The 333585-nt window shown below is 59.2% G+C and carries 335 protein-coding genes, 3 tRNA genes, 5 pseudogenes and 3 riboswitches; of the genes and pseudogenes, 161 read left to right on the forward strand and 182 right to left on the reverse strand.

The genetic code is table 11. From position 1 onward, the window contains the following. A partial coding sequence (locus tag ACR0KW_RS11285) for a LysR family transcriptional regulator (protein WP_480805072.1) occupies positions 1–520 on the reverse strand: 520 nt, incomplete at its 3' end. Positions 521–642: 122 nt separating this feature from the next. On the opposite strand from ACR0KW_RS11285, the gene ACR0KW_RS11290 reads away from it, so the two are divergent. Together ACR0KW_RS11290 and ACR0KW_RS11295 are read left to right on the forward strand one after the other, a co-directional pair. Further along, positions 643–1536, forward strand: a complete 894-nt coding sequence (locus tag ACR0KW_RS11290) for a sulfotransferase domain-containing protein (RefSeq protein ID WP_480805073.1) — start codon at positions 643–645, stop codon at positions 1534–1536. 174 nt (positions 1537–1710) lie between these two features. Continuing rightward, on the forward strand, positions 1711–2145 hold the full coding sequence (locus tag ACR0KW_RS11295) for an NUDIX domain-containing protein (RefSeq protein ID WP_480805074.1): 435 nt from the start codon (positions 1711–1713) through the stop codon (positions 2143–2145). Between the two features lie 124 nt (positions 2146–2269). On the opposite strand, the gene ACR0KW_RS11300 is transcribed toward ACR0KW_RS11295, so the two are convergent. Then, positions 2270–3871, reverse strand: a complete 1602-nt coding sequence (locus ACR0KW_RS11300; protein ID WP_480805075.1) for a BCCT family transporter — start codon at positions 3869–3871, stop codon at positions 2270–2272. A 442-nt stretch (positions 3872–4313) separates the two neighbouring features. Here ACR0KW_RS11300 and pnp point away from each other — a divergent pair, with 442 nt between their 5' ends. The 6 genes from pnp (at position 4314) to ACR0KW_RS11330 (ending at position 9521) form a co-directional block, all read left to right on the forward strand. Further along, positions 4314–6464: a polyribonucleotide nucleotidyltransferase gene (pnp, locus tag ACR0KW_RS11305; protein WP_480805076.1), complete on the forward strand. Its 2151-nt coding sequence runs from the start codon at positions 4314–4316 to the stop codon at positions 6462–6464. Positions 6465–6555: 91 nt separating this feature from the next. Then, positions 6556–6945 (forward strand): nuclear transport factor 2 family protein, encoded by a 390-nt coding sequence (locus tag ACR0KW_RS11310; RefSeq protein ID WP_480805077.1) that lies wholly within the window; start codon positions 6556–6558, stop codon positions 6943–6945. A 114-nt stretch (positions 6946–7059) separates the two neighbouring features. Further along, positions 7060–7332 carry a PepSY domain-containing protein gene (locus ACR0KW_RS11315; RefSeq protein ID WP_480805078.1) on the forward strand — a complete coding sequence of 91 codons (273 nt, stop codon included), beginning with the start codon at positions 7060–7062 and terminating at the stop codon, positions 7330–7332. Between the two features lie 23 nt (positions 7333–7355). Further along, positions 7356–7877 carry a helix-turn-helix transcriptional regulator gene (locus ACR0KW_RS11320; protein ID WP_480805079.1) on the forward strand — a complete coding sequence of 174 codons (522 nt, stop codon included), beginning with the start codon at positions 7356–7358 and terminating at the stop codon, positions 7875–7877. Between the two features lie 151 nt (positions 7878–8028). Continuing rightward, entirely contained in the window at positions 8029–8718 is a 690-nt protein-coding gene (locus ACR0KW_RS11325; protein WP_480805080.1) for an outer membrane protein, read from the forward strand. 71 nt (positions 8719–8789) lie between these two features. Further along, the gene (locus ACR0KW_RS11330) at positions 8790–9521 is read left to right on the forward strand and encodes a glycosyltransferase family 25 protein (RefSeq protein WP_480805081.1); all 732 of its coding nucleotides are present in this window, start codon (positions 8790–8792) and stop codon (positions 9519–9521) included. Between the two features lie 70 nt (positions 9522–9591). Here ACR0KW_RS11330 and ACR0KW_RS11335 read toward each other — a convergent pair whose 3' ends face one another. After that, complete coding sequence (locus ACR0KW_RS11335) at positions 9592–10242, reverse strand: peroxiredoxin (protein ID WP_170326371.1); 651 nt, start codon at positions 10240–10242, stop codon at positions 9592–9594. Between the two features lie 183 nt (positions 10243–10425). Here ACR0KW_RS11335 and ACR0KW_RS11340 point away from each other — a divergent pair, with 183 nt between their 5' ends. After that, a complete protein-coding gene (locus ACR0KW_RS11340; protein ID WP_480805082.1) occupies positions 10426–11865 on the forward strand; it encodes an aldehyde dehydrogenase family protein in 1440 nt (479 codons plus the stop codon). Between the two features lie 43 nt (positions 11866–11908). Here the strand turns inward: ACR0KW_RS11340 and ACR0KW_RS11345 are convergent, their stop codons facing one another. Further along, positions 11909–12760, reverse strand: coding sequence for a methylated-DNA--[protein]-cysteine S-methyltransferase (locus ACR0KW_RS11345; protein ID WP_480805083.1), 852 nt, complete (start codon positions 12758–12760; stop codon positions 11909–11911). 118 nt (positions 12761–12878) lie between these two features. Between ACR0KW_RS11345 and nth the strand changes: the two genes are divergently transcribed. Continuing rightward, positions 12879–13523 (forward strand): endonuclease III, encoded by a 645-nt coding sequence (nth, locus tag ACR0KW_RS11350; protein WP_480805084.1) that lies wholly within the window; start codon positions 12879–12881, stop codon positions 13521–13523. Then, the gene (locus ACR0KW_RS11355; RefSeq protein ID WP_480805085.1) at positions 13520–14509 is read left to right on the forward strand and encodes an adenosine kinase; all 990 of its coding nucleotides are present in this window, start codon (positions 13520–13522) and stop codon (positions 14507–14509) included. Before nth ends, ACR0KW_RS11355 begins: the two co-directional genes overlap by 4 nt. Before the next feature lie 4 nt (positions 14510–14513). Here the strand turns inward: ACR0KW_RS11355 and ACR0KW_RS11360 are convergent, their stop codons facing one another. From ACR0KW_RS11360 to ACR0KW_RS11380, 5 genes are all read right to left on the reverse strand, one after another. Next, the gene (locus ACR0KW_RS11360; RefSeq protein WP_480805086.1) at positions 14514–15353 is read right to left on the reverse strand and encodes a DUF547 domain-containing protein; all 840 of its coding nucleotides are present in this window, start codon (positions 15351–15353) and stop codon (positions 14514–14516) included. Continuing rightward, positions 15350–16723, reverse strand: coding sequence for a radical SAM protein (locus ACR0KW_RS11365; protein WP_480805087.1), 1374 nt, complete (start codon positions 16721–16723; stop codon positions 15350–15352). Before ACR0KW_RS11365 ends, ACR0KW_RS11360 begins: the two co-directional genes overlap by 4 nt. Before the next feature lie 71 nt (positions 16724–16794). Beyond that, the gene (locus ACR0KW_RS11370; protein ID WP_480805088.1) at positions 16795–17505 is read right to left on the reverse strand and encodes a glutathione S-transferase family protein; all 711 of its coding nucleotides are present in this window, start codon (positions 17503–17505) and stop codon (positions 16795–16797) included. A gap of 64 nt (positions 17506–17569) precedes the next feature. Then, on the reverse strand, positions 17570–18109 hold the full coding sequence (gene sigZ / locus ACR0KW_RS11375) for an RNA polymerase sigma factor SigZ (protein WP_480805089.1): 540 nt from the start codon (positions 18107–18109) through the stop codon (positions 17570–17572). A 6-nt stretch (positions 18110–18115) separates the two neighbouring features. Beyond that, positions 18116–18601, reverse strand: coding sequence for an RNA pyrophosphohydrolase (locus tag ACR0KW_RS11380; RefSeq protein ID WP_480805090.1), 486 nt, complete (start codon positions 18599–18601; stop codon positions 18116–18118). Positions 18602–18740: 139 nt separating this feature from the next. Between ACR0KW_RS11380 and ACR0KW_RS11385 the strand changes: the two genes are divergently transcribed. Further along, complete coding sequence (locus tag ACR0KW_RS11385; protein WP_480805091.1) at positions 18741–20768, forward strand: FAD-dependent oxidoreductase; 2028 nt, start codon at positions 18741–18743, stop codon at positions 20766–20768. Between the two features lie 86 nt (positions 20769–20854). Further along, positions 20855–22138, forward strand: a complete 1284-nt coding sequence (locus ACR0KW_RS11390) for an MFS transporter (protein WP_480805092.1) — start codon at positions 20855–20857, stop codon at positions 22136–22138. Between the two features lie 7 nt (positions 22139–22145). On the opposite strand, the gene ACR0KW_RS11395 is transcribed toward ACR0KW_RS11390, so the two are convergent. Further along, positions 22146–22586 carry a DUF4399 domain-containing protein gene (locus tag ACR0KW_RS11395; protein ID WP_480805093.1) on the reverse strand — a complete coding sequence of 147 codons (441 nt, stop codon included), beginning with the start codon at positions 22584–22586 and terminating at the stop codon, positions 22146–22148. A gap of 228 nt (positions 22587–22814) precedes the next feature. On the opposite strand from ACR0KW_RS11395, the gene ACR0KW_RS11400 reads away from it, so the two are divergent. Together ACR0KW_RS11400 and ACR0KW_RS11405 are read left to right on the forward strand one after the other, a co-directional pair. Then, positions 22815–23726, forward strand: coding sequence for a LysR family transcriptional regulator (locus ACR0KW_RS11400; protein WP_480805094.1), 912 nt, complete (start codon positions 22815–22817; stop codon positions 23724–23726). Positions 23727–23775: 49 nt separating this feature from the next. Beyond that, the gene (locus tag ACR0KW_RS11405; RefSeq protein ID WP_480805095.1) at positions 23776–25089 is read left to right on the forward strand and encodes a methyltransferase family protein; all 1314 of its coding nucleotides are present in this window, start codon (positions 23776–23778) and stop codon (positions 25087–25089) included. A 159-nt stretch (positions 25090–25248) separates the two neighbouring features. On the opposite strand, the gene ACR0KW_RS11410 is transcribed toward ACR0KW_RS11405, so the two are convergent. Genes ACR0KW_RS11410 through ACR0KW_RS11430 form a run of 5 tightly spaced genes read right to left on the reverse strand, consistent with a single transcriptional unit; the run spans position 25249 to position 28927 of the window. After that, a complete protein-coding gene (locus ACR0KW_RS11410) occupies positions 25249–25959 on the reverse strand; it encodes an SDR family NAD(P)-dependent oxidoreductase (RefSeq protein WP_480805096.1) in 711 nt (236 codons plus the stop codon). Positions 25960–26011: 52 nt separating this feature from the next. Beyond that, positions 26012–26914: an OmpA family protein gene (locus ACR0KW_RS11415; RefSeq protein ID WP_480805097.1), complete on the reverse strand. Its 903-nt coding sequence runs from the start codon at positions 26912–26914 to the stop codon at positions 26012–26014. Continuing rightward, on the reverse strand, positions 26911–27483 hold the full coding sequence (locus ACR0KW_RS11420) for a peroxidase-related enzyme (RefSeq protein WP_480805098.1): 573 nt from the start codon (positions 27481–27483) through the stop codon (positions 26911–26913). The genes ACR0KW_RS11415 and ACR0KW_RS11420 overlap by 4 nt, the downstream gene beginning before the upstream one ends. 14 nt (positions 27484–27497) lie before the next feature. Next, positions 27498–28208 carry a GNAT family N-acetyltransferase gene (locus ACR0KW_RS11425; protein WP_480805099.1) on the reverse strand — a complete coding sequence of 237 codons (711 nt, stop codon included), beginning with the start codon at positions 28206–28208 and terminating at the stop codon, positions 27498–27500. Continuing rightward, entirely contained in the window at positions 28205–28927 is a 723-nt protein-coding gene (locus tag ACR0KW_RS11430; RefSeq protein WP_480805100.1) for a competence/damage-inducible protein A, read from the reverse strand. The genes ACR0KW_RS11425 and ACR0KW_RS11430 overlap by 4 nt, the downstream gene beginning before the upstream one ends. 49 nt (positions 28928–28976) lie before the next feature. Between ACR0KW_RS11430 and sfsA the strand changes: the two genes are divergently transcribed. Then, positions 28977–29690, forward strand: a complete 714-nt coding sequence (gene sfsA, locus ACR0KW_RS11435) for a DNA/RNA nuclease SfsA (RefSeq protein ID WP_480805101.1) — start codon at positions 28977–28979, stop codon at positions 29688–29690. Positions 29691–29809: 119 nt separating this feature from the next. Next, positions 29810–30646: a hypothetical protein gene (locus tag ACR0KW_RS11440; RefSeq protein WP_480805102.1), complete on the forward strand. Its 837-nt coding sequence runs from the start codon at positions 29810–29812 to the stop codon at positions 30644–30646. An 11-nt stretch (positions 30647–30657) separates the two neighbouring features. On the opposite strand, the gene ACR0KW_RS11445 is transcribed toward ACR0KW_RS11440, so the two are convergent. Next, entirely contained in the window at positions 30658–32340 is a 1683-nt protein-coding gene (locus ACR0KW_RS11445) for a tetratricopeptide repeat-containing sulfotransferase family protein (RefSeq protein ID WP_480805103.1), read from the reverse strand. Between the two features lie 190 nt (positions 32341–32530). Here ACR0KW_RS11445 and map point away from each other — a divergent pair, with 190 nt between their 5' ends. Then, positions 32531–33343, forward strand: coding sequence for a type I methionyl aminopeptidase (gene map / locus ACR0KW_RS11450; RefSeq protein WP_480805104.1), 813 nt, complete (start codon positions 32531–32533; stop codon positions 33341–33343). On the opposite strand, the gene ACR0KW_RS11455 is transcribed toward map, so the two are convergent. From ACR0KW_RS11455 to ACR0KW_RS11470, 4 genes are read right to left on the reverse strand one after another with little or no spacing between them, the layout of a single operon-like run. Further along, positions 33331–33510, reverse strand: a complete 180-nt coding sequence (locus tag ACR0KW_RS11455; protein WP_480805105.1) for a hypothetical protein — start codon at positions 33508–33510, stop codon at positions 33331–33333. The two genes, map and ACR0KW_RS11455, sit on opposite strands and share 13 nt — an antisense overlap. 23 nt (positions 33511–33533) lie before the next feature. Beyond that, the gene (locus tag ACR0KW_RS11460; RefSeq protein ID WP_480805106.1) at positions 33534–34169 is read right to left on the reverse strand and encodes an HAD family hydrolase; all 636 of its coding nucleotides are present in this window, start codon (positions 34167–34169) and stop codon (positions 33534–33536) included. Then, positions 34162–34722 carry a 16S rRNA (guanine(966)-N(2))-methyltransferase RsmD gene (gene rsmD, locus ACR0KW_RS11465; protein ID WP_480805107.1) on the reverse strand — a complete coding sequence of 187 codons (561 nt, stop codon included), beginning with the start codon at positions 34720–34722 and terminating at the stop codon, positions 34162–34164. The genes ACR0KW_RS11460 and rsmD overlap by 8 nt, the downstream gene beginning before the upstream one ends. Then, positions 34719–35930 (reverse strand): NAD(P)/FAD-dependent oxidoreductase, encoded by a 1212-nt coding sequence (locus ACR0KW_RS11470; protein WP_480805108.1) that lies wholly within the window; start codon positions 35928–35930, stop codon positions 34719–34721. Before ACR0KW_RS11470 ends, rsmD begins: the two co-directional genes overlap by 4 nt. Positions 35931–36028: 98 nt before the next feature. On the opposite strand from ACR0KW_RS11470, the gene ACR0KW_RS11475 reads away from it, so the two are divergent. The 4 genes from ACR0KW_RS11475 to ACR0KW_RS11490 all read left to right on the forward strand — a co-directional run bounded on the left by ACR0KW_RS11475 (position 36029) and on the right by ACR0KW_RS11490 (position 37575). After that, a complete protein-coding gene (locus ACR0KW_RS11475) occupies positions 36029–36514 on the forward strand; it encodes a redoxin family protein (protein ID WP_480805109.1) in 486 nt (161 codons plus the stop codon). 102 nt (positions 36515–36616) lie between these two features. Then, a complete protein-coding gene (locus tag ACR0KW_RS11480; protein WP_480805110.1) occupies positions 36617–36862 on the forward strand; it encodes a glycine zipper 2TM domain-containing protein in 246 nt (81 codons plus the stop codon). An 11-nt stretch (positions 36863–36873) separates the two neighbouring features. Then, complete coding sequence (locus ACR0KW_RS11485) at positions 36874–37221, forward strand: EF-hand domain-containing protein (RefSeq protein ID WP_480805111.1); 348 nt, start codon at positions 36874–36876, stop codon at positions 37219–37221. Between the two features lie 48 nt (positions 37222–37269). Then, positions 37270–37575 (forward strand): hypothetical protein, encoded by a 306-nt coding sequence (locus ACR0KW_RS11490; RefSeq protein ID WP_480805112.1) that lies wholly within the window; start codon positions 37270–37272, stop codon positions 37573–37575. Here ACR0KW_RS11490 and ACR0KW_RS11495 read toward each other — a convergent pair. Genes ACR0KW_RS11495 through ACR0KW_RS11510 form a run of 4 tightly spaced genes read right to left on the reverse strand, consistent with a single transcriptional unit; the run spans position 37572 to position 40314 of the window. Further along, positions 37572–37865: a 4a-hydroxytetrahydrobiopterin dehydratase gene (locus tag ACR0KW_RS11495; protein ID WP_170401200.1), complete on the reverse strand. Its 294-nt coding sequence runs from the start codon at positions 37863–37865 to the stop codon at positions 37572–37574. The genes ACR0KW_RS11490 and ACR0KW_RS11495 overlap by 4 nt on opposite strands. Next, entirely contained in the window at positions 37862–39049 is a 1188-nt protein-coding gene (locus ACR0KW_RS11500; RefSeq protein ID WP_480805113.1) for a GNAT family N-acetyltransferase, read from the reverse strand. The genes ACR0KW_RS11495 and ACR0KW_RS11500 overlap by 4 nt, the downstream gene beginning before the upstream one ends. Before the next feature lie 45 nt (positions 39050–39094). Beyond that, the gene (locus ACR0KW_RS11505; protein WP_480805114.1) at positions 39095–39862 is read right to left on the reverse strand and encodes a glycerophosphodiester phosphodiesterase family protein; all 768 of its coding nucleotides are present in this window, start codon (positions 39860–39862) and stop codon (positions 39095–39097) included. Further along, positions 39859–40314, reverse strand: a complete 456-nt coding sequence (locus ACR0KW_RS11510; RefSeq protein ID WP_170672873.1) for a RidA family protein — start codon at positions 40312–40314, stop codon at positions 39859–39861. Before ACR0KW_RS11510 ends, ACR0KW_RS11505 begins: the two co-directional genes overlap by 4 nt. Before the next feature lie 335 nt (positions 40315–40649). On the opposite strand from ACR0KW_RS11510, the gene ACR0KW_RS11515 reads away from it, so the two are divergent. Together ACR0KW_RS11515 and ACR0KW_RS11520 are read left to right on the forward strand one after the other, a co-directional pair. Continuing rightward, positions 40650–41420, forward strand: a complete 771-nt coding sequence (locus ACR0KW_RS11515) for an MlaA family lipoprotein (protein ID WP_480805359.1) — start codon at positions 40650–40652, stop codon at positions 41418–41420. Next, complete coding sequence (locus ACR0KW_RS11520; protein ID WP_480805115.1) at positions 41410–42018, forward strand: MlaC/ttg2D family ABC transporter substrate-binding protein; 609 nt, start codon at positions 41410–41412, stop codon at positions 42016–42018. Before ACR0KW_RS11515 ends, ACR0KW_RS11520 begins: the two co-directional genes overlap by 11 nt. Before the next feature lie 58 nt (positions 42019–42076). Here ACR0KW_RS11520 and ACR0KW_RS11525 read toward each other — a convergent pair whose 3' ends face one another. From ACR0KW_RS11525 to ACR0KW_RS11540, 4 genes are read right to left on the reverse strand one after another with little or no spacing between them, the layout of a single operon-like run. Next, on the reverse strand, positions 42077–43174 hold the full coding sequence (locus ACR0KW_RS11525; RefSeq protein ID WP_480805116.1) for an ABC transporter ATP-binding protein: 1098 nt from the start codon (positions 43172–43174) through the stop codon (positions 42077–42079). Positions 43175–43179: 5 nt separating this feature from the next. After that, positions 43180–44079, reverse strand: coding sequence for a carbohydrate ABC transporter permease (locus tag ACR0KW_RS11530; RefSeq protein WP_170401212.1), 900 nt, complete (start codon positions 44077–44079; stop codon positions 43180–43182). Next, complete coding sequence (locus ACR0KW_RS11535) at positions 44072–44944, reverse strand: carbohydrate ABC transporter permease (protein WP_170545878.1); 873 nt, start codon at positions 44942–44944, stop codon at positions 44072–44074. Before ACR0KW_RS11535 ends, ACR0KW_RS11530 begins: the two co-directional genes overlap by 8 nt. 60 nt (positions 44945–45004) lie before the next feature. Then, entirely contained in the window at positions 45005–46249 is a 1245-nt protein-coding gene (locus tag ACR0KW_RS11540; RefSeq protein WP_480805117.1) for an ABC transporter substrate-binding protein, read from the reverse strand. A 218-nt stretch (positions 46250–46467) separates the two neighbouring features. On the opposite strand from ACR0KW_RS11540, the gene ACR0KW_RS11545 reads away from it, so the two are divergent. Together ACR0KW_RS11545 and ACR0KW_RS11550 are read left to right on the forward strand one after the other, a co-directional pair. Next, a complete protein-coding gene (locus tag ACR0KW_RS11545; RefSeq protein WP_480805118.1) occupies positions 46468–47205 on the forward strand; it encodes a response regulator transcription factor in 738 nt (245 codons plus the stop codon). Continuing rightward, positions 47202–48653, forward strand: a complete 1452-nt coding sequence (locus ACR0KW_RS11550) for a sensor histidine kinase (RefSeq protein WP_480805119.1) — start codon at positions 47202–47204, stop codon at positions 48651–48653. The genes ACR0KW_RS11545 and ACR0KW_RS11550 overlap by 4 nt, the downstream gene beginning before the upstream one ends. Before the next feature lie 5 nt (positions 48654–48658). Here ACR0KW_RS11550 and fliP read toward each other — a convergent pair whose 3' ends face one another. Genes fliP through fliF form a run of 4 tightly spaced genes read right to left on the reverse strand, consistent with a single transcriptional unit; the run spans position 48659 to position 51855 of the window. Further along, complete coding sequence (gene fliP / locus ACR0KW_RS11555) at positions 48659–49390, reverse strand: flagellar type III secretion system pore protein FliP (RefSeq protein ID WP_170326330.1); 732 nt, start codon at positions 49388–49390, stop codon at positions 48659–48661. Then, the gene (locus ACR0KW_RS11560; protein WP_480805120.1) at positions 49390–49677 is read right to left on the reverse strand and encodes a FliM/FliN family flagellar motor switch protein; all 288 of its coding nucleotides are present in this window, start codon (positions 49675–49677) and stop codon (positions 49390–49392) included. The genes fliP and ACR0KW_RS11560 overlap by 1 nt, the downstream gene beginning before the upstream one ends. Next, positions 49670–50266, reverse strand: coding sequence for a FliH/SctL family protein (locus ACR0KW_RS11565; RefSeq protein WP_480805121.1), 597 nt, complete (start codon positions 50264–50266; stop codon positions 49670–49672). The genes ACR0KW_RS11560 and ACR0KW_RS11565 overlap by 8 nt, the downstream gene beginning before the upstream one ends. Then, positions 50266–51855: a flagellar basal-body MS-ring/collar protein FliF gene (fliF, locus tag ACR0KW_RS11570; protein WP_480805122.1), complete on the reverse strand. Its 1590-nt coding sequence runs from the start codon at positions 51853–51855 to the stop codon at positions 50266–50268. The genes ACR0KW_RS11565 and fliF overlap by 1 nt, the downstream gene beginning before the upstream one ends. Positions 51856–51974: 119 nt before the next feature. On the opposite strand from fliF, the gene ACR0KW_RS11575 reads away from it, so the two are divergent. The 5 genes from ACR0KW_RS11575 to ACR0KW_RS11595 are packed head-to-tail and all read left to right on the forward strand — an operon-like array spanning position 51975 to position 56699. After that, complete coding sequence (locus tag ACR0KW_RS11575) at positions 51975–52472, forward strand: flagellar basal body-associated FliL family protein (RefSeq protein ID WP_480805123.1); 498 nt, start codon at positions 51975–51977, stop codon at positions 52470–52472. A gap of 9 nt (positions 52473–52481) precedes the next feature. Beyond that, positions 52482–53081 carry a hypothetical protein gene (locus tag ACR0KW_RS11580; RefSeq protein WP_480805124.1) on the forward strand — a complete coding sequence of 200 codons (600 nt, stop codon included), beginning with the start codon at positions 52482–52484 and terminating at the stop codon, positions 53079–53081. Further along, positions 53078–53653: a MotE family protein gene (locus ACR0KW_RS11585; RefSeq protein WP_480805125.1), complete on the forward strand. Its 576-nt coding sequence runs from the start codon at positions 53078–53080 to the stop codon at positions 53651–53653. Before ACR0KW_RS11580 ends, ACR0KW_RS11585 begins: the two co-directional genes overlap by 4 nt. A 35-nt stretch (positions 53654–53688) precedes the next feature. Beyond that, the gene (gene motA / locus ACR0KW_RS11590) at positions 53689–54558 is read left to right on the forward strand and encodes a flagellar motor stator protein MotA (RefSeq protein WP_480805126.1); all 870 of its coding nucleotides are present in this window, start codon (positions 53689–53691) and stop codon (positions 54556–54558) included. After that, positions 54555–56699, forward strand: a complete 2145-nt coding sequence (locus tag ACR0KW_RS11595; RefSeq protein WP_480805127.1) for a hypothetical protein — start codon at positions 54555–54557, stop codon at positions 56697–56699. The genes motA and ACR0KW_RS11595 overlap by 4 nt, the downstream gene beginning before the upstream one ends. Positions 56700–56768: 69 nt before the next feature. On the opposite strand, the gene ACR0KW_RS11600 is transcribed toward ACR0KW_RS11595, so the two are convergent. The 3 genes from ACR0KW_RS11600 to betB form a co-directional block, all read right to left on the reverse strand. After that, positions 56769–58112: an MmgE/PrpD family protein gene (locus ACR0KW_RS11600; protein WP_480805128.1), complete on the reverse strand. Its 1344-nt coding sequence runs from the start codon at positions 58110–58112 to the stop codon at positions 56769–56771. Further along, entirely contained in the window at positions 58109–60550 is a 2442-nt protein-coding gene (locus ACR0KW_RS11605) for a GcvT family protein (RefSeq protein ID WP_480805129.1), read from the reverse strand. Before ACR0KW_RS11605 ends, ACR0KW_RS11600 begins: the two co-directional genes overlap by 4 nt. A 120-nt stretch (positions 60551–60670) precedes the next feature. Beyond that, positions 60671–62125, reverse strand: coding sequence for a betaine-aldehyde dehydrogenase (gene betB, locus ACR0KW_RS11610; RefSeq protein WP_480805130.1), 1455 nt, complete (start codon positions 62123–62125; stop codon positions 60671–60673). Between the two features lie 192 nt (positions 62126–62317). Between betB and ACR0KW_RS11615 the strand changes: the two genes are divergently transcribed. Beyond that, positions 62318–62647: a hypothetical protein gene (locus ACR0KW_RS11615; RefSeq protein WP_480805131.1), complete on the forward strand. Its 330-nt coding sequence runs from the start codon at positions 62318–62320 to the stop codon at positions 62645–62647. 4 nt (positions 62648–62651) lie between these two features. On the opposite strand, the gene ACR0KW_RS11620 is transcribed toward ACR0KW_RS11615, so the two are convergent. Together ACR0KW_RS11620 and trhO are read right to left on the reverse strand one after the other, a co-directional pair. Continuing rightward, a complete protein-coding gene (locus ACR0KW_RS11620; protein ID WP_480805132.1) occupies positions 62652–63155 on the reverse strand; it encodes a potassium channel family protein in 504 nt (167 codons plus the stop codon). 75 nt (positions 63156–63230) lie between these two features. Continuing rightward, entirely contained in the window at positions 63231–64136 is a 906-nt protein-coding gene (gene trhO, locus ACR0KW_RS11625) for an oxygen-dependent tRNA uridine(34) hydroxylase TrhO (protein ID WP_480805133.1), read from the reverse strand. 116 nt (positions 64137–64252) lie between these two features. Here trhO and pncA point away from each other — a divergent pair, with 116 nt between their 5' ends. Then, the gene (gene pncA / locus ACR0KW_RS11630; RefSeq protein WP_480805134.1) at positions 64253–64846 is read left to right on the forward strand and encodes a bifunctional nicotinamidase/pyrazinamidase; all 594 of its coding nucleotides are present in this window, start codon (positions 64253–64255) and stop codon (positions 64844–64846) included. Here the strand turns inward: pncA and ACR0KW_RS11635 are convergent. Next, complete coding sequence (locus ACR0KW_RS11635; protein WP_480805135.1) at positions 64843–65283, reverse strand: hypothetical protein; 441 nt, start codon at positions 65281–65283, stop codon at positions 64843–64845. The two genes, pncA and ACR0KW_RS11635, sit on opposite strands and share 4 nt — an antisense overlap. A 250-nt stretch (positions 65284–65533) precedes the next feature. Here ACR0KW_RS11635 and pncB point away from each other — a divergent pair, with 250 nt between their 5' ends. Continuing rightward, the gene (gene pncB / locus ACR0KW_RS11640; protein ID WP_480805136.1) at positions 65534–66826 is read left to right on the forward strand and encodes a nicotinate phosphoribosyltransferase; all 1293 of its coding nucleotides are present in this window, start codon (positions 65534–65536) and stop codon (positions 66824–66826) included. 3 nt (positions 66827–66829) lie between these two features. On the opposite strand, the gene ACR0KW_RS11645 is transcribed toward pncB, so the two are convergent. The 6 genes from ACR0KW_RS11645 to ACR0KW_RS11670 are packed head-to-tail and all read right to left on the reverse strand — an operon-like array spanning position 66830 to position 74315. After that, a complete protein-coding gene (locus tag ACR0KW_RS11645; protein WP_480805137.1) occupies positions 66830–68281 on the reverse strand; it encodes an aldehyde dehydrogenase family protein in 1452 nt (483 codons plus the stop codon). 32 nt (positions 68282–68313) lie between these two features. Next, positions 68314–69912, reverse strand: a complete 1599-nt coding sequence (locus ACR0KW_RS11650) for an ABC transporter ATP-binding protein (RefSeq protein WP_480805138.1) — start codon at positions 69910–69912, stop codon at positions 68314–68316. Next, positions 69909–70724 carry an ABC transporter permease gene (locus tag ACR0KW_RS11655; protein WP_480805139.1) on the reverse strand — a complete coding sequence of 272 codons (816 nt, stop codon included), beginning with the start codon at positions 70722–70724 and terminating at the stop codon, positions 69909–69911. The genes ACR0KW_RS11650 and ACR0KW_RS11655 overlap by 4 nt, the downstream gene beginning before the upstream one ends. Beyond that, the gene (locus ACR0KW_RS11660) at positions 70721–71668 is read right to left on the reverse strand and encodes an ABC transporter permease (RefSeq protein ID WP_480805140.1); all 948 of its coding nucleotides are present in this window, start codon (positions 71666–71668) and stop codon (positions 70721–70723) included. Before ACR0KW_RS11660 ends, ACR0KW_RS11655 begins: the two co-directional genes overlap by 4 nt. 40 nt (positions 71669–71708) lie before the next feature. Beyond that, a complete protein-coding gene (locus tag ACR0KW_RS11665) occupies positions 71709–72773 on the reverse strand; it encodes a ligand-gated ion channel (protein ID WP_480805141.1) in 1065 nt (354 codons plus the stop codon). A gap of 54 nt (positions 72774–72827) precedes the next feature. Beyond that, complete coding sequence (locus ACR0KW_RS11670) at positions 72828–74315, reverse strand: ABC transporter substrate-binding protein (RefSeq protein WP_480805142.1); 1488 nt, start codon at positions 74313–74315, stop codon at positions 72828–72830. A gap of 170 nt (positions 74316–74485) precedes the next feature. Here ACR0KW_RS11670 and panB point away from each other — a divergent pair, with 170 nt between their 5' ends. From panB to glpK, 3 genes are all read left to right on the forward strand, one after another. Continuing rightward, the gene (gene panB / locus ACR0KW_RS11675) at positions 74486–75325 is read left to right on the forward strand and encodes a 3-methyl-2-oxobutanoate hydroxymethyltransferase (protein WP_480805143.1); all 840 of its coding nucleotides are present in this window, start codon (positions 74486–74488) and stop codon (positions 75323–75325) included. Next, positions 75322–76164 (forward strand): pantoate--beta-alanine ligase, encoded by an 843-nt coding sequence (panC, locus tag ACR0KW_RS11680; protein ID WP_480805144.1) that lies wholly within the window; start codon positions 75322–75324, stop codon positions 76162–76164. Before panB ends, panC begins: the two co-directional genes overlap by 4 nt. 67 nt (positions 76165–76231) lie before the next feature. Continuing rightward, positions 76232–77710, forward strand: coding sequence for a glycerol kinase GlpK (gene glpK / locus ACR0KW_RS11685; RefSeq protein ID WP_480805145.1), 1479 nt, complete (start codon positions 76232–76234; stop codon positions 77708–77710). A 13-nt stretch (positions 77711–77723) separates the two neighbouring features. On the opposite strand, the gene smpB is transcribed toward glpK, so the two are convergent. The 10 genes from smpB to ACR0KW_RS11735 form a co-directional block, all read right to left on the reverse strand. Further along, complete coding sequence (gene smpB, locus ACR0KW_RS11690; protein WP_170326303.1) at positions 77724–78206, reverse strand: SsrA-binding protein SmpB; 483 nt, start codon at positions 78204–78206, stop codon at positions 77724–77726. 47 nt (positions 78207–78253) lie between these two features. Continuing rightward, entirely contained in the window at positions 78254–78796 is a 543-nt protein-coding gene (idi, locus tag ACR0KW_RS11695; protein ID WP_170326302.1) for an isopentenyl-diphosphate Delta-isomerase, read from the reverse strand. A 208-nt stretch (positions 78797–79004) separates the two neighbouring features. Next, entirely contained in the window at positions 79005–79418 is a 414-nt protein-coding gene (locus tag ACR0KW_RS11700; RefSeq protein WP_170326301.1) for a c-type cytochrome, read from the reverse strand. A 113-nt stretch (positions 79419–79531) separates the two neighbouring features. After that, complete coding sequence (locus tag ACR0KW_RS11705) at positions 79532–80548, reverse strand: P1 family peptidase (RefSeq protein ID WP_480805146.1); 1017 nt, start codon at positions 80546–80548, stop codon at positions 79532–79534. 9 nt (positions 80549–80557) lie between these two features. After that, positions 80558–81304: an SDR family oxidoreductase gene (locus ACR0KW_RS11710; RefSeq protein ID WP_170326299.1), complete on the reverse strand. Its 747-nt coding sequence runs from the start codon at positions 81302–81304 to the stop codon at positions 80558–80560. A gap of 54 nt (positions 81305–81358) precedes the next feature. Then, positions 81359–81778 (reverse strand): alternative ribosome rescue aminoacyl-tRNA hydrolase ArfB, encoded by a 420-nt coding sequence (gene arfB, locus ACR0KW_RS11715; RefSeq protein ID WP_480805147.1) that lies wholly within the window; start codon positions 81776–81778, stop codon positions 81359–81361. Between the two features lie 264 nt (positions 81779–82042). Next, on the reverse strand, positions 82043–82687 hold the full coding sequence (locus tag ACR0KW_RS11720; protein WP_480805148.1) for a queuosine precursor transporter: 645 nt from the start codon (positions 82685–82687) through the stop codon (positions 82043–82045). 91 nt (positions 82688–82778) lie between these two features. Further along, positions 82779–83660: an esterase-like activity of phytase family protein gene (locus tag ACR0KW_RS11725; RefSeq protein WP_480805149.1), complete on the reverse strand. Its 882-nt coding sequence runs from the start codon at positions 83658–83660 to the stop codon at positions 82779–82781. Then, positions 83633–84496: a penicillin-insensitive murein endopeptidase gene (gene mepA, locus ACR0KW_RS11730; RefSeq protein ID WP_480805150.1), complete on the reverse strand. Its 864-nt coding sequence runs from the start codon at positions 84494–84496 to the stop codon at positions 83633–83635. Before mepA ends, ACR0KW_RS11725 begins: the two co-directional genes overlap by 28 nt. Continuing rightward, on the reverse strand, positions 84493–85860 hold the full coding sequence (locus ACR0KW_RS11735; RefSeq protein ID WP_480805151.1) for an MFS transporter: 1368 nt from the start codon (positions 85858–85860) through the stop codon (positions 84493–84495). Before ACR0KW_RS11735 ends, mepA begins: the two co-directional genes overlap by 4 nt. Before the next feature lie 130 nt (positions 85861–85990). On the opposite strand from ACR0KW_RS11735, the gene ACR0KW_RS11740 reads away from it, so the two are divergent. From ACR0KW_RS11740 to yaaA, 3 genes are all read left to right on the forward strand, one after another. Then, positions 85991–86278 (forward strand): YggT family protein, encoded by a 288-nt coding sequence (locus tag ACR0KW_RS11740; RefSeq protein WP_170329719.1) that lies wholly within the window; start codon positions 85991–85993, stop codon positions 86276–86278. A 78-nt stretch (positions 86279–86356) separates the two neighbouring features. Next, on the forward strand, positions 86357–88396 hold the full coding sequence (recQ, locus tag ACR0KW_RS11745; RefSeq protein ID WP_480805152.1) for a DNA helicase RecQ: 2040 nt from the start codon (positions 86357–86359) through the stop codon (positions 88394–88396). 33 nt (positions 88397–88429) lie between these two features. Then, on the forward strand, positions 88430–89200 hold the full coding sequence (yaaA, locus tag ACR0KW_RS11750; protein WP_480805153.1) for a peroxide stress protein YaaA: 771 nt from the start codon (positions 88430–88432) through the stop codon (positions 89198–89200). On the opposite strand, the gene ACR0KW_RS11755 is transcribed toward yaaA, so the two are convergent. Together ACR0KW_RS11755 and ACR0KW_RS11760 are read right to left on the reverse strand one after the other, a co-directional pair. Beyond that, complete coding sequence (locus tag ACR0KW_RS11755; protein WP_480805154.1) at positions 89191–89649, reverse strand: VOC family protein; 459 nt, start codon at positions 89647–89649, stop codon at positions 89191–89193. The genes yaaA and ACR0KW_RS11755 overlap by 10 nt on opposite strands. A gap of 9 nt (positions 89650–89658) precedes the next feature. Then, complete coding sequence (locus ACR0KW_RS11760) at positions 89659–91860, reverse strand: response regulator (RefSeq protein ID WP_480805155.1); 2202 nt, start codon at positions 91858–91860, stop codon at positions 89659–89661. 116 nt (positions 91861–91976) lie between these two features. On the opposite strand from ACR0KW_RS11760, the gene ACR0KW_RS11765 reads away from it, so the two are divergent. Then, positions 91977–92822 carry a 2-keto-4-pentenoate hydratase gene (locus ACR0KW_RS11765; protein ID WP_480805156.1) on the forward strand — a complete coding sequence of 282 codons (846 nt, stop codon included), beginning with the start codon at positions 91977–91979 and terminating at the stop codon, positions 92820–92822. Here ACR0KW_RS11765 and ACR0KW_RS11770 read toward each other — a convergent pair whose 3' ends face one another. Genes ACR0KW_RS11770 through ACR0KW_RS11785 form a run of 4 tightly spaced genes read right to left on the reverse strand, consistent with a single transcriptional unit; the run spans position 92823 to position 99500 of the window. Beyond that, positions 92823–94865 (reverse strand): hypothetical protein, encoded by a 2043-nt coding sequence (locus ACR0KW_RS11770; RefSeq protein ID WP_480805157.1) that lies wholly within the window; start codon positions 94863–94865, stop codon positions 92823–92825. It abuts the gene before it with no gap. Then, on the reverse strand, positions 94862–97624 hold the full coding sequence (locus ACR0KW_RS11775; RefSeq protein ID WP_480805158.1) for a DUF4159 domain-containing protein: 2763 nt from the start codon (positions 97622–97624) through the stop codon (positions 94862–94864). Before ACR0KW_RS11775 ends, ACR0KW_RS11770 begins: the two co-directional genes overlap by 4 nt. Beyond that, positions 97621–98496 (reverse strand): DUF58 domain-containing protein, encoded by an 876-nt coding sequence (locus tag ACR0KW_RS11780; protein ID WP_170326285.1) that lies wholly within the window; start codon positions 98494–98496, stop codon positions 97621–97623. The genes ACR0KW_RS11775 and ACR0KW_RS11780 overlap by 4 nt, the downstream gene beginning before the upstream one ends. Beyond that, positions 98493–99500 carry an AAA family ATPase gene (locus ACR0KW_RS11785; protein ID WP_480805159.1) on the reverse strand — a complete coding sequence of 336 codons (1008 nt, stop codon included), beginning with the start codon at positions 99498–99500 and terminating at the stop codon, positions 98493–98495. Before ACR0KW_RS11785 ends, ACR0KW_RS11780 begins: the two co-directional genes overlap by 4 nt. 64 nt (positions 99501–99564) lie before the next feature. Here ACR0KW_RS11785 and ACR0KW_RS11790 point away from each other — a divergent pair, with 64 nt between their 5' ends. Next, positions 99565–100143, forward strand: coding sequence for a DUF1285 domain-containing protein (locus ACR0KW_RS11790; RefSeq protein WP_480805160.1), 579 nt, complete (start codon positions 99565–99567; stop codon positions 100141–100143). Here the strand turns inward: ACR0KW_RS11790 and ACR0KW_RS11795 are convergent. Continuing rightward, complete coding sequence (locus ACR0KW_RS11795) at positions 100140–101075, reverse strand: DMT family transporter (RefSeq protein WP_480805161.1); 936 nt, start codon at positions 101073–101075, stop codon at positions 100140–100142. The genes ACR0KW_RS11790 and ACR0KW_RS11795 overlap by 4 nt on opposite strands. Positions 101076–101257: 182 nt before the next feature. Between ACR0KW_RS11795 and ACR0KW_RS11800 the strand changes: the two genes are divergently transcribed. Together ACR0KW_RS11800 and ACR0KW_RS11805 are read left to right on the forward strand one after the other, a co-directional pair. After that, entirely contained in the window at positions 101258–102013 is a 756-nt protein-coding gene (locus tag ACR0KW_RS11800) for a hydroxypyruvate isomerase family protein (protein WP_480805162.1), read from the forward strand. A 62-nt stretch (positions 102014–102075) separates the two neighbouring features. Continuing rightward, complete coding sequence (locus tag ACR0KW_RS11805; protein WP_480805163.1) at positions 102076–102306, forward strand: DUF2798 domain-containing protein; 231 nt, start codon at positions 102076–102078, stop codon at positions 102304–102306. Between the two features lie 43 nt (positions 102307–102349). On the opposite strand, the gene polA is transcribed toward ACR0KW_RS11805, so the two are convergent. From polA to ACR0KW_RS11820, 3 genes are all read right to left on the reverse strand, one after another. Continuing rightward, the gene (gene polA, locus ACR0KW_RS11810) at positions 102350–105154 is read right to left on the reverse strand and encodes a DNA polymerase I (protein WP_480805164.1); all 2805 of its coding nucleotides are present in this window, start codon (positions 105152–105154) and stop codon (positions 102350–102352) included. 115 nt (positions 105155–105269) lie between these two features. Continuing rightward, entirely contained in the window at positions 105270–105953 is a 684-nt protein-coding gene (locus ACR0KW_RS11815; RefSeq protein ID WP_480805165.1) for a YrbL family protein, read from the reverse strand. Positions 105954–105998: 45 nt separating this feature from the next. After that, a complete protein-coding gene (locus ACR0KW_RS11820; protein ID WP_480805166.1) occupies positions 105999–106178 on the reverse strand; it encodes a zinc-finger domain-containing protein in 180 nt (59 codons plus the stop codon). An 87-nt stretch (positions 106179–106265) separates the two neighbouring features. On the opposite strand from ACR0KW_RS11820, the gene ACR0KW_RS11825 reads away from it, so the two are divergent. After that, entirely contained in the window at positions 106266–107255 is a 990-nt protein-coding gene (locus ACR0KW_RS11825) for an ABC transporter ATP-binding protein (protein ID WP_480805360.1), read from the forward strand. On the opposite strand, the gene ACR0KW_RS11830 is transcribed toward ACR0KW_RS11825, so the two are convergent. Continuing rightward, on the reverse strand, positions 107252–107716 hold the full coding sequence (locus ACR0KW_RS11830; RefSeq protein WP_480805167.1) for a DUF1203 domain-containing protein: 465 nt from the start codon (positions 107714–107716) through the stop codon (positions 107252–107254). The genes ACR0KW_RS11825 and ACR0KW_RS11830 overlap by 4 nt on opposite strands. Positions 107717–107827: 111 nt before the next feature. Here ACR0KW_RS11830 and ACR0KW_RS11835 point away from each other — a divergent pair, with 111 nt between their 5' ends. The 3 genes from ACR0KW_RS11835 to ACR0KW_RS11845 all read left to right on the forward strand — a co-directional run bounded on the left by ACR0KW_RS11835 (position 107828) and on the right by ACR0KW_RS11845 (position 112291). Further along, positions 107828–110746, forward strand: a complete 2919-nt coding sequence (locus ACR0KW_RS11835) for an error-prone DNA polymerase (protein WP_480805168.1) — start codon at positions 107828–107830, stop codon at positions 110744–110746. Positions 110747–110795: 49 nt separating this feature from the next. Next, positions 110796–111209, forward strand: coding sequence for a group III truncated hemoglobin (locus ACR0KW_RS11840; protein ID WP_480805169.1), 414 nt, complete (start codon positions 110796–110798; stop codon positions 111207–111209). 143 nt (positions 111210–111352) lie between these two features. Then, positions 111353–112291, forward strand: coding sequence for a DMT family transporter (locus tag ACR0KW_RS11845; RefSeq protein ID WP_480805170.1), 939 nt, complete (start codon positions 111353–111355; stop codon positions 112289–112291). 51 nt (positions 112292–112342) lie between these two features. Here ACR0KW_RS11845 and ACR0KW_RS11850 read toward each other — a convergent pair whose 3' ends face one another. After that, complete coding sequence (locus ACR0KW_RS11850; protein ID WP_170326272.1) at positions 112343–113455, reverse strand: S-(hydroxymethyl)glutathione dehydrogenase/class III alcohol dehydrogenase; 1113 nt, start codon at positions 113453–113455, stop codon at positions 112343–112345. A gap of 130 nt (positions 113456–113585) precedes the next feature. Here ACR0KW_RS11850 and ACR0KW_RS11855 point away from each other — a divergent pair, with 130 nt between their 5' ends. Together ACR0KW_RS11855 and ACR0KW_RS11860 are read left to right on the forward strand one after the other, a co-directional pair. Further along, positions 113586–113876 carry an I78 family peptidase inhibitor gene (locus tag ACR0KW_RS11855; RefSeq protein WP_480805171.1) on the forward strand — a complete coding sequence of 97 codons (291 nt, stop codon included), beginning with the start codon at positions 113586–113588 and terminating at the stop codon, positions 113874–113876. Positions 113877–113937: 61 nt separating this feature from the next. Beyond that, a complete protein-coding gene (locus ACR0KW_RS11860) occupies positions 113938–115590 on the forward strand; it encodes a DUF6504 family protein (RefSeq protein ID WP_480805172.1) in 1653 nt (550 codons plus the stop codon). Between the two features lie 16 nt (positions 115591–115606). Here the strand turns inward: ACR0KW_RS11860 and ACR0KW_RS11865 are convergent, their stop codons facing one another. Continuing rightward, positions 115607–116332, reverse strand: a complete 726-nt coding sequence (locus ACR0KW_RS11865) for an SDR family NAD(P)-dependent oxidoreductase (RefSeq protein ID WP_480805173.1) — start codon at positions 116330–116332, stop codon at positions 115607–115609. Between the two features lie 164 nt (positions 116333–116496). Here ACR0KW_RS11865 and ACR0KW_RS11870 point away from each other — a divergent pair, with 164 nt between their 5' ends. The 5 genes from ACR0KW_RS11870 to ACR0KW_RS11890 are packed head-to-tail and all read left to right on the forward strand — an operon-like array spanning position 116497 to position 120703. Continuing rightward, the gene (locus ACR0KW_RS11870; RefSeq protein WP_480805174.1) at positions 116497–117831 is read left to right on the forward strand and encodes an NAD(P)/FAD-dependent oxidoreductase; all 1335 of its coding nucleotides are present in this window, start codon (positions 116497–116499) and stop codon (positions 117829–117831) included. Then, positions 117782–118327: a hypothetical protein gene (locus ACR0KW_RS11875; RefSeq protein WP_480805175.1), complete on the forward strand. Its 546-nt coding sequence runs from the start codon at positions 117782–117784 to the stop codon at positions 118325–118327. Before ACR0KW_RS11870 ends, ACR0KW_RS11875 begins: the two co-directional genes overlap by 50 nt. Continuing rightward, positions 118327–119550 (forward strand): MFS transporter, encoded by a 1224-nt coding sequence (locus ACR0KW_RS11880; protein ID WP_480805176.1) that lies wholly within the window; start codon positions 118327–118329, stop codon positions 119548–119550. Before ACR0KW_RS11875 ends, ACR0KW_RS11880 begins: the two co-directional genes overlap by 1 nt. Next, positions 119547–120164, forward strand: a complete 618-nt coding sequence (locus ACR0KW_RS11885) for a DUF3833 domain-containing protein (RefSeq protein WP_480805177.1) — start codon at positions 119547–119549, stop codon at positions 120162–120164. The genes ACR0KW_RS11880 and ACR0KW_RS11885 overlap by 4 nt, the downstream gene beginning before the upstream one ends. Continuing rightward, positions 120161–120703: a DUF3833 domain-containing protein gene (locus ACR0KW_RS11890; protein ID WP_480805178.1), complete on the forward strand. Its 543-nt coding sequence runs from the start codon at positions 120161–120163 to the stop codon at positions 120701–120703. The genes ACR0KW_RS11885 and ACR0KW_RS11890 overlap by 4 nt, the downstream gene beginning before the upstream one ends. 12 nt (positions 120704–120715) lie before the next feature. Here ACR0KW_RS11890 and ACR0KW_RS11895 read toward each other — a convergent pair whose 3' ends face one another. From ACR0KW_RS11895 to ACR0KW_RS11925, 7 genes and pseudogenes are all read right to left on the reverse strand, one after another. After that, positions 120716–121873 (reverse strand): TonB family protein, encoded by a 1158-nt coding sequence (locus tag ACR0KW_RS11895; protein ID WP_480805179.1) that lies wholly within the window; start codon positions 121871–121873, stop codon positions 120716–120718. Continuing rightward, positions 121870–122247 (reverse strand): ExbD/TolR family protein, encoded by a 378-nt coding sequence (locus tag ACR0KW_RS11900; protein WP_480805180.1) that lies wholly within the window; start codon positions 122245–122247, stop codon positions 121870–121872. Before ACR0KW_RS11900 ends, ACR0KW_RS11895 begins: the two co-directional genes overlap by 4 nt. Continuing rightward, entirely contained in the window at positions 122244–122570 is a 327-nt protein-coding gene (locus tag ACR0KW_RS11905; RefSeq protein ID WP_480805181.1) for an ExbD/TolR family protein, read from the reverse strand. Before ACR0KW_RS11905 ends, ACR0KW_RS11900 begins: the two co-directional genes overlap by 4 nt. A gap of 31 nt (positions 122571–122601) precedes the next feature. Further along, positions 122602–123267 (reverse strand): MotA/TolQ/ExbB proton channel family protein, encoded by a 666-nt coding sequence (locus ACR0KW_RS11910; protein ID WP_480805182.1) that lies wholly within the window; start codon positions 123265–123267, stop codon positions 122602–122604. Continuing rightward, a complete protein-coding gene (locus ACR0KW_RS11915) occupies positions 123264–123692 on the reverse strand; it encodes a hypothetical protein (RefSeq protein WP_480805183.1) in 429 nt (142 codons plus the stop codon). Before ACR0KW_RS11915 ends, ACR0KW_RS11910 begins: the two co-directional genes overlap by 4 nt. Before the next feature lie 212 nt (positions 123693–123904). Further along, positions 123905–124841 (reverse strand): annotated as a pseudogene (locus tag ACR0KW_RS11920) (IS5 family transposase). 226 nt (positions 124842–125067) lie between these two features. Further along, positions 125068–125832 carry a DUF3299 domain-containing protein gene (locus tag ACR0KW_RS11925; protein ID WP_480805184.1) on the reverse strand — a complete coding sequence of 255 codons (765 nt, stop codon included), beginning with the start codon at positions 125830–125832 and terminating at the stop codon, positions 125068–125070. A gap of 143 nt (positions 125833–125975) precedes the next feature. Continuing rightward, positions 125976–126176, forward strand: a riboswitch (cobalamin riboswitch). A 102-nt stretch (positions 126177–126278) separates the two neighbouring features. Between ACR0KW_RS11925 and ACR0KW_RS11930 the strand changes: the two genes are divergently transcribed. Genes ACR0KW_RS11930 through ACR0KW_RS11945 form a run of 4 tightly spaced genes read left to right on the forward strand, consistent with a single transcriptional unit; the run spans position 126279 to position 129399 of the window. Next, the gene (locus ACR0KW_RS11930) at positions 126279–126635 is read left to right on the forward strand and encodes a DUF1636 family protein (protein ID WP_480805185.1); all 357 of its coding nucleotides are present in this window, start codon (positions 126279–126281) and stop codon (positions 126633–126635) included. Then, positions 126632–127417, forward strand: coding sequence for an ABC transporter ATP-binding protein (locus ACR0KW_RS11935; RefSeq protein ID WP_480805186.1), 786 nt, complete (start codon positions 126632–126634; stop codon positions 127415–127417). Before ACR0KW_RS11930 ends, ACR0KW_RS11935 begins: the two co-directional genes overlap by 4 nt. A 19-nt stretch (positions 127418–127436) precedes the next feature. Then, positions 127437–128384, forward strand: a complete 948-nt coding sequence (locus ACR0KW_RS11940) for an ABC transporter substrate-binding protein (protein WP_480805187.1) — start codon at positions 127437–127439, stop codon at positions 128382–128384. A gap of 1 nt (position 128385) precedes the next feature. After that, positions 128386–129399 (forward strand): FecCD family ABC transporter permease, encoded by a 1014-nt coding sequence (locus ACR0KW_RS11945; protein WP_480805188.1) that lies wholly within the window; start codon positions 128386–128388, stop codon positions 129397–129399. Here ACR0KW_RS11945 and ACR0KW_RS11950 read toward each other — a convergent pair. Both ACR0KW_RS11950 and ACR0KW_RS11955 read right to left on the reverse strand, forming a co-directional pair. Further along, positions 129374–129982: a UbiX family flavin prenyltransferase gene (locus ACR0KW_RS11950; protein ID WP_480805189.1), complete on the reverse strand. Its 609-nt coding sequence runs from the start codon at positions 129980–129982 to the stop codon at positions 129374–129376. The two genes, ACR0KW_RS11945 and ACR0KW_RS11950, sit on opposite strands and share 26 nt — an antisense overlap. Beyond that, a complete protein-coding gene (locus ACR0KW_RS11955; RefSeq protein ID WP_480805190.1) occupies positions 129979–131487 on the reverse strand; it encodes a UbiD family decarboxylase in 1509 nt (502 codons plus the stop codon). Before ACR0KW_RS11955 ends, ACR0KW_RS11950 begins: the two co-directional genes overlap by 4 nt. A 140-nt stretch (positions 131488–131627) precedes the next feature. Here ACR0KW_RS11955 and ubiT point away from each other — a divergent pair, with 140 nt between their 5' ends. The 10 genes from ubiT (at position 131628) to ACR0KW_RS12005 (ending at position 140845) form a co-directional block, all read left to right on the forward strand. After that, entirely contained in the window at positions 131628–132170 is a 543-nt protein-coding gene (gene ubiT, locus ACR0KW_RS11960) for a ubiquinone anaerobic biosynthesis accessory factor UbiT (RefSeq protein ID WP_480805191.1), read from the forward strand. Then, entirely contained in the window at positions 132170–133147 is a 978-nt protein-coding gene (gene ubiU, locus ACR0KW_RS11965) for a ubiquinone anaerobic biosynthesis protein UbiU (protein ID WP_480805361.1), read from the forward strand. The genes ubiT and ubiU overlap by 1 nt, the downstream gene beginning before the upstream one ends. A 3-nt stretch (positions 133148–133150) precedes the next feature. Beyond that, complete coding sequence (gene ubiV, locus ACR0KW_RS11970) at positions 133151–134062, forward strand: ubiquinone anaerobic biosynthesis protein UbiV (protein ID WP_480805192.1); 912 nt, start codon at positions 133151–133153, stop codon at positions 134060–134062. Beyond that, entirely contained in the window at positions 134059–135285 is a 1227-nt protein-coding gene (locus ACR0KW_RS11975; protein ID WP_480805193.1) for an NnrS family protein, read from the forward strand. The genes ubiV and ACR0KW_RS11975 overlap by 4 nt, the downstream gene beginning before the upstream one ends. Before the next feature lie 261 nt (positions 135286–135546). Further along, positions 135547–136731: an integrase arm-type DNA-binding domain-containing protein gene (locus ACR0KW_RS11980; protein WP_480805194.1), complete on the forward strand. Its 1185-nt coding sequence runs from the start codon at positions 135547–135549 to the stop codon at positions 136729–136731. Between the two features lie 890 nt (positions 136732–137621). Then, the gene (locus ACR0KW_RS11985) at positions 137622–138239 is read left to right on the forward strand and encodes a hypothetical protein (protein WP_480805195.1); all 618 of its coding nucleotides are present in this window, start codon (positions 137622–137624) and stop codon (positions 138237–138239) included. Between the two features lie 104 nt (positions 138240–138343). Then, positions 138344–138571: a helix-turn-helix transcriptional regulator gene (locus tag ACR0KW_RS11990; RefSeq protein ID WP_480805196.1), complete on the forward strand. Its 228-nt coding sequence runs from the start codon at positions 138344–138346 to the stop codon at positions 138569–138571. Between the two features lie 142 nt (positions 138572–138713). Next, entirely contained in the window at positions 138714–138935 is a 222-nt protein-coding gene (locus ACR0KW_RS11995; protein ID WP_480805197.1) for a PB1 domain-containing protein, read from the forward strand. A 181-nt stretch (positions 138936–139116) separates the two neighbouring features. Further along, complete coding sequence (locus ACR0KW_RS12000) at positions 139117–140268, forward strand: hypothetical protein (protein ID WP_480805198.1); 1152 nt, start codon at positions 139117–139119, stop codon at positions 140266–140268. A 334-nt stretch (positions 140269–140602) separates the two neighbouring features. Further along, on the forward strand, positions 140603–140845 hold the full coding sequence (locus ACR0KW_RS12005; protein WP_480805199.1) for a glycine zipper 2TM domain-containing protein: 243 nt from the start codon (positions 140603–140605) through the stop codon (positions 140843–140845). A 317-nt stretch (positions 140846–141162) separates the two neighbouring features. On the opposite strand, the gene ACR0KW_RS12010 is transcribed toward ACR0KW_RS12005, so the two are convergent. Then, complete coding sequence (locus ACR0KW_RS12010; RefSeq protein ID WP_480805200.1) at positions 141163–142017, reverse strand: DUF4396 domain-containing protein; 855 nt, start codon at positions 142015–142017, stop codon at positions 141163–141165. 81 nt (positions 142018–142098) lie between these two features. Next, the gene (locus tag ACR0KW_RS12015) at positions 142099–143817 is read right to left on the reverse strand and encodes a thiamine pyrophosphate-binding protein (protein WP_480805201.1); all 1719 of its coding nucleotides are present in this window, start codon (positions 143815–143817) and stop codon (positions 142099–142101) included. 709 nt (positions 143818–144526) lie between these two features. On the opposite strand from ACR0KW_RS12015, the gene ACR0KW_RS12020 reads away from it, so the two are divergent. From ACR0KW_RS12020 to ACR0KW_RS12035, 4 genes are all read left to right on the forward strand, one after another. Next, on the forward strand, positions 144527–145729 hold the full coding sequence (locus ACR0KW_RS12020; protein ID WP_480805202.1) for a tyrosine-type recombinase/integrase: 1203 nt from the start codon (positions 144527–144529) through the stop codon (positions 145727–145729). Between the two features lie 198 nt (positions 145730–145927). Continuing rightward, positions 145928–147082, forward strand: a complete 1155-nt coding sequence (locus ACR0KW_RS12025) for an ABC-three component system protein (RefSeq protein WP_480805203.1) — start codon at positions 145928–145930, stop codon at positions 147080–147082. Positions 147083–147146: 64 nt separating this feature from the next. After that, positions 147147–147578 (forward strand): three component ABC system middle component, encoded by a 432-nt coding sequence (locus tag ACR0KW_RS12030; RefSeq protein WP_480805362.1) that lies wholly within the window; start codon positions 147147–147149, stop codon positions 147576–147578. Continuing rightward, the gene (locus ACR0KW_RS12035; RefSeq protein WP_480805204.1) at positions 147575–149512 is read left to right on the forward strand and encodes a DUF3732 domain-containing protein; all 1938 of its coding nucleotides are present in this window, start codon (positions 147575–147577) and stop codon (positions 149510–149512) included. Before ACR0KW_RS12030 ends, ACR0KW_RS12035 begins: the two co-directional genes overlap by 4 nt. A gap of 145 nt (positions 149513–149657) precedes the next feature. Here ACR0KW_RS12035 and ACR0KW_RS12040 read toward each other — a convergent pair whose 3' ends face one another. After that, the gene (locus ACR0KW_RS12040; RefSeq protein WP_480805205.1) at positions 149658–151391 is read right to left on the reverse strand and encodes a reverse transcriptase domain-containing protein; all 1734 of its coding nucleotides are present in this window, start codon (positions 151389–151391) and stop codon (positions 149658–149660) included. A 146-nt stretch (positions 151392–151537) separates the two neighbouring features. Continuing rightward, entirely contained in the window at positions 151538–151735 is a 198-nt protein-coding gene (locus ACR0KW_RS12045) for a hypothetical protein (protein ID WP_480805206.1), read from the reverse strand. A 73-nt stretch (positions 151736–151808) separates the two neighbouring features. Here ACR0KW_RS12045 and ACR0KW_RS12050 point away from each other — a divergent pair, with 73 nt between their 5' ends. Continuing rightward, positions 151809–152972 (forward strand): hypothetical protein, encoded by a 1164-nt coding sequence (locus ACR0KW_RS12050; RefSeq protein ID WP_480805207.1) that lies wholly within the window; start codon positions 151809–151811, stop codon positions 152970–152972. Between the two features lie 367 nt (positions 152973–153339). On the opposite strand, the gene ACR0KW_RS12055 is transcribed toward ACR0KW_RS12050, so the two are convergent. Both ACR0KW_RS12055 and ACR0KW_RS12060 read right to left on the reverse strand, forming a co-directional pair. Next, positions 153340–153843 (reverse strand): hypothetical protein, encoded by a 504-nt coding sequence (locus ACR0KW_RS12055; RefSeq protein WP_170655038.1) that lies wholly within the window; start codon positions 153841–153843, stop codon positions 153340–153342. Between the two features lie 392 nt (positions 153844–154235). Further along, positions 154236–154886 (reverse strand): hypothetical protein, encoded by a 651-nt coding sequence (locus tag ACR0KW_RS12060; protein WP_480805208.1) that lies wholly within the window; start codon positions 154884–154886, stop codon positions 154236–154238. Between the two features lie 116 nt (positions 154887–155002). Here ACR0KW_RS12060 and ACR0KW_RS12065 point away from each other — a divergent pair, with 116 nt between their 5' ends. Then, positions 155003–155215, forward strand: coding sequence for a helix-turn-helix domain-containing protein (locus ACR0KW_RS12065; RefSeq protein ID WP_480805363.1), 213 nt, complete (start codon positions 155003–155005; stop codon positions 155213–155215). Between the two features lie 79 nt (positions 155216–155294). Then, positions 155295–155570 (forward strand): hypothetical protein, encoded by a 276-nt coding sequence (locus ACR0KW_RS12070; RefSeq protein ID WP_480805209.1) that lies wholly within the window; start codon positions 155295–155297, stop codon positions 155568–155570. A 300-nt stretch (positions 155571–155870) separates the two neighbouring features. On the opposite strand, the gene ACR0KW_RS12075 is transcribed toward ACR0KW_RS12070, so the two are convergent. The 3 genes and pseudogenes from ACR0KW_RS12075 to ACR0KW_RS12085 all read right to left on the reverse strand — a co-directional run. Continuing rightward, entirely contained in the window at positions 155871–157295 is a 1425-nt protein-coding gene (locus ACR0KW_RS12075; RefSeq protein ID WP_480805210.1) for a UvrD-helicase domain-containing protein, read from the reverse strand. A gap of 6 nt (positions 157296–157301) precedes the next feature. Then, the gene (locus ACR0KW_RS12080; RefSeq protein ID WP_480805364.1) at positions 157302–158570 is read right to left on the reverse strand and encodes an ATP-dependent nuclease; all 1269 of its coding nucleotides are present in this window, start codon (positions 158568–158570) and stop codon (positions 157302–157304) included. A gap of 378 nt (positions 158571–158948) precedes the next feature. After that, positions 158949–159086, reverse strand: a pseudogene (locus ACR0KW_RS12085) (AAA family ATPase); the annotation flags it as partial. Between the two features lie 650 nt (positions 159087–159736). On the opposite strand from ACR0KW_RS12085, the gene ACR0KW_RS12090 reads away from it, so the two are divergent. After that, positions 159737–161125, forward strand: coding sequence for a hypothetical protein (locus ACR0KW_RS12090; protein ID WP_480805211.1), 1389 nt, complete (start codon positions 159737–159739; stop codon positions 161123–161125). Between the two features lie 231 nt (positions 161126–161356). On the opposite strand, the gene ACR0KW_RS12095 is transcribed toward ACR0KW_RS12090, so the two are convergent. After that, positions 161357–162538 carry a hypothetical protein gene (locus tag ACR0KW_RS12095; RefSeq protein ID WP_480805212.1) on the reverse strand — a complete coding sequence of 394 codons (1182 nt, stop codon included), beginning with the start codon at positions 162536–162538 and terminating at the stop codon, positions 161357–161359. A gap of 196 nt (positions 162539–162734) precedes the next feature. Next, positions 162735–163058, reverse strand: coding sequence for a helix-turn-helix domain-containing protein (locus tag ACR0KW_RS12100; RefSeq protein ID WP_480805213.1), 324 nt, complete (start codon positions 163056–163058; stop codon positions 162735–162737). A gap of 293 nt (positions 163059–163351) precedes the next feature. Between ACR0KW_RS12100 and ACR0KW_RS12105 the strand changes: the two genes are divergently transcribed. Beyond that, positions 163352–164047 (forward strand): hypothetical protein, encoded by a 696-nt coding sequence (locus ACR0KW_RS12105; RefSeq protein WP_480805214.1) that lies wholly within the window; start codon positions 163352–163354, stop codon positions 164045–164047. Between the two features lie 42 nt (positions 164048–164089). On the opposite strand, the gene ACR0KW_RS12110 is transcribed toward ACR0KW_RS12105, so the two are convergent. Further along, a complete protein-coding gene (locus ACR0KW_RS12110) occupies positions 164090–164458 on the reverse strand; it encodes a DUF3768 domain-containing protein (RefSeq protein WP_480805215.1) in 369 nt (122 codons plus the stop codon). Between the two features lie 344 nt (positions 164459–164802). Further along, positions 164803–164878 (reverse strand) — tRNA-Lys (locus tag ACR0KW_RS12115). A 212-nt stretch (positions 164879–165090) separates the two neighbouring features. Here ACR0KW_RS12115 and dapF point away from each other — a divergent pair. Further along, positions 165091–165933 (forward strand): diaminopimelate epimerase, encoded by an 843-nt coding sequence (gene dapF, locus ACR0KW_RS12120; protein WP_480805216.1) that lies wholly within the window; start codon positions 165091–165093, stop codon positions 165931–165933. After that, a complete protein-coding gene (gene mtaB, locus ACR0KW_RS12125; protein ID WP_480805217.1) occupies positions 165930–167186 on the forward strand; it encodes a tRNA (N(6)-L-threonylcarbamoyladenosine(37)-C(2))-methylthiotransferase MtaB in 1257 nt (418 codons plus the stop codon). Before dapF ends, mtaB begins: the two co-directional genes overlap by 4 nt. Before the next feature lie 11 nt (positions 167187–167197). Here mtaB and ACR0KW_RS12130 read toward each other — a convergent pair whose 3' ends face one another. Next, a complete protein-coding gene (locus ACR0KW_RS12130) occupies positions 167198–167611 on the reverse strand; it encodes a nuclear transport factor 2 family protein (RefSeq protein ID WP_480805218.1) in 414 nt (137 codons plus the stop codon). Between the two features lie 304 nt (positions 167612–167915). Between ACR0KW_RS12130 and ACR0KW_RS12135 the strand changes: the two genes are divergently transcribed. Genes ACR0KW_RS12135 through ACR0KW_RS12145 form a run of 3 tightly spaced genes read left to right on the forward strand, consistent with a single transcriptional unit; the run spans position 167916 to position 169399 of the window. Next, complete coding sequence (locus tag ACR0KW_RS12135; RefSeq protein WP_480805219.1) at positions 167916–168314, forward strand: hypothetical protein; 399 nt, start codon at positions 167916–167918, stop codon at positions 168312–168314. A 44-nt stretch (positions 168315–168358) separates the two neighbouring features. Continuing rightward, positions 168359–168586, forward strand: a complete 228-nt coding sequence (locus ACR0KW_RS12140; protein ID WP_480805220.1) for a hypothetical protein — start codon at positions 168359–168361, stop codon at positions 168584–168586. A gap of 45 nt (positions 168587–168631) precedes the next feature. Continuing rightward, on the forward strand, positions 168632–169399 hold the full coding sequence (locus tag ACR0KW_RS12145) for a hypothetical protein (RefSeq protein WP_480805221.1): 768 nt from the start codon (positions 168632–168634) through the stop codon (positions 169397–169399). A gap of 204 nt (positions 169400–169603) precedes the next feature. Here ACR0KW_RS12145 and ACR0KW_RS12150 read toward each other — a convergent pair whose 3' ends face one another. From ACR0KW_RS12150 to petA, 3 genes are read right to left on the reverse strand one after another with little or no spacing between them, the layout of a single operon-like run. After that, a complete protein-coding gene (locus ACR0KW_RS12150; protein WP_480805222.1) occupies positions 169604–170389 on the reverse strand; it encodes a cytochrome c1 in 786 nt (261 codons plus the stop codon). A gap of 17 nt (positions 170390–170406) precedes the next feature. Beyond that, positions 170407–171738, reverse strand: coding sequence for a cytochrome b (petB, locus tag ACR0KW_RS12155; protein WP_480805223.1), 1332 nt, complete (start codon positions 171736–171738; stop codon positions 170407–170409). A gap of 14 nt (positions 171739–171752) precedes the next feature. Then, entirely contained in the window at positions 171753–172337 is a 585-nt protein-coding gene (petA, locus tag ACR0KW_RS12160; protein ID WP_480805224.1) for a ubiquinol-cytochrome c reductase iron-sulfur subunit, read from the reverse strand. Between the two features lie 476 nt (positions 172338–172813). Here petA and ACR0KW_RS12165 point away from each other — a divergent pair, with 476 nt between their 5' ends. Then, positions 172814–173260 carry a c-type cytochrome gene (locus tag ACR0KW_RS12165; RefSeq protein ID WP_480805225.1) on the forward strand — a complete coding sequence of 149 codons (447 nt, stop codon included), beginning with the start codon at positions 172814–172816 and terminating at the stop codon, positions 173258–173260. 54 nt (positions 173261–173314) lie between these two features. On the opposite strand, the gene ACR0KW_RS12170 is transcribed toward ACR0KW_RS12165, so the two are convergent. Continuing rightward, complete coding sequence (locus ACR0KW_RS12170; RefSeq protein WP_480805226.1) at positions 173315–173923, reverse strand: glutathione S-transferase; 609 nt, start codon at positions 173921–173923, stop codon at positions 173315–173317. 112 nt (positions 173924–174035) lie between these two features. Further along, a riboswitch (FMN riboswitch) is annotated at positions 174036–174180 on the forward strand. A 72-nt stretch (positions 174181–174252) separates the two neighbouring features. Between ACR0KW_RS12170 and ACR0KW_RS12175 the strand changes: the two genes are divergently transcribed. The 5 genes from ACR0KW_RS12175 (at position 174253) to cobO (ending at position 178171) form a co-directional block, all read left to right on the forward strand. Beyond that, on the forward strand, positions 174253–174693 hold the full coding sequence (locus ACR0KW_RS12175) for a 6,7-dimethyl-8-ribityllumazine synthase (RefSeq protein ID WP_480805227.1): 441 nt from the start codon (positions 174253–174255) through the stop codon (positions 174691–174693). A gap of 94 nt (positions 174694–174787) precedes the next feature. Beyond that, a complete protein-coding gene (aroC, locus tag ACR0KW_RS12180; protein WP_480805228.1) occupies positions 174788–175888 on the forward strand; it encodes a chorismate synthase in 1101 nt (366 codons plus the stop codon). Next, positions 175872–176546, forward strand: a complete 675-nt coding sequence (locus tag ACR0KW_RS12185) for an HD domain-containing protein (RefSeq protein WP_480805229.1) — start codon at positions 175872–175874, stop codon at positions 176544–176546. The genes aroC and ACR0KW_RS12185 overlap by 17 nt, the downstream gene beginning before the upstream one ends. Positions 176547–176578: 32 nt before the next feature. Continuing rightward, positions 176579–177514: a DMT family transporter gene (locus tag ACR0KW_RS12190; RefSeq protein ID WP_480805230.1), complete on the forward strand. Its 936-nt coding sequence runs from the start codon at positions 176579–176581 to the stop codon at positions 177512–177514. Positions 177515–177571: 57 nt separating this feature from the next. Beyond that, positions 177572–178171, forward strand: coding sequence for a cob(I)yrinic acid a,c-diamide adenosyltransferase (gene cobO / locus ACR0KW_RS12195; protein WP_170326228.1), 600 nt, complete (start codon positions 177572–177574; stop codon positions 178169–178171). 34 nt (positions 178172–178205) lie between these two features. On the opposite strand, the gene ACR0KW_RS12200 is transcribed toward cobO, so the two are convergent. The 5 genes from ACR0KW_RS12200 to ACR0KW_RS12220 all read right to left on the reverse strand — a co-directional run bounded on the left by ACR0KW_RS12200 (position 178206) and on the right by ACR0KW_RS12220 (position 182715). Further along, positions 178206–178400 (reverse strand): hypothetical protein, encoded by a 195-nt coding sequence (locus ACR0KW_RS12200; protein WP_170326227.1) that lies wholly within the window; start codon positions 178398–178400, stop codon positions 178206–178208. 194 nt (positions 178401–178594) lie between these two features. Further along, positions 178595–180163: an alkaline phosphatase D family protein gene (locus tag ACR0KW_RS12205; protein ID WP_480805231.1), complete on the reverse strand. Its 1569-nt coding sequence runs from the start codon at positions 180161–180163 to the stop codon at positions 178595–178597. A 133-nt stretch (positions 180164–180296) separates the two neighbouring features. Next, a complete protein-coding gene (locus ACR0KW_RS12210; RefSeq protein ID WP_480805232.1) occupies positions 180297–180662 on the reverse strand; it encodes an SPW repeat domain-containing protein in 366 nt (121 codons plus the stop codon). Between the two features lie 109 nt (positions 180663–180771). Then, positions 180772–181722: an AraC family transcriptional regulator gene (locus tag ACR0KW_RS12215; protein ID WP_480805233.1), complete on the reverse strand. Its 951-nt coding sequence runs from the start codon at positions 181720–181722 to the stop codon at positions 180772–180774. Positions 181723–181848: 126 nt separating this feature from the next. Continuing rightward, positions 181849–182715 (reverse strand): branched-chain amino acid aminotransferase, encoded by an 867-nt coding sequence (locus ACR0KW_RS12220; protein WP_480805234.1) that lies wholly within the window; start codon positions 182713–182715, stop codon positions 181849–181851. A 159-nt stretch (positions 182716–182874) separates the two neighbouring features. Between ACR0KW_RS12220 and ACR0KW_RS12225 the strand changes: the two genes are divergently transcribed. From ACR0KW_RS12225 to dxs, 6 genes are all read left to right on the forward strand, one after another. Further along, positions 182875–183387, forward strand: coding sequence for a MarR family winged helix-turn-helix transcriptional regulator (locus ACR0KW_RS12225; RefSeq protein ID WP_480805235.1), 513 nt, complete (start codon positions 182875–182877; stop codon positions 183385–183387). Beyond that, positions 183384–184085: a response regulator gene (locus ACR0KW_RS12230; RefSeq protein WP_480805236.1), complete on the forward strand. Its 702-nt coding sequence runs from the start codon at positions 183384–183386 to the stop codon at positions 184083–184085. Before ACR0KW_RS12225 ends, ACR0KW_RS12230 begins: the two co-directional genes overlap by 4 nt. A 68-nt stretch (positions 184086–184153) precedes the next feature. After that, on the forward strand, positions 184154–185080 hold the full coding sequence (locus ACR0KW_RS12235; protein ID WP_480805237.1) for a histone deacetylase family protein: 927 nt from the start codon (positions 184154–184156) through the stop codon (positions 185078–185080). Next, complete coding sequence (locus ACR0KW_RS12240) at positions 185077–185319, forward strand: exodeoxyribonuclease VII small subunit (RefSeq protein WP_058272726.1); 243 nt, start codon at positions 185077–185079, stop codon at positions 185317–185319. Before ACR0KW_RS12235 ends, ACR0KW_RS12240 begins: the two co-directional genes overlap by 4 nt. Further along, positions 185320–186186 carry a polyprenyl synthetase family protein gene (locus ACR0KW_RS12245; RefSeq protein WP_480805238.1) on the forward strand — a complete coding sequence of 289 codons (867 nt, stop codon included), beginning with the start codon at positions 185320–185322 and terminating at the stop codon, positions 186184–186186. A gap of 16 nt (positions 186187–186202) precedes the next feature. Further along, a complete protein-coding gene (gene dxs / locus ACR0KW_RS12250; RefSeq protein WP_480805239.1) occupies positions 186203–188131 on the forward strand; it encodes a 1-deoxy-D-xylulose-5-phosphate synthase in 1929 nt (642 codons plus the stop codon). Between the two features lie 350 nt (positions 188132–188481). Here dxs and ACR0KW_RS12255 read toward each other — a convergent pair whose 3' ends face one another. Continuing rightward, positions 188482–188751, reverse strand: coding sequence for a hypothetical protein (locus tag ACR0KW_RS12255; protein ID WP_480805240.1), 270 nt, complete (start codon positions 188749–188751; stop codon positions 188482–188484). Positions 188752–189021: 270 nt separating this feature from the next. On the opposite strand from ACR0KW_RS12255, the gene ACR0KW_RS12260 reads away from it, so the two are divergent. Beyond that, entirely contained in the window at positions 189022–189543 is a 522-nt protein-coding gene (locus ACR0KW_RS12260; protein WP_480805241.1) for a hypothetical protein, read from the forward strand. A 35-nt stretch (positions 189544–189578) separates the two neighbouring features. On the opposite strand, the gene ACR0KW_RS12265 is transcribed toward ACR0KW_RS12260, so the two are convergent. Beyond that, positions 189579–189791 (reverse strand): hypothetical protein, encoded by a 213-nt coding sequence (locus ACR0KW_RS12265; RefSeq protein ID WP_480805242.1) that lies wholly within the window; start codon positions 189789–189791, stop codon positions 189579–189581. Between the two features lie 88 nt (positions 189792–189879). Here ACR0KW_RS12265 and ACR0KW_RS12270 point away from each other — a divergent pair, with 88 nt between their 5' ends. Then, entirely contained in the window at positions 189880–190068 is a 189-nt protein-coding gene (locus tag ACR0KW_RS12270; protein WP_480805365.1) for a GNAT family N-acetyltransferase, read from the forward strand. A 512-nt stretch (positions 190069–190580) separates the two neighbouring features. Here the strand turns inward: ACR0KW_RS12270 and ACR0KW_RS12275 are convergent. Next, on the reverse strand, positions 190581–191117 hold the full coding sequence (locus ACR0KW_RS12275) for an SMI1/KNR4 family protein (protein WP_480805243.1): 537 nt from the start codon (positions 191115–191117) through the stop codon (positions 190581–190583). 346 nt (positions 191118–191463) lie between these two features. Here ACR0KW_RS12275 and ACR0KW_RS12280 point away from each other — a divergent pair. Next, positions 191464–192080: pseudogene (locus ACR0KW_RS12280) on the forward strand (imm11 family protein). Positions 192081–192201: 121 nt separating this feature from the next. On the opposite strand, the gene ACR0KW_RS12285 reads toward ACR0KW_RS12280, so the two are convergent. Beyond that, positions 192202–192277, reverse strand: a tRNA-Thr gene (locus tag ACR0KW_RS12285). A 213-nt stretch (positions 192278–192490) separates the two neighbouring features. On the opposite strand from ACR0KW_RS12285, the gene ACR0KW_RS12290 reads away from it, so the two are divergent. The 4 genes from ACR0KW_RS12290 to arsB are packed head-to-tail and all read left to right on the forward strand — an operon-like array spanning position 192491 to position 196630. Then, positions 192491–193324, forward strand: a complete 834-nt coding sequence (locus ACR0KW_RS12290) for an arsenate reductase/protein-tyrosine-phosphatase family protein (RefSeq protein WP_480805244.1) — start codon at positions 192491–192493, stop codon at positions 193322–193324. Then, on the forward strand, positions 193321–194319 hold the full coding sequence (locus ACR0KW_RS12295; protein WP_480805245.1) for an ArsJ-associated glyceraldehyde-3-phosphate dehydrogenase: 999 nt from the start codon (positions 193321–193323) through the stop codon (positions 194317–194319). Before ACR0KW_RS12290 ends, ACR0KW_RS12295 begins: the two co-directional genes overlap by 4 nt. Beyond that, complete coding sequence (arsJ, locus tag ACR0KW_RS12300) at positions 194316–195581, forward strand: organoarsenical effux MFS transporter ArsJ (RefSeq protein ID WP_480805246.1); 1266 nt, start codon at positions 194316–194318, stop codon at positions 195579–195581. The genes ACR0KW_RS12295 and arsJ overlap by 4 nt, the downstream gene beginning before the upstream one ends. Then, a complete protein-coding gene (arsB, locus tag ACR0KW_RS12305; protein WP_480805247.1) occupies positions 195578–196630 on the forward strand; it encodes an ACR3 family arsenite efflux transporter in 1053 nt (350 codons plus the stop codon). Before arsJ ends, arsB begins: the two co-directional genes overlap by 4 nt. Positions 196631–196648: 18 nt before the next feature. Here the strand turns inward: arsB and ACR0KW_RS12310 are convergent, their stop codons facing one another. After that, positions 196649–197662, reverse strand: coding sequence for a LacI family DNA-binding transcriptional regulator (locus ACR0KW_RS12310; protein ID WP_480805248.1), 1014 nt, complete (start codon positions 197660–197662; stop codon positions 196649–196651). Positions 197663–197896: 234 nt separating this feature from the next. Here ACR0KW_RS12310 and ACR0KW_RS12315 point away from each other — a divergent pair, with 234 nt between their 5' ends. From ACR0KW_RS12315 to ACR0KW_RS12335, 5 genes are all read left to right on the forward strand, one after another. Continuing rightward, positions 197897–199201, forward strand: a complete 1305-nt coding sequence (locus ACR0KW_RS12315; protein WP_170326212.1) for an extracellular solute-binding protein — start codon at positions 197897–197899, stop codon at positions 199199–199201. A 72-nt stretch (positions 199202–199273) separates the two neighbouring features. Beyond that, positions 199274–200155: an ABC transporter permease subunit gene (locus ACR0KW_RS12320; RefSeq protein WP_170326211.1), complete on the forward strand. Its 882-nt coding sequence runs from the start codon at positions 199274–199276 to the stop codon at positions 200153–200155. 11 nt (positions 200156–200166) lie between these two features. After that, entirely contained in the window at positions 200167–201060 is an 894-nt protein-coding gene (gene ugpE / locus ACR0KW_RS12325) for a sn-glycerol-3-phosphate ABC transporter permease UgpE (RefSeq protein ID WP_480805249.1), read from the forward strand. Between the two features lie 11 nt (positions 201061–201071). Further along, positions 201072–202118 (forward strand): ABC transporter ATP-binding protein, encoded by a 1047-nt coding sequence (locus ACR0KW_RS12330; protein WP_480805250.1) that lies wholly within the window; start codon positions 201072–201074, stop codon positions 202116–202118. Continuing rightward, on the forward strand, positions 202115–203131 hold the full coding sequence (locus tag ACR0KW_RS12335) for an endonuclease/exonuclease/phosphatase family protein (protein ID WP_480805251.1): 1017 nt from the start codon (positions 202115–202117) through the stop codon (positions 203129–203131). Before ACR0KW_RS12330 ends, ACR0KW_RS12335 begins: the two co-directional genes overlap by 4 nt. A 3-nt stretch (positions 203132–203134) precedes the next feature. Here the strand turns inward: ACR0KW_RS12335 and ACR0KW_RS12340 are convergent. Then, a tRNA-Arg gene (locus ACR0KW_RS12340) sits at positions 203135–203211 on the reverse strand. A 115-nt stretch (positions 203212–203326) separates the two neighbouring features. Between ACR0KW_RS12340 and ACR0KW_RS12345 the strand changes: the two genes are divergently transcribed. Both ACR0KW_RS12345 and ACR0KW_RS12350 read left to right on the forward strand, forming a co-directional pair. Then, positions 203327–204352 carry a LacI family DNA-binding transcriptional regulator gene (locus tag ACR0KW_RS12345; protein ID WP_480805252.1) on the forward strand — a complete coding sequence of 342 codons (1026 nt, stop codon included), beginning with the start codon at positions 203327–203329 and terminating at the stop codon, positions 204350–204352. A gap of 4 nt (positions 204353–204356) precedes the next feature. Next, positions 204357–205565 carry a winged helix-turn-helix domain-containing protein gene (locus ACR0KW_RS12350; protein ID WP_480805253.1) on the forward strand — a complete coding sequence of 403 codons (1209 nt, stop codon included), beginning with the start codon at positions 204357–204359 and terminating at the stop codon, positions 205563–205565. A gap of 3 nt (positions 205566–205568) precedes the next feature. Here the strand turns inward: ACR0KW_RS12350 and ACR0KW_RS12355 are convergent, their stop codons facing one another. Both ACR0KW_RS12355 and hpaR read right to left on the reverse strand, forming a co-directional pair. After that, on the reverse strand, positions 205569–206267 hold the full coding sequence (locus tag ACR0KW_RS12355) for a fumarylacetoacetate hydrolase family protein (protein WP_480805254.1): 699 nt from the start codon (positions 206265–206267) through the stop codon (positions 205569–205571). A gap of 522 nt (positions 206268–206789) precedes the next feature. Next, positions 206790–207224 carry a homoprotocatechuate degradation operon regulator HpaR gene (gene hpaR, locus ACR0KW_RS12360; RefSeq protein WP_480805255.1) on the reverse strand — a complete coding sequence of 145 codons (435 nt, stop codon included), beginning with the start codon at positions 207222–207224 and terminating at the stop codon, positions 206790–206792. Positions 207225–207459: 235 nt separating this feature from the next. On the opposite strand from hpaR, the gene ACR0KW_RS12365 reads away from it, so the two are divergent. Together ACR0KW_RS12365 and ACR0KW_RS12370 are read left to right on the forward strand one after the other, a co-directional pair. Continuing rightward, on the forward strand, positions 207460–208872 hold the full coding sequence (locus ACR0KW_RS12365; RefSeq protein WP_480805256.1) for a pyridoxal phosphate-dependent decarboxylase family protein: 1413 nt from the start codon (positions 207460–207462) through the stop codon (positions 208870–208872). 10 nt (positions 208873–208882) lie between these two features. Continuing rightward, positions 208883–209653 (forward strand): aldolase/citrate lyase family protein, encoded by a 771-nt coding sequence (locus ACR0KW_RS12370; protein WP_480805257.1) that lies wholly within the window; start codon positions 208883–208885, stop codon positions 209651–209653. 4 nt (positions 209654–209657) lie between these two features. On the opposite strand, the gene ACR0KW_RS12375 is transcribed toward ACR0KW_RS12370, so the two are convergent. Further along, a complete protein-coding gene (locus ACR0KW_RS12375; RefSeq protein WP_480805258.1) occupies positions 209658–210800 on the reverse strand; it encodes a DUF3095 domain-containing protein in 1143 nt (380 codons plus the stop codon). Between the two features lie 142 nt (positions 210801–210942). Here ACR0KW_RS12375 and ACR0KW_RS12380 point away from each other — a divergent pair, with 142 nt between their 5' ends. The 4 genes from ACR0KW_RS12380 to ACR0KW_RS12395 all read left to right on the forward strand — a co-directional run bounded on the left by ACR0KW_RS12380 (position 210943) and on the right by ACR0KW_RS12395 (position 214911). Then, the gene (locus ACR0KW_RS12380; protein ID WP_480805259.1) at positions 210943–212115 is read left to right on the forward strand and encodes an MFS transporter; all 1173 of its coding nucleotides are present in this window, start codon (positions 210943–210945) and stop codon (positions 212113–212115) included. 23 nt (positions 212116–212138) lie between these two features. Then, positions 212139–213173 (forward strand): glycosyltransferase family 4 protein, encoded by a 1035-nt coding sequence (locus ACR0KW_RS12385; protein WP_480805260.1) that lies wholly within the window; start codon positions 212139–212141, stop codon positions 213171–213173. A 111-nt stretch (positions 213174–213284) separates the two neighbouring features. Next, complete coding sequence (locus ACR0KW_RS12390; RefSeq protein WP_480805261.1) at positions 213285–214307, forward strand: aspartate-semialdehyde dehydrogenase; 1023 nt, start codon at positions 213285–213287, stop codon at positions 214305–214307. Between the two features lie 181 nt (positions 214308–214488). Further along, complete coding sequence (locus tag ACR0KW_RS12395) at positions 214489–214911, forward strand: hypothetical protein (RefSeq protein ID WP_480805262.1); 423 nt, start codon at positions 214489–214491, stop codon at positions 214909–214911. A 225-nt stretch (positions 214912–215136) separates the two neighbouring features. Here the strand turns inward: ACR0KW_RS12395 and ACR0KW_RS12400 are convergent, their stop codons facing one another. Continuing rightward, on the reverse strand, positions 215137–215787 hold the full coding sequence (locus tag ACR0KW_RS12400; protein ID WP_170326190.1) for a carbonic anhydrase: 651 nt from the start codon (positions 215785–215787) through the stop codon (positions 215137–215139). A gap of 144 nt (positions 215788–215931) precedes the next feature. Between ACR0KW_RS12400 and ACR0KW_RS12405 the strand changes: the two genes are divergently transcribed. The 3 genes from ACR0KW_RS12405 (at position 215932) to ACR0KW_RS12415 (ending at position 218501) form a co-directional block, all read left to right on the forward strand. Beyond that, positions 215932–216321 carry a hypothetical protein gene (locus ACR0KW_RS12405; RefSeq protein ID WP_170326189.1) on the forward strand — a complete coding sequence of 130 codons (390 nt, stop codon included), beginning with the start codon at positions 215932–215934 and terminating at the stop codon, positions 216319–216321. A 63-nt stretch (positions 216322–216384) separates the two neighbouring features. Next, the gene (locus tag ACR0KW_RS12410; RefSeq protein WP_480805263.1) at positions 216385–217767 is read left to right on the forward strand and encodes a leucyl aminopeptidase family protein; all 1383 of its coding nucleotides are present in this window, start codon (positions 216385–216387) and stop codon (positions 217765–217767) included. After that, positions 217764–218501 (forward strand): C40 family peptidase, encoded by a 738-nt coding sequence (locus ACR0KW_RS12415; protein WP_480805264.1) that lies wholly within the window; start codon positions 217764–217766, stop codon positions 218499–218501. The genes ACR0KW_RS12410 and ACR0KW_RS12415 overlap by 4 nt, the downstream gene beginning before the upstream one ends. Here the strand turns inward: ACR0KW_RS12415 and ACR0KW_RS12420 are convergent. The 10 genes from ACR0KW_RS12420 to ACR0KW_RS12465 form a co-directional block, all read right to left on the reverse strand. Further along, entirely contained in the window at positions 218498–218848 is a 351-nt protein-coding gene (locus ACR0KW_RS12420; RefSeq protein ID WP_480805265.1) for a DUF2794 domain-containing protein, read from the reverse strand. The two genes, ACR0KW_RS12415 and ACR0KW_RS12420, sit on opposite strands and share 4 nt — an antisense overlap. 76 nt (positions 218849–218924) lie before the next feature. After that, positions 218925–220589, reverse strand: a complete 1665-nt coding sequence (locus ACR0KW_RS12425; protein WP_170326185.1) for an ABC transporter permease — start codon at positions 220587–220589, stop codon at positions 218925–218927. A gap of 121 nt (positions 220590–220710) precedes the next feature. Then, a complete protein-coding gene (locus ACR0KW_RS12430) occupies positions 220711–221931 on the reverse strand; it encodes a phenylacetate--CoA ligase family protein (protein ID WP_480805266.1) in 1221 nt (406 codons plus the stop codon). A gap of 19 nt (positions 221932–221950) precedes the next feature. Then, entirely contained in the window at positions 221951–222784 is an 834-nt protein-coding gene (locus ACR0KW_RS12435; RefSeq protein WP_480805267.1) for an ABC transporter ATP-binding protein, read from the reverse strand. Positions 222785–222856: 72 nt separating this feature from the next. Continuing rightward, positions 222857–224140, reverse strand: a complete 1284-nt coding sequence (locus ACR0KW_RS12440; RefSeq protein ID WP_480805268.1) for an ABC transporter substrate-binding protein — start codon at positions 224138–224140, stop codon at positions 222857–222859. A 72-nt stretch (positions 224141–224212) separates the two neighbouring features. Beyond that, a complete protein-coding gene (locus ACR0KW_RS12445; protein WP_480805269.1) occupies positions 224213–225289 on the reverse strand; it encodes a branched-chain amino acid ABC transporter permease in 1077 nt (358 codons plus the stop codon). Between the two features lie 3 nt (positions 225290–225292). Continuing rightward, positions 225293–225550: a hypothetical protein gene (locus ACR0KW_RS12450; RefSeq protein WP_480805270.1), complete on the reverse strand. Its 258-nt coding sequence runs from the start codon at positions 225548–225550 to the stop codon at positions 225293–225295. Positions 225551–225553: 3 nt separating this feature from the next. Further along, positions 225554–226540 carry a branched-chain amino acid ABC transporter permease gene (locus ACR0KW_RS12455; RefSeq protein ID WP_480805271.1) on the reverse strand — a complete coding sequence of 329 codons (987 nt, stop codon included), beginning with the start codon at positions 226538–226540 and terminating at the stop codon, positions 225554–225556. Between the two features lie 29 nt (positions 226541–226569). After that, the gene (locus ACR0KW_RS12460) at positions 226570–227388 is read right to left on the reverse strand and encodes an ABC transporter ATP-binding protein (protein WP_170326177.1); all 819 of its coding nucleotides are present in this window, start codon (positions 227386–227388) and stop codon (positions 226570–226572) included. Between the two features lie 78 nt (positions 227389–227466). Further along, positions 227467–229410, reverse strand: coding sequence for an AMP-binding protein (locus ACR0KW_RS12465; RefSeq protein WP_480805366.1), 1944 nt, complete (start codon positions 229408–229410; stop codon positions 227467–227469). A 385-nt stretch (positions 229411–229795) separates the two neighbouring features. Here ACR0KW_RS12465 and ACR0KW_RS12470 point away from each other — a divergent pair, with 385 nt between their 5' ends. Beyond that, positions 229796–230089, forward strand: a complete 294-nt coding sequence (locus ACR0KW_RS12470; protein ID WP_480805367.1) for a c-type cytochrome — start codon at positions 229796–229798, stop codon at positions 230087–230089. A gap of 6 nt (positions 230090–230095) precedes the next feature. On the opposite strand, the gene mutT is transcribed toward ACR0KW_RS12470, so the two are convergent. The 3 genes from mutT to ACR0KW_RS12485 are packed head-to-tail and all read right to left on the reverse strand — an operon-like array spanning position 230096 to position 232572. Continuing rightward, on the reverse strand, positions 230096–230494 hold the full coding sequence (gene mutT / locus ACR0KW_RS12475) for an 8-oxo-dGTP diphosphatase MutT (RefSeq protein WP_170404924.1): 399 nt from the start codon (positions 230492–230494) through the stop codon (positions 230096–230098). Beyond that, the gene (gene argJ, locus ACR0KW_RS12480; protein ID WP_480805272.1) at positions 230491–231717 is read right to left on the reverse strand and encodes a bifunctional glutamate N-acetyltransferase/amino-acid acetyltransferase ArgJ; all 1227 of its coding nucleotides are present in this window, start codon (positions 231715–231717) and stop codon (positions 230491–230493) included. The genes mutT and argJ overlap by 4 nt, the downstream gene beginning before the upstream one ends. Positions 231718–231723: 6 nt before the next feature. Then, positions 231724–232572 carry a peptidylprolyl isomerase gene (locus ACR0KW_RS12485; RefSeq protein WP_480805273.1) on the reverse strand — a complete coding sequence of 283 codons (849 nt, stop codon included), beginning with the start codon at positions 232570–232572 and terminating at the stop codon, positions 231724–231726. A gap of 176 nt (positions 232573–232748) precedes the next feature. Here ACR0KW_RS12485 and secA point away from each other — a divergent pair, with 176 nt between their 5' ends. From secA to ACR0KW_RS12500, 3 genes are all read left to right on the forward strand, one after another. Then, on the forward strand, positions 232749–235466 hold the full coding sequence (gene secA, locus ACR0KW_RS12490) for a preprotein translocase subunit SecA (protein WP_480805274.1): 2718 nt from the start codon (positions 232749–232751) through the stop codon (positions 235464–235466). A 100-nt stretch (positions 235467–235566) separates the two neighbouring features. After that, entirely contained in the window at positions 235567–236490 is a 924-nt protein-coding gene (locus tag ACR0KW_RS12495; protein ID WP_480805275.1) for a hypothetical protein, read from the forward strand. Between the two features lie 25 nt (positions 236491–236515). Next, entirely contained in the window at positions 236516–238072 is a 1557-nt protein-coding gene (locus tag ACR0KW_RS12500; RefSeq protein ID WP_480805276.1) for a phosphate ABC transporter substrate-binding/OmpA family protein, read from the forward strand. A 4-nt stretch (positions 238073–238076) separates the two neighbouring features. Here the strand turns inward: ACR0KW_RS12500 and radC are convergent, their stop codons facing one another. From radC to dnaK, 13 genes are all read right to left on the reverse strand, one after another. Next, positions 238077–238832 (reverse strand): RadC family protein, encoded by a 756-nt coding sequence (radC, locus tag ACR0KW_RS12505; protein WP_480805277.1) that lies wholly within the window; start codon positions 238830–238832, stop codon positions 238077–238079. Between the two features lie 35 nt (positions 238833–238867). Beyond that, positions 238868–239602 carry an ABC transporter permease gene (locus ACR0KW_RS12510; RefSeq protein WP_480805278.1) on the reverse strand — a complete coding sequence of 245 codons (735 nt, stop codon included), beginning with the start codon at positions 239600–239602 and terminating at the stop codon, positions 238868–238870. Beyond that, positions 239599–240327 carry an ABC transporter ATP-binding protein gene (locus ACR0KW_RS12515; RefSeq protein ID WP_480805279.1) on the reverse strand — a complete coding sequence of 243 codons (729 nt, stop codon included), beginning with the start codon at positions 240325–240327 and terminating at the stop codon, positions 239599–239601. The genes ACR0KW_RS12510 and ACR0KW_RS12515 overlap by 4 nt, the downstream gene beginning before the upstream one ends. Next, positions 240324–240998 (reverse strand): thiaminase II, encoded by a 675-nt coding sequence (tenA, locus tag ACR0KW_RS12520; RefSeq protein ID WP_480805280.1) that lies wholly within the window; start codon positions 240996–240998, stop codon positions 240324–240326. The genes ACR0KW_RS12515 and tenA overlap by 4 nt, the downstream gene beginning before the upstream one ends. Beyond that, positions 240995–241930 carry an ABC transporter substrate-binding protein gene (locus ACR0KW_RS12525; RefSeq protein ID WP_480805281.1) on the reverse strand — a complete coding sequence of 312 codons (936 nt, stop codon included), beginning with the start codon at positions 241928–241930 and terminating at the stop codon, positions 240995–240997. Before ACR0KW_RS12525 ends, tenA begins: the two co-directional genes overlap by 4 nt. A 20-nt stretch (positions 241931–241950) precedes the next feature. Continuing rightward, positions 241951–242913: a ThiF family adenylyltransferase gene (locus ACR0KW_RS12530; protein WP_480805282.1), complete on the reverse strand. Its 963-nt coding sequence runs from the start codon at positions 242911–242913 to the stop codon at positions 241951–241953. Then, on the reverse strand, positions 242910–243506 hold the full coding sequence (locus ACR0KW_RS12535; RefSeq protein ID WP_480805283.1) for a thiamine phosphate synthase: 597 nt from the start codon (positions 243504–243506) through the stop codon (positions 242910–242912). Before ACR0KW_RS12535 ends, ACR0KW_RS12530 begins: the two co-directional genes overlap by 4 nt. Further along, positions 243503–244267, reverse strand: a complete 765-nt coding sequence (locus ACR0KW_RS12540) for a thiazole synthase (protein WP_480805284.1) — start codon at positions 244265–244267, stop codon at positions 243503–243505. Before ACR0KW_RS12540 ends, ACR0KW_RS12535 begins: the two co-directional genes overlap by 4 nt. Positions 244268–244269: 2 nt before the next feature. Beyond that, entirely contained in the window at positions 244270–244464 is a 195-nt protein-coding gene (thiS, locus tag ACR0KW_RS12545) for a sulfur carrier protein ThiS (RefSeq protein ID WP_480805285.1), read from the reverse strand. Next, positions 244448–245425: an FAD-dependent oxidoreductase gene (locus ACR0KW_RS12550; RefSeq protein ID WP_480805286.1), complete on the reverse strand. Its 978-nt coding sequence runs from the start codon at positions 245423–245425 to the stop codon at positions 244448–244450. Before ACR0KW_RS12550 ends, thiS begins: the two co-directional genes overlap by 17 nt. Further along, positions 245422–246225 carry a bifunctional hydroxymethylpyrimidine kinase/phosphomethylpyrimidine kinase gene (gene thiD, locus ACR0KW_RS12555; RefSeq protein WP_480805287.1) on the reverse strand — a complete coding sequence of 268 codons (804 nt, stop codon included), beginning with the start codon at positions 246223–246225 and terminating at the stop codon, positions 245422–245424. Before thiD ends, ACR0KW_RS12550 begins: the two co-directional genes overlap by 4 nt. A 45-nt stretch (positions 246226–246270) precedes the next feature. After that, positions 246271–246377: riboswitch (TPP riboswitch) on the reverse strand. 132 nt (positions 246378–246509) lie between these two features. Continuing rightward, the gene (gene dnaJ, locus ACR0KW_RS12560; RefSeq protein ID WP_480805288.1) at positions 246510–247661 is read right to left on the reverse strand and encodes a molecular chaperone DnaJ; all 1152 of its coding nucleotides are present in this window, start codon (positions 247659–247661) and stop codon (positions 246510–246512) included. 74 nt (positions 247662–247735) lie between these two features. Further along, a complete protein-coding gene (dnaK, locus tag ACR0KW_RS12565) occupies positions 247736–249646 on the reverse strand; it encodes a molecular chaperone DnaK (protein WP_480805289.1) in 1911 nt (636 codons plus the stop codon). Positions 249647–249858: 212 nt separating this feature from the next. On the opposite strand from dnaK, the gene ACR0KW_RS12570 reads away from it, so the two are divergent. Beyond that, positions 249859–250461 (forward strand): alpha-ketoglutarate-dependent dioxygenase AlkB family protein, encoded by a 603-nt coding sequence (locus ACR0KW_RS12570; protein ID WP_480805290.1) that lies wholly within the window; start codon positions 249859–249861, stop codon positions 250459–250461. Here the strand turns inward: ACR0KW_RS12570 and ACR0KW_RS12575 are convergent. Then, complete coding sequence (locus ACR0KW_RS12575; protein WP_480805291.1) at positions 250458–251279, reverse strand: ABC transporter permease; 822 nt, start codon at positions 251277–251279, stop codon at positions 250458–250460. The two genes, ACR0KW_RS12570 and ACR0KW_RS12575, sit on opposite strands and share 4 nt — an antisense overlap. 122 nt (positions 251280–251401) lie before the next feature. Between ACR0KW_RS12575 and cysQ the strand changes: the two genes are divergently transcribed. From cysQ to ACR0KW_RS12610, 7 genes are all read left to right on the forward strand, one after another. Continuing rightward, positions 251402–252199, forward strand: a complete 798-nt coding sequence (gene cysQ / locus ACR0KW_RS12580; RefSeq protein ID WP_480805292.1) for a 3'(2'),5'-bisphosphate nucleotidase CysQ — start codon at positions 251402–251404, stop codon at positions 252197–252199. Beyond that, positions 252199–252999, forward strand: a complete 801-nt coding sequence (locus tag ACR0KW_RS12585; RefSeq protein ID WP_480805293.1) for a 3-deoxy-manno-octulosonate cytidylyltransferase — start codon at positions 252199–252201, stop codon at positions 252997–252999. Before cysQ ends, ACR0KW_RS12585 begins: the two co-directional genes overlap by 1 nt. Positions 253000–253068: 69 nt before the next feature. Continuing rightward, a complete protein-coding gene (galE, locus tag ACR0KW_RS12590; protein WP_480805294.1) occupies positions 253069–254052 on the forward strand; it encodes a UDP-glucose 4-epimerase GalE in 984 nt (327 codons plus the stop codon). 7 nt (positions 254053–254059) lie between these two features. After that, on the forward strand, positions 254060–255097 hold the full coding sequence (locus ACR0KW_RS12595; RefSeq protein WP_480805295.1) for a glycosyltransferase family 2 protein: 1038 nt from the start codon (positions 254060–254062) through the stop codon (positions 255095–255097). A gap of 166 nt (positions 255098–255263) precedes the next feature. Further along, the gene (locus ACR0KW_RS12600; protein WP_480805368.1) at positions 255264–256250 is read left to right on the forward strand and encodes a glycosyltransferase family 2 protein; all 987 of its coding nucleotides are present in this window, start codon (positions 255264–255266) and stop codon (positions 256248–256250) included. Then, positions 256247–257947, forward strand: a complete 1701-nt coding sequence (locus tag ACR0KW_RS12605) for a DUF5927 domain-containing protein (protein WP_480805296.1) — start codon at positions 256247–256249, stop codon at positions 257945–257947. Before ACR0KW_RS12600 ends, ACR0KW_RS12605 begins: the two co-directional genes overlap by 4 nt. A gap of 6 nt (positions 257948–257953) precedes the next feature. Then, positions 257954–259399: a nodulation protein NodH gene (locus tag ACR0KW_RS12610; RefSeq protein ID WP_480805297.1), complete on the forward strand. Its 1446-nt coding sequence runs from the start codon at positions 257954–257956 to the stop codon at positions 259397–259399. Here the strand turns inward: ACR0KW_RS12610 and ACR0KW_RS12615 are convergent. The 8 genes from ACR0KW_RS12615 to hslO form a co-directional block, all read right to left on the reverse strand. After that, a complete protein-coding gene (locus ACR0KW_RS12615; protein ID WP_170326150.1) occupies positions 259383–259901 on the reverse strand; it encodes a L,D-transpeptidase family protein in 519 nt (172 codons plus the stop codon). The genes ACR0KW_RS12610 and ACR0KW_RS12615 overlap by 17 nt on opposite strands. 57 nt (positions 259902–259958) lie before the next feature. Then, positions 259959–260744: an ion transporter gene (locus ACR0KW_RS12620; RefSeq protein WP_170326149.1), complete on the reverse strand. Its 786-nt coding sequence runs from the start codon at positions 260742–260744 to the stop codon at positions 259959–259961. 20 nt (positions 260745–260764) lie between these two features. Then, on the reverse strand, positions 260765–261994 hold the full coding sequence (locus ACR0KW_RS12625) for a class I SAM-dependent RNA methyltransferase (RefSeq protein ID WP_480805298.1): 1230 nt from the start codon (positions 261992–261994) through the stop codon (positions 260765–260767). 48 nt (positions 261995–262042) lie between these two features. Further along, a complete protein-coding gene (locus ACR0KW_RS12630; RefSeq protein ID WP_480805299.1) occupies positions 262043–263875 on the reverse strand; it encodes an ABC transporter ATP-binding protein in 1833 nt (610 codons plus the stop codon). Then, entirely contained in the window at positions 263872–265710 is a 1839-nt protein-coding gene (locus tag ACR0KW_RS12635) for an ABC transporter ATP-binding protein (RefSeq protein WP_480805300.1), read from the reverse strand. The genes ACR0KW_RS12630 and ACR0KW_RS12635 overlap by 4 nt, the downstream gene beginning before the upstream one ends. A gap of 198 nt (positions 265711–265908) precedes the next feature. After that, positions 265909–267063: a CCA tRNA nucleotidyltransferase gene (locus ACR0KW_RS12640; RefSeq protein WP_480805301.1), complete on the reverse strand. Its 1155-nt coding sequence runs from the start codon at positions 267061–267063 to the stop codon at positions 265909–265911. Continuing rightward, on the reverse strand, positions 267060–267665 hold the full coding sequence (locus ACR0KW_RS12645) for a CoA pyrophosphatase (RefSeq protein WP_480805302.1): 606 nt from the start codon (positions 267663–267665) through the stop codon (positions 267060–267062). Before ACR0KW_RS12645 ends, ACR0KW_RS12640 begins: the two co-directional genes overlap by 4 nt. Beyond that, a complete protein-coding gene (gene hslO / locus ACR0KW_RS12650; protein ID WP_480805303.1) occupies positions 267649–268626 on the reverse strand; it encodes an Hsp33 family molecular chaperone HslO in 978 nt (325 codons plus the stop codon). Before hslO ends, ACR0KW_RS12645 begins: the two co-directional genes overlap by 17 nt. A 76-nt stretch (positions 268627–268702) precedes the next feature. On the opposite strand from hslO, the gene ACR0KW_RS12655 reads away from it, so the two are divergent. Beyond that, positions 268703–269146, forward strand: a complete 444-nt coding sequence (locus ACR0KW_RS12655; protein ID WP_170404820.1) for an NUDIX hydrolase — start codon at positions 268703–268705, stop codon at positions 269144–269146. Here the strand turns inward: ACR0KW_RS12655 and ACR0KW_RS12660 are convergent. Next, complete coding sequence (locus ACR0KW_RS12660; protein ID WP_480805304.1) at positions 269143–270438, reverse strand: PP2C family protein-serine/threonine phosphatase; 1296 nt, start codon at positions 270436–270438, stop codon at positions 269143–269145. The genes ACR0KW_RS12655 and ACR0KW_RS12660 overlap by 4 nt on opposite strands. A gap of 132 nt (positions 270439–270570) precedes the next feature. Between ACR0KW_RS12660 and ACR0KW_RS12665 the strand changes: the two genes are divergently transcribed. Next, positions 270571–270900 carry an Hpt domain-containing protein gene (locus tag ACR0KW_RS12665; protein WP_480805305.1) on the forward strand — a complete coding sequence of 110 codons (330 nt, stop codon included), beginning with the start codon at positions 270571–270573 and terminating at the stop codon, positions 270898–270900. Here ACR0KW_RS12665 and ilvA read toward each other — a convergent pair. Together ilvA and ACR0KW_RS12675 are read right to left on the reverse strand one after the other, a co-directional pair. Then, the gene (gene ilvA, locus ACR0KW_RS12670) at positions 270897–272123 is read right to left on the reverse strand and encodes a threonine ammonia-lyase IlvA (RefSeq protein ID WP_480805306.1); all 1227 of its coding nucleotides are present in this window, start codon (positions 272121–272123) and stop codon (positions 270897–270899) included. The two genes, ACR0KW_RS12665 and ilvA, sit on opposite strands and share 4 nt — an antisense overlap. Positions 272124–272181: 58 nt before the next feature. Beyond that, on the reverse strand, positions 272182–272949 hold the full coding sequence (locus ACR0KW_RS12675; RefSeq protein WP_480805307.1) for a hypothetical protein: 768 nt from the start codon (positions 272947–272949) through the stop codon (positions 272182–272184). A 141-nt stretch (positions 272950–273090) separates the two neighbouring features. On the opposite strand from ACR0KW_RS12675, the gene ACR0KW_RS12680 reads away from it, so the two are divergent. The 5 genes from ACR0KW_RS12680 to msrA all read left to right on the forward strand — a co-directional run bounded on the left by ACR0KW_RS12680 (position 273091) and on the right by msrA (position 277686). Next, positions 273091–274314 (forward strand): argininosuccinate synthase, encoded by a 1224-nt coding sequence (locus ACR0KW_RS12680; RefSeq protein ID WP_480805308.1) that lies wholly within the window; start codon positions 273091–273093, stop codon positions 274312–274314. A 140-nt stretch (positions 274315–274454) separates the two neighbouring features. Next, positions 274455–275522, forward strand: coding sequence for a YjgN family protein (locus ACR0KW_RS12685; protein ID WP_480805309.1), 1068 nt, complete (start codon positions 274455–274457; stop codon positions 275520–275522). Between the two features lie 3 nt (positions 275523–275525). Further along, positions 275526–276569 carry a M48 family metallopeptidase gene (locus tag ACR0KW_RS12690; protein WP_480805310.1) on the forward strand — a complete coding sequence of 348 codons (1044 nt, stop codon included), beginning with the start codon at positions 275526–275528 and terminating at the stop codon, positions 276567–276569. Positions 276570–276633: 64 nt separating this feature from the next. Continuing rightward, positions 276634–276918: an SCP2 sterol-binding domain-containing protein gene (locus tag ACR0KW_RS12695; RefSeq protein ID WP_170326135.1), complete on the forward strand. Its 285-nt coding sequence runs from the start codon at positions 276634–276636 to the stop codon at positions 276916–276918. Between the two features lie 96 nt (positions 276919–277014). Beyond that, positions 277015–277686 carry a peptide-methionine (S)-S-oxide reductase MsrA gene (gene msrA / locus ACR0KW_RS12700; RefSeq protein WP_480805311.1) on the forward strand — a complete coding sequence of 224 codons (672 nt, stop codon included), beginning with the start codon at positions 277015–277017 and terminating at the stop codon, positions 277684–277686. Here the strand turns inward: msrA and ACR0KW_RS12705 are convergent. After that, on the reverse strand, positions 277683–278552 hold the full coding sequence (locus ACR0KW_RS12705) for a ribokinase (RefSeq protein WP_480805312.1): 870 nt from the start codon (positions 278550–278552) through the stop codon (positions 277683–277685). The genes msrA and ACR0KW_RS12705 overlap by 4 nt on opposite strands. Before the next feature lie 3 nt (positions 278553–278555). Beyond that, the gene (locus tag ACR0KW_RS12710; protein ID WP_480805313.1) at positions 278556–280811 is read right to left on the reverse strand and encodes an NADP-dependent malic enzyme; all 2256 of its coding nucleotides are present in this window, start codon (positions 280809–280811) and stop codon (positions 278556–278558) included. A gap of 160 nt (positions 280812–280971) precedes the next feature. On the opposite strand from ACR0KW_RS12710, the gene mutS reads away from it, so the two are divergent. Further along, positions 280972–283587, forward strand: coding sequence for a DNA mismatch repair protein MutS (gene mutS, locus ACR0KW_RS12715; protein WP_480805369.1), 2616 nt, complete (start codon positions 280972–280974; stop codon positions 283585–283587). A gap of 31 nt (positions 283588–283618) precedes the next feature. On the opposite strand, the gene ACR0KW_RS12720 is transcribed toward mutS, so the two are convergent. Then, the gene (locus ACR0KW_RS12720) at positions 283619–284182 is read right to left on the reverse strand and encodes a nucleotide exchange factor GrpE (protein WP_170326131.1); all 564 of its coding nucleotides are present in this window, start codon (positions 284180–284182) and stop codon (positions 283619–283621) included. A 10-nt stretch (positions 284183–284192) separates the two neighbouring features. Next, a complete protein-coding gene (hrcA, locus tag ACR0KW_RS12725; RefSeq protein ID WP_480805314.1) occupies positions 284193–285257 on the reverse strand; it encodes a heat-inducible transcriptional repressor HrcA in 1065 nt (354 codons plus the stop codon). A 112-nt stretch (positions 285258–285369) separates the two neighbouring features. Between hrcA and rph the strand changes: the two genes are divergently transcribed. The 4 genes from rph to ACR0KW_RS12745 are packed head-to-tail and all read left to right on the forward strand — an operon-like array spanning position 285370 to position 288195. Further along, positions 285370–286083: a ribonuclease PH gene (gene rph / locus ACR0KW_RS12730; RefSeq protein ID WP_480805315.1), complete on the forward strand. Its 714-nt coding sequence runs from the start codon at positions 285370–285372 to the stop codon at positions 286081–286083. Next, on the forward strand, positions 286080–286694 hold the full coding sequence (gene rdgB, locus ACR0KW_RS12735) for an RdgB/HAM1 family non-canonical purine NTP pyrophosphatase (protein WP_170326128.1): 615 nt from the start codon (positions 286080–286082) through the stop codon (positions 286692–286694). The genes rph and rdgB overlap by 4 nt, the downstream gene beginning before the upstream one ends. Further along, positions 286684–287838, forward strand: coding sequence for a radical SAM family heme chaperone HemW (gene hemW, locus ACR0KW_RS12740; protein ID WP_480805316.1), 1155 nt, complete (start codon positions 286684–286686; stop codon positions 287836–287838). The genes rdgB and hemW overlap by 11 nt, the downstream gene beginning before the upstream one ends. 3 nt (positions 287839–287841) lie before the next feature. After that, positions 287842–288195 (forward strand): YbaN family protein, encoded by a 354-nt coding sequence (locus ACR0KW_RS12745; RefSeq protein WP_170430733.1) that lies wholly within the window; start codon positions 287842–287844, stop codon positions 288193–288195. On the opposite strand, the gene ACR0KW_RS12750 is transcribed toward ACR0KW_RS12745, so the two are convergent. From ACR0KW_RS12750 to ACR0KW_RS12780, 7 genes are all read right to left on the reverse strand, one after another. Beyond that, positions 288185–289078: a ParB/RepB/Spo0J family partition protein gene (locus ACR0KW_RS12750; protein WP_480805317.1), complete on the reverse strand. Its 894-nt coding sequence runs from the start codon at positions 289076–289078 to the stop codon at positions 288185–288187. The genes ACR0KW_RS12745 and ACR0KW_RS12750 overlap by 11 nt on opposite strands. 20 nt (positions 289079–289098) lie before the next feature. Continuing rightward, the gene (locus tag ACR0KW_RS12755; RefSeq protein ID WP_480805318.1) at positions 289099–289902 is read right to left on the reverse strand and encodes a ParA family protein; all 804 of its coding nucleotides are present in this window, start codon (positions 289900–289902) and stop codon (positions 289099–289101) included. Further along, positions 289895–290509, reverse strand: a complete 615-nt coding sequence (gene rsmG / locus ACR0KW_RS12760) for a 16S rRNA (guanine(527)-N(7))-methyltransferase RsmG (RefSeq protein ID WP_480805319.1) — start codon at positions 290507–290509, stop codon at positions 289895–289897. Before rsmG ends, ACR0KW_RS12755 begins: the two co-directional genes overlap by 8 nt. Continuing rightward, on the reverse strand, positions 290506–292374 hold the full coding sequence (gene mnmG, locus ACR0KW_RS12765) for a tRNA uridine-5-carboxymethylaminomethyl(34) synthesis enzyme MnmG (protein ID WP_480805320.1): 1869 nt from the start codon (positions 292372–292374) through the stop codon (positions 290506–290508). The genes rsmG and mnmG overlap by 4 nt, the downstream gene beginning before the upstream one ends. Before the next feature lie 12 nt (positions 292375–292386). Then, positions 292387–293673, reverse strand: coding sequence for a tRNA uridine-5-carboxymethylaminomethyl(34) synthesis GTPase MnmE (gene mnmE / locus ACR0KW_RS12770; RefSeq protein WP_480805321.1), 1287 nt, complete (start codon positions 293671–293673; stop codon positions 292387–292389). Between the two features lie 30 nt (positions 293674–293703). Then, positions 293704–294975, reverse strand: a complete 1272-nt coding sequence (gene rho, locus ACR0KW_RS12775; protein ID WP_480805322.1) for a transcription termination factor Rho — start codon at positions 294973–294975, stop codon at positions 293704–293706. 122 nt (positions 294976–295097) lie between these two features. Further along, a complete protein-coding gene (locus ACR0KW_RS12780; protein WP_480805323.1) occupies positions 295098–295547 on the reverse strand; it encodes a CopD family protein in 450 nt (149 codons plus the stop codon). Between the two features lie 404 nt (positions 295548–295951). Here ACR0KW_RS12780 and ACR0KW_RS12785 point away from each other — a divergent pair, with 404 nt between their 5' ends. Genes ACR0KW_RS12785 through dnaQ form a run of 4 tightly spaced genes read left to right on the forward strand, consistent with a single transcriptional unit; the run spans position 295952 to position 298686 of the window. Further along, the gene (locus tag ACR0KW_RS12785; RefSeq protein ID WP_480805324.1) at positions 295952–296551 is read left to right on the forward strand and encodes a Maf family protein; all 600 of its coding nucleotides are present in this window, start codon (positions 295952–295954) and stop codon (positions 296549–296551) included. Then, a complete protein-coding gene (locus tag ACR0KW_RS12790) occupies positions 296548–297381 on the forward strand; it encodes a shikimate dehydrogenase (protein WP_480805325.1) in 834 nt (277 codons plus the stop codon). The genes ACR0KW_RS12785 and ACR0KW_RS12790 overlap by 4 nt, the downstream gene beginning before the upstream one ends. Continuing rightward, the gene (gene coaE, locus ACR0KW_RS12795; protein WP_480805326.1) at positions 297378–297971 is read left to right on the forward strand and encodes a dephospho-CoA kinase; all 594 of its coding nucleotides are present in this window, start codon (positions 297378–297380) and stop codon (positions 297969–297971) included. The genes ACR0KW_RS12790 and coaE overlap by 4 nt, the downstream gene beginning before the upstream one ends. After that, positions 297964–298686 carry a DNA polymerase III subunit epsilon gene (dnaQ, locus tag ACR0KW_RS12800; RefSeq protein ID WP_480805327.1) on the forward strand — a complete coding sequence of 241 codons (723 nt, stop codon included), beginning with the start codon at positions 297964–297966 and terminating at the stop codon, positions 298684–298686. The genes coaE and dnaQ overlap by 8 nt, the downstream gene beginning before the upstream one ends. A 27-nt stretch (positions 298687–298713) precedes the next feature. Here dnaQ and secB read toward each other — a convergent pair whose 3' ends face one another. Together secB and ACR0KW_RS12810 are read right to left on the reverse strand one after the other, a co-directional pair. Further along, positions 298714–299211, reverse strand: coding sequence for a protein-export chaperone SecB (gene secB, locus ACR0KW_RS12805; protein ID WP_170444774.1), 498 nt, complete (start codon positions 299209–299211; stop codon positions 298714–298716). Positions 299212–299275: 64 nt separating this feature from the next. Next, positions 299276–299764, reverse strand: a complete 489-nt coding sequence (locus ACR0KW_RS12810) for an FxsA family protein (RefSeq protein WP_480805328.1) — start codon at positions 299762–299764, stop codon at positions 299276–299278. A gap of 107 nt (positions 299765–299871) precedes the next feature. On the opposite strand from ACR0KW_RS12810, the gene ACR0KW_RS12815 reads away from it, so the two are divergent. From ACR0KW_RS12815 to ACR0KW_RS12825, 3 genes are read left to right on the forward strand one after another with little or no spacing between them, the layout of a single operon-like run. Next, positions 299872–300531 (forward strand): Tim44/TimA family putative adaptor protein, encoded by a 660-nt coding sequence (locus ACR0KW_RS12815; RefSeq protein ID WP_480805329.1) that lies wholly within the window; start codon positions 299872–299874, stop codon positions 300529–300531. Continuing rightward, positions 300528–301568, forward strand: a complete 1041-nt coding sequence (gene mltA, locus ACR0KW_RS12820) for a murein transglycosylase A (RefSeq protein ID WP_480805330.1) — start codon at positions 300528–300530, stop codon at positions 301566–301568. The genes ACR0KW_RS12815 and mltA overlap by 4 nt, the downstream gene beginning before the upstream one ends. Next, positions 301568–302155 carry a Smr/MutS family protein gene (locus tag ACR0KW_RS12825; RefSeq protein ID WP_480805331.1) on the forward strand — a complete coding sequence of 196 codons (588 nt, stop codon included), beginning with the start codon at positions 301568–301570 and terminating at the stop codon, positions 302153–302155. Before mltA ends, ACR0KW_RS12825 begins: the two co-directional genes overlap by 1 nt. On the opposite strand, the gene ACR0KW_RS12830 is transcribed toward ACR0KW_RS12825, so the two are convergent. From ACR0KW_RS12830 to hslU, 3 genes are all read right to left on the reverse strand, one after another. Further along, positions 302152–303372 (reverse strand): MFS transporter, encoded by a 1221-nt coding sequence (locus ACR0KW_RS12830; RefSeq protein WP_480805332.1) that lies wholly within the window; start codon positions 303370–303372, stop codon positions 302152–302154. The genes ACR0KW_RS12825 and ACR0KW_RS12830 overlap by 4 nt on opposite strands. Further along, positions 303369–304469, reverse strand: a complete 1101-nt coding sequence (locus ACR0KW_RS12835; protein WP_480805333.1) for an alpha/beta hydrolase — start codon at positions 304467–304469, stop codon at positions 303369–303371. Before ACR0KW_RS12835 ends, ACR0KW_RS12830 begins: the two co-directional genes overlap by 4 nt. 96 nt (positions 304470–304565) lie before the next feature. After that, complete coding sequence (gene hslU, locus ACR0KW_RS12840) at positions 304566–305873, reverse strand: ATP-dependent protease ATPase subunit HslU (RefSeq protein ID WP_480805334.1); 1308 nt, start codon at positions 305871–305873, stop codon at positions 304566–304568. 198 nt (positions 305874–306071) lie between these two features. Between hslU and ACR0KW_RS12845 the strand changes: the two genes are divergently transcribed. Both ACR0KW_RS12845 and ACR0KW_RS12850 read left to right on the forward strand, forming a co-directional pair. After that, positions 306072–306473: a DM13 domain-containing protein gene (locus ACR0KW_RS12845; protein WP_480805335.1), complete on the forward strand. Its 402-nt coding sequence runs from the start codon at positions 306072–306074 to the stop codon at positions 306471–306473. Between the two features lie 105 nt (positions 306474–306578). Then, positions 306579–307820 (forward strand): MFS transporter, encoded by a 1242-nt coding sequence (locus tag ACR0KW_RS12850; protein ID WP_480805336.1) that lies wholly within the window; start codon positions 306579–306581, stop codon positions 307818–307820. Between the two features lie 23 nt (positions 307821–307843). Here the strand turns inward: ACR0KW_RS12850 and ACR0KW_RS12855 are convergent, their stop codons facing one another. Together ACR0KW_RS12855 and hslV are read right to left on the reverse strand one after the other, a co-directional pair. Continuing rightward, positions 307844–308194: a hypothetical protein gene (locus ACR0KW_RS12855; protein ID WP_480805337.1), complete on the reverse strand. Its 351-nt coding sequence runs from the start codon at positions 308192–308194 to the stop codon at positions 307844–307846. Beyond that, entirely contained in the window at positions 308191–308748 is a 558-nt protein-coding gene (hslV, locus tag ACR0KW_RS12860; protein WP_480805338.1) for an ATP-dependent protease subunit HslV, read from the reverse strand. The genes ACR0KW_RS12855 and hslV overlap by 4 nt, the downstream gene beginning before the upstream one ends. A gap of 196 nt (positions 308749–308944) precedes the next feature. Between hslV and ACR0KW_RS12865 the strand changes: the two genes are divergently transcribed. After that, the gene (locus tag ACR0KW_RS12865) at positions 308945–309139 is read left to right on the forward strand and encodes a DUF1127 domain-containing protein (RefSeq protein WP_480805339.1); all 195 of its coding nucleotides are present in this window, start codon (positions 308945–308947) and stop codon (positions 309137–309139) included. 57 nt (positions 309140–309196) lie between these two features. Here ACR0KW_RS12865 and ACR0KW_RS12870 read toward each other — a convergent pair whose 3' ends face one another. Beyond that, positions 309197–309559, reverse strand: a complete 363-nt coding sequence (locus ACR0KW_RS12870) for a Lin0512 family protein (protein ID WP_170326101.1) — start codon at positions 309557–309559, stop codon at positions 309197–309199. Beyond that, positions 309556–309906 carry a Lin0512 family protein gene (locus tag ACR0KW_RS12875; protein ID WP_480805340.1) on the reverse strand — a complete coding sequence of 117 codons (351 nt, stop codon included), beginning with the start codon at positions 309904–309906 and terminating at the stop codon, positions 309556–309558. The genes ACR0KW_RS12870 and ACR0KW_RS12875 overlap by 4 nt, the downstream gene beginning before the upstream one ends. A gap of 212 nt (positions 309907–310118) precedes the next feature. Here ACR0KW_RS12875 and ACR0KW_RS12880 point away from each other — a divergent pair, with 212 nt between their 5' ends. Then, positions 310119–310892 carry a class I SAM-dependent methyltransferase gene (locus tag ACR0KW_RS12880; RefSeq protein ID WP_480805341.1) on the forward strand — a complete coding sequence of 258 codons (774 nt, stop codon included), beginning with the start codon at positions 310119–310121 and terminating at the stop codon, positions 310890–310892. Between the two features lie 55 nt (positions 310893–310947). Here ACR0KW_RS12880 and trxA read toward each other — a convergent pair. The 8 genes and pseudogenes from trxA to regB all read right to left on the reverse strand — a co-directional run. Further along, positions 310948–311289: pseudogene (trxA, locus tag ACR0KW_RS12885) on the reverse strand (thioredoxin); the annotation flags it as partial. Between the two features lie 39 nt (positions 311290–311328). Beyond that, positions 311329–314688 carry a double-strand break repair helicase AddA gene (gene addA / locus ACR0KW_RS12890; RefSeq protein ID WP_480805342.1) on the reverse strand — a complete coding sequence of 1120 codons (3360 nt, stop codon included), beginning with the start codon at positions 314686–314688 and terminating at the stop codon, positions 311329–311331. Next, the gene (gene addB, locus ACR0KW_RS12895) at positions 314685–317612 is read right to left on the reverse strand and encodes a double-strand break repair protein AddB (RefSeq protein WP_480805343.1); all 2928 of its coding nucleotides are present in this window, start codon (positions 317610–317612) and stop codon (positions 314685–314687) included. The genes addA and addB overlap by 4 nt, the downstream gene beginning before the upstream one ends. Next, positions 317605–318291, reverse strand: a complete 687-nt coding sequence (locus ACR0KW_RS12900) for a nucleotidyltransferase family protein (protein ID WP_480805344.1) — start codon at positions 318289–318291, stop codon at positions 317605–317607. Before ACR0KW_RS12900 ends, addB begins: the two co-directional genes overlap by 8 nt. Further along, the gene (locus ACR0KW_RS12905) at positions 318288–319292 is read right to left on the reverse strand and encodes an aminoglycoside phosphotransferase family protein (RefSeq protein WP_480805345.1); all 1005 of its coding nucleotides are present in this window, start codon (positions 319290–319292) and stop codon (positions 318288–318290) included. Before ACR0KW_RS12905 ends, ACR0KW_RS12900 begins: the two co-directional genes overlap by 4 nt. Next, positions 319289–319762, reverse strand: coding sequence for a tRNA (adenosine(37)-N6)-threonylcarbamoyltransferase complex ATPase subunit type 1 TsaE (gene tsaE, locus ACR0KW_RS12910; protein WP_480805346.1), 474 nt, complete (start codon positions 319760–319762; stop codon positions 319289–319291). The genes ACR0KW_RS12905 and tsaE overlap by 4 nt, the downstream gene beginning before the upstream one ends. A gap of 41 nt (positions 319763–319803) precedes the next feature. Continuing rightward, the gene (locus ACR0KW_RS12915) at positions 319804–321309 is read right to left on the reverse strand and encodes a PAS-domain containing protein (protein WP_480805347.1); all 1506 of its coding nucleotides are present in this window, start codon (positions 321307–321309) and stop codon (positions 319804–319806) included. Between the two features lie 60 nt (positions 321310–321369). Further along, on the reverse strand, positions 321370–322767 hold the full coding sequence (regB, locus tag ACR0KW_RS12920) for a sensor histidine kinase RegB (protein ID WP_170326091.1): 1398 nt from the start codon (positions 322765–322767) through the stop codon (positions 321370–321372). A 90-nt stretch (positions 322768–322857) separates the two neighbouring features. Between regB and ACR0KW_RS12925 the strand changes: the two genes are divergently transcribed. Beyond that, entirely contained in the window at positions 322858–323478 is a 621-nt protein-coding gene (locus tag ACR0KW_RS12925) for an SCO family protein (RefSeq protein ID WP_480805348.1), read from the forward strand. 76 nt (positions 323479–323554) lie between these two features. Further along, complete coding sequence (locus ACR0KW_RS12930; protein ID WP_058283361.1) at positions 323555–324109, forward strand: ActR/PrrA/RegA family redox response regulator transcription factor; 555 nt, start codon at positions 323555–323557, stop codon at positions 324107–324109. A gap of 23 nt (positions 324110–324132) precedes the next feature. Here the strand turns inward: ACR0KW_RS12930 and ACR0KW_RS12935 are convergent, their stop codons facing one another. Continuing rightward, positions 324133–324561 (reverse strand): hypothetical protein, encoded by a 429-nt coding sequence (locus ACR0KW_RS12935; RefSeq protein WP_480805349.1) that lies wholly within the window; start codon positions 324559–324561, stop codon positions 324133–324135. Between the two features lie 43 nt (positions 324562–324604). Next, a complete protein-coding gene (locus ACR0KW_RS12940) occupies positions 324605–325198 on the reverse strand; it encodes an HD domain-containing protein (RefSeq protein WP_480805350.1) in 594 nt (197 codons plus the stop codon). Positions 325199–325403: 205 nt separating this feature from the next. Between ACR0KW_RS12940 and ACR0KW_RS12945 the strand changes: the two genes are divergently transcribed. Further along, a complete protein-coding gene (locus ACR0KW_RS12945) occupies positions 325404–325718 on the forward strand; it encodes a hypothetical protein (protein ID WP_480805351.1) in 315 nt (104 codons plus the stop codon). 102 nt (positions 325719–325820) lie between these two features. Then, entirely contained in the window at positions 325821–327209 is a 1389-nt protein-coding gene (ahcY, locus tag ACR0KW_RS12950) for an adenosylhomocysteinase (RefSeq protein ID WP_480805352.1), read from the forward strand. Between the two features lie 57 nt (positions 327210–327266). Here ahcY and ACR0KW_RS12955 read toward each other — a convergent pair whose 3' ends face one another. Continuing rightward, entirely contained in the window at positions 327267–327914 is a 648-nt protein-coding gene (locus tag ACR0KW_RS12955; RefSeq protein ID WP_480805353.1) for a DUF899 family protein, read from the reverse strand. A 198-nt stretch (positions 327915–328112) separates the two neighbouring features. On the opposite strand from ACR0KW_RS12955, the gene ACR0KW_RS12960 reads away from it, so the two are divergent. After that, entirely contained in the window at positions 328113–328454 is a 342-nt protein-coding gene (locus tag ACR0KW_RS12960; RefSeq protein WP_170326084.1) for a DUF2853 family protein, read from the forward strand. A gap of 293 nt (positions 328455–328747) precedes the next feature. After that, positions 328748–329737, forward strand: coding sequence for an alpha/beta hydrolase (locus tag ACR0KW_RS12965; RefSeq protein WP_480805354.1), 990 nt, complete (start codon positions 328748–328750; stop codon positions 329735–329737). Positions 329738–329746: 9 nt separating this feature from the next. Here the strand turns inward: ACR0KW_RS12965 and ACR0KW_RS12970 are convergent, their stop codons facing one another. The 4 genes from ACR0KW_RS12970 to tsaD are packed head-to-tail and all read right to left on the reverse strand — an operon-like array spanning position 329747 to position 332496. Then, positions 329747–330169, reverse strand: a complete 423-nt coding sequence (locus tag ACR0KW_RS12970) for an EVE domain-containing protein (protein WP_480805355.1) — start codon at positions 330167–330169, stop codon at positions 329747–329749. After that, positions 330169–330438 carry a YciI family protein gene (locus ACR0KW_RS12975; protein ID WP_170326081.1) on the reverse strand — a complete coding sequence of 90 codons (270 nt, stop codon included), beginning with the start codon at positions 330436–330438 and terminating at the stop codon, positions 330169–330171. Before ACR0KW_RS12975 ends, ACR0KW_RS12970 begins: the two co-directional genes overlap by 1 nt. A gap of 1 nt (position 330439) precedes the next feature. Next, the gene (locus ACR0KW_RS12980; RefSeq protein WP_480805356.1) at positions 330440–331402 is read right to left on the reverse strand and encodes an NAD(P)H-dependent glycerol-3-phosphate dehydrogenase; all 963 of its coding nucleotides are present in this window, start codon (positions 331400–331402) and stop codon (positions 330440–330442) included. Beyond that, positions 331399–332496: a tRNA (adenosine(37)-N6)-threonylcarbamoyltransferase complex transferase subunit TsaD gene (tsaD, locus tag ACR0KW_RS12985; RefSeq protein ID WP_480805357.1), complete on the reverse strand. Its 1098-nt coding sequence runs from the start codon at positions 332494–332496 to the stop codon at positions 331399–331401. Before tsaD ends, ACR0KW_RS12980 begins: the two co-directional genes overlap by 4 nt. A 97-nt stretch (positions 332497–332593) precedes the next feature. Here tsaD and ACR0KW_RS12990 point away from each other — a divergent pair, with 97 nt between their 5' ends. Together ACR0KW_RS12990 and ACR0KW_RS12995 are read left to right on the forward strand one after the other, a co-directional pair. Continuing rightward, a complete protein-coding gene (locus ACR0KW_RS12990; RefSeq protein ID WP_480805358.1) occupies positions 332594–333307 on the forward strand; it encodes a uroporphyrinogen-III synthase in 714 nt (237 codons plus the stop codon). A gap of 54 nt (positions 333308–333361) precedes the next feature. Then, positions 333362–333585 (forward strand): annotated as a pseudogene (locus ACR0KW_RS12995) (hypothetical protein); the annotation flags it as partial.

Raw genomic sequence — 333585 nt, forward strand, 5'->3', positions numbered from 1 at the left:
GATTGCAGTATACACCGAGCGGGAACTGGGCAATTTTTTTGGCAATAAGTGTGTCCCCTGATATCTCGTCGAGAGGTCGGAGGGCTACGTCAGATTTTCCTGTCTCAAGTGGCGGCTGATCCTTATCCCAGGCAATGTCGATCTGAAGTTCGAAGCTGATACCTGGATTTTTCTCTCGAAAGGCGGATACAAGCCCGGCACCGAACCGCTGCATGGCCTCTGCGTTTCCTGAAAAACGGATAACACCATGTTCGTCTCTGGCGAGTTGCTCAGCCGAGACAGATACTTTTGACGCCGCGCGGCGCATGCCTTTCATGTCGTCCAGCAGAGCCATACCTTGAGCGGTGAGCTTGTAGCCGCGGTTGTCTCGTTCAAATAATTGAATTTTGAGAGCGTGTTCAAGAGCTTCGATCCTGCGTGCAACTGTGGTCTGGTTCATGCCGATGACGCTGGCTGCCGCTAGGGTCGAGCCCTCTTCAGCGACGGCAAGAAAAACGCGAATGTCGTTCCAGTTGAACACGAACGTACCCCCGGTAAGCATTCTGCAAATTTGCAGTGTCATACCCTACTATTCGCTATTTTTGCAGATCGGACCAGCCGGTAGCTTAAGTTTGAATACAACGGGAACGGAGGGCTGGAACTATGAACGCCATGCCAGAGAAAACCAGAGACATTCAAAACCATCACATCGACAGCACAATCTGGGACAAATTCAGCTTTCGCGACGACGACATCGTCATTGCGACCTACGCAAAATCCGGCACCACTTGGATGCAGCAGATCATCAGCCAGCTGATTTTTCGTGGCAAAGAGGGCCTGCCTGTCGCCGAGATGAGCCCGTGGGTTGATCTGCGGGTGCCGCCGCCGGAAGTGAAACTCCCGATGATCGATGCACAAACTCACCGCAGATTCCTGAAAACGCATCTGCCAGTCGATGCGCTCGTGTTCTCGGAAAAGGCCAAATATATTTACATTGGCCGCGACGGCCGGGATATTGTCTGGTCACTCTACAATCATCACGTCAATGGTAACGCAGCGTGGTACGATGCTCTGAACAATACACCCGGACGCGTCGGGCCGCCTCTGGCGCCACCCATTGGAGAACCTCCGACATATTTCGAGAATTGGTTAGAGAACGACGGCGCACCATTTTGGTCATTTTGGGAAAACGTAAGATCGTGGTGGGCGGTGCGTGACCTGCCGAATGTCAAGTTGGTGCATTTCGCGAACTTAAAAGCCGACATGGAAGGTCAAATTCGTGAGATCGCTGAATTTATCGGCGTCGGCATAGGTAACGAAATGATGGTGGATGTGTTGAAACACTGTTCGTTCGACTACATGAAATCCAATGCAGAACAATCGGTTCCACTTGGGGGCGCGTTCTGGGAAGGCGGTGCGAAGACTTTCATCCACAAAGGGGCCAATGGTCGTTGGAAAAGTGATTTACCTCAAGAATTAAGTCAGCGGTACGAGCAGATAGCCCGCGAGCAACTGGGCGATACATGTGCCAACTGGATTGAAACAGGCACACGTTAGGGTTCTGTCGCAGGTGGGAACACCCGACCGGCGATACCACCACGGCAAACATAATTCTAAAACATTGCTCTGTAACGCGATTGCATCAGCTGAAGCAGACCTTCGCCGCATCACAGAAAGCTGGTAACAATGGGCTCAAAACAGACCTTCGAAGTTCAACAATAGGGAGCAATAGTGAGCGTTGCCCAATCAAAAAAACTTCAAGGAGCCAAGATAGCCATCATCTGTGATGACACGGTTTTGGCATATCTGAGAGATGATTTCGAACACATTCCCAACCCAAATCAATGGGACCTGCCAGGTGGCGTGCGCGAGTCTGACGAAACCGCCCTTGAATGTGCATTACGTGAAACACAGGAGGAGTTTGGCATCTGTTTGTCAAAAAGCCCGTTTGTTTACGAAGCGACATACTTCGCTGAAGCTGCAGGCTTTCTACCCAAACGCGAAGTTGCTCTTTTTACGTGCATTGTGTCGGAAGACATTATTTCGATGATTAGGTTTGGTGAAGAGGGACAGTGTTGGCGGATGATCCCAATCCGAGAATTCATCAACCGCACCGACATTGTATCTGAATTGCAATCCGCGTTTCAGGTATTCTGGGAGAGTTGACGGATGAATGCGCACCGTATCTGTGGGATGAAAAATGACCGCTCAGGGCTCAAAACCGACAATCACTTCCCCAAAAAATGCCCGCCAGACGGCGGGCATTTCGCATTTTTTTCAGCTTTCGGTATTACATCTTCGACTTTTCCGATTTCAGCGCCAGCCATAGGCAGTAGCACATCATCAGAACCACCAGCGTAAATGGAATGCCGGTCGATACCGCCGCACCTTGCAGGGCCGACAGACCACCACCCAGCAGCAACGCGATAGCGACAAGGCCCTCCAGCGTGCACCAGAACACACGCTGGATCACCGGGGCGTCCATCTTGCCGCCTGCGGTGATGGTGTCGATCACCAGTGAGCCTGAATCCGACGAGGTGACAAAGAACACCACGATCAGGATCAGCGCGATGGGGGCGACGATGCCGTAGAGCGGCAGCTCTTTCAGGAAGCCGAACAGCGCGCCTTCCGGGGCGTAGCTGTCGATCACCGTGGCACGGACACCTTCGGCTCCGCCTGCGTTCAGCATGTCGATGGCGGCACCGCCGAAGGTCGACATCCACAGGGCACAGACTGCCGTGGGTGCCAGCAGAGCGCAGATGACGAACTCTCGCACCGTGCGGCCCTTTGAAATGCGGGCGATGAACATGCCAACAAACGGCGACCATGCGATCCACCAAGCCCAGTAGAAGGTTGTCCAGCCGTGGAAATAGCTGGTGTCTTCTCGTCCGAATGGGTTTGACAACGAGGGGAGGTGGAACACGTAATCCACCATCACGTTGAAATACCGCGCAATGGCGGTGCCGACACCCGTCACCACGATCACAAAAATAAACAGGCCCACGGCCATGATCATGTTGATCTCACTCAGCCGTTTCACACCTGCGTCCATACCCATAAGGACCGAGCCCAACGCGATCATCGTGATGCCGATGATCAGCAGAACGACGACGGTCGGACTGGGTTCGATGCCGAACACTTCGTTCAGCCCGGCAGCAACCTGTTGCGCGCCAAGACCAAGGGATGTGGTCAGACCAAACAGCGTGGCAAACACCGCCAGCGTATCGATGATATGGCCCCACCAACCCCAAACACGCTCGCCCAAAATAGGGTAAAAGGCCGACCGCAAGGTCAATGGCAAACCAAGGTTATAGCTGAAGATTGCGAGGCTCAGGCCAACGGCGGCATACACCGCCCAGCCTTCAAGGCCCCAATGGTGAATGGTACCGACGATGCCGATATACTCATTGCCCGGAACCGCGATATCGATGCCCAAGGGGCGCGCGTTCCCGTCTTCGGCAAAGTTGTAGTAAACCGGCTCCATCACGCCAAAGAACAGCAGACCGATGCCGATACCGGCCGCGAACATCATCGCGATCCAACCGGCATAGGAATAGTCGGGCTTGGCATCCTTGCCACCAATCCGGACCTTGCCCACCGGCAGGATAATCAGCACCAGACAGAACAGCGTGATTGCGTCAACCGACAGGACCAGGAACCAGTCAAACGTGCTGGTCAGCCAGGGCCGGAGCCAGCCAAAAAACGATGCCGCAGCTTCCTGATTGGCCAATGCGATCAGAACGAACGCAAAGATCAGGATACTGGATATCAGGAAGACCGGATTGTGGATGTCCAGACCGAACGGGCGGACGTTGTCCTGCCCCAGTTCGTACTCTGTTTCGAAATCATAGATCCGTGGATCTGGATCCAGCATTTTCTTGCCTTGAGCCATTCGATGCCCCTCCGTTCGCCAATTGCAAACGCCAAGGTATTCGGGCGGCCGACGGGTATGAGTGTTCTACTCCCTGGCGCGTTTCCGTCCTTTCGACCGCGGGTTCAATGGTAACAGCCTACACTCCAACCACTTTTTCACAAAACGCATTCAATTTGCATAATGTGTATGCAGCGCCTAGGTCAATTTTGACGCGACATGGGCCGGCTAAGCGGTCGGTTCGGTCTGACGCGCCGTGCAGTGGCTTAATCCCATCGAAGACCGCCCCTTCGTCCGGTTTCGCTTTCCTTCCAACCCATTCTCATGTATGCGCGCGGGTATCTGAGACGTTGTGCCCTGACCCCGGCACTCAGACCGATACAAATTGGGGTCGGCGGCAATGGGGCCGCCATGCAAACGGGAGACCCGGAGGGCCGGGAGTGCTCCCATCTAGGATACGCATATGTTTGATGTAACGAAGAAATCGATGCAGTGGGGCGAAGAGACGCTCACACTGGAAACCGGCAAGGTTGCCCGTCAGGCCGACGGCACCGTGATTGCCACGCTGGGCGAAACCAGCGTCATGGCCAACGTGACTTTTGCCAAGCAGCAAAAACCCGGTCAGGACTTTTTCCCGCTGACCGTGCACTATCAAGAGAAATACTATGCCGCCGGTAAGGTTCCGGGTGGCTTCTTCAAGCGCGAGGCGCGCCCGACCGAAAAAGAGACGCTGACCGCGCGTCTGATCGACCGTCCGATCCGCCCGCTGTTCGTTGACGGCTTCAAGAACGAAGTTCTGGTGATGTGCACCGTGCTGAGCCACGATCTGGTCAACGACCCCGACATCGTTGCGATGATTGCTGCGTCGGCTGCCCTGACCATCTCGGGCGCGCCGTTCCGTGGCCCGATCGCCGGTGCCCGCGTTGGTTTCGTGGATGGCGAATACGTCCTGAACCCGACCGTGGACGACATGCAGGACCTGCGCCTGAACCCCGAACAGCGTCTGGATCTGGTTGTCGCCGGTACCAAGAACGCCGTGATGATGGTGGAATCCGAAGCTTACGAGCTGTCCGAGGCGGAAATGCTGGGCGCGGTGAACTTCGCACATGAGCAAATCCAGCCGGTTCTGGACCTGATCATCGACCTGGCCGAAGAAACTGCAAAAGAGCCGTTTGAATTCGAAGCGCCCGATTACTCGGAACTGTACGCTGCTGTTGCAGCCGCCGGTGAAGAGCAGATGCGCGCCGCCTTCGCGATCACCGACAAGCAAGAGCGCACCGCCGCTGTTGCCGCTGCGCGCGAGGCGATCAAGGAAGCGCTGACCGAGGAACAGCTGGAAGACGGCAACCTGGGTTCGGCGATGAAAAAGCTGGAAGCCGGCATTCTGCGCGGTGACGTCGTCAAAGGCGGCAAGCGCATCGACGGTCGTTCGACCACCGATGTTCGTGCCATCGAAGCCGAAACCTCGCTGCTGCCGCGTACGCACGGTTCCGCCCTGTTCACCCGTGGTGAAACGCAGGCTCTGGCCGTGACCACGCTGGGCACCGGCGACGACGAGCAATTCATCGACGCGCTGCATGGCAACTTCAAATCGAACTTCCTGCTGCACTACAACTTCCCTCCGTATTCGGTGGGTGAAGTGGGCCGAGTTGGTTCGCCCGGCCGTCGTGAGATCGGCCACGGCAAGCTGGCATGGCGTGCGCTGCAAGCGGTTCTGCCCGCACCGACCGACTTCCCCTACACCGTTCGCGTGGTGTCGGAGATCACGGAATCGAACGGTTCGTCCTCGATGGCTTCTGTCTGCGGCGGTTCGCTGTCGATGATGGACGCAGGTGTTCCGCTGAAAGCACCGGTTGCCGGTGTGGCCATGGGCCTAATCCTGGAAGATGACGGTGACTACGCTGTTCTGACCGACATTCTGGGTGACGAAGACCACCTGGGTGACATGGACTTCAAAGTGGCGGGTACCGAGAACGGCATCACCTCGCTGCAGATGGACATCAAGGTCGCAGGCATCACGCCCGAGATCATGGAAACCGCTCTGGCACAGGCCAAAGAAGGCCGGATGCACATTCTGGGCGAGATGGGCAAAGCCCTGTCCGAGACCAACGAATTCTCGGTTCACGCTCCGCGCATCGAGACCATGAACATCCCGACCGACAAGATCCGCGAAGTGATCGGCTCGGGCGGTAAGGTCATCCGCGAGATCGTCGAGGTTTCGGGTGCCAAGGTCGACATCAACGATGACGGCGTCATCAAGATCGCCTCGCCGGATGGTGAATCGATCCAGAAGGCCTACGAAATGATCTATTCGATCGTGGCCGAGCCGGAAGAAGGTCAGATCTACACCGGTAAAGTGGTCAAGATCGTCGACTTTGGTGCTTTCGTGAACTTCTTTGGCAAGCGCGACGGTCTGGTCCACGTGTCCCAGATCGAAAACCGCCGCCTGAACCATCCGTCAGATGTTCTGAAGGAAGGTCAGGAAGTGAAGGTCAAGCTGCTGGGCTTCGACGATCGCGGAAAGGTGCGCCTTTCGATGAAAATCGTCGATCAGGAAACCGGCGAAGAGATCGTTCCCGAGAAGAAAGAAAAGAAAGAGGAAAGCGCAGAGTAATCTGCCCTCTTTTGAACTAACGAAGGCCTCGGTGGAAACGCCGGGGCCTTTTTTGTGCTAGAATGTCTTTGAATGGACTGAAAGGACGACGATGACCGGCAAAGACCGAATGGATGATCTGGCACGGCAATACCTGCAGGCCATCGAAAGCGGCGATTTGCCCGCGATGCTGGACCTGTTTGCCGAGGATGCAACGGCAACTTCGCCGATTTCAGGAAAGCAACCGGCCAGGGATTTTTACACCAACGTGATGCAGATCACGCGCGACCGCTCGATCATTCACAAGAACACCTTTGCCGACACCTCCGGCGCGCCGCAGATGGCCGTGCATTTCGACTACACCCGCACCATAAGGGACGGGCACCCCGAAACGATCGAGTGTGTGGACCTGTTCGAATTGACCGAGGATCAGAGCCGGTTCAAATCCGTTCGGATCATCTATGATACCGCTCCGGTTCTAGTGGACTTCGGCGAGGCCTGATTTCCCGCATAAACTTTGGTTCAATCCCCGCCAATTCAACCAAAAGCCAATCGCAACACCCTCGCCCTGCCCCCAGCTCAATCGCATCGCCACAACGCAAAAAGGAGATGCGATATGGAAACCTTGAAACTGCTGACCCTGACCGGATTGATTGCAACTGCGCCCGTTCTTGCCCTGGCCAATGTCGGGCTGGGTGACAAACTGGGCACCACAGAGGCCGTCATCCGCACGGCCCTGGAAGCGCAAGGATACCAGATCGAAGAAATCGAGTTCGAAGACGGCGAGATCGAGGTTGAACTCATCAAGGATGGCGTGGAGACTGAACTGGTCCTGTCCGAGAGCGACGGCGTGATCACCGCCATAGAACTTGAAAAGGACGACGACTGATCGAATGATTTCACAGGGGCCGTATGAAGCTTTCTCAAACGTCGCTGCTTTGGCTCCTTCTGGTGGTGCAGGCCGTCTGCGCCGCCTTTTTCATGACCGACGCAGTGCTGGACTGGACCGGCGGGGAAAGCGCTGGCTTTCGCCACCTGCACAGTTTTGAACTGGCTCTGGCGCTGGCCCTGATCGCTGGCCTTGCTGCGACCATCGCGTTGATCCGGTCGCAGAACCGGCGTGTATTCGAAATGCAGCGGCAGCTGAGCGTGGCGCAGGGCGCGTTTGCGCAGCTCATTGATGCGCAATTCAGCGACTGGAACCTCAGCGAAGCCGAACGCGACGTTGCCCTGTTGTCGATCAAAGGGCTGTCGATCGCGGAAATCGCCCAACTGCGGCAGACCAAAGAGGGTACGATCAAAGCCCAAAGCGCCGCAGTCTATCGCAAGGCGGGCGTCGCGGGACGGCTACAGTTGCTCAGCTTTTTCATAGACGAGCTGCTTTCCGAACCGTTGGTCAAACAGGGGGCCGACGGGTCCAATTCAGCACAATGACCCAACTGGCTGCAACTCCGTACCAGTAGCGAATTTATTCTCTCACACAGCCCCAAAAACCTGTGAAACGAAGTGAAGGCCCCGCGCCTTTCCTTCCTGCCTGGCTCGCCCACATTTGCGCCATACCAACTACGGAACAAAGGACATGGTTATGGTTACGCGTCTCATTTTGGCCTCGGCAGCCCTGACGGTCAGCGCATCGGCACTGGCCGCGCAAAGCCTGTCGGACGGCCTGTATATTCAGGGCTTCGCCGGGTATAGCCAGCTGCAGGACAGCGATTTCAGCGGCACGGTCAACGGGTCGTCGCAGTCGGTGGATACGGATTTCGACGCCGGATACGGGCTGGGTATCGCGGTCGGGACCGAGATTCCGCGATGGTCCAACGACCGGATCGGCACACGGGTCGAATTGGAACTGTCCTACCGCGACAGCGACGTGGATGGCGTGAGCTTCTCGGGCAATGGTTCGGGGGCCGAGGGCAACATCTCGGGCGACGTCACGCAGACCTCGCTGTTTGCCAACGTGCTGGTCGATTTCAAACAAGCGGGTGCGTTCACCCCCTATGTCGGGTTGGGTCTGGGTGCCACCTATTCCGATGTGGATTTCGCCTACGGGCCGGGCGTGGCACTGGATGACAGCGATACAAACTTCACCGCACAGGTCATCGCCGGTGTCGCCTACGAGATCGACGCGAACGTCGCACTGACTCTGGACACCCGCTATTCCCGCGCCTTCGACGTCTCGTCCGAGCGGCTGGCCCCCAACGGAGGCCTGACCGGCACGGTCGAAGACGACATCGACGCGTTCAGTGTCAATGTCGGCCTACGCTACGGCTTCTAAGTGCAAAGGGGCAACGAGTTTCTCTCCAGTTTCTCTTCCCCCCCATGGTCCCGTGTTCTATGCACGGGATCATGCGTTCCTTCGTTATCCATATGTCATCCAGCACGGCCCGGCGGCCCAACGCTGACCGGCTATGCGCCGACCTGCCCAATGCCGAGCTGTTCGAAGCGGTGAACGGCCGCGACCCGGACCAGATCGCTGGTGTTCAGCTGCATCCGGGCAACCTGCACCGCCCCCATTACCCCTTTACCCTGCGCCCGGCCGAGATCGGCGTCTTTGAAAGCCACCGCCGCATCTGGCGCAAACTGGTCGAAGAAAAGATCGATCTGGCCATCATTACCGAGGATGACCTGCGCACCGAGCCCGCCCGCATGGCCGAGGCGCTGGAGTTGCTGGCCCCGATCGCCACCCCCGATCATTACATCCGCATCCCGGTGAAACAGCGCGAAGTGCCCGCCCAAACCCTGGCCGAACAGAACGGGTTGCGTCTGATCCTGCCCAAGGTGATCGGCCTGCAATGCGTGTGTCAGGTGGTGGGACGCCGCGCCGCCGAACGCCTGCTGGCTGCGACCGACAAGATCGACCGCCCGGTGGACACATTCCTGCAGATGCACTGGCTGACCGGTCAGCCCATCCATGCCCTGCAAGGCAGCGGCAACCAAGAGGTTGCGGGCGAAATCGGCGGCTCGACCATCCAGACCAAACCGCCACTGTCAGAGAAGCTGACCCGCGAATTCAAACGCGCAATCTACCGGGCGCAGCTCCACCTGCACCCACAACGCCCGCCTGCTTCATCTGGCTGAAAATACTCTCGGGGGGGAAACGCGCCCGGTCGCGATGGGGGGCAGACAGCCCCCCTGACCCGGCCCTGTCTTACGACGGCGCCTTGGTCTTGCGCAGATAGGGGAAGATCGTCTCGAACTCGCCGAACTTCTCTTTTGCTTCGTCATTCGACACCGCAGGCGGAATGATCACATCTTCACCCGGCACCCAGTTGGCAGGTGTTGCCACACCCTTGGCCGACATCTGCAACCCGTCCAGCGCCCGCAGGATCTCGGCAAAGTTCCGGCCGACGGTCATCGGATAGGTCATCGACAGTTTCAGCTGCTTATCCGGCCCGATGATAAAGACCGACCGCACCGTGGCACTGTCTGCAGGCGTACGGCCATCGGGCAGATAAGCTTCGGCGGGCAGCATATCGAAGGCCTTGGACACGGCCAGCCCGTCATCAGCGATGATCGGGAAACCGGGATTGGCATTGCCGTATTCTTCGATGTCCTTTTTCCACTTCTTGTGGTCCTCGACATTGTCCACGGACACACCGATCACCTTGGTGCCACGGGCCGCCCATTCGTCATTCAGCTGCGCCACGGCCGAAAACTCGGTGGTGCAGACAGGGGTGAAATCCTTTGGATGCGAGAACAGGATGGCCCAGCTGTCGCCGATCCAGTCGTGGAACTGAATTGTGCCCTGATCTGTTTCTGCGGTGAAATTCGGAACCGTATCGTTGATGCGCAAACCCATGGTGAATCTCCTCTCTTGTGAAAAACCCGAGTCGGTTGCCGTAAACCTAAACACTTTGCGCAATTGTTAAACCATTTTGGGCCGTTAAATAATTTGATCAAATTATTACTTGCCGCGCCCCCGCACTGGTGCCAGAGTGCCCCAACACATCGGTTTCAGCCTGCGGGCACAGGAGGATGCACCATGATCGAAAAACGCGATTTCTACATCAACGGCCAGTGGGTCGCCCCGTCGACGGCCAATGAATTTCACGTGATCAACCCCTCGACCGAGGAACCCTGCGCGGTGATCTCATTGGGCGCGCAGGCGGACACCGACGCTGCCGTCGCTGCCGCCAAGGCCGCCCTACCCGGCTGGATGGCCACACCGGTCGCGGACCGCATCGCATTGGTCGAGAAACTGGTCGAAATCTACCAGACCCGTTCCGAGGATCTGGCGCAAGCCATGTCGCTGGAAATGGGCGCGCCGCTGGACTTGTCGCGCAGCGCGCAGTCGGGTGCCGGGATGTATCACCTGACCAATTTCATTCGTGCGGCCAAAGCGTTTCAGTTCGAACGCCCGCTGGGTGATCACGCCCCAAACGATCGCATCATCTTTGAGGCCGTCGGCGTCGCCGCCCTGATCACGCCGTGGAACTGGCCGATGAATCAGATCACGCTCAAGGTCGGCGCGGCGGCGATTGCGGGGTGCACGATGGTGCTGAAACCCTCGGAACAGAGCCCGCTGAACGCGATGATCTTTGCCGAAATGATGGATGAGGCCGGCTTTCCACCCGGTGTCTTCAATCTTGTAAACGGCGACGGTATCGGCGTGGGCTCGCGCCTGTCGGCGCATCCGGATGTGGACATGGTCAGCTTTACCGGCTCAACCCGCGCAGGTACGGCGATTTCCAAAGCGGCTGCGGATACGCTCAAGAAGGTGCATCTGGAACTGGGCGGCAAGGGCGCGAACGTGATCTTCGCCGATGCGGATGAAAAGGCGGTCAAACGCGGCGTACTGCACATGATGCAGAACACCGGCCAAAGCTGTAATGCCCCCAGCCGCATGTTGGTTCAGCGCCCGGTCTATGATCAGGCGGTCGAAACGGCAGCTGAGGTCGCGAACATGGTCAAAGTCGGACCCGCGCTTGAGGAAGGCCGCCATATCGGCCCGGTGGTGAATGAGATCCAGTGGACCAAGATTCAGGACCTGATCCAGAAGGGAATCGACGAAGGCGCCCGTCTGGTCGCGGGCGGTACCGGTCGGCCCGAGGGTTTGAACAAGGGCTATTACGTGCGCCCCACGGTTTTTGCCGATGCCAATAATCAGATGACGATCGCGCGTGAGGAAATCTTTGGCCCGGTCCTGACCATGATCCCCTTCGACACCGAGGAAGAAGCGGTCGAGATCGCCAATGACACGCCCTATGGCCTGACCAACTATGTCCAGACGCAGGACGGTGCCCGCGCGAACCGCATGGCCCGCGTGCTGCGCTCTGGCATGGTGGAAATGAATGGCCAATCGCGCAGCGCGGGCTCTCCATTCGGGGGGATGAAACAGTCGGGAAATGGGCGCGAAGGTGGCGTTTGGGGATTGGAAGATTTTCTGGAAGTCAAAGCTGTCGGCGGATGGGCCGCAGAATAACTGATCCAGTTGTGAGGCACCCAAGGGTGCCTCGCTCTATGACTCAGGCATCTGCCTGAGCGGCTTCATAGGCCAGCATGGCGCGTTTGACCGGCAAACCCCAGTGATACCCGCCCAAGCCGCCGGATTTGCGCAGCGCCCGGTGGCACGGGATCAGCCAGCTGACCGGGTTGCGCCCAACCGCCGTACCCACGGCCCGCACCGCCTGCGGCGAGCCCACCCGTTCTGCGATCTCGGAATAGGTTGTGACCTGACCGGAGGGGATATGCATCAGCGCCTCCCACACTTTGATCTGCAGGGATGAGCCGATCAGGTACAGCGGTGTCGGTTCCAGCCGGTCGCTGACCGAACCAAAGGCGCTCAGCACCCAGGGACGCAGGCGCATCGGGTCCTCAACGAACTCTGCCTGCGGCCAGCGCGAGAGCATGTCCTCCATCGCCTCTTCCTCACCGGTCTCGGCGCCGAAAGCCATGCCGCAGATGCCTTTGTCGGTGCCCATGACAAGTGCCGGGCCAAAGGGGCTTTCGAACCAGCCCCAAAAGATCGTCAGGCCTGCGCCTTTGCGGGCGTATTCGCCGGGGCTCATGGATTCCCATTTCAGGAACAGGTCGTGCAGGCGGCCACTGCCGGAGAGGCCGACGTTATGCGCAGTTTCCAGCGTCGTAAACCGTTCACGCAGCAGCGCCTTGGCATGGCCCAATGTCAGGTATTGCTGATACCGTTTCGGCGACACGCCGGTCCAGCGTGAGAACAGGCGCTGGAAATGGGCCGGGCTCATGTCCATCTGGCGGGCCAGCTCCTCAAGGCTGAGGCTTTCGCCGCCCTGATCAATCAGTTCGATCGCGCGCCGCATGACGTTGTAGTGATAACCGCTTTCGGGGGTCTGGACGTTCATGTCTTTCACCTCTTTGTCTGGGTTTAAACATAGCGTGTCGGTCACGCCCCCGCGACCCGGAACATGCGCATTGGCTTTGGGCTTGTGTCACGGTCTCACGGGCGGCATTAAGGCCCGGATGGTAAAACAACTTGGATATCACAAGATCCGCGAGATCTTTACCCGCTTTCACGAGGCCGACCCCGAACCCAAGGGCGAGCTGGACCATGTGAACGTCTACACTCTGGTCGTGGCGGTGGCGCTGTCGGCGCAGGCCACGGATGCGGGCGTTAACAAGGCCACCAAAGAGCTGTTCAAGATCGCCGACACGCCGCAAAAGATGCTGGACCTGGGCGAAGAAGGCCTGATCGAGCATATCAAGACCATCGGTTTGTTCCGCCAGAAGGCCAAGAACGTCATCAAGCTCAGCCGTATCCTGGTCGACGAGTATGAAGGCGAGGTGCCCAATTCCCGCGCCGCGCTGCAATCGCTGCCGGGGGTCGGGCGCAAGACGGCCAATGTGGTTCTGAACATGTGGTGGCGCTATCCGGCGCAGGCTGTGGACACTCATATCTTTCGCGTCGGCAACCGCTCTGGCATTTGCCCCGGCAAGAATGTGGATGCGGTCGAACGCGCCATCGAAGACAACATCCCGACCGATTTCCAGCTGCATGCGCATCACTGGTTAATCCTGCATGGCCGCTATCACTGCAAAGCGCGCAAACCGCAATGCGGCACCTGTATCATCCGCGATCTCTGCGAATTTGAGGACAAGAACCTATGAAAACTTACCAACTTGTTGGCATCGGCAATGCCGTTGTGGACGTGATTTCCCAGGCCGATGACAGTTTCCTGGAACTGATGGGCATCGAAAAAGGCATTATGCAGTTGATCGAGCAGGAACGCGGTGAAGTTCTGTATGCATCGATGGAAGGCCGGGTGCAGACGCCGGGCGGGTCCGTGGCCAACACCATCGCAGGCGCCGGTGCACTGGGGCTGGATGCGGCCTTTATCGGCCGGGTGCATGATGACGCTCTGGGCCGGTTCTACGCGGATGCGATGAACGAGGATGGTGTGGATTTCGTGAACCCTCCGGTCCCGGGCGGAGAGCTGCCGACCTCGCGCTCGATGATCTTTGTCTCGCCCGACGGAGAGCGGTCGATGAACACCTATCTGGGGATTTCGTCCGAGCTGTCCTCGGCGGACGTCTCTGCCGACGTGGCGGGCAACAGCCAGCTCATGTTCCTTGAGGGCTATCTGTTCGACAAGGAAAAGGGCAAGGCGGCATTTCTTGAGGCCGCCCGGACCTGCCACAAAGGCGGCGGCAAGGCCGGCATCGCCATTTCCGATCCGTTCTGCGTCGAACGCCACCGCGTCGATTTCCTGCTACTGATCGAGAATGAGCTGGACTTCGTGATCGGCAACGAGGCCGAGATCAAATCGCTGTTCGAAACCGACGATTTGGAAGAGGCGCTGGCGAAAACCGCCGAGATTTGCCCGCTGGTTGTCTGCACCCGCTCGGGCGACGGCGTGACCGTCCTGCATGACGGTCAGCGCATCGATGTGCCGGTGGAAAAAGTGGTTCCGGTGGACGCGACCGGCGCGGGCGATCAGTTCGCCGCCGGGTTCCTGTTCGGCATGGCGACAGGCCGCGACTATGAGACCTGCGCCAAGATCGGCAATGTCTGCGCCCGCGAGGTCATCAGCCATATCGGCCCGCGCCCCGAGGCAAACATGCAGGAATTGCTGCGCGCCGAAGGGTTCCTGTGACCCCTCAGAACCCCGCAGCTGCGTCGTTCAAGGCCCAGTTGTATTCATAGGCTTTGACGCGCGCGGTATTTTGTAACCGCGCGCGCAATTCGGGATCGGCCCCGGTCTGGAGATAGTCCAGAACCGCCTGCTCGTTCCGACCGAAATCCTCTTGGAACCAGATGTAGATTTTCGACAGGATCAGCCCGCCGCGGTCATCGAACCGAACCCCGCGCGGGTCGTTGACATAGGCGCGTTCGGCGGCGGCAAAGTCACGTTCCAGCGTCTCGGCTTGCCAAGCGCGGTCCATCAGATTTGGGCAGCCTACAGCGGCGCAGTTCAATGCATAATGGATGCGCGGCTCGTTGAATGTCGGCCGGATGATACGATGTTCGATATCGTTCAAGGTCAGCGTTTCTCCTGCAACCTGCACCAGCTGGCGGTTCCAGGGGCCGATGGAGAGGGGGCCATCCTTGATGGCGCGGATAGAGGTGACCGGGTAGTTCTCAAGGATCACATCCACCGTCACCGCGTTATACAGGTTGATCCAATAGGCCAGTTGCTGATCACGGGTCAGCTGTGTCGGGTCAACGGTTTGCAGATCGGCCAGATACCCGTCCAGCCGCGCCCGATCCGCCGGGGTCACCTGCCCGTAAGCCACTCGGTTCACGCCTTGGGCATCCGGCACGACATAGCGGGACAGGAATGCCGCCCAGTCCCGGTGATCGACTTGCTGGCCCGGCGCAGAGGCAAACCGGGTCAGGGATTGCCCCGGCAACACCTCGGGCGCGGGCAAAGCCAGACGTTCGACGCTGGCGCAGGCGGCCAGCAGGGGCAGCAGCAACAGGATCAACAGCCTTTTCATGAGGCACCCTTCCGGGTCTGGCGCGCGGCCCGCATCTGCCCCTTCAACCGTTTAAGCGGCGCCGGTGCAGGGTCGTTCAGGTCAGGCAAGTCCGAACATGCGGACAAACGGGGCACCGCCGCATTCCACCAGCTTGGGCCAGTGGGCCCGTCGATCCGATCCGGACTGGCCAGATGCTGATCGCGCTGCGCGTTGTGCACGCACATCGACAGGGGCCCCTTCGCCGTCGCCACCATGAACACGCACGAGGCGCAGCGGTCGTCCTCCAACGCGTCGGCGGCCATGAAGTTGTGGATGAACACCGCCTGCCGTCGCACCGGCCCGCGCAGCAAGCCCGTCCCCAGACGCGCCATGCTAACGGCCAGATGCCCCAGGGCACGCAGCGCCAATAAAGGATGACGCGGGATCGCCCGCCTCAGTTTGGGGCGGATACGGATATGGGCATCCTTCCCGTCATCCGCCCCTTCCAAAGCCGCAATCACCCGATGCACCAGACGCCGGTTCGACAACAGCGACACCGCGCGGCCTCCGGCAGTGACGACACTGGCATAGCGGTTGCATTTGGAGTGTCCCACCGCCGCCGTGCCGAAATGCAACGGCGTCTCGTAGCCCACCTCGATCGCACGCGCGACGCTGTCCTGCGTGATCGTGTCGGGCCGCGCACGTAGGATACCACGCCCGGTATCGGCCTGCATCTGGAACGAGACAAAGGCGACCTCAGGGCGATCCCGCAGAAACCGCGCCAGCGTCGGAAGTTCATCGAAATTACCCTCGAAGACGGTGGTGTTGAACAAGATACGCAGACCCAGCCCGCGAGCCCGGCGGATGTAGTTGCGACGGACAGTGTTCAATTCGACTTCGCTGGCAAAACCGTTCCGTTCCTGTGTCATGTCGACGTGGAAGGCAACGTCATCCAACCCAGCCGCTGCCAGCCGTGCCAGCATCGCCCGGCTGGCGCGAATGCCATTGGTCATCAGACAGGACCGCATCCCCAAACGCCGGATCTCGCGGCACAACGCCTCTAGGTCCGCGACCTTGCGAAGGGTCGGGTCACCCCCGGTCAGTTGCACCGAAACCCCGGTGCCATAGTGGCTGCGGATCGTCGCCAAACGCGCGAACAAAACCGAGAGCGGTGGATCATAGGTCATCTCGGCCCGGTCCGAGAGGTAACACAGCGTGCAATCCAGATTGCAGCGCTGCGTGACCTCCAGCGCAACACAGGCGATGGGATAGAACCGCCCAGCCGTCTGGCCTGCACCGTATTCACCGCAGGCCTTCAGCCCCTCGCGCAGGGGTGCGCGGCGATCAGAGCCGGTGAATGTCCGCCCGGCAGGGCCGATGGCAACGGGAGTATGCGCTGTATCCTTCATACCCCCAAGCTAGACAGGCCGAATTCATGCGGCCACGCCCCCTCACGTCAACGTGCAGGCTGGTGAACGAATTAGCCGCAACACCCGCCCGATTGCTTCACATGGGCCGCTGCGGGTGCTTCGTTCAGGTTTGCGCCTCGACCCAGCCACGTCCTGTCCGCCAGATAAAAGTCCACAAAGCGGCGGACGAAGTCACCGGAAACGGATTTTTGCGGGATACCTGTGGCCAGAAGGGCCTGTTGCCATGCTTTTACTTTGGGAAAGGCTGCCAGCATATCATGGCCGCTGTGATCGCCCACAAGCGCAGCCCGGTGCAACAGGGGCAGCCATGCCATATCGACATTGCCCAGCGTTTCCCCCGCAAAGAACCGACCATCGCCCAGATGCTGTTCGACCCTCGCGAATGCAGCGTTCAGCTTTGCCACACGATCGGAATACGCCGCACCGTCGGCGCTTTGCATGGTGCTGCACTGAACCAGATAGTGCTTGGTGGCCTGATAGATCCAGGCGCGGTTCAGGGCGTGTTGCTCGGGCGTCAGGCCGGGCTGCAACGGGGCGGTGACATCATCAAGGTACTCCGCAATCGCGTCGGATTCGAACAGCGGAGTGCCCCCTTCGGTCACCAGAACCGGCACCTGACCGGTGGGAGACAGGGCCAGAAACCAGTCGGGCTTGTCGCGCAGGCAGATGTAATCGATCTGATAGGCCACTTGCTTGGCCTCAAGCAACGCAGTGATGCGCTGCACAAAGGGGCAGATGTCAAAGCTGATGATGCGGATCATTGGTCATTCCTTTTGCTTGCTTCACCTGTCAGACGAAGCTCGCGCCAAAAAGACGACGATCAGCTCAACATTTTTTACAAAAGTCGGATTTTTCCTGCACGTCCCGGATCGTCCCCCGCACGTCCATCGAAAATTTGCAGCAGTCTTCAAACGCCTTGCGCAGCTGGGCCCGGCCCTTTTGAACGCGGGATTTTAGCGTTGAATAGGACAAGCCATGCGCCTGCGCATACTCGCGCTGAGACATCCCATTGATGTCTATGGCCATCAGTATCTCGGACATTTCCGTAGGCAGACCGCGGATAAAGGGTTCGACGCAGTCCTCAAGCTCTTGGCGGATTGCAGGTTCATTGCGGTGGTACCACAGATCATCGGGGTGCGGCTGCGCACGACCTGACTTGCGGTAATGGTCAATGATGGCGCGGTCTGCCGTTTGAAACAGCCATGGCTGTAGCTTGGCCGGATCTTTCAAACCGGGCAGGCCAGTGAAAACCTTGACCGAGATCTCTTGCAGCAGGTCATCCACATCCGCCGGGTTCGCGACCCGCCCGTGCAAAAAGGCCTTCAGGCGTGCGCGGTATTGCGGCCAGATGTCCTCGATACGCATACTGTATTATGACAGATGGTCGGCAAACGCGTCTACAACCTGCTGGTAGACCTCGCGCTTGAACGGCACGATCTCATCGATCAGCTTGCCCGGTTCCTGCCATTTCCAGCGGGTGAATTCCGGGTGGTCGGTTTCGATATTGATCTGATCGTCGCGGCCGGTGAAGCGCAGCAGGAACCATTTCTGCTCCTGCCCGCGATAGCGGCCTTTCCAGATGTTTGGCACGATGTCATGCGGCAGATCATAGGGCAGCCAACCTTCGGTCTCGGCCACGATCTCGACCAGATCAGCCGTCACGCCGGTTTCTTCCCTCAACTCGCGCAGAGCCGCGTCGCGGGGGGCTTCGCCCTTGTCCACTCCGCCCTGAGGCATCTGCCAGGCGTCCGCGTGACGGTCATTGCGCTGGCCGACGAAGATCTTGCCCTCGACATTCATCAGCATCAGACCGACGCAGGGGCGATAGGGCAGTTTGGCGATTTCTTCGGGGGTCATGCGCGGCCTCGTACATTGCTCTGGCAACTCTGTATCAAGCGGTTCAGGAACAGCAAAGGGTGTGACGTTAGGTTCTGCGTGACAAAGGTGACGTGAACGTCAATCTAATTCTTAAGAATATCGGGAGGGAGAGTTCGCCATGACTGCGTACCCAAACATGCTGGCCCCGCTGGATCTGGGCTTTACCACGTTGAAAAACCGCGTCCTGATGGGCTCGATGCATACCGGGTTGGAAGAGACCGGCGACTGGAACCGGGTGGCTGAGTTTTATGCCGACCGGGCCCGTGGCGGTGTGGGGCTGATGGTGACGGGTGGGATTGGCCCGAACCTTGAAGGCTCGGTTCTGCCCGGCGCGTCGATGATGACCAACGACAAAGAGGTGGCGAACCACGCGATCGTCACCCAGCGGGTGCATGAAGCGGGCGGCAAGATCGCCATGCAGATCCTGCACGCGGGACGCTATGCCTATGGTCCCAAATGCGTGGCACCCAGCCCGGTGAAGTCCCCGATCTCGCCCTTCCCGCCCAATGAGCTGGATGAAGAAGGCATCGAGAAACAGATCAGCGATATCGTGAACGCCGCCGTTCTGGCCCAGAAGGCAGGCTATGACGGGGTCGAGATCATGGGCTCCGAAGGGTATTTCCTGAACCAGTTCCTTGTCACCCATACCAACAAGCGTGAGGATCGCTGGGGCGGGTCCTATGAAAACCGGATGCGCCTGCCCATCGAGGTGGTGCGCCGCACGCGTGAGGCCGTAGGCACCGATTTCATCATTATCTATCGCCTGTCGATGATTGACCTGATCCCCAATGGCTCAACCCATGAAGAGGTTGTGGAACTGGCCCAGCGGATCGAACAGGCCGGGGCCACGATCATCAACACCGGCATTGGCTGGCACGAGGCGCGGATCCCGACAATTGCCACCAGTGTTCCCCGTGCGGCCTTTGCCTGGGTGACGAAAAAGCTGATGGGCAAGGTCGGCATCCCGGTGATCACCTCGAACCGGATCAACACGCCTGAAGTCGCCGAAGAGGTTCTGTCCACCGGCTGCGCCGACATGGTGTCGCTGGCGCGTCCGATGCTGGCGGATGCGGATTTCGTGAATAAGGCGATGGCCGGTCAGTCGGCGCAGATCGCGCCCTGTATCGCCTGCAACCAGGCTTGCCTGGACCACACCTTCAGCGGCAAGCTGACCTCGTGTCTGGTCAACCCGCGTGCCTGTCACGAAACCGAGCTGGAAATCGGCAAGGCCGAGACACCGAAAACCGTTGCCATCGTAGGTGCCGGTCCGGCGGGCCTGTCCACCGCCATGACCGCCGCCCAGCGCGGCCATGACGTGACCCTGTTCGACCGCGCCGCCGAGATCGGTGGTCAGCTGAACATGGCCAAACAGGTGCCGGGCAAGGAAGAATTCTGGGGTCTGGTCGATTGGTATCGCACCATGATGGCCGATCTGGGCGTGAAGCTGGAACTGAACCGCGAGGTCAGCGCAGACGACCTGAGCGGCTTTGACGAGGTGGTTATCGCCACCGGCGTCACGCCGCGCGACCCGCAGATACCGGGGCAGGATCGCGACAACGTCGTTAACTATATCGACGTGCTGCGTGACAAGGCCGAGGTTGGCAAATCCGTCGCCGTCATCGGCGCAGGCGGTATCGGTTTCGACGTGTCCGAGTTCCTGCTGGAGAACGGCCACAGCATCACCACCGACCTGCCTGCCTGGATGAAGGAATGGGGCGTGACCGACCCGGAGCAGCACCGCTCGGGTCTGGCGCCCGAGGGCCCGCAACCCGAAACGCCCGCGCGCGACGTTACTCTGTTGCAGCGCAAGAAACAGGCACATGGCAAGGGGCTGGGCAAGACGACCGGCTGGATTCACCGTGCAACGCTGAAGATGAAGGACGTCAACTTCGTGGGCGGCGTGAATTACGAGCGCATCGACGACGACGGCCTTCATATCAGCTTTGGCGAAGAACGTGCCGACCCGACGGTTGTCGCGGCCGATACGATTGTCCTGTGCTCGGGCCAGGTGTCCGAGCGCAGCCTTGCGGATACGCTAATCGACCGCGGCATCACCCCGCATGTGATCGGCGGCGCTGATTTGGCCGCCGAACTGGACGCCAAACGCGCGATCAATCAGGGCACGCGGCTGGCTGCAACATTCTAGGCGCACCGCCCTGCGCCTTGCGTTGCCCGCCGACATATCGTGAACTCGCGCGGTAGCCTTCCGTTCCGGAGAAACCGCGCCAGAGAATGACCCACGAGACGCTCCAGACCCCGTCCCGAAATGTTCCGCTTTTGGCGGGACAGGGGGCTTTTTCTGTGATGGCGTGGTCGATGGCCAGCCCCTCGGTCGTGCTGACGTTTCTGGCAGTGTCGATGGATTTACCAATCTTTTTGGCCGCTGCGCTGGTGGCGATCCGCCATACAGCCGGAACCTTGGCCGATATCTGCGCCGCCGGACCAATCGGGCGTCTGGCGCAGAAGAAAGCCGCCATTGCCCGGATCGATATCGTGGTCGGGCTGTGTTTCGCTGCCGTTGTACTGGCCGTGACCCATAGCGACCGGACCGTCGTGATCGGGGCGCTCGTCGTTGGGATTTTCCTGATCGGGTTTTTGGAAGAGGTCAAAAGCCTGCTGATCATCGAGTTTGTGGGTGACAATCTTCCGTCCCGCGACCGGATGCGTGTGAGCTATTCGCAAAAGGCAATCGGCGGTGCGGCCACGATAGCGGCTGTTCTGGTGCTGCATCAGATCTTTCAGGACGCTCCGGCCCTGACGCGCCACAGTATGGTGGTCGGGTTCGGTGCGCTGTGCTTTGCCGTGTCGGCGGCACTGGTGATGGCGTTGCAAGAGCACCCGGGTAAAGCGCAGCAGGCAACCAAAGAGACGCGCATTGAGTCGATGCGCGCCTTCTGGCGAGATGCGGCGCGTTTATTGGTCGAGCCATGGTTTCAAAAGTACATGTTCGTCCGGCTTACTTTTGTCTTGGCAGGATTATCGGTGCCATTCTTCGCCCTGATTGCGGCGGAGGCACATCACAATTCCGAGCAGGGGCTCACGGCGCTGGTCGTGTCATCAGCGGCCGCCCTGATGGTGGCTGCGCCGCTTTGGCGTGCTCTGTCAGGCTATTCCAACCGTTCGGTCATGATCGCCGGAGCGGCGATGATCGCCGTTTCCGGCATTTGTCTGATCGCACTGCACAGCCAAGGGCTGGATCATACGGTACACCTGCACGCGGTATCCCTGTTCGTGGCGACCGTCGCGGTCACGGGGCTGGGCAGCGCGCGGACGCTGTATTTCATGGACATCGCCCCGAAAGAGCAAAGGATTGCCGCGCAAGCGATTTCAAAAACACTCGGGCGGCTGGCGATTATCGCGGTATCGATGCTGCTGGCCGCCATTGCGCATCATGGTGCGGTCTTGTGGGCGATTGTAGCGATCTCAATCGGCAGTCTGCTGGCAATCGTTGCGATTCTGTCCTTTGTGGGTGCGCCGCCTAGTGGTGAAGCAGGGCAGAACACAACATCGGCCTGAGGGCACCTTATTCCACCGTAATCGTGATCACCTCGGACACAATCGGGGTGGAATGCGGCACATGACCCGCATCACCCAGCACCAGTTGCAGCGTGTGATCACCTGGGGCAAGGTCCAGCGTCACTTCGGTCTGGCCGCCACCGAAATGCAGGTGGTTGTCGTCCGCGGGCAGGCCATAGGCCAGCTCATCCGCGCCGTCCTCGCCCTCACCCAGCGGTGGGCGGTCGATCAACAGGTGATGGTGGCCAGTGTTTTCCTTTTCAGTCCCGGCAGGGGCTACGCCCATGCCGCTGAGGCCAAAGACCACGGTAACCGGGGATTGCACGGTGTCCCCGTCGGCCAGGTTCACGAAATAGACTTTCGCGTCGGGGTTGGATGCAGTTTCCCCTCCGGCCAGCGCAAGGGTTGCGGACAGGCACAGGGCAGCTAGGGCAAGCAAGGCTTTCATGATCTCCTCCGTGGTCACAAATTTGCCATGCTCACCTTAACACAGTCGGGCACAAACGCCGAAATCCCCTGCCTTTCAAGCTCTGTGGTGACCCTGGAAACCATTGTTTCCGCGTTTCCCAACTGCAAACGATCTGATTTAAATCCCTGATATTATCCCATGTCTGCCCTGTTTCCGCCCAGATTGACGGCGAAAGTCGGGCAAAGACTATGCACCCGGGGAACGAGAATGGATCGACTTACCGAAATGGAAGCCTTTGCCAATGTGGTGGACCAGGGTGGATTCACCGATGCGGCCAAGAAGATGGGCATCTCCAAATCGGCCGTGTCAAAGCACGTGTCTAGCCTTGAGGCCCGCTTGGGCGCACGGCTGCTGAACCGCACGACACGCCGCGTTTCCCCCACCGAGATCGGGCTGGCCTATTACGACCGCGCCCGCCGCGTGCTGAACGACGCGGGCGAGGCAGACGCGCTGGTGACCTCGATGCAGTCCGCACCCTCAGGTCTACTGCGGATCAGCGTGGCAACGGATTTCGGCGTGAATCATTTGTCGCCGGTTCTGTCCAAGTTTCTGGCCGCCTATCCCGACATCACCGTCAACATGGTGCTGAACAATCGCTATGTTGAGCTGATCTCGGAAGGCTTCGACGTCGCTGTGCGCATTGGCGAGCTGGAAGACAGCACCCTGCGCGCCCGCAAGCTGACCGAAACCGTGAAACGCATGGTCGCCGCGCCCAGCTATATCGAAAAATTCGGACGGCCGCAGAAAATCGACGACCTGAACGAACACAAGCTGCTGCATTATTCCAGCCAATCCTCGGGCAACGTGTGGAAACTGACGGCCCCTTCGGGTGAAAAGCGGCAGGTCCGCACCGCTGGCTGGCTGAGCGTCAATGACGGTCAGTCGCTGTTGAACGCGGCCATCTCGGGGCTGGGGATCGCATATTTGCCCAGCTACCTTTATGCGGACGCGCTGAAATCCGGAGCGGTTCTGGATGCGATGCCGTCGCTGCCCGACGAGGTGCAGGGCATCTATGCCGTCTATCCGCCCGGCCGCTTTACTCAGCCAAAGGTGCGGGCATTCATCGATTTTCTGGTAGAGGCTTTCGCTGAAAAAGGCCAGATGGACTGGACGAGTTAAAAGGACGTTCAACAGTTTGGCAGAACCTTGAACGGGTGCGGTTTAACGAATGAGTACAGCTATTCAGACCGAAGAAACTACTAATCCGACTGCAGGCGACCCAGTTCTGGAGTCGTCGCCACATCCCGCATCTGCCGTAAGCGAAACCACTGGTTTGGTTGGTCTGGTTTCACTTATAACCGCAACGCTCGCTGCAAACTATTTCGACATTTCGCTGGGGCATTCCATCCTGCTTTTGCTGGCCGGGGCCGCACTGCCGATGATTGCAACGTCGATTCTGCTGGACAAAGCCCATTTGCGCGCATCTACAGGGCTGGATTACAGGCTGAGAAGACAGTCTTCAGAAGTTATTTCGTTGACTGTTACGAAGACTCTGGGTCTCGGATCAACCTTGTTTATCATCGCGATGGCTTACCAGATCATCCCGACCTATGACGAGTCAAAATATGATCTCGTCCGAGCGTTGACCCTCGAATGGCTGCCGGTGTTCTGGATAGTGTCACCGGTGTACATCGCCTTTACCTCCCGGCACATGGTTGAGCCGCGCGACGAACTTTGGCACTTCGGAAAACTGGTTGCCTTGCACTTCTCGGTTGTGGACTCCCAAAAGATCAAAGACCATTGCAGGGCGTGGCTGGTCAAAGGGTTTTTTCTGGCCTTTATGATCTCAATCTTGCCTGAAATTGTTGATTTTGCGATCAATGCCGACATTGGCACGTTTTTTGCCAAACCCGTTTGGGCCATTATATTGCTGATGCAAATCTCATTTCTTGTGGATGTCTGCATCGGGACTATCGGGTACATTTGCACATTCAAAATTCTGGATTCGCACATCAGAACTGCAAACCCGTACTTATCCGCCTGGGTGGCAGCTTTGTCGGTTTACCCACCTTTCGTCCTGACGGCCGCCGGAGGTCCGCTTGACTATCGCACAGGCACGCAGGAGTGGAGCTTTTGGTTGGCCGATCAGCCTACAGCTTTGATCCTGTGGGGGGGCACAATCCTGGTCCTTGCGATAATTTACGCTTGGGCAACTGTCGCATTCGGAATTCGGTTCTCAAACCTGACTCATCGCGGGATCATCACATCAGGGCCATATCGTTACGTTAAGCATCCAGCCTATCTGTCCAAGAACATCATGTGGTGGCTGCTCTATATGCCGTTTCTTTCGGATCTGGGTCTGGCGGCTGCACTTCAAAGTTGCATATTGTTGCTTGGGGTAAACGCGATCTATTACGCACGCGCCAAAACGGAAGAAAAACACCTTATGGCAGATGCGGACTACAGAAAATACTCGGATTGGATAGCGACCAACGGTCTGTTTTCGCGCTTGGCAATACGCAGTCGCGATCAGAGTTCCTAAAAACCACCACTCGTATTCGGCCGCAAATCCGTAAAGCCACCAATCGTCTTCATTTCGTCAACATATCGACGTTTTTACCCGCATATATGAAGAGAACATCAACTATCTCCCCGGTGAACCTCGACGGCCCGCGCATCTGTGCGGGTCTTTTTTGTCCGTTCAGAACCGTTCGACCCAGGGGCGAAGGGTCAGTTCGTCACTCCAGGCCGAGCGGTCCTGATGGATCAGATGCATGTATTCCCGCGCGATGGCATCCGGGTCCAGCATTGCATCGGGCGTGTCGTCAGCGGCAACCCGGTCGGGGTTGCGGATACCGCCGTCGATATTGACCCATGCCACGTGGATACCCCGGGGGTGCAACTCGCGCGCCATGGATTGCGCCAGCCCCCGCTGCGCGAATTTACCCATGGCAAAAGGCGCCGACAGAGGAAATCCTTTGACCCCGGCCGAGGCACCGGTGAACAGGATCGTGCCACGCCGGTTGTCACGCATTGGCTGATCCAACATGCGCCGGGCGGCGGCCTGGCCCAGCAGGAACGCCCCGTGCGCGGTCACCTCAACTGCCTTGCGGACTGTTTCCGGATCAAGCTCGGTGATCTGGCCGCGTTGCCGGGCCGAGGGGTTATAGCACGCAACCCGCAGCTCACCCGGCAGGCCCTCAACCAGCGCTGCCACGCCTTGGGCATCCGTGCCATCCAGCTGATGCAGCGTCGCTCCTGTCTCGGCGGCCAAGGGCCCCAGATCCGATACGTCGCGGGCCGTCAGGTGCACTGCAAAGCCCGCCTGCGACAGTGCCCGCGCAAACGAGGCCGACAGACCGGCCCCCGCGCCAATGATCACTGCTTGCGGCGTTGGTGTCTGGTCGGGCATGTGGACTCCTTTCGCTTTGATCAGCTCGCCTGTCTGACCTATGTCACCGAGCTTAATTGACCAGCAAAACCGCCTCGACCCGGCGGTTCAGATCGCGGCCTTCGGGCGTGGCGTTCGAGGTCAGCGGCGCCAAATACCCAATACCGCGCGCCTCGATCCGGTCGGCGGCAACACCGTGCGCTTCGATCAGACGAGCGCGGACCGCCTGCGCCCGGCCGGTGCTGACCGAAATATTGGCATCCAACGCGCCGGTGTCGTCCGTGTGACCCACCAGTGCAAGCCGTGTATCGGGGTTGTCTGTCAAAAAGGTCGCGATCTGGTCCAGCGAGGCAAAAGGACCTTCGCCCAGCGTAATCTCTCCGGTGCGGAAATGCAGATCGTCCAGAATCACATGCCCGTTCTGTTCCAGCGCCACCAACATCCCGTCGGACGTATCGGCCGTTTCCTCGATCACCAGTGGCGGCGGGGCCTCTGCGTCAACCGGGGTGACACGGATCAACTGAATGTACCCACTGGGCGGGTTGCGACTGACCAGCAGGCTCAGCACATCGTCGCCTCGCGTGGCAGACAGAAATCGGTAATCCTGGATCGCCACGTACATGTCAGGAGTCGGGACCACTTCGGTTCCGAACCGGAAATCGAACCCGCCACAGGCGCGAGCCTCGCATTCGAACAGCACGTCATAGCCCTGCGCCACGATCTGCTCACGCAGCGGCGCCAGCAGTTGCAGCGTCGTGCTGGAGCCCGATTGCAGGTGCCATGTTATCCGTTCGACCCGCCCCTCGACCCGCTGTGTGGGCAGGGTGCCGTCGGCAAACGGGCCGGTAGGCAGATCATAGCTGTCCAGAGGGCTGATCCGGTCGCTGATCTGGCGTGCGCCCGAGGGCATCGTCAGGTCCTGCGCAACACCCGGCCCGGCCAGCAGCAACAGGATCAATGAGGCAAAGCGGATCATCGGGCATGCGCGTGGTATTGGTCGTTCGGAACCATCGCCGTGGCGCTGGCGACCCGGTTCGACATGTTGAAAAAGCCGGTCACGTTGGCAATGTCCCAGATATCGCGATCCGTGAAACCCGCATCCCGCAAGCGCTGACGGTCGGACTCCTCGATCTCGGTGCTGGCGGTGGTCATCTTGGCGGCAAAGTCCAGCATCGCCCGCTGGCGTGTGTCCAAAGGCGCGACGCGGTAATTCATCACCAGCATCTCGCCCAGCTGCGGATCACCGGACAATTGCCGCACCGCTGCGCCATGAGCCACGAGGCAGTAGAAGCATTTGTTGATCGCCGATACGACCACCGCGATCATCTCACGCTCCAGCTTGCTGAGGGCGCTGTCGCCCAGCATCAGGTCATTATACATCGCAGTGAAGGCGTTCAGCTTGTCGATGTCAAAGGCATAGGCCCGCAGCACATTCGGCACAAAGCCCAGTTTCTCCACGCAGATATCGAAGTATTTCTGCGTCTCGGGCGGCAGCGGGTTCACCATCGGCAGGTCCAGCGCGGTGGGGGCGGTTTGGTCGGTCACGTCGGGCTTTCTCCTTAAACAAGCTGACGGTAGTGGTATTCGCCGACAATCTCCATCCCGAGCGCGCGATAAAGCCCGTTGGCCCCCGCGTTTGCCTTGGTACAGATCACGCTGAGCGTTTCTGCCCCGTTGTCCCGCGCCCAGAAGGCGGCGGCGCGCATGGCCCAACCACCCAGGCCCTGACGGCGATGATCGGGCAGGATTTCCAGCGCGTGCACCATCGCGACCCCGTCGTGAATCGCCACGAAACCGGTCCCGGCAGGCTGATCGCTGTGACGCAGCAGCAGGCCGGTTTTCGGACCCTGCGCGCGCTCCATCACCGCCACCCGCTCGGGGCCGATGCCGCCCTTCGCCCAGATCTCACGCATGATCGCCAGCGGCTCGGGCGTGAGGAACACCGTGACGCGGGGGATCGGCAGTTCCGTCAGATGATCGGTCGGACAGGCATAGATGTTGACCGGGTCCAGAACCTGATACCCACGCGCGGCCAGTTGTGCATCCAGCGCCTCGTCCCCCGGACGCAGGCAGAAGATACGCTTTTGCCCCATCGCCTGCATCGCGGCTTCAGCGGCGTCGATATCGGCCTCGCTTGCCGGGGCCAGCGCATTGGCCGCGGATACACGAGATCCACCACCCTGCCCTTGCCGCAGTTGAAACGGCCCCAGCCGCTCATACCCGGCAGCAGGCCATGTGCCGTCAACAATGTCGGCCCAGTTGACGCTCACAGATCAAGCTCTTTCGCAAGCCGGGTGGTGGCGGCATCGATACGCGCACCATCGGTGCCGCGCACCACGACATTGGCGCCAAAGACACCGTTGATCTGGAACGGATAGCACCCGATCGACAAATCCGTGAAATCATCGGCCAGTGCCGAAAGCGTGGCGGCGATATCGCCTTCGCCCCGGTCCACCCGCAGGGTTTGCGACAATAGCGGGCTGCCCCCGGTCAGGCCTTGCAGGACACTGGCAACCATTGCCTGAAACACCGATGGCACCCCTGCCATCACATGCACGTTTTCAATGGTGAACCCCGGCGCGGCCGAGACCGGGTTGTCGATCAGCACTGCCCCGTCCGGAATGCGCGCCATGCGCAGGCGGGCCTTGTTCAACTCCAGCCCCGACTTGTCGTAATGCGCCTGCAGCAGCGCCCGGGCATCGTCGCGAATGTCGATATGCGCCCCGAAGGCGCGCGCAATGCAATCAGCGGTGATGTCGTCATGGGTGGGGCCGATCCCGCCGCTGGTAAACACATGGTCGTGGCCGTCGGACAGCGCCTTTACAGCCGCGTCGATCGCCGGGGCATCGTCGCTGACGATCCGCACCTCTTTCAGATCGATGCCATGTTTGGCCAGTTCCCCGGCGAGATAGTGCATATTCGCATCGCGGGTCCGGCCCGAGAGGATCTCATCCCCGATCACCAGCATTGCTGCGGTTGGATTTGCCATGGTGCGCCCCCTCTTGATCGACCGTTAGGGCAGGTATAGGCCCTGAGACATGCGATTTGAAACCCCCCTTGTCCCCGCCCGCCTGATCCGCCGCTACAAACGCTTTCTGGCGGATTGCACGCTGGAGGACGGGCGCGAGGTCACCGCCCACTGCGCCAATCCGGGTTCGATGATGGGGCTGGCCGAGCCGGATGAGAAAATCTGGCTGGAGCCCAATGACGATCCGAAGAAAAAGCTGAAATACGGCTGGCGGCTGGTCGATCATGAAAACGGCCATTTCACCGGGGTCGATACCTCGGTTCCGAACAAAGCCCTGCGCGCGGCGCTGGAGGCGCGCGAAATCCCCGAACTGGCCGCCTATGAAACCGTCCGCCCCGAGGTGAAATACGGCGAAAACAGCCGCATCGACTTTCTACTGACCCAGCCCGGCCTGCCGGATGCCTATGTCGAGGTCAAAAGCGTAACCCTGTCCCGCCAGCCCGGTCTGGCCGAGTTCCCCGACAGCGTCACCGCACGCGGCACCAAACATCTAGGTGAGCTGGCAGCGATGGCTTCGCAAGGGCACCGGGCGATCATGCTGTATCTGGTACAGCGCACCGATTGCGACCGGTTTACGCTGGCCTCCGATATAGACCCGGCTTATGCGGCAGCTTTCGATGCCGCGCAGGCGCAGGGGGTGGAGCGGTTGGTGTATAGGACGAACATTACACCCGAGGCGGTCTCAGTGTGCCTCTTTTCCAGGGTTACACAATCATGTGGGTAGCGATTTTGCATCATTCACTCGCATAAGTTGCCAATTGTAGACAAAATTCTTTCTTAGAACTGCCCGAGTTGTGTAGGAATTATATCGCAAAGTTGGACTTTAGGACATTTGACCTTTCGATGAGAAAACTTGCTCAGGTTATCTTCTTTTCTGGCTTTTTGTTGATGCTCGCAGCGGCGTTTATGGCGTTCGAGAAGCACATGACCGACGACCGCAGAACAGCATCGCGTAATAGCATAAACGCGTGGCTGGACAAAAATAGCGAGCAATATGAACAAAACCGAAAGGATGGGTGTCGCCGCAGATGTGGCGGGTTCGGGTCGTTGTCGCACGCAATTGTCAACCTGCGCGACGGAATCTTCCTGTCCTTACCGTTTTCCCCGAGAGACGTTTTGCCGGACGCCCCGACAGGTTGGGTGAAATCCGAGTATAGCCTCGAAAGGCTGCAAGAACACCTGGGCAATGAGTTTCGAAAACCCAAGTTTATCTACGTCACAACTGAAGACAAGATTGCTCGATCGCTCGAGAGAATCCACGACAATCCCAAAACGGGTGCGATCGCAATTTACAGTAAAGATGACAACGTCATCGTTGTGGCGATCAAAGTATCACGCAAAGGTATCCGCGCAGCGATGGAAGGCAAAAATCACCGCTACGAGACGGGCTTGAACCGCTATGCAAGCCTTGATGGTGTAAAGCTCCGCCAGTACTCGCAATATTCGTACAACTCGGACACCAACAAATACAGACCAGTGCTCTACCGACGTTTTCTGATGGAGCTACATGGTCAGGTCGAAATGACGGTTCTCGCCAAAGCATCTGACGCGGAAATCCAGACGATGTTGTCGCATCTGGATATGGCAACAATCGTCAAAGATCTTCCGATCATCCCCAAAGGCTATGCCCCCGGAACGGGCGTAACTCTGGCAACGCCGGTGGTAAGCGCCCTCGAGTGATACATGCGGCGCTACCTTGCCGCAGTTTTCGCCTCGTCCTGCACTTCCGGCCACAGTCTGGCGTCCAAACCCTTCACAAACGGTTCCAAGTGATCCGCCACCGCTTGCCAGCCTCCGACCGAGGCTGTGTTCACCGGCTGCCGGGCCTGCAGGTTACTGGCCGTTATGATCGCATTTGCGGATTGGTCCGGCGTCAACATGGTGTCTTCGAAGGGCAGGTCACAAATCCGCGCCAGTTCCTGCGCAGTGTCCTGAAGGTTGCTCACCAGTGTCTCATACCGGATGTCGTGAATGCGGCCCGGCAGAACCTCATGCCAATGGCGCATGTAACGCTGATACCGGTTGGCCTCGGCCGCCATCCAGTTCAGATCATGGGTGTAATACAGCCCACCCCCGCCAAAATTCGCTCGCCACATCGACAGAGCGACATCGCGCGGGTCGCGCAGGACGTTGAAGATCACGGCGCTTGGAAACGCCTGCGCGATCTCACCCAGAAAGGCATAGTTTCCGGGGGCCTTGTCGACAAATGCAACAGCATCCTCCGGCACGGCAGGCAGTTTGTCCAAATAGAAGTCGGCCAGTTTATGGGCCGTGAGCCATTCCGGCGGTTGCGCTTCGGCCTGACGGGCCCATTGGTGGACCGAGGCCAGCTCACCCAGCCCCTGAACAGCGGAATGGCGGGCCAGAATACGCTCGACCAGCGTGGTGCCGGACCGGGGCAGGCCGACCACGAAAATCGGCCGGGCGGCGCTTGCGGACGGCTCGGTATCCGCGGCGGGCAGAGGGGCGGCCAACCGTTTGGCGCAGTCTTTCACGCTGCTCTCTTCCCAGGTTTCGAACCCGTTGCGCTGCAATTTGTGGGCCTCGGCCAGATGCTGCATTTCCTGCGCGGTGTTCTTTTGCCGACGCGCCAGACTGGCCGCAGCAAAACGCAGTTTCACCTCATCCTCCGGGTTGTCCGCGGGGCCGCGTTCAAGTGACTTGGAAATGCGGCCCTGCAGCATGGCGATGTCGTCAAAGGTGAGGTTCGGCAGCCCGGCCATTATTTCCAGCGCTTCCGGATGCTCTGGCGCCTGCGCCAGAACCGCGCGGACGTTTTTCAGAACGTCACCCAGTTGACCCAGACCAAGCTGCGATCTGGCCAGCCGCAGCAGACCGGGAAGGTATTTCGGTTGCTTCTTGATCAGCGCGGTCAGCACATCGACGGCATCCTGCCATTGGTGCATCGAATCCAGAATGTCCGCCTTAAGAATCTGTGCATTCGGATTGGCAGGTTCGCGACTCAAAACCTGCTCGACATCGGCCAGTGCCTGATCCGGTTCCTGCTCTTGCAGCAGAGCCAGCGCGCGAATGAACTGCTGGGCGGGGCTCAGCGGACCGCGCGCGGCGATCTTGGCCAGGAACTTCAGGGCATCGGCGGGATCGCCCCCCTGAACCAGGCTGAGCGCATAGTTCTGGATCAACTCGGCGTTTCCAGGGTCCAGCCGCCAGGCCTGTTCGAAATGGGTCTGGGCAAGTTTGGGTCTTTGTTGCTGCACTGCGCTAATACCCGCAAGTCTTGGCAGGGCCGCAACTTTTGGCCATTTCTTAGCAGCCTTTGTGGCCCGTTTGAACGCACGATCCGGCCGTCCGGCCTTGAGCAGTTCGCTGATGCTGGCAATCTCGGCCCTCAACTGGTCAGCTTTTCTCTGCATCTGCCTGCCCTTCTCTGTTTCGTGTGCCCGCCCGGACTTGCCTTGTGCTAGTTCATTATTACCTGTGGGTCTACATGCGATCGGGCGTCGATCCGGCGCGGTTCTGCCATTGCGACCCGACGCCCTCTGGTACTTTCTGCACAAGCAGCGTAAAAGGAATGCTGCGCGAAACATTTGGAGCCTCGCATCCATGAAAGAACATCGTGGCCGCCTGACCAAGGACGGTATCCGCATCTATGAACAGGGTGACTTTGCCGGTATGCACGCGGCAGGGGCCTTGGCGGCGCGGATTCTGGATGACATCGCCGAGCACGTCTTTCCCGGCCAGACCACTGGCGCGATTGACGGGCTGATCACCCAGATGGTCGAGGACGCGGGTGCAACCTCGGCAACCATCGGCTACAAGGGCTATCAGCACGCCAGCTGTATCAGTGTGAATCACGTGGTCTGCCACGGCATTCCCGGCGACAAGCGGCTGAAGGATGGCGATATCCTGAATATCGACGTCACGGTCATCGTTGACGGCTGGTTCGGCGATACGTCGCGCATGTATGTGGCGGGTAAACTGCCGCGCAAGGCCGAGCGTCTGATCCAGGTGACCCATGATGCCCTCTTCAAAGGGATCGAGATGGTCAAGCCGGGCAACACGTTCGGGGATATCGGCCACGCGATCCAGGCCTATGTCGAGGCGCATCGGATGAGCGTTGTGCGCGATTTCTGCGGCCATGGGCTGGGCCGCGTGTTCCACGCACCGCCCAACGTGCTGCATTATGGCCGCCCGGGCACCGGCGCGGTTCTGGAAGAGGGCATGTTCTTCACTATCGAACCGATGGTCAATCTGGGCCGCCCCGAGACCAAAACGCTGGCCGATGACTGGACTGCCGTAACCCGCGACAAGTCGCTGTCGGCGCAGTTCGAACATTCGGTGGGTGTGACGGCGGATGGGGTCGAGATCTTTACCCTGTCACCGGGCGACAAGTTTCACCCGACCTATTCCTCCTGATCGGCGGCCCGATCGCGTAATAGTTTCAGCAACAGGGTTTCCTGACCCCATGGCGTAACCGCGTCATGGATGAACACCGGCGCGCGCGTGGGTTTCCGCTCGGGTCCGGTGGTTGCGTCGGTTTCCTGCGGAACTGTCCAGATCGGATGTGTCAGGGCGCGGTCCATGTGCCGATACTAGCACGCCCCGGTCAAATCCCCAAAAGCGCCGTAACCTCACCCATGTCAGTGATGACTTCGGCCCCGAGCTTGGCCAGTTTTTCACCGTCCCCATGCGGCGCATAAGCCAGACAGCGCATTTCGGCACGTATTGCGGCGGTGACACCGCTGGCGCTGTCCTCGATAACCACGGGCCGTAAGGCACCGAACTGTTTCGCTGCCGTCAGGAACATTGTCGGGTCGGGCTTGGCCGTGCCCAGCACATGTGCCGAGAACATCACGCCCTGAAAACGATCCCAAAGGCCGTTCTGGCCCAGCGTGATCTTCATCTTGTCCGGGCTGCCATTGGAGGCAACGCAGAAAGGGATGCCCTCGGCGTCCAGCATGGTCAGTAATTCCGAAACACCCGGCATCAGGCCCACACCCTGCCGCAGGCGACCGTAGGTTTCAGCATAGACCTCATCGACCCAGTCATCCGGCAGGTCTGCACCCAGTTCCCGAGCCTTGTCCCGAACACCGGTCATGGTGCCGCCCACGAAAAACCCCACGCTGTCCTCAAGGGTCAAGTCCAGACCATAGCGCCCGAGATTGTCGACCAGAACCTGATTGGACAGCGGCTCACTATCGACCAGAACGCCGTCGCAATCGAAAATGACCAGATCATGCATTCGGGGTATCGCTCCACATCAGGGTGACATGCGTGTCACCGTATTTGCGGCTATCCTGCAAGGTGAACCCCGCAGGGGGTTGCATCGGGGCGTTTTCTTCCCACACGATCAGGGCATCGTCAGCGATCCAGCCCTGCGAGAGGGCGGCGATGGCTTTCTGGCCCATGGACTTGCCATAAGGCGGGTCCAGAAAGATCAGATCATAGGGCGCGTCCGCGTTTTCCCCCAACCGCGTGGCATCGCGGCGGATCAGATCGGTGCAGTCGGCGCTGCGGGTCAGGTCGATATTCTTGCGGATCAGACCCTGCGCCACGCGCCCGTCATCGACAAACGTCACGTGCGCGGCCCCACGCGACAGCGCCTCAAGCCCCAACGCACCGGTGCCTGCGAACAGGTCCAGCACGCGCAGCCCGTCAAAGTCGATCTGATGGCTGAGCACATTGAACAGGCTTTCGCGCACGCGGTCGGTGGTGGGGCGCAAATGTGCGCCCGCATCCCCTTTACCGACCGAGGCCAAGGCGCGGCCCCGGAACTCTCCGGCGATGATCCTCACGCCTTGAGCAGCGGTTTCAGGTCCGCATCAGGGTTGGCCACGATGGCAGGATCGGCGGTCTTGCCCGATTCAATCAGGCGTTTGCCGACCATATAAGCGCGCGGATCGTTCATCGCGTCCACTGCAATCAGTTGATCACCCTTGTAGTACCAGAAGGACACGGTCTGCCCTTCGCCCTTCCGGGTCACTACGCGGTCGTACCCGGTATTCAGGCCCGCAATCTGCAGCTTGACGTCATACTGATCCGACCAGAACCACGGCGTTGCCACGTAGTCTTTGGCTGCGCCCAACATGTTCTGGGCCACGATCTCGGCCTGATCGATCGCGTTCGGGACACTTTCCAGACGGATACGTCCTTCGCCATGCGGGAAAGAGGCGCAATCGCCTGCCGCCCAGATCGACGGATCAGAGGTACGGCCATGGGCATCGGTCTTGATGCCGTTGTCCAGTTCCAGACCCGCCATTTCCGCCAATTGGGTCGAGGGGGCAATGCCCACGCCGACAACGACGAAATCGACCTGCAACTCAGTGCCGTCAGTCAGAACGGCCCCAATCACCTTGCCGTTTTCTCCGACCAGGCGCTCCAACCCGACACCTTCTCGGATATCGGCGCCATACTCAGCATGCAGCGCGCGGAAATAGTCACTGGTCTCGGGCGCGGCGACCCGTTGCAGGATTCGGTCGGCCATCTCGACCAAGGTCACCTTGACCCCGCGCTTGGCGCAGACCGCCGCGGCCTCAAGCCCGATATAGCCACCGCCCACGATCAGCGCGCGTGCGCCGTCTGTCACGCGGGGCTCCATCTCGTCGATATGGGCCAGATCGCGCACCACATGCACGCCGTCCAGATCACCACCAATCGCGGCAGGCAGGCGGCGCGGGTCCGACCCGGTGGTCAGCGCCAGTTCGTCATACGAGATCACCTCATCACCGACGGTCACGGTCTTGGCCTGCGGGTCAATCGCCGTCACGCGTTGGCCAAGTCGCAGGGTGATGTTGTTCTCTGCATAGAAACTCTCGGGCCGCAGGAACAGGCGCTCCAGCTCCATCTCGCCCAGCAAATAGGCCTTGGACAGCGGCGGGCGCTGATAGGGCAAATACGGCTCGGCCCCGATCAGGGTGATGTCCCCGTCAAACCCGTCCTTGCGCAGTCTGGCGACAAGCGATGACCCCGCCTGCCCCGCACCGATCACGACAATATGGCTCATGTTCCTCCCGCCCTGTCGAATTCACGTGGTCTCATCCACACGACCACCTATATTGCGGCTAAGCCCGACTCTGCAAATCCAAACGACAGGAGCTTAAAATGATTTCAACAGGTGATATGCTGCCCGACGCCACACTGATGCAACTGGGCGCAGACGGCCCCGAAGAGGTGCGGATTTCAGACAAGACCAAAGGGCGCAAAGTGGTGATCTTTGCCGTACCCGGCGCCTTTACGCCGACCTGCCATTCCGCCCATGTACCCAGTTTCATGCGCACCAAAGATCAGTTCGACGCCAAGGGCGTGGACGAGATCATCTGCGTCTCGGTCAACGACCCCTTCGTGATGAAAGCCTGGGGCGAGGCCACCGGCGCGACCGAGGCCGGCCTGACCATGCTGGGCGACGCTGCCTCCGAGTTCACCAAGGCCATCGGCATGGATTTCGACGCTCCGCCCGCCGGTCTGATCGCGCGGTCCAAACGCTATGCCATGCTGGTCGAAGACGGCAAGGTCACCGCCCTAAATCTGGAAGAAAACCCCGGTGCCTGCGAGATTTCGGCCGGTGAGGGCCTGCTGGACGTGATTTGACACGGCGTGGCCCCGGGTGACCTTGGGGCCATGACCACCATTTAACTTGATGCGTCGTCCTGATCTGCCAATATTCGAATAATGCAATCAGGAGTTTGTTTGATGAAACTGAAAATCCTTACCCTAGTGCTGGGCACTGCGGGGGCGCTGGCTGCCTGCGGCCCCGCCCCGACACCGCAACAACAGGCGGCGCGCCAACACGAAATCGCTTGCCTCAGCGGATCGCTGGGCGGTGCGCTTATCGGTGGTGCCATCGGCAACCAGTTCGGTGGCGGGTCAGGCAAGTCCATCCTGACAGGGGCAGGCGCGGCCGCCGGCGCTGTTCAGGGTAACAGATACGCATGCTGAGGAGAGCCGGAATGACACGTGGATTTATTATCGCTGCGGCCGTTTTGCTGGCCGGTGCCGCCTCGGCCGAAAACGTTGCCGAGCTGCACGAAAACGAGCTGAGAGCCATCGACAAGAACAATGACGGTTTCCTGTCGCGGGAAGAATACGACGCTTTTGCCGACTACGCCTTCGAGGCGATGGATGTGAACAAAGACAGTTCGGTGGGACTGCAGGAAGCCAAGCCGCATCTGGACGAAGACCAGTTTCGGGACGTTGACCGCGATAACGATGGTTTCATCTCAAGGTCGGAATTCGACACACAGATGAACGACGATTTCCTGTCGGCCGACAAGGACCAGGACGGCCAGTTGGATTAAACCGGACGGCCTCGCGCCTAGCGGGGCCATCCACACGTGGGGCGTGCCATGCAAAAATGGGGACTTCTCTGCATTCTGAGCCTGCTGGCGGCCTGCGATGCTCCGCAGGCGCCGGTGGTGACCGGGCCGGACGGGCAGGCGCGCATTCAGATCAATACGTCCGGGCTGACCTGTTACAACAACCGCTGTCTGGACATTAACCCGGCCGCACGCAGCGTGCGCCAGATCGGCAATCGGACGACACGAATTCCTGCGGGCATAGATGTCAGCAATGGCACCGTAACTCCTGCAGAGTTTGCGCAGATGGGCACCGCCGCATCACTGGCGGGCGGTGTCGGTTCAGGCAATCGTTAACAGAGGCTGTCCATTTTTCGGGCAAGCTTGGCGTCCAGCGCCGACAGCCCGCCTACGTCATGGGTGGCCAGCGTCACCTCAACCGTGCGATAGACGTTGGTCCACTCGGGGTGGTGGTTCCATTTCTCGGCGAAAATCGCCACCTGTGTCATCCAGCCGAAGGCGTGTACGAAATCCTCAAAGATGAACGTCTTGGTCATCGCATCCCGGCCTTCGACCATGGTCCAGCCATTCTTGAACAGCGGGTCCAGCAGCGGCCCGCGGGTCTCGGTCGACAATAGTTCGGTCATTGCTGTTCCTCCGGGTTCAATTTCCTGAACGGGCCGTATTCCGTCAGGATCTCGATCTCTTCTCCCACTGCGGCGGCCTCGGCGTCCAGATATTTTCGGATCGCATCGGCAAAACCGGGGTCACCGACCCAATGCAAGCTATGCGTGCGCGTAGGCAAATAGCCTCGCGCCAGCTTGTGTTCGCCCTGCGCCCCGGCCTCAACCCGGGCCAGACCATGGGCAATGGCAAAATCAATCGCCCTATAGTAGCACAATTCGAAATGCAGGCAGGGGTGATGTTCGACGCAGCCCCAATAGCGGCCAAAAAGGGTTTCGCGCCCGATGAAATTCAGCGCCCCGGCAATCGGGTAACCGTCGCGTTCCGCCAGCACCAAGGCCATGTCATCCGCCATGGTTTCCTGAGCGATATCAAAGAATTGACGCGCCAGATACGGCATACCCCACTTGCGCGACCCGGTGTCCTGATAGAACCGCCAGAAGGCATCCCAATGCTCCGGGCGCAGCTCGTCGCCGGTCAATGTGCGAATCTCACCGCCGAACCCGCAGGCCTGGGCCCGCTCCTTGCGGATATTCTTGCGTTTTCGCGAGGACAGCGCATCCAGAAAGCCGTCGAAATCCGCGTATGCGTCATTGAGCCAGTGAAATTGCTGCGACGTACGCAGCATAAGGCCCATCTGTTCGCCGGCGATGGCCTCATCTTCGGTGCAGAAGGTGGCGTGCAGCGATGACACCCGATTGTCGGCGGCCAGTTGCACCGCGCCTTGTACCAGCGCAGATATCCCCACTGCCTCGTATCCCGGCCGTACCAGAAAGCGCCGACCAGTGGCGGGGGTGAAGGGCACGGCGATCTGCAGCTTGGGGTAATATCGCCCACCCGCGTTTTCATAAGCATGGGCCCAGTTGTGGTCGAAAATGTACTCGCCCTGACTGTGCGACTTGGCATACATCGGCGCCGCCGCGATCAGCATCCCATCCAGATAGGCGGTCAGATATTGCGGCTGCCAGCCGGTGCCCCGCCCGACCGAGCCACTGTTTTCCAGCGCCGACAGGAACCGATGGGTGGTGAACGGGTCCAGCGGCCGCCCGCCATCAGCGGCCTCCGGGCAGGCGCAACTGTCCCAATCCTCAGAGGAAATCTGCGACAGCGATCCCAGAATCTGAACTTCGATTTGCGCCTGATCCATGTGCCCTCCGCGTCTGACCTTTATCTGTGACGGAGGGGGATGGGTTCAACCCGGGTGTGGGGCCAAATAGCCTTCGAAGGTCACATTGTCGGCAACCTCGCGGGCCAGTGCCTCTTGTTCAGGCGACCGCACCGTCCAGCACAGAATCGGCACGCCCTGCGATTTCAGCTCGGCCACGCGGGGGCGGGACAGGTCTGCGGCCTCATGACTGATGAAACTGGCACCGACCCGGTCGAAATCGGGAATGTCGCGCAGATGATCGCAGACGGTCTGCGGCAACAGCTCGACCTTGGGCTGATAGGAACAGGTCACGATGCCACGCGGCAGATGCGGTGCAAGGCGCGCCAGTTCAGCCACCGAGTTGGGGTTGAACGACATCAGCGCCACCGGCCCGTCATAGCCCTGCAACGCGCGCACCGCGTCGGCCTCAAGCGGCCCGACATCGGGGCCCATCGCGCCGTCCTGATCCTTGAACTCGATCAGCAGCGGTACCTTGCCACCCACCATCTCAAGCACCTCGTCCAGTGTCGGGATGCCATCTTCAGCGTGCAGCAGCTGGGTGGCCTGCGCCTGCGCCGCCGAGATCTGCTGAATCGGGCCGGACTGCCCGGTCAGGCGCGTCATGTCATAGTCATGAAACACCATCGCTTGGTTGTCCGAGGTCAGTTGCAGATCAATCTCGATGCCGTAACCGGCCTCGATCGCAGCTTGAATGGCCGCCCGGCTATTTTCCGGGCGGTTGTCCGATTTGTCATGCAGCGCCCGATGCGCGATCGGGGTCTGCAGGAACACGGAAGGCAGGCGCGGTGTCATTGGACCTCGAAAATGCCTTCGATTTCAACAGCCACACCCAGCGGCAGCGCGGCGGCACTGACGGCCGAACGGGAATGGCGACCGGCATCGCCCAGCGCTTCGACCAGGAAATCGGACGCGCCGTTGATGACCTGCGGCTGGGCGGTGAAATCTGCGGTCGAGTTCACGAAACCGGTCAGCTTGATCACCCGCACCAGCTTTTCAATATCACCACCACAGGCCGCCTTGACCTGCGCCAGCAGGTTGATGGCGCAGACCTTTGCCGCCGCCGCACCGGCCTCAACCTCCATGTCATCGCCCAGCTTGCCGGTGATCAGATCATCATCCTTGGAGATCTGACCCGACACATAGACGATGTTGCCGACCCGCACGAAGGGGACGTAATTCGCTGCCGGTGCGGGCGCGTCCGGCAGGCTAACGCCGAGGCTTTCCAGTTTTGCTGCGATGCTCATGAGGTTTCCTCCAAATCTTGAGTCGCGGCGAAGCTAACCGGGACGGGCAAATTCGGAAAGTCAGAAAACGGGGATGGACGTGCCTGAAAGGTGGGCGTAACTCTTCTTATTCCGAACAGTTGAAGCGGTGTCGCTTTACCTCAGCCCATCGGGCGGGTTAAACGCTATCTGTTTCATATTGGTTGTGAAACGTATATGTGACGTCGGATTAGGCCGCGCTATGTGGCCATAGGCAGTATTGATTGATAGTTCGGGTCAACGACCCCGAATGGTTTGGAGTTGCAAAGACCGTGTTGAGCAGACCACGCCTGAAACACCTGATCGTTCTGTCCCTGATGGCAGTCCTGAGCGCCTGCGCCACGCGGCCTCCGGAAGGAACACCGGCAAATGAGGTGTTCGACCCCTATGAACGAAACAACCGGGGCATTCACAAATTCAACCTCGGCGTTGATCGGTTTCTGTTCCGACCGGCTTCAAAAGGGTACGTCAAAATCGTGCCCGACCCGATGGTGACCAGTTTCAGCAATTTCGCCGAGAACCTGACGCTGCCTGGGCAGGCGGTGGATTACCTGCTGCAGGGCAACCCCAAGCAATCCGGCAACGCGCTGCTGCGCTTTGTCATCAATATGACGGTGGGCGGAGTGGGTCTGTCTTCACCGGCAGACGAGTTGGACCTGCCCCCAGTGGACACCGATTTCGGGGAAACCCTGCACGTTTGGGGTGTGGGTGAAGGCGCCTATGTCGAACTGCCCTTCTATGGCCCGTCAACTCAGCGGGACGCGATTGGCGTTGTGGTCAACCTGTTCTCGAACCCGATCAATTTCAGCCCCACCCGACCGGTCGACAATATCGGTGTCTATGCTGAGGTGGTGCGTCGAATGGGTGATCGGGGCCGGTTCTCGGACACTGTCGATTCGATTTTGTATGAAAGTGCCGATAGTTATGCGCAGGCACGGACAATTTTCATCCAGAACCGCCGCTTCGAACTGGCACGCGATGATGAGGAAGCCTATCTGGGCCTGTATGACGACCCCTATGCAGAAACCGGGACCGACCCTGTCAGGGACCCCTACCTAGACCCCTACGAGGACCCCTATGCCGAATAACACTTTGAACCGTCGCGGTTTTATTGCCACCGGCCTAGCCGGTGTGATGCTGACCGCCCTTCCTGCCTTTGCCCAGACCGAAGCCAGCGCCAAGGCTCTGGTTGTCAGCGTCGTGGACGATATCAACCGTGTGATCGCTTCGGGCAAATCCGAAAAAGCCATGATCCGCGATTTCGAGAAGATATTCGTGCAATATGCCGATGTGCCGATCATGGCGCGCTATGTGCTGGGGGCCGATGGCCGCTCGGCCAGCCCGTCGCAGATCAAACAGTTCACCAAGGCGTTTCAGGGCTATATCTCGACCAAATACGGCCGTCGTTTCCGTGAATTCATCGGCGGTCAGGTGACCGTGCGCAATGCCCGCAAGATCAAGGCAGGTTACGAGGTGCGCACTTCGGTCAAGCTGCAGGGTTCGTCGCCGTTCGAGGTGACCTTCCTTGTTTCGGACAAATCGGGCCGCGACAGGTTCTTCAACATGTTCATCGAAGGGGTGAATATGTTGCTGACCGAACGGACCGAGATCGGCGCGATGCTGGATGCGCGCGGCGGTGATCTGAATCGTCTGATCAAGGACATGAACCGCAATAAAGTCGGCTGATCCGGTTCGCAGTTCAAAAAAAGCGCCGCGCGATTGGCTTCGCGCGGCGCTTTTGCGTTCAGTTCAGGCGTTCGCCGGATTCCTTGGCAAAGTAGGACACTTTGCTCATGTCAAAGGCGAGGTTCAGCATCTTGCCCGCCTGCGCGCTGGTTTCCGCATGCAGACGCGCGGTGACTTGCTTGCCGCCCAGTTCTGACACCACATAAGTGTCGGCGCCTGCGGGTTCGACCATATCGACAAGGCACTCCGCCTCCTGCACGCCTGCACCGGCGCGGAAGCCTGCCTCGGCGATATCCTCGGGGCGAAGACCCAGGATCACGTCCTTGGGCAGTGACAGATCGCGGCTATCTTTCAACACCAGCGTGTCACCTGTTTCGCGCGCGATGGCGATCTCGGTGCCCGAGCCGTTCTTGGTCGCCTGCGCCGGGATCAGGTTCATTGCGGGCGAGCCCATGAAATCGGCCACGAACAGGTTCGCCGGGTTGTTGTAGATCTCGGCCGGGGTGCCGATCTGCTGCACGACACCACCTTTCAGAACCACGATCTTGGTCGCCAGCGTCATCGCTTCGATCTGATCATGGGTCACGTAGACGATGGACGCATCCAGCGTCTGGTGCAGCTTCTTGATCTCGGTCCGCATCTCGACCCGCAGCTTGGCGTCGAGGTTGGACAGCGGTTCGTCAAACAGGAACAGCTTGGGGTCGCGCACCAGCGCCCGGCCCATCGCCACCCGCTGACGCTGACCACCCGACAATTGGCTGGGGCGGCGGTTCAGCAGCGGCTCGATCTGCAGCAGTTGGGCGACCTCTTTCAGCTTGGCGTCCTGCGTAGCCTGATCGACCCCGCGGACCTTCATGCCGAAGGTGATGTTCTTTGCCACGGTCATGGTCGGGTACAGCGCGTAGGACTGGAACACCATCGCGATGTCGCGGTCCTTGGGGCTGACATGAGTCATGTCGTGGCCGCCAATTGAAAGCGTGCCGCCGGTGATCTCCTCCAGCCCTGCAATACAGTTCAGCAGGGTGGATTTACCGCAACCCGAGGGGCCGACCAGCACCAGAAAATCGCCCGGTTCGATCGAGATGTTGATGTCCTTCAGAATCTCGGTCGCACCGTAATTCTTGTAGAGTTTGTTGATATCAAGAATGGGAGCCATGGGTCTTATCCCTTCACTGAGCCTGCGGTCAGACCGCGGATGAAATACTTGCCGGCGACGACATAGACGAGCAGCGTCGGCAGACCCGCGATGATCGCGGCAGCCATGTCGACGTTGTACTCTTTGACGCCGGTGGTGGAGTTTACGATGTTGTTGAGCGCCACGGTCACGGGCTGCGTGCCCGCCTGGCTGAACGACACGCCGAACAGGAAGTCGTTCCAGATCTGCGTGAACTGCCAGATCACGGTCACCACGATGATGGGCAGCGACAGCGGCAGGAAGATCGACCAGAAGATCCGCAGGAAGCCTGCGCCATCAACCCGGGCGGCCTTGGTCAGCTCGGCCGGAATGGTGACATAGTAGTTGCGGAAGAACAGCGTGGTGAAGCCCAGCCCGTAGATTACGTGGACAAAGATCAGGCCCGGAATGGTCCCAGCGATCCCCATCATGCCCAGCAGACGTGCCATCGGCAGCAGAACCACCTGGAACGGGATGAAGCAGCCAAACAGCATCAGCGAGAAGATGATGTTGGCTCCTTTGAACCGCCACTGCGCCACGACATAGCCATTCAGTGCGCCCAACAGGGTCGAGATGGCAACCGCGGGCACCGCGATCAGGACCGAGTTCCAGAAGTAAGGCCGCAGACCTTCACACTGGATACCGGTACAGGCGCCGGACCATGCGGTTTTCCAAGCGTCAAAGCTGACCTCGCGGGGCAGTGAGATTAGGGACCCGGTGCGGATTTCCTCAAGGCTCTTCAGCGATGTGGTCAACATCACGAACAGCGGCATCAGGTAATACAGCGCGAACAGGCCCAGCAGGACATATAGCAGCCAACGCAGGGCAATCTTGCCAGTGGCGCTTTGGGTGCGGGTTTCGGTATGGGGCATCGACAGATCAGTCATTTTTAGCCCTCAGCTCTGAGTAAAGGTAAGGAACCACGATGGCAAAGACGACCAGCATCATGATCATCGCGGAGGAAGCCGCCTGACCAATGTCGCCGCGCGAAAAGGCCATTGCGTACATGTAGGTTGCTGGCAGATCGGTCGCGTAACCCGGACCGCCACCCGTAAGGGCGATGACAAGGTCAAAGCTCTTGATCGCAAGGTGGGCCAGCACGATGAAGGCGGACAGGAAGATCGGGGCCATCGAGGGGATGATAATGGCGGTATAGATGCGCCATGTGGGGATACCATCGACCTGCGCGGCCTTGATGATCTCACCATCCACCGAGCGCAGCCCGGCGAGGAACAGCGCCATGACGAAGCCCGAGCTTTGCCAGATGGCGGCCATGACGATGGTGTAGATGGCGTAATCCGGGTTCACCAGCCAATCGAACTTGAAGTTTGTGAACCCCCAGCCCTGCACCATGGACTCAATGCCCAGACCCGGGTTCAGGATCCACTTCCACGCGGTCCCAGTCACGATCATCGACAGCGCCATCGGGTACAGATAGATCGTCCGGATGGCCCCTTCGACGCGGATTTTCTGATCCAGTAGGATGGCCAGCAACAGGCCCAGCACCATTGCGATCACGATGAACAGCGCGCCAAAGATATACAGGTTGTTGATTGCCGTATCCCAGCGGGGCGAGTCGAACAGGCGTTCATACTGGATGAATCCCTTGATCTCGTATTTCGGCAACAGTTTCGATCGGGTCAGTGACACCCAGGCCGTCCATCCGATAAAGCCGTAGACAAAAATCAATACGGCAATGAACGACGGTGCCAGCACCACCTTGGGCAGGTGGTTTTCCAGCCATTCGGACATTTTTTCCTCCGGGAGAAAAGAGGTTCTGCCCCGTCAGTATAGGGGCAGAACCGGTTCGGATCAGTAGCTGTTGGCCACTGCGTCCGCCAGTTGCTGAACCGCGTCAGCCGAGGACATATCCGAGTTGAAGTGAGCGGTCACAACGTCAGTGATAGCGCCGGACTGCGAGCCGCGCAGCGCCATACCGTGCGCGTAAGACGGCAGCAGCGAACCAGCCGTCGAGGTCGAACCCATGTCTTCGGCCGACAGGTTGGCGCAAATGTCAAAGTCATCCAGCGCAACGTCGGTGCGTGCAGGGATCGAGCCTTTGTTCAGGTTGAACACTTTCTGGAAGTTCGGCGCCACGATCAGCTTGGCCAGCAGGTCCTGACCGGCTTTCTTGTCGTCACCGTCCACGTCGAACATGGCAAAGCTGTCGACGTTGTACAGATAGCCGTCGCCGGGGGTCGAGGCGCACAGGAAATCTTCGCCGGGCTTTTTACCCGCCGCCAGGAATTCACCCTTGGCCCAATCGCCCATGATCTGGAACGCCGCTTCGCCGTTCATGACCATCGCGGTGGCCAGGTTCCAGTCGCGACCCGAGAAGTTCTCGTCCACATAGCCACGCAGGGTCCGCATCTGATCGAACACCTGAACCATGGTGTCCGAGGTCAGCGCCTCGGGGTCCAGATCGACCAGGGCCTTCTGGAAGAACTCGGGCCCGCCTATGCCCAGAACCACTGTTTCGAACACGGTCGCGTCCTGCCATGCCTGACCACCATGGGCCAGCGGGATCACTCCAGCGGCCTGCAGTTTGTCAGCGGCGGCGTTGAACTCATCCCAAGTGGTCGGCATCTCGATGCCGTTTGCGGCCAGCACGTCGGCGTTGGCCCAGATCCAGTCGACACGGTGCACGTTGACAGGTGCGGCACACCATGTGCCTTCACACATCATGTGACCCGCGATCGAGGCGGGCAGCACGTCGGCCCAACCTTCGGCCTCTGCAACGCTCGAGATATCGGCCAGAACGCCTTCTTCGTACCATTCCTGAATGGCGGGGCCTTTCAGCTGAACCGCGGTCGGCGCGTTACCGGCCAGAACGCGGGCACGCAGCGCGGTCATCGCCGCGTCACCACCACCACCGGCAACCGGCATGTCGGTCCAGGTACCACCGTTCGAGGCGAACTCTTCCTGAAGAACGGCCACCGATTTGGCCTCACCACCCGAAGTCCACCAATGCAGAACTTCAGCCTGCGGCTCGGCCAGAACCGACGTCCCGGCCACCACGGCCAGGGTCGATGCAGTGGCAAATACAAAACGCTTCATTACGTGTCTCCTCCCTGAGAACTTTGTGACTGCAAACGCAGCGATGCCCGACATACTGCGCCCAGAATGCTGTCTGGCAACGCGGAATCCGCGTCCAAGTCCGGCCACCGTCCAAATTTTCACCGCTTTTGTTACAGCGTGTTACGTTGACATTGAATCTGTTTCCGTTCGTTACAATGGACGGTACCAGAGGAGAAGAAATTGGGAGGACAAGCCGCGTGAGCATTCCGCGACTACTGGTGGTGGATGACGACCCCGAGATGCGGTCGATGATGACCCAGTTCTTGCAGCAGAACAGTTTCATCGCCCTGCCTGCCAGCTCGGAAAACGAAATCCGATCGCACCTGACGGCAGGTCGGATCGACCTGATCCTGCTGGACGTGATGCTGGGCGATGAGAACGGCGTCGAGATCTGCGCCCGCCTGCGAGCCGAGCAGGATGTGCCGATCATCCTGGTCTCGGCCTTGTCTGCCGACCATCAGCGCATGGCGGGATATGAGGTCGGCGCCGATGACTATATCGCCAAACCGTTCAACCCGCAGCTGTTGCTGGCCCGCGTCCGCGCGGTGATGCAGCGCGCCCGCCGCACGCCGTCGCTGGCCTATCGTCGCCGCACGCGCAGCTTTCGGTTCAATGACTGGGTATATGATGGCAAACGGGATGAGGTCCACTCGCCCGAGGGATATCTGGTCTCGCTGTCGCAACGGGAAACCGCGCTGCTCAAAGTTCTGCTGGCCAATCCACATATCCCGCTGACCCGGGATGAAATTGCCGCCGCGCTGGATGTCACCGGCAGCACCGACAAACCCGAGGCGCAGGGCCGCGCCATCGACATGCTGGTCGGGCGGCTGCGGTCGAAGATCGAGGCAAACCCGAAAGACCCGCAGATGTTACGGACCGAGCGCGGTGTCGGCTATGTCTTTGCCACCGAAGTGTCCGTGGACGAGGGCGCATGACACCGCGCGCCCCGCGCCTGCGCAGCCTGGGCTGGATTTGGACTGGGGCGGCTTTTGCCACCGGCCTATTGTCCGCAGGGTTGTGGTTTTCTTCGGCCCGCGCCTGGGATGACTTTCTGACCCGCGCCTATGTTGCGGGCTTCGCCGTCTACGAAGAGTTGCGGGTCGGGATGACCCCTCCGCCCGGTGTTACGGTCACGGTTTTATCGCCCGAGGCGGTGCAACTGGCCGATGCAGGGCGGTTCGAACAACTGCCGGGCTTGTCGGACCGCAGCTTCGTCACCAACCTGTCGATCCTGACCGACAACACCGCCCCGCTGACCGGGCGCGAACTGACGCTGGCGGTGATGTCCGACCGGCTGGTCTATCCGGTCTCCGATATCCTGTCGCGTATTGATCAAACGGGGGCTGAAAAGATGGGCAACCTGACCCGCCTGCTGGCCACCTATTGCAGCGAACCGATCCTGATCGCCCGGTTCGGGCGCAACGACTGGCGGCAGGTGGATGGCACCGATGTCTGGGGCTGTAAGGCCGCCCCCGCCGACCTGCGCCTGCCTTCCATTCTGGCCGCGATTGTGGCGCTGGCGGTCATCCTGACCTCGGTCGGCAATGTCTCGGATACCTTCACCCGGTTTGCAGGCGCGCTGCGCGACCGCAAGCGCCGGGGCGGGCCGAACAGCTATGACACTGATGGTCCGGCGGAACTGCGCGAGATCGTCTCGGCCGTCAATGACCATCTGGATGCCGAGCGCGCGCAGCTGGAAAAGCGCGCCACTGTTCTGTCAGGCGTCAGTCACGATCTGGGCACACCCGCCACCCGCGTTCGCCTGCGGGCGGCGTTGATCCCGGATGACGAGCTACGCGAAAAGCTTGAGGCCGACGTGGACCAGATGACCGGCATGATCGAAAGCGTGCTGACATACACGCGGTCCGAGCTGAGCGTAGAAGAACCCCGTCAGATTTCGCTGACCGCGCTGGTCGAGGCTCTGGTCGCCGATTATCAGGATATGGGCTTGCCGGTGACGCTGAAGAAAATCGCCCCGGTCGCGATCGAGGGCGCGCCCTCAGTCTTCATGTCCCGGCGCGGGCATGGGTCACTGCCGGAAACGCGTCGGATGCTGGTGATGGGGCGGCCGATCTCGTTGAAACGCGCGCTGACCAACCTGATCGACAACGCCCTGAAATACGGTCGCCATGCCGAAGTTCAACTGGAAACCGATGCGCGCACGGCCACTATTACCATCGAGGATAAAGGGGCCGATCTGTCCGTGTCGGATATCGAAGCGCTGATGGCCCCGTTCCGCCGCGGCTCGAATATCGGGTCCTCGGACGGGTTCGGCCTTGGCCTGACCATTGTGGCCACGATTGCCGAACAGCATGGCGGTTCCCTCAGTTTCGAGGCCGGGGATCAGGGTCTGCGGGCGCGGCTGCAGATCACCCGGCAATGACCGCTTTAGGTCATGTAACTGCGCACCAAGGCCCCGGCGATCAGCGACCAGCCGTCGGCTATGACGAAAAACGCCAGTTTGAACGGTAGCGATACGGTTGCAGGCGGCACCATCATCATCCCCATCGACATCAGCACCGCCGCCACTACCAGATCGATGATCAGAAACGGCAGAAAGATCAAAAAGCCGATCTGAAAGGCGCGGGCAATCTCGGACAGCATGAAGGACGGCATGAGGATCGAAAGCGGCGCCTCGGGTGAAAGCGCGATGGTATCGCCGCCGGGTCGCAGGGCGGCCATGGAATGAAACGTATCAGGGTCCAGCCGTGCGGCCATGAAGGCGCGGAACGGTTGGACGGCGATTTCCAGCGCTGGCTCAACCTCCATCGTTTCTTCGACCATCGGTTTGATGCCGGTGGTCCAGGCCTCTGTAAAGACCGGTTCCATGATGAAATAGGTCAGGAACATCGCCAGGCTGACGATCAGCATGTTGGGCGGCGATTGCTGCAGCCCAATGCCTTGTCGCAGGATAGCCAAAACGGTGATCAGAAACGGAAAACAGGTAATCATGATCGCCAGCCCCGGCGCGAGGCTGAGCACCGTGATCAACAGGATCAATTGGATGGTCCGCGCCGAGATCGAGCCACCTTCGCCCAGAGACAGCGACAGCTCCTGCGCCGCAGCCAGCGATGGGGACAGGGTCGCAAGCGCGACAACCAGCCAAAGCAGAACCCGCATCAACCGATCCCGTTCTGCAGATCCGAAATCTCGGTCAGGCGCACAGCAAGCTGACCCGCCTGATCGCCTTCCATCTCTTCCAGCAGACCACGGGCGACCAACTGATCACCTACATAGAGGTCGACCGGGTCCTCGATCCGCTTGTCCAGCGTCAGTACGGCATTCTCTCCCATGTTCAGCAGATCGCGGATCAAGGGTCGCGCGCGCCCGACCGAGACTGTGACCTCGATCGGGACGGCTTCGAACGGGTTGGCTTTTTCCGGTTTCGGGGTCTGTGTTTCACTCATGGCTCACTGCCTCTTTTGCCTGAAATACATATGCGTCGAAGGCCCCGGCGACCGAGGCGAGCAGACCGCTGCAATCCACCTCGCGCTGCGAAGTGCCGACCTGCAGCCTTGCCTGTCCGGGCTGCAGCGACGGGTCTTCGTTCACGCGGGTGGGTGAGGACAGATCCTGCGGCAACAGGGCTTCGACCTCGTCCGTGCGGCCTGCGGGCACGAATATCTGCATTGGCTGGCCAACCTGTTCACGTGCCATATCGGTCAGTTGTTCCACCAGCCGCGCTGCAAAGCCGCGATCCAGCGTCTCAGGCAGGACAACCTGCACCAGACTTTGAAACATCGGCTCCAACGACAGGGTCATCCGGGTGACGGCCTCGTGATAGGTAAAGGACATATCCTCAAGCGATTTGGCCAGTTCAGCCGAGACCTGGCCCCGGCTTTGCTCCTGCGCCTGAACCGCGTCTTCCCAACCGGCGCTGTAGCCTTGTTCAAAGGCGGCCAGACGTTGCTCTTCCAGCGCATCCTCGTCCAGAAGGTGCAGCTTGCCACCCCCGGCCTGCAGGGTGAAATCCTCAAGAAGATGGGCAATCGACATCAGACACGCTCCTCCCCTTCTTCGAGCCAGCTGCGCAGAATCTCGACCGTCTCTTCCTGCTTGTCGCCGATCATCGCGCGCAGCCGATCCACCGGATCAGCGCCCTGCTGAGCGGCCAGTGCCGGAACGTCGCCAGCGGGTGCCTGACCCGGCAGCGAGGTGAATTGTCCGTTCTCGTCGGTTGCAATTTCGCCGGTCAGATAGGCCTCAGGCTCCGGAGCAGTCCCGGCAGGCAGCAACGCGGGCGCCATTGCCGGTTTCGTCAGGATTGGGCGGATTACGAACAGGCCGAGCACCAGCGAGACAATCGCCAGAACTGCCATCTGTATCAGCGACATCGCGTCGAAATGCATCTTTTGCCAGATCGAAGCTGAGGCCATCGTGCCCTGCGGTTCAACCACCGGCAGGTTTAATGATTTCAGGGTAATGACGTCCCCGCGCGCCTCGTCGAACCCGACGGCCGAGGCGACCAACTCTTTCAGCGCATCCATCTCGGCCTCTGGCATCGGCTCAAAGCTTTCCACCCCGGCCGCGTCCACCGTGCGGGTTCCGTTGACCAGAACCGCAACGGTCAGGCGTTTGATCGCGCCGGGGGCGTTGTGAACCTCAAGCTCAGTCTCGGACACCTCATAGTTCACCCGTTCCCGCGTCTGCGTCGCGTTGGAATTCGATTCGTCGCCGCCAGCGCCATCCCCATCCGGCAGGTTCGACGCTACGGTAACATCGGCGGACTGGTTGCGGGCACTATCCGAGCGTTCTTCGACATCGGTACTGATGGCGACGCGGCCATTGGGATCAAAACGGCGTTCGCGGATCGATTCGGTTTTGGTCACCGTATCGACACTGACCTCAACCACTGCGTTCCCGGTGCCAACGCGTGCTTCGACCAGACGCATCACCCGTTCACGCAGCTGGCGCGCCTTGTCATCGGCGGTATCAGCGGCCACGGCTGTTTCCTGCGCCCCGATCACCGCTCCGTTCGAATCGACGACGGTGACATTCTCGGGCGCCAGGCCACTGACGGCCGAAGCCACGAGAAATCGGATCGCCTTGGCCTGATCGGATGTGACCTGCGCCCCCGACGGCACCAGATAGACCGAGGCCGTCGGCGCCACGCTGCGCTGGAATGGATTGGTCGACCCGTTGGCGATATGCACCCGTGCCTGGCTGACATGAGGGCTGCCGACGATGGTGCGGGCCAGCTCACCCTCTTTCGCGCGCCAATAGGCGGCATCGAACATCTGCGACGTGGTGCCAAAGCCGCTGAGCGAGTCCAGCAGCTCGTACCCCTGATTGCCGTTGGCGGGCAGGCCTTCGCTGGCAAGAGTCATGCGCAGCTCATCCCGCTGCGACCCGGGCACATAGATCGAGCCACCGCGAATCTCGTACAGAACACCGCGCTGTTCCAGCGAGCGGACGATATCCCCAGCGGCACTGCTTTCCAGCCCCGCATAGAGCAGGGTCATCGACGGTGCCGTCACCAGACGTGACATCGCAAGAACCCCAAGAAACACCAGCACAACTGCACCGGCAACGATGATTTGTTTACGCCTGTCCAAACTTGCCCAGACAGTTCCGATCTGCTGCACGCTCACCTCCGACTCGCCGACATTCTGCCCGGCACGTTCCCTGTTTGGACCATTGCCCTTAACAATCGGTTAGTCCCTGCCGGGTTATGACGATTGCAGAACGCACAAATGAGGACGTCATGACTGACGCGACTGCAGAACGGGCAGAAGTCCCGGAAAAGTCTGGGAAAAAAGGGCTGATCATAGGGGTGATTCTGGCCGTGTCCGGGGCGGCAGGCGGTTTTTTCCTGACTACGGCCGGAATGCTGCCTTTCGGCGGCAAAGCCGCTGTGGAAGGCGCCAAGGACATGGATAAAGGCAAGCCGGTCAAGGCGTTGCCGCAGGTGGGTTTCATCGATCTGCCTCCGGTGATCGTGTCGGTGAACGCGGGCGATTCTCGGCATCTGAAATTTCACGCTCAGCTTGAGGTGAACAGCGAATACGCCGCCGATGTCGAGAAGATGAAACCGAGAATTATGGACATCCTGAACGGCTATCTGCGCGCGGTCGAAGTGTCGGATCTTGAGGATTCGCTGGCCCTGATGCGCATCCGCGGCCACCTGCTGCGGCGCATTGAAATTGTCGTCGGCGAGGGGCGCGTGCGCGATGTCCTCGTGATGGAATTCGTATTGAACTAGGAGGCGAAATTGGAGCTGATTGCAGATATTTTGCTGGTCGCCGGCGCGCTGGGTGCGGGTCTTTATTGTTTTGTGCTGTCCCGACGGCTCAAGCGGTTCACCGATCTGGAAAAGGGCGTTGGCGGCGCGGTTGCCGTGCTGTCGACCCAGGCTGATGAGCTGAAAAAGTCGCTGGGCGCGGCGCGTGAGGCATCAGATCAGTCCGGAGAGGTTCTGAAAGAGCTGACGCAGCGGGCGGAATCGGTCGCCCAGCGCCTGGAACTGATGATGGCCTCGATGCATGACGTCGTTCCGCCCGAAGAAAAGGCTGCGAAACCGGCCGAGTCGGAACCTGCCAAACCCGCAAAAGAGACAAGCGCAAAGCCTGAGGCGGATGAGGAAACAACCGCAGCAGAATCGGAAGCCACGCCTGAGTCGAGCGAAAAGCCTGCAGAGCCGGAAGACAGTGTTGAAGCGGCCAACAAACCCGCAGCGCCAGAAGACACCCCTGAAACAACCGAAAAGCCCGCAGAGCCGGACAGCGAAACACCTGCCACAACTCCGGCTAAGCGACCCGACGGTCTGATGTTCTTCCGGCACAATCGGTCGCGGGGCGAGGCCGCGACATGACCGGCAGACCATCCGAAAGGCGTCCAAGGGGCGGCGTGCTCGCTGTCATCTCGTTGTTGATGATCGGGTCTGCCGCGATTCGCATTGGGCTGGAAGCCGGTCCCGCGCTGGCGAAAGGTGCCGAGCCATCTATGCCCGAAGCCAAGCAGACACGGGCCGAATTGCCCGGGGCTCAGGTTTTGCTGACCGAGTTGCTGCGTCGGGAAGAGGCGTTGAAACAGCGTGAGGCGGCCGTTCTGGACAAGGAAAAGGCGCTGGCCATTGCCGACCAGGCGATCGAGACCCGCCTGGTTGCGCTGCAAGAGGCCGAAGAAGCACTGCGCGAGACGCTGGCCATCGCCGAAAAGGCCGCCGAGACCGACCTGACACGCCTGACGGACGTTTACCAAAGCATGAAACCCAAAGACGCGGCCGCGCTGTTTGAAACGATGGACCCGAGCTTTGCCGCCGGCTTCCTGTCACGAATGCCGCCGGACGCGGCTGCAGGCGTTCTGGCCGGGCTGAGCCCCGAGGCCGCTTACACGATCAGCGTCATCATGGCTGGCCGCAACGCCACGGCGCCGCAGGAATAAAATCAACCCGCACAGGACTTTGCTGGAGACCACCCATGATCGGATTAATCGGAATTGTCGTCATCTTCGCCATGGTGTTCGGCGGCTATCTGGCTGCGGGCGGAAAAATGGCCATTATCCTGAAATCGCTGCCTTTTGAGATGATGATGATCGGCGGCGCCGCTGTGGGGGCCTTTCTGATCAGCAACGACATGAGCGCTGTCAAACATACCGTCAAGGACATGGGCAAAGTGTTCAAAGGCCCAAAATGGAAGCCCGAGGATTACTGCGACCTGCTGTGCCTGCTGTTTTCGCTGATCCGTATCGCAAAGGCCAATCCGGTCGAGGTCGAACAACATATCGAAGACCCGGAAAACTCGGCTCTGTTCTCGGCGTACCCGAAGATTCAGGCCGACAAGGAAGCGGTTGACTTGATCTGCGACACGATGCGCTCCGCATCGATGAACTACGACGATCCGCATCAGGTGGAAGAGGTGCTGGAAAAGCGGATGGAGGCGAATTTCCATCACGCCATGCATTCCAGCCATGCCCTGCAGACGGTTGCGGATGGCCTGCCCGCCTTGGGCATCGTGGCCGCGGTTCTGGGGGTGATCAAGACGATGGGCTCGATCGATCAACCGCCCGAGGTTCTGGGCAAACTGATCGGCGGTGCGCTGGTGGGGACCTTTCTGGGCGTTTTTCTGGCCTATGGTCTGGTCGGCCCCTTTGCCGGCAAGCTGAAGGCGGTGGTGGAAGAGGACAACCATTTCTACCAACTGATCAAAGAGGTTCTGGTCGCCAACCTGCACAACCACAACGCCGCCATGTGTATCGAGGTCGGGCGTCAGAACACGCCGACCCACAACCGCCCGGATTTCACCGAACTGGAAGAGGCGCTGAAAGAACTTAAGCAGGCGGCGGCATGACCCGGTTTGCGCTGATTGTTTCGGCCCTGATTGCGGCGGCCACCAGTGCCACCGCGCGGGATGTGACCGTACGCTCGGGCGAGCATAACGGCTACACCAGACTGGTTGTTCAGGTGCCGCCAAACACCGGCTGGGTTTTGAAACAGACGAAGAACGGCGCGCGCCTGAATGTCGCGTTGGAGGATGTGGCGTTTCGGACAGGGGCGGTGTTTCAGCGCCTGTCTCAGAACCGCCTCGCGGCCCTTTCGCAAACTGAACCCGGCGCCCCTCTTGAACTGGAGTTTGGCTGCGACTGTGTCGCCTCGGCTTTTTTGTTCAAAAACAGTATGATTGTGGTGGATATTGCGCCCGGCACCTACCTGCCGCCGCTCACAAGCGACATTCCGGCCCCGGTCCTGCCCAAAGCCCCCAAGGACGACAAGGCACCCGGGCCGGATCAGAGTATCGCTGCACTGGAACTGCCCTTGTTAAACCTGAACGCAGGCGGATTCGAAGACCAGCTTGCAACCCGTCTTTTGCAAGGTGCTGATCGGGGCATCGTCGATCTGAAGGTTGCGCCCGTGGGGCCACGAGCCTCCATCGGCAATCAGAGCCTGCTCATGCCGCCTGACGTAGAACTGAATGTTCAGGTGACCTCGATCCTGGACGACCTGAACGGCCTTTTGGGTCCGGATGTACCGCAGCTGGAACGGCGCCCACCCTGCGTATCCAGCGCCGAGTTGGCGTTTGACGGCTGGTCCGACGAACGCCCGTTTGCCGAACAGGCCGCGCAGCTGAGGGCGGGTCTGTTTCAGGAATTCGACGCACTCGACAAAGCCCGCGCGCTGCAACTGGCCAAGCTTTATGCTTATTCCGGGTTTGGGGCCGAAGCCATCAGAACACTGGATTTACTGGGTGAGCGGTCATTGGAAACCAAACGTATCGCCGCCATTGCCCGCGTTCTGGATAATGGGCCATTGCATGGATCGAATCCTTTTGCCGGACTACAGCGTTGTGAAAGTGATGCCGCCATGTGGGCGGCCCTCGCCGAAGGCAGCTTGCACGAGGACGCAAATCTGGTGGCAATCGAGCAGAGTTTTGCGCACCTGCCGGATCATCTGCGCCGCCATGTCGGGCCGATGCTGTCGGACATTCTGGTGGACGGGCAGGAATTGGAGGCCGCCCGGCGCGTCCTGCGCTCGGTGGACCGTGTCGAGACTCAGGGCAGCGCAGACACCACGCAGGCCTTGGCAAAGGTCGCAACGGCCGAACATGATGCGCCCCGGACCGAAGCCTTGCTGATCGAAGTGCTTGAAGCCCCGGACGCCACGCTCGAGGCCCCGCTGGCGCTGGCCCGGCTGATTGACAAACGCTGGCAGGAGCGCGGCGCGGTCTCACCGCAAGAGCTGGATCTGGCGGAATCCTACACGGTCGAGCTGCGCCGGTCAGAAATCGGCCCGATGATGCGCCAAACTCACGCGGTTGCCCTGAGCCTTGGGCAGGAGTTCGATGCGGCGCTGGACGTGGTGGCAGAGTTGTCAGAGGGTGACGGAACCACCGAGACACTCAACCGCGTGATATTCGTTCTGACCGAACGGGCCGATGATGCCACCTTTTTGCGCCGCGCCCTGAGCCTGTCGCACACTCAGGCACAGGGTCTGACAATAGATGCGGCAATTGCGGTTGCTGACCGACTGGCCGAACTGGGGTTTGCAAGAAAGGCGCAGGCTTTGGCGAAACGCCCTCAGGACAGGCTCAAACGTGGGGAACGAGCCCGGTTACGGGCCAAGGCGGCACTGCTGGCCCAGCGCCCGCATCAGGCGATACTGGAACTGGCCGATGATCCGTCAGAAGAAGCTGTGCCACTGCGGGCCACGGCCCTGCAGGCCGCAGGTGATTTCGCAGCCGCGGGCGATCAGATGCGCGCCTCGGGCCAAGTGGAGGAAGCGAACCGGTTGTTCTGGCTGGCCAACCTGTCCGAGAAGGCAGAGCCCGACAGCGGGACGAAGTTCAGCCGTGTTGCGAAATCAACCCTGGGTCTGGCGGCCTCTCCCGCACGCGTGCCCGAAAAACCATTGGCCGACGCGGAAGCCCTGTTACAGGACAGTGTGGAAACCCGGCAGAGGATTGCTGATCTCTTCGCGACATTGAAGACAGACTGAAACAGGCTCTAACAAGGGATTATCAGTGCGGGAAACAGCCATCCCGCTCTATGGCCCGGTGCGCACCCCCTATGGACCAAAAACAAGTGATGACAGGTCGGAGTATCGGGAGTTCGGCGCGACCCAGCCCAATATGACGTTGCAGATCGCTTCGGCACGCGTCGCCCCGATGACCGGGGCCGCGAATTCCATGTATTTGTCAATCACCTCATCCCGACTGAATGGAACCTCGGGGCCGCCGCGGGCGTGGACGTCTCCGGACTTCAAAACCCGCCCGTCGGTGGTTGTGATGCTGACATCAGCCCAGCGGCCTTCGGGGAATCGGTCGTTGTGGCGCTCAGCCTCCGCCACCTGGATGCGCGCCATCAATTCCGCCACAGCCGGATCAGACAGCCCGGGGCCGGAAATGTGCTCGACCCCGATTCGGCCGTAAATGGCCTGCACGGCTACGGCAAAGGGCAGAGAATACTGGGCCTGAGACGTCGTACCCGGCATCCCTGCATACAGGCAGGCCGCCTGATGGAAACTGTTGATCTGAATAGATTGAATCTGGTCATGGGACAGAGTGTTGTCCCGCATCACCGCCCGGACACCATCAATCGCTGCGTGAGCCCAACGGCAAATTGGGTATGGTTTTACATATTGATGCTCGACCTGCCAGAATTGTCCCAGATCGTCCCAATGGCGGGCGGCGGTCTCCGCTTCGATCGTGATGGCAGGTGCCCCGGTAAAGCCACGCTCGGCCAGAATTGCGGAAGAGATACCAACCAGCGCACCCCAACCCGAGCCGTCATGCAACATCGTCGGATTGGCAATCTCGCGCATCATCTGGCTGCGGGGGCCGTGATATTCGGCAATTCCCATCCCCTGCCGCATCTGATCGTGTGTAAATCCCCGCAGCCGCGCCGCCATCGCCACCACGCCCAACGCGTTCCACGCGCCCGAGGTGTGGTAATCGCTGACTGACGCGTGCAGCGACTGCCCGGCACGTCCGGAGATTTCATAACCGGTGATCACCACGGCCAGCGCTTCGGGTCCGGTCAGATCAGGGCGATGTTCCGCAAGCGCGATCAGCGCAGGCAGAACCACAACCCCGATATGCCCTTTGGTCGGGTTATATCCATCGTGGCCGTCCAGATTGTCGGTCTGAGTTGCGGCGGCATAGGCCGCACCTGCCATGCTGACCGGGCGACCGTCGAACATCATCCGCGTGCTGTAGGCCGGATCGGAACTTGCATAGAGCAGCGCCGCCGCGTCGCGCGCGATCACCCCGGCCTCCATCGGGCCCGAGGCGATCAGGATGCCCATCGTGTCCAGCATCATCAGCGCCGCCGCGTCTTTGGCGCTGTCCGGCATCTGTTCAGCCGGACGGTTCAGGGTGAAATCGGCAACGTGTGTGAAGGCGTCGGTCATGAGGCGCCCTCCATCACCGATTGGACATCACGCAACCTGTATCCTTCTGGATCAAATGGCGGTTCAGCAAGGATTCTGGCCCTGTGCGCCTTGCCGAGGATAAAGACTTCGACCCTGTCTCCCGGGCCTGCCACCTTGGGGTCGGCATATCCTATGGCCAGAGACTTGCCGACCGAATACCCATACGCGCCCGAGGTCACGCGGCCTACGGGTGTGCCATCGGGGGTAAAAATCGGCTCACCGCCTGAGGCATCGGCAACATCAGCGTCGACCTCAAAGATCGACAGAACCTCACGCGCCGGATTGTCCTTGATGGTCAGATAGGCCTCTTTGTGCAGGAACTCCTTGTCCAGCTTGATCAGGCCCGCCAGCCCGACCTCTTGCGGCCAATATTCCTGAGAATACTCGCGGCCCCAGGACCCATAGCCCTTTTCGATGCGCAGCGACCCCAGCGCGCGGCCACCGACCGGACCACCGTTCAGATCCTTTGCAGCCTCCAAAAGCGCAGAATAGAGCCTGATTTGGTCCTCTTCGGCACAATGCAATTCCCATCCAAGGTCACCGGTAAAGCTGACACGGATGGCAAGGCAGGTAACCCCGGCGACCTCGATCATGAGGGAGCGCATGAAGCGGAAGCCCTCGTTGGTCAGGTCCGCATTGGTCAGTCGCTGCAACAGGTCACGCGATTTCGGCCCGGCCACGTTGAAGCCCGCGATGCGGTTGGTAGCGACCTCGAAAGTGGTGCCCTCGGGCAGATCGACCATGTTGAAGAAACGCTGGTGATAGCGCTCGGCCATGCCCGAGCCGATCATCATATACTCGTCGTCAGCAACCTTGGTGATGGTGAAATCACCGGCCACACCCCCGCGGACCGAAATGAGCGGGGTCAGGCAAGACCGCCCAACCTCGGTCGGCACCCGGTTGGCGACAAGACGGTCGAGCCACTCGTAGGCCCCTTGCCCCTTGATCACGTAATTGGCGAAGTTCGAGATATCGATGACGCCCACATGATCGCGCAGCATCTGCACTTCGCGCCCCACCGGCTCCCACCAGTTCTGACGGGTGAAGCCGTTGGTTTCCACCGCGCCAGGTTGATCGGCGAACCACAGTGGATGCTCCCAGCCGCAGTTCAGGCCAAAGACACAGCCCATGTCCTTTTGCATCTGATAGGCCGGGCGCACGCGGGCCGGACGGCCGGCACTGCGTTCTTCGTTCGGGAAGTGGATGGCGAAGCGGTGGGTATAGACGTCCTCGACCCGCGCCTTGGTGAAAGCCTTGTCCGCCCAGTCGCCGAACCGCGCCAGATCCCAGGCGAACATGTCGTATTGCGGCTCTCCCTCGATCATCCATTGCGCCGACAAAAGACCAAGGCCGCCGGATTGCGAGAATCCGGGGATGATCCCGGTGCAACAGAAGTAGTTTTTCAATTCCGGCACCGGACCCCAGATTGCGTTCGAATCCGGGGACCAGATCATCGGCCCGTTGATCACCCGTTTCACACCCGCCGTGGCAGCCACCGGCACGCGTTCGGTGGCGCGAATGACGTTTTCCATGATGCGGTCCAGATCGTCGGGGAACAGGTCATGGGCGAAGTCCAGCGGGGTGCCGTTTTCTGCCCAGAACCGCATGTCTTTTTCATAGGCACCGATCAGCAGGCCATTGCCCTCCTGCCGGAAGTAGTACTCGCCATCGCGGTCGGCGATTGACGGCAGGCGGCGGCCAAGATTGGCGACTTCGTCGATGGCTTCGGTGACGAAATACTGATGCTCGGTCGGTTGCAACGGCAGTTCGATCCCCGCCAGTGCGGCCACCTCACGCCCCCAGAGCCCGCCTGCGTTCACTACCCATTGCGTGTGAATTTCACCCTTTTCGGTGCGCACGATCCACGAGCCATCGGACTGCTGATCAGTCCCTATTACAGGGCAAAACCGCTCAATCGTGGCCCCCAGAGCACGCGCACCGGCGGCATAGGCCATGGTCACGCCGGACGGGTCCACGTTGCCGCCGTCGGGTTCGTACATGATACAGCGAATGTCGTCGAACTGCGCCAGCGGGTGTAATTCCTTGGCCTGTTCCCGGCTGATCTCATAGAAGTTCAAACCGTAGAACTTCGCCTTGGCCTCTTGCAGGCGCAGCTGGTGCTCGCGATCTTCGGTCTGTGCCAGATACAGCGAGCCGGGCTGGAACACGCCGCACCCCTGCCCGGTTTCTTTTTCCAGCTCTTTATACAGGTTCATCGTATAATGCTGGATACGGGTGATGTTGTTGTTGTCGTGCAGCCCGTGGATATTGGCCGCCGCGTGCCAGGTTGAGCCCGAGGTCAGCTCATCCCGTTCCAGCAAGACGACATCGGTCCAGCCAAGCTTGGCCAGATGGTAAAGGATCGAACAGCCGACAAGGCCGCCTCCGATCACAACGGCCTGAGCGTGGGTTTTCATGGGCGGACCTCCTGCTTGCGAACTATGCGCTTGCAGGAAAGTCAGCCACAGGTCAGGGGCGGCTTATGCTCTGTTCCCGACGCGAAATGTCGGGAACAGAGTTTGGATAGCCGGTTTCGATCAGTAAGGTGCCTCGACATCGTTCATCGAAACGTAAACCGTCTTCATCTCGCTGAAGTGGTTGATCGCCAGTTTCGAGTTCTCACGCCCGACACCCGACATCTTGGAACCGCCGAACGGGGCCTCAACCGGGGCGAGGTTGTAGGTGTTGATATAGCAGGTGCCCGCCTCAAAACCCGCCACGATGCGGTGGGCACGGGTCAGGTCGTTGGTAAAGACGCCTGCGGCCAGACCGAATTCGGTGTCATTGGCGCGGACCAAGACTTCTTCCTCGGTGTCGAAATCCAGCACCGACATGACGGGGCCAAAGATTTCCTCGCGCGCGATGGTCATGTCGTCGGTGACGTCGGCAAAGACGGTGGGCTGCATGTAGAAACCGTCGCCGTCGATCCGCTCGCCGCCATAGATCAAACGGGCGCCTTCGGCCTTGCCTTTCTCAATATAACCCAGTGCGATGTTCATCTGGTTTTCGCTGACCATGGGCCCAAAGTTGACCTCTTCATCCAGCGGATCACCGATCTTTGCAGTGGCGAGACGTTCGGACAGGCGGGCAAGGAACTGTTCCTTGATACCCTTTTGCACGAACACGCGAGTACCATTGGAACACACCTGACCGGAGGAATAGAAGTTGCCCAGAATCGCGCCCGACACGGCGTTTTCGACATCGGCGTCGTCGAACACGATCATCGGGGACTTGCCGCCCAGCTCCATCGTCACGTGTTTCATGCCGTCTGCGGCAGCCGCATAGACCTTGCGGCCCGTCGGCACCGACCCGGTCAGCGAGACCTTTGCCACACGCGGGTCAGTCACCAGCGACGCGCCGACGTCCCCATAACCCTGAACCACGTTGTAGACGCCCTTGGGCGCCCCGGCCTCGATCAGGATTTCGGCCACTTGCAGCGCGGACAGGGGCGTGGTTTCCGACGGCTTGAACACCATCGTGTTGCCACAAGCCAGCGCGGGCGCGCCCTTCCAGCAGGCGATCTGGGTTGGATAGTTCCATGCACCGATACCAACGCAGACGCCCAGTGCCTCGCGGATCGTGTACACGAAGTCGCCACCGCCCAGCGGGATGTGCTCGCCGGTCAGCGAAGCCGCCAGACCACCGAAATACTCCAGCGCGTCCGCGCCGCTGGTCGCATCGGCCACCAGCGTTTCCTGCAGGGGTTTGCCGGTGTCGTGGGTTTCCAGGATCGACAGGTCATAATTGCGTTCGCGCATGATGTCGGCAGCACGGCGCAGAACGCGGCCACGCTCAGTTCCCGACATTGCAGCCCACTCGGCCTGAGCGGCTTTTGCACTGTTTAGAGCCTGATTTACAATCTCGGGCGTTGCGGAATGCAGCCGCGCGATGACTTCACCGGTGGCCGGATAGATGACGTCAATCGGGGCGCCATTGGTGTCTTCGACATATTCGCCATTGATGAAATGGCTGGCCTTGGGCTGAAACTTCATGCCGCGTCCTTTTCTGTTCGGATGTCCCTTTGGGGGTAGGGAATTGAGTGCGTTTCGCACGGACTTATCTTTTATTGACTTACCAGTCAATAAAAGTGAAGGCCGGCGGGTTCTTGCCGAGTCAAAAGGGCCTGCTCTTGAATTAAAGAGTTAATGTTCCATTTATGTTCTACACAGTCAGAGGATCACCCGATGACCCGGAACATGCGAAATTCCGCCCTGAGCGGCCCGTCGAACGACTATCACCTGTTGCCTGTTACCGACCGGCAGATGCGTTATGCCCGCGCCATTGCGGAACAGTCGGCGCTGGAGATTCCGGTCGAGGCGCAGCGCGACCGCCGATCGATGTCAGATTGGATTTCGGCCCACAAGCCACACGATCCGTCCCCCTTTGCCTACTATCCCACGGGCAAACAGGTCGCCTTTGCGGAACGCATCTCGCGCAGCAAACGCAGGCCGATCCCATCCGAGTGTTTCCGGGACAAGCAAATGATGTCGCACTGGATCGACCAGAACAAGTGACCGCTCAGGGCTTGCCGTGCTGGCGCGCATAGATACCTACAGCCGCAGCCACGAACAGGCCCAGCAGGATGTAGCCGGTTATCGCCTCGGCCACTGCCAGAGCACGGCACAAGCCCGCGGGGTGCAGGTCGCCAAACCCCACCGTGGTGAACGTGACGTATGAGAAATACAGGACGTCCGACGGCCCTTTGGCACCAACCACGCACAGATCGTAATACCCGAACGAGCCATAGACGGCCGCAAAAAGGAAGGGCACGACCTGAATGAAGGATATGCCCATCAACAACAGCTGACGCTTTGGGGACTTCACCTGAGTCATATAGTACCAAGTCTGAGACACCAGCCAGATCATCAGCAGCACGGTTGTCACAGTACCAATCTTGTCGCCGGCGGTGGTCTCGCTCAGCCGCGACAGGCCGTACCAGGCGACAAAACTGACAATGACCAGACCCGAAGCAGCGACCAGAGTCGACTTCCACTCTTCCAGAGTTCTCGGGTCGCGGCGCATGTAACCTCCGATATCGCAGTACGGACTTAATGATCCGCTTTCCGAAGCGCGCCCGCAACCTTGTTTATCAGAGAGTTAGTCGGAGCCCAGATGCTCTTGACCACGCTGGCGCGCCAGCAGGATCTGTTTCTGGCGCTCGCGGAACCGCGTCTTGTCGGCCTCAGAGGTCTCGTCAATGCACTGATGGCAGGACACGCCGTGTTCATATTCCGGGCGTTTCATGTCCTCGGGCAGCATCGGGCGGCGGCAGCCGTGGCACAGGTTGTGCGGCCCCACGACCAGCCCGTGACCAACGGACACGCGGTTGTCGAAGACAAAACACTCACCCTGCCAAGTGCTGCCCTCGGCGGGCATCTCTTCGAGGTAGCGCAGGATACCGCCCTTCAGGTGATACACATCCTCGACCCCCTGCCCCAGCAGGAAATTGGTGGATTTCTCACAACGGATACCGCCCGTACAGAACATGGCCACGCGCTTATTGTGGAAGCGGTCCTTGTTCTTGTCCCACCAGGCCGGAAAGTCGCGGAAACTGGCTGTTTCAGGGTCTATCGCGCCCTCGAACGTGCCAATTGCCACCTCGTAATCGTTGCGGGTGTCGATCACCACCACGTCGTCCGAGCGGATCAGATCATTCCAATCTTCGGGCTCGACATAGTTGCCGACGCGGGCGCGCGGATCGATATCCGGCTGGCCCATGGTCACGATCTCTTTTTTCAGGCGGACCTTCATCTTGCCAAAAGGCGGGTTGTCGGCGGTGGCCTCTTTCCAGTCCAGATCGGCGCAATCCGGCAACGCGCGGATATGTGCCAGAACCACATCAATCCCAGCACGGGGGCCTGCAATGGTGCCATTTATCCCCTCATGCGCCAGCAAAAGTGTGCCTTTGACCGACTGCGCGCGGCACAGCTCCAGCAAAGGGTCACGCAGCGCGTTGGGGTCGGCAAAACGGGTAAAGTGATAAAGGGCAGCGATCGTGTACATGCGCGTGATCTAAACATGCGGGTTCAGTGTCGCAAGACGTTGGGTTGAGACCCGGCACAAGATTGACGCGCCCGCCCTTGCGCCGTACCGATAGGCAACCCCGAGGAGAACCCGCGATGACCCACGCCCTTCTTGTAATCGACGTCCAGAATGATTTCTGTCCCGGTGGCACGCTGGCCGTCCCCGGAGGGGATGAGATCGTCGCCCCCATCAATGCAATGATGGAAGATTTCGACGCCGTGATCCTGACGCAGGACTGGCACCCTGCGGATCATTCCTCGTTCGCCAGCAGGCATGACGACAAGAACCCCTTTGACCTGAAAGACATGCATTACGGCCCACAGGTTCTTTGGCCGGATCACTGCGTTCAGGGCACCAAGGGGGCCAATTTCCACCCGGACCTGAACACGCATGCCGATCTGGTCATCCGCAAGGGTTTTCGCAAAGGTATCGACAGCTACTCGGCGTTTTTCGAGAACGACCAGACTACTCCGACCGGGCTGGAAGGGTACCTGAGGACTCGCGGTATCACAAAACTGACCCTTGTCGGTCTGGCTACGGATTTCTGCGTCCATTTCTCGGCCGTGGACGCCGCAAGGCTCGGGTTTGAGGTGACCGTCCGGATGGATGCTTGCCGGGCCATCGATCTGGACGGGTCTCTGGCTGCGGCAGAAACTGCAATGCGGGACGCCGGCGTAATACTGGCCTAGGGCGCGGTTCCTTCTGACGCCAGATACCTGAGCACCGCGATCACAACCACCGCCAGCGCAAGCGCAAACCCGATACGCCCTTGAATCGAGCGTCTTTTGGGTTTGGGTGCTGCGGGCTGTTGCCGTTTCGGCACCTTGTCCAAGGCCTCCGAGCGGAATTCGCCCCGTGGCCGTGCCGTTTTTACATCGTCCAAAAACTGCCAGAGGTCGAACGCGCCACAATATTCGCCCTTTACACCCACCGCCCTGATATTGGCGAACAACGCGCGCAGGATACGTTCCCGCTCGGCCGTGTCCTGCGCACGGAAATACCCATGTGCAAGATTGCTTTTGGCCGTTTCCAGACCAAACCCGGCTTCTTCGAATATCAGGCGTATTTTGGGAGAGGCCGCGCGCAAAGCCTCGGCGGCATTGGCATCACGAAACAATGCACGCACCGTCCTGTCCCCGGACGTTGCGGAGCCTGACTTCGTTTTGTCAGCATCAATCGTTACTATATCAAAGTCGTACTCGAAACCCATTCACCGACTTAACCTTGTACTTCCTTCCCCTTCATCTCACTAAACAATGAAAGTATCACACAATATGCTCTCATTGTGTCGTGACCTTGTCATTGTCTTCGATCCAGCGACTCTTGCCAATCCACGCACCTATTGATCTAACAACGGAAATCGCAGGAGTTCTGCCATGGTCGATATTGCGACACGCGTGTACAATCATAAATGGAAGATTGACCCGATTGTGCGGTCTTTGATCGACACAGACTTCTACAAACTGCTGATGTGCCAGTCAGTGTTTCGAAATAAGCCCCAAACGGATGTTGTGTTTTCGCTGATCAACCGGTCGAATCACATTCCTTTGGCTGAATTGATCGACGAAGGCGAGTTGCGCGAACAGCTGGATCATATCCGGTCGCTCAGCCTCAGCCGGGGCGAAAGCACCTGGCTGCGGGGCAACACATTCTACGGCAAACGGCAGATGTTCCGCTCGGACTTCATGGAGTGGTTCGAAAACATGCGCCTGCCGTCCTATCATCTGGAGCGCAAGGGCGATCAGTACGAACTGACCTTCGAAGGCAAATGGCACGAGGTCATGCTGTGGGAAATCCCGGCTTTGGCGGTGCTGATGGAGCTGCGATCCCGTGCGGTTCTGAACGACATGCGCCGGTTCGAGCTGCAGGTGCTTTACGCCCGCGCCATGACCCGTGTTTGGGAAAAGATCGAACAACTGCGGGAAGTCGACGGCTTGGGCATCGCCGATTTCGGCACCCGACGGCGGCATTCCTTCTTGTGGCAGGACTGGTGCGTACAGGCGATGATCGAAGGGCTGGGGTCGGCGTTTTCCGGCACCTCGAACTGTCTGATCGCTATGCGGCGCGAGGTTGAGGCGATCGGCACCAACGCCCACGAGCTGCCCATGGTCTATTCCGCGCTGGCCGAAACCGATGAGGCATTGGCGCAGGCCCCTTATGACGTTCTCAGCGACTGGCACGATGAACATGACGGCAACCTGCGCATCATCCTGCCCGACACCTATGGCACGCAGGGGTTCCTGGACCGCGCCCCCGATTGGCTGGCGGGCTGGACCGGCATCCGCGTCGACAGTGGCGATCCGGCGGCAGGTGCGGAACGTGCAATCAAATGGTGGAAATCGCGCGGCGAAGATCCAATGCAAAAGCGGGTGATCTTTTCGGACGGATTGGACGTGGAAAAAATCCGCGAGCTTCACAGCCAATTTGCAGGGCGCACCAAAGTGTCCTTTGGCTGGGGAACCCTGCTGACCAACGATTTCCGCGGGCTGGTGCCGGATGATGCGCTGGCACCGTTCTCTCTGGTCTGCAAGGCCGTATCCGCCAACGGTCGCCCAACAGTCAAACTGTCGGACAACCCGGAAAAGGCGATGGGACCGCAGGACGAGATCGAACGCTATAAACGGGTGTTCGGGGTCGGTGCCCAGGAATCGATCGAGGTGATCGTTTAGACCCTAACCATGATGTGCCGCCACGGTTTTCAATTGTGAGAACCCGTAAAGGGCCTCGAACCCCTTTTCGCGGCCATGGCCGGATTTTCCGACCCCGCCAAAAGGCAGTTCCACCCCACCGCCCGCGCCGTAATTGTTGATGAACACCTGACCCGAGCGCAGCCGTTTCGCCAGCCGCATCTGCCGCGCGCCATCGCAGGTCCATATGCTGGCGACCAGCCCGTAATCGGTGCTGTTGGCGATCTGGATGCCCTCTTCTTCGCTGTCGAAGGGGATCAGAACCTGAACCGGGCCGAAAATCTCGTCGCGCGCCAGGACGTGATCCGGGGGAACATCGGCAAACAAAGTGGGCCGGACATAGGCACCCTGCTCCGGGGCATGGTCTATGATCCGCCCCTGCCCCGCGATATTCAGATCAGAGCCCTTGGCAAGAAACCCGGTCACGATCTCTTTTTGCCGGGCCGAGATCAGTGGGCCGACCCGCAGATCATCCTGCGCCGGGCCGACGGTCAGATCAGCATACGCCGCCGCCATGCGGGTTTTGACCTGCTCATACACCCCGCGCTGCACCAGAATGCGGGACGAGGCCGAACAGGTCTGACCGGCGTTCTGAATGCCTGCGTTCACAAGAAATGGCAGCGCGGCCTCCAGATCGGCATCGTCAAATACCAGTTGCGGGGACTTCCCGCCCAGTTCCAGCGTCACCGGCACCACATTGCGCCCCGCCGCCTGCTGTACCAGCGCCCCCGTCGCGATCGACCCGGTGAACGAGATATGGTTGACGCCCGGATGGCCCGACAGCGCAGCCCCGGCCTCAGCTCCCAGACCTGGCACCACATTCAACGCACCCGCAGGCAGACCGGCCTCTTGCGCAAGGTGGGCAAAGGCCAATGCCGTCAGACAGGCCTCTTCCGCCGGTTTCAAAACACAGGCGTTGCCCATCGCCAGCGCCGCCCCGACCGAGCGGCCGATGATCTGCATCGGGTAATTCCACGGCACGATATGGCCGGTCACCCCATGCGGCTCGCGCAAGGTATAGACGGTGTAGCCCCCCAGATAAGGGATGGTCTCTCCCATCACCTTGTCCGCAGCCCCACCATAGAACTCGCAATACCGCGCCAAAGCCACCGCATCCGCACGTGCCTGGGTCAGCGGTTTGCCCACATCCATCGCCTCGATCCGCGCCAGATCATCCACCCTTTCCAGTACCAACTGGCCTAGCCGCGTCAGGATACGGCCGCGTTCCAGCGCGGACTTGCGCCCCCAGTCGCCCTGCAGCGCGGCCTGCGCAGCCTGCACGGCAGCATCGATATCTACCGCACCCCCGCGCGCAATCCGACAAATCTCGGACCCGTCGGACGGGTCGATCAATGGAATATCCGTCTGAGAGGCGGGGGCGACCCAATTGCCACCGATCAGACATAAGCCGGGATTGAACCAGAGGGGGTTGGACATTTGGGCCTCCTTTCAGGCTCTAACAAAGGGCTTTAAGCGACATTCATACCGATGTCCGGCAAGACAGGCGCGGCTTCGATCAGGGTTTGGGTATAGGGGTGTTGCGGGTTGGCAAAGACCTGTTCGGTTTCGCCCTGTTCAACGATCCGGCCCGCCTGCATCACCATCACCCGATCGGTAATCGTTCGCACCACGCTTAGGTCATGGCTGATGAACAGATAGGTCAGGTCGTATGTGGCGCAAAGCTCGGCCAGTAGGTCCAGTATCTGCGCGCGGACCGAGACGTCCAGCGCCGAGACCGCCTCATCAAACAGGATCAGCGCTGGGTGGATGATCAACGCGCGGGCAATAGCGATGCGCTGCCGCTGTCCGCCCGAGAACTCATGGATGTATTTGCCCGCATCATCGGGGCTGAGGCCTACGGCTGTCAGCATCTCGGCGATGCGGTCCTGACGCTCGGATCCGGTGGGCGGTGTCTCCAGCAGGTGAAACGGTTCGGTGATCAGACGGGCAACTCGGTGACGCGGATTGAAACTGCCATAAGGGTCCTGAAACACCACCTGCATCTTGCGACGCACCGCCGGATTCGGCCTGTGGCCTGCGAATACCGGTTGTCCGTCCAGGCGGATATCACCGCTTTGGACTTCCTCTAACCCCAAAATGACCCGTGTTAGGGTCGATTTTCCGCATCCGGACTCGCCCACCAGCCCCAGACGTTCCCCTTTGTTGAGGGCAAAGCTGACCCCATCCACCGCGCGGTGATGCCCCGGCGTGCCGAACAGGCCCTTGCGGGGCAGACGGTAATCGCGGGTGACCTGTGTCACCTCAAGCAGGGGCCGAGGATCAGCGGCCCGGGGCAGCGACACCCGATGGCCCGAGGCTTCGAACAGCATCCGTGTATAGGGGTGCTGCATGTTGCGCAGCAGGTGGGCCGTTGCCCCGCTTTCAACCACCTCTCCGCGGCGCATCACCACGATCTGATCGGCCATATCCGCGACAACGGCCAGATCATGCGTGATCATCAGCAAACCCATACTGTATTCGCGCACCAGTCCTTTGAGCAGGTCGAGAATCTGGGCCTGAGTGGTCACGTCCAGCGCGGTTGTCGGTTCATCCGCGATCAGCAGTTTGGGGCGCAGGGCTATGGCCATGGCGATCACCACACGCTGGCGCTGACCTCCGGACAGTTCATGCGGATAGCGGATCAGCGGGAAACGGTCGGGCGGCAGGCCAACGCGGGTCAGAACCTCTTGCGCGCGCGCCAGCGCCTGAGGGCGCGGCATCGCTTTGTGGATCAGGATCGTCTCTATCACCTGATCGCCGATGGTCTTGACCGGGTTCAGGGCGGTCATCGGTTCTTGGAACACCATACCGATGGCGGCCCCGCGCAAGGCGCACATCTCACCCTCGGGGCGGTTCAGCAGGTCCTGCCCCTCCAGCCGGATCGTCCCTTGCGTTTCTGCACCGTTCGGCAGCAACTGCATCACGGCAAACGCGGTCATCGATTTGCCCGACCCGCTTTCTCCGGTCACGGCCACAATCTGCCCGGGGTCGATGGACAGGCTGACCTGTTTCAGAATTTCGGCGCCGTGGATCGACAGCGACAGGTTTTCGATCTGCAACAAACTCATGCGCGCGCCACCCGTATCCGTGGATCCAACCAGTCGCGCAGCCCATCCCCCAACAGGTTCAAACCCAAGACGGTGACAATAATCGCCAACCCCGGAATCAGAGCCAAATGCGGGGCAAAACTGACCATTGTCTGCGCATCGGCCAGCATCCGGCCCCAGCTGGGTGTGGGCGGTTGCGCACCAAGACCGACATAGGAGAGGCCGGCTTCGGCGAGAATGCCCAGCGAAAACTGAATGGTCCCCTGAACGATCAGCAGGTTCGCCACATTGGGCAGGATATGCTCGGCCGATATCCGCGCGGCACCTTTGCCCGAAACGCGGGCGGCGAGGATGAACTCACGCTCCCACAGTGACAACGCAGCCCCTCGGGTGATGCGGGCAAAGACTGGGATGTTGAAGATGCCGATGGCGATGATCGCATTGATCGCTCCGGCCCCGAAAACGGCGGTGATCAGGATGGCAATGACCAGTGAGGGGAAGGCAAAGACCAGATCATTGCCGCGCATGATGACCTCGTCCAACCATGATCCCTTGCGCGCAGCTGCGGTCAGCCCCAAGGGCACGCCCAGCGCCATGCCGATTCCCACTGCCACCAGCGCCACCGCAATCGACGTGCGCGCGCCGACCATGATCATCGAGAACATGTCGCGACCAAAATGATCCGTCCCGAACCAGTGCTGCGCGTTGGGTGGCTGCAGTTTGTTGGGGATGTCCAGCGCCACATAGTCATAAGGCGTCCAGACAAAGGAGACCAAGGCCGCCAGCAGAACCAGCGAAGACAGCACCGCGCCAAGGATCAGGTTGCGGCTCATGTCCGGCTCCTCAGCCTTGGATCGACGGCGGCATAGGCCAGATCGACCAGAAAGTTCACAGTGATGACGGCGAAGACAAGCAGCATGACGACCGATTCCACCACAATCAGGTCACGGGCGGAAATGGCCTGAAACACCAGCCGCCCGAGGCCCGGCAGGTAGAACACCTGCTCGATGATGATCGATCCCGCCAGCAGGAAGGAAAACTGCAGCCCGATGATGGTCAGCACCGGGATCAGAGCGTTCCGCACCCCGTGCCGCCACAAAGCCTGACGGCGGGACAGGCCCTTGGCGCGGGCGGTGCGCATGAAATCCTCACCCAGTATGTCCAGCAGCGAGGACCGCATCACCCGTGCCAGAATCGCCGCCTGCGGCAAGGCCAGTGCAATTGCGGGCAAAGTCAGGGAATGCAGGCCGATCCAGAACCCCGTGTCCCAGCCTGCGAACCCACCTGCGTTGAACCAGCGCAAGTTGATGGCGAAGATCAGCACCAGCATCATGGCGAACCAGAAATTCGGCACCGCGATGCCCAGCTGCGTCGCCCCCATCACCGTCAGATCCCCGGGCTTGCCCCGACGCGCCGCGGCGTAAATCCCGGCGGGAAAGGCGATTAGGGTGGACAGGGCCAACGCGTACAAAGCTAGCGGCAGGGAAACCCCCAACCGGTCCGCGATCATCTGCGATACCGGCGTACGATAGGTGTAGGAGGTGCCAAAATCCCCCACCAGCATCCCGCCGACCCAGTTGAAATACCGCTGTGCTTTGGAAACGTCCAACCCAAGCTCGGCCCGCAATGCGGCCAGAGTATCCTCTTGCGCGTTCACGCCTAGCATGAACGAGGCCGGATCACCCGGCGCGACCTCAATCACCGCGAAGATGACCACCGAGGCGACGGCTAGGCTGATCAGCAGTGAAATCAGACGTTTGAGGGCATAGCGGATCATCGAGGCCACGTTAGGCATACAACCCGCGCGGGTCCAGCGCCTATGGCACCAGCAGATAGATGAAAACCGCGTAGGCGACGATGGCGCCATATCCCAAAGGGTAAATCCATTTGATCGCGTAGTTATCCAGCTTTCTGGCCCCGTCTTCGCGCCCAATCACTTTCATTTTGCGCAAAGCCACGTTGAACACGATCAGCGCCCCGGTCATCAGGAACATGCATTGCAGGATGAAATCCAGAAAGGTCAGATAGCCCAGCTTGGGCAGATCGGCCGATATGGCCCAGTTGAAAGCCACAAAGACCAGCAGATTGCCCCCGGCGATTTCGATCCGGCGGCGGTATTCATCAAGGAAGAACAGCGCCCAGCCGACGGTGATCAGAACCACCATTGGCAGGAACACCCGGATCACATAGTAGGTCAGATGCCGCTTGCCCTCGAAGGCCAGCGCGACCTGATCGCTGTCCCGGCCGGACAGACCGATCACTGTCGAGTGCTCGACCCGGGGGTTGTCCAGAATCCACTCTTCCTCGCCCAACAAATCGCCGAGGCCCGAGTATTCCTCGAGCGGGTAAAAGGACACGAATTCGGACGGAAAGACCGAGACGATCTCGAAAAAGAACTCCTGTGTGTCGAACGGGTATTTGCGGAAATCGAAATGCGGCGCCTGCAAGGTCAGCGAGGATTTCTCGACATAGACCACATGCCCGTTGTCGCGCAGCGAGGCGGCGGATTCGTGGATCCACTTGTTGGATTGCTGGTTATGGATGACGAACGCGGGCACAATCGCACCCAACCCCCGCGCGTGATCGGCCAGGGCCGGAGGGTTGAAGACCTGAATTTCGCGCCCGACCTCATCGCGGTCAAAGGCCAGCGTAGGATCGGTCCATTCGGCTCGCAGAACAACGACGGCGCCATAGTTCTCGGCCTTCTGATCGACACTGGTGACCTGATCGATGCGAATGCCGATCCCCACCTTGAGCGGGTTTTCCGGCGTACCGATCAGCGGCCCCACACCGCCTTCCAGCCCGTTTTGCCCCTGCGCCTTGCCCCCCACGACAATGAGGCAGGCAACAGCAACAAAACAGAGAATTCGGAACAGGTTCATCGTCAAATTTACTCAGTAGCGGAAAACCGGGGCCGGGTGCGGCCCCGGATCGGGTTATTCGGACCAGCTGATCTGGGTCAGGTCGATCGCAGCGGTCGGTGCATTCTTCCACAGCCCCTGCACACCGGCCTTGGCAACCCCCAGCTTGGGCAGCTGGAACAGATAGCCGTTGACGAAATCAGTCGAGATCAACCGCTGCATGTCGCCCAGAATTTTCTTGCGCTCTTCAGGGTCGGTGGTTGCGTTCAGCAAGTCCATCAACGTCTGGGCGTCCAAGCTGTCATACTGAAAATAATAGTCCGGCCGCGCGTAGATACCGATATCCATCGGTTCGGTATGGCTGATGACGGTCAGGTCATAGTCCTTGCCCTTGAAGACCGACTCCAGCCATTGCGCCCATTCCACATTGATGATCTCGGCCTTGATGCCGACCTCGGCCAGTTGGGCGGCGATGATTTCACCCCCGCGCCTTGCATAAGAGGGCGGCGGCAGGTGCAATGTGGTTTTGAACCCCTCTTCATACCCCGCATCGGCCAGCAGCTTGGCCGCTTTTTCCGGGTCATAGGCCGAAGTTCCGGTCAGATCGACATAAGCCGGGTTGTGCGGAGCGAAATGGGTGCCGATGGGCGTGCCATATCCAAACATCGCCCCGTCAATGATCGCCTGCCGGTCGATGGCATGGGCCAGTGCCTGCCGCACCCGGATATCATCGAACGGAGGTTTCTTGTTGTTGGTGGACAGGATCGTTTCACCCTCGGTCGAACCGACCAGCACCTGAAAGCGCGGATCGGCCTCGAATTGAGACAGGTTTTCCGGCGCGGGGAAGTTGTCGAACACATCCACATCCTCGGCCATCATGGCCGCGAAAGCAGCGGTCGGGTCCGAGATGAATTTGAACGTCGCAGCCTCTAACGCAGGCTGATCCCCCCAATAATCCGGGTTTCGGATCAGCGTGATGCTGTCTCCCTGCACCCAGTTGCCAAAGGTGAAGGCTCCTGTTCCCACGGGGTTGGTCTTGATGTTCTCGATGCTGTCGGAAGAGACGATCACCGCATCGCCCCAAGCCAAGTTGAACAGGAAGTTGCCGTTCGGCTCGGACAGGGTGACCTTGACGGTCAGCGGATCGACGACCTCAACACTTTCGATCCCTTCAAACAACGCCTTTTGCGCGTTGGCACTGTCTTCGGCGCTGGCGCGGTCGAGGCTGAACTTGACGTCCTCGGCATCCATCGTGGTGCCATCATGGAAGGTCACACCATCGTGCAACTTGAAAGTATAGACGGTGCCGTCCTCGGAAATCTCCCAGCTTTCGGCCAGCCCGGGCACCACTGAACCATCGCCCATGAACCGGGTCAGCCCTTCAAAAATGTTGGTGTAGACTACCGAGTCAATCGCCTGCGCCGCAGCGCTAGTGGGGTCCAGATGCGGTGGCTCAAGCTGCATCGCGATTGTGATATCGGATTTGGCCAAAGCCCCGGTGGCAAAGACACTGGCCCCCAGCGCCAGAGCCGATGCTAAGGATTTCAACATCTGATTTGTCATAAAAATCTCCCACCGTTCTAATGGCTGAACCCGCTGTTTTACGGACCTTTCTGCGAGTAATGTCCCTTTAAACCTCAGGTCAATCAAGGAAATGTTCGCGCAACCGGGGTTTCTATAACCTTGTTCAATCTGCTATGCCGCGCTGCAACATGAACACCGGAGGAGCGATCATGAGCGCCACCGCCCATAAAAAAGCCCCCAATGCCGAGGACATCCGCGCCCGCAAAGGGGGCACGCCGCTGGTCTCTCTGACCGCTTATACGACCCCGATGGCGCGGCTTATGGATGCCCATTGCGACTTTGTTCTGGTGGGCGACAGCGTCGGCATGGTGCTGCACGGGCTGGAATCGACGCTGGGCGTGACGATGGAGATGATGATCCTGCACGGACAGGCCGTATCACGCGGGCTGGACAAGGCGATGATGGTCATCGACATGCCCTTTGCCAGCTATGAACACGACAAGGCCGAGGCGTTCCGCAATGCTGCCCGCCTGATGGCGGAAACCGGCGCTGGCGCGGTCAAGCTGGAGGGCGGCGTCGAAATGGCCGAAACCATCCGCTTTCTGGTCAAGCGCGGCATTCCGGTGATGGCGCATATCGGCCTGACGCCGCAGTCGATCAATACGCTGGGCGGCTACAAAGTGCAGGGCCGGGATGAGCAGGCCGAGGCCGTGCTGGCCGACGCCCGCGCCGTGGCCGATGCAGGCGCGTTTTCGGTGGTGCTTGAGAAGGTACCGCAGGGGCTGGCTGACCGGATCACGTCCGAGGTCGCGATCCCGACCATCGGCATCGGCGCCTCTGCGGGCTGTGACGGGCAGATTCTGGTCGTCGACGACATGGTGGGCTTTTTCACCGCCTTCAAACCGAAATTCGTCAAACGCTATGCCGAACTGGGCCCGCAGGCCGAAGCTGCGATCGCCGAATACGCCGCCGACGTGCGCGCCCGCACCTTTCCGGCCGACGAACATGTGTTCGCGGATCAGGCGCCCTCCAAAGGATCCAAGACATGACCGCCCCCATCCTGCGCCGCTTGGCCGACCTGCGCGCGCTGACCACCGAATGGCACCGCAATGGTGAAACCATTGGCGTCGTCCCGACCATGGGCGCGCTGCATCAGGGGCACCTGTCGCTGGTCGAGGCCGCAAAGGCTGGCACTGACCGGGTGATCGTGACCATCTTTGTGAACCCCAAACAGTTCAACAACCCCGAAGATCTGGCCAAATACCCGCGCACCGAACACGAGGATGCGCAGAAACTGGCCCCCTACGGCGTCGATGCGATCTATGTGCCCGACCCCGAAGAGATCTATCCGCAGGGCTTTGCCACCAACGTCTCCGTCGCAGGCCTGACCGATGTGATGGAGGGCGAATTCCGCCCCGGCCATTTCGACGGCGTCGCTACCGTGGTCGCCAAGCTGTTCCTGCAGACGCAAGCGGATCGGGCCTATTTCGGCGAAAAGGACTACCAGCAACTGATGGTCGTTCGCCGCATGGCACGCGATCTGGACATTCCGATCGAGGTGATCGGCTGCCCCACGGTGCGCGAACCCTCGGGTCTGGCGATGTCTTCGCGCAACCTGCGCCTTTCGCCCGACGGGCTTGCGATCGCCGCCAACAAACACCGGATCATGCAAGGCGTCGCCCAGTCGCTGAACGCCGGGGCCGCGTTTGATGGACTGGCCGCGCAGGCCGAGACCAATCTTCTAACCGCGGGCTTCACTCAGGTCGAGTATATCCAACTGCGCTGCGCCGAAACGCTGGAGCCTCTGACCCACGCCAACCGCCCTGCGCGGCTGTTTGCGGCGGCCTGGGCGGACGGGGTTCGGCTGATCGACAATATTCCCGTCTGAACGCTCTGGTACGATTGTCATTGTTTGCGCTAAAGTCCCGCAAAACCAAACGGGAGGGGCGCGGGGAATGACCTATATTCTCGCCATTGATCAGGGCACCACATCATCGCGGGCCATTTTGTTCGACGCGGAAATGCAGCGCGCAGGCACTGCGCAGCACGAATTCACCCAGCATTTCCCTCAGGAAGGCTGGGTTGAACACGATGCCGGAGAAATCTGGGAAAGCGTGTTGCGCGTCTGCCGCGAAGTGATGGAGAGCACTGACGTCACCCCAGACCAGATCGCGGGCATCGGCATCACCAACCAACGCGAAACCACCGTTGTCTGGGACCGCACCACAGGCAAGCCGATCCACAATGCCATCGTCTGGCAGGACCGCCGTACCGCCGAGATTTGCGCCCGCTACAAACAAGCCGGATGCGAGGATGATGTGACCGCCCAGACCGGTCTGCTGCTCGACCCTTATTTCTCGGGCACCAAGGTGAAATGGCTGCTGGACAACGTGCCCGGCGCCCGCGACCGCGCTGAGGCCGGAGAGCTGATGTTCGGTACCATCGACTGTTTCCTGATCTGGCGCCTGACCGAGGGGCGCAGCCACGCCACCGACGCAACCAACGCCGCGCGCACCTTGCTGTTCGACATCCACAAGGGCGAATGGAGTGCCGAGATCTGCGACCTGCTGGACGTGCCAATGAACATTCTGCCCGAGGTTCACGATTGCGCCTCGGATTTTGGAAATACGACCCTAATTGGGGGGAATATACCGATTCTGGGCGTGGCCGGGGATCAACAGGCCGCCACCATCGGGCAGGCCTGTTTCCAGCCCGGCATGATGAAATCGACCTATGGCACCGGCTGTTTTGCGCTGCTGAACACAGGGGACCAGCCGGTCGAATCGAAAAACCGCCTGCTGACGACGATTGCCTATCAATTGGACGGCAAGCGGACCTACGCGCTGGAAGGCTCGATCTTTGTTGCCGGGGCTGCCGTGCAATGGCTGCGCGACGCGTTGCAGATCATCGAGACCGCCCCCGAAAGCGGTGAGCTGGCGCAGCAGGCCGACCCGAACCAGCATGTGGTGCTGGTTCCCGCTTTCACCGGCCTCGGGGCGCCCTATTGGAAGCCTGACTGCCGCGGTGCGGTGTTTGGCCTGACCCGCAACTCGGGCCGGGCGGAATTCGCCAAGGCCACACTGGAGAGCATCGCCTACCAGACCCGCGATCTGTGGCACGCGATGCAGGGCGACTGGGGTGCGGATACTGACGTGACCCTGCGTGTGGATGGTGGCGCCAGCGCCTCGGACTGGGCGATGCAGGGGCTGTCAGACTATCTTGGGGCCGAGGTCGATCGTCCGGTCATGCAGGAAACCACCGCCCTTGGCGCGGCCTGGTTGGCAGGGATGCGGGCGGGTGTTTACCCAGATCAGCAGGGATTTGCGGAAACCTGGGCACTGGACCGCCGTTTCAAACCGGAACTATCCGCCGAGGAACGCGACGCCGCCTATGACCGCTGGAAACGCGCTGTTTCGGCGGCCATGGCGTTCTGAAACCGATGAAGGATCAGCTGTGATCCTTCATCAGCCGCTGCTTCTGACGTGACCAGTCGCGTTTGGCCTGGGTCTCACGCTTGTCGTGCAGCTTTTTACCCTTGGCGATGCCGATCTTCAGCTTCGCCCGGCCCTTGTGATTGAAATACAGAACCAGCGGCACCAGCGTCATGCCTTTGCGCTGGGTCGCGTTCCACAGATTCGCCAGCTCTTTGCGCGACACCAGCAGCTTGCGACGCCGACGTTCTTCATGCTTGAACACCTTCGCCTGCTCATAGGGGGCGATATAGCTGTTGATCAGCCACAGCTCTCCGTCATCGACCGAGGCATAGCTTTCGGCGATGTTCGACCCACCCGCACGCAGGGATTTGACCTCGGACCCCTCCAGCACGATGCCGCACTCGATATCGTCCTCGATCGCATAATCGAAGCGCGCACGCCGGTTTTCGGCGATGACTTTGTAGTTCGGGTCTGAGTTCTGCTTTTGCTTGGCCATGACGCGTTGATTTAGGCGGCTTGGGCGGCCCTTGCAAGCCGTAGCCGTCAGGTCTTGGCCGAGATGATCAGATCGGGACCAAAAATCGTGTCGGCATGGTTATGCAGATAGATTTTCAGCCATGGCGTAAACCGCGTCGGATGGCGCTGCACTTCGGCCAGCAGATCGTGGTAGTCGATCCAGCGGATATCCATCACTTCGTCCGGGTTAGGCTCGATATTCAGCGGACCGCGCACATGGGCAAGGAAGACATCGACCACCTCATGCTCGACCATGTTGTTGCCGACGTCGGCGTGGTATTCCAGCCGGTGACGGTATTCGGGATACAGGCCCGTGATTCCAAGTTCCTCGCGCAGACGGCGCACGGCGCATTCCGAGGGCGTCTCACCCCAATCGGGATGGGTGCAGCAGGTATTCGCCCACAGGCCCGGTGTGTGGTACTTGCCCATCGCCCGGCGCTGCAACAGAATCTCGGTGCCGCGGACAACAAAGACGGACACAGCCTTGTGTCTGAGGCCCTTTTCATGCGCCTCAAGCTTGTCCACGGGGGTCAATTCGCCATCAACCCAGGCCGGGATCATGATTCCCATCTGTCGTCTCCTGCTGCCGATCTGTCTAAAGGGCCAAACGTTCGAAAGTGACTAAGGCCGGATCGGCTTGGCTTTGCGCAATCATGCGGGCAAGGCATGACGGTTCGCGCAAACCCAAGGTGGCGCTGATCTATCCTGTGATCAAGCGCACGAAAGGCCGCAGGGGCTGCGGCCTTTTGTAACCTTTAACGATGTGGTGCGTCAGGCGTTATTCGCCCGAAACACTGACGATATAGGCATAGACGTCTTCGCCGCCCTTCTTCAGCTTGAAGGTCATCTTGGATTTGGCTGCGGTGTCATCCAGATAGGTTTTCAGGAACGTCTTGGGGTCTTGGGCATATTCGACAAAGGTGGCCTCATCCCAGACCAGACCGTTTTCACCGGCTGCGACGATGCTGTCACCGTATTTGAAACCTTCGACGGTGCCTGCGGTGCGGCCCGCGATGCCATAAAGGTTCGGACCGGTCTTGCCGCCTTTGACAATTGCCTCGCCATCAGGGGTGGCGATTTGGTGACAGGACTTGCATTTGTTGAAGGTTTTCTTCCCGGCCTCGGCGTCGCCTTCGGCATAAACGGGTGCGGCCAGAAGGCCGATAATTGCGGTAGCGAGGATGCGATTCATAGCTTGTGCTCCGATACAAATTGGCTGCGCCGAATGGACCGTCAGCGCAAAAAAGAGTCAACGCGCAGATTGCCGCGCGCCGGCACTGTGCCACTGCGGCATATTGGTCGTCCTTAACTTAAGTCATGTGGCGTCGACCAACAGGGCAAAAGATCGCCTTTGGCCGGTGCGGCCAGAAAAACCGCGCGCGCGATCGCCCTCGCAAGGCAGATCGAGGCCGCATGGCCGATCAGCCCCAAATCCGTTTCAGCCGCGACCGGGCGCGCGCCGGTGCTGACCCCGAACACCAGATCGCCGTCACCCGGAGTGTGGGCAGGTAGGATCGCCCGGGCAATGCCATCATGCGCCGCGACCGCCAGCCGCTGGCATTGCGGCTTCGACAGCGCAGCATCGGTGGCAACGATGGCAATGGTGGTGTTGCCCTTGTCCGGCTTTGCCAGCCCCATGGCCTGAGCCTTGAGGCTGGGCGCAGGCGAACCCAATCCGGCGCGGGAATCAGGCCCTAATCCGCCGAATTCACCGTCACATTCGAAAGGCGCGGCCCAGAAATGACGATCTCCGGACGTGGTGACGCTGCCTAATGGGTTGGCCGCTACCAGAGCGCCAACGGTGATCCCAGTGTCCAGCACCAGCGACGCTGAGCCCAGCCCGCCCTTGTGTCTGGCGGTCAGTGCCCCGGTGCCCGCGCCTGCGGTGCCCAGCGCGAAATCCTCGGCTGCACTGTCAAACGCGGCCCGACCCAGGGCGCGATACGGGTTTTCGTCCCATCCCTTGTCTCCGCCATTCAGCAGATCGAACAGGATCGCTCCAGGCACAATTGGCACCACGGTGTCGCCGACCGGATAGCCCCGGCCTTGCGTGCGCAACGCATCCGACACCCCGGAGCAGGCATCCAACCCAAAGGCCGATCCGCCGGACAAGGTTATCGCATCCACTTGCGAGACGGATTTGTCCGGGGCAAGCAGGTCGGTTTCTCGCGTGCCCGGTGCTCCGCCCATCACGTGAACCGAGGCCGCAAAAGACTGATCCGCAGTTAGAACGGTAGTGCCGGATTTCAGCGCAACGTCCTGCGCATTGCCAACCCGCAGGCCAGGGACGTCGGTGATCAGGTTCCGGGGACCGGGTGTCATGGATGCACCTCAGATACAGCGGCCACCGTCGACCTCCAAGGCTGCGCCGGTGATCATGCTGGCCTCGTCCGAACACAGGAAACAGGCCGCGTTGGCCATGTCTTCGGGGGTCGAGAATCGGCCCAGCGGGATGGTCGATAGAAACTTGGCGCGCATTTCGGGGGTGTCTTCGCCCATGAAAGATTTCAACAGCGGCGTTTCCCCGGCCACCGGGCAGATCGCGTTCACCCGCACGCCGGACGGCGCCAGCTCAACCGCCATGGTCTTGGTTGCGGTGATCATCCAGCCCTTCGAGGCGTTGTACCAGTTCAGGTTGGGGCGCGGCGACAAGCCAGCGGTCGAGGCCACGTTCAGGATTGCACCCTTTCCCCGCGCCTTCATCGCAGGCACGAATGCGCGCGCAGTCAGGTAGACGGATTTCATGTTCACGTTGAAGACGCGGTCGAAGTCATCCTCGGTGACATCCTCAAGCGGTGTCGGCACATGAGTGACACCGGCATTGTTCACCAGAATGTCCAGATGCCCGAACCGATCCTGAACGATGTCCGCCATCGCCTGCACCGAGGCCGCATCCGCCACGTCCACCAGTTGAGCAATCGCGTTGGGGCCGAGCTGGTTTGCCTGAACCTCAGCCGCGTCACCATTGACATCGGCAATCATCACACGCGCGCCTTCGGAAAGGAATTTCTGCGCGATCCCGGCACCAAAACCCGATGCGCCACCGGTGACGATTGCGGTTTTTCCCTCTAACCTCATGATCTTGCTCTCCCTTACGAGACCAGAGTAACAAGGTGCGGCGAAACTACCACATCAATCTTCCGAGACCTTGCCGCGCAGTGCCTTCACGTCCGAGCGCGCCTTTTTCGACGCCAGCCGCCGCTTGACCGAGCCATAAGTGGGTTTTGTCGCAATCCGCCGCTTGGGTTTGACCAGCGCGCGGGCGATCAGCTCGGCCAGGCGGGCACGGGCAATCTCGCGGTTGCGGGCCTGGCTGCGGGTTTCCTCGCACTGGATGATAATCGCGCCATCTTTGGTCCATCGCCGCCCGGCCAGCCGTTTCAGCCGGTTCTTGACCGGGTCCGACAACGAAGGTGAGCGCGCCGCCTCAAACCGCAGTTCAACCGCGGTCGAGACCTTGTTCACATTCTGCCCGCCGGGACCGGACGAGCGAACAAAGCTCTCGGTCATTTCCCAATCTTGTAGGGTGATATCGTCGGTAATGCGCAACATGGGGTGGACCTTATCCGGCACGGGCAGAAACAAAAAGGGCCGCCCCGGCGGGACGGCCCTTCGAAAGTATAAGGAGGTCGGGTCGGTTAGATCAATCGACCAGCCGGAGCGAACGCTCCGCCAAGGGCTGCCTTAACAGGCGATCCCCCCGGTTGTTCCGACACCTCTCTCCAATCTCTTTCTCGACACTGGATCACCTCCTTTTCTATCTGTTGCGGTTAGCTTTGAGCCTGACACAAGATGCGCCATTCTCAAAGCACTTTTTTACGCAGGCTGTGCGGTCAAGCGCGCAACGATCACTTTGAACGGGATCAAGGCGATTAGCGCCAGCGACAGTTTCACCAGCCAATCCGCGAAGGCCAGCGTCACCCACAGCGGGGTCATCGGGCCGGACAGCATGAAGGGCACGGGCTCCCACGCCCAGTTGATCGCGGCGTCCGCATTGGCACCGAAGAACGTGACCGAGGCCGAAAACGCGATGGTGAAGAACAGCGCGGTGTCCAGCGCCGATCCGATCAGGGTCGAGACCAACGGCGCGCGCCACCAGCGGCCACTACGCAGTGAATTGAACACGGTGACGTCGGTCAGCTGCGCGATCAAGAAAGCAGTGCCCGAGGCCACGGCAATCCGCAGCGGCACGGCGGCATAGGTGAACCCGTCGCCCTGCAGCATGATTTGGCTGCCGATCAACGAGCAGATGATACCAGTGACAAAACCGGCGAATACGACCTTGCGGGCCGGACCCACGCCATAGACGCGGTTCATGATGTCGGTGACCAGAAAGGCCAGCGGATAGGTGAATGCACCCCAGGTCAGCAGCCCGTCAAAGATCAGGAACTGGACCAGGATGTTTGAGGCCACAACAATGGCGGCCATGGCAAGAATGCCGGGAATAAAAGCGCGTTGCATTTTCAGATGCCCGTTTTGACAAGGTAGCGGCGACTTGGCCTCGGGCTCATCCCAAGGCAAGCCGTGCGTTTAGACCTTTGAGGGTCCCGAGTCAATCCGGCAGCAAATATTCCACCAGTTCGGTGCGTTGCAGGGCCAGAAAGTTGTCGTCCGAGATCATTGTGGCCCGCAGCCGCCCCAGATCGTCACGCCAGACCGAAAGCCCTTCAAGGTTGTCATGCGCGCCGGTGCCGCTGGTGAACAGGGTTTCTTCGTCCCCGGGCACGTCACCCGTGATCTGCCAGCGGCGCAGCCGTGTACGGAACCCGGTCAGAGACAGACTGCGCTCCAACAGGTAAAACCGTCCGTCGGGGCCGAAATCGGCCGAGACAGGATGGAACTTGCCCCGCTGTGCCAGCACAAAGGGCGTCGACCAGCCCTGCCCGTCCCAGCGATAGACGGGGATGTCGCCGTTCTGCGTGCGGCTTTTTTCGGGCAGGGTATAAAGCCGCCCGCGGCTGTCTATGGCCAGCGCCTCGAAGGATCCGTTCAGGTCCAGATCTTCAAAGGCTTGCGGGCGCGGCAATACACGCGCCTTTGCATTCGGGGCAGCATACCACGCCACGCGATGCACCGCTTCGAACGAGATGTAATAGCTGCCATCCGGCATGACCGCGATGCCCTCGGAATCCCCGGCCCCGCCCGACAAGGGCCGACCCTTGCTGGACAGAACCGGCCAGTTTCCGGTGATCCGAACCCCCGTGATCTTGTCCTCATCCCGCTTGATCGCCGCACGAACCAAAACCGCCCGGTCGCTAAGCGCGATTATCTGGCGGCCATTGTCCGAGATATGCAGGGCTGAAAACCCACCAAACCAATCGGCGCTATGCCGCCAGACAAAACTGTCCAGGTGCGTGGCCGTCTTGACCTCGACCGCCCAGACCGATCCGGCCAACAGAACAGCAATCAGTTGGATTGCAAGACGGCTGCGCATTGCTGAGGCAAATCGGCCAGAACATATTCCCGGCGTTTCTTTGGAGGTGGAGCATTCGGATCGGGCGGTGGCGGGTTGAGGATATTGCGCACCCATTGCTGCGCCTCGGCACAGCCATCACCCTTTGGCGGCGGGTCCTGATTGACACAGCCGCGCGACCCTTTGGGGCAGTTCAGGCGCACATGGAAGTGATAGTGATGCCCCCACCATGGTCTGATCTTGCGCAGGTAGGCCCGATTTCCTTTCTCATCATTGCACATCTGAACCTTGGCACCCGGAAAGACAAAGATCCGCGCTACGCGCTTGTCTTTGGCGGCCTCACGCAGCACGGCATGGTGCTGTTTCGTCCAGTTGCCGTTCACATAGGCCCCGTTGGAGCGGCGCAGGGAAATCGACGAGATATTCTCGCGCGCCTTGCGGGACAGGCGCATGTTGTCACCGGGCAGCATCCAGATATCGATGTCCAGACCCAACTGGTGAGAGCGATGGCCCGAAGTCATCGGCCCGCCCCGCGGCTGGCTGATATCGCCGATATAGAGACCATTCCACCCCGGCTGCTTGGCCGCAAACCGGCTAAGGTCCTGCACATAGTCGATCGCTTGTGGATGCCCCCAGTTGCGATTGCGCGACAGGCGCATGGCCTGCCATGTCGGCCCGGTCCCGGGCAGTTGCACCGACCCGGCAGCACATCCGCGCGAATAACTGCCGAAAGCGGCTGCCTTCTGCTGTGAACTTTGCTTCTGCGCCCCGAACAATTGCTTGGCCAAGGGTTGCGCCCCGGCCGTTCCTGCCAATGTCATCGCGGCGATTATTGCCAAAAAACGTAGTAAAATCATCTACTCTGATCCCCTTCCGGCTTGACCCAGCGCATCAGGAATAGACCCAGAATAAACAACAGAATGATTGGTGACACCCCCAGACGCGCACTTCCAGTCACGGTTGTGGCAATCCCGATCAGCAAGGGCGCGGCAAAAGCGGTGGCTCGGCCCGACAGACCGTAAAGACCAAAGCTTTCCACCGGAGCCGCGGGATCGGTATGGCGCACCATCAGCGAACGGCTGGCAGATTGCAGAATGCCCCCCATACCGCCGATCAGCACACCACAGCCGAAGAACACTATATCCGGCAGGCCCGACCCCTCAGCCAGCGGGATGCCGTAAATCTGCGTCCGGTCCATCGACACCACTGTGATGCAGACAAAGATCAGCACCCAGATCGCCACCAGAATGACCGGTTTAGGGCCGTATTTCCTGTCCATCTTACCGCCAACCCAGGCAAAGATGGCCGAGGCCAGAACGCTGACAATCCCAAACACGCCGATCTTGATCAGCCCCCATTCCAACACCAGCCGCGCATAGACGCCGCCAAAGCTGTAAAGCCCGTTCAGCGCATCCCGGTAGAACATGGACGAGCCCAGATAGGTCGCCAGACTGACCCGGTGGCGCAGATCCGAGATGGACTTGCCCAGCAGGCGCAGCGCCTCACCCAGACTGCCCGATTTAGTACTGTCCGGGTCATCGCGCACCCATAGGAAATAGGGCACCATGAACAGGACGAACCATCCGGCGGTGAAGGGGCCGACGAACCGCGTGCCCTCTTGCGTGGCGGGGTTCAGCCCGAACATCGGGTCCATCCCGATCAGGGTTTTGCCGTTGGGCTGTTCGACAAACAGCAACAACATGATCGCCAGCGAGATCAGCCCGCCGAAATAACCGAAGGCAAAGCCCGAGCCCGAAATCTCTCCGACCTCGTTGTCATCGCCCAGATCGGGCAGTTGCGAGTTGATGAAGATCAACGCGTATTCCGCACCCACAAAGCCAAGCCCAAAGGCCGACAGCATCAGCCACATGTTCGAGCCATCAGGCATCGTGAACCACAGCGCCGCCGAGCCCACCGCATACATTACCGAAAAGCCAAATATCCACGGAATGCGCCGCCCCGACACGTCGGCCATTGCCCCCAGAAGCGGCGCGCCAAAGGCGATTATCAACCCGGTGATGGTCAGGCAATTGGCCCAGACTGTCTGCGCCTGAGCGGCAGCAGCTTCCGCGTTCAGCCCTGTGTTAGAGTAGTATCCGGCCGCGACCCCGGCGAAATAGGGGCCAAAGACAAAAGTGACCAATAGGGTGTGATAGGGTTGACTGGCCCAGTCGAAAAACCACCAGCCCCAAATGCGCTTGCGCTTAGAAATCTCCGCCATGACCGCCCCTGATTATCGTTGCGTTCATAAGACGGGGCTTTGTGCCGTTTCGCAAGCGTTCTGTTGGTGCGGGCTTGCTCTTTGATGCGGGGGCGCTTAGGTCTCGTCAGACCAATATTCCGGAGGCCCTATGCTGTCGCTGATCCAAATTCTGCTGCTGATCCTGGACATTGTCTGGTTCATCATCCTGGCCCATGTGATCATGAGCTGGCTGATCAACTTTCAGGTGCTCAACCTGCATCAACAGCTGGTCGCGCAAATCTGGTACGGCCTCAACCGCATTCTGGAGCCGATCTATGGCCCGATCCGCCGCTTTCTGCCCGCGATGGGCGGGCTGGACCTGACCCCTCTGGTGGTGCTGGTAGGCGTCTATGCACTGCGGATCATCCTGATCAACAATATGGTCTATTTCGTCTGACCTCTTGTTCACCGAATCTTAGTATGTGATTGTCCTGTCTTAAGAGCAGATAAACCTTAAAACAGGGCAACCCCGCACATGTTCGACGCCGCGCCTTTGCTGCGAGATGTCTTTGGATTCGATGACTTCCGCCCCGGTCAGGAAGAGATCGTCGATGCCGTGACCGCAGGCGAAAACGTGCTGGCGATCATGCCGACCGGCGGCGGTAAATCCCTGTGTTATCAGCTACCTGCCCTGTTGCGAGACGGGGTGACGGTGGTGATTTCCCCACTGATCGCCCTGATGCGCGATCAAGTGCGCGGACTGCAGGAGGCCGGCGTTGAGGCCGGTGCACTGACCTCGGGCAACACCCCCGAAGAAACCGACGCCGTGTGGGAGGCGTTGGAGGCCGGGCGGCTGAAACTGCTTTATATGGCCCCCGAACGGTTGGCTGCCGGGTCGGCGTTGGGAATGCTGCGCCGGATCAATGTCAGCCTGATCGCCGTGGACGAGGCCCATTGCGTCAGCCAATGGGGCCATGATTTCCGCCCCGACTACCTGCGGATCGGAGAGTTGCGGCGCGCCCTGAATGTGCCGCTGGCGGCCTTCACCGCTACGGCGGACGCAGAAACGCAGGATGAGATCGTCGAAAAGCTGTTCGACGGCACCACGCCGCGCAAATTCCTGCGTGGCTTTGACCGGCCCAATATCCATCTGGCCTTTGCCGCCAAGGATGGGCCGCGCAAACAGATCCTGGATTTTGCCGCCGCCCGCAAAGGGCAATCCGGCATCGTCTATTGCGGTACCCGCAACAAGACCGAGGTACTGGCCCAGGCCCTGCGCGATGAAGGTCATACCGCCTGCCACTATCACGGCGGGATGGAAGCCGAAGATCGCCGCATCGTCGAGACCCGTTTCGCGCGCGAGGACGGGTTGATCGTTGTCGCCACCGTCGCTTTTGGCATGGGCATCGACAAACCCGATATCCGCTGGGTCGCCCATGCGGACCTGCCCAAATCCATCGAGGCCTACTATCAGGAGATCGGCCGCGCAGGCCGAGACGGCGGGCCGGCCGAAACGCTGACCCTGTTCGGCCCCGATGACATTCGCCTGCGCCGCTCTCAAGTCGACGAAGGGCTGGCCCCGCCCGAACGGCGCATGGCCGACCACGCCCGCCTAAACGCTCTGCTGGGGCTGGCCGAAGCGCTGGTGTGCCGCCGCCAGACTTTGCTGGGCTATTTCGGAGAACAGGCAAAGCCCTGCGGCAAATGCGATCTGTGCGACACCCCGCCCGAGGTGTTCGACGGCACCACCCCAGTTCGTATGGCCCTGTCCGCGATCCTGCGCACCGAGGAATGGTTCGGCGCGGGTCATCTGATCGACATTCTGCTAGGCAACGAAACCGACAAAATCCGTGCCCGCCGTCATGACAACCTGTCCACCTGGGGCGTCGGCAAGGACTGGTCGCGCCCGCAATGGCAGGCGATCTTCCGGCAGATGATGGGTCACGATCTGGTGCGCCCGGACCCCGAACGCCACGGCGCTCTGCGCATGACCGAGCCTGCCAAGCCGATCCTGAAAGGCGAAGCACAGATCAACCTGCGCAAGGATACGATCCGCAAGGCCACCCGCCGCCCCGCTGTCAAAATGATGGTGTCCGAAGAAGACGCTCCGCTTCTGAGCGCCCTCAAAGCCAAACGCCGCGCATTAGCGGAATCCGCGCGCGTGCCAGCCTATGTCATCTTCCCCGACCGCACCCTGATCGAGATGGCCGAAAACCGCCCCGCAACACTGGATGACATGGCCCGCATCGGGGGTGTCGGTGCCAAGAAACTGGAACGCTATGGCGATACGTTTCTTGAGGTGATCGCCGGTGCAGTCGAATCCGTCCACCCCGCCCGCCGCAAACTGGCCGGGCGCGATCAGGGCGAAATATACGACCGGCTGCTTGAGGTGCAATCGCAACTGTCGCGCGGCCCCGACGGGATCGACAAGCCGCTGACTTGCTCGGCCTCGCAACTGGCCAAGGTTGCGCAGTTGCGGCCCGACGATCCACGCGGTTTGGAACAGGTTCTGGGCGACCGCCGTCACGAAAGGTTTGGCGCCGCGTTTCTGGACGTGTTGCAACAGGCGGGCTAGATACCCTGGAACAGGCAAGGAACGAGGGCAGATATGCTGGTAGTGATTTCCCCGGCCAAGCGGCTGGACTGGGCAGAGCGGGACATTGAGGTCACTCAGCCAGACTTTCAGGACGACGCGATCCGGCTGTCGAAAACCGCCCGCAACCTGACTCTGGGCGATCTCAAGAAACTGATGGACCTGAGCGATGATCTGGCCCGCCTGAACCGCGATCGGTATCGCGCCTTTTCCGATGCGCCGGAAGCAGACATAACCCGCCCCGCCGCGCTGGCCTTTGCAGGCGACACCTATCAGGGGCTAGAAGCGGCCTCGCTGGACGTCGAGGAGATGGCCAGGGCGCAGGATCATCTGCGCATTTTGTCCGGCCTTTATGGTGTGCTGCGCCCGCTGGACGCGATTCAGGCCTATCGGCTTGAGATGGGCAGTAAACTGAAAACCCGCCGCGGCAAGAACTTGTATGAATACTGGCGCGATCAGCTGAGCAAGGCTCTGAACACGCAGGGGGATCAGATCGGCTCGGATGTGCTGGTGAACTGCGCCAGTCAGGAATATTTCGGCGCGGTCGACCCCAAGGCGCTGAAACTGCGGGTGATCACACCGGTCTTCATGGAGGACAAAGCGGGCACCCCCAAGATCGTCAGCTTCTTTGCCAAGAAGGCCCGAGGCGCGATGGCGCGCTACATTATCCAGCACCGCCTGACCGATCCCAAAGGCCTGCTGGATTTCGACACCGGTGGCTATGAATACCGCCCCGGCCTGTCAGAGGAAGACAAACCCGTCTTTGTACGCCCCTATCAGGCCTGATCCAGCATCGACGGGTCAAAGGCGACCAGTTCGACCGTATTGCCCTCGGGGTCTTCGGTGAAAATACCACGCCATCCGATCCAGCCGAACTGTTCGACGCGGTAGGGCTGGTCGATTTCGTCGTACCATCGCATCACGGCCTCTTGTTCGTCGAAGGGCAGGGAAAGCGCGATGTGGTGCAGCGACGATCCGGCCCCGGTTGCGGGTCTGTCGGCACCGCTGGGATGCAGCCCGGGTCGCGGCGCGGCCGTGTGGTGAAACAGGGCCAGCACCTGCGTGTGGCCACCGAACCCTTCGGCGATGCGAAAGAATGTGATGGCGCTGTTGTGATCTCCAGTCAGGCGTTTCAGCCCGATCACGTTCTCATAAAACGCGACCATCGCGCCCATATCGGCGCAGCGAATGGCAATCTCACCCAATCCACGGAGCTGAAATCCACGGTCTGACATGAGATCACGCTAGCTGGCGGTGGCGTCTTCGGCAATGACGGGCAAGGCCTCTTCGGGCTGGTGATCCAGAATCATCTGGTGAATTTTCCGTTTTTGCAGCGGCTTGGTCAGATAATGATCCAGCCCCGCCGAGAGAATCCCCTGATCATCCCCGGCCATGGCATGTGCGGTCAGAGCGACAATCGGCACATGCTGCCCTGTTTCGATCTCACGCCGCCGGATTTCTGCCGTGGCCTGTTTGCCATCCATTTTGGGCATCGAGATATCCATGAAAATCAGATCCGGGTCGAAGTCCCGATGCTTGTCCACCGCCTCGACCCCGTTGCCCGCGAATTGCAGGTCGATATTCAGGTCCTTGACCATCTTTTGCAGGATCAACTGATTGGTCCGGTTGTCCTCGGCCGCCAGCACGCGCATCTGCCGCTGGCGTTCGCTGGGCTGCACAGGCGGGGGTTCCGGCACCTCCGGTTCCGGCGCGGCAGAGGCCCGCCCCAGCGTAGTCAGGCGCGAATACAGCTCGGCCCGAGGGATGGGTTTCTGCAACACCCCCTCGATCAGGTGACGGGCTGGGTTGGCGTGGATGACGCCCGGATTGGCCGACATCACCACCACCGGCAGATCACCCCAGCCCCTATCCTTGAGCGTGGTCGCCAGTTCCAGCCCGTCCATATCCGGCAGGTCATGATCGCACAGCAGCAGATCGACGCTGTCATCGACGGCGGCCAACGCCTCACCCCCCGAGGCGCAGACGGTGACCCGAGACCCCAGCCGTCCCAGCTGTTTCGAAAGAATGGCGCGGTTCACGGCCAGATCCTCGACCACAATCACATGGCGCAGACGATCCGCCAGATCGGGCGGCAAGGGTTGCGGCCCTTCGACTGTGGGCAGCGAGACCCGGAACCCAAAACACGACCCCTGCTCCGGTTCGCTTTCGACCCAGACAGTTCCGCCCATTAGCGCCACCAGACGTTTGGTGATGGCCAGCCCCAGCCCGGTGCCCTCAAACTCGCGGTTTTTCTCGTCTTCGACTTGATTGAACTCACCAAAGATATGCCCGATCTTGTCGGCCTCGATCCCGATGCCTGTATCCTCGATCGCCACATGGATATCGCAAGTGTTAGTCTCTGAATTTGGCACCCCGGTCACGCGGATCAACACGTGTCCCTCATTGGTAAACTTGACCGCGTTGCCCACCAAATTGGTCAGCACTTGCCGCACGCGACCGGGATCGCCCACAAACAGGGTCGGCAGGAACAGGTCATAATCTACCAGCAGCGACAGACCCTTGTCGCGCACGCTAGGCTGCAACAGCATCGCAACCTCAAGGATGCAGCGTTCGAAATCGAACTGTTCGGGATGCAGGATCAGCTTGTCGGCTTCGATCTTCGAGTAATCCAGCACGTCGTTGATGATCGCCAGCAACGCCTCGCCCGAGTTGCGGATAGTGTTGAGATACAGCCGCTGTTCCTCGTCCAGCGGAGTTTCCGACATCAACTCCGTCATCCCGACGATACCGTTCATCGGCGTCCTGATTTCATGGCTCATGTTGGCGAGAAAAGCGGATTTGGCCCGGTTCGCGGCCTCGGCCCGTTCACGGGCGGTGTTCAGTTCTGCCTCATGCCGGACCGAAGAGGTGATATTCAGGCCCAGACTGACCATGTCACCGCCATTGCCCCTTTGGTCGATCATCTTGAAATACTCGCCATTCCACAGCTTGACCACCACCGGCTCAGGATGCGGTTGCACCCAGCGCTCCAGCATTCTGGCCTGCCAGACTGCCGCCTTTTCCGCCCCGGTGTCGATCAGCCCCTCATCGGTCAGAATCTCAAGGATACGCGCGTATGTGATGCCGGGCTCTACCTCATCCAGCCCGTCAAACAGGCTGAGGTAAGTCGCGTTGGCCCCAATCAGGCGGTTTTGATGGTCAAAGAAAGCAAAAGCGTCCTGTATGGTCTGCATCGAATGCCACAGCCGGCGCTCGGCCACTTCGATCTTGGCATTGGCCTCGGTCAGGTCGGATTTGACCTTTTCATTCTCATCCCGGACGGTTTCAACCTCGGCCTGGGTTTCGCCGATGCGCTTGGTCAGGGCCATCGCGTGTAGGCCCAGTTTGCGATTGGCCGCCGAAAGTTCGGCCTGTTTCATCGCCAGTAGACGCTCGGCCGCCAGCCGCGCGCGCCGTTCCTGTGCCAGTTTGTTTGCAAGACTCATCTTTGGTGATCCCGGACCGTTGCGAAACCAGCATCCGGGCAGAGCGTGAAAAAGTGTTTAAGCCGTTGCCGGACCCGCGCGCCTCGTGTCAGAGTTTCGAAAACCAGAGGTCCACCATGCGAATTATTCTCTCAACCTCAACGCTTTGTTTTCTTGCCTCAATCGCATCGGCGACCGATTGCGCCACTGATGCGCAGGTGGATCAATACGTGCAGGACTATCTGGCCAACACGCCCACGCTCGCCCTGTCTGCGAAGGGCAGTATGGAGGACGCGTTGTGCACCCAAGCCAAGATTATCGCCGCATTAGAGCCGCATATGGGTCCGGTCATCGGCTACAAGGCAGGCCTGACCAGCGCCCCGGCGCAGGAGCGTTTCGGCGCGTCCGAACCGGTTCAGGGCGTCCTGTTCCGCGACATGATGCTGGAGGACGGAGCGACAGTGCCGATCACATGGGGCGCCCGCCCCGTATTCGAGGCTGATCTGGTTCTGGTCGTCGGTGACGCGGGCATCAATCAGGCCACGACGCCCGAAGAGGTCATGGCTCACATCTCGGCCATCCGCCCCTTCATCGAACTGCCCGACTTGACCCTGGCCGAGGGCGAACCGATCACGCCGGTAACCCTGACCGCAATCGCGGTTGCGCCGAAACTGGGCGTGTTAGGGTCTGAAATTCCGGTTTCCGATCCTGCGGCAATGACGCAGGCGCTGGCGGAAATGACCGTCACGCTCAGCGCGGCGGATGGAGTGGTTCTGGCACAAGCCCCCGGTACCGCGGTTCTGGGGCACCCGACGAACGCGGCCCTGTGGCTGATGTCCAAAGGAATCGCGTTTCAGCCCGGCGACCTGATCTCGGTCGGATCCTTCGGGCCGCTTGTGCCGCCGACAAAGGGCAAGGGCGGGGCAACGGCCACCTATACCGGGTTGCCTGGTGACCCGACGGTCAGCGTGGTGTTCGAATAATCAGCGCCGCCCTTCGCGCAACCAGCCAGCAAGCAGGAACCCTCCGGCCAGGACCAATACCAGCCACGGCGGCAGCAACCCGGCCTGTGTGACGTCGCGCGTCTCATAGGCGTTGCGCGGGGTCAGACCGATCCAACCGCGCCCCGAGGCCGGACGCCCGGCACGCACATTGCGGATCGACGGCAATCCGTCCTCCAACCGCATCGCGCCGCCGCGTAACTCGTCCAGCACAGGTTCCAGAAACTCACTGGTGGCAATGGTGCGCTCGAATTCCTTCGGCGCGGCGGGACCGAGACCGATCACTGCCATCTGCTCACCTTCCTGCAGGCGGTAGAGACCGATCTCGGGGCCGTAATACAGCGCCTCGAACCGGCCCGGAGACACTTCGTCCAGTGTAATCTCAAGCGTTTCGCCGTTGGGGCGGGTGATGGTCACTGGCCCAACCTCATCCTCCAACGTCTGGCGGATGATGCGCATGACCTGCCCGTTGGCCTCGGCCCAGAGGGCTTCTTCCTCCAGCTCGGGTTCTTTCATCATCCAATGCGCCAGACGGCGCAGCAGTTCCAGTTGCGGGCCGCCACCTTCGAACCCTCGGCTCCACAGCCAGGCGTGGTCCGAGGCCAGCAGCGCCACGCGCCCTTCGCCCACACGGTCCAACACCAGCAGCGGGCGGTCATCCACGCCGGTCATCAACAGCTCACCGGTGCGGTGGTTCACGTCGATCTGGCGCAGCCACGCGCCCCAATCCTCGGAATCGCCCAGATTGGTGGTCACCGGGTGACGATGGCCGAGATCGGTAACCATGGGCACAAAGCGTTCCTCAATTACCCGCGCGGTCGGCTGCGCTGGCAGAATCGGGGCCAGAGGTGAGCGGAAGATGCTGTCAGCACTGGCGAAATCCGGCCCGGCAGCAATCAGAACCGCGCCACCTTCCTTGATATAGTTGGTGACGTTGTCCAGATAGATTGCAGGCAGGATGCCGCGGCGCTTGTAGCGGTCAAAGATGATCAGGTCGAAATCGTTGATCTTTTCCAGAAACAGCTCGCGCGTCGGGAAGGCGATCAGCGAGAGTTCGTCCACCGGCACGCCATCCTGTTTCTCGGGCGGGCGCAAGATGGTGAAATGCACCAGATCGACCGAGCTGTCAGATTTCAGCAGATTGCGCCATGTCCGCCCGCCGGGATGCGGTTCGCCCGAGACCAGCAGCACCCGCAGCCGGTCGCGCACGCCGTTCATCTGGATCAGCGCGGTGTTGTTGCGGTCGGTCAGTTCGCCCTCGGCCTGCGGCACGGTGAACTGGATGACGTTGCGGCCGCCATGGGGCAGCGTGATCGGCAGTTCGACATCAATGCCGATGGGGATATTCAACCGCTCGGGCTCGGCCCCATCGACCGAGAGCTCAAGCGGCGCGGTCGCTGTGCCCGCGGGCGCGGCCCCGCTGTCTTCGATCCGTAGGGTCAAGGTCACGGGTTCACCGATAATGGCAAAGGCGGGGGCGTTGCGGACGATCAGGCGGCGATCCCAGTCGCTGTCGCGCCCGGTTTGCAGCAGGTGCAACGGCGCGGGGAGGTCCGGGGCCTGGTCGACGTCATGCACGATGCCATCCGACACCACCAGGATACCGGCGATCCGGGCGCGCGGTTCCTCGGCCAGCGCCTCGTTCAGCGCGGCCATCACATGCGTGCCTTCGTCACCGTTACCATCACCCACCCTGATCCGGCGCAGTTCGGTATTGTCGCGGGATTCGATCTCGACGGCCAGTTCTTCAGCCGCCTGCGCGGTCTGCTCGGCCCGGTCCGAAAGGGTCTGGCTGGCGCTTTCATCCTCGATCATCAGCACGATGTCGGTCAGCGGCGCGCGGTCTTCGACCTGATAGACCGGCCCCGCCAGCGCAGCGATCACCACCAAGGCCGCCAGCCCGCGCAAGGCCCAGCCGGACAAGCCGCGCCACAGGGCCAGAATGACACCCGCCACCGCAATCGCGGCAACGATAGCCAGAACCGGCCACGGGATCAGCGGATCGAATATGACGGTTCCGGTCATTGTCCCAACCTGTCCAAAAGTGCAGGCACGTGGACCTGATCGGATTTGTAATTCCCGGTCAGCACATGCATCACCAGATTGACGCCAAAGCGATTTGCCAGCTCGCGCTGACGTTCACCCGCGTAACCACGCCCCACCGGCAGCAGCGCCTGCCCGTTGCGGTCCACCGCCCAGGCCGAGGCCCAGTCATTTCCACCAATCACCACCGGGGTCACATTGTCATTGAGATTGCGGAAGGGCATCCCTTCGATCTGTTCCGCATCCAACGGAGCGGCCTCGACCCAGACCTCAGTGCCCGCGTAACGGCCCGGGAAATCCTGCAGCAGATAGAACGCACGCGTCAGCACGTGGTCGCGGGGAACAGGCTCTAACGAAGGAATATTCAGCGGCCCGGCCAGTTGTTGCAGCTTGCGACCATTTGGGCTGGCAGCGCCGAACCGAGCCACATCCGCATCCCGCGTGTCGAACAGGATCATGCCGCCCGAGCGCAGATAGGCGTTGAGCTTGGCATAGGCCTCAACCGAGGGCTGCGGCTGATCCGGTGTGATCGGCCAGTAGAGCAGCGGGAAAAAGGCCAGCTCATCACGCTCCAGATCAACACCGATGGGTTCGATCGGCTCCACCGAAGTACGATAGAACAGCGTTTGCGACAGGCCGCGCATCCCCGCGCCTGCCACATCGTCGACCTGGGCGTTGCCGGTCAGCACATGGGCCAGCACCAGTTCCTGTGTGGCGTTCAGGGCGAACTCGGTCTCTTCCGGTGTCTGCGCCTGCGCCTCGGGCACCAGCAGCACCGCACCCAGCGCAACCGCTGCCGCTTTGGCCAGACCCAGGCGGCCCGACAAGGCCAGCGAGGCGATCACGTCCACGGTCAGCAGAAGCAGCGCAAGGCTGAGCAGGATGCCCCCGATCGGCGTCTCATTGGTCACCTCCTGCCCCTTGATCGGCACATCCGAGGGCCAGGTCACCGGAGACAGCAATGCGTCCTCCGGCAGGACATTCAATGCCAGCTTTTGCTTGCCACTTTCATAGAGGCCAGGCTGCAAGTCCGGGCCGATAGTTCCCGAAACCAACTCGGTGCCTTCCACCCCGGCAAGATTACCTGCATCCGACAAGGTTCCAAAGCCATCCATGACCTGGATCGGCTCCCACGTAGTGCCCTGCAACTGAGCCTCCTGCCGAGATTTGGCCGCTGAAGCCACGGCCAAACGATCCAACATCTCAACAAACAGGCCGGACAGCGGCAGGCTGGACCATTCCGCATCTGCGGTGACGTGGAACAGCACCACCTGCCCTAGGCCCAGCGCTTTGCGCGTGACCAGAGGCGTGCCGTCCGACAGCGATGCAATCACACGATCCGCCAGATTAGGGTCCGGTTGTGCCATGACCTGCGTGGTGACCGTGACATCATCCGGCACCTGCAAACCGTAGAAAGGTGAGTTTTCCGGGAAAGGTGCCAGCCCCTTGGCCTCACCCCAGCTCATCGCGCCGCCGACCGATCGGCCACCGCTGCGCAGGCGAACGGGCAGTAGCGTATCCTCGGCGTCTCGGCCCATATCGCTGGCGGCCATGCGCGGCCCGGCAAAACGCAACAGCAACCCGCCCTGTTCCACCCATTTGACCAACGCGGCCTGTTCGCCTTCGGACAGTTTCGCCACATCGGCCAGAACGATCACATCCGGGTTGGCGGGCAGAACCTCAAGCAACCCGCCTTCGACGAACTCCGCCGTGGGTTTCAGAACCTGCGTCAGGTAATGCAACGGCGAAAGCAGCTCCAGCCCCTCGCGGTTCAGGGTTCCGGCGATCAGGGCGACCTCGCGCCGGCGCAGGCTGTCATCGGTCAGCGTCACCGCCCCAGCGGAACGCTGGCCCTGAATCTCGAACCGGGTGATCCGGGCGCGCAGTTCGGACGGCAGAGCCAGATCCACCTGCGCCAGGGTTTCTCCGCTGGGGAATTCCATCTCGGCCGATTGCAGAATACGCATCGCACCCGCCGGATCGCGGCCCTGCGCCAGCACGGTAATGCGGTCAGCGGGCCCCGGCACCGCGCGTTGGGCGGTCAACTGGATCACACCATCCTGATAGGCAGCAGGCAAAATCGCAACCACGGGTGCCGCGGATTGATACACCGTCACCGCGCCCCGCGCCTGAACCGCCACCAGAACCCGGTCATGGCCGTCATAGGCCAGACGGTCGCTGAACCAATGGGTATCAAACCCTCCGTCCAGTTGACCCAGCGCGGCCAGCGCCTGATCGATCTGAGTTTCTGTCGGTTGCCACGGGGTTGGCGTCAGGCCCGGCAGGCGTCCGCGCCATGCCTCGGCCGCCTGAAACACCGGCACTTCGGGTTCGGTCAGGCGCAGGATGGCCACGGTGCGCCCCGCCCGCCCGGCCTCGGACAGTTGCACGTCGATCTGATCCAGCGTCGAAGACCACCGCGTTGCCCCCGCCCAACTGGCATCCAGCACCAGCAAGAGCGGCCCCGTCCCGGTCTCATCCCTCGAGGGGTTCAGAACCGGACCGGCCAGCCCGATGATGATCGCCGCCGCAGCCAGCATCCGCAGCAGCATCAGCCACCACGGGGTGCGGTCCGAGACGCTTTCGTCATCCTTCAGTCCCAGCAGCAACGTCACCGCCGGGAACAGACGGCGGATCGGGGCGGGCGGCACCGCGCGCAGGATCAGCCACAGGATCGGCAGAGTCAGCAGACCCAGCAGCACCCACGGGGCGGTAAAGCCGATGCCCGCCAGAACCGTCATCGCGTTCCCCCATCCAAGGCCCGATAGAGCCACAACAAAGCCGCTTGCGCGCTGTCACCGGTATGGTGCAGGCCCAGCTGCCAGCCCGTCGCACGACACAGTTGCGTCAGCGCATCTTTGCGTTTCGCAAGGCGCTCCAGATAGCGGTCGCGTAGGTCCCCAGCCTTGAGCGTTTCATGCCGGACCGAACCGCCGACGCTTTCAAAGATCGTCCGACCGCGATAGGGGAAGGTTTCTTCGCCCGGATCAAGAACCTGCAGCAAAACGCCCCGCACCCCACGGTCGGCGGCTTTGGTCAGGGCCAGTTCGACCTCATCCAAAGGGCCAAGAAAATCGGATATGAACACGGCGCGGGCATGTGGGATCATCGCGCGGTGTTCTGGCGGGGTATAATCTGAGGCGGAATCCTCGGACCACGCTTGTGCCAGACGGATGACCTGCGCATTGCCGCGCCGGGGTGGCAAGGTGGTGCCGGTCAGGCCGACCCGCTCGCCGCCGCGCACCAGCAGGATCGCCGTGGACAGGCCCAGCAGCCGCGCGCGGTCGGCTTTGGTGGGCAGAGACTTGTCGGACGCAAACCGCATCGACGCCCCCTGATCCACCCAAAGCATCACCGATTGCGCAATCTGCCATTCGCGTTCGCGTACAAACTGCTGATCCCCGCGCGCCGAGCGCCTGTGGTCGATCATCCGCCGGCTGTCACCGATCTGCGCCGGGCGGTATTGCCAGAAATCGTCACCAAGCCCCGAGCGTCTGCGCCCATGATCGCCCAGCAGCACGGTGCCGGCCAGATGTTCGGCCCGCGCCAAAAGGGGCGGCAGCCGGGACGCCTCGGCCTCTGATCTTTCGCGAAGGGTCAGCGCGGCATTCACGCCGCAGCCTCGGTGCGGACCAGCCCGGCAGCGGTCGAGTCGATCAGGTCGGCCAGACTGTCACCGCGCGCCCGTGCCGCGAAGTTCAGCGCCATCCGGTGGCTGAGCACCGGGCGGGCCATATCCAGCACGTCCTCGGCATTGGGCGCCAGCCGGCCTTGCAGCATGGCCCGTGCCCGCACCGTCATCATCAGCGCCTGCGCTGCGCGGGGGCCGGGACCCCATGCGACCGTTTCGGCCACACGTTCGGAGACACCCGCCTCTTCGGGACGGAAGGCGCGCACCAGATCGAGGATCAGCTCTACAACTGACTCCCCCACCGGCATCCGGCGCAACAGAACCTGCGCGGCCAGCAATTCCTCTTTGGTGAAAATCTCGTGCGCGTCATCTTCTTCGACGCCCGTGGTCGCCAGCAGAATATCGCGCTCGGTCTCACGATCCGGGTAGTCCACGTCGATCTGCACCAGAAAGCGGTCCAATTGCGCCTCGGGCAGCGGATAGGTGCCTTCCTGTTCGATCGGGTTTTGCGTGGCCAGAACGTGGAAGGGCTCACCCAGTGACCGGTCCTCCCCCGCCACGGTCACGGTACGTTCCTGCATCGCCTGCAACAGCGCCGATTGCGTCCTTGGGCTGGCGCGGTTGATCTCATCCGCCATCAGCAGCTGACAGAAGATCGGACCGGAAATGAACCGGAAATGGCGGCTGCCGTCATCGGCTGTGTCCAGAACCTCGGATCCGAGAATATCGGCGGGCATCAGGTCGGGCGTGAACTGGATACGGTTGCCATGCAGACCCATCACGGTCGACAACGTCTCGACCAGTCGCGTCTTGCCCAAACCCGGCAGACCGATCAACAATGCGTGACCCCCACACAGCAACGCGGTCAAGGTCAGATCCACGACCCTTTCCTGCCCGATAAAGCGGCGGGTGATCGAGGATTTGGCCTCTTGCAGCTTGTTTTCCAGCGCTTCGATCTCGGACACGAGGTCGGCAGGTTCGGTCATGACTTTCCCTTCCGTGGACTATTATGATTGAAGTGTATCGCGCTGAGAGGAAATGGCAAAAGCAATGAGCGGACAAAAACCTGTGACACCTTCACCTGATGGCCTGGCTGCATCAGTCAAAGCGGCCAAAACCAAGGGATTGCCCCCCGTTCACCTGTGGAATCCTCCGTTTTGCGGCGATCTGGACATCCGGATCGCAAAAGATGGTACTTGGAGTTATTTAGGCTCGCCCATCAACCGGTTCGAGCTTGTGAAGCTTTTTTCCTCAATTCTTAAGAAAGAAGACGGGAAATACTATCTGGTGACTCCGGTCGAAAAGGTGGGAATCACCGTCGAGGATGCCTCCTTTGTGGCCGTCGATTTCGAGATCGAGGGCGAAGGTGAGGCGCAAAACCTGAGCTTCACCACCCATGTCGGCGACACAGCGGTGGCCGGGCCGGACCATCCGATCCGCATTGTCATCGATCCCGAAACAGGTGAGCCATCACCCTACATATTGGTTCGCGCGAACCTTGAGGCACGGATCGACCGCAAGAGCTTCTATCGCCTCGTGGACATCGCCGAACACAGTGGCGACTGGTTCGGTGTCTGGTCCGGGGGGCAGTTTTTCCCCCTGATCAAGTCAGACGACCTGCCCGATTAAGCGGGGTTCGCGACCTTCCGGTCCTGCGCCAGCACCACCGCCACCGCTACGATTCCCGCGCCCAGCGCGCGGGTCCAGTTCCACTCTTCCCCCAGCACCAGCATGATCAACATCACGTAAAACGGCGCGATGTTGATGTGGAACGAGGCCAGCGCCACGCCCAGCCGCCCGACGGATGAGATGAACAGAACCTGGCTCACGCCCATCGCCACCAGCGCGTAGATCCCCAGCATTCCGATCTGCTGAACGTCGATCGGCGCGGTCGGCATGACTTCCATCCCCATTTGGCCTGCAATAAAGAACAGCAATAGCGCCGAAACCAGCGCGCCCGTAAAGGTAATGGTGCTGCGCCCGGTCTGGCTGAGCTCGGGAAAATCGCGTGCTGTCGCCATGCACGCCCAGCAGAACAAGCCGGTGGACACGATGGCGCAAGCCGCCCCCAGCCCCAGTTGTGCCGGCGCCACAGCGCTGGTGGCGATCACGCCACCAATGATGGAAACGATCACGCCCAGGGCAAAGTTCCACCGCAACCGCCGTGTTCCGGTCGCCAGCTCAATCAGCGTCGCGAACAACGGCGCGCAGGATGCGATGATCGCCACAGTCACCGGATCGGTCATCTTTTGCGCCAGGATGAGCAGGAACATCCCCGCCCCCAGCATCGCGCCAACAAACAGCGCATATCCCCAGCGCGCCCGTAACACGCGGTCCGACCCGTCGATCAGGAACCATATCGGCAGCATGACCGCCACCGCCACCGCCAGCCGTGCGGCAAACAACGCGACCGGAGGCCAGCTCTGCAGCAACACCTCAGCCGCCGGGAACCCGGCCGCCCATGTCAGCATCGAGGCAACCGCCAAGCCGTTGCCGGACAAGGCGGAATTGCCGCCACCAGACACAGAGAGAGTGTTCCCGCGCGCGGGGTCAGGGCTCATTGCCATGGGGTTCATACCTTCTGTTGGCACGGCGCCGTTGAAATGATTCGCCGTATTATTCGGAACGTCCCTGATTCGCGCGGAGCGTTCTGGCCGATTTTCGACAATCTGTCGTTTTTGATCCTCTTTCGCTGAAAACGCCTCGCCGCTAATCTCCGCGCAGAAACTGACCGAGACCGCCCATGCCCAGATTTGCCGCCAATATTTCCCTGCTCTTTGCCGAGCTTCCCTATCTTGAGCGTTTTCAAGCAGCAGCCGAGGCCGGGTTCAAAGCGGTCGAGATTCTGTTCCCCTATGAGCTGGCCGCCAAGGAAACCCGCCGCGCGCTGCTGTCCAACGGCTTGGAATTGGTGCTGATCAACGCGCCGCCGCCCAATTACACCGGGGGTGAGCCCGGCTATGCCGCCATTCCGGGCGGCGAGGCGCGGTTCCAGTCCGATATCCGCCGCGTGCTGCGCTATGCCGATATCCTGAAGCCGGGGCTGATCCACATCATGTCCGGCTATGCCTCCGGGCCGGATGCGTTGGAGAGATTCGTGCGCAACCTACAATGGGCCGCTGAATTCGCCCCGCAGCAGCAGTTCACGATCGAGCCGCTTAACCCGGTGTCGCAGCCCGGCTACTTCCTGAACGACTATGAATTGGCGGCACAGGTATTGGACCGGGTGGACCGCCCGAATGTCGGCCTGCAATTTGACAGTTTCCACGCCCATATGATCCACGGCAATGCGCAGGCGATCTGGGATCGTTTTCACCCTCGGGTCGCCCACGCCCAGATCGGTGCGGCCCCGGATCGCAGCGAACCGGGACTTGGGCCAACAGATTTTGGTCGCCTGTTCACCGCGATGGATGCCGCAGGCTATTCCGGCTGGGTCAGCGCCGAATACACACCCTCAACGCCTCGAACCCCCGACAGTCTTGGCTGGATGCAGGTCTAGCTCTGGCCTTTTGACGGAAAATGCAGCACATCTGGGGCATCTCGACCCTCAGGATACCCAAAATGATTTCTGCCCGTTATTCCCGTGCCTTGTTCAGCCTGATCATGTCCGGCCTGATGTCCTGCATCGTGACCGGCATTGCGACCGTGAAAGCCATAGGATTTGGCGTCAACACCGTCAGCGACTGGATGGCGTCCTGGGCCTTCAGCTGGCCCATCGCCTTCACCGTCATCCTGCTGTTTGGCCCCTCGGTGCAACGGCTGATCAACCGCTTGGTCAGGCCGCAGGACTGACCCGCTGCGAAGAGGGCCCGTCGGGCCTGATGAGCAGCGCGCCTTAGTGCGCCTCGGCCCAATTTGCCCCCTGCCCGGCATCCACGCTCAGCTTTACATCCAGCTTCACGGCGGGGTCGGACGCGCCTTCCATGACGTCTCGCGCCACGTCGATCACCTGATCCACCGCGTCTTCGGCCACTTCGAACAGCAATTCGTCATGCACCTGAAGCAGCATCCTGGCGGGCAACCCGTTGATGGCATCCGGCATCCGTACCATCGCACGCCGGATCACATCCGCCGCCGTGCCCTGGATCGGCGCGTTGATTGCCGCCCGGCGCGAGAAGCCCGCATGCGGCCCCTTGGCGTTGATCTCGGGCGTGTGGATTTTGCGCCCGAACAGGGTCTGCACATAGCCATTCTCTTTGGCAAACGCGACCGTGTCGTCCATATAGCGGCGAATACCCGGGAAGCGTTCGAAATAGCGGTCGATAAAGCCCTGCGCCTCGGCCCGCGGGATGCGCAGATTGCGCGCCAGACCAAAGCCTGAGATGCCATAGATCACGCCGAAGTTGATCGCCTTGGCCTGACGGCGGATATCCGGCGTCATCTCGTCCAGCGGCACATCGAACATCTCGGACGCCGTCATGGCGTGAATGTCCAATCCATCCGCAAAGGCCTGTTTCAGGGCGGGGATATCGGCGATATGTGCCAGAATGCGCAACTCGATCTGGCTATAGTCGAGGCTCACCATCACATTGCCCGGCTCGGCAATGAACGCCTCACGAATACGCCGCCCTTCTTCGGTCCGCACCGGGATGTTCTGCAGGTTCGGATCGGTCGAGGCCAGACGCCCCGTGTTCGCCCCGGTTATCGAGTAGGACGTATGCACCCGCCCCGTATCCGGGTTGATATGGGTCTGCAACGCATCCGTATAGGTTGATTTCAGTTTGGACAGCTGCCGCCAGTCCAGCACCCGGCGCGGCAATTCATGCTCGGTTGCTAGGTCTTCCAGAATATCGGCCCCGGTCGAATACTTCCCGGTCTTGCCCTTCTTGCCGCCCTCAAGCCCCATCTTGTCGAACAGGATTTCACCCAGTTGCGCGGGCGAGCCGACGTTGAAATTTTCTCCGGCCAGTTCGTGGATTTCAGCCTCTAACCCGGCCATTTTTTGGGCAAACGCGTTCGACATGCGGCTCAGCACATCGCGGTCGACCTTGATGCCGTGCATCTCCATCTCGGCCAGAACCGGCACCAGCGGGCGTTCCAGCGTTTCATACACCGTCGTCACCTGCACTTGATGCAGTTGCGGCTTGAACAATTTCCACAGGCGCAGGGTGATGTCCGCATCCTCGGCGGCATAGGCCGTGGCTTCATCAATCGGCACCTTGTCGAAGGTGATCGCGGATTTGCCCGAGCCCAGCAGTGGTTTGATCGGGATCGGCGTGTGGCTCAGATAGCGTTCGGACAGCGTGTCCATGCCATGCCCGTGCTCACCGCCATGCATCGCGTAAGACATCAGCATCGTGTCGTCGATCGGGGCCACGTCGACGCCGTATCGCTTAAAGATCTTGGCATCGTATTTCATGTTCTGCCCGATTTTGAGGATCGACGGGTCCTCAAGCATCGGTTTCAAAAGGGTTAGAGCCTCATCCAGCGGCATCTGCCCTTCGGCCAAAGCATCCGAGCCAAAGAGATCATCCGCAGCCCCATCGCGGTGTGTCAGCGGGATGTAGCAGGCCTCACCGGCTTCCACACACAAGGAAATGCCAACCAGATCGGCGATCATTTCGTTCAGCCCGGTGGTTTCGGTGTCCACCGCGACCCAGCCGCGTTCATAGGCCTGATCGATCCATTTCTGCAGCACGCCCGCATCGCGAACGCATTCGTATTTCGACGCATCGAAGGGCAGCGCCTCAGCTTCTTCGACCTCGGCAACCGACGCGGGCGCGTCAGCAATCACCGGAGCCTCGGCCCCCAGCTTGTCGGCTATGCGCTTGGTGAGGGTGCGGAACTCCATATCCGCCAGAAAACCCAAGAGGGTGTCGGGATCAGGGTCCTTCACCTCCAGATCGTCCAGGGTGAAATCCAGCGGTGTCTGCTCATCCAACTGCACCAGCTTCTTCGACAGCTCGATCTGCTCGCGCTTTTCGATCAGGGTCTGGCGGCGCTTGGGCTGTTTGATCTCTTCCGCGCGATCCAGCAGCGTTTCCAGATCGCCATATTCGTTGATCAGCAGGGCGGCGGTTTTCACACCAATCCCCGGAGCCCCCGGCACGTTGTCCACCGAATCCCCGGCCAGGGCCTGCACATCGACCACTCGTTCCGGCCCCACGCCGAATTTCTCGAACACACCATCCCGGTCGATGCGCTTGTTCTTCATCGCATCCAGCATTTCAACACCGCCGCCGACCAGCTGCATCAGGTCCTTGTCGGAGCTTACGATGGTCACGCGCCCCCCGGCCTCACGCGCCTGAACGGCCAGCGTGGCGATGATGTCGTCGGCCTCGTAACCCTCAAGCTCTTTGCAGGCGATGTTGAAGGCGCGCGTCGCCTCGCGGGTCAGGGGCATTTGCGGGCGCAGATCCTCGGGCATCGCCTCGCGGTTGGCCTTGTAGAGATCATAGAGGTCATTGCGGAACGTGTGCGAGCCCTTGTCGAAAATCACCGCCACATGGGTCGGCGCATCCGGCCCGGCGTTTCCTTCGACATATTTCTGCAGCATGTTGCAGAATCCCGAAACCGCCCCGATCGGCAGCCCGTCCGACTTGCGCGTCAGCGGCGGCAGCGCATGATAGGCCCTGAAAATAAAGGCCGATCCGTCGATCAGATGCAGGTGACACCCTTTTCCGAAATTCGTGTTTGACATGTGGTGCTCCGGCATTGTGGTCAGGGAACATCTAAGGGATATCGCAAGAATAGACGAGCCCGTTGGTGCGGTTAATCACGTATGGATTGCACCCAAGCCCATTGAATTACGATTTTCAGGAAAACCCAAATACTCTGCGGTCTTTGTGCCAAACCAACCCGACACGTTTTGCCAAGTCCTCAAACCGGATTGTCAGCGACCGGTCGTTCAGATAGCGCGACCAACTGCGCAGAGGTACAAGGTTACGTTCACCGTATCCGTCAATCAGGAAGAAGTCGGGTTTTCCCCCGCGCCTTCCGTAGACGATATTGCTGGCGTTTAGGTCACGCGCAACAATCTGCAGGCGGTACATCTTGGCAACGAATTGGTTTAGTTGGTCCAGCATCGCGCCTGATAACTCTTTCTGTCTGCATATCTTGTGCAGACGTTTGGCCAACCCGTTATCGTCACCTGATATCTTTTCTACAACAATTCCCATTCCACGGTCTGTTTGCACAATCCCGAGCATTCTGGGCAACGGAGAGCTTTTGATGTCCGCGCCCAGTTTCATGGCGACCTTCAATTCGCACTCTATCTCTTTCAGAGTATTGCGGTATCTTGCATCGGGGAAAACGCGCCAGGAAAGACGCTTTGCCAACTTGTGCCGCGTGTTCCTTGCTTGTGAATTCATGATCTTGATCAGCAAACCCGACCGCCCGGGAAAGGCGTAAACCTCACGAAGCGTACCACCGGTCAACGGGGCAAGATCAGACAGCGTAATAACGTCAGCAAAAAGGAAAGTTTCCGCGCTTACTTCCATTTTTTCATATGTTGGTCGCTGAAATTCTGAAAAATGAGGGCTGTTTCAGCCATTAGGCCCGGCTGTGTTCAATTGATATTTGCAATCGCAATACGGGCACTCGACCCAACCGGTATCTTCAGGGATTTGCAGCCAGACGCGCGGGTGGCCCAATGCGCCTTCGCCGCCATCACAGGCAACACGGGCGGTTTCGACGATCTTGGTTTCCGGCGCTTCTATTGTCACGGCTTGCGATCCTTCTTCGGTTGTCGGCCTCGCGGGCATGTAATAGGTGCGTTTATGAGCGATGAGCAAACCGGGGGCAAGGGTCACATGCGTGATGCGGCAATCAGGATCGAGGGGCTGCGCAAGACCTATCTGGGCGGCAAGGGTCAGCCTGAGAAACACGCGCTGAAAGGCATTGACCTGACGGTTCCGCGCGGGTCTGTCTTTGGCCTGCTGGGGCCGAACGGGGCCGGAAAATCGACGCTGATCAATATTCTGGCCGGGCTGGTGGTAAAATCCGCGGGCAAGGTGTCGATCTGGGGCTTCGACCAGGACCAGAACCCGCGCCAGTCGCGCGCCGCTATCGGTGTTATGCCGCAAGAGCTGAATCTGGACCCGTTCTTTACCCCGCGTGGCGCGTTGGAGGTTCAGGCAGGCCTCTATGGCGTGCCCAAGGCACAGCGCCGCAGCGATGAGATTCTGGAACTGGTCGGTCTCAGCGACAAGGCCGAGGCCTATGCCCGCACCCTGTCCGGCGGCATGCGGCGGCGTCTGCTGCTGGCCAAGGCGCTGGTACATCACCCCAAGATTCTGGTTCTGGACGAACCCACCGCGGGCGTGGATATCGAGCTGCGCCAGATGCTCTGGACCAATGTGCGCAAGCTGAACGAACAGGGCATGACCATCATCCTGACCACCCATTACCTGGAAGAAGCGCAGGAGATGTGTGACGAGATCGCCATCATCAATCACGGCGAAAAGATCGCACAGGACAGCACCGCCAATCTGCTGGGCCGCATGGATAGCCGCACCATGGTGATCGCCCCGGACAGCCCGGTCACCAATCTGCCCGTGACCGAGGGCGTCGAGGCCAACCTGCGCGACGATGGCAGCCTGGTGCTGCAATACCGCAGCGCCCAGACCAGCGCCGAACAGGTACTGGAATCCGTCCGCGCCGCAAACATCCGCATCCGCGACGTCCGCACCGAAGAGGCTGACCTGGAGGATGTGTTCCTTGCGCTCACGTCCTCTCGTGCGGATGAACCTGCCGAGGATCAGGACCAACCGCGTCGGGGCATGCATCGGATCAAGCTTTAGGCCCGGTCGATCCGCGCCTGATAGCAATTGTTCCGGGCCGAGCGGATATGGATATAGGCCACATCCGGCCGTGCAAAAATATCGCTGACCTTTGCGTCGATCTGATCCGTTGGTGTGATAGCTCCGGTGCCGTAGACGATCCGGTCATCCTGCCCATAGCCCTTGATCAGATAGTCCGGGGACGTGGTCAAAATCTCGGGCATCTCAGCGCCGTGATACCGCTCGCATGGTTTGGCACACAGGAAGATCGGGCCGGTTTCTGCATAGGGATGTGGCTCTAAAAAAGGTCGATGCGCCAAAATCAGCATGTCCTGCCCCTCGGGGATGTTCTGCAAGCAATGACGACAGGGATTGCCTGCGCCGGTGGAAACAGCACGCTCTGGCGCGGCGCCATAAGCATCCGGGTGACCACCCTGAAGGGCGCGCACTTCGTCGGTTGGCAATGCGGTGATCTTGAACATATCGAGCCTCCTTTTTCGCCGACCATGCCCATCCGGCAAACCCCAAGCGACCCGTTTCCTGCGCAAAGGACTCGGAAAAAGAACAAAACGTGAATATAATATGGAATCGCCATGTATGCCGAACTGTCGATCACGTCGAATTTCACCTTTCTCACCGGGGCCTCGCACCCCGAGGAGTATATGGAGCGTGCCGTCACCCTGGGCCTGCCCGCCATCGCAATTGCCGATGACAACTCGGTTGCCGGGATCGTGCGCGCCCATACCCAAGGGCGCGAGATCGCCCGCAAGGTGCGTGAGCGGCTGGAGTGGGAAGCGCAGAACACCTCCATCGGCCCGCCCTGCCCCGATCATATCCCGAAACCGCCCTCGTACCCCATCCACGCGGTGCCACGCCTGATCCCGGCGGCACGGCTGATTTTCACCGACGCGCCCACCGTCACCGCCCTGCCCCTGAACCGGCAGGGCTGGGCCAATCTGTGCCGTATCCTGTCCAAAGGCCGCCTGCGCGCCGAGAAAGGCGACTGCATCCTGCACCTGTCCGACCTGTTGGAGTTTTCCGACGGCCTCCACCTGCTGCTCTGGCCACAGACGACCCGGCCCACTGGCGGCGCGGACGCATGGCGGACACAGGCGCACCAACTGACGCGCCGCTTTGACGGGCGGATGCATCTGTTGATGCATCCCCGGTATGATGGTGCAGATAGCACATATTTCTCTTTATTAGAGATTGAATCTAAGCAACTTGGCATCCCTACCCTTGCCAGTGCGACACCGATGATGCACCACGGCACGCGTCGCAAACTGGGTGATGTGCTGACCGCCATCCGCCTGCGCCGCAAGGTAGACGAGTTGGGCCGAAACGCATTGGCCAATGGCGAACAACGTCTGCGGTCCGAAACCGAGATGCTGCGCATCTTCAAAGGTCACGAAGGGGCCGTTGCCCGCGCCCATGAACTCAGTGAACAACTCACATTCTCGCTCGACGAACTGCGCTATGAATATCCCAGCGAAGGCAGCGAGCAGGAAACTCCGAGCCAACGCCTGCATCGTCTGGCGCATGAGGGGTTGAAGTGGCGCTATCCGGCGGGTGCGTCGGAAAAGGCGCAAAACATGCTGGCGCATGAACTCACCCTGATCGGCAAACTGAAATACGAACCTTACTTCCTGACCGTCCGCGACATCGTTCATTTCGCCCGATCGCGCGGCATCCTGTGCCAGGGGCGCGGCTCGGCGGCCAACTCTGTCGTCTGTTTCTGCCTCGGCATCACCGAGGTCAGCCCCGAAATGGGCACGATGGTTTTTGAGCGCTTCGTGTCCGAGGCGCGCGATGAACCACCCGATATCGATGTCGACTTCGAACATGAACGCCGCGAGGAGGTGATCCAGCACATCTATGACCGCTATGGCCGGGAACGCGCGGGCCTCTGCGCCACGGTCGTCCATTATCGCGGCAAACGCGCCATCCGTGAGGTCGGGCGCGCCATGGGCCTGACCGAAGACACCATCTCGGCTTTGTCCTCTCAGCTCTGGGGCTTCTTTTCAGCCGCGGGTCTTGAGGCCGAACGGATGCGTGAAATCGGCCTCGACCCCGAGGATCGCCGTCTGAAACAGACTCTAACATTGGTATATGAGATCGACGGCTTCCCCCGCCACCTGTCCCAGCACGTAGGCGGCTTCATCATCACCGAGGGGCGTTTGGACGAACTGGTTCCTATCGAAAACGCCACCATGGAGGACCGCACGGTCATCTGCTGGGACAAGGACGACATCGACAGCCTGGGCATCCTTAAGGTCGATGTGCTCAGCCTGGGGATGCTCACCTGCATCCGCAAGGCGTTCGACCTGATCGGCCAGCACCACCAGACCAGCTACACCCTCGCCACCCTGCCGCCCGAGGACCCGGTGGTCTATGACATGCTGTGCAAGGCGGACAGTATTGGCGTGTTTCAGGTGGAATCACGTGCACAGATGAACTTTCTGCCCCGGATGCGGCCGCGCAATTTCTACGATCTGGTGATCGAGGTCGCCATCATCCGCCCCGGCCCCATTCAGGGCGACATGGTCCATCCCTATATCCGCCGCCGCAACGGAGAGGAGGAGGTCAGCTTCCCCTCGGACGAATTGGGTGAGGTGCTGGGCAAAACGCTGGGCGTGCCGCTGTTTCAGGAACAGGCCATGCAGATCGCCATTGTTGGCGCGGGCTTCACCCCGGAACAGGCCGACCGGCTGCGCCGTTCGCTGGCAACCTTCAAGAAACATGGGTCCGTCAGCGAATTCCGCGCGCTGTTCCTGCGCGGCATGAAGCGCAACGGCTATGAGGATGATTTTGCCGAGCGATGTTTCTCACAAATCGAAGGTTTTGGCTCATACGGCTTCCCCGAAAGCCACGCGGCCAGCTTTGCGCTGCTGGTCTATGCCTCGGCCTGGATCAAGTGCCACCACCCGGGGATTTTTGCCTGCGCGCTGCTGAACTCGCAGCCGATGGGGTTCTATGCACCCGCCCAGATCGTGCGCGATGCCCGCGAACACGGCGTGCAAGTGCGCCCGGTCTGCATCAATGCCAGCTTCTGGGACAATGTGATGGAACCCGACGGTCATGGTGGGCTGGCCCTGCGGCTGGGGTTCCGCCAGATCAAGGGCCTCAGCGAGGAAGATGCCAGCTGGCTGACCGCCGCGCGCGGCAATGGCTACCATCAGGTCGACGATGTCTGGCGTCGCGCCGGGTTGGGCCCGTCGGTGATCGAACGGCTGGCCGAGGCCGATGCTTTCGCCGCCTGCGACCTGACCCGGCGCGAGGCGCTGTGGCAGGCCAAGGCGATTGCGACCGCGAAACCGCTGCCGCTGTTCTCGCAGGATCTGGAGGGCGAGGCACTGGATGAACCCGAAGCCTATCTGCCGCAGATGACCTTGGGCGAGCAGGTGGTCGAGGATTACGTGGCCACCCGCCTTAGCCTGAAGGCGCATCCGGTGGCCTTGATACGGCACCTGCTAACGCCGGAGCCGCGCGACAAAACCACCCCTGTCGGGTGACGATCAAACCGAGTATTGCCCCAAAACAGAGTCGAAACCCGGGACCTTCATGACCAGACCAATCCTACCGCCGCGCTTTCCGGCCACACCAGACCAGATCAACGCACAGGTCCGCGCCTTTTACGCCCGCGTGCGCGAGGACGCCGTGCTGGGACCGGTCTTCAACAAACATGTCCACGACTGGCCCGCGCATGAAGAAAAGATCGCCGCTTTCTGGCACAACGCTATCCTGTTCGAGCGCAGCTATGACGGCAATCCGCAGCGGGTCCATATCGAACGGCCCGACGTGAAACCCGAGTTCTTCACCCACTGGCTGGATCTGTTCGAAGAGGTCGCCACCCAGACCCTGCCCCCGGAAACAGCCACCCCGTGGGTCGCGCTGGCCCGACGCATCGGGGTGGGCATGAAGGCTGGCGTTCAATCCGCACGCCAACCCAAGGACGCCCCGCCGATCCTGCGATGACCTTGGATCATAGCAGCCAAGTGATGTTAGCGGTAAAATAGGGGCTATGCGCTCTGTCAAATTCGGTTTACTCAGAGGCAAGACAGCCCCTCTGCGCTGCGACGGCATAGCGCCACCACACCGACATCACCCGAGGCCGATCCATGAGCACTCAGAACACCACCCTCCGGGGCCTTGGCTATGCGTTTGCGGGTTTTGCCGTCTTTGCCAGCCATGACGCGCTGATCAAAGTGCTGGGCGGCACCTATTCGGTGATGCAGATCATCTTTTTCGCCACGCTGTTTTCCTTTGTGCCAATGGCAGTGACGATCCTGACCGACCGGACAACCGGAAATTTCCTGCCGCATCACCCGTGGCTGGTGCTGCTGCGCTCGGCCCTGATGGTCACGTCCATGGTCTGCGCCTTCTACGCCTTCTCGGTGCTGCCGCTGGCCGAGGTCTATTCGCTGTTGTTTGCCTTCCCCCTGTTCGTCACCGTCCTGTCGATCCCGATCTTGGGAGAGATCGTCCGCGCCAAACGCTGGGCCGCTGTTGGCGTTGGCCTGATCGGCGTTCTGATCGTCCTGCGCCCCGGAGCCACAGACATCACTCTGGGCCACCTCGCCGCCCTGACTGCCGCGTTTTGCAGCGCGTTAGGGTCTGTTTTGGTACGCAAGATCGGGAATGAAGAACGCTCGGCCGTGCTGATCCTCTATCCGATGCTTCTGGCCATCGTTGTGATGAGCCTTTTGCAACCGGCTGTCTATCAACCGCCTTCGTTGCTGCATCTGGCAATGATGGCGCTGGTCGGCGTGTTCTCGGTGATCGCGCAACACCTGATCATCCTTGCCTACCGCGCTGCCCCCGCCGGGGTCGTTGCACCTAGCCAGTACAGCCAAATCATCTGGGCCACACTATTTGGTATAATCTTCTTTGGCGAACAACCCGATGGCTGGGTCGCCGTTGGGGCCAGCATCATCATCGCATCGGGCGTGTTCGTCGTCTGGCGCGAAAGCCGGGCCAACACGTCGTCGACCAACACCCCGGTTCTGCGGGTGCGGTCACCGCGGTCTGATACTGGGGCATCGCGGCCCGGGAAATAAGAAGCGGCGCGCCAAACAGCGCGCCGTTCTCAAAACCCATAGCTAAGAGCTTTAGTAAACCACAACCGAGCGGATGCTCTCGCCCTTATGCATCAGGTCGAAGCCGTGGTTGATGTCATCCAGCCCCATGGTGTGCGTGATCATCGGGTCGATCTCGATCTTCCCTTCCATGTACCAGTCTACGATCTTGGGCACGTCGGTCCGGCCACGGGCGCCACCAAAGGCCGTGCCGCGCCACGAACGGCCGGTGACCAGTTGGAACGGACGAGTCGAGATTTCGGCGCCAGCGGGTGCCACACCGATGATGATCGACTCACCCCAACCTTTATGCGCCGCTTCCAGAGCGGTGCGCATAACGCCAACATTGCCGGTGGCGTCGAAAGTATAGTCCGCGCCACCCTTGGTCAGGTTGACCAGATACGGCACCAGATCGCCTTCAACCTCGGTCGGGTTCACGAAATCGGTCATGCCGAATTTCGTGGCCATTTCCACCTTGGCGGGGTTCAGATCAACGCCGACGATCTGGTCAGCTCCGGCCAGACGCAGGCCCTGGATCACGTTTAGGCCAATACCACCCAGACCGAACACGATGGCACGGCTGCCGATTTCCACTTTGGCGGTGTTGATGACTGCGCCGATCCCAGTGGTCACGCCGCAACCGATATAGCAGATCTTGTCGAACGGCGCGTCCTCACGCACCTTGGCCAGCGCGATTTCCGGCAGAACCGTGTGGTTGGCGAAGGTCGAACAGCCCATGTAGTGCAGGATTGGCGTGCCATCCAACATCGAAAAGCGCGAGGTGCCGTCGGGCATCAGACCCTTGCCCTGCGTCTCACGGATCGCCTGACACAGGTTGGTTTTCGGGTTCAGGCAGTATTCGCATTCACGGCATTCGGGGGTGTAGAGCGGGATCACGTGGTCGCCCGGTTTCAGGCTGGTGACACCCGGGCCGACCTCGACCACGACGCCTGCGCCTTCGTGCCCCAGAATGGCCGGAAACAGGCCTTCGGGGTCGGCACCCGACAGGGTGAATTCATCGGTGTGGCAGATGCCGGTGGCCTTGATTTCCACCAGAACCTCGCCCGCCTTGGGGCCTTCAAGGTTCACATCCATCACTTCCAAAGGTTTGCCGGCCTGAACGGCGACGGCGGCACGGGTACGCATGGTGCTTGTCTCCCAGTCAAATTTGCCCCGACCCTGCGTCAATTGCAGGGTGTTTTCAACTGTCGTTTCGTGACAGATTGGCTAATGACTTGATATTGCAGAAACGACATTGCCGGAAAGAGGAACGCCAATGCGCCGTTTTATCCCGATCCTGATCCTGCTGGCCGCCTGCGCCCAAACCCCGCCCGCGCCCGAAGACGCCCGCCTTGCGCCCGAGGCGGCCCCGGTCGATCTGGCCTTTTGCGAGGGCGACGCCTTTGCCAATTCCGTTGGTCAGCCGGTCGAAACCATTCAGGCTGCGCTGCCCGAACGCGCGCGCGTGCTGGGGCCGGACGGTTTGGCCACGCAGGATTACCGCATCGACCGGCTGAACGTGTTTGTTGACGAGGGTGGGATCATTCAGCGCCTGACCTGCGGGTAAGCGTGGACTCAGGGCATGATTCTACGGTAAGAACAAAATGGGAACATTTTGATGTCTGCCGATGCCCAAACGCCGAATACTCTCACTGTGGTTCCCCCGTCTGGGGGCTGAACGGCTGGTCCGCACTGCGCGGGGCCTGCAGGACGGGCCTTTGGCCGTGGTGGCTGAACAGTCGAACATGCAGGTCATCACCTCGCTGAATGCCGAAGCCCATGCCGCCGGTCTGCGCGTGGGTCAGCCGGTGCGTGACGCCCATACCATGTGTGCGGCGCTGGTAACACGCCCCCGCAACGCCCCGGCAGAGGCTGCATTCCTCACCGCTTTGCGCCGCTGGGCGGGCAAGTTCAGCCCATGGGTGGCCGAGGAATCGCCGGACGGGCTGATCGTCGACCTGTCGGGCTGCGCGCATCTGTTTGGCGGGGAAGAGGCGTTGCTGAGCGTGCTTGAGACCGACTGCGCCGATATGGGCCTGAGCGTGCAGATGGGCATCGCCGACACGCTGGGTGCAGCCTGGGCACTGGCGCGCTATGCGGGGCAAGAGGCCACATCGGATCGCAACGGCGACGCCATCAGCCAAGAGGCCCGCGCCACCCGCGCCCGGGCGGGCAAACGGCGGCACTGGACCAAGGGCGGGACCGCGCCGCAGGTGATGGCCTTGGGCGGCGGCGCCCGCATTGCCGCGCCGGGGCAATCCTATGGCGCGCTCAGCCCCCTGCCCATCGCAGCGCTGCGGCTCGAAGATCAGGTGGTCGCGCAGCTGAACCGGTTGGGCCTGCGCCGGATTGGCGACCTGCTGGGGCAACCGCGCGCCTCGCTGGCACGGCGGTTCGGACGCGGGCTGGTGCTGCGGCTGGATCAGGCGATGGGCAGCGCGCCCGAGCCGGTCTCGCCCGCCCGCCCGCCGCATCACTTTGCGGTGCGGATGACCCTGCCCAACCCCATCGGTCTGACCGAAGACGTGATGGCCGCCATCGACCGGGTGCTGCCGACGCTCTGCGCCAAGCTGGAAGAGAAAGGCCGCGGGGTGCGTACCCTGCGGCTTGAGGCGCATCGCGCCGATCAGGCGGCCGAGATCATCGAGGTCGGATTGGCCCGCCCGACCCATGACAAACACCGTATTCGCCCCTTGTTAGAGATGAAAATCGATAAGATCGATGCGGGCTATGGCATCGACATGCTGCGGCTTGAGGCGATCCAGACCGAGCCCATCCACGCCCGCACGGTGGCAGGCCATGCCGAAGCCCGCCGCGTGGCCCGTGAGCGGCTGGAGGGCAACACCGCCGTCGATGATCTGATCGGCAAGCTGGGCGCACGGGTAGGGCTTGAGGCGATCACCCGGCGCCACCCGGCGGCCTCGCATATCCCCGAGAAAACCGCGCAGACGCTGGCCGCCGCATGGTCCGAACCGGCACGCGACTGGCCTGCGCCTCCGCGCCCGCGCCCGCTGCAGATGTGGCAGCCCGAGCCGGTCATGGCCCCGGAAACCCCGGATGTGCCCAGCGCCTTTCGCTGGCGGGGCCGCGATTGGCAACTGGCGCAGGCCACCGGCCCCGAACGCATCGCACCGGAATGGTGGCTGGACGACCCCAACTGGCGCAGCGGCGTACGCGATTACTGGGTGGTGGTAACCGAACAGGGGGAGCGGTTGTGGCTGTTCTACGGCCATGGCGGCACCCTGTCGGCGGGCTGGTTCTGTCAGGGGCAGTTTGGATAGAAGCCCTTATTAGGATCTATTTTCCGCGATACACCAACCAATCCGGCAGGTAATCCAGCAGCCTGATCACCCAGGAAAACGGCGCCGGAAAATCGGTACGGAAGCGACGGCGCGACATTGCTTTGACCACCCGTTCCGCCGCATCCTCGGGCGTCATCAGCATCGGCATTTTAAAGTTGTTTTTCTCGGTCAGTCGGGTCTTGATGAAGCCCGGATTGACGATCCGCACCGTCACCCCGGTACCAGCCAGATCGAACCGCATGGTTTCTGCCAGAGAAATCAGCGCCGCCTTGCTGGACGCATATCCCACCGCAGCCGGCAACCCGCGATAGCCGGATAGGGACCCGATCAGCGTGATATCCCCCCGGCCCGCGCGCACAAACCGCGGCACCGTCTCTCCCAGTACCCGCAGCGCGCCGGTGTAGTTCACGTCGGTCATCGCCAGCACCGCCTCGGTCTCCCAATCACCCGAGCGCATTGGCTCATAGGCCCCGGCGTTATAGATCAGCCCATCCACCTCTCCGGCCTCGACCGCGGCACGGCGCACCGAGTCCAGATCAGTCACGTCGCAGGGAACGGCCTGTGCATTGGGCAGCGCGACGCAGATCTGGGCCAGGCGGTCGGCATTGCGGGCAGACAGGATCAGATGCGCCCCCTGACGGCTGAGCGCCTCGGCCAGTGCCCGGCCCAGCCCTTCGCTGGCACCGACAATCCAATAGGTTTTTCCGTCAAAACTGCTCATGCGCCCATTCCAGTTGCGTCTGATCTGTTACGGACGGGGAAAGGGGCCGGATCACTTCACCAGACTTCACGACATAGTGCGTTCGAGAAAATCTTCTAACCCGATTGATCCACCTACGACCATCCTGCGTATCCTCTTGTAAACTGTCGCACAAAGAGGATGGCATGTTCGACGAAACTCGGGGCGCACGCAAGAAAATCGCAGTTGTAGGGGCAGGTATCGCTGGTCTGTCAGCTGCTTACTATCTTTCCCAAAACAACGACGTGACCGTGTTCGAGGCGGAACCCCGACTGGGCGGCCATGCGCGCACGGTGATGGCCGGCAAGAACGGAGATCAGTCCGTCGATACCGGGTTCATCGTGTTCAACTATGCCACCTACCCTTATCTGACACGCCTCTTTGATGAGTTGAACGTGCCGGTCATGAAATCCGAGATGAGCTTTGGCGCCACCATCGATGACGGACGCATCGAATACGGGCTGAACAACCTGCGCACGCTGACGGCGCAGAAACGCAACCTCGCCCGCCCGGCCTATTACAAGATGATCGCCGACATCCTGCGGTTCAGCAAAGAGGCCCCCGAAGCCGCGCGGGATGATGAGACCACAATCGGCGAGTTGGTCGACCAGCTGCGTTTGGGCTATTGGTTCCGCCACAACTACCTGATGCCGATGTGCGGTGCGATCTGGTCCACCCCTGTTGAGTTCGTGGATAAGTTTCCGGCGCGTTCGCTGGTGCAGTTCTTCAAAAACCATGCCCTGCTGGCCAGCGGCCGCGCCAAACAACATCAGTGGTACACGGTTAAAGGCGGCAGCATCGAATATGTCCGCCGCATCGACGCTGCCCTGCGCGCGCGCGGGAGTGAAATCCGGCTGGCCTCTCCTGTAGACCACATCCAGCGCGATGAAACCGGCGTGACGGTGCGCAGCCAGGGGCAGGCCGATCTGTTTGATGAGATCATCCTCGCCACCCATTCTGATCAGTCGCTGGCCATTCTGGGTGAGACCGCAACGAGCGCTGAAAAAGCTGCATTAGGGTCTATTCGATATCAACCCAACACCGCCATCCTGCATTGTGATCCGCGCCAGATGCCGCGCAGGCGAGCCTGCTGGTCCAGTTGGACTTATCGCTCTCAAGCCGGGAATGTGGGTGTCACCTATTGGATGAACCGGTTGCAGAACATTCCGGACAGCGATCCGCTGTTCGTGACGCTGAACGCGTCATCAGAAATTCCCGCGGACAAAATCTATGATCAGGTCGAGTTCGCCCATCCGGTGTTCGACAAAGCGGCCCTGAAAGCACAAGGGCAAATCCGCGAGATGCAGGGACAGAACCGAACCTGGTTTGCCGGTGCGTATAACCGGCATGGTTTTCATGAAGACGGGATTGCCAGCGCGATGCATGTTGTCGAGCGCATGAACGGCACCCCGCACACGAACGGATCTGACAATGGCATTCCTGAAAAACAGCCGGTCCTCCCTGCCCCGGCCGAGTTTTAACACCCTGCGCCCCGCGCTGCTGTCCCTCTGCCTGCTGGTCCCCGGCGGGCTGGCAGCATCGTCCGGCCTGACGGAACTGGACGACCCGCAACTGCGCGGCACCGCAACCTTTCGCTATCTCGGGCTGCCTCTGTATGACGCGCAGCTGTTTACTCCGGGTGGCGCGGCTTTCAGCTGGAAACAGGATTTCGGGCTGCAACTGCAATATCGCCGCAACGTGAGCCAAAAGGCGTTGATCAACTCGACCCTGGACGAGATGGCGCGCATTGGCCGCGCCGCGCCTGTACGCGACCAACTTCAGACCTGCTTCAAGGCGGTCAACAAGGGGGATCGCTATCTGGCGGTGTCCGAGGGGCCGAACAAGGTTTCCTTCTGGCTGAACGGACGCAAGACCTGCACGATGTCGTATCCCGGCATCAAACGCAGCTTCATGTCTGTATTCCTGGGTGAAAACACCCGCTCTGCCGCCTTCACGCAGAGATTGCGCGGGCAGTGATGCTGTATCCGAGGGTCAGTCTCTATGCGTTGATGCTGGCTGCGGCGGGTATCCCGCTGTATATCCACCTGCCGCGCTTTGCCGCCGTCAATCTGGGCATCGGGTTGGGGGTGATTGGCACCGTTCTGCTTGTGATCCGCATCGTCGATCTGGTGCAGGACCCGCTGATCGGATGGGCCATTGACCGCTGGCCGGGGGCGCAGATGCTGTTTGCCGCTGCGGCTGCAATTGGCTTGGCGGTTGGGTTTCCCTTGCTTTTTGGCCTACCTGAAGGAGCAAATACTGCCGTATTAGTATCTGTTTTGGTATTATTGTTCTCGGCCTACAGCCTTGGCACCATCCTGCTCTATGGCCGTAGCGCGACTCTTGCCAAACAAGCTGACGCGAAAGAGCTGATGACGCTGGCGGCCTGGCGCGAGGGCGGGCAACTGACCGGGGTTATCCTTGCCGCCAGCGCCCCCGCTCTGTTCGTGGCCTTCGGGGCCAGCGGGCAAGGCTACCCCGCCTTTGGGGTGTTTCTGGGTCTTTTGGCCATTCTCACCCTGATCCTGACCGTTCCGATGTGGCGTCGCATCCCGATCACCGGCCAGGGGTTGTCTTTCTCCCGGCTGGGTCAGGCAGGAGCCTTGCGCCTGCTGTTTCTGGCGCTGGTCAACAGCCTGCCGGTGGCGATCACCTCAACCCTGTTTCTGTTCTTTGTCGAAGACCGCCTGCAATTGCCCGGAAAAGCCGGACCGCTGTTGATCCTGTTCTTCCTCAGCGCCGGGGCCAGCGTGCCGCTCTGGGCCAAGCTCAGCAACCGGATTGGCCCGAAACAGACTCTGATGATCGCGATGCCGCTGTCTATTGCAGGATTTATCGGCGCGGCCACTTTGTCGGCCGGCAACCTGACTGGATTCGCAGTGATCTGCCTGACCTCCGGTGCGGCACTGGGGGCGGACATGGTGGTACTGCCTGCCATGTTCTCAGTCGTGCTGACACGTGCCGGGCTGAATGCCTCAGCCGCTTTCGGCATCTGGTCCTTTGCGGGCAAGTTGGGCTTGGCGTTCGCGGCCTTTTTCACTCTGCCGCTGTTGGAACGCAGCGGATTCACTCCGGGGCAAGCTAACTCGGCCGAGGCGTTGCGCACACTCAACCTCGCCTATGCCGTACTGCCCTGCATCCTGAAACTCGGCGCGTTCGGGCTGGTCCTGACGCTGCCTACCGAGGTCTCAGCCAAATGACAGCCATCGCCATCCTTCTGCTCGCCATCCTTGTCCTGATCATCGCCCAGCGCCGGTTCCTGAGTTTCCGGTCGCAGGCGCCAACGGACTACACAGACACCGGACCTGCGTTCAAAATGAAAGAGAATCTGAACGGAGAGATCCTGTCCGAAGGCCTGATCTATGGGCCCAATGGCAAGATGTCGAACAGCTTTACCGCCCGTATGGTGGGCAAATGGGATGGTAACACCGGGACGCTGGCCGAATTTTTCACCTATTCAAACGGCAAGCAGATGACCCGTAAATGGTATCTGACGCTGGGCACCGGCAACACGTTTACCGCCACGGCAGACGATATCGTGGGTGAAGGTCACGGCATCATTTCCGGTTCAACCGTCAAGCTGACCTACCGGATCATCCTGCCCAAAGACGCGGGCGGGCACACTCTGGACGTCACTGACTGGATGTATCTGACTGAAAGTGGCGTGATCATGAATCGGTCTGAGATGCGCAAATTCGGCCTCAAGGTCGCCGAACTGGTCGCCACCATGCGCCCGGCGCCCGAGACGAAACCAACCCACATCAGCGGCTCCAACGGCTATGACGCCACCGCTGAGACAAGGACATTGCAATGACCGCGCGCCGCTATCTGATCGCAGCACTCGCCCTTATCGGGCTGGCCGCGCTGGCGGCCTGTTCGGCCAAGCCGCGTGTCCCCAAGACCTTCCTGTCCGACCGGCAACTGAACCTTGAGGAGTTCTTTGAGGGCAAAACCGTCGCCTATGGTCAGTTTCAGGATGTGTTGGGCAACGTGCCCCGCCGCTTTACGGTCGAGATCGACGGCACATGGGATGGCGAAACCCTGACGCTGGTCGAGGATTTCGTCTATGACGACGGTGCCACCGAACAACGCATCTGGACCCTGACCAAAACCGGCGAGGACAGTTGGACCGGCACCGCGCCGGGCGTGTTGGGCACCGCCAGCGGGATCGAGCGCGGGGACACGTTCAACTGGAAATACAAGATCGACCTGCCCGTGAAAGACGGCACCATGCGGGTGAATTTCGATGACTGGATGTGGTTGCTGAGCGACGACCGGCTGCTGAACCGTGCCTATGTCTCGCGCTATGGCGTACGGTTGGGCGAGGTCATTCTGTTTTTCGAGAAACTGTAAGTCACCGGCTGTTCAGTTGTAATAGGTGAAAGTCAGCGATCGGCTGACCCCGCCTGGTGGTATCGGGAAAGGAACGGCCGCTTGAACCTGTGCCTTGGCCGCCCGTTCAAGATCCGGTGAGCCATTGGTGTCCACGACATCGACAAAGGCCAAGGTTCCGTCCGGGTTGATCCTGAAAAACACCACTGCGAAGCCCCGCGCCGCCGTGTAGACGATCGGTGCACGGTTCAGATGCACCAGAACCTTCCCGGCATAGTTGGTTCGATCCGAATTTCCGGGACCCCGCCCGCCCGAGCGTGTGCCGCTGTTGCCCGAGGTGAACAAATCCCTGCCTTGGCGCTGATAGGTGGTCAGGGGCGACTCGACCTCTTGCGTTGGGTATTGCAGGTCACTGAAATCCCGTGCCCCGCGCAACGTGGCCGGAGGCTCTGGCTGCGCACGCCGGTCCGGCAGGCGTGGCCGGATCGATGAGGTCAGCGGCTGTTCCGGTTCCTCACTGTTTTCTTCTGCGTCAGGCACAGGCTCAGCCGGGGTGGCGGGGATATCGGCCTCGATCGTCTCACTTTCAGAGGGCACGACCGGGGCAACTGACGGCACCGGATTTACCGATGGCTCGGGCAATGCGGCAATCTGCTCGGCCTCGGTGGGCTCGGGTGCGGCTGGGGTCTCCTCTACCGGTTCCGTGGCCTCGGGACTGCCTTTTGGCGCTTCGGCAAACTCGGCCGCCTCGGCGGGCGGGGTCTCCTCGATCTCATCGCTGGCGGATTTGTCGCCATCCGTGTTGTCCCGCGTTTCGGGGGCCTCGGCCTCCACGGGCTCGGGCGCGACCGGTTGCAGGATTTCGGACGTGCCAGTGTCAGGGGAAAAGGTTTTCTGCGGATCGTCCGAGGCCACATGCACTTCGCTGGTTGGAATCTCGGCCGGTTCCGGAGCGGGTTCCGGGGGCTCTTCCACAGGGGGTTCCGGCGCCTCGGGCGGTTCGGGTTCCACCGGTTCGGCGACCGTGTCCACAAGATCCTCGAAACTGTTGCTCAGCTCAACCGAGTCCCAACGGCCTGCTGCATCCGGCTGCTGTACCAGTCTGGGTGCGGTCAGGCCCAGCCCCATCAGGTGCAGCAACAGAGACAGCAGCGCGGCAAGGGCCGCGATAACGATCGAGCCCCGGATCATTCCAGCGCCTTTTCGGTCACGACAAAGACGGAATCCGCCCCCAGGCGGCGCAATTCACCTGTGACCTCGATCAGCCGCACGCCCGAGGCTTCGCGATCCGGCACAATCCGCACCGCCCCGGGTTCGCGACCATCCATATAGGTTTCCGGTTCTATAAGCGCACCGCGAAAGCTGAGCGTGCCGTCCCGGTGCAGCACCAGCGCGTCCGGCGGCTCGCGCCCCTCTAGTTCGGAGGTGTCGACCAGATTCAGATCAGGGTCCAGCGGCGTGGCCACGGTGCCCGCGATCAGAAAGAAGATCAGCATCAGGAACACGACGTTGATCAACGCAATGGTCGAGTCGCGTTTGCGGCGGGGGCGGCTATGGCGGATCATTCCAGCACCAGCACGCTCAGGCCCTCACGCCCGCGCAGCAGGACCAGCAAATCCACCAGTCGCTGCGCCGTTGTGTTCGGATCAAGGCTGACCAGTACCTGCCCGGTGGTCACTTGTGTCGTCAATTCGTCCAACGTGACAGGCGTACCGTTCAACACCAGCCCGTCTTCGCTCAACTGGACAAAGGCGCGGTCTTGTGGCGCGTCCGTCGATGCGCCCCCCGTCGTAGCGTTGCTCAGCTCAATCTCGCCGTACTTCGAAAAGGTCGAAGTCAGCATGAAGAACAGCAACAGCAAGAAAATCACGTCGATGAGCGGTGTCATCGCCATGGGTCGCCTGACAAAGGGGGCAGGGTTACGCATGTCCGGGCGTGGCCGCCATAGGTTGCGCATCCTCGGCCAGTGGAACGGCTTGCCCCGGCACCAGCACCGTGCGCAGGGCCTTGTCGGCAAACACCCGTTCGCGCGCGGTGCGGCTCTCGAACCACGACAATACCATCGAGGTCGGCATCGCCACTGCCAGACCCACAGCTGTGGTCACTAGGGCCACCCAGATACCTCCCGCCAGCAGCGACGGATCAACCGAAGAGCCAGCGGATTGCAGGCTGCGAAACGCCTCGATCATGCCCAAAACGGTGCCGAACAGACCCAGAAGGGGTGCGAGCTGCGCCACCGTGTCCAGCAGGCGGAAACCGCGTTCCAGACCGGCCAGCGCCAGCCCGGCCTCGGCATCCAGTCTCTTGTCCAAACCCGGTGCATCCGGTGCGTCCATCGCGACCCCGACTAGCGGCGCTAGGTAACTGTGGCTTTTGGCCAGACGCGCGCGGGCGGTCTGTTTGTCGCCCGCGTCCCAGGCCTCCAATGCTTGCGACAACACCCGGTGCCGTCCAACGCCCGAAGCCGCGAACTGCCAGAGCTTGTACAGCGTCACCGCCAGCGTCACCACGGACATGGCGATCAGGATGGCGACCACCGGCCCGCCAAGGGCCAGGATTTCACGCAGGGCGTCAAGAAAACTCATCCCAAAAGCTCCACTTCTGTTCGGCTGTTCAAGGTTGGTGTCTGGTCGCAGATATCGCTTTCAGCGCCGCCGACGGTGCAGCTGCTGACACCATTGATCAGAACACGTCCGATGTTTTCGCAGGTGGTGCCCCGGATATCAAACTGACGCACCCGAGGGCGTTCTGCCGGCAGGTCCCGAAATCCGAAAAGCGTGATCCGTTCGAATACACCTGCGGCATCGAAAATCACCACCTGATAACTGGCACTGTCGATCGAGGTTGAGGTTTGATTTTCAACCAGAAAGGTCAGGCGGCAAGCGCCTTCGACCTCTTCCACCGCATTCAGTTCGACCATCAGGCCCGGCGCATCTTGCGGGGTTTCGGCCAGAGCTGCAAAGGGCAGCGCACAAAGGGTGGCGGCAAGGGCCGGACGGCGAAACTTCATAGATGCGCTCCCGATTGTTCAACGCAGGCAGGGTTTTGGCGGTACCACTCCCGTCATATCCAAGACCGTTGGGGCGCGAAAGGCTTGCCGACACCATTGTGATAAAGGGCGATTTACAGCCTGTTCAACCCTGCCGTTTAGTGAACTCCGGTGCAGGTCGGCTTTGTTGAACAAATCGAAGTTCGAGCGGACCTCCTCCTCCCCAAGCGGACCTATCCTACGGGGTCTGTGACGGATATGCCAAGAGCTGTGTAGCGGTCGAGTACCGCGATCCGGACCTGGATCTCAGCGACCTGCTGGTCGATATCTCGGGCCATGAGGCCTTGGCCATGGAGTTTGACGCAGTTCATTTTCGCCTCTGCGCGGTTTCGGCGATAACATCTGGTCAGCTTTCGCCACAATGCTCGCCTAAGATACTTGCAGGCTCTTACGGCTTCGTTTCGCACGACAGCGCCTGCCATGATTGGTTTCCACAGTTGGGCATTTTTGCGCGGCGGGATGATAGCGACGGCTCCTCGAGCGGCAATCAAATTGTGACATTTGCGTGTGTCGTACGCACCATCAGCGGAAACGGTGGCGGCGCCTTGATCGGGTGGGATCTGGTCAAGCAGGTCAGGGAGCATGGGGGCATCACCGACCTTGCTTGTCGTGACCTTGACTATCCGGATCTCTAACTTTTCCTCGTCCATGCTCAGATGGAGCTTGCGCCAAAGGCGCTTTTTGCTCCCGCCGTGCTTACGGGCGTTCCACTCCCCTTCGCCCTCAGCTTTGATACCGGTCGCATCGATCAACAGATGCAGCGCCCCGCCCAGACCCACCACGGTATGGGATGGAGACATGCAACGTCCTTTGGCGAAGACACAGGGTACTGAAGTCCGGCACTTTCCAATCGAGGTCTGCCAGCAGCAGCAGGCTTTCGACGAATCTAGCCGTCTGGCGAAGGGGCGTGCCGAACAGTACTTTCATCGCAAAGCAAACCTGTATCGCTGCGTCGCTGAATTTACGCTAGCGGCCGCGCTTGCTGGTTGCGGGCGGACACCATTCCATCTCAGGATCAAACCAAATCGACAGCGAACCGCGCTGCTTCAGCGCCGTGTTCTCCGACGGCCAGTTCCTGGTCTTGTACTTTGTAGAGGACCACCTACTGATGCCAACCAGCCATCACCTGAGATTCAAACAGTGAATCCCTTGGCGCATTTGTGCAACATAGCCTCACCCATGGCCTCAGAAGAGGCTCAAACCAACATCAATCATACATTCAACTAAGATACTTCAGCGTACCTTGAGAAAAGGGTTTGCCAAACCACCAAAGATGACGGGTTTCTTTCGGGAACCAATCTGTATGCCATTCCGGGGGGCCGATCCGGCGGTCGCGTCATTCAGACACCTTCGCCCCGCCGGTCTTGCGGTTGCCTGCGGCGCGGATACGATCGGCGATGCTTTGCGTCCGCTCCGGCTGTTCGCCCTGTATTTCAAGGGTTTCAACGCTATCTGCCTCCAGTCGGAATGTCGCACGCATGGGCAAGAGACCATCCACCACCATCATGTTCTGCTCTGAAGGATCGATGGTCAGCTTTCCGGTCAGTCGGACCGGCTCGTGGACATAGCTGGGCGCCCAGTCCTCATTCAGCTGCACCCGGATCATCTGATTGGGCGGCGGCGGCGGCATGTGGCTGCACATCCCACGCTGAGGCACCAGATAAGCTATGGCATTGCCATCCGCATCGGGTGGCGCCGGAATGGCAAACCCTGCCAGCGTCACAGTCTGACCGTCGAATTCGGGGTTTCCTGCAGTCCCGGCCCGCTCTCGGTTCTGGGCCACGACATGCCGCTGGTCCAGCAGCCAGTCGATATCGATTCCATCCGACGCCAGGGCGTCCTCAGTCTCAACCAAAAGCTCCTGCCATTTCAGCCGTTCTTCGGGGCTGCCCACATCCTGATGCAGCCTGCCGCGCAGGCGTACGGCGAAAAGCACGTCGTCGAACTGTTCGGGGCTTAGATCGCGATACGGGTCGTCGAAGACCTGAACGGACGGATCCGGCAGATCGGACCAATCCAACGCAACCCCCTGGGCTACAGCTGCAGATTGGCCGCACAGGACCAACGCCAGAATCGTCGCAAGGGGAAGCCAATATCGCATGGTTGGACTCTATCGCTCTGCCCGGATCATTCCAGTGGGTTTCTGCAGATGTCGTCTTTGCAGGGCGCTCGGTCGCTGTAGGGCTGCGCCGGAAAACAAACCTCCAAGAATCAAATTTATGATTGACGCATCGGGCCATCTCGGGCAGTCAATCTGGTGATGGTTCCCCCAAAAAGGGGATGAAAAGGGAATACGGTGCGGCCCTGTCAATTGGCCAACTCCGTGACTGCCCCCGCAACTGTAAGCGGTGAGCGACGCCATACACCCACTGGCCTTTTGGGCCGGGAAGGATGGCCAAGCATCGACCCGCAAGTCAGGAGACCTGCCATCATATGTTCAACCAACCCGGGGCGGGGCGTCCTGGAAGGAGGCTATGATGACACGTCTGACACGTGTTCCTATGATTGGCACCTTCTCTGCGCGTTTGAAAACGAGCGGAGCGGGCAATGCCGGAAACACCTGATCATTTCCTTCTGATCTGCGAGACCTGCAAGGGGCCAGAGAATGCTGATGCCTTGCGCACCGCGTTGGAGGGCAATCTGCCTGCGGGCTTTGCGGTGAGGACTGTCGATTGCATGGCGGGATGCGAAAGGCCGACAACTGTTGGATTTCAGGCTGTTGGCAAAGCGCAGTACCTGTTCGGTGATATTCAATCAGAACGCGACATCAACGCAGTTGCCGAGTTTGCACGGCAATTCCACGACAGCGCCGACGGCTGGACCAATGCCACCGACCGTCCGCGCGCATTGTTCACCAAAACCCTGTCCCGTATGCCCTGCCTGAACGTGGAGGAGCACCCATGACAAACCCCGCGTTTCTGGTCGCACGTGACCTGGAGTACTTTGCGCTCAACGGCGACGCCCTGCTGCAGGGCGCTTCGTTCGAACTGGACAAGGGCGCAATCCTGGCCATTGCCGGGCCGAACGGGGCAGGGAAAACAACGCTTCTGAACCTTCTGTGCGGTGCTGCCGAGATGGTTCTGGGGGATGTCCTGATCAACGGGCGCAGCCTTAAACAGATGTCCGCATCAGAACGCGCGCGCATGATCGCCGTGGTCAGCCAGCAAGAGTTTCCCGACGGTCGGTTGCTGCTGCGCGATTACGTTGCGCTGGGTCAGATCCCGATCCGCTCCGACCGATCTGCTGATGCTCACGCGGCCGAGCTTGACCGGATACTGGACTTGACCGGGCTGGGTGCGTTGGCAGGCAAACGGATGGCCCTTCTGTCCGGCGGCGAGCGTCAGCGGGCCCATATCGCGCGGGCGCTGGCGCAGAACCCGTCGCTGCTGTTCCTGGATGAGCCCACCAACCATCTGGACCCGGACGCCAAGGGCCGGATGCTGTCGCTGGTAGCCGAACTGGGCATCACCGTGGTCATGATCGTGCACGACCTGGTCATGATCCCCGAATTCGCCACCCATGTGGCACTAATGAAATCCACGCGCCTAACCAGCTTTGGCCCTGTGGCCGAGGTTCTGACGCCCGCGCATGTGCGCGACACGTTCGGCGTCGACTACCTGTGTTTCCAGCATGAAGGCCGAGTGATCCCGGCCCTGGATATCCGAAGAACACCCGTTTCAAACTAAAGCAAGGAAACTCCCCCCAATGAAACAAATCTGGTCTGCGGCCCTGATCACCGCCTTCGCAGGCGGCGCCTTTGCACATGAGGTGACGGTCGACAATTGCGGCGCGCCACTGGTTTTTGAGACTCAGCCCGAACGGTTGGTCGTGCATGACATGAACATGACCGACATGGCTTTTGCGCTGGGCCTGCAGGACAAGATTGTGGGCCTGACAGGCATCACCGGCTGGTACAAGACCAGCCCCGAATTCGACACGCTGCGCGGCGACATCCCCGAGCTTGCGCCGAAATACCCGACCGTTGAAAACCTCGTCGCGGTCGAACCCGACCTGTTCTTTGCCGGTTGGTATTACGGCATGAAACCCGGTGGCGATGTGACGCCCGACACGCTTGAGCCCTTTGGCATCAAGACCATGATCCTGACCGAAAGCTGCGTGCATCTGGACAAGGAACGCCCCGAGGCCAGCATGGACCTGCTGTTCGACGACGTGCTGCGTCTGGGCAAGGTGATGCATGTCGACGACAAGGCCGAGGCGCTGGTGGACAGCTGGAAACAGGAACTCGCTGCGATCGAAGCGCAGACCACCGATCTGGCCAAACCCCGTGTCTTCCTACTGGACGGCCCGGCGGACGCGCCCTTCACCGCTGGCAAATTCGCCATCCCCGACGCGATGATCGCAGCTGCGGGCGGTGAGAACGTCACCCATGACATGGACACCAGCTGGGGCCGTACCTCGTGGGAGGCCGTTGCCGCCGCAAACCCGGAATTCCTGGTGCTGCTGGACTATCAGACCGGCAATGGCGCAGCGGATACGTTCAAGTTCCTGCAGGACCATCCGGTGATGTCGCAGACCGACGCTGTCAAGAACGAGCGCTGGATCGGCCTGCGCTACGAGGAGCTGACCCCCGGACCGGCAAATATCGAGGCGATCTCGAAAATGGCCCAAGCCATGCACCCGGGCCTCAACTGAAATGGGCCGATTGGGCCTTGTGTTGATTTTGGGGGCGGTCATTCTGGCCGCCCTCTTGCTGATTTCGATCGTCTACGGCACCACGCCCATCCCCGCGCAGGATGCGTTTGACGCGGTGTTGCTGGGCACGGGTCTGACGGATGGGGACATGTCCCCCCTGCACCGGATCGTGTTCGACCTGCGCCTGCCCCGCGCCCTGTTCGCGGCCGTCATTGGCGCCGGGCTGGGTATTGTTGGCGTGGTTCTGCAAACCACGACGCGCAACGATCTGGCGGACCCTTTTCTTTTCGGCCTGTCCTCGGGCGCAGCCGCCGGAGCCGTATTCGTCATAACTGTGACCGGAGATATTCTGGGGTTCTGGACCCTGCCGCTGGCGGCGTTCTGCGGTGGCCTTGTGGCCTCGGGCATTGTGCTGGCTCTGGTGCATGGGCTGCGCACAAGCGCACCGGAAAAACTGATCCTGGCCGGTTTGGCAGTGTCTTTCCTGTTCTCAGCCATCACCAATTACCTGATCTTCGCAGGCGACAGCCGCGCCGCGCATTCGGTCATCTTCTGGATGCTGGGCGGGCTGGGTCTGGCCCGGTGGGAGACCTTCCCGCTGGTCTGCGCCGGACTACTGCTGATCCTGTCCTATTCGCTGTATCGCAGCCGCTGGCTGGATGCCCTGCTGACCGGAGACCTGACCGCCGCAACGCTGGGCGTGCCTGTTCAGGGGCTGCGATTCAGCATGTTCTTTGCCGCGGCGCTTGCCACCGCCGTTTTTGTCTCGGTCGCGGGGGTGATCGGCTTTGTCGGCCTGATGGTGCCGCATATCGCCCGCGGTATCGCCGGACCGCTGCACAACCGGCTTCTGCCCACCGCCGCAATCGTGGGGGCTGCCTTGCTGACGGGGTCAGACATCCTCAGCAGGCTTCTTCTGGCACCACAGGAATTGCCGGTGGGGATCGTGACGACCTCGATCGGTTCGGTGTTTGTGTTTCTGCTGCTATTCAGGACCGCGCGGGCTCGGCACTAGAGCCAGACATCAACCCCTCTTCGGCCCATTGTCTTGCCACCGGGGCAGAAACCCCCAACAGATCGATCGCACGGCCTGCAATCTGGGTGACGATTTCCGACACGCATTGCGGTTTCAGATAGAAGGCCGGAACCGGCGGCAGAACAATCGCGCCCATCTCGGTAACCGTCGTCATGTTCCGAAGATGCACCAATGTCAGCGGCGCTTCACGGGTCAACAGAACCAGACGTCTGCGTTCCTTGAGCTGAACGCTGGCGGCGCGGGTCAGCAGGTTGTCGTCCAGACCATGTGCAATGGCCGCCAAAGATCGCATGGAACAAGGCGCGACGATCATTCCGGAGACCGGGACCGACCCTGAGGCGATACTGGCACCAATGTTGCTGATGGAATGATGGCGGGTGGCCAATCCCCTGAGGGTATCAAACGCATCGCCCCCACATTCTTCAAGCAGCGTGCGCCTTGCCGCGTCGCTGGTGACAAGGTCGATCTCAACACCCAGATCCGACAACTGCCGAGCCACCGACAGCCCGAGCGCTGCACCCGACGCTCCGGCCACGCCCAATATCACACGGTGTTGGCTCACGACGCTGCTCCCCCCATCAGGCGCGAAACAAGATTGGCGGCAAACTCCGCGTCCTTGTCTGCCGTTTTCATCACGGTTCCCCATTCCCGGCTGGTTTCGCTTTCGATCTTGGTCGTAGCATCGATGCCCATTTTTCCGGACAGCCCCGGTTGCGGAGAGGCAAAATCCAGATAGTCCATCGGCGTGTTTTCCAGCGTCAGCACATCCCGACCCGGGTCCATGCGCGTGGCAAGCGCCCAGGCGATGTCATCCCAGTTTGCGGGGTCGATATCGTCATCCACCACCACGATCATCTTGGTATAGCTGAATTGCGGCAGCATCCCCCACAGCGCCATCATCACCCGCCGCGCCTGACCGGGATAGCGTTTGTCGATGCTGACAACGGCCATGCGGTACGAGCACGCAGCGGGCGGCAGCCACAGATCGCGGACCTCGGGTATCTGAGCGCGAATGGTGGGCAGCGCGAGGCGGTTGAAAACCTCGCCAATGATCGCGGGCTCATCCGGCGGGCGTCCGGTATAAGTGGACAGGTACAGTGGGTCTTGTCGATGGGTCACGGCCGTGACCTGCATGACCGGGAAAGGCTCGGCCCGATTGTAGTATCCGGTGTGATCCCCGAACGGCCCCTCGGGTGCGGTTTCGGTGGGGGAAACCCAACCTTCAAGGATGATCTCGGCCTCGGCCGGAACCATCAAGGGCACCGACTTGGCGGCCACCATGCGGGGACGGGCGCCGTTTAGCGCGCCCGCAAAGGTCATTTCCGACACGGTCTCGGGCAAAGGCAGCGCGGCCGACAACAGCGTGGCTGGGTCCGCCCCCAGAACGATGGCGACGGGAGTTTTTTCCCCGCGTTTCGCCCAGCTCCGGTGATGGGCCGCGCCGCCGCGATGGGGCAGCCAACGCATGATCAGCTTGTCCCGGTCCAAGACCTGTGCGCGGTAGATGCCCGCATTATAGGATGTGACATTGCCCGCCTCAGACCCATGCGGTCGGGTGATGACCACCGGCCAGGTCACAAGCGGCGCCGCATCGCCCGGCCAATGCGTTTGCACCGGGATGGCGGCCAGATCGATATCCGACCCTTCCAGCACGACCTGCTGGCTGGGGCCGGACTTTGTGATCTTGGGCCGCGTCGCCAGAGCGGCCTTCAACATTGGCCAGCGCGACAGGGCATCCCGCAACCCGTCCGGAGGCGTCGGGGTTTTGAGCGCGGCAAGAAACGCGCCCATCTCGTCCAGCTCCTCCGGTTTGATCCCAAGCCCGGCGCACACGCGTTCGGTGGTCCCGAACAGGTTCGCGACAACCGGCATTATTGAAGGTATACCTCCGTCCAACACCGGAAAATCGAACCGCAACACCGGGCCAGCCCGTTCCAGCACGTTGCGGTGAACCGCCGTCATCTGGTGAAGAACAGAGACGGGTTCCGATACTGTCAGCAACTGATTGGTGTCCCCGCACCAGTCAAGGAAACTGCGCAGGCTGGGGAAAGAGGGCAACGATCGCACGAGAGATCCTGTTCAAGAAAGCCCGGCCTGCCTATCAGCGAAAATCCACCTCGAAATTGACAATCGTCAACTTGCGACAGCGTGCAACCCCTTATGTCTGCCCGGCAAGAGACATGTCGACCGTGCCAAAGGAGCCCTGCTTGTCCCAATCGCCCGCTATGATTCCGCGCTTTCCGCAGGTGGCCACCTTTCCGATGCGCGTTTTGCCGTTCACCCCCTTGTCGGCCATCCTGTCCGCCTTTTCCCGCAAAATCGCCCAAAAGCACCCGGGCATGTTCCGCCGGCTGGGTGAGTATGATCACACGCGATTTATCCTTGATCCGACCGACCTGCCTTTTGTGATCTGTCTTGATCCGAACGGCGGCAACCCGCGGGTGACGGTCACGCGCGGCCGCGGCGACGGTGCTGCACGGATCGCCGGACCGCTGGCCGCCCTTTTGGGGCTTGTTCACGGCGCCTATGACGGGGACGCACTGTTCTTTTCCCGCGATCTGGTGATCGAAGGCGATACGGCCGCGGCGCTGGCCCTGCGCAACGCTGTCGATGATGCCGAGCTGGACTTTGCCCAGGAACTCTCGGACCTGTCCGGCCCCTTGGCGCATTCCATGCAGAGGGTTCTTGCACTGATCGAGCGAAGAACCGGCGTTAACCTGAGCAGACCTGAAGAGGCAGAACTATGGTAATGGAAATTGTCTGCCCCGCCGGCACCCCCGCCGCGTTGCGTGCAGCAGTAAAGGCGGGCGCGCACACGGTTTACTGCGGCTTTGCCGATGAAACCAACGCCCGGAACTTTCCCGGCCTGAACTTCGACCGCGCGGAAATGCGCGAGGGCGTGGCCTTTGCCCATCAGCACGGGGCCAAGGTTCTGGTCGCCATCAACACTTTTCCGCGCGCCGGGCATGAGGCCATCTGGCACAGTGCCGTCGCGGATGCGGAAACCTGCGGCGCCGATGCGGTGATCCTGGCCGATGCTGGCCTTCTGGCGCATACCGCGCGCCACCATCCCGGCCTGCGCCGTCACCTCTCGGTCCAGGCTGCCGCCGCCAATGCGGATGTCATCAACTACTACGCCGAGACCTTTGGCGTGAAACGTGTGGTGCTGCCGCGCGTGCTCTCGGTGCCGGAAATCGCCGCGATCAACGCCGAAACCGAGGTCGAGACCGAGGTGTTCGTCTTTGGCGGCCTGTGTGTGATGGCCGAGGGCCGCTGTTCACTCTCGTCTTATGCCACCGGCAAATCGCCCAACATGAACGGAGTCTGCTCTCCGGCAAGTCATGTTGAATACCGTGAGGAAAACGGGGTGCTGGATGCGCGGCTGGGCGGCTACATCATTCACCGCGTAAACAAGGGCGAAGCCGCCCCTTATCCGACCCTGTGCAAAGGCTGCTTCAGCGCGGGTGAGAAAACCGGCCATCTGTTCGAAGACCCGGTCAGCCTGAACGCCGAGAAGCTGATCCCGCAGTTGCAAAAGGCAGGCGTCACCGCGCTCAAGATCGAAGGCCGCCAGCGGTCGCGTTCCTACGTCGCACAGGTGGTGCGCAACTTCCGCGCCGCCGTGGATGCGCTGGACGCGGGCCGCCCATTGCCCGAGGGCATGTTGGCCCGTTTGTCCGAGGGTCAGGCCATGACCACTGGCGCCTACAAGAAAACCTGGAGATAAGCCATGGATCTCACCGCTGGGCCGACCCAGTTCTTCTGGTCCAAAGACCGTTGGCTGGAGTTTCACACCTCACTGGCCGATACGCCTGTTACCCGCGTTGTTCTGGGCGAACTGGTCTGTTCCAAACGCCTGCCGTTTTATCAGGAGCATATCGCCGAGGCGATCGACACGCTGCAAAACGCGGGCAAAGAGGTCGCCCTGACCAGCCTGGCGCTGGTCACCCTGAAACGCGAGCGCAAGCTGACCGCCGATCTTGTCGACATGGGACTGCCGATCGAGGTCAACGACCTTTCCGCTCTGCCCCATCTTCCCAAGGGCACGCCGTTCTGGGTTGGCCCGCTGGTCAATGTCTACAACGAAGGCACGCTGACATGGCTTGCCTCGCTTGGGGCCACGCGGGTCTGCCTGCCGCCCGAGCTGCCGTTGGAAAGCGTTGAGGTGCTGGCCAAAACCGCCGCTGATCTCGGCGTTGCTGTCGAGGTCTGGGGGCATGGCCGCCTGCCCCTGGCGATCTCGGGCCGCTGCTATCACGCACGCATGCACGGTCGCACCAAAGACAACTGTCAATTTGCCTGCGAAGACGATCCGGACGGGCTGGAGGTCAAGACGCTGGAAGGTCAGCCGTTCATGACCATGAACGGCGTGCAGACCCTGTCGGACACCCACGCCGCTGCCGTTTACCAGACTGACACGCTGGCGCGCGCAGGCGTCGCCGCCCTGCGCCTTTCACCGCAATCACAGGGCTTCCCTGCCATCTGCGCAGCCTATCACGCCCTTCTGCAAGGAGATGCTACGGCACAAACAACAGCCGCAGAGCTTCAATCTCTCACGCCGGACGCCCGCTTTTCCGATGGGTTCCTGCAAGGCGCATGTGGTGCGGACTGGTCCGCCGACCGGGCCGTCCCTGCCGAGTGACCTCGCAATCGTTCTGGGCCGCGCCCTATCGCCCCATGTTCAGCGGCGCGGCGCTTTGGGCGCTGATCTGTATCGGGTGGTGGCCATTGGGCGTGCGTCTGGGCCTGCCCGCCCCGGCGTTCGAGCCAAACGTGCTGTGGCATGTGCATGAGCTGCTGTTCGGCTTTGCCGCGCTGGCTGTCGGCGGCTACCTGCTGACCGCCCTGCCCAACTGGGTGGCCAAGCCCCCTGAACAGGGTTTGATTTTGAAACTACTGATGGGGTTTTGGGCCCTGGGCCGTCTTACAACGGCCATGGCTGATCGCCTCCCCCTCAGCCTGATCCTGATCTGTAACGGGCTCTATTTCATCGCGTTGTTTGGCCTGCTGATATGGCGCATCGCGACCGCAGGCGCTTATGTCAAAACCCCGTTTGCCTTCGCAATGCTGGCTCTGGGTCTGGTCGAAGCCACGTACATGGCCCTCGCTATATCCGGTGATATCGCCGCCAGCCTGTCCCTTGCGCGTGCGGTGCTGATCGGCTTTGCCATCCTGATTGCCACCATCGGCGTTCGCGCCGTCCCGGCTTTCACCAACACCTGGCGTCAACAACAAAACCTGCCCGTGCTGGACTTGCCCTACAACGAAGGGCTGCGCGTGATCACCATCGCCATGTTGTGCTGCGGCGCCCTTGCCTTGTTTCTGGACGCCCCTGATTTAGCAAATGTCTTGTTGATCCTCGCCGCCCTTTCCCTGCTTGCCGCGATGCCCCGCTGGCGCAGCTTCGGCACATGGCGCAACCCGCTGCTCTTTGGCCTGCACGCGGCCTTTCTCTGGCTTCCCCTCGGGCTTTTGCTGATGGGGTCTTTGTGGTTTTACCCATCGGTCTACCCCATGCAAGACGCCCTGCACGCTCTCACCATTGGGGCGATATCCGGCATGATCATGGCCTTTACCGGCCGCGCTGCATCCCACACGTCTGAGGGTTCGCTACGCGCGCCGCGCAGCCTGAGTTTGGCCATGGTGTTTTTATGGTGCGCCATCGCAACCCGCCTAGGTGCGCCATTGATCGATGATCGCGAGCTTTTGGAGAACACCGCCGCCCTGATCTGGTGTGTCAGCTGGATGTGCTACCTGGTCGCTCTGCACCACGCGCTCCTGGGTCCAGCCGCCCGACCTGTGCTCAGCGGCAGAAATCCCAAGACCCGGAACATACCGACATACAAGGCAAGAAGATCAGAATAGGCCTTCTGCAATCCGTCTCACTATGTTTCCGCCGTGCAGGATTCGAACCTGCGTCCCACTGATTAAAAGAACGGCCAGAGCCATTTCGCTGTATTTCTCCGGATTTCGCCACATTGACAAAAATGAAGCAAAAACAGCAATTTACGTTGACTACCCTTGCGCCTTGAATTCATGACTTACTCCAGAATTCGCCGCCATTTGCTTCCGTATAGCTTCCGGAAGCAGGCCGGAAGCAGGCCGGAAGCAAGGAGTGTTCTGGATATGTTCAAACTGACCAAACGCGCTGTAGAGGGGCTTGCCGTTGAGGCTAAGGAATACCTTGTCTGGGACCGGGACATGCGCGGCTTGGGCCTGCGGGTCTACCCGTCCGGCAAAAAGACATATCTGGTCCAATACCGGGCCGGGCGACGGACGCGACGGATCACCATCGGCCAACATGGTGTTCTGACCGCCGAGGAGGCACGGACGCGGGCGAAGCAGCTTCTGGGCGATGTCGCGCGCGGGTCGGACCCTTCTGCCGAGAGACAGGCCAAACGGCGCGCGCCAACCGTAGCGGGTCTTTGTGATCGGTTTCTAGAGGAATATGTCGACCAACATTGCAAGCCGACAACCGCCCGCGACTATCACAGCGTCATTCGCCGGTTCATTCGCCCAAAGCTTGGCCCTATTCCGATTGCCGAAGTAACCCGTGCCGATGTGGTCGCGTTTCACCACGGGCTGCGTGAAACCCCCTATCAGGCCAACCGCGCGGCGGCCATGTTGTCGAAGCTGTTCAATCTGGCCGAGGATTGGGGATTGCGGCAACCCGGATCGAACCCCGCGCGCCGGATCAAGAAATTCCGTGAGGAAGAAAAGAAACGCTACCTGTCAGACGCGGAACAGATACGGCTTGGCGAAGTACTGGCAGAGGCGCTGGAAGACGGCACAGAGACGGTTTACGTGGTTTCGGCCCTCCTGCTGCTGATTTATACCGGATGCCGCCTCAGTGAGATTCTGACGCTGCGCTGGGACTATGTAACCTCGCACCATCTGGAACTGCCGGACAGCAAAACCGGACGTCGCCGTATTCCCCTGCCGAGGGAAGCCTATGACATCCTGATGGGTCTGCCCCGGCAACCGGGTAATCCCTACGTCATATTGGGCGAGTCTGAGACCGGACCGCTCAACAACCTGCAAAAGCCGTGGCGGCGTATATGTAAGGTCGCTGCATTGGACGACGTCCGTATACACGATCTCAGGCACACATACGCCTCAGTGGCGATGAAAGACGGGATCGACCCGTTCACCCTTAAGGAGATTATGGGCCACAAGAACCTGACCACGACCCTGCGCTATGCACATTTGGCAGATGATGCGGTGCAACGGGCAGCGGGATCGGTTGCAGCCCGTCTGGCACGCGCCGTGCGCAAGGACGTCCAGACCACCCCGTTACGGGTCGTTCAATAGCCTCACATTGCTGCGATCCATCGCTTTGGCAGTAAGGTCGCGAAGTGAGACTTGAGGGCGGGTATTTGGAGCGGGTGCCGTTAGGTAAGGTTGTACACCGAATCTCTGAACCTCAATCGCGTTGCCAAAAAACAACGCGCAACAGCCGAGTTCCTTTTTGACGCGAGAAAAAAAGGCACAAAAAGTCTTTGTAAAACAAACATGAAAATTGCCGCTTAAATTTTAGGCAAACAGAACGAAACCTTTAGTTTTTAAGATGAAACGCGTATTCAACACCAATTTATCCGCACACTTATCCACAGAAGTCGTGGATGTCTTACGTGTTGATTGAGGTCAGCAGCCATGTAAAACAAGTGATTCCAAGAATCTGGGTTACAGACCTGCATGATTCATCGTTGGAACTCCCCCGCAAATTATCGGAAGTGAACTTGGCTCGACTTGCTGGTTTCAGCGCCAATTTAGCTCGCGAGTCCGTTTGAGCAAAGCGCGCGGGATGTCACGTTGACTTAAGCTATTTGAACGACACGCAGCCGCGACACCACCAAGGGTTGTTAGACTCGACCACATGACATCGGGGCAAACTCGGAAGCCACGACGCGCCGCGTACAGATACACTTACTTAGGGGTCTCTCCTCCGGGTATACCCCGGGTAGGGCTAAATCCCTCTACCCGGGGTATACCCGGAGGAGGAGCAGGGCTCGGTAGTTGAATTAGGTTTGTTTCGGGCTGGTGTCGGAACCAGCCCCCAAGTATCTCGACAATCGCAACCCTGAATCCAACCTGTGAGAAGCGACGTTGACCACAAACATTGCCAAAGGCTCTTTCGACGTGAGCGAAGCGGGCCGAATGGAACGCGCATCGTCCTTGACTGAAGCAGACTTTGGCAAGCTTTGGAGAATCTGCGGACTGGCAGGGGCTACAGCCCCGATTTTGCTGAACAACTATGGCAAGCAGTATACTTCTACTTTCCGGGTCCAGACCGAATTTATGTAATTCCCGCAAAAGAACGCGCGCGTCTCTACGCCAAACTGGAAAAAACCATCGATAGTCTCCGATCTCAACTTGAGACAATTGACGTTCAATTGGTTAATGAAATTGATGATAGTGGCGAGCTCTATGAGCCCGAAGGGTTCGATACAAGTTTGCCTATAGACTACGGAGTTTTCACTTATGGCGGATATCTTCTTTACACCCTTCAAGATCAGTTAGAAGACTTCGCCAACATGGTTTCCCACGCGAAGAAACCCCATGAAAACCTTCGTGGAAAACCAAAGCAAAATGGCGGCTTAGAAACGACAATCGGTGATCTCAAAGCAATCTATGAAGGCTTTTCTGGGCGGACGGCTATGAAGGGCTACCGGTACGATGAATTGGATGAAGTTCGGCCCTACAAAGGTCCGTTCTTTGACTTCCTGCATACAGTGTTTTGGACTGTGAACGGGAGGAATTACCCAACTAGCAATACGATTGGCGACACCACCAGACGACTGTTTAACCTAAGAAAATAAGGTGATGGCATAATTGTCCCAAAACTTGGACAATTATGCCATTAGACCGTGAATCATCTTCGCTGCATTCTGCCTTCGATACCTTTAACCACAGTGAGGCGAAGATGCAGACACAACCTAATCCAGACTACTTTGATCAGTTGATCGACGAAAAAGCAGCGGCAGACTATCTTTGTTACTCTGTCCGCGCTCTGCAAAATTGGCGCGTGCGTGGCGGCGGTCCCTTGTTTATCAAAGTGTCCGGTCGGTCCGTTCGATACACCCGCCGCGACCTTCAAAAGTGGATTGCTGAAAAGCGCGTGGCGAACACCAGCACCGCACCTACCAATTAATCAAGTTTTGCCCGCGTAGAGTTGGCAGCGCTGCGCGGGATTTTGGGGCCGGATGGTTCCTGAGGGGCGCGAGGTCAATCGCCACCTCGCGCCCTTCCTTTGTCTGCCGCCTGATAATTCTCAACACAATGGAACAATCCAAATGAGCAACCAACCTGCCCACAAACTGAAACTGGGTCTTATCACAGCGACCATCTGGGATAATGATGGATTTTACTCCGTCGATGTAACCCGCTCTTACCGTGATAAAGATGGCGACTGGAAATCTACCACCAGCTTTTCGCACAGCGATTTGCTGAATGTCGCCAAATGCACCGAGCGAGCGGAAATTTGGATCGGACGGCAGATCAATAACCGCCAATGACCTGTGCCGGGCGTCCAGCCCGGCCCCAAAACAATAGCTGCCCCGCCAGAGGAACTATTGAAGGGAGCGCAAACGCCCACCCTTTTCCCAACCTCAAACAAAACAGCGCGGCGTTCGCCGAAAGAGGGGGGTGATTGTAGCACCTCCCTCTGGAAATACCGGAACCCAAGGAGACCCAAAATTGCAAGTTGTTCATCGCGGATTCGACACTATCGCACTTTCGATTCAAGCGAATATCTCTCAGGAGCTGTTCGACCTGCTGAGCACGGAACGGGAAAGAGCCGAAGAACAGCGGCATCCGGTTCCTTTTAGCTATGGCGGTGCCGACTTTGACCTCTTACCCCATGGTGGCAACGGGTATCGCTTTATTCTAAAAGGGGGACCTTTGGATGTGCATTGGTCCTTCAAGAAACCAAATGCACGCGACCCTTGGGGCATTCGGGTTTCTGTAGGGTCAACGCTACTTGCAACCCAAGGTCTGGGGTACGCCCGATCTTACGTTGATAAGACTCTAACACGGCTTGGAATCCGCTTTGAGTCGCATCAGGTTAGTATTGGTCGTGCGGATTTCTGCGTTGATATCCTCGCACCGGAATTTGAACTGGTTCCTGAAAACTTCGTCATTCACAGTCACACGAACCGCGCCGACTATCTTACTGCGCAAGAGGACATGCGCAGCAACGGAAAGTCTGGTCAGTTTACCTCCGTCACTGTCGGCAAAATGCCGGGGCGGCAAGTCATTGTCTATGACAAGCGCCGAGAAGTAATCGACAAGAAAAAGCCGATCTGGTGGGACATCTGGAACGCTAACCTTGAGCGGGACGGTTTTCCTCTATTGGACCCATCAGACGCGTCTCAGAGCCGTGTGTGGAGGATAGAAGTGCGAGCCGGGAAGGATTTACTCAAGGATCGTTGGCAGATCAGAACATGGCCCCAATTCGACGCCATGTTCGGCGATGTCATTGCCGAGGCACTAAAGAAGATACGGTACTGTGAACCTGATCCTGACGATGGAAACCGCGCCCGGTGGCAAAATCATGAAATCTGGAACTTGTTCGCCGGATCGTCAGAGGATGATCTACTGGAATTGCGCAGTTATGTGGATGCCACAAGCATTAAGCACGTACATCGCGCGGAGCATATTAGGTTGATATCGGCGCAAATTGCTGGCCTCGGGATTACGCTGGCTGCTCTGGAAGACACTCAAGAAACTGAGTTGGTTGATTTCATGGATAGCGTTGGAGGCAGGCTCGCAGAGAGCATAAAGGCTGATCCAGAGCGCGCTGCAAACAAGCTGCATGAAGCCAAGAACCGATATCGGTTCATAGCGTAGACCACTGACGAGCACCCGCCTTCCTTTGTGCTGTGTCTATTTGAGCATTTTTTGAACACTTGGTCGCCGTTGATCGTAAATTGGTTCTTTGCCTTCGCAGGAAGTCGAAGTGGCGACATTAGGATGTTGGAATTACTGACCTTGAAAGTCAGGTGGGTGGGTTAAGCTGTGGTTCACCCCAGAACCAAACGATGACATTGCTCAGCCGACGAACGACCCCGACGTGGGCGGGTTTTTGCTTCTGGAAAGGTGGCGGGTTGGAGAGAGGTTCGGAAGAACCTACATGTCTGGAAACAAGAAGCCATGACGCACTAGTGAACGTAAGGAATCCGACATGAAGAAGACAACAGTAGCTTGCCTGCTTGGTGGCGCATTGCTCTTGGCAGCATGTGGAGCCCCGACGACACCAACTCAGGCTCAAGCACAAAGCGATGCTCGGTGTGCTGCTGGCATTTTGGGAGGTGCAGCTGTTGGTGGCGTCCTAGGCAATCAGATTGGTGCAGGCTCGGGCAAAACCCTTGCAACGGCAGCTGGTGCTGGGCTTGGAATGTACGCAGGCCAATCGGCTTGTAACTGACGAAAAGACATAAACTGCAAAAAGAGAGGCGCTAGTGTGCCGAATGGAATCCCGCTCAGTGGCCAGCGGGCAGCGTCGCTAGGAGCCCTGAGCCGTCATTGCTGATCCAACAGGGCGCTGCGTACGCATTCGGCAGGTCGCAGCCCTAAGCGGACAATCACACCCAAGATTTGCGGTTTCTGAGATGTTAGCAAAGCCATCCTTTATTTAGGTTTTGGCGAGCGAACAACTGCCAACTATGAAGAATGTTGCGATCTTTGCGAGGCAGGCGACCAGTGGGGATTTCTAAGGGTTGCTTCACTCCGCACTCGGGTTACTCAGAATCTGATCAACACAAATTTTGATGTCAGCCACAGTGCTGCGATAAGCAGGGCGTAAGTCGAAACAATCCACACCGCAGCGTTTCCAACTGGTAGGCTTTTCATTTCCATGTGATGATGACCCACCGCTTGGTGCCCGCTATGACCTGCCATTCCATTGTGCTCTGGTGATGCATGCCCAAGTGCCGGGGCCGGGCCATCAGCACCGGGGAGCGTCATGCAGCCGTGCTTCAGGTGGTTCGCCACCAACCATCTGTTTATCGGAAATGCGATCACCGCTCCGACAACGGTTGCAAGACTCATGCGGAACCAGAATTGTGGGGTAAGCGGGTCCTCGGATCCCGGCCACGCCGCCGCAAGCAGGACCATTGTCGGGATCATTCCTGTCATGACCATGTTCATCGACACTGTTTCAGCAAAGAACGTCTTTCGCACGGCCTGTCTATAACTCCCGAACATCGGCATCATCATCAACGCCTGGAAAATAAACAAACCGGACACGAAGCCGAAGACGTATTCAACAACGATGTCCCATCCATTAGAAAGGCTCAGAAAATGGACCAGAATGGCGGCAAAAATTATGCCCGTAGCGTCACCTGCAACGCAGTGCATCTCGCTGTTAATTCCTTGTTTCCAAGTAACCCGAGTATATTGGTCGTGACCTCCTGGGAAAGGGCGACGACACGCAAGCAGGTAGAAAAATAAGCCAATCGGACCAGTGTAGAGCGTCACGAGAATCCAAGCTGCCCGCTGAACCCAACTTGTCACTCCATTGCTAATCGAGTCCCAGATGACAAAGCCAACGCTGGCACCCGTTAACAGAAACCACACGAGCATTGCGCCATTCAACACGTCAATTCCCCCGTTTTGCGGAAAGACCGCGGCCATCGAATTCAATTAATTGGTAATAAAGTCTTTTTCTCAGGGAGTATTCTATCTGCATCGATTGGGCCGACCATTGTTCCGCGCGACCTGATTGCCCCATCGCAGAAGGTTCACATTGCAATCGTCCCGGTCGATCTGAACTTCGATCAAGCAAAGACCGTTACGATCAATGGCCGTGTTGATGGCACTGTCCAACTCGCCTTCTGTTGTGACTTTGCACCCCCAGGCGTTGCCCTCCCCAGCGCTGAACACGTCGATCAAGCCAGCGTAGTTCCAATTTTTGATGGTGTTATAGGGGCCGTCGTGGATCTCAACTTCGATTGTGTAGCCGCCATTGTTTATCAGGAAGATAATCGGCTTCGCGTCGTACCGAATCATGGTCGAAATCTCTTGGGCGGTCAGTTGGAACGAACCGTCTCCAATGCACGAGATCAACCGACGCTCTTTATTCCCTAATGCATATCCCAACGACGCGCCGACAGACCAACCGATGGACCCATATTGCATTTGTATCTCAAACCGCGTGCCCTCGGGCAGGTTGGTCTCCATTCCATTGAACCAAGAGTCCCCTGTTTCAACGAGTAGCGTACTGTCCTTATCCAGCATCTTCTGAACACGTGCGAAGAGTTGGCGAACTGTCACCGGTGTGTCCGCTGCATTGGGTGCTGGTGCGCTTGGCTCTGTCCTGACACGCTCGAAAGCCGTAATGGCACCATTGTTTGGCGTCAGCTTGTCAGCCATCGCATCTAAAAACTCATCCATACGGACATTGCTGAAGTGAGTTTCACCTAACTGAATGGACGTTGGATGCACCATAACTGACTTGCCAGGATCAAAACCAAGTTGGTGACCTGTTGTGGTGTAATCGGTGAAAACAGGACCGACAAACAGCAATCCGTCTGCCGCATCGACAATTTCCCCGCAGCCCGGCGTGCTGACAGGCCCCCAGTAGATTCCCATGAAATTCGGGTTTGCTTCAGTCAAGAAACTCTTGGCATTTGGCATCGAAGCCAGCGCGTAGTCACAGGCGGCGGCAAGACTGTGCAAAGGGCGCTCTGCCTGACCTGCCCGCACCTTGCTTCCTGCAACAAGCACTGGCCGCTCCGCTGCATTCAGGAACTCTGATACTTGTGCCACCGCAGTCGCTAGCGTGTTTGGATCACTATTGGGCTGTCTAGCAAAACTGCGTGGCACAGGGGCAGATGTGGGCGCACCTGCTATGTTCGAGGCGATTTCGATGTAAACAGGTTTGCGCCGAAGCATTGCAGTGTCTATCGCCCTGTCAATTGCAACAGGTGCAAGCGAAGGGTGATGGATCGTGACGGCCTCAGCGGTAACACGAGCAAACATTTCGCGCTGGTAGTCATAGTCGACCTCGCCAAGTGTATGATGCAGGTATTCCCATTCGGCCTCAGAGTTTGTGTTCGGCCCCCCGGAAATCGCGATCATTGGAAGATCCTCGGCGTAAGCACCTGCCACGGCATTCAACAGGCTCAACCCTCCGACCGAGTAGGTTACTACCGCCGCTGACGGACCTCCTGTGGCGCGGGCATTTCCGTCTGCCGCATAACCGGCGTTAAGCTCGTTGCAGCAACTGATCATTTGCAGATCCCTGTTGCTAAGCAACTCATCCAGCAACACCAAATTGTAGTCTCCGGGAACCACAAAATAGTCCTTAATTCCAGCTTCTTGCAGTCTTTTTGCCAAATATGATCCGACGGTCCAGCGCTCAGTAGCCATGCCAATTTTCCAATTCAAGTTGTTCAATGAACTGGGCGCATCCTATTTGCCAAAGGCAGATTCACAAAACTGAGAATGCTGAGCGAATTTGCGAAACTGGATAGATGGAAGCTGAAAACTATTTCGTCCTAGATAGAAATTTCCGGTTTGGGCTCCGAGCCGCTGTTCTCTGCGGTACTCATAATTGACCGCTCGCAGCCTAGACGACCGGAATGTGCCGCTAACTAGACTTTGCAAAGTCTGCTTTCTGCACATGGCTGCCGTTGGTGAGGCCGGGTGCTGCTAACGCGGCGAAGGTCTGCTTGGTGGCCTTTTGACCTTTCGCGGGTTTTGTTTCCCTAGGGTCCCAAAGGTCGCGCGCGGCGATAACGAGTGCCGACAATCGTGCCGCTGTCTACCAATAGCTGCGCAGCGTTATAGTGATCCAATAGGCACACTTTAATCTATGTCGCAGTGCTTCCGTATTGCTTCCGGCAAGGCTTGCATGCCGTGGTGCGATCAATTTGATCCGACGTAACCATCTGTTTTTAAGTAAAAAAGTGGTGAGCCGTGCAGGATTCGAACCTGCGACCCACTGATTAAAAGTTAGTTCAAATGGCTTTTCTACGGTTTTCCATGCTGCTCCATAATAGTGTATAAACAACTGAAATACCTGTGTTTTTATTGATATTCACCCGCGCTCTCCTCATACTGTTTGTCACAAAGTACTACGCCCGGTGGTTGCTAGGTGGTTGCCGTGGCTGTTTTTGAGGAACGAGAGCCAATGAAATTGACTAAACGACAAATCGACAACGCCCCATGCGATGAGAACAAAGCACATTATCTTTGGGATGGCAGTTTAACTGGGTTCGGCGTCAAGCTGTTGCCCTCTGGTGCGAAACGATATGTCGTCAAATATCGCTCCTATGGAGGCGGGCGCAGCGCTAAACAGCGTTGGGTAACGCTTGGCACCCATGGGCACATCCCATTTGATCAAGCGAAAGAGCATGCCCGACAAATACTAGCGGCCGTGAAATGCGGCGCTGACCCGCAGGGTGAAAGACAAGCCATACGAGGTGCTCCAAAACTTGTGGATGCATGGGAGAAGTTCGAGCGTGAGGAACTGGCCAATAAGAAGCCCGCGACCATCCGAGACTATACCTCATGTTGGGAGCGGCACATTGGTCCGAGATTGGGCTGCACTAAAGCCGTAGATGTTACGAGGTCAGACGTCAGCCGCTTACATCAGTCGTTGAGTGATACGCCTTATCTGGCCAATCGGATGCTAGCCTTATTGTCGTCGCTGATGAACAGATGCGAAGCATGGGAGTGGCGAGAGCAAGGAACTAACCCGTGCCGCTATGTTAAAAAGTTTGAAGAGCAATCTCGGGAGCGGTTCTTGTCCGGCCCCGAACTGGAACGGCTCGGTAAAGCAATGCGCGATCTTGTAGACGAAGGTGCAATTTGGCCAGATGTGGCCAATCTAATCAGGCTCCTCTTGCTGACAGGTGCGCGAAGGAACGAAATCGCCACCTGTGAATGGGATTGGATCGATTGGGAGCGTCAGGTCATCTTTCTGCCCGATAGTAAAACTGGGGCGAAACCACTTTTCTTGGGAGACAACGCTATTAAAGTCCTAGACTCACAGAATGTAACTACGCGCGACCCAGATTCGATTTACGTGTTCCCTGGAAAGAAACAGAATTCACCGCTGGTCAACTTGTCAAAGCCTTGGAAGGTGATCTGCGCAGTGGCAGAATTGAAGGACATAAGGATACACGATCTTCGGCACACAGCTGCCAGCATTGCTGTCGGACAAGGGATTGCCTTGCCGATCATCGGACGCCTTCTTGGGCATACTCAAACCCAAACAACTGCTCGATATGCGCATGTTGACAGCGACCCCGCGATTGAAGCGGCAAATGCTATTGGAAATGCTGTCGGTAACTCTATCAGATAGGTGCAGCGCAATAACCTTACTGGTTCTTGCTTGGCCTCAGAGCTCGGTAGTTCACGAGCTAAATATAGCAAATGGCAGCTTTAAAACCAGCAAGAAACGCTGGACACACTCAACCTTTACCTGAAAGATGAACGTGTTACGGTCGTCTTAAGGGGTGCTAGGTTGACAGAATTATCAAAGTATAGCGCTAGCGGGTCGATGGCTGGCTACTTGTTTCAATGCAGACTAGCCCTACTACACAGCCTTGCATTGACTCGCAGCAATCCAGATGCAGTGATTTCGATTGAAAAATTTGACGACATAGCATTCGAAACTGACAACCACGCAGACTGTCTCATTCAAGCGAAGCACCATGTATCACCAAAGTCACTGAGCGATAAAAGCGACGATGTTTGGAAGACGCTTCTTATTTGGATTGAAGGCGCTCGGTATGGCGTCTTCGAACTAAGCAAAACAACATATATGCTGATTACTACAGCGGAATGTCCAGAATCTTCTGCTATGGGTAGGTTGCGAGGATGTACTTCGGGCGAAGATATCGATGCGGCATACGATTTACTCATTGAAGCGGCAAAGAGTTCGTCTTCTAAGACTACAGCAGAAGCCCGTTCAGCGTTTTTGTCTATGCCAGACGTAGAGGCGAAGCTTCTTTTGTCACGCGTGTTGGTGATAGATAACCATCCAAATCTGACAGATGTTTCAGCTGATATTGCCGCAGAACTAAACATTCTGGCCCCCAACAACTCCGAGCTGGCTTCAGAGTACCTCGAAGGGTGGTGGTTGAACCGGATTTGCCTGCATTTGATGGGAAAGTGCGACCAAGGTATTCCGGTGCATCATCTCATCCTTAAAGCCCACGAGATTGGCAGAACTCTCACTGAAGGTGCGCTACCAATTGATGATCCATCCAAAATAGACATCAAAGAATACAGTGAAGATGACGAGCAACTTGTTTTTGTTAAGCAGATGAGGGCAATCCAGGTCACGGATGGCATGGTACGCTCTGCTACATCCGACTTCTACCGAGCATATGCGCAAAGATCACGCTGGAGTAGAGAGAACCTCATCCTCGAAGACGAATTGTCAAGCTACGACGATAAACTGCAAGACGCGTGGAGGAGAAAGTCCGAAGCGGATCTATTGATGACCACTCCTGAAAGCGAAACTGACAAAGTCCAGCTTGGAAGAACTATTTTTCTCTGGGCGACCCAGGAGTCTACGCCGCTTAGAAACATAGTTGAGAAATGGATTACCGCAGGCTCTTACCACGGTCTTGCGGATCAAGACAGGGTCAGATGGCACCCAGATTTCACTAGTATTGTTGCAAAAAATTCCGGGGTCGATGATGCATAAGGCGTGGCTAGAAAGACCTCGAGAAGAGGCGTATTCATTTAATCCAGCGTTCTTGTCATCTCTTATGTCAGATTTTGTTCGAGAATACTCCAGAGCGAAACATGAAGCCTGCCCACTGACATTTGTTTATCTTTTCCCAACATTGTCTCTACACCGCCAAACGCGAGAACGCCTCCCCAGCCGCAATGTGACATCTCTGTTCGAATGGATACAAGACAACGAAGACGTGCTGGTTGATCTTCCGCGCCGTGCTAGAGCCCTTCTTCCACTGTTGCGGGATGGGGCAAAGTTCGCTGTATATCAACAGGTCCTTGAGTTTAGCAGGGGGCACAGATTGATGGTCGGCCCCCAAAAAGGCCACTTCACCCCCAAAATGATGGACAAGCTTTCAACTGACGTAAATGAGGCAATCGCGTCGACGCGTTTTTTAGCAAAGTGGTTTGCCAAATCGGGGTCTGAGGCATCAGTGCTTTCGGCATGGGGAGTGCGACCTTGAGTTTCATCATTCGTGAAATTGTTGTCTACAGCCACACCGGTGAGACAAGATCAATTCCGTTTCGTCCTAACGGGCTTAACATCATCACTGGAAAGTCGAAGACCGGAAAGTCGGCTATTATCGACATAATCGACTATTGTCTTGGAAGCGGGAGCTATGACGTTGCCGAAGGTGTAATCCGCAAGAAAGTTTCATGGTTTGGTCTCCATCTTGAAAACAATGGCGACGAGGTTTTTGTAGCCCGCGACAACCCAGGCACGGGTGCTTCGACAGGTTCCAAAGTTTATTTCAAGCGAGGGAAGGTCGAAAATTGGCCGTCACTTGACGAGATTAGAAAAAACACCACTGAGACGAGCCTCAAGACTTTTATGACGCAGTACTGTGGTATCGTGGAAAACGAGCATCGCCCTATTTCCGGAACAAGAGACTCCTTGAGTGCAAACATTTCGCACGCATTGTTCATGTGCTTCCAGCCACAAGGCGTGATTGCGCGTAAGGACCAGCTCTTTAATCGAACGGACGATACCTTTCGGGCCTTAGCGTTGCGAGACACGCTCCCATATTTCCTAGGAGCCGTCGATGAAGAGCATTTTCGGTTTTTAACCGAGCTCGATGAATTGCGAAAACAGGCACGACTCTTGGAAGCTCAGAGAAACAAGCAATTGAATGCTGTAGAAGTAAGTAGATCGCGTGTGACACGTCTAGTAAACGACGGCAAACGGGTCGGCCTCATCCCGCAGGATTATCAAGCTGTCGACGACTCTGTCTTTGAGTATCTTTCACAGATCGCAAAGACCGATGTTGAGGAAGCCGTCGGCTACCAAGACTTCAGTGAGACTATAAAACAACTTGAAGATGAAAGGCGCGCTATTTGGAATCGGATTGATGAATTATCTAAAGATCGCTCGGCCACAGAGGCATTTCTGTCAGCTCAGACCGATTACGGTAAAGAAGTGTCCGAGCAAAAATCTAGGTTGAGCAGCATTGGTATATATAAAGAACAGCTCGGTGATAGGTCAATTTGCCCACTTTGCGCTGCACCGCAGGAAAGCCCAACACCTGAACTTCTGGAGGTAAACGCCGCCCTTGAGGATGTCGAAAGTCGTCTTTCATCAGTACACAAAGAGAGTCCTCACTTGCTTTCTCACATATCTTCTCTCGAGAAGAAAATTCAGGCTTTAACCGTCGACCTCAAAGAAGTCTCCAAGGAATTGAGAAGCGCGATTTCGTCGGATGAGCAAGCTCGAGCTGCTCAAGAGCAACTTGTTGCCAGAGCGCGCTACGTGGGCCGGGTCACAAATTTTGTTGAAACAGTGTCCCCTGATGAAGACGATAGCTTTGATGAAGCGGAGCTTAGTCGTGTGAAATCACTAATCGACGTTGTGTTAGCGAAAATTCGGTCGGAAGAAACAGATTCCAAAATAACAACATTTTTGGACTTTATCGGTCAGAAGATGACCGAATACTCTGAAACGCTCAGTCTCGAGTACCAAGGAAGTTCGTTAAGGCTTGATATTAAGAAACTAACAGTGGTTGCCAATACCGAAGACGGTCCTATCCCTTTGAACAGGATGGGGAGCGGCGAAAACTGGGTTGGCTATCATATGCTATCACATCTTGCTTTACATTGGTGGCTCCGAAAACGAGGCCGGCCTGTCCCTGCATTCTTGGTTCTAGATCAACCGACGCAGGCCTACTATCCACCTGACGCCAAGGATGGATCTTTGGACGAGATTAAGGTTGACGAAGATAGACGGGCCGTTTTGTCGCTCTTTCAATTGATGCGCCGGGCGTGCCAAGAAATTGTGCAGCCATTTCAGCTTATAGTCTTAGATCATGCGCATCTTCGGATTGATTGGTTTGAGTCGGCAATCGTTGAAGAGTGGCGCGGCGATAAGGCTCTAATTCCATTGAATTGGCCGGAAGCGAAGTAGCCTGAGTCGGTGCAAATTTAGATGACTAAAAAACATCATGACAGCAAAAAACGGACTTATGTACGCTGTAAAGTAATGAACCGAGCAGACCTTGAAGAAGGTGAATGCTTGTCGTGTGCTGAGTTCGCGATTTGTCAGGTAAACACTAAGGGAGCGTTGAGACCCAATCCATTAACACCGAAACCCTGACGGCGAGCTGCCTTTGTGGGGAAACAATGAAGTTGTCGTCGTCCTTGCCTTTGTCCTTGCCTTTGTCTTTGCCCTTGCCTTTGCCCTTGCCCTTGCCCTTGCCTTTGTCCTTGCCTTTCTCTTTGTCCTTGCCTTTGTCTTTCTCTTTATCATTGTCTTTAGCAATGTAGGCGACTGGACCGCCCTTGTGAATTATACCCAAAACGAATTGGTCTTCGTCCATCAAAGGTCCACCCGACATTCCCTGGCCGAGCATTTGGGATACCTCAATCAAATGAACCGCACTCTTGGTGGTCAGAGAGCTAATGCTTCCGCGTCTAATGTTGAGTTGGTCACCTGGACCATAAGTCGGAAAGCCTGCTGCGAGGGTGTTGGTACCGGTAGTTGGAGAACCGGTGAAAGGCTCCAATTCAAAATACTCCGTAGATGAGATTGAGTGCTCAAGGAGTGCCAGGTCTCGATGTCGGCAAAAATGTTTGACCGCTACCTTGAACTTGTTGGAAGGCTTCGAAGGGTGAAAAACTTCCAAGTCGGATGCGCCGTCGACACAATGGGCGGCAGTAACGAGACCGATGCCATTTAGGAAAAATGCCGTCCCCGTGTCGCTATTGGTATTCAGCACCCATACTGATCGGTCCAAGATTTCTGCTTTGTCAGGGTGGACAATGATCTGCTTCGTTGGAAAACACTTATTATAGCGCGTGGCCAAGCTTCGGAAAACAGGATCGGACTGACCCTTTACGAAGCCAACCCATGAGATTTTACCTTGTAGGTGAGCTTGAACTCCACACGATTTTCCAAAACGTTTTGTCAGATCAGCTTGAGCCGCAGCCACACCGAGACGTTCCACTTTGAACAATGCGGATCGTACGTTTCTGACAAATCTTCTATCTACGTTGAGACCTTCATTGATCTTTAATCCGGTCACCATCCTTCGAGAGTTTTTATCGGCATAGTGAATTTTCGCCGGATTCAGTTCAAACCCGTTATTTTGAAAGATCGCTCGCAGATTGGCGTGCAATTTTTCAAGTGCGATTTTGCCGGGATCCGGGCGATCTCCATCAAACAATGAAGTCGGAGGTTGAAAACTCGAAAGCGTTATGTCGTCCGCGTATCGAGTATAGAGAAGACGATGTTCTTTAGCAAATCGCAACAAAGACTTGTCGAGCCGGAAACAGATCATGTTGGAGATCATAGGGCTGGATGGCGCCCCCTGAGGTAAGCAACCGTTAGCTGTACAGATTCGAGCCACTATCTCTGCTACGTCCGGATCGACTCCGATACTTTCAAGAAGGCCCTGTACGCGTGTTTCCGTGATCGTCGGAAAGAAATTCTGTATGTCGACGTTAAGGATGAACCGACGGCGAAGATGCGACGCGGCATTTGTCTTAACTGAACGGTCTTGAACAAATCCGTGAACTGGGTTTCTAGGGTTGTACAAATCGGAAAGACTGCGAGCGATCTTCTGTTGCAGCATTTTCAAACGATAGTCAGGAGCGCTGATTAATCGGTTCTTTCCCGACCTTTTTGAGATTTTGAAATGCGAGTACATCTGACCGCGAAACCACCAGATTTTTTTTAGCTCCTCTGGGGATACGCCCAGGTATTTGAGCAACTCGCTCTTGGATGACAGTTCAAACGGAATAGTCACCCGGCTCGTGCCACCAAAAAGATAGAAAAGGCTTTGCACGAGGCTCCCCTCCAATCACCCCATGGCGAAATATCATGTGGGCATGCACGATTCTTGTGCAGACATTTGCTCTTACGCCGCAGTTACGACAGCGCGTTTGCGAGGGGAAACCTCGTGCCTCTAGATGGCCTAAGTCTTTGGAACATTCAACCTTGAATTGCGCGCGATAAATCTAGCCTAGACGCCGAAAATTCTGAGGTGCGTTGCAGTATGATAACCCTTGCTTCCTGCGTATAGCGGATATCGATGCCATTCGTCGCATTAGATACACTTAGCCGTTGTTGTTGCTCGGGGTTGACGAGGCCATCTACAACGATAGCGTAAGCCAAAAGCCAGAAACCCATGCTGTACCCCTTGGGAGAGGCACTAATTGCAAACGGATTCAAGTAAGTCCGGATTTTTCAATGGGAATGCGTATTGTTTGAGATTGTTGACGATGAGAGCGCTAGATCTTGGCTATCACAACAAGATCGACAGACTCGGGTTTGGTTTGTTGCACGTATGGCTCTAAGGTCATTTCCCGCAGCGATTGGGGAGGCGCCATTTGATCAAGAAAACCTTCTACGGTTGTTGCACCACTTGCTTATTGCTACTGTCGCTAGCTTCGATTTGGATACTGCTAGGAAAGCCGCGCGGTTCGCGTTTGGCAGTGTCAGCTACGCAGGTTCGGCCCAACAAATTTACAATGATCAGTTGTTCTTTGCATCGCCGCATCCAAATCAAAAACAAGTTTTGTACGGAGATGAACAGCCACCGGCAGGCTCTCTCAGAAGGGAAGTTGCCGAGAATGCAGTTAGCAATGCTATTTCTTGGGCAGTCGGCTTTAGAGAACCAGACTTTACGGTGGAAAATGGGGGAGGTTTCTGGGAGTTGGCTTGGTTAGCTGGCGCTGAAAATGCGGCCAAACTAGCCAAATCAGACGTAACATCTTTAGGAGAATGGCCTCCGCTGTGGGGTTTTGACGGACGTCCGAGTGTTCTCTCGGGTGACTACACGAACCTTGCTGCTTTATTTGATGCTGACCAAAGCGTTTGGGGGTTCTGGCGAAGATGGTTCAAGGCAATCCAAGATGGTGAGCCAATGCCTTGGGACCTGAGCAGATTGATTGCTTCGACATTGTCTGATCAAGACTGGCAATTGGGGCCTGCACACGTGGCGCGGGAGATAGAGAAAATCGAGACTCTATTCTCTTTAAGGCAAGCGTTATCTGAGCTCGAGAACGACCGGGCAACGGTATTCTCCAATAGTCGCCTAGGGATTGGTGGAAACAACCCACCCGAAGAAGTTGAGTTGCCCTCTGTGCTACATGGAAACCATACAATCATTTGGGCGGCGATCGATGAAATCGCCGAACAAGTCGAGGCTATCGAACCGGACAAGTCACTAATATTGTCGGCGTTGAAAAAGCTTACAGAGGCTTTGGAATCCTGTTTTAGTTGGGGTGGGCAGAAGGTTGATTTGGCGGTTGATACAGCGATTAAGTGGAGCATTCCTGCGACTGGTGGGTACTTCGTTCTCAACCCAAGTAAGTTTCAGGCTTTGATTGAAGCAGTAAGAAACTGGAGTGCAACACTGCCATGATTTGAGGCGCGGTTGATGTTATGGAACCGAAAGGCTCAACCGCTTCGCAATTGAGGCTGTGATGTTTTGAGCAACGCAACTAGCCGACTGGTTGGATCGAAGATATCGGTTCGCCTTTCGCTGCGGCTAAGCGGTCAATTTAGCGTGTTAGCAATTTGAGCTATGCAACAATCTAAAGTGTGGTTGACGCCGGAACGCCGCACTGACGGTTGGACTTGGCACAAACGCCACAACACAACATAGGCTAGCTGAACGGCCACGCTCTGCGCATTAGAGCGCCGCTCAGCACATAGTCCCCGTTGCCAATAGGTTAGCACTATTGTTGCCGTGTAGCTCGGCGCGGTGTTCTGAGGGGTAACACTGAACATCAAAACAACAGTTCTTGAAACTCAAGCCACGCTTCTCCGTCCCTGTACGTTTTCGAGTATTCGACCCTGCTGTTGGTGCTATTCGACCAAGTCGCACGACCGATGCACTTGACTTCCTTTGGCGACTGAGACTCCGTCGCTATGTTCACGAGAGCCTGCATCGTGACACCACTATTCTGAATAGCATGCTCTTTAGAAAGCACCATGATTTCATCGTGGATGCTCTCGCAATCCAGATCGCCAACTTCAAAATCCATTTGCCGCAAGAGGTCAGTAACCATTTCAACAGGGTTTGGCGGCTCACCTTGGGACAACCAGTTCAACCCATAAGTCAAGATAAAGCTCACGACCACAAAACCTGCCACTATCCTCACAAGTTCATGGGCAGCACTTTTCTTGGGCACGTTGTCTTCAACAGTGTGTTGCGGTGCGCCGCAACTAGGACAGGCGGCGGCGTGGTCGGAGATTTTGGCTTCGCATTCGTAGCAGGTTGTTAAGGCCATCGTTTACTACTCGTTTTTGTATGTCGGAATTGTTTGTTCGTTCGAGCCATTGGTTTTTGCGAGTGCGCAGTAGGGATCTTGGATCGCATTTTCGGCAGGGTGCAGAGCTTGAGGTTGGCTCGGCCGTCTTATTGATCGTTGGCTATTTGGCGGAAAAAATCATCGCCATGCCGATCAGTGGACCCAGTATGAACTGGATTGAACAGATTATGCGGAACCACCCGCTAATCTTATGACCATTGCTCTTCAACTGCATTCCACTGCGGAGCATTGATTGACCTAAATAGAAACAGACCATCATGGAGACCGCACCGATTAGAAACTTCATTTCGTATCCTGTTTTAAGAGGGTTAGAAGGCTCGGATCAGATAAAGACCGGCAAGTTTTAGGGTCTATTGAAGGACCAATGCTGCGCACACCTGTGAAAAATCAGGGTAGATAGGATCGGACGCGCGTTTTTGCCCGGTCTGCACACCGAATTCGATCATCTCATCCATGCATGGAGCGATGTGTTCCGCGATCTTCTGCAACTGTCCGGTTTGGATAAGGTGCTGTACCTGAGCGTCGGACGGAATCAATGCCGTATAATAGTTTGCGGCAGATGCGACTTTGATCTGGTAAGTTGCATGTCGCCAATCGGCGATCTGTGCGTCAAACGATAGGTAGTTCGCCAGCCAACTTGGCAGGCCAATACTCTCCTCAGGCTCATCGGCTTCACCAAATATGAGACCTTGCGCGGAACCAGCTATGATGAAGTCGAGGAAATACTGTGCTTCTGCTTCTGAATTTACCGAAACATCGATTCCAACCTCGTTCAACATGAACAACGCGGCTAAAAGAGCCCGCTCGGTACCAGCGCCCCAGAGGCCGTCAATCTGCTGTGAGTACAAGTTCTGCTGTTGAAGCTCAAATTGCGCCGCTTCACGCGGGGCATGGTCGAGCTCACGGAATGCAGTTTCTAGGTTGTGACGTTCGGTCGCTGTCTGTGCAAAACCAACGCTGCCGAAAGCAAACAGCAGGAATGTAAGTATAATTCTCAACAAGTTAGAGCGCCTTATTCCAAAATGGGATTATTCTAACTTGGGATTATCAGGTCGCCAACGACTGATCAATACGGCACCTGAAATTGAAATCCCTCAGAACCAGAGAGCATCAAATTTTGATAGCTGGCCTCAAGGAAGCCAGACTCCAAGCGGGCTTGACGCAAGCTGCGCTCGCAGAACGTTTGGGCACGGTTCAGTCGTTCGTCGCTAAGTCCGAAACAGGCGAACGGCGGATGGATGTAGTTGAGTTTGCGAGATGGGCGGATGCAACGACTGGCGCTGAGGCTTTCTGCAAAATACTGACAAAGATGGTTGAGCACGAGCTATAGAAAACGTCAGGAAAACTTCAGGCTACCTAATCTAAATCTCACCAATAAAACAAAAAAACAGCAGAATTAACTGGTCAAAATGCTAGCAGAACTTCCTGATTTCATAGGTGTCAAAGAACTGAATTTCGTTCCGTTCAGTGACGGTGTCGAAACTGGTTGGCGTACCTACACGCACTATGGAAGAGATTATTTGGTTGTTGAGCAACCACAAGACCCACAATTCCCGTTTAAATTGGTTATGTGGGTGGGGTCAGCTGTAGAGTACATCGTGCGAACTAGCAGCTACATTGAAGCAACAGAACGTGCTCAAAAGGATTTCAGAAAACACATACAAAGTGCTTTGATCAAAATCTGAACCGTGCCTCTAACTTTCACCTCAGTTGATCATGCGTAGTTGAGGCCGCTATTCAACGGCCTGTCGCGATCAACTTAGACCAGACATTGGTTATATGGCCTGCAGATGGCGAGATGCGGACCTTGCTGACATTCACCGCGCCTGCAATCTGTTGATCAACGCAGGGGATAAAATGGCCACCTTGCGGACCTTCGCTGAGGGCGCAACGCTGGGGGCTGTTAACAGCAGAGAAGCTCAACAAGCTGCCATTTGTCTACGAGCACTGAAAAGAATCAAGACTGAGCATCTACGATAACTGTATTATGGTAGGATTGGGCTACGCGAAAATACATGTACAGATTTCGCCCCTCTGGTAAGTGCAACGTATAGATGCTCTTTCGACATCTTGTTCCCCAGTCGGTCGGCGTCAAGCACAACTACGTGGTCAGCCTCTAGGCCTTTCAGTAAGAGGGTTGAACCAACTGCCTTCGGTGGAATGACCCGTCCTGTGTGTCGGCGTTGCTCACGAAGACCAGCGATAGCTGCGGGCAAATCGGCGTCTGGCGTTGCAGCTGCGGTTTGCAGTGCTTCTATCATAATATTGAAAGCGCTGTGTCGGTAGACTCGTCTATCAGGGTCTAACGCCATTGCTTTGAGGAAATTCAAGGCTTCAGTGTAGCCACCACCTTGTCTCAACAAGATTGCGGCGATCTCTGGATCGGTAGGAGGCGTGCGGTTGCGATTTCCGAGGATTGACTGGATGCGCGATTGAAGTTTGTCGCCAAGCACGTTCGTCATGACCTTGATTAGAAACGCGATACATGTGTCCAGAAGCTCTTGCCCAAATTTCCCATTCATCTCATCGGCGAAGCCAACGACATCGCGGAAATCTACTGGCTCAACAACGCCGACCCCCTTTGCTCTACTAGCGAAGCTGTGCCTAGAGTCCGCTTGAATAGAATCCCCGATTATCAGGATTTTTTCCCGTGGGTTCGCTTGGGCAATCTCATATTGAAGCGCAATTTGCGCCGCTGAATTGGCGTTTTGGTCCTTGCCAAGAGGATGCCATGCAACGCGGGCGGGCAGTGTGCGAAGATCAATCTGGTGCCCAGCCTCTAACGCTCCTCGAACGCTAAGAAGCCAAACGCCAAGATCGTTGGCCCCGGCGTTGTTCCAACGCCAAGGTGTAACTAATCGTCCAAGTTCGGGAAATGTCGGAACCACTTGTTTTGCCCAGTCGGGAAGCGGATCGCCACCAAACCCGAAGATTGCTTGCATCGGATCTCCGAACACCACTGTCGGTATTGCGTTCGCGAGGCCGGAAGTGATCAGGTGTTGGCTTGCTGAGCAATCTTGGTATTCATCCACCAAAACGCGCGAATAAGTTGCGGCAATCTCGGGATTGATATCACCAGAGACACAAAGCCTACCCACCGCGTTTTGCACAGCTGTGTAATTAGGAGCATTCTGTGGATCATGCCGGTATCCTGCGCGTTCCGGGAACATTGCGATTATGGTCAATGCCCAACCCGCAATCGTATTGAGCCGGTAATTGGTTGCAGCTACTCCATCTCGCTTTAGCCTCTGCCTCAACGCGGCTACACCAGCAGTGGTATGGGTAAGGACCAGAATTGGCTTGCCGTTAGCCTGAGCAATCGTTTTGGCGATCAACTCCGTCTTGCCGCATCCCGCGGGGGCAATGACGTGCCCCCGCTGAGCCTGAAGAATGTCGGGCACATCGACCATCTAAACTTAACCGTTGCCATCAGGATTGTTGGGTTGTGCCGTTGGTGACTGACTTATCCACTGCCACAGTGAATTCAGGGGTGCGGTGAAGACTGTACCTGTGCCTTGCCACACGGGAGCAATGGTTTCTTTCAGCACTCGCTCAGCTGGCTCAATATCTTTGAACCATTTCCCATCACCTGCGCATTGTCCCAATACCGGCCGCATCGTATCGATGAAGTTTTCCTTGCATTGCTGAAGACTGTATTGCCCTTTGCTGACATGACGGATTTTTCCGTCAATGGAGTCTTCAGAACGCCATTCGCATGCGATTGAAAGAAGGTCCGGAATCTGCGCTGCAGGCACGGCTGAAAAGATCGCGGCTTCTGTTGAGTATCCGTCTTGCCAACGGATCACGGCGATGCCTTGCGATACCAATTCCGAATATACTACAGCGTCGTAGGACACATCAGAATCCATGAACAATGCAGTTCTGTAACCCATGCGTGCAAAAATCTTCGCACGTTCCATCATGGATGACCCACCGCCATCCGCCCAGTGGCAGCCGTTTGCGAGAATGCTCTTCTGGCCGAGGCTTTGGCACCACAAATCCAACCCTCGGATCACACCGATCTCTGTCTTGCCCTCACAAACAATGACACTTGGGGCAAGAAAAGCCTCAGCGCACGCTCTAAGCGCCTTCTGTGCGGCTTCGGAGTTGCCAAGGGGAAAGATGTGGTTCGAAGTCATCTTGGTTGCGGGCTGAACGACTTCACCGTTGTCGATCACTTCGGGGACAGTTGTCCGAGTCGTTCGAACCGCATTCAGTTGTACTGAAGAAAGCTCTCGAAGAACTACAGGAGAGTGAGTTGTCAAAAATACTTGCTGAGAAGCGTCGTTGGATTTCGCACCGAGCGAGTCGAGCAGTCTTATGATGCGGTACGGTTCGAGGCCGAACTCCGCTTCGTCAATGATCGAGATACTTGATTGACCAGCTACTTTTTGAAGTCCTGCGACAAGGAGGCGCATGGAGCCTGAACCAAGGTTTTTGAGCGGCACCTGATCTTCGTCATGAAGAGCAATTGCGCCCCCAGAAAACGTGGCCCCTTTCACATCTAGCAACGCATTTACCTGTTCAACAGGAATGCCCATGTTGTTGGCGATAGTTCTGGACGTGGTCAGCACTTCGTCTACGCCATCACAACCCTGGTTTGCAAAGGCTTGGCGGGCTTGTCGCGAGGCCGCAGCCAATGCAGCGGATGCTTGGGCTTTGTCAGGCGAAAGTTTCCCGAGCACGGACCGTGGGCCCAGTGCCATATGATGTGACGCGACGGTACCAAGACGCGTGGGCGCAATGAGTTGCCGGTGCTTCCATTGGAGGTTTCGCTCTCGGCCTTCGGCTGACGGGCCTTCGGAGTAAAGCATCCATTGGGCCTCTAGATCGTCCCGTACGATTAGCCGAACGGTCAGAACTGTTTCCAGAGACGCTGACGTTTCGTTATAGATACCCCCCGTCTGGGGGTTCCAGCCTCGCAGAAAGTGCCCGTATGCTTCGAGGTTTAGCAACTCTTCGGGAAGAGCGCCCAATGTCACGTCAATCACAATCGGTTCATCGACATTGCATCGATGGAAATCCGCGTCTGTGAATACTACACTTTGCCTCGTCCCCAAGGTGAGTTCTATGGCATCTAGGATCGTCGATTTGCCACCGTCACCCGGCCCGATCAGGCAATTGATACCTGGGTTTGGCCACCATTTGAGTAAGCGAATTCCCCGAAAGTTGGAGATGGAAACTTCTCGAATAACTGTCATATTATACCGCGATTTTTTCAAACGGTAGCATGCCGCTGATCTACCTTAAAGTTGTATTCAAGGCTTTCGTCAGGACAGGTTCGGTGGCATCGGAATGGGGACTGCAGTGCGGCACGTGATCGCCGTTAGCAGCAGCTTCGCATACTAAACAGAATTTGAGTATCAAGCAGCTGCATTTGCTCTCACCAAAAGTAGACAATTCTATCGTAGAAATTGTGGAGGGCGGTCCTAGAACCGCCCTGACCTTACAAGAACAAACCTATAATGGTCAGTACGAGAGCGATGGTTCCGATAACGTCCCCATAGCGTACTCGCCCCTCCAACTTGATTGAATATCGCATTAGATTTCTCCGAAGCGACGCTCAACCGGTTGAGCATGACTACGTCAGCTCAGTATATTTATACTGCCCCTAAATCGGCAGTTCGGCTAACCCCTATGATCACTTGGGGACGCCTGCCGACCAATTGTCCGTTTAAGTTGCCCGACGGTCATCGGGTCTCAACGGGTTGGCCTTAGCTCACCTCGGCTAGAGGATCACATAGCGCCGCTAAGCACTTGCAAGTTGTAGAGATACAATCTCCATTGGGGCACCGCCCCACTTGCCGAGTCGCAATTTGGGGACCAATCATATAATTTTCAAGGATTTTTGATGCCTCTCACTGAATTCCCTCCTCATATGTTTGAACGCCTCCCCGATGAGCCAATGCTCTATGGTGACTTCCCGGATTTGAGTGCAGGTGTTGCTTACTTTCGCGAACTTATGGGGCTGGACGAATGGGAGAAGCGCCGTGAGGCCGCAGCTCGGCGTTTTTATCGCTCACTTGTAGGCGAGCAGGAGGACCCCAGCGGTGAGGGACGGTACTACGGTCTCGAAGACTTATTCGGTTGGTATCTCTTTTTGGGTGAAGCTTTCACGGAACATCCTCACAATTACGAAGTCTTCTACGGCTGTCGTGTGGTTCCGATCTTAGCTGCAATAGGCAGAAACCTCGACTTGATACCGAAGATTGAGGGATTTGAAGGGCGAGCCCGACGCGTATTTGGTGCAGAGAGATCACAGCCAAATGGCGGATTGTTTGAGATGTTAATAGCATTGGCATATGCCCGCGATGGCGCATCTGTGGCATTTAGGCCGGAAAAGCCTGGGGGACCTAAGACACATGACTTGGACGTCAGCATTCATGGCACAAGTTGGGCTGTTGAGTGCAAGAGACTGGAAGCTGGCGACTATGTCGAAAGTGAACGAAAGCGCAAACGCTACCTTTGGAAGCCAGCTGCAAATATACTGGTTTCGACGGGGCGCAACATCTTAGTGAATGTTGATTTTGCCGTTGAGTTAGATGACGTACCTGACGACTACTTTGTTCAACAGATCACCACCTTTGTTAGCTCTGACGCTCCTTCTTTTAGCTGGTCTGATGATCTCGCGTCAGGAGTCATAAGTGAACTGGACCTAGCCCCACTTCAGACTTCATTGAAAGATGGGTATATCCTATACCCTGGTCCGATCTACAATAAGCTACTGACCGGGACGTACCTTCGCCACGACAACCTTAATACTATCCAAAAGGTAAAATTCGCACCGAACCCACACTTCATTGACGAGGTTGATCAGGCCATTGTCCTCCGGACGCGAAGCTTGTCTGAAGGCGCGATAGAGAAGAAGGCACGGGATATCAAACGCAAACTTGTTGAGGCAAACAAACAACTACCTCCAGATCGACTTGGCGTAATTCACATCGGATTGGAAGCTCTCGGCGACGATGTGATTGAAGAGCACCGCTATGAAAAAATTATGCAAACGATCACAGATTTTGACCCAAAGGGAAAACCGCTTTCGTTTATTTATTGGCACTATTTTGCCCCGGAGGCTCCGCTTGAAAAACCTTGGGCTATTGACGAAACCTTCCAGTGGCGAGGTATCCGCAGCGACAAGAAACCTCTCTCGTTAACAAGCTTGATCCTACCACCGGAAGCAAAAGGGCGTGAAGGGATGCACTGGGACGGCATTCCCAATGAAGAATTTCATAACGAATAGGTAGAGTTACGTCTCTGGGTCAATGGCTGCAGTCTGGTACTCAGCGGGGTTCGCATCCCGCTACACCGCCGAGTTCCTTTTGCGAAGCCCTTTGCAAGAAATGCACACGTCACCGCTGAAGCCATAAGGGCGCGCTACCGACCTTCGTTGCACGACGACGGAATGACCGCTTCGTCTTTCCTAATCTATTCCACGGAAACAGTTCTAGGCGGTGTTACACCGCCTAGAAATTCAGTGTTTTGACTTCTTGCGCCTTGAAGGCTTGCGCCAGTTGACAACAAACGGCCTATAGTTCTTAAGCTTTTTGTTATCTGCCAAGAACTTCTCAAACAGCGGATAAACTCGATGCTCAAGCTCGATCATGGTGCCCGGTCTTTCTTTGTGCCAGCTCTCAAGTTTGGCGACGACACGCTTCCTGACCACTACTCCATCGTTTACGCCAAAGACTGTTTGGACAATCGGTAGTTTTGCCCCGAACTCAAATAAGCGCAGATGGTGACGTAGCTTCAACCCACGTGAATTGTACAAACAACGCTTACCTTTGCCGAATTTGCGTGGATCAACCTCTTTTCCCTTGCAATGCGGTTTTGCCAAGTATCGCATTGCCCCGCTTATGTGCCCTTCAATTTTGTTGATTTTCTTGGTGTGGACCGGGATTCTGGTAATCTTGCTCTTGAAGCCCTTGCTGCGTTTCTTGAGAGCCTTAAGCTCCTTGGTATCGTATCCCCAGCATGTGAGATGGGCGTGCAGTGAGATCGACTTTCCTTTTCTTTCGAAGGGGTAGTTCACAATTGGATGGACTTCGATCACCCCAACTGCATGAAAGGATGTATACGCGCGGATGGCGGACTGAACCTTTTCTTTGAACGCGCTCACCTCAAATGTACCGCCACGCTCGTTGACGAAGTACTTTTCGTCCACAATGGAAACAAGAAACATTTTCAGCTTTGGGTCTTTCTTGACCTTCCGATGCAGTTTCCGAGCTTCGTCTATCAACTGGATGCCAAGTTCGCTTCGTGCCTGTATGTCACATGCGGGCATATGATCTGCGTACAATCCGTTGCAACCACCAAGAGCTAAAAAGTCTTCTTTTTTTGTCTTCTTGAAAACGCGGTTTGCAAAGCACTCATGAATGGTTTCTTCCTGTTTCTCACAAGCTTCGCGATGAAGCTCCTTGCTGTGTTCCGCATCATCATCATACTTGTTATATCTCAGGACAGTGTCAGGATGGGAAGTGTCTATATCCTGTATCGAAGTACCCTGTTTAGATAGTTTATCCCACTGTTTAGACTGTTTTTCAGTGTTCTTCATTCCCTTACAAGCATGACGGCTTTTTTCCTTCTTCGTGCGCCTCTTCTTGGCTGTCCGTATTATTTCCGGCTTAGCCTTTGAGTTTTGGTTCTTGGATTTCATTGGTATAGACTTTCAGTGTCCGTCAGGCACGACTGAGACTTCGGCCACACTGGTGACCGTTACGTCATTGTCTGAGACTGACTTGGGTTATCTGGTGCAAGCGAACCGGAAGCGCGTTGTTCCTCAGTGTTTCCGGTCAGCCTGCTACCAATAATCTACAACATTGCATTTGTTGGAGTGTTCAATCGGTGCTGGTCTAGCTGTGCTCGCGACCTCGGGTAGCAAAGCTGGTTTTCCAATCTCTGGATGTCTTGAGGCATTGATCAGCTTTAACAACATCCTCCCCGGTGAACTTTCGGCTCGATTGTGAGATGTAGTTTTCAAGCTCTGCAACCGGATAACGGATTGCTTGGCCAAACTTCATCCAAGTTGGACCCGTTCCGTTCGACCTACACTTCCTAAGCCATTGCACTGACATATTGAGGTAAGATGCGGCTTGCTTTTCCGACAAGAAAGCCGGAGCCAGTGCTCCCTTAGGTTTGACCTGGCAAACCTCTCCTAATCCCATACCTTGGGTCATTTCGATTTTCCTTAAATTTGTTGGAGGACAAGTTTGTCGACGCCAAGAGGCGACAACCAGCCCGTACATCAATGGTGCCACAATCCACAGGTATGTAAACAAAAACGGAAATCAAAAATATATCAATAATTTCATATAGTTACATTGAAACTGATGAAGTTTCCAATATTCTCTTACGACGTTATGACGAAGAAGTTGACAAGTTTCGACGTAATAAAAGATGTTTTGGAATTTTACGACGTTATCACGTCTATAGTGATCCTAAATAACTTGTTTCGAGTGGAGTGAATCAGATGGCTGCATCCCAAAAACGTCCAGAGCGAGCTACCAGCGAAGAGCTCTATTTGTTTGAGGCCCATATGAAGGACGTTTTCTCTCTGAAAGAGTGGAAATTCGTCGAACCAGCAAAAATTAAACTCAAGCTGCCTAAGCGCAAACGCCACATCCGAAGTGCACTTAACGAAATTCGTCGCGAGATAGTGGGGGTCGTTGAACATTTTCACGCTGAAGGAAACACAGTCGGCCAATGCTACATGTATCAACCCAAGAACGTACTGAAGCAATTTTCTTATCAACTAGCGATTGGGTGCCAGGAAAAGGCTTTAGAAAGTGAGCTAAGAGAGTTTTGGGACGACTATCTGCGATCCTTGGGAAAACACGTTCAAAGGAATCCGAAGCAAAAAGGTGCATCTAGACTTCATTACCTGTGCTTGCTTGGGCTGGACCCTAATGGATCATGGACAGGTTCAGGGGAGGTCTCCCGACTAGCGCGCCAATTGCACTACGCGCAAACACAAGGTGTTCCATCTAAGTTCTTAGTTGGCTTCACTTACCAAACTGGTGGGCAAGTAGTGAGCCTAGAAAGAGTTAAAGAAGAAGACGAAAGGAGGCGCGCTGAAAGAAAAAAGCGAAAGAAAAAGGAAGCGAAGAGAAAGGCAAAGGCGGAGAAGGCGAGAATTAGAGAGGCAAAAAAAACTGGATGGGGTTAAGAGTTTTAGCCGGTTCTCATTAGTGAGAACCGGCATATGGATTCAATACTCAGTGGACAGCAATACCGCCATGTACCTTGTCGTCAGCTGTGGGTCAGTGGGGTCAGGTGACTCGTCATCAAGGTCTTTGTTGTAATAGTTGATTTCCCAATCGACTGTTCGATTGTTCACCTTGATTGAACCAACGTCATGCTCTCCACCGGGTTCCACACTTTTGTCGCCAGCATCTCCCGCGAGTTGTTTCATGATCATATCAACGGTCGCCCTGCCCAGCAGGTGTATCCCCATGGAGATCATAACAATGCCGCCTTCACCTGTTTTTCGGAAATGGTCGTTCAAAACCTGGTTCTTCTGAGTAGGGGACATATCTGCTGTCAGTTTGACATGCGAAGAGATTTTGCCGTCCGTCATGGAAAGCTCCTGTGCTTTTTGAGATTTTTGATTGTTGTGATGACGTACAGGCGGGCACAGCTTCGCTTTTCTTAGCGTAGCAGTTCAAGTTATCTGTGCTCTTTTGGGCGTTGCACGCGACAGTCAATTGCCGCTCTGTACATTGTCAGTGTACCAAAAACTCTTCGAATTGTCAAAAAGCATCAAAATAACAATGCCTTACGGACTCATCAAAAGCGATAATTCACGCATTCAGCGAAACGGTTTTCTACACGTTTCTACGTCAATCTATGCCGCGTGGTTGCTAGGTGGTTGCTGTAGGCGTGAGAAAATCTCGCCTATTCTTGCTAACCCTTTGAAAAAAGTGGTGAGCCGTGCAGGATTCGAACCTGCGACCCACTGATTAAAAGTCAGTTGCTCTACCAACTGAGCTAACGGCCCACTCTTTTGTCTGGATCTTGTCGATCCGTGGCGCTCTCTAAGGCATTTTCCCGATCGGGTGCAAGTCCTTATTTTGCGCCTCGTTTCGCCTTAACTTAACTTGTTTCCGGCGTCCCGATAGGCGGCCTAATTAGGCAGGTGGCGCGGGGGGGTCAACCCCTTTTTTCAGGAATCTTCACCGCAGGGTGGATTCCTTTCCGGCGCAGGGTTATATGCCCGCCATGCAAGGATTACAGAACACCGGTTTGCCCTTCATGAAGATGCACGGGCTGGGCAATGACTTTGTCATTGTGGATGCGCGCGCGCAATCTGTTGAGATTACGCCCACCCTGGCAAAGGGAATCGGGCATCGACAGTTCGGGGTCGGCTTTGACCAGCTGGCGGTTATCGAGAACGGCGAATCGGATGCGCATCTGGTGTTCTACAACGCCGACGGGTCGACCTCGGCCGCATGTGGGAATGCGACGCGCTGCATTGCGCGCTTCCTGATGGAAGAAACCGGCAAGTCCGACCTGACGCTGACCACCGAACGCGGCACCCTGTATGCGCGCGATGCGGGCGACGGGCTGACCTCGGTAAACATGGGGCCGCCACAACTGGACTGGCACGAAATTCCACTGGCCGAAGAGGTGGACACGCTGGAACTGCCGATCGAGGGCGGGCCAACCGCCACCGGGATGGGCAATCCGCACTGCACTTTCTTTGTCGAGAACGCAGAGGCCATCCCCCTGACGGAATTTGGCGCACGCTACGAATACCATCCGCTCTACCCCGAGCGTACGAACGTGCAGGTGGCGCAGGTTATCGGCCCAGATCACATCCGGATGCGTGTGTGGGAGCGGGGCGTGGGCATCACGCTAGCCTCGGGGTCTTCGTCTTGTGCAACCGCGGTGGCCGCCGCACGGCGTGGCCTGACCGGACGCAAGGTGCAGATCGATCTGGATGGCGGCACCATCTGGATCGACTGGCGCGAGGATGGCGTCTGGATGACGGGGCCGACTTGCCATGTTTTCTCGGGCACTCTGACACTTGAATTCCTGAGGTCATTGGGATGAATCCCCCCAAATTCACCACGCTGGGCTGCCGCCTGAACGCTTATGAGACCGAGGCGATGAAGGAGCTGTCGCAACAGGCAGGCCTGACCGACGCGGTCGTGGTGAACACCTGCGCGGTAACAGCCGAAGCAGTGCGCAAGGCACGGCAGGAGATTCGCAAGCTGCGGCGCGAAAATCCCAACGCGCGGCTGATCGTAACCGGCTGTGCCGCTCAGACCGAACCCGAGACGTTTTCGCGGATGGAAGAAGTCGATGCGGTCATCGGCAATACCGAGAAGATGCAGCCCAGCACCTGGAAGGGCATGGCGGCGGATTTCATCGGCCAGACCGAGGCCGTACAGGTGGATGACATCATGTCGGTCACCGAAACTGCTGGTCACCTGATCGACGGGTTTGGCACTCGCTCACGCGCCTATGTGCAGGTCCAGAATGGCTGCGACCATCGCTGCACCTTCTGCATCATTCCCTATGGCCGCGGCAACTCACGCAGCGTCCCTGCGGGTGTGGTGGTGGACCAGATTAAGCGGTTGGTGGATCGGGGCTACAACGAAGTGGTTCTGACCGGAGTGGACCTGACCTCGTGGGGCGCGGATCTGCCTGCACAGCCGAAGCTGGGCGATCTGGTCATGCGGATTCTCAAATTGGTTCCCGACCTACCGCGCCTGCGGATCAGTTCGATCGACTCGATCGAGGTGGACGAGAACCTGATGCGGGCCATCGCGACCGAGCCGCGCCTGATGCCGCATCTGCACCTGTCGCTGCAACACGGGGATGACCTGATCCTGAAACGGATGAAACGCCGCCATCTGCGCGACGATGCCATCCGTTTCACAGAAGAGGCCCGCAAACTGCGCCCCGAGATGACTTTCGGCGCCGACATCATCGCGGGCTTCCCGACCGAGTCTGAGGCCCATTTCGAGAATTCACTGAAGCTGGTCACCGACTGCGACCTGACGTGGTTGCACGTCTTCCCTTATTCCAAGCGCGACGGCACCCCAGCAGCCCGCATACCGCAGCAGATCAACGGTACCATCATCAAGGACCGCGCTGCCCGCCTGCGCGCGGCGGGCGAGGCTCAGGTCGCCAAACATCTAACCGCCCAGATTGGCAAAACCCATCACGTCCTGATGGAAAATCCACACATGGGCCGCACCGAGCAGTTCACCGAGGTAACATTCGGAACCCCACAATCCGAAGGGCAGATCGTGACGGCCAGAATTTCCGGTCAAACGGACACCCAACTAACTGCCTGAGGCAGGCTCTCTCAATTGATCACGGCTGATACGGCGGCGGTGTCGTAGAACTCATCGTATTCGCAGACCAACCCGTCGCGAAACCGACAGATGATCACAATCGGCGTTTCTACCGTCTTGCCGGAGCCCTTGTGCGTCCAAGCACACACCCCGAGGCCGACGACACGATCGTCCTGTGCGATGGTGTCTTTCAAGGTCCAGTGTTCCATTTTGAATGTGCTGGTCAGGTCTTCCAGATATTCCTGCATCTCCTCCCTGCCGTTGCGCTCGCAACTGAAATCCAGCCCGTACCTTCCGCGACCCAGTGAGCGCATGCACAAATCCTCGGTTGTGTACTTTTCCCACATCTCGACATCCGAGGCCTTGCAATCGTTCCACTCCTCGAAAGCCTTCCACATTTTTTTGACGTTGCTCTGCGTGTCCATAACCCGCTCTCCCAAATGAATTGCCCTGAAAATGCAGTGCCCACGAAACAAAATGGGCGTTGAGAGTATAGCATTCAGATGCCCTCAAACAAAAAAGGCCCGGTGCTGAACACCGGGGGTATAGAGACATCCGCCAGAAAAAACTATTCACTGCTAAGGAGCCCACACAGAGAAGTGTGGGCTTTCTCTTAGATTTAAACATCTATCGTGATCGACTGCTATGAGCTCATAAAGACGGATGCTGCGCATTGCTCAAAAGACCGCTAGAATGGGTAAGAATTAGTACGATACAGGCCTAGTAGAATTGAATATTGAACGCATATTGTCGTTTTGGGCTAGAACGGCACCTGAAACACCTATGCAACGAATGGGCGCAATTTTGATGGCGCTGAACGCAATTTTTTGCACGGTCATAATCTTGTTGGTGATTGTCAGCGCCGCCGTGAACACTTGGACCTTCGAAGGGCTGTTAGGCAGTGCAGTTGGTTTGGGCGTTATCTTATTATTGCTTCCAGTTGGAATTGCCCACGGTTTGGCCACGTGTTTTCCAAGGATATTGGAGTCGTGGAAGCGTGAGCCGAACGGACGCTTAGGAGAAATTAAGCTCCACTTCTCCGACAAATTGCGGGATTTGTACCTTGTCGTTGGTTGGTTCGTTTCGGTTGGTGCAATCTTGCTGACTATTTACCTCGTAGCGTTTTGAACGCATTGAGCGGCGGGCGTCTGTATGGGCCGAACGGGTATCTGTTGAACACCGACACGACAGCTGTCGAAGAACCGGGCCGCTACTATCACCCACTCCTGGGAACGCTGATCACCGGGGCCGCCCGGTTGATGCTGGCCCTGTCGGAGCGGGTGGCAGCGGATCAAGGGTTGAACTGGGTGTTCTGCGATACCGACAGTCTCGCAATGGCAAAGCCCGGTCAGATGGAACAAACTGAGTTCCTGGCAAAAGGCCAAAGCGTGATTGACTGATTTGATAATCTCAACCCCTATCGAAAGCCGGGCTCCATTCTGGAAATGGAAGATGCAAATTTCGATCCAGACACGAGACAGCCGGACCCGCTCTATTGCCTGGCGATCTCGGCAAAGCGCTATGCGCTCTACAATCTCTCCGACGACGGCAGGCCCATATTGCGCAAGGCGTCAGCGCACGGGTTGGGGCATTTGATTGCTCCCTATAGTGAACATGACGCACCAGGATGTGTGCCAAACCCCGCATTGTTGCCATCTGAGATAGGCGTCGACCGTTGGCAGCATGATTTGTGGATCAAGATAATCAAAGCCGTTCTACGCGGCACGCCCGATCAGGTCAGCCTGGACTATCATCCCGCCTTGCAAAACCCCTGCGTCAGTCGCTACGGCGCAACCAGCCCTCAACTGTTGAAGTGGGTTGAGATCTGGAACCAGGATCAGCCGTACCAAGACCAAATCAAGCCGTTTGGTTTTCTGAGCGCGTTCACCGCAAAATCCGGGTGTTTAATCGAACCAAGGCAAGATGTGATCGTGGGGACGCCTGGTCGCGGCAGGCCTACCAAGTCCAAGACGCCAAAGCCGATTGCCCCGTTTGAACGGGATAGCCGATTGGCAGTTTCCCAGGCCTTCGACCGGATTGCCGGAGATCAAGTGCACCCTTCAGAACTCAAGACCTATGCCGAGGCCCTGGCACAATTCCATCTTAGCGCCGAAGACAAGTTCGAGAACGGCGATTTTATCCACGTAGGCGAAACGCAAAGACGCCATATCCGGGTAAGGTCTGACGTCGGCAATTCGCCGTCCTTTGTGTGACGGGCGGGTTTGGGCCGGTAGTTACGTCAACCTAAGTCAAAATACAGGCGATTTCCTCTTGTCGATGCAGCGTAAACCAGAGGAAAAAAGGCCCACACTGTGACGTGTAGGCCTTCTCGTTCAATGTCCGTTTATTTTCTGACGGATATCTCTATGCCCCAGGTGCTGAACACCGGGCCTTTCTAAATCCTAGCGAAAGAGCGATCAGGTGGTCTTTTTGCCCTTCACCGTGGCCCAGAGGCGCTTATTGACCAGATACAGCAACACCGACAGCAGCGACAGGAAGATCACGCCGACGAAGCCCGAGTATTTGCGCTCCATCATCTTCGGCTCGGCCGTCCACATCAGGAAGGCGGCGACATCTTCGGACAGAGCCTCAACCGTGGCCGGGTGACCATCGGCAAACTCGACCTGATCGTCGGACAGTGGCGGTGCCATCGAAATCCAGCCACCAGGGAAGGCGGTGTTTTCGTACAGGACCGCGCCAGCCTCTTCCTTTTCATGGCCGGTATAGCCATCCAGTAGCGAGGCGATATATTCCGCACCGCCCATGCCTTTGAAGAACTGGTTGATACCCAGACCGTAGGGCCCGTGGAAACCGGCGCGGGCCTTGGCCATCAGGCTCAGGTCCGGCGCGCCAACACCGTTATTGGCCGGGAAGTGGTCGGTCGGGATCGCCGGGCGGAAATCGTCCAGCTCAGGATCGAACACTTCGAAGTTGCCCGCCGCATAAGCGATGACTTCTTCTTCCGAATAGCCCAGGTCTTCCAGTGTCCGCAGGGGCACGTATTGCAGGCCGTGGCAGGCTGCGCAGACCTCGGTATAGATCTGCAGACCGCGCTGCAGCTGGCCCTTGTCCCAGGTGCCAAACGGCCCCTCGAACGAGAAGTCGAAATCCTCGATATGCTGCTCGCCGCCGCCTGCTGCGAAAGACGCAGCAGGAGCAAGGGCCAGAGCAAACGCGGCACCGATTGCAAGTTTCTTGAACATGTTTCCGGTCCCTCTTCTTACTCGGCCGGCGTGGCGTCGGCGTCAGCCTTGCCATAATGCGCGTTGAAGTCTTCTTCGATGGTCTCGGGCTGGGCCAGAGGTTTCTCGATCACGCCGAGGATCGGCAGGATCACGAAGAAATAGGCGAACCAGTAGGCAGACGCGATCAGCGAGAAGGTCGCATAGGGCTCTTCCGCGGGCATCGCACCCAGCCACATCAGGGCAAAGAAGTCGATGACCAGCAGGTAGAACCACCATTTGAACATCGGACGGTACTTGCCCGAACGCACGCTCGAGGTGTCCAGCCAGGGCGCCAGGGCCATGGCAAGGATCGCACCGAACATCGCGATCACACCAAAGAATTTGGCGTCGATGATGCCGCCGGTGATGAAGCTGGCGAACTGCACAACCCAGACCTCACCGGTGAAGGCACGCAGGATCGCGTAGAACGGCAGGAAGTACCATTCCGGAACGATATGTGCAGGTGTCACCAGCGGGTTGGCTTCGATGTAGTTGTCCGGGTGGCCCAGATAGTTCGGCATGAAGCCGACGATGGCCCAGAACACGACCAGGATTACGGCCAGCGCGAACAGGTCCTTGATCACGAAGTAGGGCCAGAACGGCAGCGTGTCTTTCTCGGCCTCGGCTTTCGAGCCACGGCGCACTTCAACACCCGTGGGGTTGTTGTTGCCGGTGGTGTGGAAGGCCCAGATATGCACGATCACCAGCGCCGCGATAACGAAGGGCAGCAGGTAGTGCAGCGAGAAGAAGCGGTTCAGCGTGGCGTTGTCCACTGCGGGTCCGCCCAGCAGCCAGGTCTGGATCGCGTCGCCGATGAACGGGATCGCGCCAAACAGGCCGGTGATCACGGTCGCACCCCAGAAGGACATCTGACCCCAGGGCAGAACGTAGCCCATGAAGGCGGTGCCCATCATCATCAGGTAGATCAGCATCCCGATGATCCAGGTGATCTCACGCGGGGCTTTGTACGAGCCGTAGAACAAGCCACGGAAGATGTGGATGTAAACCGCAACAAAGAACAGCGACGCGCCATTCATGTGCAGGTAGCGCAGCATATAGCCGCCATTCACGTTGCGCATGATGTGTTCGATGCTGGCGAAGGCCAGATCAACATGCGGGGTGTAGTGCATCACCAGAACGATACCGGTGACGATCTGCAGCGCCAGGCAGAACGCCAGGACGATGCCCCAGATCCACCACCAGTTCAGGTTCTTGGGGGTGGGGATCATGATGGTGTCGTAGATCAGGCCGACAATCGGCAGGCGGCTGTTCAGCCACTTTTCGCCGTTTGTCTTCGGCTCGTAATGATCGTGGGGAATTCCGGACATAAGTTGGGTCTCCCTTAGCCGAGTCTGATGGTGCTGTTGTCCACCCACTCAACGGGCGGGACGGGCAGGTTTTCGGGCGCGGGGCCTTTGCGGATACGACCGGCAAGGTCGTAGTGCGAGCCGTGGCAGGGGCAGAACCAGCCGCCAAAGTCACCGGCATCACCCAGAGGCACACAACCCAGGTGGGTACATACACCCATCTGAACGATCCATGCACCGGGCGCTTCGCCTTCGGGCGACGGCATCACGCGGTTTTCGTCGGTTGCAGGCGCATCAGCGGGCAGGTTGAAGTTGCGCGCCAGCGGATCGGGCAGTGCGTCTACGCCTTCGGCGTCCTGCTCTTTTGCTTCGGTGATCTCGGCACCGGTGCGGTGACGGATGAACACGGGTTTACCCAGCCATTTCACGGTCAGCTGCGTACCCGGCTCAACGCCGCTCACGTCCACGCGGATCGAGGACAGCGCCTGAACGTCTGCCGATGGGTTCATTTGGTTGATCAGGGGCCATACGGCTGCACCCGTCGCAACGACACCTGCGCCGCCAGCGACGTAGTAGAGGAAATCTCTGCGGGTGCCTTCGTTGTCTTCTGCGTGGGACACGAGGTTTTCTCCGATTCCGGCGCCCGCAGTTGCGGGCAAACATGCATCAGCACCGCATCAAAGCGGCGTCTCATCGCGGCTATCTAGCCGGGAGAAATCGGTTCGTCCAGCGGTCATAGGCGCGCACTACGCCGCATATGGGCATTCATGTCACAACGGGGGGCTGATTTTTCAAGTTTTGGGCGGGTTTAAGTGGGGAAATCCGCCAATCAGCCTAATTCGCCATCCATGTGATTCGGGTCAGGCGAACACGGGCCATCCGGATCAGTCATCCCCTCATCACAGGCTGCCTGATTTGCAAAATTCTGACCCATTTTCGCCATGCAATTTCCCACTTTCAGGAAATCCGTGACCGCGAAAAAACTGAGTTAAAAATAGATATTTTATAGGTGCTTACGCAGGCCTGATTTCGATTGCACTTTTAGCGGGAATCTCCGAAGGGCCGAATTAATCCCAACCTCAGCAGGACATTTTCCATGCCAAAGCTCATTCCAACTGCGTTGACTCTTACGATTGCCCTTGCGTCACATGCCGCAGCTGCCGGTGACCCGGCCAAAGGTGAAAAACTCTATAATCGCTGCTCTTCCTGCCATGCGATCATCAAAGACGGCGAGGTTCTGGTCAAAGGCGGCATCACCGGACCGAATCTCTTTGGTGTGGTGGGCCGCGTCGCTGGTGCCGAGAATGACTACCGCTATGGGAGCGAACGCCTGCCCGTCGGTATGTTCACCGATGACATGATCCGCGCCGGCGAAGAGGGGCTGGTATGGACTCAGGAAAACATCGCCGCCTATTCGCAGGACCCGATCGTGTTCATTCAGGAATATCTGAATGACGAAACCGCGCGCCCGAACATGAGCGTGAAGCTGAAGAAAGGCGCCGACGACATCGCGGCCTATCTCGCCACTTTCAGCGCTCCCTGATCTTTAATCCGGCGCTGGCCCTGCCTGTCACGGCCAGCGCACCTGAGACCCGGCTCAGCCCTCGGGACGGGTCGCCACCATGCTGGGCCGTTCGTTGAACGCGGCAAACCACTGGCTCAACGCATCATTGCCCTTGCGCCAGTTCCGCGCATCGTGGCGCAGGTCCAGATAGCCCAGCGCACAGGCCACGGCCACCTGCCCCATATCCAGCGGCCCCGACAGATGCGCCATCCAGCGCTGGTTCAACGCGGCACAGGCCCGTTCAATCTTGCCCCATTGCGCATCCAGCCACGTGTCCCACTGTTTGTCCTCGGGGCGCAGGCGCGCCTCATAGGCCATCCCCACCGCCGAATCCAAAATACCGTCAGCCAGCGCCTCCAACGTCAGCACGTCCCAACGCCCGGTGCCCTCGGGGTACATTCCCGCCTTGATGCGCGCGTCCAGAAAGGCGCAGATCACGCGGCTGTCGAACAGGGTCGGACCATCGGGTCGCTCTAGCGCCGGAATGCGTCTCAGCGGCACCTTGCCCTGCAGCTCGTCCGCAGGAGCCAACGGAGTGGTGGCGACATTCAACACCTCGACATCTTCAAGCTGGCCGGTTTCGTGCAGCAAAACCATCACCTTGCGGACATAGGGCGAGGTTGGACTGTGATAGAGTTTCATTCGCGCTCTCCTTGGTTGCAGCGACCTTACAGGACGACCATGGAAACGAAACCCGTCAATTCGGTGGAGTGCAAAGCCTCTTGCAGAAGTGAACGAGCCTTGGCACATTCCACCCCGTTCTCAGGGCGGGGTGAAATTCCCCACCGGCGGTATGCGGGCTTGACCCGTAAGCCCGCGAGCGGCCCCGTGCCGGGGTGTCAGCAGATCTGGTGAGAGGCCAGAGCCGACGGTTAAAGTCCGGATGAAAGAGAACGTGCAGCGTGCCGGTGATGCGGCGCGCCTGCCCGTGATCGCCTTGGGTGACGTGTCTGTTACGAAAGGAGATCATGATGACACACACCCGCTATGCTTTTATCAAAGCCAACTGGCATTCCGATATCGTGGACCGCGCGCTGGACGGGTTCCTCCAACTCATCCCCGCGGAACAGGTCGATGTCTTCGACGTCCCCGGCGCGTTCGAGATGCCCTTGCTGGCCCGCGATCTGGCCCAGACCGGCCAATACGCTGCCGTCGCCTGTGCCGCTTTTGTGGTGGATGGCGGCATCTACCGGCACGATTTCGTGGCCCAAGCGGTGGTTGATGGCCTGATGCGTGCAGGCATGGATACCGGCGTTCCGGTCCTGTCGGTCTCGCTAACCCCGCATCAATATCAGGAAACCGATCACCACAACGCCATCTATCGCGCGCATTTCGTGGAAAAAGGGCGCGAGGCCGCGCAAGCCGCCCTGATGATCACCAAAACCCGTGCCGAACTAACCCGTGCGGCATAGGCACACTTGGTTGGGGCGCCCTTGCCCCAACCGCAAATCCGCTTGAGGCCACGGGCCTTGCCCGCTAATCACAACCCTCAAAGGAGCACGCCCCATGTCGATGAACAGCTTTGGACACCTCTTCCGCGTCACCACCTGGGGTGAAAGCCACGGGCCCGCCTTGGGTGCCACCGTCGACGGCTGCCCGCCGGGCGTGACGATTGACGAGGCGATGATCCAGCACTGGCTGGACAGGCGCAAACCGGGGCAGAACAAGTTTACCACCCAGCGGCGTGAACCCGATCAGGTCAAAATCCTGTCTGGCGTGTTTGAAGGCCAGACCACCGGCACGCCTGTTCAGTTGATGATCGAAAACACCGATCAGCGCTCGAAAGACTACGGCGATATCATGGACAAGTTCCGTCCGGGCCACGCCGATATCACCTACTGGCAGAAATACGGTATCCGCGACTACCGCGGTGGCGGGCGCAGCTCGGCCCGCGAAACCGCGTCGCGAGTCGCCGCAGGTGGATTGGCCCGCGAGGCGATCAAACAGATCGCGCCGAATGTGCAGATCACGGGCTATATGACCCAGATCGGCCCGCATAAGATCGACCGCGCCAATTTCGACTGGTCGCAGATTGAACAGAACCCGTTCTGGACGCCCGATGCCCAAGCCGCCGAGGATTGGGCCACCTATCTGGACGACCTTCGCAAGTCCGGCAACTCGGTCGGAGCGGTGGTCGAGGTCGTGGCCCGCGGCGTCCCGGCCGGGCTGGGCGCACCTGTTTACGCCAAGTTAGACACTGATCTGGCCGCTGCGATGATGTCGATCAACGCAGTCAAAGGCGTTGAGATCGGCGAAGGCATGGCCGCCGCCGAGTTGACCGGCGAGGCCAATGCAGATGAGATTTTCATGGGTCAGGACGGCCCACAATACAGCAGCAACCATGCCGGGGGCATTCTGGGCGGCATCTCGACCGGGCAGGATGTTGTGGTGCGGTTTGCGGTCAAACCGACCTCGTCCATCCTGACCACGCGCAAGACCATCACCAAATCGGGCGAGGAAACCGAGATCATCACCAAAGGCCGTCACGACCCCTGCGTCGGCATCCGCGCGGTGCCGGTGGGTGAGGCGATGATGGCCTGCGTGATCCTTGACCACCTGCTGCTGCACCGCGGCCAGATCGGAGAGAACCGTGGACGGATCGGCTGATCTGCGCACACGCCTGCGCGCTGTCGTCGCGCTGCGGATGGAAACCGATCCGGCACACGATCTGGCCCATCTGGACCGGGTCTGGGTGAATGCTCAGAACATCGCGGATGAGGCAACGGACCGGTCCGTGTTGCTGGCTGCCTGTTACCTGCATGATCTGGTCAATCTGCCGAAAGACGACCCCGAACGTCATCTGGCGTCGCGCAAGTCTGCGCAGGATTCAGAGCCTATTCTGAGGGAACTGGGCTATAACGACACCCAGATCAGCGCGATTCAGCACGCCATCGAAGCGCATAGTTTCTCGGCCAATATCACGCCCGAAACGCCCGAGGCCTGCATTCTGCGCGATGCGGACCGGCTGGATGCGCTTGGGGCGATCGGGGTTGCGCGGAACTTCTCGGTCTCGGGCGCATTGGGGCGGACGCTGTATGATGCGGCCGATCCTTTTGCTGCGAACCGCCCGCTGGACGATCTTGCCTTTTCGATCGACCATTGGAAGGTCAAGCTGTTGGCGCTGCCGGATGACATGCTGACCGAAGGCGGCGCGGCATTGGCGCGGCGACGTACCCAGCGGATGATCCGGTTCCTGGAAGAGTTTGCCGACGAGATCGGCCACCCCCTGCCTGCCGACTGGTCGAATCCCCGCACCGGTCATTGATCTTTGACAGCCAAAAGCGCAGGGTCGCGCCGATGGCAAAACCCTTAACATCGCATCGACCTGTGCTGGCCGTATCGCTGAAACTCAGCGCGCTGATGCTGTTCACCGCAATGCAGGCGCTGGTCAAAGCCTTGTCGGTCGATTTCCCGCCCGGAGAGATGGTGTTCTTCCGCTCGCTCTTTGCGGTTCCGGTGATCATCGGCTGGCTGGTCTATCGCGGTGAACTGGCACAGGGGTTGGTGGTCAAGAAACCCATGGGGCATTTCTGGCGCGGCGTTCTGGGCACGAGCGCCATGGGCCTGACCTTTACCGGCCTCAGCCTGCTGCCCCTGCCCGAGGTCACGGCAATTGGCTATGCCACCCCGATCTTTACCCTGATTCTGGCCGCGATCATGCTGGGCGAGCGTATTCGCATGATCCGCATTGGCGCTGTTGCCATCGGCCTTCTGGGGGTGCTGATCATGATCTGGCCCCGGCTGGGCGGCAACAATATGGATACTGCCGCGACCATCGGCGCGCTCTGCGTGCTGGCGGCGACCATGGCGCGGGCCTTTGTGCAGATCCACATCCGGCAACTGGTGCAGGTCGATCACCCTGCTGCGGTGGTGTTCTATTTCTCGCTGACCGCCACGCTGTTGTCGTCTCTGACAGCCTTTTGGGGTTGGACGATGCCGACGTGGGAACAGGCTCTAATACTTGCTTGTGTGGGGCTGATCGGCGGTGTGGCGCAAATTCTGGTGACCTCGTCCTATCGCTTTGGACAGGCCTCGATGCTGGCCCCATACGATTACACGACCATGCTGTTTGCCATTATCATCGGTTATGTGTGGTTCGACGAGTGGCCGACACTTGTCATGCTGGGCGGCGCGGCGCTGGTCATTGCTGGCAATGTGCTGGTTATCCTGCGCGAACGCCAACTGGGCGTGGATCGGGGCAAGGACAAATCGGCCCCGGACCCAAAGGCCTGATCTTTACCTTTGGCAAACTTCGCTTAGGTTGGGCGCAAATCAAGAAAGGTTCCGCTCATGAGCGACGCACAAGATCACAAGGAAAAGATGCAGAAGGTGCAGGCCCAGCACCGCAAAAAGGTCTCTGAGGCCGTCGACCCGGAGCGCGGGCTGGTTCTGATCAACACCGGCAAGGGCAAGGGCAAATCCTCGGCCGCGTTTGGCGTGGTGATCCGGGCGCTTGGTTGGGGCCAGAAGGTCGCCGTGGTGCAGTTTATCAAAGGCAAGTGGAAAACCGGCGAGCGGCGTTTTTTCGAGGAACGCGATCTGGTGACCTGGCACACGATGGGTGAAGGCTTCACCTGGGACACACAGGACAAGGAGCGTGACATCGCCGCCGCCAACGCCGCCTTTGACAAGGCTCGCGCCCTGATGGCCAGCGGTGACTATGATCTGGTGGTACTGGACGAGATCAACATCGCCCTGCGCTATGAATACCTGTCGGTGGATCAGGTGATCGACGGTTTGAACGAACGGTCCGACAAGACCAGCGTGTTCCTGACCGGCCGCGATGCGCCGCAAGCGCTGCGTGACTATGCCGATCTGGTTACCGAAATGACCGAAGAAAAGCACCCGTTCCAAGCTGGTATCAAAGCCCAGCGCGGCGTGGATTTTTAAGGTTTAGAGCTTGTACAGCCCCACCCCGGGGCTGTTACCCCATCGGATTCTCATTGAGAAACCGGACCGAGCCACGACGACTTGCGGCGCTGGCCGGCAAGGTTTCAGGCAAGTCGCGTTCTGCTTTGGGTGTCTTGTCGACATAGGCGCAAAAGTCATCGTCACAGCAACAGCCGCAAGCTGTGGCTGCCTCGTGCCGTGCCATGATTTCGTCCAGCGGATCGCCCATGTCTTACCCCGATCAGTCGTTTCCGAGGCGGCGGCAAGCTCTCACCGTTTCATGCGCTAAGCCCGCAAACCGCCTCGAAACCCTGTGCCGGATGCCCTTGCATCTGGCGTTATGCGTTATCTGACTATTTTAGTCGGAATTTTCAAGGGCAAAATCGCGCCCCAATATTCTTCGGGGCGCGATCTGGCAGGCGATCAGATCCCCTGCGGCTGCGGGTCCAGTGTGACCGACCACAATTCGGTATCGGCGCGATCCATCAGGCGCACGGTCATTTGCTGAGTCGCCCCGTCGATATCGACCAGGCCAAAGAACTGCAGGCCTGCGCTGGGGGGCAGGTTGGCGCCCTGCTCCTTGGTCGGCGCTTTGACAAATTTCACCTCTGGTCCAAAAGTGCCGTCCAGCACGTTCGGACCAAAGGTTCCGGCGTGCAGCGGGCCGGACACGAATTCCCAGAACGGCTCAAAATCCTGGAATTGCGCCTTGTTAGGGTCATAATAGTGCGCAGCCGTATAGTGCACATCCGCCGTGAACCAGACCGTGTTGGCTACCCCTTCGGTCTTGATGAAGCGCAGCAGATCGGCGATTTCCAACTCACGCCCTTTGGCGGGGCCGCTGTCTCCGTTCGAAATCGCCTCCGCCCCGGCCTGTTCCTTCCAGTTGTCCCAAACGATCAGACCGATCGGCATATCCGAGGCGATCACCTTCCATGTCGCCTCCGAAGCGGCCAGTTCGCGTTTCAGCCAGGCCAGTTGCTCAGCGCCCAGAATGCGCGACTTGTCGGTGATTTCATCCTCCATCGACGCGCCGTTCGGCCCGCGATAGGTACGCAGATCCAGAAAGAAAACGTCCAGCATCGGACCATAAGAGATCTTGCGATACACACGCCCCGGCTCGGCCGGCGTGATCCGCAGCGGTGTCATCTCGTGAAAGGCACGGCCCGCGCGGGATTGCAGAACATGCACCGATTTCTCGGTATAGCGGTCGTCCGAGATCAGGTCCTTGGCATCCGACCAGTTGTTGACCACCTCGTGGTCGTCCCACTGGAAGAAGGTCGGGCAGACGGCGTTCATCGCGCGCACATGCGCGTCCATCATGTTGTATTTCCACTGTGCGCGGAATTCGTCCAGCGTTTCGGCCACCTTGCGTTTCTCGTCGATTAGCGTGGTGTTTTTCCAGATCAGCTGACCGTCTTTCTCGACCTCATCCTGCATCGGACCATCGGCATAAACCGTGTCGCCGGAATGGATGAAGAAATCCGGTCGGTGCTGCGTCATGGTCGCATAAGTGCGCATCCCTTCGTCGTCGATACCCCAGCCCTGCCCTGCCGTATCACCCGACCACGCAAAGCGAATGTTGCGACGCTCGGACGGTGCAGTGCGGAATTGGCCAATAATAGGCTCTGATACGACATTGATGTCGCTCAGATCAGCAGCCACAAACCGGTAGAAGATATCCTGGTCCGAGGGCAGCCCCTCGACCAGCCGTTTCACCGCGAAATCGCTGTTCGGGATCGCATCCATCAGGGTCAGCTTGCGGGCGTCGGCGAAGCTCTCGGTGGTCGAGACCTCCATCATCACCCGTGCGGGGCGGTCCGTGCGGGTCCAGATCATGCCCGAGCTCATGTCCACATCGCCCGACTGCACACCATGCGAGAACACCGGACGGGACGCGGCGCGGCTGATCGCGGGCATGGACAGCGACGCGGCAAAGGCAGTGCTGCCAGCCAGAAAGGCGCGGCGGTTCGGGCGAAGGATTCGGGTCATGGGAGCTCTCCTGTCTGGCGACCCTTGTGGGCCACACGATTGGTGAGCGGCAGTGAGCCGCCTGTTTGTAAAACAAGCGGCTCAGATTCTTGAAAGTATCACGATGATGTTGTGACACCTGTGATTTACTTGCTCAGGCGATCACACCCTGTTCCGGCGTGCTGAGCGAGATGACGGCGACCACCGCCGCGCCGTTCAGCCAGTAGTATATCGCATCCAGCCCCGAGAACCCAAAAAGGCTGGGCGCGGCCAGAAACACGACACCGACCAGCAGATCAACGGCCAGATGGAACTTGTAGGGCAGCACCCGCCAGATGCCGAGGTGGTGATCGGTCAGCACGGTCAGCACAAAGGCCGCAACACCAGTTGCAACAGACAGCCACAGGGCCATCGGATTGGATTGCCCCAGCCCCAGAACAAAGGGCAGCCCCATCAGTGCAAAGGCGACCGGGTAGTCCAGATAGGCGTGGACGGTACGGGTAACGAAACGAACAGACATTGAATTATCCTTTCCTTGCTTGGCATGACCTCAAACTAGGAAAGGGCATTCGGACGTTTAACTCCGGATCGTTCGTGAAACTGTGCAGATCGTACAGAAAGAAGTCGGATCAGTGCATCGACCGATAGGCCGCCGGGGACAGGCCGATCTGCTTTTTGAATACCCGGGAAAACGCAGCCTCGGAGGCATAGCCGACCTCGGCCGCCGCATCCGCCACGTTCCAGCGCGCCTCGGTCAATCCGTGACAGGCGATCTGCATCCGCCAGTCGGTCAGGTATTGCATTGGTGTAGTTCCCATCTTCTCAGCAAAGAGCTGTGCGAAGGCGGTGCGTGACATACCGGCCTCGCGCGCCAGCGTTTCAACGCTCCACTCCTGCGCGGGGGCCTGATGGAACGCGGTCAGTGCGCGTGAGATGCGGGGATCGGCGAACCCGGCCAACGCGGATTCGCTTGGGCTTTGATGCTCCAGATGGGCACGAATGGCTTGCGCAAACAACACCTCGGACAGTTTCAACGCGATCAGATCGCCGCCGATCCGGGCGCCGCTGACCTCGGACCCGATCATGCGTAGAGTGGCTTCGATCCAGGCCCCGGCCTCTTCGCCGTAGTTTTCGATCAGGATATAGGGCGGCAGCCGGTCAATCAGCATGTGCCCGGTGCCCTGTCGCCCCGGTGGACCGGTGAACGAGAAATGGCCGCAGATCAGCTGCGTGTCGCGGCTTTTATCCTCGCCCCCATAAATCAACACGCCATCGCCTTGGTATCCGGCATCCTCCAGCACCTGCTCAAGCGGCAGCGCGTCCATCGGTTTGACCTCGTTGCACAGCAACGCATGGGCCGAGCCATGCGGAATCAGGATCAGGTCGCCCTGCTTCAGACGCAGCGTTTCGCCTGTGTTAGAGACTGAAACCTTCAGCTCACCCCGCTGCACGAAATGAAACCGGGCGACGTTCTGATAGGCGGGCACCTGAATACCAAACGGCGGCGTGAAAGAGGTTCGAAAGTAGAATGTCCCACGCAGGGACAGGCGGGTGAGGATATCGCTGAGCAGGTCCAACATGGGGTTAACCTACACCCGGTTGCGCGTTCGTCCAGCCAACGGGACGATCTGCACAAAGTCTTGAACGGCAGGCAAAGAAAAACCCCCGCCAATGGCGGGGGTTCCATAAATCATGTGTCGCTCGGATCAGGCGCGGACCAGCGCCTCATACTCGGCAGCGATCTCGCGGGTCAGGTCTCCGACCTCGAAGGTATATTCACCGATCTGCCCGACCGGAGTAACCTCGGCGGCGGTGCCAGTCAGCCAGCACTGTTCGAAATCGGCCATTTCCTCAGGCTTGATGCGGCGTTCGTGGACGGTAATGCCCTTGTCTTTCAGCATCTGGATTACGGTCTGGCGGGTAATGCCGTTCAGGAAGCAATCTGCCAGCGGCGTGTGCACCTCACCATCCTTGACGAAAAACACGTTGGCGCCGGTCGCTTCGGCCACGTAGCCGCGCCAGTCCATAAACAGCGCGTCCGAGCAGCCCTTGGCCTCGGCCTTGTGCTTGGAAATGGTGCAGATCATGTAAAGGCCCGCCGCCTTGGCGTGGACCGGGATGGTTTCCGGGCTTGGGCGTTTCCATTCCGCGATGTCCAGCTTGGCGCCCTGCATCTTGGCGTCGCCGTAATAGGCACCCCAAGGCCAGACGGCCACGGCCATGCGCACCGGGTTTTTGGCTGACGCCACGCCCATATCCTCGCCCGAGCCGCGCCAGACCAGCGCACGGACATAAGCGTCCTGCAGGCCGCTGGCCTTCAGCGCCTCTTCCTTGGCGGCCTCGATCTCGTCCACCGAATAGGGCATCGGCATGTCCAGCGCCTCGGCCGAGGCAATCAGACGTTCGGAATGTTCGCGGCTTTTAAAGATCTTGCCGTTATAGGCGCGCTCTCCTTCAAAGACCGAGGACGCATAGTGCATCGCATGGGTCAGGATGTGCACATTGGCCTCGCGCCAGGGCACAAGTTTGCCATCCAACCAGATGGTGCCATCACGATCATCATACCCCGCCATGCGAAACCTCCAGCCTTGGGTTGAATTTTCCGATTGTTGCGCCAATTAAGTCCGATGCGGACATAAAGTTGCGCAGAAACTGCGATTCGATACCTGTCCACTCTTGGAATGTCAACAACGCTGACATAAACTCGGCACGAGTAACGAATGAGGCATACTATGTCGGATACGCGTCCCGCCCAAGTCTTTGGCGGTGAAAGCCTGTTGTTTTTGACCGACGAACAGCTTCGGCAAGGGATCGAGGCGATGTTTTTCGCTTATCGCGGCTTTACCGCCGACCCTGATCGCATTCTGGCGCAGATGGCCTATGGCCGGGCGCATCACCGGGCGATCCATTTCATCAACCGCGCGCCGGGGACGACGGTGAACAACCTGCTGGCCATTCTCGGGGTGACGAAACAGTCTCTGAACCGGGTGTTGCGGACGCTGATCGAGGATGGCCTGGTCGAAAGCCGCGTCGGCACGGTGGACAAACGGGAACGACATCTGTTTCTGACCGAAAAAGGCAAGGCGCTTGAGGCCAAACTGTCCGAGGCCCAGCGCGTGCGGATGCGCGCGGCGTATAAGGACGCAGGCCCCGAGGCCGTGTCAGGATTTCGTAAAGTGCTTGAAGCGATGATGGATGCTGATATGCGTCATGCCTATACGAATCTGCGGGATACCACCTCATGAGCGAAATGGACGCCCATCTGCTGATCGTTGACGACGATGAGCGCATTCGTGATCTGCTCAAGAAGTTTCTGATGCGGAGCGGTTTTCTGGTCACGGCGGCCCGTGATGCGGCACACGCACGGCGTGTGTTGTCCGGGCTGGATTTCGACATGATCGTGATGGATGTGATGATGCCCGGCGAGGATGGTGTGAGCCTGACCAGAACGCTGCGCGAAACCCATACCACTCCGATCCTGCTGTTGACCGCACGCGGAGAGACCGAGCACCGCATCGCCGGGCTTGAAGCGGGTGCGGACGACTATCTTGCCAAACCGTTTGAACCGAAAGAGCTGCTGCTTCGGATCAATGCGATCTTGCGGCGGATGCCGGAAACCCCGGCGCTGGATACCGCGACCAAGATTCTGAACCTTGGGCCGATCCGTTATGACGTGGAACGCGGCGAGATGTGGCAGGGCGAAGAGCCTGTGCGTTTGACGGCAACCGAGAGCCAGTTGATGAAGATCTTCTCGTCCCAGCCGGGTGAACCGATCAGCCGGGCCAAACTGGTTGAGGATCTGGGCCGCGACAAGGGTCAGGCGCAGGAGCGCGCGGTGGACGTGCAGATCACCCGCCTGCGTCGCAAAATCGAACAGGACCCAAAGCAGCCTCGGTACCTGCAGACGGTGCGCGGCGCCGGTTATATGCTGGCGCCGGATTGAATTGGCCGCTGCGCGGCGATTTTATGTCTTCGGCAAGGATATTTTGGCCAGATGAACAGGGGATTCTGATGAAAACCGCCCTTTTGACTCACGCGGATTGCCTTGGGCATGTGACACCGGACGGGCATCCGGAACGGGTGGCGCGGCTGGAACATATTCTGCACGCACTGGAATCGCTGGATTTGAACCGGGTAACGGCACCGTTGGCGGCGGATGACGATCTGTTGCGGATACATCCGGAAAGCTACATCCGGGACATTCGCAGCGCGCGCCCGGACGAGGGGTTTGCCCAGATCGACGGGGATACGTTCATGTCTCCGGGCTCGGTCGATGCGGCCTATCGCGCCGCCGGGGCCGTGGTGCGCGCTGTGGATATGGTATTGGGCGGAGAAGCCCCGAACGCCTTCTGTGCGATCCGGCCGCCGGGTCATCATGCGGAAACAGACACAGCGATGGGCTTCTGCCTGTTCGGCAACGCGGCGCTGGCAGCCAAGCACGCGCTGGATCATCACGGGTTGAACCGGGTTGCGGTGGTGGATTTCGATGTGCATCACGGCAATGGCACGCAGGATCTGCTGTGGGATGAAAAGCGCGCGCTGGTGATCACCAGCCAACAGATGCCGCTATGGCCCGGATCGGGGCGACCGGACGAGACCGGCGCCTATGATACCATTCTCAACATCCCTCTGGCCCCCGGGACAGGTGGGGCAGAGATGCGCAGGGCTTATGAAACGCAAGCCTTCCCGCGCCTGCGCGCTTTCAAGCCGGAACTGATCATCATCTCAGCCGGGTTTGACGCGCATCAGGACGATCCGCTGGCCAATCTGAACTGGTCCACTGGCGATTTCGCCTGGGTCACGGCAGAGCTATGCAAACTTGCCGACGAGCTGTGCGAAGGACGTATCGTCTCGACTTTGGAAGGCGGGTATGATCTGAACGCACTGGCCGAGGCCACCCGCGCCCATGTGGAAGAATTGATGAAGGCAGCCCGATGACCGATACTCCCGTTGATCAGATGACATTCGAACAGGCGATGAAGGAGCTTGAGGCCGTTGTCGGCCAGCTGGAGCGCGGCGACGTGGCGCTGGACCAGTCCATCGCGCTGTACGAGCGCGGGGCGGCGTTGAAAAAGCGCTGCGAAGATGAGCTGAAGCGGGCCGAGGAAAAAGTGGCCGCAATCACGCTGGACGCCAATGGTCAGCCGACCGGGACGACGCCTGTCGAAGGTCAGTAAATGTTTCGCGAAAAGCTAGCGCAGGATGCGGCGCGGATTCAGGATCAGTTCGATCTGGTTCTGGGTGCGCTGGACGATCTGGATGTAACCCGGGCGATGGCCTATGCCACCGAGGGCGGCAAGCGGTTGCGCGGGTTTCTGGTGCTGGAAAGCGCACGCCTGCATGGCGTGGACGAAGGGCGCGCGATCTGGCCTGCCGTTGGGATCGAAGCGCTGCACGCCTATTCGCTGGTGCATGACGATCTGCCCTGCATGGACGACGACGACCTGCGGCGCGGGCGCCCGACCGTTCATGTAAAATGGGACGAAGGTACCGCCGTTCTGGTGGGCGATGCGCTGCAAACGTTGGCTTTTGAACTGTGTACCCGGCCCGAGGTCGGCACCGCCGAGGTCCGCGCGGAGCTGGCCCTGACGCTGGCAAAAGCCAGCGGGGCGCAAGGCATGGTGCTGGGTCAGGCGTTGGATATTGCGGCGGAATCGGCGGCTGCGCCGCTGACATTGGACGAAATTACGCGCCTTCAAGCGGGCAAGACCGGTGCCCTGATCGAATGGGCGGCCTGTGCGGGGGCTCGGCTGGCGCTGGCCGATCCGGAACCCTTGCGCCAATATGCCCAAGCCCTTGGCCTTGCTTTTCAGATCGCGGATGACATCCTTGATGTGGAAGGTGATGCCGAAAAGGCCGGCAAACGCCTGCAAAAAGATGCCGAGGCCGGCAAGGCCACGTTTGTATCCCTGTTGGGTCTGAATGCGGCCAAGGCCCGTGCGACGGAGCTGGTCGACGAGGCCTGCGCCGCATTGGATGGGTACGGTGCTACGGCTGAAACCTTGAAGGACGCCGCCCGCTTCGTTATTGCCCGGGACAGCTAAGCCAGGAACGCGCCAAATGTCTGACCGCCCGAACACGCCCCTGCTGGATCTTGTGAGCCGCCCTGCGGATCTCAAGCAGTTCTCGGACGCGCAACTGCATCAGGTGGCGCAGGAATTGCGGGCCGAGACGATCTCGGCCGTGTCCGTCACCGGCGGGCATCTGGGGGCAGGTCTGGGTGTGGTCGAACTGACAACTGCGCTGCACGCCGTCTTTGACACACCCCGCGACAAGATCATCTGGGACGTGGGACACCAGTGCTATCCACATAAAATCCTGACCGAACGCCGCGACCGTATCCGTACCCTGCGTATGAAAGACGGGCTGAGCGGCTTCACCAAGCGCAGCGAGAGCCCTTATGACCCCTTCGGCGCGGCGCATAGTTCCACCTCGATCAGTGCCGCGCTGGGTTTCGCCGTCGCCCGCGATCTGGGTGGTGTGACACCCGAGGGGCTGGGCGATGCGATTGCGGTGATCGGCGATGGCTCGATGTCGGCAGGCATGGCCTTCGAGGCGATGAACAATGCGGGTCACCTGCGAAAACGCCTGATCGTCATCCTGAATGACAATGAAATGAGCATCGCACCACCCGTCGGTGCGCTGTCCAGCTATCTGTCGCGGATCTATACCGAGGCCCCGTTCCACGATCTGAAAGCCGCCGCCAAAGGCGCGGTTTCGCTGCTTCCCGAGCCATTCCGCGAGGGTGCGAAACGCGCCAAGGAAATGCTGAAAGGCATGGCCGTGGGTGGCACGCTGTTCGAAGAGCTGGGCTTTTCTTATATCGGCCCCCTCGACGGGCACGACATGGACCAGCTGCTTCCGGTTCTGCGGACGGTCAAGACACGAGCAACCGGCCCGATCCTGATCCATGTGCTGACCAAAAAGGGCAAGGGATATGCCCCTGCCGAACAGGCCCGAGACAAAGGTCATGCGACGGCCAAGTTCGATGTGGTGACTGGCAAGCAGCACAAGGCCCCATCCAACGCGCCGTCCTATACCTCGGTCTTTGGTAAAACGCTGGTGGAAGAGGCCGGGCGTGATGACAAGATCGTGGCCGTGACGGCTGCGATGCCGGATGGCACCGGGCTGAGCCTGTTTGCGGAACGCTACCCCTCGCGTTGTTTCGACGTGGCGATTGCCGAACAGCACGGCGTGACCTTTGCCGCAGCACTGGCGGCCGGTGGAATGAAGCCGTTCTGCGCGATGTATTCCACCTTCCTGCAACGCGGCTACGATCAGGTCGTGCATGACGTCGCCATTCAGCGTCTGCCGGTACGCTTTGCCATCGACCGCGCGGGCCTTGTGGGCGCCGACGGCGCCACCCATGCGGGGTCGTTTGACATCGCCTATCTGGCCAACCTGCCCGGCATGGTCGTGATGGCCGCCGCGGATGAGGCCGAACTGGTGCATATGGTCGCCACCGCTGCTGCCCATGACGACGGCCCCATCGCCTTCCGCTATCCGCGTGGCGAAGGCGTTGGCGTCGACCTGCCCGAACGCGGTGAGGTGCTGGAAATCGGCAAAGGCCGCATGATCCAGAAAGGCGCACGTGTGGCGCTGTTGTCTTTTGGCACCCGTCTTGCCGAGGTTCAGAAAGCCGCCGAAGCGCTCTCGGCCCGGGGAATAACCCCCACCATCGCCGATGCCCGTTTTGCCAAACCGCTGGATCGTGATCTGATTCTGGACCTCGCCACAAACCACGAGGCCCTGATCACCATCGAAGAAGGCGCGGTTGGCGGGTTCGGCAGCCATGTGGCGCAACTGCTGGCGGACGAGGGCGTATTCGATCACGGATTGAAGTACCGCTCGATGGTGCTGCCGGATACCTTCATCGATCAGGCCAGCCCGGCGGACATGTACGCCGTCGCGGGTATGAATGCCGAACAGATCGAGGCCAAGGTGCTGTCGGTTCTGGGTGTGACAACCATCGGCGAAAAACGCGCCTGAGCGTCAACGACCTGAGCACTTGGAAAACGTCGTGCCTCAAGAGGGCAATGAACAGGACCCCCTCCATGCCTCTTGATGCGTCAGGACCATAAAATTATCCCTATAAAAACAACGTGCTTACACGGCTCCTTCGCCCTGATGCCGCAAGATGCGTCTTGATACCGCAGAAAAAAAACAGGGAAACCACGACAAATTGTCGGAGTTTTGAGGGGCGAGGCAATAAGGGCTTCGCGTCCGACACCTACAATTCCACAGGCGTTGATGCGCGCACCGTGCCGCGAGCAGTATCCCGTGCCGAAGGCGTCACGCGGGAAGCCAGAACGCCATCAGGGTCTTTACGTTCGAAGTATTCAGATGGCAGACATCACAGCGTTTGCAGCCGCGACAAACCCGGCGACTGCCACTGCGCTGGCAAGTAAGATGCAGAAAATTTCCAATGCGTTCAGCTTCATTTTGACCCCCATCAAAATGGTTTCCTCGGAGTAGAACAAACTTTGAGAGATGCATAGTCGAAGCATGTTTACGTTGCGGAAACTTGCTGCGCTGGTGGCATGTATTTGCCCAGACCAAGGTATCATGAACTGCGCGCGGCTTTCGTTCTGGCGCTTGATGCTTGACATGTAGCCGCACTGCATCACCGCGCACGCTACTTACTTGATGGACTAAACACGTCATAAAAAGGGCGCGCTAGTTTCCGGCGCGCCCAGTCCACAGGGAGGATAGTGAAAAAACAGCGCTCTCAAAAACACCGTATGCGCCAACTCGGCAACTGCACTCAGATTACGCAGTTCCGTTAAGGAGGTCAGTGACTTGGGTTACACTGCGACCATTGAAGTCGGGATCCTAAAATTATTTGAATGCCTTATGTTTCTCGAAAATTGGTTTGCGGAATGAAAAACAAAACGAGATTTAGCGTTACTAAGGCCGGGCTGGCAGGTTTGTTACTTTACGCTTTTGCAAATAGCAGCGCTGCGGCGAACGTTTATGTGGTTATCGATACGACATTCCAAGTCACGGTACATGGTGCTCAGGTTAAACAACTGGGAAAAAACTGGCATCAGGTTGTCGCGTTTCACAAAGTAATAAGGGTGAAGGATAAGGCATACGCCTGTGTAGGATACCTGGGCAACGTTCCGGATAAGGAATTCTTGCGTAAATCCAAACTCATTTCAGGAAGCACAGTGGTCAGGGCAAACCTCACCGGTGCAACTTGGCTTGTGAATGAACCGAAAGTTATTGCCGAGAGGAAAAGGTCAAATTTCGGCCTACTAGGTGCCGTGGCCGCCCCTGCCGATATCAACTTGGTTACCGGTTCAAAAGTCAATTGCCGCAAGGGGGTGAAGTGGCAAGATATCTTCACCTCTCAACCGTCAAGATTTGAAATCCCTGACAAGGTTTGGGTTAGCCAGTGATATAGAGCTGCCAATTTGAGGGCTCCAAGCCTGGTTCACACACTAGCAGGCCGAAAAAGGGTGTCGATTTCCTCAACGGAATACACCGGGCGAGCACCTTCATAGGCGAAGTGGGGCGTGATGAGATTCACCTTGACCATCCCGCAAAATTTGTTGCGCCCGAAGGGCCAGCGGGCCGACTTGATTGCTTGAGTGCCGGTCACGAACTTCACTTCTTCGGTGACGATGGCTGCTTGAGTATTCGTCATACTTCTTCCTGGACGTGAATATCTAAACTCCCCAATCGCGACCTATCCAGAGCACTCAGGTCGCGGGTTTTGTTCCAGCCTCAGGAATATCGCCGAAGAGCTGGGAAGGGACGCCGGAAAATCGGGAATCAGCTTGGTAGACATAGACAGCAATCATTCTGCGAGAAATTTTTACGAGAGACACGGCTACACCAAAACTGCAACTGAACCTGTGGTTCGGAAGGGATGGGAAACGAATACCAATAAGTGGCTTTTGATGGAAAAAGAGCTGTACTGAAAGTGGTTTAGGACCGGCAACGTTACGAGGTAATTTAGTGAGGTTGATTGAAGCGGCCAGACCAAGAGTCATTCGAATAGAAACCCGTTTGTCCGCTTTATCCGCATAGCAGTCGTCGCCTCCTTTTTATGCGCTCTGTTTTTCTAAAAATGGCTGAATCGGCCATTTCAGCGGTTAGCTTTCTTTTGTGCTGATCAATTGGAGGTCGTCCGGGTCGAAGACTTCGTACTGCCAATACTGCCGGGACAGGCGCCACCACCTCACCACAAGTAAACCGTCCACAAAACCCCGGACATGGCATCTCTGGTGGCGAGAGTGGGTTGGGTGCGGAAACGTATCGCCTATCATCAATTGATGTTCCATATCGCTCCTCCTTGTTGCTAAGCTACGTGCTTTCCCAAACCGCCCCCATCACAGCATAACAGCTCCGCCGACAAAAATGCCAAGATCCTCCTTATTGTTGACTCTCGATTGTCTGCTGTGAGCCCAAAGTTACCGGATTGGCGGGCACTTCAGTCATCGAACGGAAACGTATCTTCGTGCCTTAGGCCGCGTATGAAAGTTTCAAAATTGGTTGCGACAAACGTGATCTTGTAATCTAGTTCTTGGTCAACGTGGACAACTGTTGGTTCGCCACTTTCTCCAAGAGTTCTGTAGTTGAGACAAAGCATGTCATGGCCACCCGAGGGGCAGTCGGCAAAATAGATGCCTATCGGTGGGTAGCCCCATTCCTTCATCATGAATTGGCTGCCCAACTCTCCACATAGAGAGTAAATTGGTTTCCGATCAATCGCAGAAATTCCCGTTATTGCGACATGATCATGTGCCCAAGATGTTTCTTCGGTTGTTTCATGGCAAGTGTAGTTGGGTGTTCCGCCATTCTGAAACCCCATAAGTTCGATGTAGCTCGCGGGGAGTTCGTATCCCAGATCACGCTCTACAGACGCAACGAGTTCAGGACTCAACGGCGCACCAATGAATTTTTCCCGCTCGTATTCACCGCCCGACCAAAAATTACCTAAATCGAAATCACCAAAGACCTTCGTCAAACCGAATCCTTATGCGGCAGAATAACGTTCGCATTTTCAATACCGGCACAGGCTCAATTGTCGAAGGTCTGCTTTGCCCGCCAAGCAGACATTGGCGCGTGTGTATCCTGCCGGTTGTTTCACTGAAAGCGGTGATACAGTCACCGGTTTTTAACGGGAAATAACGGCAATGGTGGCCGCGTTGTGTGTGGTGGGAGTAACGAATCGTGACACCCCTGCTTTCCGCAATGACGGATAGGATCGGGGTTTTTCGCTGGTTTCTAATGGGTGCCGGGCTGAGTAGATGAATGCAGAGTTTGTTTTCGTCGCATGACGAGTTAACGAAATACACTGTAAGAGATCCAAAATGGCATATGTCTGTTACTACCCTGCAACGGGTCGTTATCTAAAGGGTTTCGACTTACCCCGTTGGCAAGAAAGGTATGACGCGGGAGGAATTCAGAAGGATGTTCTGGATGTCTTTCCAAACGGTAAACGCCGCCTTGAGGCTGGTGAGGCACCGGAAAAAGCGCTGTTCAAAAAACAGAGGGCGAACCTCCCAGATATTTTCTCTGCTAGGAACGGTGTTCGTGTCATCACAGACAGAGTCCGTCAAATCCTTGAAACGTACGATCCTGGTGTTCATCAAATCCTGCCTATCGAAGCCTTTTACAAGGATAGTTCAAAACCTGAGGCGGACTATTTTTTGTGAATGTTTCTAAGCGGCTTGATACAGTCAACGACCAGGAATCGAGCGTTGAGATGGCTTGGCAATATTCAGGAATTAAATCGACTGACCGAATGGAGTTGTGCCCTCCATCGACACAAAACTTTGTTTTGCACAAGGAGGTCACGAAGGGGCACCATTTTTGGCGGGAAGAAAGGTACTTGAAATTGCCACTCCTAATGTCGGACGAAATGCACGCAGAGTTTAAAGCCCAAAAGATTAAGGGCTACCATTTCTGGCACGCAGACGAGCGTTGATAGCTGTATTGAGTTGCGCCAGAAATCGACTCAGCATCACCGAAAAAACGGGGGATGAATCAGGGGATACAGATAGACAAAACCAGAAAGCAAAACGCTATCAGCAACTTACGTGGAAACGTGGTGCCTCAAGAGGGACTCGAACCCCCGACCTTGTCCTTACGAAGGACCTGCTCTACCAGCTGAGCTATTGAGGCAAGCGAAGGACCGTTTAAACGGTCGGGGTTGCGCGCGCAAGCCTCGATGTTTGTGATTTCGCCTATCGGTTCCGTGACGTATCTCGGAGTCGCACTCCCACGCACCTGATCTTCTGTCCCGAAGCATCGCACCCGCGTGTTTGACTGTGAATTTTTTGTAACGACGCGATTCACGGATTGCTGCGCAGTCGTAATTTCTATATTTCATGAAATATGACAGAACAGATTACCGACCAACTCGCCATCCTCGGCCACCCGCAGCGCATCTCGGTGTTTCGCATGTTGATGCGACGCTTTCCTGACACTGTGCCCGCCGGTGAGCTGGCGGCGGAGCTGGATATCAAGGCCAGCACCCTGTCGAACTATCTGAATGCGCTGCAACGCTCGGGGTTGGTGACGCAGGAACGGTCGGGAACGTCTCTGCTCTATTCGGTCGATATGAAGAACGTGCAGCACATGCTGGATTTTCTGGTCCTCGATTGTTGCCGTGGCCGCCCTGATATCTGCATGCCTTTCAGCCAAGGAAATGACACCATGACGGACCGCAAGTTCAATGTACTGTTTCTGTGCGTGGGCAACTCTGCCCGCTCGATCTTTGCCGAGTCGCTGCTGCGCGAACTGGGTAACGACCGGTTCAACGTCTATTCTGCCGGAACCCAGCCGACATCGGCGCTTAACCCTTTCGCCGTGCAGGTGTTGAAGGACAAAGGGCATGATACTTCGGTCCTGCGCTCCAAGCACATGTCCGAGTTCGCCGCAGTTGGCGCGCCCGAGATGGATTTTGTCTTTACCGTCTGCAACCAGGCCGCCAACGAGGAATGCCCGGCCTGGGAAGGCCAGCCGATCAGCGGCCATTGGGGTATGGTGGATCCGGTCAAGGCCACCGGCACCGATGCCGAGAAAAGCCTGGCTTTCCAGAACGCCTATGGCGCGCTGAAGCGTCGGATCGAGGCGTTTACCTCGCTGCCGGTTGAAAGCCTTGACCGGATCGCCTTGCAAACTGCTGTCGATGACATCGGCAGGACGTCACTTGAGGACACGAAATGACGACTTACGCTGTAAACGGCCTGGGCCGGATGGGAAAACTGGCCCTGAAGCCGTTGCTGGAAAAGGGCGCCAAGATCGCCTGGATCAACGATGGGGCAGGCGATCCAGAGATGCACGCGCATCTGCTGGAATTCGACACGGTACATGGTCGTTGGGACGCGGAGTTTTCCCACGACGCGGAAAACGTCACCATAAACGGCACCCGCCTACCCTTTATCGGCACCAAGAATCTGAACGATCTGCCTCTGGATGGTGTGGACGTGGTGATCGACTGCACCGGTGTCTTCAAGACCGAGGCCAAGCTGGCCCCCTATTTCGCAGCTGGCGTGAAAAAGGTTGTTGTCTCGGCTCCGGTCAAGGACGGCCCCACCGCCAATATCGTCATGGGCGTCAACGAAGGCACCTATGATCCGGCCACGCATCACATCGTGACGGCGGCGTCCTGCACCACCAACTGTCTGGCCCCGGTGGTCAAGGTGATCCATGAGAACCTTGGCATCCGCCACGGCTCGATGACCACGATCCATGACGTGACCAACACGCAAACCATCGTGGACCGTCCCGCCAAGGACCTGCGCCGCGCGCGTTCGGCACTGAACTCGCTGATCCCGACCACCACCGGCTCGGCCACGGCGATCACGCTGATCTATCCCGAATTGAAAGGCCGTCTGAACGGCCACGCAGTCCGCGTACCGCTGCTGAATGCCTCGCTGACCGACTGCGTGTTCGAGGTGGAACGCGAAACCACTGCTGAAGAGGTCAACGCTTTCTTCAAAGCCGCAGCCGAGGGCGAGTTGAAAGGCATTCTGGGCTATGAAACGCGCCCGCTGGTCTCGACCGATTACACCAATGACGAACGGTCTTCGATCGTCGATGCGCCCTCGACCATGGTGGTGAACGGGACGCAGGTGAAAATCTATGCGTGGTACGACAACGAGATGGGTTATGCCCATCGTCTGGTCGATGTCGCGCTGAAGGTTGGAGCCTCGCTGTGACATCCCGGCCCGAAGGACTGTCGGCCTATATTGCGGTCACGGCGGCCTATTGGGCCTTTATGCTGACCGACGGGGCCCTGCGGATGCTGGTGCTGCTGCACTTTCATACGATGGGGTTCTCGCCGGTCCAGTTGGCGTATCTGTTTGTTCTTTATGAAATCGCCGGGATGGGGACCAACCTTGCGGCGGGCTGGATCGCGGCGCGGTTCGGGCTGACCTCGACGCTGTATGCAGGGCTGGCGTTGCAGGTGGGGGCACTTCTTGTTCTCACGCAACTAGACCCTAACTGGGCGATTCCGGCCAAAGTTGCCTTTGTGATGATCGTGCAGGGGGCCAGCGGCGTGGCCAAGGATTTGGCCAAGATGTCCTCAAAATCCGCGGTGAAACTGCTGGCGCCGACCGAGGGCGGCGGGCTGTTCCGCTGGGTTGCTGTTCTGACTGGCTCGAAGAATGCCGTCAAAGGCTTGGGCTTCCTGCTGGGGGCCGCTTTGCTGGCAACTCTGGGCTTTGTGTGGGCCACGCTGGCCATGGCGATTGTGCTCGCGGTTATTCTGGTTGCCGTCATCCTGTTCATGCCACCCGGCCTGCCCAAAGGGCGCAAGGGCGCAAAATTCTCCGAGGTTTTCTCGAAATCCTCAAACGTGAACTGGCTGTCGGCGGCGCGAGTATTCCTGTTCGGCGCGCGCGACGTGTGGTTTGTGGTGGGCATCCCGATCTATTTCTATGCGGTGCTGTCCGACGGCACCGAGGAGGGCAACCGCGCGGCGTTCTTCATGATCGGCACCTTCATGGCCGTCTGGGTCATCCTCTACGGTGCCGTTCAGGCCAGCGCACCCAAGATCCTGCGCGCGTCCGAGCGCAGCGAAGGCGACCTGATCCATGCCGCCCGCAGTTGGGCCACCGCCCTGTTCTGCGTTCCGGCGGCACTGACGGTTGCGGTATTGGTATCCTCGGGGCCGCAGACATGGCTGACCGTCACGCTGGTTCTGGGCCTGCTGGTGTTCGGGGCGATCTTTGCGGTCAATTCGTCGCTGCATTCCTACCTGATCCTGGCCTTCACCAAGTCCGAAAGGGTGACGATGGATGTGGGGTTCTACTACATGGCCAACGCAACGGGTCGCCTGGTGGGCACCGTGTTGTCGGGCCTGACCTATCAGATCGGTGGGCTGCCTCTGGTTCTGGGCACCGCCGCCGTGATGGTGGCACTTGCGGCACTGACGTCAGGCAAGCTGACCGATCAAACTACTGAGGCTTACTCATGAGCATTTTCGAACGCTATCTGACCGTCTGGGTCACCCTTGCCATTATTGCGGGTATTCTGATTGGTCTGGCCGCGCCGGGGCTGGTCGAGCTGATCGCCTCGGCTGAGGTGGCCAGCGTCAATCTGGTGGTGGCCGTGCTGATCTGGGCCATGGTCTATCCGATGATGGTGGGCGTCGATTTTGGCGCCGTTGCGGGCGTGGCGCGCCAGCCCAAAGGGTTGATCGTGACGCTGGTGGTCAACTGGCTGATCAAGCCCTTCACCATGGCACTGCTGGCGGTTTTGTTCTTCGACTATGTCTTTGCGCCGTGGATTCAGCCCGAGGACGCCGCGCAATACACGGCCGGCCTGATCCTGCTGGGCGCAGCGCCGTGCACCGCGATGGTATTCGTGTGGTCGCAACTGACCAAAGGCGATCCGACCTATACACTGGTGCAGGTCTCGGTAAACGATCTGATCATGGTCGTGGCATTTGCCCCGATCGTGGCGTTTTTGCTAGGCGTCACCGATATCTCGGTTCCGTGGCAAACGCTGGTGTTGGCGACGGTTCTTTACGTGGTGCTGCCGCTGATCGCGGGGCTGATCACACGCCGCAAGCTGGGCTCACAAGACGCCATCGACGCCTTTTCCGCCCGAGTGAAACCGTGGTCGGTGCTGGGCCTGATCACAACGGTGGTTATCCTGTTTGGCCTGCAGGGTCAGACCATTCTGGCCAAACCGCTGGTGATTGTCCTGATCGCGGTGCCAATCCTGATTCAGAGCTACGGCATCTTCGCTCTGGCCTACGGCGCAGCCTATGCGTTGAAAGTGCCGCACCGCATCGCTGCACCCTGCGCCATGATCGGTACGTCGAACTTCTTTGAGCTGGCCGTCGCTGTCGCCATCAGCCTGTTCGGCCTGAACTCGGGCGCGGCCCTGGCCACTGTGGTGGGCGTTCTGGTCGAGGTGCCGGTGATGCTGTCACTCGTGGCGTTTGCCAACCGCACCCGCGCCCGCTTTCCCGAACCGGTCGGGATCGAAGTACGCGGCGCCGAGAAACTGCGGCCCTGACACGTGCAACGCGGGCGTTCAGTGCGTCCCGCGCGGCACGAATTGGGGATCGATCAAAAGGGTTTCACTGGTTCTGGCAGGCTCGGACAACCGGCGTTCCAGCAAGTGGATCACGTGCTCGACCGCCGCGTCGATGGGGTTGCTCACGGTGCTGAGGTTGAAAATCGGCCATCCGGCCATTTCGATATCATCAAAGCCCACAATCGACAGGGCCCCCGGCACATCCAGACCCAGCTCGCGCGCCGCGGTCAGCGCTCCGATAGCACTGGCATCATTGGCACAGACCAGCGCATCCAGACCATTGCCCTGCAACAGGTTCATCGACGCCTCATAGCCGGCCTCGACGGTAAACTCGCCCGCCTCTTCGGCAACAAGCGGCAGCCCGGCCTGATCCAGAGCCTCCATCAAACCCGCCCGGCGATCGGCGGATGAGGCAAAACACTCTGCTCCGGCAATGAAGCCGAAGCGCCTGCGCCCCCGATCAATAAGCGCCTGCGTGGCGATCTGCATACCCTCGGCATTCCGGCAGCACACGTTATCCACCCCCGGCGCATCCACGATCCGGCCGGATGAAATCATCGGTACTCCGAATTTGCTGCACTGTTCGACCAATGCGCCAGGCATACTGCCGCCGCGCAGAATCAGGGCATCCAGCGGGTACCGCATCACCTGATCAATGGCCGCTTCGGCGTGGTCATCACCGCCATCAATGAGAATCGGCCACTTGTTCAAAGCGTTCAGCTGACCCACCAGACGGTTCACGAATTCGGAATCATAGGTGTTGCGCATGTTGCCGACAAAAACCGCCACCAGATGCGACCGACCACCCTTTAGCCCCGCCGCCAGAGCGTTGGGCTGATAGCCCATGCGCGCGGCCATCTTCTGGATCTTTTTTCTTTTGTTTGCATCAAGATAAGCGCCAGGCGTAAAAGCGCGTGAAACCGCGGAACGCGACACTCCGGCCGCATCGGCAACGGCTTGCGCCGTCACGCGGCGAGGCCTTTCGGCAGGTTTGCTGCTGTCGTCTGTCACACCAATTCAGTCCTCTTTTTTTGATAAATTTGTCAATATTGCTAGAAATCTTTCATCGAACTGTCATACGTTAACATTATGTGAGCACGTGTGCAGAATCCAGACACGGCTCGCAAAGCAGGTCGGAGGACTGCACGTTTGAACAACGCTGCAGGAGAGCCTGCGCAACAACCTGGCAACCATTGCCACCGGTCTCTTTGCTGCAAGGGGCCGGTATCGAACCGGAGGATCGAAATGACCAACCTGAAGTTCTGCGCAACTGCCGCAGCCCTCGCGTTCACCGCGACCGCGGCCTTTGCAGAAACCGAAATCACGTGGTGGCACGCCCATGGCGGGCAGTTGGGCGAAACCGTCAACAAGATTGCCGAGAAGTTCAACGCGTCGCAGGACGAATACAAGATCACTCCGATCTACAAGGGCAGCTACGAAGAAACGCTGACCGCCGGTATCGCCGCCTTCCGCGCGGGCGAGCAGCCAAACGTCATGCAGGTGTTTGACGCCGGTGCCGCCACCGTGATCGCGGCAAAGGGTGCGACTGTTCCGGTCCAAGACCTGCTGGCCGACAACGGTGTCAACTTCGACATCAACGACTACATCGCCGGCGTTCGCTATTTCTACGCCGACAGCGACGGCAAGATGATCGGGATGCCGTTCAACTCGTCGACGCCAATCCTGTATTACAACGTCGACGCACTGGAAGCTGCAGGCGTCACCCCGCCGAAAACCTGGGAAGAGTTCCAGTCGACCACCGCTCCGGCGCTGAAAGACGCAGGCTATATCGCGCTCAGCCAGTCGCACCTGCCCTGGATTTTCACCGAGAACTTCATGTCGCGTCACGACCTGCCGTTTGCGACCAACAACAACGGCTATGACGGCACCGACACCCAGATCCTGGTCAACAACGACGCCATCAAGGCGCACTTCACCGCCGTCACCGAGTGGAAAGACAACGGTCTGTTCGAATGGTACGGCACCGGCTGGGGCGACAACGCCAAGCCGTTCGAAGAAGGCAAGGTTGCCATGTGGCTGGGCTCGTCGGGTTCGTTCGGCGGCCTGCTGCAAAAAGACCTGCCGTTTGAGTTCAGCGCAGTGGAACTGCCCTATTGGGAAGCCGTGACCCCCGAGCCGACGCAGACCTTCATCGGTGGCGCCGCCCTGTTCGCCATGTCGGGCAAGTCGGACGAGGAAAACAAGGCAACCGCCGAGTTCTTCCGCTTCCTCACTTCGCCTGAAACCCAGTATTTCTGGCACCAGGAAACCGGTTACGTGCCGATCACCGAGGCCGCCTATGAGCTCGCCAAGACCGACGGCCACTATGACCGCTTCCCCGCAGCGGCCGTGGGCGTGAATCAGCTGCAGGCCAAGGCCGGTGAGAACACCAAGGGTTACCGCATGGGCTTCTACGTCCAGATCCGCGACATCATGAACCGCGAATATGGCCGTATCCTGACCGGTGAAACCGACGTGAATACCGCCTTTGAAAACATCGAAGCAGAAGCCAACGAACTGCTGGCCCGCTTCGCCAAGACCCAGGGTTAAACCCCGGGATCACCCCCAGGATGGTCGCGTCATCACGGCGCGGCCATCCCTTCTCATTCTTACGGACGGGTCATGAAACGCGCGGGCTTCGACAATATCTGGCTACCTGTGGCGCTGCTGCTGCCACAATTGATGATTATCGGCATCTTCTTCTACTGGCCTGCGGGCTGGGCGCTGCAATCATCCTTCTTTCTGCAGGACCCGTTCGGGTTCGGCTCAACCTTTGTCGGGGCGGACAATTACACCTCGTTGATGGGCAACGATCAGTACAAGCGCATCGCGTGGTTCACGGTTGTCTTTTCCATCCTCGTCACCTTTTTCTCGCTGGCCATCGCGCTGCTGCTGGCGGTGAAGGCCGACAAGGTGCTGCGTGGAGCCAAGACCTATCGGACTTTGCTGATGTGGGTCTATGCCATTGCGCCGCCGGTCGCGGGCTTCCTTGGCATCCTGTTCTTTGACCAAAGCACCGGCCCGATGACCAAGTTTTTCCAGATGTTCGGCTGGGATTTCAAATTGGGCGTCGATTACAACGCCACCGCGACCGCGATGATCATCGTGTCGGTCTGGAAGCAAATCCCGGTCAATTTCATCTTTTTCCTGTCGGGCCTGCAATCCATCCCGCGTTCCGTGCGCGAGGCGGCTATGATCGACAACCGCTCGGCCACCGGGCGGTTCTGGCAGGTCACCTTCCCGCTGCTGGCGCCGACCGCGTTCTTTCTGCTGATCATCAACATCACCTACGCGCTGTTCGACACTTTCGGCATCATCGACGCGCTGATGAAGGGTGAGCCCGGCAACAACCCGATGACGCTGGTCTACAAGGTCTATCTGGACGGGTTCCGCGGCAACGACCTGGGCGGATCGTCAGCACAGTCCGTTATCCTGATGGTTCTGGTTCTGATCCTGACCGTCTTTCAGTTCCGGCTGGTTGAACGCCGGATCCACTATACCTGAGGGGGCACATCATGGCTGACACAACGCTTGTAACACCCGCCGAAACCCGCCGCCCGCGCCGTATTCGCTGGGAAACGGTCGGAGATCACGTCGTCTTGATCCTCGGTTCGCTGCTGATGATCCTGCCGCCGCTGCTGGCGCTGACCACGGCCAGCCATGATGCGGTGACGATTCACCGCGAAGGGCTGCAACTGACGATCGGCGACGATCTGGGCAAAAACTTCCACGCCGCCATGCTTGAAAAGGGCGGCTTTACCCAGACCGTCGATGGCACGCTGATGCTGATGAACTCGTTCATTCTGGGCATCGGCTTTGCGGTGGGCAAGATCATTATTTCGATGATGGCCGCCTATGCGATTGTCTATTTCCGCCTGCGTTTTGCCACGCTGGCCTTCTGGATGATCTTCACCACCCTGCTGCTGCCGCTTGAGGTGCGCATCCTGCCGTCCTACGAGGCGATCCAGAAGCTGGGCCTTACCAACACCTATACCGGCCTGATCGTGCCACTGATCGCTTCGGCAACGGGGACCTTCTTCTTCCGCCAATTCTTCATGTCCGTACCTGAGGAACTGGCCGAGGCCGCCCGCATCGACGGCGCCGGCCCGTGGAAGTTCTTCATCGACATCCTCGTCCCGCTTAGCCGGACGATGATCGCGGCGATCTTCATCATCATGTTCGTCTTTGGCTGGAACCAGTATCTGTGGCCGACCCTGATCACCACCGACGAAAGTTTCTTTACGTTGGTCCGGGGCATCAAGCAGATCGTGCTGTCCTATACCGACAGTCAGATCCCCGAACACGGGCAGGCCTTGGCGCTGGCCATCGTGGCGATGATCCCACCCGTGGCCATCGTCATCTTTTTCCAGAACTGGTTCGTCAAGGGCCTCACAGAATCCGATAAATAAGGAATACGCGCATGGCTCAGGTTTCTTTAGAGGGCATCCGCAAGGTCTATCCCAACGGCTTTAAGGCGGTTGAAAGCACCAGCTTCACCATTCAGGATGGCGAGTTCGTCGTTCTGGTCGGCCCGTCGGGCTGCGGTAAATCCACCCTGTTGCGGATGATCGCGGGGTTGGAGGATATCACCGAAGGTACGCTGAAAATCGGCGACCGGGTGGTCAACAATGTGGATCCGGCGGATCGGGACATCGCGATGGTGTTCCAAAACTACGCTTTGTACCCGCACATGACGGTGCGCAAGAATATCGGCTACGGGCTGAAGAACCGCGGTACCCCGGCGTCCGAGATTGCCGCCAAGGTGGAAGACGCCGCCAAGATGCTGAACTTGACCGAGTATCTGGACCGCAAACCGGCGCAGCTGTCCGGTGGCCAGCGTCAGCGGGTTGCAATGGGCCGCGCGGTGGTCCGCGATCCGGCGTTGTTCCTGTTTGATGAGCCGCTTTCGAACCTTGACGCAAAACTGCGCAACCAGATGCGGATCGAGATCAAGGCCCTGCAACGCCGCCTTGGTACCACCGCCGTCTACGTGACCCATGATCAGGTCGAGGCGATGACGATGGCGGATCGCATCATCGTTCTGAACGCAGGCCAGATCGAACAGATCGGCACCCCGACCGAGATCTACCACAACCCGGCCTCGACCTTTGTCGCATCCTTCATGGGCGCACCACCGATGAACCTGATCGGGGCCGAGGTGGCCGATCAGCAGGTCCGGATCAACGGGTATGACGGGCTGATGCCTGCCCCCGGCGCCTATGCCGGTCCCGTCACGATGGGCATACGTCCCGAAGATGTCGAGCTCGACGATCAGGGTTCCGTCACCTTCCGCGTCGACATTCTGGAAGAACTGGGCGCCCACCGCCTGCTGCACGGCGCGATTGCGGATCAGCCCTTTACGGTGATGGTCGGCAAGGATCATGACGTCCAGACCGGCGAAACCCGCGTCACCCTCAAACCGGACGCCCTGCGGCTGTTCGATGTGGAAACGGGAAAAGTCCTTTGATTACAGAAATTTTGAAAGTTCTTCCCGCTGTAACTCCGGATCAGCGTCAGGAAATTCTGGCCGCACCACGCACGTCCGAGGCGCACCGGGGCCTGTTGTCCGGCCTGCCCGCCATGAACGCGCTGCAAGTGGGGGGTGAGGCCACGGCTGCCCAACTGCCTGCGCAATTCACCGTCGCGGCCTGGAATGTGGAACGCTGCCTGTTCCCCGAAGACACCGCCGCCCATCTGAAACCGATCGCCCCGGACGTCGTACTGCTGTCCGAGGTCGATCATGGTATGGCCCGCACGTCTCAGCGCCACACAACCGAAGAGATGGCGCGTGCCCTGGGCATGGTCTACGCCTTCGGGGTGGAGTTTCACGAACTTGATCTGGGCGGCCCGACCGAACGGTCCTTCTGCAGTGATGATTTCAACGAACACGGCTGGCACGGCAACGCAATCCTGTCCTCGGTGCCATTTGAACGCACCGCGTTGATCCGTCTGGACGACCACGGTCACTGGTTCGCGCCCGAGGCTGGTGCGGCTGACCCCGAGCAACCCCGCGTCGGCGGCCGCATGGCCATCGCCGCCGTGATCCCAACTGCCAGCGGCCCCATCTGCGTGGTCTCGACCCATTTGGAAAGCAACGCGGACACGGCGCACCGGCATGCTCAGTTCGACCTGTTGCTGCAAAAGATTGATGCCTTTGCCCCCGGTTTGCCGGTCCTCATCGGCGGAGACCTGAACACCGGCAACCACCTTCCGCCCGATTTCGACTGGCGGCGGGAAACCCTGTTCGATCTGGCCGAGGGCCATGGCTATTCCTGGGCCTTCACCCCGCCGGGGCTGACGACGCGGCCAAGCCTGATCACCCCGCACCCGGACCGCAAAATGAAACTGGACTGGCTGGCTGGCCGAGGATTCGCACCTGTAGAAAGCGGAATTCTGACCTCGATTTCCGCCTCGGGCACCCCGTTATCAGACCACGATTGCGTCTGGAGCACCGTTCGACCACAGACCGAAACTGCCTGAAACTGGCGACCCCGGCAGGATTCGAACCTGCAACCTGCCCCTTAGGAGGGGGCTGCTCTATCCAGTTGAGCCACGGGGCCGCGCAAGGCCCTCTGTAGCGCGGTTTTTTTCGGTTGTCATGAGTTTTGCACAACAGTTGTAAAACGCATCCTGTTCACGCTACCATCGGGCAAAACAACTGCGCAGGTGCTCTCCGTGACAACAGAAACAAAACGCCCGCTTACCCTTCGTGATGTCTCGGAAGCGTCGGGAGTATCCGAGATGACGGTCAGCCGGGTTCTGAGAAACCGGGGCGACGTGTCAGACGCCACCCGCACCCGCGTTCTGGCTGCTGCGAAAGAGCTGGGATATGTGCCCAACAAGATCGCAGGCGCGCTGGCCTCAAGCCGGGTCAATCTGGTCGCGGTGATCATCCCCTCGCTGTCAAACATGGTATTCCCCGAGGTTCTGACCGGTATCAATCAGGTGCTGGAAGATACCGAGTTGCAGCCCGTGGTCGGCGTCACCGATTATCTGCCCGAGAAAGAAGAAAAAGTGCTGTACGAGATGCTCTCGTGGCGGCCTTCGGGTGTGATCATCGCCGGGCTGGAACATACCGAGGCCGCGCGGGCCATGCTGGATTCGGCCGGAATTCCGGTGGTTGAGATCATGGATACCGATGGCAAGCCCGTGGACGCGATGGTCGGCATCTCGCACCGTCGCGCCGGGCGTGAAATGGCCGAGGCGATCCTGAAGGCCGGATATCAGCATATCGGCTTCATGGGCACCAAGATGCCGCTGGACCACCGTGCGCGGAAGCGGTTTGAAGGCTTCACCGAAGTCCTGGGCAAGAACGGTGTCGAGATCGAGGATCGCGAGTTCTACTCCGGAGGCTCGGCCCTGGCCAAAGGCCGCGAGATGACGCAGGCCATGCTGGAACGCTCACCCGAGTTGGATTTCCTGTATTATTCCAATGACATGATCGGCGCCGGCGGGCTGCTGTATCTGCTGGAACAGGGAATTGATGTGCCGGGGCAGATCGGTCTGGCCGGGTTCAACAATGTCGAGCTGTTGCAAGGGCTGCCCCGTAAATTAGCCACGATGGATGCCTGCCGATTGGAGATCGGGCGCAAGGCGGCTGAGATCATCGCCGCACAACTGGCCGAGCCTGAGGCCGAGATCGACACCCGCGTGACCCTGACCCCCAAGATCAGCTATGGTGATACGCTGAAACGGCGCTGACGCTGTGGCGCTGCAACGGCTGGACAACAAGGCGGCTCGTGCCCTGTTCATGGACCGCCATGCGCTGGCCGAACAGCCTTCGGGCGGGGCCAAGGGCGCTGATCTGCTGGACCTGATCCACCGGCTGGGTTTTGTGCAGCTGGACAGCATCAACACCGTGGCCCGTGCCCATGACATGATCCTGTTTTCGCGGCGGCCGTCCTACCGCGGGAAGAACCTCAAACGCCTCTATGAGCGCGACAGGGCGCTGTTCGAGCACTGGACCCATGACGCAGCCGTCATTCCGATGGAGTTCTATCCCCATTGGCACCTGCGGTTTCAACGCGACGAGGCGCTATTGAATTCCCGCTGGAAGAACTGGCGTCGGGGCGGGTTCGAACAGCAATTCGCCACCGTTCTGCAGCATATCCGCGACCACGGGCCGGTATCATCCTCGGATGTGGGCAAGGACGAAAAGAAAGGGTCCGGCGGTTGGTGGGACTGGCATCCCTCCAAAACCGCGCTGGAGTTTCTGTGGCGGTCAGGGGCCCTGACGGTGATAGGACGCAACGGGTTTCAGAAACGCTATGACCTGACCGAGCGGGTGATCGAAACACATCTGTGCCCGGGCAACATGACCTGCGATGCCGAGGCAACCGTGGACTGGCTGTGCAACGCTGCACTGGACCGGTTGGGCTTTTCCACGCCCGGAGAGCTGGCGGCCTTCTGGGACACGGTCAGCGTGGCCGAGGCGAAAAACTGGTGCGAACAGGGTCTAACACAGGGGGTATTGGAAGAAATCGAAGTCACATGTGCCAACGGACAGGTGCGGAAACTGCTGGTCCGGCCCGGCCTTGCGGCGGCTGACCTGCCCGCACCGCCGGGGCGCATCCGGGTGCTCAGTCCGTTTGATCCCATGTTGCGCGACCGCAACCGCGCCGAGCGGCTGTTCGGGTTCCACTACCGGATCGAGGTTTTCGTCCCTGCCGCAAAGCGGACCTACGGGTATTACGTCTTCCCTCTGTTGGAGGGTGACCGGATGATTGGCCGCATCGACATGAAAGCCCAGCGCGATCGGGGCGTCCTGCAAGTCAGCGCGCTGTGGCCGGAACGATCCGTGCGCTGGTCGGAGGCCCGCACCCGGCGCCTGCAATCGGAACTGGACCGCGTCCGTCGTTTTGCCGGGCTGGACGATGTGGTGTTTGCGAAAGACTGGTTGAAAGACCCTAAATAGGGTCTATTCTGCGTCCGTCAGCGTCAGTCGGATCGGCTGCAACCCATCAATGCCGCCCTCGATCACATCCCCGGCCTGCACCGGACCGACACCGGCGGGCGTGCCGGTCAGAATCAGGTCTCCGGGCCGCAGATGGTAATAGCCGGACAGATGGCTGATGATCTCGTCGATCTTCCAGATCAGCTCATTCAGCGTTGCGTCCTGACGGACCTCGCCATTCACGCTCAGATGAATGCGGGTGTCATCCGTCGGCGACCAATCCGCCGCTGGGGTCAGCGGCGCAAACACCGCTCCGGCCTCCAGATCCTTGCCCAAATCCCAGGGGCGCTGCTTGTTGCGCTCGCGGATTTGCAGGTCGCGGCGGGTCATGTCCAGCGCACAGCCATAGGCGTAAACCGCATCCCAGGCCTGTTCGCTGGTGGCGCGAAAGACGGGTTTGCCGATGGCCACGGCCAGCTCCATTTCATGATGAAAATTATCGGTGCCCGGCGGGTACGGCACGGTTGCACCGGTCAGCACCGCATTTGGGGCGGATTTGGTGAAATAGAACGGCGCCTCACGATCGACCTCGTGCCCCATCTCGGCTGCATGCGCTGCATAGTTGCGGCCGACACAGAAGATCCGCCCCACAGGGTAAGCCGCTTGCTGACGTTGAACCGGAATCGCAATCGGCTCGGGTAAAGAAAACACAGTGTCTGGCATCGCGGCCCCCTTTTGTTTCAGCCAGCCCGCATCTTAGCGCCGCAATCCGAGGGGACAAGACGCCCGGTTTTACGCGTGCCCGGCACTGCAGAACACAAAAACCTGAGCAAATCCCGTTCACAATCCGGGTGCCCTGTCTTGGAAAACACCGGAACAGTTCTAAATTGGAAGGTGGCAGAGCGACGACGCCGGTTACTCGGGGTACGGCGCGCTCTGGCCACCGCTCACAGGTACGGCGGGCAAAATGCACCCGTCTGGACGTGAAGACATCCTATAAAGCCGCGAACCACGCGGCGTTAACGGATGCGAATACTTCAGAGAACTACGGCCTTAGACTTTACCCCCAAAGTCTTTGCGTCAGAGAGCCGGTTTATTTCGGACCGGCGCGTTTTCTGAAGCGCAGGCCGGACCGCCGGGACCTATCCGGCGCAACCGGCCTAGGGCCAGGCTCATAATCCAGTACACGTCTGGCCGCCCCGCCGGAGAAAATGCCTACCTCCGGCGGGGTTCGATTGTGGGAGGTCACGTTTCCAGATCACGCAGTTCATTCAACAGGTCCAGCAGCGCCTCGTGCCGGTCCGGGCCCAGCTTGGTGCGCAGATCTTCGGCCAGATGGACCGTCACCTGAATGTTGTCGCGGATAATCTGCTTTCCCTTGGCTGAGATATCGACGATCTGCCTGCGCTTGTCGTCCGGGTGAATTTCCCTGCGGATCAGCCCCTTGGCCTCGAGCTTTTGCAGAATGCGGGTGAGGCTTGGCAACAACAGGCACGCCCGGTCCGCAATATGGGTCGGCTCTTGCGGGCCTTCCTCATCCAGGACGCGAAGCACGCGCCATTGCTGTTCGGTTACACCGACATCTGTCAGCATCTTGCGAATGGGCCCCATGACCCGTTCTCTGGCCCGAAGTAATGCAATGGGCAATGAACGTGACGTCAATGGTACTTCATTGGTCATAAGGAATTTTCACCGAATTCACGCGATACTGCAACGGGCCAAACTATTCCTCGTTGTAATGTTACCTGTTGCCCTTGTTAGAGTCTTGCGTATTGGCGCACTTTCGGCCAATGCAACTCAAATTTAGTAAACATAGCAATTAATATTGACCTTTGGCGCTGAATAGCCATGACTGGCACAATGCAGAAATTCAGCCCGGGGCAAATCCGGGTCTGACAGGTATCCGAGGTTTGGCATGAAGTGGGACGAGTTCACTGACTGGGGTAAGAAAATATCCGAATGGGCGCAGGATTACCACCTGACCGTGGGTGACAAACCGGTGCGTGCCCGGACCGAACCGGGCGAGATTCTGGACGCCTTGCCCGCCCATCCGCCGGAACAGGCACAAGCGATGGAGGATATCTTTCGCGATTTCGAAGATATCGTGATGCCCGGTATCACCCATTGGCAGCACCCCCGGTTCTTTGCCTATTTCAATGCGAACACGTCGCCCCCGTCGGTTCTGGCCGAGTTTCTGACCAGTGCCATAGCGCCGCAATGCATGTTGTGGCAGACCTCGCCCGCCGCGACCGAGATGGAGACGCGGATGATGGACTGGCTGCGTCAGGCGCTGGACCTGCCCGAAGGGTTTGCCGGCGTCATTCAGGACTCTGCTTCCTCGGCGACGCTGGCGGCGGTGCTGACCATGCGGGAAAAGGCGTTGAACTGGCAGGGCAATCGACAGGGATTGTTCGGGCAGAAACCGCTGCGCGTCTATTGCTCGGCCGAAGTGCATACCTCGGTGGATCGCGCCATCTGGGTGGCCGGGATCGGGCAGGACAATCTGGTGCGCATCCCGATCAAGGGCGACTGGCGCGGCATGGACCCCGCGGCGCTGGAAGCGGCGATTCAGGCAGATTTAGACCTTGGTTTGCAGCCCGCAGGCGTCATTTTGTGTGTCGGAGGGACCGGCACCGGGGCGACCGATCCGGTGGATGAATGCCTGAAGATCGCGCAGAAATACGGACTGTATTCCCATGTGGACGCGGCCTGGGCCGGGTCGGCGATGATCTGTCCGGAATACCGTCACTATTGGCCCGGGATCGCGCAGGCCGACAGCATCGTGTTCAACCCGCATAAATGGCTGGGTGTGCAATTCGACTGCTGCGCGCATTTCCTGAAAAACCCCGATGATCTGGTGCAGACGCTGGCGATCAGCCCGGAATACCTCAAGACCCACGGTAAGGACGGGATCATCAACTATTCCGAGTGGTCAGTGCCTCTGGGCCGCCGGTTCCGGGCGCTGAAACTGTGGTTCGTGCTGCGCGCCTATGGGTTGGAGGGGCTACGCAAACGGCTGCGCAACCATGTGAACTGGTCCACCGACCTGCATGATCGGTTGGCGGCCGAGTCGGACTTCCAGATCGTCACCCCGCCGATGTGGTCGCTGTGGACTTTCCGCTACATGCCTGCAGAGCATACCGATCTGGACGATCTGAACTTGCGCCTGGTCAATGCGATCAATGATGATGGCCGCATCTATCTGACCCAAACCCGCGTCGATGGCGATCTTGTGATCCGCTTTCAGGCCGGTCAGTTCGAAACCACTGAGGATGACGTTCGCATGGCCTATGATGTCATCACCGAAATCGCCCGCTCCCTGTCATAGAGGTTCCCAAATGGCTGCGCCCACAAACACGTTCAAACAGGCTCTAACAAACGGCGATCGCCTGATCGGTTTCTGGAGCAGCTTTGCCGAGCCCGTCGCGGCCGAGATCGTGGGCACCGCCGGGTTCGACTGGCTGGTGGTGGATGGGGAACACGCGCCGAATGACATCCGTTCGCTGCGGGATCAGTTGATGGCTCTGGCCGCCAGCCCCTCGCATCCGGTGGTGCGGGTGCCGGTGGGCGATACGGCGCTGATCAAGATGGTGCTGGATATCGGCGCGCAAACCATTCTTGTGCCGATGGTCAATAGCGCCGAGCAAGCACGCGAGCTGGTGAGGGCCTGCCGCTATCCGCCCGAAGGGCTGCGCGGGGTCGGAGCCGGGGCAGCGCGGGCCACAGGCTATGGATCAGTCGCGGATTACATTCAGACCGCCGATGAACAGATTTGTCTGCTGGTGCAGGTCGAAAACCGCGCCGGAATGGCCGCGCTGGACGATATTCTGCAGGTCGAAGGCGTCGATGGCGTCTTCATCGGCCCGGCGGACCTGTCTACCGATATGGGGTTTCAGGGCAACAGCGCCGCCCCCGAGGTGCGCGCCACCATCGCCGATGCCATCACCCGGATCAAAGCCGCGGGTAAAGCGCCCGGCATACTGGGCACCAATGACGAGGCCAATCAGGCCTATCTGGACATGGGCGCCCAGTTTCTGGCGGTAGGGATCGATGTGATGCTGCTGGCGCAATCTGCGCGGGCGTTGTCGGCAAAATGGAAGGCAAAATAACGCCCTAACCCTGCATCGCGGCGGCGGCTTGCGCGTAACCGCCCGAGGCCCCGTCGACGAAATGCACATGGTCGTCCCGCATGGCCGAGGGTACAAAGCAGGTCATCATCGCCTCGTCCTGCGCATGCAACCCATATCGGACCTTGCCCTGTTCGCGCGCCTGTTCCAGCATGATCCTGATTTGCTTGAGCGTGGCCGGGTCGCAATCCAGCGTCATCTTCAGCCCGTCATCGAATTTGCGGAAATCAGCATTGCGGCTGACCATGTGTTTGTAGTGACCGGGATCGAACTCGCCCAACCGCTTGCCGGTTTTGAACAACAGCGCAATCAGCAGGTTTTGCCCCAACAGCTTGATCCTCTGCCCAAGCAGGTTGCGCCCTGCACGCGAGACACGGGCGTCCAGCTCGACATCCGGCGGCGGCCAGCTGATCGGCGGACCGTTTTCCGGCACCGGATGACCTGCACGCTCCAACCGTTCCGAAGCGGTCAGAACCGATCGCGCCAGATCGGCAAAATCGCTCTCGGTTGCTTTTTGCGTCGGCTGGATCACCAAGGATACGATCTGCCCGTGGCGGGCCTTGCTGTTGGACCAACGGCAGGACAGGCCGGTCAGATCAGGCAGCGCGCCCGGATCAGAGGGCGGCACCTCGAACGCGCCGGATTTCATCTGCGCTTCGGCCCAGACCAGCCCCCCGCCCGAGAACATGGCGTAATCCACCCCGTCCGAGGGGGCATAACGCGCCACCCGCAAATCCCGGCCCGCCAGACGGATTTCGGATACCGGCACCAACGCACCGCGCAATGTGATCCCAAACTCTTCCTCAGCCCAGCGCCGCAGTTCGGCCAGAACCGTGCGGGCGGTGTCGACGGCGCTTGCGGGGATGGCAAAGCCTGCGCCATCGCCGCCGAAGACATAGGGAAACTCCTGCCCTTTCAACGCGTTGATCATGGCCGAGATCACCGCAGCGCCCACCATATTGACGGTCTTGTAGCGGCCCCGCGCAATCTCGCCGGTAGAATCGGCAATATCGGCCACGCCCAGCGCCCAATCGCTTGGTACGGCTGTGAACCGCGCTGGCTGCGCCAGGCTGGTGAAGTCCCGCTGTCGGGGAAGGCTGTCATAAAAGGCGGCCTGTGCGTCTTTCATCTGCACCTCGGGGTGATGGGTATCGCAATAGATAGCCCGAATGTGAACGCTGTCCGGTGAAAACAGTATAGCACACAAGCTTGTGTGGCGCACCGGGACGTGCCAAGCATTTCCGCACAACCGGGGGAGGAAGGGGCAGTTCATGAAGGCAGGTCTGGTGGTCTTGTGCCTGGGCTATGTGCTCAGCCAGTTTTTTCGCGCCTTTCTGGCGGTGCTGAGCGTCGATCTGGGCCGCGATATCGGCGCCACGCCCGAGGATCTGGCCTTTGCCTCGGGGCTTTGGTTTCTGGTCTTTGCGGCTATGCAGTTGCCCGTGGGCTGGGCACTGGATCAGATCGGGCCGCGCCTGACAGCAGCGGTTCTGTTGCTGGTCGGCGGCGCGGGTGGTGCGACACTGTTCGCCGTGGCCAGCACGCCGTTTCACATTGCCATCGCGATGGGGTTGATCGGGGTCGGGTGCTCTCCGGTGCTGATGGCGTCTTACTACATTTTTGCGCGGGAATACCCGCCCGCACGGTTTGCGACGCTGGCCGCGGTGATGCTGGGCGTGGGTTCGGTGGGCAATCTCGTGGCCTCCTACCCCACCGCGCTGGCGGTCGAGCTGATGGGGTGGCGCGCGACGATGTGGGTGCTGGCGCTGTTCTCGGGTGCCATTGCGCTGGGCATCTGGATCACCGTGCACGATCCGAAACGGGTTGGGACCGAGCACCGGGGATCTGTGCTGGACTTGCTGAAGGAACCCGCGCTTTGGGCGATCCTGCCGCTGATGCTGGTCGCCTATGCGCCAGCGGCGGCCACTCGCGGGCTGTGGGCCGGGCCGTATCTGAGCGATATCTTCGCCCTCAGCACCACTCAGATCGGCACCGCGACCCTGATCATGGGGGCGGCGATGATTGCGGGAACCTTTGCTTATGGTCCGCTTGACCGGATGCTGGGCACGCGGAAATGGGTGATCTTCAGCGGCAACGCGCTGGGCACAGTGGCGCTGGTTCTGCTGTGCCTGTGGATCGACAGCGCAGTCTGGCTGTCTGTGGTGCTGATGGCGGTGATCGGCTTCATGGGGGCCAGCTTTCCGGTCATCATGGCCCATGGCCGCGCCTTTGTAGCCCCGCATCTGGTGGGGCGTGGCATGACGTTGCTGAACCTTTTTGGCATTGGCGGCGTTGGCATTGCGCAATTCGTCACTGGGCGCATCCATGCGGCCACGGTGGACATCAGCCCAACCGCGCCCTACACAGCGATATTCGGCTTTTTCGCGGTCACGCTTGCCATTGGTTGCGTGATCTATCTATTCAGCCGCGACAGCGTCGACTGACGCTGGAACCGTCAGGAGAGCCCATGTCCGACCCGCGCGTCATTGCCCCCAATCTGAAACGCCGGCTTTCGGGCGTGACCGCAACGATTGCCCGGCTGGTGCCGCTGCAGGTACAATGGATCGACATCGCCGCGACGGGGCCGGGCCTGCCCGCAGACATCCCGCATATCCCGCTGGGCCGCCTGCCGTTTCTGTCACGCAAAACCCTGCGCGTCTGGCATGCCCGCCGCAACACCGAGATGCTGCTGGGCCTGTTCCTGCGCAACGTCCTGCGGCTGAGGCTGAAACTGCTGTTCACCAGCGCCTCGCAGCGGGCGCATACCGGTTACACCAAGTGGCTGATTGAGAAGATGGACGCGGTGGTCGCCACCTCTCGCAAAACCGCCGGGTATCTGGAACGGGACGCGCAGGTGATCATGCATGGCATCAACCTGCAGGATTTCACTCCGCCCGAAAACAAAGCGGCGGTGCGTGCCCGACTGGGCCTGCCCGATGGCCTGCTGCTGGGCTGCTATGGCCGCATTCGCCACCAGAAAGGCACCGACGCCTTCGTTGATGCGATGATAGACCTGTGTGGCCGCTTTGACGACGTGCACGGCATCGTCATGGGCCGCGCCACCGAGAAACACACCACTTTTCTGGCCGAGCTGAAGGACAAGGTCGCCAAGGCGGGCCTGTCCGACCGTATCCTGTTCAAACCCGAGGTCACCGTCGATCAGATCGCTGAATGGTACCAGGTACTGGACCTGTTCATCGCCCCGCAACGGTGGGAGGGGTTCGGGCTTACTCCGTTGGAGGCAATGGCCTGCAGCGTGCCGGTTGTGGCCACCGATGTCGGCGCGTTTTCCGAGATCGTCACCGACCCGTCGTTGGGTCGCGTGGTGGAACCCGGTGATATCCCCGCCCTGGCTGATGCTGCCGCCGAAATGCTCGCGAACCGCGATTCCCTGACGAAATCTGGCGTCGCCGCCCGCGCGCATGTCGAACAGAATTTCGACATCAACGGCGAGGCCAGAACCCTTGTGGCGCTCTACGAGAAGCTTCTGAACGACGCCTGACGCCATTTGCAGCGTAAAATCGGCGTCATTGCGGCAAATAAACCCCGAAAACCCTTTTTTCTTTGCCGCAACGCAGCTATGAACGCGCGTCCTTAACTTTGGAGACATGAAATGGGCTATCGCGTCGTTGTCGCCGGCGCCACGGGTAACGTGGGCCGCGAAATGCTGAACATCCTGGCGGAACGCCAGTTCCCGGTCGATGAACTTGCTGCACTGGCAAGCCGTCGTTCGCTGGGTACCGAAGTAAGCTTTGGCGACAAGACACTGACTACCCAAGACATCGACACTTTCGACTTCACCGGCTGGGACATGGCCCTGTTCGCCATCGGCTCGGACGCGACCAAGACCTATGCCCCCAAGGCGGCTGCGGCTGGCTGCGTGGTGATCGATAACTCGTCGCTCTATCGCTATGACCCGGACATTCCGCTGATCGTGCCGGAATGTAACCCCGAGGCGATCCACGACTATAAGAACAAGAACATCATCGCCAACCCCAATTGCTCGACCGCGCAGATGGTTGTCGCGCTGAAACCGCTGCATGACCGTGCGCGCATCAAGCGCGTTGTCGTGTCGACCTATCAGTCGGTTTCGGGTGCCGGTAAAGAGGGGATGGATGAGCTGTGGGATCAGACCAAAGCCATCTACAACCCCACCACCGAAGTTGAACCGAAGAAGTTCCAGAAACAGATCGCCTTCAACGTCATTCCGCAGATCGACGTCTTCATGGAAGACGGCTCGACCAAGGAAGAGTGGAAGATGGTTGTCGAGACCAAAAAGATCGTCGATCCGTCGATCAAGGTCACAGCCACCTGTGTCCGCGTACCGGTTTTCGTTGGCCATTCCGAGGCCGTGAACATCGAATTCGAGGAATTCCTGGACGAAGACGAAGCCCGCGACATCCTGCGCGAGGCACCGGGCATCATGGTGATCGACAAGCGCGAGGCCGGTGGCTACGTCTCGCCGGTCGAATGCGCGGGCGATTTCGCCACGTTCATCAGCCGTATCCGTCAGGACTCGACGGTTGAAAACGGCATCAACCTGTGGTGCGTGTCCGACAACCTGCGCAAAGGTGCAGCCCTGAACGCCGTACAAATCGCCGAACTGCTGGGCCGTGAGGTATTGAAAAAGGGCTGAGTTCCACTGACGCTCAAAGCGAAACCCCGCTGCACCGCCAGCGGGGTTTTTTGTTTCAGCCAGTTGTATCTCGCAGACCTAATAGTGTGAATTTGCGTCACCCGGCCATCCATAATTTTTGCACCATAGTTTTGCCAGATTGCTCCGGCCTTCTGGTCGGACTTAGTTGTGGAAATTCATAGTGTTCGGCAATTTGAAACTCTTGGCCAAAAAAGAAAGCGCCAAACTGACTTTGATTCGAGTCGCTGAAGGTTCGGCCATCGTGGCGCTGTTCCTGATTCTGGTCCTTCTGCTCGAAGGGTTGGTTCTGGCGGTCGAGTACCGCAAAGTTGACGTGATCAACGTGGTCCAAGTGCCCGGCGCGGATGCAAGCAAAAGGCTGGTGGTTGTCGATCTCGGGGACCGCCACTATCCTATTCGGACCTCGGACCGGCTTTTGATCGTTGCTCCCGGAAAATGGACATGTGTTTCGAAACGCCACGTGCTGTTGCGCAGATGGGCCGTCTACAAGCTTGAGCTTCCCGGATATTGCAGAAATGCGCTGCCTGTTGGGTCCTATTCCAGCCAGATTGACTTTCGGTCAGGCCCCATTGATTTCCGTTGAGCGGGATTGCTCTCTGGCAAGAGTGGGTTTTTCTCGGCCTTCTGCACCGAGTTTACGTAGGAAAAGATGACGCTTGGAGGGGTGTCGATGATGATACTGCGGCCTGCCCGGGCAACAGGTACGAGACCCCGATCCGAGCTCGAAAAAGAAGATTTTGTCAAAAAAATAGCGCGGAATCAGAGGCCTGATCCCGCGCCTGTCAAATCCACGGACTATTCCGACGGGTCAGACGACCACGAATTTCTTTTCCTGCGGATCATAGCATTGCAGCCCGCCCTCGCCGATATCAGTCCACAGCCCATGCAGGCTGAGCGAGCCGTCCTGCACCGCCGAGGACACAAACGGGAAGGTCATCAGGTTCTCGAGCGAGGCGACAACCGCCTGCCGTTCGAACTGCCGCGCCTGATCGACGCTGTCTTCGATATCGGCCACCAGCTCGTATTTTGGCTTCAGAATATCCATCCAGCGCCCGACAAAGCTATCTTTGGCCTCCAGCTGCGGGGCCTGGCCTTTGCACATGTCGATACAGCCCTGAACTCCACCGCATTGCGAATGGCCCAGAACGATCAGATGCGCCACCTTCAACGCGGTCACGGCATATTCGATCGCCGCACTGGTGCCGTGGTGATCCCCGTCAGGCGCGAAAGGAGGCACCAGATTGGCGATATTGCGATGGATGAAGAAATCGCCCTGATCCGCCCCGAACATCGACGTCACGTGCACACGGCTGTCGCAACAGGAAATCACCATCGCACGCGGGCGCTGCCCTTCGGTCGCCAGACGGCGGTACCAGACTTGATTTTCGGAATAAGTGGTGGCTTTCCAGCCGTGGTACCGTTTGACCAAATAGCCCGGCAGAGGTTTCGCTAAGTCCATTCTTCTGTCCATCTTCGAGTTGCTGTGGGCTGCTCTACCCTGAATTCGCGGAAAATTCGAGCAATTATCCTGTGCGGATGCAAGGTTTTGCAAAGGAATTCGCCATCAAAGTCGGATTATGCCGTGGGGGCGTAATGAATTGGGGTGAATGTGGTGGATAAGATACTCACGCTTGAACATAAGGAAACCGTCCGGCTGGACCTGGAGCAACTGAGCGGTCTGTACCGGCAACTGGGCGATAAGAACGCGCTGGATGTGCTGTGCCGCACGGTCGAGGAACTGGCCGTACGCCTGTCAAACTGCGAACGCTTCTGGCGGCAGCGCGACTGGGCGGGGCTGCGTAAATGCGCGCGGTCACTGGTGGCGATCGCGGATCAGATCGGTATGGTCGCGCTGGCGCGGGTGGCAGGGGATGTGGCGCAGACCGTGGATACGGGCGATGCGGTGGCCACCGGCGCCACCCTGTCGCGGCTGATCCGGGTCGGAGAGAAATCGCTGACCGTGATCTGGGATCAGCAGGATCTTTCCGTCTGACGGGGCTTGCGGACGGGCTGTGGGCGGATAGGCTGGGCGCAAACCGAACCAGTCGAGATTTCCATGACCCTGTCCTTTGCTTCACCCTCTGACCCTTCGCTGCCGCTGCATGTCATCGCGCAACCCGATCTGGACGATTGGCTGGCCAATCAGCCGGATCACGTGTCGAACTGGGTGCAGGCCAACGGCTTTACCGGCGCAATTGGGCAAGTCGCCCTGATCCCGGGTTCCGATGGTACGCCGGACTTCGCATTGGCCGGATATGGCAAGGCCGCAAGCCGCGCACGCAAACGGTTTCCGCTGACCGCCGCCGCCGAATCCCTGCCCAAAGGCACCTATCACATCGCGTCGGGCCTGCCCGCAGACGCGCTGGACACCGAATGTCTGGGCTGGCTGCTGACCGGTTATGCGTTTGATCGCTATGCCGTGCAATCCGGGGCCAATGCCCGTCTGATTGCCCCCGAAGGGATCGACGCCGCTCGGATCGAGGTTTTGGCACAGGCCGAGGCCCTGACCCGCGATCTGGTCAATACGCCCACCGCAGATATGGGTCCGGCCCAGCTGCAATCCGCCGCCGAGGCATTGGCGCAGGAATTCGGTGCCTCCTGCGACGTGATCACGGGGCAGGCCCTGTTGGAACAGAACTTTCCGATGATCCACGCCGTTGGCCGCGCCGCGGCACAGGAACCGCGCCTGATCGAGATGAATTGGGGCAGTTCCGGCCCCAAGCTGACGCTGGTCGGCAAAGGCGTGTGTTTCGACACCGGGGGGCTGAACCTGAAACCCGGCAACTCGATGGCGCTTATGAAGAAAGACATGGGCGGATCTGCCAATGTTCTGGGACTGGCGCGGATGATCATGGCGCTGAAACTGCCGTTACAGCTGCGTGTGCTGATCCCGGCGGTTGAGAACTCGGTCTCCGGTAGCGCGTTCCGCCCGGGTGATATCCTGACCTCGCGCAAGGGTCTGACGGTCGAAATCAACAATACTGATGCCGAGGGGCGGCTGGTTCTGGCCGATGCGCTGACGCTGGCGGATGAGGGCAATCCGGATCTGGTGATCTCGATGGCCACGCTGACCGGCGCGGCGCGGGTGGCCGTTGGCAGCGATCTGGCACCTTTCTACACCGATGACGACAATGCCGCCGATGCGCTGGCGCGGGCCGCAAAACAGGCCGCCGACCCGGTCTGGCGGATGCCGTTCCACGAACCCTATGAGGCGATGATCGAACCCGGTATCGCTGATCTGGACAATGCGCCTTCGGGCGGGTTTGCGGGATCAATCACCGCCGCACTGTTCCTGCGCCGGTTTGTGGGCGAAAGCCGCTACATGCATTTCGACATCTATTCCTGGCAAGCCAGCAAAGCGCCGGGCCGCAGCAAGGGCGGTCTCGGCCAAGGCCCGCGCGCCCTGCTGACTGCCCTGCCCGAGATTCTGAGCTTATGACCAAACAACGCATCATAAACCCCGTGGTCAACTTGCTGCGCCGCCCTGATGGCCCTCGGGACCGGCAGTTGTTGTTCGGTGACACGGTCACCGTAACGGAAACCCAAGGTGGCTGGAGTCACGTGACCGCAGACAAGGATGGCTACACCGGTTGGGTCGCCTCGGATCAACTAGGCGCTTGGGTCGAGGACACCCACTGGATCACCGCCCCAGCGACCCATGCCTATGCAGAGCCGGATATGAAAAGCCCCGACCAGGTCTCGCTGAGTTTCGGCAGCAAGGTTCAGGTCCTGTCGGAGCAAGGCCGGTTTCTGGAAACCGAACTGGGCTTCATCCCCGCTGTCCACGCCAAGCTGAACGCCACCCATCTGACCGATCCGGTCGCCGTGGCCGAGCTGTTTTTGGGCACGCCCTATCTGTGGGGCGGCAACAGCCGGTTTGGGCTGGATTGCTCGGGTCTGGTGCAGGCCGGGCTATTGGCTTGCGGAATCCCCTGTCCCGGCGACAGCGGCGATCAGGAGCGGGAACTAGGTCAGACCCTGCCCGCAGACACGGACCCGAAACATGGCGATCTGCTGTTCTGGAAAGGCCATGTCGCGTGGGTTTATGACGACAATATGCTTCTGCACGCCAACGCCTTTCACATGGATGTGACATTCGAGCCGATGGATCAGGCAATCGCGCGCATTCTGGATCAGGGCGACGGGCCCGTCACATCCCACAAAAGGCTCTAATCAAGGTCGACCGAGCGGATCAGCTTGCGCTCCAGCACCCGCAGCACGGTGCGCAGGTCGTGGCCACGTTTCAGAATCCGGCCATCCATGCCGACCACCGAATACATCCCCTGCCTTTGCCGCAGGCGGGGGTGTTTTTCGACGCGGTAGATCGGATGCTCGGCCGTGCGTCGAAAGATGGAGAACACCGCCATGTCCCGCAGGTTGGAAATACCGTAATCGCGCATTTCCCCGGCAGCGACCATCCGGCCATAGACGGACAGGATATGGGACATCTCGCGCCGGTCGAACGCGACGGGCATCTGTGCCGAGTTAGCAGAAAACCGGCTGGGAGGCTGCATGTTCATACCCTCAGCCTTGCCGGAAAATGCGTTTGAATCAAGCCCGAGCACGATAAGGTGTGGTTTTTTGGTCGATCGTGACCTAGCGCCGCCCGACCTGACGGCAGATCAGGATCACCGGCAACAGCCCCACCGCAAGGATGACCAGAGAGGGCACAGCCGCCCCTTCGAGCCGCTCATCCGAGGCCAGCCGATAGGCCTGCACCGCCAGCGTATCAAAGTTGAACGGGCGCATGATCAGGGTGGCGGGAAGCTCTTTCATCACGTCGACAAATACGATCAGCAGCGCCGTCAGCAGCGATGGTGTCAGGATCGGCAGATGCACCCGGCGCAGCGTGCCCAGCGGTGTCTGGCCCAAGGATCGTGCAGCCGCGTCCATATTGGCGTGAACGGTGCTCTGCCCGCCTTCATAAGCGCTGAGCGCGGCGGCCAGAAAGCGCACCATATAGGCGGCGATCAGCAACCAGATTGACCCCGTCACCAGAAGCCCGGTCGAGATATCGAAGGTCTGCCGCATCCACGCATCAAGCGCGTTGTCAAAGCTGGCAAACGGCACCATCAGCCCCACCGCTATCACACCACCCGGTACCGCATAGCCCAGGCGCGCCAGATAGCCCGCAGTGGCCGATTTCCGGCCCGGCCGCAGGCGCTGAAAGAACCCCACGCAGATTGCCGCAAACACCGTGACGACCGCCGCCGTGCCTGCCAGCGTTAGTGAATTCTGGATGAACCCGATATAGCGCCGCGACAGCAGGTTCTGTTCCGACTGCAGGCCCATCTGGATCAGGATGAAGACCGGCAGCAAAAAGCCCAGAAACACCGGTACAGCGCACAGCGTAAAGGCCGCCACGGATTGCCAGCCTTTCAACTGCGCCGAGGGCAAGGACGCGTGGCTTTTACCCGCCTGATAGTACTTCGCCTTGCCACGCTGTATCCGCTCAGCCATCGCCATGACCAGCGCAAAGCCCAGCAGGCACAGGGCAAGCTGCGCAGCGGCGGCGCGGTCTCCGATCGAAAACCAGCTGGTGTAGATACCGGTGGCAAAGGTCTGTACGCCGAAATATGCGACCGTGCCGAAATCCGCGATGGTTTCCATGATCGCCAACAGGACACCGCCCGCAATGGCCGGTCGCGCCATCGGCAGCGACACGTGCCAGAAGGCCAGCCAAGGGCTTTTACCCAGCGCGCGGGCGGCCAGAAAGGCCGTCGCGCTTTGCTGCAGGAACGCGGCCCGCGCCAACAGATAGACATAGGGGTAAAGCACGAGGATTAGCATCACCGCCGCACCCTCGGTCGAGCGGATCTCGGGGAACCAATAATCGCGCGGGCCCCAGCCGGTCACATCGCGCAGGGTGGTCTGAACGATGCCGGGATGGTCCAGAATGAACGTATAGGCATAAGCTAAAACATAGGCCGGGAAGGCCAGAGGCAGGACCAGAGCGATTTCCAGAAAACGCACGCCGGGAAAGCGGGACATCGTCACCAGCCACGCCGCGCCTACCCCGATGGAAAAGGTCCCCGCTGCCACCAGAACCACCAGAATCACCGTCGTCAGCGCATAGCGCGGCAGAACCGTTTCCAGCAGGTGCGAGATCGTGTCCGTCCCGCCCGTCACCGCCGCCAGAACAACAGCCACCATCGGCAACAGGCACGCGGCTGCCACCAGACAGGCCACCGTGCCAACCAGCCGGGTGCCAAACACGCCCTGACGGCGCGTTCCGTGTTCTGAAAATTCGATTTCGGCCATGTTTCCGGTTTTGACAGGGTAAGGCGCAGGTTCCGCCTTTAATTGACCAAAACGCTAAGAAACACCAGTGGGCGACGAAACAAATCTGCGGCACATACTGCCGCAGATTTGATTTTCACGGTCATTCATAGACGCGCTGATCCTCGATCACCAAACCGTCCTTGGGCAGCGATCCGGGGGCAACGACCTCGATCGCACCTTTCAGTTTCAGCACCTCGACCACCGATTTGGCATAGGCCACGTCGTCGCTGCGGGGGCTTTCGATCTGAACGGTCATGGTGTCCATCTCGCCCTGACGGGCGGCGATGACGCGGGCCTTGACGATCTCTTCGTGCTTGTCGACCAGCGCAGCCACCTGCTCGGGGCGCACGAACATGCCCTTGATCTTGGTGGTCTGATCGGCGCGGCCCATCCAGCCCTTGATCCGCAGATTTGTGCGTCCACAGGGGGATTGCCCCGGCATGATCGCCGAGAGATCGCCTGTGGCAAACCGGATCAGCGGATAGTCAGGGTTCAGCGAGGTCACCACGACCTCACCCACTTCACCCTCGGCCACGGGCGTTCCGGTGCCGGGGGTAACGATCTCGACGATGATATGTTCGTCAATGATCATCCCCTCCATCGCGGGGCTTTCATAGGCGATATTGCCCAGATCGGCAGTGGCATAGCATTGCAGGCAGGAAATACCGCGGTCGGCATATTCCTGACGCAAGGACGGAAACAGCGCGCCACCGCCTACAACGGCTGCGCTGAAGCCCAGCGCCACACCCATCTCATCCGCCTTGTCCAGAATGACCTTCAGATAATCCGGGGTCCCCGCATAAGCGGTGCAGCCCACGTCGCGTGCCGCGGTCACCTGCAGCTCTGTCTGGCCGGTGCCAGCAGGTAGAACGGCGGCCCCCACCGCCCGCGCACCGCTTTCAAAGATCATGCCCGCTGGGGTCAGGTGATAGCCGAAACAATTATGGACAATGTCACCCGGACCCACGCCCGCTGCGTGAAGGAACCGCCCCATGCGCCACCAGTCCGGATCGGTGCTGCCGGGTTCGTAAATCGGGCCAGGGGATTGGAATACATGGTGGAAATGCCGCGCTGGTTTGACGGTAAAGCCGCCGAACGGTGGCCGCGACGCCTGTGCCTGCGCTAGGTCGGACTTGCGTAAAACCGGCAGTTTCACCAGGTCGGCGACCGAGGCGACGCCATCGGTGTCGGCGCCGGCCAGATGCGCCTCGAACCCCGGCGCGGACAGCGCCCGCTGAAGCTGAACGCGCAGGGCCTGCGCCTGATCGGAGGCACGCTGGTCGGCTGAACGGGTCTCGAGCGCATCGTAATAGTTCGTCATGACCATATCCTCCATCCGCTTACAGCCACCTCTTGCGGCGGCGATACGAGCGCACGTCGCGGAAGCTTTTGCGCCCCTCATCCGACATGCCCAGATAGAATTCCTTTACGTCCGGGTTCTCGCGCAGATCGGCCGCCGGGCCATCCATCACCACGCGACCCGATTCCAGAATGTAACCGTAATGGGCAAACCGCAGCGCCACGTTGGTGTTCTGTTCAGCCAGCAGGAAGGACACGCCTTCTTTTTCGTTCAGATCCTTCACGATGCCAAAAATCTCTTCGACCAGCTGCGGTGCCAGACCCATCGAGGGCTCGTCCAGCAGGATCGTCTCGGGACGCGACATCAGCGCCCGGCCCATCGCCACCATCTGCTGCTCACCACCCGAGGTATAGCCTGCCTGTGACCGGCGGCGTTCCTTGAGGCGGGGGAAATATGTATAGACCAGATCAAGATCCTGCTGGATCGCTGCCTTCCCATCCTTGCGCGTATAAGCACCGGTCAGCAGGTTTTCCTCGACCGTCAGGTGTTCGAAACAATGGCGGCCTTCCATCACCTGGATGACGCCCTTTTCCACCAGATCGGCCGGGTCGCTTTCGTGAACATTGGACCCACGATAGGTGATCGAGCCCTTGGTGACCTCGCCGCGCTCCGATTGCAGCAGGTTCGATATGGCCTTGAGCGTTGTTGTCTTGCCCGCGCCATTGCCGCCGAGCAGAGCGGTAATGCCCCCTTTGGGCACGGTCAGGCTGACACCCTTCAGAACCAGAATGACGTGGTTGTAGATCACCTCGATATTGTTCACCTCAAGCAGGGTTTCCGCCTGTACTTCGGTGGTTTGAGCCGCATCCAGCATCTGCGCGTGTCCTTCGTGCGAGTGTGGGGTTCGGGGCGGCAGTTCACCGCCGCCCCGGTGTATCAAAGCGCCTTAGTTGCAGCGCGAGTCGATGTTGTTTTCCGAGGCATAGGCTGCGGAATCTTCGTCGATCAGCGCGCCGATCACTTCACCATCGGTCGCTTTGAAGTCCGAGATCATCGTCCAGGTCTTGTTCGCCGCGTCCCATTGGGTCACACCCACCAGAGCGTCACCACCGTGGTTCTCGCACGAGACCGAGAAGGTCGGACCAAAGTTCGGCAGGCCCAGTTCGGTCATCTTCGCCTCGGTCATCTCAAGGGCTTCCATACCTTCGCGCATTTCGGCGGCGGTGATGTCGGCGTTGCCCGAAAGCTCTTGCGCCTTCTTGATCGCTTCGGCGGCCAGCACCGCCGCATAGAGACCGCGGTTGTACAGTACAGAACCGACCTGATCACCTGCGCCTGCGGCCTTGCCCGCATCAATCACGTGTGTCTGCAGATCGTCAAAAACCGGGAAATCCGTGCCGACATTGTGGAAGGCCAACGCCTTGTAGCCATTGGCGGCTTCACCCGCAGGCAGAACGTCGTTTTCAGAGCCCGACCACCAGATGCCGATAAAGTTTTCCATCGGGAAGCGGATGTTTGCGGCCTCTTGCACGGCCACCTGGTTCATCACGCCCCAGCCCCACATCAGGACATAGTCGGGGCGGTCGCGACGGATTTGCAGCCACTGCGACTTCTGCTCCTGACCCGGGTGATCGACAGGCAGAGCGACCAGTTCAAAACCGTGCTTTTTGGACAGATCTTCCAGGGTGCGGATCGGTTCCTTGCCGTAGGCCGAGTTGTGATAGACCAGCGCGATTTTCTTGCCGCTCAGGTCACCGCCGTTTTCCTCGAGCAGATAGTTGATCGCGCCCGACGCCCCGTCCCAGTAGTTGGCCGGGTAGTTGAAAACGTGGCTGAACACGGTGCCGTTCTTAGCCGACGTCCGGCCATAGCCCATCGTGTGCAGCGGGATATTGTCCGCGGTCACTTTCGGGATCAACTGATAGGTAATACCAGTGGAGAGCGGCTGATAGACCAGCGCGCCTTCGCCCTTGGTGGATTCGTAGCACTCAACGCCTTTTTCAGTGTTATAGCCGGTTTCGCACTCGACCACGCGGATCGGAACACCACCGATGCCGCCATCGCGTTCGTTCAGCAGGGTGAAATAGTCGTTATACCCGTCCGAGAACGGAATGCCGCCAGCTGCGTAGGGTCCGGTGCGATAGCTCAGATCTGGGATCACCAGATCCGCCAGAGCCGGCCCTGCGGCCATCAGGGCGCCAAGCGCCGCGGTTGCCAGTTTCAATTTCATCGGGTGTCTCCTCCCTTGGTTGGTCCGATGTTGGGGGTCGGGCTTTGCACCCGTTATCTGATTGGGCCAGCCCTAGTGCGGGAACGGCCAGAGTCTGAGTTTCTCTTTCGCCACGCGCCACAGCTGCGCCAGACCATGCGGTTCAAGGATCAGGAACAGGATGATCAGCCCACCGACGATCACCAACTGCAGATGCGCCACGATATCCGTGGGCCAGCCCAGCCAGTCGGCGCCGACCACTTTCAGCACCACAGGCAGCAGCACCAGAAACGCCGCCCCCGCGAATGAGCCAAAAATTGAGCCCAACCCGCCGATAATGATCATGAACAGAACCAGGAACGACTTCTGGATGCCAAAGGCCTCGCCGACCTCGACCGCGCCCAGATAGACCGCAAAGAACAGCGCACCCGCAATACCCACAAAGAATGAGCTGACGGCAAAGGCGGTCAGTTTCGCCCGCAGCGGGTTCACCCCGATGATCTCGGCCGCGATATCCATGTCGCGGATCGCCATCCAGGTGCGCCCGGTGGTGCCGCGCGTCAGGTTGCGCGCGATGATGGCGCAGACGGTCAGAAAGATCAGGCAGAACAGATAGGTCGCCCAAGCCGGCGCATTCGGCCCGGTGATGATGATGCCGAACACGTCACGCTCCGGCGCGTTGATCTGGCCCGAGGCCGAATAGTTGTAGAACCACGGCACCCGGTTGAACAGCCACACCAGGAAGAACTGCGCCGCCAGCGTCGCAACCGCCAGATAGAACCCCTTGATCCGAAGGCTTGGCAGGCCGAACAACACTCCGACGATGGCCGTGATCCCTCCGGCAAGGATGACATGGATGAACATGCTAACATCCGGGAATGCCGTCATCAGCTTGTAGCAGGCATAGGCCCCCACGGCCATGAACCCCCCGGTACCCAGCGAGACCTGCCCGCAATAGCCCACCAGAATATTCAACCCGATGGCCGCGATTGCGTAGATCAGGAACGGTAACAGCAGCGCGTTGGCCCAGTAATCGTTAATGATGAACGGAATGATCCCGAACGCCACCGCCAATACGACATAGTACCGATACCGGTCGAACTTGATCGGGAAGGTCTGGCTGTCATCAATGTACGAGGTTTTGAAATCCCCGGCCTCACGATAGAACATGTCTTACTTTCCCCATTCTTCCTGCGCTTTGTTGCGGGCCTCGGCATCCAGTTGGTTAGAGCCTTTGGCATATCCGCTCGCCTCGGAGGCGCGCACCAGTTTCAGATAGGCCAGCACGCCCATGATCAGCCCGGCAAAGGCCAAAATCGCGGCGACGGTCAACTGACCACTCGTCAGATTGTCCGAGGTGATGGCGATGTATCCAAATGCCCAGAACCCGGCCCATGCGACGACGTTGATGATGGCGATCAGCTTTGTCATGCCCTACACCCTCTCGATAATTTTCTCACCGAAGAGTCCTTGCGGACGGAACACCAGAAAGATCAGCGCCAGCACATAGGCGAACCAGTTCTCGGTCGCGCCGCCGACCAGCGGGCCGATGGCAAACTCGAACAGTTTCTCACCAACGCCGATGATCAGCCCACCAACGATAGCGCCGGGGATCGAGGTGAACCCGCCCAGCATCAGAACCGGCAGCGCCTTGAGCGCGATCAGAGACAGAGAGAACTGAACGCCCGACTTGGTGCCCCACATGATGCCCGCGACCAGCGCTACGAAACCCGCAACCGACCAGACCATGATCCAGATGAAGTTCAACGAGATCCCAACCGACAGTGCCGCCTGGTGGTCATCGGCCACCGCGCGCATCGCCCGACCCTGCTTGGTGTACTGGCTGAACGCCACCAGAGCCGCCACCAGCAGTGCTGCGATCACCGTTGCCACAATGTCCAGATTGTCGATGAAAAAGCCGTAGCCAAAGATGTTGAAGGTCGTCTCATCGATCCACAGGTTGATGCCCTGCGGTAGTCCCACATCCAGCGTCTTGATCTCGGACCCCCACATCAGGTCGGCCATGCCTTCAAGGAAATAGGCCAGGCCGATTGTGGCCATGAACAGGATGATCGGCTCCTGCCCCACCAGATGGCGCATGACGAACCGCTGCACCGCCCAGGCCAAAAGCACCATGACGCCCATAGTCAGGACGATCGCCAGCAGCGCCGGCACGTTCCAGCCGAAATGGTGCACATGCGTTCCGAGTGTGGCGTTGATCACATGGGCGAAAGGCACCTGCCCGTTCATGATACCCACCAGCGTCATGGCCGCAAACAGGGCCATAACCCCTTGCGCATAATTGAAAATTCCGGATGCCTTGTAGATCAGCACAAAGCCCAGCGCGACCAGCGCATACAGCACCCCGGCCATCAGACCGTTGAGGATGACCTCCATCGCGAATACGAGTTGTTCAGGCATCTGCGCCGCTCCTCATGTCTGTCCGATGCTTAGTCATGGCTGACCCCCAGATAGGCGTCGATCACGTCCTGGTTGCTGCGCACCTCGTCGGGTGTGCCGTCGCCGATCTTCTTGCCGTAATCCATCACGACCACCCGGTCGCTCAGGTCCATCACCACGCCCATGTCATGCTCGATCAGGGCGATGGTGGTGCCGAACTCGTCATTCACGTCGAGGATAAAGCGGCTCATGTCCTCTTTCTCTTCGACGTTCATGCCCGCCATCGGCTCATCCAGCAGCAGCAGCTTGGGCTCGGCCGCCAGCGCGCGCGCCAACTCGACCCGTTTTTTCAAACCGTAAGGCAGTCGCGATACCGGCGTCTTGCGGATGTGCTGGATTTCCAGAAAGTCGATGATCTTCTCGACGGCCTCACGGTTTTCAACCTCTTCCGCCTCGGCTTTGCCCTTCCACCAGGCCTGCTGAAACATGTTGGTCTTCATGTAGTTCAGCCGCCCGGTCATGACGTTGTCCAGAACGCTCATGCCTTCGAACAAGGCAATGTTCTGGAACGTGCGCGCAATGCCCTGCCGCGCCACCTCATAGGGCCGCATCGGCGGGCGCTTGGCGCCGTGGAACCAGACCTCGCCCTCCTGCGGTACATAAAACCCCGAGATCACGTTCAGCATCGAGGACTTGCCCGCCCCGTTCGGCCCGATGATGGCGCGGATCTCACCCTCGCGAATGTCGAATGAGATATCCTTGATCGCCACCACACCGCCAAAGCGCAGGGTGATGTTCTTCATCTCCATCACCACGCCGCCGATCTTGCGGCCGTCTTCGGTGACATATCCTTCGGTACTATCCAGCATCAGTCACTCCCTGACTTTTGCAATAACGGGAAGGCGGGCGGGGCGATGACCGCAGGTCGAGCGGCGCATGACCGGCCCTCATTCCGCAGCCACCTTGTGCTGCGCCACCGGCACCACCGGCGCGTCCACAATCTCCAGTGTCGCCGAGATCGACCCCTTGCGGCCGTCCTCATAGGTCACTTCGGTTGTGGTCGAGACGGTTTTGGACCCGTCATACAGCGCGGCGATGATGTCGCTGAACTTCTCTTCGACGAATCCCCGCCGCACTTTCCGCGTGCGGGTCATCTCACCGTCATCGGCGTCCAGTTCCTTGTGCAGCACAACAAAGCGATGCACCTGACAGCCAGACAGCATCTCATCGGCGGCAACGGACTTGTTCACCTCTTCCACATGGCCGCGAATCGTCTCTAACACACGGGGATGGCCCGCCAGTTCCTGATATGATGCATAAGCCACGTTGTTGCGTTCCGCCCAATTGCCGACTGCCGTCAGGTCGATATTGATGAAGGCCACACAATGATCCCGGCCATTACCGAACAGCACGACCTCAAGGATATCGGGATAAAACTTCAGTTTGTTCTCGACATATTTCGGCGCGAACATCGACCCGTCGGCCATCTTGCCGACGTCCTTGGCGCGGTCGATGATCCGCAGATGGCCCGAGTTCTCCTCGATGAACCCGGCATCCCCGGTGGCCACCCAGCCCTCGGCATCCTTGGTCGAGGCCGTCGAGTCCGGGTTGTTGTAATACTCAACGAACACGCCGGGCGAGCGGTAGTGAATCTCGCCATTGTCGTCGATTTTCAGCTCGACCGCCGGGGCTGGTACACCCACCGTATCCGCGCGCACCTCACCATCAGGTTGAACGGTAATAAACACGGTGGCTTCGGTCTGACCGTAAAGCTGTTTCAGGTTGATGCCCAGCGAGCGGTAGAAATCGAAAATCTCCGGCCCGATGGCCTCACCGGCCGTATATCCGACGCGGAACCGGCCATAGCCCAGCGTATCCTTCAGCGGGCCGTAGACCAGCAGATTGCCCAGCGCGTATTTTAGCCGGTCGCCAAAGCCCACCGGTTTGCCGTCCAGCAACAACCCGCCAACCTTCTTGGCGTGCGCCATGAAGTGATGGAACATGCGCTGCTTCAGCTTGCCCGCGTCCTCCATCCGGATCATCACGTTGGTCAGCTGGGTTTCGAACACGCGCGGCGGGGCAAAGAAATAGGTCGGCCCGATTTCGCGCAGGTCGGTCATCATCGTGTCGGCGCTTTCGGGGCAGTTCACGCAGAAACCGCACCAATAAGCCTGACCGATGGAAAAGATGAAATCGCCGACCCAGGCCATTGGCAGATAGGACAGGATGTCCTCATTCCGGGTCAGATGATCGAATTCCGCCGAGTTCTTGGCGCTTTCGATCACGTTGCGGTTCGACAGCACCACGCCCTTGGGTTTGCCGGTGGTGCCCGAGGTGTAAAGCATCACGCAGGTGTCGTCATAAGTGATTGCCGCAGTCCGCTTGTCCAGTTCCGCATCGAACCGCTGATGGCCCGCGTTTCCCTCGGCCATGATATCTTCCAGCGCGTTCATCTGGGAATGGTCGTATTTCCGCATCCCGCGCTTGTCGGTATAGAAGATGTGTTTGACCTGATGCAGGTTTTCCTGAATCTCGATGACCTTGTCGACCTGCTCCTGATCGCCGCAGACCACGTATTTCGCGCCGCAATGTTCCAGCACATAGGCCATCTCTTCAGCCACCGAGTCCTGATACAGCGGCACCGGAACAGCACCCACCATCTGCGCGGCCACCATCGACCAGTAATGCGCCGGGCGGTTGCGGCCGATCACGGCAATATGGTCACCCTTTTCAACGCCGATCTCCAGAAATCCAAGCGCCAGCGCGCGGACCTCGGCAGCCGTTTCCGCCCAAGTCCAGCATTGCCAGATGCCGAATTCCTTTTCCCGATAGGCCGGGGCATCCCCGAACTGTGTCGCATTGCGATGTAGCAGCGCCGGAAGGGAGGCCATCCCGTCCGCGCCCGACTGCGTCTGAGCCAATCTCTCTCTCCTCCCCATCCGACCCCTCCCCGGGCCGGAAATGGCGGGTCCGGGTCAAAGGCCCGAACGCCAACGCCCCGATAAGGGACGCGAGAAAGATCAGCGTCAACTTTTTCCTGATGTTTTCTCAATTCTTACGAATTGTAACAGGGGCGGAGCTATTGAGTGGGATGAGTGAACGTTGATGCGAAGCGCGGATGGATCGTTTGAGTTTTTGCGGATTTCGGTTGGAGACCAAATCGCTGCGATTCTCACATTGAATATGATTGTGTTACCATCTGATAAGCAAAGGATTGCGAGGAGGCACGATATGACCAAAGCTATCCTAGCGATAATGGCTGCGGCAGCCACTTGCATGACAAGTCCCGTACTAGCAGAAGGTGACCTGGAAAACGGTCGGGATCTTGCGCGAAGAGACTGTTCCCACTGCCATGGAGGCGATGGAAATGCCCGATCAACGTCGTTTCAGCCAGTGCCTATGTTGGCCGGGCAACCGGCTGTTTACCTGCTACAAGAGATGCGGAACTACGCATCCGGCGCCCGCGAAGATAGTAGTAAGAACGCGGCAATGACCAGGAAGTTAAAAGAACTGAGCGACCAAGACCTACAAGACATTGCCGCATTCTTCGAGGCACAGAAGCGGTTTTAGACTCTATTACAACCAATCCCGCAATATCGGGATCAGCGGCACATCCGCCGCAGGCATCGGGTAATTGCGCAACTCATTCGCACGCGCCCATTTCAGAGCCTGCCCCTCTTTCGACTGCGGAATGCCCTCCCATTTGCGGCAGGCAAACAGCGGCATCAGCAGGTGGAAATCGTCATAGCTGTGGCTGGCAAAAGTCAGCGGCGCTAGGCACGAGGCCCAGGTGTCGATGCCCAGTTCCTCGTGCAATTCGCGGATCAAGGCGGCTTCGGGGGTTTCGCCGGGTTCGATCTTGCCGCCGGGGAACTCCCACAGACCGGCCATGGACTTGCCCTCCGGGCGCTGCGCCAGCAGCACCCGGCCCTCGATGTCGATCAGGGCAACGGCAGAAACAAGGACTGTTTTCACGAGCGATAATCCGCGTTGATCTCGATATATCCATGGGTCAGGTCACAGGTCCAAACGGTGGAATTGCCCTCGCCCAGCCCCAGATCGACGGTGATCACCAGATCCTGACCCTTCATATATTCGGCGGCGTCTTCCTCTCGGTAATCCGGGCTGACCCAGCCTTTTTCAGCCACCAGAATGTCACCGAAGGAAATGCTCAGTAGGTCCCGATCTGCTGCTGCGCCCGACTTGCCGATGGCCATGACCACGCGGCCCCAGTTCGGATCTTCGCCCGCAATTGCGGTTTTCACCAGCGGAGAATTCGCAATGGCCAGACCATGCACCTTGGCGTCGTTGTCCGAGGCGGCTCCGGTCACGCGGATTTCCACGAATTTCGTGGCGCCTTCCCCGTCGCGCACCACCTGCTGGGCAAGATCCAGCATTACGGTTTCCAACGCCTCGGCAAAAGCCGCGTTGCCGGTTGCATCCACGCCCGAGGCCCCGGTTGCGCACAGCAGAAGGCTGTCCGAGGTCGAGGTATCGCTGTCCACGGTGATGCAGTTGAAGGTCCGGTCGGTCTGCGCCCCCAGCATCGCCTGCAATGCCGATTGCTCGACCTGCGCATCGGTAAAGATGTAGACCAACATCGTCGCCATGTCCGGTGCGATCATGCCAGATCCCTTGGCAATCCCCGCAATAGAGACTGTTTTGCCGTCAATCTCGACCTGTGCCGATGCCCCTTTCGGGAAGGTGTCGGTGGTCATGATCGCCCGCGCGGCGTCTTCGATGGCATGGCGGCTGAGGCCCGATTTCAGCGTCTCAAGCTGCGCAACGATACGCTCATGCGGCAGCGGCTCGCCGATCACACCGGTCGAAGAGGTAAAAACCCGCTCGACCGGAACGCCGGTGGCTGTCGACACAGCCTGCGTCACCTCGGCCACCGAGGTCTGACCGTAATGCCCGGTGAACGCGTTGGCATTGCCCGAGTTCACAAGGATGGCTGCCGGGCTGTCACTGGCCCCGCCGATCTTGTCCTGACAGTCCAGCACCGGCGCCGCACGGGTGGCGGACCGGGTAAAGACCCCGGCCACAGACGTGCCCGGGTCCAGCACGGCCAGCATCACATCTGTGCGGCCCTGATAGCGCACGCCTGCCTCGACGGTGGCAAAGCGCACACCGTCAATCGCGGGCAATTCTGGAAAAGCCGCCGGAGCCAGCGGAGAGACCTTGGTGATCGTGGCCACGCGCGTTTACTCCTGAATCAGGTCGGTCTGACGCAGAACCTCGGGACCAGCGCCTTCCAGTGCGGGGCGCTCAATCTCGGCCTCTTGGGTCAGTTCGTCGATGCGAGCCTGAATGACCTCTTGCTGCAGGGTCTGGGTCAGCTCGGCGCGCACCTGATCAATCTCGGGTGCCTCGGATTTGCGCTTGTCGTTCAGAGTGACCACGTGCCAGCCGAACTGGGTTTTCACGGGCTCGGACACCTGACCCTTTTCCAAGCTGATCACGGCTGCCTCGAAGGCCGGAACCATCTGGCCCGATCCGAACCAGCCCAGCTCACCCCCGTTGGGACCCGACGGGCCGGTCGAGTGCTCTTTGGCCATTTCAGCGAAATCGGCGCCGTCGTCCAGCTGTGCCTTGATCTCTTTGGCTTTTTCTTCAGTTTCCACAAGGATGTGGCTGGCGTTGAACTCATCCGCGCCCTGGAAATCGGCATACTTCGCGTCATAGGCCGCCTGGATCGCTTCGTCCGTCAGCTCTTCTTCGATCAGGGCGTTCACCGTCTGCACAGCCAGCAACGAGCGCGTCTCATTGTCCAGCGCCAGCGTATTCAGCTTGGACAAGGCTTCCTGCTGCTGGCCCAGCAGCGCCTGCTGGATCAGTTGGTCGACGATCAGCTCGTACAGGACATCGTCTTCGATCTGCTGGTACTGCTCGGGCAAGGCAGCCCCGGTGGCGATGACGTGACCCAAAGTGATCTCATCCCCATTCACGCGCGCGATGACGGTGCTGGCATCGGGTTTGGTTTCGGCGGCCAATGGCAGGGCCATCACCGCAGCAAGCGCCAGCGATGGCAGAAAAGTGAGGCCTTTGGGCATGGAATCATCCTATTTCTTTGCCGCGACAGGGCGCAGCGTTGACACTCTGGAACCTGCCGCTTACATCGCTTTGAAGCCTTGGACAGGGCCGCCTTTCACCCCCCGTATCTATGGGTTGCGCGCAAGGTGGGCAAGCCTGTCGCAACCAAGACAAGAACAGATCCGCTGGAGTGAACATGCTGGGACTCGGAACGCTCGCCAAAAAGGTGTTCGGAACACCGAACGACCGCAAGATCAAGGCGACCCGCCCCCTGATCGAAAAGATCAACGCGCTGGAACCCGAGTTCGAAAAACTCTCTGACGAGGGTCTGATCGAAAAGACCGCCGAGCTGCGCAAACGCGCGCTGGACGGCGAAAGCCTGGATGCCCTGCTGCCCGAAGCCTTTGCCAACGTCCGCGAAGGCGCCAAGCGTTCGCTGGGTCTGCGCGCCTTTGACGTACAGCTGATGGGCGGCACCTTCCTGCATCAGGGCAATATCTCGGAAATGAAGACGGGTGAGGGCAAGACGCTGGTCGCCACCTTCCCCGCCTATCTGAACGCGCTGACCGGCAAGGGTGTGCATGTGGTCACGGTGAACGAATACCTGGCCAAGCGGGACTCGGAATGGATGGGCAAGGTGTTTGCCGCTGTCGGCATGACCACCGGTGTCATCTGGTCAGGCCAGCCCGATGCCGAGAAGAAAGCCGCCTATGCCTGTGACATCACCTATGCCACCAACAATGAGCTGGGTTTTGACTATCTACGCGACAATATGAAGGCCGATCTGGCCGAGATTTACCAGAAACACCACAATTTCGCGATCGTGGACGAGGTCGACTCGATCCTGATCGACGAGGCACGGACACCGCTGATCATCTCGGGGCCGTCGCAGGACCGCTCGGACCTGTATACCGCCATCGACGCGCTGATCCCGTCGCTGAGCGATGATCACTACTCGCTGGATGAAAAATCCCGCAACGTGACCTTTACTGATGAGGGCAACGAGTTTCTGGAGCAGCAGCTGATTGCTGCCGGGCTGATCCCCGAGGGCCATTCGCTTTATGATCCCGAAAGCACCACCGTCGTGCACCACGTGAACCAGGGCCTGCGCGCGCACAAGCTGTTCACGCGCGACAAGGATTACATCGTGCGTGACGGCAATGTCGTGCTGATTGACGAATTTACTGGCCGGATGATGCCGGGCCGCCGCCTGTCCGAAGGCTTGCACCAGGCCATTGAAGCCAAGGAAGACGTACAGATCCAGCCCGAGAACGTGACGCTGGCCAGCGTGACCTTCCAGAACTATTTCCGCCTCTATGACAAATTGAGCGGCATGACCGGTACAGCCCTGACCGAAGCCGAAGAATTTGCCGAAATCTACGGTCTGGGCGTTGTCGAGGTTCCGACCAACAAGCCGATCGCCCGCGTGGACGAAGACGATCAGGTCTATCGCACCGGTGCCGAGAAATACGGCGCGATGATCGAACAGACGAAAGAAGCACAGGAAAAGGGCCAACCGGTCCTGCTGGGCACCACGTCGATCGAGAAATCCGAATTGCTGAGCCAGTTGCTGGAAAAGGAAGGCATCGCGCATAACGTTCTGAACGCCCGCCAGCACGAGCAAGAGGCGCAGATCGTTGCCGATGCCGGCCGTCTGGGCGCGGTGACCATCGCCACTAACATGGCTGGTCGCGGCACCGACATTCAGTTGGGCGGCAACGTGGAAATGAAGGTGCTTAAAGCACTGGCCGAAAACCCCGAGGCCGATCCTTCCGAACTGCGCGCCGCCGAGGAGGCCCGCCATGCGGAAGAGAAAGAAAAGGTTTTGGCCGCCGGTGGTCTTTATGTGATGGCGTCGGAACGTCACGAAAGCCGCCGCATCGACAACCAGCTGCGCGGCCGTTCGGGCCGTCAGGGTGATCCGGGCCGCACCGTGTTCTACCTGAGCCTCGAAGACGACCTGATGCGCATCTTCGGCTCGGAACGGCTCGACAAGGTGCTGACCACGCTGGGCATGAAAGAGGGCGAAGCCATCGTCCACCCCTGGGTCAACAAGTCGCTGGAACGCGCGCAATCCAAGGTCGAAGGCCGCAACTTCGACATGCGCAAAAACGTCCTGAAATTCGACGACGTGATGAACGATCAGCGGAAAGTTGTCTTCAGCCAACGGCGCGAGATCATGTCCTCGGATGACCTGTCCGAGATCGTCTCGGACATGCGCGAGCAGGTGATCGACGATCTGATCGACGAATACATGCCGCCGAAATCCTATGCCGATCAGTGGGACACCGACGGTCTGCACGGGGCGATCAAGGACAAGCTGACCATCGACGCGCCGGTTCAGGACTGGGCCGCCGAAGAAGGTGTGGATGACGAACAGGTGCGCGAGCGTCTGATCAACGCCGCAGATGAGATGATGGCGCAGAAAGCGGCGGCTTTTGGCCCCGAAAATATGCGCAACATCGAAAAGCAGGTGCTGCTGAACACCATCGACAGCAAATGGCGCGAGCATCTTCTGACGCTGGAGCATCTGCGCTCGGTCGTCGGTTTCCGTGGATACGCCCAGCGCGATCCGCTGAACGAATACAAGAACGAAAGCTTCCAGCTGTTCGAAGGGATGCTCGACAGCCTGCGCGAAACCGTGACCCAGCAATTGTCGCGCGTGCGTCCGCTGACCGAGGAAGAGCAGAAGGAAATGCTGGCGCAGATGGCGGCCCAGCAGGCACAGGCACAAAGATCAGTCGATCAGGCCGCTGACCGTGCCGAAGCCGTGGCTGAGGCCGAAGCCTCGGGCGATGCCCGGCCCGGTTTTGTCGAGGACGATCCCAGCACCTGGGGCAACCCGTCACGCAATGACCGATGCCCCTGCGGATCGGGCAAAAAGTTCAAACATTGCCACGGGCGTCTGACCTGATTTCAGCGCAATTGAGACACATTGAGTCCCCCTCACGGCCACATATTGGCCGTTATTCCTCCTCAATATACGACTCGCTCCTTCAACTGGGGAGGGTGTCTTGTTTGTTATTAAGAACTACGTGACCACCGGCGGCACCGTCGTGTGCGCGCTGGCGATTGGTTACCTGATGCAGAATGGATTTCCTGCGGGACCGACCGGTTCGCAGGACCCCGAAGTTGTATCCACCGCCCCGAACGCTGTTGTGCCCGGGCTGGAGGACATCGTCCTGACCTCCTCGACCCCCGCCCCGGCAACAGACCAGATCACTACGTCGACAAAACGAACGCTTAAGCCCAGCCGGTCAACTCCCTCGGACCGCGCCGAGTGTGGCCTGAGCGCCCGGGCCCGTGCCGTTCCCGGTGCTGCCGCCCGCCTGATCGTCAAAGCCCCCTGCCACGGCAATGAACGGATCGAAGTGCATCACAGCGGCCTGACCGTCACGCAAGAGACGGACGCAAACGGCACGTTGGACCTGACCATACCGGCCCTGTCGGAATACGCGATCTTTCTGATCTCGCTTGAGGATCAGAAGGGGACCGTAGCCACCACTCACATTCCCGACATCGGCCAGTATTCCCGCGTGGCCCTGCAATGGCAGGGTGAGACCGAGCTGCAGATCCATGCGCTGGAATTTGGGGCCAGCTATGGCGACGCGGGTCATGTCTCGGCCGAGTCCGACACGCAGGGAGCAGGCAGCGTCGTGCACCTGGCCCAGTCCACATTCCACGATGCCCGCAACGTCGAGGTCTATTCCTTCCCTGCGGCACAATCGCAGCAATCTGGGTCGATCGCATTGACGGTTGAGGCCGAGGTGACCGAGGCCAATTGCGGCCAGGACCTGAACGTGCAGTCGCTGGAGTTGCAGTATGACCGAAGCCTGCGGTCGCGCGACCTGACGCTCAGCTTTCCGGATTGTTCCAGAACCGGTGAGTTTCTGGTGTTGAATAATTTGCTCCAAGACCTGACAATCGTGGCAAACTAAAACCGCAGGCAGGCTCGAACTTCCAATGACATTTCTTCGTGTGGTGGCAGCCGCACTGTTTTCGGCAACATTTGCCTCGGCCGTTCAGGCGCAGGACATCACGCTCACCTCTCATGACGGCAAGGTCGAGGTGGCCGGAACCCTTCTGGGGTTCGACGGCGAGTTCTACCGCGTCGATACGCAATTCGGCGAGCTGACGGTCGACGGCTCGGGTGTGACCTGCGACGGACCTGCCTGCCCCAATCTGACCGATTTCGTGGCCGAATTGCGGTTTTCCGGATCGTCCGTCATGGCCGAAAAGGTACTGCCCGCCCTGCTGATGGGCTTTGCGGAACAAGAAGGGCTGTCGGCAACGCCCCTCATGACCCAAAATAACAAACTGGCTTATGAGCTGCACCGGACCGGGCGCGATGCCCCGCTTGGGCGGTTCTATTTCGACGTTGGCAATACTGGCGGCGGCTTTTCCGATCTAATCGCGGGACAAGCCGATATTGTGATGGCTCTGCGCGAAATCCGCCCGTCGGAACAAGAGGCCGCCGAGGCTGCGGGTCTGGGCGACCTGACCCAGGCGCGCCGCTCGCGGGTTGTGGCGCTGGATGCGCTGGTCCCCATCGTTGCCCCAGACAACCCGGTGCCGTTTGTTTCCCTGTCCGATCTGGCGCTGGTACTGTCCGGTGAGATCGACAACTGGTCCGCTTTGGGCGGACCGAACGCGCCAATTGCGCTGCACCTGCCCGAAACCGGGTCGGGACTGGCGCAAGGGGTCGAGGATCGGTTGCTTGACCCTGCCAAAGTGGCGCTCTCCGAGGCCGTCCTCCGACACGCGCGTGGCAGCGATCTGGTGCGTGCCGTGGCCGATGATCCCTTTGCCATCGGAATAGCCAGCGAGGCCGAGGTCGAAACGGCGCGCGCCCTGCCGCTGGCCGGGGGATGCGGTCATGCGCTGATGGCCACAAGGCAAACGATCAAGACCGAGGATTACCCTCTGACCTCACCCATGTTCCTGTATCTGCCCCAGCAACGCCTGCCCCGCGTCGCCCGTCAGTTTCTGGCCTATACCCAAAGCGCTGACGCCCAGATGGCAATCCGCGACGCAGGTTTTGTCGATCAGGCGCCCGAGAGGATGCCGATCGAGCTGCAAGGAAACCGGTTTGCCAATGCTGTTGCCTCGGGCGGAGCTGAGGTCGGGCTGGAAGAGCTGCAGCGCATGGTCACCACGTTGCGGCCTTTGTCTCGGCTCTCGCTGTCTTTCCGGTTCGAGGCCGGTTCCTCACGACCCGACGCGCAGTCTAGGTCGAACATCCAAAACCTGGCCCAACAGCTTGAATCCGGTACGCTGGATGCGCGCAAACTGGTCTTTGTCGGTTTCAGCGACGGCGACGGTGACGCAGCAGCCAACGCGCGGATTGCGCTACTGCGGGCAAAAACAGTGCGCAACGCGGTGCTGGCAGCGGTGGAAACCGCGATCCCCGACAGTATCGAGCTCGAAGTAGACGGGTTCGGCGAGGCTATGCCGATGGCCTGCGACGACACCGATTGGGGCCGCAAGGTCAATCGCAGGGTCGAGGTCTGGGTTAGGTAACCCGCTACAGATACCCTTCCGACCGAAAGCTCAGCTCATTCGATTTGCCGATGATCAGGTGATCGTGCAGCGTCAGGCCCAGCGCCAGACAGGCATCCTGAATCCGGTTGGTCATGTCGATATCAGACTGTGACGGAGTCGGATCACCCGACGGATGGTTGTGCACCAGAATAAGCGCCGAGGCATTCAGTTCCAGCGCCCGTTTCGCCACCTCACGCGGATAGACCGGCACATGATCGACGGTGCCCTTGGCCTGTTCCTCATCCGCGATCAGCACGTTCTTGCGATCCAGATAGAACACCCGGAACTGCTCGGTTTCACGGTGGGCCATGGTGGTGTGGCAATAGTCCAGCAGCGCGTCCCAGCCCGAGATCACATGCCGCTGCATCACCCGCGCGCGGGCCATGCGGTGGGCGCAGGCCTCAAGGATTTTCAGATCGGTGATCACCGTATCGCCAACACCCTTGATCTGGCGCAGCCGTTCCTCGGGCGCGGTCAGCACCCGGTTGAAATCGCCGAACGTATCCATCAGCGCCCGCGCCAGCGGTTTGACGTCCTGCCGGGGGATGGAGCGGAACAAGACCAGTTCCAACAGCTCATAATCTGGTATCGCAGCCGAGCCGCCGGACATGAACCTTTCGCGCAGCCGCTTACGGTGGTCTTTGATATAGGAGGGCAATCGACCAGACGGCAGCGGCTGCGCGGGCGCTTCGTCCGTTTCAAATAGCATCGGGGCTTCGGCAAAGGCGTCCTGGGTCATGCCCTCAGACTGGCGCAGAATCGGTTTCTGAAAGGTTAACGCGCCTCGCCCGCCATGCGGGAAGTGGCGCGGCGGACAAGCATATGCAGCAGGATCGAAAACACCCCCAGCGTCAGCATCGCCGCAAACATCAGATCGGTCTTGGCGCGGCCATTGGCCAGTAGCATCAGATATCCCAACCCCTTGGATGAACCCACCCATTCGCCGATCACCGCCCCGATCGGCGCATAGACCGCCGCCAAGCGCATCCCGGACGCCAGCGAGGGCAAAGCCGCCGGTATCCGGATATGCCACAACACCGCGCGCGGGCTGGCCTGCATGGTGCGCGCCAGATCGAGATACCCCGCAGGCGTCCGCATTAACCCGTCGAAAAAGGATGAGGTGATCGGGAAATAGATGATCAGCACCGCCATCGCGACCTTGGACCACAGCCCGTAGCCCAGCCACAGGGTCAGCAGCGGGGCCAACGCAAAGACCGGCAGCGCCTGCGTGAAGACCAGCATCGGCTGCACCAGAACTCTCGCGGTACGCGAATTGGCCAGTTGCAGCGCGGTGACAACTCCCAGAATCGTGCCACAGGCCAACCCGACCACCACTTCGACCGCGGTGATCCACGTGTGTTCGGCAATCAGCCAGCGGTTTTGCCACCATGTCTCCGCCACCAAGGCGGGTCCGGGCAGGATGAATTTCGGAAGGCCGGTCAGAGAGACAATCGCCTGCCAGACCGCCAATGCGAAAAGAGTCGCGGCGAAGGCCGAGAGGTATTTCACGCTGCCTCCTCTCGCAGCAGCCGCAGCAGCGCGCCTTGGGTCTCCAACGAACCAAGGTCATCGACCTTGCGCGGCGCGGGCGCGACTGGGGGCTGGCATGGGGTCAGGCCATGTTGGGTCATCACCACGATGGACTGGCCCAGCCGAGCGGCCTCAGCCGGGTCATGAGTAACCAGCAGAACGGTCCGGCCTTGCAACGCTTCGGCTGCCAAATCCTGCATATCCGCGCGGCTGCGGGCGTCGAGCGCCGAGAACGGCTCGTCCAGCAACACAATGGGACGATCCTCCATCAGCGTGCGGGCCAAGGCCACGCGCTGCCGCTGACCGCCGGACAATTCGCCGGGTTTCTTGGTCAGATGATCCTGCAAGCGCATCCGTTCGATCAGACGGTCGCGGCGCGCGAGGTCCGGCTTTTCACCCCGCAGACGCGCACCCAGCGAGACATTCTGCGCCACGGTCGCCCAAGGCAGCAACAGATCGTCCTGCGCCATATAAGCGACGCGTTCGGTCACCGGTTGACCATCGCTGGCGGAAATCTGACCGTCAAAGTCAGCTCCGGTATCCAGCCCTGCAATCAAGCGCAGAACCGTGGTTTTTCCGACACCCGACCCGCCCAGCAGGCAGGTCCATTGCCTCGCGCCAAGCGTCAGGGACAACGGCGCAAACAGCGTTGTGCCGTTGATGCTGGCCGATCCGCTTATGGTCAGGTCGGGTGCCGGGGTCACGGGGTCAGGCCCATTTGCCAGAAACCGACCTCAAGCTCAGTCGCGGTTCGAAACGTCCGACACAGGCGCTGCCAACGCGGCGACACCTCGAAATCCGCACCAATACGCCGTGTTAGAGCCTTGTCAAGCAATTCCCCGACCGCCTGACACGCCCCCTGATAATCCGGGCTGGCATAGGTGTTGATCCATTCGCGATAGGTGTCCGAAGTGGCCTCGGACACCAGCCGAGCACCGATCTCACCATACCCCATCACACAGGGCGCCAACGCGGCCAGCAAGTCCATCAAATCGCCGCTATACCCGGCCTCGAGTACAAAGCGGGTATAGGCCAGATTTTCGGCCCGCTCCTTGGTCGCGAGCAGCTCTTCGCCCGAGATGCCTTCGGCCTCGCAGATACCGATATGCAGCTGCATTTCTTCAGCCACCAGTGCGTTGACGGTCGCAACCGCAGTCAGCATCTCGGAATGGGTTTCGGACTTCACCACCGCCAACGCCCAAGCGCGCGAGAAGTGGATCAGGAACACATAGTCCTGCCGCAAATAGTGCAGAAACGCCTCACGCGGCAGGGTGCCGTCCTTCATCCCTTCGACAAAGGCGTGGCGGGTATAATCCCGCCACGGCCCCTGCACCGCATCACGCATCAGTGTGAACGCTTTGCCGTATCCGCTCATTGCACGGTCACGTCGATGGTGATGTCGTTGACCGGGTTGATGCTGTCGATCATGCCGCTGTCTTTCAGGAACGCCTCGAACCGAGCATAGCGACCCGCGTCAAAACCCGCGGGGCGCAGAGCAAAGCGAGGCAGCGTGTCGACCCAGGCGCGGGCGTTCAGCTCATCCTGCAATTCTGGCGAGGTGGCGGCAAAAATCTCCCAGCTCTTTTCCGGGTTGTTCACGATGAACTGGGTCGCTTTTTCGGTCGCGGCCAGAAAACGCGCGACCTTGTCGGCATCCATCGTTTCGGGGTTAGCCACATAGATTAGCTCATCATAAGGCGGCACGCCTTCTTCCTCGATATAGAAACAGCGGCCTGCGACGCCTTCGATATCCATCTGGTTCAGTTCAAAGTTGCGGAAGGCCCCGATCACCGCATCCACCTGACCGGACATCAGCGACGGCGAAAGTGAGAAGTTCACGTTGATCATCTCGATATCGTCCAGCGCCACGTCATGAGTGTTCAGCATCGCGGACAGAACCGCCTCTTCCACACCGGCGACCGAGAAGCCGACCTTCTTGTCCTTGAGGTCAGCCAGCGTTTCGATTGGGCCATCTTCAAGCACCAGCAGGCAGTTCAACGGGGTGGCAACCAGCGTGCCGACACGTTTCAGCGGCAGGCCCTCGTGAATCTGCAGGTGAAGTTGCGGTTGGTAGGAAACTGCCAGATCCGCCTGACCGGCGGCCACCAGGCGCGGCGGGGCCGAGGGGTCGGCGGGCGGGATGATTTCCACCTCAAGCCCCTCATCGGCGAAGTAACCGTTTTCCTGCGCCACGATGATGGGGCCATGGTCGGGGTTGATGAACCAGTCCAACAGGACGGTCATCTTGTCCTCGGCCCAGGCGGGCGCGGCGGCCAGCAGGGCAATGGCTGTGATCAGTTTCTTCATGTCTCGCGTTTCCTTTTCACTCACGAGGTTGAGGCCGCGACAAGGACGATCTCGCCCGGCCAATCCGGTTGCAGTTCTTCCGCGGCCCGCCAAGCGCGCAGGCCGGTGGCGCAGCAAAGCGCCAGCCTTTTTCCCTTGTTAGGCTCCATATTGAGCGTGTCCGTTGATACGCGCCGGGCATTGGGATGAATGGAACCGGGTGCCTCATCCACGCTGCGCAACTCGATGATCAGATCGTCCTCGGTCAGTTGATTGACCGACACGAAGGGGAAGTACCGTTCAGGTTCCTGAGCACCGTCAAAACGGAAGGTGGTGCTGCGGAAGGTGCGTGCATCGACCTGTACAATCTGTCCCAGAGGTGAGGGCTGAAGGCCGAGGATCAGGTTCAGCGCCATCTGCGCCTGCATCGCTCCGATCATTCCAACGACCGGACCCAACACCCCAGCGGTTGCGCAGCTAGCGCCGCTGTCAGGTGCGTCCGGGAACACCGCCCGCAGGGAGGGCGCGCTGCCGCAAAAGCCGCCGACGTAGCCCGACATCCCCAGCACGGATGCTGAAATCAGCGGCTTACCCAATTCGAAACAGGTGTCCGACAGGGTATAGCTGGCCGCGTAGCTGTCGGCACAATCTAGGACCAAGTCTGCCTGTTCGACAAACTCAGCCGTATTTTCGTTTGTTAGAGCCTGTTTATTTGCGAAAACCCTGACATCACTATTTAAGCCCCGGCAACGATCCGCCGCGACCTCCGCCTTTGGGCGCCCACAATCTGCCTCAGTAAAAAACGTCTGCCGATGCAGGTTCGACAGGGCAACATGATCGCGGTCCATGATCGTCAACTGCCCCACCCCAGCCCCGGCCAACAGCGGCAGCGCCGGAGCGGCCAGCCCGCCCGCGCCCACCACCAGAACCTTCGCGGCGGACAAGCGGGCCTGCCCCTCTGCACCCACCTCGGGCAGGATCATCTGGCGGGTATAACGGTTCATCGCGTGACCTCGATCCATTCGCACACGCGGGCCTCTGGATTGGTGTTCAGTGTGATGTCGGTGACGGCCGAGACGATATCAGCCCCCGCCTGCAACACGCCCGGCGCGCGTTCAACACTCATCCCGCCAATGCCGACCAGAGGGATATCCCCCACCCGCGCCTTCCATTCGGTGACCCGGGGCAAGCCCTGCTGATGCCACTTCATCTTTTTCAGGATCGTCGGATAGACCGGCCCCAGCGCCACATAGTCCGGGTCCATCGCCAGAACCCGTTCCAATTCATCGTCATCGTGAGTCGAGACCCCCAGTTTCAGCCCCGCCTTGCGGATGGCGTGCAAGTCGGCCTCGTCCAGGTCCTCCTGCCCGAGGTGAATCCAGTCGCACCCCGCCTCAATCGCAGCCTGCCAATAGTCGTTGACGACCAGAACCGCGCCATGCTGGCGGCAGAGGCCACGCGACAGGGCAATCTGTTCGCGCACCACCGCATCGGGCTGATCCTTGATCCGCAACTGCACAAGTTTCACACCCAAAGGCAGCATTCGGCGCAGCCAGTCCGAGTGATCGAAGATCGGGTAGAACCGGTCGAGGGTCATGACAGGAACGCCTTTCCGATCACCGGGGTGGACGCCTCTGCCATATCGCGTGCCTCAATCGGGTCAGCCTGATGGGCCAGTTGTCCAGCTTCAATCGCCAACATCATCGCGCGGGCCATGGCGGCGGGGTCGCCTGCCCGGGCCACGGCGGTGTTCAGCAGAACCGCGTCATACCCCAACTCCATCGCCTGCGCCGCGTGGCTGGGCAGCCCAATGCCCGCGTCAATCACCAACGGTACATCCGGGAATTCGGCCCGCATCGCGCGTAGAGCATATGCGTTGTTCAGTCCGCGCCCCGATCCAATTGGGGCGCCCCAGGGCATCAATACCTCACACCCCGCCGCCAGCAGACGTTCGCCCACGATCAGGTCGTCCGTGGTGTAAGGAAACACCTGAAACCCGTCCTCGGTCAGGATGCGCGCGGCCTCGACCAGCTGAAACACGTCCGGCTGCAGGCTGTCGGTGTGGCCGATCAGTTCCAGCTTGATCCAGCTTGTATCGAACACCTCACGCGCCATGTGGGCGGTGGTCACGGCCTCTTTGACCGTGTGACAACCGGCTGTGTTCGGCAGGACCATCACGCCCAACTCGCGGATCATCTGCCAGAATGTCTGCCCCGCACCAGATTCACGCCGAAGCGACACGGTGGCCACCCCCGCACCGCTGTCCCGAAACGCCTGTTCCAGGATCGCAGGGCTGGGATATTGCGCCGTGCCCAGCATCAGCGGATTGGGCAGAGAGGTGCCGTAGAAAGTCTTCATCTTCAGCCCCCCTGCATCGGCGCGACAACTTCGATCCGGTCGCCGTCGGCCAATGTGTGGGCAATGCGCAAACCCGAAGGCACGAAATCCTCGTTCACGGCCGTCGCTACCCGTCCTGAGAATCCGCATTCGACCAACAGGTCCGAGAGGGTTTGGGCGCGTACTTCGCGCGGTTCACCATTAAGCACGATCTTCATCGACCATCTCCGATTGTTTTTTGTCCAGCGCCAGATCCGCCACGCCCTGCGCCAGCGCCGGGGCCAGCAGATAGCCGTGGCGATAGAGGCCATTGGCATAGATCGTGTGCCCCAGTCGCCGAATACGCGGCAGGTTGTCGGGAAAGGCCGGGCGCAGATCGACGCCAATCTCAAGCACTTCGGCCTCTCCGAACGCGGGGTTCAGCGCATAGGCTGCGCTGAGCAGTTCCAGCATCGAGCGCGCGGTGATGCGGCTGCTGTCTTCGCTTTCGATCATCGTCGCGCCCAGCATGTAGATGCCGTCCCCGCGCGGAACGATGTAGAGCGGCATCCTTGGATGCAGTAGACGCACGGGCCGGGTCAGGGTCACGTCCGGGCAACGGATCACCAACATTTCACCCTTAACGCCGCGCAAATCGTGCAGCACCTCGCGGGCGTGCAATCCGCGACAGTCGATTGCGTTTTCAAGCCGCGATGGGGCGAGTTTGCGATGGAAGTCTACGCCTTGGTCCACCAATTGCTTATGAAGGTCCCGCAAAGCTTGGCGTGGATCCAGATGGGCTTCATTCGTGAAATGGAGACCCTTGGTGAACCCATGAAAATCAGGCTCTAATTCGGCTAAATTGGACTGTTCGACCTCGCAATACCCTTCGGTCCGCCGGGCAAACCGGCGCAGATCGGGCAGGTCGCGCGGGTTGGCCACAACCAGCGTGCCTCGCCGTTCTACCCGAGTGCGCGCTGCCCACCAGTCCAGCGCAATTTGACCCAAGCGCAACACCGGTTCCTCGGCGTTTTCATACTCACACCATGGGGCCAGCATACCGCCCGCCCACCAGGAACACCCATGCGGACCCGGAGGGCCGGCGGGATCGAACACCTGAACCTTGGCACCGCGCGAAACAAGTTCGCTGGCGACGGCCAAACCGGCCACGCCGGACCCTATGACCGACCAGACCGTCACGCGGGCCAAACCCGGTGGAAGTGATGCACCGGTCCGTGCCCCTGCCCGATCATCAAACCGTCCGCCTGAACAATTGCCCCCTGCAGGTAGTCATGCGCCTGTGCGACAGCGTCGTTGAGGCCAAGCCCCTGCGCCAGCCCCGCCGCAATAGCGGACGACAAAGTGCACCCGGTGCCATGCGTGTTCCGCGTCTCGCGTCGGGGGGCGGTGAACTCAGCCACCAGACCAGAGGCATCAACCAGCAGATCATGGCAGACAGTCCCACGGCCATGACCCCCTTTCATCAAAACCGAACCTGCGCCCAACCCGCACAAGGCAAGCCCCTGCGCGATCATTTGGTCGGGGGTTTCAGCTTCGGTAGCTCCTAGCAAACAGGCTGCTTCCGGCAGGTTAGGGGTCAATACGGTGGCGCGAGGCAGAAGGATGTCGCGTAAAGTCAGCACTGCATCCTGCGCCAGCAACGCATCACCGGATTTGGCAATCATCACCGGGTCCAGCACAATCGGGCCATCGAACCCGGCAATGGCATCCGCGACCGCCTGAATAATCTCCGGGGCCGCCAACATCCCGATCTTGATCGCGCCAACATCCAGATCGGTCAGTACCGCCTCGATCTGGGCGGAAACCACATCCAGCGGTATCCCATGCACCGCTGTCACGGCCCGGGTATTCTGCGCCGTCACCGCCGTGATCACACTGGCGCCATATACACCCAAAGCGGACATCGCCTTGAGATCCGCCTGTATCCCGGCCCCACCGCCGCTGTCCGAGCCCGCAATAGTCAGGGCAATATGCGTCATATCGTTGCTCCATCATCAATGGGCAACGCAGCATGGAAAACGTCTGTAGTGTATACGACCGTTCCCTACGCCGGTATTGCCCGGATCAGGTTCGATGGGTTAGCGCATTCACGCCTCTCAGCCCCTTGATCGGGGCACCCCAACGGTTGGGCGGACAATCTCAGGGGTTGGCAGGGGAATCAAGGGCCAATTTTGGCGTAGTCGATGGTCAAACTGGACTTATAGAATGAAAAAGCCGGCATCTGGGGGCCGGCTCAATCTTAGCTTCTTTTGGTAATAAGGCTTTAGCCTTTCATCCCGTCCCAGAAGGACTTAACGGATGAGAAAAAGCTTTTTGATTCCGGGTGGTTATCTTCACCCAAATCATCGAACTCTTTCAGCAGTTCTTTCTGGCGACTGGTCAGGTTGACCGGAGTTTCCACGGCCAGTTCGATGAACATGTCCCCAACGCCACCACCACGCAGGGCAGGCATCCCCTTGCCGCGCAGGCGCATTTGACGGCCTGATTGGCTGCCGGCCGGAATCTGCACACGGCCGCGGCCACCGTCGATGGTCGGCACTTCGATCGAGCCACCCAGCGCCGCTTTGGCCATGCTGACGGGCACGCGGCAATAAAGGTTCACGCTGTCACGTTCGAACAGCCTGTGATCCGACACTTCGACAAAGATATAGAGATCACCCGGAGGGCCACCGCGCATCCCGGCCTCACCCTCACCCGCCAGACGGATGCGGGTTCCGGTTTCGACGCCGGCGGGGATGTTCACGGACAGAGCGCGTTCTTTTTCCACGCGGCCTGCACCACCGCAGGATTTACAGGGGTTCTTGATGATTTGACCCAGACCCGAACAGGTGGGGCAGGTCCGTTCAACGGTAAAGAAACCCTGCTGCGCGCGAACCTTGCCCATGCCTGAGCAAGTCGGACAGGTGGTCGGCTCCACGCCACCTTCGGCACCCGAGCCGTCACAGGCCGAACAGGCCACGGCAGCGGGAACGCTGATGGTTTTCTGCAGACCCGAAAACGCCTCTTCCAGCGACACACGCAGGTTGTAACGCAGGTCCGACCCGCGCGCGGCGCGACGGCCGCCACCGGCACCACCACGCTGGCCGCCCATGAAATCGCCGAACAGATCGTCGAACACATCCGAGAACGCGCTGGAAAAATCGCCCTGACCAAAACCGCCGCCCGGACGGCCACCGCCACCCATGCCGTTTTCAAAAGCGGCATGACCAAAACGATCGTAGGCAGCCTTGCGGTCGGCGTCCTTCAAAACGTCATAGGCTTCGTTCGCTTCCTTGAACTGGGCCTCGGCATCCGGGTTGTCCTTGTTGCGGTCAGGATGCAATTCCTTGGCCTTCTTACGAAAGCCCTTCTTGATCTCGTCCGCCGATGCGCCCTTAGCTACGCCGAGCACATCATAGTAGTCGCGTTTTGACATCAGTGTTTCCTTCTGCCTCAACGTAATCGGGCCGGCCCGGCAACCGGACCGGCCCGCATTGGCCCGGTTACCCGTTAGTTACGCTTGTCGTCGTCCAGATCTTCGAACTCGGCATCGACGATGTCGTCGTCACCGGCCGGAGCGGTATCTGCCGCTGCGGGCTCATCCTCGGCCTCTTCGGCTTGCGCCTTGTAGATGGCCTCACCCAGCTTCATGGCCGCTTCGGTGACGTTCTGGATGCCGGACTTGATCTTGTCGGCATTTTCGGTTTCCAGCTCGTCTTTCAGCGCGGCAATCGCCAGCTCGATGGCTTCGATGGTGGTCGGGTCAACCTTGTCGGCATGTTCTTCCATCGACTTCTCGGTCGAGTGGATGAGGCTTTCCGCCTGGTTCTTGGCGTCGACCAGCTCGCGGCGTTCCTTGTCGGCTTCCGCGTTCTCTTCGGCGTCTTTGACCATCTTTTCGATATCGTCGTCCGACAGACCGCCCGAGGCCTGAATGGTGATCTTCTGCTCTTTTCCGGTGCCTTTGTCCTTGGCCGAAACCGAGACAATGCCGTTGGCGTCGATGTCGAAGGTCACCTCGATCTGAGGCATACCGCGCGGTGCGGGCGGGATATCTTCAAGGTTGAACTGACCTAGGATCTTGTTGTCCGCAGCCATTTCACGCTCACCCTGGAACACGCGGATGGTCACGGCGTTCTGGTTGTCCTCGGCGGTCGAGAAGACTTGGGACTTCTTGGTCGGGATCGTGGTGTTGCGGTCGATCAGGCGGGTGAACACGCCACCCAGGGTTTCGATACCCAGCGACAGCGGGGTCACGTCCAGCAGAACCACGTCTTTGACATCGCCCTGCAGAACACCGGCCTGAATGGCGGCACCCATGGCAACCACTTCGTCCGGGTTCACACCCTTGTGCGGCTCTTTACCGAAGAACTTGGTGACCTCTTCGATCACTTTCGGCATCCGGGTCATACCACCGACCAGAACAACTTCGTCCACGTCAGCAGCCGACAGACCGGCGTCTTTCAGAGCAGCGGCGCAAGGCTTCATCGACTTCTTGATCAGGTCACCAACCAGTGATTCCAGCTTGGCACGGGTCAGTTTCATGACCATGTGCAGCGGCTGACCGTTCGAACCCATTGAGATGAACGGCTGGTTGATTTCGGTCTGCGAGGTCGAGGACAGTTCGATCTTGGCTTTTTCAGCAGCTTCCTTCAGACGCTGTAGGGCCATCTTGTCCTGGCTCAGGTCGACACCGTGTTCTTTTTTGAACTCATCCGCCAGGTAGTTGACGATGCGCATGTCAAAGTCTTCACCACCCAGGAAGGTGTCACCGTTGGTCGATTTGACCTCGAACAGGCCGTCGTCGATTTCCAGAATGGTCACGTCGAAGGTACCACCACCAAGGTCATAAACCGCGATGGTTTGGGTTTCTTCCTTGTCCAGACCATAGGCCAGAGCGGCGGCTGTCGGTTCGTTGATGATTCGCAGCACTTCCAGACCGGCGATTTTACCGGCGTCTTTGGTGGCCTGACGCTGAGCATCGTTGAAATATGCCGGAACGGTGATAACCGCCTGCGTGACTTCCTCACCCAAATAGCTCTCGGCGGTTTCCTTCATCTTGCCCAGAGTGAAGGCCGAGATCTGGCTTGGGGAGTACTTTTCACCGCGGGCTTCAACCCACGCGTCGCCGTTGCCGCCATTGACGATGGCATACGGCACCATTTTCTTGTCTTTTTCGACTTCTGCATCATCCACACGACGACCGATCAGACGCTTGACGCCAAAGATCGTGTTGTCGGGGTTGGTGACCGCCTGACGTTTTGCCGGCTGACCGACCAGTCGCTCATCTTCGGTGAAGGCGACGATCGAGGGCGTGGTCCGCGCCCCTTCGGCGTTCTCGATGACCTTCGGCTGCGAGCCGTCCATGATCGCAACGCACGAGTTGGTGGTTCCGAGGTCAATCCCGATTACTTTTCCCATATGTTCAATCCCTTTCTCTTCAAGGCGATGTCCGAGGTCCGGACCCGTTATGGCACCCGGCCCCGATCTGATATGCGCGAACGGCCCTACACCATCGCGCGTCCCGGCGTATATAAGGGCGGGATCAGAGGCCTGCAAGCGTTGTAAAAGGCAGGTTTTCGGGAATCTGCGGCCTTTTTCGCAAGGTTTTGGCAAGGATTGGGGAATCTTGAATGGCGCGACTGCTTTTGCGAGGTTTTGATATCAGAAAAGGCTATCTGGATAGCGCAGCTCAGACACAGCTGATCGAGGTGCTGCGTCCGATTCTGAAATCGGCCCCCTTGTTCCGACCGGTGACGCCATCGGGCAAGGAGATGTCGGTGCGCATGACCTCGGCCGGGTCGCTGGGTTGGGTGACGGACAAGGCCGGGTACAGGTACCAGCCACAGCATCCCAAGGGGGCGGGCTGGCCCGCAATCCCCGGTCCCATCCTTGATATCTGGCGCGAACTGGCCAGCCCCGAATGTGATCCTGATTGCTGCCTGATCAACTATTACGGCGAAGGCGCCCGGATGGGTCTACATCAGGACAAGGACGAGGCCGACTTTTCCTGGCCCGTATTATCGATCTCATTGGGGGATGACGCCCTGTTTCGCATCGGCAACCAAACCCGAGGCGGCAAGACCGAGTCGATCTGGCTGAACTCTGGCGATGTGGTGATCATGGGCGGCCCCGCCCGGCTGACCTATCACGGGATCGACCGTATCCGGTTCGGGTCCTCGAAACTATTACCCAAGGGCGGCCGGATCAACCTGACCCTGCGCGTGGCCAGTTAGCGGCGCGCGTCCCAGCTTTGCGACACGTGCTCGCGCGAGAAAAAGATCCCCAGGAGCCCAATCAGCAGCAATGCCAGTCCCACCCAAAGCGCGTATTCCCAACTGGTATTGCGCGGATAGTAATTGCGGAAGACGAACCCCCGGCACTGGTCGATGATATGGAACAGCGGGTTCCACGCAAACATGGCCAGCGTGGCGCCGCCGAGCGCGTTTGCCACAAACATCTTTCCCGAAAAGATCATGTTCAGACGGCGGTAGATGTTTTTCAGGATCGTGGAAACGGTCGGAAACCATGGTTTCAGGGCCATGAACACCACGCCCACGGAACACCCGGTGAACCACGCCAGCATCAACATGCCAAACGCACCGCCGGGGTCCTGAATCTCGATCGGAGCGACCGCGACGCTGTAGAGGAACAGGATGACGATGATCGTGACAATCTGCGTATAAAGCGTGCCAAATGCGGTCGCCAGCAGCATGACCATCATATTCATCGGCGAATGCAGCATCATCGGGTTGCCCCCGGTGCTGACGCCCGCCACCGAACTGACCGCCCTCAAATGAGTTACGAACAAAAACACGCCAGACAGCACGTACAGGATGAACTCACCTCGGATTTTGGCAATTCGCGGACCCAGAAAGGACATGATCGTGTAAAATACCGCGACCAGCGCCAGGACCTGCAGGATATTGACAATGATAGCCAGCACCGCGTTGCTGTGCTGTGACCGGACACTGCGCACAACGGCATGGAAAATAAGCTCGGCGGTTGTGAACGCGCCGCCCAGTAGTGTCTGGTTTCGCTTGAAATAATACACTCGAAGCGTCTTTCCCGTTTTTTCGCCTGCAATCTGCCACGAATTTCTTGCCGATCCGTAACCGGCACATCATAAGGCCGTCAGGATATTCGATCAACAAATCACAGGAACGGAGCATTTTTGTGACCTACGACGCCCTCATCCCCGTCATTCGACGTCTGGCCCTGGAAGCGGGCGACAAAATCATGGAGATTTACAATTCGGATGATTTCGACGTCAAAGTCAAATCAGATGCCAGCCCCGTGACCGAAGCGGACGAGGCCGCCGATGCCCTGATCTCGGCCGGTCTGCGCGAGGCATTCCCCGATATCCTTCTGGTGACCGAGGAGCAGGCCGCCTCGCATTCGGAAAAAGGCGACACGTTCCTGATCGTCGATCCGCTGGACGGGACCAAGGAATTCATCAACCGCCGCGGCGATTTCACCGTGAACATCGCGCTGGTGGAAAACGGCGTGCCAACCCGTGGCGTTGTCTATGCCCCCGCCAAGGGGCGCATGTTCTACACGCAGACCGATGGTCAATCGGTCGAGGAGACCGGCGCACTGGACAAGGCGCAGGCGGGGGATTTGACACCGATTTCAGTGTCTAAACCGGACAATTCCGCACTTTTGATCGTGGCGTCGAAATCGCACCGGGATCAGGCGACCGAGGATTACATCAACAAGTATCAGGTGCAGGACAGCAAGAGCGCGGGCTCATCGCTGAAGTTTTGCCTGGTCGCCACCGGTGAGGCGGATCTGTATCCCCGCGTCGGTCGCACGATGGAATGGGACACCGCCGCAGGCCACGCCGTTCTGGCGGGTGCCGGCGGCAAGGTGGTCCGTTTCGACAACCACGAACCGCTGACCTATGGCAAGGACGGCTATGCAAACCCGTTCTTCATCGCCTACGCTCCGGGTGTTGAACTGAAGGAGGCCTGATGTCCGTTCTGATCGCCATTCCCGCCCGTTACGCCTCGACCCGCTATCCGGGCAAACCGTTGGTGCCGCTGACTGGCGCCAGTGGCAACGCGATGACCCTGATCGAACGATCGTGGCGCGCGGCCTGTTCGGTCTCGGGCGTCGATAAGGTGGTTGTCGCCACTGATGACGACCGCATCCGCGAGGTCGCCGAAGGCTTTGGAGCCGAGGTTGTGATGACCTCGGAAACCTGCGGCAATGGCACCGAACGCTGCACCGAAGCCCATGAGGCGCTGGGCGCAGGGTATGACATCGTCGTCAACTTGCAGGGCGACGCGCCTCTGACCCCGCATTGGTTTGTCGAAGACCTGATCGCCGGTCTGCGCGCCGCGCCCGAGGCCGGTGTCGCCACGCCGGTTCTGCGCTGCGATGGCAACGCCCTGAACAGCCTGCTGAACGACCGCAAGAACGGGCGCGTCGGCGGCACCACGGCCGTCTTTGCCGCTGATCACAGCGCCATGTATTTCTCGAAAGAGGTCGTGCCCTATACCGCCAAAACCTATTCCGGAGACGACGCGACCCCGGTCTTCCACCATGTCGGCGTCTATGCCTATCGACCCGACGCGCTGGCCGCCTATTCCACCTGGCCGGTTGGCCCGCTGGAGAAACTGGAAGGGCTGGAACAGCTGCGCTTCATGGAGAACGGTCGCAAGGTTCTGTGCGTCGAGGTCGAGGCCAAAGGCCGCCAATTCTGGGAGCTGAACAATCCGCAGGACGTTCCCAAGCTGGAAGAAATGATGATGGCGATGGGGTTGGATTGATTTTCTGCCCCGCGCCACTTGCCTGCATTTCGGCATGGTGATGCGCACCATTTTTATTTGGAAGAATAGATGACTAACATTCTTGTAACCGGCGGTGCCGGATATATCGGGTCGCACGCCTGCAAGGCGCTGGCGCAAGCAGGCTATACGCCGGTGACTTATGACAACCTGATCACTGGCTGGCAGGACGCGGTGAAATTTGGCCCGTTCGAACAGGGCGACCTGCTGGACCGCGCTCGGCTGGATGAGGTCTTTGCCAAATACAAACCCACCGCCGTGATGCACTTTGCCGCCCTCAGCCAGGTGGGTGAAGCGATGTCCGAGCCCGGTAGATACTGGACCAACAACGTCACCGGATCGCTGTCCCTGATTGAGGCCGCCGTCTCCGCTGGCTGCCTGAACTTCGTGTTCTCATCGACCTGTGCCACCTATGGCGAGCATGACAACGTGGTGCTGGACGAAGACACACCGCAAGAGCCGCTTAACGCCTACGGGGCGTCGAAACGCGCCATCGAGGATATCCTGCGCGATTTTCAGGCCGCGCATGGGCTGAACCACGTCATCTTCCGCTACTTCAACGTCGCTGGGGCCGATCCGGATAGCGAAGTGGGCGAGTTCCACCGCCCCGAGACCCATCTGATCCCGCTGATGCTGGACGCTATCGATGGCAAGCGCGAGGGGCTGACCGTGTTCGGCACCGACTATGACACGCCCGACGGCACCTGCATCCGTGACTACGTGCACGTTTGCGATCTGGTCGATGCGCATGTGCTGGGTCTGAACTGGCTGGAACAAGGCAAGGGCAGCCGGGTGTTCAACCTGGGCACCGGCTCGGGCTTTTCGGTGATGGAGGTGATCGGCCATTCCAAAGCGGTCACCAACCGCGAAGTACCCTATTCCATCGGCCCGCGCCGCGCCGGGGATTGCACCAAGCTGGTTTCGGGCTCGGTCCGTGCCGGGGACGAGTTGGGCTGGACCCCGGAAAGGTCTACGCTTGAGACGATGATCGGCGATGCCTGGCGCTGGCACCAGAACGGCAATTACGAGAAGTGAGCCTCAGATGATGCACACCGCAACCGATACGCTTCCCCCCATCGGATGGGTGCAGCAGTACCGGTTGCGGCTGAAACGACGGCGGTTGCTGTGGCGATCCTTTCGCAGCCGCCACCAACTGACTTGCCTTCAGAATCAGACTGCGCAGATCAGGCCCGGCGCCATTCTGGCCTTCACCACGCTGCGCAACGAAATCACCCGTCTGCCATGGTTCTTCCGCCATTACCGCGCGCTGGGTGTTGATCACTTTCTGATCGTGGACAATGGCAGCGACGACGGCTCGGTCGAATTTCTGCATGATCAGCCGAATGTGTCGCTGTGGCAGACCCCTGCCAGCTATCGTGCCGCGCGCTACGGGCTGGATTGGCTGACCTGGCTGCAAATGCGTTATGGGCACGACCATTGGACCCTGATGGCGGATGCCGATGAGCTGCTGATCTATCCCGAGTACGATAGAAAATCCCTGCAAGACCTGACCGCAGAGCTGGACCAGAAAGGCCGCATCGGTTTTGGCGCGCTAATGCTGGACCTCTATCCCAAAGGGCCGCTGGACGCGCAAATCTACGACCCCGAGACCGACCCAACCGAGGTTCTGAACTGGTTCGATCCCGGCCCGTTTCGGTTGCAGCGGCAAAGCCCGCTGGGCAACCTGTGGGTTCAGGGCGGCGTACGGGAACGTATGTTCTTTTCCGATCGGCCGCGTCATTCTCCGACGCTGAACAAAATCCCTCTGGTCCGGTGGTCGCGGCGTTATGCCTTTGTAAACTCGTGCCATTCCGCTCTGCCCCGGAACCTGAACGCAACCTATGACGGGCCGGACGGCACGATCCCTGCAGGGGTATTGCTACACACCAAGTTCCTGCCCGAAGTGGTCGGCAAATCAAAAATCGAGAAAGCGCGGCGCCAGCATTTCCACGATCCCGACCAGTTTGCGACCTACTATGATTCAATCGCGGACGGACCCGATATGTGGACGCCCCAGTCGGTCCGTTATGAGGGCTGGGAAAAGTTGCAGCGCTTGGGCCTGATGGGGAAAGTTTGCTGAAAAGCCGCATATGTGACTAACGACTTTTAAAGGCGTTGCCATGAAAGATGCAAAGGTGGCATAAATCGGCAATTGCCCGGCACCACTCTGGACCATCCAGGCCCCGGGTATGCTCGCGTAACAAAAAGGGCAGAGCAACCGCGTGAGCCTGTTGGATTCATACCGGATGAGGTTACGGCGCAAGCGCCGCCTTGCGCGTTGCCTTCTGAAACGGCGGCAACTGAAGCCGGTGACCGACAAAACCGCCAACATCCGACGCGACGACGTATTGTTGATGAGCGTGCTGCGGAACGAGAAAATCCGCCTGCCCTATTTCATGGACTATTACCGCAAGCTGGGCATCAACCATTTCCTGTTCGTCGACAATGACAGCGATGACGGCTCGCGCGAGTATCTGGCCAGCCAGCCCGACGCTTCGGTCTGGCACGCGCAGGCCAGCTACAAACGGGCTTCATTCGGGCTGGACTGGTCGAACTACCTGCTGCGCAAATACGCGCACGGGCATTGGGTTCTGACCGTCGATCCGGACGAGTTCTTCATTTACCCGTTCTGTGACACCCGCCCGATCCGCGCCCTGACCGACTGGCTGGACGGCTGCGCGGTGCGCAGTTTCGGCACCATGCTGATCGACATGTACCCGCAGGGACCGGTGGATGCGGAACCCTATCGCGAGGGGCAGGACCCGTTTCAGATCGCCCGCTGGTTCGATTCCGGCAACTATATGATCACGAAGAACCCGGATTACGGGAACCTTTGGATTCAGGGCGGCCCGCGCGCACGGGTGTTTTTCCGCGATACACCCGCCAAGGCACCAGCCCTGAACAAGATCCCTCTGGTCAAATGGGACCGGCGTTATGTCTATGTCAGTTCGACCCATTCGCTGCTGCCGCGCGGGCTGAACCAAGTCTATGACGAATGGGGCGGAGAAAAGACCAGCGGCGCGTTGCTGCATGCCAAGCTGATCAGCACGCTGGGCGAAAAAGCCCGGGAGGAGATGCTGCGCCGCCAACACTTCCGCCGCTCGGGCGAATACCGCGCTTATGCCGAGGGGTTGGAGGACAAGCCGGTATTCTGGTGCGACCAGTCCGAAAAGCTCATCAACTGGCGGCAGCTTGAGATTCTGGGCCTGATGTCGAAAGGAAACTGGGCATGAGCCGTCTGGGCGTCGTCATGCTGGTCCACACGGCGCTGCACCGGGCCGAACAGGTGGCACGCCACTGGACCGCCGCAGGGTGCCCGGTGGTGATCCATGTGGACCGCAAAGTGCCCGTTCGGGCCTATTCCGAATTCGTCACCTCTTGCGCCAACGACCCGCTGATCCGGTTTTCCGACCGCCATGTCTGCGAATGGGGCGGATGGGGCATCGTTGCGGCCTCGCAATCCGCAGCGGAACTGATGCTGAACGTCTTTCCGGATGTGCATCATGTCTACCTTTCCTCGGGCGCCTGCCTGCCGTTGCGGCCGGTGGAAGAGCTGATCGACTATCTCGCGGACCGGCCCCGCGTCGATTTCATCGAAAGCGCCACCACCGCCGATGTCAGCTGGACCATTGGCGGGCTGGATCAGGAACGGTTCACCCTGCGGTTCCCGTTTTCCTGGCGCAAGAACCGCAAACTGTTCGATGCTTATGTAAAGCTGCAACGCGCCACCGGTTTGCGCCGCAAGATCCCCGACGGGTTGGTGCCACATATGGGCAGCCAGTGGTGGTGCCTGACCCGCCAGACCCTCTCGGCCATTCTGCAGGACCCTAGGCGCCAGACCTATGATCGCTATTTCCGGCGTGTCTGGATCCCGGATGAAAGTTATTTCCAGACGCTGGCACGGCTCTACTCCACCCATATCGAAAGCCGATCCCTGACCCTGTCCAAATTCGACTATCAGGGGCGTCCGCATATCTTCTATGACGACCATCTGCAGCTGCTGCGGCGGTCCGACTGTTTCGTGGCGCGAAAAATCTGGCCGAGCGCAGATCGGCTGTATCAATCCTTTCTGACCGATCAGAACAGCGCCATGCGACCGGCCGAACCCAACCCGGGCAAGATCGACCGTGTTTTCTCGAAAGCGGTCGAGCGTCGGACCCGCGGGCGCGACGGGCTGTACATGCAAAGCCGCTTTCCCCGCCACGGCAGTGAAAACGGGCTGACCTCATTCCCCTATTCAGTGTTTCAGGGCTTTGCCGAACTGTTCGAAGGGTTCGAACCCTGGCTGGCGGAAGCCACCGGCGCGCGGGTACATGGGCATCTGTTCGGACCCGAACGTGCCGAGTTTGCCGGCGGCGCAACAATCACCAACGGGGCCCTCAGCGATTGCGCCGTTCTGCGGGATTACAATCCGACGGCTTTTGTCTCGAACCTGATCTGGAACACCCGGGGCGAGCGGCAGTGCTTTCAGTTCGGTCCCGCAGACACCCAGCAGATAAACTGGTTTCTGGCTCGGGACAGGAACGCACAAATCTCGGTCATCACCGGGGCCTGGGCGATTCCGCTGTTTCGGTCGAACAAGAACTTCGCCGACATCCGAAATGAGGCCGCGCGCCTGCAACAGATCGAGACCAAACAGCTTGAGGTTCTGAACTCGGTCTGGACCAAGGCGCGGGTGCGCACCTGGTCGCTGGCGGAATTCGTGGAATCTCCGATGGAGCCCCTGCAGACGGTCATTGCAGAGATCGGCCCCTCTCGGGCCAGCCACCTGACGGAGGCCCCGTTGATGGTGGATCTATCGGGGTTCGGGAAGTTCCTGCAAAACCTCAAGAACCAAGGCATGCACCCGTATTTAATGGGCGATTTCCCAACCGATGACGTCTTCGGCACCCGCGCCCGGCCGTTCAAGAAACCCTATTTGGTGCAATAGCCTGCGATGACAGCCCGATATGACTACTTCATCGTTCTTGCCGCGATGCGCACCGGGTCCAACCTTTTGGAGTTCAATCTGAACGCTCTGGATGGCGTTGCCTGTCATGGCGAGGCGTTCAACCCGCATTTCATCGGCCGCCTCAAATCCGAAAGCCTGCTGGGCGTTACGCTTGAGGAACGGGACGACGACCCGATGAAACTGGTTCAAGCGATCCGATCCGCACCGGGTGAGCTCAACGGGTTTCGGTTCTTTCAGGGGCACGATCCCCGAGTGTTAGAGCCTGCAATGTCCGACCCCCGCTGCGCCAAGATCATCCTGACGCGCAATCCGCTGGACAGTTACGTTTCGCTGAAAATCGCGCGCGAGACCAAGCAGTGGCAGCTGAAAAACATCAAACGCCGCCGCGAAGCTCAGGTTGAGTTCGAAGCACAGGAATTCGAAAGTTACCTGGACCAACAGCAGGATTTTCAACTGCTGTTGCTCAACGCGCTTCAAACCACAGGGCAGACCGCATTTTACATCGCCTATGACGACCTGACCAATCTGGACGTTCTGAACGGGCTGGCCGCATGGCTGGGGGTTTCCTCCCGGCTGTCCACCATCGACGATACGATCAAACCGCAGAACCCCGAACCGGCCTTGTCGAAGGTAACAAACCCCGAAGAGGTTGAGCAGGCACTGGCCCACATCGACAGTTTCAACCTGCACCGTACCCCGAATTTCGAGCCTCGTCGCGGACCCGCGATCGGCACTTATATCGCTGCACCTGACACGCCGCTGATGTACCTGCCGATACGCGGCGGACTCGAAGGGCCGGTGACACAGTGGCTGGCCGATCTGGATGCGACCGAGCCCGACAAGCTGATCACCAATCAAAACCGCAAACAGACGCGACGCTGGCTGCAGGCACATCCCGGGCATCGCAAGTTCACCGTGCTGCAGCACCCTCTGGCGCGGGCGCATTCGGCCTTTTGTTCCTATATCCTCAGCACCGAACCCGGTGCCTACCTGAAAATCCGCAACATGCTGCGCAACCGGTTCAAGATACCGATCCCCGGTCAGCTGCGCCAAGACAACTATTCACGCGACCAGCATTACCAGGCGTTTTCAGACTTCCTCACCTTTCTGCGGCAAAACCTGGCTGGGCAGACGCCGGTGCGGGTGGATGGGGTGTGGTGCAGCCAGTCTCAGGTACTTGCGGGGATGACATCATTTGCATTTCCCGACCTGATCCTGCGCGAGGATGAAATCATCACCGCCCTGCCCGATCTGGCGCGTCGGATGGGGCATGACCGCCCGCCGACACTCGGCCTGACCGCGCCGGATGCCCCGTTCACGCTGGCCGAGATATACGACGACACGCTCGAGGCGCTGGCAGTGGATGCCTACCAGCGCGACTATTTGCAGTTCGGGTTCGGGCCTTGGAAACCGTTTACGGGCGCAGTGTGATCAGCGTGCCCTTGTTCACCATCGCGTAGATCTCTTCGATCTCTTCATTCTTGACGGCGATGCAGCCCGCGGTCCAATCCGGCGTCTTTTTGGCGCGTTTCAGTTCCGACCGCTTTTTCGGCTGGCCGTGAATGAAAATATCGCCGCCCGGGTCAACACCGGCCGCCTTGGCCTGCGCGATGTCATTCGAGTTCGGATAGGAAATCCCCAGCGACAGGTGATAGCGGCTGTTGGGGTTGCGGCGGTCGATCAGATAGCTGCCCTCGGGCGTGCGCCCGTCGCCGCGCTTGGTCTTCGTGCCGTTCGGCGCAAAGCCCAGATCGACCTTGTATTCCTTGAGAACGGTTTCATTGTGCAGAAGATACAGCTTCCGCGCGCCCTTGTTGATGACCAAAGAGGTCACTTCGGGGCCATCATAAGTCAGAAATCGCGGGCTGGCCGAGGCACAGGCCGAAAGGCCCAGCGTTGCCATAGCGCCCATTCCAAATGCTCGACGATCCATGTTTCACTGCCTGCTCTTTTTTTTTCAGCATTATGCCAGAAATCGGAAAAACTGAAATCACTTTTTGCTGTGCGATTGCTCGGTCAAGCGGCGCTCGATGCTTTCCAGCCGTTCCAGCACCTCGTCGCGATAGGCGTCGGTTTTCACCTCATCCTCGGCATGGTGCGCGTCCTGCATTGAGTTCACGATCAGACCCACCAGCAGGTTTACCACCGCGAATGTGGTGACCATGATGAAAGGCACGAAGAACAGCCAGGCATAGGGGTACACCTCCATCACCGGGCGCACGATGCCCATCGACCAGCTTTCCAGCGTCATGATCTGGAACAGCGTATAAGCCGACTGGCCCAGATCGCCGAACCATTCCGGGAACGAGACCGAGAACAGCTTGGTCGAGATCACCGCGCCGATATAGAACAGGATCGCCATCAGCAGGAACACACTGGCCATGCCCGGCAGGGCCGAGATGAAGCCTTCGACCACACGCCGCAAGCGTGGTGCCACCGAAATGACGCGCAGAACCCGCAGGATTCGCAGCGCCCGCAGCACCGACAATCCGCCCGCGCTGGGGATCAGGGCGATGCCGACAACGATGAAATCAAAGACGTTCCAGCCGTTCAGAAAGAACCGCCGCCCTGTTGCCAGCAGTTTCAAGGCAATTTCGGCCACGAAGATGGTCAGGCAGATGCTGTCCAGCGTCACGATCAGCGGGCCGGCGGCCTCCATCAGGGTGGGGGATGTCTCCATCCCCAGCAAAATGGCGTTGAAGATGATAACCCCGGTGATGAACCGGCCAAAGATGGGATTTTCAATGATGCCCAGCAGGCGTTGATTGAATCCCATAGTGATTTTCTCCTGTGTGCTCATGCTGCGGACCCCAAGACAAACCGTGCGGCCAATTCCGTGTGTGATGACCATCGAAATTGGTCCACTACCTGTACCCATTCAAGGGTGTAGCCCGCGTTAACCAGCGTTTTTGCGTCCCGCGCGAAGGTGACCGGGTTGCACGAAACATAGGCAATCACCGGGCGCTGCGCCTGCGCCAGTTCGACCACCTGTGCCTCGGCCCCGGCACGGGGCGGGTCGATGACCACGGCATCGAAATTCTTCAACTCATCCGGCATCAAGGGTCGGCGGAAGAGGTCGCGCGCCTCGGTCGTGACGCGCTTGAGGCCTTGTGCACGGCGCCAGCCCTGATCCAGAGCGTCGGTCATCGCGGCTTCACCTTCCACCGCGTGAACTTCGGCAGTTTCGGCACGGGGTAGCGAGAAGGTTCCGCTGCCGGCGAACAGGTCAACAACCCGCTTTGAGCCCTGCGTGGCTTGCAAAACTGCCTGTAACAGAGCCTGTTCTCCGTCTTTCGTCGCCTGCAGAAACGCGCCTGGCGGCGGAACAACCCCAGCCACGCCGAACCGCTGCACCGGAGGCTGCCGCATGGCGATCACCTCACCATCCCAGCTGAGTCGGGCCAGCCCGTGTTTCTCGGTCGCTTGCGCCAGAGCTAATTCCAGCGGACCATCCAGAGGCTTGCCGCCTTTGACCGCCACATCCAATCCACCTTCGGAAAGGGTCAGCGTCACCGCCAACACACCCTTGCGGCTGCCGCCCAGAACAGCCAGCGCTTCGGCCACGGGAATGGCCGCGATCAGGGCCGGGTCCAGCAAATGACAGTCGGGAATTTCGGTGATCGTATCCGAGGCGCGGCCATGGAACCCGGCCAGCGTTCCTTTCTTGGTCCGCCGCACGGCGATGGTTGCCCGGCGACGGGACCGTTCGGGCGAGGTGTGGATCGGCCGCATCGGCGCCTCCAATCCCTGCGCGGTCAGCGCGTTGCGCACCACCGCAACCTTCCAATCGGCCACGAAATCATCTGCAGCGTGTTGCAGCTGACATCCGCCGCAGGCCTTGTAATGGCGGCAAGGCGCTTTCACCCGCTGATCCGAGGGCACCTCAACCCGGATATCAGTCAACAACTGGCCAACCAGCGTGCCGCTGACCACTTCACCCGGCAGGGTACGGGGTGCGTAAACGGGGCCGTCGGCGATGCCGTCGCCCTGATGGCCCAGGCGGGTTATGGTGAACTGCTGCGTCATTGGGGGCCTGATACCGGGGCTTTGCGCGCAACAAAACCCCTGAGAGCGTTATTCCGCCGCTTCCGCCTGAATGAACCCGCCGGACTGACGATGCCAGAACCGGGCATAGAGCCCGCCTTGCTCCAAAAGCGCAGCATGGGTGCCAGATTCCACTATCCGCCCCTCATCCAGGACAACGATCCGGTCCATTTCGCTGAGCGTGGACAGCCGGTGCGCAATCGCCAGCACGGTCTTGCCCTGCATCACCCGGTGCAACGCCGCCTGGATCGAGGCCTCGACCTCGGAATCCAGCGCCGAGGTCGCCTCATCCAGCACCAGAATCGGCGCATCCTTCAGAATGGCGCGGGCAAGCGCGATCCGCTGCCGCTGTCCGCCGCTGAGTTTCACGCCACGCTCGCCCAGATGCGCGTCGTAGCCCTTGCGGCCATGGGCATCCTGCAGGCTGAGGATAAACTCATGCGCTTCGGCCTTTTTGGCGGCAGCAATCATCTCGTCCTCGGACGCATCGGGGCGGCCATACAGGATGTTCTCTCGCGCCGAGCGGTTGAACATCGCGGTTTCCTGCGTGACCATACCGATCTGCCCGCGCAGACTGTCCTGAGTCACTTGGCCGACATCCTGCCCATCGATACGAATTGCGCCTTTTTCCCCGTCATAGAGCCTGAGCAAAAGCGACACCAAGGTGGATTTCCCCGCCCCCGAAGCGCCGACAATGCCCAGCTTTTCACCCGGATGAACGGTCATGGTGACATCAGACACACCCCCCACGTCGCGGCCATAGGCAAAGCTGACGTGGTCGAAATCAATCTGTCCTGTCGTCACTTTCAGCGTCGTGGCATCCCCGACATCTTCAACCCGGTCGCGCTTGGCCAGCGTCTTCATGCCGTTTTCGATCTCACCCACATTGGCGTAAAGCCCCATCAGCGTGAAACTGACCCAGCCGGTCATCTGCGATACGCGGATTGAGATCGCACCCGCCGCCACGATATCCCCTGCCGTTGCGATGCCATTGCGCCACAGCAGCAACGTCGCGCCGATCAGCAAAACCGGCAAAACGCCAGCCAGCACCATCAGGATAAAGCGGAAGCTGGCCGACAGTTTGCCGAAAGCCAGCATCTTTTCCCGCAAATCAACCATCGAGTTCCGCGCGGCCTGATCCTCGAACGCCGAATGAGCGAACAGCTTAACGGTTTTGATGTTGGTGATCGTATCGACCACCTGCCCCGACACCATCGCTCGCGCCCCGGCCCGCGCCGAAGACCGCACGCGAATGCGTGGCAGATACCAGCGGATCAGCAGGAAATAGACCGCCAGCCAACCGGCAAAAGGCAGGATCACCAGCGGGTGAATAGACCCTAACAAAAGCAAAGAGCCCGCAAGCGACGCGAGCGCAAAGACGATCGCACTGATCGTTTCGGATACCACCGAGGCCATCGCGTTCGACGTCTGCATCTGTTTCTGCGCGATCCGGCCCGCAAAATCATCGTCGAAATAGGTGACCGACTGACCAAGCGTCCAGCGGTTCAGTTTAGCCAGAACCAGCGGCGGGATGTTGGGCATGACGATGTAGTTGTTCGAAAACGCTGAAAACCCGAAAAACACCGGGCGCAACAGCATGAAGAACGCCGCCACGCCGAGGATCGTCCACAGATTGCTACCGGTCAGGATATTCTGGGGTCCGCTCTCGGTTGCAAGATCGATCACAAGGCCAAGCATCCAGGCGGTGCCAGCCTCCATCGCGCCTGCCGTGGCCGAGAAAAAGGCGGCGACGAAGATCATCGGCCAGGCCCCCGACAGGCACCAGCGAATAAACGCCCCCAGCGTTTGCGGCGGGGGCGTTTCGGTGTTCTTGAACGGGTCGATCAGGTCGGCAACCTTCATTCCGCGGCCTCCGGGTTCAGGAAGCCCCCAGATTGCCGCGCCCAGAACTGGGCGTAAAGCCCGCCATGCGCCAACAGTTCGGAATGGCCGCCCTGTTCGACGATCCGGCCGCCATCCATGACCAGAATGCGGTCCATCTGGGCAATCGTGCTCAGCCGGTGAGCAATGGCGATCACGGTTTTACCTTGCATCATGCCGTAGAGGGTCTCCTGAATCGACGCTTCGACCTCGGAATCTAGGGCGGATGTCGCCTCATCCAACAACAAGATCGGCGCATCCTTCAGGATCACCCGTGCCAGCGTCACCCTCTGCCGCTGACCACCGGACAGCTTCACCCCCCGTTCGCCCACATGCGCGTCATAGCCGGTGCGCCCCTGCGGGTCCTGCAGGTCAAGGATGAACTCATGCGCTTCAGCCTGTTTGGCGGCGGCGATCATCTGTTCCTCGGTCGCTTCGGGTCGGCCATAGAGGATGTTGTCGCGCACCGAGCGATGCAGCAAGGCGCTGTCCTGCTGCACCATACCGATATGGCTGCGCAGACTGTCCTGCGTGACGCTTGCGATGTTCTGATCGTCGATCAGGATCGCACCCTGTTCTACGTCATAAAACCGCAAAAGCAACTTAACTAGGGTCGATTTACCGGCCCCAGACCGTCCGATCAAACCGATCTTTTCACCCGGATGGATGGTCAGGTTGATGTGATCCAAACCACCGGTCTTGCGCCCGTAATGGTGTGACAGATCTCGGATGTCGATTTGGCCTTTGGTGAGTTGCAACGGCTTGGCCTTCTGCGCGTCCAACAGGTCGATGGGTTGGGCGATGGTCTCCATCCCTTCGGCCACAACACCAAGCTGGCGGAAGAAGCTGGTCAACGCCCACATGATCCACCCGGTCATTGCGTTCAGCCGCAGGGTCAGGGCGGTGGCCGCCGCAACCACACCGACCGAGGCGCTGCCCTGCATCCACAGGGCAATGGCCCAACCCACCACACCAACGATCAGCAAACCGTTCAGCGCGACCAGAACCGCGTCCATAATGGTGAAGATCCGCATCTCGATCTGGAAAGTTCGGCGGGTTTCCTCGATGGCTTCGCGGGCATAGTCCAGTTCCTGATCGTCATGTGCGAACATCTTGACCGAGTGGATATTTGTGTAGCTGTCCACCACACGACCCGTCACCGCTGAACGCGCGTCCGAGGCCGCCTGCGACGCCGGGCCAACGCGCGCTACTGTCCAGCGCACCAACAAACCGTAAAGCACCAACCAGATCAGCAGCGGCAGCAGCAGACGCGGATCAGCGGCCATTAGCAGGATCGCCGCCCCGATCAGGTAGGCGATCGAAAAGGAAATGGCATCAAACACCTGAAACACGGCCTCACCCGCGGCCGGAGGCGTCTGCATGATCCGGTTGGCGATGCGGCCGGCAAAATCATTCTCAAACCACCCTACCGACTGCCGCAACACGTGCTTATGCGCGCGCCAGCGGATCAGGGTGCCAAAGTTTGGCAGGATCGTGTTGTTCAACAACAGCACGTCGACCACATGCAGCATCGGGCGCAGCAGCAACACGAACACCGCCATCAGGATCAGTTCAGTGCCATGCGCCTGCCAGACTTCGGCAGGTGGCCCGGACAGCAGGTCCACAACGCGACCCATGTAATAGATCAGACCGACCTCGACCGCCGCAACGATGACCGAGATCAGCGCGGCCCAGAAGAACACCCGCATGAACGGCCGCGAGTAATCCAGCATGAACGGCCACAGCCGCGTGGGCGGCGTGTCGGTCTCGGTATAGGCAACAAAAGGGTCAACGAGGTTTTCGAAATAGCGAAACATGGAGGGTGCTCCGATTGAGCAGGAAATTCAGGACGTGCGAAAACAGATGGCGCCAGAACACCACCCTTACGGGTCAAAGTGTTCCGGCCTTAGCCGAACCAGATCCCGTAATACATTCGCATGCCTCCCTCCAAATCAGGTAACACGCGAACGTAACCACAATATTTTTTGTTTGTCATCCCTTTTTGAGACTTCGTCTCAGCCGCCCAGCAGGTCTTTGCGATCCAGCGTGAAACCAGAGGCGATCCATCTGGCTTCAAGTTCGGCCAGCTTCTTGCCCAGCGCGGGCCCGGTGAAGTCGGGGATCAGATCGGTGGCCTGAACCGGAAAATCCGCTGCCGCCCCTTTGCGCAAGTCCTGCCGCATGTCCTCGGACCAAGGCTGTTCCAGAAAGGCGCAGCGCAGGAGGGTTTCGTGCATTCCACCCTCTTCCCCATATCGGAAACCCAGTTCCGCAATACTGGCGGTGCCCGATGCTTCATCACGCATCCGGGTCAGCCGTTGCAACTGCGCTTTACTCAGGCGCAAGGTTTTGGCGATCTCGGGCGTGACAATGGCAGCCAGACGGCGGATCGGCTCGGGCGCGGCCCCGGCCTGTTCTTCCAAGGCAATCAGAGGGGCTAGCGCGCGGTCATCAGCCCCCGGAACCAACTGCGTCAGAACACCGGCCTGACGCATCGCTGCGACCGAGGGCGCGGGATCGGGCGCGCCCAATAGTTTCAGCAACTCGGCCCCAACCCGTTCGCGGGACAAACCAGCCAGCCCGTCCAGATTGGCGGCAATCGCCGCCAGCGCGTCTGGATCAAACCCGGCCTCGGCATCGCCATACCAGGCGTGGAAGCGGAAATAGCGTAGCGAGCGCAGGTAATCCTCGCGAATGCGGTTTTCGGCGGTGCCGATAAACCGCACCCGCCGTGCCTGCAGGTCGGGCAGACCGTTCAGCGGGTCCAGTACGGTGCCGTCGGGCCGCGCATAGATCGCATTCATGGTGAAATCGCGACGCGCGGCGTCCTCTTCCACCTTGTCGGAAAAGGCCACCACAGCGCGGCGGCCATCAGTTTTCACGTCGCGGCGAAAAGTAGTGATCTCATGCGGGGCGCCGCCACTGACCACGGTGATGGTGCCATGCTCGATCCCGGTGGGAATGGCTTTGAGGCCCGCCGCCTGCGCCAGCTCCATCACCCGCTCGGGATGGGCATCGGTGGCAATGTCGATATCCGAAACCGGCGCGCCCAGCAGCGCGTTTCGAACGCAGCCACCCACAAACAGCGCCTGCGCCCCGCCGCCGGTCAGGGCCGCGCAAACCTTTTGTGTAGCCGGATCAGAAACCCAGCCTTCAGAAATTTGCGTCATTCACTCACTCGCGCTGCCAATCCCCGCAACATCCGGGCCGTCGCGCCCCAGATGTAATAAGGACCGAACGGCACTGCGTAATAATACCTCTTCTGACCCCGCCAGCGGCGCGATTCAACGATATAATTCGCAGGGTTGAGCACATGTGCAAGTGGAACCGAAAACACTTCTTCCACTTCCCCCGGTTCGGGGATCAGTTGGAAGGATTCCCGCAGGATTGCCACAACCGGCGTCACGGTGAACGAGGTGACCGTCTCATGGGCTGGCAGGTGCCCCAGAATCTCGGGCATGTCGGGCGGCAGGCCGATCTCTTCCTGCGCTTCACGCAGGGCGGTGGCGGTGACATCCGCGTCGCCCTCATCCTGTTTGCCGCCGGGAAAGGCGATCTGGCCGGGATGGTGTTTTAGGGCCGAGGAGCGTTTGGTCAGGATCAGCCGCGGCGTGCCGGTCGCAACCGAGACCGGCACCAGAACACCGGCGGGGCGCAGCTTGCGACCCTCGGGCAGAACGGTTTCGGGGTTCAGGTCGAAATCGCTCGACCCATGGCCGGGGCGGCTAAGCGCCGCCCGCAGCTGATCGGTTGGATCAGGCGTCGTCCGCATCAAAGCCGACCGAGCCCGGTTCCAGCACGTAATGGGCACCGCAGAACTGGCAATCGGCGGTCACCTTGCCCTCGGGCGTGGTCATCTTTTCGATGTCCTTGGCCGAATAGATCGACAGGCTTTGCCGCACGCGCTCCTCAGAACAGGTGCAGCCGAACTGCACAGGCTGCGCGTCATAGACCCGCGGCTGTTCCTCGTGAAACAGCCGGACCAGCAGATCGGTGGGAGCCACCGATGGCCCGATCAGTTCCAGATCCTCGACGGTATCCAGCAGAATATTGACGCGGCCCCAGTTTTCACCCTCTTCGCCGTCCACCAGATCTTCGGCGGTCAGGATCTGGCCCTCACCCTCGCTGGTCGCCACAAAGGGCGAGGCTTTGGGCATGTGCTGCAGCATGACCCCACCGGCGCGCCAGTGTTCGCCAACGCCCGGCTCGGTCGATTTTCCGAAGCTTAGCGAGAAACGGGTCGGCAGCTGCTCGGACTGCGCGAAATACGCCTCGGCGCAGGCAGAGACCGACCCACCGGCCAGCGGCGTGATCCCCTGATAGGGCTGCGAGCCCTTGCCCTGATCGATCATGATGGCGAAATAGCCCTCGCCCACCTGATCGAACGGCGCGCCATCGGTCAGGCGCTCGCGGTCGAAACTGGCATAGGCGCGGATGCGGGCCGGTTCGCCCTCTTGCTTGGGCGCATAGTAGTCGGTTGCAATCATACGCACTGGGCCTTTGGACTGAACCTGCAGAGACAGTTTCCAGCGCAGCGAAATAGTCTGGCCGATCAGCGCGGTCAGCAGGGCCATCTCGGCCACCAGGGCCTCGACCTTTTCCGGATAGTCGTGCTGCTTCAGGATGCCGTCGAGCACGCCATCCAGACGGGCCACGCGGCCGCGCATATCCGATACATCAAGTTGAAAGGGCAGGACGGTATCGTCCCACGCGATTTTCGTTCCAAGAGACATGGGGTTTCCTTACACGCCACAGGTTGGCATACCGCCAGCATATAGGTCGAACAATTCGGGTTGTAAGGGGCCATACATGATCAGACGGTTCGGTGAAACCCCGCAAGCGGGGCAGAAATACATCAGACGTGTGGGTGTTTACGCTTTGTTGCCGCGTGGTCGGCACCTTTTGCTGACCTGCCAGATGGAGCCCGGCCCCGATCTGCAACTGCCCGGCGGCGGCATCGATCCGGGCGAATCACCCGTTACCGCCCTGCACCGCGAAGTGTTCGAAGAAACCGGCTGGCTTGTGGCCGCGCCGCGCCGCGTCGGGGCGTTCCGGCGGTTCACCTTCATGCCGGAATACGATCTGTGGGCGGAAAAAGTCTGCCTGATCTATCGCGCCCGCCCCGTGCGCCGTATCGGCCCGCCGACCGAGCCGTTTCACGAGGCGTTATGGATGGATACCGCAGATGCGACGCAAATGCTGGGTAATGCCGGTGACCGCCACTTTGCCGCCCAACACCTGAACGGGCTCTAGGGCCCGTTATATTCAAAGAATACGGCGGAGACGTCGTCATCCATGCCGCTGCCCGGGGCCATGGCCTGTGTCAGACGCCAGAACATGTCGTCCAGAAACTCGGTTCCACTGCGGCCGGGCGCGCACTCGACGGCCATCCGGCGCAACCCTTCCTCTTCCAACAGCCCGCCACCGGCGAGCCCGCATTCGGTAAAACCGTCCGAATACAACAACAGCTTGTCGCCGGGATGCAGGTAGGTTTCGGTCTGCTGGAACGAAACATCCGACAGTAATCCAATGGGCAACCCGCCTTCGCCCAGAAACTCGGTGCTGCCATCATGGCGCAGCACCAGCGGATGCGGATGCCCGGCCTGCACCATCTTCAGATGCCCGTTGCGCAGGTCGATGATCGCATAGACCATGGTGAAGTATTCCTCGACACCCGCATCCGCCATTAGACGGGAATTGAGCATCTCGGCCACCTGCTCGGGCGGCAGCAGCGCATAGAACTTGTCGAACCGTTTTTCCATCGCCACGTTCTGTTCGAAATGCTTGCTGGACAAATATCCCCCCAGCCGCGCCGTCATCATCGCCGAGGTGATACCGTGGCCCGACACATCGATGCTGTAGAACCCAAGCCGATTAACCCCGGGTGAAAACATCCCCACCAGATCACCCCCAATATGGCCACAGGGTTTCAGCAACATGCTGACCCGTGACTTGCCAAATTCACGCGTCAGTTCCGGCACCAGCGAGTCCTGAATTTTCCGGGCCTGCATCAAATCCTTGTCGATGGCGTCATGGGCCACGCGCAGCTCTTCCAGCGCGGTTTCGATCATCCGATTTTTCTCGGACAGCTCACGCTGCATGTCGAGGATACGCGCCCCGGCCGAAATGCGCGCGCGCAGCTCATCCGCCTCAAGCGGTTTGATCAGAAAGTCGTCGGCCCCGGCGTCCAGCCCCTTTGCCACCTCCTGCTTTTCGCTTTTTGAGGTCAGCAGGATGAAATAGCTGTACTGCTCACTGTCCAGCGCGCGGAAAGCGCGGCAGAATTCCAGCCCGCTCATCCCCGGCATGACCCAGTCGCTGACCACCAGATCCGGGGGGGTGGCTTGGCACATCTCGATAGCCGCGTCACCGCTATCAGCCTCCAGCACCTCAAAGCCCCATTTTTTCAGTGAAGCCACCAGAATCCGCCGTTGCAGGCGGCTGTCATCGACGACCAGCACCTTTTGGATCGCGCCAAAATCCAACTCTGTCCTGGCCTCTGCCTGACTGCCTTCTGCCACCTGTACCCTCTGCACTGCGACCATACCTGAACGCGCCGACCCTAGCGCGCGGCGGTTTAACATCCCGTGAAGGCGTCTTGTTTGCGTCGCTTAACCGCCTCTTTACCGGCCTTGGGTTAGGCAGGTCATGTCGCGATATGTGTGGAGAGACCGAACATGATCGACTGGTCCAGGGTCAGACAACTGCGGGATGAGGTGGGCGCCGGTGAGTTTGACGAGGTGGTGCAGATCTTTCTGGACGAGGTGCAGGAAACCATCGAACGGGTGCACCGGGATGCAAACCGGGCCGAGTTCGAGCAGAACATGCATTTCCTCAAGGGCAGTGCGCTGAGCCTTGGGTTCAACCGCTTCTCAAGCCTGTGTCAGGATGCCGAACGCAACGCCGCCGCAGGCAAGGCGGCGGAGGTCGATCTGCCCGCGATTCTGAAGGTCTATGACGAGTCCCGCGCCGTGTTCCTTGCTGGAAAAGCCGCGAATCTGACCTAGATCACGAACTGTGCCAATGTCTCGTCTTCGGTGATGTCGGTATAGGTGAAACCGGCCTCATCCAGATGCGCAAACAGGCGGGCGAAGTTCTCGGGCTTGCGGGTTTCGATGCCAATCAGGACCGAGCCGAAATTGCGCGCCGATTTCTTCATGTATTCGAACCGGGCAATGTCGTCCTCGGGGCCGAGAATGCCCAGAAACTCCTTCAGCGCGCCGGGGCGCTGCGGCAGGCGCAGGATGAAGTATTTCTTGACGCCGGAATAACGCTGCGCCCGCTCCTTGACCTCAGGCAGGCGTTCGAAATCGAAATTGCCACCCGAGGTGACGCAGACCACGGTCTTACCACGGATAAAGCTCTGAATATCGCCCAGCGCCTCGATCGCGAGCGCGCCGGCGGGCTCCAGCACAATGCCTTCGACATTCAGCATCTCGATCATGGTGGTGCAGATGCGGTCCTCGGACAGGACATGCACGTCGGACAAGTGGCGGTCCTTCAACAGCGCGAACGGTTTTGCACCGATTTTCCCCACCGCCGCACCATCGACGAAATTGTCCACTTGATCCAGCGCCACGGGATGCCCCGCCGCCATCGCCGCATGAAGACAGGCCCCACCCTTGGGTTCGACAAACAGGCAATGGGTCCGGTCCCCGAACCACGTCGCCACGCCCGAGGACATGCCTCCACCACCCACGGGCAGGATCACATGATCGGGCAGACCGCCCAGCTGTGCCTCGATCTCAACCGCCAACGAGGCCTGACCTTCGATCACATCCTCATCGTCGAAAGGCGACAGGAAATACCCACCCTGCTGCGCGCACCACGCTTGTGCTGCGGCCAGAGTGTCGTCGAAATAGTCGCCGATCAGGTGAATCTCGATATTGTCACCACCAAAGATGCGGGTCTTCTGGATTTTCTGCTGGGGTGTCGTCACCGGCATGAAGATCACACCCTTCACGCCCAGATGCTTGCACATATAGGCCACGCCCTGCGCGTGGTTGCCCGCGCTGGCGCAGACGAACAGGTCCTGCCCCTGCTGCTTGCGCATGGCGTTGAACGCGCCGCGGATCTTGTAGGACCGCACTGGGCTGAGATCCTCGCGCTTGAGCCAGATGTCCGCGCCATAGCGATCGGACAGATGGGCATTCCGCTGCAACGGCGTCGGCGGAAACACAGTGCGCATCGCCTGTTCGGCGGCGCGGGCGCGGGTCATGAAATCAGTCATAGCGATTTCAGTGACGCATCACCACCGAAAGGGCAAGGAATACATATGTGTACGCGGGTCAGGCAAGTTCGCGTTTTTCGATGAAGACGCCGTACATTGTAGTGAACAGACTGACATTGATCATCGGCAAAACCAAAATTCCAAAGAACACTGTCAGCAGTATCCCCAAAACCGGAATGACAGCCAGCACGGTGAAAACAAGCTGAACAAGTACCTGAAAGAGGAACGCGACAATAAGAAGGGCCAGAATTGACCAGCCCGCCCCGGCAGTGCCAGTCCAAGCCTCGCCAAGTTTGATCGGTTTGCCAATCGCTGCAGCCGGCAGAATGATAGAAAGCCGGTAGAAGCACACGGACAAAAAGATCATGTAGGCAGCAACCAGAACAACCGCTCCGACCGGTGAGCTTTGGAGCAAACCACCAAACAACAACCCACCCGGAATCCAGGCAAGCCCGATCAACAGGCCAAGAAGCAAAGCGCGTCCAAAATACGCAAGAATGCGATCGAAGCGGAACGTTGGGAGTATGCCTGTTGGATATTCTTCAAGCAGGATGAACCGGTGCCAGGAGACCGCGATCCAGAACATGGTGATAAACATCACTGCAAACAGACCGAAAACGAATAGGAAGACCCCACCTGTAGAGGTGCCCGGTGGTAAACCGTCTGCGTCTGACTCAAGGGCTTCCAGCGGAATACCTGATGCCATGAACAACAAAACGATCAGAACCGTTCCAATCAAAGCGGGACCAAAGGTGATCTGTAGAACTTGTTTGAGATTCCCAAACACCATCCGCACCGAGTGCACAAAAATCTGCCAACCCAACATCCTAAAACTGCCCTTTCAACCACTCCTTGTTTTCTTTCCGCCCGTTTCACCGCAAATCCCGTGCCTCGTCAACGCAGATAACTTGCCCCCACGTCCAAAACCCGTTAGGGGCCAATCGTCTTACGAATAAGGGGAAGTCAGATGTCCGCGCCCAAGAAAGTTGTTCTGGCCTATTCCGGTGGCCTTGATACCTCAATCATTCTGAAATGGCTGCAGACCGAGTATGGATGTGAGGTTGTCACCTTCACCGCCGATCTGGGTCAGGGTGAGGAACTGGAACCTGCCCGCAAGAAGGCCGAGCTGCTGGGGATCAAACCCGAAAACATCTATATCGAAGACATCCGCGAGGAATTTGTGCGCGACTTCGTCTTCCCCATGTTCCGCGCCAATGCGCAGTACGAAGGCCTCTACCTGCTGGGCACCTCGATCGCCCGCCCGCTTATCTCGAAACGTCTGGTCGAAATTGCCGAGGCAACCGGCGCCGATGCGGTTGCGCACGGTGCGACCGGCAAGGGCAACGATCAGGTTCGCTTCGAACTGGCCGCTTACGCTTTGAACCCCGACATCAAGGTCATCGCCCCTTGGCGCGAGTGGGATCTGACCAGCCGCACCAAGCTGCTGGAGTTTGCCGAACAGAACCAGATTCCGATTGCCAAGGACAAACGTGGCGAGGCGCCCTTCTCGGTTGATGCCAACCTGCTACACACCTCGTCCGAAGGTAAAGTTCTGGAAGACCCTGCCGATATGGCGCCGGACTATGTCTATCAGCGCACCGTCCACCCCGAGGACGCGCCGAATGAGCCCGAGTTCATCGAGATCGGTTTCGAAAAAGGCGATGCGGTCAGCATCAATGGCGAGGCGATGAGCCCCGCGACCATCCTGACCAAACTGAACGAATATGGCGGCAAGCATGGCATTGGCCGTCTGGATCTGGTCGAAGGTCGGTTCGTTGGTATGAAATCGCGCGGCATCTACGAAACCCCAGGCGGCACCATCCTGCTGGAAGCACACCGCGGGATCGAATCCATCACCATGGACCGTGGCGCGATGCACCTGAAAGACCAGCTGATGCCGCAATATGCCGAGCTGATCTATAACGGCTTCTGGTACAGCCCCGAGCGTGAGATGCTGCAGGCCGCGATCGACAAGTCGCAGGAACATGTCACCGGCACCGTCCGCGTGAAACTGTACAAAGGTCTGGCTTCGACCGTCGGCCGCTGGTCGGATCACTCGCTCTATTCCGAGGCACACGTGACCTTCGAGGAAGATGCCGGCGCCTATGATCAGACAGATGCTGCAGGCTTCATTCAGCTGAACGCGCTGCGGCTGAAGCTGCTGGCTGCTCGGGACAAACGCGTGAAGTAACGGCTCTGCTGGACGAAAAAGTTGAATTGACCGGACAGGTCGCAACTTTGCCGCAGAATTGCCCAGTTGGTTGAACACACAGAACGGGTCGGACCTGCAGAGGTCCGGCCCATTTTTCATTCAATCCAATTGAGGCATTCATGCAGGCAGATCACAGACAGGAGCCCCCGGCTGAATTCGAGTTTCGGGGATCGGCAGCTGAGTTTTTCGGCATCTGGATCGTCAACCTGCTGCTGTCGCTTTTGACCTTTGGCATCTACAGCGCTTGGGCCAAGGTGCGCACCAAGAAATACTTCTACCAAAACACCTATGTCGCCGGGCGCAGCTTTGACTACCACGCGACGGGCGTGCAAATTCTGATCGGGCGGATCATTGTGATCGCCGGGATCGTCGCCTTCACCGTTCTGGGTGCGATTCCGCTGGTTAACCTGGTCCTGCTGCTGGGGTTGGTGTTCCTGATCCCCTACCTGCTGGTGCGGTCGTTGCGGTTTCAGGCACGCATGTCCAGCTGGTCGAACGTGCGGTTCGATTTTCAGGGCAATTGGGGGTCGGCAGCGGCCAACTATTTCCTATATCCCTTCATCGCGGCGCTGACGCTCTATACCACATGGCCGTTCGTGACCCGCTCGATTCAGCGGTTTCACGTGAACGGGCACAGTTTCGGCACCACACCTCTGCATTTCGACAGCCCGATTGCACCATTTTACAAGGCCTTTCTGGCCACGGCTGCCTGGGTCGTGGTCAGTGTCGTCGTGATCGGCACCCTGCTGGGGGTGAACCTGTCTACCTTTGAGGCGTTCGTGACTCTGGAAGATGACCCTGAGGACATCACGGCGATCCTGGCCATTTTATCGATCTATGCGTTTCTTCTGCTGGTTCTGGTCCCGGCCACGATCATCTATCGGGCCATGGTGCGCAACACGGTCTACAACTACACCATTCTGGGCGACGGGCACCGGTTCTATTCGGATGTGAACGCCCTGCGCATGCTATGGATTTCCGTGTCAAACGCGGTGGTTGTCGGTTTGACACTGGGGCTGATGCTGCCCTGGGCACATGTGCGCCGGGTGCGCTATCTGGCCAATCACACCACCTTTATCCCCGCCGGACCGCTGGATGATTTCGTTGGCGACGTCAGCGCGCAAGTCAGTGCCATTGGCGACGCCTACGGGGATATCGAGGGTTTCGATATCGGCATCGCGGTCTGACCTTTGGATACGTTTCCCGAAGAAATCGGCGCGCCTGTCCAGGGGCGCGCCTATCCGCCTCACAGCTCGCGCGAGGTCCCGGTGCGGCTGGCGGTGGGCACCAATACCGTCTGGCTGATTGACGATCAGGGCCAGATCCAGACCCGCTGCACCCCCGAGGAGCTGTCGGTGGAATCCCGCGTCGGGTCAACCGAAAGGCGGGTGAACTTCCCCGATGGCACCCTGTTTCTGACTGACAACCATGCGGCGCTGGAACATCTGATCGCGGACTCCAGCGGATCGCGCCTGCATCACGCCGAGAGGTTCCATCCCCGGTTGATCGTCGTCACGCTGGCCTGTCTGGTCGCGGTCTGGGGCGTTTGGAAATACGGATTGACCATACTGGTTGCGCTGGCGGTATGGATGACCCCCCCGCCGCTTGTGTCCGCCATTGATGCCGGGGTGATGCAGGCGCTGGATCAGATCATGACCCAGCCCAGCGCGCTGAGCGACAGTGACAAGGTCGAAGTACAGGACAGTTTCGACCGGGTTCTTGCGGCTCTGGGTCCCGCGGCCGAGGAACATGACTATACCCTGAAATTTCGCGATCTGCCCGGCATGGGCCCGAATGCCTTTGCCCTGCCGGGTGGCACGATTGTGGTGACCGATGATCTGGTGCGGCGGGTCTCGACCGACGCGCTGGCCGGGGTGATTGGGCACGAGATCGGGCATGTGGCCGAACAACACGGGCTGACGCAGATATACCGCTCGCTCGGGGCGTTTGTGCTGATCGGGATGATGGCGGGCGATACCGGTCCGGTGCTGGAACAGGTGCTGCTGGAGGGCAACCTGATCCTGTCCCTGTCCTATTCCCGCCAGCATGAGTTGGCCGCTGACCGGTTCGGTGTTGATCTGGCCCAAAAGGCCGGGTTTGACCGCAATGGCCTGTCGGATTTCTTCGAGTTGCTGGAACAGGAATTCGGCGATCAGGAGACAGATTGGTTCAGCACCCATCCCCGTTTCGAAGATCGTCAGGAAAACCTGAAATCCATGACCCAAGGTCACTAGGCGCAGGCTATTGCTTGCGCCTGGTCCGGCCCCTAACCCTTTGGGCTGAAACAGGAGGGACCCCATGACACTTGCCGCTATTGCCGATGGCATTCAGAAAAACCTGGTCGGGCGCAGCTTTGAAGGCTCGTTGAAATTCGATTGCGGCGATGACGGGGTCATCGTGCTGGCCGACAATCAGGCCAGCACGCAGGATCGCGACACCGACTGCACCATCCGCATCTCGCAGGACAACCTGACCAAGCTGCTGACCGGCAAGCTGAACCCGATGACCGGGGTGGCACTGGGCAAGCTCAAGATCTCGGGCAATATGGGTGTGGCGATGAAGCTGGGGCAATTGCTGGGCTAAGGCGATAAACTCGTCTCACCACCGCGTGACAAACCATGTCAGCGGATTGCGCCGATGCAAATGTCAGGGCAGCCTGATCCCGAAAGGAGCCCTGCCATGACCCGCATCGCTTTTCCCGACTTTGTCAAACCAACGCTATTGTTTGCGTTGATCGCACTGGCCGCCCTGCTGCGCGCCGCACCCGCACCCGCTGCGGGGACCGAGACCCTGACGGTTGCGGGGGGCTGTTTCTGGTGCGTCGAATCCGATTTCGAATCCGTCCCGGGCGTGATTGGTGCGGTCTCTGGCTATACCGGCGGCAAAACCGCCAACCCGACCTATGATCAGGTCACCAAAGGCGGCACCGGCCATTACGAGGCGGTTCAGATCACCTTTGACCCGGCCCGGGTTTCCCGTGAAACGCTGCTGAACATGTTCTTCCGTTCGGTCGATCCAACCGATGCTGGCGGTCAGTTCTGCGACCGGGGCAACAGCTATCGGACGGCAATTTTCGTCTCTAACACAGGGGAAAAGACGCTTGCGCAGCAGGCCAAGGCAGACGCGCAGCGCGCCTTGGGGCAATCGGTTGTTACCCCGATCCTGCAGCAGGGCACGTTCTATCCGGCCGAGGCCTATCATCAGGATTACTACAAGGGCACCAAGCTGGTCCTGACCCGCTTTGGCCCCAAACGTCAGCACAGCGCCTACAAGGCCTATCGCAAAGCCTGCGGGCGCGACGCTCGGGTCAAGCAGCTCTGGGGCAGCGCGGCACCGTTTGCCGGGTCTTAATCGAACCGCGCCTCGTGCACCTCTTTGAGGTCGGGGATCACATCAGCCGTCCCGTGCCGCGTGACCATCAGGGCCGCGGCACGATTTGCCTGTGCGATCGCCTGCGCCATCGGCATCCCATGATCCATTCCGGCAAGAACATAGCCGGTGAACGTATCCCCGGCGCCCGTGGTATCCACAGCCTGTACCTTATGGGCCGGAAAATCCGAAGCCTCACCGCGATGGAAATACCGCGCGCCTTTTGAGCCCAACGTGACAATCACATGTTCGATCTTCAGGTCAGTCACCGAATGCCCGGTGGCCTCGCGCAACTGCTCGGCCTCGACCTCATTCAGGATCAGGAAATCCAGATAGGGCAGCACGGCCTGCACCGCCGCGGCTTGAAAGGGGGCTGCGGCATAGCAGACGGTCAGGCCCAGCGCGCGGGCCATCTTTGCGGCCTCGACCTGCAGGGTGGTTTCGTTCTGCATCACCAGCAGATCACCCCGCGATGCAGAAGACAGCGCCTGCCCCAGCTGGTCCGGCGTGATTGCATGGTTCGAGCCCGGAAACAGGATGATGTTGTTTTCACCCTGCGCATCCACCGCAATGATAGCATGGCCGGTAGGCACATCAACCTCAGCGATATGGCGCGTGTCCACGCCATATTCGGTCAAACGATCCCGCGCCCAGCGCCCATCCGGCCCCACGGCGCCGATATGCGCCACCTGCGCCCCGGCCCGGGCAGAGGCCACGGACATATTCGCGCCCTTGCCGCCCAGAAACCGATCCAGTCGGTTGGCCGAAAGCGTCTCTCCCGGCCCGGGCAGATGCGGCACATCATAGATCATGTCCGCGTTGATCGAGCCGAGATTCCAAATCGTCATGTGTTACCCGATATCGCAGGAGGCCAGGATGGCCATGTTCAGAATGTCATTCGCCGTCGACACGGTCGAGCAGATCTGGATCGGCTTGTCGATGCCCGACAGGATCGGGCCGATCACAGTTGCTCCGCCCATTTCCTGCATCAGCTTGGTCGAAATCGATGCAGAGTGCCGGGCGGGCACGATCAGGATATTCGCCGGGCCGGTCAGGCGCTGGAACGGATATCCTGCCTGCTGATCCACATTCAGGGCCACATCCACTGTCATTTCACCTTCGTATTCGAAGTCGACGCCGCGTTTGTCCAGAACCGCGGGCGCGCGGTGCATTTTCTCGGCCCGCTCAGACACCGGATAGCCGAAGGTCGAGAAACTGACGAAGGCTACGCGCGGCTCTAGACCCATGTGGCGGGCCACGGCAGCAGAACGCTCGGCGATATTGGCCAGGTCATTCTCATCCGGCCATTCATGCACCAGAGTATCACCGATCAGAACAATGCGCCCCTTGTGCAGCAACGCTGTCACGCCCGCCGCGCCATGGGCGGCGTCGGCATCGAAGACATGGTTGATCCGGTCCAATACATGGGCCGATTTGCGTGTCGCCCCCGTCACGAGGCCGTCGCCATGCCCATGCGCGAGCATCAGGGATGAGAACACATGCCGATCCCGGGCAGCAAGCCGGTGGATGTCCTTACGGTCAAACCCCTTACGCTGCAGGCGTTTGTAGAGAAAATCGTTATAGGTATCGAGATGTGTGGTATTGGCGGCGTTCACCACCTCAAGCTCGCGCACCGCATCGCCCAGACCGGCCTCTTCCAGCTTTTGTTTCACATCGTCCTGGCGGCCCACAACCAGTGCCTTACCAAAACCGGATCGTTGATAGGTCACCGCCGCGCGCAGCACACGGGGATCGTCGCCCTCGGCAAAGATCATCCGGCTTTGCGCCTGACGCGCCCGCGCGTTCAGGCCGCGCAGGATGCTGGCGGTCGGGTCCATGCGGGATTTCAGGCTCAGCTCATAGGCGTCCATGTCGATAATCGGACGGCGCGCCGCGCCTGTATCCATCCCCGCCTTGGCAACAGCTGGTGGGATACGGTGGATCAGACGCGGGTCAAACGGCGTCGGGATGATGTAGTCGCGGCCGAAGGTCAGCGATTTGCCATAGGCCATTGCAACCTCATCGGGCACATCCTCACGCGCCAGATTGGCAAGTGCGTGGGCACAGGCGATCTTCATCTCGTCATTGATGGCGCGGGCGTGGATATCCAGCGCACCACGGAAAAGATAAGGGAAACCCAGAACGTTATTCACCTGGTTCGGATAGTCGCTGCGGCCGGTCGCGACGATGGCATCGACGCGGACCTCATGCGCCTCTTCCGGAGTGATCTCAGGGTCCGGGTTGGCCATGGCGAAAATCACCGGGTTGTCGGCCATGCTGGCGACCATGTCCTGCGTCACCGCGCCTTTGACCGACACGCCCAGGAATACATCTGCGCCCTTCATGGCGTCTTCCAGAGTGCGCAAATCCGTAGTGATCGCGTGGGCCGATTTCCACTGGTTCATGCCCTCGGTCCGGCCCTGGTAAATCACACCCTTGGTGTCACAAACAATGCAGTTCTCATGCCGCGCGCCCATCGATTTGAGCAGTTCGATACAGGCAATCCCGGCAGCACCTGCACCGTTCAGGACGATCTTCACGTCCTCGATCTTCTTGCCCGAGATATGCAGCGCGTTCAGTAGCCCCGCCGCACAGATCACCGCCGTGCCGTGCTGGTCATCGTGGAAGACGGGGATATCCATCTCTTCCTTCAGGCGCTGTTCGATGATGAAACACTCGGGCGCCTTGATGTCTTCCAAATTGATGCCGCCGAAGGTGGGACCCATCAGCTTTACGGCACGGCAGAACTCATCCGGGTCTTCAGTGTCCAGTTCGATATCGATCGAGTTCACATCCGCGAACCGTTTGAACAGGACGGATTTCCCCTCCATCACCGGTTTCGAACCCAGCGCACCGAGGTTCCCGAGACCGAGAACAGCCGTCCCGTTTGAGATCACGGCCACCAGATTGCCCTTGTTGGTATAGTCATACGCGGTCTCGGGCGCTTCGGCGATGGCTTCACATGGAACCGCCACACCGGGGCTGTAAGCCAGCGACAGATCGCGTTGCGTGGTCATGGGAACAGTGGCCTGCACCTCCCACTTGCCGGGGGTGGGGTCCAGGTGAAAGGCCAGCGCCTCTTCTTTGGTGATCTTCGTTTTGGGCATCTTTTTGGTCGTTTCCATGACTTCGGGGCTGTCGCCTCATAGCGCAGGAGAACGCGCGCCTCAATGAGAATGAGTTTTCGGCTTTTACTGAAGATGCGGGATTTGTAAGGTCGCGCCCGGAACACGCCAGAAGGGGGCCGCCTTGTCCACAGTCACGCCGATGATGGCGCAGTATCTCGAGATTAAAGAGGCCCACACGGACGCCCTGCTGTTTTATCGCATGGGCGATTTCTACGAGATGTTTTTTCAGGACGCCGTGAACGCTGCCGAAGCGCTGGACATCGCCCTGACCAAGCGCGGCAAGCACAATGGCGAGGATATCCCGATGTGCGGCGTGCCGGTCCACTCGGCCGAGGGCTATTTGCTGACGCTGATCCGCAAAGGCTTCCGCGTGGCTGTTTGCGAACAGATGGAAAGCCCGGCTGAGGCGAAGAAAAGAGGCTCTAAATCGGTGGTTCGGCGCGATGTCGTGCGTCTGGTGACACCCGGAACGCTGACCGAAGACGCCCTGTTGGAGGCCCGCCGCCACAACTTCCTGGCCACTTATGCCGAGGTTCGGGACGAAGCCGCGCTGGCCTGGGCCGATATCTCGACCGGCGCGTTTCACGTGATGCCTTTGACCTCGGTCCGGCTCAGCCCGGAATTGGCGCGGCTGGCCCCGTCCGAGTTGATCGTGGCTGACGGGGTGCAGGACAAACTGGGCGAGCCGGTGCGTGATCTGGGAATTTCGTTAACGCCCATTGGGCGCGCCAGTTTCGACAGCACCGCTGCCGAAAAACGCATCTGCGGTTTGTTTCACGTGGGCGCGCTGGATGCGTTCGGAAGTTTTGGCCGTGCCGAAGTATCGGCAATGGGCGCGCTGATCGACTATCTGGAGATCACCCAAAAGGGCAAACTGCCCCTGCTGCAAACGCCGCTGAAAGAATCCGAAGACCGCGTCGTGCAGATCGATGCCGCGACGCGACGCAATCTGGAACTGACCCGGTCCCTCTCCGGCGGTCGCGCCGGTTCGCTGCTGTCGGTGGTCGATCGGACCGTAACGCCGGGCGGCGCGCGACTGTTGGAACAACGCCTGTCCAGCCCCTCGCGCAATCTGGACGTGATACACTCCCGACTCGACGCGGTGAGTTTTGCTGCCGAAGACAGCCTGACCGCCTCGGACCTGCGCGAGGCGCTGCGCAAAACGCCGGATCTGGACCGCGCCTTGTCCCGCCTTTCGCTGGACCGCGGCGGCCCCCGCGATCTGGCCGCGATCCGCAACGGGCTGACCCAAGCCGCAGCGATTGCCGGGATTTGCGAAGGGCAGGATCTGCCGGTCCTGCTGGCGACCGCCCTGCAAAATCTTGTTGGCTTTGACGATCTGCAGAACCTGCTGGACGAGGCCCTTGTCGCGGAACCACCCCTTCTGGCCCGCGACGGTGGCTTCATCGCGCCCGGATTCGACGCCGAATTGGACGAAGCCCGCACCCTGCGCGACGAAGGCCGCTCGGTCATTGCAGGGTTTCAACAGAAATACGCGGAACATACCGGCATCACCTCGTTGAAGATCAAGCACAACAACGTGCTGGGCTATTTCATCGAAACCACGGCCACTCATGCCGAGAAGATGCTGAACCCGCCGTTCTCTGAAACCTATATCCACCGCCAGACCACCGCCAATCAGGTGCGGTTCACCACTGTGGAACTGTCCGAGATCGAAACCCGCATCCTGAACGCCGGAAACCTGGCGCTTGAGATTGAAAAGCGGCTCTATCAAAGGCTTTCTGACGAGATTCTGGCCCTCGCCGCCCGCCTGAACCAAGCCGCCCGGGGGCTCGCTGAACTGGATTTGACCACCGCCCTTTCCGATCTGGCACGCGGTGAAAACTGGTGCCGCCCGCAAGTCGACACCTCACGCGCCTTCGATGTGCAAGGCGGTCGCCACCCGGTCGTCGAACACGCGCTGCGCCAACAGAACGGCGATGCGTTCATTGCCAATGACTGCGACCTGAGCGCTGATCAAGGCGCGGCGATCTGGTTGCTGACCGGTCCCAACATGGCCGGTAAATCAACCTTCCTGCGCCAGAACGCCTTGATCGCTTTGCTGGCCCAGATGGGCAGCTACGTCCCCGCCGAGCGGGCCCATATCGGCGTCGTTAGTCAACTGTTCAGCCGCGTCGGCGCCTCGGACGATCTGGCGCGGGGCCGCTCGACCTTCATGGTCGAGATGGTGGAAACCGCAGCGATCCTGAACCAGGCCGACGACCGCGCGCTGGTCATCCTGGACGAAATCGGGCGGGGTACGGCCACATATGACGGCCTGTCCATCGCCTGGGCCACGCTGGAACACTTGCACACAGCGAACCAATGCCGTGCACTGTTCGCCACCCATTACCACGAACTCACCGCGCTGGCCGGCAAGCTGGAAGGCGTCGACAACGCCACTGTCGCGGTCAAGGAATGGGAAGGTGAGGTCATTTTCCTGCATGAAGTGCACAAAGGTGCCGCTGACCGATCTTATGGCGTTCAGGTCGCTCAACTTGCCGGCCTGCCCGCCTCGGTGGTCGAGCGCGCCCGCGTGGTTCTGGACCAGCTGGAGAAAACCGAGCGCGAAGGTGGCAAGCAAAAGGCTCTGATCGACGATCTGCCTCTGTTCTCGGCCGCACCGCCGCCACCGCCTCCGGCGCCCAAAGCCTCACCTGTCACGGATATGCTGGATGACATCCTGCCGGATGAGCTGACCCCGCGCGAAGCGCTGGACCTGATCTACAAACTGAAAGAGGCGGCCAGAACCTGACCGCCTCAATATTGTTCGGATTTTAAGCCGCTTAGCTTGCAGGCGTCGACGACACGCCAACCTGCGCCGGGCGCAGCAGGCGATCATGCAGCATGAAGCCTTCGGCCGAGACCTGAATGATGTCACCGGCACGAGTGCCCGGAACGGGCGCTTCGAACATCGCTTCGTGGATGTTCGGATCAAACCGATCACCAACCTCGGGGGTGATTACCTGAATCCCGTGCTTCTGGAACACGTCTTTCAGCGCGCGCATGGTCAGTTCAACACCTTCCAGCAGACCGGCGGCAACCTCTTTCTGCTCATCGGTCGCGGCCTCAAGCGCGCGTTTCATGTTGTCATAAACCGGCAGCATGTCGCGAGCCAGTTTCGACCCGCCATAGTTTTCCGCATCGCGACGCGCCTTGTCGCCGCGTTTGCGCGCATTCTCGGCGTCCGCCAGCGCGCGCATGAACTTGTCCTTGTAGTCGTCCCGCTCGGCACGCAGCTCATCCAGTTCCAGCGCTTCGTCGCTGAATTCCGCGATTTCTTCGGCCAGCGCTTCCGCTTCGGCTGTTGCGATATCGTCTAGAAAATCTTCGTTCTTGGGCTCTGCCATCTCTTACCCTCTAGCTCCGGTCGGATATCAGCTTGCCGACCAGTTGCGCCGTATAATCCACGATCGGCACGATCCGTCCATAATTCAGACGCGTGGGCCCGATGACCCCGACCGCACCGATTATCTTTCGATCAGCGTTCATATATGGAGACACCACCAAAGAGGAACCCGAAAGTGAGAAAAGTTTGTTCTCAGAGCCGATAAAAATGCGCACACCCTCGCCTTCTTCGGTCAATTCAAGGAATTCGGCGATGTCACGCTTGCGTTCGAGATCGTCAAACAGGCTTCGGATTCGGTCCAGTTCCTCTTCCTGACCCGGTTCATTCAGCAGATTCGCCCGTCCACGCACGATCAGACGGGCCGAGTCGCCTCCGTCCCCGTCCCAGGCGGCCATACCGCTTTCGACCATCGCCCGCGCCAGCGCGTCGATCTCTTGCTTGCGGGCATCGATCTGCGTTTGCATCTGACGGCGCACTTCGCTCAGCGTGCGACCCTCGATCAACGCGTTCAGGAAATTTGCCGCCTCGCGCATCGAGCTGGGTGTTTGCCCCGGTGGTGGCGTGAACAGGCGGTTTTCAACATGTCCATCGGCAAACACCAGAACCACCAGCGCACGGTCATGGGCCAGAGAAACGAACTCAATATGTTTGATCTCGGATTCATGCTTGGGCGTCAGAACCAGTGAGGCCCCGTGTGTCACATGTGACAATGCCGCGCCCACGCGGTCCAGCATTCCGCCCACATCGCCCGCGTTAGAGCCTAATGTCTCATCCAGCTTCTGCCGGTCATCCGCGCCCAGATCGCCAACCTCAAGCAGCCCATCGACGAACATCCGCAGCCCTTGTTGCGTCGGAATCCGCCCGGCACTGACATGCGGACTGTCCAAAAGACCCAGAAACTCCAGATCCTGCATTACGTTGCGGACCGTCGCGGCGCTGACCTTTTCCGACAGGGTGCGAGTCAGGGTGCGGCTGCCAACGGGTTCACCGCTGTCCAGATAGCTTTCGACGATCAGCCGGAACACCTCACGCGACCGGTCGTTCATCTCGTTCAGAATTTTGCTTGCTTCGCTCATCAGCGGCCCCCTGCTGGGTCGTCATTAAATCGCAGGCAAATGAAAGGTCAATCGGGGTTGCATCGTAACGCCGCAGGGCGTTATCCCCAACCCAGCAAACAAAGGATTTCCCATGCGACCCTCAGGACGAGATTTAAGCGAAATGCGCGCCGTTTCAATCGAAACGGGGTTCACCAAACATGCCGAAGGTTCCTGCCTGATCAAAATGGGCGACACCCATGTGCTGTGCACCGCCACGATCGAGGATCGCGTGCCGCCCTTTATCAAGGGCTCGGGCCTGGGTTGGGTTACCGCCGAATACGGCATGCTGCCCCGTGCGACCAACACGCGGATGCGCCGTGAGGCCGCCAGCGGCAAACAAGGCGGCCGTACCGTGGAAATCCAGCGCCTGATCGGCCGCGCCCTGCGTGCCGGTGTGGATCGGGTTGCGCTGGGTGAGCGTCAGATTACCGTCGATTGTGACGTGATCCAGGCCGATGGCGGCACCCGCTGCGCCTCGATCACCGGCGGATGGGTTGCGCTGCGTCTGGCGGTGAACAAGCTGATGAAGGCGGGTGACGTGATCTCTAACCCCTTGGTAGACCCTGTAGCGGCCGTGTCCTGTGGTATTTACGCCGGTCAGCCGGTGCTGGATCTGGACTACCCCGAGGACAGCGAAGCTGGCGTCGACGGCAACTTTATCATGACCGGTTCCGGCAAACTGATCGAAGTTCAGATGAGCGCCGAAGGTTCGGTCTTCAGCCGCGCCCAGATGGATCAGCTGATGGATCTGGCCGAAAAAGGTGTGGCGGAACTGGCCGCAGCGCAAAAGGCCGCCACCGCATGACCCGCAAGTTCGACAGCGACAAGCTGCTGGTTGCCACGCATAACAAAGGCAAGCTCGAGGAGATGGCGCATCTCCTCGAACCCTTTGGCGTGACGGTCATTGGCGCGGCAGAGATGAACCTGCCCGAGCCGGAAGAGACCGAGGATACCTTTGTCGGCAATGCCCGGATCAAGGCTCATGCCGCAGCCAAGGCGACCGGCCTGCCTGCCCTGTCGGACGATTCCGGGATCACCATCGATGCGCTGGACGGCGCGCCCGGCGTTTACACCGCCGATTGGGCCGAAACCGGCAATGGCCGCGATTTCCTGATGGCGATGACCCGCGCCCATAATGAGCTGGAGGCAAAGAACGCCGCCCATCCCCGCACCGCACAGTTCCGCAGCACGCTGGTTCTGGCCTGGCCGGACGGCCATGACGAGGTGTTCGAAGGCATCGCCCCTGGTCACTTGGTCTGGCCGATCCGCGGCGAAGGCGGGTTTGGGTATGACCCGATGTTTGTCCCCGACGGGTACGACATTACCTTTGCCGAGATGGATCGCTGGGAAAAGAACAAGATTAGCCATCGCGGTCGCGCGGTGGAGATGTTCGTGAAAGGCTGCTTTGGCGGATGATTGGCGCAACGGGGGCTTTGGCCTGTACGTGCATTGGCCTTTTTGCGAGGCCAAATGCCCCTATTGCGATTTTAACAGCCATGTTTCAAGAAATATTGATCAAAAACAATGGCTTAACGCGTATCTGCGCGAATTACGCCGCTCGGCTGCCGAAACCCCTGACCGCGTCCTGAATACGATCTTCTTTGGCGGCGGCACCCCATCCCTGATGGAGCCCGACACCGTCGCCGCCGTCATCGACGAGGCTCGCGCACTTTGGCGGCCTGCCAACAACATGGAAATCACGCTCGAGGCCAATCCCGGATCGGTCGAGGCTGGTCGCTTTGCCGCCTATCGCGATGCAGGGGTGAATCGCATCTCGATGGGTGTACAGGCCCTGAACGACGAAGACCTGCGCCGGCTGGGCCGCATTCACACCGTGGCCGAGGCCCGCGCCGCCTTTGACATCGCCCGCAATTGTTTTGACCGGGTGAGCTTTGACCTTATCTACGCCCGGCAGCATCAAACCCCAGACGCCTGGCGCGCGGAACTGACCGAGGCGCTGTCGATGGCCATCGACCACCTGTCATTGTACCAACTGACCATTGAGGAGGGCACTGCGTTCGGTGACCGCTATGCCGTCGGCAAACTGCGCGGCTTGCCAGAGGATGACAGCGCCGCCGACATGTATCTGGCCACGCAAGAGATCTGCGAGGCGCACGGCCTGCCTGCCTATGAGGTTTCAAACCACGCACGGCCCGGCGCGGAATCGCAGCACAATCTGATCTATTGGCGCTATGGCGATTATGTCGGTATCGGACCCGGGGCGCATGGGCGCATCACACTGAACGGTCGAAAATTGGCGACGGAAACCTATCTGTCTCCAAGCGCGTGGCTGAACGCCGTTGAAAACGGGTCCGGAGAAAAACAACGCACAGCGCTTTCTCCGCAAGATCAGGCAAATGAATACCTTATGATGGGTTTGAGGGTTACTGAAGGGCTAGATATTGATAGGTTCAACGCATTGTCGGACCAAGCTCTACCGCAGGATAAGCTGTCTGATCTGGTTGAATTCGGCATGATCGATCTGACAAACGGACGGCTGATTGCCACCAAAGACGGACGAGCGGTTCTGAACGCAGTGATCCGGGAATTGTTGGGATAGATAATGCAATATATCTGGGCCATTCTGGGATTGATCTGCGTCGGGCTTGCGATGGTGGGCATTGTTCTGCCCCTGTTGCCAACGGTGCCGTTTCTGCTTTTGGCGGCGTTTTTCTTCGCTCGATCGTCCTCGCGCTTGCATAATTGGCTGATCACGCACCGCTCGTTCGGACCGTTGATCGTGGATTGGCAAAGCTCTGGCGCCATTCGTCCGGGCGCAAAAAAGGCGGCGACCCTTTCGATCGCCGCCGTGTTTGGATTGTCAATTCTGCTGGCCCTGCCCTCACATGTCCTGATCATTCAGGCCGTGGTGCTGAGCGCGGTGATGATCTTTATCTGGACCCGTCCTAACGGCTGAGCTTGGCGCAAAGATCGTCCAACTGATCTAAGTTTTCATAAGTCAAAACCACCTGTCCGGTTTCGGTTCCGGCTTTGTGATTGATCAATACCTTCATCGCCAGAATCGCGGAAAGGTCCTTCTCAAGCGCCCGTGTGTCCGCATCTTTACCTGCATTCAGATTTCTGGAGCGCGGCGCAGCCTTGGCCGGATCACCGTTCTGCTTCTTCACCAGCGCTTCCGTGGCACGCACTGACAATCCGTCCCGCACAACGACTTTCGCCAGTTCCGACGGATTTTCTGCGGTAATCAGCGCCCGCGCATGGCCGGCAGACAGTTTTCCTTCTATCACCAGCGTCTGCACGTCCAGCGGCAGAGACAACAAACGCAGCAGGTTTGCGATGTGACTGCGGCTTTTGCCCAGGGCTTCGGCAAGTTTCTCCTGTGTATGGCCGAACCGGTCCATCAGCTGCTTGTAGCCCGCCGCCTCTTCAACGGCATTCAGGTCTGCACGCTGAATGTTCTCGATAATCGCGACTTCTAGCACCTCTGTATCGTCAAAATCACGGACGATGACCGGAATATCGTGCAGCTGCGCCATCTGGGCGGCACGCCAACGGCGCTCACCGGCCACGATTTCGTATTCTTTGCCGTTGATTTCCCGCACGATCAACGGCTGGATGATACCCTTTTCTTTGACCGAGGCCGCAAGCTCATCCAGCTGATCCGATGAAAACCTCCGACGTGGCTGGTTCGGGTTGGCACGCAGCTTTTCAATCGGGACTTTCATGTCCGGCCGACGTGGTTCCAACGGGGCCAGACCTTCGGCCTCCTGCGTCACATCTGCCATCAGGGCTGACAATCCGCGGCCCAATCCTCGGGGTTTTGATTTCTTGACGGCCACTGAGCCCTCCTCACTGCCGCTCAGGCGGCGGCTTTCTTGTTCTTATGGATGACTTCGCGCGCCAGATGCCGATACGCCATCGCCCCCAACGAGCCCGAGTCATACTGCAGAACCGGCAAAGCGTATGACGGCGCCTCACTGACCCGCACATTTCTGGGTATCTTGGTTTTAAATACCATCTCACCCAGATTGTCACGCGCGTCTTTTTCGACCTGACGGGACAAGTTGTTGCGGTTGTCATACATGGTCAACACAACACCTTCGATTCTGAGGTCCGGATTGGCGGTCTGACGGACCTCTCGTATCGTCAGCATCAGTTGCGACAACCCCTCAAGCGCAAAGAACTCGCTCTGCAGCGGAACCAGAACGGAATGGGCCGCAACCATGGCGTTTACAGTCAGTAGGTTCAACGAAGGCGGGCAATCGATAAGCACAAAATCAAGCTCAAACTTGTCAATTGACGTCTGCCGCAATGCGTCATGCAAAAGATAGCTGCGCTTTTCATTGGAAATCAGTTCAATATCAGCCGAACTTAGATCCACGGTCGCGGGGATCACGAAAAGACCTTCAATCTCCGTCTCTTGCACCACCGCCTCAAGCGGCGCATCGTCAAGGATCAGATCGTAGGTTGTCCAGTCCCGGTCCTCGACACCCAGCCCGGTTGACGCATTTCCCTGCGGATCGAGATCAACAACCAGAACCCTGCACCCCGCTTCGGACAGACCTGCGGCCAGATTGATCGCCGTCGTCGTTTTTCCCACCCCACCCTTTTGATTGGCAACCGCAATTATCCGGGGCCCTGAGGGACGAGACAGATCAACCACGCGATACTCCTTTGATCCTTAGGATAACAGCTTGGGGTTCAGTTAAACTTGTAATCGGCTCGCACTCGAAATTCCATTCCTCGCGAGCGGCTTCCAGCTCTTTTTTCCAGCTTGCACCTTTCGGCAACAGAGCAGTACCGGTTTTTGCTAAATGTCTGTCACAAAATGACAATAATGTCTTAAGATCAGCAAGCGCCCGCGCAGAAAGGACGTCTGCTTGTAGCGGCTCAACGGTTTCGATTCGCTTTGAAACGACAGTGCAATTTGCGCCGCATTCCCGTGCCACGCTGCGCAGGAACGCCGATTTGCGCTGATCGCTTTCCACGAAGGTGAATTTGGCCTCTGGCGCTTCCTCTATGGCCATGATCGCGCAGACCATACCAGGGAATCCACCACCGCTGCCCAAATCCGCCCAGGTTTTGAACGCATCTGCACAGCGGTAAACCTGTACGGAATCCAGAATGTGCCGCGTCCAGATGTCCATTAAACTGTTGCGGGATACCAGATTGATCTTGGGATTCCAGCGTTGCACCAGATCAACATAGGTCTCGAGCCGCTCGAATGTTTCACGTGAAACACTCAAACCATCAAAGATCTCGTGGCTCATGCCTTGCGTACCTTTTGCCCGCGCCTCAACTTGGCCAACAGCAACGTAAGTGCGGCTGGTGTCACCCCTTCGACGCGCCCGGCCTGAGCGATGTTCACCGGTCGGGCCTGAGAAAGCTTCTGTTTCATCTCGGATGACAGACCTTCCAGAGAGGAATAGTCGAAATCCCGCGGTATTTCATAGGATTCATCGCGCTTCATCGCTTCGACGTCCTTTTGCTGGCGCGCGATGTAGTTTGCATAAAGCGCGTCCCGCTCAACCTGAAGCCGGATATCTGTTTCGACCTCTTCCAACTCAGGGACAAGAGAAACCAGATCATCAAACGAGACGTCTGGGAACGCTAAAATAGCCATACCATCCCGTCGATTACCGTCCTGATTGACGTTAATTGCAACAGCACGCACCTCTTTCGGCGTGTATGTACGATCCGTCAACATGGATTTCGCAGAGGTGAGTTTATCCATCTTCTCGCCGAACCGGGTTTGGCGTTCTTCACCGACACATCCAAGATCGATACCCATGGGTGTCAGCCGTTGGTCCGCATTGTCCGCCCGCAAGGACAATCGGAATTCGGCTCGTGAGGTGAACATACGGTACGGTTCCGCCACACCGCGTGTGGTCAGATCGTCGATCATCACGCCGATATAACTGTCGGCCCGGGTGAAATGAACGGGATCTCGCCCAAGCGCAGCCAGCGCGGCATTCAGTCCCGCGACAAGTCCTTGCGCTGCGGCTTCCTCATATCCTGTAGTACCGTTGATTTGACCCGCAAGATATAGCCCCGGCGCTTCGGGCAAGGACAACGACGATGTCAAAACACGGGGATCGACATAGTCATATTCAATTGCATAACCAGGCTGCAGGATTTCGGCATTCTCAAGCCCTTTGATTGAGTGCACGTAGTCTTGCTGTACATCTTGAGGCAAAGACGTCGAAATACCGTTGGGATAGATGGTGTGATCATCAACCCCTTCGGGTTCAAGGAAGATCTGATGCGAGTCCTTTTCCGCAAATCGCACGATCTTGTCCTCGATCGAAGGACAATATCTGGGCCCCACCCCATCGATATGCCCCCCATACATAGCGGATCGAGACAGGTTCTTTTCGATGATCTCATGGGTGTGCGCGTTTGTATGCGTGATTCCGCAGGAAATCTGTGGTGCGACAACGGACGTGGAGAGGAAGGAAAACAGCGTGGGGTCGTCGTCTCCGTCCTGACGTTCAAGTTCGGACCAGTCTATTGTCCGACCGTCCAACCGTGGCGGTGTCCCGGTTTTCAAACGCCCCATCGGCAGATCAAGACTGTCCAACCGTTCTGCCAGCTTGACTGAGGGCCGATCCCCCATCCGCCCCCCTGGCCGGGAAACATCGCCGATATGGATAATGCCGCGCAAGAACGTGCCCGAAGTTAGAATAACGGCGCCGGCGTGGATTTCAGAATCATCCGCCAGCCTGATCCCCACCACCTTGTGCCCGTCCATCAGAAAGTCGACAACCTCTCCGACCACGACCGACAGACGATCCTGCGCCTGCGTCTCTTTTTGCATGGCGGCCCGGTACAGCGCGCGATCGGCCTGGGTTCGGGGGCCCTGTACGGCAGGACCTTTACGGCGGTTCAGTAGTCGGAACTGAATGCCGGCCTGATCCGCGACCCGGCCCATAACGCCATCCAGCGCATCGATTTCACGGACCAAATGGCCTTTACCCAATCCACCGATGGCGGGGTTGCAGGACATTACACCGATATCAGATGCGGACAGAGTGACCAATGCCGTCTCAGCTCCCATCCGCGCGGCTGCATGAGCAGCTTCGGTACCGGCATGACCGGCGCCGACAACAACGACATCAAATTTCGAATGTTTCACGTGAAACACTCCCTACTTACCCAGGCAGAAACTGGAGAATATCTCATCCAGAAGGTCTTCGACCCCGATCCTGCCGACCAATGTTTCCAAGGCACGGATCGCCGTGCGCAGTTCTTCGGCAGCGATATCATACAAGTCCGGGCCTGATTCCAGAACCGTCATCGCCGCGCCCAATGCGACCCTGGCATCATTCAGTGCGACGCGATGCCGTTCACGGGTTGCAATACCATGGCTGGTAGATCGCTTACTCAAAACATACGATATGTGGGAGATTAGCTGATCGATCCCCTGCCCTGTCTTTCCGGAAATCCCGCCGTTTCCGTCCTCACGGAGATCGGATTTCGGCAACATCTGAATGTCGCCGTCCATCATCTGAACGCCAAGCTCTGTGGGGTCTTCGGTCAGAAACACGCGCAGATCAGCCGCATCGGCACGCTTGCGAGCCAGCTCGATTCCTAGGTTTTCGACATGATCCTCAGTTTCGCGTAGCCCGGCCGTATCCAGCAACGTTACCGGCAGACCGGCCAAGTCCATCCGAACCTCGATCACATCGCGGGTCGTGCCCGCGTATTCCGAGGTGATCGCGGCCTCGCGCCCGGCCAAGGCGTTCAGCAAGGTCGACTTGCCCGCATTTGGCAGGCCAACAATTGCGACTTCGAACCCAGTCCGGATGCGTTCGGCAATCTTCACGCCCTCGGCTTCGCGCTGAAGGTCCTGCATGACGCCGGTCACCAATGTCCGCACTTCTGGTGTGACGTCCGTTGGCACTTCTTCGTCGGCAAAATCGATGACGGCTTCCAACAGCGACGCCGCCCGGATCAGATCACGGCGCCAGCGCTCGGCCAATCCGCCCAGTTCCCCGGCCAGAATGGTCTGCGCCTGTTTCCGCTGTGCCTCGGTTTCGGCATCGATCAGGTCGGCCAGACCTTCGACCTGGGTCAGATCCATCTTACCGTTTTCTAACGCGCGGCGCGTGAACTCTCCGGGTTCTGCCAGCCGCAGCCCATCCGTATCGGACAGGCAGCGCATCACTGCGTTGACCGACGCGGTGCTGCCATGAATTTGCAGCTCGGCCACCTCTTCACCGGTGAAACTGGCTGGTGCCTGGAAGGTCAGAACCAACCCATCGTCCAAACGCGAGCCATCAGCTGCGCGCAAGGAACGCACCCGCATACCACGAGGCGGCAGCGGGCTACCGGCCAAGTCAGCCGCAGCAGAATGCGCCAAAGGGCCTGAGAGGCGGATAACCGCCACCCCTGCTTTGCCTTGTGCGCTGGCCAAGGCGAATATCGTATCCATTCGAAGGCCTCGCGTCAGTTAAGACCTGTGTCAGGTGTTCATCGAATCGAAGAACTCGCCATTCGTCTTCGTTTGCTTCAACTTCGACAGCAAGAACTCGATTGCGTCAGTGGTCCCCATCGGGTTGAGGATACGACGCAGAACGAAGGTCTTGGCCAGATCGCCCTTGTCGACCAGCAGGTCCTCTTTCCGGGTGCCGGACTTGAGGATGTCGATGGCCGGGAACACGCGCTTGTCTGCGATTTTCCGATCCAAGACGATTTCCGAGTTACCGGTGCCTTTGAATTCTTCAAAGATCACTTCGTCCATCCGGCTGCCGGTATCGATCAGGGCGGTTGCGATGATGGTCAGCGAACCACCCTCTTCAATGTTCCGCGCGGCACCAAAGAAGCGCTTGGGCCGTTGCAGCGCGTTTGCGTCCACACCACCGGTCAAAACTTTACCCGAGGACGGCACCACGGTGTTAAACGCCCTACCAAGTCTTGTGATCGAATCAAGAAGAATAACAACATCTCGTTTATGCTCGACCAAACGCTTGGCTTTTTCGATCACCATTTCCGACACAGCCACGTGGCGCGTCGCCGGTTCGTCGAAGGTCGAGGATACAACCTCACCTTTCACAGAGCGCTGCATGTCGGTCACCTCTTCCGGGCGTTCGTCAATCAGCAGGACGATCAGATAACACTCCGGGTGGTTCTGTTCGATCGAATGCGCGATGTTCTGCAGGATCACCGTCTTACCGGTCCGTGGCGGCGCCACGATCAGCGAACGCTGACCTTTACCGATGGGTGCGACCAGATCGATCACACGGGCAGACTTGTCCTTGATGGTGGGATCTTCGATCTCCATCTTCAGACGCTCATCCGGGTACAGAGGCGTCAGGTTGTCGAACAGGATCTTGTGTTTCGCCTTCTCAGGGTTCTCGAAGTTGATCATCGTGACCTTGGTCAGCGCGAAGTACCGTTCGTTATCGTCCGGTGCCTTGATCTCACCTTCGACCGTATCTCCGGTGCGCAACGAGTGCTGGCGGATCATGTCGGGTGAGACATAGATGTCGTCCGGACCCGGCAGATAGTTCGCCTCGGGCGAGCGCAGAAAGCCGAAGCCGTCCTGCAGAACCTCAAGCACGCCGTCGCCGCCAACGGTCCAGCCCTCATCCGCGCGTTCGCGCAGAATTTGGAACATCATCTCGCCTTTACGCATGGTCGAGGCGTTTTCGATCTCCAGCTCTTCGGCCATCGCCAGAAGGTCTTTGGGGCTTTTGGCCTTCAGGTCGGCCAGATTCAGGGCTTCAGATGTCATGATATATACCTTCACCGCTGACAGCGCGGCACGAAGTGGAATTTCAGTACGGAAGATACGCCGCCCGGACGGGCGTGTTGACCTCTACATAAGCGCGACGGTCGTCGGAGTCAAACAGGCCCTCAGAACTTCAGAATGACCGCCAGAATGATGGCAACCATCAGAATGGTCGGAACCTCGTTCATCATGCGATACTGCCGCCCAGTGAGCTTGTTTCGGCCCTCTACGAAGTCCTTGCGCCGTGCCATCAGCCAATGATGGAACCAGGTCATCCCAAGCACCGCTGCGCCCTTGACCCAGGGCCAGGACCAGTCCCAGCCCACAATGCCAGGTGTGAAGACCATGATAAGCCCGCACACCCATGCCACGTACATCGCTGGTCGCATGATCACACGCAGCAATTTATCTTCCATTTCAAAGAAAATGGTTTCAGCCCCGTCGACTGCCTGTGCCTTTTCTACGTGATAGACGAACAGCCTGGGCAAATAGAACAGGCCCGCCATCCACGAGATCACGGCCATGATGTGTAAAGACTTCACCCACGGGTAAATCGTGAAAAGAAGATCGGTCATTCTGGCTCCGGGCGTTGCTCGGAACTCTCCCTAATAAAAAAATAAGAAAAGAAAAAGGAAGATGGTTTTGTAGGGTGAACAAAATCCGTGGATTACTTTTTTACACATGTGTTTTCCCCAGGTGGAAAGTTTTCCGGTTCAGGGGTGCGATTCTGTGAATTTCATAATTAAGTTACTATTTTCAAATATTTAGAAGTCATCTTCTGGGATCTTTCTGGGGATAAATCCCGGGGTATCTGTGGAGTTCCCGCTTATCCCACCTGTTAGACTTATCCTTGTCCCGGATGGACAGCGTTCGAGCGACTCAGGGAAGTTTTGCGCGAAATTCCCGGGGTTGCGTGTCAATCTGAAAACCATACAAACCGTCCCAGAACGCTCAACGATTTGCACACGGGGTTTTCCACATGTCTGTCCCCATCATCCTGGCCTCGGGCTCATCCATTCGCGCGCAGCTGCTGGAAAACGCAGGCGTGCCGTTTTCCGTTCAGGTCGCGCGCGTGGACGAAGATGCCATGAAACACGCGCTGCTGGCCGAAGGTGCCCCGCCCCGCGATATCGCCGACGCGCTGGCCGAGATGAAGGCGCGTAAGGTCAGTGACAAAACCCCCGGGGCGATGGTTCTGGGCTGCGATCAGGTGCTGGATTTCGACGGGCAGTTGCTGTCCAAGCCCGAAACGCCCGAAGACGCTCTGGCTCAACTCAAGATGATGCGAGGCAAGCGGCATATGCTGTTGTCGGCGGCGGTGATCTATCGGGATGGCGAACCGATCTGGCGCCATGTGGGTCAGGTGCGCCTGCGGATGCGGATGAGCTCGGACGCTTATCTGCGCGACTACATTGACCGTAACTGGGACAGCATTCGTCACGCAGTCGGCGCCTATAAGCTGGAAGAGGAAGGCGTTCGCTTGTTCGCCACCATTGACGGCGACTATTTTAATGTCTTGGGTATGCCCCTGTTGGAACTGCTCAATTTTCTGGCCGTCAAAGGGGTGATCGATCAATGACGCATAACCGTATTCCGTTGGCCGGTGTAATCGGGCACCCGATTGCGCATTCCAAATCTCCGAAACTGCATGGCCATTGGCTGAAGAAATACGGTCTGGATGGGCATTACGTCCCGATGGACGTAGCCCCCGAAGATTTTGAGACCGTTCTGCGGTCCCTGCCCAAGGCCGGGTTCGTCGGCACTAATGTGACGGTTCCTCATAAAGAGGCCGCGCTGCGCATTGCTGACCATGTGTCCGAGCGGGCCTCGGTCATCGGTGCGGCGAATACTCTGGTGTTTCACGAGGACGGCACGATCCACGCGGACAATACCGACGGCTATGGGTTCCTGGAGAACCTGCGCAGCGGTGCGCCGGACTGGACGCCCTCGGATGGCCCGGCCGTGGTGTTTGGCGCAGGCGGCGCGGCGCGGGCGGTGATACAGAGCCTGCTGGACGCTGGCGTGCCTCAGATCTTGCTGACCAACCGCACCCGCGCCCGTGCAGACCAGTTGCAGAAGGAATTTGGTGATCGGGTTATCGTGGTCGATTGGCTGCAAGCGGGCAATGTCATCGAAAACGCCGAGCTGGTGGTCAACACGACCTCTCTGGGAATGCTGGGGCAGCCGGATTTGCGGGTGCCACTGGATGGGCTGCAACCCGGTGCCGTTGTGACCGATCTGGTCTATGCGCCGCTGAAAACCCATCTGCTGCAAGTGGCAGAAGAGGCCGGCTGTACCACGGTGGATGGGTTGGGCATGTTGCTGCATCAGGCGGTGCCCGGGTTTGAACGCTGGTTCGGCACCCGCCCCGAAGTGACCGATGATCTGCGCGCGGCGGTTTTGGGATGAGTTTCGCGCTTGGCCTGACGGGCTCGATCGGGATGGGCAAAAGCACCACGGCGCAGATGTTCGTGGACGAAGGCTGCGCGCTGTGGGATGCGGATGCGGCCGTACATAGACTCTATTCAAGGGGCGGAGCGGCTGTTGAGCCGATGCACGCGGCTTTTCCGGACGCGATTTTCGATGGCGCAGTCAGCCGCAATGCGCTTAAGAAAATCATCGCGCAGGACCCATCTGCACTGAAACAGATCGAAGCCATCGTACACCCGCTGGTGGCTGCGGATCGCGCGGCGTTCCGGGAACAGACCAAGGCAGATATTCTGGTCTTCGACATTCCCCTGATGTTTGAAACCGGCGGCGATGCGGCGATGGATGCGGTTGCCTGCGTCTCGATCCCGGCCGATGAACAAAAGCGCCGCGTGATGGAGCGCGGCACCATGACCGAGGCGCAATTTGAACAGATCCGCGCCAAGCAGATGCCGAATGAGGAAAAATGCGCGCGGTCGGACTATGTGATCGTGACGGATACGCTGGACCACGCCCGCGCGCAGGTGCAGGATGTGGTCAGGCAGATACGGGCGGGGCTGGCAGATGCGTGAGATTGTACTCGATACCGAAACCACGGGGTTTGACCCCGAAAGCGGCGACCGGATCGTTGAAATCGGCGCGGTTGAGCTGTGGAACCACGTGGCCACGGGCGAGACCTATCACGTCTATATCAACCCCGAACGATCCATGCCCGAAGAGGCGTTTGGTGTACACGGGATCGGCCCCGACCTGCTGGAAACCCCGCGCCCGCCGGAAAAGGGCGAGGTTACGCTGAAAGACAAGCCGGTCTTTGCCAAGGTGGGTCAGGGCTTTCTTGACTTCATCCAGGATTCCAAGCTGGTCATCCATAACGCATCTTTCGACATGAAATTCCTGAACGCGGAACTCAGATGGTTGGGACTGCCGCAGATTCCGATGGATCAGGCGCTGGATACGCTGGCGATTGCGCGCAAACGGTTTCCCGGTTCGCCCGCCTCGCTGGATGCGTTGTGCCGGCGGTTCAATATCGACAATACCAACCGGGTGCTGCACGGGGCGTTGCTCGACTCGGAGATTTTGGCCGAGGTTTATCTGGAACTGATCGGCGGGCGGCAGCCGGATTTCGGACTATCGACATCCGCGTCATCGGGCGCAGGTGGTCAGGATGACTGGCGACCAACAGCGCGCCCGACACCACTGGCGTCAAAGATCACCGACGCAGAACGCGCGGCGCATGAGGAATTTGTCGGAAAACTGGGCGAAAACGCCCTGTGGACCCGCGCCTGAGACCAATCCCGGCGCGGGTCGTACAGATTAAGCTTCGGCTTTCTGTGCTTCGGCCTGACGACGCATCAATTCGTTGCGGTACAGCGAGACGAAATCGATGTTGTCCAGGTTCACCGGCGGATAGCCACCGTCGCGGGTGATGTCGCTGACGATGCGGCGCAGGAACGGGAACAGCATCCGCGGGCATTCGATCATCAGGAAGGGGTGCAGCTGATCTTCGGCCACGCCTTCGATGTGGAACAGCCCGCAATAGTCGATCTCGCACAGGAACAGAACGTCCTCCATGCCCTTGGCTTTCGACTTGAGGTTCAGCTTGATCGCCACCTCGTACTGATGCTCGACCGAACGCTTTTTCGCATCCAGGTTCACCTGAACCGCGATCTCGGGCTGAACGTCACCCGACACGCCTTTTTGCGCCATCACGTTTTCAAAGGACATATCGCGAATGAACTGTCCCAGAACGCGCATCTGAATTTGCGGGGCGGCCTGTGCCGCGGTGTTTTCTGCAGGGCTTTCGTCAGCCATGGATCTACTCCGAAAATGAAATTCGCCACTGCTTAGCAAGTTGGGCGCGGCACCTCAATGCAGGTCACGGGCCTTCGACCCATTTGGATGGCTTTGATGGGTCCTGACGCGGCCGAACCTCGGTAAACTCGCCGTCGATCACGTCATCTTCAAACGACTGCGGTCCGGACCGGAACTGCGCCCCGGTGCCCATCTGGAACTGCGTGATCGTAACTTTCGACCTGAGATAGCGGAAAACGGCCACCCGAATGCCTGGGACAAGCAGTGCAAAGCCGACGGCATCGGTGAAGAAACCGGGCGTCAGTAGCAAAACACCGGACAGAAGGATCATCGCGCCATGGGCCAGCGGTTCGGTCGGGTCGTCCAGTTCGGCAAAGGATCGCTGCAAATTGGCCAAGGCCATGCGACCTTGTGTCCTGACCAAAGCGGTGCCTAGAACGGCCGTCAGCACCACAATCGCAAGGGTCGGCCATAGGCCGATCAGACCGCCCACCTGAATGAACAGGGCAATCTCGATGATCGGGACCAATAAAAATGCCAAGAACAGGTACATTTGCGTTATCCTTTACAAGAGGCCGGGCGGTGGACTTGCCACGAACTGTCACCTACATAGTGGCATGAGGCTGCGTATACAAAGCCGCAGTCTGAAAAGAGGATGAAATGAACGAACCGATGATTCAGTTGCTGGTCCTTGCCGGAATTGCCATTTTCCTGATCCTGCGCCTGAAAAGCGTGCTGGGCACGCGTGAGGGTTTTGAGAAACCACCCGTGAAACAGCAGCCCGATACTCAGAATGCCCGTCGCGGGTTCGAGGTGATCGAAGGGGGCCCGGATCACGACATCACCGACCATGTCGCAGAAGACAGCGAGCAGGCACAGACCCTGGCCGCGATGAAGCGGGTTGAGCCCAGCTTCTCGGTCAGTGAATTTGTGCAAGGCGCGCGCGGTGCTTACGAAATGATCGTCATGGGGTTCGAAAAAGGAAATCTGGACGAGATCCAGCCTTTCCTGTCCGAAGAGGTGTTTGACACCTTCGTTTCGGTCGTCGCTGATCGGGAAGATCAGGGTCTGACCATCGAAGCCGAGTTCATCGGTGTCCGCGAAACCTCGCTGGCCGATGCGAAGTTCGACAAGGATACCAATCAGGCCGAGATCACCATGAAATTCGTGGGTGAGCTGACCTCGGTCGTGCGGGATCGCGGCGGCGACATCATCGAAGGTAGCCCGAACACCGTCAAACGCCAAAAGGACAGCTGGACCTTTGCCCGTGTCATGGGCTCGGACGATCCGAACTGGCTGCTTGTTGCCACGGACGCATGATTGCCGCACTCCGGTCGCTCTTACTGGTGGGCGCGATGACCACCGCAAGCGCCGCCGGAGCCGAGGTGACGCGCTCTATCCTGTCGTTTGATGACCTTGAGGGCTGGGCCGCTGATGATCACGGGGCGGCCCTTTCGGTTTTTCTGAACACATGCGGCGATCTGGATGATCCGGATTGGCGCGCGCTATGCAGCGTGGCGCGGACATATGAGGCCGATGCCGCGCGATCCTTCTTTGAGCTGTTCTTCCGCCCGGTTCTGGTCGAAGACGGCAAGGATGCACTGTTCACCGGGTATTTCGAACCCGAACTGGACGGATCACGCACCCGGACCGACCGTTTCAAATACCCGATCTACAAAATGCCGCCTGAGGCGCGGGCCGAAGGGCCCTGGCTCAGCCGCCGGGAAATCCTGACCGGGGATGCGATGGTCGACCGGGGACTAGAGATTGCCTGGGTCGATGACCCGGTCGAATTGTTCTTTCTGCAGATCCAGGGCTCGGGCCGTATTCGCCTGGCCGGTGGCGGGGCTTTGCGGGTGGGTTACGGCGGGGCCAACGGGCATCCCTATCGGTCCATCGGTTCGGAATTGATCCGGCAGGGCGCGCTGGCGGCGCATCAGGTCAGCGCCCAGATGATCAAGGCCTGGGTGCGCAAGAACCCCGAAGCCGGGGCGGAATTACTGTTCCACAATCCCTCTTACGTGTTCTTCCGTGAGGTCACCCGCGTTGCGCCTGAGTTTGGGCCGCTGGGTGCGATGAACCGCTCCGTCACCACCATGCGCAGTATCGCTGCCGATCCGGCCTATACGCCGCTTGGCGCTCCGGTCTGGGTGGAAAAGGACGGCAAGGAGCCGCTGCGCCGGCTGATGATCGCGCAGGATACAGGCGCCGCCATCAAAGGCGCGCAGCGGGCGGATATCTTCTTTGGCACCGGGGATGAGGCGGGTCAGGCCGCCGGACGCCTGAAAGATCCGGGCCGGATGATCCTGCTGCTGCCGATCCAGCGCGCCTATGCCCTGATCCCGGATGAATTCTGATGCCCCGCCGCAAACTGACCGCTGAAGAGATTGAGCTGTGGCGTAAGGTCACCAAACAGGCCGAATGCCTGCACCCCGAGCTGCCGCAATCGGTGCATCCGACCACCCTGCCCAAGCCCAAACCGACCAAAGCGCCGAAGTTCCGGCTGGAGGGGGTTGAGGTTGGCCAGAATGCACCAAGCAAGCCTTCGCGCCACGCGTTGAAACCCTCGGTCACTGACAATCTACGGGCCAGCCCGGTGCAGATGGACACCAAGGCCTTTGGGCGGATGAAACGTGGCAAGCTCAAGCCTGAAGGAAAGCTGGACCTGCACGGGATGCGGGTCGACACGGCGCATCCGGCGCTGATCCGGTTTGTTCTGACATCGCAAGCGCAGGGCAAGCGGCTGGTTCTGGTGGTGACCGGCAAGGGCAAGGACCGGGATGAGCCCGGCCCGATCCCAACCCCGCGCGGAGTGCTGCGAAATAACGTGCCACACTGGCTGTCGATCCCGCCGCTGGCGCAGGCGGTGCTGCAGGTCACGCCTGCGCATATCAGCCATGGTGGAGACGGGGCCTATTACGTTTATCTGCGACGCACCCGCTAGAACTCGGTCCGGGCGTGGCGGATACCGATCCAGGCCAATATACAGACCAGCACAAAGAAGACGGCGATCCAAAGGAACTGAGTTCCAAGCGAAACACCCCGGTCGATCAGCACTCCGGTCAGCGCCGGGCCGATAGCTGATCCCAGAACCATCACTGCCGTTGCCAGCGCTTTGATCGCGCCGATGTGCCGTGTGCCGTAGAACTCGGCCCAAAACGCACTGGGAAGGGTGTTGTTGGCGCCAACGGTCAGGGCCAGAAAGATCAGGCCGATCAGGGCGCCACTTATCGTGTCGACGGCCGAGAGGATGGCAAAACCAACCGCCATGGGCAGTTGGTAGAACGGCATGATCCGTGCGGTGCCCCATTTATCCAACGCCCAGCCCGCCGCAAACATCGACAGGATCGAAATGCCGGTGAAGACCGGAAACAGGGCGACCAGTTGGATATGTGGCCAGTCCTTGACCGCGGCCAGATGGACCTGATGAAAGAAAAAGGCGGTGATGAAGGCCGATGGCCCCAGGATCGCAGGTGCCATGAACCAGAACAGCGGATGGAGCAGCGCCGCGCGGCGGGTCCAGTGCCGGTCCTGCATGCCGGTGGCGGTGTGGTCGCCGGAGAGGCTCTGCGGGGTGCGCTCCTGCCGTAGCAACCCCATCAGAACCGGGATGCTCAGGATTGTCACCCCCGCGGCAATCACCCACAACCAGCGCCAGTCCAAAAAAGCCATCGCGGCCACAAAGATCAGCGGCAGCAGGGATTCCCCGATCGCATAGCCCAACGAGGCGATGGACAGCGCCTTGCCCCGGGTCGCGGTGAACCAGCGCGCCATGGCGACCTGGGCCAGATGGATGCTCATCCCCTGCCCGAACAGGCGCAGCAGAAAGATCACGAAGGGCAGAAGAAACAGCGCGCTGTTCGTCGCCATCGCCAAGGTCGCAAGCGCCAGACCACTCAGAACCACCGGCCCCAGTACCCGAACGCGGAAGATATCGGTCAGCCCCCCCGCCCAGATCATCACCACGGCGGACACCGTGGTTCCCAGCGAATAAATCGCGCCCCACGATCCGTGACCTAGGCCGAATTCAGCGCGGATCTGGCCCGAGAAGATCGAGATGAAGAAGGTCTGCCCAAAGCTGGACAGAAAGGTCAGAAGGATACCCGCGCTCAGCCAGTTCGCATTATCGATCAGATACCGACGCAGGCTGAACGGCGTCACGGAGTGATCACCTCGGCCTCGCCGGTTTCCGTCAGTACAATCTCGGTCGCGCCATCCGGGTTGCGTTGGCTGCGCGGCACCAGAACGTCAATTCCGGGGCGCTCGTCCGGGCCGAATGTACTGCTGACGCGGCGGACCGAACTGAGGATAGCCAGCAATGCCGGAGAGGTCGCAGCCACGAAATGCGAGGACTGAGCATCGCTGTTGAACGCCGTGGTGTCGATGACGTTGATGGGAAACTCAGCCAGCGCGCCGATTGAGCTGATATTGCCCAACCGCTCGCCCTCGGCCGTTCCGCGCAGGCGGGCCGAGATGTTCAGGATCTTGTCTTTCTGAGACACCATGACCACAAACGGATCGGGGGGCGACTTGATCCGCTTCATCTGCGAGCGGAACAGGTCCACATCCAGATCGGGCGAGATCAGAATAACCCCTTCGAGGTTTCGTTTGGCCCAGCCGGGTTCCTGTAATTCGGCCTGCCGCATCATCTCCATCGACAGGGCGCTGCCCATCGAATGCGCCACCAGAATGACACGCCTGACACCCATGGATTTCAGTTCGCGGATGGTTTGTTCCAACCCGTCGCGGGCGAACAGCATACTGTCCAAGTCGTAGGCATAACCGTACCCCGTCGCCCGGCTGGGCCAGGAATACACAAGGATCTGTCCGGGAAGGCCGATGTCATGGGACAACTGCGCTGCGCGGAAGATGGTTTCCGTCTGGGTCGAGTTATAGCCGTGCACAAAGATCGTGACGTCGTCCTGTCCACGCAGGTGTTCCCGCAATCCCTGTGGCCCGTCCAGTTCAGTTATGCCCGCCAGCACGAATTCTTTTTGCGGATTCGGGTTGGCGTAGGAGAACTTCAGCGTTCCCGGCGTGTGGTTTGGCGGGATCGAAACCTTGGTTTCCAGAAACTTTAGTGATTCGCCCCGTTGGAAACCGTATGACCCGTCCGCTTCGCGGGCGCGGGTCGTGCTGGCAAACACGGTTTGGGGTGTGCCAACGGTTAGGGCCGAGGGCACGGTTTCCGTGATTGTCCGGTCGACACAGGCGGCCAAAAACAAGGAAACAACTAAAAGGATAAAATAGCGCAGCACGGAGAACCCTCGGAACCTTTTGCGCCAAGCTATCGATTTCTGGCCCCACGTCCAGTGACATGGGGCAAAGGGAACGGCAAAAACCGGCTGGCCGTGTTACAGAACGTAACGGCTGAGGTCGGTCGACTTGGTCAGCTCACCCAGATTGTCGTCCACGAACTGCGCGTTCACGGTGATCTCGGCCCCGGCCTGGTCAGGGGCGGTGAAGGACAACTCCTCGAACACCCGCTCCATCACGGTATAGAGCCGCCTCGCGCCGATATTCTCAACGGTCTGGTTCACATTCGCGGCGATGCGTGCCAGTGCTGCGATCCCGTCCTCGGTGAAACTGACGGTGACCTCTTCGGTGCCCATCAGGGCGGTGTACTGAAGGGTCAGGGCGTTGTCGGTTTCGGTCAGGATGCGCACGAAATCCTCTTCGGTCAGCGCACGCAGTTCGACACGGATCGGCAGGCGACCTTGCAATTCCGGCAGCAGGTCCGAGGGTTTGGCGATGTGGAACGCGCCTGAAGCAATGAATAGGATATGGTCGGTTTTCACCGGGCCGTGCTTGGTGCTGACGGTGGTGCCTTCGATCAAAGGCAGCAGGTCGCGCTGCACGCCTTCGCGGCTGACATCGCCGCCGCGTGCTTCGGCGCGGGCGCAGACCTTGTCGATCTCATCCAGGAACACGATGCCGTTCTGTTCGACCGACTCCAACGCCACGCGGTTGACGGTTTCGTCGTCCAACAGCTTGTCAGCCTCTTCTCCGATCAGCGCATCATAGCTTTCGGCGACGGTCATGCGTTTCTTGACGGTGCGCCCGCCGAAGGCTTTGCCGAAGATATCGCCCAGATTCATCATGCCCATCTGGCTGCCGGGCTGACCCGGAATGTCGAACATGGGCATCGGGCTTGAGCTGTCGGAAAGCTCCAGCTCGATCACCGTGTCGTCCAGCTCACCTGCTTTCAGCTTTTTGCGGAACATCTCACGCGTGCCCTCGCGTGCATCTTCACCGGCGATGGCTTCGATCACCCGGTCCTCGGCCGCCTGGTGTGCCTTGGCCTTCACATCCTCGCGCATGAATTCGCGGGTTTGGATGATGGCGGCATCGGCCAGATCACGGACGATCTGTTCCACGTCACGGCCGACATAACCAACCTCGGTGAACTTGGTGGCTTCGACTTTGATGAAGGGCGCGCGGGCCAGTTTGGCCAGACGGCGGCTGATCTCGGTTTTACCAACGCCGGTGGGGCCGATCATCAGGATGTTCTTCGGGTATACCTCATCGCGGATGTCATCGGCCAGTTGCTTGCGCCGCCAGCGGTTGCGCAGCGCCACGGCCACGGCGCGTTTGGCGTCTTTCTGTCCGATAATAAAGCGGTCCAGTTCCGAGACGATCTCGCGCGGGGTCAGGTCGGTCATGTCAAATCTATCCGTCTGTTTCGCAGCGGAACCTAATCATACAGCGCGAAAACACAAGCCGATCACGGAAACATCACGCCAACTCACGGTAAGCACACGCATTTTCGTGGTGATGTGAATCGCCTTCCGCGCATGCGCTGCGGCATAACTTTTCTCGACGGGCAAAGCTGCCTGCATTTATCAACGGAGATACGCATCATGATGACTCGTCGTTCGCTTTTTGTGAAAGCTGCTGCCGCCGGGACGGCCCTGACTTTGGCCGGCACAAGTGCTGCATTGGCCGGTGGCGCCAAGAAGAAAGGCACGTTTGAGGGCCGTTCGAACCACATCACCAGCGGCTCGGTGAAATTGGTTAAAGATGGCGACCGTTACATCGTAGAACTGGGCGACGACTTCTCGCTGGACGGCGGCCCTGATCCGCGTGTGGCCTTTGGCAAGGACGGCGCCTATGCACCCGACAGCAAACTGGGTGCGTTGCTGCATCTGACCGGCAAGCAATCCTATGCGGTGCCGCCGACCATGGATGTGTCGGGCTATAACGAAGTGTACATCTGGTGCGAGGTCGCCAGTGTGCCGCTGGGTGTTGCTTCTCTGAAGTAAACGCGTTGGTCAGAGGCCGCCCCCCCGGCCTCTGATACCCCGTTAGGTAACAAAGCGATCGTCTGTTACACTCGCCCCAAGGTATTGGAACCGGGGGCGTTTTTTATGACCAAGATTGCCAAGATCACCTTGCTGTTTGTGGTATTCGTCGACCTGATCGGGCAAGGGCTGGTTTTCCCCATCATCAACTCACTGATCATGGAGACGAAATCCGGTTTCCTGCCCGACAGTACGCCCGATGGCCGGCGCCATTTCTATTACGGGCTGGTGATCGGGTGTTTCTTTCTGTCGTGGTTTCTGGGCGTGGTCTACGTCTCGAAGGTCTCAGATTCCATCGGGCGCAAGAATGCTCTGTTGGTCTGTCTGGGTGGTGCACTGGCGGGGTATGCCATCACCATCGCCTCGCTTTACATGGACAGCCTTCTGTTGTTGATCCTTGGGCGGTCGATCACCGGGTTCACGGCCGGCAATCAGCCCATCGCGCAGGCGGCGATGATTGATGGCAGTACCGATGCCGCCGACCGGGACCGTAACATGGGATACATCGTGACTGGGGTCAGTTTTGGCCTTGTGGGGGGTCCGATCATCGGCGCTGTTCTGTCGGATGCGACCTTGCTGGGCAGTGTCGCCACGCTGAAAACCCCGTTCTATGGCGCCTTCGTTCTGGTGCTGATCGCCATTTTCCTCGTTCTGTTTTTCTTCAAGGACACGCGGACAGAACGCACCGCTTTCGTCTTCCGCCCCCGTGACATCACCGACAGCCTGATTGCGGTGCGCGGTCATCCGATGGTTCTGAAAATCCTGCCGGTCTATGCGTTCTTCATGATCGCCAACGTGACCTTCTACGTGTTCGTCGACAATTTCCTGACCAGCCGTTTCGGTTATGGCGTGATTGGTGGCAGTGTGGCGATGGTGGTGATTGGCTTTGCGCTGGCCTTTTCCAGTACGTTCCTGGTGAAACCCGCGCAGGAGAGGTTCACCAAGCACCAGATCGTCTATACCTCGCTGATCGTCATGGTGATCTGCGGCATTGCCTTCGCCTTCAGCCCCAGCGGGGTGCTGAGTTACGTGCCGGTCTTCTTCTTCTATTTCTTCTTCGGCGTCTCTTACCCAACCCTGTTGGGACTGTTTTCATCCAGCGTCAGCGAGACGGATCAGGGCTGGGTCATGGGCGTGACCACGGCGGTCTTCTGCCTCGCCGGAGGGGTCATGTCCCTGATTGGCGGCGGGCTGATGAGCATCGACATTCGCGTGCCCTATTACATCGTGATCATTGCCGCGATTTTTGGCCTGATCGGGATGCACCGCCGCTGGAAAGGGAAAGAGATCAAGGCGCTGTTGGCCTGAGAAATCCAGAAAACGGTAAGGGTCTATCTCTGATCCTCGCCAGCATTTTTCTGGTCGTTCTTACGTAGCTCTTCGGCAAGCGGGGCTCTCTCGATAAGTGCCCATGCTTCTTTTCCAGACGCCAAGTTCGCGCCCCGTGCACCAAGCTCAATCAACAGAGTCCTTGTGTCATCTTCACTACAGCCAATCGTTCTGCTTAATCTTTCCAGTGATTTGAACGTCCGTTCGGGATCTTCAAGCATCGATTTAAGAAGCTTCTTTCGTGGCTCTGTCCACTCACTCCTGCGTTTCCATGACCGATACTCATCCAAAACGATTGGCCCGATAATGCTGCCGATCAAAGCGCCAAAAATGGCCGCGAGGACTTCGCTCATGAGCTAATCGTTTCGACCGTCAGATTGCCGTTGGTGTAAACGCAGATATCGGCGGCAATCGCCATTGCCTCGCGCGCCACCTGATCGGCCTCTTTGTCGCTGTCCATCATCGCGCGGGCTGCGGCGAGGGCAAAGTTTCCGCCCGATCCGATGGCGGCCACATTGTGTTCCGGCTCCAGCACGTCCCCTGCCCCTGTGATCACCAGCAGATCTTTGCCGTCAGTGACGATCAGCATCGCCTCAAGCTTTTGCAGGTATTTGTCGGTGCGCCAGTCCTTGGCCAGCTCGACTGAGGCGCGGGCCAGCTGGCCGGGCGTGGCCTCAAGCTTGGCCTCCAGCCGTTCCAGCAGAGTGAACGCATCGGCGGTTGATCCGGCAAACCCGGCGACAACCTCGAACCCGCCGGGCGAAAGGCGGCGCACTTTGCGGGCGGTGCCCTTGATCACGGTCTGGCCCAGGCTGACCTGTCCGTCGCCGGCAATCACCACCTGGCCGCCCTTTTTGACGCCAATGATCGTTGTGCCATGCCAACCGGGAAAATCGCTGTCTGCCATCAGGGCCTCCGTTCTTCGCTGGCATCCTATATGGGCCGGACCCGTCCGCAGCGCAACAGTTCACAAACTGCTTAAAAGATATGCAAGAATCGCAAGTCGGGGTTACCGGACTAGCAATTGTGAGACTCGGCGTCTGGTCCTAAATGAGACTTACAACCGACGAAGGGTCGGCTGTTTCAGTTTAAGGAATGCGCAAATGGCAACCACCGCAAATATCCATGCGCCGCTCGGAGCAGCTACCATCCTGCATGTAGTGGACGCGTTCACCGCAGCTTTTGAAAAAGCAGCCGAGTGGAAAGAAACCCGCAAGACACGCGCTCTTTTGGCAGAACTGAGCGACGCACAGCTGGACGATATCGGCCTGTGCCGCGCGGATATCGACAAGATCTGATCCGCGATCAGTACGACCGCAAAAGATGAGCCGCTCATTCGAGCGGCTTTTTCTTTGTCAGGACAATTTGTACTGGCCCGATAGGTCGGGCAGAAACGCCTCGATCGCGGCGGTTGCCACAACATGCCGGGTTCCGGCAGCGGTATCCTCGACGTCCAGACCGCCTTTGACGGCCCGCACCTCGGCCCGGCCGCGGGGCAGATCAGCGGCGACCAGGTCACAATCCACTTGGCTTGGGTCCTGCACGCCGATTGTGACCAGCACGCGCATCTCGGCATGGTCGATGCCCAGTTTGGAAAACAGGGTGATTGAGGAATGGTGCAGCGCATCCTGCACTGCCCGCCGCGCCGCCTTGGTATAATCCTGACCATAGAGGTCGTTGCCGGTGCCCATCTCAAGAATGATGCGTTTTTCGGTCATACCACGGCCTCCATGTCGAACGAGACCACAATGGCCGCATTGGCAATGACGGTGCGCCCTTCGGTATGCGGTTTTTCGATATCCAGCCCGCCTTGCGTGACGGTGATATTGGGCTGACCGTAAGGGAAGATGGCTTTCAACGCGTCCTTGTCCACTTGATCGGGGTTCTGCACGCCAATCTCGGCATCGATAATCATTGCTTCCTTGGGAAAACCGAACAGCTCGGCCATGTTGACCGAATTGTGCCACAGCGCGTCTTTGATCGCCCGCAGCGCGGCCTCGGTATAATCCTCACGCCGCAGCGACGTGCCCATGCCGAATTCAACTAGAACCCGTGTCTTTGCCATCTGTGCCCCTTTTGCTTTTGCGCATTTGTCTGCAGCCACAGCAAACCGAATTCACCGGCACGTTCAAACAAAAAAACACCGAAATGAGGGTGGCAACTGATCAGATCGAGTGTGCTTTCCGGCTTGTTCCGAAGCCAATCAATGCTGGCAATCCGTATCCGCACATGACAAGACAATGGAACCACACAGAAATTACCTTCGGCGGAGCCCACATGCTGACCACGCCCGAACCTGACATGACAACGGCTGATAGGCGGGCATTTCTTGCCGAGGTCATCAGACCCCATGATCTTGGGTACAAGCTTGTTCGCGTGGGTGATTTTGGCGATGGCGGATATCTGCTGCCCAACGATCTTGATGATATCGTAGCCTGTTTTTCACCGGGCGTTTCCCTGCAATCCAGTTTTGAAATGGATCTGGCGAAACACGGGATTCCGTCATTTATGGCCGATGGCTCGGTCGACGAGCCGATGCTGAACGTTCCGGGTGCGGTTTTCGTCAAGAAGCATCTGGCTGCCAAAACGGGTTCGGACGTGATCTCGCTTGAGGATTGGATGGCAGAGTATGCGCCGTCCGAAGGCGACATGATCCTGCAAATGGATATCGAGGCGGCCGAATATCCGGTTCTGTCCACCCTGCCCGCCGCGCTTCTGAACCGGTTTCGCATCGTGGTGCTCGAACTTCACCGCATACCGTCGATCCTGATGAAGCCGGCTGCGTTCCAGCGGGCCTATCCTGCGTTGGCGGCGCTGCGTGACGGTTTTGTCTGCGCCCATATCCACCCGAATAACGCATCCGGTACGGTGGATATCGAAGGTGAAACCTTTCCCCGCGTGATCGAGGCCACCTTTGTGCGGCGTGATCGCGTGAAACAGATGGTCCCGGCGACCCGGTTCCCTCATCCTCTGGACCGGCGGCACAGGCCGAACGGACCGGTTTTCAAATTGCCGCAGGAATGGATCGGTCTAAGCTCGGGCGCGACATAGGCAATAAAAAAACGGGCACCGCACAGCGATGCCCGTTGATCAGAATACGCTTGGATCAGATGGATTCTTCGATCCAGCTTTGCAGGGCCGCCTTCGGGGCCGCACCAGCGCGGTTCGAGACAACCTGACCGTCCTTGAAGATGAACAGCGCCGGGATGCCGCGCACGCCCATGGCTGCGGCTGCGTTCGGGTTGCTGTCCACGTCCACCTTGGCGATTTTGATCTTGTCACCGTATTCAGCGGCCAGCTCTTCCAGAGCGGGGCCAATCTGCTTACAGGGGCCACACCATTCGGCCCAGAAATCGACAACAACGGGGATGTCGGAATTCTTGACTTCGGCGTCAAAGGTATCGTCGGTTACGGCTACGGTCGACATTTCATGTCTCCTGAATGGGGTAAACTCGGGAACAGAACGTAGGGTCGCCGCTGTCCGAGGTCAAGATATCTGGGTGTCGGCCAGCACATCCGTCACAAGATCGTGTGGCAACCACATAAGCTCGGCCGTGCGGGTCCACAGGATCGCCGTGCGGATTTCGCGATCCGGATAAATTTGGGCCAGGGCCTGCGCGTAAGCTCCCATCTGCCGCAACAGGCCTTCGGGGCAGGTCGCAGGGCTGTCGGGAACCGTGGCATTTGATTTGAAATCAATCACCTGCACATCGCTCTCGGTCACGATCAGCCGGTCGATCACCCCGTGCATTCGCCGCCCCTTCAGTTCGGCGGTGACCGGAACCTCGGCCAGCGCGTCGCCCGCGAATACCGCCTGCAGATGCTCTGCCGTCAGCACATTTTGCGCCTCGGTCAACAACTCCTGCCGCTCCGCATCCTGCATATCGGGCAGAACCCGAGCGCAGAGCTGCGGCCATTTTTCCTGCGCAATCGATGGCAGATGTTCCAGCAGCAGGTGCAGGCGCGTGCCGCGCAGCTTGGCGGCCTCTTCATCCTGACCAGAATCACCGGGCAAGGCTTTGGCGCCACCCAGATCGGACGGGCTGATCGTTTCCGGCGCGGGGTCCGGTGTCGTGGCAGGGTTCAGGAACAGATCCGGCAGTGGCGTATGGGTAATTTCGGGTTCTGCATGTTCGACAATCGGCAGCGTATCCCAATCGGCATGGGACAGGCGCAACGTGTCTGACTCCGGCAGTTGCGTGGCCCCTGCCCGCGCCATCGCGGTTTCAACCATCTGATACCAGCTGGTTCCGTCCTTACCGACATCCCCCGCCGCACCCACGATCAACCACTTTTCTGCCCGTGTTAGAGCCACATATAGCAGGCGCAGCCGTTCATTCTCCTCACGCGCCCGGGCCTCGGCCCGCGCTTGTGTGATCAGGGCTGGTGACGCATCCGCCGGGACTTTCCACAGCGGCGTGCCCTCACCCACCATGATCTCGGCGTCACGCGGGGCCTGTCGTTTGCCGGTGTCCGGCAAGATTACGATCGGCGCCTCAAGGCCCTTAGAGCCATGCACCGTCATCACGCGGATCATGTTTCCGACGCCGCTCATCTGCCGTTTGATTTCCAGATCGTCGGTCTGCATCCACACAAGAAAGCCGGTCAGGCTGGGGATATCGGTCCGCTCATAGGCCAGCGCCTGCGAAAGCAGCGCATTGATCCCGTCCTCGGCCTCGGCCCCCAGACGCCCCAGCAGCTTCCGCCGGCCGTCGTGGCGGGTGAGAATCCGTTCGATCAGGTCGTAGGGGCGCAGAAAGTCGATCTGACCGCGCAGATCGTTGAGGATGTCCAGCGTTTCCGGGAACTCCTCAGCCCGACTGCGCAGAGCCGCCCACAGGAATTGTTCCTGCCGCCTGTGCGCCAGATCGAACAATTGCTGTTCCGTCCAGCCAAACAGAGGCGATTTCAGCACGGTCGCCAGTGACAGGCTGTCTTCGGGCGTGGCCAGAAAGCTGAGCAGCGCGGCCAGGTCTTTCACGGCCAGTTCCGCGCCCACTTTCAACCGGTCGGCCCCTGCGATGGGCAGGCGCAGGGCCTTGCACGCACGGATGATCTCGGCAAACAGATCGGATCGGCGCTGAACGAGGATCAGGAAGTCCCCCGGTTGCACTTTGCGGCGCACGAATGTTCCGGGCGCGTCGCCATCTTCGGGGATCGTTTCACCGTGGTCGATCATGTCCTTGATCGACTGAGCCACCTTCTCGGCCAGAATGACAGTGTGATGCCGCGCGCCGGGGCGATCAACCGGATCGGTCCAGTCGCCATCATCGTCTTCGTCGACCTTTTCAACCACCGGCCACAGATCGACCCGACCCGGCAGGTCCGCCTTGAAGGCACGGTGCAGGCTGTCCTTGTGAAACCCGGCCTCAGCCCGGTTTTCGAACAGGATATCGACCAATGACAAGATCGCACTGGAGGACCGGAACGAGTATTCCAGCGTTGAATCCCACAGTTTAGAGCCTGATTCCGCCAATCTGCGCCCAAACTCTTGCTGCATCCGGTCAAAGGCCTGCGGGTCGGCACCCTGAAAGGAATAGATCGACTGCTTCTTGTCGCCGACCACGAAAATCGTGCGCTCAACCCCGGATCTGGCCCCTTCCCCGCTGGTGAATTCCTGCGCCAGTTTCTCGACCACGTCCCATTGGTCGGGGCTGGTGTCCTGAGCCTCGTCGACCAGAATGTGGTCGATGCCGCCGTCCAGCCGGTACAGCACCCATTCCGCAACAGCCGGGTCGTTCAACACCTGCCGCGCGCGCAGGATCAGATCGTCGAAATCCAGCCAGCCGCGCAACTGCTTGCGGTGTTCGTATTCCGGCAGGAAAGCGGCGGCAAAGCGGTGCAGCACATGGGTTTTGCGTGCCGCAACCAGCGCCAACCTCTGCTCGCGCGCGGCCTCGATGCGCAGCATGAAGGATTCCAGCTGAGGCATCTGCGCGGCCAACGCGCCTTCGCGCAGGGCCTTGGTGGGGAAGCTGTTGATCTTGGCCGTAAAGGGTTCCTTTGCGGATTTCCCGGTCAGAAACACGCTTTCCAGTACAGGCAGGCTACCAATCCGAACCTCGGTGAAAGCCGACAGTTTGGCGGCCGCTTTGGCGTTGTTGCCGCCACTTTCGGTTAGCGCAGGCAGGATCGAGCGGATCAGCTCAACCTCACCCCCCATGAAAACGCGGGCTTGCAGGGCGTCCTCGTCAAACCCCTCTGGCAAGTCGAAGCGGAGCAACAGATCGGACCAACCCAGCGATTGGGCAAACAGGTTGCGTTTGTGGGTGATCGCAGCCGTCAGGTTCTCAAAACCGGTATCAGTAACAAATCGCGCCACATCTTCGATCAGCGCGGCCTGCGGGCCTTCGGCGAAATCCTCAACAATTTCTTCTCGTAACAGGGCTGCGGCGCGGTCTTCCATCTCGGAGAATTGCGGACTGACCCCGGCCTCCAGCGGAAAACGCCGCAGGAGTGAGGCGCAGAATGAGTGGATCGTCTGGATTTTCAGCCCGCCTGGCGTCTCAATGGCGCGGGCAAACAGGGTGCGCGCCTGTGCCAGCCGGTCTGGGTCGATCACCCCGGGCACGCCCAGGTCGGTCAGTTGGGCCAACAGCGCTTCGTCGCCCAACATCGCCCACTCACCCAACCGTTTGAACAGTCGGTTCTGCATCTCGCTGGCGGCGGCCTTGGTGTAGGTCAGGCAGAGGATGTGCTGCGGTTGCACTCCACCCAGCAGCAACCTCGCCACACGGTCGGTCAGAACCCGCGTCTTGCCCGACCCTGCATTGGCCGCCAGCCAAGTTGAGGCATCGGGCATTGCGGCCTGCACCTGCCGCTCGGTCGCGTCGTTGCGGGCGTTCATTTCAGCACCTCGGGATCGGTCTCATCGGTGCGGTCCCATTCGCCGAAGCGGGCCAGATGGTCATAGTCGCCAATATCGGTGTCCTTGTGCAGCATCCGTCGCGATGTGAAGCCCTGATCAGGCTCTAAATAAGCCGAAATCAGATCCTTCAGTTCAGCCAGAACTTTGTCGGGCGGTTCCTTGGCCAAGGGAGCTGCGACCTCTTTGTAGCTGCCGCCCATGCCGATAAAGACAGCCTCAGCCACCGGCAGCGGGTCTATGCCTTCGATGGCGCCCTGCTCGGCCATCGCCGCCTCGATCAGCAGCTGTTTGTCGAACTTAGCCTGCTGGCTTTCGGTCGGAGGGGCACCGGTCTTGTAATCCACAATCCGTAGCGCGCCGCGACTGTTGTGGTCGATCCGGTCCGCCCGTCCCGCGATGGTGAAATCCAGAGGGCTCAGCACCAATTTCATCGCCGCCTCGAAGGCCACCGGCCCTCCGTCCCCGCGTCGGGCGGTTTCGGCGGTCAGGAAGTCGTCGGCAATTCGTTCCAACCGTGCCAGCCATAATTTCCGGGCCGTCGGCCAGGCGACATGCTGATCCAGCAGGGCCTCGGCCCGTTTCAGGAAATTCTCACGGGTCAGCAATGCACCGTCCAACACGCTGTCCTTGACGAAATGTTCGAGGATTTCGTGGATGACGATCCCACGCAGCAAGGCGTCCGGGGCCTGCACCAAAGGATCCAGAGGCCGCAGCCGCAGCACATGCTTGGCGTATATCGCATAAGGATCACGGATCAGGCGCTTGATTTCGGTGACACTCAGACGGCTCGGGCGTGCGGCGACCGGCGGGCGCGGAGATGGGCGTGGCGCCGGATCGATCCGCGGTGCGGCCTCGAGTTGTTCTGACCAACGCAAATATGTCTGACCCCGAGCACGCATTGCCGACAAAGCAGCCCGACCACCCTGCCCCGGCAAGCCCTGCAACAGGTTGGTCATCCGGTTCAGCCAACGCGAAGGCACGGTTTCAGCATCATCCGACCGGGTTGCGCGGGTCAGCCAGACCTCGGGCGCACCGACGGCTTGTTGGAAATCATGGGCCGACAGGCCAATGCGGCGTTCGGGCAGCAACAGCCCGGCTTTGTCGCGCATCTGACGATTCAGCCAGGGGTCGGGCGCGGCGGCCTCGGGCCAGCTGCCCTCGTTCAGACCGCCAAGGATCAGCAAATCGGCCCCCTGCACACGTGCCTCGAGCGTTCCCCAGATCATAATGTGCGGATGCGGCGCGTCGCGGTCGCGGACCTCTTCACCGGCCAGCAGCGCACCCAGCAGATCTGCGAAATCGTGGGCGGTCATCGGGCCGCCATGTTCCGCCTCATCCTCCAGTGCGGTCAGAACCTTCAATGCCTTTTGGCCTGCGTTCTTCTCCCACAGCGGTCCGGATTCGCCCTCACTACCGGCTGAAATCGCCTCGGCCAAACTCCGCACGCGGGTCACCCAACTCGACAAGGGCAGCTCACCGGTTACATGCTGGTCGCAGAAATGGGCGGTGAGCCAGCGCATCCAGCCTTCGGGCACTTCTTTTCGAATGGCGAATGCGGTCAGGCTGGCGCTGTCGGGGAACGGAGGGCCATGCCACCGCAAATCCAGTTCCAGATCGCGACTATGCAGCAGATGCGCGCCGCGATCGCCGCCGCCGTGGCAGAGCGGGTGTTTCAACAGGGTCAGCAGCGCTTCACCCTCAAGCCTCCGAGCAAACAGGCCTGCTACATGGCGCAGAAACCGTCCCGGAGGTGACAGCTGCAGCGGCAGGCCCGCACTGTCATCGGGCAGGATGTTCCAACGATCCAGCGCGGCGCTGACCTGGCGGGTCAGCATCCGGTCGGGGGTGATCAGGGCGGCGGTCTGGCCGGTTTCGGCGGCCTCGCGCAGGCGCAAGGCGATGGCCAGCGCCTCGGCCCGTGGGGATTGCGCCTCGACCAAGGTAAGGTCTTGCGTGGCACCGTCCAGATTGGTCAGTTGGGGACCTTCGGACATCCAGGCATCGGTGATCGGGGCAGGGCGTAGGGCCAGTGAAATCAATCTGTTACGGGCAGGTGAAGGGGCGGGCGCATCAGTCCAAGGCACGATCTGACCGGATTGCATTTCAAGTCGCGTCATCAGCTTGCGGAAGCGGTATTGCGGGTGATCTTCCGAGGTCAGCGCCTCGTCCAACCCCCGCCAGACATGGTCCGGCTGGTCGAAGTCATAACCGGGCAGGATCAGCGCCCCTTGTGGAAGGCGGGCCACGGCCTCCATCAACATCAGCGTGGTGCCACGCGACCCGGTCGAACCTGCGAGGATCACCGGATGTTGCGGCGGCGCCACCTGCCAGCGGTCGATCAGGTTTTCCACCACGCGCCGTTGTCGCGCCTGAGCGTCCAGCGCATCCGGGCCGGAGTCGATGAAATGATCGGCAATCCCGATAAAGGCCTGCGCGCGGGCCCAATGGCCGGACATATCGCTGACATCCAGTTGGCGGATCGCATCTGGGGAAACACCTTCGCCCTGCATCTCGTCAATCAGCGCGGCCAAACTGTCGGAGAGATCAAACAGCGAAGACCGGGCGGCCAAATCAGGTTGTTGTTCCAACAACTTGGCGACCAGTTGCGTCAGCTCCAATCTGCGCCGCAGCGGCGGGATCGCAGGCGGGATTTGCGCCAGATCGATGCTTTCGCCCAGATCGGTGACCAGTGAAAGCCGCGGTAGCAGACAAGCTGGCCCCTGATCGAACAGATCGCGCACACGGCGGGCCATGCGGCGGGTGTTCACGACCAGCTGCACTCGGGCCAGGGCCTCGGGCGGGTGCTCGGCGCTGCGCTGTCGCAGCCCATCCACCAGCGCTTTGGGGAAATCCGATCCGGGCGGAACGGCAAAGACGCGGGGCGTGGCGCTGGGTTTAAACATCCGCGATCAGCCCTTCGGCCAAGGCGATCCCTTCGGGCCGGCCCACATCGCACCAGCGGCCGGGATAGGTGGCCGCGAACAGACGACCCTGGCTATGCATCTGATCCCAAAGCAGATTCAGCGAGAAGGCCTTGTCCGGAATGGACATCAACCGGTCTGTTTTAAGGATCTGTGCCCCGCCATAAACCAGGCCGGGTCCACGGGTGATCCGACCTTCGGCATCGGCGGTGAAATCTCCCGTGCCGGTGTGGCCGATGGTCTGGTTGGCCGGAACGCACATCAGCAACGCGTCCATCCGATCAGGGTCCCAGGCATCGCGTAGCAGGGTCAGAGGGTTCGGCCCGGCCCAGATCGCATCGGTGTTCAGAGTGTAAACCGGGTCCGGCCCCAGCAGGGGCAAAGCGGCCCGCAACCCGCCGCCCGTTTCCAGAATCTCAGGCTCTTCGCGGGACAGCAGCACGCCTTTGGGGGCCAGATGTGCCTCAAGCTGATCGGGCAGATAGTGCAGGTTGGCCACCACGCGATCCGGGCCGAGATCGGCCACCAGATCCAGCGCGTGATCGATCAGGGGACGGCCCGCGACCTCGATCAGAGGTTTCGGCCGATCCTTGGTCAACGCGCCCATACGGGTGCCAAACCCGGCGGCAAACAGCATCACGGCTTCGGGATGTCGGGTCATGTCTGTCTGAGCCTGTCCAGATTTTCCGGGGTTGGCGCGGGCAGGGCCGTACGCAGCAGTTCGGCCACGGTGGCCAGCGCAGGATGGTCCAGATCGCGCATCAGATGTGCCCATGTGGCCGGGATCAGATCAACATACTGAGGTTTGCCGTATTCCGTCGCCAGACGGGCAAACACGCCCAGAATCCGCAGGTTTCTCTGCGCCCCCAGCACGGCATAGGCGGTGCGGAAGTCATGATCGTTCACGCCTGTTGCGGTGAGATAGCGGTTGATCATTCGCATCTCGGTCCCCGGGGCCACGTCGCGGCGGACGTCCTGTAGCATCGACACAAGGTCATAGGCCGGATGGCCCAGCATGGCGGTCTGAAAATCCAACAGGCCCACCCGTTTCACACCGTCACGGTCCGGCAGCCAGATCATGTTCTCGGCGTGGTAGTCGCGCTGGATCACCACTTTGGTTCCCGAAGTTTCCTGATGCAGAATGTCCGAAAACCGGTGTTCGAATTGTTCCCGCGCGTCCGTGTCGTGCTGACCCAAAACCGCCTGTGCGTATTTGGTGAAGGACAGCGCGGCCAGTTCGGTCATCAGTGCCGGGCCGTAAGAGGGCAGAGACAGGGTGGGAGCCTGGTGCAGTGTGATCAGAACATCGGTAGCGGCCTCGTATAGCTGCCGCTCCATCTTTGGGTCTTGCTTCAGAATGCGGGCAAACAGGTCGTCGCCCAGATCTTCCAGCAACAGAAAGCCGAATTCCGTGTCCTCGGCGTAAATCTCGGGCGCGCTCAGGCCGATGGACCGCAGGTGGTTCGCCATGCGCACAAAGTCCTCGACCGGTTCGGCCTTGCCCGGTGGGGAATCCATCAGCACGGCGGTTCGGCCGGTTTCGGGATCGGTCAGACGTTCGTATCGACGGTTCGAGGCATCCCCGGCCAGTGGCGCACGCTTTGCGTTGGCCCACGGTGTTTGTGCTATCAGCGCCTCAGCCAGCACGGCCCTGTTAGTCATGCGGCGCTCTCCAGCTTTTGGGGCCATTTCGGATCGGACCATGACAGGGTCAGATGACGGTTTTCCATCGTATTAGGGTCTGTTTCAAAGCTCAGTTTCAGGGCGGTTTCAGGGGTCAGCGGGCCCAGTTTGTCAGGCCATTCGATCAGGCAGATGGCTGTGTCGAACGCCTCGGTCAGGCCCAGTTCCTCAATCTCTTCCACGGCGCTCAGCCGGTAGAGGTCGCAATGCCAGATCTCGCCCGCCGCGGTGTCATAAGCCTGTACCAGCGTGTAGGTGGGCGAGGGCACATCCTCGGGCACTGTCATCAGCGATTGGATCAGGCTGCGGGCGAAATGGGTCTTGCCGCTGCCGATCTCACCTTCAAGCAGCACCACGTCGCCCGAGCGCAATTCCGCCCCCAATCGGGCGGCAAACTGGGCTGTTTCTTCGGGCGAAGTCAGGGTGATCGAACGAGGGTGCAACGTCATGGCGCCACAATGACCTCAGGCCCTGTCGGCTGCAACCCGGTTCAGGCGCTGATTTGGCGGATCGGCTGTGATGTCGCAAGCTCGTCCACCACGAACCGGACAATGGTTGCGCCGTTCTGCATCGGGCTGACGACACAGGTCAGATCGATGCCGTTGCGCATACGTATGTCTCCGGACCATTCGGCTCGGTTGTCGCGCATCTCGACAAAATCGCGAACCTCACCCAGCAGCGGTGTGGCGGCACATTGGTCCTGCCAGCTGCGGGTCACGTCCAGCACCGAATCCGGTTCGAATCCGGTCTCATCAGAGGTTCCCCACAATTCTTGATAGGCGCGGTTGGTGAAGGCCAGCGTTCCATCATCGCCGAATACCGCGATTGCATCGGCCAGCTTGTCCAGAACCGATTGCATCAGGTCCATTTCCGAGCGGAACCTGCGGGTCAGGGTAATCTCGGCGGTAATGTCTTCGAACAGGAACGCCACCGCCCCGTCAGGATGCGGGCGCCCGCTGACCGAATAGACAGATCCCGACGGCAGTGACCAGGTTTCCTGATAATTCCCGTCCTCGGCAGCCTCGAGAAGGTCGTTCATCTGGCTGCGCCAGCTGCGGTAATTCTTGGGTTCCGGCATCATGTGCTGATCGCGCAGCCGGTCGAAAAAACTGGACAGGCTGGGGCGGCAACTGAGGAAATCCGGGGGCAGGGTGGTCAGGTCGATCAGGGCCGGGTTGAACAGCGCCAACTGACGGTTGCGGTCGAAGATCGCCAGCCCGATGGACAGCTGGGCAAAGGTCTTGGTCATGGTCTGAACGAATTTGCGCTGGGCGGTTTCGGCGGCAACAATGGCATTGATATCAACCGCGTAACACAGGTGGCCTTCGGGGTGATCGACCAGCGTCAGGTCGAACCACAGCTTGTTCTCACTGCTCTCGGATGAGATCGAGATGCGGGTTTTTGCGCCCAACCGTGCATCGCCGTCCGCCCCGGGAAACAGCGGTGCGGTCAGATCGGTATCCGGACCACGGACCTTTCTGACCAATGCGACATAGGCGGCATTGCACCAACGGACATTGCCTTGATGATCCACCAGCCAGACGGGGTATGGAGCTTGTTCCATTGCCAGACGGATCGGATCCTGTGCGTCGCGCTGGACCGGTGTGGGGCGTTCGGCGCTGTCGCGCAGTTGAACGCGGACGATGCCGTCAATCCACTCGCACAGGATGTCCCGTTCGACGGTGCAGTCGATGGCGGGAATGACCAGCGTGCCCTGACGGCGAATATGGTCGGGTGTTTCTGGAAAGCTGGGAAAATCCCGCTGCAGCAGGCGGCGCAGGTCGGGCCAGTCGCGGACGGCTTCGAACCCTTCAAGCGCGATGTCGGAATGGCTGATCAGGCGGTTGCCGTCGAACAGAAACACCGCATCATACAGCGATGCGGGTGCAGACAAGCCGAAATTGTCGCCCCTCTGCCGGCGGCGGGGCAATAGCCATTGCACCGCCAGGCTGGCAGACACCAGGCTGATCGCGGCCAGAATGATCCAGTCGACCATGCGCTCTCCGGAATTGATACCGGAAGGACTATGCGCGCTAATGGTTAACGGGGTCTTAACTCAGACCTGGATCTGCTGGTTCTCACCTGATGGCACAGGGGTATCGCCGGTCTGGGCATCCACCAGATTGCGCGGCCACGACACCTTTACAATCGCACCCCTGCGTTCGGGGTTGTCGCAGAGGGTTTGGTACGGGTCCGAGCCGTTGGCAAAATCCAACTCAGCCCCGCTGCGTTCCAGCAGGGTCTTGGCGATGAACAGGCCCAGACCCATGCCCTCATATTCCGGGCGGGTACTTTGTTCTTTCTCGGCCCGGCGACGGCGCATGAAAGGGTCGCCGATCCGGCCGATCATCTGTGACGGGTAACCGCGCCCGTCATCCATGATGTTGACGGTGATCTGATCCGAGGTCCATTCGGCCTCGACCCAGACATTGGCACGGGCAAAATCCACCGCGTTCTGGATCAGGTTGCGCAACCCGTGAATGATCTCGGGCTTGCGCAGGATTGAGGGCTGCTGCACATCGCCATCCCCCGCCGGACCTTCGGCGAAGTGTACGGTTTTGCCCCGGTGAAGGTGCGGCTCGGCGGCTTCATGCACCACGGTGGACAGGGGCGCCTGACGCAGATGCAGATCGTCTTTGCCAGCCCGGCCCATATCGCGCAGGATATCGCGGCAGCGGTTGGCCTGTTCGCGGATCAGGGCAGCGTCTTCTTTCAGGTCGGGGCGGTCATCCAGTTCCTCGATCAGTTCGGAGCTGGTCAGTTTGATGGTGGCCAGTGGCGTGCCCAGCTCATGCGCAGCAGCCGCAACCACACCGCCCAGATCGGTCAGCTTCTGTTCCCGGGCCAGCGCCATATGCGTCGCCGAGAGCGCCTCGGACATCGACTGGACTTCCGAACTGACGCGGTGGGAATAGGCGCCGATGAAGACGATGGCGATCACGACCGCTGCCCAATTGCCGAACAGAAGCATACCGGGGATTTCCAGCATCTGCCCTGCCTCAGTACGCAGCGGCAGGTGAAATTCGACCAGCAAAGAGGTCAGCGCAATCGCCACAGCCCCCACGATCACGGTCGAACGGGTGCTCATAACGTTGGCTGAAATCGTTACAGGACCCAGCAAAAGCAGTGCAAAGGGGTTGTTCAGGCCGCCGGTCAGGTACAGCAGGATCGCCAGCTGCAACAGGTCGAACAGCACCATCAGGAAGTTTTCGAACTCGGTCAGGCGCTTATTTTTCGGAAACAGCAGGATGGCGGTCATGTTGCCCATGACCGAGACGCCGATGGCCAGATAGCACAGCGCCAGCTCCAGCTGCACCTGAAAATACTGCTGTGCTACCGTGATCGCCGTGAACTGACCGATGATGGCCACCCAGCGCAGCAGGATCAGCGTGCGCAGCCGGATCCAGCTGCTGCGTTCCTGACTGCGCCATAATGTGATGTTGGAATTTGCCATCGGTCCATTTTGTCCTGTTGCATCGGCTGATCATCTTGATAGGTGTCCCGGCGGAAACGATCAACAACCCCTCATCTTAGGATTGATGTCATGATCCGTCTTTACGCCATCCTTGCAACCGTTGTTCTGGCCGTCGGTCTGGGCGCCATGTGGCTGCTGACGCGGGGGGCGGGATCGGACGATCAGTTCGCACAATGCCGGTCGGCCCAGATCGCGGGCGGTACAGCTGCAATCGGCGGCCCGTTCGAGCTGGTCAACGGCAAGGGTGAGACGGTCACCAACAAGGATGTGATCACCGAACCGACGCTGGTTTATTTCGGCTACACCTTCTGCCCCGATGTCTGCCCGTTTGACATGTCCCGCAACGCCGAGGCCGTGGATATCCTGGCCGAGCGCGGCCAGTCGGTGACACCGCTGTTCATCTCGATCGATCCCGACCGGGACACGCCGCAGGTGGTGGACGACTTTGCCTTCAACCTTGGCGGCAAGACCATTGCGCTGACCGGATCGCCCGAGCAGGTCAAGGCCGCCAGCAAGGCCTACAAGACCTATTACCGGGCGCAGGACAAAAGCGACGAGTTCTACCTGGTCGATCACTCCACCTTTACCTATCTGGTGACGCCCGAACACGGCTTCCTCGAGTTTTTCAACCGTGACGACACAGCGGAACAGATGGCCGAAAAGGTCGGGTGTTTTCTGGACAAGCTCTGATGCGTTTGACCTTTGGAATGGCGCTGCTATTACTCATGTTTAAGCCAAAGGCGTGAAATAGCGGAAAGAACAGAATATGGCGGACAGCTCAGACCTCGATATCGGCCCCGATAAATCCCTGCTTTTGGTGGATGACGACGAGCCGTTTCTGAGGCGACTGGCCAAGGCCATGGAAAAACGCGGGTTCGAGGTTGAAACCGCAGGTTCCGTCGCCGCAGGCCGCGCCATCTCCACCGCCCGCCCGCCTGCCTATGCCGTGGTCGATCTGCGGCTTGAGGATGGCAACGGTCTGGATGTGGTCGAGGTTCTGCGTGAAAAGCGCCCCGACAGCCGGGTTGTGGTTCTGACCGGATATGGCGCGATTGCCACCGCCGTGGCCGCCGTCAAGATCGGTGCGACCGATTATCTGTCCAAACCCGCCGACGCCACCGACATCACCAGCGCACTACTGGCCAAGGGCGACGAACTGCCCCCGCCGCCGGAAAACCCCATGAGTGCGGATCGTGTACGCTGGGAGCATATTCAGCGAGTCTATGAGCTGTGTGACCGGAACGTCTCTGAGACCGCCCGCCGCCTGAACATGCACCGCCGGACCTTGCAGCGGATTTTGGCGAAGCGCAGCCCGCGGTAAATGCACCGGCAGAAGTCGCCTGACTAGTTCACATCCTTGTAAACGAGTGCGAGATAGGCCTGCCCAACGGTTTCGTATTTCACCTTTGCCCAAAGACCGATGAGCATTTCCTCATCGGATAGCTTTCGATCATAGATATTGGTGACCTTTATTTTCCCGTCAGGCAGTTCCTCGTCTAGTTCCCACGTCTTAGGAGTCAGGTCGGAAAATCGCAGATACATGAGGGCGAAAACAACCAAGTGTCTTTTGCCAATAGAAATGGCATAGTCCTCGATTTCTCGGACGGTGGTTTGCGTTTCGGAAAAAACAGCTCTGTTTGCGACCCGTTCCAGTTTTACAAACAGTCCGAATAGCTTTGGATCATTTAAAGTGATCAGACCATCTTCGGATTTTTCGACCCCGTGAGTAATCAGTTTGCTTTTTACATATTGGTAAATGGACGTTTCGTACATTCTGGTACTCTTTGTTGCGATACATGATGAGGATCGAGATGATTTAGCACGCGGCTAACAGCATTTCATGCCGCGCCTTATACGCCTCCCGCACCTCAACCGGCGGGCGCAAGGTAATCTCCAACCCCTCCATCACCGCTTTGTCCGGGCGGCCAAAGAACTTGGTCGCCTCAGACTCCGAAAAGCCTGCGATCTGGGTGGCCTCCATCCAGGCGCTGATCTTGTCGGCCTTTTTGATCTGACGTTTCACCGTTTTCGGCACCGCTGCGGGCAGGCCGAACCGGATATGAATCGCTGCCGCCAACCGGTCATCCAGCGCGCCGTAATCGGGGCCGACGGCGGATTTGACGGGCGAGATCATATCTCCGATCACATATTCCGGCGCATCATGTAACAAAGCCGCGAGGCGCCATTTCACCGGTGCTTTTGGCGCGATCCGGCCAAAAAGTTCTTCGACCAGCAGGGAATGTTCGGCCACGGAATAAGCAAAGTCCCCAGCGGTTTGGCCGTTCCAGCGGGCCACAAAGGCCAGTCCGTGGGCGATATCTTCGATTTCGATGTCTACAGGGGTCGGGTCCAGCAGGTCCAGCCTGCGCCCCGACAACATCCGCTGCCATGCTCGTGCTTGTGTTGCCATAATGCCATGCCTTGTGAAGTGGGACACGTAAATTTCGCGTTTTTGTGCTATGATGTACCTGTCGAGATCACCAGCTGCCAACTTTTTCTTGACCAGCCGTGCTTTGAATTGGCGCGTGGTGGTACCGACATTTGTGCTGAGGGGGGTGCATGCTCCTCCTGGTGTGCCCCTCTCGGAACGTAACTCGTATCGAAAGGAGCTAGCTATGTTTAAGCGACTGTTTGGAATTACCCTGGCCTTTGGAATGGCTGCCACTGCCCCACCCGCGTTTGCCCAAAGTTGTGCAATGCGCGAGCAAGTGATCGCCAAGCTGCAGGACAGTTATTCGGAAGAGCTGGTCTTTGGTGGATTGCAGAAAACACGCGGTGCGCAGACGATCATGGAGGTCTGGACCTCGAAGGAAACCGGAAGCTACACGGTTCTGGTGACCCAGGCGAACGGCATCAGTTGTATTGTCGCCGTTGGCACAGATTTTTTTGAAGCGGTCCCGAAGATTAAGCTAAAGGGTCAACCCAGCTGATTTGAGCGGCGGAATTCCCCGTTTCCGGCCATTCGCGTTGCCACCTGCCCCAAGGAATGCTAGGGGCCAGCCCGAACGTGATTTACCTCAATGGAGCACCTGATGGCCGGGGACTATATCGTCAAAGACATTTCGTTGGCCGGGTTTGGCCGCAAAGAGCTGGATATCGCCGAAACCGAGATGCCGGGCTTGATGTCCCTGCGCGCAGAATATGGCGAGGCAAAGCCGCTGAAAGGCGCGCGGATCGTCGGTTCGCTGCACATGACCATTCAGACTGCGGTTCTGATCGAAACCCTGGTGGCGCTGGGCGCCGATGTGCGCTGGGCGTCGTGCAACATTTTCTCGACCCAGGACCACGCGGCCGCCGCGATTGCCGAGGCTGGCATTCCTGTCTTCGCCATCAAGGGCCAGACGCTGGAAGAGCATTGGGATTACCTGGACAAATCCTTCCTGTTCGACGAAGGCCCGAACATGATCCTGGACGATGGCGGCGACGCGACGTTGTACATCCTGCTGGGCGCACGCGCCGAAGCAGGTGAGGACATCATCGCCGTTCCGGGTTCGGAAGAGGAAGAGGTGATTAAGAAGCAGATCGCCAAGCGTATGGCGGCATCCCCGGGTTGGTTCACAAAGATGCGCGACCAGATTCAGGGCGTGTCCGAGGAGACCACCACCGGTGTGAACCGCCTGTATCAACTGGTCAAAGACGGCCACCTGCCGTTCCCGGCGATAAATGTGAACGACTCGGTCACCAAGTCGAAATTCGACAACAAATACGGATGTAAGGAATCGCTGGTCGACGGTATCCGCCGCGCCACCGACACCATGATGGCTGGTAAAGTTGCCGTTGTCTGCGGTTACGGCGACGTGGGCAAAGGCTCGGCTGCCTCGCTGCGTGGCGCAGGCGCCCGTGTAAAGGTCACCGAGGTTGACCCGATCTGCGCGCTGCAAGCCGCGATGGACGGGTTCGAGGTCACCCTGCTGGAAGACGAAGTCGAAAGCGCGGATATCTTCATCACCACCACCGGCAACAAGGACGTGATCCGCATCGAGCATATGCGCGAGATGAAGGACATGGCCATCGTCGGCAATATCGGTCACTTCGACAATGAAATTCAGGTCGCCAGCTTGAAGAACCACAAATGGACCAACATCAAGGAACAGGTGGACATGATCGAGATGCCTTCGGGCAACCGTCTGATCCTGCTGTCCGAAGGCCGCTTGCTGAACCTCGGCAACGCCACCGGTCACCCGTCCTTCGTGATGTCGGCCTCGTTCACCAACCAGGTTCTGGCGCAGATCGAGCTGTTCACCAAAGGCGACGAGTATAAAAACGACGTCTACATCCTGCCCAAGCATCTGGATGAGAAAGTGGCCCGTCTGCATCTGGACCGCATCGGTGTGAAACTGACCAAGATGGACGCTGAGCAGGCCGCCTATATCGGTGTGAAACCCGAAGGCCCTTACAAGCCCGAGCACTATCGTTACTAATTTCCGCAAATGTCGGAAATGAAACGGCGGCCGATTGGCCGCCGTTTTCTTTTGCCGTCAGCGCAGCGGTGGTATGAAATCCCCCCGGCCTTGCGGTGTGAAATCCAGTATGTTCCATAAAGGCCAAGCCGCATCCACATGCCGCGGGTGCCAGTCGCTCGGCTCGAAAAACAGCTCAGAACTCCAGAAGTGAGTGATCCCATCCTGATCGCGCTGAAAGACGTTTAGGATCGGCAACTGGCGTCCGTCCTCGCTCTCGGCCAGATAGTCGCGCTGATAATCCGTACCAAGCGCGGAATACAGCAGCAGATCGGTCCATCCCATCTTTGCTTTGAGGACAGACAGCTTTTCAGAGGTGTTCTGCGCCACAACGGCAAAGGCAATTTTTTGGGCAATATGCGCGACTTGCCCATTCAGGCCGTCCAGAAACGCCGAGCACATGGGGCAGGGCGCCTGTGCATCCGGACCATACATGAGCGAATAGATCGCCAATGTGTCGTGAGCGCCGAACAAGGATGACAATGCCGCAGGCTCACCCCGGTCCGAGTGAAAAATATAGTCCTGAGGAATCTCCCCGCCTTTTGGCAAGCCGCGCCGCAGGTTTGCAACGTTTTCGACTTTTGCTCGAAGCTCGGCTTCTGCCTGCAGCAGAGCGTTTCGAGCGGACCTGTATTGCGGGCTTTCATTTGGTAGCGACACGGGCATTGTGACTTCCTGATTCCAAGTGGTTAACCTTGTTTAACATAAATGTTAAATAAAGGCATGCGAAAATCAAGCTGAGGGTCAAACGCGCGGTTTTAGGGGGAATGCAGCGAATTTTTCCCTTTGTGCAATTTTTGGCGCCCGTTACCGTGTTTACGGCGCTGGTATAGCCTGAAACCAATTTTGAACCAGGAGATGACAATGGGTAAACGCGACGAGCTGATCGCCAAATATGCTGAGGACCTGAAAGGCAAATGCGGGATGGACCCCGATATGGACCTGCTGACCAAGGTTACCATCGGTTGTGGTCCGGCGATCTATGACGCCGACGCGTCGACTGTGGCGGCTACACAGGAAGGTGAGCTTGAGACGGTCAAGAACAACTTCCTGATCAAAAAGCTGGGTCTGGCAGAGGGCCCCGAGCTGATGGAAGCGATCAACTCGGTTCTGGAAACCTATGGCATGTCCGAGCGCAACAAGTACCGCGCCGTGGTCTATTACATGCTGACCAAGCATTTCGGCAAAGAGGCCGTCTACGCCTAAGCCACACGTTTTTCCGATGAAACGCCCGCCTCCCCATCGGCGGGCGTTTTGTATTTGAGCCTTATTTTAAAGACTTGGTATTTGAAACGCCTGACGAAACCCGGCTATGGTTCAAGTATGACCAGGACGGTCAGAACCAGAGATTTCCATACGCGTGTGGTGAGTAGGGAGCACGCGGGGGTAGGGAAGGTTCTGCATCCGTCAGGACCTTCCCTTTTTTCACAAACAGCTTTGAGATCAACGGTATCGCCAGATAGACTCGGCCGATATTTAAAGTTGTTTGTGAGAGTGCCATGCCATTCAAGAACCGAACCAGCGATGACAAGCCGGGTGTATCGATCAAAGAGGCCGGAAGTTTCTTTGCTGGTGGGCGCCGGGTGACACTTACCGGCCAGCCGGTCCAGAAGATACAGGTAGCGCGGAACGCACCTGCCCGAACGGTCGACATGAATGGAGATTACATCACCGGGCAGTGCTACGTTCAGTATCTGCTTCAATCCGCACCCGAATTCGATGCGCCGCTCATGTTCTGGCACGGGGGTGGAATGACAGGCGCCACATGGGAATCCACACCTGACGGTCGCCCCGGATGGCACAACTTCTTTCTGAACGCGGGCTTTGATACGTATCTCTGTGACGCGGTCGAGCGCGGTCGGGCAAGCTGGTCACCCTATCCTCAGATCTACAAGGACAATCCTGTGTTTCGTACTCAGAACGACGTCTGGACCATGTTCCGGTTCGGGCCAGCGGGTGCGTATGAGTCTGAGGAAAGCGCAAGAAACCCTTTTGACGGGATCAGATTCCCCCTGAATGCGCTGGATATTTTGGGTGCTCAACTGGTGCCACGTTGGACAACGCATGCGGAAATGACGCTTGATGCCTATTATCAGGCGCTTGCGCGGGTTGGTCCGGTCTGGTTGATCGCTCACAGTCAGGGTGGCAATTTTGCGTTGGAAGCGGCCGCAACGCACCCAGAGTTCTTCAAAGGAGTTGTTGTCATCGAACCGGCCTCGGCGCCTCCAGCCACAGGGAAGGCTGCGCAAGTACCGCATCTGTTTGTCTGGGGCGATTTCATCGATGAGTTCGCGATCTGGACCACTTATCGTGCGAAGGCAGATCAGTATGTGGGTCAATTGCGATCAGGGGGCGGTTCGGTTCAACTTCTCGATCTTCCCGGCGAAGGGATCACCGGGAATACGCATGTCATGATGATGGATGACAACTCGGACCAGATCGCCGCTTTGGTTCTGGATTGGATCAGGAAAACGGCGCAATCCGCGTAAGCGAGTTGCTCAGTCTGCCTGCGTATCCCCGAGCGCGCAGATCACCTGCCATTCGGCTTCGCTAACCGGCTGCACCGACAGGCGCGAGTTTCTCACCAGCACCATCTGATCCAAACGCTCATCCGCCTTGATCTGGTCCAGCGTCACCGGCGTTTTGAACGGCCGCACCGCCTTGATATCCACGCATTCCCAGCGTTCGTCATCGGTGGTGCTGTCGGGATGGGCCTCGGCGCAGACCTCGACGATGCCGACGATCGCCTTGTCCTTTTGCGAATGGTAGAAAAACCCGCGATCGCCAACAGCCATCTGCCGCATGAAGTTGCGCGCCTGATAGTTGCGCACGCCGTCCCATTCTTCGCCTGCATCCCCTTTGGCAACCTGCTGGTTCCAGCTCCAGGTCGATGGCTCGGATTTGAACAGCCAATATGCCATCAGCCGATGACCTTCTTCCACGGGATCAGGTCGACGGACTGGAACAGCCCAGCCTTGGCATAGGGATCATTCTCGGCCCAGATTTCGGCCGCGGCCATGTCTTCAACCTCCAGAATCACCAACGAGCCGATCATCGCGTCACCGTTCAGCAACGGGCCGGCCTGCGAAACGACACCGGTTTCCTCGATATAGGCCAGATGGGCGGCGCGGTTGTCCAGCCGGGTTTGCAAGGCGCCGTCCTTGTCACGGGCGATGAGGGCGATCAGCATGTTATTCCTCCTTGAGGGGTCGGTTGAGCAGGGTGTCGATGGCTTGCGGGACACTGTAGATGCCGTGGCTCAGGTCCGCCACCGTGGCGCTGATGGGCATGTCCAGCCCTTCGTTTGTGGCGATCTCGGACATGGCCCGTGCGGTGGCGACGCCTTCGACCGTTGTCTGGCTGTCAAAGGGACGATTCAGACCCAAACTAAGGCCATACCGGTAGTTTCGCGACAATTCGGACGAGCAGGTGAGCACCAGATCCCCCAACCCGGACAGCCCCATCAGGGTATCGGGTCGTGCACCGCGCATCAGGGCAAAGCGCTGCATCTCGGCAAACCCGCGGGTCATCAGGGCGGCGCGGGCGCTGTCGCCAAGGCCCGCCCCGATGGCGGCCCCACAGCCGATGGCCATTACATTCTTCAACGCGCCGCCCAGTTCCGCCCCAATCACATCGGTGGTGCGATAGAGGCGCAGGTTGGCCGTGGTCAGTTCATGCTGCAGGTTCTGGCTCAGATTGTCATCGGCACAGGCCAGCGTCAGCGCCGTGGGTAAGCCACGCGCGATGTCATCGGCAAAGCTGGGTCCGGTCAAAAGGGCAGGGTGTGCGTCCGGGATGGTCTCGCGGATCACCGAAATGGGTCCGAGGCCCGAGGACAGCTCGATCCCCTTGCAGCAGGCGACCAGTGTTTTTCCGGCCAGAACAGAGGCATGCTCCGTCAAGGCGGCGCGCAGTTTCTGCATAGGTACGGCCAGCAAAAGCACGTCAGCGGCAATCGCGTCTTGAATATCGGCCGCCACCGAGATCACATCGGGCAGTGTCACATTCGGCAGTCGCGCGGTATTCTCGCGGCTGCTCTGCATGTGCCGGGCCTGCTCGCCATTCCGCGACCACAGCGTGACCGGCCCGTTCCCGGCCAGCGAAATCGCCAATGCTGTGCCGAAGGCCCCCGATCCAAGTACTGAAACACTCATGCCTTGGCCCCTTTCTTGCCGCTGCCCAACATGGCCGGGCTGGTTTGGTCCAAAGGCCAGCGGGGACGGGCTGTCAGGTCCAGACCATCGCGGGCACCGGTGCGAAAACGCTCCATCCCGGCATAGGCGATCATGGCAGCGTTGTCGGTGCAAAGGGTCAGTGGTGGCGCCGTGAATCGCGCGCCTTTTTCGGCGCAAACAGTCTCTAACGCGGCGCGAATGGCTGAATTTGCAGCGACGCCTCCGGCCACAGCAATGACCGGGTCCGACGGACTCTCCTCCAGATACCGGTCCATTGCCCGGCGGGTTTTCTCGGCCAGAGTGTCCACGATGGCTTGCTGAAACCCGGCGCACAAATCGGCGCGGTCCTGACGAGTCAGGCCGCCTTTTTCGGCAACGATCTGATCCCGCATCCGCATCAACGCGGTCTTGAGCCCCGAGAACGACAGATCACATCCGGGCCGATCCAACAGAGGCCGGGGAAACCGAAAGCGTTTGGGATCGCCCGACCGCGCCTCGGCCTCGACCGAGGGGCCACCGGGTTGTGGCAGGCCCAGCAGGCGGGCGGTCTTGTCGAAGGCTTCACCGGGCGCGTCGTCAATAGTGCCGCCCAGGCGGGTAAATTGCTCGGGGCCGTGGGCGATAAGGTATTGGCAATGGCCACCCGAAACCAGCAGCATCAGATAGGGAAACGCGATCCCGTCGGTCAGGCGCGGCGTCAGCGCGTGACCGGCCAAGTGGTTGACGCCGATCAGCGGCAGGCCGGTCGCGGCGCTCAGCCCCTTGGCGCACATGACGCCGGACATGACACCGCCGATCAGGCCCGGGCCGGCGGTCACCGCAATGGCGTCCATGTCAGAAAGGGTCAGCCCCGCGGCCTCCAACGCCTGCTCCACGCAGATATCCAGTTTCTCGGCATGGGCACGGGCCGCAATCTCGGGCACCACGCCGCCATAGGCACTGTGCAATTCGGTCTGGCCATGCACGATGGAGGACAGCACTTCGGCCCCGGCGCCATCCGTTTGGCGCACCACGGCGGCGGCTGTGTCGTCACAGCTGCTTTCCAGCCCGAGGACGGTAAGTGTTTGCACCATTGGCCTGATCCGTTACACCTTGATTGCCAAGCGGGGTATCACCCCGCGCGGATGCAAACAATCCCAAGGCGGAAGGCGCCGACTTTTGTATTTGCTGATGACCCGCCCGCGTGCTGCCTCAGAACGGTTCGTTGCGCAGCTGCCAACCCGCACCAGATCCCGGGTCGAGGTCATCTATTCTCCTATCCTCGAAATCAGACCCCTGCCGGTCAAGGTGGATGCGCAGGGTATGCGGGGGCTGATCTTTACCTCGGCCAACGCGGTGAATGCCGCCGCGTCGCTGGGCGTGGCGCGGGACATGCCCGCCTTTTGCGTCGGCCCCGCCACCACCGGTACGGCAAAAGGAGCAGGGTGGGATGCGCAGATGGTTGGCGCCACCGCCGAGGAACTGGTGGCCTATTTGCTAAAACATCGACCTGAAAGCCCCCTGTTGCATCTGCGGGGCGAACACAGCCGGGGCAATATCGCCTCGCGCCTGACCGAGTCGGGCCTGACAGTGCGCGAACAGCCCGTCTATCAGCAGCGCCTGTTACCGCTGACACCCGAGGCGGCCACGGCCGCGGCCGGAGATATACCCGTCATCGCGCCCCTCTTTTCGCCCAGAACGGCGCGACAATTTGCCGATATCTGGGCCGGTTCGGCACCCTTATGGCTGGCTGCGATCAGCGAAGCGACGGCGGAACCCCTTTATTCCTTGGACTATGCGCGCCTGAAGATCGCCAAAGAGCCGACCCCGAAGAAAATGCAGAAAGCCGTGAAAAAGCTTGTGAAACATGCGATGCGGGTTGAGGGAGGCGAGACCACCGATTAACCTAGAGTGGCCTGTTATTCATGTGAAATTGGATTCGATAAGGGGAACGTTGCGGTGGCTGGTAAGAAGAAATCCGATCAAAAGCCGGTGGAAGACCCCAAGTCCGAGGAGACGGTCGAATTCACCTCGCAGCGGGAAGAGCCGCCTGTTGACTCAGACGCACCTGTAGAAGAGGCCCTTTCCGAAGCCGAAGCCGAAGCCGAAGCCGAAGCCGAAGCCGAAGCCGAAGCCGAAGCCGAAGCCGAAGCCGAAGCCGAAGCCGAAGCCGAAGCCGAAGC

This window comes from Ruegeria sp. CG11, assembly GCF_056537245.1.

Coding starts and splice junctions, on each gene's coding strand:
- ACR0KW_RS11290 (WP_480805073.1), top strand. CDS start 643: ATGAACGCCATGCCAGAGAAAACCAGAGACATTCAAAACCATCACATC.
- ACR0KW_RS11300 (WP_480805075.1), bottom strand. CDS start 3,871: ATGGCTCAAGGCAAGAAAATGCTGGATCCAGATCCACGGATCTATGAT.
- pnp (WP_480805076.1), top strand. CDS start 4,314: ATGTTTGATGTAACGAAGAAATCGATGCAGTGGGGCGAAGAGACGCTC.
- ACR0KW_RS11310 (WP_480805077.1), top strand. CDS start 6,556: ATGACCGGCAAAGACCGAATGGATGATCTGGCACGGCAATACCTGCAG.
- ACR0KW_RS11315 (WP_480805078.1), top strand. CDS start 7,060: ATGGAAACCTTGAAACTGCTGACCCTGACCGGATTGATTGCAACTGCG.
- ACR0KW_RS11320 (WP_480805079.1), top strand. CDS start 7,356: ATGAAGCTTTCTCAAACGTCGCTGCTTTGGCTCCTTCTGGTGGTGCAG.
- ACR0KW_RS11325 (WP_480805080.1), top strand. CDS start 8,029: ATGGTTACGCGTCTCATTTTGGCCTCGGCAGCCCTGACGGTCAGCGCA.
- ACR0KW_RS11330 (WP_480805081.1), top strand. CDS start 8,790: ATGCGTTCCTTCGTTATCCATATGTCATCCAGCACGGCCCGGCGGCCC.
- ACR0KW_RS11335 (WP_170326371.1), bottom strand. CDS start 10,242: ATGGGTTTGCGCATCAACGATACGGTTCCGAATTTCACCGCAGAAACA.
- ACR0KW_RS11340 (WP_480805082.1), top strand. CDS start 10,426: ATGATCGAAAAACGCGATTTCTACATCAACGGCCAGTGGGTCGCCCCG.
- ACR0KW_RS11345 (WP_480805083.1), bottom strand. CDS start 12,760: ATGAACGTCCAGACCCCCGAAAGCGGTTATCACTACAACGTCATGCGG.
- nth (WP_480805084.1), top strand. CDS start 12,879: ATGGTAAAACAACTTGGATATCACAAGATCCGCGAGATCTTTACCCGC.
- ACR0KW_RS11355 (WP_480805085.1), top strand. CDS start 13,520: ATGAAAACTTACCAACTTGTTGGCATCGGCAATGCCGTTGTGGACGTG.
- ACR0KW_RS11360 (WP_480805086.1), bottom strand. CDS start 15,353: ATGAAAAGGCTGTTGATCCTGTTGCTGCTGCCCCTGCTGGCCGCCTGC.
- ACR0KW_RS11365 (WP_480805087.1), bottom strand. CDS start 16,723: ATGAAGGATACAGCGCATACTCCCGTTGCCATCGGCCCTGCCGGGCGG.
- ACR0KW_RS11370 (WP_480805088.1), bottom strand. CDS start 17,505: ATGATCCGCATCATCAGCTTTGACATCTGCCCCTTTGTGCAGCGCATC.
- sigZ (WP_480805089.1), bottom strand. CDS start 18,109: ATGCGTATCGAGGACATCTGGCCGCAATACCGCGCACGCCTGAAGGCC.
- ACR0KW_RS11380 (WP_480805090.1), bottom strand. CDS start 18,601: ATGACCCCCGAAGAAATCGCCAAACTGCCCTATCGCCCCTGCGTCGGT.
- ACR0KW_RS11385 (WP_480805091.1), top strand. CDS start 18,741: ATGACTGCGTACCCAAACATGCTGGCCCCGCTGGATCTGGGCTTTACC.
- ACR0KW_RS11390 (WP_480805092.1), top strand. CDS start 20,855: ATGACCCACGAGACGCTCCAGACCCCGTCCCGAAATGTTCCGCTTTTG.
- ACR0KW_RS11395 (WP_480805093.1), bottom strand. CDS start 22,586: ATGAAAGCCTTGCTTGCCCTAGCTGCCCTGTGCCTGTCCGCAACCCTT.
- ACR0KW_RS11400 (WP_480805094.1), top strand. CDS start 22,815: ATGGATCGACTTACCGAAATGGAAGCCTTTGCCAATGTGGTGGACCAG.
- ACR0KW_RS11405 (WP_480805095.1), top strand. CDS start 23,776: ATGAGTACAGCTATTCAGACCGAAGAAACTACTAATCCGACTGCAGGC.
- ACR0KW_RS11410 (WP_480805096.1), bottom strand. CDS start 25,959: ATGCCCGACCAGACACCAACGCCGCAAGCAGTGATCATTGGCGCGGGG.
- ACR0KW_RS11415 (WP_480805097.1), bottom strand. CDS start 26,914: ATGATCCGCTTTGCCTCATTGATCCTGTTGCTGCTGGCCGGGCCGGGT.
- ACR0KW_RS11430 (WP_480805100.1), bottom strand. CDS start 28,927: ATGGCAAATCCAACCGCAGCAATGCTGGTGATCGGGGATGAGATCCTC.
- sfsA (WP_480805101.1), top strand. CDS start 28,977: ATGCGATTTGAAACCCCCCTTGTCCCCGCCCGCCTGATCCGCCGCTAC.
- ACR0KW_RS11440 (WP_480805102.1), top strand. CDS start 29,810: ATGAGAAAACTTGCTCAGGTTATCTTCTTTTCTGGCTTTTTGTTGATG.
- ACR0KW_RS11445 (WP_480805103.1), bottom strand. CDS start 32,340: ATGCAGAGAAAAGCTGACCAGTTGAGGGCCGAGATTGCCAGCATCAGC.
- map (WP_480805104.1), top strand. CDS start 32,531: ATGAAAGAACATCGTGGCCGCCTGACCAAGGACGGTATCCGCATCTAT.
- ACR0KW_RS11455 (WP_480805105.1), bottom strand. CDS start 33,510: ATGGACCGCGCCCTGACACATCCGATCTGGACAGTTCCGCAGGAAACC.
- ACR0KW_RS11460 (WP_480805106.1), bottom strand. CDS start 34,169: ATGCATGATCTGGTCATTTTCGATTGCGACGGCGTTCTGGTCGATAGT.
- ACR0KW_RS11470 (WP_480805108.1), bottom strand. CDS start 35,930: ATGAGCCATATTGTCGTGATCGGTGCGGGGCAGGCGGGGTCATCGCTT.
- ACR0KW_RS11475 (WP_480805109.1), top strand. CDS start 36,029: ATGATTTCAACAGGTGATATGCTGCCCGACGCCACACTGATGCAACTG.
- ACR0KW_RS11480 (WP_480805110.1), top strand. CDS start 36,617: ATGAAACTGAAAATCCTTACCCTAGTGCTGGGCACTGCGGGGGCGCTG.
- ACR0KW_RS11485 (WP_480805111.1), top strand. CDS start 36,874: ATGACACGTGGATTTATTATCGCTGCGGCCGTTTTGCTGGCCGGTGCC.
- ACR0KW_RS11490 (WP_480805112.1), top strand. CDS start 37,270: ATGCAAAAATGGGGACTTCTCTGCATTCTGAGCCTGCTGGCGGCCTGC.
- ACR0KW_RS11495 (WP_170401200.1), bottom strand. CDS start 37,865: ATGACCGAACTATTGTCGACCGAGACCCGCGGGCCGCTGCTGGACCCG.
- ACR0KW_RS11500 (WP_480805113.1), bottom strand. CDS start 39,049: ATGGATCAGGCGCAAATCGAAGTTCAGATTCTGGGATCGCTGTCGCAG.
- ACR0KW_RS11505 (WP_480805114.1), bottom strand. CDS start 39,862: ATGACACCGCGCCTGCCTTCCGTGTTCCTGCAGACCCCGATCGCGCAT.
- ACR0KW_RS11510 (WP_170672873.1), bottom strand. CDS start 40,314: ATGAGCATCGCAGCAAAACTGGAAAGCCTCGGCGTTAGCCTGCCGGAC.
- ACR0KW_RS11515 (WP_480805359.1), top strand. CDS start 40,650: ATGGCAGTCCTGAGCGCCTGCGCCACGCGGCCTCCGGAAGGAACACCG.
- ACR0KW_RS11520 (WP_480805115.1), top strand. CDS start 41,410: ATGCCGAATAACACTTTGAACCGTCGCGGTTTTATTGCCACCGGCCTA.
- ACR0KW_RS11525 (WP_480805116.1), bottom strand. CDS start 43,174: ATGGCTCCCATTCTTGATATCAACAAACTCTACAAGAATTACGGTGCG.
- ACR0KW_RS11530 (WP_170401212.1), bottom strand. CDS start 44,079: ATGACTGATCTGTCGATGCCCCATACCGAAACCCGCACCCAAAGCGCC.
- ACR0KW_RS11535 (WP_170545878.1), bottom strand. CDS start 44,944: ATGTCCGAATGGCTGGAAAACCACCTGCCCAAGGTGGTGCTGGCACCG.
- ACR0KW_RS11540 (WP_480805117.1), bottom strand. CDS start 46,249: ATGAAGCGTTTTGTATTTGCCACTGCATCGACCCTGGCCGTGGTGGCC.
- ACR0KW_RS11550 (WP_480805119.1), top strand. CDS start 47,202: ATGACACCGCGCGCCCCGCGCCTGCGCAGCCTGGGCTGGATTTGGACT.
- fliP (WP_170326330.1), bottom strand. CDS start 49,390: ATGCGGGTTCTGCTTTGGCTGGTTGTCGCGCTTGCGACCCTGTCCCCA.
- ACR0KW_RS11560 (WP_480805120.1), bottom strand. CDS start 49,677: ATGAGTGAAACACAGACCCCGAAACCGGAAAAAGCCAACCCGTTCGAA.
- ACR0KW_RS11565 (WP_480805121.1), bottom strand. CDS start 50,266: ATGTCGATTGCCCATCTTCTTGAGGATTTCACCCTGCAGGCCGGGGGT.
- ACR0KW_RS11575 (WP_480805123.1), top strand. CDS start 51,975: ATGACTGACGCGACTGCAGAACGGGCAGAAGTCCCGGAAAAGTCTGGG.
- ACR0KW_RS11585 (WP_480805125.1), top strand. CDS start 53,078: ATGACCGGCAGACCATCCGAAAGGCGTCCAAGGGGCGGCGTGCTCGCT.
- motA (WP_480805126.1), top strand. CDS start 53,689: ATGATCGGATTAATCGGAATTGTCGTCATCTTCGCCATGGTGTTCGGC.
- ACR0KW_RS11595 (WP_480805127.1), top strand. CDS start 54,555: ATGACCCGGTTTGCGCTGATTGTTTCGGCCCTGATTGCGGCGGCCACC.
- ACR0KW_RS11600 (WP_480805128.1), bottom strand. CDS start 58,112: ATGACCGACGCCTTCACACACGTTGCCGATTTCACCCTGAACCGTCCG.
- ACR0KW_RS11605 (WP_480805129.1), bottom strand. CDS start 60,550: ATGAAAACCCACGCTCAGGCCGTTGTGATCGGAGGCGGCCTTGTCGGC.
- betB (WP_480805130.1), bottom strand. CDS start 62,125: ATGAAGTTTCAGCCCAAGGCCAGCCATTTCATCAATGGCGAATATGTC.
- ACR0KW_RS11615 (WP_480805131.1), top strand. CDS start 62,318: ATGACCCGGAACATGCGAAATTCCGCCCTGAGCGGCCCGTCGAACGAC.
- ACR0KW_RS11620 (WP_480805132.1), bottom strand. CDS start 63,155: ATGCGCCGCGACCCGAGAACTCTGGAAGAGTGGAAGTCGACTCTGGTC.
- trhO (WP_480805133.1), bottom strand. CDS start 64,136: ATGTACACGATCGCTGCCCTTTATCACTTTACCCGTTTTGCCGACCCC.
- pncA (WP_480805134.1), top strand. CDS start 64,253: ATGACCCACGCCCTTCTTGTAATCGACGTCCAGAATGATTTCTGTCCC.
- pncB (WP_480805136.1), top strand. CDS start 65,534: ATGGTCGATATTGCGACACGCGTGTACAATCATAAATGGAAGATTGAC.
- ACR0KW_RS11645 (WP_480805137.1), bottom strand. CDS start 68,281: ATGTCCAACCCCCTCTGGTTCAATCCCGGCTTATGTCTGATCGGTGGC.
- ACR0KW_RS11650 (WP_480805138.1), bottom strand. CDS start 69,912: ATGAGTTTGTTGCAGATCGAAAACCTGTCGCTGTCGATCCACGGCGCC.
- ACR0KW_RS11655 (WP_480805139.1), bottom strand. CDS start 70,724: ATGAGCCGCAACCTGATCCTTGGCGCGGTGCTGTCTTCGCTGGTTCTG.
- ACR0KW_RS11660 (WP_480805140.1), bottom strand. CDS start 71,668: ATGATCCGCTATGCCCTCAAACGTCTGATTTCACTGCTGATCAGCCTA.
- ACR0KW_RS11665 (WP_480805141.1), bottom strand. CDS start 72,773: ATGAACCTGTTCCGAATTCTCTGTTTTGTTGCTGTTGCCTGCCTCATT.
- ACR0KW_RS11670 (WP_480805142.1), bottom strand. CDS start 74,315: ATGACAAATCAGATGTTGAAATCCTTAGCATCGGCTCTGGCGCTGGGG.
- panB (WP_480805143.1), top strand. CDS start 74,486: ATGAGCGCCACCGCCCATAAAAAAGCCCCCAATGCCGAGGACATCCGC.
- panC (WP_480805144.1), top strand. CDS start 75,322: ATGACCGCCCCCATCCTGCGCCGCTTGGCCGACCTGCGCGCGCTGACC.
- glpK (WP_480805145.1), top strand. CDS start 76,232: ATGACCTATATTCTCGCCATTGATCAGGGCACCACATCATCGCGGGCC.
- smpB (WP_170326303.1), bottom strand. CDS start 78,206: ATGGCCAAGCAAAAGCAGAACTCAGACCCGAACTACAAAGTCATCGCC.
- idi (WP_170326302.1), bottom strand. CDS start 78,796: ATGGGAATCATGATCCCGGCCTGGGTTGATGGCGAATTGACCCCCGTG.
- ACR0KW_RS11700 (WP_170326301.1), bottom strand. CDS start 79,418: ATGAATCGCATCCTCGCTACCGCAATTATCGGCCTTCTGGCCGCACCC.
- ACR0KW_RS11705 (WP_480805146.1), bottom strand. CDS start 80,548: ATGACACCCGGTCCCCGGAACCTGATCACCGACGTCCCTGGCCTGCGG.
- ACR0KW_RS11710 (WP_170326299.1), bottom strand. CDS start 81,304: ATGAGGTTAGAGGGAAAAACCGCAATCGTCACCGGTGGCGCATCGGGT.
- arfB (WP_480805147.1), bottom strand. CDS start 81,778: ATGTTGCGCATTACCGACGATATCACCCTACAAGATTGGGAAATGACC.
- ACR0KW_RS11720 (WP_480805148.1), bottom strand. CDS start 82,687: ATGCAACGCGCTTTTATTCCCGGCATTCTTGCCATGGCCGCCATTGTT.
- ACR0KW_RS11725 (WP_480805149.1), bottom strand. CDS start 83,660: ATGCGCAGCCGTCTTGCAATCCAACTGATTGCTGTTCTGTTGGCCGGA.
- mepA (WP_480805150.1), bottom strand. CDS start 84,496: ATGATTTTACTACGTTTTTTGGCAATAATCGCCGCGATGACATTGGCA.
- ACR0KW_RS11735 (WP_480805151.1), bottom strand. CDS start 85,860: ATGGCGGAGATTTCTAAGCGCAAGCGCATTTGGGGCTGGTGGTTTTTC.
- ACR0KW_RS11740 (WP_170329719.1), top strand. CDS start 85,991: ATGCTGTCGCTGATCCAAATTCTGCTGCTGATCCTGGACATTGTCTGG.
- recQ (WP_480805152.1), top strand. CDS start 86,357: ATGTTCGACGCCGCGCCTTTGCTGCGAGATGTCTTTGGATTCGATGAC.
- yaaA (WP_480805153.1), top strand. CDS start 88,430: ATGCTGGTAGTGATTTCCCCGGCCAAGCGGCTGGACTGGGCAGAGCGG.
- ACR0KW_RS11755 (WP_480805154.1), bottom strand. CDS start 89,649: ATGTCAGACCGTGGATTTCAGCTCCGTGGATTGGGTGAGATTGCCATT.
- ACR0KW_RS11760 (WP_480805155.1), bottom strand. CDS start 91,860: ATGAGTCTTGCAAACAAACTGGCACAGGAACGGCGCGCGCGGCTGGCG.
- ACR0KW_RS11765 (WP_480805156.1), top strand. CDS start 91,977: ATGCGAATTATTCTCTCAACCTCAACGCTTTGTTTTCTTGCCTCAATC.
- ACR0KW_RS11770 (WP_480805157.1), bottom strand. CDS start 94,865: ATGACCGGAACCGTCATATTCGATCCGCTGATCCCGTGGCCGGTTCTG.
- ACR0KW_RS11775 (WP_480805158.1), bottom strand. CDS start 97,624: ATGACGGTTCTGGCGGGCATCGGCTTTACCGCCCCGTGGGTGCTGCTG.
- ACR0KW_RS11785 (WP_480805159.1), bottom strand. CDS start 99,500: ATGACCGAACCTGCCGACCTCGTGTCCGAGATCGAAGCGCTGGAAAAC.
- ACR0KW_RS11790 (WP_480805160.1), top strand. CDS start 99,565: ATGAGCGGACAAAAACCTGTGACACCTTCACCTGATGGCCTGGCTGCA.
- ACR0KW_RS11795 (WP_480805161.1), bottom strand. CDS start 101,075: ATGAGCCCTGACCCCGCGCGCGGGAACACTCTCTCTGTGTCTGGTGGC.
- ACR0KW_RS11800 (WP_480805162.1), top strand. CDS start 101,258: ATGCCCAGATTTGCCGCCAATATTTCCCTGCTCTTTGCCGAGCTTCCC.
- ACR0KW_RS11805 (WP_480805163.1), top strand. CDS start 102,076: ATGATTTCTGCCCGTTATTCCCGTGCCTTGTTCAGCCTGATCATGTCC.
- polA (WP_480805164.1), bottom strand. CDS start 105,154: ATGTCAAACACGAATTTCGGAAAAGGGTGTCACCTGCATCTGATCGAC.
- ACR0KW_RS11815 (WP_480805165.1), bottom strand. CDS start 105,953: ATGGAAGTAAGCGCGGAAACTTTCCTTTTTGCTGACGTTATTACGCTG.
- ACR0KW_RS11825 (WP_480805360.1), top strand. CDS start 106,266: ATGCGTGATGCGGCAATCAGGATCGAGGGGCTGCGCAAGACCTATCTG.
- ACR0KW_RS11830 (WP_480805167.1), bottom strand. CDS start 107,716: ATGTTCAAGATCACCGCATTGCCAACCGACGAAGTGCGCGCCCTTCAG.
- ACR0KW_RS11835 (WP_480805168.1), top strand. CDS start 107,828: ATGTATGCCGAACTGTCGATCACGTCGAATTTCACCTTTCTCACCGGG.
- ACR0KW_RS11840 (WP_480805169.1), top strand. CDS start 110,796: ATGACCAGACCAATCCTACCGCCGCGCTTTCCGGCCACACCAGACCAG.
- ACR0KW_RS11845 (WP_480805170.1), top strand. CDS start 111,353: ATGAGCACTCAGAACACCACCCTCCGGGGCCTTGGCTATGCGTTTGCG.
- ACR0KW_RS11850 (WP_170326272.1), bottom strand. CDS start 113,455: ATGCGTACCCGTGCCGCCGTCGCCGTTCAGGCCGGCAAACCTTTGGAA.
- ACR0KW_RS11855 (WP_480805171.1), top strand. CDS start 113,586: ATGCGCCGTTTTATCCCGATCCTGATCCTGCTGGCCGCCTGCGCCCAA.
- ACR0KW_RS11860 (WP_480805172.1), top strand. CDS start 113,938: ATGCCCAAACGCCGAATACTCTCACTGTGGTTCCCCCGTCTGGGGGCT.
- ACR0KW_RS11865 (WP_480805173.1), bottom strand. CDS start 116,332: ATGAGCAGTTTTGACGGAAAAACCTATTGGATTGTCGGTGCCAGCGAA.
- ACR0KW_RS11870 (WP_480805174.1), top strand. CDS start 116,497: ATGTTCGACGAAACTCGGGGCGCACGCAAGAAAATCGCAGTTGTAGGG.
- ACR0KW_RS11875 (WP_480805175.1), top strand. CDS start 117,782: ATGGCATTCCTGAAAAACAGCCGGTCCTCCCTGCCCCGGCCGAGTTTT.
- ACR0KW_RS11880 (WP_480805176.1), top strand. CDS start 118,327: ATGCTGTATCCGAGGGTCAGTCTCTATGCGTTGATGCTGGCTGCGGCG.
- ACR0KW_RS11885 (WP_480805177.1), top strand. CDS start 119,547: ATGACAGCCATCGCCATCCTTCTGCTCGCCATCCTTGTCCTGATCATC.
- ACR0KW_RS11890 (WP_480805178.1), top strand. CDS start 120,161: ATGACCGCGCGCCGCTATCTGATCGCAGCACTCGCCCTTATCGGGCTG.
- ACR0KW_RS11895 (WP_480805179.1), bottom strand. CDS start 121,873: ATGATCCGGGGCTCGATCGTTATCGCGGCCCTTGCCGCGCTGCTGTCT.
- ACR0KW_RS11900 (WP_480805180.1), bottom strand. CDS start 122,247: ATGATCCGCCATAGCCGCCCCCGCCGCAAACGCGACTCGACCATTGCG.
- ACR0KW_RS11905 (WP_480805181.1), bottom strand. CDS start 122,570: ATGACACCGCTCATCGACGTGATTTTCTTGCTGTTGCTGTTCTTCATG.
- ACR0KW_RS11910 (WP_480805182.1), bottom strand. CDS start 123,267: ATGAGTTTTCTTGACGCCCTGCGTGAAATCCTGGCCCTTGGCGGGCCG.
- ACR0KW_RS11915 (WP_480805183.1), bottom strand. CDS start 123,692: ATGAAGTTTCGCCGTCCGGCCCTTGCCGCCACCCTTTGTGCGCTGCCC.
- ACR0KW_RS11925 (WP_480805184.1), bottom strand. CDS start 125,832: ATGCGATATTGGCTTCCCCTTGCGACGATTCTGGCGTTGGTCCTGTGC.
- ACR0KW_RS11930 (WP_480805185.1), top strand. CDS start 126,279: ATGCCGGAAACACCTGATCATTTCCTTCTGATCTGCGAGACCTGCAAG.
- ACR0KW_RS11935 (WP_480805186.1), top strand. CDS start 126,632: ATGACAAACCCCGCGTTTCTGGTCGCACGTGACCTGGAGTACTTTGCG.
- ACR0KW_RS11940 (WP_480805187.1), top strand. CDS start 127,437: ATGAAACAAATCTGGTCTGCGGCCCTGATCACCGCCTTCGCAGGCGGC.
- ACR0KW_RS11945 (WP_480805188.1), top strand. CDS start 128,386: ATGGGCCGATTGGGCCTTGTGTTGATTTTGGGGGCGGTCATTCTGGCC.
- ubiU (WP_480805361.1), top strand. CDS start 132,170: ATGGAAATTGTCTGCCCCGCCGGCACCCCCGCCGCGTTGCGTGCAGCA.
- ubiV (WP_480805192.1), top strand. CDS start 133,151: ATGGATCTCACCGCTGGGCCGACCCAGTTCTTCTGGTCCAAAGACCGT.
- ACR0KW_RS11980 (WP_480805194.1), top strand. CDS start 135,547: ATGTTCAAACTGACCAAACGCGCTGTAGAGGGGCTTGCCGTTGAGGCT.
- ACR0KW_RS11990 (WP_480805196.1), top strand. CDS start 138,344: ATGCAGACACAACCTAATCCAGACTACTTTGATCAGTTGATCGACGAA.
- ACR0KW_RS11995 (WP_480805197.1), top strand. CDS start 138,714: ATGAGCAACCAACCTGCCCACAAACTGAAACTGGGTCTTATCACAGCG.
- ACR0KW_RS12005 (WP_480805199.1), top strand. CDS start 140,603: ATGAAGAAGACAACAGTAGCTTGCCTGCTTGGTGGCGCATTGCTCTTG.
- ACR0KW_RS12025 (WP_480805203.1), top strand. CDS start 145,928: ATGGCTGGCTACTTGTTTCAATGCAGACTAGCCCTACTACACAGCCTT.
- ACR0KW_RS12030 (WP_480805362.1), top strand. CDS start 147,147: ATGTCAGATTTTGTTCGAGAATACTCCAGAGCGAAACATGAAGCCTGC.
- ACR0KW_RS12045 (WP_480805206.1), bottom strand. CDS start 151,735: ATGGGTTTCTGGCTTTTGGCTTACGCTATCGTTGTAGATGGCCTCGTC.
- ACR0KW_RS12055 (WP_170655038.1), bottom strand. CDS start 153,843: ATGGCCTTAACAACCTGCTACGAATGCGAAGCCAAAATCTCCGACCAC.
- ACR0KW_RS12070 (WP_480805209.1), top strand. CDS start 155,295: ATGCTAGCAGAACTTCCTGATTTCATAGGTGTCAAAGAACTGAATTTC.
- ACR0KW_RS12075 (WP_480805210.1), bottom strand. CDS start 157,295: ATGGTCGATGTGCCCGACATTCTTCAGGCTCAGCGGGGGCACGTCATT.
- ACR0KW_RS12090 (WP_480805211.1), top strand. CDS start 159,737: ATGCCTCTCACTGAATTCCCTCCTCATATGTTTGAACGCCTCCCCGAT.
- ACR0KW_RS12095 (WP_480805212.1), bottom strand. CDS start 162,538: ATGAAATCCAAGAACCAAAACTCAAAGGCTAAGCCGGAAATAATACGG.
- ACR0KW_RS12100 (WP_480805213.1), bottom strand. CDS start 163,058: ATGACCCAAGGTATGGGATTAGGAGAGGTTTGCCAGGTCAAACCTAAG.
- ACR0KW_RS12105 (WP_480805214.1), top strand. CDS start 163,352: ATGGCTGCATCCCAAAAACGTCCAGAGCGAGCTACCAGCGAAGAGCTC.
- ACR0KW_RS12110 (WP_480805215.1), bottom strand. CDS start 164,458: ATGACGGACGGCAAAATCTCTTCGCATGTCAAACTGACAGCAGATATG.
- dapF (WP_480805216.1), top strand. CDS start 165,091: ATGCCCGCCATGCAAGGATTACAGAACACCGGTTTGCCCTTCATGAAG.
- mtaB (WP_480805217.1), top strand. CDS start 165,930: ATGAATCCCCCCAAATTCACCACGCTGGGCTGCCGCCTGAACGCTTAT.
- ACR0KW_RS12130 (WP_480805218.1), bottom strand. CDS start 167,611: ATGGACACGCAGAGCAACGTCAAAAAAATGTGGAAGGCTTTCGAGGAG.
- ACR0KW_RS12145 (WP_480805221.1), top strand. CDS start 168,632: ATGGAAGATGCAAATTTCGATCCAGACACGAGACAGCCGGACCCGCTC.
- ACR0KW_RS12150 (WP_480805222.1), bottom strand. CDS start 170,389: ATGTTCAAGAAACTTGCAATCGGTGCCGCGTTTGCTCTGGCCCTTGCT.
- petB (WP_480805223.1), bottom strand. CDS start 171,738: ATGTCCGGAATTCCCCACGATCATTACGAGCCGAAGACAAACGGCGAA.
- ACR0KW_RS12165 (WP_480805225.1), top strand. CDS start 172,814: ATGCCAAAGCTCATTCCAACTGCGTTGACTCTTACGATTGCCCTTGCG.
- ACR0KW_RS12170 (WP_480805226.1), bottom strand. CDS start 173,923: ATGAAACTCTATCACAGTCCAACCTCGCCCTATGTCCGCAAGGTGATG.
- ACR0KW_RS12175 (WP_480805227.1), top strand. CDS start 174,253: ATGACACACACCCGCTATGCTTTTATCAAAGCCAACTGGCATTCCGAT.
- aroC (WP_480805228.1), top strand. CDS start 174,788: ATGTCGATGAACAGCTTTGGACACCTCTTCCGCGTCACCACCTGGGGT.
- ACR0KW_RS12190 (WP_480805230.1), top strand. CDS start 176,579: ATGGCAAAACCCTTAACATCGCATCGACCTGTGCTGGCCGTATCGCTG.
- cobO (WP_170326228.1), top strand. CDS start 177,572: ATGAGCGACGCACAAGATCACAAGGAAAAGATGCAGAAGGTGCAGGCC.
- ACR0KW_RS12200 (WP_170326227.1), bottom strand. CDS start 178,400: ATGGGCGATCCGCTGGACGAAATCATGGCACGGCACGAGGCAGCCACA.
- ACR0KW_RS12205 (WP_480805231.1), bottom strand. CDS start 180,163: ATGACCCGAATCCTTCGCCCGAACCGCCGCGCCTTTCTGGCTGGCAGC.
- ACR0KW_RS12210 (WP_480805232.1), bottom strand. CDS start 180,662: ATGTCTGTTCGTTTCGTTACCCGTACCGTCCACGCCTATCTGGACTAC.
- ACR0KW_RS12215 (WP_480805233.1), bottom strand. CDS start 181,722: ATGTTGGACCTGCTCAGCGATATCCTCACCCGCCTGTCCCTGCGTGGG.
- ACR0KW_RS12220 (WP_480805234.1), bottom strand. CDS start 182,715: ATGGCGGGGTATGATGATCGTGATGGCACCATCTGGTTGGATGGCAAA.
- ACR0KW_RS12225 (WP_480805235.1), top strand. CDS start 182,875: ATGTCGGATACGCGTCCCGCCCAAGTCTTTGGCGGTGAAAGCCTGTTG.
- ACR0KW_RS12230 (WP_480805236.1), top strand. CDS start 183,384: ATGAGCGAAATGGACGCCCATCTGCTGATCGTTGACGACGATGAGCGC.
- ACR0KW_RS12235 (WP_480805237.1), top strand. CDS start 184,154: ATGAAAACCGCCCTTTTGACTCACGCGGATTGCCTTGGGCATGTGACA.
- ACR0KW_RS12240 (WP_058272726.1), top strand. CDS start 185,077: ATGACCGATACTCCCGTTGATCAGATGACATTCGAACAGGCGATGAAG.
- ACR0KW_RS12245 (WP_480805238.1), top strand. CDS start 185,320: ATGTTTCGCGAAAAGCTAGCGCAGGATGCGGCGCGGATTCAGGATCAG.
- dxs (WP_480805239.1), top strand. CDS start 186,203: ATGTCTGACCGCCCGAACACGCCCCTGCTGGATCTTGTGAGCCGCCCT.
- ACR0KW_RS12255 (WP_480805240.1), bottom strand. CDS start 188,751: ATGTCAAGCATCAAGCGCCAGAACGAAAGCCGCGCGCAGTTCATGATA.
- ACR0KW_RS12260 (WP_480805241.1), top strand. CDS start 189,022: ATGAAAAACAAAACGAGATTTAGCGTTACTAAGGCCGGGCTGGCAGGT.
- ACR0KW_RS12265 (WP_480805242.1), bottom strand. CDS start 189,791: ATGACGAATACTCAAGCAGCCATCGTCACCGAAGAAGTGAAGTTCGTG.
- ACR0KW_RS12290 (WP_480805244.1), top strand. CDS start 192,491: ATGACAGAACAGATTACCGACCAACTCGCCATCCTCGGCCACCCGCAG.
- ACR0KW_RS12295 (WP_480805245.1), top strand. CDS start 193,321: ATGACGACTTACGCTGTAAACGGCCTGGGCCGGATGGGAAAACTGGCC.
- arsB (WP_480805247.1), top strand. CDS start 195,578: ATGAGCATTTTCGAACGCTATCTGACCGTCTGGGTCACCCTTGCCATT.
- ACR0KW_RS12315 (WP_170326212.1), top strand. CDS start 197,897: ATGACCAACCTGAAGTTCTGCGCAACTGCCGCAGCCCTCGCGTTCACC.
- ACR0KW_RS12320 (WP_170326211.1), top strand. CDS start 199,274: ATGAAACGCGCGGGCTTCGACAATATCTGGCTACCTGTGGCGCTGCTG.
- ugpE (WP_480805249.1), top strand. CDS start 200,167: ATGGCTGACACAACGCTTGTAACACCCGCCGAAACCCGCCGCCCGCGC.
- ACR0KW_RS12330 (WP_480805250.1), top strand. CDS start 201,072: ATGGCTCAGGTTTCTTTAGAGGGCATCCGCAAGGTCTATCCCAACGGC.
- ACR0KW_RS12355 (WP_480805254.1), bottom strand. CDS start 206,267: ATGCCAGACACTGTGTTTTCTTTACCCGAGCCGATTGCGATTCCGGTT.
- hpaR (WP_480805255.1), bottom strand. CDS start 207,224: ATGACCAATGAAGTACCATTGACGTCACGTTCATTGCCCATTGCATTA.
- ACR0KW_RS12365 (WP_480805256.1), top strand. CDS start 207,460: ATGAAGTGGGACGAGTTCACTGACTGGGGTAAGAAAATATCCGAATGG.
- ACR0KW_RS12370 (WP_480805257.1), top strand. CDS start 208,883: ATGGCTGCGCCCACAAACACGTTCAAACAGGCTCTAACAAACGGCGAT.
- ACR0KW_RS12375 (WP_480805258.1), bottom strand. CDS start 210,800: ATGAAAGACGCACAGGCCGCCTTTTATGACAGCCTTCCCCGACAGCGG.
- ACR0KW_RS12380 (WP_480805259.1), top strand. CDS start 210,943: ATGAAGGCAGGTCTGGTGGTCTTGTGCCTGGGCTATGTGCTCAGCCAG.
- ACR0KW_RS12385 (WP_480805260.1), top strand. CDS start 212,139: ATGTCCGACCCGCGCGTCATTGCCCCCAATCTGAAACGCCGGCTTTCG.
- ACR0KW_RS12390 (WP_480805261.1), top strand. CDS start 213,285: ATGGGCTATCGCGTCGTTGTCGCCGGCGCCACGGGTAACGTGGGCCGC.
- ACR0KW_RS12400 (WP_170326190.1), bottom strand. CDS start 215,787: ATGGACTTAGCGAAACCTCTGCCGGGCTATTTGGTCAAACGGTACCAC.
- ACR0KW_RS12410 (WP_480805263.1), top strand. CDS start 216,385: ATGACCCTGTCCTTTGCTTCACCCTCTGACCCTTCGCTGCCGCTGCAT.
- ACR0KW_RS12415 (WP_480805264.1), top strand. CDS start 217,764: ATGACCAAACAACGCATCATAAACCCCGTGGTCAACTTGCTGCGCCGC.
- ACR0KW_RS12420 (WP_480805265.1), bottom strand. CDS start 218,848: ATGAACATGCAGCCTCCCAGCCGGTTTTCTGCTAACTCGGCACAGATG.
- ACR0KW_RS12425 (WP_170326185.1), bottom strand. CDS start 220,589: ATGGCCGAAATCGAATTTTCAGAACACGGAACGCGCCGTCAGGGCGTG.
- ACR0KW_RS12430 (WP_480805266.1), bottom strand. CDS start 221,931: ATGACGAACTATTACGATGCGCTCGAGACCCGTTCAGCCGACCAGCGT.
- ACR0KW_RS12435 (WP_480805267.1), bottom strand. CDS start 222,784: ATGCTGGATGCGGCTCAAACCACCGAAGTACAGGCGGAAACCCTGCTT.
- ACR0KW_RS12440 (WP_480805268.1), bottom strand. CDS start 224,140: ATGAAATTGAAACTGGCAACCGCGGCGCTTGGCGCCCTGATGGCCGCA.
- ACR0KW_RS12445 (WP_480805269.1), bottom strand. CDS start 225,289: ATGTTCTATCGTGAGGCCGGGGATTTCAAAACCTCGTACATTGATGAC.
- ACR0KW_RS12450 (WP_480805270.1), bottom strand. CDS start 225,550: ATGACAAAGCTGATCGCCATCATCAACGTCGTCGCATGGGCCGGGTTC.
- ACR0KW_RS12455 (WP_480805271.1), bottom strand. CDS start 226,540: ATGCCTGAACAACTCGTATTCGCGATGGAGGTCATCCTCAACGGTCTG.
- ACR0KW_RS12460 (WP_170326177.1), bottom strand. CDS start 227,388: ATGCTGGATAGTACCGAAGGATATGTCACCGAAGACGGCCGCAAGATC.
- ACR0KW_RS12465 (WP_480805366.1), bottom strand. CDS start 229,410: ATGGCCTCCCTTCCGGCGCTGCTACATCGCAATGCGACACAGTTCGGG.
- ACR0KW_RS12470 (WP_480805367.1), top strand. CDS start 229,796: ATGACAAGTCCCGTACTAGCAGAAGGTGACCTGGAAAACGGTCGGGAT.
- ACR0KW_RS12485 (WP_480805273.1), bottom strand. CDS start 232,572: ATGCCCAAAGGCCTCACTTTTCTGCCATCGCTGGCGCTTGCTGCGGTG.
- secA (WP_480805274.1), top strand. CDS start 232,749: ATGCTGGGACTCGGAACGCTCGCCAAAAAGGTGTTCGGAACACCGAAC.
- ACR0KW_RS12500 (WP_480805276.1), top strand. CDS start 236,516: ATGACATTTCTTCGTGTGGTGGCAGCCGCACTGTTTTCGGCAACATTT.
- radC (WP_480805277.1), bottom strand. CDS start 238,832: ATGACCCAGGACGCCTTTGCCGAAGCCCCGATGCTATTTGAAACGGAC.
- tenA (WP_480805280.1), bottom strand. CDS start 240,998: ATGAGCGGATACGGCAAAGCGTTCACACTGATGCGTGATGCGGTGCAG.
- ACR0KW_RS12525 (WP_480805281.1), bottom strand. CDS start 241,930: ATGAAGAAACTGATCACAGCCATTGCCCTGCTGGCCGCCGCGCCCGCC.
- ACR0KW_RS12530 (WP_480805282.1), bottom strand. CDS start 242,913: ATGAACCGTTATACCCGCCAGATGATCCTGCCCGAGGTGGGTGCAGAG.
- ACR0KW_RS12535 (WP_480805283.1), bottom strand. CDS start 243,506: ATGACCCTCGACCGGTTCTACCCGATCTTCGATCACTCGGACTGGCTG.
- ACR0KW_RS12540 (WP_480805284.1), bottom strand. CDS start 244,267: ATGAAGACTTTCTACGGCACCTCTCTGCCCAATCCGCTGATGCTGGGC.
- thiS (WP_480805285.1), bottom strand. CDS start 244,464: ATGAAGATCGTGCTTAATGGTGAACCGCGCGAAGTACGCGCCCAAACC.
- thiD (WP_480805287.1), bottom strand. CDS start 246,225: ATGACGCATATTGCCCTGACTATTGCGGGCTCGGACAGCGGCGGTGGG.
- dnaJ (WP_480805288.1), bottom strand. CDS start 247,661: ATGTCAAAACGCGACTACTATGATGTGCTCGGCGTAGCTAAGGGCGCA.
- dnaK (WP_480805289.1), bottom strand. CDS start 249,646: ATGGGAAAAGTAATCGGGATTGACCTCGGAACCACCAACTCGTGCGTT.
- ACR0KW_RS12570 (WP_480805290.1), top strand. CDS start 249,859: ATGGCGCGACTGCTTTTGCGAGGTTTTGATATCAGAAAAGGCTATCTG.
- ACR0KW_RS12585 (WP_480805293.1), top strand. CDS start 252,199: ATGTCCGTTCTGATCGCCATTCCCGCCCGTTACGCCTCGACCCGCTAT.
- galE (WP_480805294.1), top strand. CDS start 253,069: ATGACTAACATTCTTGTAACCGGCGGTGCCGGATATATCGGGTCGCAC.
- ACR0KW_RS12595 (WP_480805295.1), top strand. CDS start 254,060: ATGATGCACACCGCAACCGATACGCTTCCCCCCATCGGATGGGTGCAG.
- ACR0KW_RS12600 (WP_480805368.1), top strand. CDS start 255,264: ATGAGGTTACGGCGCAAGCGCCGCCTTGCGCGTTGCCTTCTGAAACGG.
- ACR0KW_RS12605 (WP_480805296.1), top strand. CDS start 256,247: ATGAGCCGTCTGGGCGTCGTCATGCTGGTCCACACGGCGCTGCACCGG.
- ACR0KW_RS12610 (WP_480805297.1), top strand. CDS start 257,954: ATGACAGCCCGATATGACTACTTCATCGTTCTTGCCGCGATGCGCACC.
- ACR0KW_RS12615 (WP_170326150.1), bottom strand. CDS start 259,901: ATGGATCGTCGAGCATTTGGAATGGGCGCTATGGCAACGCTGGGCCTT.
- ACR0KW_RS12620 (WP_170326149.1), bottom strand. CDS start 260,744: ATGGGATTCAATCAACGCCTGCTGGGCATCATTGAAAATCCCATCTTT.
- ACR0KW_RS12625 (WP_480805298.1), bottom strand. CDS start 261,994: ATGACGCAGCAGTTCACCATAACCCGCCTGGGCCATCAGGGCGACGGC.
- ACR0KW_RS12630 (WP_480805299.1), bottom strand. CDS start 263,875: ATGAAGGTTGCCGACCTGATCGACCCGTTCAAGAACACCGAAACGCCC.
- ACR0KW_RS12635 (WP_480805300.1), bottom strand. CDS start 265,710: ATGTTTCGCTATTTCGAAAACCTCGTTGACCCTTTTGTTGCCTATACC.
- ACR0KW_RS12640 (WP_480805301.1), bottom strand. CDS start 267,063: ATGACGCAAATTTCTGAAGGCTGGGTTTCTGATCCGGCTACACAAAAG.
- ACR0KW_RS12645 (WP_480805302.1), bottom strand. CDS start 267,665: ATGCGGACGACGCCTGATCCAACCGATCAGCTGCGGGCGGCGCTTAGC.
- hslO (WP_480805303.1), bottom strand. CDS start 268,626: ATGTCTCTTGGAACGAAAATCGCGTGGGACGATACCGTCCTGCCCTTT.
- ACR0KW_RS12655 (WP_170404820.1), top strand. CDS start 268,703: ATGATCAGACGGTTCGGTGAAACCCCGCAAGCGGGGCAGAAATACATC.
- ACR0KW_RS12660 (WP_480805304.1), bottom strand. CDS start 270,438: ATGGTCGCAGTGCAGAGGGTACAGGTGGCAGAAGGCAGTCAGGCAGAG.
- ACR0KW_RS12665 (WP_480805305.1), top strand. CDS start 270,571: ATGATCGACTGGTCCAGGGTCAGACAACTGCGGGATGAGGTGGGCGCC.
- ilvA (WP_480805306.1), bottom strand. CDS start 272,123: ATGACTGATTTCATGACCCGCGCCCGCGCCGCCGAACAGGCGATGCGC.
- ACR0KW_RS12675 (WP_480805307.1), bottom strand. CDS start 272,949: ATGTTGGGTTGGCAGATTTTTGTGCACTCGGTGCGGATGGTGTTTGGG.
- ACR0KW_RS12680 (WP_480805308.1), top strand. CDS start 273,091: ATGTCCGCGCCCAAGAAAGTTGTTCTGGCCTATTCCGGTGGCCTTGAT.
- ACR0KW_RS12685 (WP_480805309.1), top strand. CDS start 274,455: ATGCAGGCAGATCACAGACAGGAGCCCCCGGCTGAATTCGAGTTTCGG.
- ACR0KW_RS12695 (WP_170326135.1), top strand. CDS start 276,634: ATGACACTTGCCGCTATTGCCGATGGCATTCAGAAAAACCTGGTCGGG.
- msrA (WP_480805311.1), top strand. CDS start 277,015: ATGACCCGCATCGCTTTTCCCGACTTTGTCAAACCAACGCTATTGTTT.
- ACR0KW_RS12705 (WP_480805312.1), bottom strand. CDS start 278,552: ATGACGATTTGGAATCTCGGCTCGATCAACGCGGACATGATCTATGAT.
- ACR0KW_RS12710 (WP_480805313.1), bottom strand. CDS start 280,811: ATGCCCAAAACGAAGATCACCAAAGAAGAGGCGCTGGCCTTTCACCTG.
- mutS (WP_480805369.1), top strand. CDS start 280,972: ATGATGGCGCAGTATCTCGAGATTAAAGAGGCCCACACGGACGCCCTG.
- ACR0KW_RS12720 (WP_170326131.1), bottom strand. CDS start 284,182: ATGGCAGAGCCCAAGAACGAAGATTTTCTAGACGATATCGCAACAGCC.
- hrcA (WP_480805314.1), bottom strand. CDS start 285,257: ATGAGCGAAGCAAGCAAAATTCTGAACGAGATGAACGACCGGTCGCGT.
- rph (WP_480805315.1), top strand. CDS start 285,370: ATGCGACCCTCAGGACGAGATTTAAGCGAAATGCGCGCCGTTTCAATC.
- rdgB (WP_170326128.1), top strand. CDS start 286,080: ATGACCCGCAAGTTCGACAGCGACAAGCTGCTGGTTGCCACGCATAAC.
- ACR0KW_RS12745 (WP_170430733.1), top strand. CDS start 287,842: ATGCAATATATCTGGGCCATTCTGGGATTGATCTGCGTCGGGCTTGCG.
- rsmG (WP_480805319.1), bottom strand. CDS start 290,509: ATGAGCCACGAGATCTTTGATGGTTTGAGTGTTTCACGTGAAACATTC.
- mnmE (WP_480805321.1), bottom strand. CDS start 293,673: ATGGATACGATATTCGCCTTGGCCAGCGCACAAGGCAAAGCAGGGGTG.
- rho (WP_480805322.1), bottom strand. CDS start 294,975: ATGACATCTGAAGCCCTGAATCTGGCCGACCTGAAGGCCAAAAGCCCC.
- ACR0KW_RS12780 (WP_480805323.1), bottom strand. CDS start 295,547: ATGACCGATCTTCTTTTCACGATTTACCCGTGGGTGAAGTCTTTACAC.
- ACR0KW_RS12785 (WP_480805324.1), top strand. CDS start 295,952: ATGTCTGTCCCCATCATCCTGGCCTCGGGCTCATCCATTCGCGCGCAG.
- ACR0KW_RS12790 (WP_480805325.1), top strand. CDS start 296,548: ATGACGCATAACCGTATTCCGTTGGCCGGTGTAATCGGGCACCCGATT.
- coaE (WP_480805326.1), top strand. CDS start 297,378: ATGAGTTTCGCGCTTGGCCTGACGGGCTCGATCGGGATGGGCAAAAGC.
- dnaQ (WP_480805327.1), top strand. CDS start 297,964: ATGCGTGAGATTGTACTCGATACCGAAACCACGGGGTTTGACCCCGAA.
- secB (WP_170444774.1), bottom strand. CDS start 299,211: ATGGCTGACGAAAGCCCTGCAGAAAACACCGCGGCACAGGCCGCCCCG.
- ACR0KW_RS12810 (WP_480805328.1), bottom strand. CDS start 299,764: ATGTACCTGTTCTTGGCATTTTTATTGGTCCCGATCATCGAGATTGCC.
- ACR0KW_RS12815 (WP_480805329.1), top strand. CDS start 299,872: ATGAACGAACCGATGATTCAGTTGCTGGTCCTTGCCGGAATTGCCATT.
- mltA (WP_480805330.1), top strand. CDS start 300,528: ATGATTGCCGCACTCCGGTCGCTCTTACTGGTGGGCGCGATGACCACC.
- ACR0KW_RS12825 (WP_480805331.1), top strand. CDS start 301,568: ATGCCCCGCCGCAAACTGACCGCTGAAGAGATTGAGCTGTGGCGTAAG.
- hslU (WP_480805334.1), bottom strand. CDS start 305,873: ATGACCGACCTGACCCCGCGCGAGATCGTCTCGGAACTGGACCGCTTT.
- ACR0KW_RS12845 (WP_480805335.1), top strand. CDS start 306,072: ATGATGACTCGTCGTTCGCTTTTTGTGAAAGCTGCTGCCGCCGGGACG.
- ACR0KW_RS12850 (WP_480805336.1), top strand. CDS start 306,579: ATGACCAAGATTGCCAAGATCACCTTGCTGTTTGTGGTATTCGTCGAC.
- ACR0KW_RS12855 (WP_480805337.1), bottom strand. CDS start 308,194: ATGAGCGAAGTCCTCGCGGCCATTTTTGGCGCTTTGATCGGCAGCATT.
- hslV (WP_480805338.1), bottom strand. CDS start 308,748: ATGGCAGACAGCGATTTTCCCGGTTGGCATGGCACAACGATCATTGGC.
- ACR0KW_RS12865 (WP_480805339.1), top strand. CDS start 308,945: ATGGCAACCACCGCAAATATCCATGCGCCGCTCGGAGCAGCTACCATC.
- ACR0KW_RS12870 (WP_170326101.1), bottom strand. CDS start 309,559: ATGACCGAAAAACGCATCATTCTTGAGATGGGCACCGGCAACGACCTC.
- ACR0KW_RS12875 (WP_480805340.1), bottom strand. CDS start 309,906: ATGGCAAAGACACGGGTTCTAGTTGAATTCGGCATGGGCACGTCGCTG.
- ACR0KW_RS12880 (WP_480805341.1), top strand. CDS start 310,119: ATGCTGACCACGCCCGAACCTGACATGACAACGGCTGATAGGCGGGCA.
- addA (WP_480805342.1), bottom strand. CDS start 314,688: ATGAACGCCCGCAACGACGCGACCGAGCGGCAGGTGCAGGCCGCAATG.
- addB (WP_480805343.1), bottom strand. CDS start 317,612: ATGTTTAAACCCAGCGCCACGCCCCGCGTCTTTGCCGTTCCGCCCGGA.
- ACR0KW_RS12900 (WP_480805344.1), bottom strand. CDS start 318,291: ATGACCCGACATCCCGAAGCCGTGATGCTGTTTGCCGCCGGGTTTGGC.
- ACR0KW_RS12905 (WP_480805345.1), bottom strand. CDS start 319,292: ATGACTAACAGGGCCGTGCTGGCTGAGGCGCTGATAGCACAAACACCG.
- tsaE (WP_480805346.1), bottom strand. CDS start 319,762: ATGACGTTGCACCCTCGTTCGATCACCCTGACTTCGCCCGAAGAAACA.
- ACR0KW_RS12915 (WP_480805347.1), bottom strand. CDS start 321,309: ATGGTCGACTGGATCATTCTGGCCGCGATCAGCCTGGTGTCTGCCAGC.
- regB (WP_170326091.1), bottom strand. CDS start 322,767: ATGGCAAATTCCAACATCACATTATGGCGCAGTCAGGAACGCAGCAGC.
- ACR0KW_RS12925 (WP_480805348.1), top strand. CDS start 322,858: ATGATCCGTCTTTACGCCATCCTTGCAACCGTTGTTCTGGCCGTCGGT.
- ACR0KW_RS12930 (WP_058283361.1), top strand. CDS start 323,555: ATGGCGGACAGCTCAGACCTCGATATCGGCCCCGATAAATCCCTGCTT.
- ACR0KW_RS12935 (WP_480805349.1), bottom strand. CDS start 324,561: ATGTACGAAACGTCCATTTACCAATATGTAAAAAGCAAACTGATTACT.
- ACR0KW_RS12940 (WP_480805350.1), bottom strand. CDS start 325,198: ATGGCAACACAAGCACGAGCATGGCAGCGGATGTTGTCGGGGCGCAGG.
- ACR0KW_RS12945 (WP_480805351.1), top strand. CDS start 325,404: ATGTTTAAGCGACTGTTTGGAATTACCCTGGCCTTTGGAATGGCTGCC.
- ahcY (WP_480805352.1), top strand. CDS start 325,821: ATGGCCGGGGACTATATCGTCAAAGACATTTCGTTGGCCGGGTTTGGC.
- ACR0KW_RS12955 (WP_480805353.1), bottom strand. CDS start 327,914: ATGCCCGTGTCGCTACCAAATGAAAGCCCGCAATACAGGTCCGCTCGA.
- ACR0KW_RS12960 (WP_170326084.1), top strand. CDS start 328,113: ATGGGTAAACGCGACGAGCTGATCGCCAAATATGCTGAGGACCTGAAA.
- ACR0KW_RS12965 (WP_480805354.1), top strand. CDS start 328,748: ATGCCATTCAAGAACCGAACCAGCGATGACAAGCCGGGTGTATCGATC.
- ACR0KW_RS12970 (WP_480805355.1), bottom strand. CDS start 330,169: ATGGCATATTGGCTGTTCAAATCCGAGCCATCGACCTGGAGCTGGAAC.
- ACR0KW_RS12975 (WP_170326081.1), bottom strand. CDS start 330,438: ATGCTGATCGCCCTCATCGCCCGTGACAAGGACGGCGCCTTGCAAACC.
- ACR0KW_RS12980 (WP_480805356.1), bottom strand. CDS start 331,402: ATGAGTGTTTCAGTACTTGGATCGGGGGCCTTCGGCACAGCATTGGCG.
- tsaD (WP_480805357.1), bottom strand. CDS start 332,496: ATGGTGCAAACACTTACCGTCCTCGGGCTGGAAAGCAGCTGTGACGAC.
- ACR0KW_RS12990 (WP_480805358.1), top strand. CDS start 332,594: ATGACCCGCCCGCGTGCTGCCTCAGAACGGTTCGTTGCGCAGCTGCCA.